Consider the following 461,373-nt stretch of genomic DNA (forward strand, 5'->3'; position numbering starts at 1 on the left):
ATATAAATTCCAGCTGGTGCCCATCCGGATCATTAAAGTAAATAGCAATGGCTGGCATCCAGGCAAAAACCATAGGTTGCTGAGACCCATCTTTCAAAAAATTATAAGGCTTGAGGTTTCGCTCATTTAAAAAAGAAACGGCCTCGTTTAAAATAAAATGTGTATCACATCTGAAAGCAAAATGCTGTGGATGGATCTGCGATTTAGGATTTTCCCAAAGTCCCAGCATCGCCTCCCGCGGTTTTCCCACCCAGAAAAAAGCAATGCGCCTTCCGGATTCAAAATAACAGGGAGTAAGGCCCAGCGTCTTTTCGTAGAAATGAACCGATGCCTCCAGGTTTTCAACAAATAAATGGGTTTCGTAAAGTCCTTCTATCATGGCTGAATGTTGCATATGATCTATTTATTTCTCAAAGTAAATCTTTGCTTGCGATAGTGAATATCAGTAACACAACAATACGCAACGCAATTTAGTTGAACGCTTGAGTCAAAAATATAAGGGAGCTGATAAATAGAAACAGATTATCTTGCCGTTACCCACGGATTATTAAAGTTTTCATTCAGCCATTTCAGCTGGTTGTAACTATTAACGAACTTCAATCTCAATTCAATTAACTTTTGTTCAGCCTCCAGCAACTTGTTTTCCCTGGAGTTAATAAGAAATAACGAGCTTTCTCCGTTTCCAAAACGTATTTCTTCGGCAGTTAACAGTCGACGGTAATTGATAATGTTTTGTTGCGCAATATCAATTTGGTTGCGATAATTGATCACTTCATTTCGATAGGCGATTATTTTAGTAGTAAGCTCTTGCTGCTTATAGTCAGTATCCAGCTGGTTTTGCTCAATTTTTGATTTAGCGATCCGGTAATCAGCCCGGGCTTCTCTCAGTAAAAGAGGGATTTCCAGCTTCAATCCATATTGATAGTTGTTTTGAAACAAAGGAAAATAATCCGCTCTATACTGCTCTTTGTTGAAAAAGTTATAAGTAAAGTCAAGCTTTGGCAATAAGCTTTGTTGTTTCAGCCGGCGTTCACTTTCCAATATGCGTTGTTTTTGAGTATAGTATTGAACAGCTGCATGCTGGTTGATTGACCGGCCTTCCAACGCTGCTAACAGAGAACTGTAGTTTTGATAGGAGCCATTTTCAATAAGGCTGTCAGCGGGCGTTATAGAGAAATCCGGGTCGTAAGGTTCCCGGTCTTTGGTCCACATAAACAAAGAAAGTTCCTGTGTTGCTTTTATGAATTTAATATAGGCTTCCTGTAATTGCAATTCAAAACTCTGAAGTTGCGATAGGACTTCAGTAGTATCAATGGCTGCACGCTCGCCATATTCAAGCGTTTTTTGAGTGAGCCTTAACCGATCACGATTCACGGCTACTGTCCGCGCCTGAAGTTGATATACTTCATATTGCTTCACCCATTCCCAGTAAATATTTTCCGCATCCAGCATAAGCTGGTTGGTTAAAACCTGTTGTTCTGCCTCTGTCATTTGGAGGCCGAAGCGAGCCTGGTCTAACAATGCTCTTCGCTTATCATACAACAGGTTTTTCGCCAGTGGCAGGGTAATACCCAACTGGAACAATCCTCCCCTGGTAGCACTGTTGTTAAGTTTCTGCCCGTCGATATAATTGTAATTCCCGTTCAGCTCTATGCCGTACCAGGTGGGTATTCCGAGTTCAACATGGGTTTCTTTATAATAGTTTAAACCATCAATGGTTTTAGCGCCATTCTTCGCGCTTGCCAGCGGGTCAAAATTACCCCGGGCTTTCTGTATTTCGTCGGCGGCAATGCGGTTTTGTAGCTGGTAGCGAAACGCCAATGGGTGATAATTTTTCACTATTGCCAGGAACTCATCATGCGCCAGGCGTAATGTGTCCTGCCCAAAACTGAAGCCAGACAAAAACACTGTAATGATAAATAGCAATATTCTATTTAGATTTTTCATTACCACTCGTCGGTTTTTCATTTTTAACTGTGTAGTAATCTGGCGGGAACCCGTTGATGTTTCGCCAAAGCTCATACCATACCGGTACATCATTCAATATGGCGATGCCTTGTACACCTGCGCCCATTTTTAACTGGGGTGGCCAGGGCTTTTTCCCTTTATCTTCTATGGCCAACGCCCTGAAAAGCCCGTTAGCGCTAATATTGCTTTCAACCGCAATTACTTTTCCTCTGAAGATACCATAACTCGTATTGGGCCAACCCGAAAACACAATAGCCGGGAACCCATCAAAAACAAACATTACCGATTGGCCTGCTTTAACCAGTGGCAGGTCTACAGGCTTGATGTAGATCTCCACCGCATAATCAACATTACCCGGAACGATAGAGCCGATGCTTTCACCATCTTTTAATATTTCGCCAATACCTGCCTTGTTTAATTGCACGATCTGTCCATCCTGTGCGGCAATCACGGCATACAGGCCAAGGCGAATTTTATAATTAGATACCTGGTTCTGCAACTTGGCGATATCACCTTCACTGCTTTCAATTTGTCCCTTGCTTTGAAACAACTCCCCCTGTGTTTTATTGAGCTTTTCAGAATAATCCTGCACTGTAGCGCTTTGTTCCAGGTTCACCGTAATGATTTCCTGCCGGGTTTGTGCCAGCTTGTTTTGCGCAGCCGTCTTTTTAGCAGTTGCATTCTGATAGGTAATGCTTCTTTGCTGTAACTGCGTTAACGAAACCAGTCCCTCATCATACATTTTCTTTTGCCGCTGGTACTGGTCAGTGGTAAGTTCCAGCTCATTATTGGCAGCTTCGAGTTCCGCTTCTTCAGCAGCCAGTTTATTGTTCAATTGGCCAAGCTTCACTTTAAGCTGCTCCAGTTTCAGGTCCCTGCCGCTGGCCAGCGCACTCAGTTGGGCATCGGTCGTATTTACCTTGGCCTCATAATAATTCCTTACTCCCTGCTTGGCTTTTACCTGCTCTTCTGTACGGTCTATCAACAAGGGATCCATATAGTCTTCTTTGACCTCTGTTAGTTGTAGTATCGTATCGCCCTTCTTCACAAAGTCGCCATTCTTTACATGCCATCTGGCAATACGGCCCGGTATGGGCGAGTTTAACTGCTGGGGGCGCTGTTCTTGCAGCAGCGAGGTTACATTGCCTTTGACCTTTATATTTTGTGTCCAGGGAAGAAATAAAATGATCACGCATAAAGCAAGGAAAATATAAAACCAACGTTTTACTCTCGACTTGCGATTGTAGTGATAGATGTTATTAAACGATTCCAATTTCATCCTTAATACTTTAATTATTGTTGCGCATCGGCTGATAACGTACTTATAGATCCTAATCTTCTTTAGATATCCTGCCTTTGTTAAGGAACAAGGTTTGATCAGCAATGGAGATCAGCTTTTCATTTTGAGATACGATGATGATGGTCGTGTATTGTTTGATCTTTTGCAAATACGCAATCATCTTAGCAGAAAAATGACGGTTCATTCCGGCAACAGGATCTTCCAGCAGCAACAATCGCTTTTTGCCTACGGCCGCTCTCAATAGCAATATCTTCTTCCGGGCACTGAAAGAGAGTTCTGTATCTGTTTCGCTAAGTTTGGTAAGCAATCCTTCTGTAAACTGGCTCGACAGATCTTCAATACCCCATTCGCGGGTTAGTTCTACAATATGATCGGTGCCTACATCTTCGCGGCCCAGGAGTATATTGTCCAGCAGCGATCCTTTAATAATTGACATATCCTCCAGGTAAATACCCGATGCATCCCTGAAGGACTCCTTATTAAGATTCTTTAACGGTATCTTATCGAATAAGATGGTGCCGCTGGTGGGTTCATAAAAGCCAATGATGATATTCAATAATAACGATTTTCCGGCGCCCAGCACCCCATTGATTATGGTAATGCTGTTAGGGGGTATATGGAAGTTCAGGTTTTGAAGCACCGGCTTCTGATCGTTAAAGTGAAGTGATACATCGTTAAAGCTGATTTCCATTCCGTTACCCGTTTTTTCAACCTCAATATCAGCCGAAGGCTCTTCTTCCAGGTCGGTTACCTTACTTAACTTGGTAAGGGAGGTAATCACATCGTAGTAACTTTCCAGGCTCTTAATCAATTTTTCAACTGCGGTTAAAATGGTAAGTACCACGATCTCCGTAGCAACGAATGCACCAATATTCAGTTCCTGGTTCACCAGCAGGTAAGTGCCGATAGCCAGCATTACCAGGGTTATGATCACTTTAAAGCCTATTATCGTCCAGTATTGAAAGACCAATACTTTGAAGTGAGCGGTGCGGTGCTTTAAATAACGCATCACGCGTTCATCAGTACCTTTTAAATGGGTATTGGCCTTAGAGTTTATTTTAAATGTTTTAACTGATCCTGCAATGTCTTCCAGCCAGGAAGCTACTTCGTACTTCCGGTCGCTTTCGTCTAAACTAGACTGGATACCCGAGCTCATCGTTAACCGGAATATGACAATAACAATAATCAACACCAGTGCGCCAAATACTAAAAACCAGGGATGGTAAAAGGACAGCAGCACAATGCCAAATACTATTTGTATCAACGCTGTGGGTATTTCAAGCAATAGCTTGGATATACCTTTTTGTAAATTGGGCGCATCGAAGAAGCGGTTCAGCAACTCCGGCAGGTAATACTTCCTGGAAACTTTCAGATTGATTTTTGGCAATTTTTCTGCGAATGCTAGAGAGTACTCTACAAATATCTTCTGCTGTATTTTTTCGATGATCTGCATTACCCTGATGCGGTAAAAGCCCGCCATGAAAGTACCTGCTACTACAAAACCGATGAGCAGGTACAATGATGTAACCATTGTAGCGCCCATGACAAAACTTACAATAGCCTGTATACCCAGGGGAATACTTAGCTGCACTAAGCCATTAAGTATCGCGTAGAAGTAGATATTGGCAGCATCTTTTTTTTCTTTGGTTATATATTGAAAAAGTTTTCTGCTGCTAAATTTCGTATCGCTCTGCTGTGCCATGCGTTATATTTATTTAATGGCTGAAAATGCCAGTTGAGTCAGGTAATTCAACACATATTTTTTGTGCTGCTGGTGAGACATATTGTCTGTAAGAGAAGGGAGGTGCTCGCTAAAAAACTGTTGGTCATGGGCAGTCTCCAATAAAGTACTGGCCAGGGACCTCGCGTATGGATAGTCGGGCCGAATTTCCAGGATGATAGCGCTGATTCGTTTGCAAAGACTTTTGAGTGGGTTAAAGGCCATTTCTTTGTTGATAGTGTCCACTTCCTTTACCAGGTAAGATTTACTGCTGTCAGATATAACGATATTATGCAAATGATCGAGGTTATAATCCATCAGCTGTCGCTCATTTTTTTGACAGTGTGTGATGATAGTAAGCAGCCGTCTCAATTTATCACATGCGGGAGTGTCTGCCGGAATCAACATCTCTGTTAAAAATTCGAGATACGACCAGTACCAGTTTAATATATATACCAGCAAGCGATGCTTGGAGGTGAAATACCGGTATATCGTTGCCTCCGTTGTATGGATTTTTACACTGAGCTTTTTAAAAGTAAATTGTTCGAGTCCTAATTCGTAAATAAGATCAATCGCATTTTGCACAATGGTCTTGCCCATATCGCTGCTTTCGGGATCTTTTACATACAAATGCTGGTTCAACTTGAATTTCAATAAAAACTCCATATAGATGTTGCTTGAACTGTTGGAAGTGTGGCGAAAGTAGGTGGTACTAATACGATAGAAAATAATAGTAATACTATTTTTAGCAGATAAGAGATATTCTAATCTATATCATACGGCTCTAATATAATGGAAGTGTAAGCCGTCACAAGGCTATGCGACAGATTTTATGAGGGAAACCTCTGCGGGTGAGCTATTTAAGCACAAACCTGGCCAGGAATAACTGTTGGCCAGTTAATAAATTATTCCGACATTAAGTCTAATCTGATTCTAATGCTTTTTAATCTGATTCTTATCGGTTTTCCTGCCAGGACGATGCTGATACACAAAAAACCCCTCGTGGAAACGTGGGGTTTAAACCAAAACTAACTGCTTATGAGAAAAACTTTTTTTGCTTATTTATATTAGTGTAAGACGATACAATCTATCCATTCCTTCGCTCCACTTTACCGTTTAACATTTTTTTAAGTATCCTGTCAGAAAATGATATCCTCTTTTCTTCCACTAGAACAAAGCACGGCAATAATTGTTCCCGCATCGTTGATTTTTTATGAATTGCTGATATATTCATCCTCAAGAGGAGGTAGCTTTTTAATAATGCTGTTATTAAGCGATACTACCGAGGAGGCCGAATACAAACCAATAAAATTGTTATTGTAATTGTAGTCTATTAAAGTAAGTTTAACCAGTCCGTCTATTGCCAGTTCGATATAATTGCCAAAACGAATCAGCTTGAAGTGATAGGTATAGCGTGGATTAATGGTAAAGCTGTTATCCTGCAGCACTTTAAAATGAAAATTAGACCGGATGTCGGCTTCATTAAAACCCCATGCCCGTACTTCTACGTGCCCGTTAACAACATCAAAAGAATAATAATATCCCGAGCCGTCTTCGTCCATATCTGTCACCAGTCCCAGCTTCCCCATACCTTCAACGGAGAGTACACCTTCCCATATAAAATCGTCTGCCGGTTTTTCTACCACGAACACTTCATAGCCGCTCCTGGAACCTACCACCCAGCGGTTATCTTCCACGCTGAAGGAAGCCGTTGGGTTATTAAACAGCTGCCGTAATTCATTAAAATGATTTTGATCCAGAACATCGTAGGCTACCTCTTCCCAGTGGTCAAAACTTTTGAGCAGCAACCGTCCTTTTTCGTCAACATCTAATTGCTTGGGAGGTAAAAACACCCGATGCGAATTGATAAGCCCCGAGGTATAAAAAAAGGAATAAATAAGTGTGTTCCCGTTAATGCTTTCCACTACACGCGCCGCATAGTTCCCTTGCGGTAATAATACATTAGCGTGAAACGCATGGTATTCTCCTAGGAACTCATTCGCAAACCAATAGCGAACTTTTACATCCTCCCTGATGGAAGCAATTGCATAATAGCGGCCATGCAACTCAAATACACAGGGGCATTCGAGGTCGTCATACATCATGGGCATATGCAAGGGTTTCATATAGGTTACCTGTTCATTTTCCTGCTTCAGTAATGCAATACAGCCACGCCTGGATACAGGGCCCTGGGCCGAACGCGCACAGATCAGGAAATACGTAATATTTTCATGATCAATACGATACGGGTCCCTGAAACTTAGCCATCTGCGCGGACTGTCATCCATGCTTTCATAGTAAGGCCCTTTAGACTCAATAGGGAAAATGCCCTGGTTCTTTTTCTCCCAATGGTAAAGATCGTAGGAAACAGCCAGGCCTATCATTGAGTTGGTGCCCCTCAGCTTTCGCTGTAACCCTGTATAGTACATTTCAAAACGTTCCCCTACCTTGCATACATGCATGGTCCATAGCATATCGTCATCCCATTCGCCGGGGTCACCTACGAACAGGGCATTTTTAACTCTTTTCCACGAGATACAATCATTGGATACGGCATGAGCAATGTAATCATGATTAGGTATAATTAAGTGAAACAGATGGTAAACCCCGTCATGCAATATAATGGTTACATCACCTATTTCCCAATCGCTGAAACCCGAGCCGGAATAAAAACTTCTTTGTATGTTTTGCATTTGTTTAAAAATAATTATATTTCAAGCACTCAAAAACCACACCTATAAAAATGAAAAGTTATTACATTCAATTATTTAGCCCTCATGGTTTGATCAGATTTCACCAGGCGGAGATAGGGCGCGATAAAGATACAGGAGGACAGGTTAAATACGTATTAGAATTGCTGGAAGCGCTTTCGAAGCATCCGCAGGTAAGAAAGGTGGATCTCTTCACCCGGCGTATCACCGACAAAAGAGTATCTGCGTCGTACAGTCAGCCAATAGAGGTAGTCAATGAAAAAGCTCGTATAGTACGGATGGATTGCGGCGGACAGCTGTATAAAGAAAAAGAACAGCTGTGGGACCATTTGGATGAGTTCATTAATAATACCATACGTTTTAATGAAGCGGAGGATGATTACGCTGATGTGTTGCATGGACACTATGCTGACGGTAATTATATAGCCTGTGAACTCAGCAAGATCTTTGCGCTTCCTTTAATAGCAACCGGCCATTCTTTAGGTAGAAATAAAAAACGTATGCTGTTAAACCAGGGTTGGGAAGAAAAGAAACTGAACGATCGCTTTAACATGCAACGTCGTATAGATGAAGAAGAAAAAGTGATTGCCAATGCTGACGTTGTGATTGTAAGTACCCGGCATGAAATAGAAACGCAGTATATGGGGTATAGCAATAAGCCCCAGGCTAATTTTAAAGTGATACCGCCAGGTGTTAATAGCGATGTGTTCTACCCCTATTATCGTTTAGAAATGCCTTCGTTCGCTATGACCATTGAGCAGGAGCAGGCATTGTATAAAATCAATTCCGAGATTGAACGGTTTTTATTTAATGCAGACAAGCCCCTGATATTGTCCATTGGCCGTGCGGATAAGCGTAAGAATTTTGAAGCCATCATTACCAGCTACGGCCAGGATAAAGAATTGCAGGCAATGGCCAACCTGGCCATTTTTGCCGGCGTAAGAAAAGACATTACACAAATGCCTGAGGACGAAAAAGAGATATTGACCAATCTTTTATTACTAATGGATAAATATGATTTGTATGGAAAGATGGCATTACCTAAAAAAAATGATCCGGGTGTAGAAGTGCCCGAGATATACCGGATTGCTGCGCGTAAAAAAGGTGTATTTGTAAATGCAACGCCCGGGGAAAACTTCGGGCTCACCATTGTAGAAGCAGCTGCCTGCGGTTTACCCATAGTAGCATCTCCAACCGGGGGACCAAAAGAAATTGTTGAAAAAGCTGATAACGGACTATTGATTGATGTGGAAGACACCGCAGCTATTGCAAGTGCATTAAAAAAGATAATAGCCGACAGAGCCTTATGGGATCAGTATTCGGCCAACGGCATCAAAGCCGGTGCTGAAGACTATGCCTGGAACAAACATGCGGAGAAATACGTAGAAACAATCAATGATATTTTCAAAGAGAAAGCGGAAAAATTCCAGGCACAAACTTCCTTTGGACGAAAACTGGCTGATGCACAGTTGTTCTTAATAAGTGACCTGGACGGTACCCTGGTTGAAGGAGACGATTTGACCGGTCTTGAAGAACTGATGAACTGGTTGCGTGAAAACCCTGGTGTGGTGTTTGGCATATCCAGCGGCAGAAGCAAGGCACTGATGCAGGAGGCCCTTCATAAATATCCGTTTGTAAATCCGGATGTGCTGATTTGTTCGGCTGGCACAGAATTGTACTATACCAAGGACTTTATACCAGATGTAGGGTGGGAAAAGCATATCAACCATCAATGGAAGCGCGAGCAGATAAAAACCGCAATGGAAGAACTTCCCAATATAACATTACAGGGAGCAGATGCGCAATGGCCTTTTAAGATCAGCTATTTCGCAACCGAGCATTTCACCGGAGATGATCTGGCTAACGTAAATAAGCAGTTGTATGATCGGAAATTGCCGGCAAAAGTGCTGCTCACCGATAATAAGTACCTGGACATTATTCCACGCCGGGCGGGCAAGGGTAATGTAGTCAGATACCTGAGCTATAAATGGAAGCTTCCGGTGGAGCAATTTATTACATCTGGAAACGGTGGTAACGACATAGATATGCTGCAGGGACAGGCAAAAGGGATTGTGGTAGCCAACTATAGTAAGGAGCTTGATGTGTTAAAGGGGAAACGAAACGTTTACTTTTCCAGTACGCCCCTATCGTCTGGAATATTGGAAGGAATAAATTTCTATGCTAAAAATGGCAAAAAGCAGGACAAATAATAGCTTTTGAAGTACAATGCGGCATGGCCCCTCAATATTAACAATACTTTCTCATTTTGGCATAATGTTACATATTTGCTCATTAATTATGCGTTTTGATCTGTTTTACAATTAGAAAGAGATGACAACGTATGACTATAACTAATAGGCCAAATTAAAAAGTATGAAAAATTCAAAATCTCTCAGTCTTATTCTGGGACTATCTGCTTATATAGGCAGTGTGAATGCACAGGTTAGTCCTTCGCATCCATATACCGCACCGCACCCCATATATGGTACTTTTTCTGTTACAGACTCTAATTATTATAACAAAAAACAACTGGCTCAGCATAATGAGTTTATGGTTGGCAGTCAGGATTATCCCGGAAAACCAAAGGATATGTGGGAGGTTGGTATCAAAGGCGGTATATTTACCATTGGTGGAGATGTTGATGCCGTTTTGGGAACTCCTGGTTTTGGTATACACGTTCGTAAATCTTTAGGTCACACGTTATCTCTTCGCTTAGAGTATATGTATGGTATTGCTAAAGGACAAAACTGGCGGCCTTCAACAGGATATACAGCGGGAGGCTATACCAACCCATGGTTCTATCGATACACGAAAAATAGTGTTTTGCCTGGTGGAAATGTTTGGAATCCTATTGATTATCCGGCAGTATATTATAATTATAAAACAGAAGTACAGGAATTAAGCCTGCAATTACTGGCTAATATCCATAATATCCGCTTTTACAAAGCGCAAACAGGCGTTACCTTGTATGCATTGGCTGGTTTGGGCGTCTCTACATGGAAAGGCCGGGTAGATGCAATGCACCAGGTAAGAGGTGATGCTGAAAGTGCAGCATACGATTTTGCCAGCGTTAATAGCGATGGCGTTTATACCAACCGTAAAGATGTTCTGAAACGATTGAAGGATCTTCAGAACGGTGAGTACGATACTCCAATTGAAAGGGATCCCAGCAAGCCATACTCCGATATGTTCCGCGGTAATATTGCACCGTCTGTATCAGGAGGTTTAGGCCTTGCATTTCGCTTAAGCCCCCGTATCAACCTGGCTATTGAAGACAGGGTGATCTATAATGGTTCTGACCTTTTAGATGGTGTACGTTGGGATGAGTACAAAACTTTATCTCCCGATAAAGATCTGATGAACTACTTAACTGTAGGTTTGAATTTCAATCTGGGTAATAAATCAAGGAGAGTTGAACCTCTTTACTGGTTAAACTCTATGAACTATGCTTATAGCGAATTGCGCAGAGTACCTGAAATCATTCTTCCGGATGCTGATGGCGATGGTGTAACTGATCAGTTTGACCAGGAGCAAACACCTGCTGGTTGCCCGGTTGATTTACACGGTGTAAGCCTGGATACTGATGGAGATGGGGTACCTGATTGTAAAGATAAAGAGCTGGTTACTCCCACTTATTGCCAGCCGGTTGATGCTGATGGTGTAGGTAAATGTCCTTGTCCGGAAGGTTGCGCTCCTGCTCAAAGCGATTGCGCTGCTTCTTTAGGAGCTTTACCAAGCATTCACTTTGCTGCAAACTCTAACAAACTTTCTGACGATGCAGCTGCTACTTTAGCAACTGTAGCTTCTAAACTGAAAGCAAACCCCAACTGTAAAGTAGTAGTAGTAGGTTACTGTGCGGCTACTAAACGTCAGCAGCAATTAAGCTGGGATCACGTGAACAAAGTGATTTCTCACTTGGTTGAAAAAGAAGGCGTAAGCAGCGACAGGTTTATCTTCAGCTCAGGCCAGGAAGGTGGCGATTGCGATGCGGTTGACATTCGTGCAGCTGCTCCGGGAGAAGACGGTCCAAACACTGTTGCTCCTCCGCATCCCAACCTGCGCAAAAACTAAGTCACTTTTTGCTATAACATACAAGTAGCCGCCTCAGCAATGAGGCGGTTTTTTATTTTTAAGGATATTGATTAGCTTTGTTCAATAATACTAACCTGTAGCAAAGCATTTTTTGTCCCTAAAAAACTATAAAATGAGGCCTGTATTTTTTATTTTAATCACTGTCATTTTTTTCGCTTGTCATAATACTCCCCGACAAAGTGAAACCTCTTCTGAGGATTCTGTAGCCATAACTGCGGAGAAAACAGAACCTGTGGTGGATGCGCAATGCTACCTTTCTGTTGCCGCAAAAGATACTTACGCATTAAAGCTTACTATTATAGATACATCGGTAAAAGGGACTGCGGTATTCAAAAATTTTGAAAAAGATAGTAATCACGGAACTCTTGAGGGTAGGGTTGAGGGTGACATCGTACGTCTTTGGTACAATTTTCAATCGGAAGGAATGAACAGCGTGCGCGAATTGTATTTTAAAAAGGAGGGTGATAAATGGGTTACGGGTGTCTCTAATGAAGCAACGAGGGCAGATACAGCTTATGTGCCGGATGCAAAGGCCGTTGTTTATAATGGCCCGGTATATATTAAAGGAGATTGTGCCGCATTCCCTGAGCTTTAATAACCCCGTCTTTTTTTTAAATATCTTATTATTTATCAACAGAGAATTAAATACTGCCTAATATATTGATTTGCGACACCTATTTGAATTACTCGAGCATACGAACCGTAGTGTTTTTCTTACCGGCAGGGCAGGTACCGGTAAAACTACATTCCTGCAAAATTTTGTAAGAAAAACAGGTAAGAAGTTTGCCATTGTGGCTCCCACAGGTATTGCAGCAATCAACGCAGGTGGAACCACTATCCATTCCATGTTCGGGCTACCGCTGACTACCTTTGTCCCAACAGTTGAATATGTAGATAGAAATGAAGCCATCAATATTCCCAACTTGCTGCCTCACTTCAAATACCGGAGAGACAAACTCAAATTATTGAGAACATTGGAAATACTCATTATAGATGAGGTATCCATGTTACGATGCGATATACTGGATATGATGGATCTGGCTTTAAGAACCGCCAGAAAATCTCCGCTTCGGTTTGGTGGTTTACAGATGCTATTTATAGGGGATCTCTACCAGTTACCGCCGGTAGTAAGACCAGAAAATGAGCGTATGCTCCAAACCTTTTATAACGCCCCTTTCTTCTTTGAAGCCAAAGCCCTGGAGGGATTACATCTTTTAACCGTTTCCCTGACTACGGTATACCGGCAAACAGACCTGGTTTTTTTAACCATGCTGAATGCCATCAGGGATAGTGACTTAGAAAATATCAATTTCGACCTGTTACATAGCCGTTATCAACCCGATTTTGACCCTGAGGAATTTTACGTGCACCTGGTGTCGCATAATTATATGGCAGATGCCATTAATAAGCAGAAGTTAAGAGCGCTGAAGGGTAAAAGCCATATTTACAAAGCCAAGGTCTGGGGCGAATTTAAACCTAATCTTTTTCCGAACGAGGAAGAACTGGAGTTGAAGGAAGGCGCCCAGATCATGTTCATCAGGAACGATAAGGATGAGAGCAAACGCTTTTACAATGGCAAGCTGGCAACCATTACAGAGCTCCGTGACGAGGAGGTGAAAGTGCTGCCGCAGGACGAAACACGAGAGCTGACGATTGAGAGGGAAACCTGGGAAAACAAAAAGTACTTTATAGACCAGGAAAACAAGGTCGCCGAAGATGTGATCGGGAGTTACGAACAATTTCCTTTTAAACTGGCCTGGGCTGTTACCATTCATAAGAGTCAGGGACTTACTTTCGATAAAGTAATCATAGACGCAGGAAAATCTTTTACCAGCGGACAGGTTTATGTTGCCCTAAGCCGGTGCAGAACCCTGGAAGGTATCGTGCTGAAGACAAAAATCCCGGCCCAAGCTATTATCAATGACGCCCGTATTCAGCTTTTTCAGCAAGATACAGATGCCGGAAACCAGATTGCTGCAATTGTAGCTGCTGAACAGTATAAATATGTAGGAAATAAGCTGCTTCAAAAATTGAACACACAGGAGCTTTTAACAGAAGCGGAGGCATGGGAAGCCGCAATACAGGAAAGTACAGTTATCGATAAAACAGAAACATTACCGGTTGCCCAACAATTAATGGAAGACCTGAAAGCATTGGAAACTGTATACGGGAAGTTTGCCGCATTTTTAAACCACCGGCTTGAGCATTATACACAAGCCCCCGGAGAATGGCTGCCGATAGAAGAAAAAAGTAAAGGTGCTGTAGCTTTCTTTTTTAAGAATATCGATGAGAAAGTATTTATACCTGCAAAAGAATGCTATGCAGAAACTAAGGGTTCGAAGGGGTTAAAAGCCTATAACGAGGTGCTGAAAGGCCTGATTGACAGCATCGCTTCCTACCTCTCTATACTAAAAGATGCCAGGTTGTTGGATACGGTTTTGATGGAGGGGGAGGCATTAGTAGTAGAAAAGGCCGTCTCAAAAAAGCCGACTCATATTATCAGTTTCCAGCTTTTTGAAGAGGGAAAATCACCTGATGAAATAGCTGCGTTACGTTCGCTCGCCAAAGGAACTATTCTGGGGCACCTGGCTAAAATGGCAGCGGTAGGAGTGCTTGCCCTTGACCGGCTGTTTAACCAGGAAGACATTAAACTATTTGAAGCACGGTTTAAACAACAAAATTTTAAAACTATTACCGAATGGAAGCAAGCCCTGCCCGACTCCTGGGACTACAATGAAATCAGGATACTGGTCAATCACTATACCTATAAAACCAGCAGATAGAACCGGAATAGTCGCGTAAATTAGCTATCAGCAGGCAGTAGTTGATGGAATACCTTTAATGTCTGAAACACATACTATGGAAACCTTAAGAATGCCCTTTTTATTAATGCTGGTATTGGTAACAGCATTGGCCAATGCGCAGCAACAGGACACCGAATTTACCCAGGGATGGTTATTGAATCTTAAATTAACAAACGGAGCCGTTACTAATTTTAAAAGTACTGCGCCCGATGCTTATACCGGTGGTTTATCGCTGAATCCGCAGGTGACGGTAGTGCCGGGCTTGCTGCGGTTGGGAACCAACCTCGGGGCCGCTTATACCAGCAAAAAAGTCAGCGGGCTCTTTGGCCCGGTGATAGCATTAAAGCTTACTGAATTTGGTACAAAAAACTTTGGCACCCTGGCCAACATGCAACTGATCGCGGAGGCCAGCTGGGGAACGAACCGCCAGCAAATGGTGGGTGGTGGCCTGGGCTTTGAAATATTATCGCTGGCTCATATAGGCATCACTGCCCAACGGGATTATAAATTGAATAACTGGTGGCTGCAATCTTTTATCGCAATAAGATTAAGTAAACAAAAACAGGATACGGATAAATACGCCCGATAATACATTTTCTACCTTTAAAATTTAATTCCATGAAGAATGCTCTTGTTATTAGCGGCGGTGGCTCTAAAGGAGCTTTTTCGGTAGGGGTTGTAAAAGACCTCATGAATATATATCAGCTGGATTTTGACGTACTGGTAGGAACCAGTACCGGTGCTTTAATTGTTCCATTGGCGGCATTAGGCGAGCTGGAGAAACTTGAGCAGCTCTACACTTCGGTTACCGACGAGCAAATACTGGTGAAATACAATATCGGTAAGCGCCTGAATGCACATTCCATCTTTACAGCAGGCCCGTTAAGTGATAAGATCGATGCATTATATACTGATGATTATTTTAAAAGATTACAACAATCTGGTAAAGAAGTGTATTTGACCACCACCTGCCTCCAAACGGAGGATCTGGTGGTTTTCACAACAGCACAAAATCCTGTTGAAAGCAGCTATTACAAAGTAAGAAAGATTGTAAGCCCGGATCAGTTCAGGAGAGCAATACTGGCCTCCTCCAGTCAGCCGGTATTTATGCCTCCCGTTAAAGTGAATAAAACAGTACCGGGGGAGGCATTTCCAGAACATCAGTTTGTGGATGGCGGTGTACGGGAATATGCAGGTCTCGGCATTGCTACCGATGCAGGAGCTCAGGAAATATTTACAATTATCCATTCGGCCCAAAACATAAAGCAGGATCATGCTGAACAAACCAGCTTGTTTGGTATATTGGAAAAGGCTATCGCTATTTTTATAACCGATGTGGGTGCAAACGATTTGTATGGACCGCTGCACTACAATCGTGGACTTTCTTACATCAGCAAAGTAAAGGCGAAAATGAAATCCCTGGGCGTGAATAATGCAGATATCGAAGCATACTTTAACGTGGATCATGTGCCCGGCGCCTATCAAAATAAAGAACCTTTAAAAATACACCTGATACAACCCCAAGATGATTTGGGGGGTGGCCCGGGCGGACTGGTATTTAATCCTACCGAAATGAAAGGCATGGTATTGAAAGGACAGTTGGCATTGCAGTCTTACGTAGCCCATTTAAATAAGGATGAAATAGACTGGGTCTGAATAAATGACATGTACTATTGATTATCTTTTTCTTAAGCCACCCCTATTTCCCTGGCTTTGGATTTAAGGAACTCCAACGCCGCCTCACGATTATTTTCTACGATCCCGTCCAGTATTGCATCTTTAAGGCTGTCCTTTAAAATACCTACAGGTCTCGAAGGATTAAGATTGAAGATCTGCATAATTTCGGAACCGTCAACCGGAGGCTGCCAGGTCCTGATCTGATCTTTTTCCTCCACCTCTTTGCAACGTTCCCGGACCAATTTAAAATTTTCAATGTAGCGTTTTACTTTCTGGCGGTTCTTACTCGTGATATCGGCTTCGCAAAGCATCATCAAAGCATCAAAATCTTCCCCCGCGTCAAATAACAACCTGCGGATGGCCGAATCGGTAATATCTTCTTTGGTTAAGCTAATGGGGCGCAAATGCAGTTCCACCAGTTTTTTTACGAAGCGCATTTTGTCGTTGGCTGGTAACTTCAATTCACTAAAGATCTTCGGTACCATGCGTCCACCCACTACTTCATGTCCGTGAAAAGTCCATCCATGGCCCTCTTCAAATCTTTTGGTAGCCGGCTTGGCAATATCATGTAATATAGCAGCCCATCTTAACCAAAGGTCATCGGAATGTTTGGCTACATTATCAAGTACCTGTAAGGTGTGGTAAAAATTATCCTTGTGGCCATGGCCGTCTACAATTTCGGCGCCAGCTAAAGCAACCATTTTTGGGAAGATCAACTTTAATAACCCCGTTTTATAAAGCAGGTCGAAGCCGATAGACGGTTTTGGCGCTTTAATTATTTTGTTCAGTTCATCGGTAATGCGTTCCTGCGAAATAATCTTAATTCTTTCCGCCTGATCCGATATGGCTAATAAGGTTTCGCTGGCGATATTAAAATGAAGCTGCGTGGCAAAACGAATAGCCCGCATCATACGCAGCGGATCATCACTAAAAGTTTGTTCAGGCTCTAAAGGTGTAACAATAGTTTTTTGGTCGAGATCTTTTACTCCTTCAAAAGGATCCACCAGTTTGCCGAAATCATTTTTATTCAACGAGATGGCCAGCGCGTTAATGGTAAAGTCCCGTCTTTTCTGGTCGTCGGCCAAAGTACCGGGTTTCACCTGTGGTTTACGGCTATGGCGCTGGTAACTTTCTTTCCTGGCCCCCACAAATTCAATGTCAAAAGCCTCCCTGGTGTGTGGCAGAAGAATATTGATATGCGCTGTCCCAAAGTTTTTAAAAACGCTCACCCGCGGGACGGGCTGAAATTGGGCGGCTACTGCATTAGCCAACTCAATACCATCTCCTACACAAACAATATCAGCATCCTTCGTGGGACGTCCCAAAAGTTTGTCGCGCACAAATCCACCTACCAGGTAGCTTTCCAGTCCCGACTTCTGGGCTGCTGCGGCAATTTTGGCAATAACTATCTGTTCCTGTTCGTTTAAGTCAATATCCATGCGCGGCAAAGATAAAAGACTTTAAATTTTGTGGATATTGTTGTTTATGGTGTCTTATATAGAAGGACTCATGAAATATATAATTCTATCTTTTTTCCTGGTATGTTTGTTTACAGCTGGCAGGGCACAAAACGATGTTTGGACCGCTTACTGGAACGCAGATACCAGCTTGTATGGATTTAAAAATAATATCGGGCGCGTAATGGTAGAACCCCGGTTTACCGGCGCAGGCATTGCCCGGAAACTGGAGCACATCATGTCCGTAATAGAAGAATCTCCTGCAACGGGAAAATGGTCTGCTTATTTTCTTACCCGAACCGGCAAAAAAACAGGTTTCGATAGTCTTTATTTTTTTGATAACGTGCCCGACTGTGAAAGTGAGGGATTTATTCGGTTCCGTGATCGCCAGCTGGATAAGGTAGGATTGCTGAACATGAATGGCGAGGTGGTTGTTCCGGCTATCTACAATTACCTGGACAGGGTACAGAATGGTTTATTGACCGGCCTCACCGGCGCTCAAAAGAAATCGGATGGCGAGCATTATTATTGGGAGGGCGGGGAAACTGTTTTGCTGGATACGGCCGGAAAAATACTGATCAGGTCTTTTGTTGCACCATATGGGATCAATCTTTATTCTATGAAAAGATCGGACCATGTAGTTGATGATCCGGTTCGTATTAATTATAAAGCAGTCGATGGCCGTTACTATTCATTTATCGACTATGAAAAAGAATTTGCCGGTTTGCTGAAAAAGCTTGTTAGTGAATTGGATGTGGATATTTTGAAGCAGCATGTTTTTGATAAACTGTCTTATTACACTGAACAGGATGGCTGGGTTTTCAAAAACGGGGCATCATTTATCGACAAAAATTATTCTGTGCTAAAAGCTACTTTACAAAAGCTGCAACAACCTTCCTGCGATTCTTTTATCACCCGTGGGGGTCTTAACCCTTTTATTTATGACTCGAAGGAATATGAAGAGTATTTCGATAACTGCAACCAGGCCAAAGAGTGGAAATACCCACAGATGAGTATCTACATTAATCACTATGGCAACGGCAAAATAGATTACCAGGAAGGTCTCGATTTTCTGCGTACGGATAAAGGGTATCAACTCATCAACGTAAACATAAAGAAGGCTTCCTTCCAATAACCGCTGATTATCGGATGATCTCTACATTACCATCCCTCCAGCGGATAATAGACGAAGGTTGGGCAGGCTCATTATCATCCTGCCGGTATTGAACGATATAGTCTACACCCGTCTTTATAACTTCGCTGATGGAGGCATAAAACGGCGCTGCAGGCTCGCCCGAGATGTTAGCCGAGGTAGAGACGAGGGGCTTGCCAAAACGTTTGATCAGCGCTTTACAAAATGCCTCATTGCAAATACGTATGGCGATGCTGCCATCGGCAGCCACCAGGTTTTCAGCAAATCCTAATCCCTGTTCGTAGATGACTGTAGTGGGCCTGGTGGTGCTATCAAGGTAATCGAACAGGCTAAGATCAACGGCCGCCGTGTACTGCATCACCTCACGCTCGCCGGCTACTAATACAATCAGGGCTTTGCTATCGTCCCGTTTCTTTAATTCATATACTTTTTTTACTGCTTCAGCATTGGTAGCATCACAGCCAATACCCCATACCGTGTCGGTTGGGTAAAGAATGGTGCCGCCAGCCTGCAGTACTTCAATACATTTTTTGATATCTTCTTCGAAATTCATGGTTTATAAAGCTGAATTATAAATATTCATTACGGACTGAACATATTTTCCCGGGGAAAAACGTTCTGCGTTTTGAAGCCCTTTAGCTATGGCAGCATTCCGGTAGGAGGCGTCTCCATAAAATTTTCTAAAACCCTCGGCCATTTCTTCAGGGCGTTCAGGGTTGGCAAGAAAGGCCGCGTCTCCGGCGATCTCCGGCATACAGGAGGTGGTAGACGTGATCACCGGAACACCGCCTGACATGGCCTCAATGATCGGCATGCCAAAGCCTTCGTAAAACGATGGATATATCATTGCTGTTGATAGCTGGTATAATCCCGGGAAATCTTCTGTTGCAATAAATGGCTTTTTGCCCCGGGCTGCGAGCTGATCTGATAAGAAAATTACTTTTTCTTCCAGTTGGTTGTCAATCAGGTATTGTTTTACTTTTTCCTTGTAGTCACTGCCTTTTCCAACTACCACCAGTGGTAGTTCAATTTCCTCTTGAACCAACTTCAACGCCTTGCAAATATTCAACAGGTTCTTTCTTTCTATGATAGTTCCTACATGCAGGAAAAACTGTTGGGGCAGGCCATATTTTTCACGTATGACTTCTTTTTTATCTACCCCCTCAATTACATTAAAAATGGGGTCGCAGCTCTGGTAGGCCACATCAATACGGGCAGGATCTGTACCATATTTCTCAACAATATGCCCCTTGGTTTCCTCGCTGATGGCCATGATTTTGTTGGCGTAGTTACAGGCATATCTCAACTTGGTCCGGTATATTTTTACGTCGATGGGCTTAAAATCCTGTGGATATAGCTCAGGAAAAAGATCATGAATGGTTACCACCGACGCAATACCTGTCTGAGGAATCCCCCTGGGTATTTCCTGGCTGGGACCGTGATAAAGGTCAATTTTCAGCTTTTGGAGATCCTTTGTTACCCATTTACTACGCCATGCGCTGCTTAAAAGTTTATGGAGGGATTGAGTGGGCAAAATCTCCCGGATATTAGTGGTCTCCGGTTGGAAAAGTGTTCCCGGTTTGGGATTGAACAAATAATAGTTGTGCTGCGGATAATGGGCAGCCATTAACTTAATCAGTACCCTGCTGAAAAAACCAAGTCCTGTCCCATTATGATAAGCCCTTTTGGCATCAAAACCAATATTCATGTGACAAATATAGCTATAGACTATGGACCATTGTTGATGCACCATTTTTTTCCAAAGTATACTGGGTTCGCTCCACCTTTACATGTTGAGCAGCGCCCGCATTCATGACCTGGACAATAATGACGGTAGAATTTTACCTCAAAACGAGCATTTTTAATCGGTATAGTTCAGGTTTCAAGGTTTATCTTTGCCCACACAAAATTTTATCATGCAAGATCTAATCATAGAAGCCTGGGATAACAGGGACTTACTAAAAGACAAAAAGTATAGTGATGCCATACGCGAAGTAATTGAGGCATTGGATAAAGGACAATTGCGCGTTGCGGAAAAGAAAGAAACCAAGTGGGAGGTGAACGAATGGGTGAAGCAGGCCATCCTGATGTATTTTGCCATTCAGCCGATGCAAACCTGGGATGTGGCACCTTTCGAGTTCTATGATAAGATGTTGCTGAAAAAGGATTACGAAAAACAAGGCGTACGTGCAGTGCCGCATGCCGTGGCCCGTTATGGCGCTTTCTTAGGTAGAAATGTGGTATTAATGCCGTCTTATACCAATATTGGTGCTTATGTTGACGAAGGTACTATGGTGGATACCTGGGCTACTGTGGGCAGTTGCGCACAAATTGGTAAAGGCGTGCACCTGAGCGGCGGTGTAGGTATTGGGGGCGTATTGGAGCCACTGCAAGCTAACCCGGTTATCATTGAAGACGGTTGTTTTTTAGGTAGCCGTTCCATTGTGGTAGAGGGTGTTGTTGTGGAGAAGGAAGCAGTATTGGGAGCGAATGTAGTATTAACGAAAAGCACCCGTATTATTGATGTAAGTAAAGAAGTTGCGATTGAAACCAAGGGCCGCATCCCGGCGCGCAGCGTGGTGATTCCAGGCACTTATACTAAAAAATTTCCTGCAGGAGAGTACCAGGTGCCTTGTGCGCTCATCATTGGTAAACGTAAAGCCAGTACTGATCTGAAGACCAGTTTAAATGATGCTTTACGCGACTTTAATGTAGCGGTGTAGTTTTTAGGATAAAAGTATTATATTCAATATACTGTATACAATTAGCTTTGTAGTACAGAACAAAACTTTTAGTCCATGGCCGATCGTCCATCGGCCCTGGACTTTTTTAATTAAGAACATGCAAAAGGTCTAAATGATTAAAGCACTTGTATACAGGTCAACCGGTAGCTGGTATTCGGTAAAAGATGAGCAGGGGAATTTTCATAATGCCCGTATGAAAGGCGTTTTTAAAATAGATGATATCACCAGTACTAATCCTATTGCGGTGGGAGATGAAGTTGCAATTGAGGTAGAGAATGAGCTGGAAACTACGGCTATGATCACTCAAATTCTTCCGCGAAGAAACTATATCAACCGGCAGTCGCCACGGGTAAAGCATCAGCAGCATATTATTGCTGCTAATGTCGATCAGTCTTTGCTGGTGGCTACTTTGAAGGATCCTAAAACCTCCCAGGGGTTTATCGATCGTTTCCTGGTGGTTTGCGAAATGTACCATGTACAGGCTGTTATTGTTTTCAATAAAACAGATATCTACCGTGATAAGGAGTTCAAAAAACTGGAGGAGTTAACCGCCATTTACCAGTCTTTAAATTACCAGGTACACGCAGTGAGTGTAGAAGCCAACCAGGGCCTGGAAGCATTACAGCAATTGTTACAGGATAAAACCACTCTGGTAAGCGGGCATAGTGGCGTGGGAAAATCTACTTTTGTTAACTACCTGCTACCGGGTAAAGAAATAAAGACCCAGGATGTAAGCGGTTGGAGTGGGAAGGGAATGCATACCACTACTTTCGCCAATATGTACGATCTGCCTTCAGGAGGCAGGATTATTGACACTCCGGGTATCAGGGAGCTGGCGGTTACCGGTTTGGAAAAAGAAGAGCTTTCCCATTATTTTCCGGAAATGCGGGACCGCTTAAACAACTGCCGGTATAATAACTGCATGCATATTAACGAGCCCGAATGTGCTATTAAACAGGCCGTAATAGACAAAGAAATACATGAGGACAGGTATGTGAGTTATGTCAATATTCTGGATAGTATGGAAAGTAAAAATTACTGAAAAGCGCTTATTTTTACAATAATTTAAAACAAAGCCGTGCATCCGGTAATTGCAGGGTTTTATACGGGCAGGATTGGATCGTTGACGAATCCAATATTGTTCGCCCGATATTTTAATTGCCTGTGGCAACCTCGATCCTGAAGGGCATATTACCCAAACGCCTGTTTAATTGTGGAAATTTTTTCCAAAGCAACAAGGCTAAAGGACTGGAATACCAAGTATGCGCTTTATGAGTTCTGCGGGGTAAAATACTACCTGATGGCTGACCCTGATACTCCAGGTATTTGAGCTTATAGATAACAAATACAAGGAACTGTCTAACCCTTTTGACTTTAAACTTACCGAAGATTGCCGGATCGGGTTTGATGCAAAAGCAGCGCTTCCTCCGCGTTAGTGATTAATAAAATAACAAATACATGAAAGCAAAATTTAAAAAAGGCGATCATGTCAGCTGGAACTCTGAGGCCGGGCATGTATCCGGAACAATTATCCGTATTCATCAATCTGATTTTAATTGGAAAGGCTATACGCACCATGCTACACCCGATGATCCTCAGTATGAAATCAAGAGCGATAAAACGGATCATGTGGCGGTTCACAAAACCAAGGCGCTTAGAAAGGTCAAATAGGTGTATTATTTAAACCACCCGGCATATTTAACATAATTATTGGCGATGCGGTTGATCTGGCCATTTACCAACTCTTCAGAAATGTTTTTTACTTTTTTGGCGGGCACACCTGCATAAATGCTGCCGGCTTCGCAAATGGTGTTTTCTAATACTACGGCGCCTGCGGCAATAATAGTATTGCTATGTACTACCGAATTATCCATTACAATAGCGCCCATGCCTACCAGCACATTATCATGTAAAGTACAGCCATGCACAATGGCATGGTGACCAATGGAAACATTGTTGCCGATGGTAGTGCCCGCACCCTGGTACGTACAATGAATGCAGGCTCCATCCTGTACGTTCACTTTATTACCCATTTTGATGTAATTGACATCTCCCCTCAACACTGCATTAAACCATACACTGCACTGGTCACCCATTACCACATCACCTACTATCGTAGCGTTGGGTGCGATAAAACAATCATTTCCAAATTGAGGTTCTTTTCCTTCTACAGGTAATATTACAGGCATACATTATTGTTTGGGCTAAGATAGCAAAATCGTTCTTTGTGCATCGGGGTTTCGTAGGGATTTAATGCAGGATCAGGCATTTAATTAGCTTATCTGTACTTTCAAAAAAAGGATAAAGAAATCTGTAAATCCTGTTTACATTTGCCCGATGCAGGAAAAAATTGAAGCCATACAGGATCTTTATAAAAGCTGGAGCGGGAATGTACCCGCTTCTATCGATGTGTTACAGCAGGCGGGTAGCGAGCGACGCTACTTCCGTATATGGGATAAAGAGGGCGGTTCGGTGATCGGAACCTATGGCGCTAATGTGCCCGAGAATAACTCTTTTCTATATTTCTCAGAGAACTTTTCTGAGAAAAATTTACCGATAGCGAATATTTATGCCATAAGTGAAGACCGGCAGTTTTATTTACAGGAGGATTTTGGGGATGTTTCCCTGATCAACCGGTTAGAGGGTGAAGGCTATACACCGGCTATTTACGATCTTTTTAAAGAAAGCCTGCAAGAATTGGCCCGTTTGCAGGTAGAAGGTGATAAAGACCTGGATTATACCAAATGCCTGACCAACTCTGAATTTGGTAAGCAGGCGATTATGGCTGATCTGCTTTATTTCAAATACTATTTTTTAGACGCTTTACGCAAGCCTTACGATAAACAAAAGCTGATCGATGACTTTGAAGCACTAAGTAATTACCTCACGCATACCGATCATAAATTTTTTATGTTCCGCGATTTTCAAAGCAGGAATATCCAGGTCATGAAAGATAATTCTGTGCACTTCATAGATTATCAAGGCGGCATGAAGGGCGCTCCCCAGTATGATGTGGCATCCCTGCTTTGGCAGGCACGTGCTGCGCTACCGGAAGACTGGAAACGCAACCTGCTACAGGATTATATGAATGCCCTGGAACCTTTGCTGGACCGGCCTTTGAACACATTAAGCTTTATAAGCCAGTACAATGGTTATGTGTTGATAAGGTTGTTACAGGTGCTGGGCGCTTACGGATTCAGGGGATTATTTGAAAGAAAGGCGCATTTCTTAACCAGTATCCCGCTTGCGTTAAAAAATTTAAGATCTTTCCTGCAAACCCATCCCATGGGTATTGCTTTACCCGAGTTTGAAAAAGTATTGCAGCTATGCGTGGATGATAGCATTATCCAGCAGTTTACACCCGTGCAGGCAACAGAAGACACGCCCCTGGTTGTAAAAATATGCAGCTTTTCTTTTAAAAAGGGATTGCCGATTGATGACGAAGAGAACGGTGGCGGTTTTGTTTTTGACTGCCGGGGTATTTTGAATCCGGGTCGTGTAGAAAGTATGAAATGCCAGACGGGCCGCGATAAAGAAGTAATTCAATACCTGGAGCAGCAGACAAAAATGCCCGAGTTTTTGCACAGCGTTTTTGATGTGGTAGATATAAGTGTGGAGGATTATATTAAACGTGGATTCGACAGTCTTTACGTAAGCTTTGGATGTACCGGTGGTCAGCATCGTAGCGTATATGCAGCAGACGCATTGGTGCGGCATCTAAAAAACAAGTTCAAAGTAAAAATTGAACTTTGCCATTATGTGCAGGATGCGAAGAATTGGTGCAATGAGCCGACGCAGACCCCCAACCCCTAAAAGGAGAGACCTGCGCTGCTAAAAACTAAAATCTATGAAACGAAACATGCATGCAGGTGCTGGTAAATTTTTGTTTCAGAGGGCAAGAGAACTGCGCAATCAGTGCACTCATGCAGAAGAGATTTTGTGGGGATATTTAAGAACAAGGCCACTTGGAATTAAGTTTAGAAGGCAACATCCTTACTCTGTGTATATTCTCGATTTTTATTGCCATGCATTAAGACTAGCTATAGAAGTGGATGGAAGTATACATTTGAAAGAAGATGTCAAGGCTCATGATGTCATTCGACAAAAGTTATTGGAGGCAGACGGTTTACAGGTATTGAGGTTTACCAACAATGAGGTGGAAAAGCACCTGGAAAGTGTGATTAGTAAAATTGAAGATTTTATAACAATGAATATAAATACGAGCAACCAATCGCTGTCGGAAAGCGTAGCGGAGGCCACCCCTTCAGGGGGCGGAGGAGCGCGCGGGATGGTCTTCTGTGCCGGCCTCGGCACCCGTTTTAAACCCTGGACGGACAGCCATCCCAAGGCTTTGGCACCGGTTAATGGCAAACCTTTGCTGCAGCGTAATATAGAATACCTGCAGCAATATGGTATAAAAGATGTAATTGTAAACGTGCATCACTTTGCGGACCAGATTGAGGACGCTGTGAATAAAAATAGTGGTTGGGGCTCTAATATAATTATTAGCGATGAACGCGACTACGTGCTGGAAACCGGTGGTGGATTGCTGCATGCTAAACAACTTTTTAAACCAGGCGAGCGTTTTATTACCTGTAATGCAGATATACTGACAGATTTGGATATAAACGAACTGCGGCGTTTTCACGAGCAGGAAAAGCCGTTGATCTCATTTGCTGTAAGTAATCGCAAAACCTCCCGCAACTTGCTGTTCGACGAAGATAATAGGCTTTGTGGCTGGAGGAATAACGCAACAGGCGAGGAACGTATATCGGTTCCCAGGGACAATCTGGTGGCGAAAGCTTATGACTGTGTGGTGATATTTGAGTATGAAGTATTTGATCATATTCAATTCACCGGAAAGTTTTCCCTTATCGATCTTTATCTTGATCTTGCCAAAACGCACAAAATAGTAGGTTTTGAACATAGCGGCGACAGATGGGTAGATGTTGGGAAGCCTGAAAGTTTGGCCGTTGCCGAGGCGATGTTTTTTTGACGAAGTTATCAGTTGACTGGTTGACAAGGATACTTTCCCTTATCAACCAGTCAACTTTCGACCGGATTACTACATACCCGCCGCCTGCATCGGGTTCTTACCTACACTCTGACCGCGGCGTGGACCGCCTTCTGTCTTTTGAGAAAATGCCTTAAACCTGGTAGGCGCCGGCATGGTTCCCCATACATTATTAGTTACATCAATATCCGCTGTTTCCTGCAATGGGTCTAACTGTATTGAAGTCACCTCTTTATTTTTAACAAAGAATTTTTTTGCGTTTTGCTCATTATAACGCCATATCTGGGCAGGAATACGGTCTATCTCTTTACTGCCGTCTTTATAGGTCCACTCAATAATAATGGGCATTACCAGTCCTCCTTTATTGCTAAAGCTCAGCTCATAAAAATAGCTGTTCGCAAATTTTTCTTTGGCCTGGGGTGTTAAAGCCGTAACGGTCATGGGCATTTCTACCGTAAATGTTTGCGTGGTATCCACTTTTACCTGTCCCCGTGCATATTGCCAGTAAAAATCTCTTGCTTCCGGATTAAGGTCGGTGTAGAACTTAATGTTCTTATTTTTCCGGTTGCGGATCTTAGAAATGTCATCATAAGGATTTTTGTCCGGTGCTGCCACTTTTCTCTGGGTAGACCTGGCTTCGGGCAGTTCACTGTTTAAATCTGCTTTAGCATATTTTACCGTATCCAGCGAAATGTCTACCGGCTGAATTCCGTAGAACCAGCCCCGCCAGAACCAATCCAGATCTTCACCGCTGGCGTCTTCCATAGTTCGGAAAAGATCGGCCGGAGTGGGATGTTTAAACGCCCAGCGGCGTGCATATTCTTTAAACGAAAAATCAAACAGTTCGCGACCCATTATCGTTTCGCGGAGAATGTTTAACGCGGTAGCCGGCTTGGTATAAGCGTTCGGGCCAAACCCGATAATGTTTTCCGAATTACTCATTACCGGTTCCAATTGCTCTTTCGGTAGCTTCATGTAATCCACAATAGCTCCAGCCCATCCCTTCTTAGTTGGAAATTTGTTATCCCATAGCTCTTCTGTAAGGTATTCAACAAAGCTGTTCAGGCCCTCATCCATCCATGTCCACTGGCGCTCGTCGCTGTTAACGATCATGGGGAAAAAATTATGGCCTACCTCGTGTATGACTACGCCCAACATACCATTTTTCACACTTTCACTATAAGTGCCATCTTTTTCCGTACGTCCATAGTTAAAGCAGATCATGGGATATTCCATACCATTGGCAGCTTCTACACTTTGTGCAACGGGGTAAGGGTAGGGGAACGTGAAATCAGAGTAAGTTTTAATGGTATGTGCCACGGCGCGGGTGGAAAATTTCCTGTAAAGTGGGTAAGCCTCCTTGCCATAGAAGCTCATGCACATTATTTTTTTTCCATTGATCAACTGCGGCATAGCGTCCCATACAAATTTCCTGGAAGCGGTCCAGGCAAAGTCTCTTACATTATCAGCCTTAAAGGACCAGGTTTTGCTTTTAGCAGTATTCTTGTTCTTTTCTGCAGCAGTGGCTTCAGCCAGTGTTACAATCTCAACGGGTTCTTTGGCGTTGCGGGCCTGGTTGTACCGTCCCAGTTGTGCCGGGGTTAGCACCTGTGCATAATTCTGGCATTCGCCGGTAGCGCCCACTACATGATCTGCAGGAACGGTGATCTGCACGTCATAATTTCCAAAAGTCAGGGCAAATTCTCCACGCCCTGTGAACTGGTGATTCTGCCAGCCCTGGAAGTCGCTGTACACACAAACCCTGGGAAACCACTGCGCCATAGTGTACAGGTTATTGCCGTCTTCCTCAAAATGCTCGTAGCCGCCTCGTCCGCCATATTTCATCCGGTCACTAATTTTATAAGACCAGTCGATTTTGATAACGTATTTCTGACCAGGCTTCAGGGGGGTGGGCAGGTCTACCCGCATCATAGTTTTATTGATGGTATATTTTAGTGCGGCGCCATTCACGTCAGTGAGCTTTTTTACTTTAACGCCGTAGCCATTGTCTGTCTTTCCCGCCTCTTCTTCTTGCGTAGCCAGCATATTATCCGTCATCGCCTGTGGCATACGGGATGAGGTTTGATAGTTAGCATTGTTGATATTGCTATGCTCATTTTCGTCTAACTGGAACCAGATATAAGTGAGCTGATCAGGAGAGTTGTTGAAATAGTTCAATGTTTCGCTACCCGTCAAAACGTTATTTACTTCATCCAGCTCACATTTGATCGTATAGTCGCAGCGTTGCTGCCAATACTTCGGACCGGGAGCCCCGCTTGCCGTTCGATATTCGTTGGGGGTTGGTAAAATGGTTCCCAACTGTTCAAATTTATTACCGTGATTACTGGTAGGATTGTTTTGAATATCCTGCGCAGCTGCGGATACGCAAAACGTGAGACCAGCGATGATACATGATAGCTTCGACATACTTTTATTACAAGTCTTTTAAACCAATTTATGTATCATAAATTGATATGAAGTGCAGAAAATAGCTGCACGATACGTTTTGAATACAATCAAAAAGGAACTCTTTCTATAGCCATTTTGGCTGCAAACAATAAAACAGCCAGTGATACTACGAATATATAAATTCTTTGAGGAACTTTTACCAGTTCCAGCAAAACTTTGCCCAACAAAAGGATGATGAGCACTACCACCACCTGGCCGGCTTCCAACCCCACATTAAAGCCAAACAGTCCCATGCCTAAAGACTGATCGCTGGCTAGCATCATGCGTATGGAATTGGCAAATCCCAGCCCGTGTACTAAACCAAAAAACAAGGCCAGAAAATAATTGGTATTTACGTTTTTAACCGGTTTGCCATTGAAAATGTTCCAGGCAGCAGTTAATACAATGGTTACGGGAATTAAAAACTCTACCCAGGCGGACGAAGCCCTTATCAGATCTAACACGCTTAGCGCCAAAGTCAAAGAATGCCCTACCGTAAATGCGGTTACCAGGATCAACACTTTCTTCCAATCGCTGAATGTATATACAACAGCTAATGCAAGAATAAATAATTGATGGTCCAGTGCATCAGTACTAACAATATGCCTCCATCCCTCGATAAAATAAAAACTGAAATCGCTCATAAATTGTAATTTCTCATGTGCCCGTACAACTTCTAAAGCTAAATTTTTGTCATAATACTATTTTCGCAAAATATGTCTGTGGTATTATTACTCAATAAATGGTTGTTAGGCTTGTTTTTGTTTCATGCAAATGTACATCCCTATCATGTAAGCGCTACAGAAATGGAGTACGATGCCAAAAGCAAAAGGATAGAGATCAGCACCAAAATCTTTACTGACGATTTTGAAAACGTATTGTCTAAGTTATATAAACAGAAGACCGATCTTTCTAATCCCAGACTTAAGGCAGAGATGACGATATTGGTGAATAAATATATTACTACCCACCTGAGCCTGAAATCTGGTGATAAGATATTAGCTATCAAACTTTATGGCTGGGAAATTGACCATGAAGCAGTATATGTATATACCATTGCTGAAGCCGGGGCGTTCAATATAAAAAGCATTACGGTAGAGAACAAGGTACTGTACGATCTGTTTGACGACCAGGTGAATATTGTACATTTTATTTATAAGGGAAATCGTAAAAGCGCCAAACTGGTTCATCCCGACACCAGGCTGTCTTTCTCGTTTTAAGTGGTTAGCTGATCGCTGATCTTTTGCAACCTAAACTACCGTTTATCACATTTTACTTCTGTTAACGATTGGCCCGCAAAAAAAATATTAAATTCAGCGTTTAAAATTTTTGCATGAGACATAAATTTCTTTATTCTTTTGTGTTGGCATTACTAACAACACAGGCGTTTTCTCAAACAACTTCCACGTACAATGCTAAGGAAGCATTTAGCCCACAGTTTTATCCTTATCCCGGAAATGAGTACAGAAGTGCATCTGGTGAACCAGGCGTAAAGTATTGGCAGAACAGGGCTGACTATAAAATTAATTGCTCTATCGATACCGCGAACCATACTGTTGCAGGGTCGCAGGAGCTGGTGTACACAAACAATAGTCCGGATAATCTAAAATTTTTATGGTTACAGTTAGACCAGAATATTTATCGCAAAGACTCCCGCGGATCGGCAACCACTACTGCAGCAGGCGGACGATGGGCCAATACCGGATTTACCCAGGGTCAGGCAATTAAATCAGTGGCCATAGAGGTGAACGGGAAGAAATATACTCCGCAGTTCACCATTACAGACACCCGTATGCAAGTTTGGCTGCAGGAATCTTTGAAGAATGCGGGTAAGGTTAAGTTGATCATAGATTGGTCTTTTGAAGTTCCGGTATACGGAACTGATCGTATGGGGCGACTGCAAACAAAGAACGGGTGGGTGTATGAAATAGCGCAATGGTTTCCCCGCATGTGTGTATATGATGACCTGCAGGGATGGAATGTGTTGCCTTATGTAGGGCAGGGTGAGTTTTACCTGGAGTATGGTGATATTGATTTTGCTGTAACTGCTCCTGCTGACATGATCATTGTGGGATCGGGTGAATTATTAAATCCTGCCGAATGTCTTTCTGCTGCTGAGGCTACCCGGTATGCCAACGCTAAAACCAGCGATAAAACAGTGACGATCCGGAGTGCGGATGACGTGAATGCAGGTATAAAAACCACTAAGAAAACGAATACCTGGAAATTTAAAATTCAGAATACAAGGGATGTTGCCTGGGCCGCTTCCAAAGCTTTTGTTTTTGACGGAGCCAAAATAAATTTACCCAGCGGCAAAAAATGCGTAGCATTAAGCGCTTACCCTGTAGAATCGATTGGTGCCAACGGCTGGGAGCGCAGCACAGAATTTACTAAAGCCTCCATTGAGCATTATTCTCAAAAATGGTTTGAATTTCCTTATCCTGCAGCCACGAACGTAGGAGGCATTGTGGGAGGTATGGAATATCCGGGTATTGTATTTTGCAGCTACCGTGCAAAAGGGGCTGGACTTTGGGGGGTAACCGATCATGAGTTTGGACATACCTGGTTCCCCATGATCGTTGGCAGTAACGAAAGAAAATATGCCTGGATGGATGAAGGTTTCAATACGTTTATAAACAGTTTTTCTACCCGGGCATTTAATAAGGGCGAATTTTCGAAGCCATCGTCAGGCGATGAGGGCAGGAGCTCGTTTGGCGAAAACGTAGACGGCTTATATACCATACCGGATGCGGTACAGCAAAGAAGTTTGGGAGTAACCGCCTACTACAAGCCCTCTCAAATGCTGCATGCCTTGCGCGATAACGTTTTAGGGGCAGACAGATTCGATGCCGCCTTTAAAGAGTATATTAACCGGTGGGCATTTAAGCATCCGTCTCCCTGGGACTTTTTTCATACTATGGAGAATGTAGCAGGGGAAGACCTGTCCTGGTTCTGGAGAGGATGGGTATTGAATACCTGGAAGATAGACCAGGCGGTGAAGGGCGTAACGTACAGGGATAATCTGCCGGCTAATGGCGCCGTCCTAACTATTGAAAACCTGGAGCAAATGCCTATGCCTGTAAAAATATTGGTTACTGAAACAAATGGCAGGCAACAAACAATACAATTGCCGGTTGAGATCTGGCAGCGTGGAAGCTCCTACACTTTTGGGGTGCCTACTACCAGTGAATTGAAGGAAGTAAAAATAGATCCGGATAACCAACTACCGGATTGGAACCGGGTTAACAATACCTGGTTAAAAAAATAATGATGTAGCATATTGAAGCGTTGATTGAGTTGCTAATTGTTGTAACCTCACAGGCATGACCTGTGAGGTTTTCTACTTTAAGGATACATGCGATCGAAAATAGTTTATGGAAAAATGTATGATCGGTATCTCATTAACAAAAGCACAACCATGGCAAACATAGATACAAACCAAAGCCAAAGCCGCGTACAGCGGGGTTTTACCGGGAAGCAAAAGAGATTGTCAGTGCGAATAGACATGACACCTATGGTGGACCTGGGATTTTTGCTTATTACCTTTTTTATCTTTACCTCATCAATGAATGAGCCCAAGGCAATGGATCTCTTTATGCCTAAAAGTGAAGGGCTGGAAACCCTGGTTGCGAAATCGGGAGCCTTTACTATACTCATCGATAAAGATGCGGGTATTTATTATTATGAGGGGCTGCCGGACGAAGCGGGGATCAATATTAAAAAAAGCTCGCTTTCGGAAATCCGCAGAGAGCTGATCCGCAAAAAACAGGAAGTAATTAAAAACTATAAGCCGGATAAGGCTTGCGAAGAAAAGGCCGTTGCTAACCCAGCTACTATTGACGACTGCCGGCAAAAAGGTCTGACCATTCTGATTAAACCCACCCAAGACGCCAGCTACAAGGCAATTGTTGCCATGCTGGATGAGATGACGATCAACAAAATTGCCCGCTATGTTTTAACAGAACCTGACGCCAGAGATCTGGCGCTGCTTCAGGCTACAAAATAAGCATCGAAAATATCCTTACAAAAAAGTAAACCCGAAGGGTAGTGGGAGAGGTATATCTTTTATAGAACATACACCTGGCATACATTTCAAATCACATTTTAAATAAACAATTATGGAAACAGCAGCTATTCTCAGGGCAGATACGCTCGACATCATTTTCGATGGAAGAAACAAAAATTACGGAGCCTATGAGCTTCGCAGAAATTATCACCAGCGCATGACCAGGGCGCTCTTAATAACAGCCGGTATTTGTATTGCTATAGGAGGGGGCGCCTGGCTAAGTCATACATTTGCCAAAACTGTTGATGAGGGTATAGTAAAAATAAGCCCTGAACTTACGATATCAGCAATAGAACCGATGGAAAAAGACATTCCGGAACCGCCACCACCACCTCCGGCACCCAAAGTAGAAGTGCCGAAAATACAGACGATTGCTTTTACCACGCCTGTTATTACGGATAAGGATATTGTGGAACCGCCGCCTACCCAGGAGGCGCTGACTGATACAAGAATCGGTAATATATCCCAGGATGGGGTTAAGGATATGGGACTTGTTGTAACACCACCGTCAGAGGGCGATGGAAAGGGACTTGTAGTAGCAAAGCTAAAAGAGGATTTTGATGCAGATAAGATTTTTTATAAAGTGGAAATAGATGCTTCCTACGTAGGCGACTGGAAGAAGTTTTTAGAACGTAACCTGGTAGGTGAAGTTCCGGTGGACAATGGAGCTGCACCAGGAACCTATACCGTAATTATTCAGTTTATAGTGGACGCGAGCGGAAATGTAAGTGATATCAAGCCGCTTACCAGCTTCGGTCACGGAATGGAGCAGGAGGCAATGCGGGTTATTAAAAAATCGGGCAAATGGAATCCCGCAAGGCAAAATAGCGAGTTGGTGAAAGCCTATCGTAAACAACCTATTACCTTCCGGGTGTTAGAACAATAAAAAACTCTTTTCCTCTCTTCTTTCTTAATGGCTGCGGGTGTGCAAATAGTTTAATTTGTGCATTCGTGGCCATCTGTTTAGGCAATAAGCTGTAATTTCGCAGCACAAAAAACAATCGTACATGACGCTTCATCGTGAGGGAAAAGGCTCTATTGCCATTGCAGTTATTTTATTTCTGTTAATCAACGTTATTAGTTACAAATATTTATTCGTTGCTTATCCGGCTATTTTCTACTTATTACTACTGGTAACATTTGTGTTGCTGGTATTGGTAGTGTCTTTTTTCAGGATACCCAACAGAAGTTATACTGTAGGTACAGACACTGTTTTGGCGCCCTGCGATGGTAAGGTAGTAGTAATTGAAGAAGTAGAAGCTGATGAATATTTTAAGGACAGGAGAATACAGGTGTCTATATTCATGAGCCCTTTAAACGTACACGTAAACCGCAACCCGGTAAGTGGTGAAGTGGTATATAATCAGTATCATAAAGGGAAATACCTGGTGGCCTGGCATCCTAAATCATCAACCGAAAATGAGCGCCATACCAACGTATTTAAGGCAGCTAACGGGAAGGAAGTGTTGACCAAACAAATTGCGGGTGCATTAGCCAAACGTATTGTAAACTATCTGTCAGTGGGTAACAAAGTGGAGCAGGCAGGAGAAATGGGATTCATTAAATTTGGCTCCCGGGTAGATTTATTGCTCCCTCTTGATGCAGATATAAAAGTGAAGATTGGCGATATTGCTGTAGGTGGGATCACTGAAGTAGCCCGTTGGTAACAGAGTATTAATTAAACCATTAAAATGAACAACATGAAGCATATCTTTTTATTAGCCGCAGTGGCATTTTGTATGACTAGCCAGGCGCAGCGTAGCTACGAGGAGCAGGTTCAGAAAACCGTAACCCAGTTTGTTAAAGCTTTAGAAGATAGTGACCTGAAATCTTTGAGCAGCCTGACGGTGTCTAAGTTAACTTACGGGCATTCCAGCGGGAAAATTGAAAATAAAGAACAATTTTTACAGACCTTTAAAACGGGCGCATCAGATTTTGTAAAGATCAATATCTCCGGTCAAACGATAGATATTGCCGGAACTACAGCGATAGTAAGGCATTTGTTTGATGCAGATACCAATGATAATAACAAGCCGGGACACGTTACATTAAAAGTGATGACTGTTTGGCAAAAGCAGGGTGCCAAATGGATTTTATTGGCCCGGCAGGCGGTTAAGCCTCCTGTGCAATAAGAGATTAATTATATGTAGTAAAAAGAGTGTTTATGGACACTCTTTTTTATTACCAGTCTTTCCCAACACTACCTCCAAATTGCGTTTTTTTATTGGAGACCTTATTCTGTGTATTTTTTTCTTTTTGTTCCAGCCTGTTTAACTGTTGCTGGGCCTGATTTTGGTTCAGTTTGGACGGCGATTGCCGGGGCTTCTGATCGCCACCGCCTCCTCCGCCACTTTTCTTCAGTTCTGATAAAGCTTTTTGCAGGTTTTCCCTGGCATTGTTGTCCTGGCTATTTAAACGAAGCGCTTTTTTATAAGCCTCAATGCTTTCTTCTATTTTATTTTGGCTGCTGTAAACAACACCGGCATTATAGTGCGCGCCCGATTTTAATAAATCAGTGGCTTTAGGAGATGCGCTTACCTGGTCGTAAGCTTTCAATGCTTCATCCACTTTTTTTTGTTTGTACAATGCAGTGCCTTTATTTAAAAGAGCTGTGTACTTGTACGGTTCCTCGGTTACCTTATTGTAGCTGGCCACAGCTTCCGCCAACTGCCCTTTTTTGAAGAATTCGTTTCCCTCTTTAATAAAACTTTGCTGGTTTTGAGCTTTGCCAGCTACCAGGCTCGTGGAAAAAGATATGAGTAAGATAAATCTTCGCATCTGTATTTTGTTAACAAACCAACAACTGCCTTACTTTGCTGCCGGCTTTTTTCCTTCCGGCAATAATTGTTCCCCTATCAACAGTAAAATCATTACCGCCACAAATACCCAGAAATAATAAGAGAAACTCATAAGGCTGGTATCTCCGGTTACCTTTTTATCTATTTGTGAGAGGTTTGCCGAGATCTGTTTAACAGCAGCATCGCTGTTCTCTAAATGAACATACACGCCGGCGGTATTGGCGGCAATCTGTTTTAACTCCTGTTCATTCAATTTTGATATTATTTCAGCGCCCGTTTCCTCATCTATTTTATGTCCCCGGGTAGAGTCATCCGGAATAAAACTGCCCGTGGGTGAACCAATACCTACTGTGTTAACCATCAACCCTCGTTTGGACAATTCTTTTGACATATCAATCGCCTCTTCATCATGATCCTCCCCATCGGAAATTAAAACAACCGCCCTGTATTTAGCGTCTCTATCGCCAAAAGCTTTCAGGCTTTCCTGCAGTGCATCGCTGATAATAGTGCCTTTCATTGGTACCGCATCAGGTGAGGCTTCGTTTACAAACATTTGAGCGGCTCCATGATCTGTACTAAGCGGCATTTGTACATAAGCCTTTCCCGCAAAAAGAATCAGACCTACGCGGCTATCGGGCATTGCATCCATCATTTTGCTGATAAATTGCTTGGCGCGTTCGAGCCTGTTGGGCTCAATATCTTCCGCAAGCATACTCCGGCTTACATCCAGGGCAAAAACTAAATCAATGCCTTTTCGCGTAATCCCATCGTTACCCCCCGGTTTTCGCAGGTTCATAACCGCCAGCACACCCATGGCAAAAGCGACACAAACCAGCATGAATTTTAAGGTAAAACGTTTCGGACTGTACCGGTGTATCAGAGATTTCACCAGCGAAGGATTGCCTATATTTTTTATGATGCGTCTCTTCCATTTTTTTACGCCCCAAAAAAGAAGCGCAAAAATGAGCAATACCGCAAAAAGCCAAATAAAAATGGTATATTGAAATTGAAAGCCCAATATATGGTGAGTTTATCTCAATGATTCAACTTTCCTGCCAATAACACAGGTCAGCAAAATTAAGAAACAGGCTTCTACATCGCTCCTTCGAAAAAGCCATATTCTTTTAAAATATCCTTAAGAATTTTTAGTCTTACATCTTTCATATTATAGTTGGGATCAGCAGATTCTACGTTTAGTACAAAGAAATAAGGATGTTTATTCTCCTCAATCCAACCTACTATCCAGCCAAGGGCATGGCCTTTCTCCGTAAAACCCCAGCCCGTTTTATAGCCAAGTCTGTAATTAGAATTGTCTTCAAACAACATCGCATGCTTTACTTTTTGCTGGTATACCTTAAAAAAGGGCAGCTCGTCGAAATACAGCTTTTTTACTATTCCCAAATTTTGATCGGGTGTTATCTTAACCGAATTATCCAGCCAGAAGCTATCTATTTTTGAGATTTTGTAAGTTTTCTTATCCTTGCCGGCGCCATATTTCAACGAATCCAGCCAGAATTGCATGGTATCCCTCCCAATCCGGCGGGCCACTTCCTGGTAATAGGGGACCGACGAAACCCTGAATGCCTGGTACATATTCAGGTCCTTGTTCCAATCGGGTATATTACGGGTAATGCCATCCCAGGGAATTATCATGCTATCGCTGGAGATCTTACCTGTTTGCAGGCCTATTAAAGAATTGATGATCTTAAAGGTAGAAGCAGGTAAATAAGTGCTGTCCCGGTAACGTTTCAGGTTATGAACAGTAAATAACCCTGTACCATTATTATACAACGCAAAACACCCATCAAGTTGATGCGCATCAAAATACTTTTTAGGGGTATTGTCTTCTTTCACATTATTCTGGGTGCAGGAAACCATCAGTATTGCCAATGCTAACCCTATGAATAAGAATGAGAAGTAGTTTCTGTTTCGCATATTTGTTTTATCCGGACCGTTGTTATTATTCTGACTGTTCATAATTGCTGCAAAAATAGGTGTAGCAACGGGTTAGCTTATGATTTTAGTATTTTTTTAATTGGCAGGTGGCATAAGTATTGTTATATTACTATGTATAAGTGATTATGCAGGAATTAATAACCACATATAACCCTTTAAATGATTACCGGTTAATCATTGATCCTGCGCAAGCAATTAAGAAGAAAATTGCAGAGATAAAGACATTGTTTGATGAGCAATATAAAGGATTGGTAATTGCGGGCGGGCAGGCTTTTATTTATCTGGCTGAATTTAGTGACTATGAGGTCAACGAACAGGCAACCACCGATCGGATTGACAGGATTGCCTTGGGATCAATGCCCTTTAAATTGCATCTCAAGAATTTTGGTGAACTTGAGCAAAGGGAAATTTATATAGGAATCGAAAACCTGATACCTCTCCAGCTTTTATCTGATCAGGTGGCGGCAACTCTTTCGCGGGTCCCGGAGGCGCGGATCAATAAGATACCCCGGGTGACTGTTGCTAAAGGGCTCCAGGTTTTTCAATTTAAAAAAAGCTGGGAGGAGTATGAGAAGAAGAGCTTCTCCGCTACGTTCATTGCCAACGAAATGTTGCTGCTGAAGCGTATGGAAGGCTTCAGTAGCTGGCAAATATTGAAAAGAATGAGATTTCAGAATCTCGTTATCACCTACTAGACCTTTATATAGATCTTCTTCTTATCCAGCCACCAGCAAATCGCCCACATAAAAATGATAACGGTTAATGCATACATCAAAGACCCTAATTTTGGATCACCCGGGATATTGACATAGATCTTCCTGTAAAGAAAGTTCCAGAAATTAACCCCCTCATCCGAGGTGAAAAGACCGGCAGTTTTAGGTAAAAAAGCGCTCAGAGAAAAAATAAACAGGGCATTCTTGCCAAATACTTCAAAAAAACGGGTAGGGAAGCCTTTGTAGTTTTTCACTTCGATCAAATAGATCATAGTGCTTAGGGTGATTATGGCGAGCCCAACGGTATATACTGTATAGGAACTGGTCCATATCTTTTTATTAATAGGAAAAACCATATCCCAGCAAAACCCAGTAAGAAGCAATGCCACTCCTGCAACAAATAAACCGGTCAGCATTTTATAAATAGCCGAAGGCTCTGTTGAGCTCGCAGTATTCTTAATATACGATCCTACAAAAAAGCCAAAAATCACTTCAACAATAGCGGGTATGGTGCTTAATAATCCTTCGGGGTCAAAAGCTACACCTTCTCCTTTATACATATGCGGAATACCAAGGATGAGTTTATCTACATTGGTGCCAAACCAACCCTCCAGGCTGTAGGGGTCTGACGGATTACCCAGCAGGCAAATGGCCCAGTATACCAGCAAGAGCATCAATGAGAAGAGCCAGGCTGCTTTGGGCTTCAGGTAAAAAACAATGGCTGAAGCAAAGAAGTAGCATACGGCGATACGTTGTAAAACGCCAAAAATACGCACCCCTTTTTCGTTGTTATGCTGGTTTACCCAGCTAATAAATTCCAGGCTACCCTCGTGCCACCTTACAAATGGGTACCAGTTCAAAAAAAGACCGATAGCAAAAATGAGGACCGAACGTTTAATTACTTTTCTCCAGAATACACCGGGGCCCTGTTCTTTTAACCGCGGCAATACAAATGCCATAGCATTGCCAACAGCAAAAAGGAAAAATGGGAAAACCAGGTCTGTTGGCGTAAGGCCATGCCAGGGAGCATGTTTTAGCGGGGCGAAAATCTGTGACCAGCTGCCGGGGTTATTTACCAGGATCATGAGGCAAACAGTGGCGCCTCTGAAAATGTCTAAAGAACGGTAGCGTATCTTCATTATTTAATGTGATAAGAGCTATAAATATACTATTTAAAGGGAGGAAATAGGATAAACCAGCAAGCAACATCGGTGAAACATGAATTTCATGGTAAACGGCCATACTGTTATATTTGCACACTATTCGGCTTATATAAAAAAAATATTAGAAATCTATGGCTAAAAAGACCATTGTTATTACGGGTGGGGCTGGTTTTATTGGCTCACATGTGGTGAGATTATTTGTAACTAAGTATCCTGACTATAAAATAGTGAACCTTGATGCCCTTACTTACGCGGGTAACCTTGAGAATCTGAAAGACATTCAGGATCAGCCCAACTATATTTTTGAAAAAGCCAATATTGTAGACGCTGAAGCAGTGAAAGCTGTTTTTCAAAAGCATAATCCCGATGGCGTTATTCACCTTGCCGCTGAAAGTCATGTAGACCGATCAATCACCTCTCCATTAGATTTTGTATATACGAATGTAATCGGTACGGTAAACCTGTTGAACGCTACCAAAGAGCTGTGGAAGGACAATTATGAGGGCAAAAGATTTCATCATGTATCAACTGATGAGGTATACGGCGCTTTAGGGGATACCGGTTTTTTCACAGAAGAGACTTCTTACGATCCTCATTCTCCTTATTCTGCATCTAAAGCTTCTTCAGATCATTTTGTATACGCTTATGCTGATACTTATGGTCTTCCTGTAGTTTTAACCAACTGCTCCAACAATTATGGACCTAACCATTTCCCGGAGAAGTTAATTCCGCTGATGATTCATAATATCATCAACAATAAGCCGCTTCCGGTTTATGGAGATGGTAAGTACACCCGGGATTGGTTGTATGTAATTGACCATGCAAGAGCCATCGACCTGGTTTTCCATGAAGGGAAAGGCAGTGAGAAGTACAATGTGGGAGGCTTTAATGAGTGGAAGAATATTGATTTGGTAAAGCTGCTTTGCCAACAAATGGATGAAAAATTGGGCCGTGAAGCAGGCACCAGTGAGCAACTGATCACTTTTGTAAAAGACCGTCCCGGTCACGATTTACGATACGCGATCGACGCCACCAAAATCAACAAAGAATTAGGCTGGTCTCCTTCCGTAACCTTTGAAGAAGGTTTGTCCAAAACCATCGACTGGTTTTTAAGCAATAAAGAATGGCTTGAAAATGTAACCAGTGGTGATTATCAGAACTATTATAATAAACAGTACGCAGAATAACCTGCCCCTGTCCATTATACCTTAAATCTAATCAACAGAAATGAAAGGAATTATCCTGGCCGGCGGATCCGGTACGCGCTTATATCCCATTACGAAGGCTATCAGTAAGCAGCTAATGCCTATTTATGATAAGCCGATGATCTATTATCCCTTGTCTGTATTAATGATGGCAGGTATCAACGAGGTGTTAATTATTACTACTCCGGAGGATAATGCCGGTTTTCAAAGATTATTAGGAGATGGATCCCGAATTGGTTGCAGGTTTGAGTATGCGGTGCAGGAAGTGCCTAACGGCCTGGCGCAAGCTTTTGTTATTGGGGCCGAATTTATCGGAAATGATAAGGTCGCTCTTGTTTTAGGAGATAATATTTTTTATGGATCTGGTTTAGGAACCCAGCTAAAGAAATTAACAGATGTAGAGGGCGGGTATGTTTTTGCCTACCAGGTAAGCGATCCCGAGAGATACGGCGTAGTTGAGTTTGATGACAACAGGAAGGCCATTTCTATAGAAGAAAAGCCTCAACAGCCTAAATCCAATTTTGCAGTTCCGGGACTTTATTTTTATGACAATTCTGTTGTTGACATTGCGCGGCAGTTAGAACCTTCAGCCCGCGGCGAATATGAAATTACAGATGTAAACAAAATTTACCTGAAGGAGGAGAAGCTACATGTTGCAGTTTTGGACAGGGGTACCGCCTGGCTGGATACAGGAACCTTCGACTCGTTAACCGATGCCGCCGAATTTGTTCGGGTGATTGAAAAACGGCAGGGAACTAAAATAGGATGTATAGAAGAGATAGCCTGGCGTAACGGGTTCATTACGAAAGAGAAACTGAATGTTTTAGGCGATGAGTTGATTAAAAGCGGTTATGGTGAATATCTAAAAAAACTATTATAACAAAATTGCGGAAAATAAATTATTCAAATGGTACACAATCTTTATTTTTAAAGATACATTTGCTGATCATAAACCAAATTAATAAAGCCTTCTAAGTTGTCGGTTGAGTCAATCGGCAACAGTTTATCAATAAAATTTTAATATGAAAATAGCTGTAGTCGGAACAGGTTATGTAGGGTTAGTAACCGGGACCTGTTTTGCTGAAACCGGAAATGTTGTAAACTGTGTCGATGTAAACAAAGCAAAAATTGACCAGTTGAAAAAAGGGAAATGTCCTATATATGAACCGGGGTTGGATGTATTGCTGCAGCGAAACATAAAAGAAAAACGCATTCTTTTCACTACAGACCTGAAAGCGGCAATAGATAAATCGGATATCATCTTTTTGGCGCTACCTACTCCTCCGGGGGAGGATGGTTCTGCTGACCTTAAATATATTTTGAATGTAGCCGAAGATCTGTCGGAGATCATCAAAGAATATAAAGTAATCGTAAATAAAAGCACTGTTCCTGTGGGGACTGCGGAGAAAGTGGCGGAAGTCCTTGGAAGAAAGCTGGCACCCGAACTTTTTGATGTAGTGTCCAACCCCGAATTTTTACGGGAAGGTATTGCTGTCGACGACTTTTTAAAGCCCGACAGGGTGGTCATTGGCACTTCTTCTGATCGCGCGCGTGACGTAATGAATGAGCTGTATCAGCCATTTGTACGCCAGGGCAATCCAATCTATTTTATGGATGAGCGCAGCTCAGAAATGACCAAATATGTAGCCAATTCTTACCTGGCCATGCGTATTTCTTATATGAACGAGGTGGCTAATCTTTGTGAACTAACAGGAGCTAATGTTGACCTGGTTCGTATTGGTATCGGTAGCGATAGCCGAATTGGTAAGCGGTTTCTTTTCCCGGGCATAGGGTATGGGGGAAGTTGCTTTCCAAAAGATGTATTAGCGCTTCATCATACGTCAAAGCAAAATAAGTACGACTTTAAGCTGCTTGACACGGTGATGAAGGTGAATAAAAACCAGAAGAAAGTTTTGTTCGGAAAAATAAAAAGGTTCTACAAGAATAGCCTGAAAGGTAAAAAATTCGCGATGTGGGGCTTGGCATTTAAACCCGAAACTGACGACATCAGGGATGCCCCGGCCCTGGAACTAATTAATGAGATTTTGAATGCTGGCGCTGAAGTTACCGTTTTCGATCCTGAAGCAATGGCCAATGTAAAAGCTATATTTGGTAATAAAATCAAATATGCGAGAGATCAGTACACGGGCTTGAAAGAGGCAGATGCTTTATTAATCGTTACAGAATGGAGCGAGTTCAGAAATCCTGATTTTGAGCGTATGGTGAAAAATCTGAAGTCTAAGGTAGTATTTGACGGAAGAAATGTATACAGCCTGGAAAAAATGGAAGAGCTGGGATTTTATTACAATAGTATCGGGCGTAAAATTGTCAACGGTAAAAACTAAGAAATGAAGAAAAGAGTATTAATTACAGGAGCCGCCGGCTTTTTGGGCTCTCACCTGTGCGACCGGTTTATAAAAGAAGGCTATCATGTAATAGCTATGGACAACCTGATCACCGGTGACCTGAAAAACCTGGAACATCTTTTTCCCAATCCGGATTTCGAGTTTTATCACCATGACGTTACTAAATACATACATGTTCCGGGAAGCTTAGATTATATTCTGCATTTTGCGTCTCCGGCCAGCCCGATAGACTATCTCAAAATTCCCATACAAACACTGAAAGTGGGCGCCATGGGTACGCACAATTGCCTGGGTTTGGCTAAAGCCAAAGGAGCCCGCATTCTGGTAGCGTCTACCAGCGAGGTTTACGGAGATCCGCTCATTCATCCTCAAACTGAGGAATATTGGGGAAATGTGAACCCAGTCGGCCCAAGAGGGGTATATGATGAAGCCAAACGATATATGGAGTCGATTACCATGGCTTATCATACCTTTCATAAAGTCGAAACACGCATCATTCGGATTTTTAATACCTATGGCCCGCGTATGCGCCTGAATGATGGTCGCGCACTTCCGGCATTCATTGGCCAGGCTTTAAGGGGTGAAAATATTACTGTTTTTGGCGATGGGTCTCAAACCCGTAGCTTTTGCTATGTAAGCGACCTGGTTGAAGGTATATATCGTTTATTGTTAAGCGATTATGTAAATCCGGTTAACATTGGTAACCCGGATGAGATTTCACTTAAAGATTTTGCTGAAGAAGTATTGTCTTTGACGGGCAATGCGGTAAAAATTATTTACAAACCATTGCCGGTGGATGATCCCAAACAAAGAAAACCAGATATCACCAAGGCAAAAGCCATCCTTAATTGGGAGCCGAAGGTAAACCGCGCGGAAGGGCTGAAGGATACCTACAACTATTTTAAGTCGTTACCACCTGAAGAATGGTTTAAACAACCCAAGGAATTTGTGTCGTCTAAATAATTTAGAGGTCTCATAATTAATATTTTAGAGTAGCGAACTTTTAAGGTACAGAATACGTCTATATCCCGGCGACCTGATTTTGACGGCTTAAATGGCAGTGTAGCAGTAAAAAACTGCCATTTGGTAAAGATTACTAAAATGGAAACTGTAGTATTGTCACGCAATCGTGTTCGGTAAAGTTTTTGTAATATTTTCCGCAAGCCAGAAAGGATTGATGTTTAAGCATTAATTTTGGTCACATTTCTTCACAAGAATAAACCCCGGGCAGTATGGAAAAAGAAAAAGAGTTCAGCGATTTATTGGTTGACAATGCAGGGTTTTTGAAACCCTTTGCTGTTAACCTTACAAAAAATAACGAGACGGCGAACGACCTTTACCAGGAGACCCTGTATAAGGCGCTGGCAAATAAAGAAAAGTACAATTCGGGTACTAATATCAAGGCATGGTTATTTACGATCATGCGTAATATATTTATTAACGATTATCGTCGTAATGCTAAACGCAGAACGGTTTTCGATAATACACCCGAAGATTACCTCATCAATTTGAGGCAGGTGTCTGTAGCTAATTCGGCAGAAAGCAGTTTGAGGCAGAAAGAAATTGAAGCAGCAGTGGAAGCGCTTCCTGAAACTTTTAAAGTGCCTTTTAAATTATATTTTGAAGGGTATAAATACCAGGAAATTTCTGAATACCTGGATGAACCGCTGGGTACAATAAAGAGTCGCATTCACTTTGCGCGCAAGTTATTAAAAGAGCAGATCAACAGATATTAAAATATTAAATCCCGCTTCTGCGGGATTTTTTTTATGCTTGTTATTAGATTGTCAGTAATAACGAAAGTATAACCCTGTTGAACCTGGTTCGCGGGCAGGCTGAGTTGGTTGATTTAATGGGTAATAGATCCTTTTAAAGTAGTGCGTGCACTGTCTGCTGCTATCACCAGCCCGGCAGCCATCATAATAATGTCTTTTAGTACCAGGCGCCCCGCCCCTGACAAATAGGGAAATCCATGTTGCGGAGTAGGAAAGTCACCTCCCAGGTCGGGTACGTACACTTCCGGTGTGGTAATTAAAAAAGATAAAGTCACTACAGACATACCTGCCGTTAAAAGGCCTCCCCAAAAGCCGATCCGGGGAAACCAGATTCCTGCCAGAACCAACATACCGATTAACAGAATAACCGAACCCAACCCATACGAAAAAATGTAGGTCCTGTTGTCTTTATGCCAGTCAATATTTTTTTGTACAGTTTGCCCTTCTGCATTTTTGTAAACAGTGTATTGCGGAACGGTTTTGCCTTCGCTGTTGATGGCGGTCTTGCCTGAATTTTTGTAAAAGAAGCTCATTAGCGGACTGTTAGTTACAAAAGGCACAATGCCATCGGCTTCATATTGGAATGCCTTCAAACCTCCTATCCAGGCCATTACGATAAATATTGCTATTCTTAAAAAGTCGACAAATAGGCTTTGCCATGAAGCAAAAAACCTGAATAAATTTTCCATATACTGTATTTTAGATTCAGGTCGAAATTAGTCGGTACAGGCTAGGTGAAGAATGGATGAATGCGGATAATGCATAGACTATTTTGCCGCAATAGAAATCCCTACTTTTTCACGGAAAGTTTTTGGGGACACGCCCACCGCTTTTTTAAAGAAACGGCTAAAATAAAACTCATCTGCAAATCCCAGCTCGGTGGAGATCTCCTTAATGCTTTTAAAGGTTAAATGGATCAGTCTTTTTGATTCAAGTATGAGTCGCTCCTGAATAAGTGTAGATGGAGTTTTACCAAAGCGCTTTTTCACTTGCTTGCTAAAGGCATCTACCGACAAGCCATAATGCGCTGCATAAAAGGAAACCGCTCTGCTTGCAATAAAATTTTTTTCCAGCAAACTTTGGAAAGAAGCCAGGCTGTTTTTATCATGATAAGCCAGACGATTTGCAGCAATATCCAATTGTTTTTCTTTGCTGCTTAATGCCAGTATCAGTTGCAGGTACGATCTTAAGATAGATAAATCAGCGCTTTGCCGGGAATCTTCTATAGCATTTATTTTTTGAAAAACAGTAGCTATTTCTTCAAAAACCACATCAGGTACGGAAATCAGTGGTTTTTCATAAATATTGTTAAAGAGAATGCCGTTACAGGCAACTTCTTCTTTGTGATATTCGATACAGTAAAAATCTCCGTGAAAGCGGAGCAGGTCTACCACAGGTTGATTGCCTGCGTTCCATTGAAGTAATTGGTAAGGTGACAAAAAAACAAGACTTTTCCCGGTACAGTCATAACCGGTAAAATCTATAGAAAACCTGGCAGCCCCATCAAATAAAAGTATAAGGTAGTAAGCCTCATTAAGCTCCTTCAAACTGCCGGGGTGGAGAAAACGCTCTGTTTTTATTACATCGTTCAAAATGAATAGTCCTTTATGCCTGGTTAACCCTGAGCCCAAAAATAAGTATAATACATCGATTGTCCGGATGGGTAGCGTGGGTGGTTCTTGTTTGCTTTGCTGCTATTCGCCAGGTCATCTGCAAGACAATATAGTTTCGCACTTTTTATCAGGCATACCATTTAAATTCGCGGTCGTAACTTTTACAGCATAACACAATATTCACAAATATTATCCAGTCCGATTGCCTACCTGAAAGGCGTAGGGCCTCAACGTGCGGAACTGCTACAAAAAGAATTAGGCATTTTTACGTTCAACGACCTGCTGCAGCACTTTCCATTCCGGCACGTAGATAAAACAAAGTTTACGCCTATCGGTGAAGCTACGCCAGCAGATGAGTACCTGCAGTTTGCGGGTGTGCTGGAGCCTTTCCAGGTTATCGGTCAAAACAGGGGGCGCCGGCTTGTTTCCCAGATAAGAGATAAAACCGGAACGGTTGAAGTAGTATGGTTTAGCGCTATTAACCAGATTCAAAAAATGCTGCAACCGGGGAAGGCTTATATTGTTTATGGAAAGCTTTCCTGGTTTATGAGCAAGCCGCAGCTGGTCCACCCCGAAATTGAAGCATGGTCGCCGGAGAAAATAGAAGGTAAGGCCTATTTGGAACCTATTTATCCTTCCACAGAAAAACTCAAATCAAAAAATCTGGGTGGGCGACAATTAGGTAAGCTCACACAACTGTTATTGCCTCATGTGAAGCCACAGGATATTCCTGAGAACTTTCCTCAAAAAATGATTGAAGAGCTGAAGCTCATGCCGCGATTTGACGCTTACCAGCAGATCCATTTTCCCCAAACACAAAAGCACTATGAAGCCGCGTTACGCAGGTTGAAATTCGAAGAGATTTTCCTGGCCCAGATGCGTATGAACCTCTTACGATCGCAACGGCACCGGTTTTCAAAGGGAGTGGTCTTTGATGCTGTGGGCAATTATTTCAATACCTTTTACAATCAGTACCTGCCTTTTGAGTTAACAGGTGCACAAAAGCGGGTGTTAAAAGAAATAAGAAACGATACGGCCCGTGGCAAGCAAATGAACCGCTTACTACAGGGAGATGTAGGCAGCGGTAAAACTATAGTAGCCCTGCTTTGCATGTTGCTGGCGGCAGATAATGGCTATCAATCCGTATTGATGGCGCCTACCGAGATCCTGGCCCGGCAGCATTTCCAGGGTATTGCGTCTCTTTTAAAGGATATGGATATCGGCGTAGCTTTGCTTACAGGCTCGGTGAAAGCAAAAGAAAGGAAAACGATTTTACCGGGCGTTGCTGAGGGGCGCATTCAATTGCTGATTGGCACACATGCCGTAATTGAAGATTCTGTTCAGTTTCAGAACCTGGGATTGGTAATTGTAGATGAACAGCACCGTTTTGGTGTAGCGCAAAGAGCACGGCTTTGGGAGAAAAATCATACTCCGCCACATGTATTGGTAATGACGGCGACACCGATACCCCGTACTTTGGCGATGACGGCTTATGGCGACCTGGATTATAGTGTTATTGATGAGTTACCACCTGGCCGGCAACCTATACAAACGGTGCACCGCCTCGATCACGATCGTAGTAACGTCATGGATTTCTTGAAAGCGGAGATCGCTTTGGGAAGACAGGTATATGTGATCTTCCCGTTGATAGAGGAAAGTGACAAGCTTGATTATGAAAACCTGATGCGGGGCTATGATGAGATCAAAACTTATTTTCCCGAGCCCCAGTACTGGATCAGCATGGTGCACGGCAAACAACCAGCGATACAAAAAGAAGAGAATATGCGACGCTTTGTAGAGCATGATACGCAGATCATGGTTTCTACAACTGTTATTGAGGTAGGTGTGAATGTGCCTAATGCATCCGTTATGGTGATTGAAAGCGCCGAAAAATTTGGTCTCTCTCAATTACATCAGCTGCGCGGCAGGGTAGGACGGGGCGCTGAAAAAAGCTATTGTATTTTGCTTACCGGTAAAAAGCTGGGCAATGTAGCGCGTGAGCGTATGAAGATCATGACCTCCACTAATAATGGTTTTGTTATAGCTGAAAAAGACCTGGAGCTACGTGGTCCGGGCGATATTGAAGGTACCCGTCAAAGCGGTGTGGTAGATTTCAAGCTGGCTAATATTGTCAACGACCGGGCCATGGTGGATGCCGCCAAAAAAGTAACCGAAGAAATACTCACGGATGACCCCGACTTGTCTAAACCCGAAAATGCGCCGTTAAAAGAGTTCCTGCAATCGCAAAAAGGAAAGACCATCTGGAGTAAGATATCCTAAAATCGCTATGAGATGAAGGAGCAGATTTTTTTATAAAATTAATCCAGCTCCTTTAGTTCTTTTTCAATTTCTTTAATGTCAGGCAGCTGAGATTTGATCTCGTCAGGTACCGCTTTAGATAGTTGATAGTCGGAAATACCCAAAGCATTCGACATTCCCATTAAGCTATACTCAGCTACAACTTCGTTTTTGCCTTACATAATAAAAGTCCAATCGTTGGGTTATCGTCTTTAGTCTTTAATACATCGTTAACTACATTTACGTAGAAATTCAGCTGGCTGGCATCACCCGGTTGAAAAGGGCGTGCTTTAAGCTCCACTACTACGTAGCACCTCAACCTGATATGATAAAAAATCAAGTCGGTATAAAAGTCGCTGCCGGCGATCAGAAAAAATGCTGTTGCCGGCTAATGAAAGCCTTTGCCCATTTCGAGGAGAAATCTGGTAACATGATTGGCTAATTGATATTCTACGTCTCTTTCGTCAGCGTTTTCTTTAGCCTGTACAAAATCGAAAAGGTATGGATCTTTTAAGAGATAATTGGCCATGTCTGACTGAGCGGGAGGAAGCGTTCTTTTAAAATTAGTGATTTTTTTAGCCTTGATTTGTCTTTTGAATAAACCACCCTCAATTTGAAGGCCTAAAATATTTCTGCTAATACCGTGTTCTATAACATGAAGCATATACCAGCGTCTATGCCCTATGTTGGGCACTTTATCCATTAATACCAGGTGGTGAGACCAGGTTATTCTGGCTAAAATTGATTGCAGGAACAATTCATTGTAATTCATTTGTGCAGCAACCTGCTGCACAAATGTGGTAAGCGTTTTTTAAACCTTTGTAATACTGGGCTTTTCTGTACGGATCTACTCAGAAGCTATTGGCAGTTGTTCTACAACAGTCGGCGGATAGTCCATCGCAAACTTACGCATGTACTTAAGATTTCGTACAGAAAACCCTTTCAGTTTTGGAAACTCGGTTTTTAAGTCTTTGGCCAATAAGTCGATAATTTTTGCCCCCAACCTTTATCCGGTTGGTGTTGCAGAATATGTTGTCCCAGGCTCCAGTATAATAACAGCATTTGACTATTGGCTGCATTAACTACCCTGATCTGGGCTTCACCAATCTGAAGTTTAACAGCTGCTAAAAACTGCTTGTAACTATTGTTCATATAATTATCTTTTCAACCAGGAATATCTATTAATCTCAGTGTTTTTACTGCTAATTTAGTCGAAAAGAAATGGAACGCGAACCAGTTATGATACTGCATCTACAATTCGTTTTGCAGGTATCATGTAATTCAATACAGGACTGAAGGTATAATTTATGCCGTTTTATGAAAAAGCGCTGTGTCTGTTAAGGACAGTATGTCGGCAGCTGATAGGTTCCCTATTTGTAGTGCCGTAGGCACGCAACCCTTAACCCGAAATCTTCCTCTCTAATTCAGTCAGCCTGCTTTTGATCGCATCCAGCTCTTCAAAAATATTGCCGCCGGTCTCCTGGCTTAAAGGCTGGTACCAACCGAGGATCGTTTTCACCAGGGTAATATCACTTATTGCAATTGTATGGTCTCCGATTATAAGGCAGCTGCGATCTATCTTTTTAGCCGAAGCAATAAATACAGTATCGCCGGTATAAATAATTTGGGGTTCAGAAGCATTGAGTTCGCCCACCTTTGCTAATAATATTTGACTTTCCTGAAACTTGTTGTCAATAATAGTAGCATTTTTAATGCTAACCCAGTTGGCATTTTCGGGGAACAGGACGTCAGGATTCTCGTCACTGGATATTTTGGGAGCGATTTCGGGCACTTTAAAGTGGGAGACTTCGTTAACGGTTAATTTTTTATTGATAAAATCATCTACGCTGACACCAAATATCTGCGAAGCCCGCATCAGCGTCTCTATTTTCGGTTCTGCTCTCCCTTCCTCGTAAGAACTTACAGCGGCGCGGGTCAGGCCCAGTATATCTGCCAGGTGTTGCTGTGTATAATTCTTTAAGCTCCTTATCTTTTTAATATTAGAACCAAAATTCGACATGCTTATTCCGTTTTAGCAAAAATAAGTAACATTATTGCAAATAAAAATAACATTTTATAGATTTATTGCTAATAATATTTGCATATTTGAAAAACTATTTGTAGATTTGTTTTCAGATTGCGCAATCTATTTGTAAAAAACTTAAAACACACTGAATGGAGAGCTTTTTTAGTAAAGTGAAAAACTATGTTACCGAGCTTGACTATGAAGTTTTATACGAAAATGAAAACGATGGTATCATCGTTATAGACAAGCAGGAATATGGAATAAGAAATATGGTACTGGGCGTTGCTAACCCAATTTTAATTGTTGAACAGTACCTGTTTAATTGTAATAGCGACTCGGTTTACCGGGAGTTGCTAATCAAAAACAGGGATATTGTGCACGGCGCTTTTGTGCTGGATGAAACCGGCGAAAAAGTGATATTCCGAAACACATTACAGGTAGAGTCGCTTGACAAGCGCGAACTGGAGACCACCATTAACTCGTTATCGCTGTTACTTTCAGAATATTCCAATGAAATAATGAAGTTCAGCAAATAATTAATCATCATTAAAAAGAATGCCATGAATATTTTTCAAAGACTTTTTAAAATAGGACAGGCGGAAACTCATTCGGCCATTGATAAACTCGAAGACCCTATCAAAATGATAGAACAGGGGTTGAGGGACCTGCATACCGAGCTGGATCAGGCTAACAGGGCATTGGCAGAAGTAAAAGCCATGCATATACGCAGGGGAAATGAGTTGAAACAATATCGTGAAGAGCAGGAAACTATACACAACAAATCAGTATTATTGCTCAAGAAAGCACAGGAAGGCGCAGTATCAATTGAAGAAGCTGACCAGCTGGTAAAGGAAAACCTCAGAAAGAAAGCGGATATTACCAGAAGAATAACCGAAGCGGATCTGCAGGTGGCATCTTTGCAACAGCAGGTAACCGCGCTGGAAGGCAATGTTACCAAGATCAAGCTGAGCATTACCCAATGGGAGAGCGAATTGAAAACACTGAAGGCCAGGGTTAAAGTAAGTAACGCTACGCAGCAGATCAATAAACAGCTGATGAAGATGGATTCCAATAGTGTGGCTTCTATGCTGGAACGTATGAAGGACAAAGTATTGGATGAGGAAGCACTGGCGCAGGCTTATGGGGAAATGAACCAGAAAGAAGAAAGTAACGATGAAAAAGTAAACAAGATCATTGAAGAGATTTCAGTTGACGATGAACTGGCTAAACTGAAAAGCCAACTGGGCATTGACAATGCTAAAGAACAGGATAGCCCATCCTCCTGATTGATATCCGATGTTTCCATAAAAAAAATTAAACAATGAAGCTACTTGATAATAAGCCGGTCCAAACCTTTCTGGCTGTAGCGCCGGTACTACTCGCTGCCCTTTGTTTTATTGGTTATTTTGCTTTTTTTGTTTCGGTATTCGGGAGTATTAATCATGGCCACAAGGCAGAATGGTTACCGGTTAGCTTTTTAAATAACATGGATGCCTTACTTCTCGCAGCTTTTGTGCTTCCTGTACTTTTTATACTAAGCACTGTTTATTTTGTGCTTCACGCAGCCCAAAATCCGCTGCTCGAAAAAGGTAATATGCGTGTTGTATGGATTTTGATCATCATTTTATTAAGCGTAGCCGGAAATTTTATTTATTGGCTGCTTGAAATACGAAACAAAAGAACCGAACCTGTAATTGGTGATGCGCTGCATCGTAAAAAACAGGCCGGATGGTCGGGTGGCTTGTATATGAAGAACTAACTATCAATCATCACATCAAATCCAAACCAACATGCAGGAGTTTTTTCACATCGCCTTTTCCAAAGTAAATTTTATAGCAACGCTGTTCGCCATATTGTTTGCTATTTACTGGATCATTACCATTTTTACGGGTCTTGATTTAGACGTGACCGATGCGGACGCGGATTTAGATCATGATCACCCCGAAACGCAGCATAGTGGTGATAGCGCCTGGGATAGTGTTTTGAAATTCTTTTATATCGGGGAGCTCCCTATTCTTTTTATCCTGTCATTGGTGAGTATTTTTATGTGGCTCATTATGGTAAACGTGACGCCCTTACTGGGGTGGGAAAATAAATGGATTGGATTTGTATTATACCTGCCTGCATTTATAGCAGGGCTACTATTAACTAAAGTAGTGGCCATGCCTTTTTTAAAGCTATATCGCATGTTCAATCATAAGGGCGAGCAAAGCATCGACTTTATTGGCAAAGTAGGTACCGTAGTGGCCGCCATCAGGCAAAATAAGATAGGACAGATAGAGCTCAAACATGAAAGCGATGTGATCCGCGTCTATGCGAAATCAATGACCGATGAAGAATATAAAACAGGAGAGCAGGTGATCATACTCGAAGCTTCCTCCGATGAAAAATTTTATTTAGTACAATCTTACAACCTATAACTATTAAAACAACTCAATTTATGAATTACTCGTTCTACATTACTGCTGCTTTCTTAGTGCTTGTCGTTATCGGGCTTATTTTCTGGCTCATTTCAATGTACAAAAAAGTAAGCCAGGGTAAAGTGCTGATCCGTACCGGCCAGGGAGGCGTAAAAGTATTTTTCAATGCCGGCCTGGTTATCCCTATCCTGCATAAGCAGGAGGTAATGGATATATCTGTAAAAAAGCTGGATATAGAGCGTATGGGCCGGGAAGGGTTGATCTGTAAAGACAATATGCGGGCCGATATCAAAGTAGCATTCTTCGTAAGGGTAAATAAGTCTGTAGATGATATCATTAACGTGGCGCAAACGATTGGCACCGACAGGGCTTCTTCTCATGAAACATTAACGGATCTCTTTGAGTCTAAATTCTCCGAGGCTCTGAAAACAGTTGGTAAGAAATTTGATTTCATAGAACTGTATGAAGCCCGCCGGGAGTTCAGGGAAGAGATCATCAATATTATAGGTACCGATTTGAACGGATATGTATTAGATGATTGTGCCATAGATTACCTGGAACAAACCCGTGTAGAGCTATTGGACAGGGAAAATATACTGGATGCAGAAGGTATTAAAAAAATTACGGAGTTAACCGCCGTGCAAAACATAAAAGCGAACCAGATCCGCAGGGATGAAGAACGCACCATTAAGAAGCAGGATGTAGAAACCCGCGAAGCGATATTGGAATTAGAGCGCCAGTTAAAAGAAAAAGAAGAATCGCAACGCAGGGAAATTGAAAATATTAAATCGCGTGAGCAGGCAGAAATTGATTCGGTGAAAGAAACGGAACGCCTGCGTTCGGAAAGGATCAGGATACAAACAGAAGAACAGCTGTTGATACAGGAAGAGAATAAGTTAAGGCAGGTAATTATTGCAGCTAAAAATAAAGAACGTGCAGAAGCCGTAGAAACAGAACGTGTATTGAAAGATAAATACCTGGAGCTGACCGAGCGTGAGCGGGTGGTGGCGTTAGCCGGTATTGAAAAAGATAAGGCCGTTGAGATCGAAAAGAAAAATATTCAGGATGCGATTCGTGAAAGGGTGGCGTTAGAAAAAACAGTGGTAGAAGAGCAGGAAAAAATAAAAGATGTACAGGTGCTGAAGGAGGCGAATCGCTTGAAAGACGCGGCTGTTATTAAGGCAAGTCAGGATGCTGAGGCTAAGATGATAGAAGAAGTGAAGAAAGCTGAATCGCAGGAGAAAGCGGCCGCTCACGAAGCGCAGAAAGTATTGATTGAAGCGAATGCCCGCAAAGAAGCTGCCGGTAAAGAAGCGGAGGCGCGTAAAGTAATTGCTGATGCTAAGGCCAAAGAAGAGGCAACTGTAGGCATGTCTGAAGCGCAGGTAATGCTTGCTAAGGCTGAGGCATTGGAAAGACAAGGTCTGGTTGATGCAGCAGTGATTGAAAAAACGGCGATTGCTGAAGCGGCGGGTATTGAAGCCAGGGCAGAAGCCAAACGCAAAGAAGGTTTGGCCGAAGCTGAAGTGATCCGTGAAAAAATTGTGGCTGAGGCAAAAGGTATCGATGAAAAATCAATGGCGATCAAGAAGCTGAATGATGCAGGTAAAGAGCATGAGGAGTTCCGTCTTACGTTGCAGAAGGATAAGGAAATTGCTTTGGCTGAGATCCATATCCAGAAAGACATTGCGGAGGCGCAGGCCAGCGTATTAGGCGATGCCTTCAGAAATGCGAAGATCGACATTGTGGGGGGCGATAATACGTTCTTTGATAATGTGGTGCGCCAGGTTTCTAATGGTAAGGGATTGGATAAGCTGATCGATAATTCTTATCATTTATCGCAGCTGTCTGATAATCTTTTAGGCCAGGGTGATGGCGAAGAGAACATAATTAGTAAGATCCGCAACCTGGCTGATAAATATGATGTAAGCAGCGAGGATATCAAGAATCTTTCTATAGCAGCATTAGTAGCCCGTATTCAAACATCAGCAACGGGGCAAGACAAAGGCTTTTTAAACAACTTGCTCAGCTTTGCAAAGGGATTGGGTATTGAGAATAAAAAGATACAGCAGTTGAAGGGGTAGGTTTACAGAGAATAAAGTGAAGGCGTCATTTCGGCCATCTTAGCCAGAGGCTACGAGGGAGAAATCTCTCAAGAGAGCGAGATTTCTCCTCTGTTTCTTTCAGAAACAATCGCCTAAATGACGTAAGTGCTGGCTAGTCCGTATCTTGAAATTAACCAGGGATGGTGAACCACCCGGAGTATATTTCTCCTCTTGTATTAAAAATTGTTTAGCCCTGTTTCATCGTTTCGAAGCACAATATTATGTCAGAAAATATTACTGAAATACAAATGGATTCCGGCGCCTATGAAGTCATTCTTCAAAGGCTGCAGGTACAGAAAAATAAAATACTGGATAATGTTGCGTTGCTGAATAAGGAACGTAAGGAAGTGTTTGGTGCAACATCATTTGAATTATTGGCCAACCTTAGAATTAACACTGCCAATAATTGTATAGCCAAGGATATCCTGGCTCTGGGCAATCTTTGCATACTGGGTTATAATGTGCAATTTGGCTTAAAGCAGGATATCAGTATCGCTGACGTATTTAGTATTTACCGGTTTGACGGAAAAGAGTTTGTCGCACAAGGCCTTTCTCTGTTAGAGCAGGATGAGTTTACCATAGAATTTAAAAACCTTTATAAGTACTACCGTAATGCTTCCTTCTCCCGCTTTCATATAAAAGGTAATTTGCTGTATATGGTGTTTCAGCAAACCGCCAATGTGCAGGATATAAAGGCTTTTAAATGGCTGATAGATGGAGAACGCCTGCAGTTTATGGATGGCCGCAGTGCGCATGAAGTGAAGTACCCGTCGCAACATGACTTTACCTGGGAGAAAGCTACGCGCGATATGCAACGCACCGGTAAAAATCCGCATGTGTCCATATTGGACAGGGTTTTTGTGGAGACCATTAACGGTGATCTGTCTATTAAGATAGAAGACAACACCGATACGGGAAAGGGAATTTATCATGAGGATGTAGAGCAGAAAGATCAGACCCTGGACGATGGGGAGATCTGGTTTGCTGACCTGGGTAATATCATCCTGTTGCGCATTAAACCCTACCTTGAGGACGATCGTTATTTTATTTTTAACGACCGTTTGAAAACGGTAATGCGGGTGGATACACTGGCCGATGCCGGCTTGTTGTTGCCTGAAGGGCAAGGGATATTGTTATCCAACGGTTATTACTTGCAAAATGGAGAGCATAAAATATTTGACCGTAAGCTGGAGCAGGTTAAATTCAGCGGTCGTGTGGATGCGCCAAACGGGGAGGATTTTTTGTATGTGTTTTACCAGGAGAATAGTCATAGTTATATACTGCTTTCCTATAATGTAATTGAGCAGCAGGTGCAAACGCCTATTCTTTGTAATGGGTTCACCATTTTTGAAAACGGGCAGTTGTTGTATTTTATTTCTGAGAAAGATCCTACCCGCCATCACCTGATACAGGTTTGGCAAACGCCCTTTACTAAAGAAATGACGTTGAATGAAACCTTGAGTCAGCATCATTTGTACAAGATCGGTAACAAGTCCATTGTACAGGCGATGGCTGAAGTAAGAGAATTGTTGGTATTGCTCGATCAGCCGGATAACTACGAAGGGCTGTATGATGATATACTGGATAAAAGCCGGGAAATTTACGACTCTTATTTCTGGATGCAGGATAATAGTCATTACCAGTTTGCAGCAGCGCTAACTGATTTGAAACAAATAGCCACCAATGCCATTGATGAGTTTAAAAAAGTAGTGGAGATGCGGGCTAATGCTGCTCAACTCATGGCAGATGCGGAAGAAAAAGTTTCAAAGCTGATTTTCGATGTACGCACTTCAAAAAAGGAGACCCTGCAGGATTATGTAAAGCTTTTATCAGCCTTGCGATTATTGAAAGGTGAGCTGATCACTTTAAAAAAAGTAGCCTATACTAACGAAGCTGTATTGACGGAACATGAGAAAGTATTGACGGAGAAGTCGGATGAGCTGTCTAAAGCCTGTGTTGAATTCCTGCTTCGAGATGATGCGTTGCAGCCCTATCAGTTGCAAATACAGCAACTCCGGGAAACCCTGCCACAGGCGGCAAAAGTAGTGGAAGTAAAAGCCCTGGAGCAGCAAAGCACGGAGATAGCCGGCGCCTTAGAAATGTTGATCGATATCATCAATCAATTAAAAATTGATGATGCTTCACAGTCTGCAAAAATTATTGAAAATATATCGCAGCTGTTTTCCAGCTTAAACCAGCTGCGCACACAAATACAAAACCGGCGTAATGAGCTTAATAAAAAAGAATCACAAGCCGAGTTCCAGGCGCAGATGACTTTGCTGGACCAGTCTATTATCAATTTCCTGGATATGGCTGACAGTGCGGAAAAGGTAAATGAGTATTTATCTAAATTGACGATACAATTAGAAGAGATCGAAATGCGGTTTGCCGACTGGGATGAAGTGCAGATACATACTTCGGAAAAGCGCCAGGTTTTGTACGATAGTTTTGAAGCGAGGAAATTGCAGTTGCTTGAGCAAAAAAATAAAAGAGCCGGTCAGTTACAACAGGCCGCAGAGCGCATCATAACCGGTGTAAAAAACAAGGCAAAAAATTTAGAAAGCGAATCAGAGATCAATGCCTTCTTCTCCTCAGACCTGATGGTAGACCGGGCACGCCAGATGGCGCAGGAGCTGATTGCTATGGAAGATGCTACCAAAAGTGAGGAGATCTTACAACAATTACTGGTGGTGCAACAGGAAGCGATCCGCAACCTGAAGGACAGAAAAGAATTGTATGTGGACGGTGCGCAGGTACTGGCTATGGGTAAGCACCGGTTTGCCATACAGTCGCAGAACGTCACATTGACGCTTACGAACAGGGATGGCGTTTATAGCTATCATATCACCGGCACATCGTATTTTGAACCGGTCCTTCATCCTGAGCTTGAATTGTTGAAGGCTGTAATGGAGCAGGAGTATGTATCGGAGACGAAAGCGGTTCCCCGAGCCGTGTACCTGGCCTGGCGTGTGTTACAGCAAAACCCGCCTGGTGTCGCCGTAACAACCGCTGAATTAGAACAACAAGTAAATACTTATGTAACCGCTCATCCTGCGGAGGGTTACGTAAAAGGCGTGCATGATAAAGATGCTTTTTTACTGGCTACACAGTGGTTTCGATTAAGAGATGATTTAGGCGTATTAAGCTTTTTGCCAGAGGAGCGCGCAATGGCGCATATCTTCTGGCATTATCTGCCGATGGCAGAAAGAGAAGACTTTACCAAAAAGATTACCGCAGTAAAATTTTTAAAAACACATTATAGTCAGCAAAAAGAGATTGAGCTTTTCATAAAGGAGGCGGCGCAAAGGATAGATATCTTTATTCAAAAAGAGTTCCCTTTTATAAAGCTTGATGCTGAAGCTGCTGCGGCCTATTTATACAGTAGTCCTGCGGGTGTTACTATGGTATCACATACCGATAACGAAATATTCGCAACCTTTAAAAAACATCTGAAAGCAGATTTTATAGACAAGAAATACCAGGAGTATATGCAGGAATTGAAAGATAAACCTGCGATGCTATGGGCCTTGGTCGAGAGCTGGTTGTATCGTTTTTCGGTAAAAGAGCAGTTGGATATTCCTTCGGATTTGATGATGGAGCTCATTGCAATGTTAATTACTGAAGGCAACACGCGGATTGAAACAGACGAAGATCATCATGTGCTGGAAATTACGGGTCTCCAATCGGTGCAGCAGGATGGCAATGCGTTTGTGCTCGACCATTATTATTGGGTGAGGCTATTAAAAGATCATGATGCAGGTATTGTTCCGCAGTTTTTGCGTTTGCAGCAATTAAAGAAAGAATTGTTACTGGAGAAAGGCAAGCAGCTTCGGTTGGAGAATTTTAAAACGGAAGTGCTGACCTCTTTTGTAAGAAACCAGTTGATCAACCAGGTTTACTTTCCGCTGATAGGGGCTAATTTTTCTAAGCAAATAGGGGAGTCGGGCGATGCCAAACGCAGTGACCGTAGTGGTTTGTTATTACTGGTATCTCCTCCCGGTTATGGAAAAACCACTTTGATGGAGTATATAGCCGACAGGCTGGGACTGGTCTTTATTAAGATCAACGGCCCTTCTCTAGGGCATAGTATCACATCAGTAGATCCGGGAGAAGCTAAAGACGCGGCTGCTAAAAGTGAGTTGCGCAAACTGAATCTGGCTTTGGAAATGGGCGATAACGTTATGTTGTACATCGATGATATCCAGCATTGCAATACAGAGTTCCTGCAGAAATTTATTTCATTGGCAGATGGTCAGCGCCGGATGGACGGCGTATTTAATAGCGAACCTAAAACCTATGACCTTCGAGGTAAGCGCTTTGCCCTGGTAATGGCGGGCAACCCTTACACAGAGTCGGGTGAGATATTTAAGATCCCGGATATGCTATCCAACCGTGCTGATATTTATAACCTGGGCGACATGACCTCTGTGAATAAAGCCCAGTTTGAAATGAGCATGCTGGAGAATGCTTTAATGGCTAACACGCACCTGAGAAAGCTATCTCAAAGCGGTATGGAAAACCTGTATAAGCTGGTAGCTTATGTGCAGGATCCGGAAAGCAATTTGCCCAACCTGGACGGTAATTTCACGGCCTCCGAAATACAGGATTTTATTCAGGTGGTAAAGCATGCATTACGGGTAAGAGCTACCGTGCTCAAGGTGAACGAAACCTATATACAATCCGCCGGTGTAATGGATACTTTCAGAGAAGAGCCTCCCTTTAAGCTGCAGGGGTCTTATCGTAATATGAATAAAATATTGGCTTCTATTATCCCGATTATGACCCCGGGAGAAGTGACGGATCTCGTACTCAATCATTATAAGAACGAGTCGCAAACGCTTACCAAAGATGCGGAAGCTAATCTTTTAAAGCTAAAGGAAATTATGGGTTTACTTACGCTAGAAGAAATCAGTCGCTGGGAGGATATTAAAAAAGAGTTTAAAAAATACCGTATGCTGAAGGGCTTGGGCGACCAGGATAAGTTCTCACAGATCATTGCGCAAATGAACCAGTTTGTAGATGGGCTGGAGGGGATTAAAGAAGTGCTGCGGGGGAAATAGTAGTTCTTCGGAATACTTGTATTTTTGATCAGAATTGTGTTATAACATGAAATATTTATTATTCTTTTCCATTTTTCTTTCTTTTAAAATAGGTCATAGCCAGGAGGCAAAAACAAAATTATATATCATTGGAACCGTTCATGAGTCTTCTCCGATTCTAAATCCACAAATGTTATTTGATATATTGGATAATATAAAGCCGGATGTGCTGCTTCAGGAAAATGACAGCGAGCAAATTTCTAGCTATTTCAAAGATATACGCCCTAAATCGAATGAGCAGAATGCTTCTCTGATGTACTTAAAGAAATATCCTGCAACATTAAACCTGCCATTTGAGTTTGAAGGGAGAAATAAGTATAGAAGGGATAATGGAATGGTTCCTACCGATAATCTTGCAATCAATCTTATCGATAGCTTATATGAAAAAAACTTACTTAGCCCGGCAAATACGAAAATTTTCGAAAAATATAAGGAAGCTAATAAAGCATTAATTAATTTTTCCCAAAAAGATATTCAAACATTGAATTCAATAGAATTCGAGGTGGTCAATAGGCACCGCCAATTTATACAACATCATGAGCTGTCTAAAATAGTCAGTTCTGAAGAGATCTTTTCCCGGAAATTTGTGACAAAGCCAAACGGCGAAAAGATTTCATACCGAGAGGGGTACCAGCTTTGGTGTAATTTCTGGGATTTGAGAAATAATACGATGGCCATAAATATTATTAAAAAAGCAAACGAGCATAAAGGCAAAAAAATAGCGATTCTTACAGGTGTACAACATAAATACTATTTAAAGGAGCTATTGGATAAGTACTATGACGGCAATTATGAAATTGTAGAATATTTCAAATAGACATTCGATTGCATCCCAGGCTTTCGGATTTGTAAGCTGCTAAACCAGCCCGGCCCATCGGTAACGACTTTAAGACAAACAACCTAAACCATAAAACATATCTTTAAAATGAATCAAAAAGAACTGGCGGAATTAACAAATGAGGAATTATTACAGGCCGCAAAAAAAATGAAGTCCGATGCTGTGATCAATGCAGGCTTTATTGGCTTTTTAATAGGCATTGTGTTTTACAGCGTATTTAAAAACGGTTTTGGCTTTTTTTTATTGATTCCCTTATTTCTTATTTATAAATTGGTCAACAAAAAGCCGACGTACAATAAGCAGGAGGTGGAGCAGCTTTTAAAAGAGCGAAATTTGAAATAGGAAAATCCCGTAGGTGCTTCCTAATTGTAGAGACCGGTGAGAATATTCGATAAGAACTCAACTGCGGGGAAAGTAGAACGGGGAGGCCTCGCGGGGATGCTGCGCAAACCGAACTGGCTTATTGCTACGTGCTGAAATAGGGGTGAATTTGGAAATCGCCAGTCCCTTTATGGACGATGTGATGAATAGCTCTTAACCGCAGAGATAGGAGAACGGGGAGGCTTCGCGGAGATGCTGCGCAAACTCAGCAAGCTTATTTTCTCATTGGTAAAATAGGGGTGCAATTAGGAATACGTTCGTCCTGTTAGGGACGATATCCTGGTAGCAGATAATTCACACGCAAAGATTCAGCGTGCCGTAGGTACGCAACCTAAGACCACCACATGTTGTATGGTTAATTGTATTTTTGTTTTATGGCAACAAAAGATAATTTCTCTTCGCAGTCGGATAAATATGCAAAATACCGTCCCACCTACCCGGCAGCATTTTTCAATTACCTGAACATGCTTATCATCAATAAGCAAAACGCCTGGGATTGCGGAACCGGTAACGGGCAGGTAGCTTACGAGCTCGCCAAAAATTTTGATCATGTTTTTGCAACAGATATCAGCCAGTCGCAAATAGATAATGCTTTACAAGCCGGTAATATTAATTATTCGGTACAGCCATCAGAAAACACGAATTTCGATAACCAACTATTCGACCTGGTGATAGTGGCCCAGGCCATACATTGGTTTAACTTCGACCAGTTTTATAAAGAGGTAAGGCGTACTGCCAAACCGGGCGCTTTGCTTTGTGTGTTAGGTTATGGCAGGGTGCAGGTATCAGCACCCATCGATGCTGTTATTACTGATTTTTATACGAATGTTATTGGTAAATATTGGGATCAGGAGCGCCGGTATATCGACGAGCACTATGCAACCATTCCTTTCCCCTTTGAGGAAATACCAACGCCCCGATTTGAAAACCGGCATCAATGGAGCCTGGAGCATTTGATCGGGTATTTAAACACCTGGAGCGCCGTAAAACATTTTACCAAACAAAATGGCTACAACCCGGTTGATCAGTTAGAGTCAGAGATCGAATCAAATTGGGGCAGCGAAGCAGAAAAAGAAGTGGTGTTCCCATTATTGTTGCGAGCGGGAAAAGTCCATTGATTTGGGTGGTGGGTTTGCGATTGTTCGACCTGTCCGGCGGGGTTGTTAATAGGTCTGTCGCGGTTGTAAACCCCTCGCGCGGGGTTCTGAACTGCTCCGTTGGGGTTGGTGAACCTATAGTTTGGGGTTGTATAACTCCAAATTCGGGGTCCGGAACCTCAAATTTGAGGTTGGGAACCGCAAAAATGAGGTCGTATAACCCTGCCGGACCAGTAAAAGACCGGTGGGGACATATGTTTATACATCCGTAGCAGTAATGAACCTCGTCGGATGAGCGTAGAATGCGCAGCCATAGTTATAAATGCAGGAAAAACAACTAAATTAGCAAAACTGTTTTAGGGCTATAAAAGGCTTTAATTTTCTACATTGTCAATTGCTATCATATGAAGTTGCTGCTCTTACTACCCACATTCACGTTTTTAGTAATACACAGTTTGGCACAAACACCCCTGGTTAAATATTACGATAGCGGTAAGGTTGCTTCGCGCGGCTTTGTAAAGGGCGACCGGTATGATAGTACATTTATTTCGTACTATGAAAACGGGAATAAAGCATCGGAAGGTCTCTTTAAAAATTGCAGTTACCGTACCTGTTCTTTAGCGATTGTGCAAGCTCCATTTTGTGATGTAGGTGAGGATATAGCGAAGCCTTCTAAAGGCATTAAAAATGGAGAGTGGAAATATTATTATGCTAATGGAATGGTTAAAAATATTGAAAACTTCAATTGTGGTATTAGTGTAGGGCAGGAGCTCCTGTACGATTCTGCAGGGAGGTTACTGGAACGTTCTTTTTATAATGCCGGTGATTTAATTCAGCTACAGGAATATTACCCTGACGGAACTTTGAAAATGAGCGTCACCAAAGTATATGAAATCGATGACAGGGGGCGTAAAAAGAATGGGTCCAAAGAAAACGTATCGGAGTATTATGAAACAGGAATTCTTAAATGTTTAAAAACCGTTAATGAGGCCGGGTTGCCAACCAGCAAATATGTGGAGTATTGGGCTAACGGGTTTGTGAAAATGGAGGGCAATTACAGGGACGGTAAAAAAGAGGGCGTTTTTAAAGAATACTATGAAAACGGGAATACAAAGTTTGAAGGTGTTATCAAAAGTGATATACCGCAAAACAAACAGTACTTTTTAAATGAGCAGGGTGCTGTTACAAAAGTAGAAACCTGGGAAAAGGGGAAACTGGTAAAAACTGAAGATAAGAGCGGGAGCTGATGTGAGCAGGAACTTAACTTTTTTACTTGTTTTGCCTCGGTTGGTGTTTTTTTACCATAACCCAGTCTTTCCCTTTGGATGTCGTTTCAAAGGCCATATATCCAACACCCGCGTAGTCAACATTCCTTACACTTTCGTACGTGCTTGATATAACTGAAAGCGTAGCTCCCACCGTTAGTTTTTCACTAAATTGGTAGCCAACGTATGGTGACACTTCACTCGAGCGATTGGTTCCATTAGTTTCTGAAGTTAAGGCTAGTATCAATAGGTTGTCCGTTTTCTTAAACTCGACATTTCCCCCCTATTAAAACAGTTCCTTTTTGAGCAAAGCCCATAGTACTAACTAATGACACTTGCGGTTAGCAATGCAATTTTTTTCATAATCTGTTAGTTTGATTTGCTGCGCAAGATAACGAATAGTTTTTCTTCCTGACAGAGCGCCTGTTAAGAAAAAATGTTTGCTCAAATAACCGGTTTGGCATAAATTTAAATAGGAATACTATTGTTAAGCCATTTAAATTCAATTCAAAAGCGAATAACTTCCTTATCTGGCAATTGAAAAACTATAAAAAGCAAGCACATGAAATTATCTGAACTGAAAACCGGCGACTGGATTTTACTAAACGACAATGGCGTTGAAAGAGAAGGCACTGTTTTGCGTGTAAGCAATGAAGACAATAAAGTGTGTGTAGATAATGGCATACAGGAGTTTTGGTACGAGCTGGAAAATATTAAACCGCTTCCGTTGAACGAGCAGCAGCTGATCAACCTGGGCTTTGAGAAGCTGGAGGTAGGAAATGGGGTAAAATACGGCAAAGGCGCCTTTAGAGTACATGTACCATCCGAAACTGATTTCTCAAAAGTAGAAGCCTGGTACCGCGAAGACAGGCGGTTTTTTGACCACCCGATGTATGTGCACCAGTTGCAAAACATTCACCTGGATATGACGAAGGTGCAGTTAGAAGCCTGATTATCAGATACTAAATTTAAAACGTAGGTTGATGGAAGGAAGAAGTTCCTGTAAACTTATCAACCAATCAACTTTTTAACTATTTTGCACAAGCGAATTGCCTGTTCTGAAATTTCTCGGAACAGGTTTTTTTTATTAACAGAATCTCCGTATCTTTGCACCCCTAAAATTTTTATGGCGAAACAACCCTTAATAAAGCAAGACGGAGTCATTTTGGAAGCCTTGTCCAACGCAATGTTCAGGGTAAAACTGGACAATGGACATGAAATTTTAGCTACCATTTCAGGAAAAATGAGGATGCACTATATCCGTATTTTGCCTGGTGATAAAGTAGGATTAGAAATGTCGCCTTACGATTTAAGTCGCGGGCGCATCAATTTTAGGTATAAAAATTAAGCTTCAGATCTTAAAAACAAACAAGATGAGAGTAAGAGCATCCATAAAGAAACGCAGCGCGGATTGCAAAATTGTACGCCGTAAAGGAAAGCTGTATATCATTAACAAAAAGAATCCTCGCTTCAAGCAAAGACAAGGATAAGAAGAAGTTCAAGGTTTAAGGTTCAAAGTTTAGTGTTATTTAACTGTGATTTCTTAAGCCATGTAGTTAAAACATTGAACGTTAAACATAAAATAACAAGTAAAAATTATGGCACGTATTGCCGGTGTAGACTTACCAAAAAATAAAAGGGGCGAAATAGGTTTGACCTATATCTACGGAATTGGCCCTTCTACGGCTAAATATATTCTGGATAAGAATAACATTGACCGTAACAAAAAAGTAAATGATTGGAACGATGAGGACCTTAACGCCATTCGTACTACCATTACTGAAGAGCTGAAAGTAGAGGGACAACTGCGTAGCGAAACCCAAATGAACATCAAACGTTTATTGGATATCGCTTGCTACCGTGGTCTTCGTCACAGAAAAGGTTTACCAGTTCGTGGTCAGCGCACAAAAACTAACAGCCGTACTCGTAAAGGTAAACGTAAGACAGTTGCCGGTAAGAAGAAAGCCGCTAAGAAATAATTAGTTAACGGGTTAATAAGTTGGCAGGTTGACGAGGTGGTTATACTACCTTATCAACATATCAACTTGTTAACTTTTTTACTATAAAAGGCTTCACAATACTCAACTTCTCCGGATCGCAAATGAAGCCTGCAGGAGGGTAGGTTGGGGGTTTGGTTTCGAGATTTAGAAACGGAATTTCATTATTTAATTTAAAGATTACCTCAATTCTCATGGCAAAAGCACAATTAAGCGCGAAAGCCGCCGCAAAGAAAAGGATCGTAAAAGTAGATGCCTTCGGCGATGCGCACATTTCCGCAACATTCAACAACATCATCATCAGCCTTACCAACAAAACAGGCCAGGTTATTTCCTGGAGCAGTGCCGGTAAAATGGGCTTCCGCGGTTCTAAAAAGAACACTCCCTACGCGGCTCAGATGGCTGCTGCAGACGCTGCGAAAGTAGCTTTGGATGCAGGTTTGAAAAGAGTTGACGTTTACGTTAAAGGACCCGGTTCTGGTAGAGAAGGTGCTATCCGTTCTTTATCTCAGTCTGGTATCGAGATCGTTACTATTAAAGACGTAACGCCGCTTCCACACAACGGATGTCGTCCTCCAAAGAAAAGAAGAGTTTAATTTTATGTACGATGTGAGATGTACGTTCCGTATACCTCACATCGTACATTCTACATATTTTGAGCCATTTCGGTTTCATTTTTAAAAAGGGTACGCAATTAATTTTTTACAAAGCTTTTTATCGATTGTAGTACCGGTTTCTAAAAAAGCTTAAATGAAAGTATATTATGGCACGTTACAATGGTCCTAAGACCAAAATCTCCCGTATTTTCGGGGAGCCTATTTTAGGTAATGGTAAATGGTTGGGTAAAAACAGTAACCCTCCCGGTCAGCACGGTGAAAAACGCAAACGTAAAACTCTGGGTGAATACGCTTTACAATTGCGCGAAAAACAAAAAGCTAAATACACTTACGGTGTTTTAGAGAAACAATTCCGCAAAACTTACGAAGAAGCAAACCGTCGTAAAGGTGTAACCGGTGAAAACCTTATCAAATTATTGGAGTCTCGTTTAGACAACACGGTATTCCGCATGGGTATCGCTCCCAGCCGCCCTGCAGCACGCCAGTTGGTGAGCCACAAGCACATCGAAGTAAATGGCGAAGTAGTGAACATCCCTAGCTATTTACTGAAAGCTGGCGATATCATCACTATTAAAGAAGGGAGCAGAAGCCGCACTTCAATTACCAGTGTTATTACTCCTAAAAACCCTAAGTTCAGCTGGGTAGATTTTAACGAAACTACACTTACCGGTACTTTCATCACTTATCCTGAAAGGGAAAGCGTTCCTGAGAATATTAAGGAACAACTGATTGTTGAATTGTATAACAAGTAATTCCAGCGAGTAGTAAATAGGTTCTGGCGAGCAGGCTTTCTAAAAATTCTGCCCACTTACTACTTACTATTCCCCACTTACCTAAATAATAAATATGGCAATTTTGAATTTTCAGCAGCCTGATAAAATCATCCTGCAAAAAGCTTCTGATTTTGAAGCCCAGTTTGAGTTTGCACCTTTGGAGCCTGGTTATGGCGTAACCATCGGTAATGCACTTCGCAGGGTTTTATTAAGCTCTTTGGAAGGATATGCTATCTCTGCTATTAAAATAGAAGGTGTTGACCACGAATTTGCTACCATCAAAGGTATCAGCGAAGACCTGGTTGAGATCATCCTTAACTTAAAACAGGTTCGTTTTAAGAAACTGGTTGATCATGAAGTAGCTAACGAGAAGATTTCATTGTCAGTTAAAAATCAGGCACAGTTTACTGCCGGTATGATCGCAGATGGCACCCAGTCGTTCCAGATCATGAACCCTGAACTGTTGATCTGTACTTTAGATTCTTCTGCTAAACTGGACATCGAATTAACTATCGGGAAAGGCCGTGGTTATGTTCCTGCTGAAGAGAATGCAGTGAAAGATGCACCGGTTGGTTTAATTCCTATCGACTCTATTTACACTCCTATTAAGAATGTAAAATACAGCATCGAAAATACCCGTGTGGAACAACGTACTGACTATGAAAAATTAGTTATGGAAGTTGTTACAGATGGCACCATCCATCCTGAAGATGCGGTAAAGCAAGCAAGCCGTATCCTTATTCAGCATCTGATGATCATCACTGATGAGAACATCACTTTCGATAATAAAGAAGAGAAGAAAGAAGACTTAGTGGATGAAAATACATTGCAATTACGTAAAGTATTGAAAACTCCGTTAGAAGACCTGGATCTTTCTGTACGTGCATTCAATTGCCTGAAAGCTGCTAAGATCAACTCTTTGAGTGAACTGGTACAGTATGAGCAGGAAGACCTGATGAAGTTTAGAAACTTCGGTCAGAAATCTCTTTCTGAAATCGAGCAGGTATTAAACGAAAGAGGTCTAGGTTTTGGAATGGACCTTCAGAAGTTAGGTATCGATAAAGACGATTATTAAAAGAACAATTAGCTAATATGCTAATGTGCCAGTTTGCTGGTAAAGCACATGAGCGCATCAGCATATTAGCACATTAAATAGTAGGCTGCAATTCCCTGACTACGGTGCAGTTGAAATTTTTAACAATGATAGCATTAGCAAATTAGCTAATTAGCTCATCAGCAAATTAACAAAGTCATGCGTCACGGAGACAAAATCAAAAATTTAAGCCGCACTAAAGCGCACAGAGAAGCATTATTAGCTAATCTTTCTAATCAGTTAATCGAGCACAAACGTATCGTAACTACTTTGGCTAAAGCTAAAGCACTACGCGTGTTTGTTGAGCCTTTGATCACTAAAAGTAAAGAGAACACTACACACCAACGTCGTATTGTTTTTAGTCACTTGCAGGATAAAGAGGCGGTGAAAGAATTGTTTGACAATGTTGCTGCTAAAGTAGGTGGTCGTCCTGGTGGTTATACCCGTATCATTAAATTAGGCATTCGTCCTGGTGATGCTGCTGAAAAAGCAATGATCGAGTTAGTAGATTTCAACGAAATTTACGGAAACAACGTAGGCGAAGAAAAAGCTGCTGCTAAGAAAACACGTCGTCGTGGTGGTAGCGCTAAAAAAGCTACAGCTGCTCCTGCTGAAAATGCAGAAGTGGTTGCAGAAGCTCCGGTAACTGCTGAAGAAGCAAAAGCTGAAGAAGTAGTAGCTGCTGCACCTGCAGTAGAAGAAGCTCCAGCTCAGGAAACAAAAGAAGAAGGTAACGAAGAAGCGAAAGCTTAATTGTAACCTGACTGATAAAGTTTAGCGCCCCACAAAAGTGGGGCGTTTTTTATTGCCATTTTATTGAATGAGATGTATCCAACTGGTTTGTGGAGACACAAACCTCAGCATAGCCCTCGTTAATGTCTCCACGGGCAGGGACGGAGGAGATAAACCATAGGCAATATTGATATGCTTGTTATTAGCAGTACTATGATAGGATGCTGGTTTGATTTCGACGTTATTAAGAGGTAGTTCCATTGAACTATATTGGAGGTGTGGTATAACGCTACATAATGGTGTGTATACCTTGATGTTTTGAAAAGCAAAGTGTTTGAGAATGATATATTGGCGGAAACTTTAAATGTACAAAAAATGTAAACATTAATACCCTGGATGAGGGACATGTTTGCTCCTAATTTGAAGCCTCCGGTTTACTTAAGCATTTGGTTCCTATCGAATATGATTAAACCTGGAGCTGGGATTAACTATTCAAGAAAAGGCTATATGATGATGTAGGGGAATTAAAGAAGATATTACAAAGCTTGAATGTACAAGACCAATGGTACGCTATAAATGATGGGGTTAAAAGCAGATGCATTAGTGCACTATGAGAATTACCGATACTGGGAATTTTTTTATTATAGTGAAGAGGAGAGCGGTTAGATCATAAGATGTTTGAAGCAGAAGAAGAAGCCTGTTTTTATTTATTGGGAAAAATTAAAATGCAGGTAAGTTCTTTTAGAAAATAAGCGTAGTGTCAATTAAACAAAAACAAAAGAGGAGTTCGAAAACTCCTCTTTTTTATATGATGTTAATGGTTAAAGCTAATCTATAACCAGCTTCCGATAAATGGCTCGCCAGCCGCCTTATCATTTGAAAGTTTTCTTCTTCTGGCATTTACTTTACGTTTCTGCCTGAACATCGTTATAAACATCAACGGAATAAACAGGAAGATTGCGGGTGGTATACCCAGGAAGGATATCCATTTACCGCCATACTGCTTTTGCATAGGACGCTTTAATCTTTCTGCAATCAGGTACATACTTGGTACCATAAATAATGTCATAAAGAATGCGAAGATCAAACCAAATATGATGGTCCATGATAAGGGTTTCCAGAAAGTTACGTTGTCACCTCCAAAGAAAATTCGTGGATTCAGCTCTGCAAAAAGTGTAACGAAGTTGATATTGAAACCAACAGCCAACGGGATCAATGCCAAAATAGCTGCCAGCGCTGTAAGTAATACCGGGATAATACGGGTCTTGCCTGCTTCTATCACAGCTTCACGGGTTTTCATACCACGCGATCTTAGCTCATCCGCAAACTCAATCACCAGGATACCGTTCTTGATAACGATACCCGCCAGACCCAATATACCCACCCCTGTCATTACCACAGAAACAGTCATCCCTGTTAGTGTAAAGCCAAGCAGCACACCAATAATACTAAACACAATTTCAGTTAAGATGATAACAGATTTACTCATCGAATTAAACTGCATAACCAATATCAACAGAATAAGTCCCAGGGCTATTACCAGGGCTTTACCTAAGAAAGCACCTGTTTCAGCCTGCTGCTCACCTTCACCGGTTTGTTTAATAGTAACATCATCTCCTGTTTTCCGGAAACCTTCAATTGCATTGGCAATGTCGGCATTTACAGCTGTTGGTGTATAACCGGAAAGCACGTTGCTCCTTAAAGTGATCACACGTTTTTGGTTTTTACGTTGTACACTTCCCAAAGTATTTGAATAATCCACTGTTACTAATGAACTGATCGGAACGCTTTTTACCAGGCCGGTTGCCATATCCCTGAAGCGGACGGTCATGTTTAAGAGATCTGTAAGACTTTTACGCTGTACTTCATTGCTGCGTATATAGATCTTGTACTCATCTTCACCATCTTTTATTTTACTGGCTTCGTTACCGAATAAAGCAGTACGTAGTTGCATGCCTATTTGTGCAGAAGATACGCCTTCGCTTAGTGCGCGTTCACGATTCACCGTTAACGCAATTTCAGGGCTAGCCAGATCCACGTTCATTTTCAATTCTTCCACACCGGGAACCTGTATACTATCCAGGAAGTTTTTCAAATCAACAGCTGTTTTGATCATATCGTCAAATTGCTCGCTGGCTACTTCAATATTAACAGGTGGATCGGTTGGCGGGCCATTTTGCTCCTGCTCTACAGAGACTTCAGCTCCGGGGATATTCTTAATAGCGGCGCGTATCTTATCCAGGTAAGGACCTGTTTTTACTCCATGCCTTTTTTCATATTCCACAAATGATACCTGTACACGTCCCAACTCGCTCCTTGTGCTTCTGTCGCCACTGTTTGGATCTGCGGCACCAACGGCTACGTTGGCAATCACACTCTCTACAACAGGGTTCTTTTTATTTTTCGCCGGATCAATTTCCAATGCCTGGTTTACTCTTTTTTCCAGGTATTGGGTAACCGAGTCAGTGTACTCCACATCCGTTCCGGTGGGGAGTTTCAGGTAAACATAAATGAAGTTGGGATCAGAACTCGGGAAGAAAACTACCTGCGTTCTGCCGCTACCACTTGACATGCCGAACAAAATAACTGAAACTACCAATAATCCAAATGCGCCTACCAGCAGCCAAACAGGTCTCCAGCCGTTTACTGCCCATTTTAATAAGGATTCATAGTGATCCATGATCCAGGGCAGTACCCTGTTTTGGAAACCATGTATCCATCCGGTAAAGAAGTACGCATTCAATACGGTGAGTATAGCTAACGCCAGTGACAGGTTACCAACAAAGAAGAACATGCCTCCTTCTGGTCTTGATGCAAATCCTAATAAATCGAAGAGTATACCTATTGCAACCATTACGATAAACGCTCTTGATTTAAAGACATCAGACTTTTTCTTTGTATGATGTTCTTCATGGTTCATAAAGTCTACGGCAAATACCGGGTTCATGATAAAGGCCACTAAAAGTGATGCTGCCAAAGTAAATATGAGCATCAGTGGCAGGTACACCATGAACTTACCGATGATACCAGGCCAGAACAGTAGCGGGAAGAATGGCGCCAATGTGGTTAATGTACCAGCCAGTACCGGTACGAATACTTCGCCTGCCGCCATCATGGCTGATTTCTGCGAATCCAGTTTGCCCTTTGCCTCCACAAATATCCGGTGTGTATTTTCAATTACCACAATCGCATCATCCACAATAATACCCAAGCCAAAAAGGAGGGCGAAGAGTACCATGAAGTTGAGCGTAATGCTACCGCCGATAATGATCTCTCCCAGCGGGATAAACATAAAGGCCACGAACATACTCAGCGGTACACTCAATGCCACGAAGAAGGCATTCGTTAATCCCATGAAGAACATCAGGATCACCAATACCAATATAAACCCGATTACAATAGAGTTTACCAAATCGTTAAATGAGGTACGGGTAGAGATACTCTGGTCACCGGTGATCACTACATTCAGATCTTTGGGAAACAGATCAGCTTTCATTTCTTCGGTGATCTGCTTTACCGCATCACTGGTTTCAATGAGATTTTCACCCGAACGTTTTACGATATTTAAGGTAACCACGTTTTTACCATCCAGGCGTGCATAGCTTTCTGTTTCCTTGATGGTGTCTTTTATTGATGCAATATCTTTTAAATAAACCGGGTTGCCACTGGTGTTGCGTAGTATCACTTTCTCAATATCAAACGCTGTTTTAAACTGGCCTTTCAATTGCAGGTTACGCTTCATGTTGCCCACCTCGAGTAAGCCCCCGCTGATGTCCATGTTCTCATACTTAATGGCATTGGCTATGTCATCAAAGGTGATACCTGCAGCCTGCATACGGGCATTATCCACGTTTACCTGGAACTCTCTTTCCGGAGCGCCTACCATATCAACCCTGGTGATCTGCGGAAGCTCTTCTAAGCGATCCTGCATTTTATCAGCATATTCTTTCAATCGTACGCCATCATAATCACCGCTCAGGTTTACATACATGATCGGCATTTCAGAAAGACTTACTTCGAGGGCTGTAGGTTCCTGGGTCAAATCCGTGGGCAGATCCTGTTTGGCTTTATCAATCGCATCTTTTACCTTTTGAACCGCCACGTCTACTTTAACATTTGTACCGAATTCAACCTGTATGGCTGAGTAATCCTGAACAGAAGTACTGGTTACTTTAGCTACCTTAACACCTGTAATACCCTTGATCTGCTTTTCTATGGGTTGTGTAACCAGGTTTTCCATATCCTTGGGGGAGTTACCCACGTAAATAGTGGAAACGTACACTGTTGGAATCACTACGTCAGGGAAGCTTTCTTTCGGGAGCGTAACAAAGGTTGTTACCCCGAATATCGATACAAAGAGGATAAGCAGGTACACCGTGGTACGGTTTTTAACCGACCAGGATGTGGGCTTAAATTCTTTGAATTTTTCGGTGAAATTTTCTAAAACACTCATATCCGAGTTTGTTTGAAGTTTGAAGTTATATTACAAGACAGGTTTCATCTGCCATCAACTGTCATCATAGATTATCTACTATTGAACTGGCGTAGTGCTGATCACCTGGCCATCGTAAACGCTTTGGAAACCTTCCGTGATCAACTGATCCCCGTTCGATAAGCCAGACTTGATTTCTAATCGGTCTTTGTACAGCTCACCGGGTATTACCCTTTTCTTACGGGCCACCAGTTTTTTATTTTCTGTAACGGCCACTAAAACAAACTTGCCTTGCTGGTCCGTTTGTAAAGTATTCACAGGAATGGTGATAGCGTCAGGCCGCGAATAATCTTCAATCTGAACTCTTGCAATCTGGTTGGCTCGTATGTCAGGATCAGAAGGTACATTGGCTTCAACATAAAAGCTACGTGTAGAAGGGTCAATCAGCTTACTTACCACTGAAGCTTTCGTTTGAATTTTCTTATCATTGGCTTCAGGTAATGTAACCGTAATCGATGAACCCACATTTACACGATCCAGGTAATTCTCAGGTACATTTACCAGCAACTTCAACTGCGATGTATTTACAATCGAGATCTGCGGGCCTGCGGTGCTCATACCGGTAAACATTTCGCCCACCCGTATATTCAACTGATCTATAGTTCCGTCAATATCTGCTGTAACATTAGAGAAGCTTAGCTGCTCGCGGGCAGCGCCGGCCTGAGCTTCTGCTGCCTGTACCTGTGCCGTTAGCTGATCAACATTGGCTTTAGCCTGTATTACTTGCATTTCAGCGCCTATATTATTATCCCATAAATTCTTTTGCCGCTGATAAGTAGTTTTAGCCAACTCCAGTTGGGCTTTAACCGTAGCAACCTGTTGCTGAGCCCCTGTTAATTGCTGACGAAGTAAAGCATCGTCTAGCTTTAAAAGGGTTTGACCGCGGCGAACGCGATCACCTTGTTTTACATATAGGGCGCGAACAATACCGCCCTGTCCGTTACGTGGAGCAACATAGGCATTTTTACGTGCATCAATTTTGCCTTGCAGGTCAATAAAGTGATCGAAATTGTCGCTACCGATTTTTTCAACCGATACCAGTTTAGCTTTTACAAAGCTGGGATCTAAAGCGGCAATCTCATCGTTCAATTTATTGATCTGATCCGATATTTTCTTTTGTTCGCCTTTCAGTTTTTCGAGCTCTACTTTTTTATCGTTCAGCGCGCTGTTTTGTTCTTTTTTACCACCACCGCAGGCTGCTAAGATGGCCGTAAAGGCAACTATTGATGTTAGTTTTAATATATACTGCATATGAATTGATTTATAGTTTGGGGGTTTATGGTTTATAGTTTGCCGGATGCTTTCAGGAAATCGATTTTAGCACTAACTGCATTGTATAATGAATTGAAGTAGTTGGTCTGAGCACTTTGTAATTGCACCCGGGCATTCTCAATTTCAAGCTGACTGCCTGTACCTACTTCAAATTTTTTCTTGGTTTGCTGATAAACGCGCTCTGCCAAAGCCATGTTTTGTTTCTGGTAATCCATGTCAGTAATAGCAGTCCTGAATGTATTAATTGACGAATCTCTCTGTTGGTCAATTTGCAACTTCAGTGCTTCAACCTGGTTTTCGGTTTGGCGTAATTTTATTCTTGCTTGCTGTATGCGTGAATTAGTTGCAAAACCGTTGAAGATCGGAATGTTTAGCTTAAGGGTTAATGCACTTACCGGAAACCAATAAGAGCCCGAGCCAAACAGATTTCCAAACTGGTTGGCCTGCGTCATCTGGTTCCAATAACCGTTTAACGAAAGTGTGGGGATTTTACTTCTTTTGTAACGCTGTATGTCATATTCGTTAAGCTTTAACCCCAGTGAAGCGGCCTGGAAGTCCCTTCTCTGGCTATAATCGAAATTGGCTGATTCTTCCAGGATGCCTTCTCTTATATCCTGGTCGGTAAGGTCATCGGTAAGAACCAGTTGATCTTTCAGCGGCATTCCCATCAAAACTTTTAAACCCAGGTAGCCATTGTTTACGGCATTCAGGGCTTGGATCTTTTGTGATTTAACATTGGCAATCTGAACTTCCAGTTTATCGATTTCCAGTTTTTCTACAAAACCATTGTCATACATGATCCTGGTGTCGTGTTGGTTTTTTTGCAGCAAAGCAATGTTGGAGTCTAACAAAGCCAACTGTACTTTACTTAGGACGAGCTGGTAGTATATTTTCGCAACAACGGATCGTATCTGTTCTGCTGTTACCTCTGCAGCCTTCTCTTTATAATCGATAAGGGTGCGTCTTGCCTGTAAACCGGTAAATACCTGTCCGTCGAACAGTATCTGGCTCAGAGAAACGCCGCCCATACTACTCCACTTAACCCCAAATGCGAGTCGGGTGTCTTCGGTGGTGGGAGGGGTGCCAGGCATAAATACGGTTCCCGCCGGGATTATGGAAATGGGAAGCTTTAAATTATCGGTGATGTCGCCGCTCGCGTTTATTTGCGGGAAAGCACTTCCCGTTACTTCCCTGTTTACCTGTTGCTGCAGCTCGATATCCAGCAACGCATTTTTAACCTGCACGTTATTTTTTTGCGCATAGTCCAAAGCCTGTTGCAGGGAGAATTCATGGGTTTGCTGGGATAAGGTGGTTTGTGTAAAAGCGAAAAGGAGCAAGGCTACTGTCGCTATCTTAATTCGTATCATCAGTAAGTGGTTTTATTGGTTCGGTTCTGTATTTATTGATCATCCGGGTTCCTTTAGGAGTAGCTATTCCATAAAGGAAAAGGATGAATATCTCTTTTTGTAAAGTGCCGAGGTCTGTTTTCATTGCATCGTAAAAACTGCGTTGAAAAGGAAGGTTGATGCTCTCGATTCGTAAGCGGCTCACCAACGCCACATCAACATCCTCCCTGAATAATCCATCTTTAATACCCCATTCAATACTTTGGTAGATGAATTTGTACAAAAAATCCTCTTTAAATTTTAAGAACTTCCGGTATGCCGCCGGGTAATACTTCTGCATGTCAAATAACAGCACAGGGTTCAATCGCCGCATCATTTCTGATACCGAAGCTGTAGCTAAAAAACCTTCATGAATTGCATTTTTGGCTTTCTCCCTACAACTTTCGCAGTTGGCGTGATTCGTTTCCAGTATCACCCCAATGGTATCTGCAACCAGGGTTTCCTTGTCGGTATAATACTGGTAGAGCGTTTTTTTGCTCATCCCGGTTTCTGCCGCAATATCATCCATGCTCACCCGCCGCATGCCCAATTGCATAAACAGTTCTTTCGCTTTTTCTCTTATCCGTGTTTTATTATCTACAACCATTGCCATTGCGTCGCGAAACTAAGGAAACTTTTTCGGGGTCTAAAGTTTCCAGACAAAATTATTTTTAAAGGCACTGGTTTTGAAAACGAGCCCAAAAGTAAAATACCTTAAAAGATGCAAAATATTTTTTAGGTGAATGGTTGCTAAAAAGGGGTGAACAGGATCCGAAGCGAAAACCGCATCAATAAAAGATATAGTATCTTGCGTTCAAATGCCTAAATATCTTCCCCATACTCCTAAGGATACCATCCTGAAGACGCTGTTCCGGTACTTTGTGCAGGGCGTTATTATACTAGCGCCGGTTACTATTACCGCGTATATATTATATGTAGTCTTTGACTGGATTGATAGCCTGCTAAGGCCGATATTTACTACACCAGGGGTAGGGTTTGTGCTTATTATCGCATTTATCATTTTCATAGGGTGGCTGAGTAGCTATTTTATTATGGAAAGTATGATCAATTTTTTTGATCATTGGCTGGAAAGAACACCCGGTATTAAATTAATTTATAAATCGATTAAAGATTTTTTCCAGGCTTTTGCCGGTGATAAGAAGAAATTCACAAAGGCCGTGTTAGCGAATGTGTTTAATAACGACGTTTGGATCGTGGGTTTTTTGACCGATGATGAAATGGAAAAATTTAATATGGGGCATGAAATGGTGGGAGTTTATGTGCCGCAGGCCTACAATTTTGCCGGCCAATTATATATTTTGCCAAAAGAGCGGGTGAAGCCAATTGAAAATCTTACCGCTGGTGACGCCATGAAGTATACGGTAACGGGCGGCGTGGTAGAAAGTTAAAGGATTTGTATGAGAAGAAAGATATTGATAGCAATAACGGGGGCAAGTGGTTCTATCTACCCGGCTCAATTGATCGATAAACTTTTACTGTTAAAAGATCAATGGGAAACGCTGGCAGTAGTAGCTACCGATAATGCCATGGATGTATGGGGAGTGGAAATGCAGGAGGCGTTTAAAGAAAGAGAAGGGGTGCTGTATTTCAGCAAAAATGATTTCTCGGCACCTTTCGCCTCTGGCAGCGGCCGGTATGATACGATGATCATTGCGCCCTGCTCCATGGGTACTTTAGGACGCATTGCAAACGGTATTTCCAACGACCTTATAACCCGTGCTGCGGATGTTATTCTCAAAGAACGACGGAAATTGATATGCCTGGCAAGGGAAACACCTTATAACCTGGTTCATATTCAGAATATGGAGAAGATCACTTTGGCCGGAGGTATTATTTGCCCGGCTACACCATCGTTCTATAGTTTGCCTACAACCATTGAAGAATTGGCCGCAACGGTAACTGACCGGGTGCTGGATCTGGCGGGATTCGATATTCAAAGTTTCAGGTGGGGGCAATAAAAAGCCGGTTCCTTTTACGAACCGGCATCAATATCTTTTATAACTTTTTGGCTTAACCCAGATCCACTTTAAATGGAACTTTTTTAGGAGGCAAGCATTGTTTATCATCGCATGTCTGGTAAGTAACTGTTCCTGAAATATTAGTTTTAGCAGCAGCCTTCAACGTGATTTTTTGAACAAAGTTTACTGTCTTGGAATACTGGTTGGCACTGGCATCCAGTGTTGCATCATGAAATTTTTCCATTTTTCCCACTTCTTTAACAGCGCCTTCTAATTTTACCAGCGGGTTACCCGTAAATGAGAATTTAGTAGGGATGTTGATGGCATTTGCTGGTTGGGTTTGCGAGTACAAGTGCCATCCGTTATCGATCACAGCAGTCATATGTATTTCATAAACCTTCGCAGATATTTTTTTACTGGTAAATTTCCAGCTTACAGGATTTAATTGTGCCTGTGCCGCTGCAACTACTATTACCGCTGCCAAAAGGAAAACTAACTTTTTCATTTACTCTTTTATATTTTATAAATTAATAATGCAATAATATACTTAGATGCATTTTCTATCTCACGGGTTGTGTGATATCAAAGATTAACATTTTCTGCCAATTTTTGTTCCGAAATGGGGCCGTTAACTTTTGTCCTGAACAATCTGTAAGTTACAAGGCCGGTATAAAACCAGCAATAAGCTTCAGGAAATGAGGAGATGTCTATAAGCTTTACTACCACCAGCTGCCATATAATTGGTTGGTAATGATAAAAGCAATCGTTAACCAAAATGAAATTTTTGGATAGAGCTTCAGTTCCGCATTTAAATAACCATAACCATGAAAAGCGGCTACAGGTACTAATGCTAAGACCAGGTTTTCTGAGGTTTTTTCGATGTCAAAAAGCGCTGCAATGATTGTTACTGCAAGATATCCGAGAAACAGGTACCATCCTTTACGTATATGTACCAGCATCTTGGCCGAATTAGCCTGCATATAATATATACCTGCCAGCAAAGGAGCCAGTAAAAAAAACAAAGCGCCGGCATGCCAGGCAGAATACCTGATGTCAGAACTTAGAAAGGAAAGGTGATAGAAGTAGGAGGGTACTTCGAGCCTGTCATTTAAAAATAAGTAAGTGCCATAAAAGTAATAAGGGCTGATTAATCCCAACACCAGGATGATCCAATCAGAAAGTTTGAAAGGTCTTAATACTGATACCGCTAAAAAAGCCCAGGCTATAAAGAAAAGTGCAGGAAAGAAGAACAAAGAGGCCAGGCCAATGAGCAGCGATGCGTTGAAAATATGATTTTTAACATGGTGGGACTGGTAAAACAACTTGAACGCGGTTAATAATAACACAGATGCTACCAGGTTGGACGACAGCATATTAAAAGAAGGCAGAAAGGAGGTAATGAGTATATAAGCCATTCCCGCCAGGAAATTGGGCTTATTCATGAACCGGTCGGTATTAATAAAGCTATTGAGTATAAAAGCAATCAACAGGTTGAGGGAAAATGCAATTCCAGCAAAAACAAAACTGCTGCCGTTGGTAAGCCGATCCAAAAAGGCCGTTAGATTGGTATAAAATATACCATCGCTCTGTTTTACAATAAAACCTTTCGCATGAAAAAATGCAGGCAGTTTTATAAAAATGCCTAAAAGAATCAGCAAGATAATATTGCCCGGCGTTTTTTGCCTGAATATACCCGTCATGAGCAGTTTTGTATTTCAAACACAAATAAAGTCAATAAATCGGATTATATGGTACTCCATTTAAAATACTATGAAAATCATTTCAATTGTATTAATAAAAAGATAACGACACATAAAAAACTCCGGCTTATTAGCCGGAGTTCCATAATTCCAGCCAGTGTGTTATATTTTACAGCTCTACTTTAGCAAAGGAGATATTTCTTTTGTAAGAGTAGGGAATAATCAATTCTCCCGGGCCTGTTTGCTTACCATATTTGGGCATGAAGTCCAGGCGTTTTTCGGGAGCTTTTATGGGTTGTCCTTTGCGGATGGTTCTATCGTTAGTGATTATTATATTTTCCAGATCCGATATTTTTCCTGAATTGTTCATTAAGAAAACAATTCCGTTCGAACCGGGAACAACCTGGTAGGAGATACTACCATCGGTATTATTTTCGCTCTGCGATTTGACAATAACATTATCCCAGGTTTTGTTACCCTGTGCATCGAAGGAGAAAACAGCAATATTACCCGCGTTAAACTGTTGGGAATTGCCCCATCCGGGTCCGGCACCCCAACCAGGTCCGAAGCCACCCCACCAGTAGCTGCGATAAAAGAAAGGCGAATAGTAGGAGTAAGGCCACCAGCCACCCCAACGACCCCATCCCCATCCCCAGCCAGGCCCCCAGCCTCCCCACATACCCATGCCCATTCCTCCCCATCCCCAACCAGGTCCCCATCCGCCCCAATAACCCCAGCGGTCCCAGTCGTTGGTATTATATAAGGCTTCTGAAGCAACTGTAAAGCCGCCGTCACCGTTTACAATGATATTATTGATGAAGAAATTATTAAAAGCATTTTTACCCGATCTGCCTCTTGCTCTTTTCTTCAGGTCTTCGTCGAACATCGTGGTTTTTTCAAACACGGTCTTGCCGGTGTTTTTCTCCAATCCGTACACGTACAGACCTTCTATATCTCCACGTTTTTTTGTACTGTAGAAAGAGGACAGCAAATAACGACCGCTGGCATCATCTACCATCAGCTTAATATCGTCCAGGAAAAGATCATTAACATTTAAACTATGCTCCTCATAAGCATCTTTGTCCGCCGGCTTTTCAATTAAAGCTGCATCAACTATATTACCATTCGTTTGGCGGTGATATTTGATGAAGGCATAACTTCCGTCGTTCGCAACGCTATGCCCTGTTAAATAGTCGCCTTTATATTCCATTGGCAGTGAAAAGCGACTTTCGCTTATGGGCTGTAATGCGGCATTAAAGAGCTTCGTGGTAAAACGAAAAAGGCTTTTATCTTTTTTATTGATTTTGAAAGCCATCAGCTTGCTGCCGTCATTGCTCGTTACGATACTGTAAATTTTATTATCAGTTTTGTAAGCGATCATTGTGGTATCTAAAACGGTCGGTTCGCTTAAAATGCGGCCATTGGCCTCAATAGGAACGGATTTCAGATAGACTACGTCACCCTCCTGGTACTGAAACAGCAGATAGCGGTTATTCTCTGCCGTATAAAACGAAATATCCAGTATTTCCTCTCTTTTAGGCAGAACAGTAAGAGGCACTTCCTCTCTTAACTGCATACTGTGATCATATACCGAAATACGATGATTGCCTTTTACTTCTTTATAAACAAGATAATTATCTGCTGCCTTGCCTAAAATCTCGAAATTCATGCGTTCTACATCTGTCTTATTTACAGCAGCATAGTGAACAGATTGCGCTCTTACGGAAAGTGAAAAGAACGAAAATGCGAGTAGGGATAAAAATATATGTTTCATTCGTTTGTTTTTTATTTTAACCGGCTGATATATAATCGGTTTGATGTTATTTACGATTAATTCTTTTGGAAGGATTAACCTGCTCAACCGGTTTTCCATTATAAAGTTACGAATACCCTGAGTATCAATTTTCAACAAAGTCAGTGCTTGCAAATTATAACTTTTCTTTTCAAAATATAAGGGTAAGTAATTAAAAATAAAGTTTTTTTCATTTGAAGCCTTTTATATAAACTTTGTATTCTTTTATTAAAAACTAAGAGGTCTTATCTGGTGAAAGCTCACACTAATAAAGCAACTGCGGCAGGACTGCTCATTGCTTTAGGTATTATTTACGGTGATATTGGAACATCTCCTTTATATGTATTTAACGCCATTATCGGCAACCGGCAAATTACTGAACAGCTGATAGTGGGTACACTTTCCTGTATTATCTGGACCCTGACGCTCCAAACTACTATCAAATATGTTATTTTGATTTTAAGGGCGGACAACAAGGGTGAAGGAGGGACCTTTGCTCTCTATGCATTGGTGAGACGACGACGAAAATGGCTGGTAATCCCTGCCATGATAGGAGGTGCGGCGCTTATAGCCGACGGTATCATTACGCCACCAATGACGATCACTTCTGCCATTGAGGGTTTAAAGATACTTCCGGCTTTGAAGGAAATGCCTACAAAAACGATTGTATGGATTGTATTAGGTATTCTGGCTGCCTTCTTTTTTCTGCAACAATTCGGAACGGCGTCTATTGGCAAAGTTTTTGGCCCTGTTATGTTCATTTGGTTCACGATGCTGGCCGTTTTCGGGGCTTTACATATTTCCGATGACCTTACTATTTTTAAGGCCCTAAGCCCCCATTACGCAATCGACTTTTTGATCACTTACCCCCACGGGTTTTGGCTTTTGGGGGCGGTTTTCTTATGTACTACCGGTGCCGAAGCGCTTTACAGTGACCTCGGGCACTGCGGCAGGGAGAATATACGTTATTCCTGGATTTATGTAAAAGCCTGTTTACTGATCAATTATTTCGGGCAGGGCGCATTTTTACTTTCGCACTATAATAAGCTGACGGTAACAGATGACATCAGGCAGGCGGTTGGTATTAATGCCTTTTTTAATCTTATGCCTGAGTGGTTCATTCTTCCGGGGGTTGTTATAGCCACCACGGCCGCCATTATAGCAAGCCAGGCTATGCTTTCGGGGGCTTACACGCTGATCAGTGAAGCCATCCGCCTGAACCTGTGGCCTAAATTACGCATCCGGTACCCGTCGGAAGCAAAAGGACAATTGTTTATACCGGCCGTAAATACCATTTTATTCAGTGGTTGTGTTTTTGTAGTGCTGTATTTTCAGAAATCCTCGAAAATGGAAGCAGCTTATGGGTTGGCTATTATCGTAACTATGATCACTACCACCATTCTTTTTGCCAACTATATGGTATTAAGAAGGATCAATAAAGCATTTATATATGCATTTTTGATTGGCTTTTTTATAGTGGAAACAGCTTACCTGGTTGCTTTGCTTGAGAAATTTTCCCACGGTGGTTATATTACTTTAATGATTGGAGGAATCATGTTCCTGGTCATGTACGTTTGGTTCAGAGCCAGGAAGATCAAGAACCGGTATGTGGAATTTGTGCGGATGGAGCATTACATTTCAAAAATCCAGGAGTTAAGTAATGATAAAAGTGTAGCCAAGCATGCCACCCACCTTATTTACCTCACCAGTGCGGATAATCCAAAGGAAATTGAGCATAAGATCATCTATTCTATTTTAAATAAAAAACCAAAAAGAGCTGATATTTACTGGTTTGTGCATGTAGATACCGTTGATGACCCTTATACATCGGAGTATAAAGTTGAACATATTATACCTAATGATATCATTCGTGTTGATTTCAGGCTGGGATTCAGAATACAGCCCCGCATCAATTTGCTGTTCAAAAAAGTGGTAGAAGACCTGGTACAGAATAAGGAAGTAAATATTATGAGCCGGTACGAAAGTTTGGCGAGCAGTAATACTGTGGGTGATTTTCAGTTTATGGTAATGGAAAAATACCTGAGTCTGGATAATGACCTGCCCTTTGTTGAGAAGATGATTATGAAACTGCATTTCATGATCAAGCATATCAGCCTGTCTGAAGAAAAAAATTTCGGGCTCGATTTATCTAATGTTACGGTAGAAAAATTCCCGCTGGTAGTATCCCCGGTAACCAATGTTAAGTTGACCCGGATGGAATAGCGGATCAGGCTTCAGAAGCTTTGATATCTTCTATACGTAGTTGCAGTGTTTTTTGACCATTCCAATCGTTTTCGTCGATTTTAAACACAAGGTCGAAGGGGTGGCGATCTTTGACAATGCCCAGCTTATCGGCCATATTAAAACCTATTCCTGTGAAAGTCAGGTCTTCTTGTTTTACAACCAGACGGAGATGATTTTCTTTAACTATTTTGCTATAGCCAGTATCAACAACGTTACGGGCTATAAAAACAGGTGTCATGTTTTCCGGTCCAAAGGGCTCCATCTGACGCAGTATATTGTAGAAAGATGTTGTTATTTCTTTAAAAGAAATAACAGAATTTATGACGATTTCGGGGACCAGATGCTCTTCTCTGATTGTGGCTGACACTACTTCTTCAAACTTAGCCCTGAAAAGGTCAACATTGTGCTTCTCAAGTGTTAGGCCGGCTGCAGCAAAATGTCCTCCATAAGCAAGCAGGAACTCTCTGCAGGCATGAATGGCCTCATACAGATTGAAGCCCGGAACACTTCTCGCGCTTCCGGCCGCATAATGGCCACTCTCTGTTAGCACCACTGTAGGTTTATAATGGTGTTCAATCAGCCGCGAGGCTACAATACCTACAACGCCTTTATGCCAATGCGGTTGATATACAACAGTAGATCGTCTTTCAACCCAGAGTTGATTTTCCGAAATTAGGGTTAAGGCCTCTGCGGTTATATCAGTATCCGCTTCTTTACGATCCGTATTATCATTATGCAATTGTTCTGCATAGTATAAGGCCTCCTCTTGTGTGGCAGCTATGAAAAGCCTTACTGCTTTGCTGGCGTCGTCCATTCGCCCCGCGGCATTGACCCGGGGAGCGATCATAAAGACAAGGTCATTAATATGTAATGGTTGTTTTGCGCCACCTAAAGTAGCCAGCGCTTTGATGCCCAGGTTAGGGTTTTCGTTGGCTTTTATTAATCCATAAAATGCCAGTACCCGGTTTTCTCCGTTCATAGGTACAATGTCTGCTGCTATTGCAGTGGCAACCAGGTCGAGATAATCCAATGCATTTTCCAGCGGGATACCCATTTGTTCGCACAAGGCACACATTAACTTAAATCCAACACCGCAACCACATAGATCCTTAAAAGGATAATCGCAGTCTTTCTGCTTCGGGTTTAATATAGCAATGGCATCAGGAATTATTTCGTCAGGAAGGTGATGATCGCAGACAATAAAATCAATGCCAAGGGTGTTGGCGTAATTGATCAGGTCTACCGACTTGATTCCACAATCCAGCGCAATAATCAAGGAAAAATTATTTTCTTTTGCGAAATCTATCCCTGCTTTGCTGACACCATAGCCTTCTTTATAGCGGTGTGGGATATAAAAGGCAACCTCGCTATGCAGTTTTCTGATAAAACTATACATACTGGCTACTGAGGTGGTGCCATCTACATCATAATCCCCAAATACCAATATTTTCTCATTTCCGTCAAATGCTTTTATAATCCGGTTTACGGCCTTCGCCATATCCTTCATCTGCCATGGATTATGTAAGTGAGAAAGTTGCGGCCTGAAATAATCTTTCGCCTGCTCAAAATTCTTTATACCTCTTTGCACCAGGATGCGGCAAAGGGTGGCATTTATTTTAAGTTCGCCCTGTAAAAATGATACTTCATTCGTATCGGATTCCAGTATATTCCAGCGTTTGGTCACTAATATTGCATTGTAGGTGGTTAACAAATGACATGCTGTTCATAGGTATTATAATACACAGCGAAAATACCAGTGTCTGGCACAAAGTTCTTATTTCTATACGAGATAACAATAAGAATAATGGTTCTGCAGGGGCTAATATTTTCTTTCTGTTACATAATCAACCAGGTCTTTTAAACCCTGGCGATATTCGTTGTCAGGAAATTGCATTAGTATGTCGAGCGCTTCTTTTTTGTATTCATACATTTTTTCTGTAGCGTACTGTATTCCACCTGTATTTTTTACCACATCTAATACCCAACCCACTTTTTGCTTGTCGTTGTTATTGTTTTTTACGATGCTGATTACTTTCTGGCGGGTTGATTTGTCGGTATTATTAAGCGTATAAATCAGCGGTAAGGTCATTTTCTTTTCTTTGATATCATTTCCCGTAGGTTTACCCACATCTTCGCTGGCATAATCAAAAAGATCATCCTTGATCTGAAAGGCGACACCCGTTTTTTCTCCAAACAACCTCATCTTTTCGGCGTCTTCGTCATTTTGAGTGGCCGACCAGGCGCCTGCGCTGCATGCTGAAGCCAGCAAAGAAGCCGTTTTGTTTTTGATGATTTCGTAATAAATGTCCTCTCTCAAGTTCAGGTTGCGGGCTTTCTCCAACTGTAATAATTCACCTTCACTCATTTTTTTTACGGCATCGGTAAGAATATGGAGAATTCTATAATCATGATTTTCAAGTGAAAGAATCAGCCCCTTTGCTAAAAGATAATCACCTACCAGCACCGATGCTTTATTTTTCCAAAGGGCATATACTGAGAAAAAACCCCGTCTTTCGATCGAATCGTCGACTACATCGTCATGAACCAGTGTAGCAGTATGCAGTATTTCAACCAATGACGCTGCCCGGTAAGTGGCTTCAGTAGGCGTTCCAAGCAGTTTGGCAGATAGAAAAACAAACATAGGCCGCATTTGTTTTCCCTTTCTCTTCACAATATATCTTAATATACTATTAAGGAGGGGGGTGGAGCTTTTAACCGCTGTCTTAAAACGTTCTTCAAAACTCTCTAATTCATTTTTTATTAAAGAAACAGGTAAATTCATAATAATAATTGAGCAAAATAAGGAATTTAAAGGGGGATTTTTGATTTTTTTGCATAGTATTTGCTTAGGTCAGACACAGCAGATTTAATTATTTTTTACGTTAAAATTTGTTTATTTAACAAATGGCTCTAAATTTGCTAAACTTATTAAGAAAAATCATTTTAAATCTTAATCCTTAGTTATGACAAGCAAAAAGTACCAATTACTAGCAGGCCTTAGTTGCCTGGTTGCGTCAACAGGCTTCGCCCAGGTGAGCCCGTCGCACCCTTATACCGCACCACACCCGGTATATGGCACTTTCTCTGTTACAGATTCAAATTATTACAACAGCAAACAACTGGCTCAGCACAATGAGTTTATGGTTGGAAACTACGACTATCCTGCAAAACCAAAAGATATGTGGGAAATAGGTATTAAAGGTGGTTCCTTCTCTATACCTTTTGCTGATGTTGATGCAAGATTCGGAAGATCTTTCGGTTTTGGCGGACATATCCGTAAATCTTTAGGACACGTAATGTCTTTAAGACTGGAATACGTTTACGGTGTTGCCCAGGGCTTAAACTGGAGACCTTCTACAGGTTATACAGCTGAAGGTACTAATACGCCTTGGGCTGGTTATGGCGGCGACCAGGTTTACTACAATTATAAAACAAAAGCTCAGGATCTTTCCTTGCAGGCTTTGTTTAACTTAGGTAACATCCGTTTCTACAAAAATCAAACTGGTGCAACTATTTATGCATTGGCAGGTGTGGGCGTTAACACATACAGAACAAGCGTAAACGCTTTAAACGGCAATAGTGCTTACAATTTCCCTGGTGCACAAGGCACTTATGATAACCGCAAAGATCAGTTAGATGCCTTAAAAGATCTGTTAGATGATTCTTACGAAAGCCAGGCGACTATTGATCCTTCCAAAAAATGGACTAAAACTTTTGCAGGATATATCACTCCTTCTGCTACAGTAGGTGCTGGTATCGCTTTCCGTCTTTCTTCTCGTGTTAACCTGGCTATTGAAGATCGCCTGATCTTTAACGGCTCTGATATGTTGGATGGTGTACGTTTTGATGAAAGCAGAACTTTATCTCCAGACAAAGACGTATTTAACTACCTTTCTTTAGGTCTGAACTTTAATTTGGGTAGCTCTGCAAAAAGAGTTGAGCCTCTTTACTGGTTAAACCCATTGAACTATGCTTACGGTGAATTACGCAGAGTACCTGAAATCATTCTTCCGGATGCTGATGGCGATGGTGTAACTGATCAGTTCGATCAGGAGCAAACACCTGCTGGTTGCCCAGTTGATACTCATGGTGTTAGCCGCGATACAGATGGTGACGGTGTACCTGATTGTAAAGATAAAGAGTTGATCACTCCAACATATTGCCAGCCGGTTGATGCTGATGGCGTAGGTAAATGTCCTTGTCCGGAAGGTTGCGCTCCTGCTCAAAGCGATTGCGCTGCTTCTCTAGGAGCTTTACCAAGCATTCACTTTGCTGCAAACTCTAACAAACTTTCTGACGATGCAGCTGCTACTTTAGCAACTGTAGCTTCTAAACTGAAAGCAAACCCCAACTGTAAAGTAGTAGTAGTAGGTTACTGTGCAGCTACTAAACGTCAGCAGCAATTAAGCTGGGATCACGTGAATAAAGTGATTTCTCACTTGGTTGAAAAAGAAGGCGTAAGCAGCGACAGATTTATCTTCAGCTCAGGCCAGGAAGGTGGTGATTGTGATGCAGTTGACATCCGTGCGGCTGCTCCAGGTGAAGATGGTCCTAATACTATCGCTCCTCCACACCCAAATCTTCGCAAAAACTAATCAGTTTTTTGCTAAATAATAAGAAGGCCCTTCTCATTTGAGAAGGGCTCTTTTTATGCCTTGAATACAAGCGTTTGATCGGATTTACGGTGCTCTATAAAGAAGCAAAACAAAGCAGCACCAGTTCAAAACTACGAGTATAAATATGCGGCCTTTTATCGTATTGCCGCTTTAAAAAAACACAGGTTGTCTTGCGGGTACACATCATTTTGAAAAGAGTTGGAACCGGTAGTCTTTATTTGCTTATGTGCAATTTTTAAACGCTACCGGGGCCGCACACAGCTCTGCCTTTCGGGGAATATGTCTATCATACGTAATAATATGTAATTAATAATTAATTTGTTAAGCTGAAGCAGCTTTTAAAATGACCGCTGGCCCTCATAGGTGCATGGTTAGAATGGAACTTCCTTTAATATATTCGGTTCGACAAATAATTTCAGATGTAGGCCTGAATGGGCATCTCTTATAGAGCCAATAGCGTATAAAAAAACATCAAGCTCAATTGAACCTGATGTTTCCTGATATCATTAGTAAGGATCCGGTGATTAATCTTCCATTTCTTCTCTTATGGTGTCACTTATTTTTACCAACACTTTATCTATCCTGTGGCCATCCATATCCATTATTTCAAAGTCAAAGCCATTCCACTCCATTTTGTCGGAAGCGATCGGGATGCGTTTTAGTTTGTGTAAGATAAAGCCCGCAATAGTGTCAAATTCCTGCTCTCCTTCATTCATCCAATCTGTCTTATCAAAGTAGGAAAGGAAATCATAAAACGGAAGCTGACCATCTACTAAGAAAGTTCCATCATCTCTTCTGATCACTTCATATTCGTCGTCGTCGTGTTGTGGCATATCCCCTATAATAGCTTCCAGGATGTCTTTCAGCGTGATCATACCCAATACACTACCGTACTCGTCAACAATAAAGCAGGAGTGCAGTTGCGACTCTTTAAACTTCTCCATTACCTTGAACGCCGTATTGTTGTCCGGTACGAAAAGTGCCGGCCGCATCAGGTTTTCGAAAGGTATATTATCGTTATTGGTGTACAAATCTTTTAAAGAAATGACGCCCTTTATATTGTCTATTTCTCCCTCACAAATGGGATATATTGAATGAGGCTCTTTTAAAATCTTTTCCCTGATCGTTTCTTCTGTATCGGTGGTGCTAAACCATACAATATCACTTCTGTGCGTCATTAGGGAAGTGATATTCCGGTCACTCAGGTGGAAAACCCGTTCAATGATCTCCTGTTCTGTTTCCTCTAAAGTACCTTGCTCGGTTCCTTCATTGATAATTGCTTTTATTTCTTCTTCCGTAACCTGGGAGTCATCCGATTTTACGTTAAAAATTTTGGTAATTAGCCTGGTAGACTGCGTTAATAACCAAATAAAAGGGAAGGTGATCCAGCTTACTATACGCATCGGCCCCGCTACAAATTTTGCGATTTTTTCAGGCGATGATAAGCCGATCCTTTTAGGAATCAATTCTCCAAAAACCAATGAGAAATAGGTGATTAAAATAACTACCACGGTGGTTGCGATCCCTTTACTGTAGGGTGCTAGCGAAGGAAATTGTGTTACAAAGAGCTCTATATCGCCGGTTATTTTGTCCCCGGAGTAAATACCGGTTAAAATGCCAATCAGCGTAATGCCGATTTGTACAGTAGAAAGAAAATGGTCGGGGTGGTTTGCCAGGGCGAGTGCATCTTTTGCTTTTTTATCGCCTTTATTAGCCTGGGCTTCCAGCCTGGCCTTACGGGCCGACACAAGAGCTATTTCAGCCATAGAGAAAACCCCGTTTAATAAAATAAGTAGGGCGATTATGAGTATTTCCATTAATTTAAAGTTGATTGCTTATCGAATATGGGAAATCCGAATTTTTTGTTGAATAAATTACCAGATAGTGAGCCAATAAGAAGTCCCAGCAGCGTACCGCCTAGAACATCGAAAGGATAGTGAACACCGACATAGACCTGGGCGAACCCAATGATGCCCGCCCAAACAAAAAGGGCCCACGCATAGCGGAAGAAGCTCTTGAAAGTTACAAAAAAGAAGGCGGCAATACCAAAATGGTTGATAGCGTGGTTAGATACAAAACTAAAGCCACCGCTACATCTGCCCAAAACCATTCGTACATGTCCAATCATCTCAGGGTCATTACACGGTCTTAAGCGCTCAAAGCCCTCTTTGAAGATGCGGGCACCTACAATATCAGTGCAGGCGGCAGTAGCCAGTACCAGCGCCAGCCACCACCAACCGTTTCTTTTGAAATTGATTACCGTAAAAGCTACAATGAAAAGATAGAGGGGACCCCAGGTAAATGCATTACGCATAACAGGCATAAAGCTATCGAAGAGGGCGTTCGCCAATTTTATATTGATCCATTCAAATAACCAGCGGTCAGCACTAACAAACCAATCCGGTAAGGGAATATAACCAGGTATATCCATAAGATGCAAAAATAATGATACTCGTTAAATTTGGTGTGAAGTCGTCTAAATATATAATACAATAAACGAATAATTATCTGATCAGAATTTACAACTCCCTATCTTAGCGTTTATGAAACGTAAAAAATTCATTGCTTCAGCTGTTGCAATGGCTTCGGCACCTTTTTTACAGATTAATGCCCGTACGGCAATCAATAATACGGGTACAATTCCTCCTTATTTAAAGCCCGGTGATATGATAGGTATCACTTCGCCGGCGGGGTATACAACACGCGAAGGGATCATCCCGGCTGCAACAGTACTACAGCAATGGGGATATAAAATAAGAGTAGGATTCACGATTGGCAAGCGGGATCATACTTTTGGTGGTACAGATGCCGAACGGCTATCAGATATGCAGGCGATGTTAGATGATCCGCAGGTAAAAGCTATTATGTGTGCGAGAGGTGGTTATGGCAGTGTAAGAATTGTAGACGGATTGAATTGGGATAAATTTAAAGCCAAACCGAAATGGATTATCGGTTTCAGTGATATTACGGTGCTGCATGCGCATCTTCAGAAAAATATGGGAATAGCTTCTATTCATTCCAAGATGTGTAACAGCTTTCCCGATATCTGGGCCAATGCTGATCCTTTACAAAAAGATACCATAGAATCGATACACCGGGCTTTATCGGGTGAGCGTATGGAATACAAGGCACCATTCAGTAATTATAATCGTACCGGGATCGCTAAAGGTCTGCTGGTAGGAGGTAATCTAAAAACCTTAGAGAGCCTGGCAGGATCTGCATCTGACATAGAAACAGGTGGAAAAATACTTTTTGTGGAGGATACGGGAGAGTATTTATACAGCGTAGATCGTATGTTCTGGAATTTGAAGCGAACGGGTAAGCTTTCCAGGTTGGCTGGATTAATAGTTGGTGGTATCAAAGTAAAACAGGATGACCCATCGGAATATTTTGGACAAACTATTTATGATATTATTATGGACAAAGTGAAAGGCTATAACTACCCGGTTTCTTTCGATTTCCCTGTTGGGCATCAAATAGATAATTTCGCTTTAAAATGCGGGGTAATGCATGAGCTATCGGTTCAACCTGCCGGAAGCAATTTAAAAGAGATTTAAAACATAAATTGATTTTTTGTCGATGATTATCAAAACACCTCCCTATTTACAACCGGGAGATACTATCGGGATTGTATGTCCGGCAGGCTACATGGCATTTGAGAAGGCTGCAGCGTGTGTGAGAGTGTTGCAGGAAGAATGGGGGTATAAGGTAAAAGTGGGCAGTACTTTGGGCAGTAAGTCGGAGAATTATTTTGCCGGAACAGATGGGGAACGATTGAATGATTTTCAGTCGATGTTGGATGATGATGAAGTGCAGGCTGTACTTTGCGGACGAGGTGGCTACGGAATGGGGCGAATTGTTGACGGGGTCAACTTTAAGAAATTTAAAAAGAAGCCCAAATGGGTAATAGGCTTTAGCGATATTACCATTTTGCATACTCATTTGTATTCGAATTATCATATCGCTTCACTGCATGCCCCTATGGCAGCTGCTTTTAACGAAGAAGGTTATTTAAATAAGTATGTCCTTTCTTTAAAGGACGCCCTTGAGGGGAAATGGGCAAAGTATTCTTGTGAACCGCATGAATTAAACCGACAGGGAGAAGCTGTAGGCGAATTAGTAGGTGGAAACCTTGCGCTACTTGTAAATGGAATTGGAACGCCTTCTGAAATTAAAACCAAAGGCCGGATACTTTTTATCGAGGATATTGGTGAGCAGAAATATGCTATCGACAGGATGATGCAGCAACTGAAAAGAAGCGGCAAGCTTAAGAAGCTTGCCGGCCTTATAGTAGGATGCTTTGCGGATACGAAGGATACAGAACGTCCTTTTGGCGCCACCCTCCAGGAGATCATTTTAGACGCGGTTAAGGAGTTTGACTATCCCGTATGTTTTGAATTTCCTGTTAGTCATAATAAAGAAAACTTAGCACTAAAAATCGGTGTGGGATACAAATTGCGGGTTCATCCAAAAAAAGTAACACTTGATGAATGACCGGCAGCTTAGCCGCTAATCCCCAGTAACTTTTACTACTTTGGAATAGGCCGGAGAATTGTATCAGGGAGATAAGTAGTTCTACCCGAGCTATGTCTATACCCAAAGCACCAAAAACGTAACATGCCAATTGATATCCTGGTTAATGCAATTAGAAAAAGTGTGTAGAGGGATAGAGGCGGAGAGGTTTTATTCAGATTAACAAACCTACATTCATACGAAAGCCGGCTTGCCTGTTTTTAACCTGTTTCGGGAAGGAAGGCGCTAATAAAAAAATCCCCAACATTAGAGATGTTGGGGACTTCATCAAAAACCATTAACCATTAAACCTTATCCTATGAAAATTCAATTCAAAATTACAAAATAAATGATATCGTGCAAACGATTGTTATTTATTTTCATGAATTTTCACATTTTTTTATGATTTAAATATCGCATTATCAGATTTTTCCCCCTTATCCATCCCCAAAATGGCCTAAAGAGGATACCGGTTTAAATACTGATTGAATAAAAAAACAATAACCCTGTGTTTAAACCGGCGTTGGCCTCTCTTTGCTGCCCCATTAAAGCCAATTACTATATTGGTTACTGGCAGCATAGCGGATAAGTGACCGATCAACGGGCTGGTATTGCGTAAACGGCCGCTTAGGAGGTTTAGGTCTATGTGGTCGCCGAGGTGGCGCACAGGATGCAGATATTAGTATAATCAATACAATCAGGATAGAACCTGTTAAACGGTTGTTAGGGGCTCGCATATTTTTTTCTGGGTGTAAGGCAACAAACAGGCCAATTAGTACCAGCCGTGCTATACATTTAAAAAGAAAGCCACCCTGATAAAGGTGGCCTTGCTTAAATAATATTGATTTACTTTATTAGAAAGTATATCTGGCGGCGATACCGAAACCGTCTCCATAAAATCCATTATACTGATCAGTTTTAGCAACAAGGAATGTAGGGCGCCAGTCGGCAGAAACATTCAAAGGAATCTTTTTGAATTTGTAATCTGCTCCACCAGTGGGGAATAAACCTACACTTACTCCTTTAAAAGGATCGTACTTGGAGGAACTGTGAAAAACTGTAGCACCACCACCTACATACCATTTCAGGCCGTCTACAGGCTTTATAGCGAAGTGATGTTGATAAGCAGCCGAAGCGCTGATTGTTGTAGTGCGGTAGTCATTTACAAAATAAGCATACCGGTTTCCTCCAATACCCAGGTTGAACTCAAGTGCGGGCTGTTCTGCTAAAAACATCTTATAAGATGCAGCAAAAACATCATAGTTAGAAGCAGGGCTAATTCTGGCTCCTATTGCCTGTTTGTAGTCGCTTTGCGCAAAAAGGGCCGAGCTTAAAGAAAGCAGAGCCAGTCCAAGTGTCAATTTAATTTTCATAAATATTTGATTTGTTTAACGGGCGCAAATCTAATCTATTTTCTAATTAATTAAGTACCAAGATCTGGGGATATCGACAAACGGCTGTTTTCCCGGTACCAATTGCTTTAAATCAGGTATAAATGACAAAAGTTTGCATAGTACTATGCAAACTTTTGAATAATGCGATATTAATATACTTATTAATAGTCTTTGTTGTAGTCGCTGCTACGATCGCGATATCCACCGCCGCCGCCATAACCGCCGCCGCTTTTTCTGTATCCGCCGCCGCCGCTGTTGCCGCCGCCGCCAAAGCTTCTTTTTTTGTAGCCACCGCCATTGCTGCTACCACCTTCTTTCGGACGGCTTTCGTTTACTACGATATTTCTACCGTCAACTTCAGTACCGTTTAAAGCGCTGATTGCAGATTGTGCTTCGTCGTCATTAGCCATTTCTACAAAACCAAAGCCTTTGCTACGGTTAGTGAATTTGTCTAAAACGATTTTAGCAGAAGTTACTTCTCCGTGTGAGCTGAATAAATTCTGTAAGTCCTGGTCTTTCAAGTTCCAGCTTAAGTTACCAACGTAAATGTTCATTTTTTTTGTTTTAAGAAATTTTAAAGAAAGTGAGAAACAGTAGCCAAGATCAATGAACATTTATTGTACCATGGAACTTTAATACTGAATATACACCATAATAATATTACAAATATACTGGTAAATTTATCGTATCCCCAATAATTTTATTTTACCAAATAATTACCAAAAACGCCCGACCTAGGGGCCGGGCGCTATAAGTTGCTTCGAAAAGAGAGGAATTATTCAGCAATTACTTCAAAATCAAGTTCGGTGGAATGACCATTCCCGAAATCAATAGTAGCTTTATGTGTGCCTAATTCTTTTACTTCTTCGTTGATGTGAATTTTTTTGCGGTCGATTTCATAACCTTTTTGCTCGCGGATGGCTCTGCTGATTTGAAGGTTAGTTACACTGCCGAAAATTTTACCAGATGTGCCGGTTTTAGCTCCGATTTTAAGAGGAGATGCGCTTAGCTTGCTGATAACATCGTTAATTGCAGCCAACATAGCATCTTCTTTTTTCTTCGCTTGTTTCAGTCTTTCTTCCAGCTGTTTTTTGTTGCCGGCGCTGTTTTCAACCGCTAACTTGCGGGGTAATAAAAAGTTACGTGCATAGCCGTTTTTAACGGTCACCACTTCGTTAACACCACCCAAATTATCTACATCCTGTATTAAAATTACTTCCATTATATGGTTATTTAGTTCCCTTTTGCCCAATCGATGATTGTGACTGTCTCCACCAGTTGTGGGTTAGGGAAGGTTACTAATGTTAAGCTAGTAGAAGATAACTAATAGTATGCAGGACATCCTACAGGCTATTTTCTACTTGCCGTTTTTCTATTTCAAAAGATCTGTTACGTAAGGTAAAAGAGCCATCTGGCGTGCTTTTTTTACAGCATCAGATACCCTGCGCTGGAATTTTAAGCTGTTACCGGTTAAACGGCGTGGTAATAACTTACCTTGCTCGTTCAGGAACTTTTTCAGGAACTCTATGTCTTTGTAATCAACATAGCGGATGCCATATTTTTTAAAGCGGCAGAATTTTTTTACGCGCTTATCTGTCTTAATGGCCGTCAGGTATTTTATTTCATTCTTTGCCATAATATTAAGCCTCCACTGCTTTTTCGGTTCCTGTTTTTACGCCTTTTGCCTTTTTAGCATTATACTCAACGGCGTATTTGTCGAGTTTAGTGCATAAATGACGAAGTACTGATTCGTCGCGAAGAAGCTGTATTTTCAGCCTCTCATTGAAGTCGGATGGCGCAGTATATTCCAATACCCAGTATAAACCAGTGGTTTTTTTCTGGATCGGATACGCCAGTGATTTCAATCCCCATGGATTTTCGTGAACGATAGAGCCACCTGCTTCTGTTACCATACCGGCAAACTTTTTCTGAGCAGCTTTAAACTCATCTTCGCTTAAAACCGGGGTAAAAATCACCATCAATTCATAATTGTTCATTACCCTGAAATTTGATTAAAAAAATAAAAAATATCCCCAGCTTTTGCTAAGGGGCTGCAAAGATACAAATTTTGGACGAATTAGGTATATTGTGAATAATTGAATAGATTTTGATTTTAAGTTGTTGATTAGTATTTGATTACAATTTTTCCAATGGTGCTGCCGCTTTCCATTTGGCGGTGCGCGGTCTTAAAATTATCAGCCAAAAGGCCACTTAGGGTGGTTGTTAAGGTAGACTGCAAGGTTCCCTTGTCAAAGAGCTCCGCGGCTTTATTAAGAATAATATGCTGCTCGGTTATGTCCCCGGTCTGAAACATAGAACGGGTAAACATCAGTTCCCAATGAAAGCTCACACTTTTTGATTTAAGCTGGCGGAGATTTACGGGCTGCGTTGGGTCGCTGATAGAACCGATAGCGCCCTGAGGGCGAATTAATTCTGCGAAAGCATCCCAATACTGGTTGACATCAACAAAATCCAGTATGAAATCCACCTGCCGAAACCCTGCAGACTTCACTTCATTTACCAAATCGCGATGGTTCACTACATAATCTGCACCCTGCTGTTGACACCATTCAACTGATTCAGGTCTGGATGCGGTAGCCAATACGGTCAACCCAGCCACTTTTTTCGCTATTTGTATAGCAATAGAACCCACCCCACCTGCTCCGCCAATAATCAGTATCGATTTGCCTTTATCTTTTTCATTAATGCGCATCCTGTCAAATAATATTTCCCAGGCGGTCAGCGTAGTGAGTGGCATAGCTGCTGCTGCTGCAAAAGTCAGGCTGACTGGTTTTTTACCAACAATGCGTTCATCTACCAGCTGAAACTCTGCATTGGAGCCGGTTTTGGTGATATCGCCCGCGTAATATACTTCATCTCCTTTTTTGAAAAGAGTAACCTGGTCGCCAACCTCTTCCACAACGCCTGCCGCATCCCAGCCGATTATTTTAGGCATATCCAACGTTTTTCCTTTGACGCTGTTCTGCCTTATCTTATAATCAACAGGGTTTACGCCCGTTGCTTTTATTTTTACCAGCAGTTCATACCCGGTAGGCTTGGGTATTTCTGTTTCAAAGTCAATAAAGCTTTCTGTATCATTTATGGGGAGAGAGGTTGTAAATCCTACGGCTTTCATTACTATTTGTTTTAAATGTGAATGAGTTATCTAACAAAACAGGACAAACTTCGAAATTGTTTAGGAGATCAAAAGGGAACAAAAAAAAGTTCTTTCGGCGAAGAACTTTATTATTAATTATTATTAACCAAGATCAGGAATTACTGATTATCTCCGAGGCTGTACTCGTTATTCTCTTCATCCTCCTCACCGATGTCTTCATTATCATCATCAGCTTCCTGGCCGGGCACGTCCAGATCCTTCCCATCCTGCGGTGTTCGCTCATTCAGCTTTTCACCGTCAAAATCCCGGTCATCCAGCCGCGCTCTTTTCAGATCTTCATCGTCAACATTGTTCAGCGATTCTGTATCTTTCAACAGTTCCCTTTCCTGCCGCGAAACATTAGCGTCGTCATTGACGTCAACCTCGTCTTCGTCAGTTTCCTCGTCAAAAATACCAACACCTTCTTCGTCGTCTGAGGCAATAGTGAGATCTGCCTCCTGGTTGGTTTCAGGCGGCTTTACATTAGCCTGACCGGGTATATCCTCCACATCCGGTAGATCAATAATTGATTCTTCAGGCTTTAATTGTTCTTTGTCTTTTTCCGAATCATGTATATCGGATCCGTTTAAGTTTGTCATAGATAAAAGGTTTAGTGATTACTTTTATTCAGACAAATACAATGCCATGCCGCCTGGCAGGTTACCGCAACTAAAAGCCCGGCTTTGCGGGCCGGGCTTAAAGATCTTATTTCATTTTATTTTTATTTGATCTCTTCCTTAATGTCTTCCATTAATTTGTGGGCGATATGATTTGCCTTGCTTTCAAAATCACTTTCAGAATAGATCCTGATTATGGGCTCTGTATTGGAAGTGCGTAAATGTACCCAGTCATTATCAAATTCTATTTTTAATCCATCTTCATCGTTGATCGGATTTTTAGCATACTTCTCTTTGATGCTTTTAAAGATGGAGGCTACGTCAATACTACTGTCCAGCTCAATTTTGTTTTTGCTGATAAAGTAGTCAGGGTACTGCCGACGTAAGGACCCGATGCTGCCCTTTTTGCCCGCCAGGTGAGATAAAAACAAGGCAATGCCAATCAAAGCGTCACGACCATAATGGAAATCGGGTACGATGATACCTCCATTGCCTTCTCCGCCGATTACTGCGTTGGTTTCTTTCATCTTTGTTACCACATTCACTTCACCAACAGCCGAAGGCGTATAAGCGCCGCCTCTTTTCAAAGTAACTTCTTTCAAAGCTTTGGTACTGCTCATATTGCTTACCGTATTGCCGGGGCGCAGCGATAGTATATAATCGGCAACCGCAACCAGTGTGTATTCTTCTCCAAACATGCTGCCATCTTCGCAAACAAAACAAAGGCGGTCAACATCAGGATCAACAGCAATTCCTAAATCGGCTTTCTCTTTAACAACCGTGCTGCTCAGTTCTGTTAGATGATTGGGTAACGGCTCAGGGTTATGTGCGAAATTGCCCGTTATTTCTTTATTTAATACGATAATATTTTCAACACCTAAAGCATTTAATAAGGCCGGAACAAAAGTGGCGCCGGTTGAATTGATAGCGTCCACCACTACTTTAAAATTTTTAGCCGCAATAGCCTCTTTATTTACCAGCGGATAGTTTAAGATCGCATCAATATGCTTTTGCATATAAGAATCATTTTTTTGAATCTTACCCAGTTTGTCTACTGCAACAAAATTGAAATCCTCTGCCTCAGCAATGCGCAGTAATTCCTGGCCCGTTTCAGCAGAAATGAATTCGCCTTTTTCATTTAATAGTTTTAAGGCGTTCCACTCTTTGGGGTTGTGGCTGGCTGTCAAAATAATACCTCCATCCGCACCTTCCAGCGGAACAGCGATCTCAACTGTGGGGGTGGTGCTTAAATCAAGATCCACTACATCAATGCCCATGGCGGAGAGGGTAGACTGTACCAGGCTGCTCACCATTGCGCCGCTGATACGCCCGTCGCGGCCAATTACCACTTTTATATTTTTATCTTTTCCCGCGTTCTTCTTAAGGATGGCTCCATAAGCAGCGGTGAATTTTACCACGTCCACCGGTGATAAAGTGTCGCCGGTTTTGCCGCCGATGGTACCACGGATACCAGATATACTTTTGATAAGAGGCATATACTTATATGATTATTTTATATTATCAGGGGTGCAAATTTACGAGCCAGGCTCCGATTAATGGGAATTTGTGGATAATATTAATGTTAGGGAACATAGAAATTTGGGTCCAAAACAGCGTTGAATGTAAAAAAGACCTCCCAGGAAATCAGCACTAACGGCCGTTGGTTTGGATAACCCAGGCAGATCCATGACCCGGATTCTGCCGCTTGCCTAATAATAATTACTTTTGCAGGCTAATTATAAGTATTAAAGAAGGTTATGAGTGAATTTAACAGAGTGCTGGTTACTGCCGCGTTGCCTTATGCAAACGGTCCCATACATATCGGGCATTTAGCGGGCTGCTATGTCCCTGCAGATATTTACGTAAGATTTTTACGTGCTCAAAATAAAGATGTAAAGTTTATTGGCGGAAGTGATGAACACGGCGTTCCTATTACGATCAGGGCTATGAAAGAGGGGGTATCTCCTCAACAAATTGTAGACCGGTACCATGAGCAGATCAAACACAGTTTTGAACAAATGGGGATTTCGTTCGATATCTACTCGCGAACCTCAAGCCCGGTGCATCATGAAACGGCAGCGGCGTTCTTTAAGAAGTTATACGATGATGGTTTGTTTGAAGAAAAAGAGAGCGAGCAGTATTATGATGAGAAAACAAATACTTTTTTAGCCGATCGTTATATAGTAGGTACCTGCCCGGTTTGTGGTAATGGTAACGCATTTGGTGATCAGTGTGAAAAATGCGGTAGCTCTTTATCGCCTGAACAACTGATTGACCCGCGTAGTGCGCTGAGCGATGCGATACCGGTTAAAAAGAAAACAAAGCACTGGTATTTCCCGTTACAGAATTATGAAGCGTTCCTGAAAAAATGGATACTCGAAGGGCATACTGAATGGAAAAATAATGTATTCGGGCAGTGTAAGAGCTGGCTGGATAGCGGCCTCCAAAGCCGTGCCATGACCCGCGATAGCAATTGGGGTATTAAAGTTCCTTTGCCTGACGCAGAAGGTAAAGTGTTATATGTTTGGTTTGACGCACCTATCGGTTATATTTCTGCAACAAAGGAATTAACAGAAAACTGGGCAGACTACTGGTGTAAAGAAGACACTAAGCTGGTTCATTTTATCGGTAAAGATAATATTGTGTTCCATTGTATCATATTCCCGGCTATGCTTAAAGCACATGGCAATTTTGTATTGCCGGATAACGTACCGGCCAATGAGTTTTTGAACATTGAAGGAGATAAGGTATCAACCAGCCGTAACTGGGCAGTTTGGGTACATGAATACATTAAAGATTTCCCCGGTTGTGAAGATGTATTGCGTTATGTGCTTTGCGCCAATGCTCCCGAAAATAAAGACAATGATTTCACCTGGAAAGATTTCCAGGACCGGAACAATAATGAGCTGGCATCTATCTTCGGAAACTTTGTGAACCGTACGTTTGTATTGATGCATAAATTATGTGGGGGCAAAGTGCCTAAACTGCATACAGGCGTGCTAGATGAAAAAGACAAATCGATCATTGCAGACATAGAAGCAGCGAAGGCAAAAGTTCAAACTGCCCTCGAAAACTATCGTTTCAGAGATGCGCTATACGAGGCTATCGACCTGAGTCGTAAGGGTAACAAATACATGCAGGAAAAAGAACCCTGGATTGTTGCTAAAAAGCTGGTCGAAGATCCGGAGGCGCAGAAAAGCATTGATAACTGTTTGCACCTGTGCCTGCAGTTAACCGCCAACCTGGCTATCCTGATCAACCCATTTTTGCCGGCTACCGCTAAAAAAATGCTGCATATGATGAAAGTGGTGGATAAAATGCTGGATTGGGACAATGCCGGAAAGATCAATTTGCTGAGCGTGGGTTATTCTTTAAGGGCGCCTGAAATTTTGTTCAGGAAAATTGAAGATGCGGAAATAGAAGCGCAGATACAGAAATTAAAAGCCGGAAGCCAGCAAAAACCTGAAGCTCCGGCTAAAGAAGCGGAAGCAAAGGTCGAAAGCGCTGAGGCTGTATCTGCTTTAAAGCCTGAGATTGTTTTTGATGATTTCGCTAAAATAGACCTAAGATCAGGAACCATACTCTCAGCAGAAAAAGTAGAGAAAGCCGATAAACTTTTAAAGCTGCAGGTGGACCTTGGCTTTGAAAAAAGAACTATAGTGTCGGGTATTGCCCAGCATTTTGATGCGGATACGATAGCTGGTAAAAGGGTAATAGTGGTAGCAAACCTGGCTCCCCGTAAAATGAGAGGCATAGAAAGCAACGGGATGATTTTAATGGCTGAAGATGCGGAAGGCAAGCTGATATTTGTGAACGGAGAAGAGGGGGCTGTTAATGGAAGTAAGGTGAGCTAGGCATCGTACAAATTATAACTGTAAAGGGCTTCTCATTTTTGGGAAGCCCTTTGTTATTTCTACTGATAGCCCTAAGCAAGCGGTTTCCATTTTCTATCGTTATATAAATTATAAAAAAACGACAAAAGTTTTTGGTAGACGTTTCTTCTGTTTGTCGACAATGTTCCATTATCCGTCTTCCTGTTCTGTCCATTAATCTATTATTGGTTTTTAACCATTCCCGGTGAGATAGTTTTACAGCTGTAATCATTTTTACCTCTACAATACCTGCAATGAAAGCTGTAAAAATAATAGTACTCGCCTGTTTCCTCAGTTTGGGATTAAATGCTATAGGCCAAAGCAAGGAAGCAAAGCTGAAGCCATGGGTATGTTCCAATGGTTTTTGGGTGGTAGAAACGAATGTTAAAACGCCTCTTTTTAATAAAGTCAGATTTTATACCAATAATGGCTTGTTGATGGAAGAAAAAGAAATAAATGGAGCCCGGTTGAACGTTAAAAAAAGAAAAGTAAAAATAGAGCTAAAACAAATGCTGGAAGCAGTAGCGTTAGCCTGGGAGCAGCAACATAAAAGCGAGTGGGTGAAAAGATATTAATGTTTTTCTTTAGCACAATTGGCCCCGTGTCTTTCCAGGCATGGGGCATTTTCAATAAAAGCCGTTTGTCGACGAAAATTGCAGTTTGGTCAACTATTCCTGTAAATACTTTTTTCAGCCGTGCTTCCATTGTAATTTTAATATTGTTAATGGAAAAGTACCCTTTTATATTTTCTGACGAAGGGAAGTACCGCATCAGGCGACATGTGGCGTTTTGGACATTCTGGTGGATATTTCAGGCTTTTTTATATTCTTTTATTGCCTGGAACAGCAATGGACGTTATAATGAGCGGTTGATTATTGCTTTTATTGAGTCTTTTATATTTACCTGGAGCCATATGTTTCTGGCTTATGCGCTAATGTACTTTGTGATTCCGCGTTTCCTGTTACAGCAACGTTATTATGCTACCGCTGTTTTAACGATTGCCTTGTTCCTCGCAACAGCCTGGATTTCCGTATTGCTGGGTAATTACATCATTAACCCTATTATCAATATATTGGCCGATCAGGGATATGTTTTTCGTGACGAAATGAAGCCTATTATTATCCATCGGTCGATGATGGGTGTCTTGCGGGGTGGCCTTACGACCGCAGGTATTGCAGCTGCTATCAAGTTGATGAAGCACTGGTATGTTAAAGAGCAGCGCAACCTGCAGCTTCAAAAAGAAAATGTAGAGTCTCAACTTCAACTATTAAAGGCACAGGTGCATCCGCATTTTTTGTTCAATACCTTAAATAATATTTATTCCCATACACAGGATACCGCACCGGTGGCTGCTAAACTCATCACCGGTTTGTCAGATATCCTCCGGTTTATCCTGTATGAAGGTAATAACGCTTTGGTTCCTTTAAGCAGGGAGTTACAGATGATACGGGACTATATCGACCTGGAAAAAATAAGATATGGAAACCGTTTGGAACTGCATCTCGATTTACCTGACCAAACGGATGAGCTGTATATAACTCCATTGTTGTTGCTGCCACTGGTAGAGAATTCTTTTAAACATGGGGCGAGCAGTATGTTAGATCAGCCATGGATCAACATGAAGGTAAGCATCAATGGCAATCGTATGCACATGAAACTGGTGAACGGTAAAACCGGGGTTCCGCAGCCCGCAAAATCTTCAGGCATTGGTATCCGGAATGTAAAAACGAGATTGGCCTTACTCTACCCGGGCAAGCATGAATTTACTATCACCAATGAGGAAGAAGTGTTTATCCTGAATATGAAAGTGGAACTGGAGCGAAAATCAAAACCGTCTGTGGTGAAAACTGTTTCCCCGGTAATTGAACAGCTACAAAAACAAGTATGATACGTTGCCTGATAGTAGATGATGAGCCCCTGGCCAGAGATGTGATCAGGCGATACATCTCGGAGATATCCACGCTGGAACTCGTTGGCGAATGTGCCAATGCCATCCAGGCATTTACGGCTTTACAACAACAGCCTATTGATCTGCTTTTCCTCGATATACGTATGCCGCAGCTAAATGGAAATGATTTTCTAAAAGCATTAAAAAATCCACCCAAAGTTATTTTTACAACAGCCTTTTCGGAGTATGCATTGGAAGGCTACGAGTTGGATGTGGTGGACTACCTGGTAAAACCCATCCCGTTTGAACGTTTTTTAAAAGCTGTTAACAAAGCCTACCATTTTACCGACATCAGACCTGTGACAAGGCCTGTTGTTGAAGAGAAGCGATCAGAGTCATTCGTATACTTCCGGGTTGATCGAAAAATGGTTAAAGTAATGCTGGGCGATATTTTATATATTGAGAGCATGAAGGACTATGTAAAAATATTTACCAAGGGAGCAATGATTGTAACCAAGCAACCGATCAGTTCAGTGGAGGAAATGCTGCCCGAGCAGGATTTTATCAGAACGCACCGGTCCTTTATTGTATCAGTACAAAAAATCACTTCTTACACCCAGGAGCTGCTGGAGGTTGATAAAACAGAAATTCCTATAGGAAAGTTGTACAGGAATGAGGTGATGAAAGTATTAGATTACCGTACCGACCATCTAAAGCAGCGCTAACAATTCCCAATTACTTCTTAAACTATAAGTTACCGCGGCTATTTAACGGTATCTTGCTAAAGATATTCAGTCTTTTATGTATATTTAGTAATATGCGGTTGCCTTCGGCATATAAATTGACTATCCAAAAAGACCAAACAGCAATATTTGAAAACGAAAATTAATTTAAGAGAACTAAAGCTGAAAAAACTACGGTTTAAAAGGCTCCGGTACCGTACTATGCTTATTTTACTGGGCGTAGTGGCTACTGTTGTTCTTGCCTTTAATTTTTGGTTTATCGATCACGCCGAGGAAGCGCTTGAGCAAATTGTATACTCACAATCAAAGGGAAAGTTAAAGCTCAAAGTAGCTCAATTCAAATTTAACTGGATCAAAAATAAAATTGAATTGCAGGACGCATCTATTTTCAGTACGGATACTACAGCTGCTACCAGCTATGCAGTTAATTCAAAGAACATCAGTATAAAGGCCCGTGGGTTTCTACCACTGCTTTTTAACAGGGAAATTCTAATTGATTCAATAAGGCTGGTTTCTCCGGGAGTTGTTTTCACACGAAATAGGCCCAGGAATAAAGTTAAAGACACCACCAGCGACAATACATTTTCTGTAGCAGAAGAGATGGGGCGTATATCTAAGTCGATAACGAATGCGATCAATGTGCTTCAGATAGACAAATTCAGATTGGATGATGGTAGTTTTTCTCTGGTCGATAAAACAAGAGCAGGGGAAAAACCATTTGCAGTAAGTAATATCTTTATTCAGCTTGATAACCTGCAGGTAGATACCACCACGGGGAAAAAGGGGCAGCAAAAAATATCCTTTACCGACAATATAGCGGTTAGAACCTTTAATCAAAATATTGCTTTTCCGGGAGGAAGACATTTCATCGCTTTTAAAGATTTTAGGGTGAACCTGCAGAACCAGCGGGTGGAATTTGACAGTTGTACTTTAAGGGCAGTAAAGGGCGACAGCTCGCGCACCGCGTTTAAAATATTTTTCGACAAGTTACAATTAACCAATATCAATTTTGATTCTTTATATAGTTCCGAAACGATTATTGCAGATTCTGTGTATTGCAGCCGTCCACAGATCTTCCTGGATATTGATAGTGACCGGAAGGAGAACGGCAAAAAGAAGGAGAAGAAAGTGGGCGTGGAAAGAGTGGATGCTGTGATCCAGCAATTATTAGGTGATATGCGCCTGGGATATGTAGGAGTTAAGAATGCTGACATTGATGTGAACACTATTAAAAAAGGACGAATCAGTACTTTTTCATCCAGGGATAACAACTTTGAAATATATAAGCTAGCCGTTAGGCAAAATGAAACCAGGCCTATTTCGCTGGATAAGTTTGTAATGTCATTGCACAATTATGAAAACGTCATAAGAGATGGGCGTTACGCTATTGCTTTTGACAGTGTACGTTTTGAAGATGATATCATTAATCTGAGCCAGTTTAGCTTTAAGGAACTGGATAAAGGGAAAACTGTTAAAAGCCTTTCAATGCCGAGTTTCCAGGTAAGAGGTCTTTCATGGGAATCTCTTTTGTATGAAAATGTATTTTCAGCGCAGAGCGCTACATTCTATGATCCCAAAGTGAATTATACACTAAATGGCGATAAAAAGAGAAGCAGGTCTAAGAACCTGTTTGAAACTTTAAATAGTGTAGATGATGTAATGGATCTTAAAAACCTGGGTATTTACCGTGGAGATATTCAATTGAATTTTAGTAAGGGCGGTTCTTTACATCTCATTAATACCAACCTTGATTTGCGGGCCAACGATTTTACCAGCGCTGACAGGATAAAAAATGTACAACGGTCGGTAAACGTCCTGAGCTTTGACAAAGGTGTTTTCCAAAAAGGCACCCTGACGGCTAATCTGAACCAGGTACATCTGTCAGAAAATAAAAGCGGGTTGCGTGCGACCAGCATGGATATAAAAGGAAATGATATACAAGCCAGTGCGCATAATATTTTTATCGGGTCGGTTATTTTAGATAGTGCGAATCAAAGTATTTTAGTTGACGGGGTAAAATGGAATAGAGCTACCGTGCGTATGACACGGTCTTCTAAAAAAAATACAACCACAACCGTTAAAAAGAACAAAACGCCTTTAGTGCTTCGCCAAATTCGGGGCGCTAATACATCGCTGGATCTTACTTTGGATGCGCACTACATCACAGGTAGCTTTAATGCCATTCTTTTAAATGAATTTATAAAGAACGCAACGGGCAGGCCGGAAATAAAAGGGCTGAGCCTTGACGGACAGAATGTGTTAGTACAGGGGCCTGACCTTCGTGTTTCGGTTGATAGGCTCGACATTAAAGATAAAACACATAGTGTAATAGAAGGTATTGAGTTGCAGCAGCAAAACCAGTTCGACACTATTATGGCGGTGATACCACGGCTTGCGATCATCCCTAATATTACTGAAATCGTAAGCGGTAATCTTACCCTGCAGGGACTGGTGTTACAGGAGCCCAAAGTAACGGCAACGATTGGCAATAAAGAGGGCATTGCTAAAAAAGAAAAAAAAGCTACTACCATTGAACTTGGAAGCGCCTTGCTGCAAAAGCCGGATATCGATCTGACCCTGATTAATAAGCAGGATTCTGTCAGCTCCCTAAGGTGGGATGGAACAAAGCTGAATAGTTATTTAAAGATCACCAATCTGAAGTCTACCCCGGAAACCCCGCTCAAGGCCGATCAGATCAAGATGTTTCTTACCAATTTTGAATTCATCACCGCCAGGGCAAGGAAGTACGCTACGAATGATAACAAACTTAATATTGAGTTAAACGATGTTGTAGTAACCAAGAACGGCGATGGTAAAATGGATTGGAAGACTAACCTCAATATTCTATCACTAGAGAAACTGGCTTTTGATAGTCTTGGTAAGAACAATGCGGTGCTTGAGCTGGATAAGGGTGATGTAAGAAATGTAGCATTAAACTCCAAGTACGTGGGTAGTGTGGGCGATATCATCACCAACAGCCCGCATCTGAGCATCAACGGTACTAATGGTAAATTCGCAACAGGAAAAAATACGCTGAAGTGGTATGGATTTACCGTGAAAGACCGCGTATTGGGCGTCGATTCATTCAGCCTTGTTCCAAAACAATCGGTTGAAGAATACCGTATCGCAAAAGCTTACAATGAGGACTACCTGAGCATTAAAACGGGAAAGATCATTGGCGGTCCCATCGATCTTGAAAAATACAATCATGACAGTATTTTAAGCATTGGCCGGATTGAGTTGAATGATGTGGATCTTTTTACGTTTAAAGATAAACTGCAACCCGATACTGCTAAAAGGTATAAGCCATTGCCCGCAGAAATGTTGCTTGGCTTAAAAAGCAGTTTGAATATTGATAGTGTGAAGCTGAACAATATGCATGTAACTTATTGGGAAATTAACCCGAATACCGATACGTTAGGCATTATACCCGTTTCTAACCTTAATGTGTTAATGCGGAATATCAAAAACTATGATATTCAACCCAACGATAGTATTTACATACTGGCTTCTGCCGATGTGCTGGATCAGCTACACACAACCCTCGATGTAAGCCAGTCTTACAGCGATACTACCGGGTATATGCGGATGAACCTTACAACCGGGCCTATGGATCTGGCGCAATTCAACACAGTGCTGGTTCCCCTGGTTGGTGCAAAGGTCTTTGATGGCCAATTACAAAGTTTACAGGTAAATGCTGTTGGTACCAATGATGCGGCATTGGGTTCTGCATATATGCGCTATAGGGGACTTAAGGTTGGACTACTCAATAAAAAAGATCTGCCTAACCAGACTTTTATGAATAAACTGGTAAGTAGAATTGCGATGGCTTTTGTGGTGAGAAAGAATAACCGGGGAAAAGAGTCGCTGGTATTTTTTGAGCGATGGCAGGATAAGTCTCCTATCAACTATATCATTAAAACTACGCTGGAAGGTATTAAATCAGGCATCGGTTTGCCGGGAGGCAAAAAGAAACTGAGGAAATACAATAAAAAAATAGCAGCAACAAAGAAATAGCAAAGACAAATATGAAAACGATCTCTATGCCGGACGACTTTTATATTGAAGGGTACCGGTTCTCATTCAGTAAAGAGGCAATTCCTAAAGATACAGTTTACGATTATTTGTCCCTGGCAAGTTATTGGGCTAAAGGCATCTCAATGGAACTGGTTGAACGATCTATTGAAAATTCAATTTGCCTGGGTATCTATGCTGATAAAGGTTTGTTAGCCGGTTTTGGCCGGATGATTACTGACCAGGCAGTATTTGCTTACCTGGCTGATATTTTTATACTGGAAGCCCATCGTGGTAAAGGGTTGTCGAAAGTAATGGTTCAGGCATTCTGCGACCTGGCGGAGCAATTTCAGGTGAGGCGCACTATGCTGGCTACGCTTGATGCGCAAGGATTGTATGCGCAATTTAATTTTGAGCAACTCACTAATCCTGAGCGATTCATGACCCGTAGCGGAGTGGCCTACTAGGCCATTCGGTTTATATGTTTATTTGCGGTACCTTTGCAGGCTTTAATCGCCAGGCTTTGTTATGGATAGAATTTATTTAGATAATGCGGCAACTACCTCATTAGACAAAGAGGTGCTTGATGCTATGTTGCCTTATATGACCACTCATTTTGGCAATCCTTCTTCTATTTATTCTTATGGAAGGGAGACGCGCTTGGCGGTAGAGAATGCACGTAAAACCGTTGCCAGGCTGCTGGGAGCGCATCCTGGTGAAATTTTCTTTACCAGCGGTGGTACGGAGGCCAACAATACCGCCATACTGGCTTCTTTGCGGGACCTGGGCTGTAAACATATCATTACATCACCCATAGAACATCATGCGGTATTGCATACGGTTTCCCATTACAGCAATGATAGTGTTTCGCATAGTTACGTAAAATTATTGCCTGATGGGCATGTGGATTTAAAGAATCTGGAAGAGCAATTAGCCAATGCAGGTGTTAAATGTCTTGTCAGCCTGATGCACGCTAATAATGAAATTGGCAATTTGCTGAGCATGAATGCAGTGAGCGCCCTATGCAAAAAATATGACGCGCTGTTTCATTCGGACTGCGTGCAAACTGTGGGGCATTACCCCATAGATTTAAGCCGCATACAGGTTGATTTTATTTCTGCTGCCGGTCATAAATTCCATGGTCCGAAGGGAACGGGTATTTTATATGTGAGTCGTGAGTTGCAGGTAAAGCCCATGATACATGGTGGCGGCCAGGAGCGAAACATGCGGGCAGGTACCGAGAATATTTACGGCATTGTTGGGTTTGCCAAAGCGTTGGAACTGGCAATGTTAAACTATGAAAAGGATTCGGTGTATATCACATCACTTAAAAGCTATATGACAGCGCAGTTGCTGGAAAAAATACCTTCGGTAAGTTTTAACGGTGATTATGCCGGCAGTTCTCTCTACACGGTTTTAAATGCATCCTTTCCGTTAACCGAAAGATCGGAGATGTTATTGTTCAATCTTGATATTAATAATATCTGTGTTTCGGGTGGCAGCGCCTGTAGCAGCGGCGCCAACCAGGGCTCGCATGTCATCAATATTGTTAGCGGCGACCCCAACAAAGTAGCTATACGTTTTTCCTTTTGCAGGCATAATACAAAAGAGGAGATAGACCACGTAATTGAGAAACTTAAGGAGTTGCTGTAGTCTTACAGCTAACCTCTAAATAATGAATAGGATAGTCACTGAACATTAATCAGTATACCGTCTTCGGACAGGTTTCTATTTTTCTGTTACCCGGTACTCAGGATCATCTATAATGTCTACCTCAATTACGCCGGCAGCATTGGATAGCAAACGCCTGCAGTCGGCGCTCAGGTGCCTTAGCCTGATTGTCTTGCCGAGGTCGGCGTACCGCTTACTGAGCTTGTGAACCGCATCAATAGCACTCATATCGCTGATACGGCTTTCTTTAAAATCAATGATCACGATCTCCGGATCATTGGCAACGTCAAATTTTTCAGCAAATGCTGTAGTGGAGCCGAAGAATAAAGGGCCATAAATTTCATAGTGTTTAATGCCCTCCGCGTCAGTATATTTTTTAGCCCTGATGCGTTTGGCGCTTTCCCAGGCAAAAACCAGGGCTGCGATGATAACGCCTATCAATACGGCAAGCGCCAGGTTGTGCAGCCATACGGTTATAACGGCAACCAATATACCTACTACAATATCCGCCTTGGGCATTTTATTAATGATGCGGAAGCTGGCCCATTCAAAAGTGCCGATGGCTACCATCATCATAACACCTGTTAATGCGGCCATAGGTACCCTGCCAATAATCGGTGCACCAAATAATATTATGGCTAAGATAGTTAATGCGGCAATAATGCCAGATAAACGGGCCCTTGCACCGGCTGATAGGTTTACAAATGTTTGGGCAATCATAGGGCAACCACCCATACCCGTGAAAAAGCCATTGAGCAGGTTCGCTGTTCCCTGCGCCAGGCATTCCCGGTTGCTGTTACCTTTCGTGTCGGTTATTTCGTCAACCAGGTTCAAAGTAAGTAATCCTTCTGTTAAACCTACGCAAGCCATTACCAGGGCGTAGGGGAATATGATCTGCAGCGTTTCCAGGTTGAAAGGAACCGAGGGTATATGAAACGGCGGGAACCCCCCGGCAACTGAAGCAATATCCGATACCGTTTTAGTAGAGACGCCAAAAATTTCTACCACGGCAAAAACCACGGCAATAGCCACCAGGGATGAAGGAATCGCTTTCGTGATCTTCGGAAAAAAAATAACAATGGCAATCGTAAGGGCCACCAGGCCTATCATGCCATATAAGGGTATGCCCGACAACCAGGCATCGCCACCGGCTGTTTTAAACTGGTTAAGCTGAGACATGAAAATGATAACGGCCAACCCGTTTACAAAACCATACATCACCGGCTGTGGCACCAGGCGAATGAACTTGCCCAGTTTCAAAATACCTATCAGTAATTGAATAATACCCGCCAGCGCTACGGCAGCAAATACATAGTCGATGCCGTTCGATTTCATTAATGCGATCAGCGTAACAACGGTAGCGCCGGCGCCGCCTGAAACCAGTCCCGGACGGCCCCCCAGAATCGCAGTTACCAATCCCATTATAAAAGCAGCGTATAAGCCGGTAAGGGGGTTAAAGCCAGCCAGTATAGCAAAAGACAGAGACTCGGGGATCATGGTCATCGCTACAGTAAGTCCTGCCAGTATTTCGGTGCGGTAATTTACTTTTTGGGAAAAATCGAATAAACGGAGAATAGGGGTCATATTTAAAAAGTTGCAAAGGTAAAGAAATACAATGGGTGCATTAGGTTGGTTGAATAGTTAATGAGTTGACTGGTTGGTAAGTTGATAGGTTGACTGGTTGATTGGTAAAGGATGGTGTTAAGTGTTGATAACTTAACAGCGAAATGACGGATCCATTGATCCAATACTAAAATACAAATGCCCGGAGCATATATATCCGGGCATTTCATTCGTATTATTCTTTTGGATGTTTCTTGTCAACTATTCCACTTGTTAACTGACTGACTTCTAAGTAGCCCATCCTTTATCTCCTTTCTGATAAGGCATACAGCCATCATACTTACCGGGAACCGCAGCATAACGTAAGGCCTTGGTAGCTCCTGGTTCAGATGTGAAGAAGCCCAATAAAGTTAGTTCCTTCATCATACTGAAATAATGTTTTGACAAACGGGCTCTGCCATAACCGAAATTGCCTTTGGATCTTTCAACAGAATCCTTGGCGTTTTCTTCTTTGTCGAGCGCGGCTTGTTTGGCCTTGTAGTCATCGGTGCCGGTATATTCTTTGGCTTCTTTATCTAACGCTGTCAGCAATTCTGTTCTTTGCTGAGGCTGCATTTGCATAAAGCCATTCTGGTATTTCTCCTTACTTAATTTTTCGATCGAACTGATGCCTTCTTTAAAAACCTGCTGATCCTGCGGCGTATAACAGTCGCGTACCATTACATGCATAAACTCACCCACCTTCGCATCTTTGGCGCCGGGTGTTGTTGTTTTAGGTAAAATAGTTTCGGCTATCTCGTCCAGGTAGGCTATTTCATCCTTGGTAAAAAAGTCGGGAAGAACTTCTGCGCCTGCTCCTGCCGCATCTTTTTTAGGAGTGGTTTTGCAACCTGTTTGAATGAACAATTCTGCTCCCAAAACAGTGCCGCCCATTAATAGCGCAACTTTTTGTACTGCTTGTCTTCTGTTCATGTTAATTTATTTAAAGATAACAGATGATAGTTGACGGATGACAGTCCCCAAATCTATTCTGTAGTTTAAAGTGATATTTAGTTTATTAGTAAGCTTGCGCTTGAAATGGTCAGTAAACAGTAATACCCTCTGCCAATTGCTCGCTGTATTACAAATTTCCTTTCTTGAGTTCGTTTACTGCAAAGTCGGCTGCACGGGCAGTAAGCGCCATATAAGTAAGAGATGGATTTACACAGGCCGCACTGGTCATGCAGGCGCCATCTGTTACAAACACATTCTTGGCATCCCATACCTGGTTGTTTCCGTTAAGTACAGAGGTCTTTGGGTCGCGCCCCATGCGGGCTGTCCCCATTTCATGTATGCCCTGGCCAAAGCCGTATACACTGTCGTAAGTATGTACATCTTTCAATCCGGCAGCTTCCAGCATCTCAGCCGCATCATTCATCATATCGGAACGCATCTTCATTTCGTTTTCCTTGATCTCTGCATCAATATTTAACACCGGCAAGCCCCATTTGTCTTTCACGTTCTTATCCAGCGTTATTTTATTATCATGATAAGGCAGGATCTCTCCGAATGCGCCTAATCCCATTGTCCACGATCCTGGTTCCGATAACGCCTCTTTCAACTCAGCGCCCACGCTGTATTCTGCAATGGTGCGTTGCCAGTTTTGACGGCTGGCGCCACCCTGGTAGCCAAAGCCACGCAGGTACTCTCTTTTATCGTTCCCGATGTTTCTGAAACGCGGAATATAAATGCCACCCGGCTTGCGGCCAAAATAGTATTTGTCCTCGTAACCTTCTACTCTGCCTGAAGCGCCACAACGGAAATGGTGGTCCATCAGGTTATGACCTAACTCGCCACTACTGCTCCCCAGTCCACCTTCCCATACATCTGTAGCAGAGTTCATCAGCACCCATGTAGAGTTCATTGCTGAAGCGCAAACAAAAACCACTTTGGCAAAATACTCGTAGGTTTTATTCGTTTCGGCATCAATAATCTCAACCCCTTTTGCTTTTTTAGTGTCTTTATCGTAAATAATTTTTGTTACGATTGAAAAGGGTCTTAAAGTAAGGTTACCCGTTTTCATAGCCGCAGGCAGTGTTGAAGATTGTGTGCTGAAATAAGCGCCGAAAGGACAGCCCAGCCAGCATTTATTACGATACTGACAAGCAGTTCTGCCAGGTAATGGCTGTGTAATATTGGCTACCCGGGCATTGGTTATAATACGCGATCCTTTATAATGTTTTTTGACCCGGTCTGCAACGTCTTTTTCTACGCAGTTCATGGGCATGGCCGGCATCAGGTGGCCATTAGGATACCCCGGGAAGTCTTCGTTGGTACCATTAATACCCGCAAACTTCTCTGCGTAGGTATACCAGGCATCCAGGTCGGCATGGCGAATCGGCCAGTCAACACCAACGCCATCTTTGGCATTGGCTTCGAAATCGATATCGCTGTGGCGATAGCTTTGGCGGCCCCACATTAATGATCTGCCTCCTACATGGTAGCCCCGGTACCAGTCGAAGCGCTTGGTTTCTGTATAGGGACATTCTTTTTCATTTACCCAATAATCAAGATTGGTTTCATTTAAAGGGTAGTCTCTTTTTAAAACAGGATGATCTTTGATCATTTCCTGCGTACGCCCGCCACGATGTGGAAAGTCCCAGGGGTTTTTATTGGCGTTTACATAATCCTGGACGTGCTTGATATCACGCCCACGTTCCAGCATGATCGTTTTAAGTCCTTTTTCGGTTAATTCCTTTGCGGCCCATCCTCCGGATATACCACTACCAATAACAATAGCATCATAAATGTTATCTGCCATATCAAAGTTTTCTTTTAAATATAGTTTTCGAATAGTATAGCAAGCTGTTTCATTGCAAGCAGGTTTTAAAGATATTCAAAATCGCTGAAATCATTCAATCCGTGGAAATATTTTCCCAGACTTTTAAAAAAATAACCCCGAAGCTAACGGTTTAACCCTTGGCCTCGGGGACTGGATTATTTTAAATAATCAGGTCTAATTTCTTAACGTTGAAAGATATATACTTCTCTTCCTGTAGTGGTAGAACGCTGAAGTGTCATCCGGCGAAATGATCCGGCAAGATTCTCCTGTATTTCAAATTGGTCACCGCCATAAAGAATGGTTTTAGTATCTAAGAAAGAGTAGGTTTTGGCAGATGCAGGATCTGCTACCCCGCTGGAGTTATAAATATAAACCTTGTTGTCAGATTTGAACTCTGCCCAGCCTGCGCCGGCGGTGAGATTCTCGGAACTGACCGGTTCGGAAGCACTTGCCAGGTAAATTTGCCGGGTTAACTCCCATTTACCCGTTCTGGCATTATTCCGCACCGTATCTACTCCCAGTCCGTCCCGGGTTTTACTGCATGATGCAAATGATAAAAGAGCGATGGTGCCCAACATAAAAAAAGATGTGATTTTTTTCATTATCAGTTTTTTTAATGATTACGGATTATAAAACGCTGCATAATAGGAGTGTGCTGACGGAGAATTGGTTGCATGCAGTAATGTTTGAGGATTTAGCTAAATATATGGCTGCTATAACAGCAACGAATTTGCCGATTGGCTGCCACCGATATTCCCAAATAAACAAGGTTGTTCGAAAAAAATTATCTTTGCAGTATGCAAAATAATACAGATACAAGGTTCCAGGAAGATGTGGATGTACTGACACTCACTGCTTCATCCTGCCAGCTGATTGTCTGGAATGATGAAGTGAATACTTTTGAATGGGTGATTGAAACATTGATGGACATTTGCGGACATAGCTTCGAGCAGGCAGAGCAATGTGCCTATATCATTCATTTCAAAGGTAAATATGCGGTTAAGGCAGGCCAGTTTGACGATCTGAAACCTATGTGCGAAGCAATTATTGATCGGGGTATTAATGCAACTGTTGAAGAGGTGGTATCTTAAGTATGTTGTTTTTGTAAATTCTCCTACCTATTATTTTTAAGAATTAGAATGGCAATTTTTGCCCTTGATGAATCCATCCAGTTTCCTCCTGTTCATTTAGCCGAACCAGATGGCTTGTTGGCAATAGGAGGGGACCTGTCCAGCGAGCGGCTGTTGTTAGCCTACCAGTCCGGGATTTTCCCCTGGTATAGTCAGCCGCCTATACTGTGGTGGTGCCCCGATCCCCGATTTGTATTATTTCCCAAAGAATTAAAAATCAGCAAGAGCCTCAGGCCCTTATTGAATCGTAACGCTTTTGAATTTACAGTGAACAAGGCCTTTAAAGAGGTGATCAGTCATTGTAAAAACGTTGATCGCCCCGGGCAGCCCGGTACCTGGATCGGCGATGAAATAGTGGAAGCCTATTGCCGGCTGCACCAGTTAGGCTACGCGCATAGCGCAGAGGTCTGGCAGGATGGGAACCTGGCAGGCGGCTTATATGGCATCAGGTTGGGTAAGGTGTTTTTTGGGGAAAGTATGTTTAGCCTGGTAAGTAATGCATCTAAATATGCGTTTACCAAATATGTGCAACAGCTTATAAAAGAGGAGGTACAGTTAATAGATTGCCAGGTGCATACAGAATACCTGGAGAGCCTGGGCGCAGAGATGATTGACGGAAGCGAATTCCAGCGATTGTTAAAGCTGCTGACAGATACGCATGATCAATAAGAATCCCTGCAATTGGCGGATACCATTTACGATAAATTAAAAGCGCGTTGAGAAAATATTAGGTAACATGTCCCTCCAGGTGGGCCAGTCGTGCTTATAGTTTTCTCCCCAATTATCGAAGTCGTAATTAATACCCTTATCATATAAGATCTTCGCAAAATCTCCTCCTGCCCTGGGATCTTCATAAGAGCCGCTTCCCGTTAAAATATGTATATGGTTGCTTCGCCTGATGTTTTCCAGTGTGTAATGGTCTGAAAGATTAGGCATATAATGTTGAGGGCTGTTGAAATACACGTTGTCGTCCATGTAGCCATTGCTATAGTAAGTAAGGTCATAAACGCCACTCATGGCAATCACGCCGTTGATCAGATCAGGCCGTTTTAAAAACAAATTCATACTGTGCAGGGCTCCAAATGAAGCGCCGCTGATAAACACCGGTGTTTCCGGGCTGGTTTCACTTTTGATATAGGGAATTACTTCATTGTAGATGTAATTGTTCCATTGCACATGACGATTCGCTTTGTCCCAGGGCACCATATTATTGTTCATCCAGCTTTCGTTGTTTACGCTATCCACCGAAAACACTTTCATTTTACCTGCGTTAATAAAAGGGGCCAGTGAGTCGATTAACTGAAAGCGCTCGTATTCCAGGTAATCTGCCGCTGCGGTAGGGACCAGCAATAACGAAAAACCATAATTGCCATAGCTGACAATCGGCATTTCTTTATGTAAGGAGGGACTATGCCAGCTAAAGACATTTCTATTCATATATTGATTTAATGTTTTGTGTAAAATAGAATATTAATACCACATCAACAATATTTCAGCTATTTCAAATTTGAAAAATTTTTAAATTTCAATAATAGCCGGTTTTTACTAATTGATGCTACCGGCCAACCTTCTGCTAGTTTATCGGCCTGATTCTGCTAATTTTGGCGTTTTAAAAAAATTGAGGAAATGAAATTGATACAGACTGCGGAAAGGGTGTCGCAATTAGATGCATCGGACAATTACGTGTACCAAAGATCGCTATTGGCCTATGATGAAGCTGCGAAGCTGGTTTCAGGAGATGTGTTGGAAATAGGTACCGGAAGCGGTTATGGAATCGAATTGATAGCGTCGAGGGTAAACCGTTTTGTGACGATCGATAAATTTGAAAATGATAATGTAGCGCCTTTACTGCAGAAGCATTCGAATATCAAGTTTCTTAAAATGAATATTCCTCCATTTGAGGGGATACCAGATAATACTTTTGACTTTGTGATCACTTTCCAGGTAATAGAGCATATAAAGAATGATAAGCTGTTTACCAAAGAAATTCATCGTGTATTAAAACCCGGTGGTAAGTTAATAGTAACCACGCCTAACAAAAAAATGTCACTCACCCGTAATCCCTGGCATATCAGGGAGTACCTGGTTCCCGAATTGAAAGATTTGTTGTTAAAAGATTTTAGCAGTGTCAAAACATTGGGAGTATATGGCGATGATACCGCGATGGAATATTATTATGCCAACAAAAAAGCAGTTGACAGAATTACCCGTTTTGACTTTTTGAATCTTCAGCACCATTTACCACGCTGGGTATTGCAGGTGCCTTATGACCTTTTAAACCGCTGGAACCGCAAGAAAATGCTACATAACGATAACGAAATGGTAGCTAAGATCAAAATGAGCGACTTCTTTATTGCTGAGGCCGGTAACGACTGCCTGGACCTGTTTTACATCGCAGAAAAATAATTTAGTAAATTTGGGTACTAAATTTTGAAGAAATGAGTGTACTGGAAAAAAAAGCCATCGCTTTTGAAAAGTTAGCAGCTATTAAGGATGAGGCAGAGATTGACGAAATTCTACAATATCTGGAGTCCTTAAACAAAAAAAATGAAGAGATCGATTTGTCTAAAAATATAGAATCTATCAGCCAACGTTATGACTCAACTTTAAGGCGTTTAGCCCAATGATAACATTAGAAACTATACTGAAAATTCATCGCTTCTCAATTCTAAAATATGGTGGCGCAGATGGGGTTAGAGATATAGGATTGCTACAGTCTTCCATAGCCCGCCCTTTTCAGACAATTGATGGGCGTGAGTTATATGAAAGTGCTTTTGAAAAAGCTGCTGCACTATATGAAAGCCTGGTAGCTAATCATCCATTCATTGACGGAAATAAACGAACAGGCTTTTTGGCTATGGTAGCTTTAATAGAATACTATGGATTCTTATTGATAGCTTCTGAAGACGAAGCTTATGATTTCACAATAAAAGTTTCCACAGGACAGGTAGCGTTTGATGACATCGTAAAATGGTTGAAGGAGAATTCATCAGCTACTTAATACATCCTTGATAGCCTTTGCCTTTAAAAGGCTTTCTTCCCACTCTTTTTCTGCATCGCTATAAATGGTAATGCCGCCACCTGCCTGGAAAGAAAGATATTGTGTGGTTTGATTATATATGATGCTCCTGATAACTACATTGAAATCGAAATCTCCGCCTGGTTGTATGTATCCCAATGCTCCCGAAAAAATTCCCCGCCTGCTTTTTTCATAGTGATCAATCAGTTGCATCACTTTTACTTTGGGCGCGCCGGTCATAGAGCCCATTGGGAAAGTAGCATTGATGATATCTTTAAAATCTACAGAATTACTTAGTGTGCCGCTGATAGTAGAGATCATTTGATGCACCTGGGGGAAACTATAAATGCCGAAAAGTTCATCTACCTGTACCGAGCCTTCTTTACAGATGCGCGAAAGGTCATTTCTCACGAGGTCTACAATCATTACATTTTCTGCCCGGTCTTTCTCACTTTCAGCCAGTAATTGTCTTTCTTTCTCCAGGTCATTGCCACTATTTGTACGTCGTAGTGTGCCTTTTATCGGCTGGCTGAAAATGCGGCCATTCTCTTTTTTGATAAATCGTTCCGGACTGGCACAAAGCAGCCATTTATCATTTAACCGGTAAAGTGCTGAAAATGGGTTGGGCGATTTCTGGTTCAGCTTTTCGAACAATGAGAAAGGATCGACATCTGCATCGTCAATAAAAAACTCCTGGCAAAAATTGATCTCGTAACAGTCGCCACGTTGAATATGCTTTTTTATTTGCTCAATAGTGGCGATATAAGCCTCCCTTGTCATTCTGCTTTGTACCGGTGGAAGTGGCTTATTGGTATCTGCAACTAAAAACGGGGATTGCTCAATAGCATCAAAAACTTTGTAAGGGTATTGGGCTTCGATGGTAAGTTCATTCCCCTTACACACTAGCAGGATCCGGGGCTCAAAGAAAAATATATCCGGAAAGAGGAGCTGATCGGCTTTTGCGGAGTGGCTGATCTTTTCAACCGTGGCCAGCTCATATCCTAAATGGCCAAACAGCCATCCCCTGTGTCTGGCCGTAAACGCCTGGAATGCTTCCAATGCATTGGTTTCGGAAGACTGAAACATAGTTTTCTCCCCTGCGCCAACCAGGAAATCATATGTTCCCTGGTATTGGCTGCTGTCTAAAAAACAAAAAGTGTTGAACTGTTTTAACCAATTCAACACTTTTTGTTTAAAAACACTAATATCTTCTACGACAAAATTGCTGCGCAATTGAGTTGATCAAATAAAAAGATGATTAATAGTCGTCGTCTTCATCATCGAAGTCGTCTTTACCGCCGCCGCCAAACAAATCTTTGAATTCATCGTCAACTTTAAAGTCATCGTCGTCATCATAAGATTTTTTACCGCCGCCGGCTTTTCCTTTGGATTTGGGGAGATCAAACTCTTCAAAGTCTTTATCCCAATCATCATCTTCTTCAGCTTTATCCCAATCATCATCTTCGTCCTCTACATCGTCGTCATCGTCGTCGTCTTTTTTAGCTGCTTTGCCTTTTTTGGGCGTCTCTTCTTCATCAAGGAAATCATCCTCCTCGTCAAAGTCCTCCTCATTTTTCGATTTTGATGAAGCTTTTTTTACCGGCTTTTCTTCATCGTAAGCCTTGTCCGTTTCACTTGCTTTGGATTTATTTGACTTTGCCATGATCTAATAAATTATACTGTAAATTTTATTCTAAGTTTTTAAATAGCCAAATTTTTAAAAGTAATTTTTCTGAAAAATTATACAACAATCAGTTGATCTCTTTCGGGTCCGTTTGATATAAAATCTACATTCACTCCAAGGTAGTTATTGATAAAAGCAATATAGGATTTTGCCTTTTCGGGTAGCGCTGCAAAGTCTTTTACCTTCGTTATATCTGTATTCCAGCCCTCAAATTTTTCAAGAACCGGAACATAATGATCCAGGTCTAAACGCAGGGGAATTTCGGTGAGTTCTTTTCCTTCCTTGCTGTATGCGGTGCAAACCTGTAATTCCTCAAAGCTATCCAGTACATCCGCTTTGGTCATTACAATTTTGGTAACACCGTTGATCATGCAGGCAAAATTTAATGCCACCAGGTCAATCCATCCGCAACGGCGCGGTCTTCCTGTGGTGGCTCCGTATTCATTGCCTACATCACGTAATTTTTGTCCGTCAGCGTTTTCCAGCTCAGTGGGGAAGGGCCCGCTACCCACACGGGTGCAATAGGCCTTGGTAATACCAATTACCTCTTTGATATGTTGAGGTGCGATACCTAAACCGCTGCAAACACCTGCGGAAATAGTATTAGATGAAGTCACAAAAGGGAATGTACCGAAATCAATATCGAGCATGCTTCCCTGTGCACCTTCTGCCAGTATTTTTTTACCCTCTTGTAAAAGCTTATTAATGAAGTATTCGCCGTTAACAATGTTCAGTTCTTTTAAAAAATCTACTGCTTCGAAAAACTCTTTCTCATCGCCACTGATGTCTTCAGTGAAATGATAAGTATTGATCATTACCTGGTGCTTTTGGCGTAACTGTTCGTAAAGCTCCTGGAAATTGTCCTGCAGCAAATCACCTACGCGCAAAGCATTACGGCCTGTTTTATCCATATAAGCCGGGCCGATACCTTTAAGTGTTGACCCGATTTTGCTTTTCCCCTTTGCCTGCTCGGACGCTTTATCCAAAGCCCTGTGAGTAGGAATAATAATATTCGTGCGCTCCGAGATAAAGAGATTTTTTTTCAGATCAATACCAAACTCTGCTACTTTTTCGCATTCTTTTTTAAGTGTAATGGGGTCTAATACAACACCATTACCAATGATGTTGATTTTTCCTTCGTGAAAAATACCTGATGGTATTTGGTGCAAAACCAGCTTTTTGCCATCCTTGTATAAAGTGTGACCAGCATTAGGGCCACCCTGGAACCGGGCTATAACATCATAATCCTTCGCGAAATAATCCACAATTTTGCCTTTCCCCTCATCGCCCCACTGTAGCCCTAAAATTACATCTACCATCTATTGTATTTTTTGGTTTTAAAAATTGAAGTGCAAAAATAAGGGTTCGGATTACGAAAAAAGAAAATCAGATTAAGTGTTGAAAAATATATAAAAATGATGCGGCGCAGCGAGGAAAAAGCACGCATTTGTATATAAATAGTTATTTTGGCTGATGATTATTAAATATTTCCAGCCAATAATTATTATTTGGGCAAATCTTCGGTGTCGAAACGCTCTACCGATTCAATTCCTCCAACTTCCAGTAACCTGTTTACCAGTACGTCTAGTTCTTCCTTGTCGTGCACAAAGACTTTGATATTGCCTTCAAATACGCCTTCTGTGGCTTCAATGGTCAAGGCTGCAATATTAATTTTCAGCTCCCCTGAGATCAGATTGGTAATCTTACTTACCATTCCTACGTCGTCAATACCTATAATTCTGACACCGGTAAGGAACGATATTTCTTTATTTTTAGCCCATTTTGTTTTTACAATGCGGTGTCCATAATTAGCCATCAATTTGGCTGCATTGGGACAGTTGGTCCGGTGTATGGTAAGACCTTTCCCTGTTGTGACAAAACCAAATACGTCGTCGCCCGGTATAGGTTTGCAGCAATTAGCCAGGTTGTACATGATTTTGTCGCTGCTTTCACCAAAAATAATCAGCTCCGCATCTTTGGGACTATGAGCGGGCGCCGTGTGAGGAATATCGGGTTTTACCTCAGTAATTTTTACAGGCTGCGGAGCTTCCAGCCGGTCGCCAAATACTTTAAAGTCTTTTAACTCCTTTAAGTCGATATTTTTGATTGCTATCTGGTAAAACAGCTCCAGGTTGGACTGTAGTTTATAAAACTGGGCGATGGCTTCAATATTGCCCTGGTACATAGTTACACCCAGGCCTTCCAGCTTTCGTTGTAAAGTGTATTTACCTTCGTCAGCAACTTTTTTCTTTTCCTCCTTCAGGGCTTCTTTAACCTTGTTCTTGGCCTTGGCGGTTACCACGAATTTCAGCCAGTCTTCCGAAGGGTTTTGTTTATTGCTGGTAATAATTTCAATCTGGTCTCCACTGCTCAATTTATGGCTGATGGGTACCAGCTTGTGATTCACCTTGGCGCCAATTGTTTTAGCCCCGATAGCGGAGTGAATGGCAAAGGCAAAGTCCAGGGCGCTGCTGCCTGCCGGTAACATTTTGATATCACTCTTGGGCGTATAAACATAAATCTCCTCGGTAAGGAAGCTTGTTTTAAAATCCTGCAGGAAGTTAACGCTGTCCAGGTCTTCATTATTAAGCGACTCCCTGATTTGCTGAAACCATTTATCAAAGCGGTTTTCATTGGCAGTACCTTCCTTGTATTTCCAATGCGCTGCGAGGCCTTTCTCCGCTATTTCGTTCATGCGTTTGGTACGTATCTGCACTTCAACCCATTTACCCCTGGGGCCCATCACAGTGGTGTGCAGCGCCTCATAACCATTGGCTTTAGGGTTACTTACCCAATCGCGCAGGCGCTCTATGGAAGGGGTGTATTCATCTGTGATTAATGAATAAACCTTCCAGCACTCCTCTTTTTCTTTTTCCTGCGAGCTATCCAATATGATACGGATCGCAAACAGGTCGTACACCTCTTCAAAGGACACCTGCTTTTTTTTCATCTTATTCCAGATGGAGTGGATGTTTTTGGGCCGGCCGTATATTTCGAAATTAAAGTGATTTTTTTCAAGCTTTTCCCGGATGGGTTTAATAAACTCATTAATATACCGGGTGCGTTCTCTTCTTGATTCAGCCAATCTCCTGGCGATATCTTTATAGATATCCGGTTCCAGGTATTTCATCGCGAGGTCCTCAAATTCCGTTTTAACACCATACAAACCCATCCGGTGAGCTAGTGGCGCAAATATGTAAACCGTTTCCGAGGAAATTTTAAGCTGCTTTTCCCGCTTCATGCTATCCATTGTACGCATGTTGTTGAGGCGATCAGCCAGCTTAATTAAGATAACACGTGGATCATCTGTAAGTGTTAACAGGATCTTTTTAAAATTATCAGCCTGCTGGGAGGTGGTTGTGTCAATAACGTTTGAAATTTTTGTCAGTCCGTCAACGATTCGTGAAATCTCCGAGCCAAATTCTTTTTCAATATCCTGCAGGGTGACGTCTGTGTCTTCTACCGTATCGTGCAGCAGGGCACAAATGGTTGAACGCACACCCAGCCCAATTTCCTCCACGCAAATTTTTGCTACTGCAATGGGATGTAAAATATAAGGCTCGCCACTTTTACGCCGCATGCTGCTGTGCGCTTCTGCGGCCATTTCAAAAGCACGGCGTATTAAATCTTTATCTCCCGGTTTTAGCTTATCCTTCAAAAGCCGCAGTAATGAGCGGTATTCCCGCACAATCAGCTTTTTTTCTTCCTCTTCGTTTAAATTGTATTTAGGCTTTTGCTCTATTGTCTTCATTGTCTGTCTCCTGCGTCTGTTCTTTGTATATGCTTCTAATATGCGCTGTAGCGGCTTTTATAACTGTAATATATAAAAATATAACAATTTTATAGCAAGAAAGATGTTGGATGAAAGGCAAACGCCTGAATCGGAAAACAAAGATGATCGGTCGCCTTGCAGTCCAGCTTATGCCTCAAAGTTCAGCGAAAATTTGATGCGGCCAATTAAAAAATTGCAATATTAAATAAAAGCCGTACTTTTGCTGCCCTTCCGATAAAATATCGGAGGTAAATGTTCTTTTCCGGATGTGGTGAAATTGGTAGACACGTCAGACTTAGGATCTGATGCCGCAAGGTGTGGGGGTTCGAGTCCCTTCATCCGGACTTTATAAATGTTTAAGTTTTTAGGTTAAAAAGCCCGCCTGACCGGTCGGGCAGGTTTAAAGTTATTAACCTTAAACCTTGGACTTTTTAATTTTAAACATACTCATGGCTACAATTACAAAAGAACCGATAGGCCAGTTACACGAAAAGATCAGTGTAAAAATTGATAAGGCCGATTATTTCCCCTCTTTCGAAAAATCCCTTAAAGAATATAGCAAGAAAGCCAGCATACAAGGCTTCAGACCTGGTAAGGTTCCTGCTGGTTTGATCAAAAAAATGTACGGTCCTTCTCTATTTACCGACGAAGTATTGAAGTCGGTTGATAAAGAACTGATTAACCACCTGCAGGCGGAGAAAGCTGAGATCTTTGCACAACCGCTTCCCATGGAGATGGATGTTCCTGCATTTGATCTCAATAATCCGGGTGAGTATACTTTTAATTTTGAAATAGGACTGAAACCTGAGTTCGAATTAGCTGATTTAGCCAAGGCCGATATTACCGGCTACAATATTGATATTACTGATGAGATGATTAATGAAGAAGTGGAAAGGCTTCAGAATCGTTATGGTAATATGACCGATAAGGAAGCTGTAGACGGCGCTAATAATGTGCTCAACGTAACTTTTGAAGAGGTGGATGCCTCAGGCAACCCTGTTGAAGGTGGTGTTAAAAAAGACAACTCTTTATTGTTGAGCTATTTTGCTGAATCCATTCAAAAGGAACTGAACGGTAAAAAAGCCGGCGATAGCATTACTGTAGTGTTGGGCAGTGCATTTGAAGATAAAGAATTAGAATTCATCGCTTCTGACTTAGGTTTAAGCAAGGATAATGAAGCCGACAGGAATAAGACTTTTAAACTTGATATTACAAAAGTTTCTGAGCTTGAAAAAAGAGCGTTAGACGAAGAATTCTTTAATCAGCTTTTCCCCGAAGGAGATGTGAAAACTGAGGAAGAGTTCCTTGCTAAAGTAAAAGATCAGATCTATGCCTACTGGGCTTCTCAAAGCCGCAACCAGGTACAGGACCAGATCTTCCACAAATTAGTAGAAAATACTACCATCGAATTTCCTGAAGCATTTTTACGCAAATGGCTGGTAACACAAAATGCGCAGGAGCAGGAAGGTCAGCCTGCCAAAACAGAAGAGCAGATCGACCAGGAAATGCCTGGTTTCCTGAGCCAGTTAAAATGGACCCTGATCTCTGAAAAAATAATGAAAGATCAGAAGATCGATGTAAAGCAAGATGAATTAAGAGCTTTTGCACAGGCTCAATTATTCAGCTACATGGGCGGTATGATGCCCAACGATACCGAACAGCCCTGGGTTAACGATTATATCGACAGGATGATGAAGGATCGTAAGTATGTAGAAGATGCTTATAATCGTATCCAGTCGCAGAAAGTATTCGAATGGGCAGAAACACAGATCAAGCCTGCCGCCAAACAAATCAGTGCAGAAGATTTCTCTAAAATGGTAAACGAGCATCAACACGCTCACCATTAACAGGGATACTAAAATAATAGAGGAAAGGCGCTTTTAGGCGCCTTTTTTCATATAGGTCAGACCAATGCTTTCAGAATGTTTCAACGCCTCACTGCTGTGTAAAAAGTAGCAAACGGGTATATCCCGGCCTGAAATCTGATCGAGCTCAGCTGTCACTACCTGCTTTCTTTGTTTGCCCACACACCGTATATACACACCCGAAATAAGCTCAGGAAAGTTTTTTACCAATGAACTATATATATAAGGATCATGTTGAGAATCGTCCCCCAGTAAAATAAAACGTTGCGTGGGGTAGGCTTCGAGAATCCTTACAATTCGGGCAAATTTACTGGCGTGATTTTTTTGCCCGCTTTTAAGAATCTTGGACAAATTTTGAATTTGATTCAGCAAACAAATACCATCAGGCAATTCGTTCTTTTCAATAAACTTTTTGATAAAATCATATAAATTCCACTCGCTGCTGCTTACGTAAAAGAAAGGGTTGGGCTTATCGGCGGTTGTCTGAGCCAGTTGTAAGGCCTGGTAATGTTTTACTACACCATCAAATGGCTTGCGGCTGTAGGCATTGCGGGTCAGCAGTAATTTCAGGCGCTTCAAAATTGACTCCGAGTGAGATATTAAAAAGGTATCATCTATGTCTGAAATAAAAGCAAACTGATTAACTTCTGGTATTACAATATGAGAAGTCGCTGTGTCCAGCAGCTTCCGGTCGTTTTTACTTATTAATGCAACATCTACGGTGTAGTCACCTGGCTCCAGGGGTTTATCGTTTGGTAAATCAATAACAAAAAAACCATCGGCTTCAGTATGGGTTTCGGATACTTTTCCTTGCCAGTTCACCTGGATCCAGGCATCTGGCATTGTTTTTATCATAAATGTTTTGAGGAGTGCAAGGGTGTTGTGAAAAAAGCCGTTTCTGTAAATTTCCCGTGGCGAGGCCGATTGTGTTAAAGCATGACCCATCAACGTACAGTGGGTGCCGTTGCCGAAACCTTCGTAAACTTTGAGATGCGGCTTTTTGATGAGGTGTAGTTTTTTATTTAAGGATTTTTTTAACACTTACTGATATTTTATGCCGGACAAAATCTTATTTGTAGTAAACAAAACATCGGGTGAAAACAATAACAACTGGCAGGCCGGTATTGAGTCTTATTTTAAAGGGAAAGAGGCGACAATTGATTTTTATCACCTTCCCGATCCCGTTGATTGTGATTCACTTGACCAGTACATAAAAGATGCCAAAGCAAAGAAGGTAGTGGCAGTTGGGGGAGATGGAACCATTTCACTTGTTGCGAAGTCTGTTACGGGCACTTCCATGATTTTGGGTGTTGTTCCGGCTGGTTCGGCCAATGGAATGGCCAAAGAACTGATGATCCCGGCAAAGCTGGAAGATGCGCTGCAAATAATAGAAGGAGGAAGGCAAACGTCGATGGATACCATTTTGCTGAATGATAAGCACCTGTGCCTGCACTTAAGTGATGTGGGCATAAACGCACAGCTCATTAAAAATTTCGAAGACGGCGATACCCGCGGAAAGTTAGGCTATTTCAAAGTGGCCTGGAAAACACTGGTGCGCCGGCAGGCGCTGGAGGTGACCATCAAAAATGAAGACAAAAGTTTTTGCAGGAAAGCAATAATGGTTGTAATAGCGAATGCCGGGAAATATGGTACCGGTGCTGTCATTAATCCTGAAGGAGAAATAGACGACGGACTATTCGAAATCGTAGTTGTCAAACGCCTGACTTTATGGGGTTTTTTGAAAATAATGCTTTCGCTGGGCTTTGATCATAAGAATATCGAGATTTACCAGACACGATCGGTAGATATACTGGCAAAACACCGCGCGCATTTCCAGGTAGACGGAGAATACATTGGTAAAGTGGATAAAATAACTGCCATCATACAGCCCGGAAATATACAGATCATGTTGCCGGAAGCCTGACCCGGCGCTTTGAAGAACTACTGCCCAATTGGCTAATAAAATATTCCGCGTTCAGTCAACATGTCACAGTTTTTTGTGTTTTTGTAAATGGATAGATATTTGATCGCATGCATTTGTACATTTTTCATTCTTAGGGTTTAAACCGAATGGAAAATTTTCTGTACGTTTACTAATAATCAATTTTAGAGACTTATGACCTTTAATTCAGAATTTGAAAAATACGCCGTAAAGCACAAGGGCATTTCAAGTAATACCCTTCATAGCTACGGTAATCACCTGGTTACAGCGCTGACGCCTAATATTATAGAAGAGCGTCCTATGAATGTAGCTGTAATGGATGTATACAGCCGTCTAATGATGGATCGCATCATATTCCTGGGTTACCCTGTAACCGACGAGGTAGCCAATATTATCACCGCCCAGTTATTGTTCCTGGACAGTACCGACCGTGTACGCGATATCAATATGTATATTAATAGCCCGGGGGGTAGTGTTTATGCGGGATTAGGTGTTTATGATACCATGCAATATGTATCTCCTGATGTGGCTACAATTTGTATCGGTATGGCGGCTTCTATGGCCTGCGTTTTACTCGGCGCGGGTACGCAGGGTAAACGTGCTGCTTTAAAGCATTCACGTATTATGATGCACCAGCCCAGCGGCGCCATTGGTGGTCAGGCAAGCGATATCGAAATCACTGTGAATGAAATTCGTAAACTTAAAAACGAACTTTACGAAATCGTAAACGATCATACCGGCAAACCCATTGAGCAAATCGAAAGAGATTTTGAACGCGATAAATGGATGACGGCTCCTGAAGCGAAAGAATACGGTTTGATCGACGAGGTTTTATTACTTAATAAAAAGAAATAACTATATCATGAACTTTTCAAATATATATAACAATAAATGGGCGCGGCCTATTATAAGCGATGATGAGGGCGAAGAGGAAGAGCCTAAGGAACCGCAGGATAAGCGCGATGACCTGATGATGCTGAACAAGCGCCTGGAGCAAATGTTCTTTGATAAAAGAGCGGTGTATTTGTGGGGTGTTGTGGATGATAAAAGCGCACGGGAGGTGACCACGAAATTATTATTGCTGGAAGCTGATAAGCCGGGAACACCCATCAATTTTTACATCAACAGCCCCGGCGGTGTTGTTACCAGCGGTATGGTTATTTATGACACTATGAAAATGATCACCAGCCCGGTGCATACGATTTGTATGGGCCTGGCAGCATCAATGGGAAGCATATTGCTAAGCGGGGGTGAAAAAGGTAATCGATATATTTACCCTCATGGTGAAGTAATGATTCATCAGCCGTCTTTGGGAGGCTATATCCGCGGCGTAAGCTCCGACCTGGAGATACAAGCTAAACAAACACAGCGGGTTAAACATATTGGCGCCAAAATTCTTGCGGAAAATTGTGGTAAAACCATCGATGAGATCATGCGCGATTTTGACCGTGATTACTGGATGGATGCAGAAGAAGCGATTAAATATGGCATCGCGGACAAAATAGTAGAAAAATTATAAGTTTTATAACAGCTGTTGGAAGATTATTTTGGTTTATCTTATTGAAATTTAATATTTTATATAATTTTACAGGTGAATCTTCAACAAATGAATACTTTTTAAAAAAGCCACTTGTTACAAGTGGTTTTTTTAACTTTGTAATTATATATGAAGGAAAAAATATCAGGGTCTGTTTTACATTGTTCGTTTTGTGGCCGTAGCCGCGATGAAGTAGAAATACTGATTGCGGGTCAGGATGGCCATATTTGCGAGAACTGTGTGGAGCATGCCCAGGAAATAATTGATCAGGAATTACATCTTAAAGACGATCCTCACACCCAGGGCTTTTCGCTGAACGTGAAAAAGCCGATGGAGATCAAGACCTTTTTAGATGAATATGTAATTGGACAGGATGATGCCAAGAAGGTGTTGGCTGTTGCTGTTTATAATCATTTCAAAAGACTGAAGCAGCGATCAGGAAGAGATATTGATCCGCATAACGAAGTAGAGATCGAAAAAAGTAATATTGTGATGGTAGGAGAGACCGGTACCGGTAAAACCCTTCTCGCGCGCAGTATCGCTAAAGTATTAAATGTACCCTTTGCAATAGTGGATGCGACTGTATTTACAGAAGCCGGTTATGTAGGCGAGGATGTGGAAAGTATTTTAACACGCCTGTTGCAGGTTTGTAATTACGATGTGGAAGCTGCTGAGCGTGGAATTGTATATATCGATGAGATTGATAAGGTAGCCCGCAAAAGCGATAATCCAAGCATTACCCGCGACGTAAGCGGGGAAGGAGTGCAGCAGGGACTGTTGAAATTGCTGGAAGGAACTGATGTGTTGGTACCGCCGCAGGGAGGCCGTAAACATCCTGATCAAAAACTGATAAAAGTAAACACACACAACATCTTATTTATTTGTGGTGGCGCTTTTGACGGTGTTGACAGGATCATTGGCCGACGTATTCAGACCAATACCATTGGTTTTAACGTAGATAAGGCACAACAGGAAGAGATGAAAAAGAACCTGTTGAAATTTGTGAATTCGCAGGATCTGAAAACCTTTGGGCTGATACCTGAACTCTTAGGCAGGTTGCCGGTGGTGACGCACCTGGAGCCATTAGATCCGGATACGCTTAGAGATATCCTTACCGAACCCAAGAACGCCCTGATGAAGCAGTATAAAAAGCTGTTTGAACTGGAAGGTATTGAGTTAAAAGTGGATAATGAAGTGTATGATTTCATGGTTGAGAAAGCCGTGGAGTATAAACTCGGCGCAAGAGGGTTAAGAAGCATTTGCGAGAGTATACTTACTGATGCTATGTATGAGCTGCCATCTTCCTCTGAAAAATCTTTTACTCTCACCAGGGACTATGCTGAACGCAAGTTTAGCAAGAGTAAAATGGGTTTAGTAAAAGCTGCGTAGTTAAATAGCTGATTTTAAATTCTAAATAAATTTTATAATGAACGAATTAGTAGAAAAATTAAAAGCTGAAGCAGGGTTGACCGACGAACAGGCCGCCAAAGCTTTGGAAGCCATTAAAAGCTATGTGGTTGAAAAATTCCCGATGCTGGAAGGCGCCGTAGGTAATCTTTTCGGTAGCGGTAATTAATGATGTAAGTTTTAAACTTAATTTTATAGCAGGCTTTTGGCCTGCTTTTTTAATTTCATTATATGCCGACATTCGATCCCAAGGTAGACGATTATATTGCAAAAGCTGCTGATTTTGCAAAACCTGTATTAGAGCATTTCAGAACCATTGTACACAAGGCGTCGCCTGATATCACGGAGTCCATTAAATGGGGTGTTCCTTCTTTTGACTACAATGGGAAAATGTTATGCAGCCTGGCTGCCTTTAAACAACATTGTGCCCTGGGTTTTTGGCTGGGTGCGCAGATCAAATCTTTACAACCTTACCTGGCAGAAGTGCACGACCGGGCTTCTGAGTTTGGCCGTATAGCGAATATTAAATCGGTAAAAGACCTGCCGAAAAATATGGACTTGCTGGCTGCAGTTAAAGAAGCTATTGCATTAGTAGATGCAGGCGTTACGCTGAAGCGGACGCAGGCGAAAAAATCAGCGGAGTTACCTGTACCGGAATCATTGGCCAAAGCTTTGGCTAAGAACAAGACAGCAAAAGCTGTTTTTGAGAAATTCGCGCCCTCGCATCGCAAAGAATATATTCAATGGATTACAGAAGCTAAAACAGATGCTACACGCGATAAGCGCATAGCATCTGCAATAGAGTGGATTGCCGAAGGAAAAGGCAGAAACTGGAAGTACGAACGCAAATAAGCTAGCTCAATAACCCTCCCATAAAAGGATCCGTGATCGATATTTCACCGGTTTCCACATGCCCGGCATATTGTTTTTTAAATATTTTATTGCCATTAAATGCAAGCGTAAAATCGTACCAGCCACTGCTTTTTTTCAGATCCACTTTTATCGATTTATTGACACCGGCGCCTATCGTAAAAGCCTGCAGAGCTCTGCCGTAAGCATTATCGGTTAAAGAAAGAGTGATCGGAGTTTTGCTATGGTTAGAAATTTCCAGGATAATATTTCCTGTGTAACGGTTGACCAGGCCTTTGGCTGTTTCATAGGTACAGGTAACATCCAGGTCCGGATCTTGTATATTCCCCCTGTAATGCCTGAAGAAGCCATTCGCGCCGTCGATACACAGATCATAAACTTCTTGTTCAAAATGATTCAACAGCAGGCTGTCTGTTAACGGATCTCCTTCTTTTACAGTATAAAACCAGGTCCTGCCGTGCTCTTTTTTATAAGAAGCGGGTGTATAAACATTGAACGGCGCCCCGATATGTTGATCGTTTTTCCCAGCTTCAAATTTTAGTTCAACCGTTTTTTTAGTTTTATCGATATGACAGTCGGCGTAAAGTACATAAGGCAACGCGCAGGCCGGCCTGGTACCCTTTTCCTGTTCTGCCATCCAGTTAGAACCCTGGCCTGAGAAGGACTGATTCCGGTTGATCCATTGAATCTGTATTTCCGACAGAGGTGTAGGTATAACCTGCGCCGGTTTATTTTTAGCGTTTTGTATACTATCAATTACCTGCGTTTTCTTTAGAAAATCCGGCAGGGGATGGCGTTCGCCGTTATAGGGCCTGAACGCAGAGGTGAGATCGCCGCATACTGTTCTGCGCCAGCTACTGATGTTTTTAGAAACGATTGGCTTCCCGGTTTTCTTCTGTAGAAATTGTTCCAGGAACATCAGGGTGGAGGTGTGGTCGTGTATTTGAGAGTTGATAAAGCCGCCCTTACTCCAGGGTGAAGCAATAATCATTGGAACCCGGTAACCCAGTCCTATCGGCCAGTTCCTGGTATTATCAAAATCAGGGGTAATATCAATTCCCGGCGAAACTTTACCCTTTGTTGGGTCTTTGGGATCAGGCACTACAAAAGGAGGAAGATGGTCATAATAGCCGTCGTTCTCATCGTAGTTTAATATGAAAATGGTTTTCTTCCATACTTCGGGATTTTTGGTGAGTATATTCAATGCCTCCGATACATACCAGGTTCCATATAATGGAGAACTGGTATGGTCAGAGAAAGCCTGGGGCGCGGCTAACCAGGAAACGGTTGGTAAATTCCCTGAGTCCACATCTTTTCTAAACTGGTGAAAAATATCACCGGCGGGAATATTCACCGTTTGCTCCTGACCCTTGTCATCAATGAAAGTGTGCGGTTTTAACTGAAGGTATTCCTCAACTTCCATGTTATTGGAGAAGGCCTTGTCAATTAAGTTCTTTTCCCTTTGACTGAGCTGGTTATATTGTGCTAGCACTTCTTCTGCTGTTAATGCAGGTTTGGCTTTTGCATTTCCGTGTTTGCGGAAATAAGCGGCCAGTTGTACCCGGTGCCGCTTTACATATTCAATAGCATTATCGCCATAGTTGCCTACCCAGTAGTTAAGGCTTTCATCGATTTCAGCAGTCCATATTTCATTCTGGTAGATCTTCCAGCTCACTCCATGATCTTCCAGCAATTCGGGAAACGTGCTCCAGTCTACAAAAGCACCATGACGGGATTCTGCCTGCGAATTGCGTACTGCCGGCTTATTATCTCCATTCAGTGCTTCTCTTATGGTTCCTGTCCAGAAGAACAGCCTGTTGGGAGTAGTGCCCGTGAGTGATGAGCAGAAGTAGTGGTCGCAAAGGGTAAAAGCATCAGCCATGGCATAGTAAAAGGGAACGTCTGCCCGGTTAAAATAACCCATGCACATTTCTGTTTTTTGGGGTATCCACTGGTCGTATTTACCATCGTTTCTGGCTTTGCTTTGATCGGGCCAGTCGTGAGGAAGCCCACCCTGCCAGGTTACTTTGGTTTTATTAATATCTATGTGAAAGGGAGCATGGGCGTCGCCGTTTTTGGACTTTTGTATCCATGCTTTGTTGTTGTCCGGAAGCGTTTTGATTCGAGGATCGTTAAAGCCCCGTACGCCTTTCATACAACCAAATATATGATCGAAGGACCGGTTTTCCTGCATCAGGAAAACGATATGTTCGGCATCGTAAAAAGTGGTTCCCTTAGGAGCGTTAATGGAAAGGGCTTTTTTAATACTGGATGGCAGCACGTTATTTAAACCGGCAGCTCCTGAAAGTATCGTTGCGTTTTTTAAAAAATTTCTGCGGTTTTGACTCATTATAAATGAAGGTTATAATTAATGAAAACTTTTAAAGGCAACCCCGGCTGCCTCTAAAAGTAATGAATGATTGTTACATTGATGGTTATTGGATCAGCCACATGACACCGTTTATGTCGTCTCCATTGGGATACTGGCTCTTTATCGCAGCTTCCAGGTTGATGCCATTATAATTTTGCTCATCCAGCGGGTACATCCACCTTTTAGGAATTCTTTTGTTGTTAAGCACTCCCGAGAAAACGGTTTCAAAGACCGGATATCCGGTACGACGTTGTTCATAAAATGCCTGCCACCCGGTATTCATGAACAAGCTGATATATTTCTGCGTGATGATCTGTTCTATTTCTTTACCGGCCTGCAAGTTGATGATTGGTTGAGCGAGGTAGTTGTTAATTTCATCTGTAGTATATAACTGCCCGTTGTAGGCTACTCCTGTGGCAGCCGGATAGGTAAAGTTGGAAAACTGTAGAGACGCCCTAATCCCGTTTTTATAGAAATCGTTAGCATTGCCAGTGATCCACCCACGGATTACAGCCTCTGCCAAAAGGAATTGCACTTCTGAATTGCCTATCAGCAGGCTTGGCTCGTTGACGATCTCGTAAGCATATCTTCTATTGATGGGAGATGCCTGGCTTCTTCCCTTTTTACCGGTATTATAGGACAGCAGTGCGCTTCCCACCAGTCCGTCGTACTTGCTAAAATCTTTGATAGTAGTTGTATTTACCGATCCTGCAGGCTGTCCATATGTAAATAAACGGGGATCGTTTAAATTTTGTAAAATATCAACAAAGGAGCTGTCCAGGTAGTAATCAGTTTTCATCGAATTATTATTATAATAGGGATAACGATTGCCGTTGATATCATAGTAAGGTAGCCGTCCGTTTTCACTATTGGTATTTATAAGCGGGTATTGGGTTGGATTGGACACAATTTCGTTGAAGCGTTGTTTGATACCAAGTTCGCTGTCCGCTTCTTTCTTTGACAAGCTCATTAATACCCTCAGCGTAAAAGAGTTGATTAGTTTCTTCCAGGCATTGATAGAACCGTTATAAACCACGTCCCCAGTAATGGCATCAGAGCTGGCACCTAACGAGTCGCTGGCAATTTTTAATTCTTTTAATACCTGTATATAAATATCGCGTTGTTTGTCGTAAACCGGCCTGGTGGCAGAAGAGTCGCTGAAGTTGTTATTCTCTATAGATTGCATCATCTTAGAGTATGGAATGTCACCGAAAGTTTGTGTCATTGCTACAATAAAGTAGGATTTAAAAAACTTGGCCAGATACCTGTAATTGTGTTTGTTAACCCGTGCAGCTTCCTGTTCCATACGCACTGCTTGTGCAATGTTTGAGTAACCCATAGAGCTTCTGTTCCAGTTATAATATTGAGCCGTACTATTGCCCTGTGTATACACAAGTTGCCTGCTGGCCAATGCCGCATCAGCGCTGATCGTTGAAAATGCAACGCGCTCAATATTCGTTAATAAAAGTGAAGGATCGGTAGCTGTAGGCCTATTGGGATTTTCCTGGAAATAGTCGAACTTTTTGCACGAGGAGAGTGCTATAAGGACAATAATATATAGAATAATATGTTTCATGACTTGTGGTTTTTAGAATTTTAAATTGATGTTGAAACCAAGACTTCTTACAGATGGTGTTTGAAGGTTGTCTGATTCTGCATCGGGGTCAACGTTCGGTAACCTGGATAATATAAACAGGTTATTACCGATAACGGATACTGAAGCTCCCTTAAATATTCCTTTTGACCATTTACCGGGAACATTGTAGCTCAATACCAGTTCGCGCATCTTCAGATAAGTACCGCTGTAGTAGAAATAATTGTTCAGCGCGTGGCCCGCGTCACTTTGCATAAACGAGATATAATTCACGGGAGTTGTGTTGTCTTCATATTGTCTTGTATCCGAAATAATCTCGCCTCGCCTATCATAATCTACGGAGCCATCTTTAATTACTACGCCCGGAGCTACATAGGTATTTTTGCCGGCAATTGCATCATCCCTGTATGAGTTTGCGGTTTCGATGGCTGCCCCTCCCCACCACATTTTTTGGTTGGTAGTAGAATAGATCAAGCCACCCAGGCGTCCGTCGAACGAAAAGCTTAATCCAATGTTCTTATAGGTAAATGCGTTTTGCCAGCCGTATATCCATTTGCTGTCGCCGTATCCAAAAAAATGAGGCTCTGTGTCCAATGCCAACGATCCATTTGAATTGAATATAGGTCTTCCATCAGCTGTTTGTGAATAGCTAATGAAAATTCGGTCATTTCTGTCTCCTTCTTTAATATTGTCTACAAAGCCTTCTGAATCAGGATCTGTGGCCTTCTTCAACCACAGGTGGCTGTTGCTAAAGTTGAAAGTAGTTTCCCATTTAAAATGATGATTGACTATTGGAGTGCCGCCCAGTACAAATTCCCATCCTTTTCTCACATACACATTGGCATTTTGTACCACACCGGTATATCCACTAGCTTCCGACTGCCTGACTGTAGTAAAACCATTGTATTCTTTATTGCGGAAGTAGGTGGCGTCTACGTTAATGCGGTTGCGCAGAAACCCAATAACCATACCTAATTCAGTAGATTCCACTGTGCTCGGTATGAGTTGAGGCGTAATAGCTGATCCCGGCCAAACAACAGAGGGTACGTTGTTCCACTTACCACCGATCGAGTAAGTTAATATATGTTCGTAGGGATTGGTAGAGCTTACAAATCCTGTATTCACTTTAGCCCAGGATGTGCGCGCCTTTAAAAAAGAAATAGCTTTCGGCAGGTCCACCGCATCTGAAATAACTGCTGATAAACCTGCCGATGGATAGAAGTAGGCATTATCAGCAACTGGCAAGGTTGAAGATTTGTCGTAACGACCTGTGAAATTGGCATACAGGAATTTAAAGGCCTCCAGATCTAACGTTCCATAAGCGCTTGAGGTACGGCGTTCCTGCAAACTATTACTCCCCGTTAATGGATTAGTGGTATTGCTTAAATTGTAGAATCCGGGTATGGTTAAACCATCAGTAGATGAAGATGTACTTTTAAGGTTTCGGTATGCATTTGCTCCACCTACACTTGCGTTCACTGCAAACATACTGCTAAAACGCCGGTTATAATTTAGTATCAGGTCCGAAGTAATATCAAAATAGTTAGTATTAGTTACGCTGTAATTCCCTTTCGATATAAAGCTATAATTCACATAGCTGTAGGGCTCTTTTATATCTGAATTTTCTGAATACTGGTTGAAGCCATTTCTGAACTTGAGCGACAGATCGGGAGTAAATTTATAGTCAAACGTGATTTGCCCGAATGCATTGTTCTTCTTGTAGCCGTTAAGTAATTCATTGGCTACGAAGTAGGGATTATTATACCAGGAAACATTATAATTACGTTGCTGTAAACCTTCTTTTCCGGGAACCCAGTAATTTTTAAGGTCTCTTACATCAACATCTGTTCCGATCCATAAAATAAGATTATATAAAATATTAGGTGGCCCATAACCAATAGTAGGATAATTATCAGAGTACTCCCTGTTGTAAGTAAGTTTTGCATCGACGGTTAAATTTTTTGAAAGATCATAGTTGCCGCCAATCGAGAAAGATGAGTTATTTACACCGGTGTTGGGGACTACGCCTTTTTGATAGATATGACCGGCCGAGAGGCGGTAAGATCCTTTGTCGTTTCCTGCCGATGCTGATATACTGTTGGTTGATAAAATGCCTGTTTGGAAGAAGTTGCGGATATTGTTTTTCCCTCTTGATATCCATGGAATTGGTTTATAGTTGCCGGTGTGTGTATCTCCATTGAGGTAGGTTACAGTATAAGACTGATCGGGTGTATAGGGACTATTGTATTGGGGTAATTCTACGAAGCCACTGGCCGTGTTAGGATCTCTCTGGTCAAGTTTAGGCCCCCAAAGCCAGCCGCCACCTTCGACACCGCTTCCTGATCCATTAACATATGCATATTTCCCCGCGTCACCACCACCATATAGAGACTGTACCTTAGGGATCACGGTATAGCTACCCTGGAACATGGTTGAAGAGTTCAGGTCTACACTAACGATGCCTTTTTTGCCGCGTTTGGTAGTGTACATAATGGCTCCGTTAATACCGATTTGTCCATACAAAGCACCGGCAGCCGGTCCTTTCAGAACGGTGATACTTTCAATATCGTCTGCATTAATTTTGTAAGGGTCAGCATTAGGGTCAGGGATGCCATCTATAACAATTAATGGAGTTTTCCCTCGTAGTTCTATTCCCGGATTGCGAAAGAGGTCTGTTGTATTGCTGATATTAAGACCTGCGACCTTTCCTGCAAGAGATCCAATGGCAGTAGGAGTACGTGTTTTTTCAAGAGTCTCCCCTTTTACTTCCTGCACGGCATATCCCAGGGCTTTTTGCTGCTTCTTAATTCCTAATGCTGTTGTTACAACCACTTCAGATAAATCGGTTGTTTGAGCATCCCGAAGGTAAATATCTATAATGCCGGGGCTGGTAAAGACTTCCTGCTGCGCCATCCCTGCAGCAGTAAAGATTAGCGTAGAGGCCCCCTTTACATTAATCGTGTAATAGCCTTCACTGTTTGTTTGAACTGTATTTTTTGTGTTTTTTTCCTGCACGTTTACACCAGGTAAAATACTGCTGTCGCGGGCGTACCGGACAGTTCCCGAAATGGTCTGACTTTGTGCAAAGGAGATGCTGCTGAGAAATAATATCAGACAGCAGATGAAAATTGACTTTCTCATATTCCCATTGTTTTAATTTTTTATATTGATCGTTTTAAATATTAGCGTATACATTCTACTAGCAATCGTTGATGTTGTTACGCATCAAAGCAGGCGATACAAATTTAAATTGAATGTACATTCAATTTAAATTTCTGATTCTTTTGCGCAAACGTTTGCATAAACGCATTGAACAATGCTATCAATATAATTGCAAAAGGGTTTTTGTCCTTTAATAGCAGCGTAAGAAGCGTATATGCTTGCATATATGAATTTTATGTTGTATAGCAAGGCTGTTCTGACAGATAAAAATGCCCTGCAGGAATTTACGATAGCAAAAATATATGGCGGTACAATAGTAAAAAAATTAATTGAATGAACATTCAATTAATTTAATATTATTTTTATGTTACTTGTTTTTTGTATATAGCTTATGCTTATATTTAAATTAAAAAATAGATACCTTCGGGTAAATTAATATAGGATTGCTTACTATTTATTGGCGTTAAAGCCACTCTAATGTAACTACTATGGGAAGACGAAGTTTAAAAGACGCAAGACAAAAGGAAATTATTGAAGTATTTTATCAGATAGCCAAACAGGAAGGCCTGGAAAATGCTTCATTGGCCAAAACAGCCGAACTGGCCGGAATGAACCCCAGTTTGATCATACATTATTTCAAAACCCGCGAGCAGCTGGTTTATGGGCTTATTGAATTTATACTCGATAGATACCTGCAGATATTCAGCGTTCCTGCGTCGCCAAACAGTACACCTAAAACCGTGCTGTTGAAAATTATTGATAATGTATTTTCCAGGAAATGGAATGTTTTGTTTGATGATAGTGTGTCCTATAGCTGTTATGCTTTGGCCTTAAGAGATGAAACGATAGCGGGTAGATACCGGCAGTTACTGGAAACATTGCGCAAGAATATGGAGCAGTATATCAGGGCCTGCAAAAAGGAAGGATTGCTTCAGGTTGTCAACCCCGCTGCAACTGCAGACCTGGTTTTTGTTCTGGTGGATGGCGCCTATTATTACCTGAGCCTGGTTAAAGAGGAAGAGGAGTACACGGCTGGTCTGAAACGTTATAAAAAGCAGGCCATAGCTTTGCTTAACTTTGTTTAATCTTTCTTAAAAATATGGCAATAATGGCAATGATTGCAATGGAAAGCCAGGCCAGATTACAGATAAGGTTGGGACCATCGTTCATGTATAGCGCATGTAGGATAAGGCCCGTAGCTCCCAGGATGTTAAGGATGTGATAGCCAGGCTTATTGGCTTTTACCTTGTTGAAGCTTACCAGCAGGTAAGCCAGTAAATAAAATCCGGTGCCCAGCCATCCTACAAATGATGACACCGATTCACTTACAAAAGCTTTTAGTAACGGAGCAACAATTAGTTGAGTGCAATACATCATACTTTAATTAATTCGGGTTTTTCGGAGCTCCAAAAGATTTAATGCATTGGGAGAGAAGCCGGTAACGTTTTTCTGCACCAGACGGATCACTTTATCATACCATAAAGGCACAACAGGGGCATCGTTAATTACTATCTGATCTGCCTGCCTGTACAATGCATACCTGATGCTATCATTGGTTTCCTTTATGGCCTGTTCAAATACCTTATCGAAAGCCGGGTTATTGTACCGGGTATAATTAGGAGGAGCGGGGTTTTTTGAATAAAAAACGGAGAGATAATTTTCAGCATCCGGATAATCTGCAATCCACCCGCCGCGGAAGAAAGCGGCTTTAGAACCGGATGTCATTTCAAAGAGTAATGATTTTTGTACCACTTCTACCTGCACGGGGATGCCTATTTCTTCCAGTTGTCTGGCTATAAAATTCCCAAAGTCGGCATAAATAGAAATGGTTAACAGCTTCACCGGTGTCAGCCCCTTTCCACCCGGAAAGCCTGCCTCTTTTAATAGCTGTGCGGCTTTACCCGGATGGTAAGTGTATCCTGTTACTATCGAGTCGTTGAATGAAGGGAGACCCGTCGGCACAAAGCCACTTTCGGCAGGAGTGCCTAAGGAATTTCTTAAATATAGGATCATCTTGCGACGGTCAAAACCATAGTTAATAGCCTGCCGGATCTTTTTTAACCTGAGCGGCGAATTCTTTACGATGGGATTGGTGCTGTCAACCAAAATACCCAGGTATTCTATATTTAAATAAGGTTGTGTCTGCAGCTCTATCTTGTCCTTCCATATATTGCGCAGTATTCCTTTTTTGGTGAGTACTTCATCTTTAAAGCTGGGATCAAGCTCATTGATGAAATCGAGCTGTCCCTGCCTGAATAAAAGAAATTCGGTAGCCCGGCTATCTTTAAAACTTATTTTAACACCGTCGAGATACGGTAACCGGTTGCCGGTACTATCTTTTTCAAAATAGTTTTCATTTTTTCCAAAGATCAAAGCCTGACCTTCTTCCCATTTTACAAATTTGAAGGGACCGCTACCTACAGGGTGCTGCCTGAATTCTTTGCCATATAGCTGAACCGCTTCGGGCGCCACTATCGAGCAATACTGCATGGATAGGATGCCCAGTATCGGTTGGTAAGGCTGTAGCAGCCTGAGTTGAAAAGTGGTATCGCTTAACGCTTTAAATGGCTGAATGCTGTCTGCCTTGCCATTAAAGATCCATGCGCCCGGACTCGCAGTGGCCGGGTCCATAATACGGCTGAGACTAAATACCACGTCGGCAGCAACCAATCGCCGTCCCCTGCCTTGCGGGAAGCAGGCATCATTGTGAAACAGGACGTCGGGTCTTAAATAAAAAGTATAAACTCTTTTGTCATCAGAAATATCCCAGTGCGTAGCAATAGAAGGTTTGATATTCAGACTGTCGTCAATTTCCACGAGTGTATTAAACAGCTGGTGGGCCGGCCACATAGTAGATTGATTTTTGGCAAATGCGGGGTCAAGCGATGCAATGCCGGTGTACTCGTTGTAGTGGAAGATTTTTTTCCCCGATTTACTTTTATTCGTGCAGGTGACGAATAGTAATGTACAGGCTATTAGCAGTACTACGCTTGTGGTCCGCCCGCGAACAGCATGGTGGGCCGGTAACTTTGCATCAGCCTGACCCCGGCCCGGCTTTGTAGCCGGGCGGTGGGCACGCCACAAAGCCGCTATATAAAAGGTACGACCGTTTATCAATTTATAAAAAGAGATTTAAGGTTGAACGGTTAAATTTACACTTCAATCACCGGTGTATGTTTAAAAACTGTTCCAAAATACTTGTTTTATTTTTTATAGCCATATCTGTCTTACCCGCACAGGCACAGCTAGGGGTTTCTAATAAAAGCTTTACCCGCCAGGATACATTGAGAGGCAGTAATGGTGCGGGCCGGATGGGTTGGGACGTATTACGTTATGATATTTCAATAATGCCCAATTTTTCATCAAGGACTATTACAGGGAAAAATACTATTACATTTTACGATACCGGTGCAAAGTTGATGCAGGTTGACCTGCAGGAGCCAATGTTGATTGATAGTGTGATATTTAATGGAAAGCTCCTGCCGCAGCGAAGAGAGGGGAATGCGTATTGGGTGGAATTCAGGAGTCCCCGGTTAAAATATAAAATAAAGCCAGGTCCGCGGGAGATCACCATTTATTTTCATGGAACGCCGAAGGCGGCAAAGAATGCCCCCTGGGATGGAGGCTGGATCTGGAGCAAGGATGAAAAGGGGCGCGACTGGATCAGCGTGGCCTGCCAGGGGCTGGGCGCCAGTGTATGGTATCCGTGTAAAGATTACCAGGGAGATGAGCCTGATAAGGGCGCGTCTTTAGCTGTTACAGTGCCAGATACTCTGGTAGCTGTAGGTAATGGTCGCCTGGCGGGAGAGCAAAAAAATGCCGATGGTACAGCTACCTGGACCTGGCAAGTGAAAAATCCCATTAATAACTATAATATCGTTCCATACATAGGCAAATATGTGAACTTTAAGGATAAAATGAAGGGCGAGAAGGGCGAACTGGACCTGGACTACTGGGTGCTGGATTATAACCTGGAAAAAGCTAAAAAGCATTTTGAAGTGGTAAAGCCCATGATCACCTGCTTTGAAAGCTGGATGGGGCCGTATCCCTTTTATGAAGATAGCTACAAACTGGTGGATGCGCCACATTTAGGTATGGAGCACCAAAGCGCTGTAGCTTATGGTAATAAGTATGGGATGGGGTACCTGGGTAAAGATTTGAGTGGAAGCGGATGGGGATTGAAATTCGATTTTATTATTGTTCACGAAAGCGGGCACGAATGGTTTGCGAACAATATTACATCCAAAGATATTGCTGATATGTGGATACATGAAAGCTTTACCAATTACAGTGAAACCCTGTTTACGGAGTGTGAGTTTGGTAAGAAAGCCGGCAGCGAATATGTGATAGGGACCCGTAAAAATATTGCTAACGATATACCCATTATTGGTGTTTACGGGGTAAACGAAGAGGGAAGTGGAGATATGTATTATAAGGGGGGCAATATGCTGCATACCATCAGACAGGTAATTGACAATGATGCTTTGTTTAAAAATATTTTACGAGGCTTAAATAAGGATTTCTATCATCAAACGGTAACTACGCAACAGGTAGAGCGTTATATGAACCAGAAAAGCAAAAAGGACCTGAGCAAGATCTTTGACCAATACCTCCGCACGACCCGTATACCTGAGCTGCAGTATAAAGTAGAAGGGGATAACCTGGTGTACAAATGGAGCAACACTGTTAAGGGCTTTAATATGCCGGTGTTACTTGCTAATGGACGTTGGCTGCATCCCTCGGAAACCGTTCAGAAAATAAGCCTCAAAGAAGCGGGAGGCAAAATGAATGTAGTGCCTGATTTTTACATCACCGTTAAAGAAATCTGATTTTAGAAGTGCTTTTCATGGTACCAGTTAAAAATGTTCTAAGTTTGAGGCCTGTGTTAGCATATCCTTACCAATATAAACGTAAACAGGCAACTTTATAATGAGTGCAAAAATCAGGCGGCAAAGCATTGTCTCTTCCTTGGTAGTTTACTGCGGCTTTCTAGTTGGCCTGGTGAATGTTTTCCTGTTTACAAGAAATGGAGCATTCAATCCCGAACAGTACGGATTGTACAATATGTTTATTGCGGCCGGGATATTTTTGTCGTCGCTGGGTAGCCTGGCTATGCCATCTTATCTTCATAAATTCTTTCCGTTTTATCAAAGTAACTTAGATCCCGAAGATAACGACCAGTTGTCATGGGCTTTATTGATAGGGTTATTGGGCTGTGTGCTGGTGGCTATCGGAGGATGGTTGTTCAAAGGGTTGGTTATTCAAAAATTCGGCTCTTCTTCTGCTTTATTTGTTACCTATTACAAATGGTTGTTTCCCTTTGTTTTTGGTCTGATCTTATATGGTATCCTGGAAGCTTACGGATGGGTACTGCATAAGTCTGTTCTTACAATTTTTATCCGTGAGGTAGAATGGCGTTTGTTAATCACAGTCATACTGGTATTGTTTTCATTGGGCTTTATCAAGAGCTTTGATACCTTTGTTATACTTTATTCCTTTACCTATCTTATTCTTTTCGTTACATTATTGGTATACCTGTTTTATAGAAAGAGAATCCACTTTTCTTTTAGGGTTAGCAGGGTTACAAAAAAGTTCTTTAAAAAGATAGCTACTTTTTGCCTGTTTATATTTAGTGCAAGTGTTGTATCGTCTTTGTCAGGCATATTCGATACTATAGTTATTGCATCTGTTATGCCTGATGGCCTGGAAAGTGCCGCCATATTTTCGCTGGCCCAGCTAATGGCAAGTATTGTTCAGGCGCCACAGCGCGGTATTATCGCGGCCTCTATTCCCCACTTGTCACTTGCATGGAAAAGCAAGAACTTAAATTCAATACTAACTATTTATAAGCGATCATCTATCAACCTTTTGTTGGCTGCTACGATATTATTTGTATTGATTTTTCTGAATTATAGACATGCCGTATCAACTTTCGATTTGCAAAAGGAGTATATGCTAGGGTTTATTCCTTTCATTTTTTTAGGTCTTACGCGTATTATTGATTTGGGAACTGGTGTTAACCGGGAAATAATAGGGACTTCTAATTTCTGGAGATTTGAGCTGATCAGTAATATAATATTATTACTATTCATGTTGCCATTAAGCTATATTCTTACCAAACAGTTTGGAATTATAGGACCCAGCATTGCTGGGCTGGTATCGACTTTTGTTTATAATTTAGTACGCATTATTTTTCTTTGGAGGAAATTCAAATTGTTCCCATTTACACTTAAGTCTGTGTATGTGGTGAGTCTTGCAGTAGTAAATTTGGTAGTTACCTGGCTGCTATTTGACAGCTGGAACGGACTGACAGGCTTATTTGTAAGAACAGCTTTCGCACTCATCGTTTTTGTGGCCGGCATTTTTTTACTAAAACCCTCTCCTGATATTAAACCTGTTTTGGATACTATTCTGGACCGGATCATTCCTCCCAGGCGCAAAAGGAATTAAAAGTTAAACAACCTGTGAATCGTCGAAAGTTTACAAAGATAATAGCGACCCTTGGCGGAGCCTCTGCTTTAACCGGCCTGTATGCCTGGCGAATCGAACCTTTTAGATTGGAGTTTGTGAATGAATATGTCGGTGAGCAACCTGCCGGTTTCATTGCACGGCAAATGCTGATGCAGATAAGTGACATGCGTGTGGCATTGTTGACGGGAGTTACTTAATACAATCTTTAAAAGATGCTCAGGCCTGCCACCCGCATATAGTTGTTTATACCGGAGATTTTATTACAAAGAACCGGGGCTTTGAGTTCGAAGAATTGAAAGCCGTACTGGATCATGCAGTAACAGGAAAATGGGAACGGCCGGGATTCTGGGCATGATTACGGCCAGGGTTGGTCGGAAGCGGATGTGGGTGAAAGAGTAACCGGGCAGCAGCCGGCATAACCATGCTTAGGGCTTCAAATAACCGGAGTCGACGATTTCTGGGAAACCAATTACCGGCCAGATATAGCAATGGCGCATTATACTCCCGGCACGTCTACCATAGTTTTAAGTTACAATCCAGATACCTGCAATGAGCTGATCTGGGGAGATTACAAAGGGTGGATCTTATCGGGGTACACACACGGAGGACAGGTAAGACCTCCATTTTTACCTGCGCCTGTAGTACCGGTAATAATAAAACCTATACGGTCGGAGAAATAGATCTTGAGGATGGCAGAACCCTGTGTATAAACCGGGCCTTAGGATATAAATGGCAACTGCGACTGAATGTAAGGCCCGAAATCACCATTTTACACTACAACCCGGCTAATGAAGTTTACCATAAAATATTGGATGGAGTCAACTCATAAATTACACCAAAGCCAAAGCTGTAATACAGGTTGGGGTTGTTGATACCCGAACCGGTACGGCCATCCAGGTTTTTAGAAAACAGCCGTGCATTTCCTTCAGCCAGCAACTTTACGCGATTGTTGAGCTTATATTTTACACCGCCACCCACTGGCATTGCAAATCCTGTTTTGTCACTGCCTTCTTTGGCGCCAGCGGTAGAAGAATAGTTAAACAGGGTATATACGCCGGCTCCCAGGTTAACAAAAGGAGTTACCTTATGACTTTGCAGATCTATAAAATCGTATTCACCTTTTACACTTAGCTCCGCCATTTCTGTTTGAAACTGCCCGTTAGGTTTAGATGCCTGTGACGCAACATTCGAATTATCACCTCTAATCCTGCCGCCGAATGCTTCTGCGCGAACATATAGTTTGTCCCAAACTCTGCGCCTGTACGCAACGGATGCATATAAGGAGGTATGGCTGGCAAGGGATGCGTCAACAGCAAAGCGGCCGGAATAACTTAGTGCTCCAAAATTAAATCCCACACTATTCTTTTGCGGGGTGAATTTTTGCGCTGAAAGGCTTAAAGAGCCCAAGACGACTGTTGAAACGATAATAATTTTTTTCAAAAAAATGGTCATAATAACAAAATTTGGGTAAGCAATTTACTTATTCGCCCAGCCTTTTGAGCTAAGATTGTTCAATTGCTTTTGGATTATCTCGGCCTGGTCAGCCTTTAACGGTGTATTGGTAAACCCATTCTCAGCGTCCAGTGAAGATTTCTGGATCATACTTTCGAAGAGACGGTTTTCAAATACTTCTTCCCAGGTTACATAACCCGATATGTTTAGAGGATTGGTGATGCTATTTCGTACCAAAGCTTTACGAAGATCGGGGTAATAAACCCAGAAAACGGCATGCTCGCTATTTTCCATCGTGTAGCCGTCTGAACTGGTGTAACTGGTAAGCGGAGCAATACCCAGGATTCTTACATAAGTTTTTCCGTCACGTTTATTGAATATCCACTCTTCTTTTAAACGGAATTTGTAAACTGAGTCCGGAGCAACATCACGGGCCCTCACCTGGTAACCCGCAATATTCCCTTCCATATCATATTTAGCTACCGTATCTACGCCGCCGCCGAATCCGGCTACCGCCTCATCAAAACTGATAGGAGTGGTAAAACGATCATCTACATTACTGAAAGCCTGAACACTATCTTCTTTGATTGCCCTTAATATTATGTTGATCAGCCTTTTATCATCATCACCGTCAATAGATTTATTATAAAAGTAGCGGGCATTTTTTTGTGTACGCGCGTCAATGGTGCGCCATACCCGCACGCGGTACATGGCGTCTGCCGCATATAGCTGTGTATAAGCCAACGGTGTAGCAGCGCTGTCGGTATGATCATCTTCCAGGATATTGTCTTTTCTCAGCGATTGTTTGGAAACGCCGTACAAACCGCCTTCTCCCTCGTCTTCTACCACTTCAATAGGCAGGTTGGCCGCAGGTGTATTATAGTCACCGCCCTCGCCGGTACTATTTTGTGCCGGCTTATCCTTTGGGGTTGTTTTTTTTGTATCTGTAGTTTTTTTCTCTGTGCTTTTTGCCGGTGTTGATGGCGTATCATAAGCACTGCGCCGTTGCGCCATCAACGAGCCGCTGATCATTAAGAATAATACTATACTACAAGTAATACGAAATTTCATTGCTTCAGTTTTTATAAGTAATCGTGGCCTTACAGACGAATATATTCATATCCCGGTTGCCCAATGTGATAATCTAGCCCGCAAACATTAAACCAAATCATATTATTAGAAAAGGTTAAATGCAATTGGAGGTAATGCCCGGGTTCCGCCAGGCCCCGAAGCTCTTATTTCATCGATGGTGATGGTACTTCCAGGCCTTGCCCTTTCGATAAGGCTGCGTACCGCGTTAAATGAGTTGCCGGATACTGCTTTATGCATAAACTCTGGGTACCCTGCGCCTGTAAAAGTCATCGTGTATTCTACAACCGTAAACTTAACACCTTCAAATACAAAGTTTTCCAACTCTGCTCTCACACCTGCCTGTGCTTTAAATTCATTAACCCGCATACGCCCGCCACGGCTGGCGCCCACCATGGCAGTAGGTGTTGGTACCGATTTTACCCGGAAATCGAAACTGGTAGACTGTTTACCGTCATTGACGGTCACTTTTGCGGTTCCGGGTGTGGTCACCTTTGCAATATATTTACCACCGCTGCCAGAAATAGAGCCCTGGCTAATGGATACACGAAGGTTAGCTGCATTTGTTCCGCTTCCACCGCCTACAGATATCGGATTATCCAACCCTACATAGAGTACTTTTACAGCGTCAGCACTTACTGTAAGGCCTGTGGGAGATGCTACCGTATAAGTGATATCTCTTGAAAGCGTAGCAGTAGTACCGTCAGGTTTTACAAAAGAGATATTGACCTTCCTGGTGTAAGTGCCCGGTCCACCAGCAGTTGTTTTATATTCTGCCAGGCCATTAGCATTTAACGGTACTGCTGCTCCGTCAATGGTTACGGTAGGCTTTGCGTTTTTACTGAATGCTCCAACCCCTGCAGTAATCGTAAACTCACTACCTGGTAAAAGAAACTGCGCATTAGCCGTGGCCAGGGCCTGAAACTCATCATACACTACCTGTACTTCACCAATCTGGTTATGACAGTATTCAACTACCTGGGCTTCAGCATTTTTAATATCACTTTGAAATTTCGAAAGAACCGTGATGGCTGCAATTGCCGGGGTTCTTCTAAAATAGGCATCCTCCCAGTTTTTATTGCTCTTATTCTGCACATCCGGCATGGTCAGATCAAGTGGCAGGCTATTCTGGAACTGGGCGTTGATTTTAGCGTCAATACCCAACAGGCTCTTTTTATAGTCGGTTAATTTATTGAACAGTTGCTGTCCGCCATCGCCATCTACTAATACTTTGGTAGCAGCATTGGTGTTTTTCGCATTAAAGTGTCCGCCGTTTGCGCCACCAGCCTCATTGGTGATCTGGGTCTTTACATTGTCTATATAAGCAACCATTTCATCGGACAGCTGTTTAGCCCGGTCGGCCTTGGGTTTCCATATCGCTGCCAGGTCCCTGGTTTTGGGATCATTTAATTTACTCTCAAGTGAGGAAAATATGGTTGCTGTTTTTTTATCAATGGTAGCGCTGGCATTAGAGAAGCTTTTATCCATTGTTTTAAAAGCATTTAATACCTCGCTTGATATATTCAGTGCCAGCAATGCTGTAAGCACCAAATACATCACGTTAATCATTTTTTGCCGGGGCTCTTTAGGTAAAGCCATAAATTATTGCCGATTTATGTTTTGATTTGAGATGCAGGAGTTCTCAATATTCAATTTTAGATTCCATTTCTTCTGATACACCACTGCTGCAGTAGCTTTCGAAGACATTTTTGAGAAAATACCGGTACGTAGATATTGCCGGTATATAATATTTATGCACCTTTCATTTGCATAGCAGAGATCATGCTGCTGTAAACCTGGTTTAATTTTGCAAGGTTTTTAGCCAGTTCTGCCATTTCCTTCTGAGTGGCTTTTGCATCTTCAGCACTGTTAATTAAAGCATGAGAAGTTTCCGCCAGCTTATTATAATAGGTATTTACCCTGTGAATAGAAAGTGTAGCTTCTTTTACCTGCTTGGCATATTCTTCTGTTTCAACAACACTGTTAGAAGCACTGCTGATCTTATTAATGTTGGTTTCTAATGATTTAAAGCCCTCACTTAACCTGTTTAATGAATCAGGTGTAATGTCCGCTGCCTGCAACATTTCATCCATAGATGCCAATGCGCTGCCGGTACGGGTTGTTTTAGCAGGCGCCGCTTCCACCACTGCTACGGTGGTAGCATCATCCAGCGCTTCAGGCTTAAATGCATACATCAATGCATATATTAAAAACACCAATGCCTCCGTATACATACCAAATTTTAACCAGGTGTCCGGGTCTCCGATGGGAGCCGTATTAGTAAGTTTGAACAGGGCTCCTAATAACACAGGCACAGCGCCCAATGAGAAGAAAATATTCAAATAACGCTGGATGTTGGAGTTTTTTTCTGCCGGCATATAGTTTGTTTTTTTATTATGTTTTATTTGTTATTTATGCTTTTGTAGTTATTCCGGAAGATTAATTACTACGCGGAAACCAATGTAAGAGTGAGTGGCATCCATATCTTCGTAAGACCGGTTACTCGTGGTAACCATTGACGGAGAATCTTTCCAGCTTCCGCCTCTTAATACCTTTCTTCTCTGGAATTTTGATTCGGATTGAGGTGTTCCAAACTGTATGTCAGGATTAAACCGGTTCTGGAAATTTTCACCGCCTTCGTAATAAGAGGTGATCATCCACTCCGATACGTTATCCGCCATATTGTAAAGTCCTGCCTGACCTTTTTTACTATCATTTACATAAACCGGGAAGATCTTACCCTGTGCCTCTACATCAACCTGATCGCTATCTTTCGATTTCGAAGATTTCTTTTTCTCGTTACCAGCAATATCAAGGCTAGCAGCGTAGGACCATTCTGCTTCTGTTGGCAGACGACATTTTCCCCCTTCGGCCATTTTGTTCTTGGCCTGGTAAGTGTTGATCTTTTGCTTGGTCATCCAGTCGCAAAAAGCGTTGGCCTGGTTCCAGCTTACACCAACAACCGGGTAATTCTGAAATTTAGGGCTGCTGAAATACCCCACAGCCATCTGCTCGTTATTCGAATATCCGAAATCCCTCATCCATGTAAGTGTGTCGGGGTAAACGGGAACAGAATACTTATAAATGAATTCACTTGGCGCCTTATCCTTATTTTCTTTTTTTGCAGCCTCCTGGTAGTTAAAACCCTGTAACAGGTAAACAAGCTTTTGAGGGTCAATCGTTCTCTTGTTATTGATGGTTTTAGAAGGATCCATCAGCAAATCGCCTAACTGGCTCATAATCTGGGGATCGGCATAGTTGATTTTTGATGCCTGTTTCCAGTTTACAGCAGTGTCACCTGCAATAATGGTAACGTATTCTCCACCCAGCGTGCGTGCGGCAATAGAATCTCTCACCCAATAAACAAATTCTTTGTACTGCGCATTGGTGATTTCTGTCTGCGACAGATAAAATCCGCTGATCAACACGGGTTTAGACAATTCTTTCTTCAAAACCGAGGAAGTATCAGCTTCATCTCCCATTACAAAGGTTCCGGTAGGAATTTCAACAACAGATAAAGGTAACGTTGCAGAGATATCAGATTTTTTACTAACCAGTTTCTTTAATCGCTGCCCTTTTTGGGCAGAAGAAAAATTTGTCGCTAAAAAAAGAACAAATACTACAGCCAGAAGTCTCTTCATGTTATATCAGATAAGGTTTAAAACTTTGCGAAACTCATTTTTCGAGCAAAACATATACCAAAAAAGGAATTTGTTCCGCAAATATAAGTGTTGCATCATATTTGGCCTTCGGCGTTTAGCTGGGTTTGGTTTTAAAAAGGATGAAACCTATCTTTTTTTAGACAAAACCGATTGTTGCATCGGATTTTTAATAAATAATTTATAACGGGCGCCTAAACTGATGCAGACTGTGAAAGTGCATTTTGCAGGTCTTTTATTAAGTAATCAGGGTCCTCAAGGCCAAAATATAACCGTATATGACGATGACTTTCATTTTCCTCGTCATACACATTTTCTTTAACAAAGGCACAGCGGGGAATAACCAGGCTTTCATGCCCACCCCAGCTCACCGCCATTAAAAAATGTTGCAAGCTTTCACAAAATTTAATGATAGCCGACCTTTTTTTATTTTTAATAACAATGGTAACCAACCCCAAAGCAGCTTTCATTTGTTTTTTAGCCAGGTCATATTGGTCGAAAGACGGATGGAAGGGAAATATGAGCCGTTGAATTGCTTCATGAGACTCTAAAAACCGGATCATCTGGGTGGTAGTTTGATTGATTCGCTCCAGGCGCATGGGGAGGGTTCTCAGGCCACGCAGTAGCAGCCAGCCATTAAATGGCTGCAACCCACTGCCAATTGTCATGAATTCTGTGTCAAAAATTTTTTTCATCATGACATTTGTCCCACAAAGAACGCCGCCCAATGTGTCACTGTGACCACCAATGTATTTGGTAGCTGTTTGCATAGCGATGTCGATACCCAATTCAACTACGTTCTGATAAACAGGCGTACAATAAGTGTTATCTATAAAGGTGATAATATTTTTTTCTTTGGCCAACCGCGCAATTTCTGCTAATGGTTGTAGCTCGTAAGTCCAGCTATTGGGAGACTCCAGGTAATATAAAACCGTGTTGTCCCGGGTTGCTTCCTGCCAGTCGCCAGCCTGTCTACCATCAATGTAAGTTACGGTTATGTTAAAACGCGGTAAAATGGCGTCGAACATTTTTTTTGCGGAACTATACGGATTTTTTACTGATACGATGTGATCGCCCGCTTTTACATTAGCCAATACCCCGGCAAAGATGGCAGCTGCGCCACTGCTAAAAAGCAGGCAATCTTCCGAGCCCTCTAAAGCTGCCAGCTTTTTGCGAAGGATATCTGTAGTAGGATTAATGCCCCTGCTATAGATATAATCGTTTCGTTCGTCTTCGAAAGCATTACTAAAACTTTCTACATCTTTAAACGAAAAATTACTGGCCTGCCAAATCGGTGGCGCTATCGCATTGAAATATTGATCCCTGTTTTCGCCGAGTTCATTTATTATATGTGAGAGGTCCATTTATAAGGATTTTTTTTTATTTTTTCGATAGAATAGAAAATAGACAGCGATAAAAAATGTCAATACAATCAAACCGGTTAAAGCTGCATAGTCATTCTTTTGATAGTCGGCCGCGATACTGATAGCCAGGAAAGCATAAGCCGCGATAAATATAACCGGCAACAGCGGATAAAGCTTCATACTGTAAATGCCTGTTCCATCCAGGTGTCGTTTTTTTCTTCGGAAATAAAAGATACTACCTGCTGAAAGTGCCATACCAAAACAATCCAGGAAAATGGAAAAACTCAGTATTTTGTCAAACTCTTCGGCCCAGAAAACGACGAGTACCGCGATCAGTGAAAAAATAGTTAATGAGGAAGTGAGGACGCCGTTTGTATTGGTTCTGGAAAATAAAGCCGGGAGCACTTTGTCATTACTCATGGCATACATAACCCGCGGATTGCTTAACAGAGAGCCATTGATATAACCCAGCACGCCCAGGAACAATAATACGGATAGAATATTTTCGGCCTTGGTGCCCAGGACTTTTGAAGCCATAATAGCGGCGATATTCTTACTGTCCTTCAGCTGCTCAAAACCTATTACTCTTACGTAGGCATAGTTTACAAGGAGATATAGAGACACAATAATAAAAATACCCCAGAAGATGCTACGTGGTACTGTTCGTAACGGATCTTTTACCTCGTCTCCGAAATTGATGGTTTGCTGGTAACCTCCATAGGTAAAGCTTACCGCAACCAGGCCGATCCCAAAAGCTTTGATATAGTCTGTAAAGGCTGTTGTTGTAGTAGTTTCGGGTTTTATAACAGGCGCGGCGGGCGCCAATAAAACAGATACGATCAGCAAAAGAACCATCCCTATTTTGATGATCATCAGGATATTCTGGGTACGGGAGCTTAGTCTGAGCCCCAGCATATTCACGCCATAAAAGATGATGATGGCAATGATAGCAAATAAAAGTTCTACGGTTTTGATCTCGGTTGATGCGGGAAACAATACCCCCGAAAGGTATTCACTGCCCACCAGGGCAACCATTGCCAGGGAAGCCGCATTACTTACCAGGATGATGCAATTGATGGCAAACGCTATAGAAGGATGATAGGCATAGGAAAATACCTTATAATATCCGCCTGTGGCAGGAATGCGCGAGCCTATTTCGGCATAGGTCAGCGCTCCGCAAAAAGCAACAATGCCTCCGGCCAGCCAGCAAAGGAAATAAGTCAGCACATCGGGAGTTGCCTTAGCTACATTTACCGGGGCTCTGAATATACCCATTCCTATTACAAAGGATACGCAGATCATTGTGAGATCGAAAAGACCAAGCTGTTTTTTCATGTATGAATTTTTGTAAGCAGTAAAGCTGCAATGGCGGGTATGCGTTGTTTTCTCAAGTCATGTGTTTAAAAGTCGAATGATTTACGCGGGGTGCTCCCTTTTTCTGAAAGCGTTTTGTTGGCACTGAAGATAAAGAATTATTGAAAGCTGATAATTCTCTGGTGGTTTAAATAATAAAGACTTCCATTTGCTGAACCCTTAAAGTTGCGGGCGGAATATTATTCATAATTAAAATATGCATATTTGTATACCAATATATATGGAGATAGCAGGCTACATAGCAGCATTATTAATTGGCCTAACCCTGGGCCTGGTTGGCGGTGGTGGGTCTATATTAACTGTTCCCATACTGGTATATCTTTTCCAGGTATCGCCGGTGCTCGCCACTTCCTACTCATTATTTATAGTGGGGGTGACCAGCCTGGTAGGCTCGATCAATAGCTTCGCCAATAAGAAAGTTGACTTTAAAACCGTTGTGGTATTTGGAGTGTTATCGGTCATTACCGTTTTCTGTATACGTCATTATCTTATTCCTCATCTGCCTTCATTTGTGAGTATTGCAGGGTTTCAGGTACCAGTGTCTCTTCTGACCATGTTATTGTTCGCTATTCTCATGATTGTGTCTTCTTTTTCAATGATCAGGGCAGAAAAGGAGAGCACTGTTGTTCGCCGGACCGGGGTTGGCTATATCGCATTGTATGGGATTGCTGTAGGGTTAGTAACCGGTTTGCTGGGCGCCGGTGGTGGCTTCCTGTTAATTCCTGCTTTAACGGTATTGCTCCGGCTTCCCATAAAGAAAGCGATTGGTACCTCGCTGGTGATCATTACACTTAACAGTCTTATAGGTTTTGCAGATGATGTAACTCATCATCAAATGAATTGGCCGCTGCTGCTAAAAATAACAGGGATATCTGTTATAGGTATTCTGGCCGGCTCAGTAATCAGCCAGAAATTAGACGGGGGCACTCTAAAAAAGAGCTTTGGCTGGTTTGTTTTATTAATCGGTATTTATATCATCTTTCATGAATTAACAGGTCTGTCCGGGCATTAACATCATGATGGGCTATTTGGCTAACTTTATAAATAATATGATAGAGTTAATTCGAAAACCCTGGCCCTGGTATATAGCCGGCCCGCTGATAGGGCTGATTGTACCCACTTTGTTACTGTAGGCAATAAACATTTTGGGATATCGGCAAACCTGAGACATATTTGTGCCGCCTGTATTCCGGCCAACATCCCTTTTTTTAAATACAACTGGAAAAAAGAAATCTGGAACCTGTTTTTTGTTGCAGGTATTCTCGTTGGCGGGTTTATAGCTGCGCATGGGTTGTCTAATGGGGACGCAGTATCCATAACACCCGCGCTGGCTGCCGAGCTTCGGACTTATAATGTTACCGATACCCGGCATTTATTACCACAGGAAATATTTAGCTGGCAACATTTATTAACCTTGAGGAGCTTTATATTGTTGGTGGTTGGCGGATTCCTCGTTGGCTTCGGCACCCGTTATGCAGGTGGCTGTACAAGTGGCCATGCCATTATGGGACTCAGTAATCTGCAATGGCCATCCCTGGTGGCAACCATATGTTTTATGACCGGTGGCTTTGTTATGGCCAATGTATTACTTCCAGTCATCATGAAATTATAAAACTGATTTAATGAACAATAAGGTTACTGATTTTGAAGTACAGCCTGATGACAATGCTCGCACCCCTAATACCGGTATTGCATATAATTTGAGGTATTTACTTGTAGGTATGGTATTTGGAATTGTATTTGTAAAGGCGGAAATCGTTTCCTGGTTTAGGATACAGGAGATGTTCAGGCTGCAGAGTTTTCATATGTACGGTGTAATAGGAAGTGCGGTGATCGTTGGCGTTATTTCAGTTTGGATAATAAAGAAGTTCGGTTTAAAGGCCATAGATGGAACTCCTGTTACTTTTCAATCTAAGAAATTTCATAAAGGACAGATTTTCGGAGGACTTATGTTTGGACTGGGTTGGGCCATGACCGGCGCCTGTCCGGGTCCTTTATTCGCACAGATCGGCTCAGGGTTTACCGTTGTGATAGTCGTGTTGCTCAGCGCTATTGCAGGTACCTGGGTATATGGTTATATAAAGGAAAAGCTCCCCCATTAAGAGAAAGCTTTCCTTTAACTATGAGCCGATACTAAAATATTTTATCGTAACTAGCTCTCTGTAGGGATCATCTGCCTTCTCGGGGGGCCGGCGTTTCCTCCGGCGCTTGTAACCATTGATGAATGTTGTAAAGGTGTTCCCGCTAAATTAAAACGTAAGCAATTCACTTATGCAAAAATGCAGCTGCCGGGCAAACGAAGTGAAACCAGCGGGGCAGGTATTTTAGGCCCCGTCTGTTCATGTTCAAACAAACTTAATACATTTCTGTACTTTTGCGGCGATTTTTGGTCTCCGCGGTTAGCGGAGTTAAAAGGGAAGTCCGGTGTGAGTCCGGCGCTATCCCCGTAGCTGTAAGGTTTACGGATTTCTAGAATCCAGTGTTTCGCTCATATCCACTGTGTGCCGGCCGGCGCATGGGAAGGGAGCCGGAATGAAGCCAAGCCAGAAGACCTGCCAATTTTCGCATTATATTATTCAGGCTTTCGGGTGAAAAGCGTGAAATGTAACCGCTGCTGCGTTTATGTTTCCTTTTGCCCCGCCATTCAACTAAAACACTTTACAAGTGAAAAAAGTAATTCTATCGATGTTGGCATTTGCATCAGCCACATCATTAAAGGCGCAACAAGAGGTGATGAATCAGGATCTGGAGAAGGTAACAGTAACAGCAACGAGATTTCCCAAAAAGCTGAGCGAAACAGGTAAGGTGGTGAATGTTATCAGCAGGGCTGATCTTGATAAGGCAGGAGGCAAAGACCTGTCCCAGCTATTGAACGAAAAGGCAGGGGTGATTATTAATGGCGCTAATACTAATCCGGGAAAAGATAAAAGTGTTTTTTTACGGGGAGCAGCTAATGCCTATACTGTTATTCTTATCAACGGTGTTCCGGTAAACGATCCTACTGGTGTAGGTGGCGCGTTTGACCTGCGAGTGCTGCCGGTTGAGTCAATAGAACGGGTGGAGATTTTAAAAGGAGCACAGAGCACTTTATACGGCACCGATGCAATAGCAGGGGTCATCAATATAATTACCAGGAAGGGGGAAGGAAAAGCCGCGAACTTGTACGGTGGAATTAGTTATGGAAGGTATAATACGCTCAAAGCGAATGCCGGATTAAACGGTAGCTTTAATGAATCTTCCTATAACATCTCTTTTATGCATGATGAAACCGGAGGTATTGCCGAAGCGAAAGATAAAATAGGCACACAAAGTTTTCCCCGTAATGGCATGTTGAGAAATTCCTTGAGTATTGATATAGATGGTGCGGTTACCAGTAACTTTCATGTTAAGCCATTTTTCAGGTATGCATACTTTAAAAGCAGCTTTGCCAATGATGCTTTTATCGGCGGAGGCAATCGTTTTGCGAGCGAGTTGCTTTCTGCGGGAACCCAGGCTCAGTATAGTTTCGACAAGGGATCGGTAACCGGTATTTTTTCTTTTGATAATGTAAAACGTGCCTATCCCGATGGATTTGTAAAAGCTTTTGAAGGAAATAAAAAAACAGCTGAGCTTTTTAACAGGGTGGATTGGCACCGGCATTTTCAAACCTTGTTAGGATTACGGTACGATGATATTACGATGAAAAATCCTAATGCAACCAGCCTCGACACCAGTATACAAATGATCAGTCCTTATCTCTCTTTATTTCTGAAAGACTGGAACGGTTTTAACCTTGAACTGGGCGGACGCCTTAATAACCATTCTAAATTTGGTAACACATTTACTTATTCCGTCAACCCATCCTACCTGGTTAATGATCAGTTTAAGGTTTTTGTAAATTACGGAACTGCATTCAGGGCACCGGCTTTGTCAGAATTGTATGGATCGTTTGGTGCAAATCCGCTGCTGAAACCTGAGGAGTCCAGAACACTTGAAGGGGGGATACAGTATATAGGCGTTGACGAAAAATGGAACATAAGAGTAGTTGCATTTAACCGTAATACAAAAAATATTATTGCCTATCAAAATCGACAATACACTAATTATAACAGGCAAAAGGACCATGGTATTGAAATTGAACCTACCATTAATATTAATGATGATATCCAGTTAAAATTATTCTACACTTTTGTTGAAGGTAAGGTAACAACAGCAGCGGTAAACGGCGATACCACTTATAATAACTTATTTAAGCGCCCCAAACACACATTGGGATTGAGCCTGGGTTATCAGGTAACACCAGCGCTATTTGTGAGCACAAACTTCCAGAATTTTGGTAAAAGAGCCGATCTTTATTTTGAATCTATTCCACCTTATGGACAGCAAACCGTGCCGCTTGCCTCCTACAGCCTTTGGGATATCTACAGTGAGTATTCTTTCCTGAAGTCGAGATTAAGGGTATTTGCGCAGGTAAGCAACCTGCTGGATGCGGATTACTATGAGGTGTATGGGTACAGTGTTTTAGGCAGATCGTTAAATGCGGGAATAAGGTTCAGACTGTAATTGAGGAGTTGACAGGAGGAGCTCCTTTAACTATCCGAATACCGGGAACAATGGTTTATATTCGTATGGCATTTGCTATTGGTAACCAAACAAACCGGCTGATATGAATTTTAGCTATAAAGAAATTCTTACTGTTGCATTCACCCTTTTTGCGATTATAGACATCATTGGTTCTGTGCCGATACTGATTTCTATAAAAAATAAAGCCGGGGGCATCCGGGAATTTCGGGTTACCATTATTGCAGGGGCTCTGATGCTTTTGTTTTTATTTTTGGGCGGGCCGATACTGAACATATTAGGACTTGATGTAAAATCCTTCGCGGTGGCCGGTTCTATTGTGATCTTTATACTGGGATTGGAAATGGTTTTGGGTATAGAATTTTTTAAATCAGATGGCGATGTAAAAGCTTCAACGGTAGTGCCACTGGCATTCCCTTTAATTGCCGGTTCCGGAACCCTAACAACTATTATGTCATTAAAAGCCAACTATGGTGTGTATACTATTCTTATTGCAATTGTACTGAACCTCATTGTTATTTACACGGTTTTAAAATCCTTAAGTGGCATATCAAAACTACTGGGACCCAGCGGGCTGATCGCCATCAGGAAGTTTTTCGGCGTGATTCTCTTAGCGATCTCGGTGAAAATTTTCGCGGCAAACGCAGCGGGATTACTTAATCACTAAAAGTATAATGCTAAAGCAAAAGCTACCGGAATTCGGTAGCTTTTGTGTTTATATGGAGTCGGATTATTTCCTGTTATCCCAAAGCGGTTTTTTACCCGAAGGCTTTTGGGAGGTTTTCGCTTTAGAAGGATTTATATTACCGTGATAGGGATCTTGTGCCGATGCCTTGAAATCTTCCGGCATGTATTGCTGGTTGGGTACTGTGGCTGAAAAGACCGCCTGATCACTCTCGGTTTCCGGTGTAACAATATTATTAACATCTGCATTGGTTACAGGATCATTTACATTATCTGTTGTTGGAGTGCTGATGAATTCTCCTGTATCTGAAGTTTCGCCCGGCATTTTTGCCTTCGCCTTCGAAGGCTTTTCCTTAGCCTTGCTTTTTGATACTGCTTTGGGTGTTGTGGATTTTGCACCGGATTTTTTAGGCGCTGCTTTTTTAGCAGGCGATTTCGACGGTGCGCTCTTTTTGCCACCGGTCTTCTTCGCAGCCGTACGAGCAGATTTTTTAGGCGCTGCTTTTTTCTTTACAGCTGCCTTCTTTGTTGCTGCTTTCTTCAAAGGAGTCCCCTTGGACTTTTTTGCCGCAGTTTTTTTTGCCGCGACCTTCTTTTTAGGCGGGCTTTTCTTTTTCGCTGCTCCCCCGCCTGCTGGACGGGCAGGCTTTTTAGGAGCAGCCTTCTTCGCTGCGGTTTTTTTAGCAGGTACTTTGGCGCCTTTTTCACGGGCTTCTGAAAGGCCGATGGCTATTGCCTGTTTTTTACTGGTTACTTTTTTATCCGATTTGCCGGATGTGAGCGTGCCTTTTTTCATTCTTTTTACTGCACTTTTAACAGATTTGCCGGCAGCTTTTGAATATTTAGCCATAATGTTGGAATTTAATGCGAGGTTAGAAAATGAATGAGAAGTATTCGTAAATAAGAAGAATTTCAAAAAGTGTACCACTAATATAGAGGTAGCTTTCATAAAATTGCGCAGGAGTAACCTTTTTCCTTTAATTTTGCGCGCTGCCAGATATAGCCGGCCCCGTAGTACAATGCCCGCCCGGCTGAACGCCGTTCGGACGGGGATAGTATAAGATCGGTCCGAAATATGTTTGGAATAGGAACAACCCAAGGGGTATTAGTTCTTAAAATAATGGCCTCGTAGTACAATGGATAGTATAAGAGTTTCCGAAGCTCCAGATCCCAGTTCGATTCTGGGCGAGGCCACCAAAAAACACAGCCTGCGTTGTATTATGCCTATGTAATAAAAAGTGTAGCCTTTGATTATTACTGCAAGGGTCACTGTGCAGATCTTCAGATACGTCTTCGGGAGCATAACGCAGGTAAAACTTCTTCTATATTCCATTTATCATAGTTTATTTTGAAGCATTTGAAACCCGGGCAGAAGCCGTGGCCCGTGAGAAGTATTTTAAAACAGGTGCGGGGAGACGTTATCTGAAAGATAAAATAGAGGGCTTCTAGTTTCCGAAGCTCCAGATCCCAGTTCCCTGCCCGACTTAGCTTGGCAGGCTGCCGGACTATGTCATTCAGATGGGCTTGCCCGGCCGCACAGCAGGCGGGGATTCTGGGCGAGGCCACCAAAAACACCACCAATTTTGTATGATGCCTAGGTAATAAAAAGTGTAGCTTTTGATTATTACTGCAAGGGTCACTGTGTAAATCTTCAGATACGTTTTCGGGAGCATAACGCAGGTAAAACTGTCTTTGGTCTTACTGTATTCTTTCTCAGTCGGTTTACATACTGTTGCGTTTGTAATTATTCACGCGTTTCAATAGATAGTAATCCTGATTTTTAAACCTCTGTTACGAAAAATGGATGCTCGTAACCTTAACAAATGCAATATGAATCAAAAACTTTCTGTCCTGGCTTTGTCATTATCAGCGCTATGCGCCATCATTGTTATCTATTCCTGTAATAAAAGTAATGCTGCTGAAACGGGCAATTATCCTAAGGCGCTTGCGAATTATGGCGACTTCAAAGGGCTGGTAAGCCAGGTAGAGCAATACCGGCAACAAAGATTAGTAAGCCTCAATGATTTTTTAAAGATGCAAAAAGAACCGAACACCGTTGTTTTGGATACCCGCTCGGCAAACCGTTATACAGCCAGGCACATGAAGGGCGCCATCTCCCTTCCTTTCACCGATTTTACACAAACGAACCTGGCCCGGCTTATACCCGATGCTAATACGCGCATATTGATTTACTGTAATAATAATTTTATGGGCGACCAGGTGAACTTCGCCACCAAAACAGCAGCACCCTCTGCGGCTAATAACCATACACCGCTTACACTGGCTTTAAATATTCCTACCTATATTAACCTGTATGGTTATGGCTATAAGAATATTTATGAATTGGATGAATTGGTAAATATGTCGGATAACCGGGTTCAGTTTGAGGGAACTGTAAACTAGTATTCGCTTTTCAAATTGGCTGGCTCCCTGAATTATTGGGAAAGAGCCCATTCCGGAAAGAGGCTCTGCCAGACTGCTTCGTTCCGGCGGGGAGGCCCTCGCTACCTGTTTTTGCGGAATCGGTCACGCTCTACCGGGCATTTTCGGTATTTGGTTTTTTTGCGCACCGTATATACCGGTATGACCGCTAAAATAATAGGCAGTAAAGCAAGCAATGGCATAATATACAATATTGTCTGCGCCGAATAATTCGGCTCCCATTATGGTGCAGGCAAGAGGTGTATTGGTTGCGCCGGCAAATACCGCAATAAAGCCTAATCCGGCCATTAAATCAACTGGTGCGCCTGTTATCATAGCGATAGTGTTTCCCAGGGCGGCGCCAATAAAAAACAGGGGCGTAACCTCGCCGCCTTTAAAGCCCATACCCAGGGTTATCGTCGTAAATAAAATTTTCCATAACCAGCTAAAGGGTTTCGCGCCACCGTCTTTGAAACAGGTCACTATTGAAACAGCGCCGGGATCGGGATTGCTGACGCTGAGGCTCAGGTAGTCAGGACTAATTAAAAAGCTTAACACGATAATGATCAGTCCGCCGGTTACCGGTATCAGCCATTTTACTTTTATCAGTTGATTGCTATATCTTTTTATAGCATGAGACAGCCTGACGAAAAGGTAGGCAGCAAGGCCAAAAGCGATACCGGCGCCAATTGCTTTTGCCATCAATAACAGGTTAAACCCAAACGAGCCCAAGCTAAGCAGGTGTTGACTTACGAAGCTAATTTGGTAGTTGGTGTGATGAATGCCCCAGGCGCTGCAAACAATATTGGATAATATGCTGGCCATCAGGCAGGGCAGTAACGCATTATATTTCAGCTTACCCACAACCAGCACTTCTAATGCAAAAATAGCCCCGGCAACAGGTGTTCCAAATACGGCTCCAAATCCACCGGCGATACCGGTCATTAATAATATACGCAGGTTTTCTTTGGAGAGGTGCATGTGTCTTCCTAAAAAATGAGAAAGGCTGCCTCCCATCTGTACAGCGGTGCCTTCCCGCCCCGCGGACCCTCCAAAGAGGTGCGTAATAATAGTGGAAAATAGTACCAGCGGGGCCATTCTCAGCGGAACACCGGTATCGGGTTTATGTATTTCATCGATGATCAGGTTATTACCCGCTTCCGCGTTTTTTCCCGAATACCTGTAAAGAAAATGTATAACAATGCCGGCCAGTGGTAAAAAATAAAGTAACCAGTTATAATGGAACCTTATTTCAATGACCGTTTCGAGCAACCACAGGAACAGCGCTACGAGGGAGCCTGTTAACAGTGACACCGGTAAAACCCAAAGGGTCCATTTGACCAGGTAGATAATAACTAAAAAAGGATGAAAAGATGTGCGGAACTTTTGCATGACCTACAATTTGAATTTCAGGATACTAAAATACCATTCATTTGCAGGCGCCATTATTCCACCCATGAAGGTGAACGGTTCAAATAGGAAGACACCATTTCCTTAAATCTGTACCCAACAAAAATAATGTTTTTATAATCCTGTCAACCCTTAGGACTTGAAAAAGATTCGATCAAATCATTATAAAAACGCACAATGTACGGGGTAATAAACCCTGAAAGGGTGACATAGATGCAGTATTTGCCTGGCCAAACAGCTTTAGGTTCGATTTAAGCCTCTGGGGTCGAAAAGTTTTTCACCGCTACATAGGATACCTGCCCCGTCCGTGCCGGCACGGGCGGGCGTCCGGTCAGGCGGGCTTTGCGTATTCTCCGCGTACTCCGCCCGGATGAACGCCGGTCGGACGGGCGGTAAAAAATATTATAATGCGAAAAACTTTTTAACGCGCCCCATAAAAAATCCCTGACCAATAGTGGTACAGGGATGAAGAAAGTGATTGATGCGATTTTATTTCAATGCAGCCAGTGCCGCTTCGTAGTTGGGCTCCTGGGCGATTTCAGGTACCTGCTCTGTGTAAACGATCTGTCCTTCTTCATTGGCAACGACTACAGCACGGCTTAATAAGCCTTTCATGCCCGAATCTGCTATGGTAACACCGTAATCAGCTCCGAAGTTTCCGCGAAAATCCGACAGGTTTTCTACATTATTCAATCCTTCTGCAGCGCAAAAACGCTTCAATGCAAAAGGAAGGTCTTTGGATACATTGATTACCACCGTGTTCTCCAGGGCGCTGGCTTCTTCGTTGAATTTTCTTGCTGAAGCGGCACAAATACCGGTATCTATGCTCGGAAAAATATTCAGCACTATTTTCCTGCCTTTATAGTCGGACAGGCTTTTTTCGCTAAGGTCATCCTTAACCAGGGTAAAATCTTTCAACGGACTACCCACTTCAGGCAAAGTGCCCGTTGTATTTACTGCATTACCTTTTAATGTAATTGTCGACATGTTTGTTGTTTTTGATTAGTTGAGTATTGAATTTACTTCTAACAAAAGTATTGTTAATTGCGGTTGTACTCCAAAGGGAAAAAAACAAATTTGTATTGGTTATAAATTTCATATATTCATGCCTTATTAACGAGGGCTGTATTACAGAAAGCAAGGTGTTTTTATAAATTTAATGGTTATTTAATAACCATCCGGAGGCGTTAAATAATCATTAAACATGAGGTCTTAAATCAGAAAAAAATAACAAAGAAAAATTTTGTTATAAATTATTTTTTGTTAGAATTGTAATCTATTTCACAAGCTTTAATATTTAAAAAACTAAAAAAACTAAGATCATGGCTGAAAATCAAGCTAAGCCGGTAGCGGCAGCAACGACATCTGTGCAACCCAAAAAAAGCAGTAATGCAATTTCGTGGATAGCACCTATCCTGTGTGTAGTGGCAGGTTATTCTATTTGGAGATTTATTATGGGTGATCCAGCGGGTTTTGATGTACCTGATGCAGCAGGCGGATTTTGGCCTCACCACAAAGGTCCTAAAGGAGCATTTAATGCCATTTATGAAGGTGGTATCATTGTACCTCTTCTGATAGGAATGTTATTGGTAGTGATTGTATTTGCGATTGAAAGATTCTTAACAATCAGCAAAGCGTTAGGTAAAGGAAACATCAGCAACTTTATCCGCAAAGTACAGTATCATCTGGCTAATAAAAATGTTGACGCAGCTATCGCTGAGTGCGACAAACAAAGAGGTTCAGTTGGTAATGTAATGAAAGCTGGTCTTCGTCGTTACAAAGAAATGATCAACGAAACCGGTTTAGAAACCGAGCAAAAAGTAGTGGCTATCCAGAAAGAAGTTGAAGAAGCTACAGCGCTGGAGCTGCCTATGCTTCAGAAAAACCTGGTATTCCTTTCTACTATCGTATCAGCTGGTACGCTTGTGGCGTTATTAGGTACGGTAATGGGTATGATCCGTTCTTTCGCAGCCTTAGGTTCTTCTGGAGGCGGTGGCGATTCTTCTGCTCTTGCGGTTGGTATCTCTGAGGCTCTGTATAATACAGCTATTGGTATCGGTACTTCAACACTGGCTTTGATTTTCTATAACATGTTAACAACAAGGATCGATAGTATTACTTATGGTATCGACGAGTCTGGATTTACTTTAACTCAGTCTTTTGCTTCTTTGTACAAATAATAAATTGTAACAAAGACGAAAGTTGATTTTATGGAAATTCCGAATTAAATCGTCTCATATCAAAATAATAAATTCAATATGCCTAAAGTTAATATAGCCAAGAAGTCGACTGATACGGACATGACGCCCTTCGTGGACATCGCGTTCCTTATCCTGTCGTTCTTTATCATGGCTACTAAGTTCAAACCGGCTGAGGCAGTTCCCATTCAGACCCCTAATTCGGTTTCATCTCAAAAATTGCCGGAAAATGATGCGGTGATGATCAGCATTGATAAAGATGATAAAGTATATTTCTCTATCATGGCGCAGAAAGATCCACAGCAGGCAAGAGATATCATTAAAGCTGCTGCACAGGCAAGAAATATTCCTGTAACCGATGCACAGGTAGCCGGTTATTTTCCAGGCGATATGATCGGTGTTCCTTTTAATAAATTAGGAGCGTTCCTCGCATTGCCGGCAGATCAGAAGAAAACTTACGTACAGGAAGGTATTCCGGTTAAAGATTCAGCAAATAATGAATTATACTACTGGATCGCAGCTTCGCGTAGTATTTTTGCCGGTCAGCCTTTAAAGTATCTGATTAAGGGGGATAATGTATCTAAATATCCTGCTTTCAAAGCAATTATAGATGCTTTAAAGAAGAACGACGAGCAGAAGTATAACCTGGTTACCATGCCTGAAGGTGCTCCTACCGGAACAGAATTGTGGGTAGAGCGCAACAGCAAATAATAAGTATTAAATTTTTTAAACAGAATTAGTTATGGCAAGTTTAGATACCGGCGATGGCGGCGGCCACAAAAAAGGCCCCGGCGTTAAGAAGGCCAAGAAGCTAAGCACCAGGGTAGATATGACGCCGATGGTGGACCTCGGTTTCCTGTTGATCACCTTTTTCATATTTACTTCTACTATGAGCTCTCCAACAACTATGGATCTCAATATGCCGAAGGATACAGAGAAGAAAGAAGAAGAAACAAAGGTTAAAATGTCAGGTGCGCTTACTATCATGGTGGGCCGTGATAATAATATCTTCTATTATGAAGGTGAGCTGACGAATGAAAATGCCAGCCAGGCGTTTAAGTCGTCAACGCTTACAGACATCAGAGATGTAATTATCAAGAAAAAGAAAGAAGTTGAATCCAGGTACGTAACCGATGCTGCCTGTGAAGCAAAGGCAAGGCAGGAGGGTAAAAATCCGAATGACTGCCGGCAGAAAGATTTCTTTGTGCTGATTAAGCCAACTGAGGAAGCCAATTATAAGGATGTAATTGATCTGTTAGACGAGATGACCATTAATAAAGTAGCACGCTATGCGTTATTGGAGCCATTCGACACAGAGAAAGATCTGATCAATGCTTCGCAAGGCGGGGCTCCGGCAGCAGCAGCCCCCGCAGCTCAGTAAAAAACTGATGTTAGTTGTGTGGAATTTTCCAACACCCGCATCTTATAATTAACAAATTAAAAGAACAATGGACGCCAATAAAATTTTAAGTACCGACTTTTTGGATCTTCTGTTTGAAGGCCGCAATAAGAGTTATGGTGCCTACGAACTTCGTAGAGGCTATAATAAAAGATTGTGGATTGCTATCGGTGGTACTGCTCTTGGCTTTGCTTTAATTGCAGGAGGTATTTTCCTGAAAAGCCAGATGACGCCGGCGGTAGACGAGGATGCAGTAAAGATCAATGAAGTTACTATACAACAAATTGAGCAGGAGAAACCGGAAGAGCCACCGCCACCTCCGCCGCCGCCGCCGCCAAAGCAGGCGCCGCCTCCAAAAATTGAAATGAAGGCATTTACTCCTCCGAAAATTGTAAAAGATGAGGAAGTAAAAGAACCCCCACCCGCAGTAGAAGAGTTGAAAGAAACCAAAATTGGTACGATCAGCCAGGAGGGTATCAAAGATATCGGTATCGTTACACCGCCTGCAGCCGCAGATGGAGGTAAGGGCCTTGTTGAGGCAAAGCCGGTTGAAAAAGAGCCTGAAGTTTTTACCAAAGTTGAGGTGGATGCAAAATATCCTGGTAACTGGCGTTCTTTCCTTGAAAGAAACCTTGATGGCCAGGTAGCTGTTGACAACGGAGCTTCTCCCGGAACCTATACTGTAATTATCCAGTTCATTGTGGACGTTGCAGGAAACGTAAGTGATGTAAAAGCGTTAACAAGCGTTGGTTTTGGAATGGAGCAGGAAGCTACCAGGGTAATTAAAAAATCTGGTAAATGGAACCCGGCCATTCAAAATGGCAGAGAGGTAAAGGCCTACAGAAAACAGCCTATTACCTTCCAGGTGACAGATCAATAATCTGACAGTACTTGTACAGCAAATATTAAAACCCGTCGTAAAAGGCGGGTTTTTTGCGCTGTGTACCCCCCCTGAAGTATTATTAGTTGGGATCTATTAATTAGGGATTATGGGGAGTATGGCTGCTTCTTTAATAACCAGAAGCCTCAATCGACTGATGGTAGGTTGATGAGTATGCAACGCCAGATGATAGGCGCATGGAAGGCAGTTTTCGGAATGTATGTTTCCTGTAGGTGATAAAAGGAATATCAGCAGACTAATTCGACGCTCACATATAATAAGAGTTAGGGGACGAGCAGGTATGGGACTGCGGAAATTAAAAAACCGCCGATGGGCGGTTTCAAAATGTTTGTTGTAAATATGATATTAGTTCCTGTACTCAGGGTTGATCAGCATTTGGATGGATTCGTTCAGCATCTCATTTTTTTTGGATAAAAACAGGTCCATTTTCTCTAAAGGCAATTTGAGCTGGTAGGTAGCATTAGACGCTAAAACCTTATCCATGCTCGGATTGAGGCTGCTAAATTCTTCAATGCTCATTTCCAGGTATTTTACAATAGCTTTCGAGTTATATCGACCGCTGATCGTCTGTACTTTTACATCCTTATGTGTTACTTCGTCTTTTACGGTGGTCATCATTGCCAAAGCCTGTTGTTTCGATACGGTAGTAATACCTCCTTCACCCTCCATGATGTAGTGGGTAGCAATGAATTTTTTTACATGATTGCGGCTTTCAGTTGGTAAATGATACTGAAGTTTCCAGAAGTCACTGCTGCCGGCCTTGGCTATAGCAGAATTTACCCGCCCGGGCCCGCAATTATAAGCGGCAACTACCAGTAACCAGTCCTCGTAAATATTATAGAGGTAATTCAGATATTTACTGGCAGCCTTGGTGCTCTTAAGATAGTCTCTTCTTTCGTCTACGCCACGGCCTACACGAAGTCCCATAGTAGTAGCCGTGCCGGGCATAAATTGCCAGGGACCTACCGCACCTACCCAGGATACCGCAGACGACTTTAAATTCGATTCAATCACCGCCAGGTATTTCAATTGCTTGGGGATGTTATTTTGAGTTAAAATATCATCCATCATATCAAAATAAGGTTTTCCCCAGGTTTGAAGCTCCTTTAGGTCTTCAGAATATTTCTCCATATAATCCTGAACGAAACTCAATGCCTGTGGATTCAGGTGTTCCATACTAACACCCTTCAATGTTGCTACTTTTGCTGATGAGCTGCCCGAAGCCTCAAAAAGATTCTTAAAGGCTCCCTTCGGATCTGCTTTTTTAACGGCGTCGGCATTATTATTGACACCAGAAGATATAACTAAAGGATTTATTTGCCCGAAAGAAATGTAAGACAGAGAAGAGAAAAGAATCACCATGCCGCAATGCTTCACTACCAGTTTTTTATTAATCATTCTTTGTAAAATGTTTTTAAAAAAGGTCAATTAAAAGTCTATGGTTTGGTTGTAGTAGTTATTTGAATTCTTAATAACGTTTAATTCTCTAAAATATTGTTGCAAAAAGAAAGCAAAGATAATTCATTAAAATGAGCAGACATCAGTTGCAGGCCGAATGGCATATGGTTGTCCGGGTGGGAAAACAGGGGCACAGCGATACCCGGTACACCGGTTAGATTAGCTATAACCGTATAAATATCAGCTATGTACATAGCTACGGGGTCTTCCATTTTTTCACCTATCTTAAAGGCTACCGATGGAGAAGTGGGTAAACATAGGAAGTCGAAATCGTTGAAAATCAACGATAATTTATTTGTTAAAGTTCTCCTTACTTTTTGAGCCTGGGTAAAATAAGCGTCGTAATACCCCGAACTTAATACAAAGTTCCCCAGCATAATTCGTCGCTTAACCTCCCATCCAAAACCCTGGGAGCGGTTCTCTTTATAAAAAGTATCCAGGTCTGTAATAGCCCCCTTATTGGCTCTGAAACCATATTTTACACCATCATACCTGGAAAGATTAGACGTTGCTTCAGCAGTGGTGAGAATATAATATGCCGGAACAATATATTCCAGCAGGTCAAAATGCACTTCTTCAACCGTATGACCCTGGCTTTTCCAGTCTGCCAGCTTACTCTTAACTGCGTTCGAAATTTCGGGATCGAGCCCGGGATGAGAAAGTGCTTCGGGAAAGTATGCTATCTTGTATTTTTTGCCCGTTTCCAGTTCCCTGGAATAAGCCGGAACAGGGGTGTTGGATACGGTGCTGTCAAAATCATCAGCGCCGGCCATTACCTCCAGTAAAAGGGCTGCATCAGCTACTGTAGTAGAAAAAATACCGATCTGGTCAAAAGACGACGCATAAGCAATAAGGCCAAACCTTGAAATGCGCCCATAAGTTGGTTTTAAGCCAATAATACCGCAAAAATCTGCCGGCTGCCTTACCGAGCCGCCGGTGTCGCTTCCCAGCGATACCATACAAAGTCCGGCCTGAACAGCAACTGCCGATCCCCCGGATGATCCACCCGAGATACGTGTTTCATCTGCAGCATTTAGTACTTTCCCGTATACAGAATTTTCGTTGGTCGACCCCATTGCAAATTCATCACAGTTCAAACGCCCGATAATGATCGCACCTTCCGCCAGCAAGCGTTCAACTGCTGTGGCTGAGAAGATAGAAGTAAAACCTTCGAGGATGCGGGATGCAGCGGTTACCTCATGTCCCTTGTGGCAAATAACGTCTTTTATTCCTATAACAACCCCGTGGAGTTTCCCCTGGGGCGTTTCCAGCTGATCCAGTTCTTTTGCCCGGGTTCTCGCTTCTTCAGCATAAACTTCCACAAAAGCATTCAGCTGCTTTTGGGCTTCAATTTTTTGAAGATAAGTTTCAACGGTAGTTAAGCAAGATGTTTTACCCTCTGTTAAGTCCTGATGGTAACGGGCAATAGAAATGAAATCTAGCAAAAGGATGGCTTTTGTAAGTCAGAAAAAAAATATGGGATGGCGGTTTATTCGGCTCTTTTTGGCTCGCTTGTGATAGAGTTTGCGCTTTCTTCTATTTCTTTTTTAACGTTGTCCTTTGCATCATTAAACTCGCGCATACCTTTACCCAGGCCTCTCATCAATTCCGGAATTTTACGACCTCCGAATAACAGCAGCACAATAACCAATATAATGATGATTTCATTTGTACCCAAAGCGCCCAATAGTTGAATTTGTGTCATGATCAATAAAAATTAGTTATCAAAGATACGAGAAGAATACAAAAGCAGATGTGAACTTGTTTAAAAAATCGGCAATCGTATTTATTTAAAGAAAGTAAAGTAACAAAAAATCCCGCCGCTTGGGCAGGATTTTTATCAATATTATTAACTGTATTATGCTTTTTCTGCAGCAGCTTTCTTAGCGCTTTTAGCACCAACAGCCATACGTTTTTCACGGATACGTGCGCTTTTACCGCTTCTTTCTCTTTGGTAAAACAGTTTAGCCCTGCGAACCTGGCCAACTTTGTGTAATACGATCGAGTCGATATTAGGAGAAGTGAAAGGAAATAATCTTTCAACACCTATACCGTCAGAAATTTTTCTAACTGTGAAGGTTGCAGTAGCTCCGCTACCTTGTTTTTTGATAACGTCTCCTTTAAAAGACTGGATACGTTCTTTATTTCCTTCTATAATTTTATAGTTTACAGTAATATTATCACCGGCTTTAAAAGCTGGAAATTTTTTTGTCTGTGTCAATTGCTCGTGAACGAAAGCTATCGCGCTGCTCATAACTTATTTTTTTAAGGACTGCAAAGGTAAGGAGAAATTTTAAATTTTGATACAAGTTGAATAAAGTTTTTCTTCAGTACGGGGTATTATAATTCGGTGATCATGTCTACCGTGCTTTTTTCTACCTCGGCCTTACGGGCCCGGTAGCGTACAATACCCTTCCCGGTTAAGAGTATCGATAGCGCGATTATAGCACAAAAGCCCATTACCAGACCCAGTGGGGTAGCTGTTTTATCATGAAAAACGCTGACCATCGCCGAAGAAAATGCTCCCGTTGCCATTTGAATACAGCCCAGAAGTGCAGAAGCGCTTCCCGCGTTTTGCTCGAAAGGAGCGAGCGCCAGAGCCGAAGCATTGGGAAATGTAAATCCCTGGCAGGCCAGGAAAATACTACAAAGGATAATACTGCTGGTCATACCCCACCAGCTATACGCAAAGCCAACAAATAGTAAAATACCGGCGCAGGTTTGGAAAAATATAGCCCTGGGAATAATTTTTTCGCTGGAGGTAACTCTCAGTATCTGCGCATTTATTTGCGTTGCTACAATGAGCGCCCCTGCAATCATAGCGAATATCCAGCCATACAAGGTATCACTGGCGCCAAAAACTTCCATAAATACATGTGGAGATCCTGCTACATAAGCATATAAACCCGCCGCAGTAAATGCGCTGGCGAAAGTGTAAATTACAAATTGAGGCTGTTTAAACACATCAGCAAATCTTTTAAGTATAGCCGCAGGTGCTAATGAGTAGTCCGGGGCAGGTTGTTTACTCTCGGGCAGGAGAAAAATGCACAGCAGCAAAATGATAAGTACGATGCCCAGCAGAATAATAAAAACATAGCGCCACCCGATGGCGGCCGTAACATATCCACCGATAGTAGGTGCCAGGAGAGGAGATACCCCTATTACCAACATTAACAGTGAAAAAACTTTGGCGCTTTCTTTCACATCAAAAAGATCGCGTACCATGGCGCGGGATGCTACCATACCGGCACAGCCTCCTAACGCCTGGAGAAACCTGAAAATAATGAGCATGTTTACAGAAGCAGACATCGCACAGCCCAGAGATGCCAGGATATACAGGCTAAGGCCAAAATAGAGCGGTTTTTTTCGTCCGTATTTATCCAGCAATGGCCCGTATAAAAGCTGCCCTGCCGAGATGCCTATAAAAAAACTGGAAAGTGTAAGCGATACATTGCTTACATCAGTATGCAGCTCTTTAGCGATATTAGGGAATCCCGGCAGGTACATGTCAATTGAGAATGGACCAATGGCACTGAGGAGTCCCAAAAGAAGTATTTTTAAAAATTTATTATTGCCCTTCATAAAATATGATATCAGTTTGGGCAAGCAAGAGTATGGGTAAATGAGCCGCAAAGCTAAGGCAAATTTTCGGGAACCTGGAAATGGGATAGTTGGAGTGATATACCCCGGTACTTTTCGGCGTTATTATAAAGAACATTCATTTTTGGGGTAATATAGGATACAGCTCTAATTTTGCGGGCATTAAACTAAATTTTGATGCGTTTATTACTGACTTTATCGATCTTATATGTCTTTGCTTGTCCGGCCCTGGGACAGAATCAGTATATCGACTCTTTGATCGGACGTATCAGTGATCTGCAGGTGACAGGAGCCGATACTAATTATCCTGCAGGCTTGTTCCCCTCTCAAAGAGCTTACCTGCCGGGAAGGAAGGCTGCCAAAGCAGATGATAATATTTTTTTTACAGGGTTGATCGCCTGGACATTGAAAAGCATAAAGACAGATTTATCCGCAAAAAACCAGGCAGTTGTAGATGCCATGATGGCAAAAGCAGCTGCTAATTACCACCGGTACCGCAATAAAGATGGCGGGCCCGTATATAATTTCTGGCAGACCCAACCCTCCCGGCATTTTCCCAATAGCCGCTATTTCTCTCAGCGTAAAAAGTATATTATACCCGACGATCTGGATGACACGGCTATATTGTACTTATCTGCTGATTTCAGTGACAGCCTGAAGCTGGAAGTGAAGAAGCTGATGGCCGAAAATGCTAACGGCCAAAAGAGGCGGATCAGGAATACTTTCAGGCGGTACAAAAAGGTGCCTGCTTACTCTACCTGGTTTGGTAAAAATATGCCGGTTGATTTTGATATTTGCGTACAGGCCAACGGAATGCGGTTTGTGCTGGACAACCAACTTGAATTAAACCAGTTCGATAGTGCTACCATATGGCTGATGAAGGATATGTTGGTGGCCCGCAAGCACATTAAGCGTCCTCATTATATCTCGCCACATTATCAGAATACCAGTATTATCTTATATCACCTGGCGCGGCTGGTTGCAGCTCATTCACAGCATCCGCTTTTAGTTGATTTTAAGCCTTTGCTAATAAAAGACCTGAAAAGAGAAATGCAAAGGACCGATAACGGGATGGAGAAAATACTATTACAAACTTCTTTATCCAGGTTAAATAATTCAGCCGGGGCGAAAATTGAACTAAGGCAGGAAGATTGGGATGATTTTTATTTTTTTGTAGCCAATATGACTTCTGTATTCCCTAATCCTGTAAAAGGAATTTTTGCCAACAGCAGGAAAACCAATTTTTTTTACCGGTCGGAGGCCTATTATCTAACATTGTTATTAGAGAACGAAATAGGGAGGCTGGCGCAGTAATAGGGCAGCCTGACTTTCGGCCTGCTCAAATAGTGTAAGAAATGCTAACTATTATTGGTTAAACAGTTGTTTCTTTTTCTCCGCCTTTTCTACATCTATATTTTCCCGCATTTCCCTGAATTCATTTCTTTCTGGCTGTGGCTCCCCGATATAAGCCAGCAGCGCTTTTTTAACATGCCCTTTCTTCGCCTGCTTATAAGCGTCTTTGTTTTCTTTTACCAGGCCAATGATATCTTCTTTGGTAGCAATCCGGAATTTATTTTTTTCTTTTATAAACAGCAACTCATCCTCACTTTCGGCCTGGTAAAATTGCTCTACATTTTTATTGAGTTTTGACAGCCAGTATTTGTTGTCGAAGTTGATGAGTACCTCCATGCCTCCGGGTGCGTTGCGGCTGAGTTGTTTTAGCTGGAATGGGGTATACGTCAGTTCTTTGCCTTCAGGCGTTTTTATTTCTACTGTTGCAAGATCATTTTTAAATTTTATTACCCCACTCCCGGTAATATTGGTGCCATCTTGTAATTCAGCTATAAAGAAATTACCCGATGGCACATTTTTAAACTGTCCGGTAGGCGGCCCTCCGGGTCTGTCGCCGCCGCCGGGACGTCCCCCACCCATGCCACCACCCTTACCCAATTGTGCGTGTAAAGTAGAAAGGGTAAAAAGGGTAATTACCAACGGAAGAAAACGCTTCATGGAAGATGGATTTAGGGCATCAAAAGTACTGACGCCCCGGCTTGTTAGGACATGGCATATGATAAAGTAATATTAAACTTTAACAAAAATAGCATTGCTTAATACCCCGGTTTATGTAACCAGAACAAGTATACCACCCTTGCGCTAACAGTAGCTAGGATTATAAAAGCAAAACAGCCGGTCCTGCAAAGGGACCGGCTGTTTTATCTTTATTCGAGTGATTATCTTGCTACGTTCACCGCTCTTTTTTCGCGGATCACAGTTACTTTAATCTGTCCGGGAAAGGTCATTTCGGTCTGGATCTTCTGAGCAATTTCAAACGATAGTTTATCGCTATCCTGATCAGTTACTTTATCTGACTCTACTATTACACGCAGCTCGCGGCCGGCTTGTATCGCATATGCTTTTTCAACGCCGGGATAGCTGGTTGCCAGGTTCTCCAGGTCTTTAATACGCTGCAGGTATTGCTGCATGATCTCCCGGCGTGCACCGGGGCGTGCACCGCTGATGGCATCGCAGGCCTGTATGATAGGCGAGATCACGTATTGCATTTCTGCTTCATCGTGGTGAGCGGCTATTGCATTTACTACGGCAGGGTTTTCACCGTATTTCTCAGCCAGTTTGGCACCCAGCAATGCGTGGCTTAATTCGCTTTCTTCGTCAGGTACTTTGCCAATATCGTGTAATAAACCGGCACGTTTGGCCAGCTTGGTCATGTTTTGGTTCATACCCAACTCGGCAGCCATAGTAGCACAAAGGTTGGCCGTTTCGCGACTATGCATTAACAGGTTCTGACCATAAGAAGAGCGGTAACGCATACGCCCTACCATTCTTACCAGTTCTTTATGCAAGCCATGTATGCCTAAATCGATAACAGTGCGCTCGCCAATTTCCATCACCTGCTCTTCAATCTGTTTGCGGGTTTTTTCCACTACTTCCTCAATACGTGCCGGGTGAATACGGCCATCCGTTACCAGGCGTTGCAAGCTCAACCGTGCAATTTCTCTACGCAGAGGGTCAAAGCATGACAACAAAATCGCTTCAGGAGTATCATCAACAATCAGGTCCACGCCTGTGGCAGCTTCGAGGGCGCGAATATTACGGCCTTCTCTACCAATGATCTGGCCTTTTACCTCATCACTTTCAAGGTTGAATACAGTGATGGCATTCTCAATGGCCTGCTCTGCAGCAGTACGCTGAATAGTTTGGATGATAATTTTACGGGCTTCTTTGTTGGCCTTCTGTTTAGCTTCATCAATAATTTCCTGCTGAAGACCAATAGCTTGTGTATGAGCCTCATTTTTAAGACTGTCTACCAACTGTATTTTAGCCTCATCTGCAGTAAGACCCGCGATTTTCTCCAGGCGGCGTATATGCTCTTCCTGGTGTTTTTCAAGTTCCGTACGTTTTTTGTTAACTACCTCGATCTGTTTGTTCAGGTTGTCTTTGATAACATCATTATCTTTTACCTGCTTTTCAAGATTTGCTTCTTTTTGGCTTAAAGACTGTTCCTTTTGTTTAATACGGTTCTCGCTTTCAGACAGTTTGCGGTTACGTTCGTTTACTTCTTTGTCATGAGCCGATTTTAAGGAAACAAATTTTTCTTTGGCTTGCAATTCTTTTTCCTTTCTGACGTTTTCTGCACTTAATTCGGCTTCTTTTACAATGGTTTGCGCTTTTAAATTAGCTTCGTCGATTTTTTGTTGTGTGTTTTTAGCGAAAATAAATTTACCCGCCACGATGCCCAACACCAGGGCCACTGCCGCTACAATAATTATTGTGGATTCCATTAAAAGTCATTTGCTTTTTCTTTCGAAAAATGGTTCTATAATTCTAAATATCAAAAAAATACCCAACCAACGGGATGGGTAGTGGGCGAAGATAAAAATAAATTTGGTATTTAAGATTCAGATTTGCTATTTGGCCTACCGATCTTAAAACCAACGACGGATAAATTTACAGAATAACAGGTGAATCAATTTTTAGGTGAGCAGTTCACTACTGCAGTTCGCTGTCAATTAATGACTCTAACTGCTCCAGTTTACCCATCAGGTGGTTTTCATCGGCAATGGAAACATTTTTGTTCTTACTTTCTGTTACAAACCAAACCAACACCATGGATATGTAATCCTGCATGTCTTTGCCCGGTATTTTAGTCTTAAACTCTACAATTTTATCGTTAATGATACGCACCGACTGGCGAACGACCTGCTCGTCTTCGGGAGACATTTGCACCCGGTAAATCCTGTCGGCTATATTAATGTTGGCGGGAATAAGGTTTTCTTGCATAATAACGAAATGGTAAATAGTGAGTAGTGAATAGTGAGTGGTGAATAGTGTCATGTCCTGAAAAAAGTGGACATTTTTCTTGTTAATAATATTGTTTCAAATTTCATTATTTAATAAAAGTTAACCTTAGAATTACACCGCCCGCGCGGCGAGCGCATCTTCCTGGTTTGACATACTATGCTGCATTGTGTAACTGTATAGGTATTCTTAAATTTAAAGACCAATGGGGACGGCGGTAATTATAAGTATATATGGCCTCTTTCACTGCTTTAAATGCTTCCTGCTTATCGGCAAATACACTATCTAAAAGAAATTCCTGTTTCAATATCCCATTTACCCTTTCTGCCTGTGCATTCTCGTAACAATGATTTTCTTCAGTCATGCTAATTTCCATTCCGGCCTCCTGTAGTGCTGACACATAAGCATCACAACAATACTGGATGCCCCGATCGGAATGGTGGATCGTTCCCAGCGTCGAAGGATACTGCCGGATACTCATCTCAAGAGCTTTTAGTGCTCCAGCAATACCCAAACTCTCACTCAAATGCCAGCCGGTGATCTTTCGAGACCAGGCATCTGTTTGCAAAAACAGGTATACAAACCCGCTCGACGTCCTCAAATAAGTAATATCACTTACAATTACCTGGCCGGGTCCTGTAAGTAATTGATCTTTAACCTTATTGTTATACTTGCGAAAGCGATGATAAGAATCCGTTGTAGTAACATACCTCCTTCTTCTTTTTATCAGCAACTTCTGCTTGCGTAGTATATCAAAGAACTTATCGCGACCAACTCTACTGCCCGGTTTTGCCAAATCAGCTTTTAATAACGAATACAGTTTTTTACCTCCTATCATCGGCTGATAACGCCGAACCGAACCTACTAAATCTACCACTACAGCCTCTGTTAAATCCGATTGAATAATTGTTCTCAGCGATTTATAATAACCCGAACGGCTGTAACCAAAGTACAAACACAGCCGATTTACTTTTTGCCCTTTCTCCCCACACATGCGGATGACTGCTGTGCGAAATTTTTTTTTACATCTGTATCATAATGCTCATCCACTATGTCGATTAGTGTTTCCAAAGCTTGCTTCTCCAACATGCTGTCTGCCAAGGCCAGCTTCAGCTTTTTTACTTCAGCTTCCAATTCTTTTAAACGGTCTTTTTCTTCAAGCGTCTCCACTCTTAACACTTTACTTAATAAATGTTTACCAAATTGTCTGATCCAATTTTGAATAGTACTGCCCCCGCCGATATTATACCGCCTGCGAACAGACTCTACTGATAACCCTTTCTCCACTTCTCTGACAACTTTTTGCTTAAAGCTAATACTATACCGAACCTGTTCTCTAATGGATATCTTCGTCATCTGTCAGTTTTTTAATATAAAAACTGTCAACCTATACCAGGACAAGACATAGTGAGTATGAAATTGGCCATGAACTATGACTAATTGGCCATGAACCTGTAGCTACACACTCAATAATGCAATACATTTATCAATTTCCTTGATGTATCCGTTGATCTTTTTTTCAAAAGCTTTTTTTTCTTCCGGATCCATTATTGCCTGGCTGTACTTTTTGGCATCCAGCTGATGCTGCAAAGCCTCAGCTACATCGGCTGCCTCATTAAACTGCAGCCGCGTTTCTGCCAGGGTTTCTTTTAACGCCTGATTTTCTTTCTTTATAGCTGCGTTTTGCTTTGCCAGCAATTGCAGTTTTTCCTGTATCTGCTTAATTTTATCTTCAAGAATCTGCGACATGAGAAAAGTTTAAAATTCTATATTCAATGCCCGCGGGCACACTGAATGAAGTCTACACACTCCCTAAATTACTTCCTGATTTCAGCTTGAAATTCCTTTTCAAGACCCTGCATAATCTTTTTCATCCAGCCATCAATTTCACCGTCCGTCAATGTTTTTTCCTCATCCAGGAAAGTGAAATTCACTGCAATGGATTTTTTCTCCGGGCCGAGCTTTTCACTTTCGAATATATCAAATAGCTGAACCGATTGTAATTTTTTCAGGTTCAGCTTTTTTACCTGCTCTTCAACCGCCGAATATTTCAGTTCTTTCGAAATAATGACTGCAATATCTCTTTGTACTGCCGGGAATTTGGAAAGCGGCTTGAACTGAACTGTATCGGATTTTGATTTTTTAAGGATCAGGTCCCAGCTGAGATCTGCAAAAAATACAGGTTGTTTGATGTCAAATCGTTCCTGCATTTTTTTGCTTACCAATCCTATCTGACCTATTGCTTCTTTTCCCGCTAAAATGGTTAATCCATATTGAAACTGCTCACCGGCAGCAGCTTCATCATAGCTCATCCCATGAAGGCCCGCGAGAGCCAATATTTTATCAACAGCTCCCTTTAAAGTATAAAAATCACTTGCGGCTCCTTTACCCTTCCATGCGTCAGCCTGTTTTTTGCCTGTAAGGTATAAACAAATATGTTCCGGCTCCTCAAATCCTCCTTTACTGTTAACCGTATATGTTTTTCCGTACTCAAACAACCGGAGATTGTCATTCTTGCGATTGAGATTATGTGCCACAATTTCAAGCCCTGTTTCCAGCATTTGCGGACGCATAATGTTTAACTCCGTACTCAGGCTGTTCTTCATCTTTACAACACTGGCCAGTTCATCTTCACTAAAGTAGGCTTTGTTAGTGATGGAATTGGTCAAGGTTTCGTTAAAACCAAGGCCCACCAGGTAATTAGCTATTTTTTCTTTCAGCACCTCAGCTGTCCTGTTTTCCTCCACTGCCGGTGTCATTGTAATAGAAGAAGGAATATCGATGTTGTCCAGTCCATCTATACGTAATATTTCCTCAACAATATCAGCCGGCAGGCTAATGTCGGGTTTGTGATAAGGTACCGCTATTTTGAGCGAGTCGATATCTTCTTTTTCAATAACAAAACCCAGGGCGGTGAGTATTTTTTTTACTGCATCAGGGTGATAATTTTTACCACTTAACTTTTTAAGATAATGATATTTAATTGTTACAGATGTTTTGGGTTTCTCTTCAGGATAAATATCAATAATTCCTGAAGCTACTTCACCCCCGCAGAGTTCGAGAATAAGTTCGGTAGCTCGTTTTAACACATTAACCGTTGCTGAAATGTCGGTTCCTTTTTCGAAACGGGTAGCGGCATCGGTTCGCAGGCCATGTGAGAAAGAGGTTTTGCGAATGTTGATGGAATCAAAACAGGCACTTTCCAGGAAAATGTTTTTAGTAGTTGCTGTAACACCGCTGTTTAAACCGCCATACACGCCGCCAATGCACATACCTCCTTTTTCATCACATATCATGAGATCGTAACTGTTCAATTTCCGCTCTTTCCCGTCGAGGGTAACGAAAAGCGTGTCTTGCGGCAGGTTTTTTACGATAACTTTTTTGCCCGCAATCTGGTCGGCATCAAAAGCATGAAGTGGCTGGCCGGTTTCGTGTAATATGAAATTGGTAATGTCTACTATATTACTGATCGGCTTTACGCCAATTGCTTTTAATTTATCCTGCAGCCATTGCGGACTTGGGGCAATGGTTACATTATTAATGGAAATACCGCTATACCTTGGACAAGCGGCAGTGTTTTCAACCGTAACTTCCAGCGGATTTTTACCTTTAAAAGCCGGTAGCGCTTTTATTGCCGGCAACCTGGGGCCTCCGTTTTTCTTATCATGATGTGCCAGATAGGCAGAAACGTCCCGCGCTACGCCCCAATGGCTCATCGCGTCCATACGATTGGGCGTAAGACCAATTTCAAATATAGTATCGGTATATATATTAAATAGCTCTGCAACCGGTGTTCCGGGTTTGGAGGTTTCCGGAAGTACCAATATCCCCTCGTGAGAACTACCCAGTCCTACTTCATCCTCGGCACAAATCATTCCCTGGCTTTCCTCACCGCGTATTTTGGCGGCTTTCATGGTTACCGGCTCTGCATTAAGCGGGTAAATGCTAGTACCAATGGGTGCTACTATCACTTTTTGCCCAACAGCAACATTCGGGGCACCGCAAACTATTTTCAGTGGTTCAGCGGCTCCTGTGTTTACAGTGGTTAATTTTAACTTATCAGCATTCGGATGTTTTTCGCAGGTAAGTACTTCACCCACTACCAGGCCTTTCAAGCCCCCTTTATGCGATTCATAAGATTCAACCGCTTCTACTTCCAGCCCGATACATGTCAAAATCTGGCTCAGTCTTTCAGATTGCACTTTTTCCGGCAGGCCCGCCTGTCCGGCAGGCAGATACTCGCTCAGCCAATTATAAGAAATGGTCATTTAGATAAGATATTTTGCCCGAAGAACCCCTTCGGGAGCGCAAAGATACGCAATGTTTAAAGTTTGGGTAGCAATTGATCACCTGGTATTCCCAATAAAAAACTCTTTGGTATTTACCAGGGAGGCGGTTTGAATAATGGGGAATTTTTAAAATGGTTCTCTCTAAAATTATTTTTTTGGCAGGGCGGTTCATAAACTTTGAGTCAGTGACTGATCATTGTCCTCTTAAAAAGTTTAAAGAAATGGAAAGAAAAATCCGTGAAGGCACTGGCCAGGAGAGCCGCCAGCTCAATAGGGTTTGTACATCGGATTGTTGTTGGGTTTCCCCTTCCACTTCTGGCGTGCTTTTTTTGCTACAGCTGGTAGCGGTCAACAGGAGGCTGGCAACGGCAACTAAGCAATGTATTTTATTTATTCGCGGCTTTTTCGTTTATGTGTGTTGGTTACATATATTCCCGATTAGTGCTTCAAAGCCTTAAGCGATTTGGGTTTAAGACGTAGCAGGTACGCAGTACGCAACACACGTATTAATTTTTTTTAGAAATATATCTCTTTGTTTGTAAAGGGATGCATATACCTGACCGGTTGGTTACCCGACTGGAGAGAATGATTGTCCTGTAACGCAGCGGGTTGTGCTCAATCAGCACCGCACACGGGCTGAAATGTGTATAACCTGTGTTTTCGTGTAAGGAAAATGTTTGGAAATAAAGATTTTTTTCTACCCTTTTTCGGGTCTAAATTCGCCCTTTGGTTTTAACGGGTAGGTACACCTCAACTAAATAATTTAACAGAATTACAAGTAGGATTGCACCCAGTGAATCGTTGGTAATAACTGATGACAGGACCTTTTATCGTTTGAATTGAACAATGGACCCCATTAACTTAAATAAAGACAGGAAGCAAAAACGCAGAACCAGCGCTGGTTCTGCGGCTGATGTAGGTACCCTGGTATACGGCAAAGTGCCACCCCAGGCGCGTGAGCTGGAAGAAGCGGTTTTAGGAGCGATCATGCTGGAGAAAGGTGCTTTTGATGCCGTGATCGAAACTATACGCAACCCGGAATGCTTTTACGTAGACGCGCATCAGCGCATTTTCCGTGCTATACAATCGCTGGCTAATAAAAGCCAGCCTATTGATATCCTCACTGTAGTGGAAGAGCTGCGTATGAAGGAAGAGTTAGATATTGTTGGTGGCCCTTATTATGTAACTAAGCTTACTAATACCGTGGTATCGGCTGCTAACGTAGAGTCGCATGCCCGTATTATCATGCAGAAATTTATACAGCGCGAATTAATACGGATCAGCGGTGAAATACTTTCGGATGCTTATGAAGATAGTGCGGATGTTTTTGATTTGCTGGACGATGCTGAGTCTAAACTTTTTGAAATAACCAACTCACACATGAAGAGTACGATGCAATCCATCGACTCTGTACTGGTAGATACTATTAAACGTATTGAAGATCTGCGTCACCGGAATGAAGATGTTACCGGTGTTCCTAGTGGGTTTAAGCCTTTGGATAAAATCACTTATGGTTGGCAGAATAGTGATTTGATCATCCTGGCGGCAAGGCCGGCAGTAGGTAAAACAGCGTTTGCCTTAAACCTGGCCCGTAATGCTATTATGAATCCTTCGAAGCAAACTCCGGTGGCTTTCTTCTCTCTGGAGATGAGTGCCGCCCAGCTGGTACAGCGGGTATTATCTGCCGAAAGTGAGATCATGCTGGAAAAAATTGCCCGGGGCAAAATGGAAGAGCACGAGATGAAGCAGTTATATACCAAGGGTATACAACGACTATCACAGGCCCCGCTTTTTATTGACGATACAGCAGCCCTGAATATATTTGAGCTACGTGCCAAATGCCGTAAGCTTAAGAACAAGCACAATATAGGGATGGTGATCATCGACTATTTACAGTTGATGAGCGGAGGGGGAGATAATAAAAACGGTAACCGTGAGCAGGAGATCAGCACCATCAGCCGAAATCTGAAAGGTCTGGCAAAAGAGCTGAACATTCCCATTATCGCCCTGTCGCAGTTGAGTCGTGCTGTGGAGCAGCGGGGTACGAAAGAGGGTAGCCGGGTTCCGCAATTGAGTGATCTTCGGGAATCGGGAGCGATCGAGCAGGATGCGGATATGGTGATGTTCCTTTACCGTCCAGATTATTACGATATTAATACCAATTCGGAAGGCGAAGATCAAAAAGGTTTGACCGAGGTAAAGATCGCCAAGCATCGTAATGGTTCGCTTGACACAGTAAAGCTTAAAGCCTTGCTCCATATCCAAAAATTCATTTCCTGGGATGAGGATCCTTATAATGCGGTCGGATTAGGAGGTGGTACCTGGCGCCCGGTAAACGATGACGCGGATGCCGGAGGTGGCGGTGCCAGACTCTTCCAGGCGCAAAGCAAGATGAACAATATGAGTGATGATGAGCTGGATGAAGCGCCGTTTTAGTTGACAGATGACAGTTGTAAGTGCGCGGGTTAATACCTGGATGTTCAACAAAACCCAATCAATAGTTTGTTACCTTACTTTTATATACAGCAGCTTGAAATTAGTTCTGAAGTTTCCAAAGGTCAGAATGGAGAAGGTTGGTTTGCAGGATTCCCGGTGGATCAGCCCAATGTTTTTTTCAATGATGAAAAACAAAAGAATGCGAAAGGTGTAAGACTGACTTTAGGGCAGGAAAATGATCTTAATTCAGGCATGACCATTTCTCTCGATGAAACCAATTCCAAACATGCGATCCAGGTGTTGAGAATGAAAATCGGTGATCGAATGCACCTGACCGATGGTAAAGGCCACCTGATTACTGCAACTATTGTTAACGATCACCGGAAACATTGCCAGGTTTCGGTTGATTTTATAGAACCTAAAGCTAAACAAGGAGCCGATGTAGCCATTGCGATCGCCCTCACCAAAAATACCAGCCGCTTTGAGTGGTTCCTGGAGAAAGCAGCAGAACTGGGCGTAAGCAGGGTAATCCCTCTTATTACCAAACGAACCGAAACAGGGAAGTTCAAAGAAGAGCGTCTTCAAAATATATTAATAAGTGCCATGCTGCAAAGTCAGCAAACCTGGCTGCTGCAAATGAGCGCCCCGGTTGATTTCAATAAATTTATAGCTGACGCTGAACTTGAGCCTGCTAAAAAGTATATTGCCCATTGTATTGAAACTGATAAGCAGTCTTTAGAATATTCCCTGTCTTCTTCTCTCATTTTAGTGGGACCTGAAGGTGATTTCACCCCGGAAGAAATTGAAGCCGCTCTGAATAACGGTTACCAGCCTGTTACATTGGGTGAAACCCGCCTGCGAACCGAAACTGCCGGGATGGTTGCGGCAACATTACTACGCATCGGTAATTAACGCCGATAACTTTATTATGTTTGCCGAAAATCCGTATCATGCAGCAGGCAATTATCAATGCTACCATTTTTACCGGTTCTGAAATTGTAAAAGATGCTTCCATTCTTATTGAGAATGGAAAAATCATTAAGATAGATGCGTCTATGCCCGATGGTGTTCAAATAATAGATGCCGCCGGTAAGAATATTGCTCCTGCTTTCATTGATATACAGCCTAACGGAGGCTACGATTTGTATTTTTCTAAAGAGTTATCTGACGCTTCTTTGCAGGACATGTACCAGGCCAGCATCGATCATGGTACAGGGTATATATTACCCACATTAATCTCATCAGGTTTTGAAACAATTCTAAAGGGAATTGAAACTGTCAAAAACTTTATGCAGCAGCAACCCGGTGTATTGGGCATGCACCTGGAAGGACCCTTTATAAACGTTGACAAACGGGGTGCCCATCCTGCTACTATCATTCGGAAGCCAACAGATGAAGAGTTGAAACAGATCATTGCTGCAGGTAAAGAAGTAATCAAGATCATCACTATAGCTCCGGAGTGTTTTACGGATGATCAGTTACAGTTATTGCTGGATAGCGGTATTAATATAGCCATTGGCCATACTGCGGTTACCTACGAGCAGGCACAGTACTATTTTTCAAAAGGCATTCAACTGGTAACTCATTTGTACAATGCCATGAACCAGATGGGCCATAGGGAATGTGGTTTGGTTGGAGCGATATTCGATAATGAAAATGTGTATGCTCCTGTTATCCTGGATGGAGGACATTGCCACTACGCCGCAGCCCGGGTGGCCTATAAACAAAAGGGTGATAAACTGATTTTATTATCAGATGCAGCCTTCCTGGGAAGAAGAAAACAGGTATTTGACTGGGAAAATCTGAGTATAAAAATGGTAGACGGTTATTACCGGGACGGCGCAGGTAATTTAGGCGGCGCTGCCATATCAATGATTGATGCTGTTAAAAATGCGATGGTCCATTTACATGTTACATTACAGGAGGCTATTGAAATGGCTACCGGCCGGGTGGCTAAAGCTATAAAAATGGATGGGCGCATCGGCTTTATACAACCCGGCTATGATGCAAGATTTGTACTATTTGATAACGAGCTGAGTTCGGTAGAATTTTTAGCCGGCTAATGATCAGACATCGCCTTCTTCAAATGAAAGCGCGATATGCTTTTGCTGTGCTTCCATCTTTCTCATCGCAATACCAGCTTTTTCCAACATTTTTTTAGAAGCTACAAAACTATCTTGCGTAGCATATTTATCCGACAGGTAAATTACCTCGCCGATGCCAGATTGTATAATAGCTTTGGTACACTCGTTACAAGGAAATAGTGCGGTATATATTTTACAACCATGAAGGCTGATGCCGATATTGTTGAGTATGGCGTTCAATTCCGCATGGCAAACATAGGGGTACTTCGTTTCTAAAAAACTACCCTGCTTTTGCCAGGGAAACTCATCGTCGCTGATACCGATAGGTAAACCATTGTATCCCACACCTACTATTTTATTTTGGGTGTTTACGATACAGGCGCCTACCTGGGTTGAAGGATCTTTGCTACGTTTGCCCGAGAGCAATGCTACGCCCATAAAATACTCATCCCAGCTAATATAATTCTCTCTTTTTGACATTGCCGAACTTTAACGGTTTCTGCAAAATTATTGGAATTAGACTATTGGGTTATAAGAAAACGATGTGGTTTCCTTACGCGCGTTTGATAGCGTTGGTAGCTTCCAGGTATAAATTGTATACTTTTTGAGCACCCTGTAAAGCGCTATCATGATCTTCGTATTGATTAATGAGTTCCAGGAATTGCTTCCACATCACTCCGGTATCACCAGCATAAACATTGTAATACGCCAAAGGCAAGTCAGCGAATGCTTCATTTTTTTTCAGTCTTTTTATAATAACCTGCCCGCCTAAGGTAGCGCCTTCCAAAACATATAAAGCGCCCAGGGCCTCAACTTTACTATGAAAAGAAGGTTGATTTACCGGCAGATGTTGGTCCTCCGAAAGATTGATTTCTGAGGCCTTCATATCGGCTTCAAGGGCGGGCAGTTTTTTTCTTTTGCCGGGCTCAATTTCCTGGCCTGTTCTTTTTCCTAATACATCGAAGATGATTGGCTCCAGTAACTGGTGTACGAAATAATTAACACGCAATACCTTGTTATAATCAGCAAGAGTAAAGCTCCCGTCCATAATCGCATTAGCAAACATCGCCTCCTCCAGCCGGGTATGCAGTGGAGCGGTAGTTGTTTTAATAATAGTACTCAGCATTTAAGATGGCGTATTTTGAAAAACGAGGTAGAAAGCGGTCCCCTCGCCAAGGTTACTGATGCACCAGGCATAACCTTTGTGTTTTTCAAGGATGGTTTGTACAATGGGCAGACCTATACCAGAACCCTCAAATTCACTGGCATTCTGGCAACGGTTGAACAGGTCAAATATATGCGCATGATCTTCAGGCGGAATGCCGATCCCGTTGTCCAATATTTTGTAACAGGTATAGGCATCCTTTTTAAATCCACTGATCTCAACCTTTGGGTTGCTGGTTTTAGAACTATATTTTAGCGCATTGCCAATAATATTAGAGAAGCAATGATAAATAAGATGATGGTCGCCCAATATTTCGGGTGTATTGCCAATAAGAATCTTTGTTTTATGGTACTCATGGGCGATGGTGTGATCGCTTACAATGTCATTAATGAGTTTAGAAACATCTACTTCCTTAAAAGTGATCTCATTCTTATTAATACGGGTAAGTTGATTAACGCCCGATATCATCTCGTTCATTTTGTCAACACTGGTCATGATCTTTTTAGTGATCTCCTTTTCTTTCGGACTCATCGAATCACCTGCCAGTAATAATAGCTGGGCGTAAGACCTGATCACAGTTAACGGGGTTTTCAGATCGTGAGAAACCGTATAGCTAAAAAATTCCAGGTCCTTAGTTATACGATTCAACTTGCTGTTATAATCAGAGATCTGTCTTCTTTCTTTCTCGAAAGAAGAGTCTATCAGCAGCGCCACCCGTTGCGCCGAGCTGATTTCTTCATTCGTCCAGCTTTCAGATTGCTGTGTTATGTTCTCTCTCCAAACCGCAAATGACTTACGGGGAACATATTGTTTTAATTGATGGTTATCCTTCACCGGTTGTGTATCTTTATCATGAGGGTTGCCCGCCCATTGAACCACGTACCGGTTTTCCTTTTTGAACCAGATTAAATAGCTTCCTTCAACAGTCAATGGTGCAATGAGTATACCGCTGGCTCTTTTATAGTAGTCCACTGCTTTCTCATCTTCCTTCGAAAACTGCTGTGTATAATACAAGCCGTAAATACGTTTCGTTTTATGCCATTCGATGATGGACAGTATCTGGTCTCTTTCGGGCACCAGACCCTGGCTGTACAACTGCCCGTCAAACATCATGGCAAATCCTGATGCACTGGTTGTCTGTAGTAAATGTTGTAAACCTTTATTAAGACTGGATTTAAAGTTGTGTTCCTGTATAATCAACTCCTGGAGCCTTGAATAATTGCTGGTGTATTTCCGCTCAGCCTGCTTGGAAAGGTCTTTTAATTTTTCAGAAATCCTCGACATCATCACTTTAGCAATAAGTAAAGTAGCTTGCCGAACCTTAAAGTCAATTATTTTACGCGTACTGTGATGGCAGGATACCAGGCCCCAGAGCACATTGTCATCCATTATAGATACACTATAACTGGATGTTACGCCCATGTTTTTAAGGTACTCAATATGTGTTGGAGATACTGCCCGTAACACAGAATACGTAAGATCAAGAGGGGCCGGGGTAGATGAAATCACCGAAGGGGTAGCACCTCCTGCTTCGTGCACCAGGCGAATATGATTTTTTTTATAAAGCTCCCGTGCTTGTCTGGGTATATCCGTTTCAGGATATCGCAATCCCATAAAGGGTTCCAGCTCCTCATCTATAGCTTCTGCTACTACCTGCCCACTTCCGTCCTTATGGAACTGGTACACCATAACCCTCTCAAAACCGGTGATCCGTTTTATCTCCGAAACAGCTGCATCCATAATATCCGCAATAATATTCTGGCCAATGACAGTGTCTACTATCTCGAAAATTTTATCAGAAACATCTCCTTCCTGCAAAACAGGTTCTGTTTCAAATATCAGGTAGTTATTGCTGAAAGAGTGAATAAGGTAATAAGTGATACCATTGCAGGTTACAACCGGATAATGATTGGGCAGGCTTACATCGCCCTTGCTAAGGGATGCCGCGTAATGGGAGAACAAAAAGCCAGGTGCAGTAATAAGCTTATCTAAAATTCTGCAGTGTCTTCCAATAAGGTCATTGGCATCTGCCAATAATAAACTGTTTACATTTTCACTGGCATGCGTAACCTGTTCCTTCTCCTTCTCTATTCCAATCAGGAAACCCCTATCCTGAATTTTACCAAGAATGTGAATGGGTTCTGTGTGGCACTGAAGTATTGAAGAAGGACTACTCATAAACGGTTTCGGGGATTATTCCTTAAACGCGGGAGAAGGTAAATGTAACCATTGTTTACGACATACGATCTATAAACGTTTTACAGGAGTATTTAGTATTGAGTTTCATGTAAGTAGATTGTTAAAGTTGTGGCAACAGGTATGGAATGCAGGTTAGTTCGTGTCATATTTAAAATAATGCTGCGATGAAAACAGGTTTAGTAACCCTGCTGTTTTTATGGGGATGTGACCAGGTTTCGGTTCGTTCTGCTCCATACGACGAGCCTGCAACGCAGGGTTTAAAAGTGGATGCTTTTAGAAATGTGGGCGCAATCAGGGCACCTGCCGGTTTCACACGATTGCCCTGTAAGGAAGGTTCTTTCGGACACTGGCTGAGGACGGTTGCGCTAAAACCTGATAACCGGGTTTATCTGTATGATGGCCGGCTAAAGTCAAATCAGCAGGTACAGTATGCGGTCATAGACGTATCTGTAGGAAACAGGGATTTGCAGCAATGTGCCGATGCCATTATGAGGCTTCGCGCTGAATTCCTGTTTGAACAAAAACGCTTTTCTGATATTGTCTTTATTGACAACCTGAGTAAAAGATATACATGGACAGGCGGGAGTAATAAAACTAGTTTCCAGAAATACCTGGATCGTGTATTTGGTATGTGCGGAACCGCTTCATTGGAAAAGCAGCTGAACCCGGCATCAATGAAAAATATTGAACCCGGCGATGTCCTCATCAAAGGTGGTTTTCCCGGTCATGCTATGATCGTTGTAGATGTGGCCGTCAACGCAAAAGGTGAAAGACGGTTTATGCTGGCACAGAGCTATATGCCTGCACAGGATATACATATTGTTAAGAACCCCAATGCTAACAATAGCCCCTGGTATAAAGCAGATGAGCTGCAGCCGGTTACGACGCCTGAATGGACTTTTGTGCCCAGCCAGTTAAGAAAGTGGTAAGGTGGCTAAAAAAAAGATAGCCGCCACTATTGATTAGAATCAGCATTTCAATTGAGTTTTGTCATAAGTGGCCTAAAAAGCAAGAGCTAGTTTTACGTCATCTTGGCTAAAATGCAACTATATATTTCTGAAGGCACCCGCCCCGAGGATGTAAAGAATTTCTTTTCATCCTGCTATCCTTTTCTAAAAATCGAATTATATAAAATAGGAAATGAAAATAATCCTGGTCGGTTTAAAAAGCTGAGCCCGGTTACAGATAAGTTTGTTGATCTGCCGGGAGAAGGCATTGTTGATATTCATAGCGACATAACTGTGGCCGAATTAGGAAACAGCTTCGCCAGCTTGGGCTTAAGAACCGAGGTATTCAGAAAGAGCGGCAATGTATGGGTGGCTACTTTACTTACCGATAGCTGGACGCTTCAGCAACAAAATAATGCCGGAGAAGAGATCACTAATAATACCTGAGCTAAAATTTAATAGGGCAGGTTCTTTAATTTGCTTTCGTTTAGTATAATAATACTCCCCCCTTTTATATCAACCAGCTTTTCTGCTTTAAAATCGGATAAGGTCCTGATCAGCGATTCCGTAGCAATTCCTGTAACCTGGGCGAGATTATCCCTGGATAACCTGATCTCTTTAGTGTCGGGAGATTCTGCTTTAAATTTCTCCAGCATGGCGGTTAACTGGTAAGCTACTTTTTTACGTAGCGAGTTGTACGCAATATTCAATAAAGATTCTTCCTTCTCCAGTACATTGTGCGTGATCAGTTTAATGAACTGCCTGGCAACCTGCATGTCAGCCGACATTAATACCAGAAAATCATCCTTGGGTATCGTCATGATCTCCGCGTCCTCCAATACTTCTGCACTTTCTTTATACACGATGTTTTCAAGTATGTAGGTATAACCCAGAAAATCTCCTTTACCCAGCACGTTTGTGATGAGTTCTTTTCCGTCATCATTTGATTTGAAGGTTTTTACCTTGCCGGATTTTACGTAGTATACTGCTTTCGGTCTTTGTCCTTCCGCATAAATCTGCTGCTTCTTTTTATAATTATAAACCTCCCTTTCTTCTGAGATCAGCTGAACATGGCTTACTTTTTTAACGTTGGTCAAAAAGCTGTTGAGCGAGTCGGCACCTTCAATATCACGGGCCAGCTGCTGTTTTACCGCTTCCGACTTATGTAGCCGCATCTCCACAGCTTTCAGTAATTCTATTCCTTCAAAAGGTTTGGTAATATAGTCGTCTGCACCCAGCTCCATTCCTTTCCTGAAATCTGTTTTTTCAGATTTGGCCGTCAAAAAAATAAAGGGAATACTATTGGTGTTAGGGTTTTGATTTAACAGGTATACAACGCCATAGCCATCCAGTACAGGCATCATTATATCGCAGATGATCAGGTCCGGAAGCTGTTGCACAGCTATTTCAGTTCCCACTTTACCATTCTCGGCAGCAACCACTTCATAGCCGGATAGCTCCAGTATCTCTGCAATATTGTCTCTTACTTCATCGTTATCTTCTATTACCAAAATTTTTTTCATCCTTTGCTTAGGTTTATTGGGGGATATGTATGGTGAACACAGAGCCTTTCTCCAGTTCACTCTTAAATTCAATAGATCCATTCATCAGTTCAATATAGCGCAATACAATATTTAACCCCAAACCGGTACCCTGTATATTTACCGCATTTTGGGCCCGGAAGAATCTTTCAAATAAATGAGCCTGATCTTCCTCAGAAATGCCAATTCCGCTGTCCTTTACAGACACCCGCAATTCCTCAGAAGAGGTCTGGCATGTTAACTCAATGGAACCATTTTCGGGAGAAAATTTGATTGCGTTGGAGAGCAGGTTAATGCAAATGTTTTTCAGCAATCTTTCATCGATCACCACCGGAGTATCACCTTTGAAATCAGTTCGAATCTGCTGGCCGGGCTTACAATGTACCGACATCTCGTATACCACATCACTCAGCGCTTCAAAACAGGCTTCAGCGCTAAGTGTTTCGGGTTTTGCGTGTACAATGCCCTCATCCAGTTTATCCAGTGATAAAAAATCATCCAGTATCATCTTCATATCATTAACCGCATGTTTAATACGGTTAATATGCTTGGTTCTTTTGCCAGGTTCATCCAAATCGTTATATTTTTCCAATAAAAACGATGAAGACAGGATCGTGCTGAGCGGCGTTTTAAATTCATGCGAGGCCATCGATACAAACTTGGATTTCATTTCTCCCAGGTCCTTCTCGGTTTTTAAAGCTTCACTTAATTCCAGCTTCGATTGTTCAAGGGCCGAAAGCGTTTCCCGCAGCATTTTGGTACGGTCGTCTATCTTTTTTTCAAGAGATATATTGAGCTGGGTGATCTCTTTGGTGACCTGCTCCAGCTCTTCTTTTTGCCTGACTACTATTTCTTCCTGGTGTTTTCGAACCGTTATGTTGATGACAAAAGCAATTACAAAGAGCTCGTTGTTTACCGTATAACTACTTAAACTTACCTCTACCGGGAATACGCTGCCATCCTTTCGTTGGGCATACAGGTCCCTGCCATGCCCCATAGAGCGGGGTGTAGGATGCTCGTAATAGCCTTCCCTGTAATTTTCATGCCTGGCTTTTATAGCCGGTGGTAAAAGTATTTCCAATGACCGGAGAATCACTTCTTCTTTGGCATAACCAAAATCCCGTTCAGCCTGCTTATTAAAATTGATGATCTGCCCGTTCCGGTTAGTTACCACAATCCCGATAGTGGCATGATCGAACAGGGCTTCTATCCAGTTACGCTGATCTTCATTGGTATGTTCGAAAAACTGATGCATACCCTTAGTGCTTTTCTGATTGTTGAAACGGTTTTTTAGTTTCCAAAGACGGAGCGTTTAACTTAACGACCCTGGTAGCCCGCTTCCGCATTACCATATTAAGTAGCTCTACAATAAACGAAAATGCCATTGCAAAGTATATATAGTTTTTAAGATGCAGTTCATGCGCCATATCAGAGTTCCAGCCTTCAACAATAAGACTAACTCCTATCATTACCAGGAAGGATAGCGCCAGCATTTTTAGCGTAGGATGCTTTTCAATAAATGCGGCGATTTTGGGACTGAAGGTAAACATCACGATCATAGCTACAATAACCGCAGCTACCATGATCTCCAGGTGCTTGGCTGTACCACCGGCAGTAATCACACTGTCAAAAGAAAAAACGGCATCAATTACTAATATCTGCGCGATGGCTTGTCCAAAACTTAGCTTTTTTTGATTTTGTGTATGGGCTGACGGATCTTCACCTTCCAGCTTATGATGTATTTCTTTAACCGATTTATAAATAAGAAATAGACCGCCCACCAGCATTACAATGCTCGCCAGGTCGAAACCTTTGCCAAACCAGGATTCGGGAATAATGTGTTTACCTTTTTGAGCCAGCAACCAGCTTAATGCCGCCAGCAAAAGGCAGCGGCTTAGTATACCGGTAACCATCCAGGTGCGCCTGGCTTTCTTTTGCAAATTAACCGGTAGCCGGTTTAAAATAATGCTTACAAAAATTACATTATCTATACCCAGCACTACTTCAAGTACCACAAGTATTAAAAAGCTAAGCAGAGATTCGAAGGTAAAAAGCTCCGAACCGGAAATGAATAAAAGATCCATTTTATATATTATAAGGATTTACAGATTTGTTTTACAATATCGGGCCCCTGGTAAATGAAACCGGTCCATACCTGCACCAACGACGCACCGGCAGCCATTTTCTCACGGGCATCAACGCCGGTAAAAATACCACCCGAGCCAATAATGGGAATGCTTCCCCTTGTTTGTCGATGCACATATTCAATAATGCCTGTACTCTTAGCCCTTACCGGCTTGCCGCTCAACCCACCCGCACCAATTTTTTCCTGTTCGGCAACCGGTGTATTTAATCCATTGCGGTCAATGGTAGTATTGCTGATCACCAGGCCATCTAATTTTACTTCCGATGCCAGGTCTATGACATCATCAATCTGCGATTGCGTGAGGTCGGGAGCGATCTTTAATAAAATAGGCTTAGCCACTGCTTTACCATTGTTGATCATGGCCAGGTTCCAGATGATCTTGCGAAGCGACTCCTTCTCCTGCAACTCCCGTAAACCAGGAGTATTAGGGCTGCTCACATTCACTACAAAATAGTCTACATAATGATGCAGTTTATTAAAGCAGGTGGCATAATCCTTCCAGGCATCTTCATTGGGGGTAACCTTGTTTTTGCCAATATTGCCACCAATAATCAATGGTTGCTTGTCCGTGTTTGTTGCTTTTTTTTCTCTCCACTTTTGCAGTCGTTCTGCAATAATATCCGCCCCCTCGTTATTAAAGCCCATGCGGTTGATCAGTGCCTTATCCTGGGGCAGGCGAAACAACCTTGGTTTTGGATTGCCATCCTGGGCCAGTGGCGTAACCGTCCCTATCTCAACAAACCCAAACCCGAGCGCTTCCAGCTCATTCAGGTAGCGGGCATTTTTATCAAATCCGGCGCCCAGGCCAACAGGGTTTTTAAAAGTCATATTTAAAAACCGGGTTTCAAGACGATTATCTGGCGGTGGTGCCACTATAGCGCTCACCAGCTTTTTCCCGGCTTGGGATGCTGTAAGCAGGCTTAACTGGTTCATAGCCATATAATGAGCTTGCTCGGCCGGGAACATAAAGTACAATTTGCGCAGTAATGAATACATTGGGTGCAAAAATAAGTATTCTGAATATTGCTCTAAGCTTTCTGCGTCTTATGGTACAAAGAATATCGCAGGGATTGTATTGATCGGTATCATTATTACCGTTAACTACCGGCTAATACACGCCGGGCTATATTTTAGATGACTGGAAATACTTAAATTTGAGTAATAAAGTTGTTTATGCAACTAATTACTCAATTCAAATAGTTTGCCATGGAAGCATATATTGTTGCCGGGTATAGAACGGCAGTCGGAAAAGCAAAAAGAGGTGGATTCCGTTTTTATCGTCCTGATGACCTGGCCATTGAGGTGATCAGGGGGGTGATGAGTAGTATTCCGCAGTTGGAGCCAGGCAGGGTAGATGATGTGATTGTGGGAAACGCAGTGCCTGAGGCTGAGCAGGGGTTACAGGTGGGCCGGATCATTGCGGCACGGGCTCTTGGAATTGATACGCCTGGTATGACCGTGAACCGTTATTGCGCATCTGGTTTGGAAACCATCGCAATAGCGAGCGCCAAGATCCGGAGCGGCATGGCCGACTGTATCATTGCAGGTGGTACAGAAAGCATGAGCCTGGTACCTGCTTCAGGATGGAAAACGGTGCCTTCCTATTCTATAGCCAGCGATGCTCCTGATTATTACCTGAACATGGGATTGACAGCGGAGGCAGTGGCCAAAGATTTTAATATTAGCCGGCAGGCGCAGGATGAGTTTAGTTATAACTCACACCAGAAAGCCATAGAGGCTATTACGAAAGGTTATTTTAAGGAGGGCATTTTACCGATAGATGTGGAGGAGATTTACCTGGATGAGAAAGGTAAAAAGCAGAAGAGAAATTTTGTAGTGGATACCGATGAGGGCCCAAGGGCTGATACATCTTTAGAGGCGTTGAATAAGCTGAAACCGGTGTTTGCGGCAGGCGGTACTGTAACGGCAGGCAATGCTTCACAAACCAGTGATGGTGCGGCTTTTGTGGTAGTGATGAGCGAGAAGCTGATGAATGAGTTACAGCTTCAGCCTATTGGCAGATTGGTTGCCTCCGCTGTGGCAGGGGTTGACCCTCGCATTATGGGAATAGGGCCGGTGGCTGCTATACCTAAAGCTTTGCAGCAGGCAGGTAAGAACCTCGGGGACATTGATTTGATAGAATTGAATGAAGCTTTTGCTTCGCAGGCCCTGGCGGTTATCCAGGAAGCTAACCTGGATCCGGAAAAAGTAAATATTAACGGAGGCGCTATAGCATTGGGCCACCCGCTGGGTTGTACCGGTACAAAGTTGACCATCCAGGTGCTGGGTGATCTGAAAAGATTAAACAAGAAGTATGGTATGGTGACGGCTTGTGTAGGAGGAGGGCAAGGCATTGCGGGTATTATAGAAAGATTATAAGAAATTCGATTAAGGTTTAAGATAAGGTTTAAAGTTTTAACAGGCTTTAAACCTTTTTTATTTACTTCGTTGTTTGCTGTCAAACAAAATTGTTTGTTACTATCAAACAATTTTGTATTTTTGTAGCAAACAAAGTAAGCAAGCCATGATAGCGCAAACGCTGATAGCTGAAGTGTTGGATACGCAAAATGAATTCTGGCTTCAGAAAGATACTTCGGTACCAAGGGAGAAATCTGCAGCAATAAAAGTATATGCGGGCTTTGCTTCTATTATCACAGGCATTCGGCGTTGTGGCAAGAGTACGCTGCTTAGGCAATTATTATCTACTGTTTCGGGGAATACCATTTTTCTGAATTTCGAAGATCCACGGCTGACGGGTTTTGAAAGAGATGATTTCAGAAGACTGGACTTGGAACTAAAGAACCGGAAAACAAAAAACCTCTTCTTTGATGAAATTCAGATGCTGGATAACTGGGAATTATATGTCAGGCAGAAATTAGATGAAGGGTTTAATGTTATTGTAACCGGGTCTAACGCCACCTTGCTAAGTAAAGAAATGGGTACTAAACTTACGGGCAGGCACTTGTCGGGTGAGTTATTCCCATTTTCCTTTTCAGAATATCTGAAGTTCAACAAAAAACGGAATAGCGAGAAAGCTTTGCTGGCTTATTTAAAGGACGGCGGTTTTCCAGAGTTTCTAAAACTTAAAAATCCGCAGATATTACAACAGCTGTTGGATGATATTTTATTAAGAGACATTGCCGTACGCTATGCCGTACGTGATGTAGGTTCTCTGCGAAAGCTGGCGGTATACCTGGTGTCCCATATTGGGAAACCCATATCGGCTACTAAATTAAAGGATACACTCAATATAAAGGCTACGAGCACGGTTTTGGAGTATTTTTCTTATATGGAGGATGCTTACCTGGTACAGTTTGTATCTAAATTTAGTTACTCATTACAGGTGCAGATCCGTAATCCTAAAAAGGTATATGCAATAGACCTCGGCCTGTTTACGCATAACTCTATCACGTTCTCTGATGAAAATGGCAGACGCCTGGAGAACCTGGTGTATTTACATTACCGAAGGCAGGGAAAGGAAATAACTTACTTTAGTGAGAAGAAAGAATGCGATTTTATTATTTCTGAAAAGGGAAAGGTAAAGAGTGCTGTACAGGTATGTTATGAGATCACCCAGGATAATCTGCAACGTGAAATTGATGGTTTGATGGAAGCGCTTCGTTTTCTAAAGCTAAAAAAAGGAAGTATCATAACACTGAAGCAGTCAGATGTATATCATGTGGATGGAAAGGAAATAGAGTTGATACCGGTTAGCCAACTATTGCTGGAATTAACGTAGCTGCAGCGGCTATAAACTATTGCGCAGGTTATAAAAGTTTTTACCAGGAATATCGTCTAATCAGCATTATCCTTAATCCTTATTTAATTCATGGCGAAACCTTTTTCTAAAACATTAGACCTCGTAAGCATAGTCAGGCAGCTATGGCCTTTTGTAAGACCCTATCGTACCATGATCTTTGGTACCCTGGCGCTTACATTAGTAGGTTCGTTGGCGGCCCAGGTAAATCCGCTCGTTCTAAAATATACGGTTGATCATGTGGATGCTTTAATTCAACTACCTGACCCTATGAAAGAAGGGCTGAGGTTGCTGACCATTATTTCGATAATCCTTTTCACCAAAGAGATCGTCAATATTTTTATCCAGTTCGGGCAGAAGTTTTATGGCGAAAAGATCCGCATTAACGTAAGTAACAGCCTGGCGCAAAAGGCAATCCGTAGGATACTGACTTATCATATGGGATTTTTTGCGGCGCCTGAAAACCAGTCGGGCAAACTGCAAACACGCATAGACAGGGGTGTTGAGAGCCTCACGAGGCTGGTTCAGAATTTCTTTATAGACATATTACCCTTATTCTGTAATGCCATCCTGGCCCTGGTGATTATGTTTATGGCTAATGTTTATGTGGGCCTGATAGCGATCACCATCCTGCCTGCTTATTTTTATGTAAGCGCCCGGCAGGCAAAAAAACTGCAGGGAGTAAGGAGGCAATTGCGCGGAGGCCGGGAGAATAAAAGTAACGGCCTGCTCAATATCATTGACTCAATGACAGTGATCAAAAGCTTTGTAAGAGAAGATGTAGAAGAGAAGAAGCAATTGGTTATTCAACAACAACTCACCGATGATCAGTTGTACACCCGGCGTACCAACTTTACCTATGACGGGGTAAAGTCTTTTATTGAGCAGATAGGTGTAGTGCTGATCATTATTTTAACGGCTTACCTGGTACTAAACCACCAGATCAGCATTGGCGCTATTATGCTGCATATTATGTTATTCAATAACGTATCGGCGCCCATCAGGCAATTGCACCGTATTTATGATGAGGTAAACGACGCCTTTATATATGCCGAAGCTTTTTTCCAGATCATTGAAGATGATGAGGAAATTGAGCAAACGGGTACACATGCGGTTACAGAGGCGGAGGGCACTTTTGAAATGAAACAGGTAAACTTTACCTATCCGAATGGCACCAGGGCATTGTATGATATCAGCCTTAAAATAGAAAGAGGAAAGACCACGGCGCTGGTAGGCTTAAGCGGTGCGGGCAAGAGCACGATACTCAACCTGCTGAACAAATTTTATGAACCCGATAGCGGAGCAATACTATTAGACGGAGTTAACCTCAACGAATATGAAAACGCCTCTTTACGAAGTGAGATAGGGTTAGTACTTCAGAAAAATCATATTTTTAAAGGAACGATTGAAGATAATATCCGGTATGGAAAAATAGAAGCTACCAACGAAGAAATTGTAACTGCGGCACGAAAAGCTTACCTGCACGATCAGATCATGGAACTGCCGATGCAGTACAAGAGCGATGCACAATTGTTGAGCGGTGGTCAGCAGCAACGGATTGCCATCGCACGGTTATTCCTGAAAGATCCCCCTATCATATTCCTGGACGAGCCTACTGCCAGCCTGGATGCTATTGCAACAGAACAGATCAAGAACAGCCTGGATGCGATCAAACAGAACCGGACTGTGGTGATCATCTCGCATTCCATTTCCCAGATAGTAGATGCGGACATTATCTACGTGCTAAAACAAGGACGACTGGTAGAAAGTGGTAAGCATGAAGATCTGGTAAAACAGGAAGGGGTATACAAAGAGATCTTTGATGCATCTGCACGAAGCCTTAATATTGCCCGTATTGCACAAACGCTGAACGCCTGACACGTTTTATTATTTTATTAACAACCGCAGCTCTTTATAAAAGGTCTTACCAGTAAATCCATTGAACGATGAAAGCAAGAATTACAATTTTAGCGCTGGTATTTCTTTTATTAGGAGTGGCCAATGCAGACGCACAAAAGCATTATTACAAGGGTAAAAAAATGCATGCCAAGCATGGCTACCATCATAAAGGCCATCCTCGTCATTACGGCGGTCACAAGTACCACAGGTACAGAAACGTAAGGTATGCCGAGCCGGTACGGCATTATTATTATCCAACCCGTTATAGCAGGAGAGCTGTGTATGCCCATCCTTATCCAGGCAGGTATTATAGCAGACCAGCTTATAACCGACCCGTTATTCAGGCTTCTATCTTTTTGCCATAACAGAATTTATTGAAGCTGTTTAAAAAGACCGTTGTGTGTTGAGCGCAATGGTCTTTTTAATTTGAATGACCACCTTATTTTTCCGGATCTCGTAAACGGTTTTTCCCGATTTCGAAAATGAATGACAGAGCGCTATGGTATTTTTGTTTTACAAAAGCAATCGGGCTTCTCCGGCTTTTTCTTCCCGCTCCGGTGGTTAGTTTTTGAGAGCAGGCCCGCCAAGAATTAGTATAGTTTTCCTTAAGCAGATAGTTTTCGAGAGTGCACCGTTTATTTCTATAAGGGGTGCTTTTTGTTTGGGTGATAGTAAACTGTTGATAGATGACAGCGTGTAGCTCGCTAACAGGGAGTTGTCAACTGTAAACTGCCATCCGTCAACTTCCACTACGGTACATTAATATACTTATGTATTTGCAGGCTGAGTTCCCACTTAGGATTTTGTTTAATATACTCAACGATAAGAGGAGTCATTGCATCCGCCTTGCTCCATTCAGGTTGGAGGTATAATTTACAGGTGTCAGCAACCTGCGCTGCAAAGCTTTCGCCCCAGGCAAAGTCAGATTTATTATAAACAATGATCTTTAGCTCGTTGGCTACAGGAAGGATCTCCGGTAACGGAGCTTTGAATTTTTTGGGTGAAAGGCAGATCCAGTCCCAGCTGCCGCTCAGTGGCGAGGAGCCGGAAGTTTCAATATTGGTGGCAATACCTTCTTTTTGGATAGCTGCGGTCAGTTCATCCAGGTTATGCATCAATGGCTCTCCTCCGGTGATCACTGCCAATGGTGTATTAGATGCTTTAATCGTGCTCACAATTGTATCAAGCGGCATCATCGGATGTCCGTCAAACGACCAGCTGTCCTTTACATCGCACCAAACGCAGCCGACATCACAACCTCCCAGTCTTACAAAGTAAGCTGCCCGGCCCTGGTGGAAACCTTCCCCCTGTATGGTGTAAAAATGTTCCATAACGGGGAAGGATGATACTTGTTGGTCGATATTGGATGTTTGATGCTTGATAACTTGATGTTTGATAGTTGATACTAGATGCTAGATACTGGATGTTTGATGATGATCCCGGATCCGGTATCCCGCATCTGTATTTACTTCATGCTCACATGTCCTTCTTCTATGGCTTGTATAAACCTGTTAAGCTTTCTGCCTAATAAATCGATTTTTTCTTTAAGTGATATAAAGGTTCTTTCATCGCTAAAAGACCATGTTTCAAGATGATCGATTGTTTCATCATTCGATGCCTGTGCATAAACCAGAAACTTAATAAACTCATTTTTATATCTCCTTCTGCGATAACCTTCAACGATAGTTGATTTTACAGACTTGCTGGAACGTCTGACTTGCTGCCCTTCTTCAAACAGCTCGAATTTGGGAAGTTGGAGCGACATTTTGTGGACTTCGATAACAATTTCTCTGGATACTTGCCAGACTTCTAATTTTCGGTAACTCATAGGGTAGATTTTTAATTATTAATAAAGAACATTATTTAATCTAGTATCCCACTCAGTATCCGGTATCAAATATCCAGCATCCAGCCCTCTCCTAATCTCCATTCACGCACGACTTATACGTATTCTTCATCAGCGCTGCGATAGTCATAGGGCCTACGCCACCCGGAACCGGGGTAATAAATGAGCATTTAGGAGCTACCTGCTCAAAATCTACGTCGCCTACCAATCTGTAGCCCGATTTCTTAGAAGCATCTTCCAGGCGGGTAATACCTACATCTATTACAACCGCTCCTTCTTTCACCATTTCAGCCTTCAAAAACTCAGGCTGACCGATAGCTGCTACAATAATATCTGCCTGGCTGCATATTTCATTCAGGTTCTGGGTGCGGGAGTGGCAAACGGTAACGGTACAATTACCCGGGTTGGTATTATTGCTTAACAAAATGCTCATAGGACGTCCTACTATGTTGCTACGTCCCAGCACTACTGCATGTTTACCCTTAGTAGGTATATTATTATGTTCCAGCAGCAGCATAATACCATAAGGGGTGGCCGGAATAAAAGCTTCCGCCTCGCCCATGATCATACGACCTATGTTTTCGGGGTGAAAACCATCCACGTCCTTACTGGCTGCAATGGCTTCAATTACTTTTCTTTCTGAAATATGGGCTGGAAGCGGTAGCTGTACTAAAATTCCATCCACCGACATATCCTCGTTCAGCTCCTGGATCTTGTCCAAAAGTTTCATTTCACTTACTTCTTCTTCGTACTCTATTAATGTAGAAATAAAGCCAATTTCGTTACAGGCTTTCACTTTAGAGTTGACGTAGGTTTGGCTGGCGCCGTTAGTACCTACTAATATTGCCGCCAAATGCGGTATTTTTTTGCCTGTTGCTGCCCGCTGGGCTACGTCTATTTTAACTGTGTTAAGAATAGCTTTGGCCGTCTTTTTTCCATCCAGTAATTGCATTTTGCAAAGATGCATCAATTTTTTAAGAGGCGCTTAAAATTTGTCAAAAACTAACATTTGTTAGAGTAATGATATTTTTTCTTAATTCAAATCAATATTTTGCATACACCCGAAATATAACGTTTAATATGTAAGTATCTGATAGTCAATTAATAAAAATATTATTAGCGGGGAATGAATTAAAGAGCATTAAGAAAACATTAATAAGACGTGATTATTTTGTTAAAAAAAATATAACTTGCTTGCTGCTAATTGACTGGATGGTTCATTGAATACGTTGATCCATTCTATTTTTTAATCCGATTTTAATCATTTTTTTAACAAAAAAGTTTTACATGAGAAAAATTCTATTGCTTTTGGCAATGTTTATGGGATTTTCGTTTCTGGCTTTTTCTCAAACCAGGACAGTTACCGGGACAGTGCTTGATGAAGCTGCAGCACCGGTGCCGTTTGCCTCGGTTTCCGTTAAAGGGACATCAGTAGGTGTTTCTGCAGATGCAGATGGCAAGTACACTATTAATGCGAAGGACGGAGCAGTGTTAGTGTTTTCAGCTACAGGTTACAATACTGCAGAAGTTACGGTGCGTAACGGTATTGCAAATGCAGTATTAAAAAAAGGTGATGGTGAAGTGATTGATGAAGTAGTAGTAACTGCTTTAGGTATTCAGCGTCCTCCTAAATCCTTAGGGTATGCTACTGCAAAAGTGGATGATAAAGTGCTAACTCAGGGTAAAGCAGTAAATGTAGCGAACGGTTTGCAAGGTAAAGTTTCCGGTTTAAATATTACTACTATCAACAGTGGCGTATTTGAAGAAGTGAAGATCAATTTGCGAGGTATCCGCTCATTGTTAGGTAGTAACGACCCTATGTTGTTGTTGGATGGAGTTCCGGTTGCGCTTAATTATCTTTCGTCATTAAGCCCTAATGATATTGAAAATGTAAATGTGTTGAAAGGGTCATCAGCAGCGGCTATTTACGGTGCCGATGCACGAAATGGAGTTATTATTGTGACAACCAGAAAAACATCGGATAGGCCGGTTGTAACATTGAGTAGCAGTGCACAAATGTCAAATATTTCATTCTTTCCCAAATTTCAAACGTCTTTTGGTAGTGGTGGATATGGTGATTATATTCCTTATGAAAACTGGTCTTGGGGGCCTGCCTATAATGGAGAAATGGTTTTAATTGGCGATGAACTTCCTGATGGGTCTAAGCAAATGGTACCCTACTCTCCCAACAATTCAAGAAAAGATTTTTTTAATAAAGGTATAACTCTTCAAAACGATGTTTCTTTTGCGACAAAAGATTTTTATATGAGTCTGTCTGATGCGAATATAAAGGGCATTGTACCAGATGATGTGAATCGCAGAACAGGTCTGAGAATAAATACTGGGAAGGAATTTGGCCGATTTAAGGTACAGACAAATCTTAACTATGTTCAATCTAACTACGACATTTTTGACGATGATGCAATGGGTGATTATCACGCTTCACAAAATGTGGGGTTAAATAACGGTTTAATGAACCTTATCTTTAATACTCCTGCACATATTCCGATCACTTCTTATAAAGATTTTGAGAATAACCCGTTTGCTCAGTATAACAACTACTTTAATCACTACGGTTTAAATCCATATTTTGCAATTGATAACTGGCGTCAAAAAGGTCGCATTCAGGACCTTTTGGGTAATCTGGAATTAAGTTACAAAGCAACTGACTGGTTGAATTTCACTTATAGAGCAGGCTTAACATCAAGGTCTGAAGTTTATACCCGTACGTCAAAGGGAGAGCAGGTAAACGATTTTGGTGAATCGCGCGATCTGACTTCAATACCAGCAATGGTGAGAGAATATTCCAATAGCAGTTTACGGTTGTCTTCTGAGGTTTTTGCAAGCGTAAATAAAGACCTGAGCGATGATTTTAAACTTACTGCTGTTTTAGGTAATTACATAAGAGCTACTGAGTCCCGAAACACTAATGTGGGTGCTACGAATTTGGTAATTCCTGGTTTATACAATATTTCTCATAGAACTGGTCAGTTGGTAGGTGCTTCCCCATTTGAACAAACTCGCCTTGTAGCTGCTTACGCCAGTGCGGGGCTGGGTTATAAAGGCTGGGCAAATATCGAATTTACAGGTCGTAACGAGTGGGTGTCAATGTTGGCACAAAATCACAACAGCTACTTTTATCCTGGAGTGAGTGCTGCGTTTGTAGCCACTGATGCCATCAACGGTTTAAAAAGTGACGTACTTTCGTTCTTGAAGTTAAGGACTGCTTGGAATAGAGTAGGAAGCGCAGATATCGCCCCATACCAGCTAATCTCAACTTACACGCAACCTGCAGGTTTTCCTTTCGGATCTATTCCGGGATATACTGCTAACGACAGAGCATTTACAGATCAGTTAAAACCTGAGTTTGTTACCAGTACGGAAGTGGGCGTAGAAGCCGGATTTTTTAAGAACAGAATTAATGTAGAAGCTACTTATTTTGTGCAGGATAACTCAGATCAAATTATTCCTATTCAACTATCTTCAGGAACAGGGTATACTTCTTATCTCACAAATGCGGCGGCCTTTAAAAATAAAGGAATTGAGATGGATTTACGTCTGACTCCTATCGTAAAGTTCAGAGAGGGTGGAGTAGAATTCAGGGCAAATGCTACATATATTGATAATAAAGTAACAAAAGTTGCAGATAATCTTGATGAAGTTGGAATAGGCGGCTTTAACAACTTTGCAATGAACTATGTTGTTGCAGGCCAACCGGCATTTATCTGGAAGGCGGTAGATTATTTGAGAGATGATCAGGGACGGGTGATTATTGATGCTGAAACAGGTCGTCCGAAAGCCGATCCTATTTTAAAGACATTTGGACGAACTCAACCTCTGTGGATTGTTGGACTTACACCTTCTGTATATTGGAAAGGGTTTAACTTATCTATTTTAGCAGAGTATAGAGCCGGCCATTATGCCTATCACGATATTGGACAAGCGATGGCATGGACAGGGGTTTCAGCCTACACTGCAAGGAATAACCGGTATCCGTTTGTGTTCCCCAATTCTGTATATGAGGACCCCAATAACCCAGGAAGCTACTTGCCTAATACGGATATTGCGCTGAACGATGTAAACGATTTTTACACAGGAGAATATAGAGATGTAGCATCTAACTTTTTGACCAGCGCTGCATCTTGGAGATTGCGTGAGGCATCTTTATCTTATGAAATCCCGGTAAGTCAATTGTTAGGTAACAGCGTAATTAAAGGGGCAAGTTTCGCGCTTACTGGTCGTAATTTGTTTCTTTGGTTGCCCAAAACAAATGTTTATTCTGATCCCGACTTCAATTTTACTACTGGAAATACAGGCGGTGTGGGAACATCACAGATTAATCCTCCGATCCGAACTTTTGGCGCGAATCTGACTTTGAGATTTTAAGAGTACCAAACAAATTTTTAATTCGTAAGATTTAAATATAAGAAATGAAAAAATTAATTTATATAATGCTGCTTACAACAATGGTATGGGGTGCTACCGGATGTAAGAAGTTTTTGGATGTAAATGAAAACCCGAATAATCCCACCGAGGAATCGTTGAAAGACCCTAATCTTCTTTTGTCTTCAAGTTTGACCAGGATTGCGGCGCAGACTGCAACCTCGTATGCTTCTACTGCACGTTGGATGGGATACTGGTCCCGCTCTGGTTCTTACGGACCCAACCCTGACGAAGAGGCCTACAGAATTACTACAACTTTTGAAGCTGGTGAATGGACTACCTGGTTGGATATAATGTTCGATGTATATAAAATGGAACAAAAAGCAGTAGAAAAAGGTGGTCAGGAGTTTTACATTGGTGCAGCAAAAGTACTGAAAACTATAGGGTATATGTATCTTGTAGACCAATATAATAATGTGCCGTATTCAAAAGCTTTTCAGGACATCAGGACTAATCTGTTTCCGGCTTATGATAAAGGTCAGGATATTTACAACGACCTTTTTGTGCAGCTCGATGAGGCATTGGCTATTTTTCAGGGACTGGATGGTGTGTCAGAGGAAAATGAGAAATTCGATATCCTGTTTGGAGGTGACTTAGATTTATGGGAAGAGTTTATCAACACTCAAAGATTGAAATTATCACTACGGATGGCAAATGTTTCTGGTTTTAATGCCAGCGCTCAAATGGCGAAAATAACTACAAAACGCTTTTTGAAAGAAACTGCAAGTGTGCAACCCGGCTATGTACAGGATCAGAATCAACAAAACCCTTATTGGAACACTTTTAAGTCGCTTTACGACGGAAGTAATGCCGACAATTTTAACAGGGCGAATAACTATATTTTATCCAAATTCAGGGATAATAATGATCCGCGGTTTATGCGTGTTTTTTCTCCAAATGGAGGAACCGGAACCAACTACACTGGCTTCAACTATGGTGAAGTAATTTCCAACGCTCCAACCGCAGGTAATTCAGCTAATGTTGCAGGACCAGGCCTGGCAAAAAGCGCAAGCCAGCCCCAGTGGATATTCAGCAGTGTAGAGTCAAAGTTTTTACAGGCTGAAGCCATAGCAAGAGGCTGGATTTCGGATGATAATGATGCTCATGAGGCATTAATAGATGCTGTTCGGGAATCTTTTGTGTGGCTGGGATTAACAGCTGACGATGCCGATGAATATTTAGGACAGCCGGATGACGAAAACGTTACCGACTATGATCAGTTATTGAACTGGCCGGCTAGCCAGGCTGATCAGATCAGGTTTATTGGTATGCACAAATACTTAGCTTTGATTGGCATTAATAACTTCGAAGCATGGGTGGATTATAGAAGAATAGGTGTACCAACAGACTTGCCACTGTCAATGCATCCTGGACGGGGAAATAATATTATTCCATTGAGGTTGCATTATCCCCAGAATGAATACAATTTTAATCCTACAGTTGTAGCGGCAGAAGGTACTATTGATCCGCAATCAAGCAAGATATTCTGGGATGTAAACTAATTTTAAAAGTTTAAAGAGTAAAGCATGAAAAAAGAAAATATTTTTTTACTTCTGGTTATGGTGCTGGCCCTTTTCAGTTCCTGCCTTAAGGATCCCCAAATCACCGACGACCTGAATTACGGTGATGAGGGGATTGGAAAAGGAAAATTGATTCAGTTTGAATACGAAGGTTTCGGGGCTAATTTTATTAATAATGCGGCGGAACGGCAGGACGTGGATCTTACAGGAATTAGATTAAACAACGATAATCCATCTACTGAAGATATTACTATTGAGCTAGCATTCGACCAGGAATTGTTAGACGCTTACAATGAGGAGCATGAAACGGGATATGAGATACCAGCTTCTAGCCGGTATACCTTAGTGAATGGGATGAAAGCTGTAATACCGAAGGGTGAACGCATCGGATACTTTAAGATCAATGTGTTGCCCAGTGAGTTTTTGGGAGGCGAATATGCATTTCCTTTGAAAATTGTAAAGGTTACCCCCGATCATACAATTGCTAGTACAAGCCATGAGACAATTACAGCATTCGGAACTAAAAATCAATACGATGGCGTCTATTCGTTAAATATTACAACAACAGGGTGGGCCGCATATGGAATATCCGAGAATAAACCAACCAACTTCCCCAATGGGATACAGCTTGTTACAGTTGGTGCTAATACTGTTGGTATTTGGTCTACTTATCTGAGCTCAAATTTGCAACCGGGCATAACTAACACAAATGGTGTAACTCAATTCGGTAATGCCTCTCCCTTATTCACGTTTGATTTAGCCACCAATAAGATAACAAATGTTACCAATAGAATTGATGATTCTCCTCGTAACAGAGCATTCGCTTTAAATCCGAACGCTCCAACAACGGATAATATATACAATCCGACAACAAAAGAACTAAATCTCAACTACTTGTTTAAACAACCTGGTAGGCCAGATATGATTGTAGTTATGAAGATGAAATATACAGGAGTTAGGTAGAGTGTGTTTTTGCGAATAGGGAGAATGGGAATTATGCCGTTTCAAGTAAAATCTTGAAACGGTTTTTCTTCTTTTTATTAAATAAATGTTATGAAATTCTATTATACTTTTATTTTTTTAATTTTATATGTCGCAATTCAAGCTCAGAACGGCTACTCGGCTCCTCAGGCTGTAGGCGCACCTTTGCAAGGAGGCCGAATAATGGATATGAATATTACCTCCCGGGCTATCGATGTTTCCCGATTTAGTGGAATTGCTGGTACTCCTTTTCTTTCCGTTGACTATAAACAAGCTTTTGTAAAAACAAAAACGGGAGAGCAATTCAGTAATGCATGGATAAAATTTAGTACTTACAGTAACGAAATCTTGCTTGAAAACGCAAGTCAGTTGGTGGCGCTAACTAATGTTGATTCGGTGAGTTATGTTGAGCAATCTGACAACCATGAAAAAGCAAATATTATCCTAAAAACCGGATACCCCGGTATCGAAAACAAAACACCTGAAACTATTTATCAAATACTTGCTTATAGGGGAGATCTGCAGTTATTAAAATACTATCAGACCAAGGTTGAACTGGTTAAGAAGATGGGCATGCCCGATCAGAAAACATTTGTTACAACGCCAATCTATTATATTTATAGATCTGGCAGCAACTCTATAAAACGTGTTAAACTGAACAAGGGCTTACTCGGTGAGCTTAAAGATTTTCCTGAAGCATCAAAAAAAGCTTCAGATTTGTCAACTAATTTCAGGGAAGAAAAAGAGGTAATAAGGCTTCTGAGTAGTATATAATAAGAATTCTGAAAAGTTTATGACGCCGCTACATAATTGTAGCGGCTTTTTTTATAGATGTAGTGGTCCCAATTGGGGCCGGATGACGGCAATTTGCTCAGGGAACCAGAAGAGGGAACATTTTGTGCTTATTATTAAAAATCTGGTGCCCTATCGTACTGCTTAAATTGTATTTAGGCATTAAATATTTATAAAATATATTTTAGAAATCCTGTTTTTTGAAATAAATCATTTTTGGGGCCATATTTATAGATATTATTCAGAGTATGATTGATGATGTGAAATTTTTCTAAGAACTATGCAGGATAATAGTAAAAGATTAAATATACCAGCGTTTGTTGATCAGAGACATTTTTTACCTGTGTTAGTTTTACATATTTTTAACACTTTGATAATTTTAACTTAAACTACGTTTAATGGGAAAACTTAAAGTTGCTTTCGTTGGGATATTGTCATTTCTGACGAGCCTCGCATTTGGACAAGCCAAAACAGTCACCGGAACCGTAACTGACGATAAGGGCGCTCCAATTCCTGGAGCTACAGTTACCGTAAGCCAAACTAATATTGGTACTGCAACGGACCCTAATGGCCGTTTTACAATTAATTTACCAGAAGGCAAGAGAGTTATTGAAGTGACTGCTGTTGGTCGTTCGAGTCAGGCAGTAGACCTGGACGGCAAATCAACAGTAACAATTGTCTTATCTATGATAGAGAATCCACTCGAAGAGATCGTTGTTACAGCGTACGGGCGTCAAACGAGAAGAGCGGTTACTGGTGCCATCGCATCCATCAATTCAAAAGACCTTGAGAAGAGAGCACTTACAAGCGCTACGGGAGCACTAGAGGGTGTTGCTCCAGGTGTTATGGTTAATAATACTTATGGACAACCCGGAACTGCGCCTTCCATTCGAATCAGGGGTTTTTCTTCAATTAATGGTAATAATACTCCGTTGGTGGTTGTCGATGGAGTGATTTACGGCGGAAGCATAGCCGATTTGAATTCAAATGATATTGAAGATATATCGGTTTTGAAAGACGCTGCAGCTGGTGCCTTGTATGGTAACAAAGCATCAAATGGAGTTGTATTAATTACAACCAAAAAAGCAAAATCCGGAAAGCCGGTATTTAACGCTGCAATAAACCAAGGGTTTTATACGCGTGGTATGAAAGAGTATACTACTATGTCACCCGATCAATACATGGAAGCGATGTGGTTGGGATACCGGAATAATTTGCTGTCAACAAGTGCTACCTATAATACAGTGGAAAAAGCTAATGCAAAAGCCAATGAATCGGCTATAACAGATAATATCCGCTATAATATATATAATAAAAGTAACACAGAGCTATTTGATGCAAATGGTAAGTTGGTAAGTGATGCAAGGATCAGAGATGGATATTTAGGTGATTTAGACTGGTTCGAACCTATTTTGCAAACTGGGCACAGACAGGATTACAACATTAACGGAGGTACCAAAAATGATAAAAGTAGCTTGTTCTTTTCGACCGGCTACCTGGATGAAAAAGGCTATTTTAAACGGTCAGGATTCCAGAGATTTACCGGAAGGATTAATGGAGATATTACTCCTGTGAGTTGGTTTAAAGCCGGTGTGTTATTGAACGGAACTCATCAAATCAATAACAACTACAGCGATGGTAATACTTCATTTAACAACCCTATTTATAATGCTAGAATCATTGCGCCTGTTTTCCCTGTTCATTTACATGATATGGCTACAGGTGAGTATATTTTAGATGAAGAAGGAAAAGTTCAGTATGATGATGGGTCAACCTATAATAGGGGGCAATATGTAGCCAGACATGCAATTTGGGAAAATGAGCTTAATACAAGGAAGAATATCATAGGTTCTATGCAAGGTCAGGCCTATGCAAATGTAAAATTTCTGAAGGATTTTTCGTTCACAATACTCGGTGATCTGACTACTAAAAATACGGAGCTGAGAAATTATGAAAACCCGGTGATTGGAGATGGATCAGGTAATGGAGGGCGTGTAAGTAGAGATATGTACAGGTATAAAGTGTACACTTTTCAGCAGCAGCTGAATTGGAACAGATATTTTAACGATCATAATTTTGACGTATTAGTCGGACATGAAAACTACAGCTATTTCTATAGCAGGTTGCAAGGCTCAAAGGGTTCCCAGGCTTTCACTGGTTTGGAGAACCTGGATGATTTTACCAGTATCATTAGTTTGGGTGAATATGAAGATGTCGTTAAAACAGAAAGCTATTTGAGCCGTGTTAGATATAATTATAGTCAAAAGTACTTTTTAGAAGGTTCTTTCAGGCGTGATGGATCTTCAAGATTTGCAGCCGCAAATAGGTGGGGTAGTTTTTGGGGACTTTCCGGCGCTTGGTTAATAAGCAGCGAAAATTTTCTGGCAGGTAGCAAAACCGTAAATAATCTTAAGCTCCGTGCGGGTTATGGACAGGTAGGTAATGACGCGAGTGCGGCATATTACGCATCTCAAACCTTGTACACGTTCAATCAGAATGCAAATCTAATGGCCGTTTATTTGTCCCAAAACGGTTCACAAAACCTGGTTTGGGAAAAAGTAGGTACATGGGGTGCTGCATTAGAAGGGCAGCTGTTTAACAGATTTAATTTCTCAGTTGAATATTTCGATAAGCGATCTATAGATCTGATCTTCCCGTTCAATTACCCTCTTTCTGCAGGCGGTACCTCTTCTACCAGTGCTCAGGCAACTGTTCTTAGAAATATCGGAACACTTTCAAACCGGGGATGGGAGTTAGCTGCAGATTACTTTATTATAAACAAAAAAGATTTCACTCTTAATTTGGGTGCAAACGCTACGTTCTTAAAGAATGAGATAGTGAAGCTTCCTAATGAGAATAAAAAAGATGGTATTATTGACGGAACCAAAAAACTGTTTGAAGGACATGGAATTTATGATTTTTGGCTTTACCAATACGCCGGAGTAGACCAGATGACAGGTACTGGATTATATGTCGCTGACGATGTGATCTACAACGGTGGTAATCCTGATAATGCCGGGTCTACAATTCCTGCCGCTAATCTTGTGAAAATAAATGATAAATATTATGTCAATAATGTTACCTACGCCAAGCGCGACTGGAGCGGGTCTTCTATCCCTAAAGTATATGGTGGTGTCAGCTTAAGGGCAAACTGGAAAAGTTTGTCATTCCAGACATTATTTACTTATGGCCTGGGAGGCAAAATGATGGACTATTCTTATTTGGATTTAATGAGTGTATCCGGCACGCCACATAGCTTACATACTGATCTGTTAAAGGCTTGGAACGGTGCTCCTGAGGGAATGACGGAATCCTCTGTTAATCGTTTGGATCCTAATGGTATACCAGCAATTGATTATGCTAGAAATGCACAGGCAACACAAACCTCAACAAGATTTTTGCAGGATGCAAGTTACGGTGTTTTAAAAAATATTTCTATCGGTTATGGCTTACCATCTACCACTCTGGAGCGAATATCCCTGAGATCATGTCAAATAAACTTCACTATTGAGAACCTGGCTACGTTTACCAAGCTTCAAGGCATGGATCCTCAACAGTCTTTTAACGGGGTGCATTACAACTACTTTATGACCCCACGTATATTCTCTTTAGGTTTAAACATTGGACTATAAATAAATGAAAATGAAAAAATATATACTTGGCGCTTTATTATTTGTAGTAATATTTACTGCTTGTAAAAAAAGCTATTTAGAAACTGCCCCTTCAGATGCAGCTAATCCAGAGACCGTATTTCAAAATACAAGGAACGTCGAATCTGCTGTCAACGGTTTAGCAAAGATGATGACTATGCAGTATCTCGAATCTCAGGGTTTTAATGGCGAGGGCACTATTAAAATGTTTTATGGTAATTATCCCGGGGCCGACTTTTATGTAAACCTGACCGGATGGGCACCTATTATTAATGCCACCTACAACCAGCTTTCAACCAGTATTTATGACTACTACCCCTGGTATTATTATTACAAAATAATTGGTAATGCCAATACTATAATAGCGAAAGTGGATAATGTAGAAGGCGTTGAGGCGGATAAGCAATTTCTTAAAGCTCAGGCACTGAGTTACAGAGCCTATTGCTATATGATGTTGGTGCAATTGTATGGACATAGATGGTCTGATTCTCAAAATGGCGCCACCAAAGCAGTAGTTTTGAGACTGGATCAAAGTACCGGTGATATTCCTGTGTCAACATTGGGTGACTCATATAATCAGATATATAAAGATTTAGATGACGCTATAGCGCTTTATGAAAGCTCTAAAAATGTTCGCGGAAGGAATTTTGAAATGGACAAAAGTGTAGCCTATGCGATTTATGCACGCGCTGCCTTAAACAAGCAGGATTACCCTAATGCGGAAAAGTATGCAAAGATGGCGAGAACTGGATATGCACTAATGTCAAATACTGAATATAAGAATGGATTTTCTAATCCAACATCAGAATGGATTTGGAGTAGTTATGGAGCATCTGATGAAACGTTATACTTTTATTCCTTCCTTGCATATATTGGGTATAATTCAACCGCTGGAGCTGTTAGAACTACTCCTAAATGTATCAATAAGATACTGTTTGGAAAAATACCTACATCCGACATTCGCAAAAGTTTGTTTTTAAACCCGGCGGGCTATACTTATACCAACGGTACCGGTGTAGCTTCGTCTGCTTTGGCTGCTTATGGTAGAACTTTGTATCCGGATTTACAATCAAATGCCACACTGTATGCTTTTATGCAGTTTAAATTTAAAGCGAACGACATGCCTGGTGTCGGTCATTTGGTACACTTTAGGTCTTCCGAGATGTTGTTAATTGAAGCTGAAGCTAAATACTTCCAAAACAAGGCGGCAACTGAGGTACAGGCGTTGTTGATTGAATTAAATAAGACAACAGGCCGTGATCCCGACTACGCAATTTCAAAAACCGGTACCGAGTTGTTAGATGAGATAAAGTTTTACAGAAGTATTGAATTGTGGGGTGAAGGTTTTGATTGGTTTGATTTAAAGCGTTGGGGGGCAACTATAACCAGAGTTTCTACAGCTCAGGGAGGAAGTTTCCCAGCAGCATTAGCAGTTACCATTAAGCCAGAAGATAATAATAAGTGGACATGGGTAATTCCTAACAGGGAGTTTGATTACAACACACGTATAAATGAACAATAATCGAAAATAATTTTCATTAAAAAGCTGTCTTGATAAGAGACAGCTTTTTTTATGCTATCTAGAATTACTTAGAGAACTGGGCATGTCTGCTTTCGGTTTGACTCTCTTTTTCTTTATCTTCACTCAAATTAATATCATGAATCAACAAGAAGGAAATCAGCTGAATATTGAGATTTCAGAAGAAGTGGCAGAAGGAACTTACGCCAACCTGGCTATTATTACGCATTCTCACGCCGAGTTTGTATTCGACTTTGTGAACATTATGCCCGGAACCCCCAAAAGCCGTGTAAAATCAAGAATTATTTTTACGCCTCAACATGCCAAGCGTTTTATGAAAGCATTGGTAGATAATATTGAAAAATTTGAAGCCATGAACGGAACCATTAAAGACCTGGATGAAACGCAGATCCCGGTAAACTTTGGAGGACCGACCGCTCAGGCTTAAGCCAGGTTAATAGCTGATGGTTCATAGATCATGGGGGCTCGATACAATGAACAATGATCTATGAACTATTCCCTATCTGTATCTTTTTCTTCGATTACTGTCCTCTGGTTGTAAAGGCGGATCTGGTTTTTGCTTGATCCATATCGTTGCCTGCCTGGTTTTATCTTTATCAGACTTTAAGCTGGCTGTTACGGTAACCTTCACCACATTCGGGTTGTCGGGCAATACCAGGTCGTTACCCTCGAATTTGCCATAATCTGTTTTAAAATCAATCTCTTTGGCTGTAAGCGGTTTCCAGCTGCCGTCGCTCATTTTGCCATCTACATTAATATAATTATGTGTGCCTTTTTTGAGGCTGTCAGTATATAGGTGAAAATGAATGCTTTCAACACGCTGTGCGTGTAAAGAACAGATTGAGAAAAAAAATATAGCGGATAAAAAAAGCTTCATATTATGTTGTATACTCAATTGACGAGTAAACTAATTGAAACGTTGGCATGGCTTCCCTGTCAAATGCTTCGCTCCAACTGCCTTTTATAGAGCTGTATCGTGTTTTCAAAACCCAGGTATAGCGCATCGCAGATCAATGCATGCCCAATGCTTACCTCGTCCAGCCAGGGAATATGGGTTGCAAAAAACTGCAGGTTATCCAGGTCCAGGTCATGGCCGGCATTCAGCCCCAGTCCCAATTCCTTCGCTTTCTGAGCAGCCAATACATAGGGTGCAATCGCTTCATTCCTGTTGGTATGGTAATGCCTCGCATAACCTTCTGTATATAATTCAATGCGATCAGTGCCTGTTGCAGCAGCGCCCGCTACCATGCGCTCATCAGGGTCAACAAATATCGAAACCCTGATACCAGCCTCTTTGAAAATGCCGATGATGTTTTCCAGATAATTTTTATGTGTAATAGTGTCCCAGCCATGATCACTGGTTAATTGCCCCAATGCATCCGGAACCAGCGTTACCTGGTGCGGCTTTACTTCCAAAACAAGGTCAATAAATTTCTGCTCGGTGCAATTGCCTTCGATATTAAACTCTGTGCTCAATAGAGGCTTCAGATCCCTGACATCTGCGTAGCGGATATGACGCTCGTCAGGCCTGGGGTGCACCGTAATTCCATCCGCTCCAAACCGTTCGGCATCTTTCGCCATTTTCACCAGGTCGGGATTGTTGCCTCCGCGCGAGTTGCGGAGGGTTGCAATTTTATTTATATTTACAGAGAGTTTTGTCATTCAATATCGCTTTAAACATCGAAGGTACTATTATCATTCTTTTACCGGGCTCCTAAAAAGGCTTTCCGTTTTTATTATTCTTCACAGGTATAAATTTATTAGCCGTATGGTTCCTAAATTAGCATTACTGTTCTTATTTACCGGGTTTACCATGGTGGTAACAGCACAATCAACACCTGTATCTGCTGACACCATACTAGCAAGGGCTTTTAGCAAAGCAAAAAAAGAGAAGAAAAACGTATTTATTATTTTTCATGCTTCCTGGTGTGGATGGTGCCGGAAAATGGACGCCGCAATGAGCGACCCGGCCTGCAAACCTTTTTTTGACGCCAACTATATAGTTGAACATCTAACCATACTTGAATCGAAAGATAAACGACAACTGGAGAACCAGGGCGCAGAAGCGCTGTTTAAAAAATATGCTCCCGCCGATTCCGGAATTCCTTTCTGGCTTATTTATGATGCCAAAGGAACCCTCATTGCCGATGCTAAAATGCCTGATGGCAGCAATGCGGGCTGCCCCGCAACAGCCGATGAAGTGGCACATCTGATCCATACACTCAAACGTTCCTCCTCTATCGGCGAGGAAACCAGTAAAGCCATCTTTGAGCGTTTTCGCAGGAATGAGTCTGTAAAACAAGGATATTAAAAAGGCATCGCCTATATTAGGGATGCCTGTTATTTTGTAAAACCTTTAACAAAGTTTACTTTTATGTGAACTTATGATATAAAATATTATAGAGAAACACCGGTATCCGCTGGAGGAATGATTCTTTCAGCGGATATTTTTTATTGTAATTGCTGCTCTGCTAAAGGAGCGCTCGTTTCTACTTTCCGGTAGAAACGTTTTTGAAAAACAAGCAGTGTAATAACGCCAGTAGAGATAGCCATATCGGCTATATTAAAGATAGGGCTGAAAAATTCGAAAGACTCGCCGCCTACCCAGGGTAACCAGGAAGGATAAGTGGTTTTTACCATAGGGAAATACAGCATATCTACTACACTGCCATGCAGGAAAGAGGAGTAGCCTTTTCCGCCCAGAGATGCAATTCCTCCGTAACCTACATAATCGCCTACCGCAGGATCGAAATGAAGGCCTTTGTCAAACAGCATCCCGTAAAACATACTATCGATCAGATTGCCTAAAGCGCCGGCATAAATCAGCGCCACACAAACCATAAATCCGCGTGAATATTTTTCCTTTGCAAATTTTACAATCAGCCAGCTGCCAAAAATAACGGCTACCAGTCTGAACAGGGTCAACGCTACTTTGCCGCCTTCATTACCAAACTTCCATCCCCATGCCATGCCACTGTTCTCAATAAAATGTATACGGGCCCAATCCATACCCAAAATGCGGGTAACTTCACCAACCGGGTAATTGGTTTTGATATATATCTTAACCACCTGATCTACTATGAGAATCAGTAAAATAATAATAATAGATGTGCTTAACTTCCCTGCCTTCATAAGGTTACAAAGATGATTTTAAATTTTTAAATTTCAATTTTTAATTTCCCCGGGTTTAGACATAAAAATGCTAAAAATCCGGTGTAAAAGAGGAACTCTTAAATACGTACAATACCTGGGATTGTTCAATAAATCTGTACTATTTCGGCTTCTTCTCTTAATAAACCGAGCAACGACAATCAGCAGCATAAGATGACCAGTCGAAAAATAGATGTTTTACTCACTCCAATACACTCTTTTTACTCTCTGTGAAATGCCAGTCATTATTTCGTAAGGAATAGTACCGATTGCCCGGGCCAGTTCCTCTACCGGAAGTCCATTGCCAAACACGATCACATCATCGCCTTCCTTCACCCCTTTTATATGCGTTACGTCAATCATCACCATATCCATGCAAACAGTGCCTATAACCGGGGCTTTTTTACCATGTACCAGCATATAACCTACACCATTACTCAGGCGCCTGGAGTACCCATCCGCATAACCAATTCTTACGGTGGCAATGGTAGACTTTTGCGTAGCCACTCCCCGGCGGTTATAACTTACGGTTTCGCCCTTCTGAATTTGTTTTAGTTGTGCAATGGTTGATTTTAACGTAAGGGCGGGCTGTAATTTTTTTGCAACTTTTTTTCCCGCAATGCCATATAAACCAATACCCAGTCTTACCATATCCATTTGCAGCTTTGGAAAACGGGCAATAGCTGAAGAATTGGCAATATGCGTAAGAAACGCATAGCCGATCGTTTCTCTTAGCTCTTCTGCTGCCCGTTGCAGCAAGTTATACTGATGTAGAGTGAAAGCATCTTCAACCACATCTTCACTGGCGGCAAGATGTGAGAAAACAGATTGCACTTTAAGGGAACTATTGTTTTTCAGTCTTTGAGCAAGGGCCTGAACGTCGTTTATGGCAAATCCCAACCGGTTCATACCGGTTTCAATTTCAATATGTACAGGATAATGTTTTAGTCCCGATTGCTGTATATGTTTTTCGAAAGCATCCAGCTGCTCAAAAGAGAAAAGATCCGGTTCGAGCAGGTGCTCAGTAATGGCATCAAACGCATTGGGTTCGGGGTTTAATACCATAATGGGTATCGATATACCTGCTTTACGGATTTCAACGCCCTCGTCAGCATAAGCTACACCCAGGTAATCTGCCTTATGATATTGTAATAAGCCCGCCACTTCAGTTCCTCCGCTTCCATATGCAAAAGCTTTCACCATTACCATTACTTTGGTAGCAGGTTCCAGCATTTGCTGAAATGTTTTATAATTATGTGCAATAGCATTCAGGTTGATCTCCAGGATGGTTTGATGGGCTTTTTGCTCCAGCAACGACGCAATCTGCTCAAATTCAAATACACGGCCTCCCTTTATCAAAATAGCCTCATCTTTGAAGCTAAAGGAGTGCAGGTGCTGTATAAAATCGGAGGTCGAAAGAAAAAAGTGATGATCGATCTTTGTCTTCTTAGCCGTGACCCATGCATGCATCACCGACTGCATTTTTTCTCCGATACCTATAAGCCGGACTATTTTATGTTTTTGCAGCTGCTCCAGGATGTTTCGGTATAACAGTTCAGTATCGCCGCCTGTTTGTAAGAAATCGGATAAAATAACGGTTTTTTGAAGCCCTTTAGCCTGTTGTTGTAAAAAATGCAGGGCTATAGACAGCGAGTCGATATCGGTGCTGTAACTATCATTGATCAAAATGCAATTATTATTGCCTTTCTTAAACTCCAGGCGCATATTTACAGGCTGGAGTAGTGGTATGCGCTCCTGCAAAATCTGACTGTCTATTTTCAGATAAAGAGCCACTGCACAAGCCGTAACTATATTTTCTATGGAAGCTGCGTCTGTAAAAGAAGTCTGGATTGAGAATTTATCACCTTGATAATTGAGGTTAATCCGGGTTCCGGTACTTTTCTTTTTTATAGAATTTACTTCGAGCTCGAAAGACTTGTTGCTTCCCCAATAAAAAACCGGTGTTGCCAGTTGGTCCACCTGCTCTTTTATGAGTGGATCATCGCCATTCGCAATAACTATGCGGCTATTTTTAAAAAGCAGCAGTTTTTCCTTCAGCTTTTCAGTATTGTTTTTGAAGCCTTCGCTATGAGCACTCCCGATGTTGGTAATTACGCCGATGGTGGGCTGTATGATATCCCGCAACTGTTGCATTTCTCCAGGTTGGCTAATGCCTGCTTCAAATATAGCCAGGTCGTTTTCCGGTTCTATTTCCCAAACGCTCAAGGGCACGCCTATTTGCGAGTTATAGCTTTTAGGGCTTCTGACGATCGTTTTATTGGCCTGTAGCAACTGGTAGAGCCACTCTTTTACAATAGTTTTACCATTGCTGCCTGTGATTCCAATTACTTCTATATCAAATTTTGACCGGTGAAAAGCTGCTAGTTTTTGCAAGGCCGTCAGTACATTATCTACTGTCAGGAAAATGCCCCCCGGGTAGTTCTTCGCGTTGATTTTTTCTGAAACCACAAAGTAGCGGAGTCCGGCCTTATATAATTCGGGTATAAAAAGATGACCATCTCTTCGGGGACCCGGCAACGCAAAAAATAAAGAAGACTCCGGGTTAACCAGTTTCCGGCTATCGGTGAGTAAGGTATAAATAGATATCCTGGGTATAGGTTGCCCCGATAACCCAAGAGCGCCTGCAATATCCTGTAACGTATGCATGAGCCGTATTAATCGTTTGGCTTGTCAGCAATATTTTCGGCTTCATCCGGTACTCCTTTTCGCTTTTTCAAAACGGAGTAAACAATGCTGCCTGCAATACAAAGTACAATTACCAGGAGCGACACTACTACCTGCTGTGATTTTCCTATCCATTGTGAGATCCAGTGCTCTCCCAGCATTTTCGCCCCGATGAAAATCAGAACAATGGCAATGCCCTGCTGCAGGTAATCGAACTTGGTAATGGCGCCTCTTAACAGAAAGAACAGCGAGCGCAGGCCCAATACTGCAAAAATATTAGAGGTATAGATCACCATTTTATTGGTAGAGATACCCATTACAGCCGGGATAGAATCAACTGCAAAAACAAGGTCGATAACCGAAAGCATAACTACGACCACAAAAAGCATGGTGTAGCGTCTTTTGCCATCTTCTTTAATTATATACCTGCCTCCGCCGTCGTGGGGTACCAGCGGTAATACTTTTTTCATCCATTTATAAACAGGGTGTCCCTTGGGATCAAACTCCTCATCGTCGCCAGCGGTAAACATTTTGATTCCTGTATACACAAGGAAAGCACCAAACAGGTATAATATCCAATGAAAGCGGTTAACCAGCTCAACACCCAACGTTATAAAAATGATACGAAATACAATGGCCATTAACACGCCAAATAGCAACGCGCGGCTATAATAAATTTCCTTTACCCTGAAAGCATTGAAAATCAGTATGAATACGAAAATGTTATCAATACTCAGGCTCTTTTCCATCAGGTAGGCGCTGAGGTATTCCAGGGCAATAGTTTTATTTTCTTCGAAAAGCAGGAAAACGAAAAAGCCAAGACCCAATGCCACCCAGAATACGGATTGCCAAAGCGCTGTTTTAATGGTAATAGCCGTGTTCTTCTTGCTAAAAAGCCCCATATCGAACACGAGGGCAATAACGATTACAATACCAAATACGAGGTAAGAAATTTGATCGGGTGTCATGAAACTTTAAGTTGGATAAGATATAGAAGGTACCGTAGTACTACACGGCGAAACTTTCGCCACAGGCGCAAGTACGTGCCGCATTAGGATTGTTGAAAAAGAAGCCTTTTCCGCTAAGTCCCTCAGAAAAGTCAAGAGTAGTGCCCAAAAGATATAAAAGACTTTTCATATCTGTCACTATCTTGATCCCATTATCTTCAAAGATCTGGTCTTTAGGCTTTTCTTCGCTGTCGAAATCGAGTTTGTAGCTTAAACCCGAGCAGCCGCCGCTAACAACGCTTACCCGAACAAAGCTATTGACTCCTTTTTCCTCGTTTTCAGAAAGAATATGCTCGATACGAGCTTTGGCGGTATCGCTTATTTTAATGCTATCTGCTGAAAATGTATTATTCATTCTTGTTCTTTTAACACTGCCGGCTCCATATCTCTTCTGTCATGTTACTGCCTGGCAACTTTATTTAAAATACAAAGTTACCATATTATTTAAAGAGTTAAAGCAGCGCCTGCCGTTATATTTTAGGCCGCTCCGGAATGAAGAAACCGGATCAAAATAGGATCAGGGTTCCGAAATCTATCTTACTGAAACGAATAAAAACAGGATTTCTTACTTTTACCACAGTTCGTATTGATTGTTTAACCGTTTTTACATTACTATGAAACTACTTCAACCTCTGATCTTGTTTGCATTTCTATTATGCTCCTGCGGGTTAAGCGAAAGGGAAAAAGCAATGAAGAATAAAGAAACAGAACTTAACGACCGGCAACAGGCATTGGTACTGTGGGAGCAGCAGCTAACCCAAAAGGAAAATACGTTAAAAGACCGGGAACACCGGTTAGATAGCACTAAAAGGGAAATTGACTCCGTGGTGATACATGGTCCCTCTGTTATAGGTAAGTGGCAAATTAAAATGCAATGCGTAGAAACCTCCTGTGCAGGCTCTGCAATAGGCGATGTAAAAACGGAACAATGGGAATTTGCCAGCGAAGGAAATGAAGTGGTGGTAAAAGCTTATGCAGGCAAGAACCTGACCCGGATTTATAATGGTACTTATACGAGCAGGGGAATGCAACTGGTTGACAAAGGAGCTCTCAGCTCCACTACGATGGAAGTCACCCTTAGAATGCTGAACGAAAAGAAAATGGATGGCCTGAGGGAAATTACTCTGCCTGATTGTAAAACAACTTATTCGATTACCGCCGACCGCTTATAAAGAGGTGTAAATATATGGTGCCATTACTTTCAACTTTGGATTTTAGCCTGCCGTTAACCAACCCGGTAATCATATTTGCGCTGGTGCTCTTTATTATTTTGTTTGCGCCGATTATTTTCAGCAAAATAAAAGTACCGCATATCATCGGGCTTATTATTGCAGGTGTATTGGTAGGGCCCCATGGACTGAATCTTTTGAAACGGGATACAAGTATAGTTTTATTTGGTACCGTGGGTTTATTGTATATCATGTTTTTGGCAGGGCTTGAGATAGATCTTGCAGAATTTAAGAAGAACAGGAAAAAAATATTTGTATTTGGAGTACTCACATTTCTGTTGCCGCTTATTTGTGGCACTCTTGCCTCATATTATATTTTAGGATATAGTTTTTTGTCGTCTCTTCTATTAGCCAGTATGTTTTCAACGCACACGCTGGTGGCCTATCCCATTGCCAGTAAGTATGGCGTCATCCGCAATCGCGCGGTTGCTATGGCAGTAGGAGGTACCATGATTACTGATACCGTAGCGCTTTTATTATTAGCGGCCATATCAGGCATGGCCAAAGAGCAGGTATCTCCCGCGTTTTGGGTACAACTGGGGTTGTCATCCATTGTGTTTGTCTGTATCGTACTATTTGTTTTCCCCGTAATTATCCGTTGGTTTTTTAAAAAATTTGAAGACAGTGTTTCCCAATATGTCTTTGTGCTGGGTATGGTTTTCCTGGCTTCTTTTTTAGCAGAGGCGGCTGGTATTGAGGCCATCATCGGCGCGTTTTTCTCTGGGTTGATACTGAACCGCTTTGTGCCGCATACTTCTGCATTAATGAACCGGATCAACTTTGTTGGTAACGCTTTGTTTATCCCCTTTTTCCTGATAAGCGTGGGCATGCTGGTAGACGTAAAGGTTTTGGTAAAAGGATTGGGCGCCGCGAAAGTAGCTGCTGTAATTATCGTTGTGGCTTTAATCACCAAGTATGTTGCTGCCTGGGCCACGCAAAAGATATTCAAACTAACAGCAACAGAAGGTAAAATGCTTTTTGGGCTGAGTGCTTCGCATGCCGCTGCCACACTGGCTATCATATTGGTGGGGTATAATATTATAACAGGAGAAACCGCTACCGGCGAGCCTATTCGTTTGCTGGATGAAGATGTATTGAACGGAACGATTTTACTGATCCTGGTAAGTTGTGGCGTTGGTTCTTTTGCTACTGAAAAAGCGGCTAAAAAACTGGCCCTGCAGGAAAGTGAGCAGGTACCGGAAATTGAAGATGGAGAGAATAGCGAAAAGATCCTGATATCTTTAGCCTATGATGAAATTGCTACAGACATGGTAGACCTGGGTGTGTTGCTGAAACCCAAAAGGAGTAATCTGCCCCTTTATGGTCTGCACATTGTGGATGATGCAGTCGAGGGCTCCAACGCCGCGGGCAAGGGAAAAAAGATACTGGAAAAATCTGTATCTCATGCTGCTGCCTCTGAAAATGTACTGACTCCTTTGATGCGGTATGACTCCAGTATCAGTAATGGTATTGTTTATACGATAAAAGAACAACAGGTAACCGATATTGTGATCGGGCTGCATAAAAATGCCGACCAAAAAGTATTTTTCGGAGAGGTGGCAGAGCAGATTATAAGAAGAATTCACGAGACGATTTATGTCTATAAGCCTGCTCAACCTTTTAATACACTCAAACGAATTGTTGTAGCTATTCCACCAAACGCAGAAACAGAACCGGGATTTGTACATTGGCTGCAAAAGATAACGTTGTTGTCAAGGGAGTCGGGCATGAAGGTGAGTTTTCATGGAACCGCAATAACATTGGCTGCAATACAATCTTTGGTACAACGGAATGATAATCATTTGCAGGCTTCCTACAATGAGTTCAGTAATTGGGATGATTTCCTGATTTTTACCAGGGAACTGAATACCAACGAGCTTTTTGTGATCATTTCATCCCGTAAGGGCTACAACTCCTATCTGCCGCAGTTTGGTAAACTGCCCTATTATCTGACCAATTATTTCAATAAGTTAAGTTATATTATACTGTATCCCGAACAACTCGAAACCGGCATTAATATGAGCGACATACAGCAGGCCGATGGCAAATTGATTGAAACGCTTAGTGAGCAGATAGGAGCTATCAACAAGGCTGGTAAGTACCTGCGCAATCTGTGGAAAAAGTAAGGAGCTTTCAGCTGATCTTCTGGCCGTTTTTTACCGGTTTATCAGGTGTGAGCAGCGTGACGTCTTTAGCTGCACCCAATACGCCCAATACCAGGCATTCACTAAAGAAATTGGCGATTTGTTTTACAGGGAAGTTCACAACCGCTATCACCTGCTTATGCAAAAGCTCTTCTGGTTGATACAGCTTCGTGATTTGTGCCGACGATTTTTTGACGCCCAACGCTTCTCCAAAATCAATCAGCAGCTTATAGGCCGGATTGCGTACTTCAGCAAATACTTCGGCCCGGATGATGGTACCAACGCGTATATCTATTTTTTCAAAATCGCTCCAGCTGATCGGTTCAGGCATAGTCATAAAAATTTAATGTTGAAAGCCTGTAAGTTTTGTTTCATCAAAATCCAGCTGCATTTCCATATTGCGTAATACCACATCATCAAATTTGCGCTCCCGGCGTATTTTATGCAGTTCTATCCTTTGCAATTTTATGATATCCCTGATCACGTCCCGGTTACGGGCTGCTGCTGCCTGGAAATGATCAGAATGATCGATGCAGCTAAATTTGTCGGTAAGCAGTTCCAGCTCATTTTCCAGCTTGGTTTTTTGATGCCGCACCAGGCTGTTCTCTGTAAGATCATTACTGTAGTCGCTGTTTATTTTTTCCAGCGCCACCTGTTTCAATTGTTTTTGTATGATGGCTTCCTGTTTTTCATGCGGCACTTTTACCTCGTCGTCTTCAACTTTTATCCATTTTAGAACGGCGGGTAGCAATAAACCCTGGCCAACCAACGTGATCAGGATAATCACGAAAGTCACAAACAGGATAATATTCCGATGAGGCAGGTTTAACGGGATTGATAACGCTGCAGCAAGGGACACCACCCCCCGCATAGCTGCGAAACTAATAATGAACGGTTCCTTCCAGTTGGGTTTGGGCCTGGTAAGGCGGATCTTTTTAAAACAGAATCCCGGGAGATAAGCTAAAGCGTAGCTATAAAGCAGTCGCAGTGCAATCATCGCACCGCCTATAATAATGGCGTATTTGATACCTTCTGCAATTGAGTAATCCTTCATGCCGGCTACCACCACAGGGAGCTCCAGGCCTATCAGTACAAAGACAATGGCATTAATAGTAAAAATAAGGGTGCTCCAAACCGCACCTGCCTGTATACGTGCTGTATGGCTTAAAAAGCAGTGAGAGTGGTACGACATCATCAATCCCCCGCTAACCACGGCCAGCACACCCGAGAAATGAAAGTGCTCTGCGGTTATATACATTACATAGGGAACAATTAATGTAATAATCGTATCAATATTAGAATTAGAAGGAATAATGCGTAATAATGCAGAGAACAGGTAACCAATAGCTAAACCGATAGCAATACCCATTGCAGACATGATGAAGAAGTCGCTGATAGCCTGCTTAAAAACAAACTGACCGGTTAAGGCAGCAGCAAGCGCGAACTTAAAAACAATAAGGCTGGATGCATCATTGATCAGGCTTTCTCCCTCCAGCACGGTGATGGTTTTTTGAGGAATTTTAAGATGCTTTAAAACTGAAGTAGCGGCTACTGCATCCGGTGGAGAATTAACACCTCCCAGCAGAAATCCCATCGCCAAAGTAAGACCAGGAATTAATGAAGATGAAACGTAAGCCACTACCACCGATGTAAGAAAAACCAACCCGAAAGCCATCCAGGAAATTTGCTTCCTGTGTTTCCAGAAATCTTTCCAGGATGTAAACCAGGCTGCTTCAAAAAGTATGGGCGGCAGGAAAATAAGGAATACAATATCAGGGTCAATCTGGAATGCCGGCATGCCCGGAACCAGGCTGATAATGAGCCCTGCAATTACTAAAAAAATAGGGTAAGCTACTTTTAGTTTCTGGCCAATCAGCACCAACATCATCACACTAAAAGCAACTGCAATAGCGATTAATACATAATTCTGAATCATACAAAACAATTTGAATTGGCTATCAACTTAAAAGATATTTCCCCAACAACAACATTAAGGCATTCTGCCGAAAAACATTCTTTTGAATTTCGGTTTAGAATAACATATAAAGATCGCTTTTTGTTTATTGTCCCTCACTCAGTCTTTTAAGCTCCTGTAAACTAAGGGCGTAATTGGTTGCTATTGTTTTTTTTGTTCTTTTAAACAGCATCATGATGTTAAGCGGGTAGGGAACATGACTGTTGAAATTAAGTGTTACCCTGGTAGTGTTATTGATGGGTTGTAAGCTGATATAGGTTTTCGCATGGGTTTTATAAGGGGCATAAACGGTGATGTCTAAAGTCACATCTCTTAAGGTTGTGAGCTGTGAAATGGTCAGGCAGCCTTTCCCCAGCTCCGTACTGTCGCTTTCCCAGCAAAAGCTGGATCCCGGACGGCCTTCATTTCCAGCAATTGATGTTCTCATCATTTTATCACGCTTAAACCATGCGTTCCAACAATTTAAGCCTGTAATATTACTTGTGAAATTCCATACATTTTCAACAGGAGCATTTATATGAATAGTTTGTTGAACCTTAATACTCCCGTCTACAAATGCAGCAGTGACCAGAGCCATTGCTGATAAGGCGAGGAGGGCAATAAGCAATTTTTTAAGAATACTCATATTGAGTGTTCAATTTCCATTTAAGTAAACAGTTCCTTCTTTTGGGTTGGGTTCGTGGTTTATGTAAATCCGTTTTAGAAAATTCCCAAAATTTATAATGAAGATTCGCCGTTAATACCAGTTAAGTTGATTGTTTAGTTCCTAAAGGTAACAAAACCTTGCTAAAAAAAGATTATTTGTAAAATACTGTAGAAAAGAAAATTAAGGCAAACGTTGGATGTGAGCCGGCATTATGGACGTCGGCAACGCTGGTAGCTTTGCGCCGGAGATGAATTCCTTTAACCTCAAATAATTTCAGAAAGGAGCTTTTCTTTCAATCAAAATTTTGTTTTGCTTATTTTATCACTATAAAGTAAATACATTGGTAACGCTGCCGAGCCGTACCAATCCAGCAGATCGTAGACCAGCAGCCCGGTTTTAATAGCCGGGTCGGTGAGCAGCAGTTTTTCCGCCTCTTCTTTGTTCCTGGCATTTAAAATAAATAAGCCCCGGTATTGCTTGTCGTTTTTACCAAACGGTCCGGCTACCACCAGGTAGCCATCTTTTACCAGTTTTCCAATATTTTGCATGTGACCTGCGAAGATCTGCTTCACCGAGTCCTTATCTGCAATTGCTGCAGGACCGGTTTTTAATAGTATCAACTGGTACATTTTCATACCGCGCTCATCTGATCCCAGGCTGTCAGCCAGGGATTTATTATAATCAGCATTGTTCTGTGCCTGTGCCTGTGCAGTAGAAAATGAGCACATAATTACCAGCAAGGCGAAAAAAATCTGTTTCATGACTTCAAATTAAAAAGTTACCAATGAATTTAAACCCCGAATTGAGTAAGATGATGATCGAGGTGTTTGGCAAACATATTATTCCACTCGGTTTGAGTAAGTGCGCCAAATGAATGTGACTCTTTGCCTTCAAAATAAGGACCGCCCAACTCCTGTGTTTTGATCAGATAATCGATTAACCTCTTTTTTTCGACTTCATAATTTTTGTGATCCGTAATAATAAATGCCGGCGCGGTACGCATATGATGAGGATACGGTTTTTCATTGACTATATTCTTTTTTACAAATCTCTTCAGGATCCATTTCATCAACCCTTTAGGTTTGGGGTGTTTGCCTGGCTCATACAGCATCTCGTAGGATACATTTACATGGGCCAACATCTGATCTATTGTCATTTTGCCCCAGTATGATTTTGTTTGTGGCGTTAAATTATTGATACGCGCAATGAACGTTACCACTCCTTCCGACGAAAACAGATTAGTCATTTTATTTGGTTTATATAAATGTACAACATGCGCTGATATTATTAATACGTTCATTTAACTGAGGGTACATGATGGTGGGTCTGTTAAAACTTCGTATTTTTAAGGCTATCTCAATCAAACAAAAAAATATACATGAAAAAGATTCTTGCTATTGTTTCGATGTTGTTATTGACTTTTATGTTGCATGCTCAAAAGAGTTTTTGGCTTTTTAATGGTAAAAACCTGAATGGATGGACTGTGCACGGTACTGAAAAATGGTATGTAGAAAAAGGCGAGCTGGTTTGTGAAAGCGGACCTGATAAGGATTATGGTTATTTATCCACTGATAAAAAGTATAAAAACTTTGAACTGACTTTAAAGTTCAAGCAGGAAGCAAATGGTAATAGCGGCGTTTTTTTTCGCTCTTCGATTGAAGGAGTAAAGATCAGCGGCTGGCAGGTTGAGGTAGCTCCCCTCAATAATAACACCGGAGGTATTTATGAATCTTACGGACGCGGGTGGATGGTGAAACCCAAGCCTGAAGATGAAAAATGGTTAAAAGAAGGCAAATGGAATACCATGAAGATACGCGTACTGAACGATCAGGTTACCACCTGGCTTAATGGCCACCAGATGATCGATCTGGCTGACTCTAAAATAGGTGCCGCTAACGGGTTTATTGCTTTACAAATACATGATGGTGGTGGCATTAAAGTACGTTGGAAAGATATTATCCTGAAAGAATTGTAATTAAACGACTGAATATTATTGAAAGCGTTGCCGGCATATGCAATTTCTTTTATTAACGTAATGGTTAAACCTTTTTCCTGAGGTCTTCATGCCTTGGTGGTTATAACATGCGGTTGTTACAGCAAATCAATCTCATGGGAACAATGGAATTCGTGGTAATTGAAATACATTTGCGCCATGAGCGATAAAAAAGTCAGAGTACGTTTTGCCCCCTCGCCTACAGGGGGCTTACATTTAGGCGGTGTGCGAACCGTTTTATATAATTACCTGTTTGCAAAAAAACACGGTGGTGATTTTATTTTAAGGATTGAAGATACCGACCAGACCCGTTTTGTGCCGGGGGCGGAGGAATATATTTTTGAGTGTTTGAAATGGGCCGGGCTGGAGCCGGATGAAAGCGTACAGCATGGTGGGAATTACGGTCCCTACAGGCAAAGCGAACGTAAGGCGTTATACCGAAATTATGCTGAACAACTGGTGGCGGAAGGGCTTGCTTACTATGCTTTCGACACACCTGAAGAGTTGGAGCAAATGCGGCAGCAGTACAAAACGGATGAGAATCCTGCGCCGCAGTATGATCAGAAAGTTCGTATGCAAATGCGCAACTCTTTAACACTGGATGGTGATACCGTACATGAACTGATGCATAGCGATACCCCCTACGTGATACGCATTAAAATGCCTGAGAACGAAACGGTAAGTTTTAATGATATGATACGGGGTGAAGTGAGTTTTAATACTTCTGTAGTCGATGATAAAGTATTATTAAAGGCAGACGGCATGCCTACCTATCACCTGGCAGTGGTAGTTGACGATCATTTAATGGAGATCAGTCATGCGTTTCGTGGGGAAGAGTGGTTACCCAGTGCGCCTGTGCACGTATTGCTCTGGAAATATCTTTTTGGTGAAGATAAAATGCCTCAGTGGGCACATTTCCCCCTTATATTAGGTCCTCACGGAAAGCTTAGCAAAAGGGATGGCGCGAAGTATGGTTTCCCCGTGTTTGCGATGAACTGGAAAGATCCTAAAAGTGATGAATTGACAGAAGGGTTTAAGGAGAAAGGGTTTTTGCCGCAAGCGTTTATTAACCTGCTTGCCGTATTAGGCTGGAACGATGGTACCGAGCAGGAGCTCTTCTCGATAGAAGAAATGATTGATAAATTTTCGATGGACCGCGTGCATAGCGCTGGCGCTAAATTCGATTATGAAAAGGCGAAATGGTTTAACCAGGAATGGATCAAAAAACTGGATGCCGCGGCATTAGTTCCCAAAGTGCAGGAGATACTTACGGCGAAGGGAATTGAAGTTGCTGACCTTGCCTTGATGGGTAAGGTGATCGAACTGGTAAAAGACCGGTGCGTATTACTTACCGACTTCTACGAGCAATCTTCCTACTTCTTTATTACACCGCAGGTAATTGACCTCGCAGCAATTCAACCCAAATGGAATGAAGCAAAGACTTTGTTTTTCCAGGAGATTATAAGAAACTATCAGTTGGCGGCTATTTGGGAGGCACACGATCTTGAAAATAATTTTAAGGAAATCGCTGCTGCCAACCAGCTCAAACCGGGTGAAGTAATGCTGCCCTTGCGCATTATGCTGGTAGGAGGCAAATTTGGCCCAGGTGTGTTCGACATTGCCACGATCATTGGCAAGGATGAAACGATTAAAAGAATGGAAAATACTTTAAAGCAGTTGAGCTCAGGTCATTAAACTGCTGATCCAACAGAGAGGCCATCAGGGAACAGAAGTCAGGCTAAGATCCGCCGTTAGCTTGTTCGTAGGCCTTGATGGCTTTTTTTGTGGCCAGTCCGCGCCAGCTTAATGCTAATACTTTCTTTAAAAGTTGGAGGTCGTAGTGATGAATCCACATGCATAGGTAGGGGTAGTTTTTGAAGTGATCGGGCAGGTGAAACAATTCTGGATGACTGTCTAAGTACTGGTCTCTTAGTTCGAACGTCAAGCGTATTGGAATAAAGCTGCCACTTTCATGCAGCCGACACATTAATTTCCCTTTTACTTTTACCGACGGAGTTCCCTCGTGGGAAACAGCTTCCTCCGTTTCAGGAAACGACAATGCAACCTGTTTAACTGTTTCGAAATCGGCGGGGTTGTAGGCCGGTAGAGAGGATTTCATATTACATCTTTTTAGAAATGGTTAAAAAGGATTCTGTTGCAGTTCAGAAGCTCTGTTGTCTTTTACAGCATTGCCTGTAAAAGAATCTCCGGGTCTATTATGGATCATCCTGTTATGATCATGGGACAATCGTTGGAAGAAATAGAAGCACTAAGGTGTGTCGCGCCCAATAAATCGCTCTTTTCCTTTTAGAAAATTAAGTGCGCGACTAATATTTTTCTTGAGGCTTTCCTGTGTTTTTAAACCAGAGAGATACCGGTTGATCTCTTTTCGGAGATAGGGCGCTAATTGGTCGTATACGGCTTTAGCTTCCTTATCTTTCTTAAGAGCCTGTTCAAACGCCACCGGCGCTTTTGTTTCAGGCGGCGCGATATTATTGTAAGCAATGGTGATCTGTATTCTTTCTCCAATGCGTTGTGGAGAATTAGGCAACATAGTGGTGTTGATATATAATCGCCACTCCCCCCGGAACCTGACCAGCGTTTGGTTATACGGCTCTCTGTTGACCGTGCCTTTAACAGGTATTGGCCCCTTGTTTTTACCTGCAGCCTTAAAAATGTTTTCAAGGATGAGGCCGGGTACCAATACAAAAGGATTAATGCCTATCAGGTCAATAGGCGCGGTGAATGAATGCATATTTGTTTTTGTCATTGAATAGTCGTCGCTTTTACTTATACCGGGTTGTTCTGAAGTATAGGCTTCAGCTCTCGTACACTGTACCATTAAAGTTACACAATAGGGGTGTTCGGCTAAGTATTGATCGGTTTAAAAGCGTCATTCATCGAAAAAATAAGGCCATTTATCGAAAAAATTACAGGTAACCGCTGCCAGGCAGTTCCTTTGTAGTATTGAGGATGCCATGAGTTTCCGAGATAACTTCTAAACGTATTTGATAGCCCTTGCAATCATAACAGCCCGTATGGCGATCATCAATATACTATAGAAGCTGGTAACTGTTTCCAATAAGCTGCTGTGGTTCTAAACAAGTTTTTATGAAATCTTTTCTTAATGCGCCTTTTTTATTTTGTTGCGTTATAGCATCGGACTAGGGGTCGACTTTTAACGCATTGATAGTTAAGCGTCTCTTCTATAGAAACAAAAGTGTTCCCTCTTCGTAAACATATTTGTTATTATCTGATGATTACCGCCCAAAAAAAAGATAAACCATTGGTGGTCGACCTGCTGGTTCAATGTTTTTGCGACAGTAAAAGCATTCACTATATCATAGAGAAGGATGCTGGAGGACAAAAGCATCTCAACATATTGATGTCTTATGCATTTGATCACTGTATGAATTTTGGCGAGATATTCCTTTCTGAGGACAGGCAGGCCTGTGCATTGATTTTATATCCCGAAAAAAAGATCCTGTCAATAGAGTCGCTCTGGCAGCGACTGAGCCTTGTGGTGAAGTCGTCAGGTGCGAAGTACTTTAAAAAGATTGCCGCCAGACAAAAAGTAATCAGGCAAATTCATCCGTATGATTTGAAGTTTCACCTATGGTTTATGGGTGTTAAGCCCGATGTGCAGCGGAAGGGAATAGGCAGCCGGTTATTAAAGGAGCTTATTGCCGAGTCAAAGCAGCAGAAACGTATGTTTTGTTTGGAAACACCTGATTCCAGGCATATTCCCTGGCTGCATAAGCATGGTTTTGGTATTTACCGCCAGCTCGACCTGGGACATCTGCTTTATTGTTTATTTCATAAGGATGTACTTTGGAAGGCGCATCCTTTTGATCAAACCTGGAAGCCAGGCCACGAAAAGAATGATAATTCTTTAAAAGGTGGCTTGAGATTGGTATAACTATAAAAGATAAATTTTATAGGATTGGATCAATTTACTGATCCTGTTTTCAAGGTAGGGATTACCGCCTTCCAGATAAGTTGCTATCGAAACTGCTTCTTCGAGGTAGGATGATTTTTTCGAAGCATTCCACAGCTCAGGTGGTTTTTGAAGGTTCGTGATTCTATCTGCTAATTTAACTGCCCATACTTCTTTTGGATGCGCTTTAATTCTTTTTAAACTATCCTGCATTTGTTCTGCCTTTGGCAGTTCTTCATTTTTGGTTAAAGCCAGTACACCGGCCGCAATGTCTTCGCCAAAGGCTTCACTTAGCTCCTCATAACTGGTATTGGTGTCTTCAATAGTGTCATGCAGCAGCGCTACCTGAACGGCACTGGTAACATTAAAGTCCAGGGAGTGCTGGCTTGCAATTAAAATTTCCATAGCTACATTACACACATGCACGAGATAGGGAAGCGGGGTTCCGGTTATGGTTTGCCCTGCGTGTTTGTTCGCCGCAAAACTGATAGCCTTTTGATAAGCAGATTGTAAATCCATAAAAGATATTTAAATTGAAAACCGTGTATAACAGTGCAATTATTTAGCCAATATAAACTGTACATAAGACGTTTAGCTGCACTGATCAAAATTGTTTGGGCTTTTGTTGCCGGGCGGCCGATTCAACTACTTCATTAACCCGTTTAAGCCGCGTCTCAGGTCTTTTGGCTGATAAAATCCAATACAATATCATTTTTTTCACCGACTTGCTGAGTGTTTCAAAATATGCTTTGGATCCTTTATGTGCTTTGAACGATTTTTCAAGGTCCGGCGGGATTACTAAAGCATCTACTTCATCCAGTGTGTTCCATGTTCCGTTTTCCCGCGCGGTTTCTATTGCTTGATGCCCCGCTTCTTTCATCAAACCAGCCGCGATCAGCCGTTCTACCTTTTCCTTGTTTATTTTCGACCAGGTACTTTTAACCTTTCGTTTGCTAAAGAATTGTATAGAACTTTCTTCATCCCGCGTTTTCTTAGTACTGTCAATCCATCCAAAGCACAATGCTTCATCTACCGCTTCACTCCAGGAGATGGTTGGTTTTCCGGATGCTTTTTTATACATCACTAACCATACGTTGTCCTGGTTTTTATGGTTTTTCTCCAGCCATTTTCTCCATTCCTTATTGGTTTTAGGGTAGAAGGTTTCAGTTGTTTTTTCTTGCATGTACTAAGCTGTTTTTGGCAAATAGGGTTGGTTTTTTATTAAGACCACTGTTGGAAGTATTCCTTATTTCCCGATTTTTCTGTTTATGAAAACAAATATGAATGAAATGGCCATAAAAAGAGCCAATATAATCAATGCATTCATTAAGGTTTGCTGCATTCCTATTTCTTTGACATTTAAAAAGGGGTAGGGGTAGAAGCCGGAGCTGTTACCTCTTATCAAGGTAAAGAGCAGATACGCCAACGGGTAAATACTCCATGCAAAAATTTGTGTATACCGGATTCCCTTTTTTTCGAACAGGCTCCAATAAACCAAAGCTCCAAGGGGAATAACAGAGTGCAGCAGTTCGTCCACCCATTTTTGAAGTCCCTGCGGATCCCAGATATGCCTTAGTGCCACCTGGTATACCAGGCCAACAATGACGATATAAACGGTTATAGCAGATAATAAACCTTTAACCCTGGTAATGCGCCCGTCGAACAGCAGGGTGGTGAAATAAATGGCTACTGCAATATTTGTAAGAATAGTGAAATAGCTAAAAAAGCGGATGGTTGCTTCTTCAACAGTATTCACATTGTTGTGAAGCATTAAAATGTATTGGGCTATTACGGCAAACCAACCGGCCGATGCCAGTAAGCCTGCAAATGATTTTTGCATACTATTGTTGTATGTTGTAGAACCGGGGTGCTATTATTGAGTATTGTTGATGTTTTTTACAGCAACGCCAGGCATTTTTTCAAATATATCCTGCATGTATTTCCTGTGATTGGCTCCCGCTATCACTACTACTTTTTGATGGCCTAATGCCCTGGCAGTGTTCACAACATTTTCGCACATACCTTTATTACGCATCAGCCACCAATGTATCTGTGATAGGATTTCCTCTTTGGGAAAATCTTTTAAATCATATAGCTCCGGGAAATAAAAATCACCTGAAGCTAAAATAGCTGAAGCCTCGTTGGTGTTCAACCATTCTGTAAACCGGGTTGATTCTTTTTCTATGTCCGAAACTGCTTCAAACCCTTTAATTCTCTTGGTTAAAAGAGCCTCCAGTTCTTTGGCATAAGAAGCTGTTGTGTCTTTTTTAAAAGCCTCAAACCGGGCATAAAATGCCAGGGCCGATGCAGACCAGTTTAGATCATAATCCTGGCAATCCATAGGTAGCAGTTCCCGGATATTCATTTCCTGCATTAAAGGAAATGCAATCAATGCATATTCCGAAGTTTTCAACCTTCTCATACTCCGGCCAGTCGTGTCTGAATCCGGGCTTAAGAGCGTACTGACATAGTTTTCAAGCTGAATATTGGGAAATTTTTTTAAATGATTCCATACCTGCCAATATTGATAATGTGCATTGGAGACATCCTGGTTCAGGTAAAAGGCATGTGCCAAATCTGCTTTTAACCGGTAGTTTTCGGGGTTTGATATTACCCGTGTTTTTAAACTGTCAATGGTAATGGAAAGCCGGTCTGTTTTAATATCTCTGTTATTTCTGAGGGTTTTCAACCGCTTCATATTATCCTCTTTGCACCAGTAATCCATAACCAGCCGTTCGTCTTCTTTACTCAGGAATTCGCCGAAGAATGCAGTAGGTTTAAAGTTCCTGACTTGTGCATACAGATTCGACAGGTCCTGCCTGGGGGATTTGCTGTAGTTGTGCGCGACGCCAATTAATAATACATTAACTTTTTGCGCGTATGTATTAAAGGGTGCGAGAAGAAAAAATAAAAAAGAATATTTCATGTTTTGTTTGATATACACCTGCTTTTTAATTGAGGCCTTATGATAAATCATTGGTAAAGGTTCGGGCTTGGGTGAGATATAGTTTCAATAGCTGGTTGCCTGCCTTTACTTCCTTTGGGTCTTACCCGTATCTAGGTTTCTGCTATACCCGCTTATTGCTGCTATTTGCCGTTTTAAACCTGAACTCCAGTCTATGTTCCGCGTTTATTTGATAGCGTATAGAAAGCCTGATAGTGTCATCATCCAATATACGCAGATATATGATATCCTTGATGTATTTGTTAAGTTTTTTCTACACTGTCAATGGTCAACGCCGGTGCTCACGATTTTCAGGGTTTTCGCAGTAATGCACATCTAATCTAAGGTATCGTTCCAATGCTTTGGATGGCATAATCAGTGAGAGACGTGAAGAAGCATTAATCTTTTTTAGTGATCACTAAATTCCTGAAATAGGCTTCCGTCCCGGGGCCTATCCATAGGCCGACGTTGCCTTTCGCATTTGATCCATGTTTAAGGTCCGAAACAATCAGGGTTGGCTGACTGGCTCCATGAACGTATAGCCGGGCAATAGTGTCCTGTACCTCAATTTTTACTTTTGTCCATATACCCACTTCTAAATCTACATAAGCTTCATATTTCTCAGGAAAATCTTTACGTAGTTGATACCAGGGATATTCCGGGTAAGAGATATATTGAGCAGCGTGGTTTCTCCGAACCTGGTCTGGCGCACGTCCGTTGCTCGGGCGCAAATAAAAGCATTCAAATTCCTTGTTAGAGCTGTCTATGCGAAAAGCTATACCCACAAAACCCCGTGCCCCTTCTGAGGCGTTTTTCATAGGTTGACCAGCCAGCTCAACTTCGATAGTGCCATTGTGGAAATAAGCGTTTTCCGGCTGGACTAATCTTAATTCGGTATCGGCCTGTGGGTCTATATCTGTTACTTTTATCGCTTGATGGTGCTTTAGCACTCCAGCCTGAACGGTTACATTCAGGGCTTTTAGCTGACTGGTGTCTTGTAGCGAATACATTGTTTTGCCAGACTGGCTTTTGGCAATAAGGCCAGCCAGGGTGCAGGCCAGGAGCAAAGTAAGTTGCTTCATTGTTTTGAATTTGTCAGGTTATACTTCAATGGTCCTTAAAGATATTGAAAGGCGAGAAAGATACAATGCCAAAATCCTTTAACTCCTTTTATTAGCCGGATTTTTCATCGGAGCCTCTGTATCCGGATCATTGCTGTTGTTTAGTTTATAGCTAATCAAATAATCCATGTAAAGCAAGCTTTTTTGCTTTATCGAACTAAAAGTGGTTGTATGTTCCCAGCGCAAAAGCCGGGATTGGGAAATAGCTGATGTTACAAGGTTGGCCCAACTTGAATGAAACCCAATTTTGTGGGCAGTCAGTCGGGGGATTTTCCTAGAATTTTCTCACCTTAAAGTTCGTTTTACCCTTATAGGCATATCTTTGCCCATTTACAATCTGGCTGTGCAGTTGCTTCTCCTTAATAGAATGGTAAAAAGAGAAAGCAACACTATGCAGCCATGAGTAAATATTTCACTCACTTTAAAATTAAATTTATGTCGAAAAAGACAGTTGAGCCCAGGAAGAATAAGCCGACACAAAAGAAAAGTTCAGCACAAAAGAAAGCGAATCCAAAGAAAAAAGCCCGGTAAATCAAAATGCCGGAAGCCCGGTTCAAAAGCCGGGCTTTTTTACGCCTTTGTCTGAATTTCAAGTCGATAGCGCCAGGTTTTTCATCAGGAAAAAATACATGGATGCGTTAGATATAGTGAAAGCGGCCTGTCTTGGGTTGAGGGGGTGGTGCACGGAAGATATTTTGGAGCTTTGCAATGGAACAGCAATCGAAGCACAAAAGCCGAATTGTTGTGCATTCAGGCTACACAGAGCAACCCTTTCTGTCCCAACGGAAAGTATTATAATTATTCAGCCGGGTCCCAATCATACTTCAGTTACCGCTGACTGGCAATCAGCAAATTCAGGTCTGTATACTTTAAATCAAATCGCTGGCTTAAATAAAAATTGGTCAAATGGCCTTTGAACAGGTAGATGCCATTACGCAAATGTATCCGGTGCCAGGCCAGATCTTCAATACCGCCTTCCTCGCCGGCGTCTATAAGTAAGGGCATCAAAACATTACTGATCGCCTGTGAAGCGGTGCGGGCAAAGCCCGAAGGGATATTAGGTACGCAATAATGAATGACACCATATTTCATGAATATGGGTGACTCGTGAGAAGTAACTTCAGATGTTTCAAAAACGCCTCCACGGTCAATGCTGGCATCGATAATAACCGAGCCGGGCCTCATGCCACTTACCATTTCTTCGGTTACGATCATCGGCGTACGGCCGCTTAAATTAGATAAACAGCCCACCGCAACCTCGCAGGTGCGTAGTTGCTTGGCCAGCAGTTTGGGTTCAATTACGGAGGTCCATAATCGTTGGCCAATGGTATTCTGCAGGTTCTTTAAACGGCTAACATTATTATCAAACAATTTAACTGATGCGCCCAACGCCAGAGCAGCACGCGCCGCATATTCGCCTACAATGCCCGCTCCGATAATAATAACTTTAGTAGGCGCAATGCCCGAAATGCCCCCTAGCAACACACCCTTGCCATGATTGGCAGAACTCAGGTATTGCGCCGCGATCAGCATCACAGCGCTACCCGCAATTTCGCTCATGCTGCGTACAATTGGGTAAGAGTCGGTATCGTCTTTCAGGTTTTCAAATGATAAAGCCGTGATCTTTTTCTTCATCATGGTACACAACACATCCGGCTGCAGCACCGATAAATGCAAAGGAGAAATGATCGACTGATTCATTTGCAGCAATGGCAGGTCCTCTTCAATAACCGGTGCGCTCTTTACCATAATAGGGGCCTTGAATACTTCTTCCCGGCTGTAAACGATTTTAGCGCCTGCGTCAGCATAATCCTTATCACGAAAGTGAGAGGCATCTCCCGCATTATGCTCCAGCATTACGTTATGCCCGTTGTTTACTAAAACGCTCACGGCATCGGGTGTCAACGCAATCCGGTTTTCCTGGAAAGCAATTTCTTTGGGAATTCCGATGGTCATACCTTCTCCCTTTAATTTGATGTCCAGGGTTTCCTCCAGCGTTTCATAGCTGAATGATGTGCTGATAACAGGCTGTTTCTTACTCATACTTGTGACAGAAGTGTACTAGTTTATCTCGGTTATATTTAATAAGACTAAAAAATATTCTTAACCAGGTTAATTGCTTACTGATAGTTTATAGGTGACAGATAATGGGTCCTGGTTTTCCAGCGGGTCGATTGCTGTTCATCCGGTCTTATTCTCATTATTCATCACTCACCAAATTTACTCCTTTTTATGCTATTTCCAGCGACCGTTCTGTATCGCCTTCCACACGCAGGTATAGCGTTGTTGTGTCGTCGGGAAATAATGCCTCAGCCCTTTCCGGCCATTCTACAAAGCAATAGTCGCCGCTGTACAGGCAGTCTTCTACTCCTGTCCGGATAGCTTCCTCCTCATCTTTTAGCCGGTACAGGTCGATGTGATACAGCCGCTTTGTGATTCCATTTTCATTATACCGATATTCATTGATCACGGAAAATGTCGGACTGCTTACTACGTCCTCCACTTTTAACAGACTACAAACAGCACTTATCAATGTAGTTTTTCCTGCTCCCATCGTCCCATGCAGGGCAATCACCTTACGGTTTTTTAGCTCATCCAATAACCATTGGGCCGTTTGATCAATTTCAGGTAATGTATATTTTCTTATAGTAGGCATGTTTGTTAAATGTAGAACGCAAATATCTTCTATTATTACCAAAAATACAATCCCGTGAGCTGCCTGAAGCTAACCTGTTATACCTGTTGTGATTTGGACAATTTGTAAAAATCGTAAGTGTAGGCGTTGTAGGGGAGTAGCCGTTGCGAGAATAATTTAGCGGTAAAGCACCCGATGATAATAGGGATGAACAGGCTGTAGCCATTGGGTACCAGGTTGCAGGTTAATATCAATGCCGTAAGAGGAGCAAAAATAGCCGAAGAAAGCGTAGCTGCTGCGCCCACCAGGGCAAAATTAAGCGGCACCAGGTTGGTATGAAAATAGGTATTGCAAAAAATAGCCAGTAATAAACCCAGGAAAGCGCCCGCTACAATACTGGGAGCAAAAACACCACCGTCGCCGCCGGCACCCAATGTAAGAGAGGCCACTAAAGGTTTTAACAGGATCAGCGCGGCCAGCAGTAGTAATGAAATGTGCTCTTTACTGATTGCTGTTTCAAGTATTTGATTCAGGCCATGGTAGCTGTCGCCGTATAAGACCGGGAAGCATAGAATGGAAAGACCAACTATTAATGCGCCGATGTTTACTCTCAGGAAATTATTATGTATTTGTGCAAAAAGATTCTTGATACGGGTTACCAGGAACGTGAAGTATACTGCCAGTGTGCCGCTTAGCAAGCCCAGCAGTACAAAGAAAGGGATAGCGTACCAGTTCCAGTCTTTGATTGAAAAATGCAGTAGCGGTTCGTTATCAAAAAGGTAAATAAATATAGCGGCTATAAGGGAAGAGGCTGTGCAACTAACGATCAGGGATTTGCGCAGTTTCCTGGCAATCACTTCCATGGCGAACAACCAACCCGCCAGGGGGCTTGCAAAAAGTACGGCTACTCCTGCTGCTACACCCGCGCAGATCAGCTCGCGCTTATACATTTTCGCCGAAAACTCCCTTTTGTACCCCATATTACCCACAGTTGCCGTTGCCACTACGGTTGAAACTTCTACGCCTGTTGACCCACCAAAGATCACCGTAAGAAAACCATTGATATAATGGGAGGGAATTTTAAAGAAGGGAAGATGCTCTTTTCTTTGGTCAAGGGTTTTGTAGATTTCTGTAATGCCCTTGTTTTTACGGTTCAGGAACAGGTATTTACGAAGAAAATAGATGGCCGTAATGCCGATAGTAGGCAGTACCACAAATAATACCTTGTGGGTATTTTCTACCGTGTCAAATACCCGGTGCTCAAAATATTCTGTGAGGTGTTTGAGAGAGAACGCCAGCAGGCAACTTATTAAACTAATGAGAATAGAAATGAGTACCAGCTTGTAATAATGATGAACGATAACTTTTTTCCTTTCCACGCGATTCCTGTTTAAATAAGGAGCAGGGAAAAGCCCCACCCCAGTTTAATAGGGTGCAAAGGTAACAACTGTTGCTGTAAACAACAGTTGTTAGTAGTTATTTGATTGATTGTCAGGTTATCCTACGATCCTTAACCGGGCGTAATTGAGGAGAATTTTCTTTTCGCCGTTGGTTTCGAATTTAATGATGGCCATGGGATTGTGGCTGGCGCCTTCCATTTTGATGATCTCTCCAAATCCAAATTTCTGATGCTCCACTTTTTGTCCCACTGCTAATTCGGTAACCTCATTGGCTACGAAGTTTTCTGTAGGTGTGTGGTCTGTCACCTTTTTTTCCATTTTGGGAGGTAAGTAACTTGGGGTAGCTGACTTTTTGCTTGGTGGCGGACCGTAACGTTTTTCCGCATCTTCGGCAGCTTTTTTGCCACCAGACCAACCTCCGCCAAATCCACTGTTCATGCGCTCGAAAGCGCTGCCGCCAAAATTGTTGCTCATTTTTGTGCCACCCCCCGCATAACTACGGTCCAGCAGTTGCTCCGGCAGTTCTTCTATAAACCGGCTGGGCTCATTTTGCACCAGTTGCCCAAATTTATAACGGGTATTGGCATAGGTAACCCATAGTTTCTTTTTAGCCCGCGTTACTACCACATAGAAAAGCCTGCGTTCTTCCTCCAGTTCTTCCCGGGTATTGATGCTCATAGCGTTGGGAAATAACATTTCTTCCAGCCCTGCTGCAAATACGCATTCAAATTCCAAACCTTTTGCTGCGTGAATGGTCATCAGCTTTACGGTATCCGCATCGGGGTCCTTTTCGTCTGCGTCGGTCAGTAAAGTGATCTGCTGCAGGTATGCCCCCAGGCCTTTATCTACAACTTCTCCATCTTCGTTATCCGGGCTTTCTACCCATTCTTTAATAGAGTTGAGCAACTCCTGTATGTTCTCGTATCGTTGTAACCCTTCAGTACTTTTGTCATTGAACAATTCCCGCACCAGGTTGGTATTCTTGCCCACGTGAAACGCAACTTCATAGGCATTGTGCTTTTCCAGCATGCTGGAAAAACTCCTGATCATGGTCACGAAATTGTTGATCACTTCCAGTGTACCGGCCCGGAAGCCGTGTTGAGCAGCCTCCACCAGTATCTCCCACATGGTTTTATTGTGGGTATTGGCCAGCAATATAATTTTATCTATGGTCGTTTTACCGATGCCACGTACGGGGTAATTAATGATACGTTTTAAGGCTTCCTCATCACGGCTATTAATGATCAGGCGCAGGTAAGCCACCAGGTCTTTAATCTCCTTGCGCTGGTAAAAGCTCACACCACCATACATGGTATAAGGAATCGCCATGCGTCTTAACGCTTCCTCAAAAGCCCGGCTTTGGGCATTGGTACGATATAGTATTGCGAAATCTTTATTTAAGAAATGGTTCCGCAGCTTTTGTTCCTGTATGCTGTCGGCTACAAACTTTCCTTCTTCGTTATCCGACATGGTTTTTACAATCCTGATCTTCTCACCTTCCGCATTTTCGGTAAACAGCACTTTTGGGATCTGTCCCTTGTTTTTACCAATTACATCATTGGCCGCGTTGATGATCGTTTGTGTGCTACGATAGTTTTGCTCCAGCTTTACCACTTTTACTTCATCGTAGTCTTTCTGAAACTGTAAAATATTCTGGATGGTAGCGCCCCGGAAGCTATAAATACTCTGGGCGTCATCTCCCACCACGCAAACATTTTCATGCATGGCCCCCAGTAGTTTTATTACCTCATACTGGGCCGGGTTGGTATCCTGGTACTCATCAATCAGTATAAATTTAAATTTATGCTGGTATTTGCTTAAAGATTCGGGATTAGTTTTAAGTAATTCGTAAAATTTAAGCAACAGGTCATCAAAATCCATAGCGCCGTTTTTAAAACAGCGCTTGCAATAAGAATCGTAAATTTTAGCAATTGCCGGCCGGTTGGCACGGATATCTTCCTGCTGTACATAGTAGTCTGTTGCATAGTCGGCGGGCGATACCAGCGCGTTTTTGGCAGAGGATATACGGTTATACACCTGTGATGGTTTATACAATTTATCATCCAGGTGCATTTCGTTGATCACTGCTTTAACCACGCTTTTGGCATCGTCGGTATCATAAATAGTGAAATTGTTGGGATAACCGATCCTGTGTGCTTCTGCCCTTAAAATTCTAGCAAATACACTGTGAAAAGTTCCTATATATAAATTACGTGCTTCGTTTCCACCTAAAATATGTTCTATACGCTCTTTCATCTCCCGCGCTGCTTTATTGGTAAATGTCAGCGCCAGTATATTAAAGGCGTCAATACCACTGGCCATCAAATGGGCGATACGTGTGGTTAATACCTTGGTTTTACCACTTCCCGCACCCGCGATAATCATAATGGGACCCTGAATATGTAATACTGCTTCTTTTTGCCGCTCGTTCAAACCTTTTATATAATCCTGCATGGGCGCAAGGTACGAAGAGCGTATGATTTATAAGGTAGACATGCTGCAAAAAGTGTTGGTTAGGAGATTTAATCAGGTAAATCGGAATACTTTAACAAACGGGCATTAAACCTCCTAAGTAGTTTGTAGTCATATTACTGTTTGGTAAATGTTTAACAGTTATTAGCAGAAAGTTTGTTTTTAAAATATCATCTAATCAAAAATTAAGGAGATGGGTTTAATAACGAAAAAAACAGGATTGATTTCGGGGGCGCTGCTAATAACCTATGTGTTAATGGCGCAGGAAATTCCGTCGAGAACGAATGAGGGAGTGAGCAGCGCTGCACCAAGGGAGGCCCGGAAGAACGCCTATTTTAATTTGAAGCTGACGAAAGAGCAACAAAAGGAACTACAGGTGGCAAATAAAGAAAATCGTGAAAAGATGAAGGAGATTGCAGCGGACAGCACCCTGGAGCCGAAGGAAAGGAAGAACCAGCTACAAGCTGTTCGAAAGGACCTGATCGAAAAACGCAGGACTATTCTTACTGAAGAGCAATACACGATGTATGAGCAGAACCTGAAGGAAATCAAAGAAAAGGGCCTGGTCGGTTCGGCAAAAAATGTGGTAAACAATATTGAAAAAAACAGGGAAAAAGATCCCAATGGGCTGAGCAGGGATGCTGAAAAAAAGACATCTAAAAAAGGGAGGAGTAACTGGAACGATTTGCAGATGACGGGCGAACAACGCGAAAAGATGCGGCTTGCCAACCAGGATTATAACACTCGGGCTCAAACCATCAGAAATAATATTTCGCTTACATCATCCGAAAAACAAGATCAGACAAAAGAGGCTTACCGGGCTTACGAGATGGAAATAAGATCTATTCTTACTTCAGAACAGAAGTCTAAGTGGGATGATCAGCAACGAAGAGCCCGGATGACCATGTCGTCGAGAGAATTACAAGCGGACCGTAACAGGAGGGGGGTGAGCCATTAATTTCAAGATTAATAAAATTAAATGCCTTTACAGGTATTCAGGATTACAACAATAAATAAAAAAACAAAAAATGAAAAAGTCAATTTTCCTCGCTGCCATGATCAGCGCTTTCAGTATTACTGCTACTTATGCGCAGGATGCTCCAAAAGAAAAACCTAAAGCAGAAGCACGCCGGGGTGGCGAAAGGCGCGGGCCGGGTGGTGGATATAATGCGGCGGAAATGTACAAAGATCTGAACCTTACAAAAGACCAGGAAGCAAAGTTGAAAGACCTGAATGATGAGCAAGGCAAGAAAAGGCAGGAGTTGAGAAATGATAATTCTTTGAGTGATGACACCAGGAGAGAAAAAATGCAGGAGATGAGAAAAGAATGGATGGAAAAAGAAGGTGCAATTTTGACCAAAGAGCAGAAGGAGAAACTGGATGTTAAAAGAAAGGAAAGAATGGAAAGAGGCGGCAACAGAGGTCCTCGCGAAAGCAGGCAATAAGCATTTGTGTCTATAATCTATTTATAACTGAAAAAGCTCGTGATTTAATTCACGAGCTTTTTTAATGTTATCTTTGTGGTTTAATTACTGTTGGAAAACAGCAAAATATCATTACATGAAAAAAATAGATCCCCGCTTTCAGAAGTTTGCAAAAAAGAAAAGCAATGCTGCTATAAAAGAAGGTTTTAAGCAGGAGAAAAGAAAGTATAAAAAGGAAAGGGCTGAGTTCTTTGAGCAAAAAAAGAAAGAAGCCCGTGAAAAACAGATCACAGGACCAGTGATCGAACGTGAAAAAGTGGCGTTGGAGCAAATGCCACTTAACAAATACCTGGCGCATGGAGGTGTAAGCAGTCGCAGGGAAGCCGCTGATCTTATTAAGGATGGTAATGTGAAAGTGAATGGCAATGTAATCACTGAACCTGGCTATAAAATGGCAGATGGGGACGAGGTTACGGTAAACGGCAAAAAGATCTTTATTACCAAAAACCTGGTTTACATCCTGGTGAATAAACCCAAGGATTATATAACCACTACTGATGATCCGCAAAAACGTAAAACCGTTCTGGATCTTATTAAAAAAGCTACACAGGAGCGTGTTTATCCGGTAGGAAGGCTCGATCGTAATACTTCGGGGGTTTTGTTAATTACCAATGACGGAGAGTTGGCGCAAAAGTTAACACACCCGAGTAACGAGGTAAAAAAGATCTACGCTGTGACACTGGATAAGCCGCTGGAAAAAGGTGACTTTGATAAAATACTGAAAGGTGTAACACTTGAAGATGGTCCGGCCTACGTAGATGTATTAGCTTACAGTGATGCTAATGACAGAACACAAATAGGCGTGGAGATTCATAGTGGGCGCAATCGTATTGTTCGCCGGATTTTTGAAAGTCAGGGATATGATGTAAAGAACCTCGACCGGGTGATGTTTGCGGGGCTTACCAAGAAAAATGTAGAGCGTGGCAAGTTTCGCTTTTTGACCGAAAAAGAAGTACGCAACCTGAAATATTTTGGCAAGGAAAATAAGAAAGCAGGCAAGGGGCAGGCGGCTGTAAAAGGAGTCAGCCGGCCAACAGATGAAGATAGCGGGCTACAGGCGCCGGCAAAAAGATTAAGAAAACCCGTTAAAAAAGATGGTTTCACAGAAAGATCTTATTCAAAGCCAGCTAGCGGTAATTTTAAAAAAGAAACCTATGCTGCGAAAGGTTCTGACAAAAGTGCTGACAAGCCTTTTGCAAAACAGAAGCGGCCGGCAAAGTCTTACGGAAACACAGAAGGCGCATTTAAAAAAGAAGAGTATCCATCGAAAGGATTTGCTAAAAGAACCGGCAAGCCTTTTAAAAAAGAAGGAAATGGTGAGAAGCCTTATCTGAAAACAATAGGCGGCGGTGTTAAAAAGGAAAACTTTTCAGGAAAAGCTCCTGCTAAAAAGCTGGGAAAGCCGTTTAAGAAAGAAGGATCCTCAGGAAGAGCTTCAACAGGCAACTATAAAAGTGCATCAGGGTCTGGCCGGCCGGCAAGGCCGCGCCGGAATAATAATAATTAATTTATAAACTGATCAATATATTCATATGTCGTTAGAACAAACTATTAATGCAGATATTAAAACTGCTATGCTGGCCAAGGATGCCAACGCGTTAACAAGTCTTCGTGCGGTAAAAGCTGCTATTCTTTTAGCTAAAACTGCTGAAGGAGCAAAAGATGAATTAAGCGCAGATGACGAAATTAAGATCGTTCAAAAGCTGGTAAAGCAACGCAAGGATTCGCTGGAGATTTTTGAACAGCAAAATCGCGCAGACCTGGCTGAAAAGGAGCGCCAGGAAATAGCGGTTATCGAAAAATATCTGCCTGCACAGCTTTCTCCTGAAGAGTTAAAAGCAGCGCTGCAAAAAATTATTGCTGAAACCGGTGCTTCGTCTCCTGCCGATATGGGTAAGGTAATGGGTGCTGCCAGCAAAGCCTTATCGGGCAAAGCTGACGGTAAAGCGATCTCTACCATGGTTAAAGAATTACTGGCGTCTTAATAACATAAGATTGAGATAAAATATCTGGCTGCTTACTCCTGAGGGGTAAGCAGCTTTTTTATTGCGGGTAATATTTTTGTATCAGATAATAATAAGGAGCGAAGTGATGATGAAGAAAATCGTCTTTCCCCTCATCTTTAAACTTTGCATCATAGGCTGCGTCGGGTATCAGTATTATTGGGCTTCCTGCTCTCATGTAGTTAGTGGAAGCAACATATGCCGGTTGTTTGAATTGAGGTAGCGCTTTTTTGATGGCCATTTTATAAACGGTCTTGCCGAGGTATTTGGTGTACATTTCCTGGGCTTTTCGGGGTTTGCGGTTTACCCTCCCATATAAAATGCTGCCAATAAATCTTACGCCGAATTTTTGCTTTTTCAGCAACGCTTTAGTTTTTATCAGTGGATTGGGCAGGCTCATGTCCTGGATGCGTTGAATCGTATAAGGGGACTCGGGTACCCAGTCTTTACGGTTGACAATGGTAAAGCCCCAGCCGTCGCGGGTTATGTTTTCATAATCGTAAGCATAATACATATTACCAGGTTTGGGAGCTGCGCTGCAATAGGTTTTAAATTGAATGTCTTTGGGTAATTTGTCATCCTGTTGTAAATAGTGCAGGTAAGAGCGTAATAAGAATGCGATCGCGGCGCCCTGGCTGTGACCGAATAGATAGATATCACGAACTCCTTTCTGGTAGAGGTCTTTTATTTTTTCCACGATGTCGGGCGCCATTGATGCCAGTGATACGGTCCAGCCTACATGCACCGTTGCCTGTTGGTCAGACGAGAGCTTGTAATGAAATTCAGTTGAGTCGTTCAGGTGAAGACTGCCTGTTGCCGGTATCATAGCCGCATAAAAATTAGCCAGCCAGCTTATTTTATCGCCAATCGTTCCTCTTATGGATATTGCGGCTGTGTTATCCTCTCTTAAATAGAGTGACCATTGGTTCTTCAGGCCCACTTCAGGAGAACGATATAGTCTGTGGTATGGATCTCTGGTAGTTTTACGCAGGTTGCTGTCAGGAATACTGCTTCCAAAATAAAACAGGGAGAACAGGGAGGTATACTCGTTTACATCAAAACCGGGCTTTAATTTTGTTTGAGCCTGCAACGAATAGCTACCGGATAAAAGTAATGTAGCAGTGAGGCATAAGAAAGTTAGTAAGCGTTTCAATGGGATTCATTTTAAGAAGTGGAAGATTTCCGGCCTTTGCAAATTGCTGAGATCAGCATTATAAAAAAGCCAGCGATTTAATCGCTGGCTTTTTGAAGGGGGTATGGTTAAAGCGTTTTTAACACATCATTCATAGCTCTTACCGCATCAGCACTTTTGTTGAAAGTTGCCTGCTCTTCATCGCTTAGTTTAAAATCGAGAATTTGTTCCCATCCATTTCTACCAATAGTAACGGGCACTACCAGTGAAATATCATTCTGGCCATATTCGCCCTCCAGGAAAACACCACTTGAGATTAGTTTTTTCTCATCGCGCAAAATGCTTTCAACCATAGCCGCAGTTCCGGCACCCGGTGCATACCAGGCAGAAGTGCCGATCAGCTTGGTTAATGTAGCGCCTCCAACCATTGTATCTGCTACAATTTTCTGTTGTTGTTCCTCGCTTAAAAAATTCGTTACCGGAGTGCTGCCCCATGTAGCATGCTTGATCAAAGGGATCATGGTTGTATCGCCATGACCGCCAATTACCACTGCGTTCAGATCGGCCGGGGAACATTTGAGCTCCTGGCTCAGGTAATAACGAAAGCGGGCCGAATCCAATGCACCACCCATGCCAATCACTTTGTTTTTAGGCAGGCCGGAAGTAGTGTAGGTCAGGTAGTTCATCGTGTCCATCGGGTTAGATACTACGATGATAATAGTATCAGGAGAATGCTTTAGAATGTTTTCGGTAACACTTTTTACAATGCCTGCGTTTACACCAATCAGTTCTTCCCTGGTCATGCCCGGTTTACGTGGTAAACCTGATGTAATGACCACTACGTCTGAGTTTTCGGTAGCTACATAATCATTGGTAACACCTTTTATTTTGGTATCGAAGCCCAGCAAGGCGGCTGTCTGCATCATGTCAATAGACTTTCCTTCGGCCACCCCTTCCTTAATATCTAATAAAACAAGTTCTGAAGCCAGTTCTTTGCGGGCGATATTGTCGGCACAGGTAGCTCCTACTGCACCAGCTCCAACTACGGTTACTTTCATTTGCATTGTATTTTAAAGATGATCAATCGGTTACCTGCAAACGTACATTAAATTTTTCATCCGTAAAACCGGCCCTGCCTGTTCCGGTACGGGCGGGCATCCTCAGGTGGTTGAATAGCGGATAGACGAAGCACTAAACGGACCCCTCATTGTTAAAAAATAATAATGAGTTTAATTCAGGCTGCCTCCCCGAAAGCCAGTGCCACCGGGTCAATAGTAAAGCCCTGTTCTTTCAACTTTCAATATTATCTTTGATCCATAATCTATCAGTATGGAAAATCAGAAAGGCGGCTTTTTTAACGGGTTAAAAAAAATGATCTTTAAAGAGGAGGACGTACCGTTACCCACGCAACAGCCTGAACCAATTCCTGCTAAAGTGGCAAACCCGGTTGTGGTGGAGCCCCGGCCGGTTAAAACTTTTGATAGCAGCGCCGTTCCGGTTGAAGCGAGGGAAGATGCTGCAAAAAAGGCCTACCAGCTTATTGAATCTATTAATCAACCGGGTGTTGACTTTTTCGAGGTATGGAATGCGGTAGAAGAAAATGGAGGTGCACAGGCTGCATCATTGAAACAGGCATTTAATACTTTAAAATTTGCTGATAAAACCTTAACCAAAGAAAAGCTGTTGAGTAGTGGTAACTACTATAAAAATGAATTGCAGAAGGCATTGGATAACGATGTTCAAAAGAAGAATGGAGAAAGAGCCGCCATTACCAACAAAATAAAAGAGTCGAAAGAAGCCCTGACAGCGGAGGTTAATTCTTTAGAAGAGCAGGTGGTCAGATTGCAAAAGACCATTGTCGAAAAACAAGCTGAATTGTCGAACCTGCAGGCGCATTGGCAGCCCAAGCTGGAAGATATTGAGAAGAAGATACAAACCGGGAAACACGCCATAGAAGGAGTCATCAGTAAAATGCAAACGTTGCTGAGCCTGGCAGAAAAAGAACTGTAGCTTGCGGCCCGAGTTTTGGAAATTGTTTTGAACTAATTTTAAACTACATAGATGCATAGCAGTGGATTAGTAAAACACATAGCTATGTTCCGTCTTGGCGGAATCTATGTCCAAAGGACTCCCTTACGAGTGGTTCATTTAGAAAGTTGAAATAAGTCATTAAAACAACCGGTATGAAATCGCTTTTATGCTCTTATTTATTGACCGATATTAGACCTGTATTTACCGATTTGTACTTGTGGTAAACCCCGTTTAATCAGTAATTTTACTTAATAAAAAAAAGTTAATGACCACATCTAACAACCATTCGCTCACTAATACGATTCCTGCATCGTTAAAAAGTCAGCTCCCTATTTTCCAGGTAATAGGAGATAAGTTGCCTGCGGCAGTTAAAACGCCGGAAGCAAAGAAAACATTCAGTGCGCTGATCTTTTGGGTACTGATGATCGGGGGTGTTATTGCATTTGTTAAGTACCTGCCCCTTTTACTGGAATATGCTCAAAAAAGTGTATTGTTTGTATTGTTTGGTATTGTATTTATCGTGCTGCTGATGCTGGCGCCCAGGATCATAAGTGTGTTACACCGGTTAGGCACCGTATTGTTATTTAAAAGCGAAAAAGCGATTATACGCAATAATCCAATAGAGTCGCTGCAACTATTATCGCGCGAAGCAAAGGATACTTTAAAACGTGTTAAGGAAAAGATCGCCAATGTTGATGGTGTGCGTATTGATATGATACAAAGTGGCGTAACGGCACAAAATTCTGCGCAGGAAAAATATACCCTTGCCAAACGCTTTACTACTGAAGCAGGCAACCTGGAGACCAAAGGAAAAGAAGCGGAGCAGGCGCAGGACAGGGAGAAAGCCAATGCTTTAAACCGTGATGCCAAGGAAACCCGTACCAAGGCCTTTTTATTAGGAAAGGAAGGAGAGGCTGAAGAGCAGAATGCACGCAGCTACGCGCAATATGCAAACCAGTTTGCTAAGGTACTGGAAGTATTAAAGGATAATGAAAGCGCGGCGCGTATTTATGTGAGCACGCTGGATAGCAGTATTTCTATCATTAATAAAAAAATGGAGGCTACCAGTAAAATGAAGAATGCTACAGATGGTCTGGCCGAGGTATTCAATATTAAAGATGGCTGGGTTTTCCAGGAAGCAATGGGCGCTGCAACCAGCGCTATCAGCCAGAATATTGCTGCTATACGTTCGAACCTGGAGTTTCTTGATCAGAATAACTCTGTAACTGTGGGCGGTACGCCAAGCCAGGAAGAGCTGACTGCATTCATTCAAAAGGTAGATCAGAGAAACCTGACCAAGTTAAACGTGAATGAAGTAGGACAAAGCTATCATGAATTAACCAACGAGGAAAAAGTCGACAAAGGCTTTTCGCTGTTAGATTAATGAAAAGATTATTTCAATATATTAAAAATCTTATTTTTTACTAAACCCAATACAATCAAAATGTCAAACGGATCAACCTGGAGCAGGCTACGCTGGCCGGTAAAAGCGCTCATAGTAGGTATACCTCTTGTAGGTCTTATCTGGTATGGTAGTCAGAACGAAAAAATAAAAGAAAAATTAGCTGCTACCGATGAAGTGACCACAAGCGAAGTGGTAGCTGATGGTGGTAAAAAAGAAAGCTCTGAAAATAATACTGCCGGTAGCAGCGAGCACAGAACTTTTGCTTACCAGCCTGAAAAACCTGTAAATGGTGAGTTAAAAGGCGTTGTAGAAGTAGGAGCCTCGGGCTTTAACTCTTTTGTAGTTAAAATAGACAAAGAAAAAAGGTGGGAAGTGGTATCTAAAGAATTTGGAAATTCAATGGTATACGAAGGACTGGCTACTGCTGATGATATCCGCCTGGGCCTGAAAAAATACCTGGCGGGTATGTTCGACAAAGGTGTAGCCAATAAAAATATGCACTTCGTGATTTCTTCCGGAGCGCAAAAAGAGCCTAAAACGGAAGGCATCGTAAAGGAGCTTAAGAAAATGGGGTATGTGGTAAACCTGGTTACTGCTGAGCAGGAAGGTAAACTGGCATTAAAATGCGTACAGCCGGCATCTTATAAAGAAAATTCTTTTGTGACGGATATTGGTTCGGGAAATACCAAGATTTCCTGGTATGAGGGCTCCGGCCTGAAAGCGGTGGAAGCCGAAGGCGCCAAATACTATGAATTGGATAAAAGCGATGCCGCTGTTTATGATAATGTAAAGTCTAAAGCAAGCGCTATTCCACAAAAAAACAGGGATGTATGTTTTATTGTTGGTGGTGTGCCCTTTGAGCTGGCCGATCAGACCAAGCAGGACGGAGAGCGTTATACAGTATTAAAAGCGCCGGCTGACTACCAATCAGACAAAGCTAAAACAAAGGCCGGCATCAATATTTACAAGGCGCTTACAGATGCTACCGGTTGCGATACTTTTGTTTTTGATTGGGATGCTAACTTTACGATCGGATTTTTGCTGGGTCTTCCTTAAAAAAATTGTTGATTAGTTTTGTAGCATAAAAAGAAATTTCCCTATTTTTGCAACCCGATTGAGAAAATCGGAGCAGGATTGACCCATGGTGTAACGGTAGCACTACTGATTTTGGTTCAGTCAGTTAAGGTTCGAATCCTTATGGGTCAACAAGAGAGCAGGTTCTTAGGAACTTGCTTTTTTTGTTTGGTGAACTTTTGGTACAGGTTATTTTAAAAATGAATATTTTTGACGATGCTTAAAATCGGAATAGTTGGCGTTGGACATTTAGGTAAATTTCACCTGAATAACTGGTTGGAAATTAATGATGTAGAAGTTGTTGGCTTTGTGGATCCCAGTGATGAGATTGCTGCTGATGTGATTGCCAAATATGGTATCAAACGTTTTTTTGATACCGATGATTTCCTGAATCAATGCGATGCTATCGATATCGTAGCGCCAACCAACTACCACTATGAGTGGTGTGAAAAAGCTATTAAGCTGGGCAAGCATGTATTTGTGGAAAAGCCTTTTGCACACACTATGGATGAAGCCCGGCAATTAGTAAAACTGGCTAAAGAGTCAAATATTAAGTTACAGGTAGGCCATGTGGAGCGTTTTAACCCTGCATTCCTGGCTTTAAAAGGTTTCGACCTGAAGCCTATGTTTATAGAAGTGCATCGCCTGGCGCAGTTCAACCCGCGTGGTACGGAGGTTAGTGTTATACTGGACCTGATGATTCATGATATCGACATTATTCTAAGCCTGGTGAAAAGTGATGTAAAGAAGATTTCTGCCAGTGGGGTAGCGGTAATGACCGATACGCCTGATATTGCCAATGTGCGTATTGAGTTTGATAATGGCTGTGTAGCTAATCTTACATCTAGCCGTATCTCCATGAAAAAGATGCGGAAGATGCGCGTATTTCAAAAAGATGCCTATATAGGTATTGATTTCCTGGATAAGAAAACAGAGATTATTAAGCTCAAGGAAGAGCAGGATATCAACGTATTTGCTTTTGACATGGCTACTCCTAACGGTACCAAAACTATTGCGGTAGCCAACCCGCCTGTTCCGCAGATCAATGCGATTAAGCGCGAACTGGAAGAGTTTAAAGATGCGATTAACAACAATACGCAGACCGTTGTTTCGGAGATTGACGGCCTGAAAGCAATGGACGTGGCCCACCAGATACTGGCAAAGATCGGTAACACGAGCATTGCGGGTTAATACAGTAATTAAGATTTTTATGGTAAGTGAAGTAGACTGATTACTTAGCCCTGTCTGCCAGCACTTGTTCTGCAATAGCCAGGTCTACAGGATGCGTAATTTTGAGATTTTGTTTCTCACCTTCAACAAGTGTTACCATCATGCCAAATGCTTCTACCACGCTGGCTTCATCGGTAAACCAGTCCTTATAATCGATATTAAAAGCCGGAATTAAGATCTTGCTATGAAATACCTGGGGTGTTTGTACCAGAACAATTTTATCGCGGTCGATTGCTTCGTTCAGACCATCATCGTTGATGATACGCAGGCTGTCGCTGCTTTTAACAACGGGAATGGCGGTACCCATTTCCAGGGCAGTTTCATAACAACGATGAATCAGGCGGGTAGTTAACGCACAACGTACAGCATCGTGTACAAATATGATGGCTTCGTCTTCTACCAGGGCAAGCCCGTTCTTTACGGAGTCAAACCGGGTAGCGCCGCCAACAGCAATCCTGATCCGGTCATTTTCAAAATAAGCGTCTATGATCTCACGCCCCATGTCTACATAATCCTCGGCTAATACCAATACAATTTGCAGATCGTCATATGCCGATAGAAAAGTATTTAAAGTATGATACAGAACCGGCTTATTCTGTAACATTAAAAACTGTTTGGGTAGTTCGCTGCCCATTCTCTTGCCGGCACCTCCCGCCACTATAATCGCAACTTTGTTCATGTGCCAAAAATATCAATATTTGGTTGGAGAGATTTAAGATTTTTTAATTTTGTAGAGAGAAAGCAAACCTTCCACCTGTTTATATTTGCGTATGAACTATCAGCAAACCTTAGACTACATGTATGCCCGGCTACCTATGTTTAGCAAGATAGGCGGACAGGCTATAAAAAACGGGTTCACTAATATAATAGCACTTTGTGAAGTATTGGGCAACCCGCATCAAAAAGGAAGGTTCGTGCATGTTGCAGGTACCAACGGTAAAGGATCGGTAAGCCATATGCTGGCTTCGGTTTTGCAATCAGCAGGCTATAAAACGGGTTTATATACTTCTCCTCATTTAAAGGATTTCCGGGAGCGCATAAAAATTAATGGTGAGATGATCGCCGAACAGGAGGTGGTTGATTTTGTTGAACAAATGCAAACGCATATAAAAAGTATACAGCCCAGCTTTTTCGAATTGACGGTGGCCATGGCTTTTCATCATTTTACAAAGCATCAGGCAGATATTGCCATCATAGAAACAGGACTGGGAGGCCGGCTCGATAGCACTAATATTATTAAACCGGTTATTTCTGTTATTACCAATATTGGTTATGATCATCTGCAGATACTGGGTAATACCTTAGAAGAAATTGCTTTCGAAAAAGCGGGTATTATTAAGCCTGGTGTACCGGTTGTGATAGGGGAGAAGTCTGCTGAAACGGAGCCTGTATTTCGCAACAAGGCAACTATGGAAGCTGCTCCTATCTTTTTTGCCGGAGAACATTTACAGGTAGCCGATTGGAAGCAGGAAGATCATGATTTGGTAGTATACGTTGCTGAAAATAATAAAACCGACCATAAGAAGTATCACCTGGATCTTACAGGGCAATACCAGACCAAAAACCTTTTAACAGTATTGGAAAGTTGTCGCCAGTTGAAAGCAAATGGCATTGACCTGCCGGACGCTGCTATAGAACAGGGTTTGAAGCAGGTGAAAAAGTTGACCGGTTTGCATGGTCGCTGGGAAACCATACATCAGCATCCGCGTATTGTATTGGATGTGGCTCACAATGAAAGTGGCATGCGGGAAGTCTTAAATCAACTGGAGATGACTACTTATCATCGCCTGCATATTATATTGGGAATGGTAAAGGATAAAGATGTAGACGCCGTAATACAAATGCTTCCCGCAAATGCTTCGTATTATTTTACAAACGCCGATATTCCCAGGGCGTTAGCGGCAGTTGAGCTTAGTGAAAAGGCTTCCAGGAAGGGGTTGACCGGCCATGTTTTTAGTAATGTAAATGAAGCTATAACAGAAGCAAAGGCACATGCCCACCCCGATGATCTGATATTGGTTTGTGGAAGTGTATTTCTTGTAGGAGAGGTAGCACTGCATTAAAGTACTACTCACTTCTTAATGAGAATTGTTGCCTTGAAGCTTTTACGGCGGGAATCCAGGAAGCCAGGAAGGATACGATCAGAACAGTAGTGGCTACTAATACGAAATCAACGAATCGAAGCTCAACCGGAAAGTAGTCTATAAGGAAGGAGCCGCCTTCTAAAGGTACCAGGTGAAATTGTTGCTGCAATAATACCACTACCAACGCAATCAACATACCGATACCGCCGCCAATAGCGGCCAGTAAAAGCCCCTCGCTCAAAAATATTTTTAGGACAAGATTCTGATTAGCTCCCAGGGCATTTAGAACGCTGATGTCTTTCCGTTTTTCCAATACCAGCATAGTAAGTGCGCCCACCATATTAAAGGCAGCAACAACGAGTATAATGCAAAGCACTGCATAAAAAATCCATCGTTCCAGGTTCATGATGGCATAAAGACTCTGGTTTTGCTGGTAACGGTTTTGTATTTTGAACCCTTTACCGAAAATGCCGGATAATTGCTGTCCTACTTTATCTGCTTCATCGGGATTATTCACTGCAATCTCTACGCCACTGAATTCGTTAGGATTGAGTTTCATGGCATTTTGCAGGAACCGCAGATCAGTAATGGCGTATTTATTATCAAAGTCCTGTTGTATCATAAAAGAGCCTGCCGTATGAATAGTATCACTGCTGATATCCTCCATTTCATTCAGCTCCTCTGAATTGTTTTTACGGGGAACATAGATCGTTAAGGGAAGCACATCACTACCTGCCCTGATACCTAAAGTGCCTTCGATTCCGACACCTAACACCAGGAGTGGTTTCTCTGTTGTTCCAATCCCGAATTTACCCGAGTAAATATGCCTGTTGACTGTTGTGGTTGTTTCGTAATTATAATCTACTCCTTTCAGGTGAACGATCGCCTGGTTATCGCCATTCTGCAGTATCGCTTTCTCTTCCACTACTAACGCAAAACTCCTGATACCCGTTACCTTTCTGAGTTGTTGCAATTGCTCTGCAGATAAAGTTATTGTTTTTCCCGATTCCGGGCTGATCTTAAGGTCGGTATAAAAAGAGGCGTACAAAGACTTAACAAGCCCCTCAAAGCCGTTGAAAACGCTAAGCACCAATATAAGCGCAGCTGTACCTACTACCATTGCTACAATACAGATCCACGAAATGATATTGATGGCATTGGTGGATTTTTTTGCTTTAAAATAGCGCCACGCAAAAAGGGAATACAATGAATTATGGATTTATAATTTAGGGTAGATAGTTCTTATTAATTGTCACTCATCACTCATTATTGATTATTAGTTACTCACCATTGGCTTTCCGTTCTTCTTCAATTTTTTTGAAAAGCTCTTCCATTTTAAATACATGGTCTAAGGTATCATCGGTAAAAAATTTCAATACCGGCATACTGCGCAACTGATGCCTTACTGCAGCGGTTAATTCTTTTTTTATTTCATGATGGCGTTCTTCCACTTTCTTTAAAGCAGCATCTTTATCATTCACCTGGAAAAAACTCAGGTAAAATCTTGCTTCCAGCAGATCGGGTGTGATTTTTACGGCCGAGATGGATACCATTCCCCCACCTATCATATTTAATCCCAACTTCTGAAAGATGGTATTCATTTCTTCATTTAATAAACCTGCTACCTGCTTTTGTCGCTTACTCTCCTGCATAATCATTCGTTTTATTGGTGTAAAAGTAGCTACTTTGTTGGTTTTTGAAAGCAATTCGTGATTTGTTGCAAGGTTTTAACGTATATGAGCAGACACGCGCAGGAGCTATGCGGCCCCGAATCTGCCTGTCATACAGCATTCGCTTTGATCAGCGCCCCAATCTTACTACCGGTTTTTACCAGATTGGCCCTGGTATTCGTAATTGCCTTTGCCAGACCTGTTGTAGCCGGATTTATATTGATCAGATGGTCAAAATAGGCAAGCAGTTTTTTATTGTCCGGATCTAACCGGCCACCCACGCCAATCACTTTGAGGCCGGCACTTTTCGCTCTTTGTGCTACACCCAAAGGGGCTTTGCCTTCCAGTGTCTGTGCATCCAGCGATCCTTCACCTGTAATAACAATGTCGGCATACTGCAACTGGTCATTAAATTGTATGATATCCAGGAAGAAATCAGTTCCATTTACCATTTTGGCATTACACAACGCTGCCATGGAAGCGGCTATTCCTCCGGCTGCCCCGCTATGAAGCAACGAACTTATTTTAATGCCCCATGCCTGATCAATAATTCTATCCAGCCGTTTCAGAGATTTTTCGAGTGTGCTGATGTTTGCTGGTGTTGCGCCTTTTTGTGGACCAAATACTTTTGCGGCTCCATTAGGCCCCAATAATTTATTTTTTACGTCGCATAATATGATCAATTCTGTTTGTTGAAGCCTGGCGTCCATTCCCGATAGGACAATATCCTGAAGCTGGCCCAGGTTTAGCGGCAGTCTTTTTATTTTGATGCCTTCCCGGTTTAAAAATTGAATACCCAAGGCATTTAAGCTTCCCGTTCCTCCATCTACAGTAGCGCTGCCCCCAATGGCCAGCAAAATTCTTTTCACTTTTCTATCCAATGCTTTTTTGATGAGTATACCGGTGCCGTAAGTATTGGCCTGTAGGGGATCATATTCTATAGGTTGCAATAATTTTAATCCTGAGGCATCCGAAAGTTCTATAATGGCTGTATGATCGCTGGTATAATAGACCGGGGCAGTGATAGGCCTTCCCAGTGGGTCGACCGTTTTATAAACCCGTTTTTGGGCATTTAGATGCAATGCCAGGATTTTTCCTGTGCCGTCGCCGCCATCGCCTACAGGGCAGCAGTTTATAGTGGCGTCAATTCCAGATTGTTTCAGGCCTTCTGCTAATGCTGCAGCCACCTCGTTCGCGGGGAGACTGTTCTTAAAGGTGTTTGGCGCTAACAGGATATTTATTGAGTTCTTATTAGAAGGCATCTTTTATTTGGTAAACCCATGCGTATTGGTGACTTAACTCTCCGGGAGAAAGAACCGGGGCCATTATGGTTACATTATTTCCCCGGTGTTTATAAGTTACTTTTCCTTTAAAGCCCAGTAACGCAACGGACGAGGCTTTAGCAGCCGGAACGCTTAGCTGTTGCTTCCAGCTGGTCAATAGTACATACAGGTCCTTCCCTTTACGGGTGTAGAAAACCGTTTTATCTTTTTGCGTAGGCGCTTCCCTCCATGTGGTGGTACCATAAATAGCGTCGCCATTGATTTGCAGCCAATCACCCATGTCTTTCAGCCGTTGTTGCATGATCACCGGGATGGTGCCGTCTGCAGCGGGCCCGATGTTCAATAACAGGTTGCCTCCGCGTGATACAACGTCAATGAGCATGTGTACCAGTTGCCGGCTGGTTTGATATTGCCCGATGTTTTCGTTGCGGTTGTATCCAAATGATTCGCCAATGCCCCGGCATTCCTCCCATGGCCTTTCCAGGCTGGCTTTGCCACTACCGTATTCTGTGGTGGTAAATCCACCGTGGTTCCGGCCGCCACCCCAGCGGTCATTAGTCACTACAGTGTTCTTCACAGGCGATTCATTATATAGCCAGCTCAGAAACTCACGGCTTCGCCAAACAGTATCGCTGTGATCCCATTCGCCGTCCGGCCATATGATATCCGGTTGGTATCGGTTAACCAGGTCTTTGAGCTGGGGAAGCATATGTTGATCCACATATTTGTTTACATCCTGCTTGTATAAAGGATTATACCATTCGTATAATGAATAATAGAAGCCCATATGCAGGCCGGTTTTCTTAACCGCTTCGCTTAAGTCGCCCGCCAGGTCGCGATGAGGACCGGCGTCATAAGCGTTCCAGTTCCAGGATTCACGGCTGGGCCAAAGGGCAAAGCCTTCATGGTGTTTGCTGGTTAATACAACGTATTTGGCACCCGCAGCCTTAAAAAGCCAGGCCCACTGTGCAGGATCAAATAATTCTGCTTTAAACTGGGTAACGAAGTCCTGGTATTTAAAATTCGGCCCATAGTTTTTGTTATGGAAATCAACAAACTCCCTGTGTATTTTAAGTTTGGTGTTATTGAGCCGCTCCCAGTACCATTCAGCGTAGTTACTGCCAAAACCATCGGCATTGGAGTTGGTGGCCCATGCCGGAACGCTATACAGTCCCCAATGTATAAATATGCCGAACTTGGCATCTGTAAACCATTTAGGTATCGGCCTGGATTCCAGCGAGCTCCAGGTAGGCTGATAAGTTTGGGCGGTTAAGCCCTGACAGCAAAAAGCCAGGGCCAGCAACGTTATAATTTTTCGCATGAACTAAGTTTAAAACAATTTCAGGCCTGTTGATCAGGCAATATTCCAAACCTACATAAAAAAGTAACCTATTCTTACGGTATGATGATTTTTTAATAAGTACTATGCGGATCTTAAATTTTTTATAAGCTGTTACAAATAGCCGCCGGTTTACGTCTTATAGAAGGGTCATTTGCATCTATGATCTTTTAAATCGAAAACAAAATGAAAAAGATTCTCTTTTATCTTTCATTACTGCCGTTGATGTACAGTTCTGAAAGGATTAGTATTGATCATATTCTTTGATCGTCAGTAGTTTGTATTTTGCCTTGTATATAAAAAAACGATTTTGGATGTAGTTTTTAGCTCCGCGTGGCTTATTTTTGTATAAGCCCCTCTTGCCCTCATATTGTTTCATTACCTTCGGTTACGGGGTTATTGCCATATTTAAATTAGTATCGCATGCAACAACGTAGCTGCCCGGGTGCTTATTATGCGCTATTTCTTCTCTCTTTTATCAGTTTGGTAGTTGGCGTCACCAATGTTGTTTACTTTTTAGGTGGAAAAGTTTTAGCTATGCTATGGCCATTGAGCCTGGTATTAGCAATGATGTTGATGTGGTGGATCAGCAGGCAGCAATGGGCGCCTAAATTGAATTTGGTAAGGACTGTTACTTATGGGTTGGTGACCATACTAGTATCACTGCTTTGGGGCGCATTTTATTTTGATCTTTCCTGGGACGGACAATGGTATCACCAGGCGGCCGTATATGCTTTGGCAGAAGGGTGGAATCCCGTTACAGAGCCACTTAAAACCTTCAATGAACACAATGATTTATCTATTCAGCATTTTCCCAAACTGGTCTGGTATTATAGTGCAGCCGTGACAGCCACTTTCGGAAAAATAGAATGGGGCAAAAGCATACAGGTTATTGTATTCTCTACCGCTGCCGTATCCCTTTGGGATATTTTCCGCGATCTGTGTTTCAGCCGGCGCAGGGCTGTAATAGCGGTCATACTGGTTGTAATGTGCCCTGTTGTATGGAGCGAGATAACTACTTACCTGGTAGACGGAATGTTGTACTTATTTCTGTTGGTCTTTTCAGGGAGTGCATTGGCATGGATCAGAACCCGCAGGAAAGTTTATTTATGGCTGATCGTTTTATCGGCAGTTTGGGCGATTAATATGAAGTTCACGGGAATGGTTTTTATAGGCGTCAGTGCTTTCTTTATTTCTATTTACCTGCTGCTACAGAAGCGATGGCTTTTTACCCGTTTTGCCGCCCTAACCATAGGGGCAGTAATGTTGGCCCTGCTTTTTTTTGGCTTCAATCCTTATGTTACCAATATGGCACAGCGAGGCCATCCTTTGTATCCTATAATGGGAACGAAGGCTTATCCAGGTGTATACGAGCAAACGGGAAAGGATAGTAATGAAGAGCTGGAAACACCAAAGAATCTTGCAGGCAAGCCAGGATGGTATTCTTTTTTGTACACCAGTTTCAGCCGCCCTGGTAACGCGCCTTATAATGATGTAAAAGATGCCGAATTACTTTTCCCGTTTTCTTTGTCGTTGAAAGACTGGAAGGCATACGAGTTTCACGAAACCAGGACCGCAGGTTTCGGCCCTTTTTATGGTGTAATGCTGCTCCTTTCCATAGCGGCTACATTTTTATTATTTACCACATCGACCAAAAACATTCGCCTGCCTTTCTTATTAGCTGTTGGGTCTATAATAGTTAGCTTGCTGCTGAGCAGGCATTTCTGGTGGCCGCGATTTTTACCTCAGCTTTGGTTGCTGCCTGTTATTCCCGTATTATTTTTATTGTTAAAGGCCCGAACCCCGGGGCACCGGCTTTTTGCCCTGGGCTGCACGGTTCTTATAATCATCAACGGGTTGATAGTACTTGCAGTACACATGAATTGGGAAACCAGGTCGTCGATTCAATTAAGACGGCAATTAAACCGGCTGGCCGCCTCCGGGCAATCAATAGAAGTGTTTTATGGAGCCTTTCAGTATTCGGTAGAACGAAAGCTGGAGAATTTTAATATTCGCTATAAACCTGTAAAAAAGAAAACGCTAAAGAACACACAGCATGATACATTGGTGAGCGTAGTGCAAAAATATCCCAATGCTGTTTTGTATAGGGTAATACCGGAATAACCCGACTTTTGGGGTGGTATCCGGTCAGATTACAGGGATGATCAGATGTTTTGATGTTTCAACTTGTAAGTTTTTAGACTTAATCCTAACTTTGCGCCGTGATGAGCACGGATGTGTTGCAGAATTTTTACGTTGATGATACCCGCTGTTTACAAATAGCGGAGGGGTTTTCTGTGTCCCGGCCTTCCGAAACAGCACTTACAGGACTTTTTGGTAGTTCTGCTCCCTTTGTATTTGCGGCCGCTGCCGGACATGCTCCGGAATTTAACCATGTGATTGTTTTAAATGAATCGGAGGACGCTGCTTATTTTCATAATACGCTGGAAAACATAACGGGAGCGCTGGACATTTTTTATTTTCCTTCTTCCTTTAAAACAAGGAAGAATTACCGGCAGCTGAATGCCTCGCATGTGATGCTGAGAACCGAGGCACTAACCAAACTGGCTTCCGGCGCCAATGCACAGCCCGTAAGGAAGAAGATCCTGGTGACTTACCCCGAGGCGTTATTTGAAAAGGTTGTAATCTCCAAAACATTATCGGAGAATATCATTCATATAAAAGCTGCTGATACCATTGATATTGGTCAGTTATTATTAAAGCTGGATCAATACGGTTTTGTACGTAGCGATTTTGTATACGAACCCGGACAATACGCTTTGCGTGGAGGTATTTTCGATATTTACTCTTTTGGTAACGAAAAACCTTATCGTTTCGAGTTGTTTGGTAACGAAGTGGATTCAATCCGTATAATAGATCCCGAAACCCAGTTAAGTGAGCGTAAGCTCTTATCTGTATCGATTATCCCTAACGTTGATACCCAGTTTGGTTCAGAAGAGAGAGTGTCTCTTTTCGATTTCCTGCCCGCCAATACGGCGATTTGGCTACAGGATCAGGAATTGTGTGTAGAACGGTTAAAGGATCATGAAGAGGAATTACAATACTTTTTAGAGATGTATCCTGCAGGGCAGTTAGCAGCCAACAGCGATGATGAAAAGCTTCTGAAAAGAGATATCACTCCCGATGATTTTATAACAGCTAACAGCCTGGCAGACTCACTCACAGAACGGTCCGTTTTGCATTTCGGTGGCAATAGCTATGCATCTAAACGGGAATTTGAATTTAATACAAAATCGCAACCTGCTTTTAACAGGCAGTTCGACCTGTTGATCAAGGACCTGAAGGACAAAGAAAGAAAGCAGTATAATGTTTATATTTTTTCGGAGAACCCCAAGCAGCTGCAAAGGCTGCAAACCATTTTTGATGACCTGAAAGCTGAGCTGGTTTTTAACCCGGTATCGGTTTCTATTCACCAGGGGTTTATTGATGATGATCTGAAAGTAGTTTGCTATACCGATCACGAAATCTTCCAACGTTATCATAAATACAGGGTTAAACAGGCTTATAATAAGAGTAAAGCCATTACCTTACGAACGCTACGTGAGTTGCAGCCTGGTGATTATGTAACGCATATCGATCATGGGGTGGGCGTATATAGTGGCTTGCAAAAGATGGACGTCAATGGTAAGCTGCAGGAGGCAGTGCGGTTGATTTACAAGGATAAGGATGTCTTGTATGTTAACATCAACTCTCTTCATAAAATAGCCAAGTATACAGGCAAAGATGGTAGCGTGCCCAAGGTGAATAAACTGGGCAGTGATGTATGGAACCGTTTGAAGGAAAAGACCAAGGCCAAGGTTAAGGAAATAGCATTCGACCTGATTAAGCTATACGCTAAACGCAAGGCCCAGCAAGGCTTTGCGCATACGCCTGATAATTATTTGCAGAACGAGCTGGAAGCGTCGTTTATATATGAAGATACTCCCGATCAAAGTAAGGCAACGGCTGATGTGAAGAAAGATATGGAGTCTGCTTCGCCTATGGATCGACTGGTTTGTGGAGATGTGGGTTTTGGTAAAACGGAAATAGCCATCCGTGCTGCCTTTAAAACCTGTGTAGATGGTAAACAGGCAGCAGTACTGGTGCCTACTACTATCCTTGCCTTTCAGCATTATAAAACTTTTAGCGAGCGTTTAAAAGACTTCCCGGTAACGGTAGACTTTATCAACCGCTTTAAAAGTGCGAAAGAGAAAAAAGAAACGCTTGAGAAATTAAAGGCGGGTAAAATTGATATACTTATTGGTACCCATGGTATTATAGGGAAAGAAGTAAAGTTTAAAGACCTCGGAGTACTGATCGTGGATGAAGAGCAGAAGTTTGGTGTAGCGCATAAAGAAAAGATCAAGACCATCCGTACCACGGTTGATTGTTTAACATTGACAGCAACTCCCATACCTCGTACGCTGCAATTTTCGCTGATGGGTGCAAGGGATCTGAGCATTATCAATACACCTCCGCCCAATCGCCAGCCGATACAAACCGAAGTACAGGTATATAACGAAGATTTTGTACGGGACGCCGTGTATTTTGAAACAGAGCGTGGCGGGCAGGTATTTTTCATACATAACCGTGTAGCGGGATTAGCAGAGATGGCGGCTCTTATCCAGGGGTTGTGTCCGGATCTTTCAGTAGGATATGCACATGGACAGATGGAAGGCCATCAGCTGGAAGAAAAGATACTGGACTTTATTGATCGTAAATATGATGTATTGGTGTGTACCAATATCGTGGAAAGCGGTGTAGATATACCCAACGTCAATACAATCATTGTTAATAATGCGCATCATTTTGGCTTAAGCGATCTGCATCAGTTACGCGGGCGGGTAGGTCGTAGCAATAAAAAAGCATTTTGCTATCTGCTGGCCCCGCCTATGAGTACTCTGCCAAGCGACTCACGTAAACGCCTGCAAACACTGGAGCAGCATAGTGAACTGGGTAGCGGATTCCAGATAGCGATGCGTGACCTGGATATACGTGGCGCCGGGAACCTATTGGGTGGGGAGCAAAGTGGTTTTATGGCCGAGATCGGTTTTGAAATGTACCAGAAGATTCTTGATGAATCGATCCGCGAATTAAAGCGTACAGAGTTTAAAGACCTGTTTAAGGAAGAGATCAGCAAGCAGGATGATTTTGTACATGACTGTACCATTGATACTGATCTTGAGATTCTGATACCAGATGAATATGTAGAGAATATTACCGAACGCCTTTCGTTATACCAGCGCCTGGATAATTGTGAAAATGACCAGGAGCTGGAGGAAATGCATAATGAGCTGGCAGATCGATTCGGAGCAGTACCTCCGCAGGTAGATGATTTGTTTGAAACGGTAAAATGCCGCAAATTGGCAATAGAATTGGGCTTTGAGAAAATGAGCCTGAAAAGTGAAACGCTTCGTTGTCATTTTATTAACCGTCCCGACTCTCCTTATTTTGAATCTGACATCTTCCGGAAAATTATTGAGTACCTCCAGATAAAAACCAACAAAGCCAGGCTCAAACAAACCGGCAAGTTATTCTTATTGATAGCTGATCCTATTCCCTCCATGAAAGAGCTGCATGAGTTTTTAAAAGATATGCATTCTTTTGTTGTTACCTCTTCCTAAAAGCCATGTGAGTATTGAGGTCAGGCGCCCGTTAGTCATGAGCCGCACAGACAAGTAACTTAGAGCCATATGCCCAAATAGTTTTAATAAACCTTCCGGAGCTTTGTGGAAACAAATTCATTCAATATGGAAAAAGTATGGTTTATTACAGGAAGCTCCAGGGGACTGGGCAGGAGTATAACGGAAGCTGTTTTAAAAAGTGGCGATAAAGTAGTAGCCACTGCGAGAAACAAACAGGATCTGCTGGTATTAGCGGATCAATATCCCAATCAGGCATTGACCTTATCTTTAGATGTAACCGATAAAGCGCAGATACGATCGTCTGTAAACAAAGCGATAGCGCACTTTGGTAGAATTGATGTATTGGTAAATAATGCCGGGTTTGGGATTACCGGTGCAACGGAGGCATTCACAGACGAGCAGGTGAGCAGTCAGCTGGATGTAAACCTGGTAGCGCCTATTCAAATTACGCGTGTTGTATTACCCTATATGAGGCAACAACGGTCGGGACGGGTATTGCAAATAAGCTCAATTGGTGGCAGGGTAGGTAACGCCGGATTGAGCCTGTACCAGGCGGCTAAATTCGGACTTGCCGGCTTTTCGGAGTCGTTAAGTAAAGAAGTAGCTCACCTGGGTATACAGGTAACATCGGTGGAGCCGGGTGGCTTTAGAACAGATTGGGCAGGCGCATCCATGTCATTTGCCCCGCATGTAGAAGGCTATGAGGCAACAGTGGATGCTTCCAGGGATTTCTTAAGCTCAGGTAAATTTGTTCCCTTAGGCGATCCTGCAAAGGCAGCGAAAGTCATTATTGACCTCGCAAATCATCCAAGTCCACCTGTGCACCTGGTGTTAGGTAGTGAGGCCGCAGCCATTTTGCAAAAAGCAGATGCATTAAGGAAAGCCGAAATGGAGCAGTGGTTGCCGGTTTCTTTGTCGACGGATCATGATGATTCGGCAAAGTTTTATGAAACTGCAGCCGGGAAGGATTACCTGGCGCTTAAAGGTATTGAGGTTTAAACATGGCGTTACATAGCCATTGTTCAGCCTTGTATTTTTAGAAGGGTTTAATAACTATCTTGGCTAATATTTATAATGAAAGAAGAAGATCATCAGGTACGCCCCGGCATCTTTTACTCCTGCTATCACCAAATCAGCAGGGATGGCGAACACTTTGTGCCGGAGCATACTTTGAGTTTTGTTACAGCGGGCTCGTTAATACTGAATGATGGCGCCAGGGAGTATCCATCGCAACAGGGGCGTTTGAGATTTATAAGAAGGAACCAGTTGCTGAAATTTATTAAGCACCCACCGGCCAATGCCAGTTTTCAATCAATTAGTATCTATCTCAGCCAGGATGTGTTAAAAGAATTTAGCCTGGTATATGGTATACAGGCCGGCAGCAAAATGCCGCAACCAGGTATTATCGACCTGGGGAAAAATAAATCAACGGATACTTATATGAATTCGGTGATTCAATACCAGGAAGCAGGTTACCTGGACAACCCCTCCCTGGTAAAAGTGAAAATTCATGAAGCCATTTTGCTGCTGCTGCAATTACATCCTGAGTTAAAGGAATTGTTGTTTGAATTTACCGATCCGCATAAAATAAACCTCGAAGCATTTATGAACCGTAGTTACCAGTTTAACGTGAAGCTGGAGCGATTTGCTTATTTAACCGGCAGGAGCCTGGCCACATTTAAGAGAGATTTTGGAAAAATTTTTAATACACCGCCAAGGCAATGGTTGCAAAAAAGGCGGCTGCAACGCGCACACTATCTGATTGCTGAAGAGGGTAAAACAGCTTCTGATATATACCTGGATCTGGGTTTTGAAGACCTTGCACATTTTTCGCATGCTTTTAAGAAAGAGTATGGATATTCCCCCAAAAAGGCGGCAGGTAATTAGGGGCAGCAGGCAGCGTTATCTGCCGCCTGTTGCTTTTTATCGGTAGGCAGCAAAAATGATTAGATTTACTTTCGAATTCAAAAGTATGGCAGCGAAATTTTATGGTGCCCGGTTTCTTCCTGTTTTTGCTCCTTCAGAAGACGGAAGGACTACTGTATTAAAAGTGCAAAAGCTGAACCATCATGAAAAATTGGAAGAAGCTCATGTGGCTGCAATATTCGAAAAGATTAAATTGGATCAGGGAAAGAATGAGGAAGCTGTTCGCGAACATAGTTACCGGAATTTTCTAAACAAAAAACCTCCGCTACAATAATAACGGAGGTTTTAAATATCTAATAAGTTAACTACTAGAAGTATTTTGTCTTGCCTGGCGTGGCTATAGGGTAATTGCCATCGGCATCAGGTACAATAGGTGGTGTAGCGCTAAAGCTGTACTCCTGGGGCATTAAACTAATGCCGCTGTTCAATGCTTTTTCAAAATCGATCACCTGCCCGCTGTAAGTAGCCATACGGCCGATAATGCCCGTCAACGTACTTTTAGCTCCATGCTCTGCATCGGCAAATTTATATTCGCCTTTAGCAATAGCTGCAAACAGTTCGTCATGCTCGGCCTGGTAGGGGTTGTTTTCGCCTTTTTTATCAAATGCAAACAGGGTGTTGCCCTTATTATCTTTAATAACAGCGGCATCTCCATAAATTTTTCCTTTAGTGCCAATGATCAGTTCATCCACTTTACTCATAGTTCTGGGTATGTGGCGGCACTGGCTGTTCATAATGCTGCCATCAGCATAATGAAATTCTACAAAGTGGTGGTCATAGATCTCCCCATACTTTTTATCGGTGCGTACCTGGCGGCCTCCTAGACCCTGGGCTTTTACCGGGTATCCCCCTTTAAACCAGTTTATCACATCAATATTGTGTACATGCTGCTCTACGATGTGGTCGCCGCACAACCAGTTAAAATAATACCAGTTACGCATCTGGTATTCCATTTCGGTTTGGCCAGGCTGCCTTTCTTTCACCCACACGCCATCATTGTTCCACCAGGCCTGTGCAGAAGTGATATCCCCAATAAGATCTTTCCTCTTATACAATTCACGGTAGGAGTTTTGATATCTTCTTTGCAGGCCTACTACCACATTCAGCTTTTTTTGCTTAGCGATCTCCGCAATATCCAACACTTTTTTAATTCCCGCAGGATCGGTAGCCACCGGCTTTTCCATGAAAACATGTTTATTCTGCTTTACGGCCGCCTCAAAATGAATAGGTCGAAATCCCGGAGTACTGGTGAGAATCACTACATCAGCCAAAGGAATCGCTTTTTCGTACGCATCAAAACCAACAAATTTTCTTTCTTCCGGAACATCCACCCGGCTTTTATCGATACCCGATTCGGCAAGGTTACCGGTAATTGATTTATAGCAGCTGTCAAGGCGGTCTTTGAAGGCATCGGCCATCGCTACCAGCTGTACATTTTGCTTAGTGCTTAAAGCCTGTATCGCCGCACCGGTGCCACGCCCGCCGCAACCGATAAGCGCCACTTTTATGGTGCCGGCGGAACCTGAAAAGAAATTGGCATTACTTAAAAATGGTGCAGCCATCAATCCTCCGGTAACGAGGGATGTTTGCTGTACAAATTTTCTGCGCGTTGTTTTATTGTCCATTGTTGGTTGTTTTGATATTTGTATTTAAGGTAATTGGTATGTTTAAACCGTAGGAGGGGGCTCTTGATTTATATTCTCATTACTTATTATTGATCACTCATAAACTCAAATAAGTCTCAAAGAATTTTTCAGCTTCTTCCTTCGTTGGCTGCTTCACAGGCCGTACCAGTCTGAATCCCACAAAAGGTGCGTCGGCATTCCACCACTTACTTTTAGGTATCTGCGGGTCGCGACGGTTCCATACCAGGTCAGATGGCTCACGGTTAGCGCTCGTAAGAGAACTGGCGGGGTCGTTATAATCACCCCCTCGTACTACCAAAGGATGCTTACTGGTAGGCGTATGAACCGGATCTGTTGCATTTTTCCCCGATTTAGCATAGGCATCTGCACTATACTGATCCAGCACCCATTCCTGCACATTGCCCAGCATATCGTAGAGTCCCCATGCATTAGGTTTTTTCAGTCCGGTTTTTTGATACCGGTCGCCGCTATTAGCCGCATACCAGGCATAGTCTTTTAGCTGACTGCTATCGTTACCAAAAGGGTAAATGGTCGTAGAGCCGGCACGGCAGGCATATTCCCATTCTGCTTCCGTTGGCAGCCGGTAAAAAATGCCTGTTTTTTCGTACAGCCATTTACAATACATGATAGCGCCATGCTGCTTCATACTGTTAGCAGGAAAACCACCTTCTTTTCCCATGCCCAATGTCATTTCAATATACGGGCGTGATGGTCGCGTGATAGCATCTACATCGCTATTTTCTGCGTAAGTTTCATCGTTAAGATAAAGTGCAAATTCGTCATGGGTAACTTCCTTAGCGCCCATCCAGAAAGCGCTCAGGGTTACATCGTGTTCCGGTTGTTCATCGGCCTGCTTAGAGGCGTTACTACCCATTTTGAAACTACCGGCTTTAATGGGTATCATTTCAAATTTCACCGGGCTACCGGGAATAGCTTGTTTATATTTTTCGAACGATGGATTTTGAGCATTAAGGGAAGCTGCTACGGCAGTGCAAACAGCAATCAATACAATTTTCTGCATGGCCTAAAGATATAGAAATTCAATGAAAGCTATTTTGCGCAAACGGTTGTTTAGGCTGATTAGTGAAGTTTTACTATTTTTCACAAAAAAAAATAACGATGCAAAGAAGGTCCTTTCTAAAAAACACACTACTTACCACAGGTTCTTTTGCAGCAGCTACGGCTGCCTTTAGCCAGACTACAACCAATATTTCAAAAGGGCAACCCTTTCATTTGGATTACGCACCTCATGACGGAATGTTTGCTGCCAGCGGAGGAAGAGATTTTATTGACCAGATCAAATATATGCACGACCTGGGTTTCAGGTCTATTGAGGATAATGGAATGACGGGGCGACCGACCGAGCAACAAACAAAAATTGGCGAAACACTGGCTAAGCTGGGTATGCGTATGGGGGTCTTCGTGGTACCGAAGGGAGGCAATGGTGCTAATACCCTGGCAGCTAAAAAGAAGGAGCATGTAGATATTTTCCTGGATGGTTGCCGTAAATCGGTCGAAGTGGCCAAACGCTGTAATGCCAAATGGGTGACGGTGGTGCCCGGCGATTTTGAAAAAAATCTACCATTGTCTATACAAACTGCCAATGTGATTGAAGCTTTACGCCGCGGCGCCGAAATATTTGAGCCGCATGGTATTGTGATGGTGTTGGAGCCTTTGAGCGATACACCGGATCTTTTTCTGAGATATTCTACCCAAACCTATGAAATATGCAAGGCTGTAGATAGTCCCAGTTGTAAAATATTATACGATGCGTACCACCTGCAAAAAAATGAAGGCAACCTGATTAAAAACCTGGAGCTCTGCTGGGATGAAATTCCTTACATACAGGTGGGGGATAATCCGGGGCGTAAAGAGCCTACCACCGGTGAGGTTAACTATAAAAATGTATTTAAGTTCCTGTACGAAAAAGGCTACAGGGGTGTGGTAGGGATGGAGCACGGGATGTCTAAATCCGGCAAAGAGGGAGAAGACAGATTGGTGCAGGCCTACAGGGAAGTGGATAGTTTTGTATAGTGGAAAGTTGATGAAAAGTTGACTGGTTAACTGGTTGAATAGTTGACAAGGAAGGCCTTTGTGAGCCTATTCAATTGGTTAATCGGATTCTTCATTATTTCAATTGCTTCTAATCTGATTACTATTTATAGTGATAAAAGTTGTCGTCAGTATCAACAAATCAACCAGTCAACCACCCTATTTCACCTCCCCCATCCATTTTTTTACTAATGGCGATAATAGTAATATCAAAGCGCCGGCTATGGCAGAAGCTATGGCGATCTCTTTTAAGATAGTAGCATAATAAGGGAGAGAGGCTACGGCGTTGTTTTGTACGGCTTCCGGTACGCTCATCATTTTACCGATCTTACCTGCCAGGAACTCACCTCCGGCGCTGGCAAAAAACCAGATTCCCATCATTACAGCTACCATTCTTACGGGTGATAATTTGGTAACCATAGACAGACCAATAGGAGACAGGCAGAGCTCGCCCGCAATGATAAACATGTAGCCCATAGCAAAAGCAAACAAGCTGATCAGCCCGCTTTCTGCATTCAGGCAGGCCAGGTAGAAAACTAAAAATCCTATTGCCATCAAAACAAAGGCAAATCCGAATTTTACCGGCGTAGCAGGCTCCATTTTTCGCTTGGCTAACCAGGTCCATAGCCATGCAAAGAAAAAGCTCATTATAACAACCCAGCCCGGAGGAAGGAAATTGTTTACTGACAATGCAGGTAGTTCGGTACCCATCACGTGCATATCTACATTGCGCATGGCAAACAGGTTAAGCGACCCGGCATTTTGCTCGTAAAAGGCCCAGAAAAGAATGGAGAATACGATCATAAACAATGCCGCAATCAACTTGTTTCGCGCCGCAGCTTCCATACGAAATGCTTCCCATAGTACATAGGTAATAGCAACAGCGCCCAGTACCGCCATAAAATAATCCATGATCTCATGGCGGTTAAAAAGTGCTACCACTACCGGAATGATCAATAATGACGCAACATAAATAAGCTGTTCATTGGTAATACCTGCAGTTCTTTTTTTAAGAGCTGTTAGGTTGGGGGGAAGGCCCCGGTGACCTAAAGACTTTTGACCTATCGCAAAAACAATGAGTCCTAAAACCATAAAAATACCTGCGAGTCCAAAGCCATAGTGCCAGTTGATTCTCTGGCCTACGTAGCCGCATAATAAACCTCCCAGGGCTGCACCAATGTTAATGCCCATATAGAAAAGGGAGAAGCCACTATCGCGCCGGGGATCATTTTCTTCATATAAAGTACCTACGAGACTCGAAATATTGGGTTTGAAAAAACCATTACCACAAATGATGAAAGCCATGCCGTAGAAAAAGCTCCATTCCTGGGGGAGGGCCAGTACCAGGTGCCCGATGGTCATTAAAATACCTCCGTATATCACTGCTCTCCGGTATCCCAAAAAGCGATCTGCCAGCATACCGCCCAGCATGGGCATGGTATAAACCAGCGCCGAGTAAGCGCCTAATATTCCGTAAGACTTAGGTTCATCAAATTTTAATTCGGTAACCATGTAGGCGATAAGGAGCGCTTTCATTCCATAAAAAGAAAAACGTTCCCACATTTCTGCAAAAAACAGTAGATATAGTTGGCGGGGCTGTTTGCCAATTGTTCGTTCAGTCATATAGTTCAATTAAAAAAGTCCCAAAACTTGTTTAGGACTTTGCTCAATAAAATTAAAATAAATTATCTGATACCATGCATAAGTTTTCTGATTACCGGAGTAAGCAGGATTATGAAAACACCCAGCGCCATAGGGATGAGTGTGAATATTAGAAAGAAGGTCTGCATGTCGTATTTAGCTGTAATCTTATCAATTTCGCCACCAATGCTTCCTGCCAGTTTGTTACCGATAGCAATAGCCAGGTACCAAATGCCGAACATCATACCTATCATTCTGCCGGGCACCAGTTTACTTACATAAGATAATCCTACAGGGGATATAAAAAGTTCTCCCAATGTATGAAACAAATAAGCCAGAACTAACCAGATTAAGCTAACCTGCGCAACCTTTGCACCCTGCGGGATGGAGGATGCCCCGATAGCCAAAGCTGCAAACCCAATACCCAGCAATATCATGCCGATACCATTTTTTACAGTAGCCGGGGGATTCAATTTACTTTCCCATATTTTGGATACTAAAGGAGCGAGGCTAATGATGAAAAGCGAATTCAGAATACCAAACCAGGTAGCAGGTATCTCTGATTTTTCTTCTGCATACTGCTGACTAAGCATATATATAACCAATCCCCAGATGAGCAGAAAGCCAAAGGCCAATACAAGATTGCCTACACTGTATTTTTTGAAAGTTTGTCCAAATAATTTTGCTAAAACAAATGATATGATCAGCATGGGAATAATGGTGATTAATGTGTTGACCACATTAAAAATCACTTTCCCCGTTCCCTCCAGAATTCTGTCTGTGTAGTCTTTTGCAAAGATGGTCATTGATCCGCCGGCTTGTTCAAACGACGCCCAAAAAAATACTGTGATAAAGGCAAGCACAACAATGGCGATCATACGGTCCCGTAATACGGGCGCGTATTGCGTAATCCTTTTTACAAGAATAAAAAGAAATAGTGCCAAGGCTATCAGAATAACAAAATTGCTGCCATCAAGGCTACCTACGGCAAAATTGAAAAGATTGAAGGAGGTGATTTTAGAAACGGGGTCATTAATTACCCAAACCAATCCGATAACGGATACAATACTGATAATGATCAGATCGAAAGTAGAAAAAGGGTTTTTTGGGGAATGGTCAATATTTTCCACAGTTGTTTTGCCTTCTAAAACCGCTCCTTCGGTGCTTTCTGCCACCTCGTTTAACTGTTCGTTTGTTTTGGGTTTAAGCCCAATTTTACCAAAAATTCCCTGGGTGAAATAAAACTGTAACATACCCACGAGCATGAAAATACCGGCCAATCCGAAGCCCCAGCTCCAGCCAACTTTTTCTCCCAGGTAACCGCATAAAAGCATTCCCAGGAAAGCGCCGGAATTCACACCCATATAAAAGATAGTATAAGCGCCGTCTTTTTTTTCGGGGTGCAATTTGTACATTTCAGAAAGAATGGACGTCATATTAGGTTTGAAAAACCCATTTCCGAGCACTAACAATATAAGACCCAGATATAAGAAAAAAGGGTTGACTTCTATAGCCATAGATGCGTGCCCCAGTGTCATCAACGTTGCTCCAACTACTACAGCCCATCGATAGCCTAAAATGCGATCAGCAAAATATCCGCCTAAAATGGGAGTGAGGTAAGCCATCGCTGTGTAAGATCCGTATAAGGCGAGGGCATGCTCTCTTGGCCAACCCCAGCCTGGGTTATCTCCGATTAAAGAAGACGTTAGAAAAAGAACCAGCAGCGCTCTCATACCATAGTAGGAGAAGCGTTCCCACATTTCTGTAAAAAATAAAACAAATAATCCCGAAGGGTGGCCCAATACGCGGCTTTTAAAAAAGTCATTTTCGGTTGCTGACATACGAATTGAATTTTATACAAGATGGGTAAATATAGTGATTTAGTTGAATGTGGATACAAAACTGTTATGAGCGGTCAGCCCCCTAAAAATACCCGATTCATTATCACGGGCTTCATAAGAGATTTATTACCTTCACGACCTTTAAAAATAGTGAAAAATGAAAATATTGATATTGGGCGGCGGCGGCAGGGAACATGCGCTGGCCTGGAACATTAAGGAAAGAGGCAACGGCAGGCATGAGTTGTTTATTGCTCCCGGTAATCCCGGCACCGCACAATGCGGCACCAATATCAATATAGCCATTACCGACTTTGAAGGCCTGGGCCGGTTTTGCCTCGACAATACCATTGAAATGGTCATTGCGGGGCCGGAAGAACCGCTGGTAAAGGGCGCCTGGGATCATTTTCAGCAGGAGGCGCTCCGGCATATTCATTTTATCGGGCCATCACAGTTGGGCGCGCAGCTGGAAGGAAGCAAGGCTTTTGCGAAGGCGTTTATGCAACGTCATCATATTCCCACGGCAGCTTACAGGGAGTTTACTGCCGAACAGTTTGAAGAAGGCGTCAATTACCTGCAGCAACATTCTTTACCTATTGTATTAAAAGCGGATGGATTAGCCGCGGGTAAAGGTGTGGTTATTTGTGCCACGCATGCGGAAGCGATCATAGAGTTCGAAGCCATGCTAGTGCAGGCCAAATTCGGGGACGCCAGCAAAACAGTGGTGGTAGAACAGTTCCTGGACGGCATAGAGATGAGTATATTTATTTTGACCGATGGTAAGGATTATGTCCTATTGCCTGAGGCTAAGGATTATAAACGCATCGGGGAAAAAGATACCGGTTTGAACACCGGCGGAATGGGCGCTGTAAGCCCCGTGCCTTTTGCAACCGGTGATTTCATGCAGAAAGTGGCCACTCAAATAATTGAGCCAACCGTAAAAGGCCTTGATAAAGAAGGTATCGATTATACAGGCTTCGTGTTTATTGGTTTGATCAAAGTAAATAACGAGCCTTTTGTAATTGAGTACAACTGCAGGATGGGCGATCCGGAAACCGAGGTCGTAATGCCCCGCTTAAAAAATGACCTGGCCAATCTTTGCCTGGCAGCAGCTGAACACCGGCTGGCCGGTATCCACATTGAAACAGATCCGCGTACCGCGGTAACGGTTGTAGCGGTGAGCGGTGGTTATCCCGGCAGCTTTGAAAAGGGATATAAAATAGAGGGATTGAGCGACGTGCCTGCTGAAACAATTGTTTTCCAGGCAGGAACCAAAGAAAAAGATGGGCAGATTGTTACCAATGGCGGACGTGTACTTTGTGCTACTTCATTCGGGGCTAATACTTCAGAAGCTGTAGCACAGTCAAGACAAGTGTTGTCGCATATCAGGTTCGATGATATGTACTACCGTGGCGATATCGGGTACGAATTTGAGTAATTGTTTGGTATCTCAGTTAATACATGGCATCAATCTTGCGTGCCCGTTAGGTACAGGCGTCGCACTTTCCAAAGGAGTCCTTCGGACTTGTAGTGTTGTACACAGGTCATCCTTAACTCTTTAAAATAGCAGATTCTATGCAACTTAAAAATGCAGTGCTTATATTAGTATCCGGTACTATTGCCTTAAATGCTCACTCGCAGGCTAAAATTGATAACGAAACTAAAAAGAAACTAGCCGCCCAGGCACCGATAACTGTGAAAACTACGGTGGGGCCGCTGGTTTTACAGCCCCCTTTTAAAACCGAGTCTGCTAATAAGAACAGCAAAACCATCAACTGGCCGGAGGGAGTAACCCCTAAAGCGCCCAAAGGATTTGAAGTTACCCGGTTTGCTGATAACCTCGAAAACCCCCGCTGGACCTACGTTGCGCCTAATGGCGATTATTTCGTAGCCGAGGCGGGTACCCGCAAAAGCGCCAATCAGATTACCTTGCTGAGAGATACTGATAAAGATGGCAAGATAGATGAACGTTATGTCTTCATCAATAACCTTAACCGCAATTTCGGGATGCTGGTACTGGGCGACTATTTCTATATTGCCAATACTGACGGGGTATACCGTTATCCGTATAAAACCGGAGACATTAAACTGGAAGGTGCGGGGGAAAAAATTGTATCACTTTATGCAGGAGGGTATAATAATCACTGGACGAGAAATATTATCACCAATAAGAAAGGCGATAAAATCTATATTACCGTCGGCTCTGCCAGCAATGTGGGCGAACATGGAATGGAGGCTGAAAAAGGACGTGCGTTGGTATATGAAGCTAACCCTGATGGGATCGATCTGAAGATATATGCCAGTGGTCTGCGTAATCCTGTGGGTTTGGACTGGAACCCCGTTACCGGCGAACTTTGGACGGCTGTGAACGAACGGGATGGACTGGGCGATGAAATTGTACCGGACTATGCGACCAGTGTGAAAAGGGGTGGTTGGTATGGCTGGCCCTTCAGCTATTATGGAAAGGTGAAGGATCCGCGTTGGGCAAATGATCCGCATGATGACCTGGTAAAAAAATCTATTGTTCCTGATGTGCCCCTTGGGCCGCACACCGCCTCATTAGGCCTGGTGTTCTATAAGGCGGGCAAGTTCCCCTCGAAATATAAAAACGGGGCATTTGTAGGTCAGCATGGTTCGTGGAACCGTTCTAAACTTTCTGGTTACAAGGTCGTATTTATACCATTTGAAAAAGGCAAACCTAAGCCTGCTGTTGACTTTTTGACCGGCTTTATTGCCAGTGACGAAAGGAGTGAAGTATATGGGCGGCCGGTAGGTGTAGCTGTAGCTACAGATGGCTCTTTACTGGTGAATGATGATACAGCAGGCATTATCTGGAAGGTGAGTGCGAAGTAGTTGATAGTTATAGCTGACCGTGTAGTGTACCTGCTATTATCCCTGGAGTGTGCAGAGACATGGAGGCGTAGAGCATACCTGAATATTGGATATTGCATATTTCAAATCCTACTTGCCACTAGCTATCCCCCACTTGCGTTTTTGTTTCACGCAAAGACAGCAGAGGGAATGGAGGCGCAGAGCATACTTGAATATCGATTATTGAAAATCGATCTTCCTACTCGCAACTAGCTATATCCTATTCCCCTTCCCTATATTCCAGAATATCCCCCGGTTGACAATCCAGCGCTTTGCAAATAGCATTCAGGGTTTCAATGCGTACCGCTTTAGCTCTCCCGTTTTTAAGGATAGAGAGATTGGATAAAGTAATGCCTACTCTTTCGCTGAGTTCATTCAGCGACATTTTCCGTTTTGCCATCATTACGTCCAGGTTAATAATAATTGCCATGCTATACGGTTAAATCCTGCTCGGTTTGAAGCTCAATACCTTTTTTAAAAACATAGGCAACCACAAAAAGTGCAATGCTCATAAATATCCACACATCTGCGCCACTTAAATAAAGGGCTTGCAGATCAGGCATTTTCACGCCCTGCCCGCTCAACCAGTCGGCGCAGGTTGTACCCAGGATGGAAAATAAACCAATTAAAAGAGCCAGGGAGGCAATCCTTAAAATAAAACGCTGGGCAATATTGGTAAAAGGTTGTTCTATTTTGACTTGTTTATTATGCAGTATGCTGATGATGAGGTAAAATAAAATTGCTTTTAATGCTGATACAACTCCTATAATGAATACCTGGGTAAAGAAAAAAACATGTCCATATTGTAACAGATCCCTGAGGTCGGCCTGTTGCCAAAGATAAGGGACTGCCTCAGGTTTTACCAGTATGAAAACTGCGTTGGTAATAAAGCTAGCTGCTTCTATACTCAAACCCACAAATATGATCCAGGCAATAATATAGAGCAGGGTTAGGATGATCTTTGTTTTGGGTGAAGGCTTCCAATAACCCTGAGATACTTCGTTGGATGCTATATTGACTGATTTCATTTGTTCAGGTTTTAACTATATATATTGTAGTCTAAGCAAATATAGAATAAATTCATTTATTTCGATATATATTTATTGTAAGTCAGTAAATTTATTTTGTTTTTCATGATGTTGGTGGGCTGGCCTAAAATCCCGCCACATATGCATATGACCAGGTTCCCAGGCAACTTGTTATTGAGCTATTACCCAGTTTTCTTCAACCGGATTGTCATTTTGCAATCGTTTGCAGATCCCGGGCGCTATTCAACTATTTGACGAATCATTCCAAAAATGAAGGTTGAGTACTATGTAATGTGTTGATTTTGAGTTATTAAAAGTAGTTCAAGTTTAAGACCACTTTTTACCGCTGTTCAGCGTACCAACTGTTTTTCTAATTTGTTCTCCCAAATCCGGCCCTAAAACAGGAAGGGGTATTCGATTGCGGTAACGAAAATGGTGAATACTTGTCAGCGTAAAGAAGTTCAGTATGTAAGATAGTCGGGATTAGTAGGAGCATTGGTTGGCTGTAATCTGCCTGGTTGCTATCAATAGGCAGTTGCATAGTGCCGTTTAAGCCGAATTCGTATCATATCGTAATTACAGTTATTAAATAATCTCGTTGCGTCGTGTCGGCTACCAAGCCAATTTTTATACGCTAAACAAAAAATAATGAGTCCAATAAAATCAGTCATCAATTAATCAATCCGTGCCGGCTGTACTCAATCCGGCTAAGACTTTAAAGTCGAAAAACTTTTAGGAAAAAACATTGTAAGAAACCCAAAGTAAGTTTATGAAGTATAAGTATGTGGTAATACCCATTGCAAGAATCATTGTTTTATCATTGATTGGTGTACTCTTGCTTCCGTCTGTAATGAGAGCGGCAGATGTGGTGGCAGAATCAATAGCTAAGCTGGTGCCCATTAAGGGCACCGTTCGCAGTAACGACGGCAAGCCCTTATCAGGCGCGTCGGTAAGTGTCAAAGGTTCTTCCAATGCAACGCTAACCGATGCAGACGGAAGGTTTACTATCGACGCGCAGGTGGGGCAAACACTCGAAATAACATTTGTTGGTTATGCCACAAAGGAGGTAGTTGTAGCTGATGCAGAAGAGTTAAACATCAATTTAACCGCACTCGAAAGTAACCTTGAAAATGTTGTGGTAGTAGGATATGGCACCATGCGAAAAAAAGATCTGACCGGTGCCATTACTCAGCTCAAACCCGATAAAATAGCGGATGAAAATCCTAGAACGGTTCAGGATATTTTAAGAGGAACCCCCGGACTGACCATCGGATTAGACGCGTCTGCAAAGGGAGGCGGTTCCATCAATATACGTGGACAACGTTCAGTATATACTGCAGGCAACCATAACTCTCCGTTGCTGGTTTTAGACGGTATGATCTTTTATGGCGAATTGTCGGAAATTAACCCTGATGATATTGAGCAAATAGATGTATTAAAAGATGCATCTGCTGCAGCTGTATATGGCGCACAGTCAGCTAACGGCGTATTGATCATCACTACCAAAAAAGGAAAGCAGGGGAAGCCCAAAATTAACTTTACCTCTAACCTGGCGCTTTCTACAATGGGTGTAGACCGGCCTGTTTGGGGACCTGAGGGCTACATCAAATACAGGGAGGATTGGTATACGGCCGGAACTTATGGTTTAAATACTGCTACCGGTAAATACGAGCCGTATCAAATGGCCGGAGATCCATCTTTGGGTAAGCCGGGATATTATGAAAAGCCTACGGCGGATATGCTATCCAGATATGGGATAACAGCAGATCAATGGAGGGCCTATTCAACCAACGAGGCCGGTGCTTCTGATGACCTGATTTTTGCACAACGTATTGGTCTCGGGCACACCGTGTTGACCAACTATCTTGCGGGCAGAACTTTCGACTGGTACGACCATAGTTTTAGAGAGGGTATTAACCAGGACTACAACCTGAGCGTTTCCGGGGCCAGCGACAGGATCAACTACTATATGTCAGCCGGGTATCTTTCCAACCAGGGGGTAATTGTGGGTGATAACTACCGGGCTGTTCGATCTAACCTGAAAGTGGATGGGAAAATAACTAACTGGTTGAATATTGGCGCCAACATTAACTTCCAGGATCGCTCTGACGGGAATATAGCCACCAACTGGGGCGATGCTATTACCTTCAACAGCCCATTTGCCTCGTATAAAGATGAAAATGGTAACCTGGTAGTGCACCCTCAGGGGTCAACACTTACGGGGCTTGTAAGAGGATACAATTACGATTATAACCGCCAGTTCCAGGACCTGGAAAGCGGCTTCACTGTTTTGAACTCTATTTTCACGGCAAAAGTAAAACTGCCTTTTAATATCAATTATTCGTTTAATGTGGCACCACGATACCAGTGGTTTTACAGGCGCTATTTTGCATCTTCAAAACACCCGGACTGGAACCCGCTTACGAATAATGCAGGGGTAGACCGCGAAAATAAAAAGCGTTTCGACTGGTCGCTCAATAATACCATTAACTGGGAGCATACTTTCGCAGGTAAACACCGCGTAAACGTAACACTGGTACAGGAAGCAGAGGAACGCGAACTATGGGAGGATTATATAAGGGCTCGTAATATAACACCTACGGACGCTTTAGGCTTTCATGAAACGTCTACTGGTGACAAGCTATTGAGTGAGTTTGACTCTTATGATGCACGTCAGACCGCCGATGGTATGCTGGGCCGGTTGTTCTACTCCTATGATGACAGGTATATGTTTACAGGTTCTGTTCGTCGCGATGGGTACTCGGCTTTCGGTACTTCCAATCCCCGCGCTACTTTCCTTTCTGCTGCCTTAGCCTGGACCTTTACCAATGAAAAGTTTTTTAAATGGGATGCATTAAGCAATGGTAAGCTGCGGTTGTCTTATGGACAAAACGGGAACAGGTCATTAGAGAATCCTTACATCGCTTTGGCTGACCTTGCACTGGGAACCGGGACACAGGGATATATAAATGGCACGGGAGACTATATACAATTCTATTACCTCAGGATATCCCGCATGGCTAATAAAAACCTGCAGTGGGAGAAGACAGCGTCTTTCAATGTAGGCCTGGACCTTGGTTTTCTTAATAACCGCATTACAACTACATTGGATTACTTCAATATGTCTACCACCGACATGATCATGAACCAGTCCCTGCCTGATTTTTCTGGTTTTAGCAGCATTACTTCTAATTTAGGTGAGGTGCAGAACAATGGTATTGAAATATCCATTAATTCCCGCAATATCGTTCGGCCAGATTTTAACTGGAATACCACGTTCGGCTTTTCCTATTACAAAAACAAGATCAAACATCTGTACTACCAGTACGAGGATGTATTGGACGCCAATGGTAACATCATATCCAGCAAAGAGGTAGATGATATTACCAACAAGTGGTTCATTGGTCAGCCCATTGGTGCTATCTGGGATTATAAGGTAACGGGTATATGGCAGGTTAATGAAATAGAGGAAGCGAAAAAATATGGCCAGCGTCCCGGTGATCCTAAGGTTGAGAACAGCTATACTGCAGACGACGTAAAGAAAGCTGATGGAACTACCACACCGGTTTACAGCAATGATGATAAGCAGTTTTTGGGTCAAACCCAGGCACCGGTTATGTGGTCCCTGCGTAACGATTTTACCTACAAGAACTTCAATTTGTCCTTTAATATTTATTCCTACATGGGACATAAAAGTACACACGGCGCTTACCTGAACCAGGATAATGGTACTTCCACCATCAGTCAGGGACTTGCCAATACCTACGAAAAACCGTATTGGACACCTGATAACCCGAGTGATTTCTGGGCGCGATTAGAATCAAAAGGCCCCCAGGGATTGAATGCGCCACAGAGAGTGTTTAGCCGTTCGTTTGCCCGGCTGGAGAATGTAACACTTGGCTATACATTACCTAATAAATTAACCTCGTCGGTAAATATTGAAAAATTGAGAGTATTTGGTGCCATAAGAAATGTAGCGGTATGGAAAAAAGATAGCAACTGGCGTTACTGGGATATCGAAACCGGTGCAATGGCGCCAAGAACATTTGCACTGGGGTTAAATCTAACTTTTTAAACGAAATAGAATATGAAAACGAATCATTTTTATAAACCGGTTTTTGCTCTGATAGGTATATTGTGTGTTACATTATTTCCAGCCTGCAAAAAGGACTTTTTGAAACCCGATCCGCTCTCGTTTTATGAGCCCGATGTCACATTTACTGACCGTGCCGGTATAGAAGCTACCACTTATATGCTGGACCGTCACCTGCGCACTTACTGGAGCCATTTGTCAACAAGAGATATATCGGTGCCTATGAATACCGAATATATGTTATCTGATATTGCAGTGTCTGGTAAATCCGATGATCCTAACATTTTTGCTGATGTAGCCACCCGTCTTACTCCTACGGATGGTATACATGACAATGATGTAAATATGATATCCTTTTTTTGGACGGAAACCTACAACGGTATTAAATATGCCAATACCATTACCAGCTTTATTGATAATGTACCTAATCTGGACCAGAAGGTCAAAGAGGAGTTCCTTGGACGTGCCTATTTTCACAGGGCTTTCCGTTACCTGGCACTTTGTTTCCAGTTTAAGGATGTGCCGCTGGTAACTAAAATATTAACAGCCCCCAAGCAGAATTTTAAAACCACCAGCCGGGAGGCTATTCTTGAAATGATCACCGCTGATATGGAGAAAGCAGTAGCATGGGTACCCGACCAGTCTCAAATGGCTTATGTGGGCATGATCAACAAAGGCGCCTGTCGTCAGTTATTGCTGAAATGTTACCTGGCTACCGGCCAGTGGGATAAAGCTATTGCCCAGGCTGATACACTGATCAGTCATTCTGGTTATGCATTAATGAATAATACTTTTGGAACATTTGATAATCCTGCACCGGCTGCCTGGCCCATTACCCGCAATGTGATCTGGGATCTGCACCGGCCGGCAAACAAAGCCATTGCAGCTAATAAAGAAGCCATCCTGGTAATGCCTAACCGTGAAGGTACTGATGCTACTATAAGATATAAATCTATGCGTAACTGGGGACCGATGTGGAACCAGGCCGCATTAAAGTCCCCTGGTGGAAAAGTGCTGCAGTCTTATGCAAAGACCAATAGCAATTACAGGGTGCTATACGATATTAACGGTGCGTTCGGAAGAGGAATAGGGATGATCCGTCCTACTCATTTTGCGCAGTACGGTCTATGGAGCGTGAACGGGGTGAACGATGTTACCGATTTGCGTCATAACAGTACGGTGGGCAACTGGGTACGTATGGATTCCCTCAAGTATAATGATCCTGCAGATCCGTTTTTTGGGCAGAAATTGAGATTGTATAACGGTAATACCATTTTATGCACGGATACGATTCGCAGCTGGTTCGACTGGCCGCACTATAAAATATATATTGATGATCCGGTATTTCTCGCAACTCCGGGTTCCAACCGTAATGATGGGGGAGCTGCCGACTGGTATTGCTATCGTCTGGCAGAAACCTACCTGCTAAGGGCGGAAGCAAACTTTTATAAAGGCAATATTGCACAGGCTACAGCCGATGTAAATGCCGTAAGGACAAGGGCCCAGTGCAGCCAGCTCTACTCAACCGTAACCCTGGGAGATATTGTTAATGAGCGTGCCAGGGAGCTATATATGGAAGAGTGGCGCCATATGGAGTTGAGCCGTATATCTTACAGCCTGGCGCTAAGCGGTAAAGCAGATGAATGGGGCAATACCTACAATGTAAATACGCTATCTGATAACAGTTACTGGTACCAGCGTATTCAGCATTACAATGATTACTATAATAAAAACAAAGTAGTAGTTAGGGGGCGAAATTATGTAATAGCCCCGCATAATATTTACTGGCCTATTCCTCAGAGAGCCATAGATGCCAACCTGTATGCCAAATTACGCCAGACACCCGGCTATAACGGTTATGATCCCAATGTGGAAATATGGACCCAATGGCAGGACGCGGTAGCGGACGAAAATACAACCGGAGAATAGATTGAGAATAAGATATAATAAAAATGGTGATCAGTAAGCTGATCACCATTTTTATATACAGCCTATCGAAGGCCCTGTAACCTGCTATAAACCTAATACTCCTTTGAGCTTTCCATATCCGTTACGGCTTACATTGATCTTAGCGCCATTTTTTAAGATAGCCACATGTCCATCTTTTTCATAAGGATCAATGCGGGTAATTTCCTGGATGTTGACAATAAACGAACGATGGCTGCGTACAAACATATCTGCCGGAAGAAAAGATTCAAAAAAAGACATGGTCTTATTTTTAAGGTAGTAACCTTCTTTGGTAAATATTTTTACAAAGTCATCAGCAGCTTCCAGGTATAATACTTCCTGTACCGGGATGATCTTGATCTTACTGCCATTTTTTACAACAATGCGGTTGTTGCTACCGGGTAACTGAGCATCGTTCAGTAGCTCTTTGGTATTTTCTACGGCTACGGGGCGGCTCTGCGCTACAAATTTAGATACTGCTTTATCAAAACGTTCCTGGTCGAAAGGTTTTAAAAGGTAATCAATAGCATGTGCTTCAAAAGCTTTTATAGCATATTCGTCGAAAGCCGTTGCAAAAATAACAGCAGGTGGATTTTCTACCAGTTCCAGCATTTCAAACCCGCTGATCTTGGGCATTTGTATATCCAGGAATATAAGGTCGGGCTCGTATTCCTGTATCGCTTTAAGACCTTCAAAACCATCTCCGCATTCAGCCACTACTTCCAGTTGCGGATGTTTTTTCAGATACTCTTTAACCATGCTCCTGGCTAAAAACTCGTCATCTATAATTATTACTTTACTCATACCTGTTGCGGGATTTTTACGGTTGTTTCAAAAATAGTGTCGTGTGTGGCAGTGCTTAATAAATCATTTCTTGCGAAAAGCAAATATAATCTCCTTTTTATTGAGGATAATCCAAAGCCTGTTCCTTTTTTGGGCATCGAAGTTTCAGGATCAAATGGGTTTTTTACGCTAATGATCAGTTCATTACCTTCTGAATGGCAATCTATAGTGATGAGCGTTTGCCCTGTGGTATCGTATAAGCCGAATTTAATAGCATTTTCGACAATAGGTTGCAATAATAAGGTGGGTAATAAAGCCGGCTTGCAACCTTCGCTGATATCTATTTTTGTCTGTAGCCGGTTGCCAAAACGTACTTTTTCTATTTCAAGATATAGGTTCAGGTAGCCTATTTCTTCTTCCAGGGTAACCATTTGCGATTCTTCCTTCTTAAGCGTTCCCCTTAAAAAATCGGATAACTGCTGTACCATTTTTCGCGCCAGTTGGGGGTCCAGGCCTATTAATGCGTTAATCGAGTTTAAACTGTTAAAAAGGAAATGAGGCTGTAATTGCTGACGCAACTTAAATAATTCTGCTTCCCGGGAAAGCGCTTCCACATCGGATTTTCTTTTGGATTCTTTTTTCCGCTCCTGCCAGTTATACCATAGGATAGAAGCAATAGTTACGATGGTGAGCACCAAAAAGGCGAATGCATACCGTATCACTAAAGAATTATGCAGGAAGCCCAGGTAGGCAGTTTGCTCCTCAAACAAGATCTTTAAAGAGCTGTTGGAGATCAATAGCCATAAAAGTGAAAGAACCGACGAAGATGCAATAATACCGATGTATTGGTAAGAAGTTGGGAGATAATAACGGGTGATATTCAAAACCAGCAGACTGGCCAGCAATAACATGGTAATGCTTAAAAAACTGTCACCCAGTACAATGCTGATAGGAAATTTTAAGTCGTACAAAATAAGCGCCTGTGCACTTATCAATACCATCCAACCAATAATTAACGATGCAATAAATCTTTTTGCTGAAAGAGGTGAAGCCATCGGGTTGGTTTATAGTTATTTTGAATTTACAGCCAAGTCCATGGCCGTTAAAACCATGGACTTACCGTTAAAATATATAGATTCGATCAGGGTTCTTGATTGTTGCTAAAAACTTTTAATGTCAATACCTCCGAATATCACAGTTCCCTTAATTAGAAGCGTTTTGTTGGTTTCAGGCAATCCTTTCATAACACGTTTATCTTTTACTTCACCCATAATAGCAACCGCTTCCGAGATAACATTCCAGTTAGAAGGTACAATCAATGTGGCTCCTCCAAACAAGGCGGTTACATCTAAAACGGCGGTTCCCATTAAATCAGCCTGGGACAGGTCAATCTCGGTGCCGCCAAAGATATTGGTCATATCTCCACCTCTGAAATTTTTGGAAAATACTTTCTTTTTCGAGCCTCCGAATATTGAGGTGGTGTCGATATAGTCCTGCCCCGAAGCGCCGGCGAGGGGAGAAGTGCCTCCATCATCAAACTGGATGTAATTTTTGGATCCTTTAGGTCGGAAAATGAAAAACAAACCTGATCCTATTAAAATAATGGGTAGTATAAACCTCCTTAATTCCCCCGGAAAAAAGTAATTGTTGATAAGAAATATAGAACCAATCAGCACCATGATCATCCAGCCCGGCCCTTCGAAATTTTTGCGTACGCCAACGAACAGGCCTAATGTGATCAGAAGCATCGGCCAGGAAAAGATAAAGTCGGGCAGGTCGATGCCAATACGTCTTAATAAATAAACAACGCCTATGATCAGCAGGAAACCGCCTATCCAAAGGTGGCTTTGCGATTGTTTGGGGCGGAAATTGTTAGGATCCGGTTGCTGGTAGCCTCCTGGCTCACTTTTATACATTTCTGTGTTGTATGGATTGTTTTCGCTCATTGTTTTCAATTTTAAGTAAAAATAGCACGCCTTAACTCCTGTTGCAACACATTTATTGTATGTAAACTTAATATATCGGTGAACGGCGGAGTTGGGTCGGTCAGTAACATTGCTAATTTTCTGTTACTTCCACAAATTCAAATTTAGTGCCGTCAAAAAGCCCTTTATCGCTCAATTTCAGGGCCGGGATCACCAGGAGGGCCATAAAAGACAAGGTCATAAATGGCGCGCTTAAGCGGCTGCCCATTTCCTTCGCCATTGAGTCGATAGCGGTATAGGACCTGGCAATGGCATACCCGTCTCCGGCGCTCATTAACCCGGCAACCGGTAACGGCAGTACTGCTTCTTTTGCCTCATTTACAGCGCTTACGCCCCCTTTCTGTTCAATTACCTGGTTTACCGCTTTACAGATGCTTTCATCATCTACTCCTACTACCACAATATTATGACTGTCATGTGCTACCGATGAGGCCAGGGCTCCTTTTTTCAGGCCAAAATTTTTAATAAATGCAGTGGCTACCGGAGCATCATAATAGCGGTTAATAACAGCTATTTTAAGAATGTCATTTTCGGTATCGCTGACAATATATTCACCTTCTAATTTGGGTGTGGCGGATAGTTGGTGCGTGATCAATTGCCCATCTAAAGCTTCAATTACTCTTAACCGGGTAGCTTCATTTGCCTTAACAGCAAATGCTTCTACAGTTTTGAGCGTACAATTAAAATTATTAACAACACCCGGGGCCTGGGATTGAATCAATGTTTTTCCGTTTTCGGCAACCAGCTGCCCGTTGATGTAAGTTTGAAGAACTTCGAAATTACCCAGGTCTTTTACCAGGATAAAATCGGCGGGGTCTCCCTCTTTCAATAATCCCACATCCAGCTTATAATGTTGAACCGGGTTGAGGCAGGCCGCTTTGAGAATTTTGAAAACGTCAATTCCCTTTTCTACGGCTCTTGAACAAAGCTGGTTGATATGGCCGGCTTCCAGGCTGTCAGGGTGCTTGTCATCGCTGCAGAACATCATCTGGTCGGGGTATTCATGCAGCAGCCCAATCAATGCTTCAAAGTTTTTAGCGGCGCTTCCTTCCCGGATCAATATTTTCATACCCAGTTTTAATTTGTCTAACGCCTCTGCTGCAGTAAAACATTCGTGATCGGTGCTGATCCCGGCGCTAATATACTTCCGGGCCTCTTCGCCTCTTAATCCCGGGGCATGTCCGTCTACCGGCTTGCCCAAATCCTGAGCCGCGTTTATTTTTTGCAATACTTCGGGATCGCCATTCAGAACGCCCGGAAAGTTCATCATTTCGCTGAGGTATTTTATTTCGGGCTTCTCCAGTAATTTCCTGACATCCTTTACATCCAAAACGGCGCCGGCTGTTTCAAAGCTGGTGGCTGGCACACAGCTGGGAGCTCCAAAGTTAAATTTGAAAGGAACGGTCTTCCCGTTGCTGATCATGTATTCTACCCCTTCCATGCCACAAACATTGGCTATTTCATGGGGGTCGCTTACCGTTGCAACGGTGCCATGCGCCACTGCCAGCCGGGCAAATTCAGAGGGGATCAGCATACTACTTTCAATATGAACATGACTGTCGATAAAGCCAGGCAAAATAAAATGATCAAAATTTTTTCCTTCGAGGGATTCGATTTTTTCAATTAAGCCATTTTTCACGGTTACTCTCCCGGGGTAGACGCTAACGGCTTTTATATCTACAATATTTCCTTCGATATTCATAGGGTTAAAAGTAATGTATTTTGAGAGCTGATTATCAGGAACTTTATAGCATATTTCTAGGCTATTGGGAAATAGTTTATTATCTGTAGAAAAGGGATGCTAAACTATGTCCGATAGCAGATGACATGTGTAGAGGCGGGTGGTTTTTCGGGTCGGCTTATGAGGCTATGATAGCGGGAAACAAAAAAGAGAGGAATAAACCTCTCTTGAATAATTTTAGTTGGTTAAAATACCCTCTTCCAACTCCGATACTAATTGTTGGATATGTTGCCCGATCCATTCAGGGATCGTTTGTTTGGCGGATATTGACCACTCATTGTCATTTTTGCTAAGCCTGAAAAATATACGGTTTCCGCGGTCGTCGGCGGTATCTACATCAAAAACATAATCGCCTGCATTATTGTTTTTTTTGTAGTTAAATTCCCTCAATCTTCCGCTGATTTTTACCAGCCTGCTAAAATGTATGATTTTTACAAATGATGTATGCATTTTCGAAATAAGATATTTAAATACCTCGCAAATATTGTACCGCCAAGGTAAGTTTTACAAAGTACAGTATAGGCGAGAGTGCCATTAACCCGTCTAAGATAAAATAAAATAGATAATCGTTCTTTGTTTTTATAGCTTTATTATACAGTGAAAAAGTTAAGATGATAGGAATCAATAAAATAAAATTATCCACAAGGTCTAAATCGGAAAAATAACCGATAAAAAACGCTGTAATGACATTGAGCGCTACAAATAAATTAAAGACTATTTTTATTTTTGGTGGAGGCAGCAGGGTTACCAGGCTCTTAACACCTGTTAGTTTATCGTAATCCTTATCCCTAAGATCAAACAAAATACAAATAGGGAAGATGAGCGTGAAGCGATTGATAAAAAAAAGGTTATATACCGGGTTCCAGGATCGTTCCATAATAAAAAAGGGAAGCGCCGATGTAACATAGGTCCACATCAACGCCAGCAATATAGTTTTTCCTAAAATAAATTTTTTGAGCGTTGAAAATGGCTGGAATGGAAACTTAGGCGCAGTGTATAATAATGTTAGGAAAATGGCAGGGAGAATCCATTTGATATAACCCAGTTCTTTCAGCAAAAAGAACGCACAGCCAAAAGAACTGATAACAAAAAAAGTAGCATGCAGCCATTTGTTTTTGCTGAGCCACGGGGTGCGAGATGCTGTTATTTCTGTAGTTTCATCGGTAAGATACCAATGAATACTATAGCTGGCCAGTGTTGAAAAAAATAAAAAACCTGCGAAATGTGCTGGCGGAAAACCCAAGGAAAAAAGATGTGTGCTATATCCAGCCATTGCTACGGCACAAAGTGCTATGAAAATGTTGCTGAAAATAATAAAATCAAAAAACTTTCTGTTGTAAGATGCTTGCAATGAAATTATTTTTGTTCAAAAATATTTAAAAATACATGGATATTGGAACCAAACTGGCCCATGAAATTTTCAACTGTTCTGTAGACTTTGATACAATTTGCCTGGAAGTGTTCCGGTTTCAATATCAGCATAATAGTATCTATAAAAAATATATAAATGCATTGGGTATTGATGTTGCAGCAGTAAGGGAGCTTTCGAAAATACCTTTTCTGCCCATTCGCTTTTTTAAAACACATGATGTGACTGCAACCACTTTTGAAGCGGAAGTGATATTTGAAAGTAGTGGTACTACCGAAACTATTAACAGCAGGCATTATGTAAAAGCAAAGAACATTTATGAACAAAGCTTTTTGTCTGCCTTTGAACAGTTTTATGGTGATCCTTCAGAATGGTGTGTGTTAGGGTTATTGCCTTCTTACCTAGAGCGTCAGCATTCTTCACTGGTTTATATGGTAGAAGAGTTGGTGAAAAGAAGCGGACATGAGAGGAGTGGTTTTTATTTGTATGATTTTGAGAAGCTGTATGAATCGCTGCAGGCCTTGGAGCGGGCCGGACAAAAAACATTACTGATAGGGGTGACTTTTGGGTTGCTTGATTTTGTGGAGAAACATCAGCTGCCGTTGCGACATACGGTGGTGATGGAAACAGGTGGTATGAAAGGCCGCCGGAAAGAAATGATCAGGCAGGAAGTGCATGATGTGTTGAAGCGTGCGTTTGCGCTTAAAGAAGTGCATTCGGAGTATGGCATGACAGAACTATTATCCCAGGCTTATTCCAAAGGAGACGGGCTATTTAGAACCCCGGGGTGGATGCGTATTTTGCTAAGGGATGAAGAGGATCCACTTACTATAAAAGCTATAAATGACGCGGATTCAATAAGAGGCCTGATCAATGTTATTGACCTGGCCAATATTTATTCCTGCAGCTTTATAGCTACCGATGATCTGGGCATTTTGCATAATAATGGTCAGTTTGAAATAACCGGAAGAATGGATCATAGTGACCTGAGGGGATGCAGTTTGCTGGTGGTTTAGCGCTGGTATATTGTGTGGAATGCTAAATAATAATAAACCCGGCCTGAGCCGGGCTTATTAAAATACTGCAATATTTTACATTAAACATTGAATCTGAAGTGCATGACGTCTCCGTCTTTCACCAGGTACTCTTTGCCTTCAATTCTAAGCTTTCCGGCATCTCTTGCAGCGGCTTCTGATTTGTACGTGATATAGTCGTTATAACCAATTACCTCCGCTTTAATAAAACCTTTCTCAAAGTCGGTATGTATCACACCTGCACATTGCGGGGCTTTCCAGCCTTCATGGAAGGTCCAGGCACGTACTTCCTGTACGCCGGCGGTGAAATAAGTGTTTAAACCTAATAGCTTATACGCCGAGCGGATAAGGCGGCTTAATGCAGGTTCTGTCATCTTATATTCGTCCATAAATAAAGCTTTGTCATCCGGGTCATCCATTTCAGAGATCTGTGCTTCGATGGAGTTATTCATGATGATGATTTCAGCGCCCTCTTCTGCGGCCACTTTTTGCAGCGCTTCTGAGTATTTATTGCCGGTATGCATAGATGCTTCATCTACGTTAGCTACGTACAGTACCGGCTTGTCGGTTAATAAAAATAAATCGGCCACGGCTGATTTATCTTCTTTGCTCAGATCCAGTGCGCGAATACTTTTGCCCTGCTCCAGGTGCGCCTGGCAGCGTTGTAACACTTCCAGTTCAACTTTTGCCTTCGGGTCTGTTTTAGCCTGTTTTTCCTTTTTCTGAATCTGTTTTTCAACACTATCCAGATCCTTTAACTGCAATTCAGTATCGATGATCTCTTTATCGCTTACGGGGTTGATAGCGCCTTCCTCACGCAGTACATTTTCATCTTCAAAACAGCGAATCACGTGTATTACTGCGTCTACTTCGCGGATATTTGCCAAAAACTTGTTTCCTAATCCTTCTCCTTTGCTGGCTCCTTTTACAAGGCCTGCAATATCTACTATCTCAATTTGAGTAGGTACCGTACGATCGGGTTGCACCAGTTCAGCCAGTTTTGCAATGCGCTCATCCGGAACATCTACCAGTCCAACATTAGGTTCAATTGTGCAAAAACGGTAATTGCTGGCCTGCGCTTTAGCGCTGTTACTTACCGCGTTAAATAAGGTTGATTTTCCTACATTGGGTAAACCTACTATCCCTGCTTGTAAAGCCATATTATTTTAATTTGAATAATAATGTTGTTATTGGTCCATGCTCAGTGAGCATCGACCATAAAAGTCCGCAAAGGTAAGTATTTTAAGCGGAGGCCAGGACTTACAATAATCTTCTTATTTTTGATAATGGACTTTAAAGGCCTCCTTTCTTCCATTTCAAAAACCCATGTGCTGCTGCAGCAGTCAGCTGTAAATGCTGTAAACCGCCATATTACACTTCGTAACTGGCTTATAGGGTTTTATATTGTGGAGTATGAACAGAAGGGAGATGACAGGGCAAGATATGGGGACTTGCTTTTAGAAAAGCTGGCACGACGCATAAAAATCAGCGGGCTTTCAGAAACCAACCTGAAGAATTTTCGGAGGTTTTATCTTTCTTATTCCTCAATAGGTCAGACAGTGTCTGACGAATTTCAACAAATAATACCAATAGGTCAGACAGTGTCTGACCTATCTAAACCAGTCGTAGCAAGCGTTTCAGCCAGTCGATTATTTTCTCCGGTAAAAGGAATTACTGCAGCGCAGTATAAAAAACATATTGTTCAATTATTCGCAACTACGTCTTTTTCACATTTCACGGAGCTTATTAAAATAGATGATGCGTATAAAAGGCTTTATTACGAATTGTTGCAGATCAACACACAGCCTTCGGTAAGAGATTTAAGGAGGGCTATTCATACATTGTCTTATGAAAGAACGGGCCTGTCTCAGAATAAAAAACTTTCCCTACAGGAAATAGAGAAAAAGATAAAGCCTGCGCAGGCTTCTGATGTGATCAAGGATTTCTATTTTTTTGATTTCCTACAATTACCACAATCGGAAACAGTACATGAAACAGAACTTGAAACTGCGCTTTTAACGCACCTGGAGAAATTTATCCTGGAACTCGGAAATGGGTTTTGCTTTGAAGCCAGGCAAAAAAGACTATTGATCGGAGATGAATATTTTTTTGTTGATATGGTGTTTTATCACCGTATTTTACACTGTCATGTACTGATAGAATTAAAAGTAGAGAAATTTGTGAGCCATCATGCTTCACAATTAAAATCTTATTTAAACTATTACGAAAAGAACTGCCGGACGGAGGGGGATAATCCGCCTATTGGTATTTTACTGGTAACGGATAAAAATAATGCGATGGTAGAATATGCAGGCGCTACAATAGAAGAGAAAATGTTTGTATCTAAATATGAGGTAATGTTGCCTTCCAAAAAGCAACTGGAAAACTTTTTGAAAAAGGAGCTTAAAAAATATAAAACAAAATAACAGAATTAAGGGTATGGTATTAAGCAGGATCTGGAGTGCCTTTATTATTATTGCTTTAGCGGTGGCTTTAGGTAGGTTTGTATTTCAGGATGATCAGCAGCAGATATTTACACAAATGGTAACAGGTAAAAGCGGGGATACCACTTTTGTTCAAATGGTAGATTCGCTAACATTGCCCGCTTCCATACATGGTCAGTTAGCAACAGGGCAAAATAATGTGAAATGGGAGGGATCCCAGGTGATTGCTATGGGCAATGGCCAGTTCAAAACCTTTAACCTGCAATCGACCAATGGTGTTTTTGAGACTACCAAAGATGCGGTTACCCTATGTATAGGGTTGATCGGTATTATGGCTTTGTTCCTTGGATTTATGAATATTGCCGAGCAGGCAGGCGGTGTACGCTTCCTTTCGCGTATTATTGGCCCTTTCTTTTCAAAGATATTTCCGGAGGTACCCAAGAATCATCCGGCCATGGGGCATATGGTTATGAATTTTTCTGCTAATCTTTTAGGGTTGGATAATGCGGCAACACCATTCGGGATCAAGTCTATGGAAAGCCTGCAGGAGCTGAATCCTGATAAAACCAAAGCCACCAATGCGCAGATCATGTTTTTATGCCTGCATGCATCGGGGCTTACTTTAATACCAACCGTAATCATCGCCGATAGGGTAGCGTTAAAGTCTCAGTTTCCTACCGAAATATTTATACCCTGTATGATCGCCACTTTTGTGGCAACTATAACTGCAATGGTGATAGTGTCTTTCAAACAAGGAATTAAAGTATTTCAACCCGTGATTATAGCCTGGGTATTAGGCATCACCGCTGTTTTTACTGCACTGATCGTATACGTGCGTATGCTGGATGCGAAGGGTATCCAATTGTTCTCCACCAGTCTCAGCAATGGCCTTATTCTGCTAATATTTCTATTGATCATTGTAGGGGCTATTTATAAAAAGGCGCCCATATTTGATGCTTTTGTTGATGGAGCAAAAGGTGGTTTTGAAACAGCTATCAGGATCATTCCTTACCTGGTAGGCTTGTTGGTTGCAATAAGCTTATTACGCAACAGTGGCGCGTTTGATTTTATAATGGAGGGTATTAAGGCTTTGTTTGCCTTCTTAGGAGGAGATGCCAGGATAGTAGATGCTTTGCCCACTGCTATTTTGAAGCCCTTTAGCGGTAGCGGCGCCCGGGCCATGATGATCGATACATTGAAGTCTCATGGTCCGGATTCATTTGCCGGCAACCTGGCTTCTGTATTCCGCGGCTCCGCCGATACCACCTTCTATATCATCGCTGTTTATTTTGGCGCAGTGGGTATTAAAAATACCCGCTACTCCGTAAGCGCTATGTTACTCGCAGATCTGGCGGGTATTATAACAGCGGTGGCGGTGAGTTATTTGTTTTTTGGGTGATGGAAGGGTGTTTATTATATAATGGCTGTTGGTGGAGGGCCTGTAATTGTTTTTGAATTAAAAGAAATGAGGTTTTAAGAAAGGCGCTGTTCTGTATCCTAATACAGTCGAAGAGGTAGTTGTAAGTGACAATGGACCTTGCAGAGTTTATTGAAAGGACAAAAAAAAGCCGGGCTAATTAAAGCCCGACAGCAGATTATTTGTTATTCAATAGTGACCTGCAGAGGCGCAACTCTATATTTTGGTTAGAGTGCCGTAAACGTTCTTACTGCAGATGTAGGAGTGGCCGCTCTGAAACCGGAAAAGATATGATGATAGACCCTGCCAATAGCCGCATTCCAAAAATCAGCATAATTAACAAAAGCTCCCGATGCATTTCTCACCTGTAACAGACCAAGGTCAGTATTATTATCTCCAATAACTTTGATGCGATAATCAATACGTTCGCTACCTGCGCTTATTTCTCTGTCAGGATGCTTAATTACCGGAACAGGTTCCCAGCCAGTAGCTTCACCAAAGGCAACCGGCTTGCCCAGATTCAGCCAATCGCTTTTGATACTTGTTATTATGTTGTTGTTTTTGGTATAATAGGTATATTGATATTGGTACTGCAATTTTAATGTTGTTGGTACTCCTGCAGTTTCATACAGGAAGTTATAGAATTTTACCCAGGCTGTTGTATCTGTAATAACAGTAGTGTTTTTTGGGTAAGGATATCCATTGCTAATTATTACTGGCGGTTTATTGAAATCATGTACAAATATATTTTGCTTACCCGCGATAAAATTCACTTCCTGATTATATACCAGTTCCTTAGATGCACCACGGTAGAGCTTTATATTAGCCTTTCCGGACGGTGCGGCAAAAAACCTGCCCACCGCACCGCTTGGTACTGCATTATAGGTAACCAGCGTGGAGGTTGAGTCTACTATCGCAATATCATTAACTTCTACTTTGGTTATGTTATTTGCCGCAACTGCTGTTACCGGAACAAAATAATGTAATTGGAATTCGGCCATATTCTCTGGCAGCTTCACCGAGTCAAGCTCAATTACATGCTTCGTACAGGAAGCCATTAGCAGGATCACCGCAAGATGAGGTATCAGCTTTGTTAAATTTTTCATATACTGAATATTTATGTTAGTTATTATTGTGGTAGTTCGCCGGGATAAGCAAACCAGGGTATAGAGGTCTGGTAGTTGTCTGCATCTCCTGCAATTGGCTTTAATAGTTTTAATGAAGGCAGGTTCCACATGTATTCTGAATTATAACGCGGTCTTAAGCGGTAGGAAGGGGCTCCCTGGTTTCTAATGTCATACGAGATGGTCCTGTGTTGCACCTGTGCCGGCCGCAGGTATAATCCTTTATATACTTTTGTCGGATCCGTATCCCACTTTTGAACCACTGTGGCGTCAGTCCAGCCATTGGCTTTACCAGGATATTCACCGGTGTATTGAATATCATAGTGATACTTGCGCATATCAACCCATGCTTCGGATGCCCCCCAGGGGTATAAAGCAACCCATTTCTGCATCATAATATGCGACAGGCTGAAGTCACTTACCGTTGCCACGAAGGGGCCTGCAAGATACTGGGCGGCCAGGCCCTCAAATACGGCCTTGGTTATCTTATCACCTCCTGTAGCGCTCCCCGTAGTTCCGGGGAAAATGTATTTGCCGGTAAAATCCATATCTGCTTTTATAGCTTCTTTAAAGGCCGTAAGCGACTGTTCCGTCTGCCCCAGTTTAAAGTAGGCCTCTGCCAGGCAGAACTTAATTTCAGCACAGGTAGTTAATATATATGGTGCATTGTCTCGGTATAACCATTTCCCAATACCATCATGAGTAGTTCCGCTAAATGTAGGGTTAACATTCCTTCCATAAAATGTAGGGCTGGTTCCAATAGGACCAGCGGTACTGGTAAATTGTGCGCCATAATAACGGTACTTTTTTACTGAATCAGGAATGGTGAGGTTCAGGTAAGTGGGATTACTTGTAGTTGAGAGTTTAACCGCAACTCTCGGATCAAAGTGTCCCGGGAGGTCCAGTAAAGTATCTGCAATTATTTGTTTTGCCGCAACTTTATAGGGATAATATAAATTGCCTGCTACGGGAATTTTATTGCCGGTGGCCTGATCATATTCTGGAACAGTACCTGTAAATACCTGTACTGCATATTCATGCTGGAAAAAAGAATAGCCAAAAGTATTAGCGGCTGTAGATCTGGCCGTTCCCCAAAAATTATTGAATTCCGTATATGGTGCTGATTGCGAGCCTGCGGTTATCTTCACAGTGGCATCATCGTCTGAGGTTTGAAATGATTTGCCTGCGGCTGTAATTAACTCCTGCGCATATTTTGAATTGAAATCTTTCTTGTTAGTCAAAGAAGTAAGATTACGTACAATTACGGCATAAGCGAATTTTATCCACTTGGCCTTATCTCCCGCATAGATATAATCGTTAGCAGAAATTTTTGTTCCATATACCGTAGCGTCTGGCTTTTCCAGTAACTCTATGGCTTTATATGCCCATTCTCTTATTTGCGGATATATATCGCTTTGGTAGTCGTAATCGTGCGAAAGTAATCCTGGTACATAAGCCTGTTTCATGGGTGCATCAACATTCAATTTGGTAAGCGCGTCCCAGGAGAATGCTTTGATGGCATATCCAATACCTGCCAGGGTCCAGTTTTCTGCTTCCATAGACTGGTTGATCAGGTTCTCCAGGTTCATCCCCTGCAACCAGTAAACTACTCGCCAGGTTTCACCGGCTGCATCACTACCTGGAATATAAAAATGATTGCCGTAAACACTATAATCGCCACTGGCTCCCATCATTTGTGTTAATGGCCCGGTAGCTCTTACATCCCAGTAAAGTCCCTGGAAGGCTTGTTGTATACCTGCGAGGTATAAATGGGCTTCTACATAGTCGGGAGAATCTGTGTTTTTGTTTACGTCCAGGTACTTTTTACAACTGCCCATTGCAAAAAGTAAAGGTATTGTAAGTAATATGATTATTTTTTTCATAATTCGTTTAATTTAAGTTTAAGCTGATACCGACAGTAATACCTCTGGGATTGGGAATTGACCATACATCATACCCCTCGCCGCCTGTGCCACCAGCTGCGGCTGAAACCGTATTACCTACGGCATCTATCCCTGAATAATTAGTCCAGGTAGCTAAATCGTTACCTACTACGTATACATCCATCCCTGATATTATGCGCATTCTTGAAAACAAGCTTTTAGGTAGTGTATACGATAATCTTAATTCCTGTAGGCGAACGTAGTTCACATCTTTTTCTAACCAGTCTTCATCACCACCAGCATATATGCTTGCTGCCGCAAGGCCCGGATCTACAGCTATGGTGTTTACAGTTGGATTTGCCGTATTTTGCTTTCCATCTCTTACCACTCCGTTGAAAACAACGGGACGGCTTTCACGAAGTGCAACAGACTCCCAGCTTAATCCCTGGGTCATCATTGATCTTTTGGTTCCGTTTACTACTGTAGCGCCATATCTGCCTGCAAATAGGCCAGACAAGCGTATTCCCTTATAAGTTAGGCTGGTTGTAGCGCCGAATCGCAGCTTGGGCTCCCTGTCGCCGATTACAGTCCACAATGCACTGACGATGGGCAATCCGGTAGATGGATCAATTAAAACCTGTCCTGCACTATTGCGTTCGAATCCACGGCCACTTAATGTTGTAATGGGATTGCCCACTGCGATACCGTTTCTTATATTACCAGAGTTCCAGGTGTAGGCGTTATAATATTCACTGACATTAGCGGGTAAGTATAGTACTTTGGAGCGACCACTGGAACCATTCATGCCTACATTCCATGTAAGTCCTTTAGCGTTTTTGATAATATCGCCATCTATACTTGCTTCCCAGCCCCAGGTTTTGAAGGCGCCTACGTTTAATGTATTCAATACAAAACCGGTGGCATAACTCAGGCGAAATCCTTTCACAATCTGGTCTTCATTGCGGGTAGTAAAATAAGTAAAATAGGTATTGATCCTGTTGTTTAAAAAACGGGCATCAAAGCCTACTTCACGGGCTGTGGTCATTTCAGGACGCAATTGGGGGTTGGGTCCCGTAAATCCGTATTTCCATCCACCTCCGGTTAAATTGGTAGGCTCCAGCTGCGGATATATTTCCAACGGGCCTGCATCCTTACCTACCTGGGCTATTGATCCTCTAAGCTTGAAGTAGCTGATCGCCTTAATTCGCTTTATTGCTTCAAATTCGGTCAGTATCAAAGAGCCTTCAATTGCCGGGTAGAAATAAGAATTATTATTTACAGGTAAAGTTGATGACCAGTCGTTTCTACCTCTAAGTGTAACAAATGCCAGATTGTTGTATCCAAACTCAAATTGAGCCGATACGGCCTGAATACGGCGCTTGGTATTTCTTTGTCTGGATGTAATGGAAACCGGATCGGTGTTATTAATGGATTGAAAATCGGGTATAATATACTTACTTCCATTAGTAGCCAGTCTGATTATGCCATTTTCTAGCTGGTGATAGCCTACCTGACCGGCAAAAGATAATTTATTATTAAAAAACTTATTATTGTAACCCGCTAAAATATTTACCGTGGGATCAGAAAAATTAGATTGAACAAGGTCGTATCGACCCAGGCCTGCATTTCTTGCTGCATAGTAGGGATGCCAGGATGTTTCAAATGTTTGCATACCCACATCCCAGCCCACTTGACCGCGTAAGAACGTATGAGCTGTAGGAGTAATGGTAAAAGCCATATTGGAGGTAAACCTATTGGTTCGGTCGAAGTTCTTGTTCTTGTTCATTGCAAACAGAGGGTTGAGAAGATCAAGGTCAAGATAGTAGTCTGGCTTTCTCATAAGCCCGTCCAATGTTTGATAATTAGTGATGTCATCTACCATTGGCCATATCATGGCTCTGTAAAGAGGTCCGTCTGTTCCTCTCAATGCCTTGTTGTTTTCGGTTCGGGTATACTGTATTGCTGCTTCAAATTTGAGCCAATCCGTAATTTTTGCTTGGCCTGAAAGGCTAACGTTGAAACGGTCGTAGTCGGTCATTTTTATGACTCCTTTCTGGCCCAGGTAGGAAACACCACCCCTTATTGTAGCTTTATCGCTACCTGCTTCAACGGACAGGTTATGCCGTTGCTGGGTTCCTGTCTGTAAAATGGCGGCGATATTATCATATTGTGCGACGTTATCCGGATAAAGTCCCCCAAATTTTGCGGTATTATAATAGTTAGTCGTACCATATGCTCCATTGGAATACTTGGTCTGCATATCGGGCCATCCGTATGCTTTGTCCCATTTAAAGAAGTTGTTATAGGTTACTCTTCCGCTACCTGCACGTCCCTTTTTAGTGGTAATAATAATGGCTCCGTTAGATGCATCCGAGCCGTATAATGCAGCAGCAGCGGCACCTTTCAGTACTGTAATGGACGCAATGTCTTCGGGATTTACATCATTGCCGCGGGAAGAGTAATCCTGGTTACGTACAGAGTAGGTTTCGCCTCCTGCCATGCTTATTGGGTCGTAAGTTGAATTATTCATAGGCACACCATCTATCACATAAAGTGGCTGGTTATTGCCCGAAATAGAGGTGAGGTTTCTCAGCACTACAGTATTGGAGGCCCCGGGCAAACCACTGGTGGAAGTAACATTAAGACCGGGTACTCTTCCGGCAAGAGCAGAAATAAAGGATTCCCTTCCCGATTCAGCTATGGTTGCCCCATCTACCACCTGTACCGACGAGCCCACGGCTCTTCCGATCCGCTTCATACCGAATTCTGTTGTAACAACGACCTCCTCTTCTTGCTTTCCCTCGCCTTCAATCAATACCACTTCAATAATGCTTTCGTTTCCTAACGTTACCGATTTACCCTCAAAACCAATAGAGCTAAACTCTAAGGTTTGCCCTGGTTCAACAGCAATAGAGAATTTACCGTTTGGGTTGGTAGACGTAGCCCTGGTGGTACCTTTTACCATTACAGTAACTCCAGGGATCGGGGTCTTGGCAGATGACGTAACAGTTCCGGTTACTGTTTTGGTTTGTGCGGATGCAATATATGGAAGGCAACAACTCGCCATCCAAAGCAAGAGTACACTTACAATTGTTTTCCTCATAATTTTGATTTAAAAAATATAATTGTTCTGATTGTCTATATTACAGTTACGCCTGCTTCCTTAAAAGGCGTTAAAGCTTCGTTTGAAGGATCCAGCTCAGTGATCAGGTAATCGATCTTTTCTATTTTGCACACACTGATGGGCTGGTAAGTCTGCAGTTTTTCAGAGATCGTCATACAGATTACTTTAGATGCAGAATTGACCATTGCCTTCTTTATCTGAACCACTTCCCAGTCATTGTCTGTAAGGCCATGCTGGATATCAATAGCATTGGTACCTAAAAAGCACAGATCGGCATTTACATGACTGATCTTTTGTATCGCTTCGGCACCAACCGTGATCTTCGAGTCTCTTGATAATTTATCTCCAATCACTACCACATCAAGCTTTGGATGTGCCATACAAGCATTTATAACCGGAATACTCCCCGTCATAATCGTGACCTTCAATTGAGGGGGCAAAGCCCTTATCAATTCTAAAATGGTAGTACCTCCACTGGTCAGTATAAACATTCCGCTATGTATCAATTGTAGCGCTTTACTAACAATCAGCTTTTTGTGTGCCTGCGAGTAAACGTTGATTGGCGTAAACTGCACCTCATTAAAAGCCATCGACAAAGCACCCCCGTGCACCTTAATTAACTGTCCAGCCTCCGACAACTCCTGCAAATCCCTTCTTATGGTATCTTCAGAAACAGCAATTTCACTACATAAGTCTACACTCAATACTTTATTATGCAGATTGAGTTGATGCAGTATGTACGCTTGTCTCTCTTTTTTCAGCAATCGATTAAGAATTTGTTAAGGATAGCTTAAAGATAATACAGTTTCCTGCAAAAAACCGCAAAAAGCAGAAAAAATTTGCAAGTATTTTTTTGAAAATTTTCAGCAGTTTCTGCTTCAGATGATTTGTATCCATAAAAAAGCCGGGCTTCTGACAAAAGCCCGGCTTCAAATATGATGTAAGTAATATTAATTTTTCGACTCCTTAATCAGCGCAATAAAATCGTCGAATAAGTAACGGGAATCGTGTGGGCCCGGTGTGCTTTCGGGGTGATATTGAACGGAAAAAGCGGGTTTCCCTTTAACCCGTATACCTTCAATGGACTGATCATTCAGGTTGACATGGGTTACTTCCACCTTATCAGAAGTTTTGATGGATTCAGGATTAACACCAAATCCATGATTCTGGGTAGTGATCTCTGATTTACCGGTCACCAGGTTTTTTACAGGATGATTCAAGCCTCTGTGACCATGGTGCATTTTAAAGGTTTCAATACCGTTGGCCAACGCTAAAAGCTGGTGGCCTAAACAGATACCAAAAACCGGCTTCTCTTCGTTTAATATTTCCTTTACTGTATCAATCGCGTAATTCATAGCCGCGGGGTCGCCTGGGCCGTTAGAAATAAAATATCCGTCAGGATTAAAGCTCTTTACTTCTTCAAGTGAAGTTTTGGCCGGGAAAACCTTTACATGCGCACCACGCTCCACCATACAATTTAATATATTGCGTTTGGTGCCGTAATCCATTACCGCAATTTTGATTTCAGAGCCCGCATCGCCCAATTCGTAAGCCTCTTTAGTGGACACCTTGGAAGCCAGCTCCTGCCCACTCATATCCGGGGTTTCAGCGAGCTTTAATTTAAGCTCCTCTATATCAAATGTTTCAGACGAAATGATACAGTTCATAGCACCTTTGGTGCGGATATGCGCTACCAAAGCTCTTGTATCTACACCATGTATGGAAACGATATTGTTCTTTTTTAAATAAGCATCCAGCGAGCCCTCAGCTCTCTTACGTGAGTAATTTTCATTCAGGTTTTTTGCAATAACCCCCAATACTTTCACGCTATCGCTCTCTACATCTTCCGGAATTACACCGTAATTGCCCACATGCACAGCATTCATAATTACGATCTGGCCATAATAACTGGGGTCAGTAAAAACTTCCTGGTAGCCGGTCATACCTGTGTTAAAACAAATTTCACCGGTGGTTGTACCAATTGCCCCAAAGGCAAATCCTTCGGCAACGGTTCCATCTTCTAACAATAAAATAGCGCGGGATTGTGTTTCGGACATGAATTTTTTTTATTGTGGGCCCAACTTAGTGCTGCTATCAGCGATTTTGCGTCGCACCCTTGTACTGATGAATAAATTTCAACAAAAAATCGCGCAAAAATAAGGCTAAAAAATCAGATATTGAAAGGGTGGCCCATTATTTATTTGGAGCGCGTAATTAGCTGCCTTTTGTCATTGCCTGGCGTTTCATTTCGGCGGCCAGGTTATGGCCCAGGTATCGTTCAATCAGCGAATGTACCCCGTAAATCACCGGCGTCATCATGATTGCCACAACAAATTTGTATATATAATTACCTACACAGATCGCCATTACAAGGTTCAGGCTCCAGGGCTCGCCCTGGTTACCCGATACACGGGGGCCTATATAAAAAGCTATAAAAAGCACTACAAAGCTGTCAATCAGTTGCGATACCAGGGTTGATCCGGTTGCCCGCAGCCAGATGGCTTTTTCCCCCGTCATTCGCTTAATGCTATGAAACACAAGTACATCTAATATTTGACCTATTAAAAACGCCGCTAAAGAACCGATAATGATCCAGGACCCCTGCCCCAGTATCACCCGGTAGGCCTCGTTGGCGTTGTTAATTTGCTGATTTTTATAATTACCTACCCAGAAGTCGGCCGGTGTTAACCCAATAGCACCCTGGAACATAATAAACGTGTAGGCGATGAGTGCCGCAGCTAAAAAAGATAAGAACCTTACGCCTTTTACACCGTAGTATTCATTAATGATGTCCGTCATGATAAATACAACCGGCCAGAGTAATACGCCGGCGGTAAGATTAAATGAAAAAGGATTGCCAAAGATGCTGAGATGGAAGGGGGCGATGCCTATCGTTTTCTCCAATGAAAAGAGTTTTACGCCAATTACCTCGGCAATGATGGCATTGGCAATAAAAAAGCCTCCCAACAAAATGAAAAGCCTCGTGGGTTTATCGTTGATTATAGTACGGATCATTAAAATAAAAGGTAAAAATTAAGAAAATAAAAAGCATAATTATATTAGAGATCATCAGCCAGCGGGGTACAAATTGACCTGGTTTTCTTCCGGTAATTGTTAAGATGAGATAAAAAATACCTGTTAATGGAAGGAGGAGCATTGCCAATCCGTACCCGGCCATGATAACAGTAGAGGCAAATCCTTGATGCTCACTCCAGGAAGTAAAAAGAAGAGAAAAAGCCAATAACATGAAAAGTCCGCATAAAAAGGAGACCCGGGACAAAAATATTAACCAACGCATAAGCGAATTTATCCGGCAAATTTATTATTATTTTTAGCCCGGATGAACGCTGCGGAAATTTTTCAGGATTATATTTATTTTGTAAAAGACTGAAAAATTTCGGCAGTGTTTCATATAAAATAGTATTAATTTGCTCAACAGCCACAAAGACACAAAGGCTCAATGCAATTAGTATTGATACCATTAGATTCAGATACTGAAAACTTAGGTCGTAAAACCGTTAATATCGCCTATAAAATACATAAGGCGTTAGGCCCTGGTTTGTTAGAATCGGTGTAAGAGAAATGTTTTTGTTATAAATTGAGAAAAGAAGGTATCCCATTTGTCTATCAGCAAAAAGTGCCTATCGTTTATGATGGAGTAGTGTTTGCTGAAGGGCTGAGACTGGATATATTAGTGAATAATAAAATAATACTTGAATTAAAAGCACGTGAAGAATATAACTCGGTTTGGGAGGCTCAACTTTTAAGTTATCTTAAACTTACGGATACAAGATTAGGATGTATCATCAATTTTTCAGTTCCTCTTATTAAGAATGGCATTAAAAGGATGGTATTGTAACTTAATTATTACTTTGCGTCTTAGTGTCTTCGTGGCAATTAAAAATACAATATGAATAATCTTTGGCTGAAGAAAGTACTACCACATGTGTTGGCAATCCTGGTTTTTTTAGTAGTAGCCGTGTTGTTTTGTAAACCTGTGTTGGATGGCAAGACCTTAAACCAGCATGACACGGGTATAGAAGGGTGGCGTGGTTCCGCACAAAATGCTTTTGATGTAAAAGAAAAGACAGGCACGATGCCGCTATGGAGCACCACTGTTTTTAGTGGGATGCCTAATTACCAGATTGCCATGGAAGGAAAAAGCGCTTTGCCTGTGGATTTAAACAAAGTGTTTGGTTTGGGCCTGCCCAAGCCCATGAACTTTTTCTTTATCGCCTGCGTGTGCTTTTATATTTTATGCGTGGTGTTGCGATTTAACCCGGTGACAGGCATTCTGGGCGGATTGGCATTTGCTTATTCCACCTACAATCCGCTTATCGTAAGTGCAGGCCACGAAACCAAAATGATGACCATTGCTTACATGCCTTTTTTGCTGGCAGGGCTTTTACTTATTTTTAATAAACGCTACTGGATTGGGTTGGCAGTAGCTACCTTGGGCGCTACACTGGTGTTGATGGCTAATCACCCGCAGATAGCATATTATTTCTTTATGATCGCAGGCGCTGTTACGATTGGTTATGTTGTTGTTTGGATCAGGAATAAAGATTTTAAGCACCTGGCTATATCATTTGGATTAAGTGCAGTGGCTGCATTGGTGGGGCTGGGTTGCTATTCCCTGGCCTTTTTAACCACTAAAGAGTATAAAGAGTACACCATGCGTGGCGGTAAGAGCGTTGAAATAAAAGGTAACGAAGTAAAAGCCGTAAATACAAAAGGATTGGATCCTGATTATGCCATGAGTTATAGCATGAGTATGATTGAGCCCATCATTATGTTTATGCCCAAGGCGGTAGGCGGCAGCAGTGGCACCACTTTAAAGGAAGATTCAAAAGTAATTGAAAAATTAGCCGCAGCAGGTGTTCCCGAAATGCAGGCCGCCCAATTTGCAAGCCAATTCCCCGCTTATTGGGGGGGGATGGTTTCGCCGGAGTATTCAGGTGGTCCAGCATATATTGGAGCTGTTATATTTATTTTGGCGATTATAGGATTTGTAATAGTGAAAAATCAATTAAAGTGGCCGCTTCTTATCATATCTGTATTGGCAATAATGATGAGTTGGGGTAAATACTTTTTCGGATTCAATGAAATTTTATTGAACTCACTACCGCTGTACAACAGTTTCAGGGCTCCATCAATGGCCTTGGTTATTTGCCAGCTTACCTTGCCTTTAATGGCGGTAATCACCGTTTATAGCTTGTTTTTTGAAAAGAATTCCGGAGACTTCTTAAAAGAAAATTTCAAGAAGATATTATATACATTAGGTGGCATTACTGCGGTACTGGCATTATTATACATCGGACAAGGGTATTCTTCTGCAATTGATGAGCAAATTATACAAATGCAAATAGATCCTAACGGTGGCGATACTTTGAACCGAGCCATTATTGCGGGAATGAAGGCAGACCGGCAAAGCCTGTTTGGTGCGCAGGTAATGAGGGCGGTGCTATTTATGGCGCTGGTGCTGGGTGCGGTATATGCAGTGTTGAAAAACATGATCAGGCCAGCTGTAGCAGTTGCGGTTTTAGCAGCCATCAGTATCATAGACCTTTGGGTTGTAGATAAGCAATATTTTAGTGATGATCATTATGTTGCTAAAGACGAAATTGCCAACCAAATTGAAGCACCTACAGCAATAGACCAGGAGATCTTTAAAGATAAAGACCCGCATTTCAGGGTGTTTGATGTAGCGGGGATGGACAAGAACCGGGTGTCTTATTTCCATCGCTCTGCACTGGGGTATTCAGCAGTTAAGTTGCGGGTATACCAGGATATCATCGAGCGATATTTTGCGGGAGCTCCTAATGAGCAGATCCTGAATGCACTTGATGTACGTTACATTATTACCAGGGATGAAAGCGGGCAGGAGCGTCTTGTTCCCAATCCGAATGCTTATGGCGCTGCCTGGTTTGTAAAAGCTGTAAAGCCCGTTGCCACAGAGGTAGAAGAGCTGCAAGCGATAGGTAGCACTAATTTGAAAGATACAGCCATTGTTCCTCAAAGTGCTTTAAAGTCAGGAAGCAATTTAACGGCGGATTCAACATCTTCTGTTGCGCTTATAAAATATACCAATGATGAAATAGAGTATAATGCCAGTAGTGCTACGGGGGGCTTTGTTGTATTGAGTGAAGTATATTACCCTGCAGGATGGAACGCCTACATAGATGGAAAGCAAACGGATATTGTAAAAACGAATTATTTTATGCGCGGTCTTGTGGTTCCCCAGGGGAAGCATACCATAAAGCTTGTTTTTGAACCTGAAACTGTGAAGCGTGGCATGAGCATCTCTTACCTGAGCTCCTGGTTGCTGATCATTTTGGTATTAGGAGGTTTCTTTATGCAATGGTGGGTTGACAAGAAGAAAGCGGCTCATGGTGTGTAGGGGATGTGAATAGTGAATAGTGAATAGTGAATAGTGAATCATCCCGCATCCAGAATCCAGCATCTAGTATCCCGCCTCCAGTATCCATCACATGCTTAAAATAGCCTCTCTTGTTCCCTATAAAATTGTTCCTGCTGTAACCGGTGGGGAAAAAGGGATTTTCTATTTCCTGAAATATGTTGCGCAGCACACTGAGGTAACCGCTTTCTCGGTAACTGAAAATGCAGGGACTGTAGAAGGAATCAACTTTGTAGATGTCTTAGGCAGCACGCGCAGGAAAAGCCGTTATGCCGATTTTTCAGTCTTTCGCAAAATAAAAGAGGCCTGTCGCAGACGGGATATAAAACACATTATTGTGGAGCATCCGTATTACGCATGGCTGGGTGTAGCTTTAAAGAAATGGGGAGGACTGAAGCTCATCATTCATTCCCATAATATTGAAGCCACCAGGTTTAAAAGCGTAAAAAAATGGTGGTGGCCCATTCTGCATCAATATGAAAAGTTTGCGCACCGGCAGGCAGATTTTAACTTCTTTATAACTGAAGAGGATAAAGACTATGCCATAAAAACCTATCAGCTTCGTGCTGATAAATGTGCAGTCATTACTTATGGGATCGAAAATTTGGCAGCGCCCTCTTTCGAAGAAAAGCAACAAAGTAAGAAGCTGGTTTGTGAGGAGCTGGAGCTGCCGGAAGCTACCAAACTTATTCTTTTTAATGGAACGCTTGATTATGCCCCGAACCGGGATGGGCTGGATAAGATCCTGAAGGAAATCAATCCGCTGCTTCAGCAACAGGCAGGGCTTTCTTATAAAATTATTATCTGCGGATTAAGATTGCCAGCGGAGTATAATGAGCTTAGAGGCTACGGGGATCAGCATATTATTTATAAAGGCTTTGTTGAAGATATCGGTATTTACTTTAAAGCAGCAGATGTTTTCATCAACCCAATTACAGATGGCGGGGGTATTAAGACAAAGTTGGTGGAAGCGTTGGGTGCCAACACTCCGGCGGTTTCTTTTAAAGCAGGGGCTTATGGTGTCCCCGTCAGTATTACCGGTGATCACCTTTCGGTGGTGGCAGATGATGATTACCAGGGGTTTGCCAATGCAATATCAACACAGCTTATCAAACCGGCGGGTAATATGTCAGCTTCTTTTTACGATCATTTCGGCTGGGATGCTATCGCGAAAAAGGTTACAGGAATTATCAAAAGTCTTTAAATTATTGTTTTAAAGATGACTGATCGGTTCTCATCTACAACTGTCCTCATTTTGAAAATATTGCCGGATAGGGTTGGATGATGCAGGTTGTCATAAAAACAGATACATATTTTCATAAGATTATCTTTGTCCGGGCTGACATAAAATGACAGCCACTATAAAAGAACAGAATGGTTATCGGGAATGGTTTAATTGCATCACAGTTTTACGACTTTCACCTGAACTCAAAGGTGATTATTTTTGCGTCGGGTGTTTCGAATTCGGCATCTAACGATAGCAACTCGTTTAACAGGGAGAAGCAATTGTTTAAAGAAATTGCGGGAAAAAATGATGATAAAAAGCTGGTGTACTTCAGTACCTGCAGTATTTATGATCCCTCCACCCAACATAATGCTTATGTACAGCATAAGCTGGAGATGGAGGAGCTGGTTCGAACGGCCGGTCCCGATTTTTTAATTCTTCGCATCAGCAATCCCATCGGTAAATACAATAACCCCCATACGTTCTTCAATTATTTCGTAGATTGTATTAAGACGGGCAGGGCATTTGAAGCATGGGCAAATGCGGACCGGAATATTATTGATGTAGATGATTTTTATCAGTTGGCTAAACTATTAATCGATGATAATGATTTTAACCGAAGCACTGTCAATATAGCTAACCCCTATAATTATAAAGTTCCGGTAATTGTAACCGCAATTGAGGAACATTTTGGAAGAAAAGGAAACTACAGTGTCGTGAATAAGGGTGCTGAACTGAAAATTGATACCCGGGTGGTGGAGCAATTGATCAATAGTTGCGATTCGGTTAATTTTACAGGGAACTATATCCGTAAATTACTTCGAAAATATTTTTCAGTGTGACCTACAGACAGGCTATTTTAAAGTATAGATTAGAATGCATTATTGTGTTGCCGCTGGTTTGGCTGGGGAAGATATTGGGTCTTTTAAAACCACTGAAAAAAAAACACGGGGCTTTTCTGTTTTTTTCAAGCGCCGATTTGGGAGGCGCACCCAAAGTCAATGCTCAGATTGCCAATACAATCAAAGACCTTAACCCTCTAATTATTTTTTCAAAAACACCGCGTAACAATGGATTTGCAACGCTTTTCGATATTCCGGGTGTAGACATTGTTGACCTGCACAAAAAGATTGATAATAAGTACCTGCATTTTATCAATATCATTTACCGGGGGATCATTGCTACATGGATTGCCCAAAGTGAAAGACCCGTGGTGTTTGGTGGAGAGTGTATCTATTTCTACAAAATTATCCCGCATATTAAAAAGAATATTCCTGCTATAGAATTGTGCCACTTAAACACCTGGTTCAATTATACACAAACATTTATTAAGCGTATTGATAAAAGAATATTCAGTACCCGGGATGTCATGCGACAGCTGATAGCCCAGTATAGGAGGCAGGGCATTGCAGAGGAATATTATCAACGAATTCATTTTATAGACAACTATGTTGATATTCCTCCCCGCAGGCAGAATGATAATTCTACTTTGCAGATATTGTATGTTGGGAGGGGGGCTCCTCAGAAAAGGGTGCCGCTGATTGCAGCAATTGCCGATAAAATGCATCAAGCTGAAGAGCCAGTACATTTTTCATTTGTAGGAGACGTGGAAAATGTAATTGCCATTGAAAATTACCCGTTTTGTACTTTCTATGGAAATGTTACAGATGCGCAACAACTAAAAGATCTTTATCATCAATCTGACTGCCTCATCCTGACATCTGCTTACGAAGGATTACCCCTGGTAGTAATGGAGATGATGGCCAGAGGAAAGACAGTGTTGTCGACCAATGTAGATGGTATTCCCGATTATATTACGCATAAAGAAAATGGCTTGCTGATTACGGAAAAGGACGAATCCAAAATAATTGAGCAGGGTGCCGCATTATTAAATTGGCTGATTCACCATCCGGAGGACAGAAGGAAGATAGAGGAGGCCGCTTATCAGTACACGCTTTTGCACTTTAGTAAAGAGGTGTTTGAAAAAGCGTATAGAAATGTTTTCTTTGAGTATTCTAAGTACAGGTGAAATTACCAGTTGCCTTTCCGGATCAGTTTTCTATTCATAAAAAAGTGAATCATCATTGCAAATTTTGAGAAGAACCCCACGTGCAGTAAACCTTTGGGTAAACGGGACTGTGTTTTTATCATGGCGTTTAAAATTGGAGGCACTTCGCCGTCATAACCGTATTTCTGTATATCTTTTATACATTTTATATTAAAGTTTCTTATAAAACGCCAGTTATAATCATACACAAGAATGTTGGTGAGTTTTTCAACTCCCATTTTAGAAATAAAGTGAAAGTGTTCAGGTATTTCTATCTTACCTACATTTTTAGTATATGAAGTTACTTGTGAGCTGCTCATATATACTTTTATCAGCGGCTGATTAATGTAAATAAGTGCGTCTGTCTCTAGCCTTCTGCGATAGGCATCTATATCGACCAGCCATTTAAGCTTTGTATCATAGATATGTTGGCCATCATTTTTATACATCGTAACACTAGGGGGGCCAATGAAATTTTTAGCCAGTAGGATTGCCGGTTCCTTTTCCGCCTGTAATAAACGGAATTTTTCGGGATAAATAGTTTCCTCTTTTCTCCCGTCTTCAAAAACTTTTTTATAAGCAGAGAAGATAAAGCCCTTGTCACTCTTTTTTGCACAATCAGCAAATTGTTGCAGCGAGGTCGGCTCCCCAAACCAATCATCGTCGTGCATCAATTTTATCCAAGAGCCTTTAGCCAGAGAAATAGCTTTGTTCCAGTTGGCGGGTGTGCCTAATGCTATTTCGTTCTTAAAATAGAAGAGGGGCAAAGTAGACGCATGTTTTTCGCAAAGCAACGCCACCCCATTATCCGGACTGTCATCGGTTACGATCACCTCAAAATCCTTGTATTCCTGTAAAACAATAGAATGAAAAAGTCTTTCCAGGAATTGAATTCTTTGATAAGCGGGGATACATATAGAAATAAGGGGTGCGGCGGCCATTACGGTTTAATTGCTAACGTAAAAAGGTTGATGTCGTGAATCTTTTTTTGTAATACAGTACGAAAGCCCGCGAAATTCAGTGCTTGTGTAATCAGGTCGAATGAAAACACATGATGATGAATACAACGGTTTTGGAAATTATCTTTTGTGCGAATAATAAGTTCTTCCTTACTCTTTACACCACTATCAAGTGCAATAATGTGGTGTTGAAGAACCTCCTCAAAATGTGTGTTGTCATGTTCAGAAACATCGATTTTGTAGTCGTTAAGCAGATGATCAAATGTTGTATAATCGCGATCCTTGTCAAACGTGACCTCTTTATTAGGCAGTATCAGGCACAGGCTACCTCCGGGCTTTAATACCTCATTCCACCTTTTCAATGCTTTCAGTGGGTTGGATATATGCTCCAGGCTATGACTGGAAAGAATAAAGTCATAAGTGTTGTTAACTATTCCTTCAAGAGCGGTAGCTTCTGTTATAAATTGATTTCCTATTTCATAGCCTTTCAGGTATTCATAGGTTTTACCGGGCTTTATTGTGCCTTCCCAAACTGTTTGTGCATTGTAATTTACACCGTCCACACGGTTCGCATACAAATACGCAGGGTAGTAGCTAGTTTGTTTAAATATTGGACTGGGACCACCTATTTCAAGCCCTGTCTTATTTTTTAATAACTTCGCCAAAGCTATTGTAGGCTTCTTTTGCGGGTTTTTGATAGAGCTGATTTTCGTGATAATTGAATCCTTCAGTTTCATAGGATAACAAAATAAAACTTTTTACCTTGTTAGAAAAAGTATTTGGGGTAGTAATTTTATACAATCCAACTAAAGAGGTATTGGACAATATCTCGTCATACAGGAAAGCGCTCGACCATCTGGCCATCATAGACAATAGCGAGCGCCTACATGCTGTTCAGTTTGAGGAAAATGAGCAAGTGACTTTTTTCGCAGATGGAGAAAACAGGGGCATATCCGAAAGATTAAATCAAGCTGCGGCATTTGCGAAGTCCCGGGGCGCAAAATGGTTACTTACAATGGACCAGGATTCTTTTTTTTCTGAGTATATATTTGATCGTTACCTGAACTGCGTTGCTGTTTTTTCTGGCAGGAATGAAGTAGCTATGTTTGGGGTTGAATTTGAATCAACGGAACAGCGGGAAGACTGTTTTTCGGAGGATACAGATAATCTCATTACATCTGGTAGCCTGCTGAACCTTGACCTCTTTGAGAAAATTGGTGAGTTTGATATAAACCTGTTTATTGATGAGGTGGACTTTGATTATTGTATACGTTCAATAAGGAGCGGCCTCCGGATAGTGCGGTTCAAAAATATTTGTATGCATCACTCTCTGGGAATCGTTCATCAACGGCGTTCCTTCAAGACTTTTAAAATTACTTCCCGCACTCTACATCCGCCTTTAAGGCTATATTACATGGTAAGGAACTACCTCTACCTGCGTGATAAATATGGAGCAGAATTCCCGGCAGCGTTTGGAATAAAAAGAACGGATCTTTTAAACCGCATAAAAAATCGATTACTATATGGAAATGCGCGCCTGGAAACGTTCCGATATCTACTAAAAGCCTACAGGCACTATAGGTCTGCTAAAATGGGTAAGTACAAGTATTAATGAGTTTTTAAAATACTTCTGATTTCGTCAAGTTGATCGAGCTCTAATCTTGTAACTATGATTTTGGACATTTTATCCTGGCGATCCCTTGCTCTGCTTTTTTCAATTATCCTTGCTCCCAACAGAGGCAAGGAGGCAATAAACCGCCCTGCCATTTTCTTCACGGAAGGTTTCATGTTGTGGTTACGGTCAATACTATCTACCAGGTTATTTATGCCTTGCCCTAAAGTGTGCATAATTTTTTTCGGGTCTTCCGTCGGCATATATCGTTGGATAGCTGTTAAAAGGTGTCCCAGGAAGTCCTCTATCTCTGACCTGAATCTGGGTTCCCTAAACATTTTATTAATGGTTAGGGCTGTTTTGTCGTCGGAATCTTCTGCGTATTCTCTTACCTGAAATAAAACCGGCAGTTCTTTATACTTACCGGCAGCCAGGGGCACAATAGAGGCGTTATACTCATTTAAAAATAAATTTCGGATACTTTCGGATGCATTCTTATAGGCGTCCTTTAACGTGGTAGTGCGATGAACGGCATACAGGAATGATTTGTAGTTGGCGAGCAGCGCGCCGATACGGTCGAGACCACTCTGGTTTTCGTAAGAATATGCTTTGGGAGGGTAAAGCGGGTAAAAGTCGACTTCCTTTTTCTTCACGACTTCCTTTTTTTTATAACATATAGACTTTCCCTGTACAGAAGCATAACCCGGATTGCTATTCAGAAAACTGATACACGCCTCAAGTGCCTGGGGAATGATAAAGTCATCATCTGCACACAAAATGACATATTCTGTTTTTACCACCTGTAAAATTATTTCGATCTTTTGGGTATAATTAATGCCGGGCGTATAAATGTGCCTCCATGAAGCGGGGATAGCGTCCGAAGGGTGTTTTTGCGTGGAGCTGTCAGCTAATATGACAGATGCTTCAATATGCCGGTAATACTCCACCAGGCGGCGAATATTTTGATGGCGGTTGTGTAGTATAATAACAAGGGTTACATCCATCAGGCAATTACTTTCTTATATATAAAGCTACTGAATCACTTTCGCCCTTTTGATTGAGCGTCTTAATTTCATTTTCGAACCTTTCGATATCTGAAGGGGTGAATATACTACCTGCCGGATTTTGAAAGTAACTTCTTTCATCGTTAACGTTGCTGATGCCTTTTGAATACTGTTCGCTACCCATTATTGAAAAGGCTTCGGCATCGAATACTGTTTTGTATATGGAGAGATTATTTTTTTCGATAATCCCCGTGATGCTCTTTAAGCTGTGAATGAACAAGTGTCTCGGAGCATCAAGCGATACCACATTGCCGCCATATTTAACCATCAAGGGTTTGCTTACAATCGGGATCCTGATAAGTATTCTGCCGCCTTCTTTTAAAAGGGTAGCAGCTTTTTGTATCACTGCATCCTGCCGGTCCATATGCTCCAGGCTATGGTGCATCATTATAACGTCGTAAGTACTGTCTGTTTGGAATATATCTCTTTTAAGAAGTTTCAGGCTATTATTATAAATAAGATCTTTCTCTAAAAAAGGATCAATACCCGTAAGATTATTAAATCCCAGGCGATACATTCTTTTCAGTAACTGGCCATTTCCGCATCCAATGTCCAAAACGCTTTCATTCCGGTTGTGCAAATACAGTTCCTTCAGCCAGGTGTAAAAGCCGGAGGGTTTAAACTTTAACGCCAGTAAACCGCCCAATAGCCTGTTTTTATTAAATGCATAGTAATCAAAGTGGACACTCCTTATCCGGCTTTTTTTAAGTGGCACTTCTGCTACCGTATAAGAGTAATAGTCTGTAGGATAGTATTTGCCGAGGTCTGAAGGTACTTCGGCTATCTGGATACAGCCGCAGCTGGTGCATTCAAAATAATCGAACTCGTCCTTCAATCCATACATCATTTCTTTTAAAACGATTTTTTTATTATCCGATGTATTAAAACAAATGCCGCATTTCATACAAAGAGTTTGTTATTTTTACTAAAAATAAAGCGAATCAGCGTATCGTTGGGATTTCAGAAATAAATTTTGCCATTCCCTTACGCTTGTCCTCATCCAGCTCGTAACTCAGGTTGACCGAGAAATATTTCTTTAGATCGTAAACACCATTATGATGTTCCGCAGCAATTTCATCGATATGTTGCAGGCCGTAAGCGTTGGCTTCGTCGAATTTCAGGATAAAATCATCGGGTAGTTTTTTTGTACTCACCCAGGCCGCAAAAACAAAAGGCAGACCTGTCGCCATTTTCCATTCTCCGGCCAAATCATAAATATATTTGAAGTTAGGACGTTGCGCCAGCGCCCTGTCACCTATAATAACAGCAGCAGTGTCTCCCTTGATACCATTGATATAGGATTCATCTTTTGCGTCAATGAACTCCACTTCAATTTTCCAGTGATGTTTAACCAGCCATTTTAATAGGTTAACCGAAGAGCAGCTTTGATAATCAAGGCGTATTTTTTTTATTTGATCAATAGGCTGCTCGCTGAAAAGTGCTACGGATGCTACATCTCCAACGGCGCCAATGCAATAGTGGCCATTGATATAATATTTGGGGAGCTGTGGAACTACTGCCACAGGAACTAATCCCAGGTCGATCGCCCCGGTTTTGAGCTTTTCTGCCAGGGATGCGGGATACGCTTCAATCAATTCAATTTCATTTTTTATAGGAAGCCTTTGTAAGCCATAAATGAGGGGGCGCGTATTTAAATAGCTTACAATTCCGACTCTAATATTCTGTTCCAATCTTTATTCCTTTATTTTTGCGCGAAATTAACAGGTTTCAGGTTTAATGTTCCCGGTTCAACGTTAAACTTTGAACTTTTAAACCCGGAATATAAACTTTAAATATGGAGCATGTCTTCAACCGCTATCTCGCCTATTGATGGCGGCTACAGTAAATGTTCAAAGCCTGCAGGAATCTGATAAGTCTTTATAACATCCTGCCTGGTGTAGTTAGATACTGTAACAATTACGAGTCGCTTTAACAGCTGTGAACAGAAAGAAAAAGTAGGGGTATTGGGTGCAGAATATGAAAAAAGATCAATCAATATCTCCATGAAATTGAGGAAAATAAGCTCCCTGATTACGTCCGGAAGCCTGGTTAACCTCAATATCCTCTAAAAATTGGGTGGTTTTGACGTAAAGCTATTTATCGATTTTGTGGACCAGGAGTATAGCTTTAAGGCTTTCTATCAAAACTACCTGGCGCTGAAATTTAATAATGTTTTTTTGAATCATTCGCTTGAAAAGCGTAAGCATGCATTCGTCGTTAAAATCGGCCAGGCGCACATCAAGAACATTGCATGCACTGGTTCGTTTGTACTATATGGTAAGAAACTTTTTTTCCTTAAAAAATATACAGAAATGTATTTTCTGAAACTATCCAGGGCATGCGTTCTTCTAAAATTAATCGTGTAAAAAAACTTGCTGTATGGGAAGCGGCTAATCAACTACCTGTTTCTTGCCTACAGGCATTATAAAACCGGAAAAAGGGAAAACTTTGATTAAAAACTTACAAGAACAATCCTTAAATACTCAAAACAAATTTGAAATAAATATTTATTTAACTTATATTTAACTCTTTTTTCTTTTTTTTAATTGGAAAGGAATATATTTTTAACGGAACATTAGGTTTTGTTACCTCGCTACCATCATTTAAAATGAAAACCCAAAAGAAGAGCAAAAATGCCATATACTTTCGCTTAGCAAGGAACTCTTTCAATTGATAATTAGGAATCTAAGATGAAGGTTTTTAAATCATTGTTTAAAAATATTCTTCATTTTTTCATAAACAGTCAGTCTATTTCAAGTTAATCATTGTTAAACATAAAAAAAAAACACCATGTTATTGAGAACCTCATTGATGCTTATTGTAATGTGCATAATTGGTAATGTCATCTATGCGCAAAATACATTTCCTGCAACAGGAAATGTTGGCATTGGAACTACTTCTCCAACCACGCCATTGACGATATTTAAGAGTAATTCAAGTATTGACCCTTCAAATTCACATATATTATTAACTAATAGTGGCTCTGGGCAGCAAAACTTAATTTCGTCAACAATAGGGGGTACTATTAAAGGTAAATGGCGAAATGATTATTTTGGGAATATCTATTATGTTTCTTTTGGAAGTAATCATATTTTTATGACAGGCGGCGACTATGGGGTTGGTATAGCACCAATGGTCATAAATAGCTCTGGGATTCGGATTAAAACTGAGACTCTTCCATCGGGCTATCAATTGGCTGTTGGAGGTAAGATAATAGCGGAGGAGCTAAAGCTCAAACTGCAATCAACCGGGTGGCCTGATTATGTATTCCAGCCATCATACAATTTGCCTAGTTTAAAAGAAATTGAAGCGTTTATAAAAAAGAATCAACATTTGCCTGATGTACCATCTGCGAAAACAGTAGCGACCGAAGGCATAGAGTTGGGTAAGAATCAAGCAATACTGCTAAAAAAAATAGAGGAATTGACCCTTTACATCATTGAACAGGACAAAAAAATTGAGAAACAGAATATGATACTAGAAAAGTTAGTAGGAAAAGAAATGTCTACTCTAAGCAAGAAAAAAACTAGCCTATTTACCGATAGAAAATAGCATTTTTCTATCGGTAAACGCAAATTTTTAGAAATGAATGTGATTTTAATATTATTGTTTGAATCGTCATTTCTATATACTAATTACACTAATATTTTTTCTTTAAATAGATCTAGTTAAAATATCTCTCTAAGAAAATCACCCTTACAATACTTTTTATTACTTGAAAATGTTTTTCTTGATGCTAATATAAGTAACGCTACTTACTCAGTAATAAAACACTCTCTACATAAATTTTAATAATGAGTATTATGTTATAGAAGCCATGACTTATTACGATATATAATGTCGATAACATTGTAAAATACCCACACATATGGAAAAGAGATTTAGAAAGCTAATATTTTGTCTGACACTGTCGCTTGTTTTTTGTTTTGGTTGCGCCAAAACAAAAGACCTTGTCGGCGATGGAGGGGGCACGGCGGCACGCTCGGTTATTGCTGCTGATGACTACTATTGGTATAAAGGAAACAAAATTCCACTTACAAAAAATACGAAGAAAAAATATATACTTTTTGAAGCAGCTAACGAAGCAAAAGTGAACACCGCGTTGTCCGAAAAAGGAGCCCGCATTGTGGAAAAGGCGAAAAATTTGAATCTATCAAAAGCGACAAAAGTAGCCGACGACGAAAAATCCGACACACTAAGATTTATGATTGTAGAAGTTTCCACAAAACTATCTACCACTGATAATAAGATAATATATGAAGCTCCTTTTTTTATTACCAGTTCTGGAGATGAGATAGGTCTGTCTCAGCTTTTTTATGTTAGGCTTAAATCAACAGATGGGTATTCCAAATTGGTGGAGTTGGCCAGGTCCAATAATGTAGAGATATTGGGAAACAATGAATATGTAAAGGAGCGTTATACATTATCATGTAGTAATGGGTCTTCTGGTAATGCATTGGAGATGGCTAACAAGTTTTATGAAAGCGGTTATTTTGCATCTGCTCAGCCTGACTTGATGGGGAGATTTAAAAGTGCCAGTGTAAATGACACCTATTTTGCTAACCAGTGGAATTTAAATAACACTGGTCAATATGGAGGGACATCTGGTGTTGATATTAAGTATTCTGATGCGCGTTCAATAACTCAGGGTTCTAGCAGCATCGTAGTTGCTGTTATAGATGATGGGGTTGAGGTAACCCATCCTGATTTGAATATTTATAATAGCGGCTTTGATACAGAAAATGGCTCTACACCCAACATAGTACGGGGGGAACATGGCACCGCCTGTGCTGGTATAACAGGAGCCATTGCGAATAATAATCAGGGGATTGCAGGTGTAGCGCCCAACTGCCCTATAATGCCAATAAGTATCCAGTATGGAGTGATTATGCCGGATACCTATACAAAATATGCAAGCGGATACTATTACGCTGCAAACAATGGAGCATCCGTTATATCAAACTCTTGGGCGGGCCCCGAAATTTACAATCAAGACCTGGATGATGCAATACAATATTGCCTGACAAGTGGACGTGGCGGTTTAGGATGTGTAGTAGTTTTTGCAGCTGGCAACAGTAATAGTTCCGTGCAGTACCCGGCAAACTCTAATAGTGATATTATCGTTGTTGGTGCAAGTTCTCCTTGTGGCGAAAGGAAAAGTCCCGGCTCGTGCGATGGAGAAACTGGTTGGGGTAGTTGTTATGGATCGCAGTTAGACGTGGTTGCCCCCGGTGTGTTGATACCTACTACCGATCTTGCTGGGACAAATGGATATAATCCAAGCATACCAATACATTTGTGGAGTGGGGGAAGTAAAATCTCGACAGACTACAGCAATCAAGATTACACTGTATGGTTTAATGGTACTTCTGCTGCTACACCTCATGTGGCAGGTGTAGCAGCACTAATCCTCTCCGTAAATTCAAGTCTGACCCAAAAGCAGGTTGCCGAAATTATTGAGCAAACAGCACAAAAAACTGGTAGTTATACCTATACTACTACGGTAGGAAGACCCAATGGTACCTGGCATGAGCAAATGGGTTATGGGCTGCTAAATGCATTTGCTGCGGTTACCGGCGCATCGGGCTGCACTACTGTAAATTATATTAACCAAACAGTGAATACTAATACGAATGTTGCAGGCTGTATTATCAATGCACAAAATGTAACAGTTAATAGTGGCGCGAAACTTACTTTTAATGCTCTTGACTATATATTGATTAGTCCGGGCTTTGAAGTAAAAAGCGGAGCAGAGTTTAGAGCAGGTTTTTGACACAATTAGTTTCTTTTAATTTTTTCTTTATTTCTAATATCGGCCAATACAGACTGATTACTGTATAGCGGCTATGTAGTAAGGTTAAAGATGAAAGGGCTATGCTCTTACTCCAGAGCATAGCCCTTTACTTCTGGGCCAACATATTTAATGGATGGATGGCCAGATTCCTTTAAACCTCGTGTGACCGGGCACAAAGGCTTTTTTGCAGCTTTATTGCACAGGGCATCCTTTGGTTTCTATAAATCTTTATGTTGTTAGTGAAAGAGAATTAGCCCTCCGCCATTTTGATGTATTACAAGTGAACAAATGATCTGGTGTTGTTCGATCGGGTGTATCCACCAATGCTATTAAGTTAAGCATTTTGCGGTCACGGTGGATCGAGCTCCAACCGCACCAATGCAATAATTGCCATTAATATAATGTTGTGGAAGCTGCGGAATCACTGCCACGGGAACTAATCCCAGGTCGATGGCTCCGGTTTTTAGCTTTTCAGCCAGGGAGGCGGGATATGCTTCGATCAATTCAATTTCATCTTTTATAGGGAGCCTTTGCAAGCCATAAATGAGGGGGCGCGTATTTAAATAGCTTACAATTCCGACTCTAATCTTCTGTTCCAATCTTTATTCCTTTATTTTTGCGCGAAATTAACAGGTTTCAGGTTTAATGTTCCCGGTTCTACGTTAAACTTTGAACTTTAAACCCGGAATATAAACTTTAAATACGGAGCATGTCTTTAACAGCTATCTCGCCTATTGATGGCCGCTACAGTAAACAGGTTCAAAGCCTGCAGGAATATTTCAGTGAATATGCATTAATTAAGTATCGCGTTATAATTGAAATTGAATACCTGCTGCTATTGGCAGATAAAAAGTTCCTGAAATTGTCTGCCGGTGCTAAAAAGCATTTGCAGGGGTTAAAGGAAAACTTCAGCATAGCAAATGCAGAAGCTATTAAAGAAATAGAAAAGACTACTAACCACGATGTTAAGGCGGTAGAGTATTTTCTAAAGACAGAACTGGATAAAACAGATGCACAGGAAGCAAAAGAGTGGATCCATTTTGGTTTAACGTCACAAGACGTCAATAATACCGCCATTCCGTTACTGTGGAAGCATAGCCTGGAGTTTGAACTGCTGCCGGCCTATCTGAACCTGCAAAATCACCTGCATCAACTCGCACAGGATTTTAAAGAAATCCCGATGCTGGCTAAAACCCATGGTCAACCAGCGTCTCCAACCAGGTTGGGAAAAGAAATAATGGTTTTTGTAGAGCGTCTGGAAAACCAGATCCGCCTGTTCTCCTATATACCGGTTGCCGCTAAATTTGGTGGCGCCACCGGAAATTTTAACGCACATCATGTAGCCTATCCTAAAACAGACTGGATCAAATTCGGAAATCATTTTGTTGAAGAAGTGTTAGCCCTGCAAAGAATGCAGTTTACTACGCAAATTGAGCATTATGATAACCTGGCTGCTCATTTCGACTGTATCAAACGCATCAATACTATTTTGCTTGATCTGTGCCGCGACATATGGACCTATATCAGCATGGAGTATTTCAAACAAAAAACCAAAGCCGGCGAGGTAGGGTCTTCCGCTATGCCCCATAAAGTAAACCCTATCGACTTTGAGAATGCTGAGGGGAATATAGGCGTAGCTAATGCAATGCTGGAGCATCTTTCGGCTAAATTACCGGTTAGCCGTTTGCAGCGTGACCTAACCGATAGCACCGTTTTACGTAATATTGGTGTACCGGTAGCGCATACTATTATCGCTATCAAAAGCATCGAAAAAGGTTTAGGCAAGCTGGTATTAAACGAATCGGCATTGAAAGCAGATCTGGATAATAACTGGGCAGTAGTGGCGGAGGCTATTCAAACGATCCTGCGTCGCGAAAAATATCCGAATCCTTACGAAGCATTGAAAGAATTAACAAGAGGTAAAGAGGGTATTACGAAGCAGTCGCTGCATAAATTTATTACATCCTTAAAAGTTTCTGCTGAAATTAAGGCTGAGCTGAAAAAAATAACGCCGCATAATTACACGGGGGTAGTTGCCAAGTACTAGCGAATATTCTCTGAAAGCTATCAAAAGCAGGGTTAGTCTGAGCCTGGCGAAGACTAATTACGGAAAATATCTTTTAGCTCAAGAGATAATTGCGGAAAAGCCGTGCTGGTGATAATTTGACCTACTAATAAGGGGTCTATAAATTCGTACTTTCCCTCTTTTAAAAAGTATTGATTAATAGCTTTTGTGTCCAAAATATCACCCGGTATTCCTGCACGCCGTTTTCTTGATATAGATTGGTCTTTTCGTTCATGTCTTTTTTGCAGTGTAAGGCGATAGTACTTCTATAATCAGGTCAGGCGTGCCAATGCAGCCACGTTCATCAATTTTGGATTCGTCGCAAATGATACCGATATCGGGTTGTACAACAGTTGTAATTTCGTAATCGGAAGATTTATTCTTCACCCGCCTTACATCAAAGGGGCAAAAAACATATTGCAATTTTTGCCATCGAAGTAATTTCCAATTTTTAGTACCAGATTAGCGGCAATTTTCTGATGCCAGGATGCCGGCGCCGGTGATAAAATAAACAGCTTTCCTTTAATGAGTTCCACCGCTTCTTTCAAACGCCAGGTCAAATAATCGGCATAAGTATATTTTTTATTACGGTCTAACTGGGAGATATCCGTTATCATATCAGCTATTTTCTCAAAAATACAAAATATGTCGCAGATGTTTGGGGCCTTGAAGTTGATCAAGAGGGTCTTTATCTATAGCAGAGCAGATGAATGTTATCTGGACCTGCTCTTAAGGAAACGCTTTGCATTAATAACCAAACAGCACTACTTGAATTTCATTGCATGAAAAGTGGAGGGCATCAGCCGCATCATTGTTTCTTTATCATTAAATAAATAAAATATATACACGTCGGCTGCATCATCTTTATGTAAAGTAACAGTCATACAATTTTTGTAATTGCTGTCGAACGTAGTTCTGGGAGCATATCCTGAAGTAGCTCCCCAGTCTGCATTAAACTCATTTTTTACCGCTTCAGGCTTGAAAGCGCCAAATCTGGGGATAGCCGGAGTGGTGGCCGCCTGGGGCTGTAAACTGGTATTGTGTAAGACAGTTACAAATACAGTTTGGTAACTTTTATTGGGATGTGCCTGGGCAAATACTTTACGTCCGTTTGAAGTATCAGCAGCCATCTTCTCAAAATGCTCTATTCTTTTTCTGAGCGGGCGGATGGCATAACGTATCTCAAAACTGTCGGTTTTGCTTTTTATTGCCAGGTCGTAATTCATATCCCGGTTGGGATTTACAGGAACTGTATCAAAGTTTTCAGGCATTTTAAAACTGAGTAGTCCTTCTTCTACAACTGAATGAAACCGGGGATTTTGCCCTGATGCGACGGAGGAAATTAATAAGAATAGAATTGCTGTTAGTGTCTGACCCATATTGTATTTTCTTATAAGATGCCCACTTTTACGATAGTACATACAAAAGCCGCAGTTTTTAGTGCGGCATTAAAATAACTTAATGAGCGTGATGGTTACTCAGCCTTATGTATCTCACTTGTAAAATGGAATTTAATATCAGGGTTGTTGCTGATCTCCGTATTTAAAAACCACTCACTTTGGGCCAGGTATACGTCATGCCCGTCTTTGTCTAAAGCGGAATTGGCTTGTTTGAAGCGTACAAAGTCGTGCAATTTTTTAGGGTCCTCTGAAGTAAGCCAAGTGGCTTTATAAAATGGTAAAGCCCTGAATTCAACGCTTGCACCATACTCATGCAGCAATCGATATTGAATGACCTCAAATTGAAGTTCTCCCACACAACCAATAATCTTTTTAGTACCGCCAAACTGGGTAAATAGCTGTGCCACCCCTTCATCTGTCAATTGCATTAATCCTTTTTCCAGTTGCTTGGTCTTCATGGGGTCTTTATTGACCACCTCTTTAAATATTTCCGGGGAGAAAGATGGGATACCTGTAAAATAGAAATCTTCACCTTCAGTCAGGGTGTCGCCGATCTTAAAGTTGCCGGTATCAAACAAGCCTACCACATCTCCGGCATAAGCGTCTTCTATAACACTTTTGTCGCGCGCCATAAAAGAATAGGGATTACTGAAACGCACATCCTTGTCCAGGCGTACATGATGGAAATATTTATTTCTTTCGAACCTGCCGCTGCAAACCCTGAAAAACGCAATACGGTCGCGGTGCTTCGGGTCCAGGTTTGCGTGTATTTTAAATACAAATCCACTTAGTTTAGCCTCTTCAACATCTACTTTCCGTGCCGAAGTTTCGCGGCTTTGCGGAGTAGGGGCAATGCGAATAAAAGTATCCAGCATTTCTTTTACACCGAAATTGTTGATCGCACTCCCGAAAAATACGGGGGATACTTTCGCTGCGAGGTAGTCTTCTGCGTTTAATTCACCGTTCACGCCATCTACCAGCTCCACATCTTCCCGTAAGATAGCCGCATCGGCAGTTCCCAGCATTTCCTCAACAACCGTGTCGTTCAGGTCCGTTATAGCTATTGATTCATCGCCCTCCGCCTTGGTATTGGCAGCAAACAGGCGCAGGTTCCTGTCGTATAAATTATACACTCCTTTAAATTCCTTACCACTGTTAATAGGCCAGGTCATAGGGTGTAATTGGATATTCAGTTCCTTTTCTATCTCTTCTAAAAGATCAAAACGGTTTTTACCATCCCGGTCCATTTTGTTGATGAAAACAATTACCGGCGTATCACGCATGCGGCATACCTCCATCAGTCGACGGGTTTGATCCTCAACCCCATTAACACTGTCTACTACCAATATTACACTGTCAACGGCGGTAAGCGTGCGATAGGTGTCTTCAGCAAAATCCTTGTGACCGGGCGTATCTAAGAGATTGATCAGTATACCATTATATTCAAAACTCATCACAGAAGTTGCAACAGAGATACCTCTTTGCCGCTCGATCTCCATAAAATCTGAAGTGGCAGATTTTTTTATTTTGTTGCTTTTTACGGCACCTGCAACCTGTATGGCGCCACCAAAAAGCAGGAATTTTTCGGTAAGCGTTGTTTTACCGGCGTCGGGGTGACTGATGATGGCAAACGTGCGCCTCCGCATGATCTCGTCGTGAAACTTCATATTGTAAATTCTTAAAAGGCCGCAAAGATATTTGTATTTGGTGAGATGTCCATGCCTGTAGTCTATGGTCTATTGTCCATAGGCCATCAACATCTCTTAACCTTCCATTTTTTTAAGGCACTTCATTATGTCTACGCCGCGACCCAGTACCGGCTTGAAGATATCTCCAATTTTGGCAACACGTTTGGGAACCGTATAAATATCAAATTGAGAAGGATGCAGGCCTTTTTTTACTTCCTTCCAGTCTAAAGGGGTAGAAACGGTGGCGCCTTTCTTGGGGCGAACGCTATAAGCGCTGGCAATGGTTTGTCCCCTGCGGTTTTGCAGGTAATCTACATATATTTTACTGTTACCTCTTTTTTTCAGATTGCGCTCCAGGGTGGTGAAATCCGGCAATAACTCGGTCACTTTCATAGCGGTCAGGTGTGCGAAATTCTTTACATGCTCATAATCATATTTGTTCCCCATAGGTACAAATACATGGAGGCCGGAAGATCCTGATGTTTTACAGTATGATTTTACACCGCATTCGTCCAGTACCTGTTGAGTAGCCAGCGCCACGTCAATAACCTGGTCAAAGGTATTTTTGTCGGAGGGATCAATATCAATAATAAGGTAACTGGGATGCTCCTGCTTTTTAACAGTGCTGTTCCAGGGATTCATTTCTATACAACCCAGGTTGGCCAGATAAAGCAGGGTGGCTTTGTCGTTGCAAACTATATAATCAATGTTTTTATTATTGCTTTCCGAATATACCTCAACTGAGCTAACCCAATCCGGCGCGCTGTCCCCGGCATCTTTATGATAGAAGCTGGGGCCTTTAATCCCATTGGGAAAGCGGTTCCAGGCTTTCGGGCCTGTCTTTCAGGTAGGGGAGAATGAATGTTGACATGTGATCATAATAAGCAATCAAATCGCCTTTGGTATAACCTTCATCCGGCCAATATATTTTACTTTGATTGGTAAGATTTACTTCCTGTTTCCCAACCTTAATCCTTGTATCCTTTTCTTTTATTGTATTGTTCTTCCCGGATGTTTTGACAACTGCTGATTTTAAATCCCCTTGGGCGGTATTCTTTGCTTTGGTCATGACTTTTTCATTTTTAGGTATGATTACTTCCTCAGGAGCTTTGTCAACTCTTAAGCCCATGAAAACCGGATGTCTGAATATATGCTCTTCAGTGAGTTCGGAGTATTTTATATTGGCTACGAGTTTAGGTTGCACCCAGGTAGCTGGCATATTGGTTTTGGGTTTAATGGCAAACGGGCAAGTTTTCCTGATCAGGGGCTTCAATTTTTGATACATATCATTTAATGTAGCCGCATTAAAACCGGTCCCGGTGTGCCCGGCATAAAGCAACTTGTCATTTTTATAGCGACCTAAAATCAGTGCACCAAACTTTTTTCGTGATCCCCTCGGTTCAGTAAAGCCGGCAATAATTACTTCCTCGGTATTGTGATGTTTGATCTTCAGCCATTCAGCTGTGCGACGTCCCTCATTGTAGGTAGAGTCAGCTCTTTTAGCAATAATCCCTTCCAGGTTGTTTTCTTTGGCTGCTTCAAAAAAGTCGACTCCCTTCTGCTTTACATGATCACAATATTTTATAAAATCATTTTCAATAAGAGCTTCCTTCAATAAATCTTTTCTTTGGATATTGGAAAGAGAAGTGGTGGCATGTCCATTCAGATACAAGAGGTCGAAAACGTGGTAGACAAGAGGAACCCCGGGATGCTCGCCAAAATGCTGAAGGGTTTGAAAATCGGGTAAATTGTCATCGTTATAAGCAACAATTTCACCGTCGAGTACCATCTCGTGTTGTTGTTCTTTCAAAGCTTCGGTAATAGGTGCAAACTTTTTAACAAATGAAATGCCATTGCGGGAATATAGCTTTAACTCCTCTCGAATTTCTGCAATGGCCCGGTAACCGTCCCATTTAATTTCGAAAATCCATTCGGGGTCATCAAAAGGCTGATCGCCCAGGCTGGCCAGCATCGGATGTACATATTCTTTGAGTTTCTTTTCGCCTGAAAGATAGGCAGCGTAATGCTTTAGGTTACTTTTTGTAGGGGCCGGCTCATCGGACCGGGCTTTTTTTTTACAGCCTGCCCGCCTGCCGGACGGGCAGGCTTTTGAGAGCCTGCTTTCCCGGCGGCTTTCGCTTTCACCGCCTTTGTTACCTTAGAGGTTTTATTGGTAAACTTCTCGGCATCATATTTAGTGGTTACAGCATGCTCATCTTTATGCTTGATCAAAAGCCAGGCGTTACCGGCATCTTCAGTTCTCATTTTTACCAAAGCAAATTCACCTTTGAGTTTTTTGCCGTGCAAAGTGAATTTGATAGAACCGTCTTTCAGTTCTTTTAGTAAAATGCTTTCATCTTTTTTCCTGCTGTCCTTTTGCAGTGCTTCGTATGTTCCTTCGTCCCAAATCTCTACTTCGCCCGCTCCATAATTTCCTTCGGGTATGGTGCCCTCAAAGGTCCGGTAACCATAAGGGTGATCTTCCACCATCATGGCTAATCGCTTATCGCCAGGGTTTAGAGAAGGTCCTTTGGGCACCGCCCAGCTCTTCAAAACGCCCTCCATCTCCAGCCGGAAATCATAATGAAGTCTTGAAGCGGCATGACGTTGTATTACAAATTTGAGCTGCTTACCGCTCTTTGCCGGTTTGCCTTTTGGCTCGGCTGTAGACCGGAAATTTCTTTTCTTATTATAGTTACTCAGTGTTGCCATGATTTAAGAGGCCTTCTTTTTTGCTGACAGGCTGGCTTTTAGTTGCTCCATCAGGTCTTTTGTTTTAACATGCGCTACGCGAAGCTTAGGTGCGGTAACTTTCTTGCCTTTGGCCTTGGCTTCAATTACCTTCATTAATTTTTCTGAATAAGTATTTTTATACGCTGAAATATCAAACTTTTCGGAAAGCTGCTCTATTAAAGTTACCGCCATCTTAAGCTCCGCCGGCTTTACCGACTTTTTGGGTACCGAAAGATCAGCTGTTTTACGTATCTCCTGGTCGTATCGTATTCTCTGAAACAGGATAATGTTATCATAAGGTCTTAAGATACCCAGTACTTCTTTGTTACGCATCACAAACGTTCCCACACCAGCCATCTTGGTTTTCTTTAAAGCTTCTACCAGCAGGGTATAAGGTGCTTCGCCGTTCTTTTGCGGCTCCAGAAAATAAGGTGTTTCAAAATAGATGCTGTCTATTTCATCTTCCTGTACAAAATGATCGATGGAAAGGATCTTGGTTTTTTCGGGCATCGCTTTTTCAAAATCTTTTTCATCCAGCACAATATACTTACCATCATAATCATAACCTTTAACGATATTCTCCCAGGCTACTTCTTTCCCCGTTTTTTCATTCACCCTTTTGTACTTGATATGACTGTGGTCTTTTTTATCCAGCATATCCAGGTCCAGACTGCTTTCTTCTGTAGCGGAGTAGAGCTTAACGGGTATGTTTACGAGTCCGAAACCTATAGCGCCGGTCCATATAGCTTTCATAAGTACATCATTTAGATTGATAGTAAAACAAAATTGATACCAAAGGGGCGGCGATGTCTGGAGCAACCTCTTTAAAGTATCTTAACAAGTTGGTGATCGTTATCTGCCTATCTTAGGCAGATTTCTTTCAATCTGATTATTTTTATTGCATAACTTTTAACTCAATATGAAACGAAGCTTGGTTTTTTTTATCGCCCTCTTTTTGACGGCAGGTATCTATGCTCAGAAAACCACATCTGGTAATCCTGTTTTTCCGGGTTGGTATGCGGATCCGGAAGTGGCGCTTTTTAATAAAAAATACTGGATATTTCCTACCTATTCTGCGCCTTATAATAAGCAGGTTTTTATGGATGCATTTTCATCCAAAGACCTGGTTAACTGGCAAAAGCACGAGCGAATAGTAGATACTTCAGCTGTGAAATGGGCATGGCGAGCCATGTGGGCGCCGGCAATCGTGGAAAAGGATAAGAAGTATTACCTGTTTTTTGCGGCAAACGACATCCAGAGCGACAGTGAAAAGGGAGGAATTGGTGTAGCTGTAGCCAATAAACCAGAAGGTCCGTACAAAGACTACCTGGGCAAACCGTTGATTGACAGGTTTCATAACGGGGCGCAACCCATCGACCAGTTTGTTTTTAAAGATAAAGATGGCCAGTATTATATGTATTATGGTGGATGGAGACATTGCAACGTTGCTAAATTAAAAAAAGACTTTACGGGCTTTGAGCCTTTTGTTGACGGTACCATCTTTAAAGAGGTAACTCCTGAAAAATATGTGGAAGGCCCGTTTATGTTCATCAGAAATGGTAAATATTATTTTATGTGGTCAGAAGGTGGCTGGACGGGGCCCGACTATAGCGTGGCCTATGCTATAGCAGATTCTCCCATGGGCCCCTTTAAAAGGGTTGATAAAATACTGCAGCAAAACCCGGCAATTGCCACGGGCGCTGGTCACCATTCTGTTTTACAGATACCCGGAAAAGATGAATACTATATTATATATCACCGCCGGCCACTTACAGAGAAGGACGGCAATTCCCGGGTAGTATGTATTGATAAGATGGAGTTTGATAGTCAAGGGTTTATAAAAACGGTGCAAATAACAAATGAAGGCGTGGCACCAAGAAGGATAAAATAATTGTAGCTATTACAATTATTATTGTATTTTTCTTAATTTAGCGGAAATTATTTAAGCTGCCATGTCTCAAGATGTTTATGTGATAGGTGTCGATTACGGATCAGATTCCGTAAGGTCGGTCATTTTAGATGCCAGGAATGGAGCAGAAATTGCTTCTTCGGTTTTTGAATATCCGCGCTGGAAAAAAGGTTTGTACTGTAATGCCGGAGTGAACCAGTTTCGCCAGCACCCGCTGGATTATGTAGAAGGACTGGAATTTACAGTTAAGAATTGCCTGGAAAAAGCTGGGCCTGAACTGGCGAAAAAGGTAAAAGGCATTTCTGTTGATACCACCGGTTCCACGCCGGTGGCGGTTGATGAAACGGGCACACCGTTGGCATTAAATCCTCAATTTGCCGAAAATCCTAACGCCATGTTTGTTTTATGGAAAGATCATACTTCCATAAAGGAGGCGAACGAGATCAATGCACATGCTACTAAATTTGAGACGAATTATTTGCAATATGTAGGAGGAATTTATTCCAGCGAATGGTTTTGGGCCAAGTTGCTGCATGTTTTTCGTGCAGACGAGGCGGTACGCAACGCTACTGCCAGCTGGGTAGAGCATTGTGACTGGTTACCATTTCTGCTAACAGGCGGAACCGATGTAAAAGATATTAAAAGAGGCGTTTGCTCGGCAGGTCATAAAGGTCTTTGGGCTAAAGAATTCAACGGTTTCCCTCCCAATGATTTTTTTGCAACCCTTGACCCATTGTTAAATGGATTTACCGCTAAGCTCCCGGCTGATACTTATGCGGCTGATCAGGCAGCAGGTAATTTGTCTGCAGAGTGGGCAGAACGGCTGGGCCTGAGTACTGATGTTGTAGTAGGTATTGGCGCTTTTGATGCCCATATGGGCGCCGTAGGGGGGCAAATTGAACCCTACTATTTAAGCAAAGTAATGGGTACTTCTACCTGCGACATGCTCGTGGTTCCTGCAGGAGAATTCGGGGACAAGCTGGTTCGCGGTATCTGCGGCCAGGTGCCCGGTTCGGTTATACCTGCAATGATCGGATTAGAAGCAGGACAAAGTGCGTTTGGTGATATTTATGCCTGGTTTAAAAACCTGTTAGCATGGCCCTTACAGTTTGTAGAAGATGCCGATCTGAGAAAGTCTATCGAATCCAGGATTATAAAAGAATTGTCTGAAGCAGCAGCAAAATTGCCGTTGCATGAAGATGATGAATTGGCCGTAGATTGGCTGAATGGCCGTCGTACACCCGATGCTAGCCAGTTACTGAAAGGTGCAATTATGGGATTAAACCTGGGAAGTGACGCGCCTGCTATATTCAAAGCATTGGTGGAGGCCAGTTGTTTCGGCGCACGCGCTATTGTAGACCGTTTTATTGAAGAAGGTGTTCCGGTAAAAGGATTGATCGGGGTAGGAGGCGTAGCTAAAAAATCGCCTTACATCATGCAGGTGATGGCAGATGTAATGAACATGCCCATCAAAATACATAAATCAGAGCAAACCTGTGCTACGGGTGCGGCTATGTTTGCGGCAACGGCTGCTGGTATTTACGAAAACGTGGGGCAAGCCATGGAGGCCATGGGGCAAGGTTTTGATGTAGAATATCACCCCATTCCTGAAAATGTAGCATACTATGCTAAACGCATGGAGCAGTACAACGCATTCGGGAAATTTATTGAAGAAACAAAATAGTCAATGGTCCATAGTCAATGGACCATTGACATTTCTATACTATTGATACAATTTAAGATTTCATGAATTATAAGTATATACGTGAAGCGGCTTATGAAGCCAATATGCAATTGCCGCAATTAGGGTTGGTGTTATTTACTTTCGGAAATGTGAGCGAAGCAGACAGAAGCCAGGGTCTTTTTGCCATTAAGCCCAGTGGTGTAGCTTACAACGATCTTTCTCCTGAGAAAATGGTGATCGTAGATTTTGATGGCAATACGGTGGAAGGCAGCCTCAACCCTTCGTCTGATACCAAAACCCATGCAGTGTTGTATAAGCAGTGGGAAAGCATTAATGGAATTGTGCATACGCATTCTACCTACGCAACGGCCTGGGCGCAATCGCAGCGCGATATTCCTATTTTTGGTACTACTCATGCCGACTATAATACAGTTGACATTCCCTGTGCGCCACCGATGAACGATGAAATGATCAAAGGGAATTACGAGTACGAAACGGGTTTCCAGATCATCAATTGCTTCAAAGAAAAAAATCTGGACTATAGAGAAGTAGAAATGGTGCTGGTGGGCAATCATGCACCCTTTACCTGGGGAAAAAATGCCGCAAAAGCAGTACATAACAGCGCAGTTTTAGAGCAGGTAGCTAAAATGGCTTTATTAACAGAGCAGATCAACCCGCAGGCGCCACGCTTAAAGCAGGCATTAATCAATAAACACTACGAGCGCAAACACGGTCCGGATAGTTATTATGGGCAGAGCTAAACAGCGTTTTTAAACACCATTCGTTAAAATAAAAATTCTTAAAATATAATTTCATGACAGATCTGAAAAAGTTAGAGGTTTGGTTTGCCACGGGTAGCCAGAACCTTTACGGAGAGCAAACACTTATTGAGGTAGCGGAACATTCAAAAGAAATTGCAGACTATATTAACGCCCATGCATCTATCCCGGTTACGGTTGTTTATAAAGGAACATTAAAATCAACTGAAGAGATCTACAATTTTTGTGCTGACGCCAATCATGATGCCAATTGTATCGGGGTAATTACCTGGATGCACACTTTTTCTCCGGCTAAAATGTGGATCAATGGCCTGAAGATCCTGCACAAGCCATTGTTGCATTTCCATACCCAATACAACCGCGATATTCCATGGGGTTCTATCGATATGGACTTCATGAATACCAACCAGTCGGCTCATGGCGACAGGGAATTTGGTTTTATGGTAAGCCGTATGCGTAAGAGAAGAAAAGTAGTGGTGGGGCATTGGCGCGATGATAATGCTATCGAGCGTATTGCCGTATGGGCACGCGCTGCTGCCGGATGGAATGATTGGCAAGGTGCACGTTTTGTTCGTTTTGGCGACAATATGCGCTATGTGGCGGTAACAGATGGAGATAAAGTAGAAGCTGAACTGCGTTTTGGCTATAGCGTTAATACGCATGGTATCGGCGACCTGGTGAAAGTGATCAATGATGTAACGGATAAGCAGGTGGAAGATCTGATTGCTGAATACCATGAGACTTACAATGTAATGGAGAGCCTGCATGCAAGAGGTCCCCAATATCAATCCCTGGTAGACGCGGCGAAAATTGAACTGGGATTGCAACGTTTCCTGGAAGACGGGAACTTTAAGGGTTACAGTGATACATTTGAAGACCTCTATGGTATGAAACAATTGCCAGGTATTGGCTCTCAAAGAATGATGGCCCGTGGCTACGGTTTCGCGGGTGAAGGCGATTGGAAAACAGCAGCCCTGGTGCGTGCCATGAAAGTAATGGGCGCCGGTTTACCGGGTGGCAACTCCTTTATGGAAGATTACACCTACCATTTCGATCCTAATAATTCATTGGTGCTGGGCTCACACATGCTGGAGATTTGCCCGAGCATCGCCAGTGGAAAAGCAAATGTAGAAATACATGCTTTAGGCATTGGTGGTAAAGAAGATCCTGTACGTCTGGTATTTAATGCACCGGGTGGTCCGGCTTTAAATGCTTCTGTAGTAGATATGGGTAACCGTTTCCGTTTATTGGTAAACGAGGTAGAAGCCGTAGAGCCACAGAACGACCTGCCTAAATTACCGGTTGCGCGCGTGCTGTGGAAACCTTATCCGGATATGAACACCGGCTGTGCAGCGTGGATATTGGCAGGTGGTGCTCACCATACCGGCTACTCACAGAACCTGACGGCCGAGCATTTGGAAGATTTTGCTGATATGGCGGGTATTGAGTTTACACTCATCAGTAAAAACACAGAGCTCTATAATTTCAAAAATGAATTACGTTGGAGCGATGTGTACTATCAGTTGAATAAAGCTTAGAAAAATTCCTTTTTGCGAATATTTTATTGATTATATTAGCAAACTTTTTAAAAAAAATTAAATTGCTGTCATTATGAGTAATAATTTGGGTACGCTGGACTATGTAGTGTTTTTTACCTATTTTATCCTTGTTGCATCCTACGGTTATTGGGTGTATATGCGTAAGAAGAAAGCGACGGTTTCGGCATCGCACGACTATTTTCTTGCTGAAGGTTCATTAACCTGGTGGGCTATCGGAGCTTCTTTAATCGCTTCCAACATTTCTGCCGAGCAGTTTATCGGTATGAGTGGTGAGGGCTTTTTTGTAGGCGTGGCGGTAGCTGCTTACGAATGGATTGCAGCGGTAGCGCTTATTATAGTGGCGGTGTGGTTTATCCCCATTTATTTAAAGAACAAAATTTATACAATGCCGCAGTTTCTCGAAACGCGGTATAATAAATCGGTTTCGCTCATAATGGCTGTATTCTGGCTGTTTTTGTATGTTATTGTGAACCTTACTTCAATTCTTTACCTCGGTGCATTGGCCATCGATACATTATTGGGTGGTGGCTACCTGCACGCCATTATGATTGTACTATTGATAATGGCATTGTTGATTGGTTTGGGAGGTATGAAAGTAATTGGTTACACCGATGTAATACAGGTGGCTGTATTGATCATAGGTGGTTTTGCCACTGTGTATATGGCCCTGCAGATTGTAGATCAGCGTATCAACGGAGCGGCTGTGGGCAGCGCTATTGCCGGGTTTAAATCCTTAATGAATGAAGCCCCTGGCCATTTCAAGCTGATGCTTGATAAGCCTGCGGTAACTACTACTACCTTGTCGATGCCCGAAAACCTGGATGTACAGAAATACGTGGTATTGCCGGGTCTGGCGATGTATTTTGCCGGTCAGTGGATCGTGAACCTGAACTATTGGGGTTGTAACCAGTATATCACGCAACGTGCGTTGGGTGCAGACTTAAGGACAGCCCGTACCGGTATTTTATTCGCCGGATTCTTAAAACTGTTCATGCCTATTATTGTAATGCTGCCCGGTATTGCGGCTTATGTATTACATAGCAAAGGACAGTTACCCGGTTTTAACGGTATCAAAGATGGCGCTTATTCGGCTATCCTCGGATTTTTACCGGTGGGGTTAAAGGGTTTAGCCGTTGCAGCTTTAACAGCAGCTATCGTTGCTTCCCTGGCTGGGAAGGTAAACAGTATCTCAACAATCTATACACTGGATATCTACAAAAAGTACATTAAATCTGATGCCACAGAGATCCAGATGGTAAGAACCGGAAGATGGGCCATTATCATATCCATGCTGATCGCGTTAGCGTTTACATGGACAGATGCATTGGGAATAGGCGGTGAAGGTGGATTTACCTTTATTCAAAAGTATACAGGCTTTATTAGCCCGGGTGTATTTGCCATGTTCCTTTTAGGTATGTTCTGGAAACGTACTACCGGTACAGCTGCTTTGGTTGGGGTAGTGTTAGGTTTTGTACTGGCTATCTTTTTTAATAGCTATGCAGTAGAGATCTTTGGTAAAGAAACCTGGATGTACACAGCTTTCACTTACGAAAAATTAGAGAAAGGCGTAGTACATACGATCACTGAAATTCCTTTCTTGATTAATATGGGTTGGTCTTTTGTAATCACTATCCTGGTGATGATTGCAATTAGCCTGGCCGGTCCGAAAGAGAATCCTAAAGCATTTGCAATCGATAAGAGCATGTTTAAGGTGGATCCGAGAACATTGATACTGATCGTAGTGACTTTATTATTAATTACTGCCATTTACGTTAGATTCTGGTAAAACGGCGACGCAGGATATTTACACCGGTCAGAAATTGCTTCTGACCGGTTTTTTATTGATTGCAGGTTGTAAGGTATAGTTTTTGCAAAATCCGGGTATTATGGATCAGTACGAGCTTTTTGTCTCCGGTGAATTGCAAAAGTGGCAGTTCAACATGTTGAAAGGTCCCGGCTTTTTAGGGAAATTATCTAAAAAAGCCCAGGATAAAATCAACTCCTTTATACCGGAAAAAGTGCATAATGCGATTACTACGGTGATCAAACAGATGATCAGGGGTGTTTTATTTGGAGCAAAGCATACCACGGCAAAACCGCTTCAGGCTGCATCGTTATTTGAACGGGAACTGGTGGTAAAGGAAAAAATAAAATTTTACAGGAGCACTGCCGCTTTAGAAGGTGGCGTAACAGGTGCAGGCGGTTTTTTCTTAGGCCTGGCCGACTTTCCTATTCTTATTGCATTAAAATTAAAACTGCTATATGAAATAGCGGCAACCTATGGCTTCGATCTAAATGATTACAAAGAGCGTATTTACGTACTGCATATTTTTGAATTATCGTTTTCCAGTAAAGAACATAGTCGCAATATATATATGAAGCTGGTCAACTGGGACCAACATGCGGCTGCGTTACCCAGGGACATCAACCAGTTTGAGTGGCGTAAGTTTCAACAGGAATACCGGGACTATATAGATCTGGCTAAAATGGCGCAATTACTTCCTGTTATTGGTGCTCCCGTAGGCCTTATAGCTAACTATAGTCTTATAAAGAAGTTAGGGAACACTGCTATGAATGCTTACCGGATGCGGTTGCTTCAAAAGGAACATCTGATGAATTAAAAGTATATTACCCTTTAAATCAAATAAATGAAATGGATCTTTTTACCTCTGGCTTTGAGTTTTGCTGCGGCGGTTTGTAATGGAACCGATGCCAATGATCACGAAGCTGGAAATGCTGCAGATAGTACAGGTCAACAGGCAAATGCCATGCAGGATAGCGCGCTTAAAGCAGATTCAATTGTTGCAGATAACCAGGCAGCGCCCATAGACACTTCTGCTTATAATAAAAAAATGCGTTGGATGGCTAATGGCGACAGCTCGGGCCGGTGGCCTGCAAAAGGCCCTTATCCATTAAAAGGCGCCCTTTTGCCCTTCAACAGGATTATAGCTTATTATGGTAACCTCTATTCAACCCGCATGGGTATACTGGGCGAATTACCTAAAAAGCAAATGTTGGAAAAATTAAGGGGAGAGCTAGGGAAGTGGGAGAAAGCAGACCCTGAAACGCCGGCCATACCAGCCCTGCACTATATTGCTGTAACAGCTCAGGGTGAACCTGGTTCAGATGGGAAATACAGGTTACGGATGCCTTTTAAACAAATTGACACAATTGTTAGCTGGGCTAAAGAGATAAAAGCGCTTACTTTTATTGATGTACAGGTGGGATTGAGCAGCTTGCAGGAAGAACTCCCACGATTTGAAAAATATTTTAAGTTGCCCGGTTTTCACCTGGGGATCGATCCTGAATTTTCGATGAAAGGAGGACAAAAGCCAGGAAGTGTTATCGGAAGCTTCAATGCTGATGATATCAATTATGCCATCGACCTGCTGGCAAAAATTGTACGAGATAACAAATTGCCTCCTAAAATATTAGTGGTGCACCGGTTTACCAGTGATATGGTAGCTAATTACAAAAATATTAAAAAAGTGCCTGAAGTACAGGTAGTTATTGATATGGATGGCTGGGGAGGAAAAGAACTAAAAGCCGGTACCTGGAAGCGATTCGTTTATGAACAGCCTGTTCAATTCGCCGGATTTAAGATATTTTATAAGAATGACCTGAAGAATGGCTCAAAAGGAATATATACGCCATCTGAGTTAGTAAAATTCAAACCGATACCGCTTTATATACAATATCAATAGGGCTATAAAAAACAAAAAACCGGCAATTTTTGTTACCGGCTTTTTGAAATATTGATATATCAATTTAGTAGTCACCTAAAGTCTCGGGTAATTGCTCCAGCGCCTTGGCTAATTGCTCATCATTAGGAGCAATACCATGCCATCCATGGTCATTTTCCATGAAGTCCACTCCCTTACCCATGATGGTGTGCATCATAATAGCAATAGGCTTACCCTGTCCTGAAGCTGCTTTGGCCTTGTCCAAAACGGCAATTACATCATCCATATCGTTGCCCTGCATTTCTAATACGTGCCAGCCGAAAGTTGCAAATTTTTCGTGCAGATTGCCCATATTCAATACTTTCTCGGTAGGACCGTCTATTTGCTGACCATTCCAGTCTACGGTAGCTATCAGATTGTCTACTTTATGATGAGCGGCAAACATCACCGCCTCCCATATCTGGCCCTCGTTCAATTCTCCATCGCCATGTAAAGAATAAACCAGTTTATCGTCATTGTTCAGTTTTTTAGACAAAGCAGCACCAATGGCCACGCTTAACCCCTGGCCCAAAGAACCACTGGCAACCCGTATGCCTGGCAGATGCTCGTGTGTAGCCGGATGGCCCTGAAGACGGCTGTTGATTTTGCGGAAAGTGGAAAGCTCCTTGGCATCAAAATATCCTGAACGTGCTAATACTGAGTAAAATACAGGAGAGATATGGCCGTTGGAAAGGAAAAACAGGTTTTCGTTTTTGCCTTCCATATTAAAAGAAGGATCATGTTCCATCACCTTAAAGTAAAGCGCTGTCAAAAAATCGGCACAACCCAAAGATCCTCCAGGGTGGCCACTTTGAGAACCGTGTACCATTCTTACTATATCTCTTCTTACCTGAGAAGCTATTTCCTGCAAAGTTGCCATCGTTTCAGTTTTTTGATGAGTTGCAAAAATGCAGTTTTTTTATAAAAGCCTGAAATATTGTTTTGCTGTAAATAATATAAAAAAGGCCTAAAAATTGTTTATAAAGGAAGAATGTCTACTTTTGTGGCACCTTAATCCTTATCGAATGCTCCAAATACTAATAACAGCTATAATTTCGTTTATAGTTGCTTTTTTAGCAATTCCGGTCATAGTTCTTATTGCGGATAAGAAAAAATTGTATGATATTCCGGATGAACGCAAATTGCATAAGCACACAATAGCCTCCCTGGGAGGTGTGGGGATCTTTATTGCGCTTACTTTCGCATCCCTGCTTAATATTTCTTTCCTGGAAAATCCGGAGTTTCAATATTTCTTTGCGGCTCTTTTCATTATGTTCTTCATTGGGTTGAAAGATGATATCATCGCTTTATCTGCATTTAAGAAATTTATTGTTCAGATCATTGCCGCAGCCATTATCATTCACCTCGGTGGAATTCGAATCGAAAGTTTATACGGTATTCTGGGAATAGAGACGCTGGAGCCTATGTATGGAATTCCTCTCACTTATATTGTGATTGTTTTGCTGGTTAATGCTTTCAATCTCATTGATGGAATCGACGGCCTTGCCGGCGGGTTGGGATTAATGGTGACCTTATTACTGGGCACCTATTTTTACCTGGGAGGGCTACCAGCGTATGCAATATTCTCTTTCGCCTTATCGGCGGCTTTGTTAGCATTCCTTATTTTTAATTTCCATCCTGCCAAAATTTTTATGGGCGACTCAGGGTCATTATTAATAGGGATGGTAGTCTCGATACTGGTATTGAAATTTGTGACCGTTGCTTCAAGCCCTTTTGCTGTTTTGCCTATTTCGTCTGCTGCCGCAATTGGAGCATCTGTCCTGTTAATACCCCTGGCAGATACCATCCGGGTCTTTGCAATAAGAATATTGAAAGGGCGTTCGCCATTTTCACCCGACAGAAACCATATTCACCATATTCTGTTGGATAAAGGCCTGAGCCATTCTTCTGTAGTGCTGGTTTGCGTATCTGAGAATATTCTTATGATTGGCGCTGTATACTTTGGAAGAAATTTGGGTAACAACATTCTGATGCTGTCTGTATTTGCACTTACTTTTTTAACCATGGGTATTTTATATACCACTTTACCTCGACGCAAACTTGTTCTGCAACGACAAATTATTTCCAGTTTGCAAGCCAAAAAGGCCAGATCAAAAGTTATTGATCTTTCAACTAAGCAACACCTTCCTGTAGAGAAAGTACAAGGTTAATTATTCTGTTCTACGGTTTCTTAAATTTATTGCATTTTGTTAGCTTTGCGACACTTCAAAATATAATATATGCAAGATCAAATCGATAAGATTGTAGCCGCCGCGGAAGAGAGTATGAAAAAGGCCATTTCTCATTTGGAAACCGAATTAGTTAAAATTCGCGCCGGCAAAGCCACTCCTCAGATAGTTGACGGAATAGTTGTTGATTACTATGGATCTGCTGTACCCATAAGCCAGGTTGGTAACATTACCGTTATGGATGCCCGCACCATCAGTATTCAACCCTGGGAGAAAAATATGCTGCAACCCATAGAACGGGCTATTATTGCTGCCAACATTGGTATCAATCCCCAGAATGATGGAATCAACATACGCTTGTTTCTGCCACCGTTAACTGAAGAAAGAAGAAGAGAGTTGGTAAAAAAGAGCCAGGGCGAAGGAGAGAATTCGAAGGTTGGGGTGAGAAGTGGTAGAAGAGATGCTATTGAAGCCATTAAAAAATTACAAAAAGACGGTTTGAGTGAGGACGCGTCCAAAGACGCAGAAGCCAGCGTACAGCAACTAACAGACAGTTATATTGCGTTGGTTGAAAAGCATCTTGCTGCTAAAGAAAAAGAGATCATGTCCATTTAATAAATACAGCATGAGTAATTACAATCTTGCTAAAATAAATACAAGAGCTCCTGAAAATATCAGGAAGGAAGATTGTAAGAAGAAAACCCAACTGATTTTAGAAGAGCTGGATGAACTCCAGAACTTACTATATGCAGAAGGCAAACATGCCGTATTAATTATACTGCAGGGAATGGATGCCAGTGGTAAAGATGGAGCCATTAAAAATGTATTGGGCCGCATGAACCCGCAGGGTGTGCAGGTTACTTCATTTAAAGTACCTACCCAAGAAGAACTCGCCCATGATTTTTTATGGCGTATTCATAAAAATGTACCCGCCAAAGGACATATTCAGGTCTTTAACAGGTCGCATTATGAAGACGTATTGGTAACCCGGGTTCATGGTTGGTGTAGCGATAAATTGGCCAGGCAACGTTTTGAGGCAATTAACCACTTCGAGAAGCTGCTGCAGGAGCACGGCAGTACCAGTATTTTAAAATTTTATTTGCATGTTTCTGCTGAAGAACAGGCCGAACGGTTGAAGGAAAGAATCAACAACCCGGCTAAAATGTGGAAATATAATAAGAAGGATTTTGAAGAAGCCACGTTGCGCGATCAATATTACAAATATTATAAAGCATGTTTTGTAAATTGTAGCCAGCCTGAGTGGCAGATTGTGCCGGCCGACCAGAATTGGTATAAGGAGTATTGCATTGCAAAAGCTTTAAAAGAGCATTTGCACAAGCTGAAAATGAAGTATCCAGCTCTAAATAGCGGAAGTTAAACCTTGACGCAGATGGAGGATAGCTCTATATTTGTTTATATAAACCAAATTTTTAAATTATGGGATTCTTAAAGGAATTTAAAGAGTTTGCCGTTAAAGGAAATGTTGTTGATCTGGCGGTAGCGGTAGTAATAGGCGGCGCCTTTGGTAAAATTGTAACCTCATTGGTTGAAGATATTATCACACCCGCGATATTGACACCGGCATTGGAAAAAGCAAATCTGAAAAACCTGAGTGAGTTAACATTTCCGGGTACAGCCATCAAATATGGTAACTTCCTGTCTCAGGTGCTGTCTTTCATTATTATTGCTTTTGCATTATTCCTGATTGTTAAGGCCGTAAATAGTTTTAAGCGGAAGGGGGAAGCGCCGCCACCTGCAGGACCGTCTTCAACTGATCAGTTGTTAATGGAAATTCGCGACGAATTGAAAAAAAGGCCCTGATTGGCTGCTTAAATATTAATTTCGTGAAGTCCTGCTTTGACGGCAGGACTTTATTATTCTAAAATAGATATGTAGTGACAAACTCCACTTACCAGATAAAGTTATCTCAGTTTGAAGGTCCGTTCGATCTGTTACTTTTTTTTATTGAACGCGATGAGCTGGATATCTATAACATTCCCATTACCCAGATTACAAACGATTTTCTCGATTACATTCACAACCAGGATGCGCTGAACATAGAATTGTCCAGCGAGTTCATACTGTTTGTATCTACCTTGATGCGTATTAAGGCAAAGATGCTGATACCACGCAAAGAGCTGGATGCACAAGGAAATGAGATCGATCCGCGTGAAGAGTTAGTAAGCAAATTACTGGAGTATAAGAAGTTTAAAGAGGCTGCAGCCTTAATGGCGGAAAAAGAAGCGCTCCGGATGCTGATGATCAAACGGGGAAATATTCAGAAAGAGCTTTCTCATGTAGGAGAAGAAGCAGGAGAGGGCACTGAGATACAGGCTTTATCGCTTTTTAAATTGATGAAGGCTTTTGAAAAGGCCATGCAGAAATATAGTGATCGAATTAATAAGCCGGTTCATACGGTTGTGCAATACAGCTATACTATGGAAACCAGCCGTGGGCAGGTTCTCAATTTAGCGCAGGCTGCAAAAAAAGTATCTTTCGAAAAGTTGTTTGAAGTGGCCGAAAACCGCGTTCAGGCCATCTTCATGTTTCTTTCGGTATTAGAGCTGGTGCAACAGAGCTTTTTGAAAATCATGATCGGGGAGGGGAAAAATAATTTCATCCTTGAATTCGTTGAGCCGGAAGACCGCGACCCGGATATAGAGGTAAGTGATGTTTCCTCATTTGATTAACAGGAACTGTTTTTGCTTATATATGAGCTACGTCTCTAAAACATTATAAAAAATAAAAACTACAACAAATGAAACGCTTCGCAACAGCCAACTGGCAGGGATCGGGTAAAGAAGGTAAAGGAACTAATTCTACCCAATCGGGTGTGTTAAACAACGCCCAGTACTCTTTTAAAACCCGCTTCGAAGACGGAAACCCGGGCACAAACCCGGAAGAACTGGTAGCTGCTGCTCATGCCGGCTGTTTTACCATGAAGCTGAGCTTTGTATTAAACGAAGCAGGTTTTACTGCCGATAATATTGATACTAAATGCACGATCGATTTCCAGGATGGCGCTATTGTGGAAAGCCATTTGGATATTACAGCTACCATTCCCCGAATTGATGATACGCAATTTCAGGCAGCTGTAAAAAATGCAGAAGAAAATTGCCCGATCAGTAAGTTATTAAACACTAAAATTACCTCAACAGCTACTTTAGCTTAAGATAATTATATACGCACAAAAAAATCCCCCGTTCAAATTAACGGGGGATTTTGGTATATAAATGTTTGATTGCCTAAATTTTAAAACCTAGCGTTAAGAGAACTCTGGAATTATTGCTTTTGATCTGTGCCGGGAAAAAATCATTTGAGGTTAAACGATAAGGAAACAACACATCTTTTCCAAAGCTATGTACATATCCTAAATCGATGAAGAAACCTTTGTTGCGGTATCCCAGGCCGCCTGTACCTTGTACCAGCTCGCCTTTTTCACCAGCAATATTTTTATAAGGATTGCCATAATAAGCACCCCCAAAACGAACTGCAATAGTATTAAATTTCAACTCAGCACCCAATCTTGCATTTACGGCTCCTTTGTAGGCGTTGTCTATTGCATTATTCAATGGACGGAAATAGTCGTTATTGGCGCCGCGGTCATCTCTTGTAGTGCGAAAATTAGACGCCATATAATTTACGTATTCAACGTCGCCTGAAATAAAACCTTTTTGGCTATTAACATCATTTACATTGCCAAACAGCAAAGAGAAGCTCCCCATGAATTTGTAAGGGGTGTTAAGGTTATAGTCATATACCAGTTCTTTGCTGGTATTTTGCTGATCAACATCATCAAGATTAGCACCAGCGGTTGCTACATAGCTATCACTTAAAGAATAAAATGTTGGGGAGTGCGCAGCAAAACCCAGTCTTAAATTGTCAGTCGCTTTAAAAACAACACCTGCTTTTACGTTAATGCCAACCCCTTTTGTAATCAGGTCATCGTCAAACCATGCAGCATCAAAACCATTGTTGGTTGTTTCCGGGTCCTGCTCAGTATATTGCCTGGTGGCGCCATATCTCAACATAGGGATACCAATGGTACCTCCAAGAAATACCCTGTCATTTAAATTGGCCGCACCTGCAATTGCCAGCTCTGTAATGCCGCCGTTAGTAGCAATTACTTGTCTTTGCTCAAGGCCACTGGCTATTGCTAAATCTACAGCCGCAGAGGAGAGGTCAATATCGCCGTTGGGTTTTTGCGTTTCTTTAATCCAACCTGATTGTACTGCCAGTTCGGAACCATATTCATTCGTCCCGTTATTGGCTACAATATCATCGATAAAATAATCAGCCATAGAAGTACGGCTTAATTGTCCTCCTTTATTGGTGTAAACAACCCGGTTATTAAAGTCGGCCAGTCTGTTAATTGCAATACCGAATGCAGAACTTTTCAAAGAACCGCCTCCATATGAAGGTTTACCTAAAACAAAACCCGTAGTTCCCAGGAAGCCCGAAGATTGGTTTTCTTTTTGAGATACCCCCAGGTAGGTACTGTTGTTATTTAAAAAGTTACCACCACCAGAAATCACAAAGTCGCCGGTTTTATAGAAGCCAATATTGGCCGGGTTAGAAAAGATGGTAGATATTTCTCCACCGATAGCACCATTGGCGTTACCAATAGCCTGTGAGCGGGCTGTTCCCGAGGCCTGTAGCCAGGAATACCGTAAGGCGTCCTCAGGTGTTTGTGCCTGGGAGGCAGTATATGCAGCTACAAGCGTAGCAGCCAGGAAAATTTTTTTCATGTATAAAATTTAATAGGTTTAAAGTAGTGACAGAACTCTGTTCGTAAACGGCATGATTTAAAATCTCCTGCCACTTCCGCCACCACCGCCTGAACCTCCTCCGCCACGGCTTCCACCGCCACCGCCGCCCGAAGGCGCTGAGTAAGAAGGAGATGAAGATGGTTGAGAGTAACTGGGTTGGTTGTTATTCCTTGGTGCAGAATAAACGTCACGGCTATAAGTTTGCCCCTGGTTGTAAGAACGGTTATAACTTCCAGTATTAACCGAGCGTCCGTAGGAGCCCGAATTGCGGGTATTGGTGCTTACACTGGCATTGCTTCTTACCCCATAAGTACTTCTGTAAGTACCTCCGGTAGGATTGATATATCCCGGGGTAGTACGTCCGCTGCCGGTACCCATGCTCACGTTTCCTCTACCTCCATAGCTGCCCAGATTGGTGTTGGTGCGCGGACCGTAATCTGCCCTGCGACCCGCAATTACACCGCCGCCATACCAGCCACCCCAGCCCCAGCCGGGTCCGTACCAGCCATTGTACCAGGGGTCATACCAGCCACCCCAGCCGCCCCAGCCAAAGCCACCGCCCCAACCGGCATACCAGGGACTATTCCAACCCCAGCCGGCGCCCATACCCCAGCCGCCCCAGCCAAATCCTCCACCCCAGCCCCAGCCGGAGTACCAGGGGTTGTACCACATGTTCCAGTAACTTACAGGGCTCCAGGGATTATTCCAATACCAGGGGTCATTCCAATACGCCCAGTTATTATAATAACTGAAATTATAGCGGTCGCCATAATAATACCAGTCATTTAAATCACTCCAGCGGTTGCGGTTGCGCACTTTCATACGCAGGTAGCGGTCGTCATAATCTTCGTATTCCTCATCTGCATCATCATAGGTACGATACCGCCTTTCATCGGTTTTCTTAATTTTCGCATATTCCTCCTCCGTAGGGGCGGGCGAACTATACACGTCATCTGGTGTTTGCCCGGTTCGGTAGGCGGTAGAACAGCTGGCTAATGCCACCGTTATACCTACCAGAAACAGCAGGGTTGTAGATCTTATTTTCATTTTGGCCATTTATATATATTTAATAATTGTTTTAATTCGGCTTAAAATTTACATTTGCGATCCCTAAAACAGCAATTTGTAAAAATACACATTCTCTATTAATTGGTGTGACGCTGAAATGTGATAAAAGGATGCACAATTTGCTTTTAATTCACAACATTTTTTGTTAAAAAAAGTTGCTGTGCAAAATAGGGCGTTAAATCGGATAATGAGGGGGGAAACAAACAAGAATATAGATAACCAGCCTATTAATTAACTGGTTTTAAAACATAACATAATTATGAGCAAAGAAATTACACCAAGGCAGCAAGATTACTCACAGTGGTATAACGACCTGGTGCTAAAAGGAGGGTTGGCTGATTACTCTGCGGTGAGAGGTTGTATGGTAATTAAGCCCTATGGGTTTACCCTTTGGGAGAATATGCGAGACGCGTTGGATAAGATGTTTAAGGATACCGGACACGTGAATGCGTATTTCCCGCTTTTTATACCTAAGAGCTTTTTGAGTAAAGAGGCGGCTCATGTAGAAGGCTTTGCTAAAGAATGTGCGGTAGTTACTCATTACCGCCTGAAAAATGATCCTGATGGCAAGGGTGTGGTGGTAGACCCTGAAGCAAAACTGGAAGAAGAGCTGATCGTGCGTCCCACCAGTGAAACAATTATATGGAATACGTATAAAGACTGGATCCAGTCTTACCGTGACTTACCCATTTTGGTAAATCAGTGGGCCAATGTGGTGAGATGGGAGATGCGTACCCGCCTGTTTTTGCGTACAGCCGAGTTTTTATGGCAGGAAGGACATACCGCACATGCCACGCAGGAAGAAGCAGAAATTGAAGCAAAAAAAATGCTGGATGTTTATGCCGAGTTTGTAGAAGAATTTATGGCTGTCCCCGTAATAAAAGGGGTAAAAACTGAAAGTGAGCGTTTTGCAGGGGCTGTAGATACTTATTGTATAGAAGCTTTAATGCAGGATGGCAAGGCTTTGCAGGCCGGCACCTCGCATTTCCTGGGGCAGAATTTTGCCAAAGCATTTGATGTACAGTTTTTAACCAAAGAGAATAAGCAGGAATATGTTTGGGCTACGAGCTGGGGCGTAAGCACCAGGTTGGTTGGCGCCCTGGTAATGGCACATAGTGATGATGAAGGATTAGTGTTACCTCCGCGAATTGCTCCATTGCAGGTGGTAATTGTACCCATTTATAAAGGCGAAGAGCAAAAAGCATTGATTGATGCCAAGGCCGATGAAATCCTGGCCGATCTAAAAACAATAGGTATCAGAGCCAAGTACGATGGTAATGACAATAACAGACCGGGCTGGAAATTTGCTGAATATGAATTGAAAGGCGTTCCTGTTCGTGTTACTTTGGGTGCCAGAGATCTGGCTAATAACCAGATCGAGATCGCTCGCAGGGATACAAAAACCAAGGAATTGATTCATGCAGATGGCATCAGCCAGTATATTGACGGATTATTACTGGACATCCAGAACAACATGTTTAAAAAGGCAAAAACTTACAGGGATGAGCATATTACCCAGGCAGATTCCTGGGATGAGTTTGTTCAGTTATTAGATGATAAAGGCGGCTTCATTTTAGCCCACTGGGATGGTACTGCTGAAACGGAGAACGAGATTAAAGAAAAAACAAAAGCCACTATTCGTTGTATTCCCATTGATGATATGGGATTGGAAGAAGGTGTATGTGTGCTGAGTGGCAAACCTTCTAAACGACGGGTGCTTTTCGCGAGGGCATACTAATAAAACAAGAATCTGTTTGCAGCCAGGGAATTTCAAAAAGTTTCCTGGCTTTTTATTGAACTACCTGCAACAAAAAAGATCTCCCGGAGGAGATCTTAAAAAGATTTGGCCAAAGCCTGTATTTTAATTCTTTTTGATTAAGGCAGTCATGGGATTGCGCAGGTTTTCAAAGCTGGTCATGTCAATGCGCACTTTACCTACGATAATCGGACTTTCTATCCGGATAGGTACATGATTCGCATCGTCTGTTACCCAGACCGTCATTTGCTCGCCGCCTTCAAAAATGGTTCCTTTAATGGTTAAAGGTTTGAATTTGATTGTATTGAATTTGCCATACTTAGTACTAATCACCTCTTTCCCCAGGTATCTCACGTACATAGAATGGACCTCGTTATCAAGAAATACGTTGAAGGGTATTCTGTCATTCACTTTCAGGCCATTAAAATTAATGTTTCTCGCGTAAAAAACTGCACTCACCACATCATGTGCACAGGCAGGTATTTTAAACACACCCTCACTGCTTATAGCTGTGTTAGCCGACCGGTTAAAATTGACGTTCTGATATTTTTTATATCCTCCTTCATTAACATTTCTTACGAATTTGAGTGGTAACAGGCTTTCAGCATCCATAAAGGTTTCGTAAGTATCTCTGGCTTTATAAGCCCATTCATAGGACGGTAATGTATAACCTTCACCTACTACATGGTAAACGCTTCTGCCATTTAGCTTCTCCAGGGTAGTTGTAAAAGACCCCGCTCCGGCGCTTACATTAATTAGTTTGGCTGCTGTGTAATAAACAATAAAACCTACTTTTTCTCCGGCCTTAAAAGCCGTGTTGTTAATGCCACATTTTTGAACAGGTTCGTTTTTTTCAACGGCAGGCAACTTTGTATTAGCCAGGGCAGCAATAGCAAACAGAGAGAGTACAGATAATTTAAGTGCTTTCATTTCTTTTTTTAAAAATATTTTTAATACCCAATATCAGCAGGCTCCCGATAAGCGCAGGAAATACCAGGTTGATTAACCATATACTTAACGAAGTTAAGCTTACACCCAAATGGTTGGTTGTAAATAATCCCATAAGCTGGATGCTCAATTCGTTTTTTAAGCCCAAATCAGTAAAAAGTGCAATGGTTGGTATAATCGCCATTACTAAAAACATCACACTTATTCCCATCCAGCTCTGTAATATGCTTACGTTTACGTCGAACAGCTGAAACAGTAAAAAATACTGCAGGCTGAATATCGCAAACCGTACTACAGATAAAGACAAGAACTTCACGAGTAACGTTGCATTGATATGCTCAATAGCCTCAATGGCCCAGGCAAACTTACTCACCTGTGGCAATTTATCAATAATTTTTATTAGCCAGGGCAAACGGAAATAAAATAACAGTAGTGTAACAGTAATAACGGCCGAAACCCATAAAAAAGCATTCACAAATGCTTGTGTTGCAATGCCTGCCAACACCAGGTCCTGCCTGATGCACAGCAGGGCCGCTAATCCGGCAGCAAAAGTAACAATCAGTTGACTCATATTAGCTACAACTGTCAGCGAAATGGCCTTAATACGGTTCCCTTCGCTCATATAGAGCACGCGCCCTATATATTCACCTACACTGTTAGGAGTGCTGATGGAAAATGAAATCCCGGAAAGAATAGCTTTAAAAGCCCTGCCGAAGCTGATATGCTGTATTCGTTTCACCGCAAGCATCCATTTGTAGGCTTCCAGGCTCCAGTTAACGGTCATCAGGAGTACGGTTATCACGAGAAACCAGATATTGGAGCTACCAAGCGACAATTTAATTCGGGAGAGTGATTCCTCCACGCCTTCCTGTCGGCTGATCTGGTTATAAATCGACCATGCCAGCCAAATAAAGAGTACCGGACCTAGAAAGTAATTGATGAATATTTTGATATTTTTGTTCACCTTCACAAGGAGGTAAAAATAATATCTGTTTGCAAGAATCTTCCAAAATAATATTGGGTATTGATCCGGGAACGATCATTATGGGTTATGGGATTATCGCGTGCCACCGCCAGAAAATACAATTGCTGGAAATGCACGCATTGAAGTTACCGGCTAAAAAGAACAATTACGAAAGATTAAACCTGATCCATCAGAAAGTAACGGACCTGATTAAAACCTATCAACCAACCGAATTTGCGATCGAGGCGCCTTTTTTTGGCAAAAACGTGCAAAGTATGCTGAAGCTGGGTCGTGCGCAGGGCGTGGCCATAGCGGCGGCCATGCATCATAACCTGCCTATTACCGAATATTCTCCCAAAAAGGTAAAGCTGGCCGTTACCGGAAATGGCAACGCAGATAAGGAGCAGGTATGGAAAATGCTGAAGCAAACGATGAATATCAAAGAATTACCGCAGTATTTTGACGCTACAGATGCCCTGGCAGTAGCCGTGTGCCATCATTACCAGATCTTATCGCCTATTCCTTCTGCGGGAAATTTTAAAGGTTGGGGCGATTTTATCAAGAAAAATCCCCAAAGGGTAAAGTAGCTCACTCTAACTACCCGAAAAATTGAGTAAATTGCAGGTAAGATGGCTGGTAACGAAAAACAATATATAACAGAGGAAGAAGATGATTTGTCGTCGGTGGTAAATGAGCCGGAAGATTCTGGGTTTGAGAAAGCTGAAAATGATTTACTACGTGCTGCTTTAAAACGAACTTACAAGGAACGCTTTTTAGTTATGACCACTTTAATGAAAAGAAGCGTTATGTTTAAAAATGCGAAAATTACTTATTAGCCTTACGACTAAATAGCGGGCTCTTATGGACATATTTGACACCGAGTTGTTAGAGTTTTGGAGCTATCTTAACAAACATAAAGTGAAATACATTATGGTTGGCGGCGTTGCTATCAATTTTAACGGATACCAGCGCAGTACCGAAGATGTTGATGTTTGGCTTAAGGACACAAAAAGCAACAGAGAAAAATTTCGAAAGGCATTCGAAGAGTATTCCGGCGAAAATTATTACATGATCGCCACCATGCAAATCGTACCAGGTTGGACTTATTTCCATCTCAATAATGGTTATCGGTTGGATTTAATAACGAATATGAAAGGGCTGGAAGGGTATTCTTTTGAGCAATGTCTGAAATTGGCGGGTGTGGCGGATATTGATGATGTTCTTGTTCCTTTTTTACATATTAATCATCTTATTGCCAATAAAAAAGCAGTAAACCGCCCTAAAGATCAGATAGATATTATTTATTTGGAAAGAATAAAGGAACTAAGAGAAAAAGAGAACCTCTAGCAGAAGGACAGGAAACTGCTATTTCTTAACTTTTCAATCGCCAAATCGGCCAATTTTCCCATACTCCCCTTATCTTTGCGCCAAATTTCACCGAATTATGGGTTCAAACGGCTTCAAATCCTTTCTAGTAGCGGCTTTCAGCCTGTTTTTAGTATTTGCAGGGCAATCGGCTTTTTCACAACATGAGGGAGGGCATGAAGCTGCTCCGGCAGAGCAGCACGAGGCTGGCGAACATGGCGCAGCTGCAGAATCGGCTTTTAACCCTGGTGAAGCTATTTTGCACCACATTGCAGACTCCCACGAGTTCCATTTTTTCTCTTTTAAAAAGAGCGATGGCAGTGAATTTCACGCAACTTTACCTTTACCGGTTTTAGTATATTCTCCGCAGAGAGGTTTTTCGGCCTTTATGTCTTCCAACTTTCATCATGGGCATGAAGTTTATAATGGTTATAAATTAGAGCATGATAAAATAGTGCCTGTTGATGCAAACGGGAATGTAGATGAGTCTGTGAAAGTTTTCGACTTTTCTATTACTAAAAACGTATCGCAAATGTTATTAGCGCTGATCGTTTTAGTATTGATATTAACCTCTTTGGCTAAAAAATACCTGAAAGGTGAAGGTGTTACTTCAGCTCCTAAAGGTTTCCAGAATGCGGTAGAGCCGGTTATTACTTTTGTGCGTGACGATATTGCGAAACCTAATCTCGGACCGAAGTATAAAAAATACCTGCCTTACTTGTTAACTGTATTTTTCTTTATCTTAATCAATAACATTTTTGGATTATTGCCCGGTGCAGCTAACGTAACAGGTAATATTGCTTTTACAGCTGTAATGGGTATTATATCTTTCTTCGTGATCCTTTTCAGCACTAATAAGCATTATTGGGAACACGTATTCTGGTTTCCTGGCGTACCACTTCCGGTTAAGATCCTGATGATCCCTGTAGAGCTATTAGGTGTGTTTACCAAGCCTTTCGCCCTGATTGTGCGTTTGTTTGCTAATATGACTGCTGGTCACATTATCATCCTGAGCTTTATCAGTTTGATATTTATTTTCGGAGAAATGAGCAAAGGTGCAGGATACGCATTCTCTCCTGTTTCTATAGCGTTTGCCGTATTCATTTACGTAATTGAGATTCTGGTAGCATTTATACAGGCATACATTTTCACCAATCTTACCGCAGTATTTATCGGTGGGGCTATTGGTGATCATCATTACGAAGAAGATGTACATCCGCATCATTAATTAGTTTTTTATTTTTAATTATATATAAAATCACAATCATGGATTTATTAAACACTTTGTTGGAAGTAACTGGTAGCTGGTCACACGTAGGTGGTGCTATTGGCGCTGGTTTAGCAGCAATTGGTGCTGGTTTGGGTATTGGCCAAATCGGTAAAGGTGCTACCGAAGGTATCGCTCGTCAGCCAGAAGCAGCTAACGACATTCGTGGTGCTATGATCTTAACTGCAGCCTTTATTGAGGGTGTTGCCCTGTTTGCGGTAATCGCAGGTTTATTGGCTGTACTGAAGTAGTAGCTTCATCAAAATTTTACTGCATCTAAAGCAAAGGGCGGCGGGTGCAGTATCTTTTAGTTCTTTTTGTAAAATTATCATCTGTCCATTGTCTATCGACCATAGTCCATGGACTTTCAACTAAATAAAAATGGGATTAGTTACTCCAGACCTCGGTTATTTTGTATGGGCGCTTGTAGCCTTTTTAGTGGTATTCCTGATACTGAAAAAGTTTGCCTGGAAGCCTATTCTGAAATCGTTAAACGAGCGTGAGCAAAATATTGCCGGGGCTATTGCTTCTGCTGAGAAAGTGAAAGCAGAGATGGCTCAATTGCAAAATGAGAACGAAGCTTTATTAGCTAAAGCTCGTGAAGAAAGAGCTGCTTTATTGAAAGAAGCACGCGAAACGAAGGATAAGATCATCAACGAAGCAAAAGAGCAGGCTAAAACAGAAGCTTCTAAAATCATTGCTGATGCCCAGCAAGCGATTAATGCGCAGAAAATGGCTGCCTTAACTGAAGTGAAAAATGAAGTGGGTAAACTGGTTGTGGAAGTAAGTGAGAAAATTCTGAAGCAGGAATTGAGCAGCCCTAACAAACAGGAAGCACATATCAACGGTTTGGTTGACAGCATTAAGTTGAATTAAGCAACCTGGCGGAACCGGTTGGTAGAACAGGACGTATATTAATCTGAAATATTAAATAGTAATAAAAAATGCTGAATCCTCGTTTAGCGCATAGATACGCAAAAGCATTGCTGGATATTGCGGTAGAAAAAGGACAACTGGACCAGGTGTTTGCGGATATTCAGTGGTTACAGGCTGTATGTAAATCAAACAGCGATTTTGTAAGCTTAATGCGTAGCCCGATCATTAAGGCAGACAAAAAGCAAAAAATTGTGGAGGCAGTGGCTAAAGGTAATATCGGCGAAATTACATCCGGCTTCATCCGCTTGTTGATCAGCAAAGCGCGGGAATCTCATTTACCCGAAATACTAACTGCATTTGTAGCCTTATATAAGCGGCACAATAATATCAATACCGTAAAATTGACAACAGCTGTGGCTGTTAGTGATGCTACAAAAAATGGTATTATCGCACAGGTTAAAAAAGCGGCAGGTGTCGAAAAAGTAGAACTGGAGGAAACAGTTAATCCTGATATTATTGGCGGTTTTGTTTTGGAAATGGGCGATAAAATGGTAGACGCCAGCATTGCTTACGATCTTCGGGAAGTTGCTAAGCAGTTTAAGAATAACGATTTCATTTATAAGGTGAGATAAAAACATCTTAGGAAAATAATATAGGAAGTCTGCAAGTCAATTGCAGACTTTTTTTGTGGATGCAACTGAACACCGACTATTTTCGTCTGTTATATTAACCATTTAGCTTTATGAGAATACCAATTTCCTGCTTCTTTTTCCTTTTATGTTATTTGGGAGTAGGGCAGAGCATAAATGCCCAGGGCGATCGGGGTTTGCCGCAGGTGCAACCACTGCATAAAATAAAATTATCCCTGCTGGGGCTCACCTATCAATGGGAGAAGCCTGTTAGTCGTAAATCTGTATTAACGTTGGAAGGCGGTGTTGCAGGAGGCATGTCTTTTAGTGCAGGTTCTATTAGCGGAACAGCGTTCCGTTATGCCATAGTACCCGAGTTGGGTATCGGTTTTAAAAACTATTACAACCTGGACAAGCGCTTTCGCAAAGGAAAAAGTATTGATAATAATACAGCTAATTTCTTGGCAACCGATCTTTTTGTAAATGGAAACCCCATCCTGTCTTCTGGAAATATAACAGCTCGTGAAGCGGTGGGCCTTACCATTGCCTGGGGAATGCAACGATCCTTATCCTCCAAATTAAATTTTGAATGGCAGGCCGGAGTAATCGGCGGCACCGATTTCTCAGATTGGGTGGTAGCCCCCAACCTGAGAATTGCATTTAGCTTTATAGCCGGAAAAAAGTGATAAGTCGTACGTTATTTTCTTTTAACCATATAGTTACCCACTTCGCTGCCATCATCTTTTAGCATTTTTAAAGAAAGTTGCTGCTGGTTGGCAGTTACTTTTATCAGGGTTCTGTTACCATCTTTGGGCCCGCCGCCAATAACAATGGGATAATTATGTTTGCCTTTTTCAGGTGCAAAGACGCCAAATTTATGGGTGTGACCAGAGATGACCATGTCTACTTTGTATTTATCAAAAAGAGGGGCAAACAACTCGCGGCAGTGTAAAGTTCCATGCCAGTCGCCCGAATAAAAATGGGGTATATGCATCATCACCACCCTGAAAGGAGCTCTTTTAAAAGCCGGAGTTTGCATTTCCTTTTCCAGCCATGCGGCTTGCTCTTTACGGTATGAATCAAAATCGACGATGCCTGCGTAAACAGGTGCGTCATCGGGTTTGTCTTCTCCGGTGTCAAGCACTATACTATATACAGGCCCCCATTGGTAAGCATAATAATATTTGCCCGAGGGGGATGTGAAATAATCCGCCAATTCGCGACTGTACTTCCCTCTTGTTTCATGATTTCCTCTTACAAACAAAAATGGTTTATGACCTGCAAAGCTTTCCAGGCAGGGTGTAAGCATATGGTCAATAATTTGCTTTTCGTCTGTCTGGTAGTCAAAAATATCGCCATTAAAGAATACATAATCATAAGGGGTATTCCCATTGAGCTTCATCAGGTGAGGTATAGACTGGGGGCGATCGTGAATATCATTCATGATCAGCCAGCTCACCTCATTGGCTTTGGGCGTTACTGTTGTAAAGGTCCGGGTATCGCTGGTGATGGTGATGCCGTAAACCAGTTTGTAAGGCTGAAATTCGAGGATCTCTTTCGACACAACACGGTAGCTATAGGTTGTGTTGGGCTTTAAATTGTTCAACCGGACTGCGTTTACACGGTTATAAGCGTTCACCAAACCATCTTTAATTTCATGCGCTTTTTGGTTGAGTTGATCTCCTTCTCCATACTCTACCCAGCTATAGCAAAGTTTATTAGTGATCCACATAATGCTCATGCTGTTCTCAGACGGGGCCTGCAAATAAGGTTGAGCTAAGAATATATGTCCTTCAGCCGGTCGGGCTGACAGCTCATTTACATCTTTTATTAGCGTAGTGGCATTGCCTGCGCTCATTACACCCAGCAGGCTGGCTTTGGATATATTGCCGATGAAATTGCGACGTTTTAATGAAGACTTTGTATGCATCATATGTGTATTTAATTAAGATGGGAGCATAGTAAGTACTCCACCTGTTTTTGCAGGGCTAATAATTTCTATAAAGATAGGAGAAGGCGCAGGCGGTTGGTAGCGCAAACGTTTGAACTAAATATTACTTTTTGGACCTCGCTTGAAACCTGTTCCTGTTTTGAGGATTCAATTAGTTGTTTCGAAGGCGTTTGTAAATTCTGATGGCCAGCATCAAAATGATTACCAAAAGTACGGTGCCCACTAATCCCCATACGAGGCTGATACCGTGTTTGACTACCACCAGCATTACAATGCTGATCAAAAGCAGGGTAGCCGCTTCGTTCCACATTCTTAGCTGCTGGGAGCTTAAGGTAAAAATGCCCCTTAATTGCTGTTTGAAAATGCGATGTGTGTATAAATGATACCCATAAAGAAAGACTACCAAAATGAGTTTAAGTAACAACCATAAACCTTCTTTATGTAGTAAAATGCCTGCCCAGGGTCCTTTGAAAAGAACTGACAGCCCCAGGATCAAAGTCAAAATAGCCGAAGGCCAGGTAATGCCGTACCAAAGCCTTTTCATCATGATGCCGAACTGTGATTGCAGTGCCTGCTTCACGGCAGGTTCTTTATCATTCGCCTCCACGTTGTATATAAGCAGACGGGGCATGTAAAACAAGCCAGCAAACCAGGTGACAACAAAGATGATATGGACAGCTTTAAAATACAGGTAAGACATGTGGATAGTGAATAGGGAATTGTCAATAGTCAATCGTGAATAGAGAAATATCAGGGTTGTATTCTTAAGTTTATTAATCCGGTTACCAGTTTAAATGAGTTTTGTAAATCAACCCCAATTGATCTAAAGGTATGTTTTTTAAGTAATCTAATGCTGCGGCTGCATCAAGAATTGCATCAATTTCTACAACGGAACCTCTGGCAATTTCAAAAAATCTCTTTCTTTCTGTTTCCGATTTCCTTGAAGCACCCTCGGCAATGTTCAGTACATTGGATAATGCGGCGCGCCTGAGTTGGGATATCATATTAAAGTTCTCATGATCAGGCAAGGTATAAGAGATTTTGTAACAGTCAACTAAAAGACTTTGCGAAACTTTATAAGCTTCCAGGTTTTGATGATTTAATTTTAGAAACATAGGTGATGATTTAGCACCTTAAAGGTAGCGAAAATACCCTTATTCACTCTTCACCTTTGACTACTCACTTTCTTTCGCTATGATCTCCGGTTGATGCGCAACGGGAAAGTTCAGGGAATTGGCAATAAAACAAAACTTATTGGCTTCAGTATGTAATTCATTTGCCTTATGGAGCATCTCCTTTGACGAAACAGTGACAACCGGGTACAAAGTTACACCAGTGAATCGTCCGCTCCCATTGGCTTGTTCTTCCATAATTCCTTCAGCGTTGTCTTCATAATGGAGCACTATTACGCCATTTACTGCGCATAAATGCAAATACCAAAGCATATGGCAATTGGAAATGGAGGCGAGGAACAACTCTTCCGGGTTATATTTAGCCGGATTGCCTCTGAATGCCGGATCAGAACTGGCTCCAATTGCGGGTTTACCGGTAACATTAATGGTATGATCCCGTGAATAACCGGCGTACCCGTTGGTGCCGCTATCATCCCGCCAGGAAATAGTGACCTTATACTGATGTTGTTTTGCCATACAATGAAAAAAGCCACTCAGCGGCTTTACAATTATTTTTGAATACTCATTTGTTCATAGGGCGCGTCTTTGGCTTCCTCTATAAGTTGTACCAATGCATTCACCCATGTTTCACTGGTATTAACGCAGGGAATGTATTCATACTTTTCTCCGCCATTTGCTATAAAGTCTTCTTTGCCTCTTTCTTCAATTTCCTCCAGTGTTTCCAGGCAGTCGCTGATAAAAGAAGGACAAACCACTTTTATCTTCTTTACTCCCTCTTTGGGCAGGTTAGGCAATCGCTCCTGCGTGCTGGGTAATAGCCAGGGGTCGCGTCCCAGTCGGCTTTGATAGCTTTGTGCCCACTGGTTTTTCTTTAATCCTAATTTTTTAGCCACCAGTTCGCTGGTCATGGTCACCTGGTGCCGGTAACAGGTAAGATGAGATTCGCTGGCCTTATAGCAGCAGTTATCCACCTGCATGCAATGTTGTTTAGTAGGATCGGTCTTCAACACGTGACGCTCGGGAATACCATGATAGCTGAATAGCAATTGATCGTAATCATCCTGCAAATGAGGCTTCATGCTTTCTGCCAAAGCATTGATGTATGCAGGATGTTTATAAAAAGGTGGTACCGTTTTTAATTGGAAACTATAATTATGTTTTTTGTGAATTTCCTTCATATATACCACGGCTGTTTCCCAGCTGCTCATGGCATAATGAGGATATAAAGGCACGAGGATCACCTCTTCCAGGTCAGGGATCTTCTTCAGTAAATTATCGTAAGCTGTTTTGGGGTTGGGCTTACGATACCGCATCGCAATTTCAACCGGCTCGGTAACTTTTTCCTGAAGCGCTTTTTGCAGGCGTTCGGTAAGTACCACCAACGGAGATCCTTCTTCCCACCAAATGGTTTTATAAGCTTCAGCAGACTTGGGAGCCCGGGTTGGCACAATAATACCTTTTACCAGCAGGGTTCTTAACCAGAGTGGTTTATCAATCACCCGCTCATCCATCAAAAACTCTTTCAGATACGCTTTCAGATCGGGTACGCTGGTACTGTCGGGTGACCCCAAGTTCATTAATATAATTCCTGTTTTCATTATTCAGTTCCATGCAGGTTTTAACGGCTGCTGCAAGGGATATTTCGACGGGGTCAAGACACCTGCACGGCCTGCCTGAATGGAAGGGCGCAGCATTTGAGAGTTATCTTAAGCCAGATCAAAAAATTTTTGCAAAGGTAGCAAATAGTTGCGGCGACTGCTCTAATTAAATATGATTTTGATCATATAATATGATGATATCTTTTTTATCCAGATGACATTTTTATGACGCGCAGATGGGTAACCTTATATACATTTGCACCACTCAAATGTCTGCAGAAGATTTTCATATTTCAAAACAAGTGCTCGATAGGTTTTGCGTTGCGGGAATCAATTACCACAAAGCAGATACCGCCACCCGGGGGCTGTTTTCTATTAATAATGACCAGTTTGCAAAGCTGGCACTGGCGGCTAAAGCTGCCGATCTCAAAAGTGTTTTTGTAGTCTCCACCTGTAACCGTACCGAAATCTATGGTTTTGCAGAGTCTGTAATGCAACTGGTAAACCTGTTGCTGGACGAATGCCGTGCAGACCGGAATACATTTTTTGAATATGCTTATTTAAAGAATGGTAATCCTGCATTGCAACATTTATTTAATGTGGCTTCGGGCTTGGATTCACAAATATTGGGCGATTACGAAATACTCGGTCAGATTAAAAAAGCGATCGACCTGGCAAAGGTTAACGACGTAATAGGACCAGTGATGGATCGTACCCTGAATTTCGTATTCCAGGCTTCAAAAAAAGTAAAGACTGATACGGAACTCAGCAATGGAACTGTTTCGGTATCTTTTGCTGCAATTGAGTTATTACAAGCAATTCCCGATTTAGCCAGTAAAAAGATATTGGTGATAGGTGCCGGTAAATTCGGGGCTAATGTTTGTAAGAACCTGGTTAATTATTTTCCGGGGGTGAGCCTTACCGTGATGAACCGTACCGATGATACGGCTTATGCTTTATCCCGGGCTAACGGTATTTTATTCTCTGCCTATAAAAATAAAGCGGAGGCTATTACTGAAGCAGACGTGGTTATTGTGTGTACGAACGCCAACGAGCCTACTGTTCTGCCTTCGCATTTTAACGAGGTGGATGATAAATTAATCCTCGATCTGTCGGTGCCGGTAAATGTACACCCTGATGTAAAACAAATGAAGGGTAAACTGGTGATTGATGTAGATGAAATATCTACTACTATTTTAGATAAAACCCTGGCAAAGCGGAGGGATGAAGTGCCTAAAGCGGAAGCCATTATTGAACATTATACCCGGGAATTCTGGCAATGGCTAAAAGATTACAGGTATGCCCTGCATTTGAAAACCTGGAAAAGTAAGCTCGAAGAAATTGATAAACTACAATTACACCCTTGTGAGTTTGCCAGAGATGCTCAATTAAAACAACAAACGGTGAAAGCCCAGAAAGCCGTAAAACAATTGGCGGTGAATTTGAAAACAAAGAACGATAAGGGCTGTCAGTTTATCAACCTGATCAATGATTACCTGCAAATGTCCTGATGCAAAATAATCCTATCCGAATTGGTACCAGAGAGAGTCAGCTGGCAGTATGGCAGGCAGACCTGGTAAAGAAATTACTCGAAGACAATGGCCACGCCGCTGAGCTGGTATTTATAAAAAGCGAAGGTGATATAGACCTGGTTACTCCCTTATATGCAATGGGTGTACAGGGTGTATTTACCCGCGCTCTGGATGCCGCATTGCTGAATAACCGCATTGATATAGCGGTGCATAGCATGAAGGATGTGCCGGTGCAATTACCGCAAGGTATTGTTCAGGCAGCTGTATTAGAGAGGGCGAGCTACAAAGATATTTTAGTTTACAGAGAACAGTTTACAGAGGACAGCATTACTCAGATCAATCATGGACTGCTGTCAACCGACAACCAACAACTGTCATCTCTCCTTATAGGTACCAGCAGCATCCGTCGTAAAGCACAATGGCTGAACCGGTATCCCGGAACCGTAATAGAGAATTTAAGAGGAAATATCAATACGCGTTTAAAGAAAGTAGCCGAGAGTCAATGGCATGGGGCAATTTTCGCCGCGGCAGGTCTGGAGCGCATCAATGTAAGACCAGAAAACAGCATAGATCTTGATTGGATGTTGCCCGCTCCGGCGCAAGGAGCCATCATGGCTGTGGCTCGTGACGGAGACTACAATATATTAGAAGCTTTTGCTCCGATCAATCATAATGATACCGCAATTGCTGTAAAAATAGAAAGGGACTTTCTGAGCGCATTAATGGGCGGTTGCTCAACACCCATAAGTGCATTAGCCGAAGTAACTCCGCAGGGCATCCTGTTTAAAGGGAATATTATATCGCCTGACGGATCACAGAAAGTTGCTGTGGAAAGAACTTTTAGTAAAGCGGAAGCTGATAACGCCGGAACCCTGGCCGGGCATGATGTTTTGGAGCAGGGTGGCCGGGAAATTGTGACTGCATTTAAAAATGCAAAATAAGAGGATACAAATATTAAGCACCAAAGTATTGGACGAAGCGCTCATAGCAGATGCTGCCAATCATGAAATGGATATTAAATGTCTACCTTTTATTGATACGGTACCTGTAACTGACAATGCTATAGTTGATGCCATACGCCGCTTAGGTGGCCAATCTATTACTGCTATTTTCACCAGCTCTAAATCGGTTACGGCAGTAGCTGCACTAACTAATAAAAGCGTTAACTGGGATATATATAGTCTTTTCGGGGCTACAAAAGATCAGGTGCAGAAACATTTCCCTCGGTCAACTGTTCATGCAACCGCCGCAGACAGTGCTTCGCTGGCAGGTGAAATAACAGAGGCCGGTATCACGGAAGCGTATTTTTTTTGTGGCGATAGACGTATGGATACGATTCCCGAAAAATTAGCCGGTAAAACAGACGTAAAGCAACTGGTTGTTTACAGCACTCATGAGACGGCTCATCAAGTAGCGCAATCATTTGATGGCATATTTTTTTTTAGCCCCAGCGCTGTAAAAAGCTTCTGCAGTGTGAACCTTATTGGAGAAGAAACGGCCTGCTTTGCGGTTGGAAACACTACCGCAGCATCTTTACAGCCGTTTACACAAAACATAATTGTTGCGGCTGAAGCAAGCGGACAGGCTGTGATCAAAAAGGCGAAAGAAACATTCGGGAAAGTATAAAAAACATAAAGAGATTTTAAGTAATAAGAAGATGAAAAGAGATACTACTATAAAAAATGATTTATTGATCCGGACATTACTGGGGGAACCGACAGAACGCACGCCTGTTTGGATGATGCGCCAGGCCGGACGCTACTTACCGGAGTATATCCGGTTAAGAGAAAAGTATTCTTTTTTTGAAAGATGTCAGAACCCCCAACTGGCTTGTGAAATTACCTTACAGCCGGTGGATATTGTAGGGGTGGATGCTGCTATCTTATTTTCTGATATATTGGTAGTGCCCCAGGCAATGGGGCTTGAAGTGCAGTTAATAGAGAAGCAGGGCCCTTTATTGCCCGACCCGATAAAAACGCAAAGCGATTTGAACCGCATTAAAGTACCTGATGTAAATGATACATTGTATTACGTATTTGATGCCATCAAGCTGATTAAGCAGGAGTTGAACGGCCGGGTGCCATTGATTGGTTTCGCCGGTGCGCCATGGACCTTGCTTTGTTATATGGTACAGGGCAAAGGCAGCAAGACTTTTGATGAAGCTAAAGGATTTTGCTACCAGAACCCCGGGCTGGCACATACCTTATTGCAAATGATCACAGATACTACCATACGATATTTAAAAGGACAGATTGCCGCCGGGGCGGATACCGTACAGATATTTGACAGTTGGGGTGGTTTATTGAGCAAACAGGATTTTGAAACTTTTTCATTGCAATATATCCGTCAAATCGTGGCGGCTGTAAAAGACGAAGCACCTACCATTGTTTTTGCAAAAGGGGCCTGGAGTTCGCTGGAAGAAATGGCTGCTACTGGAGCTCACGGACTAGGTATAGATTGGTGTATTGAACCTGCAATGGCCAGGAAATTTGCAGGCGCCCATGTAACTTTGCAAGGGAACTTTGACCCCGCAAAATTGTTATCGCCTACACCGGTGATCCGAAAAGAAGTAACACAAATGTTACAGGCTTTTGGGCCAGGAAGGCATGTTGCCAATTTAGGTCATGGTATTCTGCCCAATGTGCCGGTAGATCATGCCAGGGCTTTTGTAGATACGGTTAAGGAGTTCCGTTTTTAAGTTAGTTGGGGTAGATGCCTGTGTGATCGATACTTGATCCGATCAAAGAATTTGGGTATGAAAAAATTTGCTGGATTATTATTGCTGTTGATTTTTACTGTCTCATTAGCAGCGCAGGATTTATATATGCCCCGCAACATTAAAGCTGCGTACCAAAAGGGTACCCGGTCTCTCCGGGGCGTACCTGGCTTAGGATACTGGCAGAATAAAGGTGTTTATGATATCACTGTACGGGTAGAGCCTGTATCCAAAACAGTTACGGGCAGTGAGACAATTATATACACTAACAATAGCCCTGATACGTTAAAAGAGTTGATAATCCGTTTTGTCAACAACCTGCACAAGCCCCAGGCTCCCCGTTATGATTATTTTCCCGCAGATTTTTTAACAGACGGGTTAAAAATAAAAATGCTATCCATCGATCGTTTTATTTATAAAACAGATGGAAGCGATTGGGGAACTGTAAGCCCTATTGAATTAGTCAAGCCCATATTTCCCGGGCAGCAGGCGCAGGTCAGGATAGAATGGAGCTATCCCCTGTCCAGGCACAGCGACCGGGAAGGACAGATCGATTCTCAAACCTTTTTCTGTGCGTACGCCTATCCCCGCATCTCAGTATATGATGATTATAACGGATGGGACAGGCTGCAACATGTAGGCAGGCAGGAGTTTTATAATGATTTTAATGATTATGATCTGAAGGTACAGGTGCCTAAAAATTATGTAGTATGGGCCACCGGAACCCTGCAGAATGCTGCTGAGGTATTGTTGCCTGAAGCAGCCGAAAGATTGAAATTATCTTTCACGGCTCGGAATGTTATTCATGTGGCTACAGCCGACCAAATGAAAGAAGGTAAAATTACCGTACAGCAGGAATGGAATACCTGGCATTTTACGGCTCAAAACATAACCGATATGTGCTTTGCTTTAAGCAATCATTATGTTTGGGATGCCGGAAATACGATGGTTGATATGGTTACAGGAAAACAGGTAAGCATGCAGGCGGCTTATAAAGAGGGAGCAGCAGACTTTAAACAATATGTAGATTGGGGAAAGTACTGCCTTCAATGGTTTTCATCCAAATGGCCGGGAGTGCCTTATCCCTATCCCACGATGACCGCCATACAGGGTTTTGCAGACATGGAGTACCCTATGATGGTCAATGATGCATCAATCGAAGATTTAAAGGACTCGCGTTTAACCCTGGATCATGAAGTAGCTCATACCTACTTTCCTTTTTATATGGGCACCAACGAAACCCGCTATGCTTTTATGGATGAAGGCTGGGCTACGGCTTTCGAATATCTTATAGGGGGAGAGGAAAATGGTAAAGCCTATGCAGATTCGGTGTTCAGGGCTTTTCGTGTGGAACATTATATCAATGATCCTTCGGCCGAGCAGGATCAGCCTGTTATTTCGATGTCGTCTCAGTTAAGTGGTGTGGGGTATGGTAATAATGCTTATGTAAAACCGGCATTGGCTTATTTAGCGCTAAAAGATCTGCTGGGAGATACCCTTTTTAAAAAAGCGCTACATCAATACATGGCCAATTGGAATGGAAAGCATCCTATTCCATGGGATTTTTTTTATTCTTTCAATACCGCAACCCAACAAAATCTAAACTGGTTTTGGAACAACTGGTTTTTTAGCAATCATTATATCGACCTGCGAATAAAGCAAATTGATATCCATACGGTACAGGTCGAAAATATAGGCGGATTTGCCATTCCCTTTGATGTGAAGACGGTTTTGGCTGATGGAAGTGAACGGATCATGCATTACACCCCGGCAGTTTGGCAAGGTGCGAAGGCGATCAATATAAAAACATCCACTAATAAGAAGATTAAAACTATGGTGATTGACGGGGGCATTTTTATGGATGCCACACCCGCCGATAACACTCTTTCATTATAAACGGATATCATGAGCGTAAAAGAACAATGGATAGAATTTATTCACGACCTGCAGAATCGCATTTGTGCGGCGCTGGAACAGGAGGATGGAAAAGCTAAGTTTGTAGAGGACGAGTGGGCGCGTGATGGCGGCGGCGGTGGAAAAACCCGCGTTATTGCTAATGGAGATGTATTTGAGAAAGGCGGTGTTAATACTTCCGTTGTATATGGACAGGTCACCGATACTATGCGAAAGGCATTGAACATTAACGGTGATCAATGGTTTGCTGCAGGCCTCAGCCTGGTTATCCATCCTTTTAATCCCTTTGTACCAACCGTGCATTGTAATTACCGCATGTTTGAATTGTATAACGAACAAGGTGAAACAATAGACCGGTGGTTTGGTGGCGGCACGGATCTGACACCCTATTATTTATTTGAGGAAGATGCGGTGCATTTTCACCGCACTTATAAAAATGTATGCGATGGTTTTGACAGCTCATTTTATCCCCGGTTCAAAAAAGTATGTGATGACTATTTTGTAAATACCCACCGTGATAATGAACGGCGTGGTATCGGTGGTATATTTTATGATCATCAAAAAGCGGACGATAATAAGGATGTAGACTTTTGGATAAACTTTGGAAAAGCCTGTGGCAATGCATTTATACCGGCATACCTGCCTATTGTCAACAAAAGAAAAAATACAACGTTTGAGCCTTCACATAAATACTGGCAGGAGATAAGACGTGGCAGATATGTAGAGTTTAACCTGGTGCACGACAGGGGCACTATCTTCGGCCTCAAAACAAATGGTAGAACGGAAAGTATTTTGATGAGCTTACCCGCCACTGTTCGTTTTGATTATAATTACCAACCTGTACCCGAAAGCGAAGAAGACCGGTTATTGCAGGCCTGTAAACATCCAAGGGAATGGATCACCACCATTGACATTTCTGAAGAGGATTGGGCATCCCGCGTAAACAGGTGTTGATATGACTAGTATAAGTAAACATAAAGCTATGAAGTTCCTGCTCATTTCTGTTCTGCTATTACCTTTCGCAGGCATTGCTCAAACAAAGACCTGGTATAACTGGAAGGGTTTCCCATTGGAAGTTTTTGAAAGGCCTGATATAAAAAGCAGGCAAATTGGCAGTATTGCCGGAGGAGGTAAAGTAGAGGTAGCCGAGTTTAGCAGAACTAATACCTTTCCCGTCTATTTATGTTATTATGGCGATACAGTAACAACCCGCGTCGAGCAGTATAGCGACAATGAAAAACATGTTTATACATTAAAATCGGAATGGGCTAAAGTGGTTTACAATAACAAAGAAGGTTATGTGCCTGCAGCTTTCTTAGTACATATCCCCCTCAAACCTATTCATAAGAAAAAGACATCAGATGAATACAGTCCCGATCTTCCTGTTATTGATGCCCTGAAAGAATATTTAGGAAAGCCGCTTAGTTATAAAAAGCATCAATTAGAAAAGCAGGATAAGGATGAAATTCATTTTAGCGAAAGTTATTCTTTTAGTGGTGGATATACATACAAGGCTGTGCAGCAATATATGGAGGAAGGCGGAGCGGGTGGTGAAACACATACGCTATTTCTTCCTTCGTTTTCATTGCATGAGGCCGTGTTGTTTTTACTGGAACTGCAGAATGCAGGAACTTACAGGCCTGATGAGGTGAAGAGTTTTAATAAACTTAAAAGTTCCTATGATTATTTTAGATGGTGGTACCAGCCTGTGAATTATGATGATGAAGGAAATGAGGTCAAAGCCGCAGGTATTTATAATTTTCAATATAATAGTGAAGGTGGCGGTAGCGGTGTGAAGTTTACGCAAAAGAAGGGTGGTGTGGAAGTGGAGTATAGTTTCGGTGGATGCTGACCAGAAGTCAGATGGGTAACTTTCGCGGCCACAGACAAAGCGAATCAAATCAGCTAATAAAAATGTCTGATGTCGGATCTCTGATCTCGGATATCTTGATAGGAAGATGAGTGAAATGATTCTAAAAACTTTTAGCAATGAATAGGCAAGAATTGCAAAGCAGGACAAAGAAATTTCATGTAGATGTTATTAAACTTTGCGAAGACTTTCCAAGGAACGCAGCCGGTTTTGAAACTGCAAAGCAATTAATACGATCTGCAGGATCGGTAGGTGCCAGCTACAGAGCATCAGTAAGGGCGAAATCTCCAGCCGATTTTTTATACAAGATTGAAATTGTATTAGAGGAGGCGGATGAGAGTCATTATTGGCTGGAAGTAGTAAATGATGCGAGGTTGAGTCAGGGACCGGAACCTGAGAGATTAATTAAGGAAGCAAATGAACTGACGGCAATTTTTGCCGCGACCGATAAAACAAATAAATCAAAAATTAATAAAGTAAGATGATCGTGTTTTTAGGATTTAAATCTATACATCATAAATAGAAAGATATATGTACTTACAACGTAGAAACCGCATTACGCGCAGGTCGGGAGCCATCAGAAGCCTGCTGGCCGAAACCCTACTGACACCCAATGATTTTATTCTTCCGTTATTTATAACTGAAGGGCAGGATATAATAGAAGAGATACCCTCCATGAAGGGATATTACAGGCGTTCGTTGAACAAGACAATTGAAGATGTGAAGCAGATGTGGACGCTTGGGATTAAAGCCGTACTATTGTTTGTAAAGGCATCGGATGAAGTAAAAGATAATACCGGGAAAGAAGCCTGGAATCCTGATGGTTTGATGCAAAGAAGTGTGAAGGCTATTAAGGATGCAGTGCCTGAAATGGTTGTAATGACAGATGTGGCGCTGGATCCGTATTCGATTTATGGTCATGACGGTATCGTGGATATAGAAAAGGGTACAATAATAAATGACCAGACGGTAGAAGCATTGACTTTAATGAGTTTGTCTCATGCTGCTGCAGGAGCCGACTTTATTGCACCCAGCGATATGATGGACGGCCGCATAGGCGCATTCAGGAAAGCGCTGGAAGAAAATGGATTTACTGATACAGGAATCATGAGTTACAGTGCCAAGTATGCCAGCTGTTTTTATGGACCTTTCAGAGATGCCCTGGACAGTGCACCCGGCTTTGGTGATAAGAAAACCTACCAGATGAATTATGCCAATCGGCTGGAAGCGATCAATGAAACCTTACAGGATGTAGAACAGGGCGCCGATATCGTAATGGTGAAACCAGCCATGGCTTACCTGGATATCATCAGGGAAATAAAAAATAGTGTAACGGTGCCTGTAAGCGCTTACCATGTCAGTGGTGAGTATGCGATGATTAAAGCTGCCGCAGAAAAAGGATGGCTCGACGAAAATAAGGCCATCCTCGAAAGCCTCACCTCTATTAAGAGAGCGGGCGCAGATTTAATTGCCACTTATTTTGCAGTAGATGCCGCTAAGCTTTTAAATAACTAATGAGCCTGGTAACAAAATATAATATTCCGGGTCCGCGGTATACAAGCTATCCCACTGTTCCATATTGGGATGAGGCGTCTTTTACCGCAGATCAGTGGATTGAAACCTTTCGCAAAAGTTTTAAGGACAGTAATGGTCAGGAGGGTATCAGTATATACATTCATCTTCCGTTTTGCGAAAGCCTCTGCACTTTTTGTGCCTGTCATAAACGGATTACTAAAAGGCATGATGTAGAGAATCCGTATATCGACACTTTGCTGAAGGAATGGGAAATGTATGTCAAATTATTGGACGATCGTCCCTGTATAAAAGAACTGCACCTGGGTGGCGGTACGCCCACTTTTTTTCAACCTCAAAACCTGCATCGTTTATTAAAAGGTATATTGGCTCTGGCAGATATCGACGAGCACCCCGAGTTTAGTTTTGAAGGACATCCCAATAATACGACAGTTCAACATCTGGAAACCTTATATAGCCTCGGTTTCAGACGGGTGAGCTTTGGTGTGCAGGACTATGATTTGAAGGTTCAGAAAACGATCAATCGCTTACAACCTTTTGAGCGTGTCAGGGATGTGACTGCCAATGCAAGGGCGTTGGGGTATGCAAGTATCAGCCATGACCTGGTATTTGGCTTGCCTCACCAGACCTGGGAAAGCATGAGGGATACAATAGAAAAGACTATATCACTTAAGCCGGATCGTATTGCCTTTTATTCCTATGCACATGTGCCATGGGTAAAAGGAGTAGGACAAAGAGGATTTGATGAAAATGACCTGCCTGATGCTGAAACAAAAAGGGCTTTGTATGAAAATGGTAAGCAGCTGCTGCTTGATTTAGGATATGTTGAGGTAGGCATGGATCATTTCTCCTTGCCCACCGATGGCTTATACCAGTCTGTATTGAATAAAACGATTCACCGGAATTTTATGGGCTATTCCTCCTCATCCACCCAACTGATGATCGGATTGGGGATGTCGGCTATCAGCGATAGCTGGTATGCGTTTGCGCAAAATGATAAGTCGGTTGAAGAATATACCAAAAGAGTTAACAAAGGGGTACTACCTGTTTTTAGAGGGCATATATTGAATGAGGAAGACCTGGTGGTAAGAAAACATATTCTGAACCTGATGTGCAATTTAGAAACGTCCTGGCAGGAAGAAAGCATGCAATTGTCTGAGATACCGGATATCCTGGAACGTTTACAGGAAATGAAACAGGATGGCTTAATTGAAATAGATGAGAATCATTTGCTGGTAACAGAAAAAGGCCGCACTTTCGCACGCAATATTGCCATGGCGTTCGATCTTAGGTTGATACGCCGGCAACCGCAGACAAGAATATTTTCAATGACCGTATAAAACCGTATCATGGTAATAAAAGTGCCGATGAATAAATCAAAAGCCGTCAAAAGATTTATGTTCTTTGTGATGCTGCTTTTAGTATTTACTTTAATGGCGATACAGCCTCAGCTATTTACAAGAAGCAGCAGCACTGGCTTTATAAAAGTAGCCGGCTTTATAGGTTCTTTTATTTTTATTATTGGTGCAGCATTTGTTGCGCAAAAATTGTTTAATAAAAACCCCGGTCTGATAATAGATAATGAAGGCATAGCCGATGGTTCTTTGGGAGTAATGTTTCCAAAACTAAGCTGGGCACAGGTTACGGAGATCAGGCACCTGGAGAATAATGGTGATCACTTCATAAAGCTCACTATTAAAGACCCGGAAAAATATATGGCTACAGAGTTGAACCCATTGAAAAGAAAAATGCTGGAGATGAATTATAATACCCTGCGTACGCCCGTTAACATTGCGGCCAGTCGCTTAAAAATAGATTTCCAGGAATTATATACACTTATAAAGGATAAACGGGAAGAATTTAAAAACAGTTGACAGCGTCAATGTATCATATCAGGAATTAATTAAAGCATAACCAATAATGTATAGTTACCAGTCAAGTAAGGCTTTATTCGAGAGGGCGCAACAGAGTATCCCGGGCGGTGTTAACTCACCGGTACGGGCATTTAAAAGTGTGGGCGGTACACCCTTGTTTATCAAAAAAGCGAAAGGCGCTTATTTGTATGATGCAGATGATAATCAATATATAGACTATATCGCATCATGGGGGCCTATGATTTTGGGACATGCTTACGAACCCGTGGTCAAAGCTATTTGCGAGAAAGCTCAGTATTCCACATCCTTTGGTGCACCTACAGAACTGGAAATTGACATGGCTGAATTGATAAGATCTATTACACCTAATGTAGACCTGATACGGATGGTAAGCAGTGGCACCGAAGCCTGCATGAGCGCACTACGTGTGGCCAGAGGCTATACCGGGCGCAACAGGTTTATAAAATTTGAAGGCTGTTATCATGGACATGCGGATGCGTTTTTGGTAAAGGCTGGAAGCGGGGTGGCTACTTTTAATATACAAACAGTTCCCGGCGTAACAGCTGCAATCGCTAACGATACGCTTACCTGCGCTTATAATGATCTGGACGCGGTTAAGAAACTGGTTGCAGACAATAAAGATGAAGTGGCGGCTATAATTGTTGAACCGGTAGCGGGCAATATGGGCTGCATTCTTCCCCAACCAGGTTTCCTGGAAGGTCTGCGACAGGTTTGTGATAGTAATGGTATCGTGCTCATTTTTGATGAGGTGATGACAGGTTTTCGTCTGGCTTTGGGTGGCGCACAGGAAAGGCTGGGTGTGGCTGCGGACCTGGTCACTTACGGAAAAGTAATCGGGGCAGGTATGCCGGTAGGTGCTTTTGGTGGTAAGCGGGAGATCATGGAAGTGGTAGCGCCATTGGGCAATGTTTACCAGGCAGGTACGCTCAGTGGCAATCCCATCGCTATGATCGCCGGTTTTACTTTATTGAGTGAAATGAAAGCAAACCCATCGTTGTTACAGGAGTTGGATAATAAAACTTTATACCTGAAAGATGGACTGGAAAAAGTATTGCATGCATGGGGACAACCTTATACGATCAATCATCTGGGAAGCATGATTAGCATACACTTTGGTCCCCATCCCGTAACTGATTTTGCAACTGCAGCAGCTTGCGATATTGAGAGGTTTAAACAGTTTTTCCATGCAATGTTGAAACGGGGAATCTACCTGCCTCCATCTGCTTACGAAAGCTGGTTCTTAAACAATGCATTGACTTATGAAGATCTTGATGCAACAATAAAAGCTGTAGGGGAAAGCTTAGCTGAATTATAATAAAAACGATAAAATTCGGAGATGGGTCAATTTGAATCAGACTGTTCCATTTTTTATTATATTCGATAAGATAAATCGAAACAAGCTGTTGCGCAACATTTTATTGATACTATACTTTATACCCTTTTTCGTAGCGCAGGACGCTCACTATTTAAACTACCTGCATTGCCGGCTGGTAAATATTGCGAAACCTGGTAGTCAGCAATGCGATTGCAGGCAGCTTTTAACTTCGCCTCAGAAAGATCAGGCAGCCGGGGGAGAGCAGCCCGCAACCCATGTACATGCACATCTCGATGTATATTTCCATCATGCAAGATCTTTAAACACAGACCAGCTGCACGTTAGCTATTACAAAATAAGCTATCCTCTAATGCGCTTTCAGGTTCTTGAAGGAGTGGAGATACTTCCGTGGCGCCCTCCTGCATTGCAATCTTAATATAAGGTTTGACAATTGATGACGGAAGCGTTAATGCTTTCGCGCAATGTTGCGTGGGTAATCAGAACCTGCGTACGCTATTTTTATTTAACCATTTCAAAATTATTTAAATGCAAAAAATAATCAGCTCAATAATATTATTCCTCACTGTTCGTTTAGTAAACGCCCAGGAAAAATTGCCGCAGGATAAAATTATCTACGGGCAATGTGTGATCAACGATTTAAAACAAACACCCTATACAAGTTGGTTCAACACCGGCTTTGATTCTTATATCCCGGATCAGACAGCAATCGATCAGCTAAAAAAAGTGGGCTATAAGGATCTTATTGTAGAAATATTCTTTGGCTCCTGGTGTGGTGATTCGAAAAGAGAAGTGCCCCGGGCGCTGAAAGTATTGTCGGCAACTGCTTTCCCTGAAAAACAAATAAAGCTTATTGGTCTCGGAGGCACCGACTCCCTTTACAAGAGAAGCCCTGAGGAGGAAGAAAAAACTAAAGGTATATATAGGGTACCCACGTTTATTATTTACAAAAATGGGAAAGAGTTAGGCCGTATAAATGAGTTTCCGGTTTATACCTTTGAAAGAGATCTTTTTACAATTGTTTCGGGTAAACCTTATATGCCTAACTACGCCAGTTTTACGTTGCTCCATCAGTGGGAAACAGAACAGGTGTTAACGCATCCGCACACTAATATTCGAAGTTTGGCTGCAATGCTCAAACCCCTTGTGGACAATGAACATTTGTTGAATAGCTTGGGTAATCTCTTTATAACGCAAGGAAAACTAAAAGAAGCATTAGCCATTTATAAAGCCAACTACGTATTGTATCCGGAATCCGGTATCACCACTTCAGGACTGGGTAAAGGCTTCCTGAAAAATGGTGACATTAAAGCTGCAATAGAATACCTTGAGTATGCTTTGCAGGTAAATAAAAAGCCTGAAAATGTAAAAGATATCTTGCAGGTACTGTATGAAGCAAAGTTTACAGAACAAAGCCGATAAGTTCGTTATCAGACCCGAAAGAGCTGCCTTGAAGAAATGGCGGCTCTTTTTTATTGATATATAAGGATATACCAAGTTCCAGGTAGCGGCGTACCTGCACTGATACCATTATTGAAGGAAACTTATGAAACCATTTCAAACGTTGTAATTAAGTATTTGCAGTAATCGATACTTAAAAATATTATTTTAGATATAACAATTAGCAAAACCATAATTGGCTAATAGACCTCTAAGCTTGTTATGTACTAATAATCAGGAACTGTAGTATAGCGATTGGCTGCAGCTTCAACGGTTATGTAAATTTTAAATAATAAACCTAAAACGATATTGATGATAGCATCATGTTATCACAGGTATCTATTTAACGATTAAAGCTTTATTCACATGAGAAAGAACAACCGGGGATTTTCCAGGTCAGGCCTTTGCCTGCTGCTATTTTTATGCATTTCGTACCTGTCGTTTGCACAAAGTACCAAAACGATATCGGGCTCTGTTATGGACGACAAGCAGCAACCGTTGCGCGGTGTAAGTGTTGTTGTTAAGAATTCAAAATTAGGAGCCGTCACCAATGAGAGAGGGATTTACACACTAAAAGGAGTTCCGGCGGATGCTACGCTGGTGTTTAGTTATACAGGTTTTACCGATCAGGAAATAAGGGTGACTGATCAATCGGCCATTAATATTACAATGTCTACTACTGCTGTCGATCTGAACGAAGTAGTGGTAATTGGCTATGGTACTACCAGGAGAAAAGACCTTACCGGTGCTGTTGCATCGGTACAAACCAGTAAGTTAGAAAAGGAGGCGCCGCGGTCGGTACAGGACTTATTACGTGGCAATGCCGCCGGTATTATTATCGGGCAAAGCAACCCGGGCAATACAGCCAGAGGGGATGCTGATATATTAGTAAGAGGCTCAGGTACGTTGAAGGCTGGAAGCAGCCCCTTAAATGTGGTAGACGGGGTAATATTCGACGGTACATTTGCCGATATTAACCCTAATGACATACAATCTATAGACATCTTGAAAGATGCAAGTGCCACGGCGGTATTTGGAGCGAAAGCTGCGAATGGTGTTATTTTAATTACTACAAAAAAAGGTGCGGCTGGTAAACCCCGTATCACCTTCAATGCTAACCTAGGAATCGTAGAAAAAGCCGGAATGCCCCGTGTAATGAATGCCGAAGAGTTTTTAAACTGGCGGCATGATTATGAGGTGGGTAAAAGAACAGATGCATTTCTCAATCAGTACCCCGAGATGTTCATAGATCCGCGTAAGCTGACGAATGTAACCCAGCTGGATTGGTACAACTATGATCAGAAGACGCCAGTTACCTCTGTAACTGAAGAGCAATTAACCAGGGCCTGGTTAACCCGTCTTGAGTTAAAAGCACCGGAGATAGACAACTATCTAGCTAATAAAATAACAAACTGGCAGGATCTTGTTTTTCAAAAAGGATTTCAACAGGATTACACGACCAGTGTTTCTAATAAAAATGAAAACTCCAGCTATTATTTTTCACTCAATTATGTAGACCGGGAAGGAATTATCGTCGGCAATCGTTTCACCAATTTCAGGACCCGGTTAAACCTCGAGTCGAAAATCACCTCTTTTTTAAAAGTGGGTGCTAATACTAATTTTGCGGTACGGAACGAAGGCTTTTTACAGTCAGACTGGGGACAGTCTGCTATTATCTCTCCTTACGGGTCAAATAATTTAGATGATACAGCCAGCATTTACCGGAGGCTTCCGACAGGCGATGCCACGCCGGTAAACCCATTTCATGACAATCTGTACCGCGATCGTAAAAACATGTATAATACTTTAAACTCAAGTATTTATGGTATTATAACATTGCCATTGGGCTTTGAGTTTCAGTCCAACTTTACGCCTTCTTTTACATGGCATGACTATTACAGCCATGAGTCTTCAAAAAATCCGCAATGGACAGCCACCGGCGGAAGTACAGAAAGAACCAATGAGAAAACATACAACTGGCAAATCGATAACGTATTGAGATGGAAGAGACGTTTCGATGATCACAATATTGAAGTAACCCTGTTGCAGAATGCCGAAAAGGGACAATTTTGGCGTACCAAAGCCACAACAACCAACTACTATGGGGCAGATATTTTAAGCTGGCACCGTATACAGGCCGGTACTAACCCCTTTAACGAAAGCGAAGATACCTACCGTACCGGAGATGCCCTTATGGCAAGATTATATTATTCTTTGAAGGATAAATACATGCTCACGGCTTCTGTAAGACGGGATGGCTATTCTGCTTTTGGTGCGCAAAACCCCAGGGCCACCTTTCCGGCAATAGCCCTGGCATGGGATTTTTCGGAAGAAAAGTTCATGAAGAACACATCAAGCTGGCTGGACTACGGTAAGCTCAGACTCTCATGGGGTAAGAATGGCAACAGGGATATAGGACAATATGAGGCTTTATCAGATATGGTCTCCGGCTTGCATCCTTTTATTGATCAGAATGGGAAAGTATATCTCTTCCCGCAGCTTTATGTTGATCGCATGGCTAACCTGGGGTTAAAATGGGAGGGTAAAACCTCTTATAATATAGGGTTGGATTTCTCCCTGTTCAAAAGACGGCTGAGTGGAAGTATCGATGCCTATACAGCTACTACGGTTGATTTGTTAGTAGACCGTGCACTTCCCGAAATTATTGGTTTTAACAGTGTAGCGGCTAACCTGGGGCAGTTAAATAACAAGGGCTTTGAAATTTCTTTAAGCGGAAATGTTATTCAAAAAACAGATTTTAACTGGAACTCTGGTTTTATATTCATGCTGAACCGGAGAAAGATTGTGCATCTGTATGGTGATATGATTGATGTTAAAGATGATAGTGGAAATGTAATTGGCCAGAAAGAAGCTGACGATATTAAGAATAAGTGGTTTATAGGTAGGGATCCGGACCAGTTCTGGGATTACGAGCGAATCGGTGTGTGGCAAAGGGGAGAAGAAGCAGTGGCAAAGAAATATAATGATAGTGCACCGGGAGATTTTAAATACAAAGACCAAAATGGCGATAGTGTGATGACCGATGCCGATAGGGTTTTTCTTGGATATAAAAGTCCCCGTTTCCGCTGGACGTGGAGAAATGATTTCGACTATAAAAGATTTACGCTTTCGATATTTATTTATTCCAACTGGGGACAAAGAGAGCAGTTTAACAGGGCAAGTAATAACTCAAGTTTTCCGGACCGAACTACCGATTATGTTCAACCGCGCTGGACTTCGGATAACCCTATCAATGACTATGCTAGGATTGGTTCCAAAAATATTGGCACCAACTACGTGGAGCGATCCTTTGTACGGCTGGACAATGTTTCATTATCTTATGGCTTACCGCAACCCCTGTTAAATAAAATCAGTGTTCAATCAGCGCGCATTTCATTTGCTGTAAGAAATGTAGCTTTTTGGGCACCACATTGGAAGTATGGAGATCCGGAATCAGGAGGATATCGTACGCGTAATTCAGAAGGGAATGAATATACACCCGGGCAACCGATGCCTCGTACTTATAATCTGAGCTTCAATTTAACACTTTAATTTACTCTATCATGAAAAGATATTTTTATATAAACATAGTACTCATATCGTTGATCATGCTGGCAGCTTGTAGCAAGGACTGGCTCAAGCCGGATCAATTATCCAAATATGACCCCAATACTGCTTTGGTGAACGCTCAGGGAATGTATTTTGCTTTAGCTGCCTGTGAACGGAATATGCGCCACGAATATTTTGGAGATGCAGCACCTATTCTGACCGAAATTATACAATCTGATGTAGCAGTAGAAGGAACTACGGATAAAGCCGGCCCTCAAATGAACATGGATGCTTCACTTTTACCGGATGCGCAGTTAAATCATAACGACTACACCAAGGTAGGCTGGTATTGGTATGAAGGCTATAAAGGTATTAAGTATGCCAATACGGTTATATCAAGAATTGATACGGCAGTATTTAAAGGTGAGGCTGAAAAGAATGCCGTATTAGGGGCGGCTTATTTCCACAGGGCTTACCGCTATTTTAAACTCACACACCAGTTTGGAGATGTTCCATTTCTTGATAAGGAATACAGCGAACCTAAATATGATTTTTATACCTATGACCGCTGGAGTATCCTGGAACGTATGAAAAAGGACCTGGAATTTGCTTATCAATGGGTGCCAGAGAAGGTAGACCGGGGCCGGGCTTCAAGAGCTGCCTGTGGGGTATTATTAATGAAGGTTTGTATGGCTTTGACAGATTTTGACCGGGCGATCCAGGTAGGTAAGGAAATTGTTGCCATACATCCTTTGATGAAAAACCGCTTTACCAGCAATGCCACAAAACCCAATACCAACCTGATGTTTGATTTACACAGCGTGGAAGCTAAGCTAAGCACATCTAATACCGAAGGCCTGATGTATGTAGTAGCCTATCCTGAAACTGAACTCGCGGAAAGTCCCAATGCACGTATTAGAAGCATGCGTAATGCGGTTCCGTTCTGGAATAGCGGCAATATCAAAACCCCTGATGGCAGGGCCGGAACCAGTGTTATTATAGATCCTGCGGAATCGGACCCGGCTATGGATCTGAATAAAACGTATGGCAGGGGCATTGGAAGATTACGCCCTACCTGGTACTTTACCAACGAAATATGGCGCGCCGATAAGGAAGCAAGCGATACAAGAGGAATATTAAATAAGGATAGCTGGCGTAGGATGGAGGATTTAAAGTACAATCATCCCGATCTGAAGAAGAACAATAATGCATGGTATGGTAAGAATTTTGTTAAACCTGCGGCTATGAGTGTGGAGGATACAATACGTTTATGGTTCTCCTGGCCCCATTATAAAGTGTTTGTTCCTGATCCGACGCAGGCCCAGTGGGAAGGAGGCGAAACGCCATGGTATATTTATCGTTCGGCAGAGGTTTTCCTGATGATAGCAGAATGTTATTATTGGAAAGATGATTTGGCACAGGCTGCCATAAATCTTAACGAAGTGCGTGCGAGAGCCGGCGCATTGCCCCTGACAGCATCTGATGTAAACATAGGAGAAATACTGGACGAAAGGGCACGTGAGTTGTATTATGAAGAAAACCGGCATATTGAGCTGGTAAGGATTGCCTATACTTATGCTAAAACAAAAAAGCCTTGCGAAATATTTGGAGGACGCGTGTATCAACTGGAGAATATAAGTGGGCCAGGCGGAACAAACTCCAATATAAAACAGGCGGGCGTTAATTTCTGGTACGACAGGGTAGTAAGCAGGAGCAATTTTTACAATAAAGGTGTAAGACACCGATGGGCCGAGTATAAGGTGAGTGTGCATCACCTGCTGTGGCCGGTGCCGGCTAATGCTATTAATACCAACTTAAAGGGCGTAATCAATCAGAATATTGGTTACCCGGGTGCAGAAAAAAATGTAGCACCCTTAAAGGTAGAATAGATTTGAGCTTGAAGAGTTTATACAATGTTATAAAAGAAGGATAACTGATGGTTTCGGTATTAAGACTTCTGTTAATTTCAAACGTTGTAATTTAAAAGGTACTTGCGCTCTTGATGCGAACCTTTATCTTAGTACTCTTACAGGTACTAAAATGATTTTGCTTGCCTGGCGATTGATATTTGAATAAGAACAAAGCCAGCTTTAACCATAATATCTTACGATAGTAAATTTTAAAAAATGTCGTCCAACACAAAAAAAGGAAGAAGGAGTTTTTTGAAGAATTCTTTTACACTTACTGCCGGTGGAATACTCTTACAGGGAGCGCCAACTATTGTACCCTCAACGGTCTTTGGGAGAAACGCGCCCAGTAATAAGATCAATATTGCACAAATAGGTTGCGGGCGTATTGCACGTACGCATGACCTGCCTGAGACTTTTAGAAATGATATTGCCCGGATCATTGCCATAGCCGATGTAGATAAATACCGGCAGCAAAAGGGAAAGGAATTAATTGAAGGTTGGTACGCCAAAAAGACAGGACAGGTCAATTATGTCAATGTAAGATTGTATGATGACTATCATGAGCTTCTGGCCAATAAAGACATCGATGCAGTTATCATCAGTACGCCCGATCATTGGCATGCGCAACCTGCCATGGAAGCTGCTATGGCGGGCAAACATATCTATCTTCAAAAGCCAACTTCACTTACTATAGAAGAAGGACGGCACATGAGCGACGTAGTTAGGGCAAAGGGTGTGGTTTTTCAGTTAGGCAGTCAGCAGCGATCGGTTAATCCCTGGCCGCAGTTTAAGAAGGCTTGTGAGCTGGTTCGCAATGGCCGCATAGGCAAATTGAAAGAAGTTCATGTTGGGCTGCCTGCCGACCCTCCCGGTGGTAATACCGCGGAGATGCCGGTTCCCCGGGAATTGAATTATGATATGTGGTTGGGTTCTACCCCCTATATATACTATACACAGGATAGGGTGCACCATCCGACTGATCTGGAATCAAGACCGGGATGGTTGAGGTTGGAGCAATTTGGTGCGGGAATGATCACCGGCTGGGGTGTGCATCATATAGATATCGCCCATTGGGGAATGAATACAGAATTAACCGGCCCGATTGAAGTAAGCGGCGCTGCCCAATTTCCTAAAGCAGGTTTGTGGAATGTACATGGCGATTATGAAGTAGAAGCCAAATATGCCAATGGAGTGACGATGCATGTGAATAGTAAAAATCCTAATGGGGTTAAGTTTGTGGGAACGGACGGATGGATCTTTGTATCACGCGGCAATGTGGGTGTCACAGCAACAGATCCAACCAGCGGCGATAAAGCCCAACCTAAGGCGTTTAATGCCAGTAATCCTGCTATATTAGATTCTGTTATTAAACCGAATGAAGTTCATTTATATGAAAGTTCCGAGCAACATAGAAACTGGCTGGAATGTATTCAAAATAAAAAAACAACCATCAGTCCTGCAGAGATTGCCCACCGCTCCTGCAGCGCCTGCCTGGTAGCTTTTGCTGCCATGAAAATGGGAACTAAATTGTATTGGGATCCTGTTAAGGAGGTCTTTAAAAATAATGATGAGGCCAATAAGCTTTTAAGCAGACCCCAGCGTCATCCATATGGCACCAGTTATGTTTATAATAAATTTAAAAAATAGTATGATCCGCAGCTCGTTTGTTTTATTGTCTGTTATGTCTGTAATGGCTTGCAATTCCAATGAAGCCCAAAAGGAAAAAAGAGGCTCTGATATTACACTGGTAACGCTCGATCCCGGGCATTTTCATGCGGCACTGGTTCAAAAAACGATGTATCCGGGCGTAGATAGTAATGTGTATGTATATGCCCCGGAAGGACCGGATCTGAAGCTGCATCTTGACAGGATCAATGCATATAACACCCGTGCAGATCAGCCTACTCACTGGAACGAACAGGTATATACAGGTACAGATTTTTTTCAGAAAATGATTGCTGAAAAAAAAGGAAACATCGTGGTGATGGCGGGCAATAATCAGAAGAAAACAGAGTATATCTTTAAAACGGTAGATGCCGGTATGAATGTATTGGCCGATAAGCCAATGGTGATTAACAGCGATGGGTTTGAGCTGCTTAAAAAGGCTTTTACAAAAGCTGCAGAAAACAAAGTATTGCTGTATGATATCATGACCGAGCGATTCGAAATCAATACCATGCTGCAAAGAGAATTTTCTCAGGCTAAAAAGCTCTTTGGAGAATTAGAAAAAGGAACACCGGATAACCCGGCGGTAACCAAGGAAAGCGTTCATTATTTTTACAAGTTCGTTTCAGGTAATGTGTTACAGCGTCCTTCCTGGTTTATGGATGTGATGCAACAGGGAGAAGGAATTGTGGATGTGACCACCCATTTGGTGGATCTGGTGCAATGGGAAAGTTTCCCGGGCCAGGTATTGGATTATAATAAAGATGTAGCTTTGATTTCAGCAAAGCGCTGGCCTACGAATATGACGCTAAGTCAATTTAACGCTATCACCAAACAAAATGCGTTTCCCGAATACCTCAAAAAAGACCTGATCAATGATTCTACATTAAGCGTGTACAGCAATGGAGAAATTAACTACAAGTTGCGTGGGGTTCATGCTAAGGTTTCCGTTACCTGGGGATACAAAGCTCCGGAAGGAACGGGCGATACGCATTACTCTATTATGAGGGGAACCCGCACCAATCTTATAATAAAACAAGGAAAGGAAGAAAATTACAGGCCTGTTTTATATATAGAGCCGGTTGGTAAAAAGGATGCTGATTATGAGAAAGATTTAAACGAAGCATTGCAAACAGTAGAGGAAAAATTCCCGGGGATTGGTGTAGAAAAAACAGCAAAGGGATGGCGGGCGGTTATACCTGAGAAGTACAATACAGGCCATGAGGCGCATTTTGGCCAGGTAACAGAAAGCTACCTGAAATATTTAAAGGATGGTAAGCTGCCTGATTGGGAAGTGCCTAATATGATCACCAAATATTATATCACTACATCGGCATTGGAGCTGGCAAAAAAAACTTCAGCAAAATAAAATGAAATTAACAGACTGGGTAAATAATCGGATGCGGCGAATAAGCTGTGCATTGTTGTTCTGTGCAGTAGCTCTAACAAGTGTAAATGCGCAACGTATTGCTACGCTGCGGACCACCACAACAGGCAAAGAACAATTGAGTATTCCCATGCAAGCCGCATTGGATGCTATTACAACATTGCCGGATAGCAGTCTTCAATTGGTTGAAGTGCGTAATGGTAAGAAAGTAAATATTCCTTTCCAGATAAGTTCGACCGCTAACGGAAGGGATTTGTACTGGCAGATAACCCCTTCCGCAGCAACAAATCGTGTATTTGAACTGGAACGTGTTACCGCCCCCAATAATTTTCCACTCATGCAGGCCAGCGAAAATAAAGGCGCTTTAACAATAGGAGATAACGGGAAGGAATTGCTGCAGTATCATTTTGAAACAGTGTATCCGCCTGAAGGTATTGATACAGCCTATAAACGCAGCGGATTTATACACCCTTTAAATACACCGTCGGGTCACGCTTTAACGCGCATTAATGCCCCCGATCATTATCATCACTGGGGATTGTGGAATCCCTGGACACATGTGCGTTTTGAAAATGAGGTAGTTGATTTCTGGAATCTTAAAGACAGGAAAGGAACCGTTCGGTTTGCAGGATTTAACACCATTGAAGCTGGCGCTATTTATTCTGGCTTTAGTGCTTTACATGAGCATATCGTTTTTAAAAAAGATGGTACTGAAAAAACAGCTATCAACGAAGTGCAAACAGTAAAAATTTATAAAGCCCAGCCTAAAGACGCGTACTATATTCTGGACATCAGTTCACAACTCAGTTGTGCCGGTTCTGAACCTGTATTGTTGCTGGAGTATAGATATGGTGGTCTCGGTATTCGTGCTACAGAGCAGTGGGATAATAAAAACAGCACTACCCTGACATCAGAAGGAAAAGACCGTAAGAGTGCCGATGGCAGTACTGCCCGATGGTGTCTTACCCAGGGCAGTTTGGGTAATGAGTATGGCGGCCTGGAAATGATGAGCCACCCGGCCAATTACAATCATCCTGAACCACTGAGAGTATGGCCCGAAAACATGAATGGCCGCGGCGATGTCTTTTTGAATTTTTCTCCAACCAAAAATAAGAACTGGTTATTGGAGCCGGGCAAGAGCTATCTTTTGAAGTATCGGTTTTTGATTTTTGATAATAAGCTTACGGGAGCCCAGGCAGAACAAGCATGGCGATCTTTTGCACATCCGCCAAAACTTCTTGTTCAAAAATAAATGATCCTGTAAACGCCAATCAACGATGTTAAAAAAATGACGCAGATGAAATATAGTTTAATGCTGGTGTGGCTGTTAATGGCTGGTTCCATTTCTTTAGAGGCGCAAACACCTGTTAACTGGAAATCCGTAAAAGTGCTGGTTTACAAAAAAAATGGTAAGGGCTTTGTACATGATAATATTCCTTATGCCGCGCAGGCCATTATAGACCTGGGGAAAAAGCATGGTTTTAAAGTAGACACTTCTTCGCTTCCATCTGTAATGACTGAAGATAACTTAAAACAATACCGGATGCTGATTTTTACAAGCACCAATAATGATGTTTTTGATACGGATGCGCAACGCCTGGCTTTTAGAAGGTATATTGAAGCAGGTGGTGGCTTTGTGGGTATTCATTCGGTTACGGGAACGGAAAGAAACTGGGACTGGTTTAAAATGTTGTTAGGCGGCACTTTTTCCTGGCACGATAAATTTCAGAAGTTTAAAGTACAGGTAATACACCCGAAACACCCGTCTATGAAAGGTACGCCCAGGGTATGGTACAAGGAAGATGAATGTTATTTTGCCAAAGAGCTCTACCCCGGTACACATGTTGTAATGGTAAATGATTTTTCAGGTTTAGATACCAGCAATGCAAAGCTCAACGAAACGCGCACAAAAAATGCCGGTAATCTTAAACAGTATGTTCCCAGCGCCTGGTATCACGACTTTGATGGAGGTACCACCTGGTGTACTACATTAGGACATGATAAAAAAGACTATGCTGATCCCGTATATCTAAAACATATCATGGGAGGTATTGAATATGTGGCCGCTACAGTGAAGAAAATTGATTTTTCGAAATCCTATGCTCTCTCCTTCAATGAACCGGTAAAATACTAGCACAGCAGATTAATGTATAATCAGCTCACAGGGTATTTTTATTGATACAGGTGGCTCGGATCCTGTAGGATTATTAATAAGCTTCATTAATAAAGAAGCTGCCTTTAAGCCCATTTCGTAAGAATTCTCCTCCAGCGAAGCCTTGGGCTTAATATCCAGGTATTTTATAAGGGGGAGATTGCCGAAGCCGATAATATCTATTTTAGGGAGTAGTTTGGGATGGTGGATCTTTACATAATTGATCGCATCCAGGCTTACATAAGTTTTGAATACAAAAAATGCGGTAGGAGGATTTTTTACTTTTAGCAATTCTCTCATAGCCTGATGCGTTTTCTCTTCAGAGAAATCTATTTCCCGTAGCAATTGCAGATCAAAATCTATTTTAAGCTTTTCCAGGGCTTTCTTATAAGCTTCCAACCTTTGGTGACTGGTGCTGAGTATTTTAGGTCCCATCAGGTGAGCAATACGACGATGCCCCAGTTGATATAAGTAATCAATAGCCAATGAGCCAGCATGTATATTGTCTGCGGTAACATTGTTAAAAATAGGCTGACCAAAAGAGCGTGTGAGGAATACAACCGGTATGCCATTTTGCTCAAGCTGTGTAAAGAGATCAGATTTGTTGGTATTCTTGGAAATGGTGATGATAACGCCATCTACCCGGTTGCTGATCAGGTTTTTGATGATCTGCTCTTCCTTATCCGGGTCTTCATGTGATTGGGCAATAATTACCTGGTATTTATGTTTACCCGCGATTTCCTCAACACCGCGTATAGCAGCTACAAAAAACTGGTCAATAAGATCGGGAATAACTACTCCCAGTGTGAAAGACTTACTCTGTTTAAAATGCCTGGCGGCTTCATTGGGAACATAGTTCCAATCCTTGGCCAGCCGGCGCACCCGCTCTTTCGTTAAATCACTAATATTGGCATGATTGCTCAGCGCTTTAGAAACTGTTGATACGGACATATTCAGTTTCTTTGCTATGTCTTTTATAGTGACCCCTTTTTTCACAGGCAAAATATACAAACAATTTTCAAAAGTTCACCTGAATTAGTGAATAGAGCGCTTAAAGGATATTTTTGGCTACGATTTATATATTTTGTTCTTTTGCTACCTTGTTTAATCAATTCTACATATAATGATACAGGTGGGCGGTACAAAACTGTCTTTGAAAGATTTCGAGGAAATTCTTCTTTATAAAAAGCCGATTGCCCTGGATAAGGCTGCTATTGAAAGAGTACAGGCATCCTTTGATTTTTTAAAGCAATTCTCCAATCATAAACTTATTTATGGCATCAATACCGGATTCGGGCCAATGGCTCAATACAAGGTAAGTGATGACAATATACTTCAGTTACAGTATAATCTCATTCGTAGCCACAGCAGTGGCGGTGGCACTGTATTAAACCCTTTATTAGGCAGGGCGGTAATGATTGCCCGGCTGAACAACCACTTACAGGGCTACTCCGGAGTGCATCTGGAGTTGGTGGAGTTAATGACTGCCATGATCAACGCCGACCTGGTTCCTTGTATTTACGAACATGGAGGAGTAGGCGCCAGTGGCGACCTGGTGCAGTTGGCGCACCTGGCATTAGGTGTAATCGGAGAGGGAGAAGTATGGTACCAGGGACAATTGATGCCTGCTGCGCAAGGATTTGAGTTGGCTGGTTTAAAGCCTTTGCAGGTGCATATCAGGGAAGGTCTTTCACTGATCAATGGAACTTCGGCTATGACCGGTGTTGGATTATTAAATATTATCCGTGCGCATAAACTGGTAGATTGGTCGGTGACACTCTCGGCCATTACCAATGAGCTGATGGAAGTATATGATGATCATTTTTCTCATGAACTGAATATTGTAAAACATCACAAAGGACAGAATTATATAGCTGCGGCTTTCAGGGATGTTTTGGCTGGTAGCCAGATGATCCGCAGCCGCTCTGAGCATTTATATAACCCTGAGAATATCCAGCATGATGTATTTGAAGATAAGGTTCAGGAGTATTACTCTTTGCGTTGTGTAACACAGGTGCTCGGGCCGGTATATGACGCGCTGGTACAGGCTGAAAACACAGTAGTCAACGAACTGAACTCGGTGAACGACAACCCTGTAGTCGATGTGGCCAATCAGAATATTTTTCATGGCGGCAATTTCCATGGCGATTATGTTTCCTTCGAAATGGACAAACTGAAGATTGCGATCACCAAGCTCACCATGTTAAGTGAGCGTCAGCTTAACTATTTCCTGAATAGCAGGCTAAACCAGAAGTTTCCTCCGTTTGTAAACCTCGGAGTGCTCGGGTTTAATTTCGGAATGCAGGGTATACAGTTTACTGCCACTTCTACAACGGCTGAAAACCAAACGCTTTCATTCCCTATGTATGTACATAGTATCCCTAATAATAACGATAACCAGGATATTGTAAGTATGGGCTTTAATGCTGCCCAACTTACGAAAAAAGTGATCGATAATGCGTATGAGGTTGTTGCCATACAGGCCATGACACTATTACAAGCCGTAGACTACCTGGAGTGCCAGGAAAAAATGTCGCCTAAAACAAAAGCGGTGTATGATGCCCTCCGGAACATCTTTCCAAAATTTGTGGAAGACAGTCCGCTGTATAAAAGCCTGGCTAAGGTACGTACCTGGCTGGAAGCTAATGCGCCGGCAACTATTTATGGCTAGTTTTTTGTCGCCGTATGCATAACGGTATTAAACCTTGCTGTTCGCTGGGGCGGGCAGTTGCATACTTCGGCCATTCGCCAATGGACATCACTATTAAATATTACCTATCAACAATCAACAAAATATGAATTGTGCTCTTGTAACCGGTGGCTCTCGTGGTATTGGCAAAGCTATTTGCATAAAGCTGGCTACCATGGGCTTTTATGTTTTAATTAACTACAAAGGCAATCAGCAGAAAGCAGAAGAAACATTGGCTGAAGTAAGGGCTGCGGGTAGCGATGGTGAATTATTGCAGTTTGATGTAGCAAATCGCGAAGAAGTACAAACCGTGTTAAATGGCTGGATGGAGGCCAATACCGGTAAAGTAATTGAAGTGTTGGTGAATAATGCCGGTATTAAAGATGATGTGCTGCTGATGTGGATGAAGGATGAGCAGTGGGATAGTGTGCTGGATACCAGCCTCGGAGGCTTTTTTAATGTAACGCGTATTATAGTGAATAGCATGCTACGTCAAAGGTACGGGCGCATAGTGAATGTGGTTTCCCTGAGCGGTTTAAAAGGCCTGGCCGGGCAAACGAATTATTCTGCCGCAAAAGGCGGTGTCATTGCAGCAACCAAAGCATTGGCGCAGGAGGCAGGTAAACGGAATATCACGGTGAACGCTGTTGCTCCCGGCTTTATTAAGACGGATATGACGGTTGATATAGACGAGGCACAAATGAAACAGCTCATACCGGCCAACCGTTTTGGTACCCCCGAAGAAGTGGCGCATGCTGTTGGCTTTTTTGTAACCAAAGAAGCTGGTTATATTACCGGACAGGTGCTTTCTGTAAACGGAGGTTTATACACATAATGAAGAACGGGTCTCAAGTACCGCTAAAGTCTGGTATCTAACATCCAACATCTAGCATCCAACATCTGATATCTGGCATCTAACACCCTACCACTTCATCAAAGCGCTGGCCCAGGTAAAGCCGCTTCCAAAGGCAGATAAACAAATCAGGTCACCCTCTTTTACCTTACCGGCTTCCCAAGCCTCGCAAAGCGCCAGGGGTACAGACGCAGCAGTAGTATTACCATATTTCTGGATATTGTTAAACACCTGGTCATCGCGCAGGCGAAGTTGCTGTTGTATAAATTGTGCGATACGCAGGTTAGCCTGGTGAGGAATCAGCAGCTTTAGATCTTCGGGTTGATAACCATTTTGATTTAAGGCTTCGTAAATAACTTCCGGCATTTTTACCACGGCTCTTTTGAAAACCGCCTGTCCATCCATATAAGGAAAAATGTTCTCCTTGTCTAATAGCTCCTGCGTAATAAATATATTCCCATAAGGACTTGCAGGAACGGGAGGCTTCCATTGCGGGTTGTGTACACCCGCATGAAAACCAGGATTAGGCATGCTTAATATTTCGGCGTCAGCCCCGTCGCTGTGTAAGTGCGTGCTTAATATACCGCGATCGGGAGTAGGGGAGGCTTGCAGTACCACCGCACCGGCGCCATCACCAAAAATAACCGATACATTCCGGCCCCGTGTACTGAAGTCCAAAGCATATGAATGTACTTCGGCTCCAATCACCAATATGTTTTTATACATACCGGTTTTAATGAACTGGTCGCCAATACTCAAAGCATATACAAAACCGCTGCATTGGTTACGCACATCCAATGCACCAATCTCTCTCAACCCCAATAAACGTTGCACCAAAACCCCGCAGCCGGGGAAAAAATAGTCCGGGCTTAAAGTGGCAAAAATCAAAAAATCAATATCATTTGCGGTAATACCTGCACGTTCCATGGCCTGCTTCGCCGCGTTCGCTCCAATAGTAGCAGTGGTCTCTTCAAAACGGGTAACATAACGGCGTTCGCGTATGCCTGTACGTTCCTGTATCCAGGCATCAGTCGTATCCATCACTTTGGTCAGGTCATCATTGGTAACCACGTTTTCGGGAACATATTTTCCTATCCCGGCAATAATCGTCGAGTTCATACTAACAAGTGTTATTCATAGCAAGATAATAAATACCTGCAATTTGTAACAGTTGTAGCGTGAAATAATTACATTGTTAAAGCGCAATTTAAAGTGCCCAGGCTTTATCTCCTTTTTTATAAGGAAATGCCCCGTCGTAACGCCCGGGGGTCTCCACATAACGCAACGCTTTGGTCATACCCTCTTTAGAAGAAAAGTAACCCCAAAGTGTTAACTGTCGCATCATGGCAAAGTAGTGCGGCGGATAGCTTTGTTTGATGTAGCCGGCGCCAAAATTATGTTTGGCCTCTTCTGCTTTAACCCAATCCTCCTGTTGTTGGTTAAACAGTTCTTTTTCTTTTTTATAAGCGTCTGTTTCCTGGTGTGCTTTGGCTTCCTGATGCAGCCTGGTCAGAAATGCTTCCTTTTCTGCAACAGATAAACCGCCAAATGCTTTTTTGTAATGCTCTTTACAGGCATCTTTAAATGTCGCAATACCCTTAATAAAATGATCCTGCTCTATTTTGGTATAACAGTCTGTTACAATTTGCTTCATAAACGCGCCAACCCGGGCTGCTTTGCCGCCGCCCGAATCAGGCGTGGTGGGAATAATCGTTTCCGCGATATCATCTAATAGTGTGATGTCATCGGTATTAAATAAGGCGGCAGAATCGGCGGGATTTTTGCAACCGGACAGAAACATTTCTGCGCCAATAATAGCTCCTCCTAGTAAAACGGAAACACTGGTTAAAGCTTCTCTTCTGTTCATGATTTTTAATAGTTAGATTTTAGACAATTAGTAATGAACTGACAACTATTACAGATTCCCTTTTTTAAGTTCAGCTACGGCATAGTCAGCGGCACGTGCTGTAAACGCCATATAGGTTAATGAGGGATTAACACATCCGGCTGATGTCATAAACGAGCCATCCGTCACAAACACGTTGGGTGCATCCCATACCTGGTTCCATTTATTTAATACGGAGGTTTTGGGATCATTGCCCATTCGGGCAGTTCCCATTTCATGTATACCTTGTCCCATTACCCCGTCTCTATCAAATCCATACACATCCTTCACGCCGGCCTTTTCGAGCATTTCTTTTCCATCCTCCACAATATCCTTCCGCATCTTTTTTTCATTATCTTTTAGCTCCGCGTCTATAGCCAGAATATTTAAACCCCATTTATCCTTCCGCTCTTTGTCCAGTGTGACTACATTCTCATAATAGGGAAGCACTTCTCCAAAGCCACCCATCCAAACGCCCCAGTTGCCGGGCTCGGTAAGTGCTTCTTTTAGGGCAATACCCACCGCTATTTCCTCTGCAGCTTTAGTGCCCCTGTTTCTTGCGGCGCCGCCCTGGTAACCAAAGCCCCTGAGATAATCCCTCTTTTCATTATTCAGGTTCCGGTAGCGGGGTATATAAACACCATTGGGCCTGCGACCATATACATACTGATCTTCATAGCCTTCCATTCTTCCCCCGGCTCCTGAGCCCAGGTGGTGATCCATTAAATAATGACCCAGTGCGCCACTGCTGCTACCCAGGCCGCCGGGCCATATATCCGTAGCCGAGTTGAGCAATAACCAGGTGCTGTTGAGGGTGGAGGCATTCACAAATACTATTTTGGATTTGTAAGTATAAGTTTGATTGGTATCTGCATCCAGCACTTCTACACCCGACGCCTTTTTCTTATCCTTATCGTATAGTATTTGTGTAACAATGCTCATAGGGCGAAGCGTAAGATTACCTGTTTTAACGGCTGCCGGAAGCGTAGAAGACTGTGTGCTGAAGTAACCTCCGAACGGGCACCCAAATTCGCATTTATTGCGGTATTGACAGGGCGTTCGCCCGGGTACCGGGGCGGTCAGGTGAGCGCATCGGCCAATGATCAACCGTCGCTGATCGTTATACTCTTTTTTAATGCGGGCAGCTATGTCTTTTTCAACAATATTCATATCCATGGGCGGTAAAAACTGCCCGTCGGGTAACTGGGGCAGGTTCTCGACGCTGCCGCTCACTCCAATGAATTGCTCTACACGATCGTACCAGGGCGCGATTTCTTTATAACGAACGGGCCAGTCAATTTCTATTCCTTCTTTGGCGTTGGCTTCAAAATCAATATCACTCCAGCGGTAGGTTTGTTTCCCCCACAATAACGAACGGCCCCCTACCTGGTAGCCCCGGAACCAGTTGAATTGTTTGACTTCAGTATACGGCGTTTCAGCGTCATTGGCCCACCAATCGAGGTTTTTTTCGTTAGGACCAAATCCTCTGATCCGGTTAACATAAAGTTCCTTCTGGGCTAATGTAAGGCTGCCATGATGTGGAAACTCCCATGGGCCTTTTGCTGTATTCACATAGTCTTTAATATGCTCCACATTCTTGCCACGCTCCAGCATCAAAACCTTTAAGCCTTTTTCACAGAGTTCTTTGGCAGCCCAGCCGCCGCTGATGCCCGAACCGATAACAATGGCATCAAAATACTGTTCCTTCATAAATTCAATCGTTTTAATTTTTATTACGCTCAACGGAAGGAATAGCTTGGATCGCTTTCATGAAATAAAGGCAAACTCCCCTGAGCACGACGAAAATATAATTTTTTTCCCAATTGAAACCGATTTCATTTTAAGGTGGGTGCATGACATTTTATTGAACATATATTTTTAACCACTCCAAAGAGTCCTTCGGACATAGGCACATAGAATGGGATCGCAAAACAGAAAACATAAGAACCACACAGATCTATGCTCCGCCTTTAGTGGAATGCTGTATATTCTAAAACGCCACATAATGCTATGTATCTATGTGGTTTAAAAAAAGTTATGCACCTTTTAAGTTAATTCCGTGAAAAACCCGGATCAGGGTTGTCCGGGTTTTTTTATTGGGGAAAATGAATGTCGGCAGAATTGCTACTTCACACGCTTTTGTAATTCATCTACTTTCAGATTCATCATACGTCCGGCTTTTTCTTTATTACGATAGGTGATGATTCGTAATTGTGATGCTCCTTTAGGAATGATCAGCGGTTCTTTGTAAGCAGGGTAAAAATTATCGGGAGGTGAATTATCAAAACTGTAATGCATCGTCAGTCCACTTATTTCGGGAGTAAGCTCAACGGCATATTGTCCACCCGCCAGTTTTTTAACGGTTACAGCCGGATCATATATAGCAGGTGAGTAGTTGGTTTCTGCATACTGCAGTCTTTTAAAATGATCTTCAGTTTTAGCTACAAATCCATCCCAGTTCTTTTTCTCCTCGGGAGACCATAAAGACTCGGAAATAGCAAAGCCACGTGGCCAGGTCATGTATTCTGCGTAACGGATATTATAAATTTGTTCAGTCCATAAATTGGCTTGTCCACCTAATATGTATTTCGCGTTCGCTCCCTTAGGCAGGGGATTAAACTTGTACGACTGGTTCAGTAATAGTTTAGCATAAACAGGGGACTCTACTGCCATATCGCCCTGCATATAATCAATATAAGCATAGGTTGTAGGACTCATTACCACATAATGGCCTTTTTGTGAAGCTTCTATTCCGGCTTTTTCCCCGCGCCAGCTCATAATGGCCGTAGACGGTGACACGCCTCCTTCCAGCACCTCATCCCATCCCATCATTTTTTTACCTTTCGCCTTTACAATTTGTTCTACTCTTTTTTCAAAATATGCCTGTACCTGTGGGATGGTCTTCAGTCCTTCGCGTTTCATCAATGCCTGAACCTGCGCATTTTTTTCCCAGAAATTATGGGGTGCTTCATCGCCACCCAAATGTATATATTCAAAAGGAAAAAGCTGGGCTACTTCGGTAAGCACTTTATCCATAAAGCCGTATACCTTTTCGTTGGCGGGACAGAGGGTGTTATCTAAGAGCGCAATAGGCGGAGCGCCGCGCGACCAGTCCATGATGGGTTGTCCATAGCGGGGCTGGTATTTATCGGCTCCGGGAGTGCAGGACAGTTCCGGATAAGCGGCAATGGCTGCCAGGCTATGGCCCGGCACATCTATCTCCGGTATTATATTAACAAATCGCTCGCTGGCATACCGAACCAACTCCTTAATGTCTTCATGCGTATAAAAGCCACCATAGGCTTTGGGTTCGTTGGGTTCAGGCGCGCCAAAACTATTAAAGGTTCCTGTGCGGTTGATTCGCCAGGCGCCTACACTTGTAAGTTTGGGCAGGCTTTTTATTTCCAAACGCCAGCCTTCATCGTCCGTTAAATGAAAATGAAGGATATTGTATTTATACCGAACCATGGCGTCTATATATTGCTTTACCTCATCGACTGTAAAAAAATGCCGGGATACGTCCAGCATTAAACCGCGCCAGCTGAGTTTGGGCTGATCTTTAATTTCCACCACGGGTATTTCCCATTTCACATTTTCTACTGGTTGTTTACTTTCAATAGCCGGAGGCAACAATTGCAGCAAACTTTGAATACCATAAAACAGACCGGCCGGTTTGTTGGCCTTTATAAAAACTTTGGCAGGTGTAACGGATAGGGTATAACCTTCTTTGCCCAGCTGATCTCCGGACACTAACTCTAATGAAATGTTAGCGGCATTGGCATCTGTAGTAGTAACAACGGTATTACCGGTAGCAGTAGTTAGTTTTTGCTCAAGGAATTTCAACGTTTGCGCCAGCTCTGTAGATGCAGGCGCGGATATCCTGATCTCCTTAGGCAGCTTAAAACTTCCAGATCCGCCGGTAACAGAAACAGGCTCAGGGATGATTTTTATAGGCTGTTGCGATCGGACGGTTAGAAAAGAAATAGTTAATAGCAGGATAGTGAGAGAAAAATTTTTTGTCATACCAAATGTTTTATGAGCAATAGCAATAGTTGAAGATACGTAAACTGCGCAAATGGCAGGAACGAAGATGGGGAAAAATGATCCAGGTGCGACCTTTTAAATGCTAAAATTATATTAGCCTGATCATTATCTTGCAGGCGTTTTTTAATATAAAGCATCAAGCAATCTGTCCGCTTATGATCATTCAATTTATAATACTACTAACAGGTATCGTCCTTTTTGTATATTTTGGATTTTCTGCTCTTAAAGAGAAAAATAGACTTTCAGGTGAGCCATTGCCCACAAAGTATAAAGAACTTTTACAGGAGCACGTTGCTTTTTATAAGGCGCTTGGGGAAAAGCAAAAAGCCGCATTTGATAAACGGGTTCAACATTTCCTGGCAACCACTACTATTACAGGTGTGGGTGCCCATGTAGAAGATTTGGACAGGGTGCTTATCGCCGCCAGCGCTGTCATCCCTATTTTTCACTTTCCCGATTGGGAATATGTGAATTTGCAGGAAGTGCTTTTATATCCCGAAACTTTCAATGAATCTTTTGAACAGCAGGGCAGTGATAGAAATATATTGGGTATGGTAGGCACAGGGGGTATGAATAATACCATGATCTTGTCTAAGCACGCTTTGCGTGAAGGTTTCAGCAATAAAACAGACAAGAGTAATACGGCGATCCATGAGTTTGTGCATCTGATCGATAAAACCGATGGCGCTACAGATGGGATTCCTGAAATACTGCTTCAGCATCAATATGTGATGCCCTGGCTCAACCTTATGCATGAAAATATAAAGGAAATACGTGCCAATAAATCTGATATTAATCCGTATGCAAGTACGAATCAGCAGGAGTTTTTAGCGGTAGCGGCCGAATATTTTTTTGAACGACCACAATTAATGAAAATAAAACATCCGGAGCTTTATGAAATGCTGGAAAAGATTTTCCGGCAGAAAGCGGTGGTATAAAACCATGATATAATTGAATCACGGGCTATAGGTAACGCTTTTACTAAAGGATACCTCAACAATTCTTGTTTTTGTCTGTTGTACTTTTGCACAGATTTTTTATGAGTACTGCAGAAACTATTATCCAAACCCGCACGTTTGAAAATGTAAAACAATTACCCGAAACGAATAAGAAGATAGCCACCTGGTTATCCTTTTTGTTGATACCGCTTTCAGGGCTTATTACAGATATCTACATCCCTTCGATGCCGCACATGGCGCAGGACCTGCACCAGCCGGAACATAGCATTCAGTTAACGCTGACATTATTTCTCATCAGTTATGGAGCATCACAATTTATTACAGGCAGCCTGATCGATAGCTTTGGGCGGTTCAGGCTTACACTGTTCTCCCTGGTTATTTTTATTTTCAGCAACCTGGTAATTGTATCTACCCGACAGATAGAAATGATCTATGCCATGCGTATTGTACAGGGAATTACTACCGGTTTTATCGTAGTGGCCAAGCGGGCTTTTTTTGTAGATGTATATGAAGGAGAGAAACGTAAGCACTACCTGAGCATTATGTCCATCGTGTGGTCCTCTGCGCCGGTTATTGCACCGTTTATTGGCGGTTACCTGGAGAAGTATTTTAACTGGCAGGCGAATTTTTATGCATTGGCAGTGTACGCGTTGGTAATGCTGGTGTTGGAATGGATCTATTCGGGAGAAACCTTGCAGAATAAGCGGCTCTTTAAAGGAGTGCAGATTGTAAAAGATTACCGGTTCATGCTAAAGGATAAAAGTTTTGGCTGGGGGATTGCGATGTGTGGTTTGTCTTATGGTGCAACAATGGTATTCAGTTTATCCGGCGCATTTATCATAGAACACCGCTTGCATTTTTCGGCAGTAGTAGCCGGTTACGCCGCGTTGTTAATGGGTCTGGCCTGGATGACCGGTGGCTTTATCGGTAAGGCGTTGCTTAATAAGGCATTTTTACCAAAGCTCAAAATCAGTAATGCGCTCCAGCTCATTTTTGCGATCGCTATGATAGGGATGGCCGCATTTTCTTACAATATCTACACTTTACTAGCCTTTGCCTTTTTAGTGCATATTTGTGTGGGCTTTATTTTCAATAACTATTTTGCTTTTTGCCTGGGACGCTTTCCCGCCATGGCCGGTATGGCCAGCGGACTCACCGGTGGAGGCGTGTACATTGTTACTTCTATCGTAAGCTATAGTGTAGTTGGCTCATTACAGCCGCAAAATCAACAGGGACTTGGCTGTAGCTACCTGATCACAGGGGTTGTATCTTTCCTGATTCTCCATCTTCTTCTCAGGAAAGTGAAAGCGAAAACCGGATAATTGCCTTATTCGGGCAGCACTAATTGATAAGGTTTACCGCCCTTTATAGTTAAAGAATTGCCGCGCAACCAGGGATTCAGTGTTTTTAATACTTTATAGGTAGTACCGTTACTACGTGCAAAATTTACCAGGTTAGGTATATTTTGACTAATATTTATCGTTCTTGTTTTAAGATTTGTATAACGGTAGCCGCCTGTTATATCATAGCCCAGCTCATCTGCATTGGAAAGTAAATGTTTAAAGGTAAGAATGCGAAAAATATAGCGGTTGGTTTCTTCAGGCAACACGAGGTCGTAATAATTATTGGAGCTTTGTTGGGTTGCCCTTTGATTGTAACCTCCCATGCCACAATTATAGGAGGCGGCAGCAGCTGTCCAGTTGCCGAATTTATTATATGCCTGCTTTAAATATTTGCAGGCCGCTTCAGTTGACTTAATTACATGGTAACGCTCATCCACCGTCCCGCTGACCTCCAGATTGTAACCGGGGGCAGTACCGGCCATAAACTGCCAGAAGCCCGTTGCGCCCACCTTTGAAATAAGATTTTGCAGGTTGCTTTCCGCCACACATAAATATTTAAAATCATCGGGAACATTGTTGGCCTTAAGTATCGGCTCTATCTGCGGAAAGAAACGTTCGGCCAGCTTAATAATATATATCACATTTTGTGGTTGAAAGTAATTGTAGGTAAGCTCTCTGTCCAGCTGCTCTTTTATTTCCCAACGATCCAGTGGAACTTCTTCACCTGCAAAGCTCATGTTTTCCGGCAGCGCGGGGGCTTTGTATAGTCCCGGGACAGCTATTTTCTCAATTCTTTCGGGTTTACCTTTAAAGCCCAGCATGCTCATTACAGTGAAGCAAACACCAACACCTGCAAAGAACGCCAGGCAGGTAATAGCAACTTTTTTCATTAGTTTATATTAAAAAATGATTAGGTGATCAGGGACGGCCGCTCCGGATACTCCTCTTTTCAAACCTTTTATAAAATTTTTAATCCTGAAATTACACCAAATCGGGATGAAAAATTTCATCAAAGGTTCCCTGTCTGCCAACAGGCAGGCTTCTGACCAATAAATAAAAGTTTTACAGAAGAAATATAAACATTCGCAAAGAATATGCCCTTCTGGTACTATTGTATAGCTTTTTCTATTTGCTTTACATGTCTTTCGTTGTGGTAGATCACTACTCTTAATGTGTCTCCCAGCTTCAGCCTAATCAGGGAGGAAATGCTGATAGAAGTTTTTATAGTACTGAGATTGACGTTCCGGCATTGTTGCAGTAAATCCAGCATGGTTTGCAACTGAAGAATAAAAGTGTTGATTACTGCCCGGTCTACATTGCTATTCAAAGGATTCATTGCCGCGAATGTTTTCATCTTATTCAGCTTTTCCTTCGGCAACATGCTGTTAGCAAAGTAGTTGCCCAGCCACCCGCTTTTAAATACAGGTGCAGCATTCGTCCTGGTTTCCATGATGCGTTTGCTGATTTCAGGTAAATAGAAATTACCATACCGGTTTAAATGCTCGATGCACTCCAATGCACTCCAGCTGGTTACACTGGCTTTTTGTGTCAACGCCTGATCAGGCAACGATTGTAATTGTTGAATATAAAAAAGATGCTGGTTGGTTAAGTCTGTCAATTCATTTAATAATTGATGCGATGCTATTTTCATGCTGCAAAGATGAAACCGGCCGGTTGGAAAAATATTGACAGATGTCAACGTTTTTTCAATCGGGATAATGTTTCGGGGCTCATACGCAGGTAAGCCGCGATATACTTATTCGCTACCTCCTGAAATAGCTGCGGACTTCTTTTGAATACCCGCTCATAGCGTTCGCGCGGCGATTGTATCAGCAAATCCTTTTCGCGCTCTATCTGCTGAACTACCAGGTTCTCCAGCATTTTTGTCCATAATACGGCGCCCTTTTCATTTTGCTCTATAAATCGGGCAAAAGATTTTTTGGTTACAGTTTTCACCCGGCATTTTTTAATAGCCTGGATATAAAATTCAGAAGGACGTTCTGTTAAAAATGAATCCAGCGACACAATAATATTGCCCTTATAGCCAAACCGGACGATACGTTCCTCTTCGCCATCTACAATAAAGGCATATACACTGCCTTGTTCTATATAGTAAATATTAGTATCCGTAGAGCCTGCTTTCTTAAGGAAATCGCCTCTTTCCAGAAAAATGGTCTTTTCGAATAAACCGTTGGCATCCAATAATGCTGCTATATTGGCGGGAGAAAGTGACATCAGGCAACCTTTTAATAATTACTCTATTGTTGAATGAAATGTATTTTCTAATTTCACCAGCAAAATACTAATTTATGAATGAAGATATAATGCTGGTATCAGAGGCCAGTGATGTAGAAAGAGCCGTTTTTTACAAAAAAACCTATCTGCATGTAGCAATGGCTATTCTATCCTTTATAGTTGTTGAAGGTTTTCTGTTAAGAGCGGTGCCCGAAGAACTTATTTTACAAATGATATCCGGTAAGTTTATCTGGCTGTTTATTATCGGGCTGTTTTGGTTGGGTAGCATGCTGGCCGATAAGCTTGCTTTTTCTGTGAGCCGGAATACGCAATACCTCGGCCTGGGGTTGTTTGTGTTGCTGGAAGCTATCATCTTCCTTCCGATTCTCTATATCGCATTGGTAATGACCGATAGCGGCGCTATAGTTCAACAGGCAGCTGTAATTACCCTGTTTATGTTTGGCGGGCTTACCGCGGTGGTTTTTATGACCAAAAAGGATTTCTCATTTTTAAGGTCAGCACTGGTAATTGGTGGTTTCGTGGCTTTAGGATTAATCGTTGCCGGCGCTATTTTCGGTTTTAACCTCGGTCTGTGGTTCTCTGTTGCAATGGTGGCGCTGGCTGCAGGGAGTATTTTGTACCAAACCAGCGAGATCAAAAATAAATATGCTACCGGTCAATATGTAGGCGCCGCTTTACAGCTTTTTTCTTCGGTAATGCTGCTGTTTTGGTATATTTTGAGGATTTTAATGTCCAGAAGAGACTAATCGCTCATTTTAATACAATGAGGCCCTGTTAGTTATACTGGCGGGGCTTTATCATTTAAAGTTATCTGTATATTAATACTAGCCTGTTTTAGGTTTAGCTGATTAAAAGCCATACCTTTGCGGTTTTTTTGAGGGAGGTCTGTTTTTTCAATAGTTCTTAAAAACCTCCATATTTCAACCCCAAGGCATGAATTTAAGAAACATAGCTATTATAGCACACGTAGACCACGGTAAAACTACCCTGGTAGATAAAATATTACACGCTACCAAGGTGTTCCGCGATAACCAGGACACGGGCGAGCTGATCATGGATAGCAACGACCTGGAACGCGAGCGTGGTATTACTATTTTTAGTAAGAACGCGGCTGTAACTTACAATGATATAAAAATCAATGTGATAGATACCCCAGGTCACGCCGATTTCGGCGGTGAGGTAGAGCGGGTGTTGAAAATGGCTGATGGTGTAATTCTTTTAGTGGATGCCTTTGAGGGACCCATGCCGCAAACACGTTTCGTACTGCAGAAAGCTTTAGCCCTTGGGTTAAAACCCATTGTAGTAATTAATAAGGTTGATAAACCGAACTGTCGTCCTGATGAAGTACATGATGCGGTGTTCGACCTGTTTTTCCACCTGGATGCTACAGAAGAGCAGCTGGATTTCCCTACCTACTACGGCTCGGGTAAAAACGGTTGGTTCAACGACTCTTTAACGGAGATCGACAATATCAATCCTTTACTGGACGGTATTATTAAACATGTGCCGCCGCCACATATTCACCACGGAACACTGCAAATGCAGATCACTTCCCTCGATTATTCTTCTTTCCTGGGACGTATCGCTATCGGTAAAGTAGGTCGCGGTACTATCAAAGAAAACCAGCAGGTAGCATTAGTACAGGCTGATGGATCGATCAGGAAAACCCGTGTAAAAGAGTTGTACGTGTTTGAAGGGATGGGTAAGAAAAAAGTAGCGGAAGTGCATGCAGGTGATCTTTGCGCGGTGGTGGGCATCGAAGATTTCAATATCGGCGATACTATTGCAGACGTTGAAAACCCCGAAGCATTACCTGTTATAAGCGTTGATGAGCCAACCATGAACATGTTGTTTGGTATCAATAACTCTCCTTTTTATGGTAAAGACGGTAAGTTCGTTACCAGTCGTCACCTGCGCGACCGGTTAACCAAGGAAATGGAGAAAAACCTGGCATTACGCGTTGAAGAAAGCGAAGGTGGTGAGAGCTTCCTGGTGTATGGCCGTGGTATTCTCCACTTAGGTGTGTTGATCGAAACCATGCGTCGTGAAGGATATGAGTTAACCGTGGGTCAGCCGCAGGTATTGGTAAAAACAATCGACGGTAAAAAATACGAACCATACGAGACCTTGGTGGTGGATGTACCCGAGGAGTTTGCAAGCAAAGTAATCGACCTGGTTACACGCCGTAAAGGTGAAATGCTGATCATGGAAACCAAAGGGGAAATGCAGCACCTGGAATTTGATATTCCTTCACGTGGTTTGATTGGTTTACGTACACAAATGCTGACAGCCACCACGGGTGAAGCTGTAATGGCGCACCGCTTTAACGACTATCAACCATGGAAAGGAACAATTCCTGGAAGAAATAACGGTGTATTGATCTCTAAGAACCAGGGCAAAACTACCGGCTATTCTATTGATAAATTACAGGACCGGGGCACTTTCTTTGTAGATCCGGGTGAAGAAGTTTATGCTGGTCAGATCCTGGCGGAAAACATTAAGCCGGGTGACCTGATCGTTAATGCTACAGAGGAGAAGAAACTAACCAACCACCGTGCAAGCGGTAGCGATGATGCTACCCGTATTGCTCCCAAAACATTATTGACCCTGGAAGAGTGTATGGAGTATATCCAGCATGATGAGTGTATTGAGGTTACACCCAACTTTATCCGTATGCGTAAAGTAATACTGGATGAGATCGAGCGTAACAGGCAGGCTAAGAAGATGGCTGCTGAAGCATAATATTATCATTCAAATGTTTATAAGGGAAATCCCGGCTAATGCCGGGATTTTTTTATCTTTAAAATGAAAATTCCGTCAGTATAGTGACTTAATTATTGTAAATTCCGTCAGTATAATGACGAAATTAATGTAAATTCCGTCAGTTTGCTTATCTTTGGGTTATGCTGCAACGAGCCCTGTTTAATAAAATACTGTCAGACTGTGCCAGGCAGAAAGTCTCACTGCTGGTAGGCGCCAGGCGCGTTGGGAAAACAGAGTTGCTGTTAAAAATAAAAGAACACTTTTCGGGCGATTGCCTTTGGCTGAACGGGGAAGATGAGGATACTGAGCTTATTTTAAAGGAAAGAACAGTTGCCAATTACCGGCGGCTTTTAATGAGCAAAAAACTGCTGATCATTGATGAAGCACAATATATACCGGATATAGGGAGGAAGGTGAAGTTAATGATCGACGAAATAAAGCCCCTGCACATCATCATTACAGGTTCGAGCAGCTTTGATCTTCAGCAAACAGCCGGGGAACCGCTGGTGGGGCGTACTATAACCAATATCATGTACCCGGTGGCTCAAATGGAGTTGAGTGCAACAGAAAATGCGTTACAAACCCAACAAAACCTGGCAGATCGCCTGATTTTTGGCAGCTATCCTGAAGTCCTGGGGATGTCATCCATTCCGGAAAAGCAGCAATACCTCAGGGAGCTGGTGAATACTTACCTGCTAAAAGATATATTAGCTTTTGAAGATATCCGGAACCCGCAAAAAATGAAAGACCTGCTAATGCTGCTGGCCTTCCAGATTGGCAAGGATGTATCCCTGGAAGAGTTAGGAAGAGATCTGGGAATGAGTAAAAATACGGTGGAGCGTTATCTTGATCTGTTAAGCAAAGTGTTTGTTATTTACAAGCGGGGTGGGTATAGCAGAAATCTTCGTAAGGAGATTGTGAAAAGTAACCGCTGGTATTTTGCAGACAATGGGGTACGCAATGCACTTTCGAACAATTTTAGTTTATTGCCATTGCGGCAGGACGTTGGTTTGCTCTGGGAAAATTATATTTTAAGTGAGCGAACGAAATATAACAGCTATCAATCGCGGATCGTGAATAGTTATTATTGGAGAACTTATGATCAGCAGGAGATAGATTTAATTGAGGAGGAGAATAATGTGATAGAGGCTCTTGAAACAAAATGGAAAGAGAAGCCGGTTAAAATACCTGCAGCGTTTGCGAAAGCTTATGCGGGCTCCGGTTTCCAGGTTATTCATCAAAATAATTACCTGCCATACATTACATAAAGCGTAATTTTGCCTCCTGATGAAAAGGATTATTGTAATTTTTATTTTTTTGTTGTCAGGGTTAGGTGTTTTTGCACAATGTTCTATTTGTACCAAAACAGCGCAGCAGTTGGGTGACGGGCCGGCTCATGGCATGAACAGTGGTATCATTTACCTGGCTTTTATTCCTCTCTTGGTCATTGGTATTGTGGGATATCGTTGGTGGAAGGGTGAGAAGGCGGCCCGCAAATAACCAATTCGTGGAATAAAAGATAGCATTAGTCGATTTTTTTAAAGTGGTACAGGAAATAGTTACAAATTGCCCTGCAATAGATCATCCGTTTTTTAATCACTTTAAAATATTATCCAAATGCTTGAGCAAATCCTGGACCTGGTTAAACAACAAGGTCAACAATCTGTGGTACAAAACACTGAAGTTCCCAACGAGAGAAATAACGAGGTTATGATGGAAGCTGCCAGCACCATAACCGGTGGCCTCCAAAATATGCTGAGTGGCGGCGGTTTGCAAAACATTATCTCCATGTTTTCCGGCGACCAGTCCCAGGGACGTAATGGTATACTGGGTAACCCCATTACCAGTATGATGGTAGGGCATCTGGCTAATAACCTGATGAAAAAGATGAACCTTAGTCCTGCTGTTGCCAACACGGTGGCTAATAATATTATTCCCGGCGTTCTAAACAGTTTAGTTAGCAATACCCGCAGTAACGATCCAGCTAATGCCGGATTTAACCTGAATAATTTAATCGGCGAATTAACTGGCGGCAGTAAAGCAGCTCCTCAAACAAATGGTATTGATTTACAAGGGCTCATAGGGCAATTAGGAGCTGATACCAATGGCGACGGTAAAGTGGACCTGTCAGATATTGCAGGCGCTATTAGCCGGCAGTCGCAAACCCAGCAACAAGCTCAGCGGCAAGGCGGTGGCGGTATCGCCGACTTAATTCAGGGTTTTTTTAAATAGCCTGGTTATTGATGAAATTGGCATAGTTTCTGCTATTATTTATATAGCTCTTTATTCACAGAAGTAATTTAAAAAGGCTTTTAAATTACTTTAACAAGTCTCACAAAATAAAAAATTGTCTTGTGCGTTTTTAATGTATAAGATTTAAGATAGTCAATTTTCTCATAAGCAGTTAGTTTTGGTTGCGACCCCTGTTTCCACAGGGGTCTATTTTTTTGTAAACACTCTAAGGCTGAAGAGCAAACCGATGATGGCGCCGGCACTGTCGGCAACCACATCCCAAAGGTCATAATCGCGGTTAGATACCAGGTATTTTTGAGCCAATTCCATCAGGTATCCCAGTACGATGCCGCCCAGGGTAACCCATATAAAACTACGGGTCAGGTTCCTGCGGTTCTTCTTTAAACTAAGTGCCCAGCACCATAATATTACGAAGAGGGCGAAAATGCCCAAATGAACCCATTTGTCAAAATGAGGAATACTCAGAAAAGATGATTCGTCCGGAAGGTCAGAACCAGGTATGGAGAGCAGGAAAATAACAATGGCCGACCAAAAAAGGGCCGGCCAAAAACTATGCAATAATTTTTTCAAAACATTGTTTTTAATAAAGGAGCAGATTATCCCGTCACGGCTTCATAACCTGCAGCATCCAGCAAGCCATCTACATCGGCAGGATTGTCTACCGTCATTTTTATCATCCATCCCTCACCATAAGGGTCTGTATTTACCAGTTCAGGCGCATTACCCAAAGCCGGATTTAACTCATTGATCGTTCCGTCTACGGGCAGGTATAAGTCAGATACTGTTTTAACAGCTTCCACGGTGCCAAAAACTTCGTTTGCTTTTAGCGCTTTTCCTATTGTTTCTACCTCAACAAAAACAATGTCGCCCAACTCACGCTGCGCAAAGTCTGTAATGCCTATGGTCGCAATATTACCTTCCAGCTTAATCCATTCGTGGTCTTTGGTGTAGCGCAATGTATCAGGATAACTCATAGCTATTTAATTGTTTAATTTTTGAAATACAAATATGGGTAAAAGCATTGAATTTATTTTGAAACTAACACTTTTTTTGTAATCCGGCCTGTTAGTCTGATAAACGGGTTGAATATTTATTTTTTGGCATCTGTAACATTTATACATTTTATCCGATTCATAGTGAAAGCAGAATGCTGCCAAACCATTTAAATGTTGTTTCATCACTTTTAACGGGCGTTTTATACCATTTACCGTAAAATGCTTTGCAACGGATGGGGGTGAGGATAGCTTTGCTGCACAAACCAATTTTATGCGATCATTATTTTTATCACTGTTTTTTACCGGTACCGCGTGTTGGGCCAGCGCCCAAACGATAAACGGAAAAATCACCGATGCTGAGACTAAACCATTACCTAATGTATCTGTGTCCCTTTTAAAAGCTGCCGACTCTTCTTTAGTAAAAATGAGTATTACAGATAGGGATGGCGCTTACCGGTTCGAAAAAACAGGAGAAGGTCAGTACCTGATCCTGGCAACTAATGTGGGCTATATATCAATGTATTCTCCGCTTATTGCTCATAAAACGACTCAGGACAGTGAACAGGATATCGTATTGGAAAAAAATAGTACACAGATGGCCGGAGTGGTGGTTACTGCTAAACGGCCGATGGTAGAAGTGAAGGCGGGCAAAACAATTGTCAATGTAGATGCATCGCCAACCAATGCAGGTTTGAATGTTCTGGAGATACTGGAAAAATCACCAGGTGTCTCGGTAGACAATGACGGAAATATCAGTGTGAAAGGTAAAGCAGGTGTTTTGGTGTTGATAGATGATAAGCCTACCTATATGAGTGCTACGCAGTTGGCTGCTTTCTTACGAAGTTTGCAGGCGAGCGGGCTGGATAAGATTGAAATTATGACGAATCCTCCGGCTAAATATGATGCAGCAGGGAATTCGGGTATTATCAATATCAGGACCAAAAAGGGTACTATTAAGGGTATGAACGGAAATGCCAACTTAAACTATGCCAATGGGTTTTACTCGCGCTATAACGGAGGCTTGAATCTTAATTACCGGAACAATAAGGTCAATCTTTTTGGTAGTTACAATGGCGGACATTGGGCTAATAAGAGTACACTTATTTTAGACAGGAAGTTTTTAGCAGAAGATAACACCACACTCAAAGGCTCCTCCGACCAGGTTTCGGAAAGAAGCAACGGTGGCGATTATCATAATGCCAAAATAGGCATGGATTACTACTTCGATAGTAAAAACGTAGCGGGTGTGGTAGTGAACGGGAATTTTGGTAATTGGAAGGAAACGCAAAACAGCAACTCCAATTTACGTGACGCAGCGGATGATATAGAATCTAGAATCAGGTCCTTGGCGATAAACGAAACAAATTCCAGTAATATTTCTACCAATCTTAATTATAAGCATACTTTCGATTCGGCAGGGCATGAACTGAGTGTTGATCTTGATCAGGCTTATTATAAGAACCAGGGCAATACCTATTTATTAACCAAGCCTCTTAATGCTGCTGGACAACAATCTTATATAGATATTTTTCTTTTAGGAGATATACCCTCGGAGATCAATATCTATAGCGGTAAAATAGATTATGTAAAATCTTTATCTAAATTCTTAAAGGTTGAAGCAGGGCTTAAATCAAGCTTTGTAAATACTGATAACCGGGTCATGTACACCCGGAAAGACAGTATGGACTGGATGAACGATGTGAAACGCAGCAATCATTTTATCTATAAAGAGAATATTAACGCAGCTTATGCGATCTTTTCTTCCACCATTAAAAAATGGGAGCTAACCGCCGGCCTGAGAGTGGAGAATACGGTTGCGAAAGGACATCAGATGCAAAATGATTCGTCTTTTTCAAGAAATTATACCAACCTTTTCCCCAATGCAGGCGTAACATTTAATGCAAGTGAAACACACCAGCTGAGCCTGAGCTATAGCCGCCGTATTACCCGACCCGACTACGATGATCTGAACCCGTTCGTGTTTTTTCTCGACTCTTTAACCTATGGCCAGGGTAATCCCTATCTGCAACCGCAGTTTACGAATAACCTGGAGTTGAGCCATACATTTAAAAGGGTATTAACTACTACTATCAATTATACGCAAACCAACGATATTATTGCCGAAATGCTGAAGCAGGATACTGAGAATAAGATCACTTTTCAAACCAAAGAAAATTTCAGTAAAATGAAACAGTTGGGTTTAGCCGTTTCCTTAAATATGCCGGTAGTAAAATGGTGGACTTTAAATTTGTATGCGAACGTATTCAATAATCATTATACAGGTATCTATAGTAACGGCAAACGCAATGACCCCGTTGATATCCAGATGACAGGGTTTATGGGAAATATGTCCAATACATTTACATATGGTAAAGGATGGTCTTCTGAGATCAGCGGATGGTATGGTACCCGGTTTATGGAGGGATTGATGGTAAGCGGGCAGATGGGAGCGTTGAATGCCGCCCTTGCGAAGGAAGTGCTGAAAAAGAAAGGAACCGTAAAACTGGGTGTAAGAGATATTTTCAGGACACAGATTTTTAACGGGTACGCCAAGTATAGTGATGTGGATGTTGATATTGAGAATAAGCGGGATAGCCGTCAGTTTACGCTCACTTTTAATTACAGGTTTGGAAATAATAAAGTAGCGCCTACCAGAAGACGTACAGGTGGCGCCGGCGATGAGCAGAACCGTGTAAAAAGCGGGGGGAATTAGAACTCTGCTATATGTTTTTCTTAAACTGCCGCATCAACGGCAGTTTTTTATTTATAACCAAATTTTCACATATGAGGTACCGGTGACAGCCGTTTAAGATGTTTAACCGGTAACTATTGCCATTTAACCGAGTTTTTTTACCATTTATCGGCAACTGCTTTTACAGGTTCTTTTTTACAAATAGGTTTGCAGATCGAAATTATCAAATCAAAGTTTTTTTATGAGAATTCTAGTGTTGATCTTATGTTTAAGTGTACTACAAACCACTGCGAACGCGCAAAAAATATCCGGAACCGTTAAAGATGCGGATAATAAACCATTAAATGCGGCCACTGTTACCTTATTGAAAGCAGCAGACAGCTCGATTGCAAAGCTCAATGCTTCCGATAAAAGCGGCAGCTACGCGTTTGAGCACATTGAACCAGGAAAGTATTTGGTATTGGCAACAGCTGTGGGTTACACAAAGGCCTACAGCGCTGCTTTTGAACTTGCGGGAACTGATAAAACTGTACCGGCCATTGCATTGTCCAAAGTAGCTACTGAAATGTCGGCGGTGGTGGTTACCGCAAGACGCCCGCTGATAGAGGTTAAGGCAGACAAAATGGTAGTGAATGTAGAAGGGACCGTGAACGCCACCGGTAATGATGGTATTGATCTTTTAAGAAGATCGCCGGGTGTTTTGGTAGATAAAGATGATAATATCAGCATGTCTGGCAAAAATGGCGTAGAAGTATATATTGATGGTAAGCCCAGTCCTTTAAAAGGCAGTGATTTGGCTAACTATCTCCGTTCCTTACAGTCATCAAGCATTGAAAGTATCGAGCTGATCACTAATCCCGGTGCCCGTTACGAGGCTTCCGGTAACGCAGGTATTATCAATATCAAATTGAAAAAAGACAAAGCCCTGGGTACCAACGGAACGGTTAATGCAGGCTACAATGTAGGTGTATTTGGTAAGTATAACGGAGGTATATCACTCAATCATCGTAGCAAAAAAGCTAACTACTTCGGTAACTATAATTACAGCAACGGGCTGAATTATAATAAGCTTACTCTATACAGGGAGATCAAGGGTGCTAATGGTGCTGTGGATACGATTTTCGATCAGCTATCCAATATGAAAAGTGAGAGGCAGGCCCATGGTTTCAAAGCTGGTATGGATTATTATCTGAATACTAAAAACACTTTGGGTGTTATCTTAAGCGGTAATATTTCTGATAATACCAATAAAACGGCGGGGCCGATGACTATAACACCCAGAGGTGAATCTACCGACCGTATTCTGGAAGCGAACCCGGTAATGGAAGGCGACCGGAAAAACTATAATGCCAACGTTAACTATAAATATGCAGACACAGCCGGCCGTCAATTGAATATAGATTTAGATTACGGGCGTTATGAAAACTATACCAACCAGTATATACCTAATATTTACTATACCGGAGATCACGCTACAGAAGTATCAAGAAATATATATCGCCTGATTACGCCAACGGATATCAATATTTACTCGTTTAAGGCGGATTGGGAGCAGAACTTCAAGAAAGGTAAGCTGAGCTATGGTACTAAAATTGGTTTTGTTGAGTCCTTCAATAATTTTAACCGTTTTGATGCTAATGGCCCTAAGGAGCTGCTTGATATTAATTCCTCTAATGTATTTGACTATACAGAAAATGTAAATGCACTATATGTAAATTACAACCGCCAGTTTAAAGGATTTATGATCCAGGTAGGACTGAGAGGTGAGAATACCAATTCAAACGGAGTTTCCTCCAGCGAGGTGGCACCTGATTCTACGGTAAAGAGAAGCTACACAGACCTGTTCCCGAGTGCGGCTATTACTTTCAATAAGAACCCGATGAGCCAGTGGAATTTTACCTTCAGCCGTCGCATCGACAGGCCTAACTACAGTAACCTCAATCCATTCAGGTTTGCTTTAAACGACTATACGTACCAGCAGGGTAATCCTTACCTGAGACCTCAGTACACGAATAGTTTTGGTATTACGCATACATTCAAATACAAACTGAACACTACTTTGAACTATAGCCATATCAAAGACATGTTTGCGCAGATACTGGATACAACGGAGGCAAGTAAATCTTTCCAGATTACCCGTAACCTGGCTACACAGGATGTGATCAGTCTGAATGTTAGCTATCCTTTCAGCTATAAAGCGTTTACGCTTTTCTCTAATCTTAATTCCAATTATTCGATTTATAAGGCCAACTTCGGAGGCGGAGCCAGGGATATCCATGAAGAAGTGTTTAGTTATACGATCTATACGCAGGGATCGTATAAGTTTGCCAAAACATGGACTGCCGAACTTACCGGTCTTTATATTTCTCCTTCTATCTGGCAGGGTATCTTCAGAAGCAAGGCAATGGGCTTTGTGGATGCAGGTATGCAAAAAACGATTCTGCAAGGTAAGGGAACTGTCAAGGCAAGTGTGAGCGATATTTTCAAAACCATGCGTTTCAGGGGTGATGCCAATTATGCAGGTGCTATAAACAGGGTGGGTGCTAACTGGGAATCGCGCCAGTTTAAAATCAACTTTACTTACCGGTTCGGTAGCGCACAGGTTAAAGCAGCCAGACAACGCAAAACCGGTTTGGAAGAAGAAAACAAACGTACTGGCGATGGTGGAGGCACTCCCGGTGGCACCGGTCAGCAGTAATAAAAGCTTAGTTTTGTTGCCTGCCTGCCGCAGGCAGGGTTTAGTAAAAGTTGCCAGCTATTGTTGGCAACTTTTTTGCATTAAATAGGGTATGAAATGAGCCTTGGAATTTTTGATACTCCCAATGAATGTTGAGCGGGCTAATCACATCCGGCCATTAAAAAATAATATAAACAGATGAAATACCCTTTACTTTTTTTAATATCAGCGGGTTGGTTGTTGGGCTGTAATAATGTATCTAACCTGGGTAAAACCGGATCAGATAGCGATTCTCTTGCCGGTGTAACTGCTGCAAGAGATTCCATTATAGTACTGGATAGTATTACTTCGGCTGATACCATTTCTGCCGTGGTGCCAGGGGATGATCCTGTGATACAGGTAACTGTTCCCGCAGAAACTTTGCCTGTCACCCGCCTTCAGCGAACTATTACCTCCGATATGCAATCCATTCGTTTATCAGTAACCGATCTGGATGTGGGGCAATTGAGGGTGAGCATTACACATAGTAAGCCAGATGCTAACATCCGTATCAGCCAGGTTATAAGACCCGATGGGAGTATGGATGGTCCGTACGGGCAGCAGCTGGTGTATGATATAAAGCAAAGAGGAACTTACATCATTATTATCAATAAAAGTAACATGGCCTCAGGAACGCAGGCAGGGGATGTTTTTATCACGCTGGAGCGATAGACAAATAGGTATGATAATTGTCTTATCATGCATGAAGCATTGATCATAAGCTATTTTGGCTTATTTATTTATAACATAAAAACTCTTGAATATGGAAAACAAAAATTTAAAAGACGAAGAACTGAAAAAGAGCAAGAAAAATAACGAGCATGAAGACGCAGCGGTAAAGCCTGATCCTGAAACATTAGGTAAAACAGATCCGCAGGAGGATATGGAAGGGCCGGTATCTTCTTTGATGCAAAAAGGGAGTAAAGTGATGGAAAGTAACGAGAACAAGGAAGATGCGAGCAAGAGGCATGATGATAATATGTAGTAAAGGTGCATAGAGCAATTGCTCTATGCATATATATCTTCAATATTATTTTTATACTTTTCGATGATCACCTTACGTTTCAGACTCATTTTAGGCGTCATTTCTCCACCGTCCACACTCCATTCGGCCGGTAGCAGGGCAAACTTTTTAATTTGCTCTACATGATTGAAGTTGACATTATGATGATCAATCACTGACCGGAAAAGGTCATGTACTTTTTGATTGGCAACCATTTCCGAATTGCTCATTTCAGGTATGCCATTTTCCTTCATCCAATCCCTGACAGCAGTAAAAGAGGGAATGATCAAAGCACTTACAAATTTCCTTTCACTGCCTAAAACGATGATCTGCTCAATAAATTTGCTTTCCTTCATTTTGTTTTCGATAGGCTGTGGCGCCACATATTTGCCGCCGCTGGTTTTAAATAACTCTTTCTTGCGATCTGTTATTTTGTAGAAGCGATCTTCGATGATAGTGCCTATATCTCCCGTATGCAGCCATCCGTCTTTAATAACTTCCGCTGTTAACTCCGGGTGTTTATAGTAGCCTAGCATTACACTGGCGCCTTTCACCAGGATCTCGTTATCTTCTGCTAATTTTACCTCGATGCCATCAATAGGTGGACCTACAGTGCCAAAGAAGGTTTCATTGTTCTGCTTACGGTTTACACATATTACCGGGCTGTTTTCGGTTGGTCCATAACCTTCGTATATAGGAATGCCTGCTGCATTAAAGATACGCAGCAGTTTTTCAGAGGCCGCCGCACCACCTGTAATGATAAAGCTGATATTTCCTCCAAGAGCTTCCCGCCATTTGCTGAATACCAGCTTCCTGGCAATATTGAGTTTAAAAGAATACAAGCCTCCCGGGGGCTTTCGGTTATCATACTTTAAGCCCAGCGCTACGCTCCAGGCAAATAGAGATTTTTTGATGCCGCTTAATTCATTGCCCTTGGCCATTATTTTCTCGTATACTTTTTCCAGTAGACGAGGTACTGTTGTAAAGCCATCAGGTTTTATTTCTTTTAAATTATCAGCAATGGTTTCCAGGCTTTCTGCATAATAAATAGATATGCCGCTGAACAGGTAGATATAGCTTACCATTTTTTCGAAAATATGGTTTAGCGGTAAAAAGCTCAGCACTTTAGTCTGCGGCTGATCGGGAAAAGGGAAACTGGCTTTTGAGAAAAAAACATTACTAATAATATTGCTATGGCTCAGCATCACCCCCTTAGGGGTGCCGGTGGTGCCGCTGGTATAAATAATAGTAGCTATATGGGTATTGGGAATTTCCTGTTTAGTAGTTTCTACCTGTTGCAACAGTTCTTCGGAAGCCAGGTTCAGTAATTCAGAATAATGCGCCGCTCCCTCAATTTTAGCGAAAGTGTAAATGCCTTTTAAATAATCACTTTTTAGAGATTGTATTTTAGTAAGCAGTTCTTCGCTGCTGACAAAAATATATTTAGCCTCCGACTCATTCAGGATATATTCCAGCTCTTGTGTGCTGGTAGTGGGATACATCGGAATAAGAATAGCCCCAATTTGCTGGACTGCCAGATCGGTAAAGATCCACTCCGGCCTGTTGTTACTGATGATGGCTATTTTATCGCTGCCCTCCGGCGTAAAATTATTGCCACTCACGCCTTTTGCCAGGAGCCCTGCAGAGAGCCGATTGGCAAGGTCAGCTACATCCTGTGTAGCGTAAGCTTTCCATTGGCCTTTCTCCTTTGCATTGAGCATGTCCTGCTTGGGGAAATTTTTCAGCTGATGGCTTACGGCGTCAAACAATCGGTATTCGGGGTAATTCATTCCAATGTTTTTTATTTTTTCTTATGGCTAACGAAAAATGCGATGATGAATTATTCTTTACCAGCCCGGGTAATAATTAATCGGGTCATGGCAGGTTCATACATAAAGCATTCAATTATTTGATAGACAAGTTAAGAAAAATAGTTAAGAATAACTTGCTTTGGCGGCCCAATATCCGGCTATAATACATAAAAAAACCACCTGTATGACAGGTGGTTTTTTTATTATGTCGGTGATTTTTATTTAAGAGCATAAGTTTGTCCGGCAGGCATTTTAAATATCCTGGAAGTGTGAAAAGCTGTGAATTTATCATATTCTTCTTTGTGGGCCTGTACCCATTTTTCAAAACCTGCCTGGTTATCTACGGGGCCAAACATCCACTGGTTATAAGCATCAAACAGTCCATCTTTCATCAACTGCTGATGATAGTCGAATAAACGGAAAGGATAGTTTTTAGCATACGATGCGTTCCAGTCTAATATAAAACGGGTGCGGATCATAGCAAGGCTTTCCGGGGTGATACCTTGTGCTGATATGCCCGATTGTTTTGCAAAAGTTTCTATTACAGCTCTCGCAAAAGCATTTTTCTGGTTGGCCGCATCCGCCTTCAGGTTATTGGAGATAAATAACTTTTGTTTATAGGCATCCAGCACCATTTTCTTAATACTGTTGGATTTTGGATTTAAGCTTTCCATATTGGCATAAATCTCACCATAAATGATCGCCCATATTTTATCATCCTGTTGTTTATAATAATAAACAGCGGCATTGTAGTAATTGCCCCCGTACGATGGTGCGGCCTGTATACCTTTTTGCCATTGGTCAATAGCACCCAAAGGATTTTTGAGTATATCTAATAATTCACCATAATCGTTATGCAGTGGACCATTGTTAGGAAAGTCTTTCAACCCTTCCTTGTACATTCTTTCCGCCTCTTTATAGTTTTCCTGTGCCTTATAAACATTGCCAGCCAGTTGGTAAGCCGAAGGATCGCAATCGGGGCTTGCAATTACCGGTTTAATGGTTTCCAGGGCCTTTGTGTAATCTTTTTTATAATAGTAGGCCTGCGCGAGATCTTTTTGCAGATCGACGTCATTTTTGTTGCTCTCGCTGGCTTTGGTTAATACCAGTACCGCATTGTCAAGGTCGCCGGATTGCATAAAGTTGCGGGCACGCTGACGCTCGGAAGAAATAGTATTTTGTGCAGTTAATGTTATACAAGCAGATATAAATAAGCCTGTTACAAATAATTTTTTCATTCAATACAAATTTTGATACCTAAAAACGCAAAAAGCAAGCCGAAAAAAACAGCTTTGCCGATTTAAGATGCAAAAGTAGGCGAAAGGGTGGCAGGTTCGGAAAATTTTCTTTGAACCGGCTTTTTTGGGGCGATTATTGAATATTCGTAAATGTTTGAATGTTAAAACATTTTGAAAGCGAATGCTTTTTATGGGTAGAAAGCTACATTTGTAAGTATTAAAAAGGGTAAGATGAAGATTGCATTAGCGCAGCAGAATTATCATATTGGAAATTTCGAATCCAACGTAAATAAAATTATTGATGCCATAAAGCTGGCAAAGGAAGCCGGAGCAGAACTGGTTGTGTTTTCCGAATTATGTATTTGCGGCTATCCGCCCAGGGATTTTTTGGAGTTTGGCGACTTCATTAATCAATCTTATGCCGCTATTGATTTGGTGAAGGAAGAAGCCGATACAATAGGTGTGTTAATAGGGGCTCCTGCCCGGAATCCGGATCTCCAGGGCAAGGATCTCTTTAATGCCGCCTTTTTATTGTATGATAAGAAGGTACAGGGGGAAGTACATAAAACTTTGTTGCCCACTTATGATGTGTTTGATGAAGGACGTTATTTCGAGCCCGCCTATAGCTGGAACGTATTAGAGTTTAAAGGTAAGAAACTGGCTGTTACTATATGTGAGGATATATGGAATATGGGGAGCAACCCACTATACCGGACTACCCCGATGGAAGAGCTGATCCGGTTTGCACCGGATGTTATGATCAATCTTTCGGCTTCTCCTTACAATTATGCGCAGGATGTGGTGCGCAATAGCATTGTTAAGGCGCATACCTTAAAGTATCAATTGCCAATGTTATATTGTAATACCGTTGGATCGCAAACAGAGATTGTATTTGACGGTGGAAGTCTGGTATATGATGATGCCGGTAATAAAGCAGGGGAGCTGAAATATTTTTCAGAAGACTTTAGAGTGTTTGATCTGGAGCAGCTCGTAAATCAGCAGGCTGCCGGAGAGCAGGATGTGACCGTTTACTATGCCGCTTCTGAGGTAGGTGTAGGAAAAAATATACTGGAATACCTGGCTGATGAAAAAAGTATCGAAGAAATCTATGCGGCCCTGGTATTAGGTATAAAGGATTACTTTACTAAAATGGGCTTTAAGAAGGCCATTATTGGCTCCAGTGGGGGTATCGACAGTGCGGTTACGATCGCTTTAGCAGTAGTAGCTCTGGGCAAGGAAAATGTACAGGCAGTTTTAATGCCGTCTCATTACTCTACCTCTCATTCTGTAAGCGATGCAGAGCAGCTGAGCCGGAACCTGGATAACCCTTATAATATTATTGCCATAAAAAATATTTATGATGCTTTTTTAACTGAGCTGGATCCTCTGTTTAAAGGCCTGCCGTTCAGTGTAGCTGAAGAGAATATACAAAGTCGTACCAGGGGCAACCTGTTGATGGCAGTCGCTAATAAGTTTGGATATATCCTTCTGAATACATCCAATAAAAGTGAACTGGCAACGGGCTATGGAACACTTTATGGGGATATGGCTGGAGGTTTGGGCGTCCTAGGCGATGTTTATAAAACACAGGTATATGCTTTAGCCCGTTATATCAACCGGGAAAAAGAGATCATACCTGAGCATATTATTACTAAAGCTCCATCAGCTGAATTGAGACCCGATCAGAAAGACAGTGATAGCTTGCCCGAATATGATGAATTAGATACCATTCTCTTTAAATATATAGAAGAACGGCAGGGCCCTAAGGAACTTGTTGCGCAGGGTTTTGATGAGATCCTGGTAAAGCGCATCCTTAGAATGGTAAATATGAACGAATATAAACGTAACCAGTTCTGCCCTATCATACGGGTAAGTTATAAAGCGTTCGGTGTAGGCAGGCGTATTCCTATTGTGGCAAAATATTTGAGTTAAGCGCTACTTTATTGACGTGAGGGAGGGGAAACAAGCCGCGCCATTACATTCAAACATAATAGAAAACATCAACACAATTCAGATATGTTGAAAACAGCAGAAGATATAAAGATACTGAACGGCAAAATTGCCGATGCAAGCGGCTTTGTTGATCGTCTTAAACAGGAAGTTGGTCATATAATTGTTGGACAGGCTCATATGCTGGACCGGCTACTAATAGGGTTGCTTAGTAACGGCCACGTACTGCTGGAAGGTGTACCGGGACTGGCAAAAACGCTAACGATCAAATCGCTGGCTACGGCTATACAGGCTAATTTCAGCCGGATACAGTTTACTCCCGATCTTTTACCTGCCGACGTAATTGGTACGCTCATCTATAATCAGCAGCAAAATGATTTTGTGGTGCGTAAAGGGCCGATTTTTGCCAATTTTATCCTGGCAGATGAAATCAACCGGGCGCCCGCCAAAGTGCAATCGGCATTGCTGGAGGCTATGCAGGAGCGACAAGTGACTATTGGTGATAAAACTTACCAACTGGATGAACCATTTTTAGTATTGGCTACGCAGAACCCGTTGGAGCAGGAAGGTACCTATCCTTTACCGGAAGCACAGGTGGACCGTTTTATTATGAAGGTAATTGTACGGTATCCCGAAATGCAGGAGGAGCAATTGATACTGAGATCGAATGTGCAGTCGGTAAAGGCACCCGAAATAAAACCGGTGGTAAATATACAGGATGTACTATATGCCAGAGACCTGGTTCGGGATATTTACCTTGACGAAAAAGTAGAGCAATATATATTGGATATCATTTTTGCAACGCGCTATCCCGGTCGCTATGAGTTAAAAAGACTGGAGCCGCTGATAGCCTACGGAGCTTCGCCCCGCGGCAGTATCAACCTGGCACTGGCGGGCAAAGCAAGAGCCTTTTTAAACAAAAGGGGTTTCGTGATGCCTGAAGATATCAGGAGTATTGCCCATGATGTACTGAGGCATCGCATAGGGCTTACATATGAAGCAGAGGCTGAAAATATAAATGTGGAAAATATTATCGATGAGATCATAGGTAAGGTGAATGTACCGTGAATAGTTGATTAGTTAACTGGTTGATAGGGTTAACAGGTATTACTCCGGATTCAATTGCGAGCTAGGTATCTGTCAACTGTAATCTTAAATATGCGGTCTACTACTGAAATATTAAAGAAAGTTCGTGAGTTGGAAATTAAAAGCAAGAAACTGGCCCGGGACCTGTTCTCCGGCGAGTATCATAGTGCCTTTAAGGGTAAAGGGATGTCTTTTAAAGAAGTGCGTGAATATGCTGCCGGTGATGATATCCGTTTTATAGATTGGAATGTGTCGGCCCGGTTTGGTCATCCCTATAGCAAGATATTTGAGGAAGAGCGGGAGCTTACGGTAATGCTGCTGGTTGACATCAGCAATAGTTCCCTGTTTGGAACTCATTACGGATTTAAAAGAGACCTGGCTACTGAAATTGCCGCAGTGCTGGCTTTTTCGGCAGTGAGTAACGGCGATAAAGTAGGGGCTATCTTTTATAGCGATAAGATGGAACTATATATCCCGCCTAAAAAAGGACGTCAGCATGCTTTATTTATTGTGCGGGAAATATTAAGCCTGGAAGCAAAAGGTAAAGGTACACGGTTGAATACAGCGCTGAAGTATTTTACCAACGCTATCAAACAATCGAGCATCGCCTTTATACTAAGTGATTTTATTGACTCCGACTATGAAGACACGTTACGTGTTGTTGGAAAAAAGCATGATCTGATCGGTATCAAAATATATGATCAGATGGATCAGGCTTTGCCCAACGCCGGTTTGATGCAACTATTGGATGCTGAAACCGGTCAAACGCAATGGCTGGACACAGGTAATGCCTATGTAAGGAAGATATATGAAGAGCAGTTTTTCAATGCTACTGAGTACAGCGTGAATGTATTTAAAAAAGCCGGTAGTGATTTGTTGCATATAAAAACAGGCGATGATTATGTACGGGTGTTACAACGGTTTTTTAAAAGCAGAATTAAATAGTTGATATATAAACAGGAAAAGTTTGAACGGGAAGTTGCTATATAATTCAGGTAATGGAAGAAGCGGGGGATGGATTGTAATTGCTACTATATCTTTTTTGATACTATGGTTTCCTTGTGTCGTGAAGGCCCAGCCGGTAGCAGTACGTGCTTACACTGATAAAAGCAAAGTGTTGTTGGGGGAACCTTTCTGGCTTACACTGGAGGTAAAAACATTGAACGGTGTAAAAGTGGCTCCGTTTAAGGTGGACAGTATACCCCATTTCGAGTTTTTAGTGAGAGACAGCTCGCGTATATTACAACAGGGAGATACCACTTTATACCAGCAATACTTTCAACTAACCAGTTTTGATTCCGGTCGCTGGGTGATTCCTCAATTCACGTTCCGGGCTTTTGTAAAAACAAACAGTGTGTTGGTAGATGTTGCTTTTACCGAAGATTTTGATCCTAAACAACCCTATCATGATGTACAACCTGTAAAAGACGTGCCTTTTAAAATGGATGCGGAGCTGGAACGATGGTGGTATTTTGTTGCCGCATTATTGATTCTGTTAACGCTCATGGTATATTGGATGACCCAGCCGCAACGGGCGAAGCCGGTAGTAAGCGCCGTTTCTCCGGCAGCGGCCTATAAGAGAGCAATGCAAAGTCTCCATGATCTGAAAGCAGATAAGCCGGATGAAAAGTATTTTTACGCGCAGTTAGTAGAAATTTTCAGAACTTATATTTTGGAAAGAACGGGGATCAGTTCGCTGCAGCACACCTCCAATAATCTGGTTGAAAAGATTAAGCCTTTAATGAATGATGAGGTGAAATATGAGAGCCTATCGCAGGTTTTATATTTATGCGATTTTGTAAAATTTGCTAGGTATCATCCCGATGATAATGAAGCCGCATCTGCATTTGAAGTGATTGAAGCGTCGATTAACTATATAGAAGCAGAATTGAAAATACCTGTAAGTAAAACTAAAGTAGAAATAGGTTGATATTTTATGATTTATGATTGGTTGAAAAATATCACTTTTATATGGCCGGAGAATTTTATTCTTCTCGGCATTGTTCCCTTTCTAATATGGCGATATGCAAAAAAAGCTAACCGCGATAGTGGCTCTTTTAAAGCCTCGGCAATTAATTCACAGACTCCGGCAACATTCAAAACCAGGTTCCGGCATCTGCCTTTCATTTTTCGTATACTGTCAATAACATGTTTGATCATGGCCCTTGCGAGGCCTCAATATCAAACTCAAAAAAGCCGCTCAGAAGGTGAAGGCATAGATATTGTGTTGTGTATGGATGTAAGCGGAAGTATGGGAACTACAGATGTACAGCCTTCCCGCTTCCAGGTAGCCAGGGAAGTGGCTATAGATTTTGTAAAGAACCGGCCGGTAGACCGGATTGGCCTGGTGATCTTTGCTGGCGAGAGCTTTACCAAATGCCCTATTACGCCCGATAAGAATACGGTATTGAATCAATTGCAAACATTGAAAATAATGGACGGCGGATACCTGGAAATAGGTACCTTGATTGGCGAGGGCCTGGCTATGTCGGTTAATCGCATCAGTAAGGGGAGCAGTAAAAGCCGCGTGGTTATTTTGTTAACAGACGGAAAAGAGGATGCACCTCCTACACGCATTATAGATCCTGAAATGGCAATGGAGATCGCCAAAGCGAATAATGTAAAAGTTTATTGTGTAGGCCTGGGTTCTGCTACCAGCACCTCGGAGCAGATGGTTAAAGACGTAGCAGGAAATATGGTTCGCAATTATATAGATGAAGCCCTGCTTACCAGGATAGCAACCAGTACCGGGGGGCGATATTACCGCGCCACTGATAAGGCTTCCCTGCAGGCGATTTATGGCCAGATAGACCAGCTTGAGAAATCAAAAGTAGAGATCATCCGGTACAAGCAAATTCAGGAAATGTTTATACCATTGGTACTAGCTGCACTTGCCTTTATTGTAATAGAAGTTTTATTAAAGTATACATTATTTAAAAAGTTTCCTTAATCGGCAAGTTCAACATGATACTTGTTTGAGCCCGTTCAGGATCACTTGCTACCAGCAATATTACCCGCGAATGCATAATGTAATATCGGGAATGTTTTGATTGAAAATACTACTCTAACGATATTGTGGTGATCAACTGAGAGCGCTGCCGCAAGATCATTGTTTCTGCCTTTTTATTTCGGGAAGATGCAGGCATTGCTATGGTTAAAGCCTTGCCAGATGCCTGCGAGTTTGAATGAATATTCAACCTATTACTGAAATAGAGACGGCTGAGATTAAAATAATATGAGAAAAAAATTTTTGTTATTAATTTCATCTTTGTATATTCGATTTGTTAAAGCGATTTAACGTTGTGCTTCGCCGAGTATATTAAACCAAGAAAGGACTTTAAAAATTTTAAACCAGAGAGAGAAATTTAGGTAGAAAACACAAGTTTTTTCAAGGCACTGATTTCCCCCGTTTTTTGATTGCGCGTAATGATTGGATGGATTTCTTTGACCTTTTTGCTAAAACGTTTTTGTTGATCGCTGTAGGTAAGCTACCATGTTCACTTTTTCGTTGCGAAAGAGTACGGGGAGTGGAATGCCCGAGTATATACAATAGATTTTTTATTTCAAACCTTTAACTATTATTAATTATGAGGCTTGTTTGGCTACTTTCATTGATGCTTATTTGTGTCGGCGCCCAGGCACAAACCAAAACCGTTTCCGGTGTTGTGAAAAATGCTGAGAACAACACTGTATTGGGTGGGGTTACTGTTAGTGTGTTAAATAAGGCGCAGGTAAGCACCACCGACAATAACGGGGAGTTTAAAATAGAAGCGACTCCCGGTGATTCCCTTGTATTCTCCTACGTTGGTAAAAAGGAATACCGGGAATTGGTAGGTGAAAAGAACATCCTGGAGATCATGCTATACAACACGGTTGCTGATATGGAGGATGTAACGGTGGTTGCATTTGGTAAACAGAAAAAAGCAAGTGTGGTGGGTGCTATTACCACCGTTAATGCCAAGGATTTACGCGTTCCGGCATCCAACTTAACAAGTGCCTTTGCCGGAAGAATACCTGGTGTTATATCCTACCAGAACACGGGCGAGCCGGGGGCCGATAATGCCCAGTTCTTTGTTCGTGGGGTAACTACTTTTGGTTATCAGGCTTCGCCGCTGATCCTTATTGATGGTTTCGAATCTACCACGGATAATTTAGCACGCCTGCTTCCCGATGATATTGAATCCTTTTCCATAATGAAAGATGCCCTGGCAACATCCTTGTATGGCGCAAGAGGTGCCAATGGAATTATTATCGTTAATACCAAGTCTGGAAAGGAGGGCCCTATCAGTGTTAATGCCAGAATAGACTACAATGTGGCCACGCCTGTGCAAAGAATTAAAACGCTCGGCGGCGTAGATTACATGCGATTGTATAATGAAACCCGGGTATCAAGAGATCCGGTTTTAGGCACCTATTATTCGGAGCAAAAAATTCAGTCTACAGCCGACGGAGAAAACCCAATGATATTTCCTAATATAGATTGGCAGAACGAACTTTTTAAAGATTATACCACAAATCTTAAAGCAAATGTAAACCTGGGAGGTGGAGGTCAGGTGGCTAATTACTATGTATCATTTGGGTATGATAAAGAGTCAGGTCTGCTGAAGGTAGATAACAGGAATAACTTTAATAATAACATCGACATCAATCGTTATTTGATCCGATCAAATGTGGTTTTCAAATTATCCCCTTCCACCAAATTAGATACCAGGTTACAGGGACGATTCGAGTCGTACACTGGTCCGTTTATATCCGCCGGTGATCTTTTCCGAAATGTAATGAACAGCAACCCGGTTGATTTTCCCGCATATTTTGAACCGGATTCTAACAATCTATACACAGACCATATCTTATTCGGCAGCAGTTTTGTTAACGGAGGCTTAAAAGTGAATCCTTATGCGCAAATGATACGCGGATATGAAGACCGCAATGAAAGTACCATTACGGCTCAGGCTACTTTGATGCAGGATCTTGATTTTATCACCAAGGGTTTAAAGTTCCAGGGAAAAGCATCGGCCACTACCTGGAGCAGGTACTCAAGCAGGCGCAGCTATTTCCCTTACCTGTATGATCTGGACAGTTACAACCAGGTTACCAGGGAGTATACGCTCTTTCCTTTAAATCCAACTACCGGGCAGGCTTATTTAGGAGATGTGGTGCCAGGCAGGGATGCCGATGGGCTGTACTATTTTGAGGGCCGGTTAAACTGGGATAAAATTATTGGAGCGCATAATTTTTCATTAATGACGGTGGGCATGATGCAGTCGAAACTACTTACTTCAGGAAACAGCACTTCCGTATACGAAACACTTCCTGAAAGAAACATGGGTAACTCAGGGCGTGTCAACTACTCTTACGATAACCGGTATTTTTTAGAATTTGCGTATGCTTATAACGGTTCCGAAAAATTTACGGGAGAGAAACGTTTTGGCTTTTTCCCTTCAGCCGGGGCAAGCTGGATGGTTTCTAACGAGAAATTCTGGGAATCGATGAAAGATGTGGTAAGCACTTTAAAACTAAGAGGCTCCTGGGGTTTAGTGGGTAATGATGCAATCGCCGGAAGAGCAGGAAGGTTCTTTTACCTATCTGATATATCCTTGGGAGGAGGCGCCTACAGATGGGGCACTTCTTTCATGAATGCCTATAATGGTTTCTCAATAAACCGGTATGCTAATCCGAATATTACGTGGGAACAGTCGGAAAAATGGAATGTGGGTCTCGAAATGAATTTCTTCCGTGAGTCGCTAAAAACTACGGTAGATTTTTTTCATGATGTCAGAAGTAATATATATATGATGAGACAAAACTTCCCGGCTACTGCAGGTCTGGAAGCAGCCATCAGTGGTAATGTGGGAGAAGTGGCATCAAGAGGCGTGGATGCATCAATAGATTATGTAAAGAACGTAGGAGCTGATTGGTATGTAAACCTGAGAGCCAATTTCACCTATGCAACCAATAAGCTTGTTAAAATTGATGAGAAAAATTTTCCCGACCAATACCTGAAAAGATTGGGAAGCAATATCAATCAGCAATGGGGGCTGGTGGCTGAGCGGTTATTTGTTGACGAGTACGAAATAGAGAACTCGCCCAGGCAGGATTTTGGAAACTACATGGCAGGTGATATTAAGTATAAGGACATTAATGGCGACGGAATTATTAATGATAATGACAGGGTTGCATTGGGGTACCCCGCTGTTCCCGAAATTCAGTACGGCTTTGGTGCTACTTTGGCTTATAAAGTGTTCGATATAAATTTCTTCTTTAATGGTAATGCAAGAACTTCGTTCTTCATAGATGCAAGCGCTTCCAGCGGTGGTGATTTTGATGGTATTGCCCCTTTTGCGGGGAGGAGAAATGCATTGGAAATTATAGCAGAGGACCACTGGAGTGAGACCAATCCCAATGTGCATGCTTTCTGGCCGAGACTTTCAACAGACCCTATTGATAATAATATGCGTCAGTCTTCCTGGTGGTTAAGAGACGGTTCCTTTTTGAGATTAAAATCGGTAGAAATTGGCTTCACACCTGATTTAAAAAGATGGAACCTGAAATCGGGCAGCCGTTTATATCTAAGCACAGAAAATTTGTTGGTATTCAGTCCCTTTAAACTTTGGGATCCTGAAATGGGTAGAAGGGGATTAGGCTACCCTCCAAACAGACGATTTAATATCGGGTTTCAGCTAGCACTATAACCAGGAATCGCTTGCGTTATATGTGTGGATAGCAATACAATCAAAGAGATAAAAAGTTACATAAAGCAATCTGGTGAAAGCTTAAAAAATAAAATTTAGCAGATGAAAATTATGAATATTAATACAGGAAAATATTTAATGGGCGCTATGATCGCTGCAGTCATACTCACAGGTTTTTCTTGTAAAAAATACCTGGATGTGGTACCTGACAATACCTTAAAACTGGATAACATATTTAATTTGCGGGAAGATGCCTGGAATGGCCTCGCAAAAGTGTACAGTTATATGCCCCGGGACGGAGATGTGCATTTAACATCGTGGACCTTAGGAGATGAATGGATTGGAAGGCTGGATTATAATAATAATACAGGTAACCTGAGGGGCATGCGCATTATGAGAGGGCTTCAGTCTCAATCAGCACCTCAGCTGGGGTACTGGTCGGGCACACAGGGCGGCAGTCCACTTTACCAGGCTGTAAGACAGGCCGATATTTTCCTGGAAAATATTGGCAAAGTAAGAGATATGACCGAAGTGGAACGAAACGATTGGAAGGCACAGGTCAAAATGTTGAAAGCGTACTACCTGTTTATGCTGGTGCAAAGGTACGGGCCAATTGTATTGCCCACTTTCACCGCAACGCCTGAAACGCCTACAGAAGATTTATTTATTCCCCGCTCAAAAGTAGAAGACTGCTTCAAATATATTTTGGACTTGATGGAGGAAGCTATACCTGCATTGGATGAGCGTGCTGGTGAAAATGAAGTAGGACAAATAGATAGAATTGTTGCCAAGTCGATAAAAGCAAAGGTTTTATTTTTCAGAGCCAGTCCGTTCTATAATGGTAATATGGAATACTATGGTGATTTTGTAAACGAAAAAGGTGAGCCGTTTTTTCCGTTGCAGTATGATAAAGAAAAATGGAAGGCTGCTATAGATGCCTTAAATGATGCTATAACTACAGCCGAAACAAATGGGCATGTAATGTATACTTATACTAAAGAGCCCTACCTGTTTGACCGGGAGGCGTTTCAGAAAAATCCGGCTAATATGAAAAAGCTGTATGATTTACGTATGGTGATTTGCGACCCCTGGAACAGGGAAGTGGTTTGGGGTAATTCCAATATTGATTATTATGGTGGCGGTGAAATACCACATGGTTCTAACATGAGATTGCCTGACGGGTATGGTGACGGTGTTAAAAACGATCCCGGCTTTTCCTGGCAATGGTTAGCAGCCACCTACCAGATGGCTGAACGCTATTACACTAAAAATGGACTGCCAATTGAAGATGATCTGACTTTTAACATGAATACACGGCATGAGCTGACTACTACTCCCGGCGCTTCGAGTGCAGAATATGTTCCTTTAACCGGAATTATGCAACCCGGAACGGAAACCATTAACCTGTATTTAAACCGTGAACCACGCTTTTATGCGAACCTGGCAATAACCGGTGGATACTGGAGAACGCATACCAAACTGATTAAGACAATTATGTATGCTAACAGGGATGGTGGATTCAACTCTTCACAGCATACTACTGATTATTATTGCACAGGTATAGGGGTTAAAAAATTCGTTCATCCTGAATCTCAGTCCGGGGCCTGGCAAAGAACAGTAAAATATCCTTATCCAATTATAAGAATGGCGGACCTCTATTTAATGAAAGCAGAAGCATTAAATGAGTATTCTGGTCCGAGTGCAGAAGTGTATGCCCAGATCAATAAAATACGCCAACGAGCTGGTGTGCCTGATATAGAGACAGTTTGGTCGAACCCAACTTTAGCCAGAACGCCTAACAAACACCTGACTAAAGAAGGATTGCGTGACATCATTTTACAGGAGCGTGCTGTAGAACTCGCTTTTGAAGGACAGCATTTCTGGGACATGTTGCGTCATAAACGTGCACCGGGTGCTTTCTCTGTACCGATATATGGATGGACACATACAGGTACCACGGGAACCAGCTTTTTTGTGTTGAACGTAAAGCAAGAGCGCCGCTTTACCATAAACGATTGTTTATGGCCCATCGATTTAAATGAGATGAATACCAACGGAAAATTAATTCAAAACCCGGGCTGGTAACCAAAATTATATAACGGTTTATAAAAATTATTATCATGATGCAACGCCTTTATTTATTATCATTGGCTGTTCTACTAACCATTGCCTGCAAGAAAAAGGATCGCCTTCAATCCTCACAGGATGACAAAACCCCTCCGGGAAAAGTTACACTGAAGACTTATAAGCCTTTATACGGCGGAGCCAGATTTTTTTACACAGTGCCTGGAGATCAGGACCTGCTGGGAGTAGAGGCCGTTTATACCAAGGCAGATGGTAAGTCCTTTACCTTTATGTCGTCTTACTTTGTAGATTCATTGGATGTGTATGGATTTGGTAATGTGAGTGAGCATAAAGTAGCATTATATGCTGTAGATAGAGCCGGAAACAGGTCGGAGCCGCTGGAAATCCCGGTTACGCCGTTAGAGCCAGCTTACTCAAGGGTGGCAGAGACTATTGTAGCCAAGCCTGGATTTAGTTCCTTTTTCCTGGATTGGGTAAACGAATTAGAGCAGAATATAAACGTGTATGTTGATTATGAATTTAGATTAAATGGTGAAGCCAGGAAGCTGACCACGGTTTTTTCCTCTAATTTATCGGAAGACAGACGATTTATCAATGATTTAAAACTTGGAACCACCGAACCGGTAAAAGTATCAGTTAGGGTAGAAGATATATACGGCAACATCACCCAAACCATTGATAAGGGGAGTTTAAACCTGCTGGAGGATGTGGAGCTACCTAAACGCAACTGGTCCCTTCCTGCTCCTAATGACTCAATCGGCGGTGTACCCATGGTTTTTGGAGATGGTCTTGAAGGCCGAAATGCAAAAGTTATTGATGGCATTATAGACAGAGGTGACAATTTAAATTTTCTTCATACAGCCGGACGTGGCCGGACCGGCAGGGCTCAGGACGGAAACATGCCCTGGAACTTCATAATCGAACTGGGAGATTACTATGAGATCAGCAGGATTGTTACTGTACAGCGACATTCAGGCGGATTGGCAAATGTGAGCCGGGGACAATATTACCGCTATGAAAATGTAGGAATTTACAAAGTGTACATTTGGGATGATGTTAAGCAGGATTGGGAATATGTTACAGAGCATAAAGTAGTGGAGCCAACAGGTTTGACCGAGCTCGAGTTTGTTAAGAAAGGTGAGGCAGGGGATATGGCTTATATGTATCCTGACAATCCCAGATATACCAAACGAACCAAGCGCTTTAGATTCGAAGCCTATAAAGGTTTTGGAGGTAATTACACTTTAGACGACGCCAACTGTCTTTCCGAAATAACATTATTTGGTAAACGTTCCAATTGATTCCTGTAACGAACTCAAATTTCTTTAAAATGAACAACTATAAATTTTTGCTGCTGTTTCTTGTGATGGGTATAGTTACTGTGACTGCCTGTAGCAAGATGGATGAAAATTTTAAAAAGTATGCTGGTGAAACAGTTTATCCCGGAAAATTTGACACCATTGTAGGTCGTGTAGGATATGAGCGCCTGGAAATAGATCTCATGAAAGCAGGCCGCATTCGGGCAAGTGATATGAAACTAGGCAAAGCTGTTAAGAGCGTTGTCGAATATGACGGAAAGACGATGACCATTGATACGCTGGCCTCATGGATCAATATTACCGGCCTTACCGAACCTAAGCTATACAGGATAAAAGCTTATACAATGGACGATGCCGGAAACAAATCGGTACCGCAGGAAATAGCGCTAATCCCTTTTTCCAAGGGAGATAAAGCTAATTTAACCGTTCCCCCACCGAAAGTGGTAGCTACGCCTGATGCAGTAGCTTTAACCTGGCCCGGCGGGCTATCGTCGGTGCTATTGGATTATTATGGTTTAAAATACTCCTACAAAGATAAGAACGGAGTGACCCGTGAGGGTGTGGCGCAAAACAATCCTGTTATTGTAATGCAAAACGTGAAGAAAGGAGAATTGAATACTATTAATATCAGCTTTAAGATTATCCCTAAAGTAAACGGAAATCCTATAATAGACACTGTCTGGTTAGATCAGGAAATATCTGTGCAGGTGCCACTGTCGGTTACTCCTTATTTTGGTATTGAGCAAACGCTTGGCGCAAGTATTACGGTAAGCCGGGATAATGATGGGGGACCCGGATCCAGGGAAGGATCTTTGAAATTGATAGATTTTGATTACAAAACGAAACTCTACATGGGCAGCTACACTCCCCAGTTTTGGATGCAGCAAGAGTTGTTTGCGCCAGCAGCAGTTAACTCTTACATGTTGTCTACGGGAGATGACGCGCCAGACCGCGATCCCAAATCCTGGACATTGTCGGGGTCTAATAATGGTGTTGATTGGACAGCGGTTGATACACGTACCGGAGAAATGTTTAGCCAGCGCAGCACCTACCGGATCTTTGACTTTACAAACACTGTATCTTATAAGTATTACCGCTTGGCCGTGACTCAGAATAATGGAGCGGGGGCCTTCCAGTTAGGTGAGTGGAGGTTGTTCACGAAATAGCAGGAGTATCAATGATAAAAGAAGCCCGGCATTTCTAAAGTGCCGGGCTTCTTAATATAAAAAGAGCCCATGGTTTTAAATCATGGGCTCTTCATAGTTTAATTTTTTTTATTAAAATCCCCTGTACTGACCTTCGAGGAATTTGTTGGCCTCTGTTTCTTTAAACCGCGCGTTTTTACCATCCCAATTCAAGGTTGTATTGGGGAATTGCGCAGCTATAACGCCTAATAATATCACCTCAGTCAATTTTGCTGAGTAAGAAAAAGGAGCGCTGCATTTGGCTTTGCCCAGGCAGGCATCTACAAACTCGTGGTAATGCTTCTGCCCTTCTACGTCATAACTTACGGTTGGTTTACCCGCCTCATTTTTGGTGTCATACTTTTTAATGTCAATGGTTTGATAGGCGCCATTGATAATCAGTTTGGGAAGTTGCATGAAATGAGGTAGTAAAAGGCGCTGGCCGTTTTCGCCGATAAACATGGCGCCCTGATCAGGCAACTGCTCGCCATTCGGAAGTTTTAATTCTTCCTGAGGTTCCGGCGCTCCCTTACCATCGTACCAAACCCATTCTAACGTTTTAGCAGTATAGGGTGTGCCAGGGAAAACATAAACTACATGGTTGTTTTCGGGATGGCCGAAACCATTAGGTGCGCGGCATTCGTTCTTCACAGTTAACGGCACTCCCAGTTTCAGCGCATTGTAGGGTGTGTCGAAAATATGAACGCCCATATCGCCTAAAGTTCCACAGCCATAATCCAGGTATTTGCGCCAGTTACCGGGATGATAAAATCCTTTTTTGTAAGGACGTTCCTTTGCGGTCCCCAGCCAAAGATTCCAATCCAGTCCTTCCGGTACCGGATCGCTTCCTTCCGGTTCAGTTCCATCGTATCCCCATACTTTGGGAGACCAGGCGATTACTTTTTTAACTTTCCCGATAATACCTTTTTGAATGAGAATAGTGGCTAATTTATAATCATAAAACGAATGTACCTGGATGCCCATTTGTGTAACCAGCTTTTTCTTCGCCGCAACCTGTTCCATTTTGCGCGACTCGGATATGTAGTGCGTAAGAGGTTTCTGGCAGTAAACGTTTTTATTCAGCTCCATGGCCATCAGTGATACAGGCGCGTGAGCGTGATCTGGTGTTGATACTACAACGGCATCTATTTCGCTGCCAATGCTTTCAAACATTTTTCTGTAATCAGTAAAAATTTTAGCGCCGGCATAAGAGCCTTTTACTGCGTTTATTTTATTCATATCCACATCACAAAGCGCTATTACTTCTACCGCAGGGTGCGAGGCAATATCCTTTAAGTCGGCGGTGCCCATCATGCCTAGCCCAACCTGGGCAACTCTCAGCTTTTTAGTTCCTGATGCCAGTGAAGACAAGGGCAGCATAAATGCTAAACTACCGGCTGCTGTAGTTTTTATAAAATCAATCCTTTTCATCAGTTTGTTTTTTGTTTTTAATAATGGCTTTTGTTACTGATATTTATTTAAGTGGTTTTACTTTTATGTTTCTGAACCATAAAGAGCTGCCATGATATTGCAGGCCTATATATCCCGTTTTAAATTTGCCGTAATCAGCGCTTTTAGCCCATTTGCCGGCCTGTTTGCGGGCCTGCCAATCTTGAGAATCAGGATCAAAGCTTACAATTTTAACGCCATTTAACCAATGTTCAATGCGGCCGGGCGCCACAACGATTTTTGTAGTATTCCATTGGCCGGCGGGATGCAATACTTTTTTGCTCTCATCTGCGGGGTGCATGGCATAATCGGCGCCGGTCTTTTGCCAATCCTGTAATTGTTCAGGATTTTTTGCGCCAAACTGGGCGTTATAATCCTTTAAATTACTATGCATTTGTGCATAATTTTCATCATCGATAAGCTGGTATTCGGGCGAAATGCTGGATGGACCGCCATGTCCTTCTTTTACATGATAAAAAATACCACTGTTGCCTCCTTTTCCTATTTTCCAATCTATCGTCAGTTCAAAATATTCAAATTCCTGCCCGGGAAAAATGATGTCACGGCTGCCTTTATAAGAAACATCATTTACTTTTTCGTTGACCTTGTCGTTGTCCACCCAAAGCATATTATTGCTTAGTATCCAACCCGGAGGTAATGTTTTGGCCCCGTAGCCCCTCCATTGGGAAGCATTTTCTTTGCTCAGCAAATTGATGGTTTTGTTTTTTTGCGCGAGCGCACTAAAAGCATTACTTACAAAAAGAAGAGAAATCCATATTACAGGATTTAAGAGTTGTTTAAATTTCATATTAACTGGCACTAAATTCTTAATAGCAAAGAGTTCAGACCGAACTTTTATTTGTAACCTGTTAAAAATAGCAAACAATTTTGTTAGTACACTTAATCCCCTCGATATTTTCTTCTATTATCTTTTACAACACTTTTTCTTTTTTTGCTTTCTATTCTTTTTTCTATAGATGCTTTCGATGCCTTTGTAGCAATACGGGCTTTCTTTTTCTGCAGCGCTTTGTTAACTATTTCATTTATTTTTCTGGTGGCATCTGCTTTATTTTCTAATTGTGTACGGTGGGTTTCTGATTTTACCCATAAATACCCTTCATTATTAACACGATTGACGAGCTTTTCGCGTAGCAATTGTTTCTGGGTTGCAGATAATACTGCAGAGCCATCAATATGGAAATTGGCCAACACCGCTGTTTCCACCTTATTCACGTTTTGCCCACCCTTACCACCGCTACGGGTGGTTCTGAAAATAATCTCTTTTGAAACATCCATTTTATTCAATTATCACTCTAAATTATATTTTATATTTTGCATGCATGAAATAAGCCGCATGCATTCTTTATATCTCCGGCTGACAGAACAGGGTTAGGTAGGCAGAGCAGTGACTATCTGCCGGGTGAAAGACAGACCCTGACAAGTGAAAATATAAAAAAGAACCAATGAAAGTGGTGATTCAACGGGTGCTGCAGGCCTCGGTAACGATCGATAAAGCTGTACATTCGGCTATTCATACAGGTCTGATGATATTGCTGGGTATTGAAGATCAGGATAGTGATGAGGATGTTCGCTGGCTGAGCCAGAAAATAACGCAGTTAAGGATTTTTGATGATGCTGAAGGGGTGATGAACTTATCTGTAAAGGATGTGGACGGCGATATATTACTCGTGAGCCAGTTTACCCTGTATGCCTCAACAAAAAAAGGTAACCGGCCTTCCTATATTAAGGCAAGTAAGCCGCCTGTAGCGGTTCCGCTATATGAGCAAATGATCGGTCAACTGCAACAGGACCTGGGAAAAACCATTCAAACAGGTATATTCGGCGCAGATATGCAGGTACAGCTGGTTAACGATGGCCCGGTAACTATTATTATTGACACCAAGAATAAAGAATAATATGACAATCAACGAAGCGCAACAACAGGTAGATGAATGGATCAGGACGGTAGGGGTTAAATATTTTGGCGAGCTTACTAATATGGCGATTCTCACGGAAGAAGTAGGTGAATTGTCAAAGCATATGGCCCGCATTTATGGCGAACAATCTTATAAGAATGGTAAAGTTTATACCCGGGAAGAACAAACGCAAATGCTTGCTGATGAAATGGCCGATGTTTTGTGGGTAGTACTTTGTCTCGCCAATCAAACAGGTATCAACCTCACAGAGGCGTTGAGAAAAAATTTTGATAAGAAAACTATACGGGATGCAGAAAGGCATGTCAATAATGTAAAACTGAAGTAGGTTCTAATGAAGAAAACCTGGATCATCATCAAGCAGTCAGTCGAAGAAATTTTCGACATGCGCATTTTTAAGTTAAGTGCAGCATTAGCGTACTATACCATTTTTTCTATACCAGGTTTACTGATTGTGGTGTTGTGGATAGCAGATGTATTTTCAGGCCATGATGCGAATATTAAGTCCAGTTTATACAGCCAGATATCAGAATTGGTGGGACGCAGTGCATCCCGGCAAATAGAAGCTACTATTACCAATGCCTCAGCCTTCCCGGATAAAAGCTTTTCAACGATCGTAGGTTTAGGTACACTCATTTTCGGTGCGACCAGCATTTTTGCCGAGATACAGGACTCTATAAATGTGATATGGCGGTTGAAAACAAAGCCTAAGAAAGGCAGGGGCTGGCTAAAGTTAATCATCGACCGATTGTTGTCTTTTTCTGTGGTTATCTCGCTGGGGTTTCTATTGCTGGTGTCCTTATTGGTTAACGGCCTGATGGATATTTTTATTGATCAGTTGACAAAGAGCATTCCTGAAACACAGGTTACCATTGCCTATTTGTCTAACCTGGGTATTACTTTTCTGATTACCTCTTTTTTATTCGGACTTATTTTTAAAGTGTTACCGGATGCCCGTATCCGTTGGAAAGCCGTTCGGGCCGGTGCTTTTGTAACAGCTATACTTTTTATGCTTGGCAAATTTTTAATAAGCTATTACCTGGGCCATAATAAGATGACTTCAGCTTATGGTGCCGCAGGCTCCATAATAGTGATATTGCTTTGGGTTTATTATTCCGCTGTTATACTTTATTTCGGTGCTGCGTTTACAAGAGTATTCGCCATACATAACGATATGAATATCTACCCCAATCAATATGCTGTTTGGGTAGAACAGGTAGAAGTGGAGCATGAAGATTCCATTCAAAACCTGCATAACGATAAAGTGGTGGCTGCCCACGAGCATGATGTTATAAAGGAAATTGACCCCAACACCGGACAAGAGAAGAAAGGATAAGCGGCTTTGCGTTACTTTGCTATTTGAGCTGCAACAAAAATTTAACGCTGTAATTTCTGTGAAATAAATAATTCCCCGGGAAACCGTATCTTTCCAACCTGCATTTATACGATGGCCGGTTGGTATTATTTTTTATGCCCGGTCTTTTCGTAACACAGATCTATTATCTTTTTAAACGTGTTTAAATACCGTTCCCGGCCTTCTTTTTTAGTGATGTCTATTTCGCAGACGGTAGTGCCCAGCGTTTTACCATGCAGGACCATGTAATAAATGGCTGCTACAATAGTTCCTGAAACAGCCCTGAAGTCAATATCGCTGTTTTTAAAAGTAAGATCCGCCTTTTTAAAAACAGGTTCTCCAAATTTTTCACGATTGTTGGCAATTGCCCTAAGCGTTTTGTTTTTTTCGCTAATGCCCCAAAGGATGATCTTTTGCATTTCCGGCGACTTCTCAAAATAATGAAAATCGTCTTCCAGGATGGTGATTATCTCCTCTTTTTCAAGGGGGGTGGTCACGTCGTACGCTCCACCCTCCATTTGTTTGATCTGTAAATTCCAGAAATCCCGTTGTTCCAGATATTCTTTAATCAACCCTTCCAATCCCCCAAAATAACGGTAAATCAATTTTTTAGATACACCCGACACTGCTTCAATGCGGTTGACCTTAATATTTTGAAAGCCTTCTTTAATCAATATACTTCCTACCGCTTTGATCAGTTTTTGCTTGGTTTTTTCCTTGTCGTATATTTTCCCCTGATGCGTTTTCCTTTTCATGCGCAGAACTTTATATCCCAAATATCGATTCATTTTTATGCTTTGCAAAATAAATGCAGTTAAACTGACATCTGATCGCATGACCATCTGGTTCTTTTGTCCCCGTTTGGTGAAAATTTTTTTGAAATCTCTTTAACTATTTGTATTTTGGTAATACTCAGCAAAAGCTGAGTGTTTCGTGCCGTTACTAAATTCTATGAAAGGATGGGGCCGGTAGCCTTTATGGCACCACCGCAAGAAGAATGGCCCGGTTAATGAACTGGGGGATAACCCTGTCTTTATATACTTGCTGCCGTTAAATGGTGCTGGTTGGTATCATTTTAACCAGTAACCATTTTTTGAGTGATATTCCTTGCCACCCGTTCTCCATCCATGGCAGCACTTACAATACCTCCTGCATAACCCGCTCCTTCGCCACAGGGATAGAGGTTTTTAACCTGCGGATGCTCTAAGGTTATTGTATCTCTTGGTACCCTTACCGGCGAGGAAGTGCGTGATTCGGTGGCTACCAATACAGCGTCGTTGGTATAATATCCTTTCATCTTTTTACCAAATTCAACAAAGGCTTTTTGTAATGCTCTATTTATAAAAGATGGTAATACTTCACCCAGGTTGGCGCTGCTGATCCCCGGCAAATAAGAACAATCAGGTAGGTTAGATGAGACCTTGTTGGTGCAAAAATCCACCATGCGCTGTGCGGGTGCCTTTAGTGCGCCTCCGCCCAACTGAAATGCTTTATGCTCCACTTCCTGCTGGAAATTCAACAAAGCAAGCGGGTCAGTATCAGAAGATTTCGAATTTTTAATCACATCTGCTAATTGTACCTGAACTACTATGCCGGAATTAGCGTAAGGGTTATTTCTTTTGGAAGGAGACCATCCATTAACTACAATTTCGTTTGGTGCCGTAGCAGCAGGGGCAATGATGCCGCCCGGGCACATACAAAAACTGAATACGCCAATGTTATGCACCTGTTGTACCAGGCTGTAAGACGCAGGGGGTAAATATTCGCCCCTGGTATCACATTTATATTGTGCTGTATCAATCAGGCTTTGAGGATGCTCTGCCCGAACTCCCAAAGCAAAAGGCTTCGCTTCTATCAGAATATTTTTCTTGTGAAGCAGATGAAAGATATCACGGGCAGAATGACCCGTAGCCAGAATAGTTGCTTCGGCTTCCAGCCGGCTTCCATCCTGTGTTATGACACCTTTTAGCGTATGGCTTTCGATAATGAAGTCAACTACTTTTTGATCAAACAACACCTTGCCCCCGCAGTCGATGATCTGATCCCGCATAGCCGTGATGATCTTGGGTAATTTATTGGTGCCAATATGCGGATGTGCTTCATAGAGTATCTTTTCTTCCGCTCCAAACCTTACAAAAAGATTAAGTATTCTGTCTATATCGCCTCTTTTATTGCTTCTGGTGTACAGCTTCCCATCACTATAAGTTCCGGCACCACCTTCTCCGAAACAATAATTACTTTCGGCGTTCACGATTCCTTCCTTGTTCATCGCAGCAAGGTCGCGCCTGCGGGATTTTACGTCCTTACCGCGTTCCAATACAATAGGTTGTATCCCATTCTCAATTAATTGAAGTGCTGCAAATAAACCGGCGGGGCCGGCACCAATTACAATCACCTTCTTATCTGCTTTATTGACGTCTTTAAAGGAGAAGGATTGCAGCTCCCGTTGCTGGTAAGGCTCATTAATAAAAGCGTTTACTTTTAAATTGAACCAGGGCTGCCTGGAACGGGCATCAATCGAATGCTTTAGAATGGTGAAGCCGGTAACGCTGGCCAGATCGATATTTTCGCTGGCGGCTATCTGCTGCTGAATAAAAGTACGATCTGATGCCTCCCGGGGGGATAATTTGAGTTGAATAGTTTTCTGCATGTCTTGTCAGGTTTTTATCCTGAAGAATTTATGCAAAGAAAAGAAGAAAAATGAAATGCGCTGCTGTCAATATATCAGGGGCAGGTTTGATCAATAAGACGTAGGGCTGTCTGCGCTCATGTCTACGTAAATGATCTTATACCGGTTGCCTTTTTTTGAACTCCGAAAAATCCTGTTGAGCAGAAACCCCGTTGCGCCCACACCTGTAGCAATGGCTACATTTCGTGCGTTACGGTCGTCCAGCAAAGGGTCGGCTTTTTCTATCAGGCCGTTAGCAATATTCAAAACAGAGTATCCCAACCCGCCAATAGCTGCAATTCCCCCCAGCTTACCCAGGTAGTGGTTTCGATAGCTGGCTTTAGGAGTATTAATATACTTAATTCCTTTATAATGAAGCTGTAAAATGTAGGTAGTTACAGTGTCATAACTTACGGTTCCGAATATATTAGTATAAGGCGCTGTTGTAAAATATCGCAGGTAAACACTGTCGTTAGCAATTTTGTGAATTAGTGCATCATATCGTCTGCCGTCTGTAGCAAGGAAAGAGATGTTGGTGCCGGCATAATAGTTTTTTACAGGCATGCCATTTTTCTTTCTTACAGAAATGAAATCAGGCACCTGAGCAACGCCCACCAGGGTAGCGGTTAAAAAGCAGAAAATCAACAGCAGCCGTAACATTTGCGCTAAAGATAACAGGATTACTCGAATTCAAATTCATTCAAATTGTTAAAGCGTTAAAAAAATGCTACAAACTCATTCGCTTCGCGAATGCTGCATTCAGGTAGGGCTTTAGATCGGCAAAAGGTATCCAAACCTTAATTTCTCCATCGGCATAGGATGCAATTTCATACGGACTATACGAAAAGCCAAGCCCTTTGGGCGAAAAATAGAAATTATTATTGGGTTCCAGTTTTTTCACGAATAGCCTTGAGCTTAAGGGAGCGGAGGATGGTACTGCATATTGCTTCCGGTAATGCTGTTCCACTAGTCGTTGCATCGTTGTTGAATCGATCGATAAAAGATCCTGCAAGGACAACTGTTTTTGAGCCGTTACATCGAAGCAATACATGCGTGTACCATAATTACCATGGGCGCCTCCTGTATACGCATAGCTATACATGCTCAAAACCAAATATCCGTTCTGGTTAAACAATACATTGCCCAGGGCTTCATATTCCCTGTTCAGGAAATAATGAGGTCCGTCATCGGCTACACCAACAATACTGCTGTCCACTTCGGCTTCATACCCATCAACAACCTGTCGTACCTGGGCGTCCACGATTTGCTGCATGGATAAGTCACGAGAATTTTTCTTTTGGTCTCCCAGGAAGTTTTTTACTTTTTCATTCAGCCAGCCCTGATTTTTATCAGGGGTAGCTATAATACACACTGCCGTCTTCAGGGTAGGGGTGTCCTTTTTAAATTTAAGATACTGTGCCGAGTCAACTGCACCTACTGCTATCAGGTTAACAGATGGTTGAATGGATGATTCTTTCAGGTCGATAGGGTAAGTGGTTTTCTCGTCGCCACTGGTCCAAGTACCTTTAATGCCGTCCACTGCGATAGCCATAGACAGAGCCGGAGACTTGCCTGAAGTGATATTGGTAATCTCTATTAAATAAATACTATCACCAGTCGTTTTCTCCCAGTTCCTGGAAAGAAATATGGATTGCCCCTGTTCTATATAATAGTAGTTGGCATCAACGCGATTGCCTGCTTTTACCATATTCATTACTACTGCTTTCCCGGCGATAGTGCCTTCCAGGGTTTTGAAAAAATAAGTATCTGTCAGGTTTTGCGTTTTGGGGATACTATCTCGCAAAGAAGTGCCATTGTCGGCAGGTTTTTTGTCTTTGTTTTTACAGGCAAAAATAGTCAGCAGTAAAAGACAGCCGATAAAAGTCCGGTTATACATATAATAAGGTTTGGATAGTTCTGAAAATCATTATTGTCTACAAAAATTCATGCCACAAATAGTATAAGCATAAATGTTGGTAACCCGGGCGAAATTACAACGGGCTGTCTTATTTTTATTCCTCTAAATCATTTTGTTAATCAATTTCATGAAGTATTGTGTTTTCGTGAGTTTAGGTTGGGCCCGGGTTCTGCTACTGAGCGTTCGGTTGGTCACTTGTGGTATGTGCGGTTGGCTACTATTTTGTACCCCTGTATCAGTTCGGGCGCAGGTGGCGCCCTCCAAACCGGCTAAAGTTTTGGCTGAGGATACTGTATTTGCAGAGGGCAGGTTTGAAAATGCCATGACTGCGACGGTGGTAAAAAGGCGGCTATTGGAGCCTCCCACTAACAAGGCTACCCTGCTTCATCTCGTCAACACCCTCCCCGGTGTGCGTATGGAAGAGCGCTCGCCCGGCAGTTACCGGCTTAATATGCGGGGAAGCTCGCTCAGATCTCCTTTTGGTGTAAGAAATATAAAGATTTACTGGAACGATATTCCCTTAACCGATCCGGGGGGTAATACTTATTTCAACCAGCTTGCACCGGGTAGTTTTTCTGATATGACTTTTATAAAAAGCACTGCCAACACCAGTTACGGTGCAGGAACCGGTGGGCAGGTACTGATCAGGAACAGGCCGGCAAAGGCCAATGAAGCGTCGGTGGAGTTGTATGGCGGGAGTTACCAGCTAAGGGGGCTCTCGGCCTCGGGTAATATTGCAGGAGCCAAAACTGCCTCAAGGATTAGTTATGCGCATCATGAAACAGATGGTTACCGGGAGCAATCTGCGATGCGCCGGGATAATCTTTCGTGGACCAGTGAATTTAAAATATCAGAAAAGCAACAAATAAGTGCCAATGTATTATTTACTGATATGTATTACCAAACGCCCGGGGGGCTCACGCTCACCGAGTTTCAGGCCAACCCCCGATCGGCGCGGCCGGCTGCGGGTATATTCCCATCGGCGACCGATGCAAAAGCTGCCATATTTCAACGAAACCTTACTGCCGGCATAGGGTATAAAAATAAATTCAATGAAGTGTTCTCTAACAGTACAACGGTGTACGGTTCCTACAACCGGATTGAAAATAGTGCTGTCAGGAATTACGAAATGCGCAACGAACCTCATTTCGGCGCGAGAACTATTTTTAAGCTGGAAAAGAAGTGGGGTAGCGGCAACAGCATCGATTGGCAGAACGGCGCTGAATTACAATCAGGAAATTTTAACATAAAAGTGCTGGGTAACAGAAAGGGGAATGCGGATACCCTGCAAACAAACGACGATGTGCAAACCACCGTTTACACTATATTTTCCCAAATCGTCTTTGATATGGCTAATAAGTGGAGTTATAGTGCCGGATTAAGCTATAATAAAAGCCGGATTGATTTCGAAAGACTGAGTGATCGTCCCGTTGTAAACCAGCCATTTTCTTTTAGCACTGAACTGATACCCCGGTTGGCTATTTCCAAAGCCTTTGGTGGTGATAATAGCGTCGGTGTATTGATCTCTAAATCATTTTCTCCTCCTACAGTAGCCGAACTACTGCCTTCTACCGGCATTATTAACACGTCGCTGGGGGCAGAAAAAGGATGGAACTTCGAATTGCTGGGCAAGATTAACGCGCTACCGCGATTCAACATCGAAGCAAGCCTCTTTGCTTTCAGATTGAACAATGCCCTGGTACAACGACGTGATGAATCAGGAGCCGATTATTTTACCAATGCAGGCAGTACCCGGCAAAACGGGGCAGAATTCTTCACCCGGTATAATTATGTTCGCCGCAACTCGTTTATTGAAACAGGCTGGCTCACAGCTGCATATACTTACAGTCATTTCAGATATGCCGAATTTGAGAAAGAGGGAAATGATTTTTCGGGTAAAGTACTGCCCGGTGTACCGTCTAATACATTTTCCATTTGGGGAGACGCTTATTTAAGAAATGGTTTTTACGTTATCGGATCTTATTATGGAGCATCCTCCATTTTTCTAAATGATGCAAATACAGTTAGTACCCGCCCTTATCATTTGGTGACAGCAAAAGTTGGATATATAACCACTATTAAAAAAGTTCAGTTGAATTTTTATGCCGGCGCAGATAACCTGCTTAATCAAACCTACAGCCTGGGTAATGACATTAATGCGGTTTCAGGCCGATACTACAATGCCGCTCCGCGCAGAAATTATTATGCGGGAGCGGCATTCTCACTAACGAAATAAGGTTACCTGAAAGTGGCAACCGCCATATTAGCGGCCTCATATGCCATTTTCTGGTTATAGGTAAGGGTAATGCTTTTAATATTGATAAGGTCTACTATGGTTCCTACAAAGCAAAGGCCTGCAGTGAAAAAGTATAAAATACCAAGCCCGATATCACCCGTAATGATCCTGTGTATGCCGGCGAAGCCAACGAATCCAAGAAGTGCCAGCACCAGCATTAAGGTGCGGTCCCTCCTTTTGCCCTGGAATATAGCCAGGAAGGTTTGTTGCTGTTGTTCGGTCATATTTTGAGTAAGTTGCATGATCGTCGCCATTTCGTCGTATTCCATATCAGGAAACATTCTTACAAGTTGTTGCTGGTCCATAGTTGTTTGTTTTGTTGATTGTATATATTGCTTTACAGCTTTGATAAAAAATAATCAGGGTAGCGGGAATACCTAAAATATGTTCCTGTACTGACTTTTGAAAATCAAAATGCAGGGCATAATGGATGGCATGGCCGAGTCCGCAGCCCGGGCACCAGGGAAATCCCAGGTTTTTTAAAATGCAAAGTGAGGCAGAACTGTCTACTTTCATGATCCCCAACAGTATCAACGCACCGTTCCAAAGAATCACCTCGCTATATTTTTGTAAAAACCTGAGCATGGGGCTTTAAATTATAACACAAAATTAATGGCTGCAATGCCTGCGGCACAGTGCTGGTCGGTGAATTGTGATTAAATAGCGGTGAACTGTGAATTGGAAATGGTAAGTCGGGGGAATATGAGTTCTTCTAAATGAAAAGAGGATAGCACATGGACCACGCACTATCCCCCCCGGATATCATATATAATATGTTTTTAATATTACTTTCTAAGCGCCCATTTGATCATCTCTTTCCAGGTAGGCTTCTTTCCATACATTAATATACCAGTGCGGTATATTTTACCGGCGAACCATACCATAAAGAGAAAGCTGGCTACCAGTAAAATCATGCTTAATGCCAGTTGCCAGTAAGGTACGGTACCCGGTACGCCATATGCTACACGGGCCATCATAACAATAGGCGACGTAAATGGAATAATACTCGTCCAAACTGCTACAGGGCTGGTAGGGTCTTTCATGGCTATTGTGAGCATGAAAATTGCGAAAATGATAATAAGGGTGATTGGAAAAGACAGTGACTGCGCTTCCCTTACGTCTTCGTTGACCGCGCTTCCAACTGCTGCGTAAATGGAGGAGTAGAAGAAAAAGCCGCTTAAAAAATAAAATGCAAATAAGGTGAGCAGTAGTCCCATGTTTACGCTGGTAAATACTTTTTGAGCGCTCTGCACCATTTCTCCCATTGCGGGGTTAGCTTCAACAACAGCAGCCTTACTCACGTTAAAGATGATAAATACAAAAGCAATCCATAGGAGGAACTGGGTTAAGGCCACCAGGGCAATTCCTACAATTTTGCCTAGCATCAGCTGAAAAGGTTTTACAGAAGACACCATTACCTCGGCAATGCGATTTGTTTTTTCCTCCATTACACCCATCATTACCTGGGAACCATAGATCAGCAAAATAAAATAAACCAGGAAGCCGGCAGCATAGCCGATGATCATCGCAAAAGTGCCATTTGAATTCTTATCCTTCAGGTTTTCAGCAGATACATTTAAACGACTGCCAGTCAGGGTTTCGCGCTTCTGCATATCGATCCCTAATTCCTCGTACTTGATGTCATTCCAGATATTGTTGAGTTTGGACTGTACTTCCGGAATAGCGCCCAGGGTCCGGTTGGATTTAACGGAGATATTTCCCGGAGTTTTATCCACCATGATATTGGCGGGAATAACCACATAGCCGTCATACCCCTGTGTCTCAAAGTTCTCAGATAATTTCTTCGGGTCATCTTTTACCAGTGTGAGCACATTGGATTTACCGGTCTCATTGGCTTCTGCAATTTTTGCGGATGTAAATTTTCCTGAAGAGTCAACTACGGCAATTTTAAGTCTGGTAGACGAGTTGGCACCAATATAAGAGGTTCCAAATATCAGCCCAAGGTATAGTAACGGGAATAACAGGGTAGATATGATAAAGGTTTTCTTCCGTACACGGGTTAGAAACTCGCGTTGTATAATTAAAAATGTTTTATTCATGAGTAGTGTTTGGATATTAATTATCTATTTCCTGGAAACGACGGGCCAATGGAGTGCCTTCTACCTGCCGGATAAATATCTCATTCAGACTGGGTAGTATCTCATTAAAAGATTCTATCAAAATTCCCTTTGATAAAAGATATTGCAGTATTTCATTATTGTTTCTGCCATCTCTTTTCTGAACAATAATGCTGTTACCGCGGGTGCCCTTAATAGAAAAGACTTCGTTATCTTCCGGTAACACTCCCTTTTCAGTAAGCGTTATTTTATACAGATCTTCTTTAAAATCCTGCTTTACCTGCCCTACGGTGCCGTCCAGAATTTTTTGCCCCCGGTTCACTAAAACGATATGGTCGCAAATTTCCTCCACCTGTTCCATGCGATGCGTGCTGAATATTATGGTAGATCCATTTTTGGCGAGGTTAAAGATCTCATCTTTGATCAGGTTGCTGTTTACAGGATCCAGGCCACTAAAAGGTTCATCCAGTATAACCAGTTTGGGGCTGTGAAGAACGGTGGTTACGAACTGGAGTTTTTGTTGCATACCTTTTGAAAGGTCTTCCACTTTTTTATTCCACCAGCTCTCCATTTCAAAGCGGGCAAACCATTGTTTTATTTTTTCGGTGGCTTCTTTTTTGCCAAGCCCCTTTAATTGAGCCAGGTAAAGGGTTTGTTCCCCGATCTTCATTTTCTTATAGAGGCCACGCTCTTCAGGCATATAGCCGATTTTCGCAATGTCATTAGCCGGATCGAAAGGTTTGCCATCAAAAATGATAGAACCGCTATCGGGATAAAAGATGCCCGTTATCATTCTTATGAGTGTGGTTTTACCGGCTCCGTTAGGCCCCAGCAGGCCAAAAATCTGGCCGGGTTCAATGCTCAAACTGATGTCGTCCACAGCTTTCTGTGTGGCGAAATACTTCTTAAGATTTTTTACTTCAAGTAGCGGCATTATTGTTTATTTGGTAGTTCGTATCCCTCAAAGATAAATTGTTACAGTTTACACCGCTTTTATTTTACACCAACGGAAGCGATCCATGTTTGAAGTCAATATTTTATTATTGTTATTGCTTTATTAATGTTGTAGTTGTGAATTGATCCGGTATTTCCCGCAACTTTGCAGCTTATCGACAAGTATATGAACAGAAAATATTTTACACTTTCAACTTTTTTGATCATCATTATTCTGTCCGTTTCCGGATGGGGGTACCTGGTACATCGTACAATTGCTCAATTGGCTATCTATGAGTTACCTAAGTCTATGCAGTCTTTTTTCTACACCTACAAAGACTCGTTGGTGTATGGTGCTCCCAGACCTGATGTAAGACGTAACCAGGATGAGTCAGAAGGTAGTAAGCATTATATGGATATGGAGTATTTTGGTGACTCTGCTTTTACCGTTGTGCCGCGCAAATTGGAAGATGCGGTGGCTAAGTATAGTTTAGATACACTTAATAAATATGGAACACTGCCTTATGTTGTGGTTGAATACATGGGTAGATTAACTGAGGCTTTCCGTTCGCAGAATGCAGACAGCATTGTGTTTTATGCGGCAGACCTGAGTCACTATATTGCAGATGCGCATGTGCCCCTGCACACTTCTATTAATTACGACGGCCAGCTTACCGGGCAAAATGGTATTCACGACTTATGGGAGACGACCGTGCCCGAGGTTGAGATACTGGGTTATCAATTAACCAGCCGTCACAAGGCTAAATACCTTAAGTCTCCCGAGCAGGAAATATGGAAGATCATTGAACATACTTTCTCCTTACTGCCGGAGATGTTTGCGCAGGAAAAAGAGGTTTCGAAGAATTTTACCGACTCAACCAAGTACCGCTGGGAAGTTCGGTGGGGTAAAAACAGGCGTTTTTATACCAGCGCTTTTGCAAAAGAATATTCCCGTGCCTTAAAAAGTTCTATTAATGATCAACTAATAGCCTCTTCAGATGCGCTGGCTGATTTCTGGTACACGGCCTGGGTAAATGCCGGCCGTCCTGATCTGAATAAAATATTAAAGACGCCTTATAATAAAAGCGGTTTTAAAAATGAAAAGAAAGCCTTCCTGAAAAATCAGCTGGTGGCTAAGAAGATCCTGATCTCTACCCAGAGAATGACCAGGGATTAATCCCTATCGCTGATAGATGCTGGTACCTTGATATAAGATACTGGCTGGCTTTCTGTCTCCCATTAACTTTATTTCTGTGACCCGTATTGGCCTTATATCAGATACGCATAATTTTTTAGATGAACAGGTGTTTCAGTATTTTGACAAATGTGACGAGGTCTGGCATGCCGGTGACTTTGGTACCGTTGGTATAGCTGAGCAATTGCACGCTTTTAAACCACTGCGGGGCGTGTATGGCAATATTGACGGCGCCGATATCCGTTCGCAGTTTGGTGAAATAGCCACTTTTACCATCGAAAACGTGAAGGTAATGATGAAGCATATCGGGGGATATCCACCTAAGTACAACACCGAAACCAAGAAGCAGGTTATTGCCGAAAAGCCGCAGCTATTTATCAGTGGTCATTCCCATATATTAAAAGTAATGTACGATGAGGACCTTCGGTGCCTGCATATGAACCCAGGCGCTGCTGGTAAACAAGGCTGGCAAAAAGTGCGTACCCTGATCCGCTTCGTCATTGACGGCAGTAATTTTAAGGATTGTGAAGTGATTGAGTTGGGGAAGAAATAGTAAATAGCTAGTAGAGAATAGTGAATGGTGAATAGTGTCATGTCCTGAAAAAAGTGGACATTTTTCTTGTTAATAATATTGTTTCAAATTTCATTATTTAATAAAAGTTAACCTTAGAATTACACCGCCCGCGCGGCGAGCGCATCTTCCTGGTTTGACATACTATGCTGCATTGTGTAACTGTATAGGTATTCTTAAATTTAAAGACCAATGGGGACGGCGGTAATTATAAGTATATATGGCCTCTTTCACTGCTTTAAATGCTTCCTGCTTATCGGCAAATACACTATCTAAAAGAAATTCCTGTTTCAATATCCCATTTACCCTTTCTGCCTGTGCATTTTCGTAACAATGATTTTCTTCAGTCATGCTAATTTCCATTCCGGCCTCCTGTAGTGCTGACACATAAGCATCACAACAATACTGGATGCCCCGATCGGAATGGTGGATCGTTCCCAGCGTCGAAGGATACTGCCTGATACTCATCTCAAGAGCTTTTAGTGCTCCAGCAATACCCAAACTCTCACTCAAATGCCAGCCGGTGATCTTTCGAGACCAGGCATCTGTTTGCAAAAACAGGTATACAAACCCGCTCGACGTCCTCAAATAAGTAATATCACTTACAATTACCTGGCCGGGTCCTGTAAGTAATTGATCTTTAACCTTATTGTTATACTTGCGAAAGCGATGATAAGAATCCGTTGTAGTAACATACCTCCTTCTTCTTTTTATCAACAACTTCTGCTTGCGTAGTATATCAAAGAACTTATCGCGACCAACTCTACTGCCCGGTTTTGCCAAATCAGCTTTTAATAACGAATACAGTTTTTTACCTCCTATCATCGGCTGATAACGCCGAACCGAACCTACTAAATCTACCACTACAGCCTCTGTTAAATCCGATTGAATAATTGTTCTCAGCGATTTATAATAACCCGAACGGCTGTAACCAAAGTACAAACACAGCCGATTTACTTTTTGCCCTTTCTCCCCACACATGCGGATGACTGCTGTGCGAAATTTTTTTTTACATCTGTATCATAATGCTCATCCACTATGTCGATTAGTGTTTCCAAAGCTTGCTTCTCCAACATGCTGTCTGCCAAGGCCAGCTTCAGCTTTTTTACTTCAGCTTCCAATTCTTTTAAACGGTCTTTTTCTTCAAGCGTCTCCACTCTTAACACTTTACTTAATAAATGATGTTTACCAAATTGTCTGATCCAATTTTGAATAGTACTGCCCCCGCCGATATTATACCGCCTGCGAACAGACTCTACTGATAACCCTTTCTCCACTTCTCTGACAACTTTTTGCTTAAAGCTAATACTATACCGAACCTGTTCTCTAATGGATATCTTCGTCATCTGTCAGTTTTTTAATATAAAAACTGTCAACCTATACCAGGACAAGACATAGGAGAATGGAAAATGCGATTAGGACTCCCTAATTATTTTTAGCTTACCTACCACCTTAAGTCACTGTCAACAGTCAACCAACCGCTGTCCTCTTATCAGAACCCCTACTAACTATCCCCTAATAACCTCTACTAAAACCATCCTCGTCCTTGGCCTACCTCTCTGAATGGCCATGGAATGGAAGCCAGCATGATAATAAACGCAATGGCGTAAAACAGAACGGTTTTACGATGTTTGGTAGCATCGGGAATATTCTTTTTAGCAAAGGATTTGCCTACATGAACTAAAGCTATGGCTATAAGCATTCCTAAAAGATGCTCTACTGCAAAGAAGCGATAAACAGGGGCTTTCATGATGTCCCCCATGGGCATTTGTTGAAAAAGCTTCAATCCGAAAGTACCGGTAAACCATTGTACTAATCCGATTAACAGGTTGACATCGCAACAAATCATTAATAATAAGCCGGCGGTAGCGTGGCCTTTGGTAAAGGGTTTATTGCCCGCGCCAAGACTTTTGAAAATGGCAACTAAAAATAAAAGCACGATGGCCCAGCGTAAAAAGCTGTGTAAATGTAGTAATCCGGTTTGCATAGCTTCGAGATTTGTGAGAACGAAAATAGGCAATTGTTACGGATTTACTATGGGCTTAACGCTTAAAACATTTACTTTGCAGCACTTAAATAGTAAACTATGGCTTTAATTGCCCCTTCTTTATTGGCTGCTGATTTTTTAAAACTACAGGCAGAGTGTGAAATGGTTAATAACAGCGCGGCAGATTGGTTGCACCTGGATGTAATGGACGGTATGTTTGTTCCCAATATTAGCTTTGGCCCGATGGTGATTGAGTTTGTTCGAAAGGTAGTAAATAAACCCTGTGATGTGCATTTGATGATTGAGCAGCCGGCACGTTATGCTGAGCAGTTCAAGAATGCGGGGGCCGACCATTTAACGATTCATATTGAAGCCTGCCCGATGCTGCACCAGGATATTACACAGATCAAAGCATTAGGCATGAAAGCCGGAGTAGCTGTGAACCCGCATACACCTGTTTCTTTATTGAGCGATATTCTGCATGAGGTGAGTATTGTAAACCTGATGAGCGTAAATCCTGGTTTTGGTGGACAGAAGTTTATAGCATATACCCTGGAGAAAATTAAGCAACTCAAGCAAATGATCCGGGAGCGTAACCTGGATGTATTGATAGAGATCGATGGTGGTGTAACAATTGAGAACGCAAAGGAGATTATTGACGCAGGAGCCGATGTGTTGGTGGCAGGCAGTACTGTTTTCAGGGCTACAGACCCCATAGCTGCTGTTGAAAAACTGAAGTCTTTGTAACAACCACGATGTACTCATTGTAAATTACCTCCATTTATTGCCGAAGGTATCCCAGCTGGTGATCCCTATTTTAAATTGAAGGGGTGCCTGGAACTGGTTGGCAAACGCGCTGGATGCATAAACGCCTAGTTTTATTTTCTGGAAATTTTGAAAAGGTAACTTGAATATGCGTTCAACTCCCGCGAAGGCTTCCACATACCTGAGGCTTCTTTCAGGCGCTATTAAAAATCCTGCACCGGCAACCTCCCTCAGTCCCAGTTTTTTGAATACAGGTATTTTATTAAGGATGGCTCCGTTGAACTCATGAAAATAATGGCCCTCATAAAATCTTTTGAATGTGGCGAAAGTGGAGTCCATGGATTGAAATGCTTCTATCGGGTTCATAAATAAAATAGGATCCCCCCTGCGCTGCCATTTATAGTCTACCAGTCTCAGGTCTTTTGTATTCAAAAAGCTGCCGGTTTTGATATTATACTGGGCATTTCCTATTAGTCCCATTCTAAATTGTTGCCGTATGCCTAGTTCGTTGTAATCAAAATTAACCTGGCTGCCGAATAGTCGCGGAATACCTTTTCTCCATTTCATATAAAAGGTAGGCCAATTAGGCTCCAGTATAATTTTCTCTAAAGGCTCTCTTATATAAGGCTGTAGCGGGGTGTAACTAAGCTCTATATCTGCATAGAGTGCATTGTAAGCGTCAAAGGAAGGAGCAGCACCTGTGGGTTCTAAAAGTACTTTCTGAAAGGCCGAGTCGACAAAGCTGTAAGTTTTATAACCTGCCAGACTCCTGCGTAAAGCCATGCTTGCACTGGTTTTAATGTAAAGGCCGTTGATCAGTTCGCGGGACCAGCCGGCACTTAACGCATTGTCGAGGTAATAATTGCTGCGTTTGAGCTGATTGATCCAGGCATCACCCGAAAAAATGGCTGCAAAATCCCTCGACACTCCAAGGGTGTAACTGCCCTGGTTAAAAGTGTTGTATCTCCTGGATAGCTGGATGCGCCCGTTAATGTCTTTATTCAGATAGCCATAGCTAAGATTCGTGTGAAGCCAGGTGGTTCGTCTAAGGCTGTCGGTTTTATAAAAAGAAAAAGGTAACTGGGTTCTAAATCCTCCAAAGCCAAAAGCGATGGTAGATGCTATAGCCGGTAAGCTGTAACGCACGCCTTTTTCATGATAGCTTAATATTTGACCTTTGTAAAATATCTTTTTCCAGTCAGCCTTATTGGTTTTTTGATCAATCGAGTCCAGGTAAGCTTTACTGCGGGTTACAACATTTACGCTATCGGTATATTGAATCAGCCTCATTTCTTTATCGGTAAGTGGCTCTGTTCTTACAGATGCCCAGAAGATGCTATCGCGATGATAGGCATCCCGCGTGGCTGCGCTCAGCTCCGGGCCAAAATATTTCCTGTCAAAGGATTTATTCAATTCGTAGTCCCGGTAGGTTACAGTGGTGTTTCCCGAAGCTTTGCGACGCCTGGTATTAGAATGATAAGTGAAGGTCTGTTTGCTTAGCATCCATGCCAGGTTATTCACTAATTCGTATTGTTGTGCTACTTCAAAAAAATCGTATTCGGGTAAATGATAGGAGGGAAAAGACAACCTGGTACTTAATATTACCCAGGCGCTATCATATATAACAATTTCGCCGGATACCGTAGCATTGCTTAAGCTGGTCGGTTTTACTCCGATAGTATATACGTTATAACTGCCTCGCTTTTCCGTTTTTAAGGTTTTGAATTTATAGGCTATTAAGCCGCTGTAGCTAACGGGGGAGAGAAACGGAGTAACTGAAAGTGCCGGTACTTTAACGAGGTTGTCATAGAAGTTAAAACGTCCTTGTGTAGTGGATAAATAAAACAGGTTAGTGGTGTTGCCTCTGCGGGTTACACCGGTTCGCTCTTCTTTATAACGGGCAGCATTTTCGTAATCAAGACGCAGGTATATTTCGCTCATCGATAATGGAGGCGGTGGATTCTTTTTGATGAGCGAGTCTTTGACAGGTTTCTTTTTAATTGCTTTGGGCGTTATTGAATCTTCCTGCACAGCTTTGATATAGATATTACAGCTATAGGCACCTGGTGCAGCCTGCAAATCATCTTTATGCCTGATCACCTGCCTGATATAATCCTCCGCCCGGTCTTTGGTTCTGGCTCTGATAGTTATCGAAGACAAGCTATTGTCAGCTTCTTCCAAAATAATGGGGTGGATAACATTTTGCTTATTGATAACTACTTTAACCGTTTTGGTGTGATAGCCGATCATAGATATAATCAATTCATATATACCACTATTTAAATCAATGCTATAGCTCCCGTCTTCTTTCGAAAGTATGCCTGTTGGACGGCCTTTTAACTGCAGGCTGGCAAAAGCCAATGGCTCCATTCTTTTATTGGTGATGGTTCCTGCCAGCCGGTATTGCGCATTGGCCTGATGGCATAGAATTGTTAAAGGTATAAGCAGTATGAACTTCATTGCTGCAAAACTGTTATGACCATGTTATAAGTATTTCCCAATTAAAGAAGATTTAACAAAATCCACATTTGTTGATAAGTTAAATGCGGTTCTTTTGATTGAAGAAAAGTATATTTGAGACAGAAGGGCAGGCGTTTTGTAAAGATGCTCAGAACGACGAAAAATAAGCCGGTTCGCCCCTCGCCGGGAGCCTTAATGATAAACTATATCCGATTTGACAGAAACAATTATTAACCTCGAAACAGTTAACCCATTGGATTTTTTTGGCGTTAACAATGCAAAGCTCGACATCCTTAAAAAGAAATTTCCTTTACTTAAAGTTCTTTCACGTGGTACGCAAATAAAACTAAGCGGTGCGCCCGAACAAATAAAGGCGGCTACGGAAAAAATTAAACTGGCTATTTCCTACCTGGAAAGAAATGGCAGTATGAGTAATAATTATTTCGACCAGATTTTGGGTGGCGACGATGTTGAAGTGATTGATAACTTCATGGAGCGTAATCCGAATGAAGTATTGGTGTTTGGTCCTAATGGTAAAAGCGTAAGGGCAAGAACCGCCAATCAGAAAAAACTGGTACAGGAAGCCGAAAAGAACGATGTCGTTTTTGCTATCGGTCCTGCCGGTACCGGTAAAACCTACACGGCTGTGGCTTTAGCTGTACGTGCATTAAAGAACAAACAGGTAAAGAAGATCATTTTAACCAGGCCGGCAGTAGAAGCTGGCGAAAGCCTGGGTTTTTTGCCCGGCGATTTGAAAGAAAAAATTGATCCTTACCTGAGGCCGCTATACGACGCGCTGGATGATATGATACCCGCCGATAAGCTGGGATATTTTATGACCACGCGAACGATAGAAATAGCGCCCCTGGCGTACATGCGTGGACGAACACTCGATAATGCCTTTATTATCCTAGATGAGGCACAGAATGCTACCGATTTACAGCTTAAAATGTTTTTAACGCGTATCGGCGCTAATGCTAAAGCCATCATCACCGGTGATATGACACAGGTAGATTTACCTAAGAACCAGCGTAGTGGTTTAAAAACCGCGGCGCGCATCCTGCGTAATATTCCGGGTATCGGCTACATTGAACTGGATGAGGAAGATGTGGTAAGGCACCGTTTGGTTAAAGCCATTATCAAGGCGTACAATGCGGAGCATGAAAGGAGCACAGAAAGAGAAGAGTCGAAGTAATAAAGGTAGAATCCATTTTACCTTCAGAGGTATCCGTTTAGGCGGATGCCTTTTTCTTTTTGGTATACTGGCTTGCAACACCGGTAAAAAGCCCAACTTAGATAATGCTGTAGAAAATATTCAGGCACTTACAAAAAGCGGGGATGTGATTGTAAGAAATGGCAACGATGAAGTGAGTGAGGCTGCACGTAATTTCAACAGGAAAGATAAAACCTACTCTCATTGCGGACTGATACAGGTTGAACAGGATACTGTGTTTGTGTACCACGCATTAGGAGGGAGTTATAACCCCTCTCAAAAGCTTTTGCGCCAAACGCTAAGGGACTTTTGCGGCGATGAAGCTATTGATAAGATCGCGGTGTTCAGGTATCCCTTAAATGATAAGGAGAGCCGGATACTGAGTAGCTGGATGCTGGAGCATTATGACAAGAGATTGCCTTTCGATCTCTTCTTCAACTTTCAAACCGATGATCAGATGTATTGTAGCGAATTTGTGTTTAAGGGATTGAATGCAGCAAAAAATGATAGCCTGCGCAAGTTGTTGCCGAAAGATAAAGAAGTTATGTACGTTGCTATTGATGACCTGTATTTGAATGAATGGGCAAGTAAGATATGTGTTATTGATTTTTAGTTACACCAGGCATCAGTACTGCATATTGATTTGCGGAATTTAAAGGAAAGCGGATTGCTCTATTTCGATGATTGTATAAATTTGATGGATATGTATTCCGATTGGACCCAACGCAAGATACAATTGTATTACGCGGCTAACTATTTGTTTGAACAGGGGAAATCTCATCCCCGCGTGGTAAATATCTTGTCGAAGTATGAACCAGATATAGGCTTACTGACAGAGATGGCTGATCAGGCAATGGAAGATAAATGGCGTAAGGTATTCAATGAGACCCAGCGATTGTTTTCGGAAGGAAAGACATACGGAGAAGTAGTAGATGAAGTAAGGCACATGGAAGCCGATGAAGAAATTCTCCACTTTATTTGTAACAGTTGGTACAGGGTTAAAACCTTATACATAGACCACCTGATTGATGCTCCAACTAATATAACTGAAGGAATAGAGGGTGTTGCGTTTTGTTCTATTGGAGTGTGCGCGGTATTCTATTTCGACGCCTTTTTATTATCGAAAATTGTGTGGGTAGGGGGGCTTTTAGCCTCATTGGGTACCTGGCTTTACGGTTTACAGCAAAAAAGATCGATCACGGGGCTCAAAAAGATCCTCGAAGAGGATTACGCTCAACTGGCCAATTTAAGATAGCACTGACTAAGCCATAACCGATACCATTTTCAAAACCTGCTCACCTAATGTTTTATCACCTGTTATTTCGACCTTAGCAGCCACCTGCTCCGGGGTCCAGCTTTTAGAGAATAATTTCCATGCCGTATCAGGATCAATAGTTACCTCCGAGTGAGGTGTTTGATTGTTGTTATGATGATCCCTGTTCAAGACCCATCCAGCAGCCGTTTTGGTTATATTCCATTGACCACCAATATTGGTGGATATAATGACGGTTACGGTTGTGTTTTCTGTTGCTTCAATGTTTCTGAACGTATAAGGAAGGGCATACATGAATGTATCCAGGAATGGGTAATATAATTCCTTTGTCATAAGACCTTCTTTATTTACTGCATCTCTTATTTGTTGCTGATGCAGGAATTTCTCGGTGTATTCCCTGGCAATATGAAACCAGTTGGGTGAGGCTTCCTGTCCGGCCCAGGCTACGGGGAATATTGCGTTCTCAAAAGGATTAAGCTCCCCGAGATGCGCTGTATATTGTTGACCTGTAACCGCCAAAAGTTCAATTAATACCCGGGGGCTCAGCCTTTGGGTAGCCCGGGTCCAGGTCATATTCAATTGATTTAAAAAAGAAACAAGGTCCTGGTACGAATTGATATTACTGGCCGGTTCGCCAAAATAATGATCCCTTGAAATGGAGAGACCCCTCAAATTGCCGTCCAGCAGGTGGGCTGCTACATCTTTTACTTTCCAGAGCCTGGCAACAGTGGGGTATTCCATTCGGCCTCGGTCAGCGATTCCAAAAGCCCGATGAGCATGCTGTCCAGGACCGGGAATAATTCAAGTGTCTTTATTTTAACTACCTCTTTCATTCACTTCCAGTCTGTTAAATTATTTAGATTGCCGGCTTTCTGCTATATAATTCAACTCGGTTACTCCGCATGTGAATTGTTGGGTAGACAATAGTTTGAGTTTTACAGGCTCTTGAATGTTGGCAAACAACGGAATGCCCTTACCCAGGACAACAGGATTGACAAACAGCCAATAGCCGTCTATCAGCTGCAGTTGCATTAATGAATGAGTTGCCGTGGGACTGCCAAAAACAAGTATGTCTTCTCCTTCCGGTTGTTTTATTTCATTGATCTTTTCGAAAAGATGGTCACTGATAATTGTGGTATTGCTCCATTTCGATTCGCTGAGTGTTTTCGATAAAACCACTTTATGAACTTTACTGTACCATTGTGAATGTTCGATATCGTGTTTGGATGCATTGGGCTGATCGGCGGCTGTAGGCCAGTAGCTTTCCATCATCTGAAAGGTAGTTCTTCCATATAGTGCCGTATTGCCCTTGCTGATCCGTTTACCCACGTGATCGAAGATATCCTGGTTGACCTGAATCCAATCCATTTCGCCATTAGGTCCTGCTACAAAGCCGTCGAGGGATATATGTACAAAAGAGATTAATTTTCGCATGATATTCTATTTTAGAATGGCTATTTGTTATTCCAAATTTACATACAAACCATATGCGTAATGCTATATCAGGAAGTTTATGATAGCGTTACCGGATATTACCGTCCATTTATTTTGGTGGGCTAAAACAAAATGGCCGTCATTACTGGCGGCCATCGATATAGAACGAAATTGGTTGCTTACAGTATCAGTAAAGCGTCGCCATAGCTAAAGAACCGATACTTGTCTTTAATAGCTTTTTTATAAGCTTCTACGGCCAGGTCATAACCTGTAAAAGCACTGGTCATGATGATGAGAAAAGTAGGCTACTGCTTTGAAATATGTCAAGATCTGAAGACCATTTTGGTTTCATTTTTTGGTATAATTTGTTCGTTGTGATTGCGATAATATTCGTTTGTCATTAGATTGACCTGGTAGGAGTAACTTTTATTTTGTTTTGCAGCTCCGTAGAGTTTGCTAACTGTTACATGTGCGAAGGCCGTATGTACATAACGCTCAAGAGCCGCATTTTTAGTTCTTTTTCCGTCAATCCATAATCCATAGGTCTTATCATTTTTCCATTCATTTAATTGTGCATGGGTAGGTACAATTTTTTTTAAGGAGGGAGGTGGTATAATAAATGCAACCTTTTGCTTCGATTGTTGGGTGACGCTCATCTGTTTGAAAATTTGCTCAAGACGTCTCTGGTCAGCCTTTGAAATGTTTTCCTCAAATTTTATCCACCAAAGCTCACCGGTTGTGCCATATTTTCCTACAATAGCAGCGTACTCTTTCATTAAATCCAGGGAAGCACCTTTTTTCGCAGAACCAACGGATATACCTATCCATGGCGGTATATTTTGCCCGGAGGTGGTTGACTGGCTTATGGCGTGAAGTGTCGTTGTTAATACGCCAGCTGTTAGAAGCAGGGAGAAAATGGATGTTTTCATTATCGCAGAAATTTTAGTAATAGCAGTTTGATTACTATCTGTGAATCATCGTTTATATAAAGACGCGATACTGCTGATTTTCCATAAAGCAATACTCCGAAATAAAATTACGCTGCTACCTGCACTTCAGTACAAGTGAGTGACACAAAAAAGGTGGGCTATGTTGCGTCAGTTGGTCATCTAATAAAAATGGCCGTCATTACTGGCGGCCATCGATATAAAACGAAATTGGTTGCTTACAGTATCAGTAAAGCGTCGCCATAGCTAAAGAACCTGTACTTGTCTTTAATAGCTTTTTTATAAGCTTCTACGGCCAGGTCATAACCTGCAAAAGCACTGGTCATGATCATCAGGCTGGTTTTAGGCAAATGGAAATTGGTAACCAGTGAATCGGCAATATTAAACTCATAAGGAGGGTGAATAAACATATTCGTCCATCCTTCTGAAGGCTTTAACATTTTTTGAGCGGTGAAAGAAGACTCCATTGCACGCATGGTAGTGGTACCGATAGAGCAGATGCGATGACCGGTTTCTTTAGCCTTATTTACAATTTTGCAGGCCTGCTCTTCAATGCGGAAGTATTCAGCATCCATTTTATGTTTGCTCAGGTCTTCTACCTCGATAGGACGGAATGTGCCTAAGCCTGTATGTAATGTAATTTCAGCGAAACGAACACCTTTGATCTCCAGGCGTTTGATCAGCTCACGGCTAAAGTGTAAGCCTGCTGTTGGCGCAGCTACCGCACCTTCGTGTTTAGCGTAAACGGTCTGGTAACGCTCTTTATCATCCTCGTCTGGCTTGCGTTTGATGTATTTGGGAAGTGGTGTTTCACCTAATACTTCCAGTTGTGCACGGAAGCTCTCTTCATCACCTTCCCATAAAAATTTAATAGTACGGCCACGGCTGGTAGTATTGTCGATAACTTCTGCTACCAGTTCTTCATTGTCTCCAAAATATAATTTATTACCTACACGTATTTTTCTTGCGGGGTCCACAATTACGTCCCAAAGACGGTTAGGCCTGTTCAGTTCACGTAATAAAAATACTTCGATCTTGGCACCGGTTTTTTCCTTGCGTCCGTACATACGGGCAGGAAATACTTTCGTATTATTTACCACAAAGGCGTCCTTATCGTCAAAATAGTCCAGGATGTCGCGGAAATGCTTGTTTTCGATTTCTCCTGTATGGCGATGAACCACCATCATACGGGCATCCTCTCTTTTCTTTGCTGGGTGTTGGGCGATAAGGTTAAGCGGAAGGTCGAATTGAAATTGTGAAAGCTTCATGTAGAGAATTCTTTTTAAGGTTTGAAAACCAATAAAACGGCGGATTGAAGCGGAGACAGGTAGTAAAAAACACCTGAGTATCAGGTATTTTTGTGCTGCCGAGCCCCGGTCTTACGGCACCGGTTTTCGATTTTGTGGGTGCAAAGGTAATAAATTTTGAGTATACCCGGTAATTTATTTTGCTACATTATCCAAATGTTGTATATAGCCTTAACTTACTTTCGGTATGGCATTAATTAGTCGCTGAGTATAGGCTGTTTGGGGATTTCCGTAAATATCATCAGCAGCGCCCATTTCTTCTATTTTTCCTTTATTCATAACAATAATCCGGTCGCTGATATAACGCACTACGCTCAGGTCATGGCTTATAAACACGATGGTAAAACCAAATTCTTTCTTCAGGTCGTTAAGCAGGTTTAATACCTGGGCCTGTACGCTTACGTCTAATGCCGATACAGATTCATCGCAAATGATAAAAGACGGCTGTAAAGCTAATGCACGGGCTATAACGATCCGCTGACGTTGCCCGCCGCTAAACTCGTGCGGATACCGGCTGTAGTGCTCCGGCAGAAGTCCTACTTTTTGAAGTAATTCTACAACCTTTTTTTTCCGGTCTGTAGCAGATTTAATAAGACCATGTACTGATAGTGGTTCTTCTATAGCTGCTCCTATTTTTTTACGGGGATTTAAAGAGGAGTAAGGGTCCTGAAAAATAATCTGCAATTGCTGCCTGAGCGTTCTTAGCCGCGAAGTGGCGTACGAAGCCAGATCCTCGTTTTTGTAGAGGACGGTGCCTTTGGTTGCGGGAATCAATTGTAATAGTGTCCGGCCCAAAGTCGTTTTGCCGCAGCCGCTTTCGCCTACAATGCCCAGTGTTTCGTTTTCATACACATCAAAGCTAACGTCATCCACTGCTTTCGTATAGCTGACGGGTTGTCCCAGCCAGTTCTTTTTTTGTATGTAGTGAACTGATACATTGCGTACGGTTATCAATTTGTTTGCAGGAAGGATCTGCTTATTCCCGTGAGAAAGGGGAATATCAGGATGCTGCTTTTTATCCGGGTCTAAAAAATCAGCTACCACCGGTAACCGGTTTCCCCGTTGATGATTAACGGGCCGGCATGCGATCAGCGCTTTTGTATAAGGTTGTTGAGGATTGGAAAAAATGTCTTTTACCAAACCTTCTTCAATGATGCTGCCCCGGTACATTACTATGGCCCTATCAGCAATCTGGGCTACTACACCCAGGTCATGCGTGATGAATATAACACCCATGCCCGTTTCGCGCTGGAGTTCCTTAATAAGCTCCAGCACATTTTTTTGTACGGTTACATCCAGCGCCGTAGTAGGTTCGTCGCATATCAGCAAAGAGGGCCTGCAACACATGGCCAATGCAATCATCACTCTTTGTTTTTGTCCCCCGCTGAGTTGGTGCGGGTAACGCTTATAGATACTTTCAGGATCGGGAAGCTTTACTTTTTCGAACCATTCAAGTGTCTCCAGTTTTGCCTGCTCCTTACTGATTTTTTTGTGGTGGAGTAGAGCTTCGGCCACCTGTTGACCACAGGTGAAAACAGGGTTGAGCGATGTCATCGGCTCCTGGAAGATCATCGATATTTGATTCCCTCTGATCTGACGGAGCTCTTTGTCAGTAATACGCAATAAATCAGATGGATGCCGCCCCTTTTTACAAAAAAGGATCTGCCCGTTATTAACTACGGCAGGTGGTGAGGGGAGCAGCCTGAGAATGGATAAGGAAGTTACAGATTTGCCCGATCCGCTTTCTCCTACCAACGCAACAATTTCGCCTGGGTTTACGTCGAAGGAGACATGCTGAAGTGCTTTATTAACGTTTTCTTCATTAATAAAGCTAATGGAAAGGTTTTTTATAGAGAGCAGCGGCGCGGCCATTTACTTTTTTACCACCTCCAATACTTTTATGTTTAATTTTTTAGCAGGGGTGGGGTAGTATGCCATGCATACCATACAGCGGTTGGGACGATCGTTATCCAGTTCAAAATAAAATTCATCGCCAACCTTAAGTCCTTCAGGCAGATCGCAGGGGTTTTTGACGCCAAATGCATTGGTATAAGTGCTGTCCGTTTGCGGGTTGGTCCAGCTGGCTTGCACCAGTGAGGTATCCTTGTTCCCTTCAATGAGGCTGAAAGTATAGTTAGAACAGATTCCCGAAACCTCAAAGCGGGCTTTCATTTTTCCGTTATTGTGGCTTACCGGCGTAGTTTTGTTACTACAGGAAGTAACAATTGCCAACAAGATGGTTGCAAATAAATAGAATTTCATATAGAATTTTTAATCAATTGCTGCATAAACCGTGCAGGTTTTATGGTTCCACTTCAATGTTTAAGCTTTTGGATGGAGTTCCTGTTATGGCAATATTACAAATGATACAATCATTCTTCACCGGTTTCTTTACAATCCTGAATCGGAAAGACTCGCCTTCGCGAATACCAGAAGTGAAATCGCAGTTATTGCGTACCATAAAAGCTTTTTGATAAGTATTACCATCGTGTTTCCAACTGTTATCTACTAAATCCGGATCGATATCTCCATTAGTAATCACACAGGCATAGTACCTTGCACAACTATTGATACTCTTTATCTCGGCGGTATATATATCGTCCCCGATATAATCCCTGTCCTTATCGCATCTGAATGCACAAAGGGTAACGAGTAACAGCAGTGACGCCACAAAAGCTTTGTAATACATAGAAAGTGATTTTGCTTTATTACAACGCATAAATCCGGCTGCCTGCAACAATAATCGCTTAAAATCTTAAATGCCTGATGGTTTGCCTGTTTTCAATCAATTGCCGTAGCGATTGTATACCTATTTTTAAGTGATTTTCTACATAATCGGCGGTCACCTTTTTGTCGCTCTCTTCTGTTTTAACCCCTTCAGGGATCATAGGTGAATCACTTACCAGGAGCAGTGCCCCCGTCGGTATCTTGTTATAGAAGCCCACGCTGAAAATAGTGGCCGTTTCCATGTCGATGGCATAGGCTCTTACTTTTTGCAGGTATTCTTTAAAAGGCTCATCATGTTCCCAAACACGGCGGTTGGTAGTATAAACCGTGCCGGTCCAGTAATCGGTATTCGCCTCCCTGATGGTGGTACTTACTGCTTTTTGAAGGGCGAATGCCGGCAATGCAGGTACTTCCGGTGGAAAATAATCGCTCGAAGTACCCTCGCCGCGTATGGCAGCAATAGGCAAAATCAAATCTCCTACCTTATTACGTTTTTTCAAGCCACCGCATTTTCCCAGAAAGAGCACCGCTTCCGGCTCAATAGCAGATAGGAGGTCCATTACCGTAGCCGCTGTAGGGCTACCCATTCCAAAATTAATAATGGTAATATTTTCTGCGGTAGCACATTGCATGGGCTTCCCTTCACCTACAATGGGTACATCATTCCAATCGGCAAACATTTTTACATAGTTGCTGAAATTGGTTAATAACACATACTTTCCAAAATTTTTAAGGCTTTCTCCTGTGTAGCGTGGCAGCCAGTTTTCTACAATTTCCTGTTTTGTCTTCATATATATTGCTTTAGCTAAATTAAACTTTTATTTTTGGACTGATGATTTTAATAGAGTATCCGACGCCCGATTTTAAAATTGAGCTTAGAAACGACCAGCCTTTTATTTTCGATACGATTCGCCGGAAATGGTTATTGCTCCAGGACGAAGAATGGGTAAGGCAGAATTTTGTTCAATACCTTTTGCAGGTAATGCGCTATCCTAAATCTTTGATTGCGCTGGAAAAAGAAATATATCTTGGCGATCTGAAAAAGCGTTTCGACATATTAGTTTACGATTATAACCACAAACCATGGATGTTGGTTGAGTGCAAGAGAGAAAAAGTTCCTATTTCCGAAAATACGGTGCACCAGGTGCTTCGTTATAATATATCCATGCCCGCAGAATATTTAGTAGTCACCAATGGAAATCAAAATTACGGATGGCAAAAAAAAGACGGGCAGCTACTGTCTATTTCCTCACTTCCTGAATTTGTCGCTCACCACTAAATCTTTGCTGCCGGCTAAATAGGTATAAAAACCTTCTCCCGTTTTGATGCCCAGTTTTTGAGAAGCCACCATATTCACCAGGAGCGGGCAAGGGGCATATTTAGGATTTCCGAAACCCTTATGCAATATCTGCAAAATTGAAAGGCATACATCCAGCCCAATAAAATCTGCGAGTTGAAGGGGACCCATGGGGTGAGCCATACCCAGCTTCATAATAGTGTCGATAGCTTCTACACCTGCCACACTTTCATGTAGCGTGTAGATGGCTTCATTGATCATCGGCATTAAAATCCGGTTGGCTACAAAACCGGGATAGTCATTAGCTAACGCAGGCGTTTTCCCTAGTTGTTTGCTTAGCTCCACAATAGTGCCCGTTACAAAATTGCTGGTAGCATACCCATTGATCACTTCCACGAGTTTCATAACCGGAACGGGGTTCATGAAATGCATTCCTATTACCTGTTGTGGTCTGCTGGTAACCGATGCAATTTTGGTAATAGAAATGGAAGAGGTATTACTGGCCAGTATGCAATCGGGCGGCGCTGCTTCATCAGCCTGTTTGAATAGCTGTAGTTTGATAGATTCGTTTTCTGTGGCTGCTTCCACAACCAGTTGGGCGGTAGCCACTCCTTTCCCGATATTGGTTTCTGTTTGTATGTGTTGAAGGATAACCGCTTTTTGTTCTTCGCTGATGAGCTCTTTGGTAATCTGTCGATCGAGGTTTTTCGCAATAGTGCTGATGGCCTTTTGTAATTGCTGTTCTGATATGTCGATCAGTGTTACAGTAAATTGATGTTGAGCAAATACATGGGCAATGCCATTTCCCATAGTGCCGGCTCCAATAACAGAAACATTTTTTATCATACGTACTGTTTAG

406 protein-coding genes, 3 tRNA genes, 4 pseudogenes and 1 riboswitch (1 of these 414 running past the window's edge) are annotated in these 461,373 nt (G+C 42.2%); of the genes and pseudogenes, 216 read left to right on the forward strand and 197 right to left on the reverse strand.

The window, feature by feature from the left end:
• From U0035_RS15470 to U0035_RS15495, 6 genes are all read right to left on the reverse strand, one after another.
• Nucleotides 1–394: the 5' portion of a VOC family protein gene (locus U0035_RS15470; RefSeq protein WP_211316479.1), read on the reverse strand. It extends 77 nt beyond the left edge of the window; 394 of the gene's 471 nt are visible here — the first part of the coding sequence; the start codon lies at nt 392–394; its stop codon lies off the left edge, out of view.
• A 128-nt stretch (nt 395–522) separates the two neighbouring features.
• Nucleotides 523–1,947, reverse strand: a complete 1,425-nt coding sequence (locus tag U0035_RS15475; protein WP_162817932.1) for a TolC family protein — start codon at nt 1,945–1,947, stop codon at nt 523–525.
• Nucleotides 1,931–3,247 (reverse strand): HlyD family secretion protein, encoded by a 1,317-nt coding sequence (locus U0035_RS15480; RefSeq protein WP_114791835.1) that lies wholly within the window; start codon nt 3,245–3,247, stop codon nt 1,931–1,933. The genes U0035_RS15475 and U0035_RS15480 overlap by 17 nt, the downstream gene beginning before the upstream one ends.
• A 52-nt stretch (nt 3,248–3,299) precedes the next feature.
• Complete coding sequence (locus U0035_RS15485) at nt 3,300–4,970, reverse strand: peptidase domain-containing ABC transporter (RefSeq protein ID WP_114791834.1); 1,671 nt, start codon at nt 4,968–4,970, stop codon at nt 3,300–3,302.
• Nucleotides 4,971–4,979: 9 nt separating this feature from the next.
• The gene (locus tag U0035_RS15490) at nt 4,980–5,654 is read right to left on the reverse strand and encodes a TetR/AcrR family transcriptional regulator (RefSeq protein WP_114791833.1); all 675 of its coding nucleotides are present in this window, start codon (nt 5,652–5,654) and stop codon (nt 4,980–4,982) included.
• A gap of 545 nt (nt 5,655–6,199) precedes the next feature.
• A complete protein-coding gene (locus tag U0035_RS15495; RefSeq protein WP_114791832.1) occupies nt 6,200–7,681 on the reverse strand; it encodes a glycoside hydrolase family protein in 1,482 nt (493 codons plus the stop codon).
• A 50-nt stretch (nt 7,682–7,731) separates the two neighbouring features.
• On the opposite strand from U0035_RS15495, the gene U0035_RS15500 reads away from it, so the two are divergent.
• The 6 genes from U0035_RS15500 (at nt 7,732) to U0035_RS15525 (ending at nt 16,251) form a co-directional block, all read left to right on the forward strand.
• Nucleotides 7,732–9,909, forward strand: coding sequence for an HAD-IIB family hydrolase (locus tag U0035_RS15500; RefSeq protein WP_114791831.1), 2,178 nt, complete (start codon nt 7,732–7,734; stop codon nt 9,907–9,909).
• A gap of 163 nt (nt 9,910–10,072) precedes the next feature.
• Nucleotides 10,073–11,770, forward strand: coding sequence for an OmpA family protein (locus tag U0035_RS15505; protein WP_114791830.1), 1,698 nt, complete (start codon nt 10,073–10,075; stop codon nt 11,768–11,770).
• A 133-nt stretch (nt 11,771–11,903) separates the two neighbouring features.
• Complete coding sequence (locus U0035_RS15510; protein ID WP_114791829.1) at nt 11,904–12,386, forward strand: hypothetical protein; 483 nt, start codon at nt 11,904–11,906, stop codon at nt 12,384–12,386.
• 70 nt (nt 12,387–12,456) lie between these two features.
• The gene (locus tag U0035_RS15515; RefSeq protein WP_114791828.1) at nt 12,457–14,574 is read left to right on the forward strand and encodes a helix-turn-helix domain-containing protein; all 2,118 of its coding nucleotides are present in this window, start codon (nt 12,457–12,459) and stop codon (nt 14,572–14,574) included.
• Nucleotides 14,575–14,650: 76 nt separating this feature from the next.
• Nucleotides 14,651–15,184, forward strand: a complete 534-nt coding sequence (locus U0035_RS15520; RefSeq protein ID WP_245957764.1) for a hypothetical protein — start codon at nt 14,651–14,653, stop codon at nt 15,182–15,184.
• Between the two features lie 29 nt (nt 15,185–15,213).
• Entirely contained in the window at nt 15,214–16,251 is a 1,038-nt protein-coding gene (locus tag U0035_RS15525) for a patatin-like phospholipase family protein (protein WP_114791827.1), read from the forward strand.
• 32 nt (nt 16,252–16,283) lie between these two features.
• Here U0035_RS15525 and U0035_RS15530 read toward each other — a convergent pair whose 3' ends face one another.
• Nucleotides 16,284–17,711 (reverse strand): CCA tRNA nucleotidyltransferase, encoded by a 1,428-nt coding sequence (locus U0035_RS15530; protein WP_114791826.1) that lies wholly within the window; start codon nt 17,709–17,711, stop codon nt 16,284–16,286.
• 70 nt (nt 17,712–17,781) lie between these two features.
• Here U0035_RS15530 and U0035_RS15535 point away from each other — a divergent pair, with 70 nt between their 5' ends.
• Entirely contained in the window at nt 17,782–18,864 is a 1,083-nt protein-coding gene (locus U0035_RS15535; protein WP_162817931.1) for a WG repeat-containing protein, read from the forward strand.
• A gap of 7 nt (nt 18,865–18,871) precedes the next feature.
• Here the strand turns inward: U0035_RS15535 and U0035_RS15540 are convergent, their stop codons facing one another.
• Nucleotides 18,872–19,435: an L-threonylcarbamoyladenylate synthase gene (locus U0035_RS15540; protein ID WP_114791824.1), complete on the reverse strand. Its 564-nt coding sequence runs from the start codon at nt 19,433–19,435 to the stop codon at nt 18,872–18,874.
• Nucleotides 19,436–19,438: 3 nt separating this feature from the next.
• Entirely contained in the window at nt 19,439–20,590 is a 1,152-nt protein-coding gene (locus tag U0035_RS15545; RefSeq protein WP_114791823.1) for a glycosyltransferase family 4 protein, read from the reverse strand.
• Between the two features lie 208 nt (nt 20,591–20,798).
• On the opposite strand from U0035_RS15545, the gene U0035_RS15550 reads away from it, so the two are divergent.
• From U0035_RS15550 to U0035_RS15560, 4 genes and pseudogenes are all read left to right on the forward strand, one after another.
• Nucleotides 20,799–21,605, forward strand: coding sequence for a 2,3,4,5-tetrahydropyridine-2,6-dicarboxylate N-succinyltransferase (locus U0035_RS15550; protein WP_114791822.1), 807 nt, complete (start codon nt 20,799–20,801; stop codon nt 21,603–21,605).
• A gap of 133 nt (nt 21,606–21,738) precedes the next feature.
• Nucleotides 21,739–22,668 carry a ribosome small subunit-dependent GTPase A gene (gene rsgA / locus U0035_RS15555; RefSeq protein WP_114791821.1) on the forward strand — a complete coding sequence of 310 codons (930 nt, stop codon included), beginning with the start codon at nt 21,739–21,741 and terminating at the stop codon, nt 22,666–22,668.
• Nucleotides 22,669–22,830: 162 nt separating this feature from the next.
• Nucleotides 22,831–22,956: pseudogene (locus tag U0035_RS23005) on the forward strand (Uma2 family endonuclease); the annotation flags it as partial.
• Nucleotides 22,957–23,084: 128 nt separating this feature from the next.
• Nucleotides 23,085–23,297 (forward strand): hypervirulence associated TUDOR domain-containing protein, encoded by a 213-nt coding sequence (locus U0035_RS15560; protein WP_114791819.1) that lies wholly within the window; start codon nt 23,085–23,087, stop codon nt 23,295–23,297.
• A 5-nt stretch (nt 23,298–23,302) separates the two neighbouring features.
• Here U0035_RS15560 and U0035_RS15565 read toward each other — a convergent pair whose 3' ends face one another.
• Entirely contained in the window at nt 23,303–23,815 is a 513-nt protein-coding gene (locus tag U0035_RS15565; RefSeq protein ID WP_114791818.1) for a gamma carbonic anhydrase family protein, read from the reverse strand.
• A 148-nt stretch (nt 23,816–23,963) separates the two neighbouring features.
• Between U0035_RS15565 and U0035_RS15570 the strand changes: the two genes are divergently transcribed.
• Both U0035_RS15570 and U0035_RS15575 read left to right on the forward strand, forming a co-directional pair.
• On the forward strand, nt 23,964–25,439 hold the full coding sequence (locus U0035_RS15570; RefSeq protein WP_114791817.1) for a RapZ C-terminal domain-containing protein: 1,476 nt from the start codon (nt 23,964–23,966) through the stop codon (nt 25,437–25,439).
• A gap of 34 nt (nt 25,440–25,473) precedes the next feature.
• The gene (locus U0035_RS15575; protein ID WP_114791816.1) at nt 25,474–26,622 is read left to right on the forward strand and encodes a DUF559 domain-containing protein; all 1,149 of its coding nucleotides are present in this window, start codon (nt 25,474–25,476) and stop codon (nt 26,620–26,622) included.
• 69 nt (nt 26,623–26,691) lie between these two features.
• Here the strand turns inward: U0035_RS15575 and U0035_RS15580 are convergent, their stop codons facing one another.
• Together U0035_RS15580 and U0035_RS15585 are read right to left on the reverse strand one after the other, a co-directional pair.
• Nucleotides 26,692–29,067, reverse strand: coding sequence for a M1 family metallopeptidase (locus tag U0035_RS15580; RefSeq protein ID WP_114791815.1), 2,376 nt, complete (start codon nt 29,065–29,067; stop codon nt 26,692–26,694).
• Nucleotides 29,068–29,156: 89 nt separating this feature from the next.
• Nucleotides 29,157–29,732 (reverse strand): HupE/UreJ family protein, encoded by a 576-nt coding sequence (locus tag U0035_RS15585; RefSeq protein ID WP_114791814.1) that lies wholly within the window; start codon nt 29,730–29,732, stop codon nt 29,157–29,159.
• A 72-nt stretch (nt 29,733–29,804) separates the two neighbouring features.
• On the opposite strand from U0035_RS15585, the gene U0035_RS15590 reads away from it, so the two are divergent.
• The 6 genes from U0035_RS15590 (at nt 29,805) to U0035_RS15615 (ending at nt 35,286) form a co-directional block, all read left to right on the forward strand.
• Complete coding sequence (locus U0035_RS15590) at nt 29,805–30,308, forward strand: DUF6702 family protein (protein WP_114791813.1); 504 nt, start codon at nt 29,805–29,807, stop codon at nt 30,306–30,308.
• A 113-nt stretch (nt 30,309–30,421) separates the two neighbouring features.
• Nucleotides 30,422–32,356 (forward strand): M1 family metallopeptidase, encoded by a 1,935-nt coding sequence (locus U0035_RS15595; RefSeq protein ID WP_114791812.1) that lies wholly within the window; start codon nt 30,422–30,424, stop codon nt 32,354–32,356.
• 150 nt (nt 32,357–32,506) lie between these two features.
• Nucleotides 32,507–33,094, forward strand: a complete 588-nt coding sequence (locus tag U0035_RS15600) for an ExbD/TolR family protein (RefSeq protein WP_162817929.1) — start codon at nt 32,507–32,509, stop codon at nt 33,092–33,094.
• 112 nt (nt 33,095–33,206) lie between these two features.
• Nucleotides 33,207–34,040: an energy transducer TonB gene (locus U0035_RS15605; protein ID WP_114791810.1), complete on the forward strand. Its 834-nt coding sequence runs from the start codon at nt 33,207–33,209 to the stop codon at nt 34,038–34,040.
• Between the two features lie 121 nt (nt 34,041–34,161).
• Nucleotides 34,162–34,821 (forward strand): phosphatidylserine decarboxylase family protein, encoded by a 660-nt coding sequence (locus tag U0035_RS15610; protein WP_114791809.1) that lies wholly within the window; start codon nt 34,162–34,164, stop codon nt 34,819–34,821.
• A gap of 33 nt (nt 34,822–34,854) precedes the next feature.
• On the forward strand, nt 34,855–35,286 hold the full coding sequence (locus tag U0035_RS15615; protein ID WP_245957763.1) for a nuclear transport factor 2 family protein: 432 nt from the start codon (nt 34,855–34,857) through the stop codon (nt 35,284–35,286).
• Between the two features lie 49 nt (nt 35,287–35,335).
• Here the strand turns inward: U0035_RS15615 and U0035_RS15620 are convergent, their stop codons facing one another.
• The 3 genes from U0035_RS15620 to U0035_RS15630 form a co-directional block, all read right to left on the reverse strand.
• Nucleotides 35,336–35,932, reverse strand: coding sequence for a tetratricopeptide repeat protein (locus tag U0035_RS15620; RefSeq protein ID WP_114791807.1), 597 nt, complete (start codon nt 35,930–35,932; stop codon nt 35,336–35,338).
• Nucleotides 35,933–35,962: 30 nt separating this feature from the next.
• On the reverse strand, nt 35,963–36,970 hold the full coding sequence (locus tag U0035_RS15625) for a VWA domain-containing protein (protein ID WP_114791806.1): 1,008 nt from the start codon (nt 36,968–36,970) through the stop codon (nt 35,963–35,965).
• 74 nt (nt 36,971–37,044) lie between these two features.
• Nucleotides 37,045–37,887 carry a class D beta-lactamase gene (locus U0035_RS15630; protein ID WP_170138314.1) on the reverse strand — a complete coding sequence of 281 codons (843 nt, stop codon included), beginning with the start codon at nt 37,885–37,887 and terminating at the stop codon, nt 37,045–37,047.
• A gap of 146 nt (nt 37,888–38,033) precedes the next feature.
• Here U0035_RS15630 and U0035_RS15635 point away from each other — a divergent pair, with 146 nt between their 5' ends.
• Nucleotides 38,034–38,603 carry a 2'-5' RNA ligase family protein gene (locus tag U0035_RS15635; RefSeq protein WP_114791804.1) on the forward strand — a complete coding sequence of 190 codons (570 nt, stop codon included), beginning with the start codon at nt 38,034–38,036 and terminating at the stop codon, nt 38,601–38,603.
• Here the strand turns inward: U0035_RS15635 and U0035_RS15640 are convergent.
• Nucleotides 38,600–39,760: an acyltransferase family protein gene (locus tag U0035_RS15640; RefSeq protein ID WP_114791803.1), complete on the reverse strand. Its 1,161-nt coding sequence runs from the start codon at nt 39,758–39,760 to the stop codon at nt 38,600–38,602. The genes U0035_RS15635 and U0035_RS15640 overlap by 4 nt on opposite strands.
• A 155-nt stretch (nt 39,761–39,915) precedes the next feature.
• On the opposite strand from U0035_RS15640, the gene rfbB reads away from it, so the two are divergent.
• From rfbB to U0035_RS15665, 5 genes are all read left to right on the forward strand, one after another.
• Nucleotides 39,916–40,971, forward strand: a complete 1,056-nt coding sequence (gene rfbB, locus U0035_RS15645) for a dTDP-glucose 4,6-dehydratase (RefSeq protein WP_114791802.1) — start codon at nt 39,916–39,918, stop codon at nt 40,969–40,971.
• 40 nt (nt 40,972–41,011) lie between these two features.
• Nucleotides 41,012–41,869, forward strand: a complete 858-nt coding sequence (gene rfbA / locus U0035_RS15650) for a glucose-1-phosphate thymidylyltransferase RfbA (RefSeq protein WP_114791801.1) — start codon at nt 41,012–41,014, stop codon at nt 41,867–41,869.
• 142 nt (nt 41,870–42,011) lie between these two features.
• Nucleotides 42,012–43,334, forward strand: coding sequence for a UDP-glucose dehydrogenase family protein (locus tag U0035_RS15655; RefSeq protein WP_114791800.1), 1,323 nt, complete (start codon nt 42,012–42,014; stop codon nt 43,332–43,334).
• 3 nt (nt 43,335–43,337) lie between these two features.
• The gene (locus U0035_RS15660; protein ID WP_114791799.1) at nt 43,338–44,318 is read left to right on the forward strand and encodes a UDP-glucuronic acid decarboxylase family protein; all 981 of its coding nucleotides are present in this window, start codon (nt 43,338–43,340) and stop codon (nt 44,316–44,318) included.
• 269 nt (nt 44,319–44,587) lie between these two features.
• A complete protein-coding gene (locus U0035_RS15665; RefSeq protein WP_114791798.1) occupies nt 44,588–45,091 on the forward strand; it encodes an RNA polymerase sigma factor in 504 nt (167 codons plus the stop codon).
• A gap of 113 nt (nt 45,092–45,204) precedes the next feature.
• Here the strand turns inward: U0035_RS15665 and U0035_RS15670 are convergent, their stop codons facing one another.
• The gene (locus U0035_RS15670; protein WP_114791797.1) at nt 45,205–45,819 is read right to left on the reverse strand and encodes a DUF417 family protein; all 615 of its coding nucleotides are present in this window, start codon (nt 45,817–45,819) and stop codon (nt 45,205–45,207) included.
• A gap of 78 nt (nt 45,820–45,897) precedes the next feature.
• Nucleotides 45,898–46,722, reverse strand: coding sequence for a helix-turn-helix domain-containing protein (locus tag U0035_RS15675; protein WP_114791974.1), 825 nt, complete (start codon nt 46,720–46,722; stop codon nt 45,898–45,900).
• A gap of 207 nt (nt 46,723–46,929) precedes the next feature.
• On the opposite strand from U0035_RS15675, the gene recG reads away from it, so the two are divergent.
• The gene (recG, locus tag U0035_RS15680; protein ID WP_327138744.1) at nt 46,930–49,023 is read left to right on the forward strand and encodes an ATP-dependent DNA helicase RecG; all 2,094 of its coding nucleotides are present in this window, start codon (nt 46,930–46,932) and stop codon (nt 49,021–49,023) included.
• A gap of 175 nt (nt 49,024–49,198) precedes the next feature.
• Here the strand turns inward: recG and U0035_RS15685 are convergent.
• The 3 genes and pseudogenes from U0035_RS15685 to U0035_RS15695 form a co-directional block, all read right to left on the reverse strand.
• A pseudogene (locus U0035_RS15685) lies at nt 49,199–50,044 on the reverse strand (PDDEXK nuclease domain-containing protein).
• Nucleotides 50,005–50,193: a DUF1016 N-terminal domain-containing protein gene (locus tag U0035_RS15690; protein ID WP_327138700.1), complete on the reverse strand. Its 189-nt coding sequence runs from the start codon at nt 50,191–50,193 to the stop codon at nt 50,005–50,007. The pseudogene U0035_RS15685 and the gene U0035_RS15690 overlap by 40 nt, the downstream one beginning before the upstream one ends.
• A 247-nt stretch (nt 50,194–50,440) precedes the next feature.
• The gene (locus tag U0035_RS15695) at nt 50,441–51,061 is read right to left on the reverse strand and encodes a helix-turn-helix domain-containing protein (protein ID WP_114791795.1); all 621 of its coding nucleotides are present in this window, start codon (nt 51,059–51,061) and stop codon (nt 50,441–50,443) included.
• Nucleotides 51,062–51,216: 155 nt separating this feature from the next.
• Between U0035_RS15695 and U0035_RS15700 the strand changes: the two genes are divergently transcribed.
• The 18 genes from U0035_RS15700 to rplQ all read left to right on the forward strand — a co-directional run bounded on the left by U0035_RS15700 (nt 51,217) and on the right by rplQ (nt 69,505).
• A complete protein-coding gene (locus U0035_RS15700) occupies nt 51,217–51,603 on the forward strand; it encodes a YbjN domain-containing protein (RefSeq protein ID WP_114791794.1) in 387 nt (128 codons plus the stop codon).
• A gap of 24 nt (nt 51,604–51,627) precedes the next feature.
• Nucleotides 51,628–52,353, forward strand: a complete 726-nt coding sequence (locus U0035_RS15705) for a PspA/IM30 family protein (protein WP_114791793.1) — start codon at nt 51,628–51,630, stop codon at nt 52,351–52,353.
• Nucleotides 52,354–52,388: 35 nt separating this feature from the next.
• Nucleotides 52,389–52,826 carry a hypothetical protein gene (locus U0035_RS15710; protein WP_114791792.1) on the forward strand — a complete coding sequence of 146 codons (438 nt, stop codon included), beginning with the start codon at nt 52,389–52,391 and terminating at the stop codon, nt 52,824–52,826.
• Between the two features lie 31 nt (nt 52,827–52,857).
• Nucleotides 52,858–53,487 (forward strand): OB-fold-containig protein, encoded by a 630-nt coding sequence (locus tag U0035_RS15715; RefSeq protein WP_114791791.1) that lies wholly within the window; start codon nt 52,858–52,860, stop codon nt 53,485–53,487.
• A gap of 20 nt (nt 53,488–53,507) precedes the next feature.
• Entirely contained in the window at nt 53,508–55,571 is a 2,064-nt protein-coding gene (locus U0035_RS15720; RefSeq protein ID WP_114791790.1) for a flotillin family protein, read from the forward strand.
• 242 nt (nt 55,572–55,813) lie between these two features.
• Complete coding sequence (locus tag U0035_RS15725; protein WP_211316478.1) at nt 55,814–60,652, forward strand: DNA repair ATPase; 4,839 nt, start codon at nt 55,814–55,816, stop codon at nt 60,650–60,652.
• Nucleotides 60,653–60,698: 46 nt separating this feature from the next.
• Nucleotides 60,699–61,508: a hypothetical protein gene (locus tag U0035_RS15730; RefSeq protein ID WP_162817928.1), complete on the forward strand. Its 810-nt coding sequence runs from the start codon at nt 60,699–60,701 to the stop codon at nt 61,506–61,508.
• Nucleotides 61,509–61,616: 108 nt separating this feature from the next.
• Nucleotides 61,617–61,871 carry an FUSC family protein gene (locus tag U0035_RS15735; protein ID WP_114791788.1) on the forward strand — a complete coding sequence of 85 codons (255 nt, stop codon included), beginning with the start codon at nt 61,617–61,619 and terminating at the stop codon, nt 61,869–61,871.
• 413 nt (nt 61,872–62,284) lie between these two features.
• Entirely contained in the window at nt 62,285–63,028 is a 744-nt protein-coding gene (locus U0035_RS15740) for a class I SAM-dependent methyltransferase (protein ID WP_114791787.1), read from the forward strand.
• 383 nt (nt 63,029–63,411) lie between these two features.
• Nucleotides 63,412–64,254, forward strand: coding sequence for a toxin-antitoxin system YwqK family antitoxin (locus U0035_RS15745; protein WP_114791786.1), 843 nt, complete (start codon nt 63,412–63,414; stop codon nt 64,252–64,254).
• A gap of 580 nt (nt 64,255–64,834) precedes the next feature.
• Nucleotides 64,835–65,224 (forward strand): hypothetical protein, encoded by a 390-nt coding sequence (locus tag U0035_RS15750; protein WP_114791785.1) that lies wholly within the window; start codon nt 64,835–64,837, stop codon nt 65,222–65,224.
• 174 nt (nt 65,225–65,398) lie between these two features.
• Nucleotides 65,399–65,620 (forward strand): translation initiation factor IF-1, encoded by a 222-nt coding sequence (gene infA, locus U0035_RS15755; protein WP_114791784.1) that lies wholly within the window; start codon nt 65,399–65,401, stop codon nt 65,618–65,620.
• A 25-nt stretch (nt 65,621–65,645) separates the two neighbouring features.
• The gene (gene ykgO, locus U0035_RS15760) at nt 65,646–65,762 is read left to right on the forward strand and encodes a type B 50S ribosomal protein L36 (RefSeq protein WP_071609307.1); all 117 of its coding nucleotides are present in this window, start codon (nt 65,646–65,648) and stop codon (nt 65,760–65,762) included.
• Nucleotides 65,763–65,870: 108 nt separating this feature from the next.
• Nucleotides 65,871–66,251 carry a 30S ribosomal protein S13 gene (gene rpsM, locus U0035_RS15765; RefSeq protein WP_114791783.1) on the forward strand — a complete coding sequence of 127 codons (381 nt, stop codon included), beginning with the start codon at nt 65,871–65,873 and terminating at the stop codon, nt 66,249–66,251.
• Nucleotides 66,252–66,463: 212 nt separating this feature from the next.
• Nucleotides 66,464–66,865 (forward strand): 30S ribosomal protein S11, encoded by a 402-nt coding sequence (gene rpsK / locus U0035_RS15770; RefSeq protein WP_114791782.1) that lies wholly within the window; start codon nt 66,464–66,466, stop codon nt 66,863–66,865.
• Between the two features lie 167 nt (nt 66,866–67,032).
• Nucleotides 67,033–67,638 carry a 30S ribosomal protein S4 gene (rpsD, locus tag U0035_RS15775; RefSeq protein WP_114791781.1) on the forward strand — a complete coding sequence of 202 codons (606 nt, stop codon included), beginning with the start codon at nt 67,033–67,035 and terminating at the stop codon, nt 67,636–67,638.
• A gap of 94 nt (nt 67,639–67,732) precedes the next feature.
• Nucleotides 67,733–68,734, forward strand: a complete 1,002-nt coding sequence (locus tag U0035_RS15780; protein ID WP_114791780.1) for a DNA-directed RNA polymerase subunit alpha — start codon at nt 67,733–67,735, stop codon at nt 68,732–68,734.
• Between the two features lie 177 nt (nt 68,735–68,911).
• Nucleotides 68,912–69,505 (forward strand): 50S ribosomal protein L17, encoded by a 594-nt coding sequence (gene rplQ / locus U0035_RS23010; protein ID WP_114791779.1) that lies wholly within the window; start codon nt 68,912–68,914, stop codon nt 69,503–69,505.
• Between the two features lie 60 nt (nt 69,506–69,565).
• Here rplQ and U0035_RS15790 read toward each other — a convergent pair whose 3' ends face one another.
• The 5 genes from U0035_RS15790 to U0035_RS15810 all read right to left on the reverse strand — a co-directional run bounded on the left by U0035_RS15790 (nt 69,566) and on the right by U0035_RS15810 (nt 77,246).
• Nucleotides 69,566–69,745 (reverse strand): hypothetical protein, encoded by a 180-nt coding sequence (locus tag U0035_RS15790; protein ID WP_162817927.1) that lies wholly within the window; start codon nt 69,743–69,745, stop codon nt 69,566–69,568.
• 571 nt (nt 69,746–70,316) lie between these two features.
• Nucleotides 70,317–73,937, reverse strand: a complete 3,621-nt coding sequence (locus tag U0035_RS15795; protein ID WP_114791778.1) for an efflux RND transporter permease subunit — start codon at nt 73,935–73,937, stop codon at nt 70,317–70,319.
• Nucleotides 73,938–74,015: 78 nt separating this feature from the next.
• The gene (locus U0035_RS15800; protein WP_114791777.1) at nt 74,016–75,227 is read right to left on the reverse strand and encodes an efflux RND transporter periplasmic adaptor subunit; all 1,212 of its coding nucleotides are present in this window, start codon (nt 75,225–75,227) and stop codon (nt 74,016–74,018) included.
• A gap of 32 nt (nt 75,228–75,259) precedes the next feature.
• Complete coding sequence (locus U0035_RS15805) at nt 75,260–76,615, reverse strand: TolC family protein (protein WP_114791776.1); 1,356 nt, start codon at nt 76,613–76,615, stop codon at nt 75,260–75,262.
• Nucleotides 76,602–77,246, reverse strand: a complete 645-nt coding sequence (locus U0035_RS15810; RefSeq protein ID WP_114791775.1) for a TetR/AcrR family transcriptional regulator — start codon at nt 77,244–77,246, stop codon at nt 76,602–76,604. Before U0035_RS15810 ends, U0035_RS15805 begins: the two co-directional genes overlap by 14 nt.
• Before the next feature lie 205 nt (nt 77,247–77,451).
• Here U0035_RS15810 and U0035_RS15815 point away from each other — a divergent pair, with 205 nt between their 5' ends.
• Both U0035_RS15815 and U0035_RS15820 read left to right on the forward strand, forming a co-directional pair.
• Nucleotides 77,452–78,042: a DUF502 domain-containing protein gene (locus U0035_RS15815; protein WP_114791774.1), complete on the forward strand. Its 591-nt coding sequence runs from the start codon at nt 77,452–77,454 to the stop codon at nt 78,040–78,042.
• Between the two features lie 9 nt (nt 78,043–78,051).
• Entirely contained in the window at nt 78,052–78,612 is a 561-nt protein-coding gene (locus U0035_RS15820; protein ID WP_114791773.1) for a UbiX family flavin prenyltransferase, read from the forward strand.
• Between the two features lie 52 nt (nt 78,613–78,664).
• Here the strand turns inward: U0035_RS15820 and U0035_RS15825 are convergent, their stop codons facing one another.
• From U0035_RS15825 to U0035_RS15835, 3 genes are all read right to left on the reverse strand, one after another.
• Nucleotides 78,665–79,117 (reverse strand): protein-disulfide reductase DsbD domain-containing protein, encoded by a 453-nt coding sequence (locus U0035_RS15825; RefSeq protein ID WP_114791772.1) that lies wholly within the window; start codon nt 79,115–79,117, stop codon nt 78,665–78,667.
• A gap of 214 nt (nt 79,118–79,331) precedes the next feature.
• On the reverse strand, nt 79,332–80,312 hold the full coding sequence (locus U0035_RS15830) for a hypothetical protein (protein WP_114791771.1): 981 nt from the start codon (nt 80,310–80,312) through the stop codon (nt 79,332–79,334).
• A gap of 169 nt (nt 80,313–80,481) precedes the next feature.
• On the reverse strand, nt 80,482–82,086 hold the full coding sequence (locus tag U0035_RS15835; RefSeq protein WP_327138701.1) for a hypothetical protein: 1,605 nt from the start codon (nt 82,084–82,086) through the stop codon (nt 80,482–80,484).
• Between the two features lie 270 nt (nt 82,087–82,356).
• Between U0035_RS15835 and U0035_RS15840 the strand changes: the two genes are divergently transcribed.
• Nucleotides 82,357–84,327, forward strand: coding sequence for a KUP/HAK/KT family potassium transporter (locus tag U0035_RS15840; RefSeq protein ID WP_114792970.1), 1,971 nt, complete (start codon nt 82,357–82,359; stop codon nt 84,325–84,327).
• 4 nt (nt 84,328–84,331) lie between these two features.
• Here U0035_RS15840 and recJ read toward each other — a convergent pair whose 3' ends face one another.
• Together recJ and U0035_RS15850 are read right to left on the reverse strand one after the other, a co-directional pair.
• Nucleotides 84,332–86,032 (reverse strand): single-stranded-DNA-specific exonuclease RecJ, encoded by a 1,701-nt coding sequence (gene recJ / locus U0035_RS15845; RefSeq protein ID WP_114793093.1) that lies wholly within the window; start codon nt 86,030–86,032, stop codon nt 84,332–84,334.
• Nucleotides 86,033–86,167: 135 nt separating this feature from the next.
• Complete coding sequence (locus U0035_RS15850; protein WP_114792971.1) at nt 86,168–87,130, reverse strand: polyprenyl synthetase family protein; 963 nt, start codon at nt 87,128–87,130, stop codon at nt 86,168–86,170.
• A gap of 181 nt (nt 87,131–87,311) precedes the next feature.
• Between U0035_RS15850 and U0035_RS15855 the strand changes: the two genes are divergently transcribed.
• The gene (locus tag U0035_RS15855) at nt 87,312–88,943 is read left to right on the forward strand and encodes an OmpA family protein (protein ID WP_114792972.1); all 1,632 of its coding nucleotides are present in this window, start codon (nt 87,312–87,314) and stop codon (nt 88,941–88,943) included.
• A 545-nt stretch (nt 88,944–89,488) separates the two neighbouring features.
• On the opposite strand, the gene U0035_RS15860 is transcribed toward U0035_RS15855, so the two are convergent.
• Nucleotides 89,489–90,781, reverse strand: coding sequence for a hemolysin family protein (locus U0035_RS15860; protein ID WP_114792973.1), 1,293 nt, complete (start codon nt 90,779–90,781; stop codon nt 89,489–89,491).
• Nucleotides 90,781–91,395 carry a phosphatase PAP2 family protein gene (locus U0035_RS15865; protein ID WP_114792975.1) on the reverse strand — a complete coding sequence of 205 codons (615 nt, stop codon included), beginning with the start codon at nt 91,393–91,395 and terminating at the stop codon, nt 90,781–90,783. Before U0035_RS15865 ends, U0035_RS15860 begins: the two co-directional genes overlap by 1 nt.
• A gap of 112 nt (nt 91,396–91,507) precedes the next feature.
• On the opposite strand from U0035_RS15865, the gene U0035_RS15870 reads away from it, so the two are divergent.
• Entirely contained in the window at nt 91,508–92,521 is a 1,014-nt protein-coding gene (locus tag U0035_RS15870) for a S66 peptidase family protein (RefSeq protein ID WP_114792977.1), read from the forward strand.
• Between the two features lie 22 nt (nt 92,522–92,543).
• Nucleotides 92,544–93,458 (forward strand): S66 peptidase family protein, encoded by a 915-nt coding sequence (locus U0035_RS15875; protein ID WP_114792979.1) that lies wholly within the window; start codon nt 92,544–92,546, stop codon nt 93,456–93,458.
• Between the two features lie 872 nt (nt 93,459–94,330).
• Here U0035_RS15875 and U0035_RS15880 read toward each other — a convergent pair.
• The 8 genes from U0035_RS15880 to glmM form a co-directional block, all read right to left on the reverse strand.
• Entirely contained in the window at nt 94,331–94,849 is a 519-nt protein-coding gene (locus U0035_RS15880; protein ID WP_114792980.1) for a hypothetical protein, read from the reverse strand.
• A gap of 182 nt (nt 94,850–95,031) precedes the next feature.
• Nucleotides 95,032–95,424, reverse strand: a complete 393-nt coding sequence (gene rbp / locus U0035_RS15885; RefSeq protein WP_114792981.1) for an RNA-binding regulator — start codon at nt 95,422–95,424, stop codon at nt 95,032–95,034.
• Nucleotides 95,425–95,645: 221 nt separating this feature from the next.
• Nucleotides 95,646–96,092, reverse strand: a complete 447-nt coding sequence (gene rplI / locus U0035_RS15890) for a 50S ribosomal protein L9 (protein WP_114792983.1) — start codon at nt 96,090–96,092, stop codon at nt 95,646–95,648.
• A gap of 150 nt (nt 96,093–96,242) precedes the next feature.
• Nucleotides 96,243–96,506 (reverse strand): 30S ribosomal protein S18, encoded by a 264-nt coding sequence (rpsR, locus tag U0035_RS15895; protein ID WP_114792984.1) that lies wholly within the window; start codon nt 96,504–96,506, stop codon nt 96,243–96,245.
• A 4-nt stretch (nt 96,507–96,510) separates the two neighbouring features.
• The gene (gene rpsF, locus U0035_RS15900; protein ID WP_114792986.1) at nt 96,511–96,867 is read right to left on the reverse strand and encodes a 30S ribosomal protein S6; all 357 of its coding nucleotides are present in this window, start codon (nt 96,865–96,867) and stop codon (nt 96,511–96,513) included.
• 128 nt (nt 96,868–96,995) lie between these two features.
• Nucleotides 96,996–98,006 (reverse strand): zinc-binding alcohol dehydrogenase family protein, encoded by a 1,011-nt coding sequence (locus U0035_RS15905; RefSeq protein ID WP_114792988.1) that lies wholly within the window; start codon nt 98,004–98,006, stop codon nt 96,996–96,998.
• A gap of 140 nt (nt 98,007–98,146) precedes the next feature.
• Nucleotides 98,147–98,626, reverse strand: coding sequence for a hypothetical protein (locus U0035_RS15910; RefSeq protein WP_114792989.1), 480 nt, complete (start codon nt 98,624–98,626; stop codon nt 98,147–98,149).
• A gap of 122 nt (nt 98,627–98,748) precedes the next feature.
• Nucleotides 98,749–100,140: a phosphoglucosamine mutase gene (glmM, locus tag U0035_RS15915; protein ID WP_114792991.1), complete on the reverse strand. Its 1,392-nt coding sequence runs from the start codon at nt 100,138–100,140 to the stop codon at nt 98,749–98,751.
• A gap of 261 nt (nt 100,141–100,401) precedes the next feature.
• Here glmM and metG point away from each other — a divergent pair, with 261 nt between their 5' ends.
• The 7 genes from metG to U0035_RS15950 all read left to right on the forward strand — a co-directional run bounded on the left by metG (nt 100,402) and on the right by U0035_RS15950 (nt 110,814).
• Nucleotides 100,402–102,498, forward strand: coding sequence for a methionine--tRNA ligase (metG, locus tag U0035_RS15920; RefSeq protein WP_114792994.1), 2,097 nt, complete (start codon nt 100,402–100,404; stop codon nt 102,496–102,498).
• Nucleotides 102,499–102,770: 272 nt separating this feature from the next.
• On the forward strand, nt 102,771–103,091 hold the full coding sequence (locus U0035_RS15925) for a hypothetical protein (protein WP_114792996.1): 321 nt from the start codon (nt 102,771–102,773) through the stop codon (nt 103,089–103,091).
• Nucleotides 103,073–104,404, forward strand: a complete 1,332-nt coding sequence (locus U0035_RS15930) for a sensor histidine kinase (RefSeq protein WP_327138702.1) — start codon at nt 103,073–103,075, stop codon at nt 104,402–104,404. The genes U0035_RS15925 and U0035_RS15930 overlap by 19 nt, the downstream gene beginning before the upstream one ends.
• A complete protein-coding gene (locus tag U0035_RS15935) occupies nt 104,401–105,129 on the forward strand; it encodes a LytR/AlgR family response regulator transcription factor (protein ID WP_114792998.1) in 729 nt (242 codons plus the stop codon). Before U0035_RS15930 ends, U0035_RS15935 begins: the two co-directional genes overlap by 4 nt.
• A 147-nt stretch (nt 105,130–105,276) precedes the next feature.
• The gene (locus tag U0035_RS15940) at nt 105,277–109,164 is read left to right on the forward strand and encodes an AsmA family protein (RefSeq protein WP_162818011.1); all 3,888 of its coding nucleotides are present in this window, start codon (nt 105,277–105,279) and stop codon (nt 109,162–109,164) included.
• Nucleotides 109,165–109,175: 11 nt separating this feature from the next.
• The gene (locus tag U0035_RS15945) at nt 109,176–109,628 is read left to right on the forward strand and encodes a GNAT family N-acetyltransferase (protein WP_245957830.1); all 453 of its coding nucleotides are present in this window, start codon (nt 109,176–109,178) and stop codon (nt 109,626–109,628) included.
• 61 nt (nt 109,629–109,689) lie between these two features.
• Nucleotides 109,690–110,814 carry a cysteine desulfurase family protein gene (locus tag U0035_RS15950; protein ID WP_114793002.1) on the forward strand — a complete coding sequence of 375 codons (1,125 nt, stop codon included), beginning with the start codon at nt 109,690–109,692 and terminating at the stop codon, nt 110,812–110,814.
• 75 nt (nt 110,815–110,889) lie between these two features.
• Here U0035_RS15950 and U0035_RS15955 read toward each other — a convergent pair whose 3' ends face one another.
• From U0035_RS15955 to U0035_RS15970, 4 genes are all read right to left on the reverse strand, one after another.
• A complete protein-coding gene (locus tag U0035_RS15955; protein WP_114793004.1) occupies nt 110,890–112,416 on the reverse strand; it encodes a SulP family inorganic anion transporter in 1,527 nt (508 codons plus the stop codon).
• A gap of 267 nt (nt 112,417–112,683) precedes the next feature.
• Nucleotides 112,684–113,367, reverse strand: coding sequence for a gluconate 2-dehydrogenase subunit 3 family protein (locus U0035_RS15960; protein WP_114793006.1), 684 nt, complete (start codon nt 113,365–113,367; stop codon nt 112,684–112,686).
• Between the two features lie 148 nt (nt 113,368–113,515).
• The gene (locus U0035_RS15965) at nt 113,516–115,195 is read right to left on the reverse strand and encodes a GMC oxidoreductase (protein ID WP_114793008.1); all 1,680 of its coding nucleotides are present in this window, start codon (nt 115,193–115,195) and stop codon (nt 113,516–113,518) included.
• A gap of 203 nt (nt 115,196–115,398) precedes the next feature.
• Entirely contained in the window at nt 115,399–115,818 is a 420-nt protein-coding gene (locus U0035_RS15970; protein WP_114793010.1) for a hypothetical protein, read from the reverse strand.
• Between the two features lie 195 nt (nt 115,819–116,013).
• Between U0035_RS15970 and U0035_RS15975 the strand changes: the two genes are divergently transcribed.
• Together U0035_RS15975 and aat are read left to right on the forward strand one after the other, a co-directional pair.
• Entirely contained in the window at nt 116,014–116,307 is a 294-nt protein-coding gene (locus tag U0035_RS15975; RefSeq protein ID WP_114793014.1) for an ATP-dependent Clp protease adaptor ClpS, read from the forward strand.
• Between the two features lie 48 nt (nt 116,308–116,355).
• Nucleotides 116,356–117,015 carry a leucyl/phenylalanyl-tRNA--protein transferase gene (gene aat / locus U0035_RS15980; protein ID WP_114793016.1) on the forward strand — a complete coding sequence of 220 codons (660 nt, stop codon included), beginning with the start codon at nt 116,356–116,358 and terminating at the stop codon, nt 117,013–117,015.
• A 36-nt stretch (nt 117,016–117,051) separates the two neighbouring features.
• Here the strand turns inward: aat and U0035_RS15985 are convergent, their stop codons facing one another.
• On the reverse strand, nt 117,052–117,783 hold the full coding sequence (locus U0035_RS15985) for an esterase family protein (RefSeq protein WP_114793018.1): 732 nt from the start codon (nt 117,781–117,783) through the stop codon (nt 117,052–117,054).
• Between the two features lie 189 nt (nt 117,784–117,972).
• Between U0035_RS15985 and U0035_RS15990 the strand changes: the two genes are divergently transcribed.
• Genes U0035_RS15990 through U0035_RS16000 form a run of 3 tightly spaced genes read left to right on the forward strand, consistent with a single transcriptional unit; the run spans nt 117,973 to nt 119,347 of the window.
• Nucleotides 117,973–118,752, forward strand: a complete 780-nt coding sequence (locus tag U0035_RS15990; RefSeq protein ID WP_114793020.1) for a class I SAM-dependent methyltransferase — start codon at nt 117,973–117,975, stop codon at nt 118,750–118,752.
• Nucleotides 118,753–118,784: 32 nt separating this feature from the next.
• Nucleotides 118,785–118,973, forward strand: a complete 189-nt coding sequence (locus tag U0035_RS15995) for a hypothetical protein (protein WP_114793023.1) — start codon at nt 118,785–118,787, stop codon at nt 118,971–118,973.
• Nucleotides 118,970–119,347 (forward strand): type II toxin-antitoxin system death-on-curing family toxin, encoded by a 378-nt coding sequence (locus tag U0035_RS16000; RefSeq protein ID WP_114793025.1) that lies wholly within the window; start codon nt 118,970–118,972, stop codon nt 119,345–119,347. Before U0035_RS15995 ends, U0035_RS16000 begins: the two co-directional genes overlap by 4 nt.
• On the opposite strand, the gene pabB is transcribed toward U0035_RS16000, so the two are convergent.
• The 4 genes from pabB to U0035_RS16020 form a co-directional block, all read right to left on the reverse strand.
• Entirely contained in the window at nt 119,336–120,550 is a 1,215-nt protein-coding gene (gene pabB / locus U0035_RS16005) for an aminodeoxychorismate synthase component I (protein ID WP_114793096.1), read from the reverse strand. The two genes, U0035_RS16000 and pabB, sit on opposite strands and share 12 nt — an antisense overlap.
• 73 nt (nt 120,551–120,623) lie before the next feature.
• The gene (locus U0035_RS16010; protein WP_162818012.1) at nt 120,624–121,028 is read right to left on the reverse strand and encodes a hypothetical protein; all 405 of its coding nucleotides are present in this window, start codon (nt 121,026–121,028) and stop codon (nt 120,624–120,626) included.
• Nucleotides 121,029–121,105: 77 nt separating this feature from the next.
• Entirely contained in the window at nt 121,106–122,368 is a 1,263-nt protein-coding gene (locus U0035_RS16015; RefSeq protein WP_114793029.1) for an adenylosuccinate synthase, read from the reverse strand.
• Nucleotides 122,369–122,553: 185 nt separating this feature from the next.
• Nucleotides 122,554–124,800 carry a RelA/SpoT family protein gene (locus U0035_RS16020; RefSeq protein WP_114793030.1) on the reverse strand — a complete coding sequence of 749 codons (2,247 nt, stop codon included), beginning with the start codon at nt 124,798–124,800 and terminating at the stop codon, nt 122,554–122,556.
• A 283-nt stretch (nt 124,801–125,083) separates the two neighbouring features.
• Between U0035_RS16020 and U0035_RS16025 the strand changes: the two genes are divergently transcribed.
• Nucleotides 125,084–125,165: transfer RNA gene (locus U0035_RS16025), tRNA-Leu, on the forward strand.
• A gap of 105 nt (nt 125,166–125,270) precedes the next feature.
• On the forward strand, nt 125,271–126,668 hold the full coding sequence (tig, locus tag U0035_RS16030) for a trigger factor (protein WP_114793032.1): 1,398 nt from the start codon (nt 125,271–125,273) through the stop codon (nt 126,666–126,668).
• A 33-nt stretch (nt 126,669–126,701) separates the two neighbouring features.
• Here tig and U0035_RS16035 read toward each other — a convergent pair whose 3' ends face one another.
• Nucleotides 126,702–127,727 (reverse strand): App1 family protein phosphatidate phosphatase, encoded by a 1,026-nt coding sequence (locus U0035_RS16035; RefSeq protein ID WP_114793033.1) that lies wholly within the window; start codon nt 127,725–127,727, stop codon nt 126,702–126,704.
• Between the two features lie 13 nt (nt 127,728–127,740).
• Between U0035_RS16035 and U0035_RS16040 the strand changes: the two genes are divergently transcribed.
• From U0035_RS16040 to U0035_RS16065, 6 genes are all read left to right on the forward strand, one after another.
• Nucleotides 127,741–128,610 carry a diacylglycerol/lipid kinase family protein gene (locus tag U0035_RS16040; protein ID WP_114793035.1) on the forward strand — a complete coding sequence of 290 codons (870 nt, stop codon included), beginning with the start codon at nt 127,741–127,743 and terminating at the stop codon, nt 128,608–128,610.
• Between the two features lie 192 nt (nt 128,611–128,802).
• Nucleotides 128,803–129,483, forward strand: a complete 681-nt coding sequence (locus U0035_RS16045) for a ClpP family protease (protein ID WP_114793036.1) — start codon at nt 128,803–128,805, stop codon at nt 129,481–129,483.
• Between the two features lie 7 nt (nt 129,484–129,490).
• Nucleotides 129,491–130,147, forward strand: coding sequence for a ClpP family protease (locus U0035_RS16050; protein ID WP_114793038.1), 657 nt, complete (start codon nt 129,491–129,493; stop codon nt 130,145–130,147).
• A 147-nt stretch (nt 130,148–130,294) separates the two neighbouring features.
• Nucleotides 130,295–131,554: an ATP-dependent Clp protease ATP-binding subunit ClpX gene (clpX, locus tag U0035_RS16055; protein ID WP_114793039.1), complete on the forward strand. Its 1,260-nt coding sequence runs from the start codon at nt 130,295–130,297 to the stop codon at nt 131,552–131,554.
• A gap of 37 nt (nt 131,555–131,591) precedes the next feature.
• Complete coding sequence (locus U0035_RS16060; RefSeq protein WP_170138321.1) at nt 131,592–131,741, forward strand: hypothetical protein; 150 nt, start codon at nt 131,592–131,594, stop codon at nt 131,739–131,741.
• A 62-nt stretch (nt 131,742–131,803) separates the two neighbouring features.
• Nucleotides 131,804–132,424: a YdeI/OmpD-associated family protein gene (locus U0035_RS16065; protein WP_114793041.1), complete on the forward strand. Its 621-nt coding sequence runs from the start codon at nt 131,804–131,806 to the stop codon at nt 132,422–132,424.
• A 1-nt stretch (nt 132,425) separates the two neighbouring features.
• Here U0035_RS16065 and U0035_RS16070 read toward each other — a convergent pair whose 3' ends face one another.
• The 3 genes from U0035_RS16070 to U0035_RS16080 form a co-directional block, all read right to left on the reverse strand.
• Complete coding sequence (locus tag U0035_RS16070) at nt 132,426–134,792, reverse strand: phosphocholine-specific phospholipase C (protein ID WP_114793043.1); 2,367 nt, start codon at nt 134,790–134,792, stop codon at nt 132,426–132,428.
• Between the two features lie 85 nt (nt 134,793–134,877).
• A complete protein-coding gene (locus U0035_RS16075) occupies nt 134,878–136,389 on the reverse strand; it encodes a SusD/RagB family nutrient-binding outer membrane lipoprotein (RefSeq protein ID WP_114793045.1) in 1,512 nt (503 codons plus the stop codon).
• Between the two features lie 12 nt (nt 136,390–136,401).
• Complete coding sequence (locus U0035_RS16080; protein ID WP_114793046.1) at nt 136,402–139,548, reverse strand: SusC/RagA family TonB-linked outer membrane protein; 3,147 nt, start codon at nt 139,546–139,548, stop codon at nt 136,402–136,404.
• Nucleotides 139,549–140,057: 509 nt separating this feature from the next.
• On the opposite strand from U0035_RS16080, the gene U0035_RS16085 reads away from it, so the two are divergent.
• Complete coding sequence (locus U0035_RS16085) at nt 140,058–140,654, forward strand: TetR family transcriptional regulator C-terminal domain-containing protein (protein WP_114793048.1); 597 nt, start codon at nt 140,058–140,060, stop codon at nt 140,652–140,654.
• Here U0035_RS16085 and U0035_RS16090 read toward each other — a convergent pair.
• Both U0035_RS16090 and U0035_RS16095 read right to left on the reverse strand, forming a co-directional pair.
• Nucleotides 140,641–140,946, reverse strand: coding sequence for a CBU_0592 family membrane protein (locus U0035_RS16090; RefSeq protein WP_114793049.1), 306 nt, complete (start codon nt 140,944–140,946; stop codon nt 140,641–140,643). The two genes, U0035_RS16085 and U0035_RS16090, sit on opposite strands and share 14 nt — an antisense overlap.
• A gap of 3 nt (nt 140,947–140,949) precedes the next feature.
• On the reverse strand, nt 140,950–142,686 hold the full coding sequence (locus tag U0035_RS16095) for an ABC transporter substrate-binding protein (RefSeq protein ID WP_245957831.1): 1,737 nt from the start codon (nt 142,684–142,686) through the stop codon (nt 140,950–140,952).
• Nucleotides 142,687–142,742: 56 nt separating this feature from the next.
• On the opposite strand from U0035_RS16095, the gene U0035_RS16100 reads away from it, so the two are divergent.
• The 4 genes from U0035_RS16100 to U0035_RS16115 all read left to right on the forward strand — a co-directional run bounded on the left by U0035_RS16100 (nt 142,743) and on the right by U0035_RS16115 (nt 146,720).
• Entirely contained in the window at nt 142,743–144,398 is a 1,656-nt protein-coding gene (locus tag U0035_RS16100; RefSeq protein ID WP_114793051.1) for a M1 family metallopeptidase, read from the forward strand.
• Nucleotides 144,399–144,498: 100 nt separating this feature from the next.
• Entirely contained in the window at nt 144,499–146,019 is a 1,521-nt protein-coding gene (locus U0035_RS16105) for an oligosaccharide flippase family protein (RefSeq protein ID WP_114793053.1), read from the forward strand.
• A gap of 14 nt (nt 146,020–146,033) precedes the next feature.
• Nucleotides 146,034–146,237, forward strand: a complete 204-nt coding sequence (locus U0035_RS16110) for a hypothetical protein (RefSeq protein ID WP_114793055.1) — start codon at nt 146,034–146,036, stop codon at nt 146,235–146,237.
• Nucleotides 146,238–146,528: 291 nt separating this feature from the next.
• Nucleotides 146,529–146,720 carry a hypothetical protein gene (locus U0035_RS16115; protein WP_162818013.1) on the forward strand — a complete coding sequence of 64 codons (192 nt, stop codon included), beginning with the start codon at nt 146,529–146,531 and terminating at the stop codon, nt 146,718–146,720.
• A gap of 115 nt (nt 146,721–146,835) precedes the next feature.
• Here the strand turns inward: U0035_RS16115 and U0035_RS16120 are convergent, their stop codons facing one another.
• The 7 genes from U0035_RS16120 to U0035_RS16150 form a co-directional block, all read right to left on the reverse strand.
• Complete coding sequence (locus U0035_RS16120; RefSeq protein WP_114793057.1) at nt 146,836–147,492, reverse strand: DUF6089 family protein; 657 nt, start codon at nt 147,490–147,492, stop codon at nt 146,836–146,838.
• Nucleotides 147,493–147,516: 24 nt separating this feature from the next.
• Nucleotides 147,517–148,563, reverse strand: coding sequence for a type IX secretion system ring subunit PorN/GldN (gene porN, locus U0035_RS16125; RefSeq protein ID WP_114793059.1), 1,047 nt, complete (start codon nt 148,561–148,563; stop codon nt 147,517–147,519).
• 105 nt (nt 148,564–148,668) lie between these two features.
• The gene (gene porM, locus U0035_RS16130; protein ID WP_245957832.1) at nt 148,669–150,180 is read right to left on the reverse strand and encodes a type IX secretion system motor protein PorM/GldM; all 1,512 of its coding nucleotides are present in this window, start codon (nt 150,178–150,180) and stop codon (nt 148,669–148,671) included.
• A 152-nt stretch (nt 150,181–150,332) separates the two neighbouring features.
• Nucleotides 150,333–150,959, reverse strand: a complete 627-nt coding sequence (locus tag U0035_RS16135) for a GldL-related protein (protein ID WP_114793061.1) — start codon at nt 150,957–150,959, stop codon at nt 150,333–150,335.
• A gap of 48 nt (nt 150,960–151,007) precedes the next feature.
• On the reverse strand, nt 151,008–152,222 hold the full coding sequence (gene porK / locus U0035_RS16140) for a T9SS ring complex lipoprotein PorK/GldK (protein ID WP_114793063.1): 1,215 nt from the start codon (nt 152,220–152,222) through the stop codon (nt 151,008–151,010).
• A gap of 212 nt (nt 152,223–152,434) precedes the next feature.
• Entirely contained in the window at nt 152,435–153,604 is a 1,170-nt protein-coding gene (locus U0035_RS16145) for a trans-sulfuration enzyme family protein (protein ID WP_114793067.1), read from the reverse strand.
• Nucleotides 153,605–154,939, reverse strand: coding sequence for an APC family permease (locus U0035_RS16150; RefSeq protein WP_114793069.1), 1,335 nt, complete (start codon nt 154,937–154,939; stop codon nt 153,605–153,607).
• A 259-nt stretch (nt 154,940–155,198) separates the two neighbouring features.
• Between U0035_RS16150 and U0035_RS16155 the strand changes: the two genes are divergently transcribed.
• The 5 genes from U0035_RS16155 to U0035_RS16175 all read left to right on the forward strand — a co-directional run bounded on the left by U0035_RS16155 (nt 155,199) and on the right by U0035_RS16175 (nt 160,205).
• Entirely contained in the window at nt 155,199–155,990 is a 792-nt protein-coding gene (locus U0035_RS16155; RefSeq protein WP_114793071.1) for a sulfite exporter TauE/SafE family protein, read from the forward strand.
• 279 nt (nt 155,991–156,269) lie between these two features.
• Entirely contained in the window at nt 156,270–156,590 is a 321-nt protein-coding gene (locus U0035_RS16160; RefSeq protein ID WP_317048843.1) for a YeeE/YedE family protein, read from the forward strand.
• A gap of 10 nt (nt 156,591–156,600) precedes the next feature.
• Nucleotides 156,601–157,080 (forward strand): DUF6691 family protein, encoded by a 480-nt coding sequence (locus U0035_RS16165; RefSeq protein ID WP_114793072.1) that lies wholly within the window; start codon nt 156,601–156,603, stop codon nt 157,078–157,080.
• Between the two features lie 268 nt (nt 157,081–157,348).
• A riboswitch (cobalamin riboswitch) is annotated at nt 157,349–157,552 on the forward strand.
• Nucleotides 157,553–157,642: 90 nt separating this feature from the next.
• Nucleotides 157,643–159,520 carry a TonB-dependent receptor plug domain-containing protein gene (locus U0035_RS16170; RefSeq protein ID WP_245957833.1) on the forward strand — a complete coding sequence of 626 codons (1,878 nt, stop codon included), beginning with the start codon at nt 157,643–157,645 and terminating at the stop codon, nt 159,518–159,520.
• Nucleotides 159,521–159,623: 103 nt separating this feature from the next.
• Nucleotides 159,624–160,205 carry a MarC family protein gene (locus U0035_RS16175; RefSeq protein ID WP_114793076.1) on the forward strand — a complete coding sequence of 194 codons (582 nt, stop codon included), beginning with the start codon at nt 159,624–159,626 and terminating at the stop codon, nt 160,203–160,205.
• 63 nt (nt 160,206–160,268) lie between these two features.
• Here U0035_RS16175 and U0035_RS16180 read toward each other — a convergent pair whose 3' ends face one another.
• A complete protein-coding gene (locus tag U0035_RS16180; RefSeq protein WP_245957834.1) occupies nt 160,269–161,072 on the reverse strand; it encodes a DUF6496 domain-containing protein in 804 nt (267 codons plus the stop codon).
• 272 nt (nt 161,073–161,344) lie between these two features.
• Between U0035_RS16180 and U0035_RS16185 the strand changes: the two genes are divergently transcribed.
• Nucleotides 161,345–161,419, forward strand: a tRNA-Arg gene (locus tag U0035_RS16185).
• Nucleotides 161,420–162,052: 633 nt separating this feature from the next.
• A complete protein-coding gene (locus U0035_RS16190) occupies nt 162,053–162,625 on the forward strand; it encodes a rhodanese-like domain-containing protein (protein ID WP_114793099.1) in 573 nt (190 codons plus the stop codon).
• A 123-nt stretch (nt 162,626–162,748) separates the two neighbouring features.
• Here U0035_RS16190 and U0035_RS16195 read toward each other — a convergent pair whose 3' ends face one another.
• Together U0035_RS16195 and tpx are read right to left on the reverse strand one after the other, a co-directional pair.
• Nucleotides 162,749–164,035 carry a voltage-gated chloride channel family protein gene (locus U0035_RS16195; protein WP_114793078.1) on the reverse strand — a complete coding sequence of 429 codons (1,287 nt, stop codon included), beginning with the start codon at nt 164,033–164,035 and terminating at the stop codon, nt 162,749–162,751.
• Nucleotides 164,036–164,542: 507 nt separating this feature from the next.
• Nucleotides 164,543–165,040 carry a thiol peroxidase gene (gene tpx / locus U0035_RS16200; protein ID WP_114793079.1) on the reverse strand — a complete coding sequence of 166 codons (498 nt, stop codon included), beginning with the start codon at nt 165,038–165,040 and terminating at the stop codon, nt 164,543–164,545.
• Between the two features lie 335 nt (nt 165,041–165,375).
• On the opposite strand from tpx, the gene U0035_RS16205 reads away from it, so the two are divergent.
• The 4 genes from U0035_RS16205 to U0035_RS16220 all read left to right on the forward strand — a co-directional run bounded on the left by U0035_RS16205 (nt 165,376) and on the right by U0035_RS16220 (nt 168,530).
• On the forward strand, nt 165,376–166,233 hold the full coding sequence (locus U0035_RS16205; RefSeq protein ID WP_114793080.1) for a MotA/TolQ/ExbB proton channel family protein: 858 nt from the start codon (nt 165,376–165,378) through the stop codon (nt 166,231–166,233).
• A gap of 78 nt (nt 166,234–166,311) precedes the next feature.
• A complete protein-coding gene (locus tag U0035_RS16210; protein WP_114793081.1) occupies nt 166,312–166,962 on the forward strand; it encodes an ExbD/TolR family protein in 651 nt (216 codons plus the stop codon).
• Between the two features lie 31 nt (nt 166,963–166,993).
• Complete coding sequence (locus U0035_RS16215; protein ID WP_114793082.1) at nt 166,994–167,632, forward strand: ExbD/TolR family protein; 639 nt, start codon at nt 166,994–166,996, stop codon at nt 167,630–167,632.
• A 67-nt stretch (nt 167,633–167,699) separates the two neighbouring features.
• Complete coding sequence (locus tag U0035_RS16220; protein WP_114793083.1) at nt 167,700–168,530, forward strand: energy transducer TonB; 831 nt, start codon at nt 167,700–167,702, stop codon at nt 168,528–168,530.
• Nucleotides 168,531–168,896: 366 nt separating this feature from the next.
• Here the strand turns inward: U0035_RS16220 and U0035_RS16225 are convergent, their stop codons facing one another.
• The 5 genes from U0035_RS16225 to U0035_RS16245 all read right to left on the reverse strand — a co-directional run bounded on the left by U0035_RS16225 (nt 168,897) and on the right by U0035_RS16245 (nt 173,591).
• Entirely contained in the window at nt 168,897–169,949 is a 1,053-nt protein-coding gene (locus U0035_RS16225; RefSeq protein ID WP_114793084.1) for a lytic transglycosylase domain-containing protein, read from the reverse strand.
• An 80-nt stretch (nt 169,950–170,029) separates the two neighbouring features.
• Nucleotides 170,030–171,454 carry an Asp-tRNA(Asn)/Glu-tRNA(Gln) amidotransferase subunit GatA gene (gatA, locus tag U0035_RS16230; RefSeq protein ID WP_114793085.1) on the reverse strand — a complete coding sequence of 475 codons (1,425 nt, stop codon included), beginning with the start codon at nt 171,452–171,454 and terminating at the stop codon, nt 170,030–170,032.
• Nucleotides 171,455–171,498: 44 nt separating this feature from the next.
• Nucleotides 171,499–171,714 carry a Sec-independent protein translocase subunit TatA/TatB gene (locus tag U0035_RS16235; RefSeq protein ID WP_114793086.1) on the reverse strand — a complete coding sequence of 72 codons (216 nt, stop codon included), beginning with the start codon at nt 171,712–171,714 and terminating at the stop codon, nt 171,499–171,501.
• Nucleotides 171,715–171,867: 153 nt separating this feature from the next.
• Complete coding sequence (gene rplS, locus U0035_RS16240) at nt 171,868–172,263, reverse strand: 50S ribosomal protein L19 (protein WP_114793087.1); 396 nt, start codon at nt 172,261–172,263, stop codon at nt 171,868–171,870.
• An 86-nt stretch (nt 172,264–172,349) separates the two neighbouring features.
• Complete coding sequence (locus U0035_RS16245; protein WP_114793088.1) at nt 172,350–173,591, reverse strand: multidrug effflux MFS transporter; 1,242 nt, start codon at nt 173,589–173,591, stop codon at nt 172,350–172,352.
• A 195-nt stretch (nt 173,592–173,786) separates the two neighbouring features.
• Between U0035_RS16245 and U0035_RS16250 the strand changes: the two genes are divergently transcribed.
• On the forward strand, nt 173,787–174,923 hold the full coding sequence (locus tag U0035_RS16250; RefSeq protein ID WP_114793089.1) for a hypothetical protein: 1,137 nt from the start codon (nt 173,787–173,789) through the stop codon (nt 174,921–174,923).
• A 51-nt stretch (nt 174,924–174,974) separates the two neighbouring features.
• Here the strand turns inward: U0035_RS16250 and U0035_RS16255 are convergent, their stop codons facing one another.
• From U0035_RS16255 to pheT, 7 genes are all read right to left on the reverse strand, one after another.
• Nucleotides 174,975–175,619 (reverse strand): hypothetical protein, encoded by a 645-nt coding sequence (locus U0035_RS16255; RefSeq protein ID WP_114793090.1) that lies wholly within the window; start codon nt 175,617–175,619, stop codon nt 174,975–174,977.
• Between the two features lie 221 nt (nt 175,620–175,840).
• The gene (rny, locus tag U0035_RS16260) at nt 175,841–177,409 is read right to left on the reverse strand and encodes a ribonuclease Y (protein WP_114793091.1); all 1,569 of its coding nucleotides are present in this window, start codon (nt 177,407–177,409) and stop codon (nt 175,841–175,843) included.
• A 208-nt stretch (nt 177,410–177,617) separates the two neighbouring features.
• On the reverse strand, nt 177,618–177,908 hold the full coding sequence (locus U0035_RS16265; protein ID WP_114793092.1) for a cell division protein ZapA: 291 nt from the start codon (nt 177,906–177,908) through the stop codon (nt 177,618–177,620).
• A gap of 175 nt (nt 177,909–178,083) precedes the next feature.
• Nucleotides 178,084–178,881 carry an IS3 family transposase gene (locus U0035_RS16270; protein WP_162818026.1) on the reverse strand — a complete coding sequence of 266 codons (798 nt, stop codon included), beginning with the start codon at nt 178,879–178,881 and terminating at the stop codon, nt 178,084–178,086.
• Nucleotides 178,882–178,892: 11 nt separating this feature from the next.
• Nucleotides 178,893–179,282, reverse strand: a complete 390-nt coding sequence (locus U0035_RS16275) for a transposase (protein WP_327138703.1) — start codon at nt 179,280–179,282, stop codon at nt 178,893–178,895.
• Nucleotides 179,283–179,384: 102 nt separating this feature from the next.
• Nucleotides 179,385–179,675, reverse strand: coding sequence for a hypothetical protein (locus U0035_RS16280; RefSeq protein WP_114792260.1), 291 nt, complete (start codon nt 179,673–179,675; stop codon nt 179,385–179,387).
• 68 nt (nt 179,676–179,743) lie between these two features.
• Nucleotides 179,744–182,194, reverse strand: coding sequence for a phenylalanine--tRNA ligase subunit beta (gene pheT / locus U0035_RS16285; RefSeq protein WP_114792261.1), 2,451 nt, complete (start codon nt 182,192–182,194; stop codon nt 179,744–179,746).
• An 867-nt stretch (nt 182,195–183,061) separates the two neighbouring features.
• Between pheT and dnaB the strand changes: the two genes are divergently transcribed.
• From dnaB to nagA, 3 genes are all read left to right on the forward strand, one after another.
• Nucleotides 183,062–184,651: a replicative DNA helicase gene (gene dnaB, locus U0035_RS16290; RefSeq protein WP_114792262.1), complete on the forward strand. Its 1,590-nt coding sequence runs from the start codon at nt 183,062–183,064 to the stop codon at nt 184,649–184,651.
• Between the two features lie 66 nt (nt 184,652–184,717).
• Nucleotides 184,718–185,563 (forward strand): RsmE family RNA methyltransferase, encoded by an 846-nt coding sequence (locus tag U0035_RS16295; RefSeq protein WP_245957794.1) that lies wholly within the window; start codon nt 184,718–184,720, stop codon nt 185,561–185,563.
• Between the two features lie 38 nt (nt 185,564–185,601).
• Nucleotides 185,602–186,714: an N-acetylglucosamine-6-phosphate deacetylase gene (nagA, locus tag U0035_RS16300; RefSeq protein WP_114792263.1), complete on the forward strand. Its 1,113-nt coding sequence runs from the start codon at nt 185,602–185,604 to the stop codon at nt 186,712–186,714.
• 3 nt (nt 186,715–186,717) lie between these two features.
• Here the strand turns inward: nagA and U0035_RS16305 are convergent, their stop codons facing one another.
• The 3 genes from U0035_RS16305 to U0035_RS16315 form a co-directional block, all read right to left on the reverse strand.
• On the reverse strand, nt 186,718–187,215 hold the full coding sequence (locus tag U0035_RS16305) for a deoxycytidylate deaminase (RefSeq protein WP_114792264.1): 498 nt from the start codon (nt 187,213–187,215) through the stop codon (nt 186,718–186,720).
• Nucleotides 187,216–187,288: 73 nt separating this feature from the next.
• A complete protein-coding gene (locus tag U0035_RS16310) occupies nt 187,289–187,861 on the reverse strand; it encodes a biliverdin-producing heme oxygenase (protein ID WP_114792265.1) in 573 nt (190 codons plus the stop codon).
• A complete protein-coding gene (locus tag U0035_RS16315) occupies nt 187,862–190,078 on the reverse strand; it encodes an ATP-binding protein (protein ID WP_114792266.1) in 2,217 nt (738 codons plus the stop codon). It abuts the gene before it with no gap.
• A gap of 185 nt (nt 190,079–190,263) precedes the next feature.
• Between U0035_RS16315 and U0035_RS16320 the strand changes: the two genes are divergently transcribed.
• Nucleotides 190,264–191,028 (forward strand): DUF4846 domain-containing protein, encoded by a 765-nt coding sequence (locus U0035_RS16320; RefSeq protein ID WP_114792267.1) that lies wholly within the window; start codon nt 190,264–190,266, stop codon nt 191,026–191,028.
• Between the two features lie 111 nt (nt 191,029–191,139).
• Nucleotides 191,140–191,493: a hypothetical protein gene (locus tag U0035_RS16325; RefSeq protein ID WP_114792268.1), complete on the forward strand. Its 354-nt coding sequence runs from the start codon at nt 191,140–191,142 to the stop codon at nt 191,491–191,493.
• 8 nt (nt 191,494–191,501) lie between these two features.
• Here U0035_RS16325 and U0035_RS16330 read toward each other — a convergent pair whose 3' ends face one another.
• The 4 genes from U0035_RS16330 to U0035_RS16345 are packed head-to-tail and all read right to left on the reverse strand — an operon-like array spanning nt 191,502 to nt 195,729.
• A complete protein-coding gene (locus U0035_RS16330; RefSeq protein WP_114792269.1) occupies nt 191,502–192,569 on the reverse strand; it encodes a response regulator in 1,068 nt (355 codons plus the stop codon).
• Between the two features lie 13 nt (nt 192,570–192,582).
• Complete coding sequence (locus tag U0035_RS16335; RefSeq protein WP_114792270.1) at nt 192,583–193,842, reverse strand: PAS domain-containing sensor histidine kinase; 1,260 nt, start codon at nt 193,840–193,842, stop codon at nt 192,583–192,585.
• A 4-nt stretch (nt 193,843–193,846) separates the two neighbouring features.
• On the reverse strand, nt 193,847–194,671 hold the full coding sequence (locus U0035_RS16340; protein WP_114792271.1) for a TerC family protein: 825 nt from the start codon (nt 194,669–194,671) through the stop codon (nt 193,847–193,849).
• Nucleotides 194,672–194,679: 8 nt separating this feature from the next.
• Nucleotides 194,680–195,729 carry a quinone-dependent dihydroorotate dehydrogenase gene (locus U0035_RS16345; RefSeq protein WP_114792272.1) on the reverse strand — a complete coding sequence of 350 codons (1,050 nt, stop codon included), beginning with the start codon at nt 195,727–195,729 and terminating at the stop codon, nt 194,680–194,682.
• 210 nt (nt 195,730–195,939) lie between these two features.
• Here U0035_RS16345 and U0035_RS16350 point away from each other — a divergent pair, with 210 nt between their 5' ends.
• The 4 genes from U0035_RS16350 (at nt 195,940) to U0035_RS16365 (ending at nt 200,754) form a co-directional block, all read left to right on the forward strand.
• Nucleotides 195,940–197,112 (forward strand): acetyl-CoA C-acyltransferase, encoded by a 1,173-nt coding sequence (locus U0035_RS16350; RefSeq protein ID WP_114792273.1) that lies wholly within the window; start codon nt 195,940–195,942, stop codon nt 197,110–197,112.
• Nucleotides 197,113–197,257: 145 nt separating this feature from the next.
• The gene (locus U0035_RS16355) at nt 197,258–198,472 is read left to right on the forward strand and encodes an ATP-binding protein (RefSeq protein ID WP_114792274.1); all 1,215 of its coding nucleotides are present in this window, start codon (nt 197,258–197,260) and stop codon (nt 198,470–198,472) included.
• A 90-nt stretch (nt 198,473–198,562) separates the two neighbouring features.
• Nucleotides 198,563–200,368, forward strand: a complete 1,806-nt coding sequence (locus U0035_RS16360; RefSeq protein ID WP_211316503.1) for an ABC transporter ATP-binding protein — start codon at nt 198,563–198,565, stop codon at nt 200,366–200,368.
• Between the two features lie 68 nt (nt 200,369–200,436).
• Complete coding sequence (locus U0035_RS16365) at nt 200,437–200,754, forward strand: hypothetical protein (RefSeq protein WP_114792275.1); 318 nt, start codon at nt 200,437–200,439, stop codon at nt 200,752–200,754.
• 384 nt (nt 200,755–201,138) lie between these two features.
• Here U0035_RS16365 and U0035_RS16370 read toward each other — a convergent pair whose 3' ends face one another.
• From U0035_RS16370 to folD, 3 genes are all read right to left on the reverse strand, one after another.
• Nucleotides 201,139–201,720: a 7-carboxy-7-deazaguanine synthase QueE gene (locus U0035_RS16370; RefSeq protein ID WP_114792276.1), complete on the reverse strand. Its 582-nt coding sequence runs from the start codon at nt 201,718–201,720 to the stop codon at nt 201,139–201,141.
• Between the two features lie 134 nt (nt 201,721–201,854).
• Complete coding sequence (locus tag U0035_RS16375; RefSeq protein ID WP_114792277.1) at nt 201,855–202,217, reverse strand: four helix bundle protein; 363 nt, start codon at nt 202,215–202,217, stop codon at nt 201,855–201,857.
• 91 nt (nt 202,218–202,308) lie between these two features.
• Nucleotides 202,309–203,202 (reverse strand): bifunctional methylenetetrahydrofolate dehydrogenase/methenyltetrahydrofolate cyclohydrolase FolD, encoded by an 894-nt coding sequence (gene folD / locus U0035_RS16380; RefSeq protein WP_262510942.1) that lies wholly within the window; start codon nt 203,200–203,202, stop codon nt 202,309–202,311.
• Between the two features lie 320 nt (nt 203,203–203,522).
• On the opposite strand from folD, the gene U0035_RS16385 reads away from it, so the two are divergent.
• The 7 genes from U0035_RS16385 to U0035_RS16415 all read left to right on the forward strand — a co-directional run bounded on the left by U0035_RS16385 (nt 203,523) and on the right by U0035_RS16415 (nt 215,588).
• On the forward strand, nt 203,523–206,621 hold the full coding sequence (locus tag U0035_RS16385) for a SusC/RagA family TonB-linked outer membrane protein (RefSeq protein ID WP_114792279.1): 3,099 nt from the start codon (nt 203,523–203,525) through the stop codon (nt 206,619–206,621).
• A gap of 44 nt (nt 206,622–206,665) precedes the next feature.
• Nucleotides 206,666–208,180 (forward strand): SusD/RagB family nutrient-binding outer membrane lipoprotein, encoded by a 1,515-nt coding sequence (locus U0035_RS16390; protein WP_114792280.1) that lies wholly within the window; start codon nt 206,666–206,668, stop codon nt 208,178–208,180.
• 24 nt (nt 208,181–208,204) lie between these two features.
• Nucleotides 208,205–209,161 (forward strand): DUF1735 domain-containing protein, encoded by a 957-nt coding sequence (locus tag U0035_RS16395; RefSeq protein WP_114792281.1) that lies wholly within the window; start codon nt 208,205–208,207, stop codon nt 209,159–209,161.
• 90 nt (nt 209,162–209,251) lie between these two features.
• A complete protein-coding gene (locus U0035_RS16400; RefSeq protein WP_114792282.1) occupies nt 209,252–209,953 on the forward strand; it encodes a hypothetical protein in 702 nt (233 codons plus the stop codon).
• 416 nt (nt 209,954–210,369) lie between these two features.
• Nucleotides 210,370–213,603 (forward strand): SusC/RagA family TonB-linked outer membrane protein, encoded by a 3,234-nt coding sequence (locus U0035_RS16405; RefSeq protein ID WP_114792283.1) that lies wholly within the window; start codon nt 210,370–210,372, stop codon nt 213,601–213,603.
• Between the two features lie 10 nt (nt 213,604–213,613).
• Nucleotides 213,614–215,143, forward strand: a complete 1,530-nt coding sequence (locus U0035_RS16410) for a RagB/SusD family nutrient uptake outer membrane protein (RefSeq protein WP_211316504.1) — start codon at nt 213,614–213,616, stop codon at nt 215,141–215,143.
• A gap of 136 nt (nt 215,144–215,279) precedes the next feature.
• Nucleotides 215,280–215,588, forward strand: a complete 309-nt coding sequence (locus U0035_RS16415) for a DUF3467 domain-containing protein (protein WP_114792285.1) — start codon at nt 215,280–215,282, stop codon at nt 215,586–215,588.
• 72 nt (nt 215,589–215,660) lie between these two features.
• Here U0035_RS16415 and U0035_RS16420 read toward each other — a convergent pair whose 3' ends face one another.
• Entirely contained in the window at nt 215,661–216,038 is a 378-nt protein-coding gene (locus U0035_RS16420) for a hypothetical protein (protein WP_114792286.1), read from the reverse strand.
• A 59-nt stretch (nt 216,039–216,097) separates the two neighbouring features.
• Complete coding sequence (locus U0035_RS16425) at nt 216,098–216,823, reverse strand: pyridoxine 5'-phosphate synthase (RefSeq protein ID WP_114792287.1); 726 nt, start codon at nt 216,821–216,823, stop codon at nt 216,098–216,100.
• Between the two features lie 106 nt (nt 216,824–216,929).
• On the opposite strand from U0035_RS16425, the gene U0035_RS16430 reads away from it, so the two are divergent.
• Nucleotides 216,930–217,472: a thioredoxin family protein gene (locus U0035_RS16430; protein WP_114792288.1), complete on the forward strand. Its 543-nt coding sequence runs from the start codon at nt 216,930–216,932 to the stop codon at nt 217,470–217,472.
• Between the two features lie 140 nt (nt 217,473–217,612).
• Here the strand turns inward: U0035_RS16430 and U0035_RS16435 are convergent, their stop codons facing one another.
• From U0035_RS16435 to U0035_RS16450, 4 genes are all read right to left on the reverse strand, one after another.
• Nucleotides 217,613–218,293: a lipoprotein signal peptidase gene (locus tag U0035_RS16435; RefSeq protein ID WP_114792289.1), complete on the reverse strand. Its 681-nt coding sequence runs from the start codon at nt 218,291–218,293 to the stop codon at nt 217,613–217,615.
• 216 nt (nt 218,294–218,509) lie between these two features.
• On the reverse strand, nt 218,510–220,978 hold the full coding sequence (locus U0035_RS16440; RefSeq protein ID WP_114792290.1) for a bifunctional UDP-N-acetylmuramoyl-tripeptide:D-alanyl-D-alanine ligase/alanine racemase: 2,469 nt from the start codon (nt 220,976–220,978) through the stop codon (nt 218,510–218,512).
• 8 nt (nt 220,979–220,986) lie between these two features.
• Complete coding sequence (locus U0035_RS16445; protein WP_114792291.1) at nt 220,987–221,964, reverse strand: TerC/Alx family metal homeostasis membrane protein; 978 nt, start codon at nt 221,962–221,964, stop codon at nt 220,987–220,989.
• Between the two features lie 40 nt (nt 221,965–222,004).
• A complete protein-coding gene (locus U0035_RS16450; RefSeq protein ID WP_114792292.1) occupies nt 222,005–222,358 on the reverse strand; it encodes a HesB/IscA family protein in 354 nt (117 codons plus the stop codon).
• 259 nt (nt 222,359–222,617) lie between these two features.
• Here U0035_RS16450 and U0035_RS16455 point away from each other — a divergent pair, with 259 nt between their 5' ends.
• Both U0035_RS16455 and U0035_RS16460 read left to right on the forward strand, forming a co-directional pair.
• Entirely contained in the window at nt 222,618–223,175 is a 558-nt protein-coding gene (locus tag U0035_RS16455) for a hypothetical protein (protein WP_211316505.1), read from the forward strand.
• A gap of 14 nt (nt 223,176–223,189) precedes the next feature.
• Nucleotides 223,190–225,358, forward strand: coding sequence for a cation:proton antiporter (locus U0035_RS16460; RefSeq protein WP_211316506.1), 2,169 nt, complete (start codon nt 223,190–223,192; stop codon nt 225,356–225,358).
• A gap of 7 nt (nt 225,359–225,365) precedes the next feature.
• Here the strand turns inward: U0035_RS16460 and U0035_RS16465 are convergent, their stop codons facing one another.
• The 5 genes from U0035_RS16465 to U0035_RS16485 form a co-directional block, all read right to left on the reverse strand.
• The gene (locus U0035_RS16465) at nt 225,366–225,707 is read right to left on the reverse strand and encodes a tRNA-binding protein (protein WP_211316507.1); all 342 of its coding nucleotides are present in this window, start codon (nt 225,705–225,707) and stop codon (nt 225,366–225,368) included.
• A 12-nt stretch (nt 225,708–225,719) separates the two neighbouring features.
• A complete protein-coding gene (locus U0035_RS16470; RefSeq protein WP_114792295.1) occupies nt 225,720–227,312 on the reverse strand; it encodes a Na+/H+ antiporter in 1,593 nt (530 codons plus the stop codon).
• Between the two features lie 124 nt (nt 227,313–227,436).
• The gene (locus tag U0035_RS16475; RefSeq protein WP_114792296.1) at nt 227,437–227,976 is read right to left on the reverse strand and encodes an SRPBCC family protein; all 540 of its coding nucleotides are present in this window, start codon (nt 227,974–227,976) and stop codon (nt 227,437–227,439) included.
• 317 nt (nt 227,977–228,293) lie between these two features.
• A complete protein-coding gene (locus U0035_RS16480) occupies nt 228,294–228,758 on the reverse strand; it encodes a YciI family protein (RefSeq protein ID WP_114792297.1) in 465 nt (154 codons plus the stop codon).
• Nucleotides 228,759–228,787: 29 nt separating this feature from the next.
• On the reverse strand, nt 228,788–229,243 hold the full coding sequence (locus U0035_RS16485; protein WP_114792298.1) for a DUF1569 domain-containing protein: 456 nt from the start codon (nt 229,241–229,243) through the stop codon (nt 228,788–228,790).
• 132 nt (nt 229,244–229,375) lie between these two features.
• Here U0035_RS16485 and U0035_RS16490 point away from each other — a divergent pair, with 132 nt between their 5' ends.
• Together U0035_RS16490 and gltX are read left to right on the forward strand one after the other, a co-directional pair.
• A complete protein-coding gene (locus tag U0035_RS16490) occupies nt 229,376–229,972 on the forward strand; it encodes a 3-keto-disaccharide hydrolase (RefSeq protein WP_114792299.1) in 597 nt (198 codons plus the stop codon).
• A gap of 177 nt (nt 229,973–230,149) precedes the next feature.
• Nucleotides 230,150–231,685 (forward strand): glutamate--tRNA ligase, encoded by a 1,536-nt coding sequence (gltX, locus tag U0035_RS16495; RefSeq protein ID WP_114792300.1) that lies wholly within the window; start codon nt 230,150–230,152, stop codon nt 231,683–231,685.
• Nucleotides 231,686–231,728: 43 nt separating this feature from the next.
• Here the strand turns inward: gltX and U0035_RS16500 are convergent, their stop codons facing one another.
• Together U0035_RS16500 and U0035_RS16505 are read right to left on the reverse strand one after the other, a co-directional pair.
• Entirely contained in the window at nt 231,729–232,109 is a 381-nt protein-coding gene (locus U0035_RS16500; protein WP_114792301.1) for a hypothetical protein, read from the reverse strand.
• Nucleotides 232,110–232,259: 150 nt separating this feature from the next.
• Nucleotides 232,260–232,760: a YdeI/OmpD-associated family protein gene (locus U0035_RS16505; RefSeq protein ID WP_245957796.1), complete on the reverse strand. Its 501-nt coding sequence runs from the start codon at nt 232,758–232,760 to the stop codon at nt 232,260–232,262.
• A gap of 486 nt (nt 232,761–233,246) precedes the next feature.
• Between U0035_RS16505 and U0035_RS16510 the strand changes: the two genes are divergently transcribed.
• Nucleotides 233,247–233,909, forward strand: coding sequence for a GNAT family N-acetyltransferase (locus tag U0035_RS16510; protein ID WP_114792302.1), 663 nt, complete (start codon nt 233,247–233,249; stop codon nt 233,907–233,909).
• Here U0035_RS16510 and U0035_RS16515 read toward each other — a convergent pair whose 3' ends face one another.
• The 9 genes from U0035_RS16515 to U0035_RS16555 all read right to left on the reverse strand — a co-directional run bounded on the left by U0035_RS16515 (nt 233,910) and on the right by U0035_RS16555 (nt 244,481).
• Complete coding sequence (locus tag U0035_RS16515; protein ID WP_114792303.1) at nt 233,910–234,446, reverse strand: HD domain-containing protein; 537 nt, start codon at nt 234,444–234,446, stop codon at nt 233,910–233,912.
• Nucleotides 234,447–234,531: 85 nt separating this feature from the next.
• Nucleotides 234,532–235,110 (reverse strand): YdeI/OmpD-associated family protein, encoded by a 579-nt coding sequence (locus U0035_RS16520; protein WP_114792304.1) that lies wholly within the window; start codon nt 235,108–235,110, stop codon nt 234,532–234,534.
• Between the two features lie 63 nt (nt 235,111–235,173).
• A complete protein-coding gene (locus U0035_RS16525; protein WP_114792305.1) occupies nt 235,174–235,767 on the reverse strand; it encodes a Pr6Pr family membrane protein in 594 nt (197 codons plus the stop codon).
• Nucleotides 235,768–235,800: 33 nt separating this feature from the next.
• A complete protein-coding gene (locus U0035_RS16530) occupies nt 235,801–236,853 on the reverse strand; it encodes a DUF5694 domain-containing protein (protein WP_162817963.1) in 1,053 nt (350 codons plus the stop codon).
• A 416-nt stretch (nt 236,854–237,269) separates the two neighbouring features.
• A complete protein-coding gene (locus tag U0035_RS16535; RefSeq protein WP_114792307.1) occupies nt 237,270–237,953 on the reverse strand; it encodes a hypothetical protein in 684 nt (227 codons plus the stop codon).
• 867 nt (nt 237,954–238,820) lie between these two features.
• Nucleotides 238,821–240,035, reverse strand: a complete 1,215-nt coding sequence (locus U0035_RS16540; protein WP_114792308.1) for an alanine dehydrogenase — start codon at nt 240,033–240,035, stop codon at nt 238,821–238,823.
• A gap of 187 nt (nt 240,036–240,222) precedes the next feature.
• Nucleotides 240,223–240,648, reverse strand: a complete 426-nt coding sequence (gene tsaE / locus U0035_RS16545; RefSeq protein WP_114792309.1) for a tRNA (adenosine(37)-N6)-threonylcarbamoyltransferase complex ATPase subunit type 1 TsaE — start codon at nt 240,646–240,648, stop codon at nt 240,223–240,225.
• Between the two features lie 77 nt (nt 240,649–240,725).
• Nucleotides 240,726–242,006 carry a chloride channel protein gene (locus U0035_RS16550; protein ID WP_114792310.1) on the reverse strand — a complete coding sequence of 427 codons (1,281 nt, stop codon included), beginning with the start codon at nt 242,004–242,006 and terminating at the stop codon, nt 240,726–240,728.
• Nucleotides 242,007–242,123: 117 nt separating this feature from the next.
• Nucleotides 242,124–244,481, reverse strand: a complete 2,358-nt coding sequence (locus U0035_RS16555; protein WP_114792311.1) for an ATP-dependent helicase — start codon at nt 244,479–244,481, stop codon at nt 242,124–242,126.
• Between the two features lie 211 nt (nt 244,482–244,692).
• On the opposite strand from U0035_RS16555, the gene U0035_RS16560 reads away from it, so the two are divergent.
• The 4 genes from U0035_RS16560 to U0035_RS16575 all read left to right on the forward strand — a co-directional run bounded on the left by U0035_RS16560 (nt 244,693) and on the right by U0035_RS16575 (nt 247,968).
• Nucleotides 244,693–245,457, forward strand: a complete 765-nt coding sequence (locus tag U0035_RS16560) for a hypothetical protein (protein ID WP_114792312.1) — start codon at nt 244,693–244,695, stop codon at nt 245,455–245,457.
• A 70-nt stretch (nt 245,458–245,527) separates the two neighbouring features.
• Entirely contained in the window at nt 245,528–245,944 is a 417-nt protein-coding gene (locus tag U0035_RS16565) for a hypothetical protein (protein ID WP_114792313.1), read from the forward strand.
• A gap of 115 nt (nt 245,945–246,059) precedes the next feature.
• The gene (locus U0035_RS16570) at nt 246,060–247,490 is read left to right on the forward strand and encodes a pseudouridine synthase (protein ID WP_245957797.1); all 1,431 of its coding nucleotides are present in this window, start codon (nt 246,060–246,062) and stop codon (nt 247,488–247,490) included.
• Between the two features lie 25 nt (nt 247,491–247,515).
• Nucleotides 247,516–247,968, forward strand: coding sequence for a GatB/YqeY domain-containing protein (locus U0035_RS16575; protein ID WP_114792314.1), 453 nt, complete (start codon nt 247,516–247,518; stop codon nt 247,966–247,968).
• A 58-nt stretch (nt 247,969–248,026) separates the two neighbouring features.
• Here the strand turns inward: U0035_RS16575 and U0035_RS16580 are convergent, their stop codons facing one another.
• Both U0035_RS16580 and mdh read right to left on the reverse strand, forming a co-directional pair.
• The gene (locus tag U0035_RS16580) at nt 248,027–249,139 is read right to left on the reverse strand and encodes a lipase family protein (protein WP_162817964.1); all 1,113 of its coding nucleotides are present in this window, start codon (nt 249,137–249,139) and stop codon (nt 248,027–248,029) included.
• Nucleotides 249,140–249,246: 107 nt separating this feature from the next.
• Entirely contained in the window at nt 249,247–250,176 is a 930-nt protein-coding gene (gene mdh, locus U0035_RS16585) for a malate dehydrogenase (protein ID WP_114792316.1), read from the reverse strand.
• Nucleotides 250,177–250,447: 271 nt separating this feature from the next.
• On the opposite strand from mdh, the gene U0035_RS16590 reads away from it, so the two are divergent.
• The 5 genes from U0035_RS16590 (at nt 250,448) to U0035_RS16610 (ending at nt 254,819) form a co-directional block, all read left to right on the forward strand.
• Entirely contained in the window at nt 250,448–251,128 is a 681-nt protein-coding gene (locus U0035_RS16590) for a hypothetical protein (protein WP_114792317.1), read from the forward strand.
• 286 nt (nt 251,129–251,414) lie between these two features.
• Complete coding sequence (locus U0035_RS16595; RefSeq protein WP_114792318.1) at nt 251,415–252,533, forward strand: hypothetical protein; 1,119 nt, start codon at nt 251,415–251,417, stop codon at nt 252,531–252,533.
• Between the two features lie 60 nt (nt 252,534–252,593).
• On the forward strand, nt 252,594–253,610 hold the full coding sequence (locus tag U0035_RS16600; protein ID WP_114792319.1) for a hypothetical protein: 1,017 nt from the start codon (nt 252,594–252,596) through the stop codon (nt 253,608–253,610).
• A gap of 79 nt (nt 253,611–253,689) precedes the next feature.
• Nucleotides 253,690–253,760, forward strand: a tRNA-Gln gene (locus tag U0035_RS16605).
• Between the two features lie 84 nt (nt 253,761–253,844).
• Nucleotides 253,845–254,819: a Gfo/Idh/MocA family protein gene (locus U0035_RS16610; protein ID WP_114792320.1), complete on the forward strand. Its 975-nt coding sequence runs from the start codon at nt 253,845–253,847 to the stop codon at nt 254,817–254,819.
• 40 nt (nt 254,820–254,859) lie between these two features.
• Here U0035_RS16610 and U0035_RS16615 read toward each other — a convergent pair whose 3' ends face one another.
• Complete coding sequence (locus U0035_RS16615; RefSeq protein ID WP_114792321.1) at nt 254,860–255,537, reverse strand: 2-C-methyl-D-erythritol 4-phosphate cytidylyltransferase; 678 nt, start codon at nt 255,535–255,537, stop codon at nt 254,860–254,862.
• Between the two features lie 91 nt (nt 255,538–255,628).
• Here U0035_RS16615 and U0035_RS16620 point away from each other — a divergent pair, with 91 nt between their 5' ends.
• Nucleotides 255,629–256,921: a bifunctional folylpolyglutamate synthase/dihydrofolate synthase gene (locus tag U0035_RS16620; protein ID WP_114792322.1), complete on the forward strand. Its 1,293-nt coding sequence runs from the start codon at nt 255,629–255,631 to the stop codon at nt 256,919–256,921.
• Nucleotides 256,922–256,925: 4 nt separating this feature from the next.
• Here the strand turns inward: U0035_RS16620 and U0035_RS16625 are convergent, their stop codons facing one another.
• From U0035_RS16625 to U0035_RS16640, 4 genes are all read right to left on the reverse strand, one after another.
• A complete protein-coding gene (locus U0035_RS16625; protein WP_114792323.1) occupies nt 256,926–258,149 on the reverse strand; it encodes an FtsX-like permease family protein in 1,224 nt (407 codons plus the stop codon).
• A 73-nt stretch (nt 258,150–258,222) separates the two neighbouring features.
• A complete protein-coding gene (rbfA, locus tag U0035_RS16630; RefSeq protein ID WP_114792324.1) occupies nt 258,223–258,594 on the reverse strand; it encodes a 30S ribosome-binding factor RbfA in 372 nt (123 codons plus the stop codon).
• Between the two features lie 128 nt (nt 258,595–258,722).
• Nucleotides 258,723–259,874 (reverse strand): glycerate kinase, encoded by a 1,152-nt coding sequence (locus U0035_RS16635; protein ID WP_245957798.1) that lies wholly within the window; start codon nt 259,872–259,874, stop codon nt 258,723–258,725.
• Nucleotides 259,864–261,216 carry an alpha-L-fucosidase gene (locus U0035_RS16640; RefSeq protein WP_114792325.1) on the reverse strand — a complete coding sequence of 451 codons (1,353 nt, stop codon included), beginning with the start codon at nt 261,214–261,216 and terminating at the stop codon, nt 259,864–259,866. The genes U0035_RS16635 and U0035_RS16640 overlap by 11 nt, the downstream gene beginning before the upstream one ends.
• Before the next feature lie 441 nt (nt 261,217–261,657).
• Here U0035_RS16640 and U0035_RS16645 point away from each other — a divergent pair, with 441 nt between their 5' ends.
• From U0035_RS16645 to U0035_RS16665, 5 genes are all read left to right on the forward strand, one after another.
• On the forward strand, nt 261,658–263,358 hold the full coding sequence (locus tag U0035_RS16645) for a glycosyltransferase family 39 protein (protein ID WP_114792326.1): 1,701 nt from the start codon (nt 261,658–261,660) through the stop codon (nt 263,356–263,358).
• Between the two features lie 101 nt (nt 263,359–263,459).
• Nucleotides 263,460–266,858: a transcription-repair coupling factor gene (gene mfd / locus U0035_RS16650; RefSeq protein ID WP_114792327.1), complete on the forward strand. Its 3,399-nt coding sequence runs from the start codon at nt 263,460–263,462 to the stop codon at nt 266,856–266,858.
• A gap of 126 nt (nt 266,859–266,984) precedes the next feature.
• Nucleotides 266,985–267,878, forward strand: a complete 894-nt coding sequence (locus U0035_RS16655; protein WP_114792328.1) for an oxidoreductase — start codon at nt 266,985–266,987, stop codon at nt 267,876–267,878.
• Between the two features lie 75 nt (nt 267,879–267,953).
• On the forward strand, nt 267,954–268,766 hold the full coding sequence (locus tag U0035_RS16660; protein WP_114792329.1) for a helix-turn-helix domain-containing protein: 813 nt from the start codon (nt 267,954–267,956) through the stop codon (nt 268,764–268,766).
• Between the two features lie 85 nt (nt 268,767–268,851).
• Nucleotides 268,852–269,079, forward strand: coding sequence for a hypothetical protein (locus U0035_RS16665; protein WP_162817965.1), 228 nt, complete (start codon nt 268,852–268,854; stop codon nt 269,077–269,079).
• A gap of 34 nt (nt 269,080–269,113) precedes the next feature.
• Here the strand turns inward: U0035_RS16665 and U0035_RS16670 are convergent, their stop codons facing one another.
• Both U0035_RS16670 and U0035_RS16675 read right to left on the reverse strand, forming a co-directional pair.
• Complete coding sequence (locus U0035_RS16670; RefSeq protein ID WP_114792331.1) at nt 269,114–270,430, reverse strand: Gfo/Idh/MocA family protein; 1,317 nt, start codon at nt 270,428–270,430, stop codon at nt 269,114–269,116.
• A 97-nt stretch (nt 270,431–270,527) separates the two neighbouring features.
• Entirely contained in the window at nt 270,528–271,472 is a 945-nt protein-coding gene (locus tag U0035_RS16675) for a formylglycine-generating enzyme family protein (protein ID WP_114792332.1), read from the reverse strand.
• A 98-nt stretch (nt 271,473–271,570) separates the two neighbouring features.
• Here U0035_RS16675 and U0035_RS16680 point away from each other — a divergent pair, with 98 nt between their 5' ends.
• Nucleotides 271,571–272,485, forward strand: a complete 915-nt coding sequence (locus U0035_RS16680) for a hydroxypyruvate isomerase family protein (RefSeq protein ID WP_114792333.1) — start codon at nt 271,571–271,573, stop codon at nt 272,483–272,485.
• Nucleotides 272,486–272,662: 177 nt separating this feature from the next.
• Here U0035_RS16680 and U0035_RS16685 read toward each other — a convergent pair whose 3' ends face one another.
• Both U0035_RS16685 and U0035_RS16690 read right to left on the reverse strand, forming a co-directional pair.
• Nucleotides 272,663–274,126 carry a peptide MFS transporter gene (locus U0035_RS16685; protein WP_114792334.1) on the reverse strand — a complete coding sequence of 488 codons (1,464 nt, stop codon included), beginning with the start codon at nt 274,124–274,126 and terminating at the stop codon, nt 272,663–272,665.
• Between the two features lie 62 nt (nt 274,127–274,188).
• Complete coding sequence (locus U0035_RS16690) at nt 274,189–275,985, reverse strand: peptide MFS transporter (protein WP_114792335.1); 1,797 nt, start codon at nt 275,983–275,985, stop codon at nt 274,189–274,191.
• 157 nt (nt 275,986–276,142) lie between these two features.
• On the opposite strand from U0035_RS16690, the gene purD reads away from it, so the two are divergent.
• Together purD and U0035_RS16700 are read left to right on the forward strand one after the other, a co-directional pair.
• On the forward strand, nt 276,143–277,420 hold the full coding sequence (gene purD, locus U0035_RS16695) for a phosphoribosylamine--glycine ligase (RefSeq protein ID WP_114792336.1): 1,278 nt from the start codon (nt 276,143–276,145) through the stop codon (nt 277,418–277,420).
• A gap of 137 nt (nt 277,421–277,557) precedes the next feature.
• Complete coding sequence (locus U0035_RS16700; RefSeq protein WP_114792337.1) at nt 277,558–278,835, forward strand: PQQ-dependent sugar dehydrogenase; 1,278 nt, start codon at nt 277,558–277,560, stop codon at nt 278,833–278,835.
• A gap of 238 nt (nt 278,836–279,073) precedes the next feature.
• Here U0035_RS16700 and U0035_RS16705 read toward each other — a convergent pair whose 3' ends face one another.
• Both U0035_RS16705 and U0035_RS16710 read right to left on the reverse strand, forming a co-directional pair.
• On the reverse strand, nt 279,074–279,283 hold the full coding sequence (locus U0035_RS16705) for a helix-turn-helix domain-containing protein (RefSeq protein WP_114792338.1): 210 nt from the start codon (nt 279,281–279,283) through the stop codon (nt 279,074–279,076).
• Nucleotide 279,284: 1 nt separating this feature from the next.
• Complete coding sequence (locus tag U0035_RS16710; protein WP_114792339.1) at nt 279,285–279,881, reverse strand: DUF2975 domain-containing protein; 597 nt, start codon at nt 279,879–279,881, stop codon at nt 279,285–279,287.
• A gap of 769 nt (nt 279,882–280,650) precedes the next feature.
• On the opposite strand from U0035_RS16710, the gene U0035_RS16715 reads away from it, so the two are divergent.
• Both U0035_RS16715 and U0035_RS16720 read left to right on the forward strand, forming a co-directional pair.
• Nucleotides 280,651–283,956, forward strand: a complete 3,306-nt coding sequence (locus U0035_RS16715; protein WP_114792340.1) for a SusC/RagA family TonB-linked outer membrane protein — start codon at nt 280,651–280,653, stop codon at nt 283,954–283,956.
• Between the two features lie 12 nt (nt 283,957–283,968).
• Complete coding sequence (locus U0035_RS16720; RefSeq protein WP_114792341.1) at nt 283,969–285,903, forward strand: RagB/SusD family nutrient uptake outer membrane protein; 1,935 nt, start codon at nt 283,969–283,971, stop codon at nt 285,901–285,903.
• 84 nt (nt 285,904–285,987) lie between these two features.
• On the opposite strand, the gene U0035_RS16725 is transcribed toward U0035_RS16720, so the two are convergent.
• The 6 genes from U0035_RS16725 to U0035_RS16750 form a co-directional block, all read right to left on the reverse strand.
• Nucleotides 285,988–286,725, reverse strand: a complete 738-nt coding sequence (locus tag U0035_RS16725; protein WP_114792342.1) for a LytR/AlgR family response regulator transcription factor — start codon at nt 286,723–286,725, stop codon at nt 285,988–285,990.
• Nucleotides 286,722–287,759: a sensor histidine kinase gene (locus tag U0035_RS16730; protein ID WP_114792343.1), complete on the reverse strand. Its 1,038-nt coding sequence runs from the start codon at nt 287,757–287,759 to the stop codon at nt 286,722–286,724. Before U0035_RS16730 ends, U0035_RS16725 begins: the two co-directional genes overlap by 4 nt.
• A 105-nt stretch (nt 287,760–287,864) precedes the next feature.
• Nucleotides 287,865–288,650, reverse strand: coding sequence for a LiaF transmembrane domain-containing protein (locus U0035_RS16735; protein ID WP_114792344.1), 786 nt, complete (start codon nt 288,648–288,650; stop codon nt 287,865–287,867).
• A 112-nt stretch (nt 288,651–288,762) separates the two neighbouring features.
• Nucleotides 288,763–290,391 carry an adenine deaminase gene (gene ade / locus U0035_RS16740; protein ID WP_114792345.1) on the reverse strand — a complete coding sequence of 543 codons (1,629 nt, stop codon included), beginning with the start codon at nt 290,389–290,391 and terminating at the stop codon, nt 288,763–288,765.
• 216 nt (nt 290,392–290,607) lie between these two features.
• Nucleotides 290,608–290,880 carry a hypothetical protein gene (locus U0035_RS16745; protein WP_114792346.1) on the reverse strand — a complete coding sequence of 91 codons (273 nt, stop codon included), beginning with the start codon at nt 290,878–290,880 and terminating at the stop codon, nt 290,608–290,610.
• 16 nt (nt 290,881–290,896) lie between these two features.
• Nucleotides 290,897–291,781 carry a UbiA prenyltransferase family protein gene (locus U0035_RS16750; RefSeq protein ID WP_114792347.1) on the reverse strand — a complete coding sequence of 295 codons (885 nt, stop codon included), beginning with the start codon at nt 291,779–291,781 and terminating at the stop codon, nt 290,897–290,899.
• Nucleotides 291,782–291,816: 35 nt separating this feature from the next.
• Between U0035_RS16750 and U0035_RS16755 the strand changes: the two genes are divergently transcribed.
• On the forward strand, nt 291,817–292,815 hold the full coding sequence (locus U0035_RS16755) for a long-chain-fatty-acid--protein ligase (RefSeq protein ID WP_114792348.1): 999 nt from the start codon (nt 291,817–291,819) through the stop codon (nt 292,813–292,815).
• Between the two features lie 80 nt (nt 292,816–292,895).
• On the opposite strand, the gene ychF is transcribed toward U0035_RS16755, so the two are convergent.
• Entirely contained in the window at nt 292,896–293,993 is a 1,098-nt protein-coding gene (ychF, locus tag U0035_RS16760; RefSeq protein WP_114792349.1) for a redox-regulated ATPase YchF, read from the reverse strand.
• A gap of 126 nt (nt 293,994–294,119) precedes the next feature.
• Between ychF and U0035_RS16765 the strand changes: the two genes are divergently transcribed.
• On the forward strand, nt 294,120–295,259 hold the full coding sequence (locus tag U0035_RS16765; RefSeq protein ID WP_114792350.1) for a PDDEXK nuclease domain-containing protein: 1,140 nt from the start codon (nt 294,120–294,122) through the stop codon (nt 295,257–295,259).
• 13 nt (nt 295,260–295,272) lie between these two features.
• Complete coding sequence (locus U0035_RS16770) at nt 295,273–296,676, forward strand: nucleoside recognition domain-containing protein (RefSeq protein WP_114792351.1); 1,404 nt, start codon at nt 295,273–295,275, stop codon at nt 296,674–296,676.
• A 245-nt stretch (nt 296,677–296,921) separates the two neighbouring features.
• On the opposite strand, the gene U0035_RS16775 is transcribed toward U0035_RS16770, so the two are convergent.
• The 6 genes from U0035_RS16775 to U0035_RS16800 form a co-directional block, all read right to left on the reverse strand.
• Nucleotides 296,922–297,800, reverse strand: a complete 879-nt coding sequence (locus U0035_RS16775; RefSeq protein ID WP_114792352.1) for a hypothetical protein — start codon at nt 297,798–297,800, stop codon at nt 296,922–296,924.
• 23 nt (nt 297,801–297,823) lie between these two features.
• Nucleotides 297,824–299,701 carry a SusD/RagB family nutrient-binding outer membrane lipoprotein gene (locus U0035_RS16780; protein WP_114792353.1) on the reverse strand — a complete coding sequence of 626 codons (1,878 nt, stop codon included), beginning with the start codon at nt 299,699–299,701 and terminating at the stop codon, nt 297,824–297,826.
• Nucleotides 299,702–299,708: 7 nt separating this feature from the next.
• Entirely contained in the window at nt 299,709–302,804 is a 3,096-nt protein-coding gene (locus U0035_RS16785) for a SusC/RagA family TonB-linked outer membrane protein (protein WP_114792354.1), read from the reverse strand.
• A gap of 35 nt (nt 302,805–302,839) precedes the next feature.
• Nucleotides 302,840–303,589 carry a DeoR/GlpR family DNA-binding transcription regulator gene (locus U0035_RS16790; protein WP_114792355.1) on the reverse strand — a complete coding sequence of 250 codons (750 nt, stop codon included), beginning with the start codon at nt 303,587–303,589 and terminating at the stop codon, nt 302,840–302,842.
• 186 nt (nt 303,590–303,775) lie between these two features.
• A complete protein-coding gene (gene carA / locus U0035_RS16795) occupies nt 303,776–304,882 on the reverse strand; it encodes a glutamine-hydrolyzing carbamoyl-phosphate synthase small subunit (RefSeq protein WP_114792356.1) in 1,107 nt (368 codons plus the stop codon).
• Between the two features lie 157 nt (nt 304,883–305,039).
• Nucleotides 305,040–305,840, reverse strand: a complete 801-nt coding sequence (locus U0035_RS16800; RefSeq protein ID WP_114792357.1) for a queuosine precursor transporter — start codon at nt 305,838–305,840, stop codon at nt 305,040–305,042.
• 574 nt (nt 305,841–306,414) lie between these two features.
• On the opposite strand from U0035_RS16800, the pseudogene U0035_RS16805 reads away from it, so the two are divergent.
• The 5 genes and pseudogenes from U0035_RS16805 to U0035_RS16825 form a co-directional block, all read left to right on the forward strand.
• A pseudogene (locus U0035_RS16805) lies at nt 306,415–306,684 on the forward strand (GxxExxY protein); the annotation flags it as partial.
• 51 nt (nt 306,685–306,735) lie between these two features.
• Nucleotides 306,736–309,225, forward strand: coding sequence for a YfhO family protein (locus U0035_RS16810; RefSeq protein ID WP_114792359.1), 2,490 nt, complete (start codon nt 306,736–306,738; stop codon nt 309,223–309,225).
• A 91-nt stretch (nt 309,226–309,316) separates the two neighbouring features.
• Nucleotides 309,317–310,447 carry a glycosyltransferase family 4 protein gene (locus tag U0035_RS16815; RefSeq protein ID WP_114792360.1) on the forward strand — a complete coding sequence of 377 codons (1,131 nt, stop codon included), beginning with the start codon at nt 309,317–309,319 and terminating at the stop codon, nt 310,445–310,447.
• Nucleotides 310,448–310,617: 170 nt separating this feature from the next.
• Entirely contained in the window at nt 310,618–311,310 is a 693-nt protein-coding gene (locus U0035_RS16820; RefSeq protein WP_114792361.1) for an NAD-dependent epimerase/dehydratase family protein, read from the forward strand.
• Nucleotides 311,307–312,497: a glycosyltransferase family 4 protein gene (locus U0035_RS16825; RefSeq protein WP_114792362.1), complete on the forward strand. Its 1,191-nt coding sequence runs from the start codon at nt 311,307–311,309 to the stop codon at nt 312,495–312,497. Before U0035_RS16820 ends, U0035_RS16825 begins: the two co-directional genes overlap by 4 nt.
• Before the next feature lie 2 nt (nt 312,498–312,499).
• Here U0035_RS16825 and U0035_RS16830 read toward each other — a convergent pair whose 3' ends face one another.
• Together U0035_RS16830 and U0035_RS16835 are read right to left on the reverse strand one after the other, a co-directional pair.
• Nucleotides 312,500–313,456 carry a glycosyltransferase family 2 protein gene (locus tag U0035_RS16830; RefSeq protein ID WP_114792363.1) on the reverse strand — a complete coding sequence of 319 codons (957 nt, stop codon included), beginning with the start codon at nt 313,454–313,456 and terminating at the stop codon, nt 312,500–312,502.
• Nucleotides 313,456–314,211 (reverse strand): class I SAM-dependent methyltransferase, encoded by a 756-nt coding sequence (locus U0035_RS16835; protein WP_114792364.1) that lies wholly within the window; start codon nt 314,209–314,211, stop codon nt 313,456–313,458. The genes U0035_RS16830 and U0035_RS16835 overlap by 1 nt, the downstream gene beginning before the upstream one ends.
• A 26-nt stretch (nt 314,212–314,237) precedes the next feature.
• Here U0035_RS16835 and U0035_RS16840 point away from each other — a divergent pair, with 26 nt between their 5' ends.
• Complete coding sequence (locus U0035_RS16840; RefSeq protein WP_162817966.1) at nt 314,238–315,086, forward strand: glycosyltransferase family protein; 849 nt, start codon at nt 314,238–314,240, stop codon at nt 315,084–315,086.
• On the opposite strand, the gene U0035_RS16845 is transcribed toward U0035_RS16840, so the two are convergent.
• The 3 genes from U0035_RS16845 to U0035_RS16855 are packed head-to-tail and all read right to left on the reverse strand — an operon-like array spanning nt 315,083 to nt 317,841.
• Complete coding sequence (locus U0035_RS16845; protein WP_114792366.1) at nt 315,083–316,090, reverse strand: TIGR00180 family glycosyltransferase; 1,008 nt, start codon at nt 316,088–316,090, stop codon at nt 315,083–315,085. The genes U0035_RS16840 and U0035_RS16845 overlap by 4 nt on opposite strands.
• A gap of 7 nt (nt 316,091–316,097) precedes the next feature.
• Nucleotides 316,098–317,054, reverse strand: a complete 957-nt coding sequence (locus tag U0035_RS16850) for a class I SAM-dependent methyltransferase (RefSeq protein WP_114792367.1) — start codon at nt 317,052–317,054, stop codon at nt 316,098–316,100.
• Nucleotides 317,055–317,091: 37 nt separating this feature from the next.
• Nucleotides 317,092–317,841 carry a menaquinone biosynthetic enzyme MqnA/MqnD family protein gene (locus U0035_RS16855; RefSeq protein WP_114792368.1) on the reverse strand — a complete coding sequence of 250 codons (750 nt, stop codon included), beginning with the start codon at nt 317,839–317,841 and terminating at the stop codon, nt 317,092–317,094.
• A gap of 1,099 nt (nt 317,842–318,940) precedes the next feature.
• Here U0035_RS16855 and U0035_RS16860 point away from each other — a divergent pair.
• On the forward strand, nt 318,941–319,702 hold the full coding sequence (locus tag U0035_RS16860; RefSeq protein ID WP_162817967.1) for a hypothetical protein: 762 nt from the start codon (nt 318,941–318,943) through the stop codon (nt 319,700–319,702).
• A gap of 316 nt (nt 319,703–320,018) precedes the next feature.
• Nucleotides 320,019–321,923, forward strand: a complete 1,905-nt coding sequence (locus tag U0035_RS16865; RefSeq protein ID WP_114792372.1) for a S8 family serine peptidase — start codon at nt 320,019–320,021, stop codon at nt 321,921–321,923.
• Nucleotides 321,924–322,273: 350 nt separating this feature from the next.
• Here the strand turns inward: U0035_RS16865 and U0035_RS16870 are convergent, their stop codons facing one another.
• Entirely contained in the window at nt 322,274–322,543 is a 270-nt protein-coding gene (locus U0035_RS16870) for an MqnA/MqnD/SBP family protein (RefSeq protein WP_114792373.1), read from the reverse strand.
• Nucleotides 322,544–322,653: 110 nt separating this feature from the next.
• Here U0035_RS16870 and purB point away from each other — a divergent pair, with 110 nt between their 5' ends.
• Nucleotides 322,654–323,991, forward strand: a complete 1,338-nt coding sequence (gene purB, locus U0035_RS16875; RefSeq protein ID WP_211316509.1) for an adenylosuccinate lyase — start codon at nt 322,654–322,656, stop codon at nt 323,989–323,991.
• Between the two features lie 249 nt (nt 323,992–324,240).
• Here purB and U0035_RS16880 read toward each other — a convergent pair whose 3' ends face one another.
• The 8 genes from U0035_RS16880 to ku all read right to left on the reverse strand — a co-directional run bounded on the left by U0035_RS16880 (nt 324,241) and on the right by ku (nt 330,583).
• Nucleotides 324,241–324,396, reverse strand: a complete 156-nt coding sequence (locus U0035_RS16880; protein ID WP_245957800.1) for a Uma2 family endonuclease — start codon at nt 324,394–324,396, stop codon at nt 324,241–324,243.
• A 5-nt stretch (nt 324,397–324,401) separates the two neighbouring features.
• Nucleotides 324,402–324,626 (reverse strand): Uma2 family endonuclease, encoded by a 225-nt coding sequence (locus tag U0035_RS16885; RefSeq protein WP_211316511.1) that lies wholly within the window; start codon nt 324,624–324,626, stop codon nt 324,402–324,404.
• Between the two features lie 147 nt (nt 324,627–324,773).
• Nucleotides 324,774–325,430: a hypothetical protein gene (locus U0035_RS16890; RefSeq protein ID WP_162817968.1), complete on the reverse strand. Its 657-nt coding sequence runs from the start codon at nt 325,428–325,430 to the stop codon at nt 324,774–324,776.
• 53 nt (nt 325,431–325,483) lie between these two features.
• Complete coding sequence (locus tag U0035_RS16895) at nt 325,484–327,076, reverse strand: peptide chain release factor 3 (RefSeq protein WP_114792376.1); 1,593 nt, start codon at nt 327,074–327,076, stop codon at nt 325,484–325,486.
• Nucleotides 327,077–327,172: 96 nt separating this feature from the next.
• Nucleotides 327,173–327,901: a DNA polymerase domain-containing protein gene (locus U0035_RS16900; protein WP_327138745.1), complete on the reverse strand. Its 729-nt coding sequence runs from the start codon at nt 327,899–327,901 to the stop codon at nt 327,173–327,175.
• Nucleotides 327,897–329,069 (reverse strand): non-homologous end-joining DNA ligase, encoded by a 1,173-nt coding sequence (ligD, locus tag U0035_RS16905; protein WP_245957802.1) that lies wholly within the window; start codon nt 329,067–329,069, stop codon nt 327,897–327,899. The genes U0035_RS16900 and ligD overlap by 5 nt, the downstream gene beginning before the upstream one ends.
• A gap of 56 nt (nt 329,070–329,125) precedes the next feature.
• Nucleotides 329,126–329,809: a DNA polymerase ligase N-terminal domain-containing protein gene (locus U0035_RS16910; protein ID WP_114792377.1), complete on the reverse strand. Its 684-nt coding sequence runs from the start codon at nt 329,807–329,809 to the stop codon at nt 329,126–329,128.
• 3 nt (nt 329,810–329,812) lie between these two features.
• Nucleotides 329,813–330,583 carry a non-homologous end joining protein Ku gene (gene ku, locus U0035_RS16915; protein WP_114792378.1) on the reverse strand — a complete coding sequence of 257 codons (771 nt, stop codon included), beginning with the start codon at nt 330,581–330,583 and terminating at the stop codon, nt 329,813–329,815.
• A gap of 166 nt (nt 330,584–330,749) precedes the next feature.
• Here ku and U0035_RS16920 point away from each other — a divergent pair, with 166 nt between their 5' ends.
• The 7 genes from U0035_RS16920 to U0035_RS16950 all read left to right on the forward strand — a co-directional run bounded on the left by U0035_RS16920 (nt 330,750) and on the right by U0035_RS16950 (nt 339,465).
• On the forward strand, nt 330,750–331,721 hold the full coding sequence (locus U0035_RS16920; protein ID WP_114792379.1) for a glycoside hydrolase family 43 protein: 972 nt from the start codon (nt 330,750–330,752) through the stop codon (nt 331,719–331,721).
• A 61-nt stretch (nt 331,722–331,782) separates the two neighbouring features.
• Nucleotides 331,783–333,423: a ribulokinase gene (locus U0035_RS16925; RefSeq protein WP_114792380.1), complete on the forward strand. Its 1,641-nt coding sequence runs from the start codon at nt 331,783–331,785 to the stop codon at nt 333,421–333,423.
• Between the two features lie 62 nt (nt 333,424–333,485).
• Nucleotides 333,486–334,184: an L-ribulose-5-phosphate 4-epimerase gene (locus U0035_RS16930; RefSeq protein WP_114792381.1), complete on the forward strand. Its 699-nt coding sequence runs from the start codon at nt 333,486–333,488 to the stop codon at nt 334,182–334,184.
• A gap of 53 nt (nt 334,185–334,237) precedes the next feature.
• On the forward strand, nt 334,238–335,740 hold the full coding sequence (gene araA / locus U0035_RS16935) for an L-arabinose isomerase (RefSeq protein ID WP_114792382.1): 1,503 nt from the start codon (nt 334,238–334,240) through the stop codon (nt 335,738–335,740).
• 73 nt (nt 335,741–335,813) lie between these two features.
• Nucleotides 335,814–337,547 carry a sodium:solute symporter family transporter gene (locus tag U0035_RS16940; protein ID WP_114792383.1) on the forward strand — a complete coding sequence of 578 codons (1,734 nt, stop codon included), beginning with the start codon at nt 335,814–335,816 and terminating at the stop codon, nt 337,545–337,547.
• 100 nt (nt 337,548–337,647) lie between these two features.
• The gene (locus U0035_RS16945; protein ID WP_114792384.1) at nt 337,648–338,382 is read left to right on the forward strand and encodes an EcsC family protein; all 735 of its coding nucleotides are present in this window, start codon (nt 337,648–337,650) and stop codon (nt 338,380–338,382) included.
• A 27-nt stretch (nt 338,383–338,409) separates the two neighbouring features.
• Nucleotides 338,410–339,465 carry a hypothetical protein gene (locus U0035_RS16950; RefSeq protein WP_114792385.1) on the forward strand — a complete coding sequence of 352 codons (1,056 nt, stop codon included), beginning with the start codon at nt 338,410–338,412 and terminating at the stop codon, nt 339,463–339,465.
• Nucleotides 339,466–339,529: 64 nt separating this feature from the next.
• Here U0035_RS16950 and U0035_RS16955 read toward each other — a convergent pair whose 3' ends face one another.
• Nucleotides 339,530–340,363, reverse strand: a complete 834-nt coding sequence (locus U0035_RS16955; protein WP_114792386.1) for a transketolase — start codon at nt 340,361–340,363, stop codon at nt 339,530–339,532.
• Between the two features lie 145 nt (nt 340,364–340,508).
• On the opposite strand from U0035_RS16955, the gene U0035_RS16960 reads away from it, so the two are divergent.
• The 6 genes from U0035_RS16960 to U0035_RS16985 all read left to right on the forward strand — a co-directional run bounded on the left by U0035_RS16960 (nt 340,509) and on the right by U0035_RS16985 (nt 344,844).
• A complete protein-coding gene (locus U0035_RS16960) occupies nt 340,509–341,654 on the forward strand; it encodes a glycosyltransferase family 4 protein (protein WP_114792387.1) in 1,146 nt (381 codons plus the stop codon).
• A 69-nt stretch (nt 341,655–341,723) separates the two neighbouring features.
• The gene (gene frr, locus U0035_RS16965; RefSeq protein ID WP_114792388.1) at nt 341,724–342,287 is read left to right on the forward strand and encodes a ribosome recycling factor; all 564 of its coding nucleotides are present in this window, start codon (nt 341,724–341,726) and stop codon (nt 342,285–342,287) included.
• A 10-nt stretch (nt 342,288–342,297) separates the two neighbouring features.
• Nucleotides 342,298–343,050 carry a PPK2 family polyphosphate kinase gene (locus U0035_RS16970; protein WP_114792389.1) on the forward strand — a complete coding sequence of 251 codons (753 nt, stop codon included), beginning with the start codon at nt 342,298–342,300 and terminating at the stop codon, nt 343,048–343,050.
• 59 nt (nt 343,051–343,109) lie between these two features.
• Nucleotides 343,110–343,493, forward strand: a complete 384-nt coding sequence (gene mscL, locus U0035_RS16975) for a large conductance mechanosensitive channel protein MscL (RefSeq protein ID WP_114792390.1) — start codon at nt 343,110–343,112, stop codon at nt 343,491–343,493.
• 74 nt (nt 343,494–343,567) lie between these two features.
• Complete coding sequence (locus U0035_RS16980) at nt 343,568–344,362, forward strand: segregation and condensation protein A (RefSeq protein WP_114792391.1); 795 nt, start codon at nt 343,568–343,570, stop codon at nt 344,360–344,362.
• A gap of 68 nt (nt 344,363–344,430) precedes the next feature.
• Nucleotides 344,431–344,844 carry an OsmC family protein gene (locus U0035_RS16985; protein WP_114792392.1) on the forward strand — a complete coding sequence of 138 codons (414 nt, stop codon included), beginning with the start codon at nt 344,431–344,433 and terminating at the stop codon, nt 344,842–344,844.
• 73 nt (nt 344,845–344,917) lie between these two features.
• Here U0035_RS16985 and U0035_RS16990 read toward each other — a convergent pair whose 3' ends face one another.
• Both U0035_RS16990 and U0035_RS16995 read right to left on the reverse strand, forming a co-directional pair.
• Entirely contained in the window at nt 344,918–346,420 is a 1,503-nt protein-coding gene (locus U0035_RS16990; RefSeq protein ID WP_114792393.1) for an aromatic hydrocarbon degradation protein, read from the reverse strand.
• A gap of 57 nt (nt 346,421–346,477) precedes the next feature.
• On the reverse strand, nt 346,478–347,488 hold the full coding sequence (locus U0035_RS16995) for a hypothetical protein (protein ID WP_162817969.1): 1,011 nt from the start codon (nt 347,486–347,488) through the stop codon (nt 346,478–346,480).
• Between the two features lie 280 nt (nt 347,489–347,768).
• Here U0035_RS16995 and proS point away from each other — a divergent pair, with 280 nt between their 5' ends.
• Entirely contained in the window at nt 347,769–349,247 is a 1,479-nt protein-coding gene (gene proS, locus U0035_RS17000) for a proline--tRNA ligase (RefSeq protein WP_114792395.1), read from the forward strand.
• Nucleotides 349,248–349,370: 123 nt separating this feature from the next.
• Here proS and U0035_RS17005 read toward each other — a convergent pair whose 3' ends face one another.
• Complete coding sequence (locus U0035_RS17005) at nt 349,371–350,195, reverse strand: DUF3108 domain-containing protein (RefSeq protein ID WP_114792396.1); 825 nt, start codon at nt 350,193–350,195, stop codon at nt 349,371–349,373.
• Complete coding sequence (locus tag U0035_RS17010; protein ID WP_245957803.1) at nt 350,182–351,177, reverse strand: lysylphosphatidylglycerol synthase transmembrane domain-containing protein; 996 nt, start codon at nt 351,175–351,177, stop codon at nt 350,182–350,184. The genes U0035_RS17005 and U0035_RS17010 overlap by 14 nt, the downstream gene beginning before the upstream one ends.
• Nucleotides 351,178–351,206: 29 nt before the next feature.
• Between U0035_RS17010 and ruvC the strand changes: the two genes are divergently transcribed.
• The 8 genes from ruvC (at nt 351,207) to U0035_RS17050 (ending at nt 356,000) form a co-directional block, all read left to right on the forward strand.
• Nucleotides 351,207–351,764, forward strand: coding sequence for a crossover junction endodeoxyribonuclease RuvC (ruvC, locus tag U0035_RS17015; protein WP_114792397.1), 558 nt, complete (start codon nt 351,207–351,209; stop codon nt 351,762–351,764).
• A gap of 42 nt (nt 351,765–351,806) precedes the next feature.
• A complete protein-coding gene (locus U0035_RS17020) occupies nt 351,807–352,013 on the forward strand; it encodes a hypothetical protein (protein ID WP_114792398.1) in 207 nt (68 codons plus the stop codon).
• Between the two features lie 25 nt (nt 352,014–352,038).
• Nucleotides 352,039–352,524 carry a nucleotidyltransferase gene (locus U0035_RS17025; RefSeq protein WP_114792399.1) on the forward strand — a complete coding sequence of 162 codons (486 nt, stop codon included), beginning with the start codon at nt 352,039–352,041 and terminating at the stop codon, nt 352,522–352,524.
• Nucleotides 352,525–352,621: 97 nt separating this feature from the next.
• Entirely contained in the window at nt 352,622–353,770 is a 1,149-nt protein-coding gene (atpB, locus tag U0035_RS17030; protein ID WP_114792400.1) for a F0F1 ATP synthase subunit A, read from the forward strand.
• Between the two features lie 38 nt (nt 353,771–353,808).
• Nucleotides 353,809–354,060, forward strand: coding sequence for an ATP synthase F0 subunit C (gene atpE / locus U0035_RS17035; protein WP_114792401.1), 252 nt, complete (start codon nt 353,809–353,811; stop codon nt 354,058–354,060).
• A gap of 130 nt (nt 354,061–354,190) precedes the next feature.
• Entirely contained in the window at nt 354,191–354,685 is a 495-nt protein-coding gene (atpF, locus tag U0035_RS17040; protein WP_114792402.1) for a F0F1 ATP synthase subunit B, read from the forward strand.
• 68 nt (nt 354,686–354,753) lie between these two features.
• The gene (atpH, locus tag U0035_RS17045; RefSeq protein ID WP_114792403.1) at nt 354,754–355,317 is read left to right on the forward strand and encodes an ATP synthase F1 subunit delta; all 564 of its coding nucleotides are present in this window, start codon (nt 354,754–354,756) and stop codon (nt 355,315–355,317) included.
• Nucleotides 355,318–355,427: 110 nt separating this feature from the next.
• The gene (locus U0035_RS17050) at nt 355,428–356,000 is read left to right on the forward strand and encodes a hypothetical protein (RefSeq protein WP_114792404.1); all 573 of its coding nucleotides are present in this window, start codon (nt 355,428–355,430) and stop codon (nt 355,998–356,000) included.
• Between the two features lie 11 nt (nt 356,001–356,011).
• Here U0035_RS17050 and U0035_RS17055 read toward each other — a convergent pair whose 3' ends face one another.
• The 5 genes from U0035_RS17055 to hemH all read right to left on the reverse strand — a co-directional run bounded on the left by U0035_RS17055 (nt 356,012) and on the right by hemH (nt 359,996).
• The gene (locus tag U0035_RS17055; RefSeq protein WP_211316512.1) at nt 356,012–357,247 is read right to left on the reverse strand and encodes a purple acid phosphatase family protein; all 1,236 of its coding nucleotides are present in this window, start codon (nt 357,245–357,247) and stop codon (nt 356,012–356,014) included.
• Between the two features lie 169 nt (nt 357,248–357,416).
• The gene (locus U0035_RS17060; RefSeq protein ID WP_114792406.1) at nt 357,417–357,965 is read right to left on the reverse strand and encodes a CopD family protein; all 549 of its coding nucleotides are present in this window, start codon (nt 357,963–357,965) and stop codon (nt 357,417–357,419) included.
• A gap of 82 nt (nt 357,966–358,047) precedes the next feature.
• Nucleotides 358,048–358,380, reverse strand: a complete 333-nt coding sequence (locus U0035_RS17065) for a four helix bundle protein (protein ID WP_114792407.1) — start codon at nt 358,378–358,380, stop codon at nt 358,048–358,050.
• 60 nt (nt 358,381–358,440) lie between these two features.
• On the reverse strand, nt 358,441–358,914 hold the full coding sequence (locus U0035_RS17070; protein ID WP_114792408.1) for an OsmC family protein: 474 nt from the start codon (nt 358,912–358,914) through the stop codon (nt 358,441–358,443).
• 32 nt (nt 358,915–358,946) lie between these two features.
• Nucleotides 358,947–359,996, reverse strand: a complete 1,050-nt coding sequence (hemH, locus tag U0035_RS17075) for a ferrochelatase (protein ID WP_114792409.1) — start codon at nt 359,994–359,996, stop codon at nt 358,947–358,949.
• Between the two features lie 269 nt (nt 359,997–360,265).
• Between hemH and hemA the strand changes: the two genes are divergently transcribed.
• The 20 genes from hemA (at nt 360,266) to U0035_RS17175 (ending at nt 384,874) form a co-directional block, all read left to right on the forward strand.
• A complete protein-coding gene (hemA, locus tag U0035_RS17080; RefSeq protein ID WP_114792410.1) occupies nt 360,266–361,507 on the forward strand; it encodes a glutamyl-tRNA reductase in 1,242 nt (413 codons plus the stop codon).
• Nucleotides 361,507–362,469 carry a hydroxymethylbilane synthase gene (gene hemC, locus U0035_RS17085; protein ID WP_114792411.1) on the forward strand — a complete coding sequence of 321 codons (963 nt, stop codon included), beginning with the start codon at nt 361,507–361,509 and terminating at the stop codon, nt 362,467–362,469. The genes hemA and hemC overlap by 1 nt, the downstream gene beginning before the upstream one ends.
• Entirely contained in the window at nt 362,459–363,154 is a 696-nt protein-coding gene (locus U0035_RS17090; RefSeq protein WP_114792412.1) for a uroporphyrinogen-III synthase, read from the forward strand. Before hemC ends, U0035_RS17090 begins: the two co-directional genes overlap by 11 nt.
• Nucleotides 363,155–363,185: 31 nt before the next feature.
• Nucleotides 363,186–364,226, forward strand: a complete 1,041-nt coding sequence (gene hemE / locus U0035_RS17095) for a uroporphyrinogen decarboxylase (protein ID WP_114792413.1) — start codon at nt 363,186–363,188, stop codon at nt 364,224–364,226.
• 57 nt (nt 364,227–364,283) lie between these two features.
• Nucleotides 364,284–366,140 carry a M1 family metallopeptidase gene (locus U0035_RS17100; RefSeq protein WP_114792414.1) on the forward strand — a complete coding sequence of 619 codons (1,857 nt, stop codon included), beginning with the start codon at nt 364,284–364,286 and terminating at the stop codon, nt 366,138–366,140.
• A 9-nt stretch (nt 366,141–366,149) separates the two neighbouring features.
• Nucleotides 366,150–367,112 carry an oxygen-dependent coproporphyrinogen oxidase gene (gene hemF / locus U0035_RS17105; protein ID WP_114792415.1) on the forward strand — a complete coding sequence of 321 codons (963 nt, stop codon included), beginning with the start codon at nt 366,150–366,152 and terminating at the stop codon, nt 367,110–367,112.
• Nucleotide 367,113: 1 nt separating this feature from the next.
• The gene (locus U0035_RS17110; RefSeq protein WP_114792416.1) at nt 367,114–368,010 is read left to right on the forward strand and encodes a hypothetical protein; all 897 of its coding nucleotides are present in this window, start codon (nt 367,114–367,116) and stop codon (nt 368,008–368,010) included.
• 137 nt (nt 368,011–368,147) lie between these two features.
• On the forward strand, nt 368,148–368,513 hold the full coding sequence (locus U0035_RS17115) for a four helix bundle protein (RefSeq protein ID WP_114792417.1): 366 nt from the start codon (nt 368,148–368,150) through the stop codon (nt 368,511–368,513).
• A gap of 46 nt (nt 368,514–368,559) precedes the next feature.
• On the forward strand, nt 368,560–369,543 hold the full coding sequence (gene hemB, locus U0035_RS17120) for a porphobilinogen synthase (protein ID WP_114792418.1): 984 nt from the start codon (nt 368,560–368,562) through the stop codon (nt 369,541–369,543).
• Nucleotides 369,543–370,901, forward strand: coding sequence for an oxygen-independent coproporphyrinogen III oxidase (gene hemN / locus U0035_RS17125; RefSeq protein ID WP_114792419.1), 1,359 nt, complete (start codon nt 369,543–369,545; stop codon nt 370,899–370,901). Before hemB ends, hemN begins: the two co-directional genes overlap by 1 nt.
• A 27-nt stretch (nt 370,902–370,928) precedes the next feature.
• Entirely contained in the window at nt 370,929–371,435 is a 507-nt protein-coding gene (locus U0035_RS17130; RefSeq protein ID WP_162817971.1) for an STM3941 family protein, read from the forward strand.
• Nucleotides 371,436–371,481: 46 nt separating this feature from the next.
• Nucleotides 371,482–372,771, forward strand: a complete 1,290-nt coding sequence (hemL, locus tag U0035_RS17135; RefSeq protein ID WP_114792421.1) for a glutamate-1-semialdehyde 2,1-aminomutase — start codon at nt 371,482–371,484, stop codon at nt 372,769–372,771.
• Between the two features lie 88 nt (nt 372,772–372,859).
• A complete protein-coding gene (locus tag U0035_RS17140) occupies nt 372,860–373,207 on the forward strand; it encodes a hypothetical protein (RefSeq protein WP_162817972.1) in 348 nt (115 codons plus the stop codon).
• A 110-nt stretch (nt 373,208–373,317) separates the two neighbouring features.
• On the forward strand, nt 373,318–374,211 hold the full coding sequence (locus U0035_RS17145; RefSeq protein ID WP_114792423.1) for a hypothetical protein: 894 nt from the start codon (nt 373,318–373,320) through the stop codon (nt 374,209–374,211).
• 384 nt (nt 374,212–374,595) lie between these two features.
• Nucleotides 374,596–377,781 (forward strand): SusC/RagA family TonB-linked outer membrane protein, encoded by a 3,186-nt coding sequence (locus U0035_RS17150; RefSeq protein ID WP_114792424.1) that lies wholly within the window; start codon nt 374,596–374,598, stop codon nt 377,779–377,781.
• Nucleotides 377,782–377,792: 11 nt separating this feature from the next.
• Nucleotides 377,793–379,667, forward strand: a complete 1,875-nt coding sequence (locus U0035_RS17155) for a RagB/SusD family nutrient uptake outer membrane protein (RefSeq protein WP_114792425.1) — start codon at nt 377,793–377,795, stop codon at nt 379,665–379,667.
• Nucleotides 379,668–379,904: 237 nt separating this feature from the next.
• Nucleotides 379,905–381,335: a Gfo/Idh/MocA family protein gene (locus tag U0035_RS17160; RefSeq protein ID WP_114792426.1), complete on the forward strand. Its 1,431-nt coding sequence runs from the start codon at nt 379,905–379,907 to the stop codon at nt 381,333–381,335.
• A 1-nt stretch (nt 381,336) separates the two neighbouring features.
• Nucleotides 381,337–382,722 carry a putative oxidoreductase C-terminal domain-containing protein gene (locus U0035_RS17165; protein WP_114792427.1) on the forward strand — a complete coding sequence of 462 codons (1,386 nt, stop codon included), beginning with the start codon at nt 381,337–381,339 and terminating at the stop codon, nt 382,720–382,722.
• Nucleotide 382,723: 1 nt separating this feature from the next.
• Nucleotides 382,724–383,992, forward strand: a complete 1,269-nt coding sequence (locus U0035_RS17170) for a DUF6807 domain-containing protein (RefSeq protein ID WP_245957804.1) — start codon at nt 382,724–382,726, stop codon at nt 383,990–383,992.
• A 45-nt stretch (nt 383,993–384,037) separates the two neighbouring features.
• Nucleotides 384,038–384,874 carry a ThuA domain-containing protein gene (locus U0035_RS17175; RefSeq protein WP_211316513.1) on the forward strand — a complete coding sequence of 279 codons (837 nt, stop codon included), beginning with the start codon at nt 384,038–384,040 and terminating at the stop codon, nt 384,872–384,874.
• 9 nt (nt 384,875–384,883) lie between these two features.
• Here U0035_RS17175 and U0035_RS17180 read toward each other — a convergent pair whose 3' ends face one another.
• Nucleotides 384,884–385,888 carry a LacI family DNA-binding transcriptional regulator gene (locus U0035_RS17180; protein WP_262510948.1) on the reverse strand — a complete coding sequence of 335 codons (1,005 nt, stop codon included), beginning with the start codon at nt 385,886–385,888 and terminating at the stop codon, nt 384,884–384,886.
• Between the two features lie 127 nt (nt 385,889–386,015).
• Here U0035_RS17180 and flxA point away from each other — a divergent pair, with 127 nt between their 5' ends.
• Nucleotides 386,016–387,563, forward strand: a complete 1,548-nt coding sequence (flxA, locus tag U0035_RS17185) for a flexirubin biosynthesis tyrosine ammonia-lyase FlxA (RefSeq protein WP_114792430.1) — start codon at nt 386,016–386,018, stop codon at nt 387,561–387,563.
• 124 nt (nt 387,564–387,687) lie between these two features.
• The gene (gene flxB / locus U0035_RS17190) at nt 387,688–388,416 is read left to right on the forward strand and encodes a flexirubin biosynthesis SDR family reductase FlxB (RefSeq protein WP_114792431.1); all 729 of its coding nucleotides are present in this window, start codon (nt 387,688–387,690) and stop codon (nt 388,414–388,416) included.
• Nucleotides 388,417–388,503: 87 nt separating this feature from the next.
• On the opposite strand, the gene U0035_RS17195 is transcribed toward flxB, so the two are convergent.
• The 4 genes from U0035_RS17195 to U0035_RS17210 all read right to left on the reverse strand — a co-directional run bounded on the left by U0035_RS17195 (nt 388,504) and on the right by U0035_RS17210 (nt 394,342).
• Nucleotides 388,504–389,553 carry a 3-oxoacyl-ACP synthase III family protein gene (locus U0035_RS17195; protein ID WP_114792432.1) on the reverse strand — a complete coding sequence of 350 codons (1,050 nt, stop codon included), beginning with the start codon at nt 389,551–389,553 and terminating at the stop codon, nt 388,504–388,506.
• A gap of 88 nt (nt 389,554–389,641) precedes the next feature.
• Entirely contained in the window at nt 389,642–390,301 is a 660-nt protein-coding gene (locus U0035_RS17200) for a gluconate 2-dehydrogenase subunit 3 family protein (protein ID WP_114792433.1), read from the reverse strand.
• A gap of 48 nt (nt 390,302–390,349) precedes the next feature.
• Complete coding sequence (locus tag U0035_RS17205; RefSeq protein WP_114792434.1) at nt 390,350–392,029, reverse strand: GMC oxidoreductase; 1,680 nt, start codon at nt 392,027–392,029, stop codon at nt 390,350–390,352.
• A 414-nt stretch (nt 392,030–392,443) separates the two neighbouring features.
• Complete coding sequence (locus U0035_RS17210) at nt 392,444–394,342, reverse strand: beta-N-acetylhexosaminidase (protein WP_114792435.1); 1,899 nt, start codon at nt 394,340–394,342, stop codon at nt 392,444–392,446.
• 176 nt (nt 394,343–394,518) lie between these two features.
• On the opposite strand from U0035_RS17210, the gene U0035_RS17215 reads away from it, so the two are divergent.
• Entirely contained in the window at nt 394,519–395,301 is a 783-nt protein-coding gene (locus U0035_RS17215) for a M90 family metallopeptidase (RefSeq protein WP_114792436.1), read from the forward strand.
• A gap of 101 nt (nt 395,302–395,402) precedes the next feature.
• Nucleotides 395,403–396,644, forward strand: coding sequence for an MFS transporter (locus tag U0035_RS17220; protein WP_114792484.1), 1,242 nt, complete (start codon nt 395,403–395,405; stop codon nt 396,642–396,644).
• 5 nt (nt 396,645–396,649) lie between these two features.
• Here the strand turns inward: U0035_RS17220 and U0035_RS17225 are convergent, their stop codons facing one another.
• From U0035_RS17225 to U0035_RS17235, 3 genes are all read right to left on the reverse strand, one after another.
• On the reverse strand, nt 396,650–397,555 hold the full coding sequence (locus U0035_RS17225; protein WP_114792437.1) for a lytic transglycosylase domain-containing protein: 906 nt from the start codon (nt 397,553–397,555) through the stop codon (nt 396,650–396,652).
• Between the two features lie 218 nt (nt 397,556–397,773).
• Nucleotides 397,774–398,316: a DinB family protein gene (locus U0035_RS17230; protein WP_211316514.1), complete on the reverse strand. Its 543-nt coding sequence runs from the start codon at nt 398,314–398,316 to the stop codon at nt 397,774–397,776.
• A gap of 44 nt (nt 398,317–398,360) precedes the next feature.
• Nucleotides 398,361–398,900 carry a Crp/Fnr family transcriptional regulator gene (locus U0035_RS17235; protein ID WP_114792438.1) on the reverse strand — a complete coding sequence of 180 codons (540 nt, stop codon included), beginning with the start codon at nt 398,898–398,900 and terminating at the stop codon, nt 398,361–398,363.
• A 74-nt stretch (nt 398,901–398,974) separates the two neighbouring features.
• Here U0035_RS17235 and U0035_RS17240 point away from each other — a divergent pair, with 74 nt between their 5' ends.
• The 5 genes from U0035_RS17240 (at nt 398,975) to U0035_RS17260 (ending at nt 403,916) form a co-directional block, all read left to right on the forward strand.
• Entirely contained in the window at nt 398,975–399,667 is a 693-nt protein-coding gene (locus U0035_RS17240) for a Bax inhibitor-1/YccA family protein (protein ID WP_114792439.1), read from the forward strand.
• 187 nt (nt 399,668–399,854) lie between these two features.
• Nucleotides 399,855–401,663, forward strand: coding sequence for a translational GTPase TypA (gene typA / locus U0035_RS17245; protein ID WP_114792440.1), 1,809 nt, complete (start codon nt 399,855–399,857; stop codon nt 401,661–401,663).
• A 161-nt stretch (nt 401,664–401,824) separates the two neighbouring features.
• The gene (locus U0035_RS17250) at nt 401,825–402,952 is read left to right on the forward strand and encodes an ATP-binding protein (RefSeq protein WP_114792441.1); all 1,128 of its coding nucleotides are present in this window, start codon (nt 401,825–401,827) and stop codon (nt 402,950–402,952) included.
• 19 nt (nt 402,953–402,971) lie between these two features.
• The gene (locus tag U0035_RS17255; RefSeq protein WP_114792442.1) at nt 402,972–403,184 is read left to right on the forward strand and encodes a hypothetical protein; all 213 of its coding nucleotides are present in this window, start codon (nt 402,972–402,974) and stop codon (nt 403,182–403,184) included.
• Nucleotides 403,185–403,301: 117 nt separating this feature from the next.
• Complete coding sequence (locus U0035_RS17260) at nt 403,302–403,916, forward strand: hypothetical protein (RefSeq protein ID WP_114792443.1); 615 nt, start codon at nt 403,302–403,304, stop codon at nt 403,914–403,916.
• A 207-nt stretch (nt 403,917–404,123) separates the two neighbouring features.
• Here the strand turns inward: U0035_RS17260 and U0035_RS17265 are convergent, their stop codons facing one another.
• Both U0035_RS17265 and gcvH read right to left on the reverse strand, forming a co-directional pair.
• The gene (locus tag U0035_RS17265) at nt 404,124–404,507 is read right to left on the reverse strand and encodes a VanZ family protein (RefSeq protein ID WP_114792444.1); all 384 of its coding nucleotides are present in this window, start codon (nt 404,505–404,507) and stop codon (nt 404,124–404,126) included.
• A 26-nt stretch (nt 404,508–404,533) separates the two neighbouring features.
• A complete protein-coding gene (gene gcvH / locus U0035_RS17270; protein ID WP_114792445.1) occupies nt 404,534–404,911 on the reverse strand; it encodes a glycine cleavage system protein GcvH in 378 nt (125 codons plus the stop codon).
• Nucleotides 404,912–405,203: 292 nt separating this feature from the next.
• Between gcvH and U0035_RS17275 the strand changes: the two genes are divergently transcribed.
• From U0035_RS17275 to U0035_RS17290, 4 genes are all read left to right on the forward strand, one after another.
• On the forward strand, nt 405,204–407,645 hold the full coding sequence (locus U0035_RS17275; RefSeq protein ID WP_114792447.1) for an outer membrane beta-barrel family protein: 2,442 nt from the start codon (nt 405,204–405,206) through the stop codon (nt 407,643–407,645).
• 220 nt (nt 407,646–407,865) lie between these two features.
• Nucleotides 407,866–410,322, forward strand: a complete 2,457-nt coding sequence (locus U0035_RS17280; protein WP_114792448.1) for an outer membrane beta-barrel protein — start codon at nt 407,866–407,868, stop codon at nt 410,320–410,322.
• Nucleotides 410,323–410,499: 177 nt separating this feature from the next.
• Entirely contained in the window at nt 410,500–411,012 is a 513-nt protein-coding gene (locus U0035_RS17285) for a hypothetical protein (protein ID WP_114792449.1), read from the forward strand.
• Nucleotides 411,013–411,103: 91 nt separating this feature from the next.
• Nucleotides 411,104–411,325 carry a hypothetical protein gene (locus tag U0035_RS17290; protein ID WP_114792450.1) on the forward strand — a complete coding sequence of 74 codons (222 nt, stop codon included), beginning with the start codon at nt 411,104–411,106 and terminating at the stop codon, nt 411,323–411,325.
• A gap of 23 nt (nt 411,326–411,348) precedes the next feature.
• Here U0035_RS17290 and U0035_RS17295 read toward each other — a convergent pair whose 3' ends face one another.
• Complete coding sequence (locus tag U0035_RS17295) at nt 411,349–413,133, reverse strand: AMP-dependent synthetase/ligase (protein ID WP_114792451.1); 1,785 nt, start codon at nt 413,131–413,133, stop codon at nt 411,349–411,351.
• Nucleotides 413,134–413,372: 239 nt separating this feature from the next.
• A complete protein-coding gene (locus U0035_RS17300; protein ID WP_114792452.1) occupies nt 413,373–414,392 on the reverse strand; it encodes a tetratricopeptide repeat protein in 1,020 nt (339 codons plus the stop codon).
• Between the two features lie 231 nt (nt 414,393–414,623).
• Here U0035_RS17300 and U0035_RS17305 point away from each other — a divergent pair, with 231 nt between their 5' ends.
• The 9 genes from U0035_RS17305 (at nt 414,624) to U0035_RS17345 (ending at nt 428,690) form a co-directional block, all read left to right on the forward strand.
• The gene (locus U0035_RS17305) at nt 414,624–416,324 is read left to right on the forward strand and encodes an NAD+ synthase (RefSeq protein ID WP_114792453.1); all 1,701 of its coding nucleotides are present in this window, start codon (nt 414,624–414,626) and stop codon (nt 416,322–416,324) included.
• Nucleotides 416,325–416,408: 84 nt separating this feature from the next.
• The gene (locus U0035_RS17310; protein ID WP_114792454.1) at nt 416,409–417,410 is read left to right on the forward strand and encodes an AAA family ATPase; all 1,002 of its coding nucleotides are present in this window, start codon (nt 416,409–416,411) and stop codon (nt 417,408–417,410) included.
• Nucleotides 417,411–417,500: 90 nt separating this feature from the next.
• Entirely contained in the window at nt 417,501–418,373 is an 873-nt protein-coding gene (locus U0035_RS17315; RefSeq protein WP_114792455.1) for a DUF58 domain-containing protein, read from the forward strand.
• Nucleotides 418,374–418,395: 22 nt separating this feature from the next.
• Nucleotides 418,396–419,358, forward strand: coding sequence for a hypothetical protein (locus U0035_RS17320; protein ID WP_114792456.1), 963 nt, complete (start codon nt 418,396–418,398; stop codon nt 419,356–419,358).
• 6 nt (nt 419,359–419,364) lie between these two features.
• Nucleotides 419,365–420,378, forward strand: a complete 1,014-nt coding sequence (locus U0035_RS17325; RefSeq protein ID WP_114792457.1) for a vWA domain-containing protein — start codon at nt 419,365–419,367, stop codon at nt 420,376–420,378.
• A gap of 637 nt (nt 420,379–421,015) precedes the next feature.
• Nucleotides 421,016–424,120, forward strand: coding sequence for a SusC/RagA family TonB-linked outer membrane protein (locus tag U0035_RS17330; protein WP_114792458.1), 3,105 nt, complete (start codon nt 421,016–421,018; stop codon nt 424,118–424,120).
• Nucleotides 424,121–424,222: 102 nt separating this feature from the next.
• The gene (locus U0035_RS17335; protein WP_245957805.1) at nt 424,223–426,205 is read left to right on the forward strand and encodes a RagB/SusD family nutrient uptake outer membrane protein; all 1,983 of its coding nucleotides are present in this window, start codon (nt 424,223–424,225) and stop codon (nt 426,203–426,205) included.
• A gap of 35 nt (nt 426,206–426,240) precedes the next feature.
• Complete coding sequence (locus tag U0035_RS17340) at nt 426,241–427,506, forward strand: DUF4959 domain-containing protein (protein ID WP_114792459.1); 1,266 nt, start codon at nt 426,241–426,243, stop codon at nt 427,504–427,506.
• 29 nt (nt 427,507–427,535) lie between these two features.
• Nucleotides 427,536–428,690, forward strand: coding sequence for a DUF4998 domain-containing protein (locus tag U0035_RS17345; protein WP_114792460.1), 1,155 nt, complete (start codon nt 427,536–427,538; stop codon nt 428,688–428,690).
• Nucleotides 428,691–428,801: 111 nt separating this feature from the next.
• Here U0035_RS17345 and U0035_RS17350 read toward each other — a convergent pair whose 3' ends face one another.
• The 3 genes and pseudogenes from U0035_RS17350 to arfB all read right to left on the reverse strand — a co-directional run.
• A complete protein-coding gene (locus U0035_RS17350; RefSeq protein WP_114792461.1) occupies nt 428,802–430,139 on the reverse strand; it encodes a Gfo/Idh/MocA family protein in 1,338 nt (445 codons plus the stop codon).
• Between the two features lie 43 nt (nt 430,140–430,182).
• Nucleotides 430,183–430,965, reverse strand: a complete 783-nt coding sequence (locus U0035_RS17355; RefSeq protein WP_114792487.1) for a 3-keto-disaccharide hydrolase — start codon at nt 430,963–430,965, stop codon at nt 430,183–430,185.
• A 92-nt stretch (nt 430,966–431,057) separates the two neighbouring features.
• Nucleotides 431,058–431,438: pseudogene (arfB, locus tag U0035_RS17360) on the reverse strand (alternative ribosome rescue aminoacyl-tRNA hydrolase ArfB); the annotation flags it as partial.
• A 182-nt stretch (nt 431,439–431,620) separates the two neighbouring features.
• Here arfB and dtd point away from each other — a divergent pair.
• From dtd to U0035_RS17375, 3 genes are read left to right on the forward strand one after another with little or no spacing between them, the layout of a single operon-like run.
• Nucleotides 431,621–432,073 (forward strand): D-aminoacyl-tRNA deacylase, encoded by a 453-nt coding sequence (gene dtd / locus U0035_RS17365; protein WP_114792463.1) that lies wholly within the window; start codon nt 431,621–431,623, stop codon nt 432,071–432,073.
• Between the two features lies 1 nt (nt 432,074).
• A complete protein-coding gene (locus U0035_RS17370; protein WP_114792464.1) occupies nt 432,075–432,419 on the forward strand; it encodes a nucleotide pyrophosphohydrolase in 345 nt (114 codons plus the stop codon).
• Between the two features lie 6 nt (nt 432,420–432,425).
• Nucleotides 432,426–433,427 (forward strand): YihY/virulence factor BrkB family protein, encoded by a 1,002-nt coding sequence (locus tag U0035_RS17375; protein WP_114792465.1) that lies wholly within the window; start codon nt 432,426–432,428, stop codon nt 433,425–433,427.
• Between the two features lie 125 nt (nt 433,428–433,552).
• Here U0035_RS17375 and U0035_RS17380 read toward each other — a convergent pair whose 3' ends face one another.
• The 4 genes from U0035_RS17380 to U0035_RS17395 form a co-directional block, all read right to left on the reverse strand.
• Nucleotides 433,553–434,200, reverse strand: coding sequence for a TetR/AcrR family transcriptional regulator (locus U0035_RS17380; protein WP_162817973.1), 648 nt, complete (start codon nt 434,198–434,200; stop codon nt 433,553–433,555).
• A 320-nt stretch (nt 434,201–434,520) separates the two neighbouring features.
• Nucleotides 434,521–436,095 carry an NAD(P)/FAD-dependent oxidoreductase gene (locus tag U0035_RS17385; RefSeq protein WP_114792467.1) on the reverse strand — a complete coding sequence of 525 codons (1,575 nt, stop codon included), beginning with the start codon at nt 436,093–436,095 and terminating at the stop codon, nt 434,521–434,523.
• A 90-nt stretch (nt 436,096–436,185) separates the two neighbouring features.
• Entirely contained in the window at nt 436,186–436,773 is a 588-nt protein-coding gene (locus U0035_RS17390) for a hypothetical protein (RefSeq protein WP_114792468.1), read from the reverse strand.
• Between the two features lie 67 nt (nt 436,774–436,840).
• On the reverse strand, nt 436,841–438,010 hold the full coding sequence (locus U0035_RS17395) for a DUF3298 and DUF4163 domain-containing protein (RefSeq protein ID WP_114792469.1): 1,170 nt from the start codon (nt 438,008–438,010) through the stop codon (nt 436,841–436,843).
• Between the two features lie 298 nt (nt 438,011–438,308).
• Between U0035_RS17395 and U0035_RS17400 the strand changes: the two genes are divergently transcribed.
• The gene (locus tag U0035_RS17400; RefSeq protein ID WP_162817974.1) at nt 438,309–440,267 is read left to right on the forward strand and encodes a TonB-dependent receptor; all 1,959 of its coding nucleotides are present in this window, start codon (nt 438,309–438,311) and stop codon (nt 440,265–440,267) included.
• Between the two features lie 2 nt (nt 440,268–440,269).
• On the opposite strand, the gene U0035_RS17405 is transcribed toward U0035_RS17400, so the two are convergent.
• The 4 genes from U0035_RS17405 to U0035_RS17420 form a co-directional block, all read right to left on the reverse strand.
• Complete coding sequence (locus tag U0035_RS17405; protein ID WP_114792471.1) at nt 440,270–440,632, reverse strand: TM2 domain-containing protein; 363 nt, start codon at nt 440,630–440,632, stop codon at nt 440,270–440,272.
• Nucleotides 440,598–440,912: a DUF2752 domain-containing protein gene (locus tag U0035_RS17410; protein ID WP_114792472.1), complete on the reverse strand. Its 315-nt coding sequence runs from the start codon at nt 440,910–440,912 to the stop codon at nt 440,598–440,600. Before U0035_RS17410 ends, U0035_RS17405 begins: the two co-directional genes overlap by 35 nt.
• Before the next feature lie 200 nt (nt 440,913–441,112).
• On the reverse strand, nt 441,113–442,387 hold the full coding sequence (locus U0035_RS17415) for an ABC transporter permease (RefSeq protein WP_114792473.1): 1,275 nt from the start codon (nt 442,385–442,387) through the stop codon (nt 441,113–441,115).
• Between the two features lie 16 nt (nt 442,388–442,403).
• The gene (locus U0035_RS17420) at nt 442,404–443,339 is read right to left on the reverse strand and encodes an ABC transporter ATP-binding protein (protein ID WP_114792474.1); all 936 of its coding nucleotides are present in this window, start codon (nt 443,337–443,339) and stop codon (nt 442,404–442,406) included.
• A gap of 186 nt (nt 443,340–443,525) precedes the next feature.
• Between U0035_RS17420 and U0035_RS17425 the strand changes: the two genes are divergently transcribed.
• A complete protein-coding gene (locus tag U0035_RS17425; protein WP_114792475.1) occupies nt 443,526–444,515 on the forward strand; it encodes a zinc dependent phospholipase C family protein in 990 nt (329 codons plus the stop codon).
• A gap of 76 nt (nt 444,516–444,591) precedes the next feature.
• Nucleotides 444,592–445,086 (forward strand): metallophosphoesterase family protein, encoded by a 495-nt coding sequence (locus U0035_RS17430; RefSeq protein WP_114792476.1) that lies wholly within the window; start codon nt 444,592–444,594, stop codon nt 445,084–445,086.
• Between the two features lie 162 nt (nt 445,087–445,248).
• Here U0035_RS17430 and U0035_RS17435 read toward each other — a convergent pair whose 3' ends face one another.
• The 3 genes from U0035_RS17435 to U0035_RS17445 form a co-directional block, all read right to left on the reverse strand.
• Entirely contained in the window at nt 445,249–446,046 is a 798-nt protein-coding gene (locus tag U0035_RS17435) for an IS3 family transposase (protein ID WP_162818026.1), read from the reverse strand.
• Between the two features lie 11 nt (nt 446,047–446,057).
• Nucleotides 446,058–446,450 carry a transposase gene (locus tag U0035_RS17440; protein ID WP_114793349.1) on the reverse strand — a complete coding sequence of 131 codons (393 nt, stop codon included), beginning with the start codon at nt 446,448–446,450 and terminating at the stop codon, nt 446,058–446,060.
• Nucleotides 446,451–446,632: 182 nt separating this feature from the next.
• Entirely contained in the window at nt 446,633–447,091 is a 459-nt protein-coding gene (locus tag U0035_RS17445) for a hypothetical protein (RefSeq protein ID WP_114791754.1), read from the reverse strand.
• 99 nt (nt 447,092–447,190) lie between these two features.
• Between U0035_RS17445 and rpe the strand changes: the two genes are divergently transcribed.
• Nucleotides 447,191–447,838, forward strand: a complete 648-nt coding sequence (gene rpe / locus U0035_RS17450; protein WP_114791753.1) for a ribulose-phosphate 3-epimerase — start codon at nt 447,191–447,193, stop codon at nt 447,836–447,838.
• Between the two features lie 24 nt (nt 447,839–447,862).
• Here rpe and U0035_RS17455 read toward each other — a convergent pair whose 3' ends face one another.
• A complete protein-coding gene (locus U0035_RS17455; RefSeq protein WP_114791752.1) occupies nt 447,863–450,316 on the reverse strand; it encodes a DUF5686 and carboxypeptidase regulatory-like domain-containing protein in 2,454 nt (817 codons plus the stop codon).
• 214 nt (nt 450,317–450,530) lie between these two features.
• Between U0035_RS17455 and U0035_RS17460 the strand changes: the two genes are divergently transcribed.
• The 3 genes from U0035_RS17460 to U0035_RS17470 all read left to right on the forward strand — a co-directional run bounded on the left by U0035_RS17460 (nt 450,531) and on the right by U0035_RS17470 (nt 452,784).
• On the forward strand, nt 450,531–451,511 hold the full coding sequence (locus tag U0035_RS17460) for a PhoH family protein (RefSeq protein ID WP_114791751.1): 981 nt from the start codon (nt 450,531–450,533) through the stop codon (nt 451,509–451,511).
• Nucleotides 451,477–452,142: a YiiX/YebB-like N1pC/P60 family cysteine hydrolase gene (locus tag U0035_RS17465; protein ID WP_162817926.1), complete on the forward strand. Its 666-nt coding sequence runs from the start codon at nt 451,477–451,479 to the stop codon at nt 452,140–452,142. The genes U0035_RS17460 and U0035_RS17465 overlap by 35 nt, the downstream gene beginning before the upstream one ends.
• Before the next feature lie 90 nt (nt 452,143–452,232).
• A complete protein-coding gene (locus tag U0035_RS17470) occupies nt 452,233–452,784 on the forward strand; it encodes a hypothetical protein (RefSeq protein ID WP_114791749.1) in 552 nt (183 codons plus the stop codon).
• Nucleotides 452,785–452,790: 6 nt separating this feature from the next.
• On the opposite strand, the gene U0035_RS17475 is transcribed toward U0035_RS17470, so the two are convergent.
• The 9 genes from U0035_RS17475 to U0035_RS17515 all read right to left on the reverse strand — a co-directional run bounded on the left by U0035_RS17475 (nt 452,791) and on the right by U0035_RS17515 (nt 460,008).
• Complete coding sequence (locus U0035_RS17475; protein ID WP_211316475.1) at nt 452,791–453,543, reverse strand: maleylpyruvate isomerase N-terminal domain-containing protein; 753 nt, start codon at nt 453,541–453,543, stop codon at nt 452,791–452,793.
• Between the two features lie 111 nt (nt 453,544–453,654).
• Nucleotides 453,655–454,236 (reverse strand): dihydrofolate reductase family protein, encoded by a 582-nt coding sequence (locus U0035_RS17480; RefSeq protein WP_114791748.1) that lies wholly within the window; start codon nt 454,234–454,236, stop codon nt 453,655–453,657.
• Nucleotides 454,237–454,415: 179 nt separating this feature from the next.
• The gene (locus U0035_RS17485; RefSeq protein ID WP_245957761.1) at nt 454,416–454,523 is read right to left on the reverse strand and encodes an S-adenosylmethionine:tRNA ribosyltransferase-isomerase; all 108 of its coding nucleotides are present in this window, start codon (nt 454,521–454,523) and stop codon (nt 454,416–454,418) included.
• Nucleotides 454,524–454,559: 36 nt separating this feature from the next.
• Entirely contained in the window at nt 454,560–455,165 is a 606-nt protein-coding gene (locus U0035_RS17490; protein WP_114791747.1) for a hypothetical protein, read from the reverse strand.
• Nucleotides 455,166–455,401: 236 nt separating this feature from the next.
• Nucleotides 455,402–456,451 (reverse strand): tRNA preQ1(34) S-adenosylmethionine ribosyltransferase-isomerase QueA, encoded by a 1,050-nt coding sequence (queA, locus tag U0035_RS17495; protein WP_114791746.1) that lies wholly within the window; start codon nt 456,449–456,451, stop codon nt 455,402–455,404.
• 210 nt (nt 456,452–456,661) lie between these two features.
• On the reverse strand, nt 456,662–458,362 hold the full coding sequence (locus U0035_RS17500) for an ABC transporter ATP-binding protein (RefSeq protein WP_114791745.1): 1,701 nt from the start codon (nt 458,360–458,362) through the stop codon (nt 456,662–456,664).
• On the reverse strand, nt 458,363–458,752 hold the full coding sequence (locus U0035_RS17505; protein WP_114791744.1) for a hypothetical protein: 390 nt from the start codon (nt 458,750–458,752) through the stop codon (nt 458,363–458,365). It abuts the gene before it with no gap.
• Nucleotides 458,753–458,792: 40 nt separating this feature from the next.
• Nucleotides 458,793–459,179 (reverse strand): hypothetical protein, encoded by a 387-nt coding sequence (locus U0035_RS17510; RefSeq protein WP_114791743.1) that lies wholly within the window; start codon nt 459,177–459,179, stop codon nt 458,793–458,795.
• A 58-nt stretch (nt 459,180–459,237) separates the two neighbouring features.
• A complete protein-coding gene (locus U0035_RS17515; protein ID WP_114791742.1) occupies nt 459,238–460,008 on the reverse strand; it encodes an AMP nucleosidase in 771 nt (256 codons plus the stop codon).
• A 41-nt stretch (nt 460,009–460,049) separates the two neighbouring features.
• Between U0035_RS17515 and U0035_RS17520 the strand changes: the two genes are divergently transcribed.
• Nucleotides 460,050–460,496, forward strand: coding sequence for a type I restriction enzyme HsdR N-terminal domain-containing protein (locus U0035_RS17520; protein ID WP_114791741.1), 447 nt, complete (start codon nt 460,050–460,052; stop codon nt 460,494–460,496).
• On the opposite strand, the gene U0035_RS17525 is transcribed toward U0035_RS17520, so the two are convergent.
• Entirely contained in the window at nt 460,467–461,360 is an 894-nt protein-coding gene (locus tag U0035_RS17525) for a 3-hydroxyacyl-CoA dehydrogenase family protein (protein WP_114791740.1), read from the reverse strand. The genes U0035_RS17520 and U0035_RS17525 overlap by 30 nt on opposite strands.
• Nucleotides 461,361–461,373: the final 13 nt, after the last annotated feature.

The sequence above is a fragment of the Niabella yanshanensis genome (assembly GCF_034424215.1).
In the GTDB taxonomy this organism is placed as follows: Bacteria; Bacteroidota; Bacteroidia; order Chitinophagales; family Chitinophagaceae; genus Niabella; species Niabella yanshanensis.

Bases quoted from the DNA above. Each gene is read 5' to 3' on its own strand.
- U0035_RS15475 (WP_162817932.1), bottom strand. From the start codon at position 1,947: ATGAAAAATCTAAATAGAATATTGCTATTTATCATTACAGTGTTTTTG.
- U0035_RS15480 (WP_114791835.1), bottom strand. From the start codon at position 3,247: ATGAAATTGGAATCGTTTAATAACATCTATCACTACAATCGCAAGTCG.
- U0035_RS15485 (WP_114791834.1), bottom strand. From the start codon at position 4,970: ATGGCACAGCAGAGCGATACGAAATTTAGCAGCAGAAAACTTTTTCAA.
- U0035_RS15490 (WP_114791833.1), bottom strand. From the start codon at position 5,654: ATGGAGTTTTTATTGAAATTCAAGTTGAACCAGCATTTGTATGTAAAA.
- U0035_RS15495 (WP_114791832.1), bottom strand. From the start codon at position 7,681: ATGCAAAACATACAAAGAAGTTTTTATTCCGGCTCGGGTTTCAGCGAT.
- U0035_RS15500 (WP_114791831.1), top strand. From the start codon at position 7,732: ATGAAAAGTTATTACATTCAATTATTTAGCCCTCATGGTTTGATCAGA.
- U0035_RS15505 (WP_114791830.1), top strand. From the start codon at position 10,073: ATGAAAAATTCAAAATCTCTCAGTCTTATTCTGGGACTATCTGCTTAT.
- U0035_RS15510 (WP_114791829.1), top strand. From the start codon at position 11,904: ATGAGGCCTGTATTTTTTATTTTAATCACTGTCATTTTTTTCGCTTGT.
- U0035_RS15520 (WP_245957764.1), top strand. From the start codon at position 14,651: ATGGAAACCTTAAGAATGCCCTTTTTATTAATGCTGGTATTGGTAACA.
- U0035_RS15525 (WP_114791827.1), top strand. From the start codon at position 15,214: ATGAAGAATGCTCTTGTTATTAGCGGCGGTGGCTCTAAAGGAGCTTTT.
- U0035_RS15530 (WP_114791826.1), bottom strand. From the start codon at position 17,711: ATGGATATTGACTTAAACGAACAGGAACAGATAGTTATTGCCAAAATT.
- U0035_RS15535 (WP_162817931.1), top strand. From the start codon at position 17,782: ATGAAATATATAATTCTATCTTTTTTCCTGGTATGTTTGTTTACAGCT.
- U0035_RS15540 (WP_114791824.1), bottom strand. From the start codon at position 19,435: ATGAATTTCGAAGAAGATATCAAAAAATGTATTGAAGTACTGCAGGCT.
- U0035_RS15545 (WP_114791823.1), bottom strand. From the start codon at position 20,590: ATGAATATTGGTTTTGATGCCAAAAGGGCTTATCATAATGGGACAGGA.
- U0035_RS15550 (WP_114791822.1), top strand. From the start codon at position 20,799: ATGCAAGATCTAATCATAGAAGCCTGGGATAACAGGGACTTACTAAAA.
- rsgA (WP_114791821.1), top strand. From the start codon at position 21,739: ATGATTAAAGCACTTGTATACAGGTCAACCGGTAGCTGGTATTCGGTA.
- U0035_RS15560 (WP_114791819.1), top strand. From the start codon at position 23,085: ATGAAAGCAAAATTTAAAAAAGGCGATCATGTCAGCTGGAACTCTGAG.
- U0035_RS15565 (WP_114791818.1), bottom strand. From the start codon at position 23,815: ATGCCTGTAATATTACCTGTAGAAGGAAAAGAACCTCAATTTGGAAAT.
- U0035_RS15570 (WP_114791817.1), top strand. From the start codon at position 23,964: ATGCAGGAAAAAATTGAAGCCATACAGGATCTTTATAAAAGCTGGAGC.
- U0035_RS15575 (WP_114791816.1), top strand. From the start codon at position 25,474: ATGAAACGAAACATGCATGCAGGTGCTGGTAAATTTTTGTTTCAGAGG.
- U0035_RS15580 (WP_114791815.1), bottom strand. From the start codon at position 29,067: ATGTCGAAGCTATCATGTATCATCGCTGGTCTCACGTTTTGCGTATCC.
- U0035_RS15585 (WP_114791814.1), bottom strand. From the start codon at position 29,732: ATGAGCGATTTCAGTTTTTATTTTATCGAGGGATGGAGGCATATTGTT.
- U0035_RS15590 (WP_114791813.1), top strand. From the start codon at position 29,805: ATGTCTGTGGTATTATTACTCAATAAATGGTTGTTAGGCTTGTTTTTG.
- U0035_RS15595 (WP_114791812.1), top strand. From the start codon at position 30,422: ATGAGACATAAATTTCTTTATTCTTTTGTGTTGGCATTACTAACAACA.
- U0035_RS15600 (WP_162817929.1), top strand. From the start codon at position 32,507: ATGGCAAACATAGATACAAACCAAAGCCAAAGCCGCGTACAGCGGGGT.
- U0035_RS15605 (WP_114791810.1), top strand. From the start codon at position 33,207: ATGGAAACAGCAGCTATTCTCAGGGCAGATACGCTCGACATCATTTTC.
- U0035_RS15610 (WP_114791809.1), top strand. From the start codon at position 34,162: ATGACGCTTCATCGTGAGGGAAAAGGCTCTATTGCCATTGCAGTTATT.
- U0035_RS15615 (WP_245957763.1), top strand. From the start codon at position 34,855: ATGAAGCATATCTTTTTATTAGCCGCAGTGGCATTTTGTATGACTAGC.
- U0035_RS15620 (WP_114791807.1), bottom strand. From the start codon at position 35,932: ATGCGAAGATTTATCTTACTCATATCTTTTTCCACGAGCCTGGTAGCT.
- U0035_RS15630 (WP_170138314.1), bottom strand. From the start codon at position 37,887: ATGCGAAACAGAAACTACTTCTCATTCTTATTCATAGGGTTAGCATTG.
- U0035_RS15635 (WP_114791804.1), top strand. From the start codon at position 38,034: ATGCAGGAATTAATAACCACATATAACCCTTTAAATGATTACCGGTTA.
- U0035_RS15640 (WP_114791803.1), bottom strand. From the start codon at position 39,760: ATGAAGATACGCTACCGTTCTTTAGACATTTTCAGAGGCGCCACTGTT.
- rfbB (WP_114791802.1), top strand. From the start codon at position 39,916: ATGGCTAAAAAGACCATTGTTATTACGGGTGGGGCTGGTTTTATTGGC.
- rfbA (WP_114791801.1), top strand. From the start codon at position 41,012: ATGAAAGGAATTATCCTGGCCGGCGGATCCGGTACGCGCTTATATCCC.
- U0035_RS15655 (WP_114791800.1), top strand. From the start codon at position 42,012: ATGAAAATAGCTGTAGTCGGAACAGGTTATGTAGGGTTAGTAACCGGG.
- U0035_RS15660 (WP_114791799.1), top strand. From the start codon at position 43,338: ATGAAGAAAAGAGTATTAATTACAGGAGCCGCCGGCTTTTTGGGCTCT.
- U0035_RS15665 (WP_114791798.1), top strand. From the start codon at position 44,588: ATGGAAAAAGAAAAAGAGTTCAGCGATTTATTGGTTGACAATGCAGGG.
- U0035_RS15670 (WP_114791797.1), bottom strand. From the start codon at position 45,819: ATGGAAAATTTATTCAGGTTTTTTGCTTCATGGCAAAGCCTATTTGTC.
- U0035_RS15690 (WP_327138700.1), bottom strand. From the start codon at position 50,193: ATGAACAATAGTTACAAGCAGTTTTTAGCAGCTGTTAAACTTCAGATT.
- U0035_RS15695 (WP_114791795.1), bottom strand. From the start codon at position 51,061: ATGTCGAATTTTGGTTCTAATATTAAAAAGATAAGGAGCTTAAAGAAT.
- U0035_RS15700 (WP_114791794.1), top strand. From the start codon at position 51,217: ATGGAGAGCTTTTTTAGTAAAGTGAAAAACTATGTTACCGAGCTTGAC.
- U0035_RS15705 (WP_114791793.1), top strand. From the start codon at position 51,628: ATGAATATTTTTCAAAGACTTTTTAAAATAGGACAGGCGGAAACTCAT.
- U0035_RS15710 (WP_114791792.1), top strand. From the start codon at position 52,389: ATGAAGCTACTTGATAATAAGCCGGTCCAAACCTTTCTGGCTGTAGCG.
- U0035_RS15715 (WP_114791791.1), top strand. From the start codon at position 52,858: ATGCAGGAGTTTTTTCACATCGCCTTTTCCAAAGTAAATTTTATAGCA.
- U0035_RS15720 (WP_114791790.1), top strand. From the start codon at position 53,508: ATGAATTACTCGTTCTACATTACTGCTGCTTTCTTAGTGCTTGTCGTT.
- U0035_RS15725 (WP_211316478.1), top strand. From the start codon at position 55,814: ATGTCAGAAAATATTACTGAAATACAAATGGATTCCGGCGCCTATGAA.
- U0035_RS15730 (WP_162817928.1), top strand. From the start codon at position 60,699: ATGAAATATTTATTATTCTTTTCCATTTTTCTTTCTTTTAAAATAGGT.
- U0035_RS15735 (WP_114791788.1), top strand. From the start codon at position 61,617: ATGAATCAAAAAGAACTGGCGGAATTAACAAATGAGGAATTATTACAG.
- U0035_RS15740 (WP_114791787.1), top strand. From the start codon at position 62,285: ATGGCAACAAAAGATAATTTCTCTTCGCAGTCGGATAAATATGCAAAA.
- U0035_RS15745 (WP_114791786.1), top strand. From the start codon at position 63,412: ATGAAGTTGCTGCTCTTACTACCCACATTCACGTTTTTAGTAATACAC.
- U0035_RS15750 (WP_114791785.1), top strand. From the start codon at position 64,835: ATGAAATTATCTGAACTGAAAACCGGCGACTGGATTTTACTAAACGAC.
- infA (WP_114791784.1), top strand. From the start codon at position 65,399: ATGGCGAAACAACCCTTAATAAAGCAAGACGGAGTCATTTTGGAAGCC.
- ykgO (WP_071609307.1), top strand. From the start codon at position 65,646: ATGAGAGTAAGAGCATCCATAAAGAAACGCAGCGCGGATTGCAAAATT.
- rpsM (WP_114791783.1), top strand. From the start codon at position 65,871: ATGGCACGTATTGCCGGTGTAGACTTACCAAAAAATAAAAGGGGCGAA.
- rpsK (WP_114791782.1), top strand. From the start codon at position 66,464: ATGGCAAAAGCACAATTAAGCGCGAAAGCCGCCGCAAAGAAAAGGATC.
- rpsD (WP_114791781.1), top strand. From the start codon at position 67,033: ATGGCACGTTACAATGGTCCTAAGACCAAAATCTCCCGTATTTTCGGG.
- U0035_RS15780 (WP_114791780.1), top strand. From the start codon at position 67,733: ATGGCAATTTTGAATTTTCAGCAGCCTGATAAAATCATCCTGCAAAAA.
- rplQ (WP_114791779.1), top strand. From the start codon at position 68,912: ATGCGTCACGGAGACAAAATCAAAAATTTAAGCCGCACTAAAGCGCAC.
- U0035_RS15790 (WP_162817927.1), bottom strand. From the start codon at position 69,745: ATGGAACTACCTCTTAATAACGTCGAAATCAAACCAGCATCCTATCAT.
- U0035_RS15795 (WP_114791778.1), bottom strand. From the start codon at position 73,937: ATGAGTGTTTTAGAAAATTTCACCGAAAAATTCAAAGAATTTAAGCCC.
- U0035_RS15800 (WP_114791777.1), bottom strand. From the start codon at position 75,227: ATGCAGTATATATTAAAACTAACATCAATAGTTGCCTTTACGGCCATC.
- U0035_RS15805 (WP_114791776.1), bottom strand. From the start codon at position 76,615: ATGATACGAATTAAGATAGCGACAGTAGCCTTGCTCCTTTTCGCTTTT.
- U0035_RS15810 (WP_114791775.1), bottom strand. From the start codon at position 77,246: ATGGCAATGGTTGTAGATAATAAAACACGGATAAGAGAAAAAGCGAAA.
- U0035_RS15815 (WP_114791774.1), top strand. From the start codon at position 77,452: ATGCCTAAATATCTTCCCCATACTCCTAAGGATACCATCCTGAAGACG.
- U0035_RS15820 (WP_114791773.1), top strand. From the start codon at position 78,052: ATGAGAAGAAAGATATTGATAGCAATAACGGGGGCAAGTGGTTCTATC.
- U0035_RS15825 (WP_114791772.1), bottom strand. From the start codon at position 79,117: ATGAAAAAGTTAGTTTTCCTTTTGGCAGCGGTAATAGTAGTTGCAGCG.
- U0035_RS15830 (WP_114791771.1), bottom strand. From the start codon at position 80,312: ATGACGGGTATATTCAGGCAAAAAACGCCGGGCAATATTATCTTGCTG.
- U0035_RS15835 (WP_327138701.1), bottom strand. From the start codon at position 82,086: ATGAAACATATATTTTTATCCCTACTCGCATTTTCGTTCTTTTCACTT.
- U0035_RS15850 (WP_114792971.1), bottom strand. From the start codon at position 87,130: ATGAATTTACCTGTTTCTTTAATAAAAAATGAATTAGAGAGTTTTGAA.
- U0035_RS15855 (WP_114792972.1), top strand. From the start codon at position 87,312: ATGACAAGCAAAAAGTACCAATTACTAGCAGGCCTTAGTTGCCTGGTT.
- U0035_RS15860 (WP_114792973.1), bottom strand. From the start codon at position 90,781: ATGGAAATACTCATAATCGCCCTACTTATTTTATTAAACGGGGTTTTC.
- U0035_RS15865 (WP_114792975.1), bottom strand. From the start codon at position 91,395: ATGGATATACCTGGTTATATTCCCTTACCGGATTGGTTTGTTAGTGCT.
- U0035_RS15870 (WP_114792977.1), top strand. From the start codon at position 91,508: ATGAAACGTAAAAAATTCATTGCTTCAGCTGTTGCAATGGCTTCGGCA.
- U0035_RS15875 (WP_114792979.1), top strand. From the start codon at position 92,544: ATGATTATCAAAACACCTCCCTATTTACAACCGGGAGATACTATCGGG.
- U0035_RS15880 (WP_114792980.1), bottom strand. From the start codon at position 94,849: ATGAAAATTAAATTGACACTTGGACTGGCTCTGCTTTCTTTAAGCTCG.
- rbp (WP_114792981.1), bottom strand. From the start codon at position 95,424: ATGAACATTTACGTTGGTAACTTAAGCTGGAACTTGAAAGACCAGGAC.
- rplI (WP_114792983.1), bottom strand. From the start codon at position 96,092: ATGGAAGTAATTTTAATACAGGATGTAGATAATTTGGGTGGTGTTAAC.
- rpsR (WP_114792984.1), bottom strand. From the start codon at position 96,506: ATGGCAAAGAATGAAATAAAATACCTGACGGCCATTAAGACAGATAAG.
- rpsF (WP_114792986.1), bottom strand. From the start codon at position 96,867: ATGAACAATTATGAATTGATGGTGATTTTTACCCCGGTTTTAAGCGAA.
- U0035_RS15905 (WP_114792988.1), bottom strand. From the start codon at position 98,006: ATGAAAGCCGTAGGATTTACAACCTCTCTCCCCATAAATGATACAGAA.
- U0035_RS15910 (WP_114792989.1), bottom strand. From the start codon at position 98,626: ATGACAAACTTAAACGGATCCGATATACATGATTCGGAAAAAGACAAA.
- glmM (WP_114792991.1), bottom strand. From the start codon at position 100,140: ATGCCTCTTATCAAAAGTATATCTGGTATCCGTGGTACCATCGGCGGC.
- metG (WP_114792994.1), top strand. From the start codon at position 100,402: ATGAGTGAATTTAACAGAGTGCTGGTTACTGCCGCGTTGCCTTATGCA.
- U0035_RS15925 (WP_114792996.1), top strand. From the start codon at position 102,771: ATGAAAGCTGTAAAAATAATAGTACTCGCCTGTTTCCTCAGTTTGGGA.
- U0035_RS15935 (WP_114792998.1), top strand. From the start codon at position 104,401: ATGATACGTTGCCTGATAGTAGATGATGAGCCCCTGGCCAGAGATGTG.
- U0035_RS15945 (WP_245957830.1), top strand. From the start codon at position 109,176: ATGAAAACGATCTCTATGCCGGACGACTTTTATATTGAAGGGTACCGG.
- U0035_RS15950 (WP_114793002.1), top strand. From the start codon at position 109,690: ATGGATAGAATTTATTTAGATAATGCGGCAACTACCTCATTAGACAAA.
- U0035_RS15955 (WP_114793004.1), bottom strand. From the start codon at position 112,416: ATGACCCCTATTCTCCGTTTATTCGATTTTTCCCAAAAAGTAAATTAC.
- U0035_RS15960 (WP_114793006.1), bottom strand. From the start codon at position 113,367: ATGAACAGAAGACAAGCAGTACAAAAAGTTGCGCTATTAATGGGCGGC.
- U0035_RS15965 (WP_114793008.1), bottom strand. From the start codon at position 115,195: ATGGCAGATAACATTTATGATGCTATTGTTATTGGTAGTGGTATATCC.
- U0035_RS15970 (WP_114793010.1), bottom strand. From the start codon at position 115,818: ATGAAAAAAATCACATCTTTTTTTATGTTGGGCACCATCGCTCTTTTA.
- U0035_RS15975 (WP_114793014.1), top strand. From the start codon at position 116,014: ATGCAAAATAATACAGATACAAGGTTCCAGGAAGATGTGGATGTACTG.
- aat (WP_114793016.1), top strand. From the start codon at position 116,356: ATGGCAATTTTTGCCCTTGATGAATCCATCCAGTTTCCTCCTGTTCAT.
- U0035_RS15985 (WP_114793018.1), bottom strand. From the start codon at position 117,783: ATGAATAGAAATGTCTTTAGCTGGCATAGTCCCTCCTTACATAAAGAA.
- U0035_RS15990 (WP_114793020.1), top strand. From the start codon at position 117,973: ATGAAATTGATACAGACTGCGGAAAGGGTGTCGCAATTAGATGCATCG.
- U0035_RS15995 (WP_114793023.1), top strand. From the start codon at position 118,785: ATGAGTGTACTGGAAAAAAAAGCCATCGCTTTTGAAAAGTTAGCAGCT.
- U0035_RS16000 (WP_114793025.1), top strand. From the start codon at position 118,970: ATGATAACATTAGAAACTATACTGAAAATTCATCGCTTCTCAATTCTA.
- U0035_RS16010 (WP_162818012.1), bottom strand. From the start codon at position 121,028: ATGGCAAAGTCAAATAAATCCAAAGCAAGTGAAACGGACAAGGCTTAC.
- U0035_RS16015 (WP_114793029.1), bottom strand. From the start codon at position 122,368: ATGGTAGATGTAATTTTAGGGCTACAGTGGGGCGATGAGGGGAAAGGC.
- U0035_RS16020 (WP_114793030.1), bottom strand. From the start codon at position 124,800: ATGAAGACAATAGAGCAAAAGCCTAAATACAATTTAAACGAAGAGGAA.
- tig (WP_114793032.1), top strand. From the start codon at position 125,271: ATGGCTACAATTACAAAAGAACCGATAGGCCAGTTACACGAAAAGATC.
- U0035_RS16040 (WP_114793035.1), top strand. From the start codon at position 127,741: ATGCCGGACAAAATCTTATTTGTAGTAAACAAAACATCGGGTGAAAAC.
- U0035_RS16045 (WP_114793036.1), top strand. From the start codon at position 128,803: ATGACCTTTAATTCAGAATTTGAAAAATACGCCGTAAAGCACAAGGGC.
- U0035_RS16050 (WP_114793038.1), top strand. From the start codon at position 129,491: ATGAACTTTTCAAATATATATAACAATAAATGGGCGCGGCCTATTATA.
- clpX (WP_114793039.1), top strand. From the start codon at position 130,295: ATGAAGGAAAAAATATCAGGGTCTGTTTTACATTGTTCGTTTTGTGGC.
- U0035_RS16060 (WP_170138321.1), top strand. From the start codon at position 131,592: ATGAACGAATTAGTAGAAAAATTAAAAGCTGAAGCAGGGTTGACCGAC.
- U0035_RS16065 (WP_114793041.1), top strand. From the start codon at position 131,804: ATGCCGACATTCGATCCCAAGGTAGACGATTATATTGCAAAAGCTGCT.
- U0035_RS16070 (WP_114793043.1), bottom strand. From the start codon at position 134,792: ATGAGTCAAAACCGCAGAAATTTTTTAAAAAACGCAACGATACTTTCA.
- U0035_RS16075 (WP_114793045.1), bottom strand. From the start codon at position 136,389: ATGAAACATATTATTCTATATATTATTGTCCTTATAGCACTCTCCTCG.
- U0035_RS16080 (WP_114793046.1), bottom strand. From the start codon at position 139,548: ATGAGAAAGTCAATTTTCATCTGCTGTCTGATATTATTTCTCAGCAGC.
- U0035_RS16085 (WP_114793048.1), top strand. From the start codon at position 140,058: ATGGGAAGACGAAGTTTAAAAGACGCAAGACAAAAGGAAATTATTGAA.
- U0035_RS16090 (WP_114793049.1), bottom strand. From the start codon at position 140,946: ATGATGTATTGCACTCAACTAATTGTTGCTCCGTTACTAAAAGCTTTT.
- U0035_RS16100 (WP_114793051.1), top strand. From the start codon at position 142,743: ATGTTTAAAAACTGTTCCAAAATACTTGTTTTATTTTTTATAGCCATA.
- U0035_RS16105 (WP_114793053.1), top strand. From the start codon at position 144,499: ATGAGTGCAAAAATCAGGCGGCAAAGCATTGTCTCTTCCTTGGTAGTT.
- U0035_RS16115 (WP_162818013.1), top strand. From the start codon at position 146,529: ATGGCGCATTATACTCCCGGCACGTCTACCATAGTTTTAAGTTACAAT.
- U0035_RS16120 (WP_114793057.1), bottom strand. From the start codon at position 147,492: ATGACCATTTTTTTGAAAAAAATTATTATCGTTTCAACAGTCGTCTTG.
- porN (WP_114793059.1), bottom strand. From the start codon at position 148,563: ATGAAATTTCGTATTACTTGTAGTATAGTATTATTCTTAATGATCAGC.
- porM (WP_245957832.1), bottom strand. From the start codon at position 150,180: ATGGCTTTACCTAAAGAGCCCCGGCAAAAAATGATTAACGTGATGTAT.
- U0035_RS16135 (WP_114793061.1), bottom strand. From the start codon at position 150,959: ATGCCGGCAGAAAAAAACTCCAACATCCAGCGTTATTTGAATATTTTC.
- porK (WP_114793063.1), bottom strand. From the start codon at position 152,222: ATGAAGAGACTTCTGGCTGTAGTATTTGTTCTTTTTTTAGCGACAAAT.
- U0035_RS16145 (WP_114793067.1), bottom strand. From the start codon at position 153,604: ATGGACCTCTCACATATAATAAATGAACTCGGCGAAAACAGGGATCAA.
- U0035_RS16150 (WP_114793069.1), bottom strand. From the start codon at position 154,939: ATGAAAAAACAGCTTGGTCTTTTCGATCTCACAATGATCTGCGTATCC.
- U0035_RS16155 (WP_114793071.1), top strand. From the start codon at position 155,199: ATGGAGATAGCAGGCTACATAGCAGCATTATTAATTGGCCTAACCCTG.
- U0035_RS16165 (WP_114793072.1), top strand. From the start codon at position 156,601: ATGAACAATAAGGTTACTGATTTTGAAGTACAGCCTGATGACAATGCT.
- U0035_RS16175 (WP_114793076.1), top strand. From the start codon at position 159,624: ATGAATTTTAGCTATAAAGAAATTCTTACTGTTGCATTCACCCTTTTT.
- U0035_RS16180 (WP_245957834.1), bottom strand. From the start codon at position 161,072: ATGGCTAAATATTCAAAAGCTGCCGGCAAATCTGTTAAAAGTGCAGTA.
- U0035_RS16190 (WP_114793099.1), top strand. From the start codon at position 162,053: ATGAATCAAAAACTTTCTGTCCTGGCTTTGTCATTATCAGCGCTATGC.
- U0035_RS16195 (WP_114793078.1), bottom strand. From the start codon at position 164,035: ATGCAAAAGTTCCGCACATCTTTTCATCCTTTTTTAGTTATTATCTAC.
- tpx (WP_114793079.1), bottom strand. From the start codon at position 165,040: ATGTCGACAATTACATTAAAAGGTAATGCAGTAAATACAACGGGCACT.
- U0035_RS16205 (WP_114793080.1), top strand. From the start codon at position 165,376: ATGGCTGAAAATCAAGCTAAGCCGGTAGCGGCAGCAACGACATCTGTG.
- U0035_RS16210 (WP_114793081.1), top strand. From the start codon at position 166,312: ATGCCTAAAGTTAATATAGCCAAGAAGTCGACTGATACGGACATGACG.
- U0035_RS16215 (WP_114793082.1), top strand. From the start codon at position 166,994: ATGGCAAGTTTAGATACCGGCGATGGCGGCGGCCACAAAAAAGGCCCC.
- U0035_RS16220 (WP_114793083.1), top strand. From the start codon at position 167,700: ATGGACGCCAATAAAATTTTAAGTACCGACTTTTTGGATCTTCTGTTT.
- U0035_RS16225 (WP_114793084.1), bottom strand. From the start codon at position 169,949: ATGATTAATAAAAAACTGGTAGTGAAGCATTGCGGCATGGTGATTCTT.
- U0035_RS16235 (WP_114793086.1), bottom strand. From the start codon at position 171,714: ATGACACAAATTCAACTATTGGGCGCTTTGGGTACAAATGAAATCATC.
- rplS (WP_114793087.1), bottom strand. From the start codon at position 172,263: ATGAGCAGCGCGATAGCTTTCGTTCACGAGCAATTGACACAGACAAAA.
- U0035_RS16245 (WP_114793088.1), bottom strand. From the start codon at position 173,591: ATGAAGGGCAATAATAAATTTTTAAAAATACTTCTTTTGGGACTCCTC.
- U0035_RS16250 (WP_114793089.1), top strand. From the start codon at position 173,787: ATGCGTTTATTACTGACTTTATCGATCTTATATGTCTTTGCTTGTCCG.
- U0035_RS16255 (WP_114793090.1), bottom strand. From the start codon at position 175,619: ATGAAGCGTTTTCTTCCGTTGGTAATTACCCTTTTTACCCTTTCTACT.
- rny (WP_114793091.1), bottom strand. From the start codon at position 177,409: ATGGAATCCACAATAATTATTGTAGCGGCAGTGGCCCTGGTGTTGGGC.
- U0035_RS16265 (WP_114793092.1), bottom strand. From the start codon at position 177,908: ATGCAAGAAAACCTTATTCCCGCCAACATTAATATAGCCGACAGGATT.
- U0035_RS16275 (WP_327138703.1), bottom strand. From the start codon at position 179,282: ATGACGAAGATATCCATTAGAGAACAGGTTCGGTATAGTATTAGCTTT.
- U0035_RS16280 (WP_114792260.1), bottom strand. From the start codon at position 179,675: ATGTCGCAGATTCTTGAAGATAAAATTAAGCAGATACAGGAAAAACTG.
- pheT (WP_114792261.1), bottom strand. From the start codon at position 182,194: ATGACCATTTCTTATAATTGGCTGAGCGAGTATCTGCCTGCCGGACAG.
- dnaB (WP_114792262.1), top strand. From the start codon at position 183,062: ATGGACCCCATTAACTTAAATAAAGACAGGAAGCAAAAACGCAGAACC.
- nagA (WP_114792263.1), top strand. From the start codon at position 185,602: ATGCAGCAGGCAATTATCAATGCTACCATTTTTACCGGTTCTGAAATT.
- U0035_RS16305 (WP_114792264.1), bottom strand. From the start codon at position 187,215: ATGTCAAAAAGAGAGAATTATATTAGCTGGGATGAGTATTTTATGGGC.
- U0035_RS16310 (WP_114792265.1), bottom strand. From the start codon at position 187,861: ATGCTGAGTACTATTATTAAAACAACTACCGCTCCACTGCATACCCGG.
- U0035_RS16315 (WP_114792266.1), bottom strand. From the start codon at position 190,078: ATGAGTAGTCCTTCTTCAATACTTCAGTGCCACACAGAACCCATTCAC.
- U0035_RS16320 (WP_114792267.1), top strand. From the start codon at position 190,264: ATGAAAACAGGTTTAGTAACCCTGCTGTTTTTATGGGGATGTGACCAG.
- U0035_RS16325 (WP_114792268.1), top strand. From the start codon at position 191,140: ATGCAACTATATATTTCTGAAGGCACCCGCCCCGAGGATGTAAAGAAT.
- U0035_RS16330 (WP_114792269.1), bottom strand. From the start codon at position 192,569: ATGAAAAAAATTTTGGTAATAGAAGATAACGATGAAGTAAGAGACAAT.
- U0035_RS16335 (WP_114792270.1), bottom strand. From the start codon at position 193,842: ATGCATCAGTTTTTCGAACATACCAATGAAGATCAGCGTAACTGGATA.
- U0035_RS16340 (WP_114792271.1), bottom strand. From the start codon at position 194,671: ATGGATCTTTTATTCATTTCCGGTTCGGAGCTTTTTACCTTCGAATCT.
- U0035_RS16345 (WP_114792272.1), bottom strand. From the start codon at position 195,729: ATGTATTCATTACTGCGCAAATTGTACTTTATGTTCCCGGCCGAGCAA.
- U0035_RS16350 (WP_114792273.1), top strand. From the start codon at position 195,940: ATGGAAGCATATATTGTTGCCGGGTATAGAACGGCAGTCGGAAAAGCA.
- U0035_RS16355 (WP_114792274.1), top strand. From the start codon at position 197,258: ATGATAGCGCAAACGCTGATAGCTGAAGTGTTGGATACGCAAAATGAA.
- U0035_RS16360 (WP_211316503.1), top strand. From the start codon at position 198,563: ATGGCGAAACCTTTTTCTAAAACATTAGACCTCGTAAGCATAGTCAGG.
- U0035_RS16365 (WP_114792275.1), top strand. From the start codon at position 200,437: ATGAAAGCAAGAATTACAATTTTAGCGCTGGTATTTCTTTTATTAGGA.
- U0035_RS16370 (WP_114792276.1), bottom strand. From the start codon at position 201,720: ATGGAACATTTTTACACCATACAGGGGGAAGGTTTCCACCAGGGCCGG.
- U0035_RS16375 (WP_114792277.1), bottom strand. From the start codon at position 202,217: ATGAGTTACCGAAAATTAGAAGTCTGGCAAGTATCCAGAGAAATTGTT.
- folD (WP_262510942.1), bottom strand. From the start codon at position 203,202: ATGCATCTTTGCAAAATGCAATTACTGGATGGAAAAAAGACGGCCAAA.
- U0035_RS16385 (WP_114792279.1), top strand. From the start codon at position 203,523: ATGAGAAAAATTCTATTGCTTTTGGCAATGTTTATGGGATTTTCGTTT.
- U0035_RS16390 (WP_114792280.1), top strand. From the start codon at position 206,666: ATGAAAAAATTAATTTATATAATGCTGCTTACAACAATGGTATGGGGT.
- U0035_RS16395 (WP_114792281.1), top strand. From the start codon at position 208,205: ATGAAAAAAGAAAATATTTTTTTACTTCTGGTTATGGTGCTGGCCCTT.
- U0035_RS16400 (WP_114792282.1), top strand. From the start codon at position 209,252: ATGAAATTCTATTATACTTTTATTTTTTTAATTTTATATGTCGCAATT.
- U0035_RS16405 (WP_114792283.1), top strand. From the start codon at position 210,370: ATGGGAAAACTTAAAGTTGCTTTCGTTGGGATATTGTCATTTCTGACG.
- U0035_RS16410 (WP_211316504.1), top strand. From the start codon at position 213,614: ATGAAAAAATATATACTTGGCGCTTTATTATTTGTAGTAATATTTACT.
- U0035_RS16415 (WP_114792285.1), top strand. From the start codon at position 215,280: ATGAATCAACAAGAAGGAAATCAGCTGAATATTGAGATTTCAGAAGAA.
- U0035_RS16420 (WP_114792286.1), bottom strand. From the start codon at position 216,038: ATGAAGCTTTTTTTATCCGCTATATTTTTTTTCTCAATCTGTTCTTTA.
- U0035_RS16425 (WP_114792287.1), bottom strand. From the start codon at position 216,823: ATGACAAAACTCTCTGTAAATATAAATAAAATTGCAACCCTCCGCAAC.
- U0035_RS16430 (WP_114792288.1), top strand. From the start codon at position 216,930: ATGGTTCCTAAATTAGCATTACTGTTCTTATTTACCGGGTTTACCATG.
- U0035_RS16435 (WP_114792289.1), bottom strand. From the start codon at position 218,293: ATGAAGGCAGGGAAGTTAAGCACATCTATTATTATTATTTTACTGATT.
- U0035_RS16440 (WP_114792290.1), bottom strand. From the start codon at position 220,978: ATGCATACGTTACAGGATATTGCAGGCGCTCTTGGGTTATCGGGGCAA.
- U0035_RS16445 (WP_114792291.1), bottom strand. From the start codon at position 221,964: ATGACACCCGATCAAATTTCTTACCTCGTATTTGGTATTGTAATCGTT.
- U0035_RS16450 (WP_114792292.1), bottom strand. From the start codon at position 222,358: ATGAATAATACATTTTCAGCAGATAGCATTAAAATAAGCGATACCGCC.
- U0035_RS16455 (WP_211316505.1), top strand. From the start codon at position 222,618: ATGAAACTACTTCAACCTCTGATCTTGTTTGCATTTCTATTATGCTCC.
- U0035_RS16460 (WP_211316506.1), top strand. From the start codon at position 223,190: ATGGTGCCATTACTTTCAACTTTGGATTTTAGCCTGCCGTTAACCAAC.
- U0035_RS16465 (WP_211316507.1), bottom strand. From the start codon at position 225,707: ATGCCTGAACCGATCAGCTGGAGCGATTTTGAAAAAATAGATATACGC.
- U0035_RS16470 (WP_114792295.1), bottom strand. From the start codon at position 227,312: ATGATTCAGAATTATGTATTAATCGCTATTGCAGTTGCTTTTAGTGTG.
- U0035_RS16475 (WP_114792296.1), bottom strand. From the start codon at position 227,976: ATGAGTATTCTTAAAAAATTGCTTATTGCCCTCCTCGCCTTATCAGCA.
- U0035_RS16480 (WP_114792297.1), bottom strand. From the start codon at position 228,758: ATGAAACAGATTTTTTTCGCCTTGCTGGTAATTATGTGCTCATTTTCT.
- U0035_RS16485 (WP_114792298.1), bottom strand. From the start codon at position 229,243: ATGACTAATCTGTTTTCGTCGGAAGGAGTGGTAACGTTCATTGCGCGT.
- U0035_RS16490 (WP_114792299.1), top strand. From the start codon at position 229,376: ATGAAAAAGATTCTTGCTATTGTTTCGATGTTGTTATTGACTTTTATG.
- gltX (WP_114792300.1), top strand. From the start codon at position 230,150: ATGAGCGATAAAAAAGTCAGAGTACGTTTTGCCCCCTCGCCTACAGGG.
- U0035_RS16500 (WP_114792301.1), bottom strand. From the start codon at position 232,109: ATGAAATCCTCTCTACCGGCCTACAACCCCGCCGATTTCGAAACAGTT.
- U0035_RS16505 (WP_245957796.1), bottom strand. From the start codon at position 232,760: ATGACAAAAACAAATATGCATTCATTCACCGCGCCTATTGACCTGATA.
- U0035_RS16510 (WP_114792302.1), top strand. From the start codon at position 233,247: ATGATTACCGCCCAAAAAAAAGATAAACCATTGGTGGTCGACCTGCTG.
- U0035_RS16515 (WP_114792303.1), bottom strand. From the start codon at position 234,446: ATGGATTTACAATCTGCTTATCAAAAGGCTATCAGTTTTGCGGCGAAC.
- U0035_RS16520 (WP_114792304.1), bottom strand. From the start codon at position 235,110: ATGCAAGAAAAAACAACTGAAACCTTCTACCCTAAAACCAATAAGGAA.
- U0035_RS16525 (WP_114792305.1), bottom strand. From the start codon at position 235,767: ATGCAAAAATCATTTGCAGGCTTACTGGCATCGGCCGGTTGGTTTGCC.
- U0035_RS16530 (WP_162817963.1), bottom strand. From the start codon at position 236,853: ATGAAATATTCTTTTTTATTTTTTCTTCTCGCACCCTTTAATACATAC.
- U0035_RS16535 (WP_114792307.1), bottom strand. From the start codon at position 237,953: ATGAAGCAACTTACTTTGCTCCTGGCCTGCACCCTGGCTGGCCTTATT.
- U0035_RS16540 (WP_114792308.1), bottom strand. From the start codon at position 240,035: ATGAGTAAGAAACAGCCTGTTATCAGCACATCATTCAGCTATGAAACG.
- tsaE (WP_114792309.1), bottom strand. From the start codon at position 240,648: ATGCCTACTATAAGAAAATATACATTACCTGAAATTGATCAAACGGCC.
- U0035_RS16555 (WP_114792311.1), bottom strand. From the start codon at position 244,481: ATGCAGGATTATATAAAAGGTTTGAACGAGCGGCAAAAAGAAGCAGTA.
- U0035_RS16560 (WP_114792312.1), top strand. From the start codon at position 244,693: ATGGGTTTAATAACGAAAAAAACAGGATTGATTTCGGGGGCGCTGCTA.
- U0035_RS16565 (WP_114792313.1), top strand. From the start codon at position 245,528: ATGAAAAAGTCAATTTTCCTCGCTGCCATGATCAGCGCTTTCAGTATT.
- U0035_RS16570 (WP_245957797.1), top strand. From the start codon at position 246,060: ATGAAAAAAATAGATCCCCGCTTTCAGAAGTTTGCAAAAAAGAAAAGC.
- U0035_RS16575 (WP_114792314.1), top strand. From the start codon at position 247,516: ATGTCGTTAGAACAAACTATTAATGCAGATATTAAAACTGCTATGCTG.
- mdh (WP_114792316.1), bottom strand. From the start codon at position 250,176: ATGAAAGTAACCGTAGTTGGAGCTGGTGCAGTAGGAGCTACCTGTGCC.
- U0035_RS16590 (WP_114792317.1), top strand. From the start codon at position 250,448: ATGGAAAATCAGAAAGGCGGCTTTTTTAACGGGTTAAAAAAAATGATC.
- U0035_RS16595 (WP_114792318.1), top strand. From the start codon at position 251,415: ATGACCACATCTAACAACCATTCGCTCACTAATACGATTCCTGCATCG.
- U0035_RS16600 (WP_114792319.1), top strand. From the start codon at position 252,594: ATGTCAAACGGATCAACCTGGAGCAGGCTACGCTGGCCGGTAAAAGCG.
- U0035_RS16610 (WP_114792320.1), top strand. From the start codon at position 253,845: ATGCTTAAAATCGGAATAGTTGGCGTTGGACATTTAGGTAAATTTCAC.
- U0035_RS16615 (WP_114792321.1), bottom strand. From the start codon at position 255,537: ATGAACAAAGTTGCGATTATAGTGGCGGGAGGTGCCGGCAAGAGAATG.
- U0035_RS16620 (WP_114792322.1), top strand. From the start codon at position 255,629: ATGAACTATCAGCAAACCTTAGACTACATGTATGCCCGGCTACCTATG.
- rbfA (WP_114792324.1), bottom strand. From the start codon at position 258,594: ATGCAGGAGAGTAAGCGACAAAAGCAGGTAGCAGGTTTATTAAATGAA.
- U0035_RS16635 (WP_245957798.1), bottom strand. From the start codon at position 259,874: ATGCCTTCTAATAAGAACTCAATAAATATCCTGTTAGCGCCAAACACC.
- U0035_RS16640 (WP_114792325.1), bottom strand. From the start codon at position 261,216: ATGCGAAAAATTATAACGTTGCTGGCCCTGGCTTTTTGCTGTCAGGGC.
- U0035_RS16645 (WP_114792326.1), top strand. From the start codon at position 261,658: ATGCAACAACGTAGCTGCCCGGGTGCTTATTATGCGCTATTTCTTCTC.
- mfd (WP_114792327.1), top strand. From the start codon at position 263,460: ATGAGCACGGATGTGTTGCAGAATTTTTACGTTGATGATACCCGCTGT.
- U0035_RS16655 (WP_114792328.1), top strand. From the start codon at position 266,985: ATGGAAAAAGTATGGTTTATTACAGGAAGCTCCAGGGGACTGGGCAGG.
- U0035_RS16660 (WP_114792329.1), top strand. From the start codon at position 267,954: ATGAAAGAAGAAGATCATCAGGTACGCCCCGGCATCTTTTACTCCTGC.
- U0035_RS16665 (WP_162817965.1), top strand. From the start codon at position 268,852: ATGGCAGCGAAATTTTATGGTGCCCGGTTTCTTCCTGTTTTTGCTCCT.
- U0035_RS16670 (WP_114792331.1), bottom strand. From the start codon at position 270,430: ATGGACAATAAAACAACGCGCAGAAAATTTGTACAGCAAACATCCCTC.
- U0035_RS16675 (WP_114792332.1), bottom strand. From the start codon at position 271,472: ATGCAGAAAATTGTATTGATTGCTGTTTGCACTGCCGTAGCAGCTTCC.
- U0035_RS16680 (WP_114792333.1), top strand. From the start codon at position 271,571: ATGCAAAGAAGGTCCTTTCTAAAAAACACACTACTTACCACAGGTTCT.
- U0035_RS16685 (WP_114792334.1), bottom strand. From the start codon at position 274,126: ATGACTGAACGAACAATTGGCAAACAGCCCCGCCAACTATATCTACTG.
- U0035_RS16690 (WP_114792335.1), bottom strand. From the start codon at position 275,985: ATGTCAGCAACCGAAAATGACTTTTTTAAAAGCCGCGTATTGGGCCAC.
- purD (WP_114792336.1), top strand. From the start codon at position 276,143: ATGAAAATATTGATATTGGGCGGCGGCGGCAGGGAACATGCGCTGGCC.
- U0035_RS16700 (WP_114792337.1), top strand. From the start codon at position 277,558: ATGCAACTTAAAAATGCAGTGCTTATATTAGTATCCGGTACTATTGCC.
- U0035_RS16705 (WP_114792338.1), bottom strand. From the start codon at position 279,283: ATGGCAATTATTATTAACCTGGACGTAATGATGGCAAAACGGAAAATG.
- U0035_RS16710 (WP_114792339.1), bottom strand. From the start codon at position 279,881: ATGAAATCAGTCAATATAGCATCCAACGAAGTATCTCAGGGTTATTGG.
- U0035_RS16715 (WP_114792340.1), top strand. From the start codon at position 280,651: ATGAAGTATAAGTATGTGGTAATACCCATTGCAAGAATCATTGTTTTA.
- U0035_RS16720 (WP_114792341.1), top strand. From the start codon at position 283,969: ATGAAAACGAATCATTTTTATAAACCGGTTTTTGCTCTGATAGGTATA.
- U0035_RS16725 (WP_114792342.1), bottom strand. From the start codon at position 286,725: ATGAGTAAAGTAATAATTATAGATGACGAGTTTTTAGCCAGGAGCATG.
- U0035_RS16730 (WP_114792343.1), bottom strand. From the start codon at position 287,759: ATGGCTTCACCTCTTTCAGCAAAAAGATTTATTGCATCGTTAATTATT.
- U0035_RS16735 (WP_114792344.1), bottom strand. From the start codon at position 288,650: ATGAGCGAAAACAATCCATACAACACAGAAATGTATAAAAGTGAGCCA.
- ade (WP_114792345.1), bottom strand. From the start codon at position 290,391: ATGAATATCGAAGGAAATATTGTAGATATAAAAGCCGTTAGCGTCTAC.
- U0035_RS16745 (WP_114792346.1), bottom strand. From the start codon at position 290,880: ATGCATACATCATTTGTAAAAATCATACATTTTAGCAGGCTGGTAAAA.
- U0035_RS16755 (WP_114792348.1), top strand. From the start codon at position 291,817: ATGGATATTGGAACCAAACTGGCCCATGAAATTTTCAACTGTTCTGTA.
- ychF (WP_114792349.1), bottom strand. From the start codon at position 293,993: ATGGCTTTACAAGCAGGGATAGTAGGTTTACCCAATGTAGGAAAATCA.
- U0035_RS16765 (WP_114792350.1), top strand. From the start codon at position 294,120: ATGGACTTTAAAGGCCTCCTTTCTTCCATTTCAAAAACCCATGTGCTG.
- U0035_RS16770 (WP_114792351.1), top strand. From the start codon at position 295,273: ATGGTATTAAGCAGGATCTGGAGTGCCTTTATTATTATTGCTTTAGCG.
- U0035_RS16775 (WP_114792352.1), bottom strand. From the start codon at position 297,800: ATGAAAAATTTAACAAAGCTGATACCTCATCTTGCGGTGATCCTGCTA.
- U0035_RS16780 (WP_114792353.1), bottom strand. From the start codon at position 299,701: ATGAAAAAAATAATCATATTACTTACAATACCTTTACTTTTTGCAATG.
- U0035_RS16785 (WP_114792354.1), bottom strand. From the start codon at position 302,804: ATGAGGAAAACAATTGTAAGTGTACTCTTGCTTTGGATGGCGAGTTGT.
- carA (WP_114792356.1), bottom strand. From the start codon at position 304,882: ATGTCCGAAACACAATCCCGCGCTATTTTATTGTTAGAAGATGGAACC.
- U0035_RS16800 (WP_114792357.1), bottom strand. From the start codon at position 305,840: ATGATCCGTACTATAATCAACGATAAACCCACGAGGCTTTTCATTTTG.
- U0035_RS16810 (WP_114792359.1), top strand. From the start codon at position 306,736: ATGAATAATCTTTGGCTGAAGAAAGTACTACCACATGTGTTGGCAATC.
- U0035_RS16815 (WP_114792360.1), top strand. From the start codon at position 309,317: ATGCTTAAAATAGCCTCTCTTGTTCCCTATAAAATTGTTCCTGCTGTA.
- U0035_RS16820 (WP_114792361.1), top strand. From the start codon at position 310,618: ATGGTTATCGGGAATGGTTTAATTGCATCACAGTTTTACGACTTTCAC.
- U0035_RS16830 (WP_114792363.1), bottom strand. From the start codon at position 313,456: ATGGCCGCCGCACCCCTTATTTCTATATGTATCCCCGCTTATCAAAGA.
- U0035_RS16835 (WP_114792364.1), bottom strand. From the start codon at position 314,211: ATGAAACTGAAGGATTCAATTATCACGAAAATCAGCTCTATCAAAAAC.
- U0035_RS16845 (WP_114792366.1), bottom strand. From the start codon at position 316,090: ATGGATGTAACCCTTGTTATTATACTACACAACCGCCATCAAAATATT.
- U0035_RS16850 (WP_114792367.1), bottom strand. From the start codon at position 317,054: ATGAAATGCGGCATTTGTTTTAATACATCGGATAATAAAAAAATCGTT.
- U0035_RS16860 (WP_162817967.1), top strand. From the start codon at position 318,941: ATGTTATTGAGAACCTCATTGATGCTTATTGTAATGTGCATAATTGGT.
- U0035_RS16865 (WP_114792372.1), top strand. From the start codon at position 320,019: ATGGAAAAGAGATTTAGAAAGCTAATATTTTGTCTGACACTGTCGCTT.
- purB (WP_211316509.1), top strand. From the start codon at position 322,654: ATGTCTTTAACAGCTATCTCGCCTATTGATGGCCGCTACAGTAAACAG.
- U0035_RS16885 (WP_211316511.1), bottom strand. From the start codon at position 324,626: ATGATAACGGATATCTCCCAGTTAGACCGTAATAAAAAATATACTTAT.
- U0035_RS16890 (WP_162817968.1), bottom strand. From the start codon at position 325,430: ATGTACTATCGTAAAAGTGGGCATCTTATAAGAAAATACAATATGGGT.
- U0035_RS16895 (WP_114792376.1), bottom strand. From the start codon at position 327,076: ATGAAGTTTCACGACGAGATCATGCGGAGGCGCACGTTTGCCATCATC.
- ligD (WP_245957802.1), bottom strand. From the start codon at position 329,069: ATGCTGGCCAGCCTGGGCGATCAGCCTTTTGATGACCCCGAATGGATT.
- U0035_RS16910 (WP_114792377.1), bottom strand. From the start codon at position 329,809: ATGGCAACACTGAGTAACTATAATAAGAAAAGAAATTTCCGGTCTACA.
- ku (WP_114792378.1), bottom strand. From the start codon at position 330,583: ATGAAAGCTATATGGACCGGCGCTATAGGTTTCGGACTCGTAAACATA.
- U0035_RS16920 (WP_114792379.1), top strand. From the start codon at position 330,750: ATGAAACGAAGCTTGGTTTTTTTTATCGCCCTCTTTTTGACGGCAGGT.
- U0035_RS16925 (WP_114792380.1), top strand. From the start codon at position 331,783: ATGTCTCAAGATGTTTATGTGATAGGTGTCGATTACGGATCAGATTCC.
- U0035_RS16930 (WP_114792381.1), top strand. From the start codon at position 333,486: ATGAATTATAAGTATATACGTGAAGCGGCTTATGAAGCCAATATGCAA.
- araA (WP_114792382.1), top strand. From the start codon at position 334,238: ATGACAGATCTGAAAAAGTTAGAGGTTTGGTTTGCCACGGGTAGCCAG.
- U0035_RS16940 (WP_114792383.1), top strand. From the start codon at position 335,814: ATGAGTAATAATTTGGGTACGCTGGACTATGTAGTGTTTTTTACCTAT.
- U0035_RS16945 (WP_114792384.1), top strand. From the start codon at position 337,648: ATGGATCAGTACGAGCTTTTTGTCTCCGGTGAATTGCAAAAGTGGCAG.
- U0035_RS16950 (WP_114792385.1), top strand. From the start codon at position 338,410: ATGAAATGGATCTTTTTACCTCTGGCTTTGAGTTTTGCTGCGGCGGTT.
- U0035_RS16955 (WP_114792386.1), bottom strand. From the start codon at position 340,363: ATGGCAACTTTGCAGGAAATAGCTTCTCAGGTAAGAAGAGATATAGTA.
- U0035_RS16960 (WP_114792387.1), top strand. From the start codon at position 340,509: ATGCTCCAAATACTAATAACAGCTATAATTTCGTTTATAGTTGCTTTT.
- frr (WP_114792388.1), top strand. From the start codon at position 341,724: ATGCAAGATCAAATCGATAAGATTGTAGCCGCCGCGGAAGAGAGTATG.
- U0035_RS16970 (WP_114792389.1), top strand. From the start codon at position 342,298: ATGAGTAATTACAATCTTGCTAAAATAAATACAAGAGCTCCTGAAAAT.
- mscL (WP_114792390.1), top strand. From the start codon at position 343,110: ATGGGATTCTTAAAGGAATTTAAAGAGTTTGCCGTTAAAGGAAATGTT.
- U0035_RS16985 (WP_114792392.1), top strand. From the start codon at position 344,431: ATGAAACGCTTCGCAACAGCCAACTGGCAGGGATCGGGTAAAGAAGGT.
- U0035_RS16990 (WP_114792393.1), bottom strand. From the start codon at position 346,420: ATGAAAAAAATTTTCCTGGCTGCTACGCTTGTAGCTGCATATACTGCC.
- U0035_RS16995 (WP_162817969.1), bottom strand. From the start codon at position 347,488: ATGAAAATAAGATCTACAACCCTGCTGTTTCTGGTAGGTATAACGGTG.
- proS (WP_114792395.1), top strand. From the start codon at position 347,769: ATGAGCAAAGAAATTACACCAAGGCAGCAAGATTACTCACAGTGGTAT.
- U0035_RS17005 (WP_114792396.1), bottom strand. From the start codon at position 350,195: ATGAAAGCACTTAAATTATCTGTACTCTCTCTGTTTGCTATTGCTGCC.
- U0035_RS17020 (WP_114792398.1), top strand. From the start codon at position 351,807: ATGGCTGGTAACGAAAAACAATATATAACAGAGGAAGAAGATGATTTG.
- U0035_RS17025 (WP_114792399.1), top strand. From the start codon at position 352,039: ATGGACATATTTGACACCGAGTTGTTAGAGTTTTGGAGCTATCTTAAC.
- atpB (WP_114792400.1), top strand. From the start codon at position 352,622: ATGGGTTCAAACGGCTTCAAATCCTTTCTAGTAGCGGCTTTCAGCCTG.
- atpE (WP_114792401.1), top strand. From the start codon at position 353,809: ATGGATTTATTAAACACTTTGTTGGAAGTAACTGGTAGCTGGTCACAC.
- atpF (WP_114792402.1), top strand. From the start codon at position 354,191: ATGGGATTAGTTACTCCAGACCTCGGTTATTTTGTATGGGCGCTTGTA.
- atpH (WP_114792403.1), top strand. From the start codon at position 354,754: ATGCTGAATCCTCGTTTAGCGCATAGATACGCAAAAGCATTGCTGGAT.
- U0035_RS17050 (WP_114792404.1), top strand. From the start codon at position 355,428: ATGAGAATACCAATTTCCTGCTTCTTTTTCCTTTTATGTTATTTGGGA.
- U0035_RS17055 (WP_211316512.1), bottom strand. From the start codon at position 357,247: ATGATGCATACAAAGTCTTCATTAAAACGTCGCAATTTCATCGGCAAT.
- U0035_RS17060 (WP_114792406.1), bottom strand. From the start codon at position 357,965: ATGTCTTACCTGTATTTTAAAGCTGTCCATATCATCTTTGTTGTCACC.
- U0035_RS17065 (WP_114792407.1), bottom strand. From the start codon at position 358,380: ATGTTTCTAAAATTAAATCATCAAAACCTGGAAGCTTATAAAGTTTCG.
- U0035_RS17070 (WP_114792408.1), bottom strand. From the start codon at position 358,914: ATGGCAAAACAACATCAGTATAAGGTCACTATTTCCTGGCGGGATGAT.
- hemH (WP_114792409.1), bottom strand. From the start codon at position 359,996: ATGAAAACAGGAATTATATTAATGAACTTGGGGTCACCCGACAGTACC.
- hemA (WP_114792410.1), top strand. From the start codon at position 360,266: ATGTCTGCAGAAGATTTTCATATTTCAAAACAAGTGCTCGATAGGTTT.
- hemC (WP_114792411.1), top strand. From the start codon at position 361,507: ATGCAAAATAATCCTATCCGAATTGGTACCAGAGAGAGTCAGCTGGCA.
- U0035_RS17090 (WP_114792412.1), top strand. From the start codon at position 362,459: ATGCAAAATAAGAGGATACAAATATTAAGCACCAAAGTATTGGACGAA.
- hemE (WP_114792413.1), top strand. From the start codon at position 363,186: ATGAAAAGAGATACTACTATAAAAAATGATTTATTGATCCGGACATTA.
- U0035_RS17100 (WP_114792414.1), top strand. From the start codon at position 364,284: ATGAAAAAATTTGCTGGATTATTATTGCTGTTGATTTTTACTGTCTCA.
- hemF (WP_114792415.1), top strand. From the start codon at position 366,150: ATGAGCGTAAAAGAACAATGGATAGAATTTATTCACGACCTGCAGAAT.
- U0035_RS17110 (WP_114792416.1), top strand. From the start codon at position 367,114: ATGACTAGTATAAGTAAACATAAAGCTATGAAGTTCCTGCTCATTTCT.
- U0035_RS17115 (WP_114792417.1), top strand. From the start codon at position 368,148: ATGAATAGGCAAGAATTGCAAAGCAGGACAAAGAAATTTCATGTAGAT.
- hemB (WP_114792418.1), top strand. From the start codon at position 368,560: ATGTACTTACAACGTAGAAACCGCATTACGCGCAGGTCGGGAGCCATC.
- hemN (WP_114792419.1), top strand. From the start codon at position 369,543: ATGAGCCTGGTAACAAAATATAATATTCCGGGTCCGCGGTATACAAGC.
- U0035_RS17130 (WP_162817971.1), top strand. From the start codon at position 370,929: ATGAATAAATCAAAAGCCGTCAAAAGATTTATGTTCTTTGTGATGCTG.
- hemL (WP_114792421.1), top strand. From the start codon at position 371,482: ATGTATAGTTACCAGTCAAGTAAGGCTTTATTCGAGAGGGCGCAACAG.
- U0035_RS17145 (WP_114792423.1), top strand. From the start codon at position 373,318: ATGCAAAAAATAATCAGCTCAATAATATTATTCCTCACTGTTCGTTTA.
- U0035_RS17150 (WP_114792424.1), top strand. From the start codon at position 374,596: ATGAGAAAGAACAACCGGGGATTTTCCAGGTCAGGCCTTTGCCTGCTG.
- U0035_RS17155 (WP_114792425.1), top strand. From the start codon at position 377,793: ATGAAAAGATATTTTTATATAAACATAGTACTCATATCGTTGATCATG.
- U0035_RS17160 (WP_114792426.1), top strand. From the start codon at position 379,905: ATGTCGTCCAACACAAAAAAAGGAAGAAGGAGTTTTTTGAAGAATTCT.
- U0035_RS17165 (WP_114792427.1), top strand. From the start codon at position 381,337: ATGATCCGCAGCTCGTTTGTTTTATTGTCTGTTATGTCTGTAATGGCT.
- U0035_RS17170 (WP_245957804.1), top strand. From the start codon at position 382,724: ATGAAATTAACAGACTGGGTAAATAATCGGATGCGGCGAATAAGCTGT.
- U0035_RS17175 (WP_211316513.1), top strand. From the start codon at position 384,038: ATGAAATATAGTTTAATGCTGGTGTGGCTGTTAATGGCTGGTTCCATT.
- flxA (WP_114792430.1), top strand. From the start codon at position 386,016: ATGATACAGGTGGGCGGTACAAAACTGTCTTTGAAAGATTTCGAGGAA.
- flxB (WP_114792431.1), top strand. From the start codon at position 387,688: ATGAATTGTGCTCTTGTAACCGGTGGCTCTCGTGGTATTGGCAAAGCT.
- U0035_RS17195 (WP_114792432.1), bottom strand. From the start codon at position 389,553: ATGAACTCGACGATTATTGCCGGGATAGGAAAATATGTTCCCGAAAAC.
- U0035_RS17200 (WP_114792433.1), bottom strand. From the start codon at position 390,301: ATGAACAGAAGAGAAGCTTTAACCAGTGTTTCCGTTTTACTAGGAGGA.
- U0035_RS17205 (WP_114792434.1), bottom strand. From the start codon at position 392,029: ATGAAGGAACAGTATTTTGATGCCATTGTTATCGGTTCGGGCATCAGC.
- U0035_RS17210 (WP_114792435.1), bottom strand. From the start codon at position 394,342: ATGACAAAAAATTTTTCTCTCACTATCCTGCTATTAACTATTTCTTTT.
- U0035_RS17215 (WP_114792436.1), top strand. From the start codon at position 394,519: ATGATCATTCAATTTATAATACTACTAACAGGTATCGTCCTTTTTGTA.
- U0035_RS17220 (WP_114792484.1), top strand. From the start codon at position 395,403: ATGAGTACTGCAGAAACTATTATCCAAACCCGCACGTTTGAAAATGTA.
- U0035_RS17225 (WP_114792437.1), bottom strand. From the start codon at position 397,555: ATGAAAAAAGTTGCTATTACCTGCCTGGCGTTCTTTGCAGGTGTTGGT.
- U0035_RS17230 (WP_211316514.1), bottom strand. From the start codon at position 398,316: ATGAAAATAGCATCGCATCAATTATTAAATGAATTGACAGACTTAACC.
- U0035_RS17235 (WP_114792438.1), bottom strand. From the start codon at position 398,900: ATGTCACTTTCTCCCGCCAATATAGCAGCATTATTGGATGCCAACGGT.
- U0035_RS17240 (WP_114792439.1), top strand. From the start codon at position 398,975: ATGAATGAAGATATAATGCTGGTATCAGAGGCCAGTGATGTAGAAAGA.
- typA (WP_114792440.1), top strand. From the start codon at position 399,855: ATGAATTTAAGAAACATAGCTATTATAGCACACGTAGACCACGGTAAA.
- U0035_RS17250 (WP_114792441.1), top strand. From the start codon at position 401,825: ATGCTGCAACGAGCCCTGTTTAATAAAATACTGTCAGACTGTGCCAGG.
- U0035_RS17255 (WP_114792442.1), top strand. From the start codon at position 402,972: ATGAAAAGGATTATTGTAATTTTTATTTTTTTGTTGTCAGGGTTAGGT.
- U0035_RS17260 (WP_114792443.1), top strand. From the start codon at position 403,302: ATGCTTGAGCAAATCCTGGACCTGGTTAAACAACAAGGTCAACAATCT.
- gcvH (WP_114792445.1), bottom strand. From the start codon at position 404,911: ATGAGTTATCCTGATACATTGCGCTACACCAAAGACCACGAATGGATT.
- U0035_RS17275 (WP_114792447.1), top strand. From the start codon at position 405,204: ATGCGATCATTATTTTTATCACTGTTTTTTACCGGTACCGCGTGTTGG.
- U0035_RS17280 (WP_114792448.1), top strand. From the start codon at position 407,866: ATGAGAATTCTAGTGTTGATCTTATGTTTAAGTGTACTACAAACCACT.
- U0035_RS17285 (WP_114792449.1), top strand. From the start codon at position 410,500: ATGAAATACCCTTTACTTTTTTTAATATCAGCGGGTTGGTTGTTGGGC.
- U0035_RS17290 (WP_114792450.1), top strand. From the start codon at position 411,104: ATGGAAAACAAAAATTTAAAAGACGAAGAACTGAAAAAGAGCAAGAAA.
- U0035_RS17295 (WP_114792451.1), bottom strand. From the start codon at position 413,133: ATGAATTACCCCGAATACCGATTGTTTGACGCCGTAAGCCATCAGCTG.
- U0035_RS17300 (WP_114792452.1), bottom strand. From the start codon at position 414,392: ATGAAAAAATTATTTGTAACAGGCTTATTTATATCTGCTTGTATAACA.
- U0035_RS17305 (WP_114792453.1), top strand. From the start codon at position 414,624: ATGAAGATTGCATTAGCGCAGCAGAATTATCATATTGGAAATTTCGAA.
- U0035_RS17310 (WP_114792454.1), top strand. From the start codon at position 416,409: ATGTTGAAAACAGCAGAAGATATAAAGATACTGAACGGCAAAATTGCC.
- U0035_RS17315 (WP_114792455.1), top strand. From the start codon at position 417,501: ATGCGGTCTACTACTGAAATATTAAAGAAAGTTCGTGAGTTGGAAATT.
- U0035_RS17325 (WP_114792457.1), top strand. From the start codon at position 419,365: ATGATTTATGATTGGTTGAAAAATATCACTTTTATATGGCCGGAGAAT.
- U0035_RS17330 (WP_114792458.1), top strand. From the start codon at position 421,016: ATGAGGCTTGTTTGGCTACTTTCATTGATGCTTATTTGTGTCGGCGCC.
- U0035_RS17335 (WP_245957805.1), top strand. From the start codon at position 424,223: ATGAAAATTATGAATATTAATACAGGAAAATATTTAATGGGCGCTATG.
- U0035_RS17340 (WP_114792459.1), top strand. From the start codon at position 426,241: ATGATGCAACGCCTTTATTTATTATCATTGGCTGTTCTACTAACCATT.
- U0035_RS17345 (WP_114792460.1), top strand. From the start codon at position 427,536: ATGAACAACTATAAATTTTTGCTGCTGTTTCTTGTGATGGGTATAGTT.
- U0035_RS17350 (WP_114792461.1), bottom strand. From the start codon at position 430,139: ATGAAAAGGATTGATTTTATAAAAACTACAGCAGCCGGTAGTTTAGCA.
- U0035_RS17355 (WP_114792487.1), bottom strand. From the start codon at position 430,965: ATGAAATTTAAACAACTCTTAAATCCTGTAATATGGATTTCTCTTCTT.
- dtd (WP_114792463.1), top strand. From the start codon at position 431,621: ATGAAAGTGGTGATTCAACGGGTGCTGCAGGCCTCGGTAACGATCGAT.
- U0035_RS17370 (WP_114792464.1), top strand. From the start codon at position 432,075: ATGACAATCAACGAAGCGCAACAACAGGTAGATGAATGGATCAGGACG.
- U0035_RS17375 (WP_114792465.1), top strand. From the start codon at position 432,426: ATGAAGAAAACCTGGATCATCATCAAGCAGTCAGTCGAAGAAATTTTC.
- U0035_RS17380 (WP_162817973.1), bottom strand. From the start codon at position 434,200: ATGAAAAGGAAAACGCATCAGGGGAAAATATACGACAAGGAAAAAACC.
- U0035_RS17385 (WP_114792467.1), bottom strand. From the start codon at position 436,095: ATGCAGAAAACTATTCAACTCAAATTATCCCCCCGGGAGGCATCAGAT.
- U0035_RS17390 (WP_114792468.1), bottom strand. From the start codon at position 436,773: ATGTTACGGCTGCTGTTGATTTTCTGCTTTTTAACCGCTACCCTGGTG.
- U0035_RS17395 (WP_114792469.1), bottom strand. From the start codon at position 438,010: ATGTATAACCGGACTTTTATCGGCTGTCTTTTACTGCTGACTATTTTT.
- U0035_RS17405 (WP_114792471.1), bottom strand. From the start codon at position 440,632: ATGGACCAGCAACAACTTGTAAGAATGTTTCCTGATATGGAATACGAC.
- U0035_RS17410 (WP_114792472.1), bottom strand. From the start codon at position 440,912: ATGCTCAGGTTTTTACAAAAATATAGCGAGGTGATTCTTTGGAACGGT.
- U0035_RS17415 (WP_114792473.1), bottom strand. From the start codon at position 442,387: ATGAATAAAACATTTTTAATTATACAACGCGAGTTTCTAACCCGTGTA.
- U0035_RS17420 (WP_114792474.1), bottom strand. From the start codon at position 443,339: ATGCCGCTACTTGAAGTAAAAAATCTTAAGAAGTATTTCGCCACACAG.
- U0035_RS17425 (WP_114792475.1), top strand. From the start codon at position 443,526: ATGAACAGAAAATATTTTACACTTTCAACTTTTTTGATCATCATTATT.
- U0035_RS17440 (WP_114793349.1), bottom strand. From the start codon at position 446,450: ATGACGAAGATATCCATTAGAGAACAGGTTCGGTATAGTATTAGCTTT.
- U0035_RS17445 (WP_114791754.1), bottom strand. From the start codon at position 447,091: ATGCAAACCGGATTACTACATTTACACAGCTTTTTACGCTGGGCCATC.
- rpe (WP_114791753.1), top strand. From the start codon at position 447,191: ATGGCTTTAATTGCCCCTTCTTTATTGGCTGCTGATTTTTTAAAACTA.
- U0035_RS17455 (WP_114791752.1), bottom strand. From the start codon at position 450,316: ATGAAGTTCATACTGCTTATACCTTTAACAATTCTATGCCATCAGGCC.
- U0035_RS17465 (WP_162817926.1), top strand. From the start codon at position 451,477: ATGAAAGGAGCACAGAAAGAGAAGAGTCGAAGTAATAAAGGTAGAATC.
- U0035_RS17470 (WP_114791749.1), top strand. From the start codon at position 452,233: ATGTATTCCGATTGGACCCAACGCAAGATACAATTGTATTACGCGGCT.
- U0035_RS17475 (WP_211316475.1), bottom strand. From the start codon at position 453,543: ATGGAATACCCCACTGTTGCCAGGCTCTGGAAAGTAAAAGATGTAGCA.
- U0035_RS17480 (WP_114791748.1), bottom strand. From the start codon at position 454,236: ATGCGAAAATTAATCTCTTTTGTACATATATCCCTCGACGGCTTTGTA.
- U0035_RS17485 (WP_245957761.1), bottom strand. From the start codon at position 454,523: ATGACCAGTGCTTTTACAGGTTATGACCTGGCCGTAGAAGCTTATAAA.
- U0035_RS17490 (WP_114791747.1), bottom strand. From the start codon at position 455,165: ATGAAAACATCCATTTTCTCCCTGCTTCTAACAGCTGGCGTATTAACA.
- queA (WP_114791746.1), bottom strand. From the start codon at position 456,451: ATGAAGCTTTCACAATTTCAATTCGACCTTCCGCTTAACCTTATCGCC.
- U0035_RS17500 (WP_114791745.1), bottom strand. From the start codon at position 458,362: ATGGCCGCGCCGCTGCTCTCTATAAAAAACCTTTCCATTAGCTTTATT.
- U0035_RS17505 (WP_114791744.1), bottom strand. From the start codon at position 458,752: ATGAAATTCTATTTATTTGCAACCATCTTGTTGGCAATTGTTACTTCC.
- U0035_RS17510 (WP_114791743.1), bottom strand. From the start codon at position 459,179: ATGTATTACAAAGCTTTTGTGGCGTCACTGCTGTTACTCGTTACCCTT.
- U0035_RS17515 (WP_114791742.1), bottom strand. From the start codon at position 460,008: ATGAAGACAAAACAGGAAATTGTAGAAAACTGGCTGCCACGCTACACA.
- U0035_RS17520 (WP_114791741.1), top strand. From the start codon at position 460,050: ATGATTTTAATAGAGTATCCGACGCCCGATTTTAAAATTGAGCTTAGA.
- U0035_RS17525 (WP_114791740.1), bottom strand. From the start codon at position 461,360: ATGATAAAAAATGTTTCTGTTATTGGAGCCGGCACTATGGGAAATGGC.